We start from the raw sequence: 452,266 nt of genomic DNA on the forward strand, positions 1-452,266 counted from the left end.
AAGGCGGTTGCCCCATCAAAGTGTATGAGAGAGAAGTAACGGCCAACACGCCATATATCTTGCAGAAAGACAATGATCTAGAAACAGCAGATATTATCCTGCTGCTGGTGAGTTGGGATTTTGTCGCCTGTGACTATTGCTATAGCGATCAGATGCACCGAGCGGTTAAGAGACATATGGAAGATGAATGTCAGATCTTGCCTATCCTCATCGAAGAATGTACCTGGGAGAAAACCCCTTTTGCAATTATCCCGATGTTACCTGGTAAGGGCAAAACCTTGAAAAATTGCAAAAATAAAGGCAGTGCCCTGAAAGATATTTCTAAGTGGATAGAACGTGCTGTTGACCATTTACAAGCTCGCCAGCTATGAAGTCATTCACAAATGGTGATGAAGAAAAAAGAGAGAAATGTATAAAATATTTTGATTTTTTGAAAAATGGAAGGAAATATCGTCATATATGTATAAAGTTATTCCTTTTCTACTAATACGTGTCTTTTCATTTTATGGGAAGGAGACCCCTGATGCAGGAGAGGCTCAAAACCAATGTTTTTGTTGTTCATGGAAGGGATGATCGAGCGAGAAGAGAGATGTTCGCGTTTTTGCGCGCCCTCGGATTAACCCCGATTGAATGGAGCAAAGCCGTCGCAGCTACCGAGAAAGCTGCCCCATTTATTGGAGAGGTGCTGGAAGCAGGATTCAATATAGCGCAAGCGGTGATAATTCTGCTCACTGGCGATGATGAAGCCATGCTCAAAGCAGTCTATCTCACCGATGATGATCCTGAGTATGAGAAGCGCTTGACCCCGCAGCCCCGGCCAAATGTGCTATTTGAGGCTGGAATGGCCTTTGCCCTCCATCCAGAGCACACGATTTTGGTCGAGTTGGGGAAGATCAGACCCTTTAGCGATGTAGCAGGTCGCCTCGCCGTCAAGTTGAATGATACCTCTGGGGCTAGAAATGAATTAGCGCAAAGGCTTGAAGACGCAGGATGTGTAGTAAACCGGATGGGAAAAGACTGGCTTGTCGAGGGAAATTTTGGAAGATAGCAGTGCTCGTATATGATGCCTTGCGCGGAATGCGTGCTTGTAGTGAAACCACCATACAGCAGGCAATCAGCAACTAGATTGCCTGCTGCCGCAAATGTAGTGATGAGAGAAGGAAAGGATGGGCGGAATGAGAAGAGCGTTAATTATTGGCATCGATGATTATCCCGGTGCTTCATTAATCAGATAATTTTATAAATGCCTGGATGCCCAGATGCCCTCGTTCTTCCCTTGAGCTATGTTCACTGCAAACGCTTTCCTATCGCTGTTGAAAAAAAAGCGAAACTGCTTGTATGTTAGAGTATTGCCAACGTTTGGCGCTCATGAGTCAAATAAATTCCAGTGATCGGCTACATCTCACTACCTGCTGGGGGGCTATTCTAGTTTGGCTCTCACCCAGCAGGCAGCGTCGATGTATTCCGCTAAACCCTCATCGCCTTTTTGTGAGGAGATTGACGATTCTTTATCAACTGGCTCTTAGCGCTCTTGTGTCTCTTTGTCAGGAATCTTGAAAGCGAGTGGTTGTCGCAATCCCCAGGAGTCGAGAACGCTCTGTTGCGCCTGCGCTTTGGCGACATTGACGGGCGCTAACCCTGGCTCTGTGCCAATGATCGTTCGCAGGGGACGTGTGCCTCGTGGTTGTGCAATGAGATCGGCAACCACATTGGCAACGAGCTGTGGATCTTGGGCCTCTGGTCCGCTATTTGCAGCTTCGGTATTATGCAAGATCTGTGCTGGAATGTTGGCGAGTTCTCCATAAGGGATCAGGCGTTCCTGATCGTGAGGCTCTTGCTGACCCCTCAGTAGTCCAGTGGCAAACAGGCCAGGTTCCAGGATGATCGATTCGATGCCAAGTGCGGTAAGTTCATAGTGATAGCCTTCGGCCACTGCTTCCAGAGCCATTTTGCTCGCAGAGTACAGGGTGACGAAGGGAAAAAGCAGGCCACCAGAAACGGAACTCATATGGATCAGTAAGCCACTATGCTGACGGTGCATGGCGGGCAGGACCGCACGATCCAGGCGCAGTTGTCCGAAGAAGTTAACCTCCATGTGTGCCTGCACCTGTTCAAGCGTGTATGCCTCGGTCACTCCGGTATAGACGATACCTGCATTATTGATCAGGACATCGATGCGCCCGGCTTGCTCAAGCACACTCTGAACTGCCTGATCGACTGAGGTATCGCTCGTGACATCAAGATCGAGGACAGAAAGAGCGAGCTGTTCGCGTTGTGCCAGTTCGCGTAACGCCTGAGCATGTGCGGCATTGCGTCCGGTGGCCTCGCGCATAGAAGCAAACACGTTATGCCCTTGCCGTGCCAGGGTTTCAACGATCCTGCGACCAAACCCGCTGCTACTTCCTGTCACCAGTACAACCTGTTGAGAACTCATATATTTTATCTCCTTCATATGTGTATGGAAAGAAAGATTTTCATCGCCCTGTTTTATGTACAGGCGTTGTGCTAGAATTATGCAACGAGCGTGAGGCGCGAGCCAGGAGCTAAAATGTACTGGTAGAAAAACTACTATGATAGTTGTAACTGTGTGCCAATTCTGGTCAGGGTTTATTGATGGATGCTGAGTCTTTTGACATCTGACCCGACACCTTATCGGTAATAGTTGTGTTTTCCCTGGAGGAGCTTATCGCACATCGCTGTGGTGGACTCGTTGAGCATCGATCTGCGCATGGCTCTGCAAGCGGCGGGAGAAGAAAATATTATCCACTTCCCCTTTGTGTCCTCCTGGAGCAGAATAGGTGAAAACAGACACAGCCTTTGTTGCAGTCAGTTTTAAGGGGCAGCAACCAGAGAGGCTGCCCCTCACTCATAGTTACTCTCCGTCCGAGTCCTGATAGCTATCAGGGTTCTGCTCATGGCGATAAGCTCGACGAACAAGTGTTTCTTTATCTTCTCTATAGCCTAATTTTTGTGCTTCCTCATAAACCTTATTGATGGTCGCGCGTGTAACTTTTTTCCTTGTCTGCCTATCTGTTTCGCTATATTTTACGTCTATATCAAGCATTGCTTGAAGATACCTCCTTGCATATGCAGCTTCACGGTTCATCGCGGTTACTTTACTATTATGAGCCGCACGGGCTTCAGAAGATCCCAGGTGAATACGACGCTGTTTTGCGCTTGCTGCTCGTTGTTCATCTGTTATATCATCGTGTCGACCTGATTTTATAAGTTGCGTATACTCTCTATAGAGCGAATGCTCTGCTTGGGTCATGCTCCTCTCTGAGGCACCATATTCCTCCCAGCCACCTGCTTCTTTGTGTGACCACCATTTACCCGTTCCCTGATACGAGCGCCATCCATCTATAGTCGTCTCTTCAGCAAAACGGAAACAGGAAGAACGATAGAAATCGTCATGCACATCTGATTGCGATGCACTCGCATCATCAGCAGAATGTGAACGCTCATGACCTTTAGACTTTCTGTTTATGCCTTCCACAAGAGAAATCCTTTCGTTAAGGAATATAGTATTATACATGTGATTCCGGCATAGCTATTACTAATGAGTTTTGTCAGAATTACATGTGCTGCCTGACAAACAATACTGATAGTCCTATCAGCATGTGAAGAAATCTTAGATCTCTCTAAAGAGTAAATGATGTAACCTCGCATTTCCGGGGAAAGGGGGGACAATCACTGCGTTCCAAGAACAATTGCGAGATGGGAATCTCTCTTTTTAGCCCTGGCTTTTGGGTACAACCAAATTCAGATACGACAAACGTCTCTTTTTCTGAGACTCTCGCAAATGGTAGATTTTGGCGGCTTCTCAAGCTATACTAAAGGGGTAGCGGTCTGAATGGGGCTTGCTTGCTCGTCTGAGCTTGTGCGCCATGTCACGTATCAGAATATCCCTGGTAGAACCAGGAGGAAAATGAAACAGATGTACAGAATTATCTCCGTACATCTGTTTTTGTTTGTGGGTTTATGTGTTGGGGGAAATGAAGTGTATGAGGATTATTTTATTTTTAAGCCCTGCCACCATTCTTTCGGTTCAACTTGCATGCATGAGTCTGCTAGCTTTCGAGCAATATCAGTTTGCAACCCGGCATAACAGTTTGTAATCCAATCATCGACATCGGCATATCCTTGTACCTGATATTCTCTTGCTTGGAAAATGCACTCAAGTAAATCCGCATCTTTAGCTAGTATTGCCTCTAGTGAGATCCTAGCTTCATAGTCTTCAAAGAGTGCTAAGATATTCTCCGCTATATCTTGAGGGAGCCTTTCAACTTGTTCGGTAAGTGCTTTTTCTTCGTCTCTACCAACGTTAATGTATCTTTTGGATACACGGTGTAGATCGTTAATTCTTGTTTCCCCCGTATCATGAAAAAGGCATATCATCGCTGTTTTCTGTGGATCGGCATTTCCGTCAAGGGATGCGAGGATATAACCAAGAATTGCGGTTCGGAGGGTGTGTTCTGCTATACTTTCAGGGTCATTGATACCTGCTATCCACCATCCAGATCGTTTCACTCTTTTCATGTGGCCGATTTCATAGATATATTTCGCAACGTTGTTTAGCTCCTTTAGAGCTAGGATGGCTTTGGAGCAGGCAGTGAGATTGTACCTGCTCCAATTCTCTTATATCTCGCTGGAATATTTAGGACGGCTTTAGGAGTGTGAGGATAGTTTCGAGTTGTTCCTCGATCTTGGTGAGGCGCTCTTTGACTTCTTTCATGTCCTGATTTAAGTTTTGCGTGAGGCCGATCTGGTCGATAGTGAGACCTTTGACCATTGTTAGCTCATAGGCAACGTTTTGTAGAACAGGTCTGAATTCTGCCGTTGTTCTTTCTAATGCCTCTATTCTTTCTTCTTGTGATGGCATGCGTTTTTGTCTTTCATTGGACGCTTGATTTGTGGATCGCTTTTCCTTTGCTCTTATGATACATTGGACTAATAGTTTTGTCCAGGTTGGGTGCTATATATCTGGTTTGGTGTCTTCTTGTGGTTGTTCCTCGATCAAGTCACAGATACTTACGCCTAAAGCTCTGGCGATTTTTTCTAGGGTGCTTAGGTTGATGTCTCGGTAAGGGTCGCCGTAGATAAGTCTGATGGTTCGGTAAGTGATGTCGGCTGACCTGTGAAGCTTGCTCATACTGATGCCTTTTGCTTCTGCTATCTCTTTTATCTTCAGCTTAGCCATTGTTTTGTTTTGCCTCTGCCGGTGATTTTGCTGCGATTTTATCAGAGAGTATCAGTCAGTAGTAGCCATAATGTAGTATCATGCTTGATTTACGATAACAAAGTATGATACTCTGTTACCATGTCTTAATATCAATCGGTGTAGAGAGTTCGGAAGATGAGGAAGGATTTTGAGTATGGAAGGTGATGAATATAGGGCCGTGCCTATTTCACAAAATGATGTCCTGGCGCTCCGGGCTATTCTTCAGTTTTATGGAGCGTATATTATGCAGAACAAAATTCCTTCTGCTAAGCGGAGTGCTGATATATTGATGCTACAGGTGCTTATCTTCAAGTTGTCCTACGCTAGTTCAATGGATTTGTTGGTTGAAGAGTTGAAGTTGATGAAGGATGCTTTAGGCATCTTTATTTCTGAGGTGAAGCGTCGAGTGCCTGTACCTCAAGGGCGTGATGGCGTACTTGAGAGTTCTGAACAGCTTCTTCGTTATATTGACGAGTCATTTGCTGTATAGAGTTGGATAAAAGCCCTTGTTGTACCTTATTATTAAGGTCTCGCAAGGGCTTTATGTTTGATTGCTACTTTGGCAATGTTAGCGATTATTTTTCACCTCTAATTTTTCATTTTCTTGCTTGCCTGCGGTGAGCCGTGTGTTCTGCCCATTTCTGAAGCGAATTTGTTGATGAGTTTAGCTTGCTGGTCACCTGTTGCAAGCGTTACGCTCGGACCTGGAAGGTGATGGGCAGCGATTGAATGATGTAGACGAGGCCAGCACGCACCATGATCGGCGTGTCGGGAATCCGCCGCAACTGCTTGAGCTGCGTCAGGATCATCGGCAGCCCTATACGAGCTTCCAAACGAGCTAATGGCGCACCAAGGCAAAAGTGAATGCCATGCCCAAAGGTGAGATGACGATTGGGTTCGCGGCGAATATCGAGCTGGTCCGGGTTGGGAAATGCCTCAGGATCATGATTAGCGGAGGCATTCCACGCCTGGACGATGGCATTGGCGGGGATACGCTCTCCGCCCAACTCGACCTCGGCTTTGGTGCGGCGGAAGATGTACCAGACCGGCGGCAGGTAGCGCAAAATCTCTTCAACCGCCGTGGACATCAGTTCAGGCTGCTGGATCAACTGATCGCGTACGTCGGGGTACTGCGTAAAACAATAGATAGCATTGGCAAGCAAATTTTTGGTCGTTTCCTGACCGGCTCCCAGCAGCAAGAGACAAAACTTTGTCAGATCACTCTCACTCAGGCGTTCGCCATCAACCTCGGCGACGCTGAGCGCACTCAGGATATCACCACTTGGTGAGCGGCGGCGTTCGGCCAGAAGCTCGCTGAAGTAGTCATACATACGCTGTTCCCTGTCATGCGCTTGCTGCATAGCCTCTTCGCGTGTCCTGGGGAGTGGACCAGTTCCAGGAGGAGTGCCAGCCCAGCGACGGAAGATGTCCCATTCCTTATCAGGAATGCCTAGCACGAGCGCTATCGCTTTCGCCGGGAAGGGGAACGCGATATCCGGGACGAAATCGATCTGGCCCTTTGGCAAAGCATCATCCAGCAGTTCCTGCATGATTTGTGTAAGGTGATCTGAAAGTTGATTGATAGCGCGGGGTGTAAAAGCCTGATTGACGATATTGCGCAATTTCCGGTGAGCAGGCGGATCTTTCGCAACCATTGTGTCGCCGAGGAACGTATCCTCAGAGAACCCCGGTACCTTTTCTGATGAAAAAAGATTATAGTCTGTTATAACACGTTCTACGTCGTCATAGCGAAAAACTTGCCAGTACTGTGTTTTCTCATCATAGAAGACCGGGTGTTCGGCTCTCATCTGCTTGAACCAATGGAATTGTTGGCGTGTCTCTTCGATAGGGTGAGCTTCAGAAAGTTGAAGTCCTACCATACGTCTCGGTTGCTGCATGGATGATCCTTTCATTTGTATTCTTTCTTGTTTCCTCTCTATTTATACCTCGGGCAAGCAAGCTGACCTATAACCCTCTTCGGGTCTCTGGATGCATAGGTCTTGCAAACGCTTGTTTGAGACGGCCTGCAATACTATACTAGAAGGAGGTCTGTTGTAGCCTGAGAAGGTTTGAAAATAAAAACGGATGTGTGAAGTGTGCTTACACAGCCGTTTTTATTTGTGATTTATGCGTTGAGGGAAGTTTGAAGAGTACCTGATTGTTTTCTATATAGAAAAACTACCTGGATTAAGGAATACATCATGAATGAGCAAGAGCGACGAACAGCATTGGCTCAGTTTTTGCGAACGCGGCGGGAGCGCATGTCTCCCGATGGGCTTGGGCTTCCTATGAGCAAGCGGCGTAGAACACCAGGGTTGCGCCGGGAAGAGTTGGCGCTGCTGGCTGGTGTGGGGATAACATGGTATACATGGCTGGAGCAAGGACGCGACATTACGGTCTCAGCACCAGTGCTTGAGAGCCTGGCGCGCGTCTTGCAACTCAATACTGATGAGCGCAATCACCTCTATCTGTTGGCGCGAGAGCAGTTGCCAGCAGCACCTATAACCGCAATAGAAACAGTGACTCCTGCGCTTCAACTCATCCTTGATTCGATGGGAGTCTATCCGGCCTACGCAATCTGTCCTCGCTGGGATATCATCGCCTGGAATCAGGCGTCCGTCCGCGTGTATGCTGACTTCAGTACGATGTCTGAGCGAGAACGCAATCTCCTCTGGTTTCTCTTTACGGATCAACGGCAGTGCACTCTGATCGTTGATTGGGAGGCGGAGGCACGACATACATTGGCCCTCTTTCGTGCCAGCACGCAACGCGCTATTGGGGAAGTATGGCTGACAGAACTGATTACAGATCTCTCGCAGGCGAGTCCAGAGTTTCGCGAGTGGTGGTCGCACTATGATATCCAGGAGATGTATCCATGCCAGATGCAGCTCGATCATCCTCGCGTTGGATTATTACACCTGCAAGCGACCTCTTTCCAATTGACTGATCACTCCGATTTGCGAATGATCGTTTACACCCCTGCTCCCGGGACAGAGACCCTGGCGAAATTGACCGCGCTTTCGGCATCTGGATCAGGACCGCAAGCGTTTGAAGACCGGGAGCAACTGGGGCTGGCTTCATTGCATCGATAGAAAGACATATGTAGTAAGGAAACCAATGGATCTAGAACAGCAAATAGAAAACCTTTTCGGCCTGAGTAACGTCATTTGTGAACCACTCAACACTCTTGCCAATGATGTGGTTGCAGTCACAACGCCAACCGGTCGCTTTGCCCTCAAACTGTACCACCTGCAACGGACCCCCGCCGAAGTTCAATGGGAGTTGGACCTGACCGTCCATCTCATGCAACATGGTACACCTGTAGCGAAACCCATACGTGGCAAGCAGGGATATGTAGAGTCTTTCTGTATAGACGGGCGAGATCGTGTGGCTGTCCTCTTTGAATGGGCACCGGGTGAAAAGCCAGCGCCAGCGCGAGATACCTACATCCTGCTCGGCAAAGTGGCGGCTCACATCCATCAAGCTGCTGACACATTTTCTTCTTCGTTGCCGCGTGAGATCTATGATGCTCACACCCTCATTGACGAACAGCTTCAGCGGATGGAAATGGACCTTCGTGAAGCGCAGCGGTGGGAGCAGGCCGTAGCATTAGGCGAGCGCTTGAAGCACATCATCGCGAATCCTGCACTGGATTACGGTGTCTGTCATATGGACCTCACGCTCGATAATGTGCATCGTTATGGCGAGCGTATGATGGTGTTCGATTTCGACAGTGCCGGTGTCTCCTGGCGTGCCCTGGAACCGCATGGTGTTTTGAGATTTTCAAAAGCGTATTTTCAAGCCTGGCTCGATGGTTACCGCAGCGTCCGCCCTTTCAGCCAGCACGACGAACAAGCCGTCGCAGCATTCGGCATTATTGGCGATTTGCGTGGGGCTGTCTGGAAGCTTGGCCGCGCCATTTCATCGCGGGGAAAACCACTGCTTGAAATCTCTGGTCTTCCGGGCGTCGTCGATGGATGGCTTGATTGGGAGCAGAAGCATATCCTTTCTTAACCCTCGAAGAGCAAAAATACCCTCTCGCTTCAAAGGGACTGGATTACGTTTTACGTGTCCAGGCACTTATCATCATTGGGCCAACGACGAGCTTGTGCTGACTGACTGCCTCAGCTCGCAGCCGCTCGGCATAGGTCTCCACATCGGCCTCCTTTTCAGTTGTAATACCAAACTGAACAATGATGGGAAGAAGGCTACGCAGAGTCTCGGCAACGAGGTCATAGCCTTCTTCCCACTGTTCTCCTGCTCCTGCTATAGCATCCAGGCCAAGCTGCGGCAGAGGCAACCCCGCTCGACGAAAGGCTTTTGGCAACTGCACACTCATCTGAGTGGGAGAACCCGCATGAGAATATGCCTCCAAGGCCCATAAGAAAAATTGCCTGCACAGTGAGGCAATATTCTCATTTGCTGAAACGCTCTCGCTCAGGCTGAGATCAAGTTCCTGAAAAGCGAGAATACCCTCTGGACCTAGATGTCGAGCGATGGTCTGCAACGCTGCTGCCTGGTCTGCTATGTAAACCAGGGCGAAGCGACCAACGGCTGCATCAAAGTCACTCTCCAGAGCTATATCGCGAATGTCTCCTTCAAGAAAGGTCACATTCTTCAGCCCAGCAGCACGCTGTCGAGCAATTTTCAGTATAGCGGGATTCTTGTCTACTCCGACGACGCGGCCAGTTGGTCCGACCAGTTTCGCGGCAAGCATTGCCACATCGCCAGCTCCACTGCCCACATCTAGCACCTTCATGCCCGCCTTGATGCCTGCTACCTCAAAGAGCTTACGGGTGGAAGGCTCAAAAAGATTTGCCTGCTGTTGGAGACGCTTCGTTTCTTCAAAAGAGCGCCCAGGAGTATAGAGAGGGTCATCCTCGTACTTTTTACGCATACTAGTTTTCCTTATATGTTATGAAAGAAATGTTTCTTCCTCAACAGATGAATAGTGTTCCGTTTGCTAAAGTGTCTACCACATCGGGCAAGTAGTGATGAGGTTTGCTCTCAAACGTGTAGCCAATCGCGAATGAGGCGTGTTGTGGGATCGGCAATCGGTACTTCGTGGCAAACTCTGGGTCAATGTCGCCACGCGCGTAGTTTACAACCAGAGGATGATACTCAAGCCAAAGCAGTAAGCGTTCTTCAAGCTGGCTACAGAACAGTTGTCTGACAGCAGCACCCATTTTGAGGTTCGGAATCCATCCAGAAATGGAGCGGTTCGTTATTTTGAAGAGATCAATCCCTTGTACTTCCGGCGTGACCATGAGCAACCTTGCCCTATGCGACAGTGCATCTGTCTTCCGCATTCCAACGGTTTGCCAAGCTCTCGATGAGGAATGCTATTTACAAGTTTGAGAAACAGTATACCCGATGAGGGGCAGTTTTTCCAGGAACCTTTGTCCCAGTGCTTATGTCGGAGGGCATTTCTTCTGAAAGTCCCGAATGAATGACTTTCATTCTGGGTGGTGCGCCTCCAGCGTATGATTCTTACCAAAAAGCTATACTAGAAGGAGAAAGCCGAAAAGAGCACAACTGTCCAGGAGACATGCTTTTTTCTCCCAGTAGTTGGCCTACGTGGAAATACCTGTGAACAATACTACTGGGAGATGTCTCCGTCTGATAAAAGAAATAGAGAATAACGATGTTGAGAAACCTCAAGAGATCCCTGAAGCTTTTGGGGGTCGTTGTGTGGGCCGCAAACAGTGCGGCCCATGGTTCCAAAAGAGATACTCCTCATGCCGCGAGCTCTCGATCTAGCACCTCTTCCCCTATTCCCTTGTACCGCTTGCATAGTCCTGAAGCCAGGGACCATTTGTATATTACTAGCGTTGCTGAGAGAAATCATGCTATTACGTACCTGGGCTACAGCGATGAGGAGATTGCAGCTTGTATCTGGCCCACTGTTGATGCCGAGCTTGTCCCCTTGTACCGCCTGCATAACTCTGAAGCCAGGGACCATTTGTATACTACTAGTGCTGCCGAGAAAAATCGTGCCATCATGTACCTCGGCTATAGCGATGAAGGTGTCGCTGGCTATGTTTCTGCTTACGAGGCTCCCAACCTTATTCCCTTCTATCGCCTGTTTCATGGGAGGAACGTAGATCACTTGTATAGCACCAGCATTGTTGAGAAAAATCACGCCATCACGTACCTCGGCTATAGCGACGAGGGGATTGCAGCCTGGGTTCTTCCTTATCAGAAATCAGCTACAGTGGGCAGCTGATCTCAAAGAGAATATCGTTGAGGGCCGTAAAGTAGAAGCCGTAGCTTCCTCTCATGTTCCTCGGTTTTTGAGAAAGCTGAATCCCTGCTTCTAGCAGACGATGGTACATCTTATCTACCTGGTCGGTGGTTTTCTGGAGAAATCCAACGTGAAAATCTTCTGGATACGGCATTAGCTCACGTTTAAATGCGCGAGGGTTACTCAGAACAAGCGTGAAGCCATGCCCATCGCTCATGACTGCGACAGCATCCTTTCTTTGCTCCAGAAATTGGAAGTCGAAGTGGTTCTGGAAAAAGGTGCATGCTTCGGTGAGGTCGTGTACACAGAGATTGAGGTGATTGAGTTGCATAAGATCCTCCTGAGATTGGAGGTCCGATGTCATAGGGCAAAGCGCCAGCTTTACATGCATCGAACCTCGGCAAGTCAACAGATGCACTTCATCTGCTGTTGTCGTGGGTCCGAGCATTGGTGTGCCGGACAGTTACCCTCAGTGTGTTGAGGGCGACCGGGCTACCTACCGGTCCAGCCTTTTTGACGATGCCATCATAGCACACCAATACCTACTGGTCAACAGCTTTCACCTTTGCCTCTGGCGTCTCAACCCCTCACTGGTTCCCAAAGCGTGGGGAGAACTCAGTGGTAGCGTTCCCTTTTCGGGAGAATTTGTCCGACATGTGTCGCTTTCCATGCTCCCTCAGAGGACCAGACGCGATATAAAGCATGCGTCTCCGAACCTCCGCTCTTATGATGCATGGCGACACGTACGTACCAGTGCGGACATTGGAGGTGCATGTGCGTAGGAGCAAGTGGATTGGTTTTTGAAGATACGTGTGCTTCGATCACAGCTTTCTCTGCTAGATCAATTGCTGCTTGAGCTGCTGCACACTGAGCAGCTCTTTCGTCTTCTTGTTGAGTGATAACTTTCCCCTCATAAATATCGTGTTGCATTGTACACCCTCTTGCATGTTTCAAATTTCTTCACGTAGTCATCAATAGGTCAATGACAAAGAAGATATCCATGCTCTAACTAGTATACATTACAATCGTTAAGCGAAATTTAATGCCATGTTAGATGATGAAGAAGCTACGAGAGAGGGAAGCGAATCTGACCTCGTTGTCGTGTGTGGCAAAAAGGGGCAACGTTAGCACATCTTCCTGTCTACAATTCCGATGTGCTAACGTTGCCCCTTTTTCTCTGGCGCCTCAACTGTTGATAGCGTGATTGTGCCAGACCAACGTGCCTTTTTCAAAGGATTCAGCCGGGAAACTCACGAGATCAATGCGCCAGGGAGTTACTTTTAGCACCCCAAAATAGGGATGATCCGGGCTGATGTAGTCCTGCGCTGGATCGAAGCCGAGCGGAGGTGGAGTATTTTTGAAGAGATCCCAGATACGCTGTTTCTCTTCGAGATTATCAACCCATTCAATCCGGCCATCGACGTAAACGGGTTGGTGGACATTGGTGATATAGGCTAAGGAAATGTATGGATTGCGTGCCAGATGTCGGGCCTTGTGCGAATGGGGATGGGTCGCAATCCAGCCGGTTGCCCCTTCCCAGATCGGATGCAGGACGCGAGAGCGCGGGCGAAGCTTGCCGTCTATGGTCGCTGCACTGCACAAAACCATCGTATGCACACGTTGGAGAAATTCAGCTTCGATTTCAGAAAAGTGGGTGACTTTCATAAGCTTCCCCTTTCATCTCTACACAAATCTACACTATGAAGAAGAGAACACAAGCATAGCATGTTTAAGAGAGAAAAACAACTCTATTCGCGTGTCTTTTTACTTGCTTGCTGATTATGAGTATTTCCCGACGCTTGCTTCACAACGAAACCTGGTTCTCCTAATCCCCCAACGCTTCGCAACCAACCATTATCACCCCTGATAATCACCTTCCGGGGTGATAGTATCCAAAGGTATCTTTACGTAAACTGATGAGGAAGAAGAAATAATCAGGCAAAAAAAAGATAAAAGTGTAAAAAAGGAGTTTTTAAAATGATGAAAAGATCTTCCTCTCTGCTATTCTGGGGCCTGTCCATGATCATTGCGCCTCTCTTGCAAGCCATTTCGACCTTCTTCTGGGAAGGGAATGGACAATATAGCATTGGCATTACAGGAGGAACGCTGGTCGTTCTCTCTACGGTATTCTGGATACCAGCGTTCATTGGCCTGTTTGATCTTTTGCGCGAGAAGATGCCCTTGTATGCGACCTGGGGGCAGCTACCCGCCTTCTATGGCTGTGTGGGTGGCGCACTCTTTGGGTTTCGAGACATCTACGCTGTTACTTTCCATATCGCCCATCAAACAGAGCTACAGGCATTTTCAGCCTTTGAGTGGAATTATAATCTCACTCTTTTCTGGCCTGGCTATCTCTTTGTACTCAGCCTGCTGATCCTGAGTCTCATGCTGATGTGGAAAAAAATGGTTCCCTGGTGGATCGGAACTCTGCTGTGCCTGGGTGCGCTTGCCTTTCCCGTCAGCAGGATTCCGCGTATCGAATTGATCGCTCATGTAGCAGATATTCTGTTGCTCATTCCGCTGCTCTTTCTGGGATGGACCTTGCTTCGAGGCCAGTTCACCGGCCCCCAGGCTGTATCATCCCCGATGGCGCACCCTCACAATATAGCAGAATAAAGTGCTGGCGGGCGAGAGATACTCGCCCGCTATGCGAAAAATTTGCTGTTCGCTCTGCTATATCGAAAGATATATTTTCCTTTTGAAATATGCTCCCGTCTACAAAGCTTGATAATACCGAACGTTTGGTAAAGCAGTATAGCCGGCCTTTTCATAGGTTCTTCTGGCGGGTGCATGACCAGGATCTCCACCTGTCGCCACGACAGCAAGCTTGATGCCGCTTTCTTTCATCTTTTCGAGCGCAAAATGGTTCAACTCTGTTCCTATACCCTGGTTTTGATATTCAGGATGTACCGCAAGCAATTCCACTTCTCCTGTATTGTCCTGTCCATTTTCCTGGCTATTTAAGGTGCAGGCTATAAATCCAGTAATCACTTCATCGCATTCTGCCACCCAAACAAGGGTCTTCTCATGCTCCAGACATATCTTTTCAACGACGCTTCTCTGGGCTTGTTCCCCGTCTGGAAACAGCAGGGAATAGATTTTAGTTCCCAGCACTTGCTCAAATGAGCGATACACGGGAGTCCACGCTAACAATGATAATTGCACTACGTCTTCCAGATCATCGGGAGAGAAAGGCCGAATATGTAAATGCATCATGATCCTCTTTTGCCTGTATGTATCTGTTATAGAGAAATGAATTCTCAATTTTCAATGCAAGTATGCCAGATAGAAAGCCATTTTCCCAGGTATATTTTGCTTATGATTCAGGGGAGATGAGAGGGCATGATGTGTTTTTAGGTGGGGTCAAAACGGCGAAGACATGCATCTCATGCTTCGCCGTTTTGATTCTGGTTGGCATCGCTCAGGAAAGGAGCTGCCATGTATCTGCTATTGTGTGTTGTCCGCACCTTGTGAGACCTCGAACAGGAACCATTTATAGCGTTCGACGTTATCGAGGATCTCCTCAAGCCGATTGCTGGTGGCAACGTCGTGATTATTCTCACAGACCTCAATCACCTGTCGTATCTTTTGCGCGATATGATTATCATCAGCGATCAAATTGCGCACCATATCGGCAGGTGGCACAAACTCGCTATTATCATCGCCAACAGTTTGCAACTGGTTGACATGGCTCACGCTCCGAATGGTGGTGCCACCAATGCGGCGTAAACGCTCAGCCATGATGTCGATAGACTCTAAGTATATGGTGGCGTGCTGATCGAGCAGCTTATGATAGTCGCGGAAATGGGAACCTGAGAGGTGCCAGTGATAATTTTTACTCTTGATATACATCGCGAACGCATCTGCAACCAGAGGATTGACGGCCTCTGTCACCGCTTTGACTTCCTCTGGTTTCAGGTCTGTTGGGGTTGTGAGCTTTGGTGGGGCCGGAAAGGTCTTCACCTGTGCTGTTCTATGTGCTTCTTTGGTTGTCATCTCTATTCCTCCTATATAGTATGTCTCTACGTATCAACATCCGGTCTTCCCTGAAGAAATGCGTCGGTTTCTTTGCCACTGACCACCAGCCAGTAACTTCTGAGCATCCAATTAAGTACACGCTGATTACCACCAGGTGGTGACAGTCCACAAGCTGTTGTAGTCGAGCGATTTATCGCGGGGGAGCTTGTCGTGCGGCCCCGCGATAAATCGCTCGACTACAACAGGGGATTCCCGATTTAGGTTGTGGAAATTCATTCTTCGGGTAACAGTTGGGGATTCCAGAGGATTTCCCAGAGATGAGCGTCGGGATCTTGAAAGTAGCCAGAATAGCCACCCCAAAAGGTGTCCTGAGCGGGTTTGATGATCTTTGCTCCAGCCTTTCTCGCCTGTTCCATCACCAGATCAACCTCTTCTTTACTGCTCACATTATGCCCGAGTGTGAACTCGGTAGGACTGGGAGCTGTTTTTGCAATGGTCGCATCATGGGCGAGGTCATTGCGAGGCCAGATGGCAAGCTTCAAGTCAGATTGCAAATCAAAAAAGGCAACGGCTCCATGCTCAAACTCTTTCCCAACTATGCCTTCAGTAGAGAGGCCAAGACCATCACGGTAGAAGGCCAGCGATCTTTCCAGATCATCGACGCCTAATGTAATTATCGTAATTCTTGGTTTCATAGCAGTGATCGTCCCTTCTTTCTCTTTGTGTTTGGTCCATAACTTTCTTCTGAGAACAGTATAAGGCCAAATATGGCGAGGATCGGTCCTATTTGAAGGAATTCTATGTAATGATCTCCTCTCCCAGACAGGGCTTTCCAATTCTCCCATCTAGCGGGAGTGCAGAGGGCGGCAGCCCTTTGCCGGGGTGCGGGGTGTCCCCGCAAAAACCTTTTTTCTTCTCTTTTGCGCGCCGCCGCAGGCGGCGCGCGAAGGAGGGAAGGAAACTGGGGACGCCCCAGGCCCCGGCAGGGAGACCCCTGCACCCCTTTGAGCGGAGAACTGGAAAGCCCTGTCTCCCAGAGAACGTGGTATCGAAAGCGCATCTTGTATGATATACTTTTGACAATAAAGATCAATCGATAACCTTTCTATCAGGAAAGCATGTAGTATGTTGAACAGTGTTGGGACTCTCGTTAACGCAACCAAATTTCCCGCATAAGCGATCACGCCGTGCTTATGCGGGGGAATACAGGCTATTTACCTATCTGAATATGAAGATAGGGCGTTTTTCATAGCTTCCTTCCTCTCCTTTCATCTTCGCGGTATGGTTGCCGGGCAGCTCGCGGGCCTTTGGTGATCTGCGAGGGGGATGGTGCCGTCCGTTTCACCTCTCCTTTTCGCTATTTTTCCCTCTGCATGCGAGTATGCACCCATGATGACTCAATGACCCTCTGATGGAATCCGCTTATCCAAATTATCCTGCTCTATTGCTTCTTTGGATGCGGTTCTCCCCTGGAAGTGAAGGTTTCTATGATAGTAAATGTTCAACGAGAAGAAAGACGGCGTTTACGTCTGGCTCGAATGGCTGTGAACATCTTCTTTTTTGTGAATGGTGTGATGAGTGCTACCTTTTCAACGCGCCTTCCTGCTGTGCAAATGAAGCTGGTCTTGCCCCCAGGCCAATTAGGACTGGCTTTGCTTGGATGTACTTGTGGAGGGCTGCTGGCTATGAATATAGCTGGTCGTGTTTCTTCCCGCTTTGGGAGCAAGATGATATTGACTCTTGCTGCGCTTGATATGTGTATCACACTTCCTTTGATTGCGCTTGCGCCAACCCTGCCCCTCTTTTTCCTGGCCCTGGTTCTTTTTGGAGCTGGTGGTGGTGCTATGGATGTGACCATGAGTCTCCAGGGAACTGCTATCGAGCGTGAATATGGTCGATCCATTATGAATTCGTTTCATGCGTACTTTAGTATAGGAAGTTTAGCCGGTGCAGCACTTGGCAGTCTGCTGGCCGTTTTGGATGTGCAACCTGAGCCTCATTTTTTCGCCGTTACCGCCGTTGGGTGTGCGGCTATTGTGTGGAGTTCGCGTTTCCTTTTCTCTGCAAAACAGGAACAGATAGGGCAAAAGCAGCCTGCGAAGGTTGCTCGTTCTTTTCACATTTCCCCAACGCTCATGGGGTTGGGAGTGATTGCCTTCTGCTCTTTGCTCAGCATTGGAGCGATGTTTGATTGGAGCGCTGTCTATCTTTCAGGAACTCTGCATACCAGTGCAGGGTTAGCAGCAGCGGGCTTCACGACGTTTTTAGTCTGTATGGCTCTTGGTCGTAGTGTTGGTGATGCTCTGGCAACGCGCTTTGGTGCGACTATCCTTATGTGTACCGCTTGTTCGCTTGCGGCAATTGGACTTGCTCTCGCTCTGCTGTGTGCCTGGATGCCTGCGGTGCTTTTTGGTCTGGGTCTGGTTGGAATGGGCCTTTCGGTTCCATTTCCTCTCGTGTTGAGCGCGGCAGGGCGTCTTGCCAAATGGGAGAGGAGTTCTGCCCTGGCTACCGTCACAACATGGGGATATGTTGGTATGATAGCCGGACCCTCCATGATTGGTTTTCTCGCGGATCGGGTCGGAGTGCGTCTTGCGTTGGCTCCAGTGGTGGTTCTGTGTGTCCTTGCGGCGCTTTGTGTTCCAGAGGCAAGTACCTCTATGCGGGAGGGGGATAAGGAAAGCTAGCAAGCTCGTTAGGGTAACATAACCACGAGAGAGATATCAAGAAATGCCTGATACTTTTTTGTTAGACAAATACCACTGGGCCAATAGAAGTATAGGACTTATTGCAATCCCTATAATGGTCAAAAAAAGGATCAATCCAAGTGGAATTCCCCAGGTGGCGAGAGAGACAACGAAGGCACCTTCTACTACCAGGGTCAGGCAGCCCGCTGTGAACGAGATTCGAGCGAGCATGTACCCCCCTATGAGTAATAGGACCAGTATCAACACAAAGATAAGCCAGGGGGAAATGGTGAGAGACTGAACCAGCGAGAAAAACCACCCGGGTTGCAAGATGGTAAACCACCTGAGATAGAGATCGGGAAAGGTCGAAAAACGGGGAACGAAAGAGTAGAGCGCATCATTGAGTGCGCTCAGTGTCATACCGTTCAGGAGAGACAGTGCAGACCAGAGGCCGCAACCCAGGTATATCGCCAGAATCGAGCGGAGCAGGTAGAGAGCATGGGCGAGTCCTATAAAGAAGTGTGCACCTCGACTCTTGACGCCTGAACTCGATTGATCCACTGAGCGACGATTGATAATGTTTTCGAGATTCTCCAGTAAAGAAGAGATTAGCACGCTGGAAAATGTAAAAAGTAGTATAGTAACCCCAAAATCATGAACATAGTGGTAGAGAAGTATGAGAACATTCAAAACGGGATAGGTACAAAGTATATTAATGAGACCCAACATATTTTTCTGCTCCTTTTCGCTTCTTCCTGCCGCCTCAAGCCTGATGCAAAAAGATGACGGACACTCTTGAATAATGTTGCCTGGGGTTTACCAATCCGCTAACGGGGGCTGTCCCCTGCGCCAGGTCCATTCGGTATCCTGCATGAAGCGGACGCCCCACGAATCGGTGATCTGCCAGTCGCGGAAGGTATTGATGCAATTCCAGAGCGCCTCGGCGTTAGCAACCGTTCCTTCGCGCAGTAACGCCTCCGCCAGAGAGAGGAAGTCGGCAGGCTTCTCCGGCGCGTCCTCGATGGAGTGCATCAGCCACTTATGAAAGGGATACAGGATGCGATTGTAGGCCAGGAGCAGACGGGCAGAGTAAAAGACCATCTCACTGCTTGCATGCGTCATCAAATAGACTGACTGCCTTTTTGCGGCCTCGCTGATGAACCAGCGATGGGCCTGAATCTGGCCGTAGAAGGCGCGCATCTTTTGTTCGCGCTCTGCTTCCTGGTAAACAGGTATTTGCTTGAGGAGGTCATCCAGATGTGGCAGATGAGAAAAAGCAATCTGGATATTGATGAATGCGGCCCGGGCTGGCTCGCTCCCCCGCTGGGCTACGTCATGGAGAAAGGCTTCGTTAATGATTTTGCCATCAACATATCCCCCGGGATAGTCGCAGATTTCGGTATTAATGTATCCCAGATCATCGCTTGCGACACGTCTGACGTACTCTTCCTCGGTCACGACCAGTATAATATCTACATCGGAGTTCTCACTCCCCCATCCTTTCGCGAGCGAGCCGCCCACAAGCATAGCCAGATAGCGTGGATCATCCTGAAAAAGCCCTTTCAGACGTTCAACCACTTTCAGATGATGGGCTTGCAAATACATGAAACAGACCTTTCTTGTGCATCAACATCGATAAAACATTGGCAGGAACAAAACAGGAATAGCTTTTTAAAGTCTAGCATATCTCAATCTGAAACTGTAGATGTAATGTGGCGGATAATCGCTTTACCCTGGTCGTCCTCACGCCAACTGGAGAGCACATCGCTCAATAGGTGTCAGCTTTCACGCGTGCGCTTGAGGCTCAGATGTTGGAGGGACTGAGTGAAGAGATGAGAGCAATCATCAGGCGAGGACTCGAACAGATCCAGAAACAATACACGTTTCTGAAGGCAGCGGAAGCCCTCAACTGATGTGCTCTCTGATGATGCTCACATGCCAGGACATTCCACCAGACGATGGATGTGTCCACGTACCGGGATGCATTCGAATTGTCTGTCCTGGGGGATGATGCGCATGGGCATACCATACGCCGGGTCCAGGTTGCTGCCCTTCGGCTCGATTCTGGCATTTGGGACGACCGCAAGCCGGTAACGCTGGAGCAGCATTGCCAGCACCACTTTCATTTCCTGTTGCGCGAACTCCGCTCCAATACATCTGTGTGGCCCGGCGGCGAACGGTAGGTATTCGTACGCTGTTCGGTTGAGCGTTGTCCAGCGTTCCGGCTTGAAGCGATCAGGGTCTTCATATAGCTCCGGCAAGCGGTGGGTTACGAACGGGCTGTAGAAGATCGTTGCTCCTTTGGGCAGCTCGAAGCCGCCAACCTCACAGGGAGCTGCTGCGGTGCGCATGCTGGTAGGTGTTGGTGGCAACAGGCGCAGGCTCTCCTTGACGACGCCGTCGAGCAGGGAGAGTTGATGAAGCGATTGGAGGTCCGGGGCATCGCCATGCAGCCTGCCATCAAGCTCTGCTAACAGATCTGCATGGATGTGGGGATGCTGGTGAAGCAAGAAGGTGGCCCATGTTAACGCGTTGGACGTAGTCACGTGTCCGGCAACATATAATATGAACGCATGACCAATCAGTTCGTCATCAGTAAGCTTTGTGCCATCTTCATCATGCGCATGCACCAGCGCGGCCAGCACATCGGTACTTGTAGTATCTTCGCGCTTGCGTGCAATCAGGGTGCGCACAAAGCTCTCCAACTGTTCAGCAAGTCTGAGCATGCGATGATAGGGTAATCCTGGTATGTCGATGGGCGGCGTATACAGCAGATACGCCTGTGAAGCGATTAATTGCTGGAGGAGCGTTCCGATACGATCTATCTCTTGCTCATCGTCCAGCCCGAAGAGGGTCTTGACCGTGATACGCTGCGTCAACTTCTTCATTTCAAAGTGCAGATCGATCTGGGAGAGAGACTGCCAGCGTTCAAGCATCCGTCCTGTGAGTGCCACCATGTCGTTGTGATACAGCCCGATCTGCCGTTTATGGAAGGCTGGTTGCATCAAATGACGCTGCTGTTTGTGATGCTCTCCATTCATATTGAGCAAGTTATAGAATTGGAGGCGTCCCCAGGCTGTGTCTTTTGGCATTTTCAAGATCGTCCCTTTCCCGGCCTCGAAGATCGCGGGTTGGGAGAGCAGATGGAAGTTGAGCGCAGGTCCAAAGGCAAAGACATAGGAGGGATCGCCATTGGCCATTGCCACGACATCACCGTATGTGTCGTGCAGCCAGCGCGAGTATGTACATGGATAGCGGAAAAGTTTGAGCATATTTGTCCACCCGCCAAGAAGCGGCAAGGCAGCTGGACCGGGAATAGTGCGCGATGAAACAGTTTTTGTTGTCATGAGACTTTCTCCATATTTTTTGTGCTGTTTTATCCAGTAATATCAAATTCAGTGAAATGCGCCCGGATTTGCAGACAAGACCTTCTGCTGATCTGCTTGAATTTATTCACCTGTTAAATGAAAACCAAAGAAATTAACTTAGTTATTGAGATATATTTATCTTAATGGAGAAAAAGAAAATTGTCAAGGGATTCTTAGGGGAAATCTATGAGGGTAAATATGGCTATTCTGGCCTTTACAGATGGAAAGTTTCAGGGGTATACTTTTTGGATAATCAGAGAGGAGAGACAATAAGATGACTGCGCTGAAACAATCGTTTGCCTGGTGGAGTTTTGCTCGGGGACAGTACCCTCCCCAACAGTTGTTGCGGGCTGCCGCCGATATCGGCTATCAAGGTGTGGAACTGATCGAGCGGGAGTTGTGGCCCCTGGTGAAGGATTGCGGGTTGAACATTGCTTCAACCAACGGCGGCCTCTCCATTGAGCGTGGCTTCAACAGGCGTGAGCATCACTCGCGCATTGAAGAGCAGCTTCGAGCGACGATTGCCGAGGCGGAGCAATGGAACATCCCCAACGTGATCGTCTTTAGCGGCAACCGTGAGGGTCTCGACGATCGAGCAGGAGCAGAGGTCACAGCGGAGGGCTTGCGACTGGTGGCGAAGATGGCAGAGGATGCCGGGGTCACGCTGGTTCTGGAATTGCTCAACAGTGCAGTCGATCACCCGGATTATCAGTGCGACCATACTGAATGGGGTGTTGAGGTTTGTCAGATGGTCAACTCGCCGCGTGTGAAACTGCTGTACGATATTTATCATATGCAGATCATGGAAGGCGATATTATTCGCACGATTCAAAAGCACCATGCCTCTGTTGCGCACTATCACACGGCAGGCAATCCCGGACGCCATGAACTGGATGAGACCCAGGAATTGAACTATCCTCCCATCGTTCGCACGATACTCGCAACGGGCTACGATGGCTATCTCGGTCAGGAGTTTGTGCCACAGGGCGACCCGATTGCGGGACTCAAGCACGCGTTTGACCTCTGCAATATCCAGTTGGGATAGAAGCGAAGCAAGAACCCCGGCAGATCTTTTACTGCTCTTTCTTTAGCAGGAGCAGGGTAGGATTGCGCAGTTGGAGGATATCTTCCATGCGGGTCTGAATGCCTCTTTTGAATTCAGGCGGGTAGATATAGAACCGTTCCTCGCGAATGGCCTCAAAGACCATTTCGGCTTGATACTTCGGGGATATCCCCTTCTGGATGGCGCGTTTGAGGATCTGTGCCTCTTCCTGTTCTTCCTGTGACAGCTGTTTCTGCTCACCTGGAGCGTTCTGGAGGTGGGCCGGACGATTGCGCTCCGCATCCTGAATGTGGGTTTTCACGAAGCCAGGGCACAGGACTGAGACCCCGATACTGGCTCCGCTGAGGGTCAGTTCGTGATAGAGCGTTTCTGTCAGGCTCACTACCGCGTGTTTACTCGCCATGTACACGCTCAGGCCCGGACCGGAGGTGAGACCCGCCATTGACGCGGTATTGACAATGTAGCCCTCGGCCCGGCTCTCAAGCATTCGCGGAACAAAGGAGCGGATGCCATGAATCACTCCCCAGAGATTGACGCCCAGCACCCATTGCCAGTCTGCCAGTGTGCTTTCCCATGCGGTCTGCCCGGCCCCGACACCCGCATTGTTGAACAACAGATGCACTCCGGCGTAGGTTTCGAAAGCTTTCCGGGCGAGCGTTTCAACCTCTTCGGCCTGTGAAACGTCTGTAGGAATGGCAAGGGTCTGTGCGCCCTGAGCGGCGAGATCCTGGCTGGCTTGCAAGAGCGCCTGCTCTTCGATGTCTGCCAGGACAACTTTCATGCCTTCCTGGGCACAGCGTTCGGCCAGGGCGCGACCGATGCCGCTGGCTGCGCCCGTGATGACGGCGACTTTTCCCTGAAATGTTTTCATTGTAATGATCCCTCTCTGTTTGTATCTTCTGTCTTTTATTCCATAGAACTTGTGTTGAGTATAGCTGACATGGCAGGATAACGCCTGTCCCATCGGTCACGAAGCGCGGCCTATTTCTGGCCCTGGCAGCTATGACCAGCGTCATAGGTCTGTTGACATTAGTTTGAAGGTTTCATCGGGGAGGGGAAGCACTGGCCTCCATCCATCTGCAAGCAAATCTTGCAGAATCAGACAATCATTTTCGCTAATTATTCTATCTCCCTGTGCAAAGGAGCGTCTATAATTATCCCAGATAGAGAACATACCCCAGATAGCGTGAAGGAGATTAAGAATATGGACATCAAAAGAAGTGGCTCACAACCTTCTGGCAAAGGGCCAGCCGAGTATTTTACCGGCACGGTCCGCATTGATCCTCTCTTCACAGCACCTGATCCAGCACGCGCCGCTGGTGCCAGTGTCACATTCGAGCCGGGCGCGCGGACCGCATGGCATACCCATCCGCTGGGTCAGACCTTGATCGTCACAGCTGGTTACGGGCGAGTCCAACGCTGGGGCGGTCCGATTGAGGATATTCGTCCTGGTGACGTGATCTGGTTTTCGCCGGATGAGAAACATTGGCACGGAGCCGCGCCCACTACAGCCATGACGCACATCGCCATTCAGGAACAGCTTGATGGCAAGGCCGTTGATTGGTTGGAACACGTCAGCGACGAACAATATCAGGGCTGATCGTTAGCAGCCATACGAAGGAGAATGCAATGACTGATTGGACACGCAATGATCTTGAACGAATTGGAGCAGCAGATGAACTACAACTTGCGTCCATCAAGCAAGATGGCACGCTGCGCAAGCCTGTCACGATGTGGGTCGTTCGCGTTGGGGATGATCTATACGTGCGAGCATACAAGGGCCGTGAAGGTGCCTGGTTCCGTCATACCCAACAGCAACATGAGGGACAGATTGAAGCTGGTGGCGTGAAGAAACATGTGACGTTTGTGGACACAAGCTCCGATGAGACGCTCAATGACGCGATAGACGCTGCGTATCAATCGAAGTATCGCGGATATGGCGCGGCCTATGTTGACCCGATGATTACCTCGCAAGCGCGCACAACAACCCTGAAGCTACAGCCATTGCCTGCTGCAAGGACGAGTATGGAGCGACATCAGGCTTGAAAGGCTAACCTCTCTGTCGTGGTCAAGCGATTTATCGCGGAAAAGCGGGAGGCCCCGATAATGAAATGTAACAACCAACATCGGAAACTCGGAAATGAGGAGGAACCCGAATATGGCAGGGGCGATGGCTGGTCCTCGCCCTGAGAGGTCTGCCCCATCATTCCCGATCTCGGTTGTTAAAACTCATAATCGCTTGACTACAACTGGCGGGTTTTTAGTTATTCGCTTCGAGCAACTGGTGCAGTTTTGCCCGTGTCGCCGCGTCGGGCATGAAGATACTGATTCTCAAATCAGCATCGTTGACGACCTGCAAGGTGAGGTGCCGAAACTCCAGGTGGCCCAGCGTTGGATGCTCCATGATTTTGTCACCATCGAGCGAGCGGGGAGCGTGATGTTCTTGCCACCACCGACAGAATTCGGGGTTGCTCTGCTTGAGGGCCGCGATCAGCTCCTCGAATCCTTCATCGTTCGGTGCGCTCGCGCTGGCGGTACGCAGCTCCGCGACCATGCCATGTGCCATCTCTTCCCAATTGGAGAAGTGGTCCCGCATCGTTGGATCAGTAAAGAAGCGCCAGATCAGATTTCGCTCGTATGGCAACCCCTCTGCGGGAATCTGCAAGACCTCTTCGGCAGCCTGATTCCAGGCCAGATAGTCCCAGCGGCGTCCCATAACATACGCAGGGGTTGGGTTAAGATCATCAAGTATTTCTTGGAGGACCGGACTGACGCGCTCTTTTGTAGGGGACATGTGAGGAGGAAGCGCGTGTCCGGCGAGCAGAAACAGATGCCGACGCTCGTTGGGAGTGAGCTTGAGCGCCTGAGCGAGGCTTTCTAACACCTGCACCGAAGGACGGACGTTGCGACCCTGTTCCAGCCAGACATACCAGGACGTGCCAATATTGGCGAGCTGGGCAACCTCTTCCCGGCGCAGACCCGGTGTTCGCCTGCGCAAACCTGGTGGCAATCCTACCTCAGCAGGCGAGCGCAGTGCTCGTTGCTTCCGCAAAAAGTCGGCAAGCGCCCGTCGTCGTTCGTCCTCGTTCATCTATGAACCCTCTCCCTGGCTGATCCTGGTGGTCAGAAACCTATGATGAAGAAGCCCTGGTTCGGCCCCCACCCATAGAGCATACTCAAGAAGGACACCTGCGTCAAGCAGGAAACATGAACAGGAGGAGACATAAATATGAAAGAAACCATTGGCTTTATTGGGCTGGGGCGTATGGGGCAACCGATGGCCCTCAATTTGTTGAAAGCTGGTTATCAGCTTACCGTCTACAATCGCACGGCGAGTAAAACGGAACCATTTGCCGTTCAGGGCGTCAAGATTGCTGCTCAGCCGAGCGATGCAGTAGTGGAGGGCGGGATCGTTGTGTCTATCGTGACGGATGATGCGGCCCTGGAAGATGTTGTGATGAGCGCTGGTTTTTTGCAGCGATTAGGGCACAACGGCATTCATCTCTCGATGAGTACTGTATCTCCTGCCACTTCACGCAAACTTGCAGAACTACACGCCCGGCATGGAAGTTATTATCTTGACGCCCCTGTCTTTGGCCCGCCCCCGATGGCTGCTGCCCAGAAGTTACACATCTGTCTGGCGGGACCGGCGGCGGCGAAAGCGCGGGTGCGCCCGGTACTTGAGGCGCTTGGGGAGAGCATCTTCGATGTGGGCGAAACGGTTGGCTCGGCCAATATCGTCAAGCTAAGCGGCAATTTCATCAGTTTCGCCGCGGCACAGGCCATGAGAGAGGTGCTGAGCCTGGCAAAGAAGAGCGACATCGACCCAGTGGGCGTGGTGGAGATGTTGACCCGAACTCTGTTTCCTATTCCCATTTACCAGTACTTTGGCAAGCAAATTGCTCTGGACCCGGAACACTTCTCTGCGGGTTGGATCGGTGTCAAAGATACCGGTCTCTTCAAAGAAGCGGCGCACCATGCAGGCTCTCAGGCACCGCTGGCCGATCTCGTTCATGATCTGCTAGCAAAAGAGTAGGGTCATCAAGGGAGAACGACAGCAACTTCCTGCATCTCCATCAACTGCTGTAACTTCGCCAGCGTATCCGTTTGGGGTTGTGGTGTATAGATCATGACTTTGAGATCGGGTGCGGCAGGAACCTGTAAGGTTGTATGCTCGAACATCAGGCGTCCTACCAGTGGATGCTCTATGTTTTTCTCTGCGTCGGCTTTCCCTCGGACATCGTGACGAGGCCACCATGCGCGGAACTCTGGACTGACGCGCTGTAAATCGGCTATCAAACGTTTGAACCATTCTTCATCGGCAAAACGCGCGCTATCAGCACGGAATTCCGCCAGCACTCTCTGCGCAACCTGTTCCCAGGGAGGATAGTATAAATAACGACTCGTTGGATTCGCAAACATACGCCAGAGAGCATTATGCTCATATGGCGGCTCCCCCTGCGACAGCAGAAGAGCACGATCAGCAGCGGTATTCCAGGCGAGGTAATTCCAACGATGATCGACGATGTAGGCCGGGATAGGGTTGAGCGAGTCAAGGACATAGCGTAATGCAGGGCTGACCTGCTCGTCATCCGGTGGGTATGCATCAACGCGGGGTTGCTGATCGGCAAGCAAGAGAAGGTGTTGCCGTTCAGCAGGTGTAAGTTGTAATGCATCAGCAATGCTGTGTAGTACCTCGCCGGAAGGGTGAATATCGCGTCCTTGTTCCAGATAGGTATACCAGGAAACGCCCACATTCGCGAGCTGGGCAACCTCTTCGCGCCGTAATCCTGGGGTGCGTCGTCTCCCACCAGTGATCAACCCGACCTGTTCAGGCGAGAGGCGCATCCGTCGAGTGCGGAGAAAATCCGCCAGGTCTAGTCTGCGTTGTTCGTCGCTCATCTATCCTCTTTGTTCCTTATCCTGTTAGTCTCAATCCCACGATCGAGGAACTCTGGTTGTGTCAGAGGTCTTGTGTCATACTCATTAGTGTATCACAGATCGTGATTACTGGAGTTTCAATGAAAGTAAAGAGGGATTTCTCTATGGTATCGCAATATAATAATCAGCCTGCCGCAGCAGCAGGAACGTTTACGATGGCCGAAGATTTGACAGTTACGCGCATGGGGTACGGCGCTATGCAACTTGCTGGCCCGCACGTGTTCGGCCCTCCCGCTGATCGCGACGCTGCCATCGCTGTCCTGCGCGAGGCGGTGGAGCTGGGTATCACGCATATCGACACCAGCGACTTTTATGGTCCGTACGTCACCAACCAGATCATCAAAGAAGCCCTGCACCCCTACCCGGACGGGCTGCACATTGTGACGAAGGTTGGCGCGTTGCGAGACGCCGAGGGGAACTGGCCGCCAGCGCTTGCCCCTGAGCAGTTGCGCCAGGCGGTGCATGACAATTTGAACCACCTCGGACTCGATGCACTCGATGTCGTCAACCTGCGCGTTGGGGGGTTTGATAGTCCCACTCCTGGCTCGATTGCCGAACCGTTTACGGTCCTCGCGCAAATGCAGCAAGAAGGACTGATCAAGCATCTTGGTATCAGCACCGTGACCGCCGAGCAGGTCGCCGAGGCACAGTCCATTGCGCCAATTGTGTGTGTGCAGAACTTATATAACCTTGCCCATCGGGACGACGACGATCTGATTGACGCTCTGGCTGCACAGAACATCGCCTATGTGCCCTACTTTCCGCTTGGTGGCTTCTCCCCTCTTCAGTCCGACACGCTGAACTCGGTTGCCACCCGCCTGGGTACTACACCAATGGCCGTTGCGCTGGCGTGGTTGCTCCACCGCTCACCAAACATTCTGCTCATCCCGGGCACCTCGTCCGTCGCACATCTACGCTCCAACATTACCGCTGCTGCGCTGACCCTTTCCGAAGACGATCTGGCAGAATTGAATAGTATTGCCTCTTGAGTACTTCAGTCGTAGTCGAGCGATTTATCGCGGGAGAGATCACATGAAAAGTGTCCCGCGATAAATCGCTCGACTACGACTGAAGTATTACATCTCGTTGTCAGGTCAGGAAGTTGGAGACGCAGGGCTTTCCAATTCTCCCATCTAGCGGGAGTGCAGAGGGCTGCCGCCCTCTGCCGGGGTGCGGGGTGTCCCCGCAAAAACCTTTTTTCTTCTCTTTTGCGCGCCGTCGCAGGCGGCGCGCGAAGGAGGGAAGGAAACTGGGGACACCCCAGACCCCGGCAGGGAGACCCTGCACCCCTTTGAGCGGAGAACTGGAAAGCCCTGGTTGGAGACGGATGCTCTTGCAAGAAGGGAGTCGATCTGGTACAGTGAGGGCAGAATAGCATAAAAGGGGATCATATATAAAGTATGATTCGTTCATGTTGACCCGCCGAGGGTTTCTCAGGAATGCACTGGTGGTGGGTGGCCTGGGATCAGCTGGTGGTATCTTTGTGTATCAGGCAGCAAGCATGTTGTCGTCTCTAGGAAAAACGAAGCGTCGAGCGTTAAAGGTTGCCTCGACGAAAGACCTGGGGGCGGTTGGTAAGCCGGCCTCTGTACTTGTGCGTGATGGTGGGGCTACCCTGCTCCTCGGCGATCGCTTGCTCTGGATGTTTGGCGATACACTGGTGGCAAATGATACCCAGATTCGCTCAAATACTGCGGCCCTGGCTGATCCTGAACAACCTCTCGTGACCCATGATGTGTTAGATGCTCATGGCCGCCCCTATCAGTTTGTACCCTTTACGGCTGAAGAGCAGGCTTATAACGATGGGACTGGCAAGCCAGATGACCGTATTGCGATCTGGCCTGCCAGCGCGATTGAGTATCATGGGCAAGGTCTCGTCTTTTCGTACAAATTGCGTGTCAAGCCGGGAGTGCTCAATTACGAATTTCTCGGCGTTGCTCTGGCGCTTGTACAGCCGGGACAGACGCAGGCAAAGCGCTTGCCCGGCCTGCTCTTTACCTATCCTGAACCGGATTTTGTCTGCGCACAGGTCTATCAGGGATATGTGTATGTGTATGGGGGCAATCACTCGTCAGATAATGCCGATGTTGTAGCGCGTGTCCCCCTGGATCAGGTTACAGAGCGCACAGTATACACATTCTGGAATGGAAAGACCTGGGTTTCTGATGTGCAGCAGGCGCGCCCTGTCCTCTCCCAGATTCCCGGATCTGTCACGGTCTCGTACAACGACTATCTGGGGCAATTCCTGGTCACTCATAATCAGCTGCTCTCGCCAGATTTTTTCCTGCGCACTGGCCCGGGTTTTACCGGCCCCTGGGACAAGCCAGTCGCCGCCTTTCGTCAACTGCCGTCATCTTCAGATGGCTTCAACTATGCTGGTATTGAGCATCCCGAGCTGGCGAAGCATGGGGGACGTACCATTTATGTGAGTTACTTCAACACGACCGGCTTTCTTGCAGGAAATCTCCGTCTGGTTGAAGTGAATTTCGCCTGATTATCGGGACAATTCTGCTGTATATTGAGGCTCACAAGATCATACAAAGAGGCCAGAGCATGATATATACCCTGGCCCCTGTAAACAGCCGCAAAGCGCTCTGCATAAGAGCCGCTTTCAGCTTCATCAGATGAACTAAGCGTTGCCGCAGTTGCCATTGATGGTGAAGCAGTAGATGAGCACCGACTGCACACAGGCCAGCGCGTTGGTATTAACATAACCTTTGCCGTCGCCTGCGCCATGAACGCCCTCAAGTTCTGCGTCGCTCAATTCGAGCGCACCAGCGGGATTGGCGGGAAGCATGGCCTGCTCCTCGCTGCTCAAGCTGCTGCGATACTCTTCGTCCTTCCACGCGCGTACGATGTCGATTTTCATGTGAAATGTTCCTTTCTCTTTGAAATACCGTTTGACCAGACGTTCCATTTTTTGTCATCTTGAGTACACACTTAAGATCCAGAACGTCTCGCCTCTGTTGCTTTTGTGCAACCATATTTAGTATAACAAGACAACTGTATATTGACAAATTCAAAAATGCAATAATACATGTATCCTGGCGTTCTTTTATGTTGTCGTCCCTTGAATAAATAGACAAAGGGAGGCCGAGATGATATGTTACACCATCTCATATCAGGCGTTCATACACTGTTTCCGTTTTTCTGGGCCTCTGTGAGAATGCCAGCTTAAAGCAAAAAGAAGGCATTGCGCTTTGCAGGGAGGAAACCATTTGGAGACGTATTTTGAGGGGAGAGGTTCGGACTCTCCTTCTATTGAGGCAGTCTGGCGTGGCGGAGCCGGGCAAGGGTATACCCCTGTCTGCCCGGCCTCCGGGCAATGGCATTTACTCTTTCTCAAGCGGTACGACAGGCTGCATATTTCTGTACAGGGACCGTTGACCAGAGCGACCCCTGTGGCTCAACCCGAAGGGACCGAGTGGTTCGGGGTCACGTTTCCTCTCGGCACTTTTCTGCCCGCACTTTCCATTCAACGCTTGCTGAATGAGCAGGCATTCCTGCCCCTGGCCTCGCAAACATCCTTTCAGCTGGCTGACTCCAGCTGGCCGATCCCTAACTATGAGAATGTTGAGACCTTTATTGAGCGCCTGGTTCGCCAGCATGTGCTGGTCTCTGATCCCGTGGTGCAGGCGGTCCTGGCTCATCACCCGGTAGAGATGTCGTTGCGCACTATCAGGCGCCGCTTTGTCCTGGCGACCGGGCTCCCCTACAAGACAATTGAGCAGATCGAGCGCGCCAAACAGGCCACCGCGCTTCTGGGGCAGGGCGTTTCGCTGATCGACGCGGCATATCAGACCGGGTACGCGGACCAGTCCCATCTGACCCGGGCGCTGAAGCATTTCATTGGCTACACACCCGCCCTGATTGCTCGGACTCAACATGGGCTGACGCTCCGCTAAAGAGTTTTATCAACAAGCGGGAGCTTGTTGATAAAACCTTATTGGATGGCCATTTTCTTCAAGACGCTCCCCTCAGTTAGCCGTATACTCGTGGTGCTGACTCTTCATGTGAAGAAAGCGGCTACACTGGTTAAATCAGAGTTGAACGAGAAAAGGAGCATGCTATGAGAAAAATCATTTCTCTGATCCATCTTTCGCTGAATGGCTTTACCTCGGGTCCCAACGACGAACTGGATTGGATTGCGTATGATCACGAATTAGAGCAGGATGCCCATTCCTTGCACGTGCTCACAGACGCGGTGATCTGGGGGCGCAGAACGTATGAAGGCATGGCCAGCTACTGGCTCACGGTGCCGGGCAATCCCGCCAGCACTCCAGCCGAACTCGAACACGCGCGCTTTCTGGACGCTGCCACCAAGATTGTGGTCTCGCGCACATTGGAGCGCGTTGCATGGAACAATGCACAGAATACCGTGTTGATCAAGGATCATATCGCTGAAGAAATTCATGCCATCAAACAGCAGCCAGGCAAGGATATCTGGTTCCTCGGCAGTCCCATGCTGGCGCGCACGTTTATGGAACTGGATCTGATTGACGAATATCGCATCAACATCAATCCAACGATCCTTGGCGAGGGCAAGGCCCTCTTTGCCGGCGTCACCCGTTCATTCCCGCTCAAACTACTGGCCTCAAAGACCTTTCAGAGTGGAGTTGTGGCCTTGCGCTACGAACCGGATCGCTCAGCAAAGTAGCAGAAGGCAGACGCGGCATATATGAACGCTTGGTGTGAGTGAGAAAACACTTGAAAAAAGGTATCCAGGCTCTCAAGTAAGCTGAAATCAAGAATCTTCCAGGAGCTTACAAGGGAACACCTGGATACCTTTCTCACTGTCCTCTACGTCATGGTCGATGACCTGTGCAAGCAGCATAGTTTGTCGATGCCCAGACACCCTGGTCCAGCCCCTAAGCCGGGCTTGAGTGAACTCCTCACCCTGGCGTTGTGCGGGACAATGGGCGCGATTTCCCAGCGAACAGACCTTTTATCGCTTTACGCAGCGTCATTTGAAAGCCGCCTTTCCGATGCTTCCCGCTCTTGCTTCTGTATGAAAAGGTTCTCACTGTCGATCACCTTCTCCGTAGAGGCAACTCAGATCTCATGTTTGCGCATGAAGGGGCGACGCTGTTGCTCAATCAACGCATTTTGGATTGGCTTGACGAGATCCTTGCTTGAAGGCCGTCATCCAGAACAGCAAGGTCGAGCTGGCTCAGATGTGCGGGATCGGTAATCGTGTTGATCGCGGTGATTTTGTCGTTCGTGATCGTAAACGTAGCGACCAGAAGCATCTGTCCATGTGGAGCGATGACGATTCCTGCTGAACCGTTCACCAGGATGGGCCATGCTCCCTGAGTCTTTCCGACAAACGTTCTAGCAACGGCAATGGCACCATGAGCCTCTTGTAACGCGCCAGTAGGCAACTGAGTGCGGTCGTGTTGGAATAGCACATCCGGGTCGAGCAGTGTGAGCAGCGTCTCAAAGTCACCTGCGCGCGATGCTGCGAGGAAGGCTGTAACCATTTCGCGGCTTCGTGTGAGATCTGTTTCGGAAGTTGTGCTTGCTCCTCGTACCCGACGACGCGCGCGACTCGCAAGTTGCCGGACCGCCGTTTCTGAACGCTCCAGCATGGGCGCGATCTCATCAAAGGGAACAGCAAAGATATCGTGCAGCACGAAGGCGAGACGCTCAGCGGGTGAAAGTGTGTCGAGGACGACCAGCAGCGCGATCCCAACCGCGTCTGCTAGCTCCACCTCCTGTTCAGGATCGATCTCATGTTCGCGGTGCGGCTGGATCTCGTCTGCTCCCAGCGGCTCCTCGCGCCGCGATTGACGTGAGCGCAGCATGTCCAGGCAGATGCGCGTGAGAGTCGTTGTCAGCCATGCTCCCATGTTCTTGATAGAGTCGCTCTGGACACGGCACAGATGGAGCCAGGATTCCTGTACAGCATCCTCCGCCTCAGCAAGAGAGCCAAGCATGCGATAGGCCATCGCCATGAGTTGAGGACGCTCGGTCTCGAAGCGCTCAACCAGCCAGTTATGTTCATTCATCAGGTTATTTCCTTCATTTTCTGTGGTCAAAGGAATGACGTGTGAACCCCGGTCGATGTGACAGAAAATAAACCCGCCGCAAGCTGCTGCGGATTCATCCCACGCGGAGAGGCGGGTTTTCCCAGGCTTTAGCCCTTGCCTTTTAGCCCAGGGCTTTCCAATTCTCCCATTTAGCGGGAGTGCAGAGGGCGGCAGCCCTTTGCCGGGGTGCGGGGTGTCCCCGCAAAAAACTTTTTTCTTCTCTTTTGCGCGCCGCCGCAGGCGGCGCGCGAAGGAGGGAAGGAAACTGGGGACGCCCCAGGCCCCGGCAGGGAGACCCCTGCACCCCTTTGAGCGGAGAACTGGAAAGCCCTGCCTTTTAGCCCCTGCTTGTTGAAAACCTGTTCGATATGTGCTAGACTAATCAGGAGCCACAGCAACGTGAGGAGGACAGAGAGGCAATAATGGCACGGGCCACGATCACGATCACCCAGCACTTGAACTATGCACCAGGGCATGCCGTCTCCTTCACGGCCAATCAAGCGCTCTTTAATACGGTGGTCGCCTTTTATTTCGACGTGATCCAGGCCCATGAGCAGATCCTCACCCTCAAGGCAAAAGAGGCCCTCACCGCCCTGGAAATCCTCACCCATACCACCGAGAGGAATCCTCATCCGGTTATGCCCCTCTCCGAGATCCACGAGGATATTCCCGCCATGTTTCGCCGCGCTGCCATCAATGCAGCTCTTGGCTCGGCCAAATCGTTTTACAGCAACTTGAAGCGTTGGAAGAACCGCTGTGAGAAGGCGGAAGCCAAAGGCAAAACGTTTACCGATCGTCCGCCCGTGCCGCCGCGCACCTGGAACAAGTCCGTCCCTTTCTATGCAGGACTTTGGCGTGAGCGAACCCAGAACAGTGTCATGCTCAAAGTGTGGACCGGGGCATGCTGGTCATGGATCAAGGTGCGCATCAGTGGACGCTCTTTGCCCACAGATCACGAGATCGGCAGCCCCCAACTCATTCGACATGGGAAGGAGTGGCGGTTACATACCCCCGTCGAGAAAGCGTTCACGGCTCCTGCCAAAGTGGAGGAGCAAATCAAAGCACAGATCCCCATCAAGATCTGTGCCGTCGACCTGAATCTTGGCGAACAGATCGCTGTGTGCAGTGTCCAGAACGCCGAAGGTACGACCCTCGCGACCCGCTTCATTGGCGGGGGCGATGCGGTATCCGGCTTTAGGAAGAAGGCGCTTGGACGCATTGCACGCAACCGCCGCAAGACCGGCATCATTGCAGAGGGGGAGCAGGATAATGTGGCTCGCTTCCAGAAGCTCCGCAATCGCAACGACTCTGAGGCCCATCGCGTCAGCCGCCGCATTGTCCAGTTTGCGCTCGAAGAGGGAGCCAGCATCATCGTCTTTGAACATCTGGGCAACCTCAAGCCGGAGAAGGGCAAGTATAGTCGGCGTGGGAACGAGAAGCGAGCATATTGGATGAAGGGGCGCATCTTTCGGTACACCAGATACAAAGCGTGGCACGAGTGCATCATCACCAGTCGGGTGAATCCACGCAACACCAGCCGGGACTGCGCCCGATGTGGCGCAAAAGTCGTCAGATATGCGCAAGGATGGCACCCCCAGGATGGCTATACCATCGGTGCACCCCTGGTTCGTTGTCCCGCCTGCCAGATGCGTGGGCATGCCGATAGAAACGCGTCCATCGTCATTGGGCAGCGGCTCTTTGCACGATATCGCCACCCCGTCACACAGGAAAAGCCTCAAGCTCGCCGGGTACGTTCCGGCAGGGTCGTGAAAGCGACAGGTGTGGTCGTCTCCCAGGACGCCCAAAACCGGAAGCCACCATCTATGGCTGCGGCAAGGCATGGAGACCGTCACGAGCATGGCACCGCTCAGACGGGATCGCTCTGGATGGATGAGCACCTGTCGTCTTTCCCTACTCAACTACGGTTATTCAGCGAGTAGTCGCTACGCGACACACACTCAGAGAACCGCGTACAGAGGGGAGGAAGAAGCTGCCGGGCTTTCGCCCGTGCGGAGTGTCACATGGTCCGCTGAAGTTGTTGAGCAGTCACATTTTTTCGCCCTGTTGCGTCGGTAAGGTGAAGGGTGAGAACCCAACCAATGAGACGGGAGAAAATTGTTCGTGGAGTCCTCACCCCGAAACACACCAATGCTCTATGTGAAAGGAAATGTTCAATGAACGTACTGATGATTCGCGCCAAGGCCCAGGCCGCGCATGTTACAGATCTCGAAGCCGCAGTCAAAGGTGTTTTCGCCGGGCTTGATCGAGAGCAGCCCCAAGGTATTTGCTATCTATCATGCCGACAGTCCGATGGGTTGACCTATACAATTCTGTTGGAGCTTGATGAGGGCGTTGACAACCCTCTCCCCGCATTGCCAGAGTTTCGCGCTTTCCAGGAGGGCCTCAGGCAATGGATTGCTGAGCCGCCAACCTCTGAGCCGGTGACGGTGATTGGATCGTATCGCATCCTCTAATAAACGCAGTCTGGGAGGGATCGCTGTGAGGGCAAGGGGGGATAAGCCCTGCTCGTACAGCGATCCCCGTTCCCATTCCTCAACGATGGTGTAGAGGGTGTTGCGAGCCTGATACTCGCATGCGCTCAGTGTTGCTTCTCTCCCGGAACATCGGCGGAGAGATCGATAGTGCTGATGTGCGCTTGCTCGCTCTACCACCATCGAAGCACAATCCCTAAGATCAGGACCGTAAAGAAGACAGTTTGTCCAGAATGATCAGCGATTCCAAACCAGGTACTGCGAAAGCGTCGGCTTGGCAGAGCAAAGAACAAGCTCCAATCAAGGACGTAGCTGGGCCAACCCCATGGTTGATGAAGGTGATAGAGGCCATACAAGACCCCATTCATCACCCAATCCCCTTTGCCAAAGACACCTGCCATGCGGGGCAATAAGACTCCACGAAACAAGAGTTCTTCTCCGAGAAATGTATTGAACACCAGCAAAACGACATTGAGGAGGAAGATCCCCCACGCTCCAACCAACTGCGCTCTGGCTGCCGGGGTAGCTAGCTGCGTATTCAGTTCAAAACCGGATGGTGCAGCAAAGAATGGGAATACAGACACCCACAAGTGGTTAATTGTCGGCTCGATGAGCACCTGGAAGCCCGCCGTCGCAAGGACAAGAGGGATAAGCCACCACCAGAGGCGAGCACTTGGTTCTCCCGTGCGTGGAGAGCGAGGCGTCGTCAAGAAGAGGCGCTGTTGGAGGGTTGACCAACGTAGGTTGCCTGCTTCCTGGTAGACTAAAATCATGGCGAGGACGAACAGCCACACTAATCCAACCAGGAGCACCTCCGTCCGGGCGAATGGCGAATGCGTGGCGTTAACCAGTGCTGGAGCCACCACCCATCCCAGAATCCCCATCGGGAGAGCTGTCACGACCCAAATCAGCAGGATTTTGCTCAAACTATATTGCGGAATGGGAGTACCATCCTGAGTATGCACTTGTGGTTGCACTTTCTGCGCGACCATTGCTGTGATCCCTTTCCTGAAAAGTCATGAGTGAAGACCACCCTCACCTCACTATTTCATTCATCGAGAGGAAGTATACTCAGCAGATGTGCTCAAAGTATGGCGGAAGTGTAGCGAAAGTATGTTGGCAAACAAAGAGAACGAGAAAGCCCTATCGCACTCTTTCATCTTGCTCAGTGCGTTCCCATTCCTCAAAATTGGGGAGCGTCTTTCTCCGTTGAGTAAAGACCTCGCGGGCCACCGCAAGAAATTCCCGCAGGAGGGGAGCGTGATAGTCCCGTCGCCAGTGGAGCACCGTCTTAAAGGCGAGGTCATGATGAGGGTCAGATAGAGGAAGATATACCACCCCGGGGAAGCGCAGTTCCATCGCAGAAGCGGCGACAAGAGAGACGCCAAGATTCGCTACGATCAGGCCCAGCAAGATGTGGATATTAGATACTTCCTGGATCACGCGCGGATTGCGGCCACAGATCTGGGCTATCCGATCATAGAGGACGCCGCTGTCAGATTCGCGTGGACAAAAAAAGAACGGCTCTTCAATCAGGGAAGAGAGCGCAACGGATGGTTGCGACGCAAAGCGGTGTTGCGTTGAGACAACCGCTACGAAGGGTACGCGTTGGAGAACCTCAGTGTCAAACTCTGGTGAGAGGTCTTGAAAAGCCGCCGCAAATCCCACCTGTATCTGATGTTGTTTGAGAGCCTGAAGTTGTTCTTGAAGATACATCTCTTTGAGTTGCACCTCAACATCTGGAAAGCGTTGGCAATAGGTAGCAAGGACATCTGGGATGACGTTGGCCGTCGCAATTTCTGCGTGGACAAAACCAATATCGAGCCGTCCTACCTGTCCGCTTTGCGCCTGTTGCATCCGTAAGAAGGAGTGATCCACCTGCTCAAGGATCGCTAAGGCATCGTTTAAGAATAGTTGTCCCGCGCTGGTCAGGTGAACTGCATGGCGATCGCGCTCAAAGAGGCGAACACCCAGTTGTTGCTCCAACTGGATTATTTGCTGGCTTAACGCTGGTTGAGCAATGTGCAATCGCTCGGCGGCACGGCTAAAATGAAGCTCTTCGGCAACGGCGACGAAGGAGCGCACGTGGCGCAATTCTATATTCTGGTTATGCATAAATGCTCTGACCATAAGAAAAAAGAGATATTGGACATAGCTCTAGTATAGCGTTATAGTCAAGGGGAGAAGCCAATCTACGCATTTTTCTTCTCGACACCACTTTCATGACGAACAGGCGAACGACGAGAGGTGCATATGTGTTTGATGTGATCATATAGCGTGTCGCCACACCGTTCTCGTCTTCGCATATGACACATGAGGAGATGTAGTAATTCATGAGTAATGCTCAGGATACGAATAATCGAGATGTCACAGCGAGTAGCTCTTACGACCTTAACAATCGAGAGATGTTGAAGAAGCAGATGGAGCAGATGAATCTCCCTATCATCGAAGAGTTTCGCGCCAATGGCGGCAAAGTTGGAGGCCCATTCGAGGGCAAAAACATACTCTTACTTGAGACCATTGGCGCAAAGAGCCATCAATCACGTATCAATCCAATAGGATACATGAAAGAAGGCGATGCATTCGTTGTGATTGCTTCAAAAGGCGGTGCGCATACCAATCCCGATTGGTATCACAATGTCCTGGCTCATCCCGAGGTCTGGCTCGAAGTGGGAACTGAGCGTTTCAAGGCGCAGGCGACCATTCCAGAGCGAGAGGAGCGTGATCGGCTCTTTGCGGCCTTTGTACAGCAAGAGCCGGGTTTTGCCGAGTATCAGAAAAATACGACGCGTATTCTTCCAGTTGTGATCCTGAGAAGGATATGAGGCAAGAAAGCGTCATATATAAGGGATAGTTTGAAACAGGTAGAGGAAGCTGGAGAGCATCAGCTTCCTCTGCGATTGTTGGTGCTTGATGCTCTTAATGCTCACGGATAAATGCGGTAAATATTTGCACCATCTGCTCTTGTTTCTCGATATGAGGAATGTGCCCGCAATCCTGAAATGCTACTTCGTGATATTCACCTCCATATTGTTGATATGCTTGCAACATGGCTCGTATTTGCGTTTTCATTGGCTGAGGTGGGTAGATCTGTCTGCTGGGCCAGCCAGGAGCCAGACCACGTTCACCCAGACCACCAAAATCGATTATGGCGCTATCCGAGACGATCAGATCATCCTCACCATGTACCCAGAGGACTGGCGGCTTCTGAGCGATTCTGGCAAAATTGCATTGATTCAGGTATTTGGGAGAGAAGGCGTTGAGTATGCCCGTTTGACCGGGCGCAACGAGCGGCCAGTTTGCTGACGGGGTGATGTCGCCAGGGAAATTTTCCGGTCTCACTTTAGTCGTTAAAAAGGCCGAGAGCAACGTTTCTTCCCGCTCTGATGTTACACGGAAGGGAGGCTTGAAGTAGAAGTTAGTGAGGACGGTGCGTGGAGAAAAGCGCTCGTTTCCGCGATCTCCCGCCGCGATTCGTTTGACTAGCTCAGGATTGGCAACCGCGCCACCTCCACTGCCTGCGAAATCAGGCCAGGTTGGTGTTCCCTTTGCATCTTTTGTTCCTCCGAGGCCAAAGGGAGAACCTGGCGCTTCCAGGGTGAGCGACCGGAGCATCCCTGGATAATCAATGGCATACTGCATAACGACATTACCTCCTAATGACCAGCCCAGAGCATGGAATGGAGGCACATTGAGCTGCTGAACAAAAGCTGCCAGATCGTCGGAGAAATCGCGTGCTCCCCGTGTCGCATCGACCGGAAGTCCTTCGCTATGTCCGAAACCGCGCATATCCGGTGCATAGATGGTGTATTGTCCTGATCGGGCCAATGCGAGCATAAAATCCTGATAAAAGGAGGATGATGAGGTATTCCCGTGAAGCAGAACGATTGGGGTCGTTCCCTCTCCCGCTTGCAAATAGGCTGTGGTCAATCGGTCCGTTGTGATGATGTGTTGTGTAATGCCTGGTAAAAAGTATGTTTCATGCATAGATCGAGTCCTATCCCTTATGCTTTGCAGGGCTTTCCAATTCTCCCATCTAGCGGGAGTGCAGAGGGCGGCAGCCCTTTGCCGGGGTGCGGGGTGTCCCCGCAAAAAACCTTTTTTCTTCTCTTTTGCGCGCCGCCGCAGGCGGCGCGCGAAGGAGGGAAGGAAACTGGGGACACCCCAGACCCCGGCAGGGAGACCCTGCACCCCTTTGAGCGGAGAACTGGAAAGCCCTGTTATGCTTTGCCTCTCTGTTGCGAATTGCCGACAGAGAGCATATACTACAGCGTGTTCACTGATGAATGCGCTGTCGAATTGTTCGACACCTCCACTATAAAGCTACCAGACTGGCAAGATCAAGAGAAAGATACCCATTCTGTGCGTCGTCTCGACATCTCAGACAGTCCAGGTGGGTGTGTCTATTATTGTGTAAGGGAAAACAATGAATGAAGCACCTCGTCTGGATCGTCGAATTCAGCGCACCCGCCGTGAACTACGCGAGGCCTTGTTCTCTCTGCTCCTTGAGAGAAGCTATGAGACGGTTACGGTCCTGGACATCACTGAGCGAGCCAGACTGGGACGGACGACCTTCTATCTGCACTACCATGAGAAAGAGGAGTTGCTGAGAGAATGTGTGAGGGAGTTGCTCAGCGAACTGAGGCGAGGCGTGGAACCGGAGGAGGTAGCTTCGTGCCCGTACCACCTGCGTAGTATTCGCATTTTTGAGCACGTGGCACGGCACCATCGTTTGTATCAGGCGTTGCTTGGCGATGGCGGACCCGCTGATGTTGCATCTTTATGGAAAACGTATTTTGCTGAACTCTATCAGCGGCGTGTCCTTTCGCAGTTTCGTATGAGCAAGCGGGCGGCAATCTCTCACGATCTGCTGGCCGCTTCTGCCGCCGGAGCGCTTATGGGGCTGATTGAACAGTGGCTCAAAGAGCAATTATCCCCGTCGGCAGAAGTGATGGGAGATCTCTACTGGCGCTTGATGGCCACGAGTATTAGCACCGTATTTGAGGGCAATACTCGTGAGAGAGAGATCTCCAGTATGTTGGTCGTTCAGCACTAGAACGCGTGAAAAAGGCAGCGTCAGTCGGAAAGCACCGCAAGATGCAATCTGCTTAAATGTGTCGGGTCTGAAATTGCGTTGATGCGGGCGATCCTGCCGTTTGTGATCGTGAGTTGGGCGACGAGGAGCCGTTGTCCTGGCGGGGCCACAACAATTCCTACAGCGCCGTTTATCAGGATTGGTTGTACCTCGTGGGCGCGTCTCAAGAGCTGCTTTGCCACAGCAGCCGCGCCACGAATCTCCCTTGAGAAGCCCTCTGCTGGCATGGGCCAGTCGGTTCGGAACACCACATCCGGGTCAAGCAGAGCGACCAGCGCCTCAAAGTTGCCCGCACGTGAGGCGGCGAGGAACGCCTCAACAACTTCTCGCTGGTAGGTGAGGTTTGTGTCCTGGGTCTTCGCTCCTTCCTGGATGCGGCGGCGCGCACGGCTCGCAAGCTGTCTGGTGGCGGCTTCTGAACGTTCTACGATGGGAGCAATTTCATCAAAAGGGACCGCAAAGATATCGTGAAGCACGAAAGCGAGGCGCTCAGCGGGAGCGAGCGTATCGAGGATCACCAGCAGCGCGATCCCGACCGAATCGGCCAGCAGTGCCTCTTGCTCAGGATCGATAATTTCCTCCCGGCTTGTCTCAAGCGCAGAGGCTTCCAGGGGTTCCTCGCGCCGCACGTTGCGCGAACGCAGCATATTAAGGCTGATGCGCGCCACTACAGTTGTCAGCCATCCTCCCAGGTTCTCGACACTGCTGCTATCGGCAAAGCTGAGACGGAGCCATGCCTCCTGTACCGCGTCGTCCGCCTCTGAGGTAGAGCCGAGCAGTCGGTAAGCCACCGTTTGCAGATGGGGTCGCTCCGCCTCAAATGCTTCCGTCAACCATTCGTGTTTCTCCATTCGTTCTTTTCCTCCGCAATATATGTTGTCATATTAGTGACACGTGAGGCTTGCCTGATGTGACCACTCATGGAGGATACGAGGAAGAAAAACTTACCCAACAAAGCCCTGTCGCAATAGAGATGTTTGGGAAATCCATCTTTAGGTGAATGGCATCTCGCTTGTCAACGAGTATACTGTTCATCGTTGAGAAGGAAAAAGGCATCAAACGCAAGTAACGAGACATAGGGACGAGCTAGCATCCGATCATACATATGTCTTAGCAATAGCGTTGGTGCCGCAGACAAGTGTGGAAAAGAAAGAGAGCATACTATGCAATACAATCATCTTGGACGGACAGGACTGCTTGTTAGCCGTTTGTGCCTTGGCACGATGAATTTCGGAGGGAACATGTATTTTGAGCCGCAAGCCTCCGAGACAGACAGCTTTGCCATGATGGATCGCGCTCTGGAACACGGCATCAACTTCTTCGACACAGCCAATATCTACAGCCCCAGGCAAGGAGAGGGTCTTGCTGAGCAGATTATTGGTCGCTGGTTCGCCCAGGGTGGTGGACGCCGCGACAAAGTGGTATTGGCTACAAAGGTCTATGGTGATGTAGGTGACTGGCCCAATCAGTCTCGATTGTCGGCACTCCACATTCGGCGTGCTTGTGAGGAGAGCTTGCGCCGCTTACGAACCGATCATATCGATCTGTATCAGATGCATCACATTGACCGCGAGACGCCCTGGGAGGAGATCTGGCAGGCAATGGAACAACTGGTACGCGAGGGGAAGGTGATCTATGTCGGCAGTAGTAACTTCGCAGGATGGCACATTGCTCAGGCCAACGAGATCGCACGCAGCCGATACTTTATGGGGCTGGTCAGCGAACAAAGCCTGTACAACCTCACCACTCGTGCTATTGAACTGGAGGTGTTACCGGCATGTGCAACCTATGGACTCGGATTGATCCCCTACAGTCCTCTAGGCTCTGGATTGCTCGGTGGGGCATTGCGAAAGGTGTCGCAGGGTCGCCGCGCTCAGGGTGGCTTGCAGGAAGCCGTCGAGAAGAAGCGGGGGCAGCTGGAGGCGTATGAACGTCTGTGTGCCGAGTTGGGAGAAGAGCCTGCACATGTGGCGCTGGCGTGGCTCCTGGCGAATCCGGTAGTTACGGCACCCATTATTGGACCGCGCACCAGAGAGCAACTTGACGGAACCTTGCGTGCGCTGGAAATTGCTCTGTCGCAGGAAACACTGGCACGCCTCGATACTATCTTTCCTGGCCCTGGCGGCCCTGCCCCAGAAGCCTATGCCTGGTAGACAAAAAGGCAACTCGCTCCGTCAAACGGGGCGAGCTGCACCGAAAACAGGCGTTTATTTGCTTGTAGGCCGATAGTAGAGGCCAACGACCCCGGTGGGAAAGGTTTTTGTTTGGACTAGTTGCAGATTTTGTCTGTTCTGAATATCGTTGAAGAACGATTTCCCGCCACCTAAAACAACTGGATGAACTAAAAGCTGATACTCGTCAATCAGTCCAAGATTGGTGAGGTTTTGCACAATGCTGGCGCTTCCGTAGATCAGCATATTGCCCACCGACTCCTGCTTTAACGTCGTGATTTCTTCGGGTTGCACTTCTTTCAACAGAAGCGAATTGTGCCACTCAGCGGCGGGGAGCGTTGTGGAGAAGACGATTTTGCGCATCGCATTCAATTTGCGGGCATAGACTTTCTCGCCCTCTGAAGCTTGGGGATTGTCAGGCACATAGGGCCAGGAGCCTGCAAAACTTTGATACGTGACTCGTCCCAGCAAGAGCGTGTCCGACGCGCTCACGATATCATCCTCGTATTTGCCCATTTCTTCATCGACCATTACCCAATCCATCTCTCCGTTTGGTCCTGCAATAAAGCCATCGAGACTGACCCATGTAGTTGTGATAATCTTTCCCATTACGATTCTCCTTCGATTGTGTGTGATGGAGATAGTATGCCTCATTGTAAGGGCGTTGTCTTGTACAGAAACGGCAGTTGTTCGGGGCGGCTCTGCTCGCGGATCTGGACTGGCGTTTGTCCAATGAAGTGCTTTAGCGAGCGCGTCAAATGTGGTTGATCGAAATAGCCAGCTTGCTCAACGGTGTCCAGGATCGAGACGCCCTGTTGTAAGAGTTGCAGGGCATAGCGGGCGCGCTCGATCTGACGGACCGTGCTCTGCGTCAAACCTGTTGCGCGCAAGAAACGACGCTGGATGGTGGAAAGCGAACAGTTTTTCAGATTGTCGCCCTGCAAGACCGCATCGACGAGCGGCTCATGTGCCAGCAATCCCTGACGTACCAGGCGCGCAACAAATGTGTCGGCGTTGTTATAATCGGGGAATTGCCAGATGGAGCCTGCGAACCAGAAGGAGCGCTTCGAGGCGGTGGGCAGATCTACGCCGGTATCGAGCAGCGTGCCGGCTGGAAGTTGTGGCAGAAACGTGCCCATTTTCAAAAGAATGCCAACCCATTCTCCCTCGCCAGGACAGTCTCCCTGCGCGGTTGCTCTGGTTTCTGGTCCACGCACCGTCATGGTGATCTTGCCCTCAAACTTGCCTATTACAAGTTCGCAGCGACTCGCAGCAATGGAGAGAAATGGGCTTGTCCCTTCACTATGGCAGCGCCAGATCTGCTGGACAAAGGGCGAGTCAGATGCTCTATCCTCGTCAAAAATGAGCATGTGATACCTCATTTATTCTGCATGAGTATATACGCCATACATAACTGGAAATTCTCATAGGCAAGGGAGATCTGGATCACTGCCAGTGATCCAGATTCATCAATAACATTTAATCAAGCTGTTGATGCAAGAACTCGATGGTCCGTTTCCAGGCAAGGCGAGCTGCTTCAGCATTATATTCAGGGCGATTCTCCTCGACGAACCAATGTCTGGTTCCTGGATATGTATAGAAGGTGTGTTGCTTGTCTGCCGCCTGAAGCTGCTGCTCCATTGCTACAATCGGTTCGGTTGGCACAAACTGGTCCTCCTCCGCAAAGTGGCAGAGGTATGTAGCCGAAGCTTTATTATAGTCCAGCCCGGGGTAGGAGTCGTAAAAGGTTACAACAGCGGCGATCTGCTCAGCCAGCGTGACGGATGTATCCAGGGCGTAGGCACCGCCCAGCGAGAAGCCAACGAGGGCGAGCTTGCCGCGATTGTTGGCCGCATTGCGTTGACGCAAAAACTGGAGCGCACCCGCAATATCGCCGCGCCATCGCTCCTCATCCTGATCCAGCGCACCGCCCAGTGCTTCTGCTTCCTCGACCGACGCGGTCGTCTTGCCATGATAGAGATCGGGGGCGAGCGCCACAAAACCCGCCTCCGCGAGGCGATCGCATGCCTGCCGAAATGGTTCCGTCAGCCCCCACCATGCATGCAGAACCAGCACCCCTGGCCCACTACTATGCGCAGGCTCGGCCAGATAGCCGTTGATCGTTCTTCCATCAATTTGAAATTCTATCATAGTATCCTTCCGAAATGCTTAAAATAGTTGCACTACAGGCAATGTAGCACAAAAGTCTGTTTGATCCACTTATGAGCAACGCTTATTCACCGCCCTCATCGGCTTTTGCCAGGGCGACCCAATTGGTGACTCCATCAATGCCGTTTTGTCCGAGAAACAGGTTCAACTGGGCAGCATGTTCCTGAACGTGGCGCATGGTGTACAACAGCAGACCTAAAAAGCTCATCGGCTTGCCCCTAGTCCAGGGAAAATTGATCTGCTGGTACGATTGCTCGTCTGACAACTCGGCAATCGTTGTCTGGCACTTCTTACGCAGATAGCGCAGGTAGGAGTGCAGTTCTTCCTTGCTATAGGGCCGTTCAGGAAGGACGCCAGCCGGGTCAAGCTCATCCAGGGTGAAAGGGGCTGGTGGAGCGAAGCCTTCCTGTTTGCCAGTGAGATACAGGTCGAGCCAGAAGAGGGTGTGATAGGTGATATACCAGAATGCGGAGGCTTCCGGCGGCAAATCTGAGTCGGCGGGCCAGAGCCGTCCGTACCAGTGCGTGTCGGGACAGGTGAGCAGGGCATTTTCGAGCATATCGATAGTTGCGCCGAACTGCTGCCAGAGGGTGTTCCTCCACAAGAGATCCATCGTGTATACCTCCAAATATTGATCCTGACTGCAAGAAATATGGAACAAAAGTTCTGTTTTGTACATTCAGACTTTTTCCTTCTCCACATCTATTCTTCTTGCCTGGGTGAAAAGTGGAATGAGTTGGGGGGAGGCGTCTGATCCAACCAAGATAAAAAAGGCTCATTCTCCCTTATCGCATAGGCGTGGGAGGAATGAGCCTTTGAGATGGCTGGGCTGCTAGTACAGTTCTTTCTTCAACGCTTCTTCGCTGAGCATTGCTTGCAGCATTTCTATGGGAGGAATCGGCAAGTTTTCTTTTCCAGTCGCTTTGAGCCAGCTTGTGATCTTCTCTGCAAGCGAGGGCAGCGCGTCGGGATCAATATATGTTCGCGTGTCCCACACCTGGGCGCGTTCTAACGCCTGAGAATGGCTCAGAAAGACGGTTTCAACGTCTATCCAGACGCCTAGAACAGGCTTTTTCCCCTGAATCGCCAGCAATTCAAGGATGTCACCATCTGTTGTCAGACGCACTCTCCCTTGAACCGTCAGCACCAGGCTGATACCTGGGATCAAGAAGACGAGAGCCGCCCGAGGATGCTGAAGCACATTGCGATGACTATCGACCAGACGATTTCCTGGCCGATCTCCTATGAGCAGCACCTTTCTGTTCAGCAGCTTAAAGGCTCCTGGTGGATCGCCGCGTGGCGAGATATCCGCTTCCTTCTTGCCATTGCAGGTTCCCAGAAACGTGAAACAGGCATGCTCAAGAAAGGACAGGCAGTCGTCATCAAACGCCGTCAACGGTCCTGATGTTTCCTCCAGATGGACGAGAGATGAAGGAGCGACCTGAACATCTGGCTTCCAGAGTCGGGAGCGCAACAATGCTTTGGGGCATTGGAAATAGTTCTCTGCTATTTCCACTTGCAGAACCGCATCGGGCTGCTCCTCCGAGAAAAACGTGTCAGGTAGCTCGTGCTTGTCTATGATGGTTCCTGATCCATTGATACGTAGCGTCTCGGTCACTCCGGGAATCATGAAAATCAAGCCAACTTCGCTATGTGTGGGGATATCTTCCTGGGGGTTTCTGAGTCGCCGATCAGCAAAAAGCGGGACCAGAAGCGTCTTCTCGTTGACGACCTGCACGAAACCGTGTTTGCCGCCATGAATAGAAACATCGGCGTTTCCATCCGGGCCTCGCGTGGTTAGACAGAGGAGGGGACTGAGAGCGATAAAGCTCCTGTCATGGTCAAACAAGCGCTCAGACTTTTTTTCCGCGATGAGAGGGATTGGCAATGAGATGCGTGCGCGCAACGCTTCTTCAGTTTCAATGAGCTGATGAGGCTGCTGTGAAAGCATAGACTTTTCCTCCGAAACTGGTTCTTTGCCTTCCTGCCATTCAACAGTCAAAACTTGACAGGCTTATCCAGTTCATGATCTAATAGTGTCGTTTGTACACCCGTCGTTCTGTCATCCCTTTGTACGAGTGACAGAGCTAAAATGCATAAGCGATAGTTTTTAACAATCTAAGTGATACGCTTGAACAATGTTCAGTATACTTGAACGCTGTTCAAGTGTCAATGGGAACAGGTCAAGGGAGGGATATATGGCGCGTGACGTTGAACAGGCAGGTCGAAAGCAGGCTCATCTCAAACGCGAAACCGTTGTTCAGGCGGCGCTGAACCTGCTCAATGATGTCGGATTGGAGGGTCTTACCATGAGGCGGCTCGCCGATCATTTAGGGGTCCAGGTGGCTGCACTGTACTGGCATTTCAAGAATAAACAGGAATTGTTAAATGCGATGGCCGATGCGATGATTGCTGATTGGGGCAGAGATCTTCCCGATGATGAAGATTGGGCACATCGTCTACAAGCTGGCGTGCAAGACTTGCGCCGATGCTTACTGGCGTATCGTGATGGGGCCAGAGTCCTTGCCGATACCTACGTGGCTGAAGAGAACACGCTTCGTTGTGCGGAGATCCTCTGTGAGATCCTCGTGCAATCCGGCTGTCCACCCGCTTCCATCTTTAATGCCGGATGGACCATGCTTTACTATGTGATTGGTTTGACGATAGAGGAGCAGGCGTTTCACACCTCTGTAGATTCTGCTTATCAACGTATCTTAGCAGCAGCACTTCCTTCTCCGCAGTATCCTATGTTGAGCATGTTCCAACCATATCTGGAAAACTACGATTTTGATGCCCGTTTCAACTATGGGCTGAATCTGATTATTGAGGGATTACGCCAGGAGAGCAACAAATCAATGAAAGAGGATGGAAGTGCTGAGCAATAAGCAGACCTGTGCGATTCTAAAGAAGGGAAGAAGAAAGCCGTGTTGCAGTTTCCTCACTATCTTCAAATGGAGCTTTTTGTGGAAATTGCTCAGGACGATTTTGCTGATGATATATGGCATTGTATCAAAAAGTATACTGGCCCTTGACTCTTTTTGTTATGTATGTTACATTGGTAACAATGTAACATACATAACAAGTGAAGGAGACAAAGGTAATGGAACAGATGAAAGAACCTGGCGGCTCACATGAGCAGAACATTCCTGTTGAGCGAGTGCAAATTGGCGCACGTATGGAGAAGAAACTGGTGAAAGTGCTCAAAGCTCTGGCAGAATATCATGACATCTCTCTGGGTGATCTCCTCGAAGGGATCGTTTTGCATGCATTCGAGCGCAAGCACCCCTTTAGCGAGGAAACACTCACACGTATTGCGCAACTGAAAGAGGTTTATGGCATGACATATGATGCCAGAGCCAGTCATTACTTAATCGAGCAAGCTTCAGAAGAATGAACTATCCTGGTTGTTTGCTGCCTCGTTTTGTTGATCCCCATACTCGACAGGAGACTTTTTCTATGTCAACATTTGTTGCTCAACGCGTCACACGCTCTCATGTCATCCAGCTTCCCGCAATACTTCAGCAGGTGTTTCCTCTCTTTGAACCTCTCGGCGAAAAGTTGTGGGAGGTAGACTGGAACCCGGACATGCTCTATCCGGTGACAGGGGAAGCTGAGGTTGGAACGACCTTTACGACCCGGCATGCCAACGAGCCGACAAAGATCTGGACCATCGTTGCCTATGAGCGAGAACAGAGTCATGTTACCTATTTAAACATCCTGCCCCAGTCCCATACCAGTTGGATCGATGTTCGCTGCCAACAGGCTGAAGAGCAAACGAGTCGAGTATGCGTCACTTATACCCTCACCGCACTCTCTCCACAGGGCAACGCCTTGCTCGCAACATTTACACAGCAGCATTATCAGACCTGGATTTCCTCCTGGCAGCAGGCTATCACCCATTACTTGCTTCATGGGCAGCTTCTTCCTCACAATCAGGAGTAGTTTTTCATGTTTAAAAAAATATTGCAGAGCTTAAAGACCCCTGAAAACGTAGTAGAATATACGAGTAAAGAAAATCACGAAGAGAGGATATTGTAGTATGGCTATTCGTGTATGTGTCGCGGGCGCGACAGGGTGGACTGGTAGCGCTGTGACGAGCGCGATGTTAGCATCAAACGAATTCCAGTTGGTTGGCGCTATTGCTCGCCGACAGGCTGGTGTTGATATCGGAGAAGCACTCGGGCGTGAACGCGCAAATGTAATCATCGCCTCCACTCTAGAAGAAGCGCTGGCGACTCCAACAGATGTCCTTGTTGACTATAGTAGTCATGACGTGGTAAAGGGCCATGTTCTGGCCGCGCTGGACAAAGGTGTACGGGTGGTTGTTGGAACGTCCGGGCTGACCGCGAACAATTATGCTGAAATTGCGGAGCGAGCGGAGGCGCGCAATCTGGGGGTCATAGCGGCGGGTAACTTCTCGCTGACGGCGGCCCTGGCGAAGCATTTTGCATTGATTGCCGCTCAATACCTGCCCTCCTGGGAAATTATTGATTATGCCAGCGCTGCCAAAGTTGATGCTCCCAGCGGAACGACCCGCGAGCTTGCGGAAGAACTGGCGGCCATCGCGCAAAACCAGCTGGGCGTTCCCCTGGAAGAGACGCATGGCCCAAAGGAGGTGCGCGGGGCCACAATTGGGGGAACTCAGGTACATTCTATCCGCTTGCCCAGCTATGTGATTGCCTTTGAAACGATTTTTGGATTGCCTGATGAGCGTCTGACTATCCGCCACGATGCTGGAACTGGTGCCCAACCATATGTCAGTGGGACGCTCCTGGCCGTACGCAAAGTGCAGGAGGTGAATGGACTGGTGCGCGGGTTAGATCGGCTTCTTTTCCCTGGAATCTCTGCTGAAGACTCCGGTAATTGATCAGCGCGAAGAGAAAGGAATCTCCGGGACTCGTTTATGCATGGATGCTTTTTCCTATAGTACTCAAGATATATATCCTGGTGTTCTGACAGAGTACTGTAGGATGTAGGAAACGGTTATCGTAGTTATACCTTTTTCTACAGGTGCGTATCTATGTCGGGTGCCTTGATAGTCCATACAATCCACAAGTGGAACGATACTATTTCCTCATTTCAGGTCTTTAATAATTGCACGTATACCCGCGTCTATAAGGACAACAACTTTGCAGGAGGGTGCGCCCAATATGCTGGAAACGTGTCATATGTGGGCGATTTTGTGAACGATCAGCTCTCTTCGTTTCGTATCGGTGCCGCGAGATATAACTGTTAGAAGCCGTCTGCATGGCTGCATAGAGTGGATGAAGTTCTGAATGTGTCATACAGAGGCCAGTTTCTCCCGCCTTAAAATGCAGAGAGAAGCTGGCTTCTGTACTGTAAAATGAAAGCCATGAGAGAGAAGGGGAGTCCTGGTATGATTTGGATCGGCACATCTGGTTGGATCTATCCTCATTGGATCGGGCGATTTTACCCGTCTGATCTTCCCGTCCGTGAGCATCTTGCATACTATGCACAACATTTCTCAACTGTTGAGTTGAACAACAGCTTCTATCGTTTGCCCTCCTATGAACAGTTTCAGCGTTGGGGCGAGCAAACCCATCGAGGTTTCTGCTTTGCAGTCAAGGCAAGCCGCTTTATTACCCACTTGAAGAAGCTTCAGGGGGCGGAGGAAGGCATCAACCGGCTCTATAGTGCGGCGGGAGGATTAGGAACACATATCGGTCCTTTTCTCTACCAGCTTCCACCTCATTGGCACATGAACCTGCAACGCCTTCAACACTTCATTGCGCGATTGCCTGGCACGCACAAAGCAGCTTTCGAGTTCCGTGACCCCAGTTGGTTTCAGACAGAAGCTCTTCCTACCCTTCGCCAGCTTCTCGAAGAAACTGGTTGTACCCTCGTTGTTGCTGTTGGAGGAACATGCCCTATTCCAGCAGATATCCCCCCGATAGGACCGTTTGGCTACATACGCATTCATCATGGAGAGCATGGGGTTGGTTTGAGCGACAGTGAACTTGAGGTCTTAGCCAGCAGGGTATTTAGAAACCATACTGAGGGCCGCGACCTATTTGTGTATTTTAACAATGATGCCGAAGGCCATGCAATCGCTGATGCGCAACGACTGCAAGCATTGCTTGGAGACAGACATCAACCCTGATCGATGGATGTTCCAGGCAAGAGCAGGCGTCGTTGCGCTGGATGCGTGGTGAAAAGATGTCCTTCCCGCTATTCTCGTAGCAGTTCCCGTCCAGGGATACGATGAAGATATGAAGTTGCGCTGGAATTGTGCGCGATCAGATCGAGGAGGAGTGCCAGCGCGATCCAGAGCCACTCCCACTCTCCCACACTGCCATCATCAAGTGTGGCAAAGACAAAAACTAGAGTAGTAAATGGCAAGAAAATAATGCCCAACAGCGGTACAATCCAATCCCTATGGAATGCACGGGTTACAAATGGAGTGATCAACCAGATGAATGCTAATGCTCCACGAGCAAAAAGAGCAAGCCGCCAACCCATGAGAAGCACCTCCTTTGGTCCTTGTTGCTTCCAATCAATATATCTATCTCATCATCTACAATGATGATGAAGAGATATCTCTGGTACGTCACAGTACAGCAACATGCGTTCTCAATTGACTCACAAAGTTGTCTTTATCCCCTGCTCCTCTTACCACCTGTTTATTGCTTCATTTTCTCCCTCGCCAATGTCGCTCACGTATGTTGATCCCAGATAGACCAGTCTGCCACCTATTCTCATGAGAAAAATACCCAGCCTCCTTATCATATATCGTCCTTTTTTACTCTGCAAGAGGAGATGCGGCCTTTGCAGTTTGTTCGCTTTTTCTCGTTGTTCCACGGCATGATGGATAAGCAACATTACTGTGGCAAATATCGAGAGTGGATCGTAGAACATGTTCCTCTTCTCTTTCTCTCCACATTTTCATTGAATATAACAATATATCGCGAAATATCTTCGATATATCTATGATACAACTGGATATTCTCTCTGTCAATGTCTATCGAGAAGAAGGAGCGCGATATCTTGTTAGTTGTCAGGAGGGGCGAGTTCTTCTTGTATGGGTTGGTACGGCCAGGAGAGATGCACCATCGTTCCCTTCTGGACGCCCGCACTTTCAATCGTGATCCGACCATGATAGAGATCAACGATGGTTTTGACGATAGCCAGCCCTAATCCTGTTCCTGGAATATCGCGTGATCGTGCTTTATTGACCCGATAAAATCGTTCAAAGAGATGGGCGAGGGCATCAGCTGGAATTCCTTGCCCGGTATCCTGGATCGTATGAACCACCTCATGCGCGTCAACCTGGATCGTCCATGTGACGGAGCCGCCATCCGGTGTGTATTTCAGAGCATTGTCCAGCAGATTGCGAAAGACCATTGTGAGGTGGTTCATATTGGCGGTCAACTGTACAGACGTTGCGGGTTCAACCAGCGTGAGGTCAATGTGTTTGGCTTGTGCCAGTGGAGTAAACTCGTGAACCAGGGAGCTTGCCATCCGTATGAGATCGATTTCTTCGTGTCCAACCTCTGCACGCCCGGCCTCAAAGCGAGAGAGCAGAATCAATTCCTGCACCAGATTGCTCAGATGGGCGATTTCATCGTCAATCTCTTCAATGTATTGTCTTGCCGTTGTATGATCCAGCGTATCGTAACGCAGCGCTTCCGTTCGCAATCGAATGGCCGTCAGGGGAGTTCGCAGTTCGTGTGAGGTATTGCTGGCAAAGGCCCGTTGCTCGTCAAGCATGCTCTGCACTTGACGCGCCATCTCATTGAATGCCTGAGCAACCTCTGTAATCTCATCCTTCCAGGGAAAGTGAACGCGTTGTGAAAAATCCCAACGGCTACGGATCAGGAATTGGACCACTGCGCGTTTGTGTTTCTGACGCGAAGCGATTGAAAAGTGTACTTAACAAGCATCAAGAAGATTTTATTGCTACTGAGTCAATACTGCTTACTGAGGACCGATCAGACAAGAGGCATCCTACAAAGTTTCACATCATTGAAAACGTAACCTATATGGCTCTCCATCCTTCCGGGGGAAATATTTCTGTGAACGCTTGCGCGAACCCTCGGGGCTTTTCAGTTCTCCGCTCAAAGGGGGGCAGGGGTCTCCCTGCCGGGGTCTGGGGTGTCCCCAGTTTCCTTCCCTCCTTCGCGCGCCGCCGCAGGCGGCGCGCAAAAGAGAAGAAAAAAGGTTTTTGCGGGGACACCCCGCACCCTGGCAAAGGGCTGCCGCCCTCTGCACTCCTGCTAGATGGGAGAATTGGAAAGCCCTGCGCGAACCCTCAAACGGTCTTGACAGAATGCTAGCGTTGCTCTATACTACAAATGTAACGTTTGCGTCATGTTTTGGGGAGAAATGATGAAGCAACGTATGCGGATCGGTGATCTGACAGAGCAGGCCAAAGTGACCCAACGTACCGTTCGCTCCTATGAGTATATCGGGCTGCTCCCTCCCACAGAGCATGAGGGGCACGGTTACCACAACTCTAGCGAGGAAAAGCTTGCCCGCTTGCGGAAAATCGACCAGTTCAAGCAACTCGGACTGAGCCTGGACGAGATCCGCGACGTCATTGATCTCTCCTTTACCGGTTCAAGCGGCATTCAGCCAAAACAAAAAGTCCTTGCCATTCTCAGAAAACACCTCGCTGAAGCTGACAGGAAATTTGGCGATTTGCAGGCCAACATCGAACGCTTTGAGCGCTTCCTGGCCGCAAAGCAACAACTCTAGTTTTTTTTCTTTAAAATATGACGCTAACGTCAACGTCATGTTCTCATGCCTTCAGAGAGACCTTGCTCGCAGACGATTGCGAACAAACAGCCTGGAGGGAAGAATATGGCTGTCAACATGACATGATGAAGGAAGGTCTTGAGGGAGAATGCATGAGCGAAACAATTGGATTCATTGGACTTGGCAACCTGGGTCAACCGATAGCCTGTCATCTGCTCGCAGCCGGTTACGCGCTCAAGGCCTGCAATCGCATCGCCAGCAAAGCAGGTCCGTTGGTTGCCCTGGAGACGCAGCAGGTCTTTCAACCGCGCGACGTTTTGACACGTGGGGGGATTGTGGTCTCGGTTGTCTGGGATGATGCGGCACTGGAAAGTATTGTATAGCGTTTTCTGTGAAGATTACCAGAGAGTGCATTTACTAGAGTGGTGCACATTATAGCACAGCTAGCTAACGTTGTGAACGAGGAGTAACCATGAGTTCAAATCGTGCCATTGTTGTCGATCCATCGGTTAAGGGGCGTCTCGCTATTCAAGAAGTTGCATCGCCAACTCCCTTGCCTTCAGAGGCGCTTGTACGCGTTGCTGCTATTTCGCTCAATCTAGGCGAGGTTCGTCGCTCAACTACTGCTGAGGCAGGCTGGCAACCCGGTTGGGATTTTGCAGGCACCGTTGAACAGCAGGCCGCAGATGGCTCTGGGCCGCGCCAGGGTACACGTGTTGTCGGTGTGCTGAGCGTTGGGGCCTGGGCCGAGGTGATTGCCGTGCCTACCCCCATGCTGGCCGAACTGCCAGATACTGTGACATTTTCTCAGGCCGCAACCTTGCCTGTAGCTGGCCTCACTGCCTATCGTGCCCTTGAAAAAGGCGGCTTCCTGGTTGGGAAACGCGTGCTGATAACTGGGGCATCGGGCGGCGTTGGTCATTTTGCTGTGCAATTGGCGCATATCGCCGGGGCGCAAGTTATTGGCGTGGCTCGTCGTGCTGAGCGTGTTGCCGATATACGGCAAGCCGGAGCGCATCACGTCATCGTGAGTGAAGATTTAGAAGCCGCTCGCCAATCTGGCCCTTATCATCTCATTCTGGATGCTGTTGGTGGCAACGTGTTGGGTAATGCTTTGAGTATGCTTGCGCCAGGCGGTACTGCTGTCAGTTATGGCTCTTCATCAGACCTTCAGGGGACTGTTACATTTAAGCCGCAAGCATTCTACTGGGCAGGAGGAGCCAATCTTTACGGCCTTATTATCTTCCATGAACTGGCTCGCCACCCCGGTTCAGAGGATCTTGGTATTCTAGCCCGCTTGATCGCCGATGGTCGCCTCCATCCCCACATCGACCTTGAATTGTCCTGGACCCACATCGTCGATGCTGTTCAGAGCTTGCTTGAGCGTCGCATCACTGGAAAAGTTGTGCTGACGTTGTAATTCCATCTTTTCTGTAGGGACCCGATTCATCACATACACTGATGTATCGGGCTCTCCATAAAAGGGATAGCAGGCTCAGATCTTACCAAGTACGTCTCGTGCTCTATAAACGTCGATTTCGCTGTCCGACATGCCGACGAACGTTCACAGAAAGCGAAACGATGTGTGGGAGGTACAAATGGACGACGAAGCGATTTCGAGTGAAATAAAGTTGCTCACAGATTGCTACTCTTCTATTTCATCCCAAACCCACTGCTCATCTCTTTTGACAAGACGGCGATAAAAACACGAACGGGAGCCTGTATGACAAATGTTGCTCTCATAGTCAACGAGAATAAGCAAATTACTATTGTTGCAATTTACGCGAATCTCTTTTACTTTAAGATGTACACCGGATTTCTCGCCTTTCAGCCAGATTTCCTGACGAGAAAGAGCAAACAAGTAGACGATATTATTTTCTAGTGTCAGTATCAATGATTCTTTGCTCATTGTCCCAAGCATAAGAACCTCAAGAGATTTCCAGTGTTGAATAGCAACTGGAATGAGATCCTGGTTAAGCCCCTGATAAAATGCCAGTTCTGGGAGAGTAGTCATCTTCGTAGTATCCTTTCTGGAAAATTTTCTTATTGTTCCTGTTAAGATTGAGTATAGATGATTATCCGCTTACATAGCAATATGGATAGAAAATCTGGAGAAACATGTAACTTAAAATCAGGACTTTTTTTACCTGCGATTCTATTTGTTGTTCTTTTTCTTCTTCCCGTGTCGTGGCCCTGATCCCATTTCACAACAAATCGTCCATCTGCTATCGGGCATCAATGACCAGGTGGACGATTTTGCTGAACTCGTTAAACAGGATATTTACTATTTTGTTTCTGAGGCTGCTTCCGTCTTGGCTCCAACGACGGCGACCGTCATTCCACTGCTGATGGGGAGGGCGATGGAATACAGGGCGGGATCGCTGCTCGCCATCTGGTTATATGCGCGGGCACCTGTGCCACGCTGGTTCACGGTAGACTCCTGTACGCTTCCCAGTCCATCTCCACCCAGGACGCAATTGTCGGCGACTATGATGCTACCCGGACGGGCGAGCCGAATTGCCCATGTGAGGTATTGTGGATAGGCGTCTTTGTCTGCGTCGATAAAAATCAGATCAAATGGCCCTTCTTCCACTAATTGGGGGAGTGTCTCAAGCGCTGGACCTACGCGTACTTCGGTGCGGTCTTCTACCTGAGCTTGCCGAAACGACTCGCGTACCACATTGGCGTGCTTCTCATCGATTTCCAGCGTGATCAGTCGTCCATCAGCAGGCAGCGACCGGGCCAGCCAGATGCCGCTATACCCTGCCAGCGCACCAATCTCCAGGATCTTGCGCGCCTGACAAGCCTTCGCCAGTACTTGTAAGAGCTTGCCTTGCAGAGGGGAAATCTGAATCGATGGAAGCCCCTGCTCTCTGGCCCGCTCGGTAGTTTGGCGCAACGCATCATCCTCGGGAGCAAACAGGCGTGCGATGGCCTCCTCGATTTCGCGTCCTGGGCGCTGGGATCTCCCTGGATGTGGTTGCTGGGGAACGGTGTCGCCGGTGAGCAGACCGCGAATCTCGTTCTTGCTGCGCTCAAGCACCTGACGCAAGGCCAGGAGGCTTTGCTGATCTTTCAGCATCGAGACCCCTTTTTCTACGGTGCGCTGGAGATCCTGCAAGTCCTCATTAACAAACTCGGTCTCAAGCTGCATCGCAGGAGGAGGAACGGGGCGTCCATTGCGCTGCCAGAACTCCTGGGTGAAATCTGCATGGGCCTCCAGCTCTTTTTGCCCTGCCTCGCTGAGTTGATAGATGTTTTTTTCATCGGCTCGCTGGGCCAGAATCAGCCCTTGATCCTCTAAGAGTTGTAGGGTCGGATAGACGGTGCCAGGGCTGGGAGCATAACGGCCATATGTCTGCTCTTCGAGCCATCTGATCGTCTCGTAGCCATGTTTGGGGCCATCACGTAGTGCGTCGAGCAGCAGATAGCGCAGCATGCCTCGCTCGACGCGCTCCCGCCGCCCTCTGCGCTGATGTCCATCCTCATCGGTAAGATGCCAGGATGCATGATGGCGATGTCCTCGCTCCTCCGACTCCTCGTGATGGTGCTGCCTGCGCTCTTTCCTGTGTTCTCGACGTTCTGATCTCTCCATATGATGTGGTCGGCCTCTGTGTTCTTCGTGATGCTCAGTGTTCTCGTGCATATGTTTCTTTCCTTTTTCATTCTAAAGATATATCTTTAATTAGGATAAGATATATCTTTAGAATTGTCAAGTGGAATTCTGGTATTTCTTTTGGCCTGGTTGCAATTATTTTGGTAAATGTGACAGGGCTTTCCAATTCTCCCATCTAGCGGGAGTGCAGAGGGCGGCAGCCCTCTGCCGGGGTGCGGGGTGTCCCCGCAAAAACCTTTTTTCTTCTCTTTTGCGCGCCGTCGCAGGCGGCGCGCGAAGGAGGGAAGGAAACTGGGGACACCCCAGACCCCGGCAGGGAGACGCTGCACCCCTTTGAGCGGAGAACTGGAAAGCCCTGGTAAATGTGAGCCGCCACTTGACTTTTGCTATATGTGTCGGTTATATTTTGGTTGGACGATCAACCAGGAGGAAGCAGGCAGATGACGACACGCGAACGAATCATTCAAGCAGCATATCATGTACTGGCCGAGCATGGATATGATGCGACCACAATCAAGGCGATTGCACGCGAGGCCGAGGTCGCACCGGGACTGGTGCATTATTACTTCGCGAATAAAGACGAATTGCTGGTAGAAGTACTCAAAGACATTTCGAGCCGCTATACCGAGAACATGCGCAGAGTGATGGACAGCCTACCCGCTGACCGGGTGGGCGAAGCAGGCTTGAATGATGCGTTACAGCGCACACTGCGTACTCCCGAGACGTATTGTTTGCGCTGGGACTACGCAATCCTACGCTGCTGCCTGCGGTAACGGAGCTTTTGCAGAGGGGATGTGGGAGCATTGGGCAGGTCGTGCAGGCAGCGGGAGGCGAGCAGGCAGTTAACTCCGATTTGTTCGCGTCAATCCTGCTGGCCTGTTTCGATGGCCTGGCCCTCCAGCATATTACCGGCCAGAACTTTGCTGTCGAGGACGCATATGGAGTGCTGACACGTATGATCAATGTCTTCCTGGAACACAGTTGACCAAATTTTTTTACACGTAACTGGTTGGATGACCAACCAGCTATCAAATAATTTATTGCACTTCTTGAATAGATGCTGTTATGAATTGGTGGATAACTAAACAGCGAAAAGGAGCAATGCTATGGCGACGTTAACCGTGACGCGCGTGACCCATTCCTGTGTCCTGCTCGATATTGCAGGCACGAAGATCCTGACTGATCCCTGGTTCTCAGAAAAAACTGGCTATCTGCGGGGCGAGCCACTGGCTTTTACTCCGCAGGAACTTCCACTTCTGGATGCAGTGCTGGTCAGTCATGGACACTACGATCATTATGATATGCAGGCATTCCAGGCTTATCCCGACAAGAGCGTTCCGGTGCTAGTCAAGCGGGGTATCGCCGCAGCCGCGCGCAAGGTCGGATTTCATACTGTGATTGAGCTTGATCCCTGGGAAACTGCCGAGGTTGGTAATCTTACGATCACTGCCACGCCCGCTGAACATGGAGTGCCTGAGAATACCTATGTTGTGCAGAGTTCCGACTTCACGATCTTCTTTGGGGCCGACACGCTCTTAATCCCACAACTGCGAGAGGTTGCGACCCGTTTTCCACGCATTGATCTGGCTCTGCTTGCGGTAAATGGATTGCAAATTCGTCCCGCGTTTAATCGTCAGGTGGTGATGAACGCACAGGAGGCAACGGAACTGGCCGAACTCTTACGCCCGCGCGTCGCTGTGCCAATGCACTACACTTTCACCGCAGGTGCGCTCCGTGATCGCCTGCTTCTCAAGTATACCGGAACCGCCGCACAATTTGCCCAGGAGATGGCACAGCGCATTCCGACAACGGCGGTGCATATTTTGGAACCGGGCGAGCCGCTAGAAATCACATCTCTCGCATAAGCTGTCACCGCGGCAACGGTGGTGGGGAGAGATCAATATAGGCATGCTGAATAGCCCTGGTATATATGCTGTTGAAGAGCTTTTCGCCTGTTACGTTCTTCACTTTATATTCGTGCCATTGTACACGCGGTCCCTAGAGATAGTATTGGGATGCGCCACAAGAAGATTGTCTATACATATGAGTTGAGCAGTAGAAGAAAGAGGTTTTGTAAAGTGGAACGCTTTAGTCAAACACGTACAGGCATAGACACGTTTCACCCTGGCATCATTGTCTTGATCTTACTGACAATTGGTGCCCATTTGTTTCTTGGAATGCAGCCCGATGAGGAGCTGCACACCTGGTTTTTGCTTAATGGATTAGGGTATCTCGTCCTGTTAGCCGCATTTGTGCTTCCTCAGTTCATAGCCCTTCACAGCTTCGTGCGCTGGATCTTGATGGGCTATACAGCGCTGACTGTTGTTCTCTGGGTCTTTTTAGGAGGACCGAAGGAGGGCAAGCTTGATCCATTTGATGTGCTGGTGAAAGCTGTAGAAATCTTTTTGTTGCTGCTTCTCTTCTTTGATTGGAGATGGGACTCAAAGCTGAAGATCTGACCTGCATGTTGACAGGCCAGACGGTGCTGGTCCTCGATGATTATCATTTCATGGCGTCTCCTGTGATTCATAACGCGCTCAGCTTTTTGATCGAACATGCGCCGTCACATTGCATCTGCTGATCGGAACGCGCAATGATCCTCCCTTGCCTCTCTCTCGCCTGCGCGCCAGGGGTCAACTGAGCGAGTTGCAAGTGGATGCATTGCGCTTTGTCTCTTCAGAAGTGCAAACGTTCTTGCAGACGATGGGGCTTCAACTTGCGCCTGATCTCCAACTGGCACTTGAGGAGCGAACGCAGGGCTGGATTGTCAGCATTCAGTTGCTGGCCCTGGCCTTGCGCGCTCAGCCACACCCGGCTGCTTTGCTTGCGAGCAATCCTGGCAGCCATCCCTTTTTTCTTGAATATGTTAGCGAAGAACTGCTGGCACGTCTCCCGTTAGAGGATCGTCGATTTCTGCTATACACCAGCATTCTGGATCGGTTGACGGGTTCGCTCTGTGAGGCCGTGACGGAGCTTCCCGCCGGGCAAGCACGCCTGACCGCATACTATCAGGGGCATGTACTGCTCAATGCGCTGGACGACGCTGGGATGTGGTATCGTTACCATCCTTTATTCGCCGATGCTCTGCGTGCGCACCTGCACAGACGAGAGCCGAACGTGATTCCCGCTCTCTATTGTCGTGCCAGTTATTGGTACGAAGAACGCGGCGAGGCGGAAGAAGCATGTCATAACGCGTTTCTGTCCGGCGATATGCAGCGTGCGGCGCAACTGCTGGAGAAGCTCCTGTTTACGCTCATTGCAGAAGGCAAGTTTTCTCGTCTGGGTCGCTGGCTGGACCAACTCCCTGAAGAAGTGATCGCCCAATCTCTTCATCTCACTCTTGCTCTGCTGTGGCGGCAAGCGCTCGGCACACGGTCGCGGGAGCATGTGGCGAAAATGCTGGAACCGTTCGTCCAGCGTGACCCGGATCAGGAAACTGCCTGGGTAGACTTGCGCAGTCAGCTCGCTCTGTTGCAGGTGTTGAGCGTACTCTCACAAAACGATCCCGAACAGACGATTATGACGCTTGAAGAGGCGTTGTGCTCGCTTCCCACGCAACAAACGGCGTTGAGCCGTTTTATTGCCCTGCTCTTGCGCATGATCCTGCACGCCATGTATCGCGTGCATGGCGATCTGGCCGCCTCTGAACAGATCCTCCTCGATATCAGCTTGCCGCGCAGCTCACAACAGATCTACCCGCTCGATCTGATCGGCTGGTGGGGACTGGCGGAACTCTATGAGGCGCAGGGACAATTGCGACAATGGTACTCGCGTTATGAGCAGTTCTTTCGGGTGCTGGGACCTCATCCTGATCTGCCACCCCTACCGCTCTCGGTGGTGCTGATGAGCAAGGCAACCCTGCTGTACGAATGGAACTGGTTGCAGGATGCAACAGAAACGACCCACGAGGCGCTCTCACTGACCGAGCGTATCAACTTCAATCACGATGGCGCGCTATGGCTGTGACCCGAGGGTTTGAGGGCAATGTGCTGGAGATTCAGATGCTTACGGCTCTGGCGTTTGCTGCTCAGGGAAAAACGAAGCGCGCATTGCGCGTGCTAGGGCCGCTTCTGGAGAGAGCCGAGCCAGAAGGCTACATTCGTCTCTTTGCCGACGAAGGCCAGCCGATGGCCCATCTGCTCACCTACATCTCTGCTGCTACTTCTGCATCGCCTGAATATCTCAGAACGATTCAAACTGCACTGATTCCCACTCAGGAAACACAGGTGCTCGTCCCTGACGTACAGTCTGTTGTATCTCAGTGGTCGCTTATCGAGCCACTCACAGCTCGCGAACTGGAAATTCTGCGCCTGCTTGCTGCTGGCTCCTCAAATCTGCAGATTGCTCATCAACTGGTGATTAGCCTCAACACTGTCAAACGTCATGTCCAGCACATCATCGCCAAATTGGGTGTGACCAACCGGACTCAGGCAGTTGCCAGCGCACGCGCACTCCGTTTGCTGTAATTCTGCACAAAAAATAGTCCTTCATATGCTTCTTTCAAGGCATGGCTTCTTCTTGCAATGGCGCTAGGCTGTGGAGAGAAAAACAAGCAGCTTCTCTCTTGAAAGGAGTTTTTCCCTTTATGCGTTCTTCAACCTCTGCAAATACAGCACCGTCGCATGCCTCAAAGAGTGGTGAGCGATTGCGCGGATGGAGTCTGATTACGGTGATGGTTGGTCTGGCTCTGAGCCTTTTCCTCGCTGCCCTCGATCAGACCATTGTGGCTACGGCACTACCAACTATTGCCGGAGAACTACATGGCTTGCGTAGCTCTTGAAAGATGTGCCGTTGCGCGAAAACGCCTCGCTACGTGATACTGGAAAGGGGAGCGCCAGGTAATGCCTGCCACGTGGCATCTGGATAAAGCTGGGAGAGGCGCAAACTCTGCTCGCCCTATTCGAGTGAAGATGTCGTAGTCGAGCGATTTATCGCGCATTTCTCTCCAACATGTAAAATGCGCGATAAATCGCTCGACTACGACACGAGAGCACAGGCTATGCGTATTGCTATGGCTTGAGGTCCAGCACCGCGCGGCCTGTCGCCAAATCGACAGGCACCGAAGCCTGCATATGCGCGATCAGCCACTTGCCACCGATCTTGCGGAAGCAAGCGGTCCAACGCAGCCAGTTCCCGACCTTCTGCCCATTGTGCATGGTTGCGCTCAGCCGATTGAAACTGTGGGCAAATGCTACGTCGCCGCCTACCGTGATGTCCAGGTCAACAACTTCATAGTTGATTGGACCCGGGAATGAGGAAAACACCTCTCTCCACTGTTTCCTGTATGCATCTGTTCCCACGTATTGCAGCGGGGGCACGATGTCGAACGACACAAGGTCAGGCGCGTACATGGACATCACTTCATCAATATCCTTGTTGCGAAGCCCCTCGACTCCACGCTCTATGACCCTTTTGATTTCGGCTGCATCGCTTTTCTTGTTGTCTTCGACTGTCATAGTTTCTTCCTCGATCTGCTAGAAGCCAAGCTGTTGCTTGACCAGGACAATCGTGATACGACCTGGCTCATGCTCTGCATTGATGATCAGAAGTTTATTGATGGCGCTGCCCTGGCCGTATACCTGTTTAGCACGTTCGCTTTCCAGGGGAAGGCTATATTCGCGGATGCGGCGAAATCCGTCTTCCAGTGTGTGGACGAGCTTTTGTGTGCTAACTACCCAGATCGCCTTGCTCGCGCCAAAGACGGCGGCACTTAACTGGCTGCCAGAGGCCGATGCAATGAGCAGCTCGCCCTGTTCGGTGATTGCCTGGACGCTTCCCACCAGGACATCGGGGGCGGCTACCAGTTGGCGTATCTCGTTACGCTGTGTCACGTGATCAAGCGCAGCTACCTGAGAGCGTACCGGTTGAAAGCGATTTGTGTGTGCGATCTGCTCTGTCAGGCCAATCCCATCAGCGGTGCTAGAAGGTGAATTATAGACTCGTGAGCCATCGGAGATTGAGTCAAGTACATACTTGCTTGCTTCTTCGCCGGTATCAAAGACGACAACCTGTATGCCGTGTGCTTGCAGTGCCTGTGCGGTATTTTCGATTTGCTGCTCTGATGCCAATTGAGTGAATTCGGAATTTGGTAGAACGGTAGTCATTGAGATTGTTTTCACTTTCTTGTTTTTTTGAATATCTTAATATGAAACTGGTGGAAGGTTGCTGACGACTCTATTGATGAACTATGCTCATTGCGTCTGAGCTTCCGCCTCCGCTGTGTGAGGTGCTGAGCCTGCAAGCGGAGTGGTATCGAGGTATCTGACCTCGTAGGCGCGCTCGGCGAACTTCCAGCCTTCCTCTGTGCGCTGATAGCGGTCGTGGTACACAGCGTAGTTCAGGTACGATTTGCCGTCACGCAGGCGTATGAGTTCACTCATATAGGCCCGACCGATTGCAGTGTCGCCAAGCAATTGGATCGTGCCCGGGTGCGTGTTTTGCACGAAATAATCCCACTGACCCTGTAGCTGTTTGCTTCCAGTACGGATTTGCTCCCGGCCCACTTGCTCGATATTGGCACCGAGGAAACGCAGCACACCGTTCTGTGTGAACAGCGATGCCAGGCGGTCGTAGTCGTACATCATCGCCGCGTCAGTGAACTCGCCGCGCAGCGCCTCGATCTCGAAGCGATCAACAATGCTCTCTAAGTCGCTCATTGATTTCCTCCTGGTTTGTTGACAGAAGCGTCCATACGGCGGATCAGGGAAGTGCGTCTCCCTGTCACATCCGTAGAGTTTCTTTTGTCATAATAATGACAAATTGAAATGAGGAAATGTGACCGATGGATAAACACGACTGGCTGGCACAACAATTTGAGGCGGAGCGTCCTCGCTTGCGGGCGGTGGCCTACCGGATGCTCGGCTCGCCCTCCGAGGCAGAGGACGCCGTGCAGGAGGTCTGGCTGCATCTCTTTAGTTCCGACACAAGCGCTGTCTCGAACCTGGGCGGCTGGCTGACAACGGTAGTCGCGCGGGTGTGCCTCAATATGCTACATGCGCGCAAGTCGCGGCGCGAGGAGTCCCTGGAAGCGTCGGTGCCTGGAGTAGTGACGGACAGTGAAAGCGAGATTGACCCGGAGCAAGAGATGGAGCTGTCCGATTCGGTTGGTCTGGCGCTGCTGGTGGTGCTGGATACGCTTGCTCCCGCCGAGCGCCTCGCCTTTGTCCTGCACGACATCTTCGCCGTGCCCTTCGACGAGATCGCGCTTATTGTGGAGCGCTCTCCAACTGCGGCCAGGCAGCTCGCCAGCCGCGCACGCCGCCGGGTGCGGGGAAGAGAGCACATGCAGGATGCGGACCTGGCCGCTAGCCGAGAAGTGGTCGAAGCCTTTCTCACCGCCGCGCGCACCGGGAACTTCGATGCGCTGCTCGCTGTGCTCGATCCAGATGTCGTGCTCCAAGAAGGCTCTATAGGCGTGCCAGGCGAGATTCATGGTGCGGCGGCAGTGGCAAAACAGTTTATGGGACGTGCCCAGACAGCACGACCAATTCTGGTGAATGGCTCTGTGGGAGTCCTGGTGGCTCCGCATGGGCGGCTGCTCGGCATCCTCGATCTCTCGATCAGGGATGGCAAGATCGCCGCGATCACCGCGATTTCCGACCCTGCACGCCTGCGCGAGTTGCATCTGGCGGTCCTCGACGACTGATGCACTGCCGCCCATCTTTCGTGCGTGTCTGTTCAGTAGTCGAGTCTGTGCTTTCTCGATTAGCGGAGGGAGCACGACGGGCTGCTATGAAGAGTTGTTTTTTGTAATGAACTGTTCGCTGTGCCCCAAAGGTGTGAAGAAGAAGGTGAAGGCAATGCCAAGAATCAGCAGGCCGACCACCGTGTAGATCAGGGCGATCTGGTTCGTTTGAGCAATGACAAAACCGCCAAGCAAGGCACCCAGTGATGCAGTTGACCAGGTCAGAACTCTGGTAACAGTAATGACACGGCCAAGCAACTGATGGGGTACAGCAGTCTGCGTCAAGCTATATGCATGGATGAGAAAGAGAATATCTGCGCCGCCGCGCAATGCCCAGAGCAGAAGCAATACCCAATACCGGTGCGAAAGCGCGGTCAAGGCCGTCAATCCCCCCTCCATATTGCAGCAAAGTTTGCCGCATCAAAGCAGATTCTCAGGGTAGATTGGAGAAATGCGACTGCATAAATCCACCAGACGGAGAGCAAGCCTATGAGCGCAACACATGGAATAGAAGCTATCACAAGCGCACGAATGATATCTGTTACAATCATCAAGCGCTTGCGATCAACGCGATCAGCCCAGGCTCCAATAATCAGACCCAGGAGAAGATAGGGGAGAGAAATGGCCGTGAGCATCAAGGCGAGGGCAAGAGAAGAACCTGTGAGTTTGAAGATCAACAAGGGTAAAGCGAAGCCTGTAAACGAGCTTCCCAACGTTGAGATCGTTTGTCCCATCCAGAATTTCCAGAAGTCACTGCTGGTACGTGACTCGACGACAGAAGAGCGAGCAGACATGAAATTCCTCCCGATTTCAAAAAGCAAAGGAGCGCTGCCTTTTCTTGAGAGTAACCTGCTATTTGCATAGCTTGCAAGATAGATTCTATGCTTTTAGCATAGGCCATCCATGAGATATGCTAAAAGCCATGCTGAAAAAGAGATGCCTTACACCTCTTTATTGTTGAGCGGTTTGGCAAAATAGAGCCATGTCGATCTCAATGGATTGAAGAAGTACCTACATTTGAAGGAGTGCTTTATGAGCAAACTGCAAACAGATCCCGAACGGACAAGCCGGGTTGCAAAAGATTATCAAGCAGGGTTTGTTGACCCGATTGCTGTTGAAGCGGGCGAAACTTTTGCTGTGAGCGAAAGAACCGATGCCTGGGAGAACAATCCCATATGGATTTGGGTTTGGTGTACCGACCAGCGAGAAAAAAGCGGTTGGGTTCCGAAAAAGATCATCCAGATGAATCCAGATGGCCAGACGGGAACCACTCAGGTTGCTTACAATGCCAGAGAACTCACAGTGACCGCTGGTCAGGAACTCATCATTAAGCAGGAGGAGAGTGGGTGGTTCTGGTGCTGCAATCAGCAGGGAAAGTGCGGGTGGGTTCCTATCAGCCATATGATGGCAGAGTCCTGATCTTACCACAGGGGTATTTGAGCCGCGTAATGTACTTCCTTCCAGGCGTAGACGGTGGCAAGAAGAAGCGCAAGATCGAAGAAGTTTTGCCTTCTCTGTCCCTGCTATACTGCTCATTATTGATTGGACTCTCAAGTCGTAGTCGAGCGATTGATCGCGGGGAACCACATCACAGGCCGTCCCCGCGATCAATCGCTCGACTACGACTCTGTCAAACTTCAATCACACGTTGGAAAGACAACTGGATATGGTAGGGGCGACGGCTTGTCCTCACCCAATGTGGCCCCTCATCGCGCCTATGGAGGCGGGCGAGGACAAGCCGTCGCCCCTGCCATATCCGATCACACCCCGGAGGATGTCCTGGATGCATCAACCAATGAAGCTTGACAGAGTACTACGACAGCCTCATTAACAAGGAGAACCTTATTATGATTCGCAAGATTGAAGCGACGGTTTTATTTGTTCAGGATTTAGATACATGTACGGCGTTTTATCGAGACACGTTCCGCCTTGAGTACCAGGGGAATGATGCTCAGTCTGCCATGTTTCTGCTGCAAGAGGGGTTGTACCTGATCTTGCTCTCGCCTGAAGGTGCCGCAGATCTGTTAGGAACGCCGGGAAATGCCCTTCCTGCACCAACTGGATTTCGCGGGCTGCTAGCTGCCGGGGTGGTGGATGTCGATGCGGCATATAAAGAACTCAAAGCGAAAGGCGTTACCTTTCTTAGACCTCCAACCGATCAGCGCTGGGGACTGCGCACGGCCCACTTTGCCGATCCCGAAGGCAATGTCTGGGAGATTAACCAGCCCATAGCAACTGGAACAGAAGGGTAGAGTTGGTTATTGTCCCTTTTGCGAAAAAGTGCCGTATACAGGGATAGACACAACGTTGTGACATGTGTTCTCTCACCCACTTTTATATGCGAAAGGACAGACAATGCAACCAACCAGCAATACATACGATCAGTTTGCGGCACAATACACAGAGATGATTTCGTCGCAGGAGCGGGCTGGAGCGGAGACCAGCCCGACCATGTCCCCATTTCTTCAGGTCGTTGGAGATGTGCGCGGCTTGAAAGTGTTCGATGCGGGATGTGGCGAGGGCTATCTCTCGCGCATCCTCGTCCAGCGTGGAGCTGAGGTCACGGGCGTAGATGTTTCGGCCCCGCTGGTCGAGATCGCTCGCGCCAAAGCGTTTGCGGATCAGATCCATTATCTGATAGCCGATCTCAGCCAGCCACTCCCCAGCTATCAGGGTCAGTTCGATCTGGCTACCAGTTTTTTTGTGCTCAATGATATCTACGATTATCAGGGATTTCTCATGACGCTGGGAACGGTCCTCAAGCCGGGTGGACGGCTGGTGCTGTTCATGAACAATCCGTATTCGTTCGTGATCCGTAGCTTTGTCACCGATTACTTTGCTCCTGGTCTGGCATATCCCTATCGGGGCATGGCCGATTTAGGCGTAAAGGTCCATTTTTACCAGCGAACGTTGGAAAACTACCTGGATGCCAGCTTTGCAGCAGGATTTCAACTGCAACGGCTGGTGGATGTGCCGACGCCCGAGGGCAGCTTCAAGCGCAGGAAAGAGACGCTGCTGCCCGAAGGGTATCACTTCCCGTTCTTTACGATTTTGAGCCTGGTGAAAAAAGACTCGTAGCGACAAACCCTTGCGGTTGTCGCGGTCCCTGTTCTCGCAGCGACAAACCGTTGCAGTTGGTCGCTGGTAATGCGCGATATACAAGCGCGGCCAGAGACAACTGCAACGGTTTGTCGCTACTATCAGTGGGATACACGACGTCCGAAAGAGGAGAGGATAGTTTCGAGAACCGGGAGCATGCTGGAAGCTCGTTTTGCTTTAATGATCATGTCCCAGGCTGGCTCGAATTTCTTCCATCCAGTGGCATAGGCCATATGTCGGAGTCGGTCGTTCCATCTAGCTTTGGTCCAGGCTCCCTGGAAAATCGAACCCCAGCGGTAGAAATTGCGATAGGCGCGCCAGTATCCAGCTTCCAGCGCGTCGGGGGCCAGTTTTGCCGGACGGTAGACGACATGGCGGGTATCGTAGAGATCCCAGTTGCTATGGAGCAGGCGTCCCTGTTGGGCCATGCGTTCGTAGAGGGCAGTTGTTGGATAGGGTGTGAGGATATGGAAGGTGGCGGTCTCGATGCCCTGCTTGATGGCCCATTCGACGGTGCGGTCAAAGACAGTTTCGTCGTCGTCATCCATGCCAAAAACGAAGCTCCCGTTGACCATCACCCCCTGATCGTGGAGGCGTTGAATGGCGGCGCAATAGTCGCGATTCAGATTTTGATATTTGTGCTGTTCCTGCAAGTTTGAAGTGCTGAGCGTTTCAAAGCCAACAAACAGGCTGCGTAGCCCGCTCTCTACCGCTTTTTCCAGCAGTCCCGGTCGTAGCGCGGCTTGCACGGTTCCGGCTGCCTGCCATAGTCGTCCCATGCCTTTCATGCCGTCGAAAAGTGCTTCGGCAAAGCGTGGATTGCCGAAGAGATGGTCGTCCAGAAAGTACAGGTGCCTGCCTGGGAGCCGATTGATTTCCGCCAGCGCGTCATCTACCTGTTGGGTGTAAAAGGATTTGCCCCCTTTAAAAAAAGCCTCTTTATAGCAAAAATCACAGACATGTGGACAGCCGCGCGAAACAACAATAGAATTGGGCACAAGGTAGAGGTTGCGCTTGATCAGATCGCGCCTGATTTTGGGGATGCCAACCAGCGTGCGTACCTTCGAGGTGTAGACTTTTGCTGCACGTCCCTGTCGATAATCGCTGAGAAACGCGGGCCAGATATCTTCTCCCGGCCCTAGAAAAATGGAATCGGCATGTTGGGCAGCCTCATCCGGTAGCGACGTTACGTGTAGTCCACCCAACGCGACATAGATACCTTTCGCACGGTAATGGTCTGCCAGCTCATAGGCCCGGTATGCAGAGGTAATATAGACCTGGATCACCACCAGATCAGGGTTATCGTAGAGATCGAGCTTTTCGACATGTTCGTCCTGAATAGTGACCTGATCATCTTCATCAAGGTAGCCGGCCAGAGTTGCCAGACCAAGCGGAGGGAAAAGGGAATATTTGATCGGACGGAAATAGGGGCTGATCGCTTCGGTTAAAGCGGGGAGGATCATTTTTACTCGCATCTATTGGCTCCTCATATACTCAAATTTCTCCTGTTGAAGCCCTGACCACCGTTTCCAGTATAAATGGAAGCGTATGCTCAAGCCAGGTCTTGAGGACGCCTGTTATGGTACATGTGTGCGAACCTGAAGGTTTTCGGATGCATCTTTTTCTGGTGCTGAGTCCATCTCGATGGGCCTATCGCACCTTCTATTTATTTACGAGTGTCGCTGTGAGATGCTATACTAGAAAAATCGAGTCTGCTCTATCCAGGCTTAATGGAAGGGTAGTAAGCTATGAACGGCAAAAATGTGCCGGAGAGGTTATATACGCCCACGATTTTACAGAATGCTCTGGGCAATCCTCTCCGTTCAGAGCAGCGCGCTGGTGAGTTGTTGCCCCATGTTCTCTCACCGCTGGACATGCTCACAATATTTATTGCAATCGTTGTGTTCATATCCAACGTCTCGATTGTTCAGTCCGCTGACGTTGGTATCGCTACATATATTTATTGGATCGTTGGTGTTCTGACCTTCCTTGTGCCTGGGGCCATTGTTGCCGAACAACTCAATCGTTTTATGCCAGTGGAAGGCTCCATCTATGTCTGGACGCATCGGGCATTAGGGCCATTATGGGGCTTTTTAGCCGGTTTTTGCGCCTGGTTTCCCGGTGTTCTCGTCTTGCTTGCTGGCAGCGATACCATTATCACGTTCCTACATGGGATCTCTTTTCAGCTTCAGGGCCACGAGCTAAACTGGCTCAACACTCCCTGGCAGCAGGGAGTTGTTGTCCTGCTTCTGCTCCTGCTCACCGGCTGGCTGGCAACCTTTCCCCTCTCTGCGCTGATGAAATGGGCGAAGGGGATTGTTGCATTGTATTGCATAACCATCCTGCTGGTTGGTCTGGCGGGCGTGATCTGGTTGTTCAGTGGGCATCCTCCACAAGTTTCTCTTGCTCCTGGTGTGGTTGGGAGCGTTCAACAGCCTTTTGTGTTATATGGTGTGATCGTGCTGGCACTGCTTGGGGTGGAAGTTCCGCTTAATCTGAATGCTGAAACCCGGCGGCCTGATGCCGCAAAGCTATTTCTACGCTGGGGGCCGCTCGTTACTCTGATCGCCTATCTGTTGGGCACATTTGGGGTGATGGTAGTAGTCTCGCAAAATGTGTCCGACTCACCCTATTCAACCCTCGCCGCCGTGCAGATCGTCTTTGGAGCCCCTGTTGCCGCGCTGGTCGGCCTTATCTTCGTCTTGTTCTTTCTTACCACTGTTGTACTCTATAACGTAGCTTTCGCCCGCATTTTGTTTGTTGCAGCTTTAGATTATCGCTTGCCCTCGTTTCTTACCAGGATGAACCGCCATTCCGCAACCTACTGGGCCACCAACGTACAAACGATCATCGTCATGATCATTACGCTCGTGGTCTATATTATTGGTCCTTTACTCTATCCAGATGTTGGAGCGGCATTTTCGGCAAGAATCTATAATGTCATTCTCGCTACCACTAACATCATCTGGTGTCTCTCAATGGTCATCCTCTTTTTTGATCTTCCCATTATCCTTGTTCGCTTTCGTAGTATGCTTTCCCGCAGCGCCAGTCTGCTGATCCTGCCTCGCTGGGTGCTGCATCTATGCTGCCTTGTTGGAGGTATGGCCTGCCTGTTTGGTATCTGGACGACGTTCAATGCTTCCTGGAATCCACATCTGATCTCAGATGATCAGTGGCACATCATTATTGGGATGACTACCATCACTTTTCTCGTGATCGGTCTGATCGCGGCTGCCTATCCGCGCCTCTTGAGCAATGTGCAGGAGCAGACCGCCATCGCTCGTGAAAATGCCCGCCTCTATCGAGAATTACAGATGGCGTATACCAGGCTCAGCGAACTGGATCAGCTCAAAGACGCGTTTCTGACCACAGCCAGCCATGAATTACGCACGCCTCTAACCATCGTGCAGGGCTATCTCGAATTGCTGAAGGTCATGGAGGATGTGAGCACTGAGGAACGGCAGGCCTTTATTACAAAAGCGTGTCGAGCCTGCGACGAGCTGACCGTGCTGCTGGCTAATATTATGGACGCTAGCCGCCTGCAATTTGATGCAGCCACCTTGCATATCATGGACATTCCATTAAAAAGTACGACGGTTGTGACCATTGATCTCTTTGAGCCGCTCATTCGTCAAAAGCAGCACAACATTCTTATCGATATTGATCCATACATTACCGTGAAGGCAGACGAGACGCGTTTGAAGCAAGTCCTTCACAATCTCATCTCTAACGCCTTGCGTTATTCACCAGAACATACAGCGATTCAGATTGTGGCGGAGGTCAAAGATGGGAACATGGTACGCGTCAGTATAAGCGATCGTGGGCGGGGAATACCGCCTGATAAGCAGGCGATGATTTTTGAGAAGTTTGTGCGCCTGGAACGTGATATGCATGGTGATGTTCGTGGGAGTGGGCTGGGACTCTTTATCACGCGCCAGTTGGTCGAATCCATGTGCGGGAGTATCAGGGTCGATAGTAGTGGGATCAAGAATGAGGGCGCGACCTTTTCATTTACTCTGCCTTTGGGTGAGCATTTGCCGGTAGAGCGGACCCGGATAGGTTCGCAGCAACGACGAGATAATGAATTGTAACATGTTATAGCAGAGATTTTCTCCTGTCGTAGTACTCTGTCAAGCTTCATCGTTGGTGCATCCAGAACATCCTCCAGGGTGGGAACGAATATGGTAGGGGCGAGGGCAAGCCGTCGCCCCTACCATATTCGGGTAGTTCTCTGGATGCGTCAATCATACGCCTTCACTTTTCAATCTGGGAAACGGCGTGGCTGTATTGTGACTCATAACCTCCCTAAAAAGGGGTATTATGCGTTAGAGGGTGAAACTGGCGAGGTTATAAGTCAGCAAAAAGTATCTAAGGTACAGGTGGAAGAAAGAGCGCTTAGAGAGAAACGACCACTTTTTTCGCGGAGACGCCTTGCCTTTGAGCGTCTAAGCCAGCCTGGATGTGATCGAGTCCCTTGCCAACGACGACTGGTTCCGGGGCGGCGACATAGTGGCCGGAAGCCAGGGTTTGGGGTAGGAAATCTTCATAGATAACTTTGCAAACCTCGTTGTAGCCCTCGTTGTCCATCGAGGTGCTGTCCGAAATACTCTTTGAGCGAATGCCCTTCGTCCGAAACTTTATTTGCATCGATGTATTCGCTACCATAAATCTAAAGAGGAACGGGAGTAGCCGTAAATCCAGACCAGGACGCAGATCTGAAGGAAGGGCATCGAAAGAGACGGATTGGGGTAGGCTGGCACGCGAAACAAATTTGTTCCCGTTGCAGGCATGAACGATATCAGCACAGACCTCGGCTGATCCTGCTCCGATTGCAAGCGCTCCCGCGCAGATCTTGCCATTGAAAGCCTTTATGATTTCTTTTACTGTAGTCTTATTATGGTAGTCGAAGACCTGGCTTGCTCCAAGTTTCTTGACGTAGTCGAAGTTCCGTGGCGACGCTGTGGTAATGACCTCATAACCGGCAGCAACGGCGAGTTGGATGGCATTACTGCCAAGGCTTGATGAACCACCCCAGATGAGAAGCGTCTTCCCTGTCGGCCTGGGATGAACACTGGGATATTGGAGCGCGAGCTGATCTTTCTGAAACAGACCACAGGCTGCGGTAGACAGCGTGAGAGGCAAAACAGCAGCGTTTTCGTAAGACAGCGTGTTGGGAATTGGTGCTGCCATGTGAGCAAGAACCACGGTATATTCCTGAAAGGCACCCTCTGCTGCACTATTTCTTTTGGAATCCATTCCCGAGGCATGTCCAAGGACACGATCACCCACTGAGAAACGCGTGACCCCTTTTCCAACCTCAACGACTTCACCCGCGAGATCGGAACCAAAGATAAATGGGTATTTGATCCAGGGCAATACGAAGGTGCCAAATATCGGTGTAACCCAATCGATAGGGTTGATGGCGACTGCGTGGTTTTTAATGACAATTTCGCCCTCACGTGGACGGGTGTATGGCGCAGATTTGACCACAAGTGGCGCTTGGCTGGTGAGAAACCAGGCTGCGGTATTCGTTGGCATGTTAGTGATTCTTTCTGTGTATAAGTGTGATCCGGTTGCTCCCAAATCCATATGCGTTTGTGAAGCGACTCGATGACATATTCCTCCCCTTCGTGGGAAACACCGGGGTTGAATAGCGACAAATTGTCGCAAAGGCGTCAATTTGTTACAATGGAAAGTGTAATCCGGTGGCACGCTACGGGCAAGCATCAATACCAGTAATTTGTTACCTATGCAACAAAGAGGGAAAAATGTCGCACGAAGAACAGATCGACTTGCGCATTCGGCGCACCCATCGCTTCTTGCAGGAAGCGATGATTGAACTGATTGCCGAGAAAGGGTTCGAGGCGATCACGGTGGGCGATATTGCTGAGCGGGCTATGATCAACCGGGCCACGTTCTACCGCCATTATCAGGATAAATACGATCTGGTGGCCAGGATCTTTGAAGAAACCGCCGATTCCCTGGTGAAGCACATGAAGCCCTTCCACAAAGATGCTGACAAGAAGGATCTGGAACACCCGCCAGAGATCTGGGTCCAGGTCTTTGAGCATGTCGCTGAGCAGAGCCAGCTCTACCGAGCCATGCTGGGGAAAAATGGGAGTTCGTGGTTTACAGCCCGCATGCGCGAGTACATCGTCAAACTCATCCTTGAGAATGAGCAACGGTGGAAACCATCGGCAGGCTCCAGGCAACGGATCGATCCGGCCATGCCAGAGGCTCTGCCGGTCATGCAGCTCTCCCATGCCCTGATCGGTACTATCGTCTGGTGGCTGGAGAGCGAAAAGCTCTACACTCCCAGACAAGTAGCCACCTGGTTTTGGCGCTCTGCGTTTTATGGATATCTCTCCGCACGCGGGTATGAGGTTCCTCTACAGAGCGATAAAGGTAAAACCACGCTGCCGAAGCTCGCTGATGATCTGGGGCAAGGCTTGCACGGTTTGTGATCGATCCCCTCCACCGTCATGCATCAGAATAATGCTTCCGTTGTGTGCCCTCAGAGCAGCGCTGACAATCGAGGCCACCCCAGGACGTTGCCAATCGTGGGTGTCGGTCGTCCACAAGATCTGAGTCAGTCCAAGTTGAGATGAGATGTTCCTCACCGTCGTATTCGTTGCCCCATAGGGAGGCCGGAAGAGCGTCGGCGCGACCCCTGTGGCCTGTTGAATAACTACTGAGGTAGCACGCAATTGCCAGCGAATAGCAGCAGGAGAGAGCGTGGTCAGATTAGGGTGGTTCCAGCTATGGTCGCCAATGACATCACCCTCCTGGTACGTTTGTCGCACCAGAGCCTCATTCTTCTGCACCTGGCTCCCAACGTAGAAAAACGTCGCTGGCGCTTGATAGCGTTGCAACACCCGGAGCACCTGTGGGGTAAAGATGGCTTGCGGTCCGTCATCGAAGGTGAGAGCCACTGTCGCTGCTGCCCTCTCATCACTGCGGGGCTGCGGCATGCTTGCCGGGAGGATAGCCGCTTGCAGGGCAACTTCCCAGCAGAGCAGCCCTGCGATGAGCAACAGATATCTCAGGTTTCTCATGATCTCCTCCAACGTTTTCACGCACCTGATCCTCATGGGAGGCAGGGATCAGCTTCGCACTGGTTTCTCTCTTATGAGGAATACACGACAAGACCATCATAAAAGGGTTCATCACCCGGCATGAAAAACTCATTTTCAGAGGAGATGGCAGTTCCTCTCCCTCTTTCCCTCTTGACGGGTATCACCTGATAGAGGTATATTTGCCTTGTTTCAATACAGCTATTAGAGACTGATCCTGACAAAAATCGCCTTTTCCTGGTTTCTCTAAACATCAATCAAAACCTGACCTGTACTATTCTATGTACCATAACGCTCTTGAAGAGAACGCTACAACTATATAAAAGGAGAATAGCCTTTGAGAACACTTATCACTCGTATCATCGTTCTATGTTTATTCCTCATCACGCTCGCCGTTGTTATCGGTGGTGTCCATACCTCATCTGCGTACGCCGCTACTACTGCTCATGCCAAATCTTCCAGCGGTGACACAGGCAATACCCGCCCTGTCGATTGTGCTGATAACGGCACCTCCTTCCAGGTCTGGAGAGTGGATGGGAACACAGCCTGTTATGCCGAGGTAGGCCATCTGAATGTGCGCTTTGTAGGTGTTACGCGGATATGCTCCGGCAACAATGTAGGAGAGATCAGATTTTATGATCCACTGGCTGACCTTCCTCCTGATGTGGATGAGCCACGGTGGAGCTTCTCCAAAAACCAATGCATTAGCCACTTTAGCTACAACGACCCTACATACGGCCTTTTTGACTTCAACAATCCTGTCACAATAACATCTATCGACATCACAGACGCTTCATAAGCCAAATATCCAGACCAGAGGGATATTGTTCTGGCTGGCTTTTCATCGAGGACAAAGAAACGTCCTGGTCCCGATGGAGAGCCAGGGCTATGCGAGGGATGGCGAGGAATTGTATAAGCTATTGATGACACCGCAAATATTGTCCAGTAACGATGAGCTGACAGAACACAGGGGCGGTGCTTATCTAGTAGGGAAGAGGCCGCGCTGATTTTCTTATCATCTATCAAATGGGCGGGACTTCCTGATACCCCCTTGTGTGAAGTTGACGAGGCGTTTTCTTATTCCACTCTCTGAGCTTGTCGCCTAGCTCCCGAACGTCTTTTGATTTGCTGTAAGAGCCTGCGTTCAACTGGCTATACACTCTGGTTATAGTATTGATGTTTCGTGTCATCTCTAGTTGCTTTGCAACATCAAATGTGCGCAGAGCTACGCTAGCGGCAATAACATCCTCACCTGAGCTTGCCGCTAGTTCTGCCTGCATAGCATCGATATTGTTGTGACGCCGGGCCTGATCAACAGGGAACGTTTCGTGGGCCTCTTGCAACTCATCAGCGGCTTCTGTCAGATTCCCCATTGCTGTCAGCGCCGCCGCTCTATGTTCATGATAATTGCCCTCATTCAGCCGGATAAAATGCGCGTCTTCTTCCTTGCGCCCATCTTGAATGATCTTTTCTGCTTTCTCGAACAAGCTCAATGTTCCATTGTGTTCTTTCCTGAGAACGCGAGCTTCTGCTTTGCCTGTAGAGAGTAAGATGCGCCCGATCAGCGTCGCTGGGATGGACCCTTCAAACGAGCAGGCTTTTTTAAGATCTGTCGCGGCCTTCACAAGATTGCCTTGAGCAGAGTAGGTCAGCCCGCGCCGGAAGAAGCACACAGCCTGCATCTCTGAATCGTGCGTCTCTTCAGCAATGGTGAGCGCCGGATTAAGGTGTATAAATGCTCTGTCAAAATCATCGCGCTCGCCAGCAATAAGCGCTGCTAACTGATGATATCGACAGAGAAGAGACAGTGCCTTGCTGCGTTCACTGCAATTTTCAGTAGTAAAGCCTTGCAGTATATACACTTTCTCTTCAATAAGCAGCAGCAAATTTTGCGCACCACTTACATGATAGTTACCCCAATACAGTTGGAGCATCTCATCACAGTAGCGTAAATCAATGCTGCCAGATGTATTATTTTTGTACTCCTTCGCAGGTGGCAGCTTGTGCTGATTCTCAATCTTCACTAAATCCTCATCTCCATAGAGATTCGGAAAGAGGAGGATTGGTGGGATGCCTAAAGCTTTGATGATGAGCTTACGACGCGAAATAAGCTCTGGCACCATGTTTTCTTTCTCCATGATTTGCACCCATCTAGCTGACTTGCCTAACTCTTTCCCAAGAGCACCAGTACTAATATGTCTCAGCAGCCGATAATGTCGAATAACATCACCAGTACGTGGATTCCCTTCTTCATCCATTCTAAACGGGCCATAGACATTCTCTCGCGTGTCTTGCCAGAAATACTTCGCTTCCATCGGCATTCCTCCACAATAGAATATTGTGAGTATAGAACTTTCTCTCCCCATATACAAGCATGCAATCTTGATATGCGAATATTTTCTTCGCAACCTCAAAATCTGTGTAACACCACAGCAGATATTATCGATAACGAAGTATAGCATGTATTACTCTTTAAATCTATCAGAGATATTGACACAATAGCTACATTTTCTCATGCACTCACTCATATGTAATCCTACAACATATCTCACGAATATTTTCTTCGCTATCAAAGATTGTGTAACAAAATATCGTGTATTATACCTCATGGGCCTTGTCGTAAACGCGTGAGCGCAGAGCGACGAGGAAGAGCGAAGCCTTTCGGGTGCTCCATCGACCTCCCCGCAGACATCGCTTCTCCCGGAACCGCACAGCCAGGGCGTCGCGCCGCTCTTCTGTCTCGCTCGTCGTTCTGGCTGGCTTTTCATCGATGCTCGAAGGGGTTTCTTAGCATCTATCAATGGTGCATCCGAGAAATAGAAGGGATGATTATGAGATGGCGCAGCATGCACTACACTTACAACGAAATCTCCACCCCGTTACCATAAAACCGCGACTCATAGACCTGCTCAACAAACACAATATTAGTACAGTTCACCTTGCACGCGCGGCCCGGTTGCGGCTTGAGACCGTACGAGCGATGGCGCTGCAAGGCAAGACAGTGCAGCCGGTGGTTGCCATGCAAGTTCTGTATGGACTGTGGGAACTCAGCAGCAAGCGATATGTGCTTACAGATGTCGATATTGCCGTACTTCCATATGACTAACAGCAATGTAGAGGAGGATGAACATGGATAGATTTGAAGCCGTTCAATGGCTACAAAAAGAACTAGAAGGCGAGAGAAGGGCGGCGCCGCTTGTTGATGCACTCAACGAGGCATGGTGCGCACTCGATGAACTCAGCGAATATCTCTTGCCGGAAACAGTGATCGCGCTGCTCTTGGCATACAATAAGCCTGCTGGTGAGAGGGAAGAGCTAACCGTGAGTTTCAACATAGGGCTGAGCGAACTCTTTGCCCTCAAAGCAGCGGTGGCCTGCTACGATACAACGTTGCGCAAAAGCGATGCGGGCGCGGATAAAATTGCCTTGCCAGCGTTAGAGCGGCTTCATCAGCATTTACTCACCGCCATTGTATAGCCGCCGCGTGATGAAAGACTGATTTCCCAGGAGCTATAGTGCTCCATTGGTACGCTGCTCGATCTTGCATATGCAATTGATAACTATAGCAATATTATCTCTTCAGTAAATACATGGAGAGTATTACTTGCTTATTTTTCGGCAATAAAATGTACGCTTTAATATTACTTTAATAGGCGTATGTCGCATTTTCTTACTGAAGATGTCGCATTTTTTGATTGTACAGCTCATTGTGACCCGGGTACACTTGTAATAGCGATAACGTAGCTGGTGGAGAGGCTGGGAGATACGGATGTCTACCCTGTTGTAATGTTTATGAGGAGGGAATCGCATGTCAAAGATTGTTCACGGACGGTTTGTATTTGTAAGTGTACGTTTGCTCTTGTTCTTCCTGTTTAGTCTGGGGCTGACTTGCCTCAGTTCTGCTCCCCCAACATATGCGGCCACACACAATGTGACGAATGGAAATATCTCCTGGCCGCAAAACCAGGTCTTACCAACATTTGCACAGCCTCACGCCCTGGACGTGGTGGATTTGCGCCAGGCTTCAACCGATGAGGCGCTTACATTTTCGACGTTGGAAGGGATTGTCAATCGGCAGGAGCCACGTGTCTATCTGCTCCAGACGGGGGCTGATGAAGACTCTTACACCTGGCTCAAAGATATGAAAATTCCCTATGTGGTGCATGCAGATCCCTGGGAAGTGGTCACGAAATATATTCGTGAGGTGAAAGGGGTCATTATTTACGATCCGAACTTGCTGGATAGCTCGAATGTGGCGGTCACGCTGGCTGGTCTGCACGATGGGCTGGTGGTCAGCCCGGATCTGGCGACAAAGCTTGAGGCCGCACCGTATAACCTGCGAGTGCTGGACGATTTACGCGGGAAGTTCAGTACAGCGCTCGATGCTTATACCTGGGAGGTCCAGAATCTCTGGCCGCAAACGACTCATCGCATGCTGATCGGCGTACCTTCCAGCACAAGCATAACGATCCCTCCCGATAACTGGAAAAACTTCAAGACGGTACAGCAGGTCTCGCAACCGGTTACTGACAGCTCGAATCGGAAGGTGTATGATCTGGATCTATCGAGCTATCTTGGCGGGTCAGCCATCTATCTGCGTTTCCAGGATGCCTATCCGCAGGACGGCTGGGGACCATCGGTCCTTCAGGTGACAGCGAAGGCTGATGGGCAGGTTGTTGCACAGTTTACTCCCTGCACGTCGCAGGAGGATCAGTACATTTCCGATCACGGCAATTCCCAGTGCGATTCCGGCAACCCGTCTATGCACCGGTTTGCCGATGGTGGCAACTATTTCATCTATCGCTTCGTGCCGCCCGCAGGCACCAAACAATTCATCGTCTCTGTCGATATGTGGAACGAGTTTCTCGTCTCGGCCTCCAACGTCCAGCCTGCGCTTTCTTCTGACCAGCAAATGGTGGTTGGTGGGCTATTGAGGGATTATGCTGTGGCGAATCGTGCGCTGGTCTTCTGGCTGCGCACCGCGAACACGGAGGAGACAGCGCTGTTCACGCAATTGCTCTCGTCGGTCCAGCCTGGCACTCCCTACCTGGGATGGTTTGATAATGAAGGCAGTGGCGTCTCGCTCACTTCAAAGCATGCCGTTGAGGTGTTTGCTGCGGATTACTTTCACAACCTGACGGTCTTTTCCGGTGTGCGCGCACCGATTAGCAATCATCCTGGAACCGTGCCTGTTCCTGTACTGCAAAACAAGATTTATGTGACTTTTACGGTGAGTGATGGGGATAACATTCAGTACGATGAACATCGTATGCGGTTGCTCTGGGATAATGCCGGACGGGGTAGCGTCCCGCTCAACTGGTCCATTGATCCGGCTATCTACGATGCCGCGCCCTTCATCCTGAGCTACTATCAGCGAACCGCCACGAAGAACGATCTGTTGGTCGCGGCACCATCTGGTAATGGCTATTTCTATCCGTCGCTCTGGCCGCAGAGCAGCCTGGATGCCTATCTCAGCCAATCTGGAGCCTACATGCGCAAAACGGGTATGAATATGCTCTTTGCGCTGGATCTCACGCCGTCATTGCAGCCTGCTGTGATCCAGGCATATAATCGCGATATGCACCTGCAAGGTCTGTTTTACTACAACGATGGCGGCGATAATCCCACCAGCACGACAGTCATTGCTGACAAAACGTTGCCTGTCTCGTCGCAGGTGATAATCAGCAATCAGGATGGGGGTCTCCAGAAGATCCAGCAGCTTGCCACCTCCTGGGATGGGAAATCGCCCCTGTTTATCTCGGTTCTGGTGGATGCCTGGCACATGACGCCAACTGACATAGCCGCGATCTCCCAGAAGCTTGGAGACAATTACTCCGTTGTGCGTGCTGACCAGTACTTCCAGCTCTTCCGCAAAGCAAACAAATTGCCCTTAGCAGAGGAGTAGAGAGGAAAAGAAGGGACATGATCGCTGTTGCTGGCGATCATGTCCCTTCTTGCTTTTGCCTTGACGCCTCTGAATGTTGGTATCAGCGATTGAGCAGAGGTAATACTTCGTGCGCTAATGTTTTCAGCGTAGTGAGTCTAGGAAAGTCGCTAACATCAATAATAAAGTGGTCGAAACCAAGATCAATGAATGGACGGAATTGCTCTGCAACCTGTTCGGGTGTGCCCGAAAGCGACCAGTCCCGGTTCACCTCTTTGTTGCCGATGATCTGTGTGAGTTCCGTTTCTGTTGGCGCACAATAACAGCCTATTTGTAGGAGGCGTTTGATGCCTGCTGGATCGCGTCCAACCATATTGCATGCCTCATTTAAAGATTCGACCTGTGCGGTGATTTTAGGGATATTTGCTCCCTGCGTCACCCACCAGTCTGCATGACGGGCGGTGAGACGCATCATGCGTGGCTGGAATGCGGCAACCATGATGGGGGGAATGGGATCGGGTTTGGGCTGGCAGTTTGCATCTTTCACGCTATAATGCTTGCCCTCAATGGTGACATGATCTTCGCGCCAGAGTGCCTTGATGATCTGTATCGTCTCGTCCAACTCTTCAATGCGCGCGCCAGGGGAAGGGAATTCAAAGTTATAGGAGTCGCATTCCTCTTGATGCCAGCCAGTGCCCAATCCCAGGATGAAGCGCCCTTCGCTCATATACTGGAAAGTCGCGGCCATTTTTGCCAGCAGTGCGGGATTGCGGAAAAGCTGGCAGAGAACGAGATGCCCAAACTGAATGTTTGGGGCACGTCCTGCGAGATAGCTCATAGCGGTCCATGCTTCGAGCACAGCCTTTTCACCAAATTGTACGTGATCGCCCATCCAGGCCGATGTGAAATAGCCGGAGATGATATCCAGACCCTGTTGATAGGCGGAGAGCTGTTCCGTGCGGCTTCTATCGCCACATTCAAATGGGAGATTCCAACCAAACTGAATACGAGCCATATGTGTCTCTTTCTGGTTGCTAGGAACGGGTAAATAGGAGAAATATGTGGGCGGTCAGTCTAGAAAATGGACCAACCATTTAAAAGTATAAGCGGAGATTCATATTTGTCAATTGACATGGTCTCTTACCAGAGGACAAAAACTTCTCGTATCTTGCTCTTTTCCTCCTACATGCGGTTGGGGGCGAATTGTCCTCAGTGCCGCTTGCAAGAGTTTCACCTGAATTCCCCACTCTCTTGACAAATAAAACTTGTGTAAGTTACAATAAACTTGTGATACATAAGTTTTATTTGTTGTAACTTGTGCCAGGAGTAGTGAGATGCCCATCGAGTGGGATTTAAAACAGTGGCTTGCAGTGAAATATCAGATTTATCGGCCCTCCGAGTTGCAAGCGCTGCTTGAGGAAAAAGCCGGGCTGCAACTCTCGCTGCAAGCTATCTCCTCGTTGCTCAATAATGTCCCTGGCGCGTTACGGCTTTCCACCATGCAGGCGCTCTGCACAGCCTTGAACTGCTCTTTGAACGATTTTTGTCGCGTGTTTCCAGATCAAGCGGCAACCTCTCATCATCTGGGGATGCCACTGGAGAGAGAGCGGAGCGAACGTGATCCAAGCCATGCTCCAATACAATCAAGTGTTGAGGGAGCGCTTCATGAGATGGTGGTGAACATTTTGAAAGAGCAGGGATTGCTGCCTCGTGCGCAAGAAGTGGGAACCTCTGCCTGTTCTACGATCAGCATTTTGTTGCCGCGTTGGGTCTGGTCGGTGATTCCCGATCTAACGCGTGGTATTGTGGAAGGGATTGGCGAGCATTCCGCGTATACGATCGCGATGTACAGTATGAGCGATGAATATGAACAGAGCGAGGAACGGGCGTTGTTTGATCGCTTTCTGGCTCGTCCGCTCAGCGCTGGACTGATCGCTATTTTTCCTGGTCAGCAGACGGCAAAATTGGCAAGTCTGACTCGTCAGGGGGTGCCAGTTGTGGTGATTGATGATCAGGCAATGTATATGACGCATTGGGTGGGGGTCGATAATATCGAAGGCGCGTATATGGCGGTCCGTCATCTCATCGGCCTCGGCCATCGGCGCATCGCACATATTCAAGGTCCAACCTCATATCTTGTATCGCATGCTCGCTATGAAGGCTACTGTCGCGCGCTGGTGGAAGCGGGAATTTTGCCCGATCCACGGCTTGTGCTGGAAGGAGATTTTCTTCCACCCAGCGGTCGAGCCTGTGCCAGAGATCTCTTTGCGCTTCCACTAGAGAAGCGTCCAACTGCGATTTTCGCGGCCAGCGATCAGATGGCCTATGGGGTACTGGCGGCTGCCGAAGAGGTTGGCCTCTCAGTGCCGGGAGATGTCGCGCTGGTTGGATTTGATGACGATCATCCATCCGCCTATGCGCGACCGCCGCTTACCACCGTGAGACAACCGTATTTTGAGATGGGCCGGCAGAGCGTTGCGTTGCTCCTTTCCTTGATCGACAAGCAACAAGCACCTCTATCCAGTCAGCAGGCGCGGCATATAGAGTTGCAAGCGCATCTGGTGGTACGTGAATCATGCGGGGCCAACTATCAGAGTGCAGTGCAACCGTCGCCGAAGCCAACTATTTCATAGGAACCAACAACCAGTGAGAGCGGACGATGCGCTCTCATTTCTTCCAGGCAATAGTGCCATGTATTGCCTGAGAAGATGAGCACAAGACAGGGAAGTCAGGGATCAGGCGACTATGGATGTTTGCCTGAACTGCAATTCATGTACCTCCTGGCTATCTCTTCTCAAAAACACGATAAGTGAGGCATATGCAGCCTTCCTGAGCGAAAGGAGGTGATATTCATTCAGTAGTGTATTCGAGCAACACCGAACGGTACACTGTGAGGCGTCGTAACTTATGGTCAACATGTCGATAGTATGTACGATTGTGAAAAGACAGGAGAAAGAATCGATGCAAAACGTAGCAGGAAGCAAGCGCCGACCCCTTATGATTGGTGTGAGCCTGATCGTTGCGGCAACTCTCGCCATTGCGCTGACGGCATTTACAGCGCTCTCTTCGGCACATGCCGCGCCGAGCTATGTTCGTAGCGGTGATGGGACGCAGAAGAATGTCACCGTCTGGTTAACCTGGTATGGGTACAACGATAACTCCGGGGAAACGGAAAACCAGCATGGCTCGGCGGACATTGCCTATCCTAAGAGTGATGGCTACCCCACGTTGCACAATCATGCCACCGAGGGCAAAGGCACCTATACCGATCCCGTCACATTTGCGGCACCGAACAAGGATTTGAAGACCACCTTTCCCATTGGCAGTATTATTTATGTTCCTCTGGTAAAAAAATACTTCATCATGGAAGATCAATGTGGAGACGATGATCCAGAGGGCTGTCAGCATGGCACGAATCATGTTGATCTGTGGATGGGGCCAGCTTCGGCATCGAATGCCACAAAGCTCGATGATTGCGAAGGCAATGCGACGCCCGATACAACCGTCAAAGTCGTCATCAATCCGAGTTCCAGCCTGTCGGTTGATACGACGACGATGTTTAAAAACAATACATGTACTATTAAGCTGTACAATTAAAAGATAACTGAGAGATAATGGGGCCATTCTCCTCTATCCTGGGAGAGTGGCCCCATTTCTACGCAGCATTTTTTGATGGCACCGTGGATACCTGCCGTCTATTCGGTTCCCTTGCGTTGCTGGGCGCGGTTCTAATTGGGTAAGACCGGAATGGTGGGTGCCTGGAACTCAAAGGGGCCGATGTCGTCGCTTTTTCCCTCGGGTCGCGGCTTGCCGTCGTAATCGAAGGAAGGAGCTCCTACGTTGGTGCCAGCATCAATAGCCGGGCTTCCCAGTTGCAAATGATAGTCACCAGTGCCATCTACCTTATAGAGCAGAAAATGCACGTCGATCGTAATGGTGTTGACATCCTTGCTGCCGGAGGACGAGGGCCAGTTATAGCCTTCATCCCCGAAGGGAGCATCGCCGTTGCCGTAGACCATGTTATTCAAGAACTGATCGTGCGAGCCAACACCTGTGCGTTCGCGGATGCCCAGGAGCGAATTAAAGATGCTGATGTTGTTGGCGACGATGAAGTTGTCGCCCTTTTTGCCATTGTTGTTGCCTGTATCAGTGCCGACGCTGATGCCATGTTCTTTATTGCCGAAGGCGAGATTATTAGCGACCACCGTATCGGTCGCAGCATGCCAGAGATTAATACCCACGCCCGCATTGTGAAAGGCGATATTGTTGAGAACATGGCCCCGTGCGTTGGAGTGGTAGATGGCGTGGACATACTGGCACATGGTTGGGTAGGTGCTGCCGATGTTGTTAACGACGTTGCCGATGAGGTCGTTGTCATGAGCAGTATAGTTGCTATCGGTCACGCCAGAGCCGCCGATGTTGTCGCATTTGCCGGGGATATCGTGGATATGGTTGGCAAGTGTGCGGGTATAGGAGCCATAGTTCACCATTCCATCGCGTGCCCCATCGCTGGTGATGTCAAATCCAATGATATCGATATAATCGGCGCGTGTTGTCCAGGGAACTTCGCTGCCGCTCGTTTTGATCTGGGCTGCCCAGCGGGTATCAGATACAAAGCTGATGCGCGCATCGGCGGTTCCGCTGGTCTTGACTGTGATTGGCTGGGTATAGACGCCTGGCAGGACATGCACGACACTGCCGGGTTGCACCACCTGTACGGCTTTTTGAATCGTAGCAAAAGGGCTGTTCTGCGAGCCATCGTTGGAGTCGCTGCCAGAAGGAGAGACGTAATAGGTCGCTTTTGCAGGAGTGGTGGGCAGGTAGAGCTGGGGGTAGGGCTGAGCCGTCGTTGTCGTCGGGGCGGTAGGTGTTTCAGAAGGGACGGTTGGCGTATCTGAAGGTGTGGGAAGCGTCACAACAGGGGTATCAGAGGGCGTGGGAAGTGTGACGACTGGCGTATCGGAAAGAGATGGTTGTGGAGCAACTGAAATAGAAGAAGGCGTAGGAAGCGGAACAACCGGGGTCTCGGATGGTGTGCTGGTGCCAGTGCCAGTGGTGGTTGGGGAGGGATGATGCCGCTCGGGTGAGGTAAATTCATGTGAGGTGGCATAGCTAGCGGGGGCAAAGAATGGGATGATCAGGACAGAGAGCAAGAGGATGCTCAAGGCAAGCAGTAACAGATGTAACTGAGGCCTCGGTTTGTTTTCCATTGTACGTCTCCAGAGTTGTATCAGCTTTTCTAGCTTGATTATAAATGCTTTTATTACATGCGACAAGGGGGAAAGAGGGAATAAACTCCACCGAGGCAACAGTATCAACATACTGACAAATATCTGAATACTTTTTGGGTAATGGTGCAGATTATATCACGCTATACCCTCCGTCGATCACAAAGACGCCGCCAGTTGCGAAGGAAGAGGCGTCCGAAGCCAGATAGACGGCGATGCCTGCGAGTTCGTCAGGGGTGCCCGGTCGCTTCATGGGCGTGGCATCGAGCCATTGCTGAACCATTGTGCTATTGCCTTCAAAGAAGGGGCGGGTCAGTTCGGTTTTCATGTAGCCGGGAGCAATTGTATTGACTCTGATGTGATGTTGCGCCCATTCGACGGCCAGGCTCTTCGTGAGCATAATGACGCCAGCTTTGGAGGTATTGTAGGCGGCCTGACACTGTGGAGTGTTGACGATGATACCAGACATCGAGGAAATATTGATGATCGAGCCTCGTTGCTGTTGAATCATGATGCGCCCAACGGCTTTGGACATCAGGAAGACGCTGTTCAGGTTGACGTTCATGATGTTGAACCAATCCTGCGCCTCCATGTCCTCTAGCTTGACGTGCAAGGCGATGCCGGCGTTGTTTACCAGCACATCAATTTTGCCAAATTTGTCCATGACCTGGACGACAAGCTGCTCTATTTGCGCTTCCTGCGTGACATCGACCTGAATGGCGATGGCTTCTTGCCCCTCATGTTGCAGGTCGTGTGCGGTGGTTCGCGCTTCGGCGAGATCTTTATCGGCGATGACGATGTGAGCGCCGGCCTGAGCAAGCGCGGTTGCCATAGCTTTGCCCAGTCCCCGCGCTCCTCCGGTGACGATGGCGACAGCATTCTGCAATTGAAACCTTTCCATAACGTTCATTGTTTTTTCTCCTTCTACCTGCTTGCGTTGGTATTCGCTCTGATGTCACGTGCGTTGTGGCACAGATATATTCAGCGTAAGCAATGAGCGACAGGCTTGTCAAGGAAGGTGTTTGACTACGCAGGGCTTTCCAGTTCTCCGCTCAAAGGGGTGCAGGGGTCTCCCTGCCGGGGTCTGGGGTGTCCTCAGTTTCCTTCCCTCCTTCCCGCGCCGCGCGCAAAAGAGAAGAAAAAAGGGTTGTGCGGGGACACCCCGCACCCCGGCAAAGGGCTGCTGCCCTCTGCACTCCCGCTGGATGGGAGCATTGGAAAGCCCTGTTTGACTACGCCTGTTCACGAGAAGCGCTGGTGAGACCAATGCTTTGAACGATGCGTGTGTATGATAGGGTTTCGTGGTTGAAGGGCGGCGCAACCTATCTGCTCAGTTGTTGCTTTTTCTCAAGGAAAAAATACACAAGGAGTTAAAGAACATATGGATTCCCCCGTTACCTTGCGCGTGAATGGAGTGGTCCGGCAGCTTTCTCTTGATACGCGGACAACCTTGCTGGATGTATTACGTGAGCATCTGGAGCTGATGGGCCCTAAGAAAGGGTGCGATCATGGACAATGTGGAGCCTGTACGGTGCTGTTTGAAGGGCGGCGCGTGAATAGTTGTCTGACTCTGGCGATAGCCTGTCAGGATGCAGAGATCATCACTATTGAGGGACTGACTCAGCATGAGCATTTGCATCCGCTGCAACAATCGTTCATCGAGCATGACGCCTTCCAGTGTGGATATTGTACGCCGGGACAAATCTGCTCTGCGGTGGGCATGCTGAGTGAGATCGAGGCAGGCTGGCCCAGCGCCGTAAGCGAAGATGTAAGTGCCGAACAGTTTCCACTCAGCGATGAAGAGATTCGTGAACGGATGAGCGGGAATCTGTGCCGGTGCGCGGCGTATGCAAATATTGTTCCGGCTATCGCGGAGGTCAAGCGATGAAACCGTTTCGTTACGAGCGCGCCAGCGATATTTCTGCGGCTATCGCTCAACTCGCGGCGGAGCCTGCGGGAGCCTTTCTCGGTGGCGGGACAAATCTGGTGGATTTGATGAAATTGGAGGTGGCGCAGCCACAGGTGTTGATCGATGTCTCACATCTGCCATTAAACCGCGTAGAGACGCTTGCGGATGGGACCATCCGCATTGGCGCGGCGGTGCGCAATAGCGATCTGGCGGCGGATCACACGATTCGCACCCGTTATCCCATGCTTTCACAGGCGTTATTGGCCGGAGCATCTGGACAGTTGCGCAATCTGGCGACGACCGGCGGGAATCTGTTGCAGCGCACGCGCTGCGTCTACTTTCAGGACGTGTCCAAACCGTGCAACAAACGCGTGCCAGGGAGCGGATGTCCGGCGCGCGAGGGATATCATCGCAATCTGGCGATTCTAGGGGCATCAGAGGCATGCATCGCCACTCATCCATCTGATATGGCGGTGGCTCTGGTGGCGCTAGATGCCGTCGTGCGCGTCGTCGGGCCACAGGGCGAGCGTACAATCCCCATAACTGGTTTCCATCGCTTGCCCGGCACGGAGCCGCAACGCGATACGACCCTTGAGCATGGCGAATTGATTACGGCGGTTGATCTCCCCGTGCTGTCGTTTGCTGCTTGCTCGCACTATCGCAAGGTGCGAGATCGCGCTTCGTACGCCTTTGCGCTGGTCTCGGTCGCGGCGGCTATTGATGTTGTGGATGATGTGGTCCGAGATGTTCGCCTGGCATTTGGTGGTGTGGCACATGTTCCCTGGCGTGCGAAAAAGGCCGAAGCCATCTTACGCGGTGCTCCTGCAACTGAGGAGGTGTTTCGTCAGGCAGCCGAGGCTGAGCTTGCCGATGCTCAATTGTTGCGCGACAATGCATTCAAAGCTCCGCTGGCACGCAACATCCTCGTGCGTACACTACTTGATCTGACTCATAAGGAGGCGCGATGATTATCTCTCGCAAGCAGGCCATTGGGGCCGGGTTGAACCGTATCGATGGCCCAAAGAAAGTGACTGGCACGGCTCCCTATGCCTATGAACACGCGCTCGATCAGGTGGCCTATGCGTTTCCGGTGCAAAGCACGATAGCGAAAGGTCGAGTGGTTGTTCTTGATGCTCAAGCGGCACTGGCGCTTCCAGGCGTTCTTGCAGTGTTGTCTCACGAGAACTCGCCCCGCCTTTCTGCGGAGATAAAGGGAGATCTTGCGGTGTTGCAGTCGGATCAGGTGGCGTATCGTGGGCAGGTTGTGGCGCTGGTGGTGGCTGAGACCTTAGAAACAGCGCGGCATGCCGCCGGAGTGGTTGTCGTCCAGTACGAAGAGCAACCACATGAGAGCGAACTCTCGCCAGATGCAAACAAGCTCTATAAACCCGAAAAGGTCAATCCAAGCTACGAGACCGACACGTCGAGCGGCGATATTGAGGGTGCTTTACGTGAGGCTGCGGTGGTCATTGACCAGACCTATACGACGCCTGCCTATCACAACAATCCGATGGAGCCGCATGCAACGGTAGCCATATGGAAAAGCGGAGACGTGACTTTATACGACTCAACTCAGGGGGCGCATGCCGTGCGCGATGTCGTAGCGCGTGCGTTCGGATTGGAGCCGGAGCAGGTGCGCGTCATTGCGCCGTATGTTGGTGGTGGTTTCGGCTCAAAAGGGATGCCGCACCCTCATGTTTTGCTTGCGGTAATGGCGTCACAGAAGGTTGGCCTGCCCGTGAAGCTGGCGCTGACCAGGCAGCAGATGTTTGCGGTGGCGGGCTATCGTACCCCGACGATTCAACGCATGCGCCTGGGAGCTGATCAGACAGGACGGTTGAGCGCGATAACACACGATGTCATTGAGCAGACGGCCACCATTCAGGAGTTTGCCGAGCAAACTGCTATAGTAACGCGCATGATGTATAAGGCAGAAAACCGTGCAACGACGCATCGGCTTGCCCGGCTCGACGTTCCGGTGCCAGCCTGGATGCGTGCGCCCGGCGAGTGTCCCGGCATGTTTGCGCTGGAATCGGCGATGGATGAACTAGCAAACGCGTGCGGGATTGATCCCATTGAGTTGCGCATTCGTAACGAACCAGAGATTGATCCTGAAACGGGCCATCCATTCAGCAGTCGTGGGCTCGTTGCATGTCTGCGGGAGGGAGCGCAGCGCTTTGGCTGGCAGCAACGCGATCCCAGGCCGGGCGTTTGGGTCGAAGGACGCTGGCGCGTCGGGACAGGCATTGCGGCTTCAACCTATCCGACCCGCCGCCGTGTGTCAAGCGCGCGCATACGTGTGGATCACGAGGGGCGCTATACGGTGCTGATCGATGCCACTGATATCGGAACCGGAGCCTGGACGGTATTGACGCAGATAGCGGCGGATGCGTTGGATGCACCTATCGAGCAGGTGCATCTGGAAATAGGCGATACGGCGTTGCCGCAAGCATCTCTGGCTGGTGGTTCGATGGGAACGGCTTCGTGGGGCACAGCGATTGTGGAGGCGGCCCACAAACTGCGTGAGCGTCTTCAAGAAGTGCGCGGGGCGATCCCTGCTGAGGGGCTGGAGGTGGTGGCGGAGAGCACAGAGAATGCTTATGCAAAGCAGTTCTCGATGCATGCCTTTGGCGTGCAGTTCGCAGAGGTACGCGTCAATCAGGACAGCGGCGAAGTGCGTGTACCGCGCCTGCTTGGTGTTTTTGCCGCCGGACATATGATGAACGCAAAGACGGCCCGGTCGCAGTTGCTTGGTGGCATGTCGATGGGATTATCGATGGCGTTACATGAGCAGAGTGTGATGGACCCCCGCTTTGGCGATTACGTGAATCACGATTTCGCCGAGTATCATATTGCGACCAACGCCGATATTGGCGAGATTGATGTCTCGTGGATCGAGGAAGATGATCCGTATGTCAACCCTATGGGCGCTAAAGGGATTGGCGAAATTGGGATTGTCGGTACAGCAGCGGCAATTGCCAATGCTGTGTACCATGCCACCGGCATTCGCGTGCGCGATCTTCCTATCACACTTGATAAATTATTGGGATGAGAAACTACCATTTATAGGGTAAAACCATAAAATATCGTGAATACGCGATTTATCACAATGAATATGGTAGGGGCGAGGACAAGCCATCGCCCCTACTGTAGATGCCGCCACGAGACGAGGCGATGATGATCTTTTTGTCGCTGTAAAGACCTGACGCCTCTACTCTAGAAACTGACCGCCACTGGCGGCTGTGTAGCTTCCACTGATAAACCCGGCCTCATCGAGCGCAAGGAGGTAGATCGCACCCGCGACATCCTCCGCCTGGGTAACGCGACCCAAAGGTGTCGTGCGTATATTCATCTCTTCCGCCTCTTTGGGCATCGGATTCGAGTCGGTCTTCACTGCGCCAGGAGCAATGGTGTTTACACGAATACCATGAGGACCTAACTCCACGGCCAGCGTCCTCGCCATTGCGTCCACTCCAGCTTTTCCAGTGGCGTGAGCAAGCGTACCTGGCCAGCCCATGCGTGAGAGGGGAGAGCTTACCGCGATGATACTGCCCTGTTTCCGCTGGATCATCAGCGGAGCTACCACCTGAGCGGGAAAGTAGATACCCGCCAGTTCCCCAAGGACCATATCCTGAAAGACGCCCCAGTCAAAATCGATGAAAGGGGCAAAGGCAAAGCGCTTCGTGGGAGCGGCATTCAGGACCAGCGTGTGAATTGGTCCCAATTCCTCCTCTACCCGTTTGACCATAGCCACAAGTTGCAGTGGATCGTCCGCCGATGCCTGAACGGCGAGTGCCTTGCCCCCGGCGGCCTCAATCTCCCGCACAATCTGGAACGCTTCTTGTTCGCTGCGGTGATAATTGACACCAACCAGCGCGCCATGAGTGGCAAAGAGTCTGGCAGTTGCGGCTCCAATGCCCCGGCTCGCCCCAGTAATCAGTGCAACCCGACCTTGTAAGGTTTGATCTTTCAGGATAATGTGTTGATTTGACATAGTGATAGAGCTCCTTTAATTTCTATGGAAAAGACAAACATCTCATAGATGTGTCAAAATAGAGTGTAGAAGAACTAACCGCGCCTCACAAGAAGGCACTTTCCAGTAGGATAGGCACTTTATGGAAACGAGTAGAAGCATTACACAAAAGATAGAGAACGAGGGGACGATGTGTCCATCCTTCCAGGCCCTGGACATGGTGATGGATAAGTGGACGCCGAAGGTCCTCTTTTTGCTGCAAGACGGTCCCATGCACTATATGCAGCTCAAACGCCAGGTAGGGGGGAGTACTCAGAAGATGGTGACACAGACGCTGCGGAAGTTGGAGAAGGAGGGGTTGGTCACCCGTACGGTCTATCCGACCTCGCCCCCAACGGTGGAATACGCACTCACTCCTCTCGGCGAGATGTTGCAATCAGCGTTTCAGGAACTGTTACAGTGGGCCAGGATCTATACTGCGCAGTTTCAGTCCATGAGAGAAAACGACTCGGAAGCAAATAAGGAAGAAGATTTTCACAAGAACTGAACACCTCCATTTCCGCTATTGGCTAAACTGCAAAGAAGGCCATACTCGTATGGACAAGCGACAAGGAGTGGAAAAGGAGTACCTGAATGGAATCATTCAACGAAGTCAAAATTGAGATTTACATCCCTGAACCCTACATCGAGCGCTTGCGCGATGCCTTACATCTGGTGCATGCTGGTCGGGTGGGCAACTACGATCATTGCCTTTCGATTACCAACGTTCGAGGGTATTGGCGACCTTTGGAGGGGGCGTCACCATTCCAGGGTCGGATCGATGAAATTGCCGAAGGAACAGAGTGTAAGGTAGAAGTCCGCTGCGAACGGCAATATGTCTCCGATGCGCTCAAAGTCATTCGCCAAATCCACCCCTACGATGAGCCTCTCATCAATGTCATCCCTTTGGCGAATCATCTCTTCTAGGAAAGAGCAGGCAGAGATTCATAGATCATAGTATTGGGTGGCCCGCCGGAAGCCTCAGCGTAGGGATTAAAGTTATTGACATACTGGTCTCCTACCTGACCCATGACAAGCTTTGCGGCGGAGTTCTGCTTTGCCGTTCCGCCGCCACATGCTGATAGGAGCAACATCGAGATAATGCCAAGACAGATAACGATCAGTGCTGTTTTTGTTGGACGCAATGAAAGAGGAGATGGCCGAATAGACACTGGGAACCTCCTTTTAGATAGATCTACATTGACCTGATGAAACCGGAGTGGCCTGTGTATTGCTCCTTTCGCACCACAACGAACCAACGCTAAAAAAGCGCTCAGCAAGAACAATACACCTGTGATGTTTGAGGCAACCTGTTCTAGTGATAATACGGGAATACGAGAAGCAGCGCTTCACCTCAAGCAACTAAGGCGTCTTTGAGGATCATTGGTTTGTTGAAAGTTATGCTGAGGGAGGAATAGGAATTGACGCCCTCTTGACGCGAGTCGCCGGATTGGGTATAGTCATTCTATGCAAACGTTATACGTCTATCGATTGCATCAATACATTAACAATTATCACTGAGTGAATGGTGCATAGAATGGAGAAAAGCTGCATGGTCCATACACCTTTTCAGATACAGATAGCCGAAGAAGTCCTGATCGATCTTCAGCAGCGGTTAGCGAGAACGCGCTGGCCGGATTCGCTTCTAGATGCCAGTTGGGACTATGGGACGAACCTTGCGTATTTGCGACAGTTGGTGGACTATTGGCGTACATCCTATGATTGGCGTGCCTGGGAACAGTTGCTCAACGTCTTTCCCCAGTATACCGCTGAGATTGGCGGGACACATCTCCACTTTCTGCATGTCAGGGGAAAAGGAACGCGCCCCATCCCGCTGCTGCTTGTGCATGGGTGGCCTGGATCGTTCTTTGAGATGTATAAGATCATCGCGCCCCTGGCTGATCCAGCCAGCTATGGAGGGAACCCGGATGAAGCCTTTGATGTTATCGTGCCCTCGCTTCCCGGCTATGGTTTCTCTGGCCCAACGAACGTACGAGGCATCACCGCTGCCCGGATAGCGCAGGTGTTTGCTGCGTTAATGCAAGAATTGGGCTATCAGCGCTTCGCTACGCACGGAGGCGATTGGGGACTCTACATCACGGGAGCGCTCGGTCGATCCTTTCCTGAGACCGTCATTGGTATGCATCTCAGCATGCAGCCATCACGTGCGGTCCTGAGTCAGGAGGCGACCAATGATGCAGAACGCGATTGGCTCCAGCAGCGCGCGCAATTGATTCAGGATGAGTCCGGTTATAGCCATCTGCACGAAACACGCCCCCAGACGCTTGCATATGGTTTGAACGATTCTCCCGTTGGACTGGCCAGTTGGATTGTTGAGAAGTTTCGCACCTGGAGCGATGGGGAGATCGAGAGCGTTTTCACAAAGGATGAACTGCTGACGAACATCATGATCTACTGGCTCACGCAGACCATCAACTCCTCAATTCGTCTTTACTATGAGACTGCTCATCAGGGTTATGCAGCCTATGCTGGACGTATCGCAGTTCCCACCGGGATAGCTATGTTTCGCGACGAGATCCCTGCGCCTCCTCGTTCCCTCGCTGAGCGCCTCTATACTATCCAACGCTGGACCGAGATGCAAGCGGGAGGGCATTTTGCCGCATTGGAGCAGCCACAGGCATTGGTTGAGGATATCCGCGCCTTCTTTCGTCTCCTGCGATAAACTGCCGCATGTCAAAGATTTGGGAAGAGTATAACATATGAATTTGCGACCCCCTGTAACTCTTGCCGATATTGCGAGAGAGGCACAGGTCTCAATCGGCACGGTTTCCCGCGTCCTTAATGGACGCGAGGGAACCATCAAGATCAGTCAGGCAACAGCATCTCGTGTGTTGGATGCTGCACAACGACTGGGATATCAACCCAATCCTTTTGCCGCCGCTCTGCGCACTCAGAGAACCGGCGTGCTGGGTGCGATTCTTCGCGATATGGGCGATCCTTTTTTGAGCGAGCTAGCTCGCGCATTACAGCGGGCGGCGCATAAGCAAGGCTTTGAACTGCTCATCGGGCATGCAGACTACGATCAAGAGACGGCGCAGCGGCAGGTGGCCTTTATGCTCAATCACTGGTTTGATGGGTTGTTCCTGCTTGGCAATATTCCCGGCGATGCTGCTCTGCTTGCGATGGTGCAACAAAGCCGAACGCCCTGTGTCGCCGTCGCTTCTGGCATGCAGTTACCAGTGCCCCTGGTCACAGTGGATGAGGTGCAGGGGACATTGCTCAGCCTGGAGTATCTCTTTCACCTGGGGCATCGTCACATTGCCTTTGTGGGCTATATGGAGCATGCAGGGGTAAGCGAACGACTGGCTACCTTCCGTCAATTTGTGCAGGATAGAGGTCTTGTATGGCATGACGAGTATGAACTGCGCTGTGGATGTACCTCAGGTGATGTATCCTCGCGCCTGCATCAACTCCTTTCCCTGTCATCACCTCCAACGGCGATTTTTTGTGCCTCTGATGTACTCGCGCTGCGCACGATGAGTATCGCCTGGCAGCATGGTTTCCACCTGCCTGATCAGCTTTCCATCATAGGGTTTGACGATATCGAGTCGGCGGCGGAGAGCGCTCCTGCACTGACGACGATTTGCCAACCTATCCCTCTGATGGCGCATGAGGCTGTGAGCATGCTCCGAACGCTCATTGATGGGTTATTATACGATGTCGATCAGGATCGGCGCATCGTTCAACCGGAACTGATCGTTCGCGCCTCCTGCTCTTCGGCGCGTCCTTGAGGTGCGATTAAGGTTGTTGGGCAGCTTCTTCCTGGAGCAGCGCTGCTATATTGCCCAGATCATTGTATATCTTGAGAACCCCTGTAATGTCCTGCGGGAGCGCGCTGTTAATGACAAGATCGAAGACATAGAATTGATTGGGTTTCACTTCGAGATAGCCGGCCAGGGCTTCGTCCAACGCGAAACGAGGGCTGTTGAGGAGATCAGGATTGGCGACGGTTCCAGGCTTGGCGAAGACCTTTCCTTTTGCGGGACAATTGGTACAAATTGTGGCCAGGCCACCAGCTTCACCGAGGATTGGCTGCATTTGACGAAACTTCGCGCTTTCAGGCCGACCAAGCCAGTAGCGTAGCAAATCATTTGCCGCTTGCAGGGTAAAGCGATCCACTGGATTTCCTCCTCTCCCATCGGCCATCGCCACCTGCTTTCGATCAACATGTGCCTGATTCAAAAATGCAGCTATCGCTAGAAAACCTGCATTACAGTCTTTGCTGCCTGTTTTTACTGCCATTAAGCAGATAAGGAGATTGGCACCCAGGTTATGGCTCACCTTCAAAATCAGTTTTGTATATTCTTGAAAAGGGGGAGAGACGAACGCTGCAACCCGCGTATTCCCCTGATTGGAGCCGTTTGCAGGCAGCTTAGCAGTAGGATTGGGGCCGCTTGCATTGGCACTGACTGAGACCCCGGCGCGTTTCAACGCCTCAATCAATGCCGTGCGCGCGAAGGCTGCGGGGTCCAGGATCGGGGCTGCCCGTACCACCTGCCCGGCATCAGATGCAATATTGCCGCTGAGCAGAATGCGTCCATCAGGGAACGTTTGGGCCTGCAAGGTCGTTGGTTGACCAGCCGAGACCGTCTTTGCCTGCATATCAAGATGATAGGGCGCAACCTGGGGACGCCATGTGACCGCTTCAGGCTTCTCTCCGATACTGCTTGGTTTGATTACCACATCGATCACATTGTCATTGATAATGATGGGATTGGGGAGTGGATCAAGATCCTGGTCGAGCTGAAATATGCGGGTATCGATGATAACGTCGCCATCGACGCGTGAAATACCGGATTTGCGTACCTGCTGTGCCAGTTGATCCAGCCCCGCCAGCGGATTTTCTGGCGTGAGGGTCGCTCCTGGCAGAGCATCGGCGTAGGTGTGGTCTATATTAGTGAAATCGACGGTCCCATCTGCCTTTGTGCGACCACCCATCGTCAGGTCTCCTTGCGCAACGAGAACCAGATTTCCGGTGAGGACGCCTTGAGTAGTGTTGCCTGTCGCATAGATTGGCGTTGTAAAGCGGTGGTCAAATCCTAAACTATTGAGGGCGGCAGAGACGCTGAAGAGCTTTGTCGTTGATCCCTGGACGAAAACACGGGTGTTTGAACCAAGTGCATGCACAGCTCGCCCGGTTGTTGGATTGATTTCGAGCAGCCCCCACTCGCCATGTTGATATTCTGAGGAGGTCATGATCTTTGTGATTCTGGGATCAAGACCTCCTGATTGATATGTGATCTGAGAGTCAATCGGGGTTACAGCGAGGAACGCGACAAGGAATACAACCAGACTAAACAAGGCCGAAGACCATTGTTTTTGATAACACACGATCCTGTCCTTTCGATACCCGGAACAAAAAAAACACAGATACGTTTCCATTGAGTATCCTCTATTACGTCTCTATGAAAGGAATGGATGTATGCAATTCACGAAAGGTAATCACGATTGTTCTCACGCCTGCTCGTCCCTTTCATGGGAACCCCGGGGCGAGCAAATCGAAACGTTGCCAGGCTCTTTGCTCCCCAAAGGATTGTGACGAGCAGGGCAAGTACCACCATGATCGGAAAAGCGATGGCCGGATCATACTGTGATCCATTAATGGGAAAGACAAGCCAGGAGAGATTATACATCACATGAAAGAGGATGAGAGCGAAGACGCTTTTTCCGCTGTTGTTATAAAGCCACACACCCAGAATCCGCCAGGGAACATCACACAACCCTTGCCAGATGATATAGTTGAGCGGTTGATGGAAAAGCAGGCCCGGAATAACATGCCAGAGTCCCGTCACCGCCCCTAATATCAGGCCTGCTTGCAGCGAACCCCATCGTTGTTGCAGCGGATCGGTGACATATGCCGTCCAACCTACCTCTTCGCCGACCGCCTCGACAAACAATACCACCATCACAAGCGGAAGCGTCCCCCAGGCAATGGATGGTTGGGAGAGTGGTCGGCCCAGGAGCAACATGAACTCGTAGGTCAGTCCATAGATCAGCGGGTTCAGGAAAATGATGGGTACGTACCAGAGTATGGACTTGATGCGCTTCAGATCGAATGCCCGCGTCAGAAGCCTGTGAATGCCGCCAGGTGGCTCTTTTCTGGCTACCAACAGACATGCCGCGATGAGCGGTGTGTAGCCTGCCAGCAGTACCGTTACGAGATTAAAGCCAGCCGGAATGGGGAGCGGCAGTCCTGCAAAGAGGCGCGCAGTCAGCGAGCCAGCGAACCACATGAGTAGCTCAATACATAGAGACAGCGCAAATACCAGGACAAAGAAGACCAGCGGTGATCGTTGTGATGCCGTGCTGGTTTTCATTATGTCTCACTCCTTCTTCGATGAACAACCCAGAAATGAACCTACGGAAGCAAAGTGTAGCCAGAGCTTCTCGAAGAGAAGGTCACTTCCGGATACAGTTTTGACGGTCCAGCCAGCAGTGCAGCCGGATGTGCTTTTATGTACTGGTCAAAGAACGCCAATGAGTATGCGTTGACGATATCCAATCCCCGCTGCGCATTGATTGGTCCGATAAAACCAAGGAGAGGCCCAAGCGGGGTAAAGTAGGGAACATCGGAAAAATTGGCGTGGAACATCCCGGATATCGATACGTAGTAGCCGTTCCCGACAGGCTCTTTATTGAAGACCGCCTGCATTGTGTTGAGCGTTTGGGTGATGTCTTTCTCTTTCCAGTGTTCGAGACGCATATCGCTGGCAGGTCGGCTCAGCCACATACCTGGCTGTTGCAATCCAGCCTGAACGACATTGGCAGGCATGGCTGCATCCATCATCAGACACGCCTTCAAACGTGAATCCATGTGACAGGCTTCACTGCCAATCATTGCACCCAGCGAAAGCCCAAACATCCCTATATGCTTCAGGTCGAGCCGCCCTGTTAGAAGGCCGTTCGGGTCAGCCTGGTTGAGGGCTGTCAACTGATCAAGGGTGAAACTGACATCTTGCGCAAAATACGGCATATTCCCATTCTGAAGAGCAAAACCGTTGAGCGTTGGTGCTGGCTCGACCGGACTCAGGCTCTGATTGGTGAATGGGTCCATCTGATCGTGGGTCCAGCCAGTGATCTGGCGTCCATCTGGAAAGACGACCGAAGCGGCGCTGTACGGTTGATCAAGCCCTACGACGATGTAGCCATGCGAGACCAGATTCTCGATCTGGAAGGTATTTGACTGGCGATAGCCAAAGATACCGGTTAAAAAGATCAGCACAGGATAATCTGGTTCAGCAGTTGCTACGGGGGCAGATGGAATAGCATTTGTGGTGATGTATTGGAAATAATCAAAGGTAAACCCTGGCAAATGAAGTGGCCGCGTCACGGAAGCCGAAAGCGCGCTGGCATCTTGCACATAAGGAGTACGCACGGATGAGGTATCTCCCTTGACTGGATACCAGACCTGCACCATCAATTCACGATGGGCGTTGGGATCAGTGTTGAAGATCTCGTGGCGGCTTTCCACCCAGTGATAGGTCAGTGTCCCAATCTGGTAGGGTCCGCTGGGAAGAGGAAAATGAAAGATCGGGAATATTAGTGGCAGAGCGGCAGACAGTCCTAGCGTTAGTAGACATAAGGCAATAGCACAACCCATGATCCACTGGCGGCTTCGGGGATGTTTGACGAACGCGCTTGACTTCGCAAAACGCTGCACCACCCACACAAGCAGGAAGAGTCCGGCCAGGGCGTATGCGGGAACGAGTTGCCATCGTGGTCCCTCTATGAGAAGCTGGAATATTGCAAGTGAGCATGTGATGAGCGCGATACCTTCCATCCAGCGTATTGCACGGAGTCGTGGAATGATTATCACGAGAAAGGTGAGGAGATCCGCGATGGTTAACAGGATTTCAATCGGTCTCATACTCTGCCCCCTTATGTGCATCAAATTTAGAGAAAAGCCCTAAGCACAGGATAGTCTCTATTTCTCACAAAGGCGTCACATGATCATACATTCTGCTCACATTTCCATCACCAGAAAAGCCATCTGCCCATTCTTTAAAGATCCAGTGTGACATAATAAGGTGGTATATCACAGAAACAAGGAGCTTTGACGATGTTAGTGCCTACCCCAGAGCAAATCCACAGCTACGCAACAATCCATGAACGTATCGCCGTTGCAATTGCCGAACTTACACCCAACCAGTTACAAATGAGGCCGGCAGATAACGAATGGAGTATTCAGCAGGTGCTTCTCCACCTGCCCGATAGCGAAGCAGTGGGCTATGAGCGCATTCGTCGCATCATCGCTGAAGAGCGCCCTGTGCTCCAGCTCTACGACGAAGATGCCTGGGCGTGCAATCTGCACTATCATCAGCAAGATCCGCATCTGGCCCTGGAACTCTTCAAGCTTTTACGCCAGAGCAGCGCCGTACTGTTACAGCAACTTCCTGCGGCGGACTGGAAACGCGTCGGTTTGCACGCTGTGAATGGTGCGATGAACTTGTACACCATCTTCCAGACATATCTCCATCACGGCGAGGCTCATCTGCGACAAATCGAGGACGTAAAGCGCCGCCTAAGAGGAGATCGCTGATGCGTATCTCCCCTTTTCGGTACTTTATAACCACACGCCTTATGCGTACTGGCTGGGATTCGCGCAGATAGTATTGGTAGAGATGTAGACATTGGTCCAATCGTCGGGCGGAATAAGGCTCTGCGCATTATCCACCATGCCGACGACACAGGACTTGCGCACCAGCACGTTCGTCACCTGAACGGTCGGTATCCAGGCCACATCATTCACCAGTTGTTGCTCAGCCTGATGATACATGTTGAGCCGTTGCGCCTGATCCTGTGTCTCATCGGCCTGCTCCATCAGCGTTTGTGTTGACTGCTGTTGGGATGCATCCGCAGACTTATTTTGCCCGTAATTGGTGGTGTTGTTGGGAACGCCTTTGTCGAATTGCAGGGTGAGCCAGTCCTGCGGATCAGGATAATCTGCAATCCATCCCCATGCATACATCTGTACCCCATTGGGATTGTTGACATTGGCGGGGATGTCGCTCAAAAACTTGTTGTAGTCTATATCGTTGATCTTCACCGTGACTCCCAGCACACTCTGCCACGCCTGCTGGTCCACCTGAAACTCGTTGCGTGTGTCAGCCCTGCCATTGGTGGAGACGGTGAAGGTAATTGGTGGGAAGGTTGCGGGGGTGTAGCCAGATTCCTTCATCCCCTCCTGGAAGAGTTGTTTCGCCAGCGCCTGGTCGCCAGCGGTACTTTTCACGCCGGCTGGCCCGGTCAGATCAGCATTGTAGCCAGGCATCCCTTGCGGTACGATATGGTTCGTGGCAATGGCACCATCCTTATAGATATCGTGTGCCAGCGTCTCTTTGTTGATCGCTAAAGCGAAAGCCTGGCGAATCTTAATGTTGTCGAATGGCTTGATAAGATAGTTCATCCCATAATAAGACATCCACAATTGGGGCGGCGCATGAAACTGGCCCTGTGGCAAGGCTTTGGCTGCTGCTATCTGCGCCGAGGGGATATAAATTGCCTGGTCAACCTGCCCCGCCAGATATGCTCTATAGACGGTATCCGATTCGCTATAAAAGGGGATGACGATCTTCTTCAACTGTGGCTTGGGACCGTAGTAGCGCGGGTTGGGTACGAACTCGATCTCCTTACCATGTTCATATTTGGAGACAACAAACGGGCCGTCTCCTCCGATGCCCTGGCTCAGATGATCGGCAAAACCGGTGTTCCCATATTGCTCAATTATGCTCTTTTCGATCACGTACGAACATGAATAGGTCAGGGCATCTAGAAAATAGGGAGCCTTTTTTGTTGTAATAATCACAACAGTATCCGGGTCTGGCGTCAGAATGCCATCACCGATGATCGTTTTGATCTTCCCGGCTGTCAGCTTATCGGCGTCTTTAATTAAGGCAAGATAGATGGGGGCGACTCCGGATTTCACCGCCGGTTGGAGCGCCCGGTCGATGCTGTAGGCGACATCAGCAGAGGTGAGCGGCTTCCCATCACTAAACGTCAGATTGGGGCGAAGTTTAAAGGTCCATCTCAGGCCGTCAGGAGAGACCGCATGGGAGGCGGCCATCTGGTCGCGCACCTGCAATTTGTCGTCGAGCTGGACCAGACCAGTAAAGACCAGATTAATAGCTCCAATTGAGCCTGCATCTGTCGAAAGAGCCGGATCAATCGTCTTCAGATCTCGCGATCCACCAAGCGGTAAGATCAGGATTTGCTTATTGGCATCCGCTTTGCTTGTGGTGTTTGGGGCCGCTGACCCGCCCCCACAGCCGACAAGCAGCAGCATAAGCAAGCTACAAAATGACAGCAACAAGTTCTTGACCAATTTTGCATCTGGCTGCATAGCTCGAAGCTCCTGTTCCCTCAACTAGAGAAGGACGCTTCCTCTCAAACCAGATAATGCGCTTTCACCGCTAATGACGAGCGAAGAGGAGGGCCGCTTGAAAAGATGAAAGTGCATTATCCCGCGCCCTTCTGTCTTTTCCTATAAAGAAATACGTTCATTCAGAGAGAAAACTTCACAATTTGTTGTTGCTGAGGTTAGATATTTTGGGGGAATTTGTTGTGTTGTAGAGTTTAAGTGGATTTTCGCACCACAGCATGACTGTAATTTGAGGTAGCGATGGATGGTCTCTCACCCGTCGTAGTACTCTGTCAAGCTTCATTCGTTGGTGCATCCAGAACATCCTGTGGGTTGGGACCGTATATGGTAGGGGCGATGGCTTGTCCTCACCCGGCTCCACAGGCGCGAAGAGGGGCCACATTGGGCGAGGACAAGCCATCGCCCCTACCATATACGGTTGTCTTTCCAACGTGTGATTGAAGTTTGACAGAGTAGTAGTGGAGCGATTTATCACTCCACTACGGAAGAGTTTATCTTAACCTTATTATCGATTATTGTTCCTGTGCCTGGTCGATACAGGTGCGGATATGCTCGATCAGGATTGGCAGGTAAGTTGTGCGGCTGGTAATGTGATTGCCCGGGAGCGTGTAGGTCTCGATATCCCAGCGCTTCGCGTTCATCACTGGCTGCCAGCCTATCGGACGCCAGGGTTCTTCGCTAGTCCAGAAGAAGGTGATTTCACCGGGATACAGAGCAGGTGCGTAGTTTGCTACCAGCCAATCGTACATAATCGCATTGCCACGCAGCAACTTCTTCATATCCGGCAGCAGTCCCAGCAGCTTGAGCCTGAACGAGGCAGCCAGAGACGCGGCGGCGAGCTTACCGCCTGCTTCATGATTTGATTCGTCTGGATCGACCATCCCTAATAGCTCTGCAAGGTAGCGATGCCTGTACCTGGGGAAACGGGCATAGCGATAGACATGGCCGATAAAGAAGAAGGCTTCCAGTTGCCTTTTTCTATCCATACCTGTAAAGGCTCCCGCCTTCTCCAACAGCCGGAGCAGCCAGCGCTCCTGAGCCGGAGCATCTGGATCGATCAGTAAGAGCAGGTCGACCTTCTGGCCCGCAGCATGCAGTTGGCGAGCGATCTCATAGGCCACCAGCGCGCCATTGCAGTAGCCTCCCAGTTGGTATGGGCCTTCCGGTTGCACGCTGCGCATCAGAGCAATGTGAGAGGCCGCGACCTCCTCCATGCTGGGTGGCATCTCCGATTCGCCCAGTGGATATGGGTCCATCAGATAGAAGGGTTGCTCTGATCCCAGCGCCTTTGCGATATCCTGGGTGTAGAACGCGCCGCCTTTCCATTCGCCGTGCAGATAGAAGAAGGGGCGTTTCGATCCTCCCTTTTGCACTGCTACCAGTCCCTTTGGCAACTGTGCCTCTTCTTGTGGCTCGTCCTGCTGGAGCGTCCGGGCGACGTTTTCTATCGTGGCCCCTGCAAAGAAGACCGAGAGCGGTATCTTTTTGCCAATCGTCTGTCCAATACGATCAAAGAACCGGGCAGCCATTAACGAGTCGCCACCGATATAGAAGAAGTTATCTCTGATTCCGATGGGACTGACCCCTAAGAGTTCTTCGCAGATCGTGACCAGTTGTTGCTCCAGCTGCGTATTCGGGGCCACATATCCTTCCGCCTTCTCACTCAGGTTCCACTCCGGCATCGGCAGCGCCTTGCGATCCAGCTTGCCGTTACTGGTTAAGGGGAACTGCTCCATAATCATGAAGGTACGAGGCTCCATATAAGGCGCTAAATGCTGCTTCGTCAGGTCTCTCAGTTCATCGACCGTAACCGTTTGCCCCTTCTTCAACTCGATATAGGCCACCAGCTGCTTATGCCCCGGCTGATCTTCGCGGGCCAGCACCACAGCCTCGCGGACAGATGGATGCTGGTTGAGGACGGCTTCGATCTCGCCCAACTCGATGCGGTAGCCGCGAATCTTCACCTGGAAGTCTACGCGACCCTGGAACTCCAGATTGCCATCTGGCAGGAAGCGTCCCAGATCGCCCGTTTTGTAGAGGTAGGTTCCCTCGACCCCGCTGAAGGGATCGGGCACGAACGCCTCGCGCGTCTTCTTCTCGTTATCCAGATAGCCGCGTCCCACGCCCACGCCGCCGACACAGATCTCGCCGCTCACACCGATGGGCTGTGGTTGCAGATGGCGATCAAGCACGTAGATGCGCATATTGGGAAGGGCCGTTCCGATGGGCATATTGCTCATCCCTTCGGCTGGTGGCTCGGCAACGACATAGTGAGTCACGTCGTCGGAACACTCGGTCGGACCGTAGGCATTGAGCAAGGGAATGTTAGGATAGCGCTGGAGCCAGCGACGACTTAGCTCTACGGGCAGCGCCTCGCCGGTCGGGACCATCCAGCGTAACGTGGTGAGGTTCGGTGCTTTCTTAGACTGAGCCGTACTTTCGGCGGTATCGAGCATGGCACGCAACCATGAGGGCACCGTTTCCAGGATGCTGACACGTTTTTTCTCCACCTCCCGCAGCAGCAGTTCGGGATCTTGCGTGATATCGTCGGGGCAGATTTGCACGCGCCCGCCCACCAGCAGCACGGCCAGCAGTTGCCAGACGGAGATGTCGAAGCACTGCGAAGCGGTCTGGATCACGATATCATCAGCGGTCAATTGCAATGCATCGATCTTGCCAAACAGATGGTTGAGCATGCCTTTGCGCTCCAGAATCGCCCCTTTCGGCAGGCCAGTTGAGCCAGAGGTGTAGATGACATAGGCCAGCGAGTCAGGCGTCCCCTGAAGCGGTGGATTCTCCTGGCGCTCGGGCGTGCGTTGCTCATCCGCGAGCAGATCTTCGATGATGAGATAGCGTGGGCGGTTCTCCTCCGGTGTGTCCTGTATCGCTTCGATGATTTGATGTTCCAGCTTCTTCGTGCAGAGGATCAGCGGTGTGCGGCTCTGCTCAATGAAATAGCGCTGTCTGGTTGGTGGATGGTGTGGATCGAGAGGCAGATAGCCGCCACCAGCTTTGAAAATGCCCAGGATCGAGACCAGCACAGGGATGCCGCGCTCAGCCAGCAAGGAGACCAGCGTATCGGGGCCGACACCATACTCACGCAACTGGTGAGCAAGCACATTGGCCTGTCGATTGAGATAGTCATAGCTAACCTGCTCTACCTCATAGGCGGCGGCAGTGGCCTGTGGTGTGCGCGCGACCTGCGCTTCAAACAGCTCGGCGTAAGACTGCTGCAAGGGATAGATGCGCTCGGTTGCGGTCCACTCTTCAAGCAACTGCCGACGCTCCGCATCTGGCAGGAGGGGCAAGCGGCTTAGCGATAGGCTGGGATTGGCAACAACGCTTTCCAACAGAGTCTGCCAGTGCTGGCTCATGCGCTCGATGGTCGCCTGCTCAAAGAGGTCGGTGCTGTAGGTGAAGCGGCAGATCAGACCTTCGGGCGATTGGTGCAGATCTAGCGCCAGATCGAACTCGGCGGTATCGACACCGCTTTCCACTGGTTGCAACGTCCAGCCGGCAGGCAAGGATGGCAGTTCCCAGGGCAGGTTGAGCAAGACCTGGATGAGAGGTGTGGAGTTCAAGGAACCCGCAGGCCGCACCGCTTTCATCAAGGTATCAAAAGGGAGCATTTCATGTTCAAGCGAGGTGTTGAGCAGATCGCGCGAACGGGTCATGAACTCAAGGAAGGCAGGATCACCCTCAAGATTGGGCCGCAATACCAGGGTATTGTCGCAAGGCCCAAGCAATTCTCGATGCTCAGGTGAGCGGCGAGCCGGGACGAGCGCCCCCAGCAGGAGATCTTGCTGATTGGTGTAGCGAGCAAGCAGCGTCGCAAAGGCGGCCAGGAGGGTTGCGTGCAGATGTACCTGCTGCTGCTGGCTCACGATCCGTAAGTCCTGAATCAAAGAGGCCGGCAGCACGGTTTGTACGGTGGCACCGCGCCAGCTTGTGGCGGCGGGTCGAGGATGATCTGTAGGCAAGGGCAGGATGGAGGGCGCATCTTCAATCTGCTGTTTCCAGTAGGCGAGATGTGCGGCGAGAGTCTCTTCTGTCTGCTCTTGCTCCTGCTTTTTGATGAAATCGGCATATTGATTGAAGACAGGGGGCAGCTCTGAGGAAGCTTTTTTTGCATCGGCCTCATACAGGTTGGCGATCTCGCGTGCCAGCAGAGAGACGGTCCAATCGTCGGCAATGAGTCTGTGCAGCGTCAGCAAGAGCAGGGAGTGGGTATTGGAAAGCTGGACAAGGCTTGCGCGCAATAGCGGCCCCTGAGCGGTATCGAAGGGTACAAGCGCCTGCTCACGAGCCAGTTGCTGGATCTGGGCCTGCTGCTGTTCCTCCGAGACATGTTGCAGACTATGGATGGTAAGAGGAAGCGGTTGCCGGTCGGCAATCACCTGGACAAGCTGCCCCACCTCCAGGCGAAATGTCGTGCGTAAGAGTTCGTGGCGCTCGATCAACAGGTTCAGGCTATTTTGCAGGCTGGTGTTATTAAGATCGTGATGAATATGAACTGTTGCCGAAAGTGTATTGATGGTACTTTCTGAATGGATTTGATTGAGAAGCCAGAGTCCTTCTTGATAAGAGGATGCGGGGACGATTTTGCTATGTTCGCCTGCATGCAAATTGTGAGTAATAACGGATGACATAACAGAGAATCCTTTCCTTCATCTCTCTTCCCAAATCATCAGCACCTGATCGGATCACAGTGAGTAAATTTTCCATAGTTTTATCTGCATATTCTTTATGACAGCGTGAAATTTACATAGAGTTTGCAGCCTGCACACGCGAGCGAGATCAGTAATATGGTACGCGCCAGCCCGCCCGCCAGATTATAGAAAGACGAAAAGGCGGAAAGACGAAAAGACGGAATGGCGTACCAGGGTGTATATCCCGAATAGATCTGTCAATAATGAAATACCATGCGCAAAAATGGCCGCGAACCGAACGGCGTCGGAAAGAAAGATTGAGATAAATGTATTTATAGAAGCAGCATGTGCGTCTTTATTGAGTGTACCGTTTTTCAAACCGATATAGTTTATCTATCGCGTTGGCATTGAGGTGCCTTTCTTGCTACCCTTCCACCGTTGCCCCCAACGGTGACACAAAGCCTTCGCACTGCTATTCTGCCACGCGCGCGTTGATATGAGGTGCATATACTGGTATCGAAACGATTAATTGTTGGGATTTTGGATGTTGAAGTGTTAACCCTGCGGGCAGAAAGGGGAGATAGGAAGAAATATGGCAGACAACGCGCCTGCCATCAATCCTCATCTTGTTTGTTATATATGCAAATTAACCAGCGGTGATCGTGACCATGCTGGCTGAGCTTGAGACTTCGATATCGTAGCGGTTGGGAGCCGATTCATAATCGGGACTTTGCAGCCGCACGTTGTTGCCCACGTCACTGAAGGCCTGGTCGTCGAAGACAAATTCAGAGGCCCAGCCTTTGAGGTATGCGCGGGTGGCAATCCCCGCCGGGCGGCGCACGATGATCTCAGAAGCTCCTCCGCTGATCCGTATGGGAACCGTGCCTGATGGTTCGGGCAATTCCAGCCGGATTGTGCTGAGTCCCCCTTTGACCTTCAATTCGGCGAGATGGAGCTTGCCCAGCTCAGCAACAACCTCTGATGCTCCTCCCTGGATTACGATATGCCAGGGAATAGTGGCGTTGAGCGCCACATCTGCCATGCGTTGCTCCTTGCCTGGAAGCCAGAGGCGTTGGGGATAGCGAATCGTGACAACTTCATCTTTTATTTTCACATCTGGTGCCGCTCCCTCAAAACGTGCCTGATAGAACGCGCTTCTGACCTCGCTTGTACGCACGATCAGCCGGGAGACGCCGGAGAAGACGACGAGCCGCCCGCTTTCCTGTTCTCCTAGCGGCGCGGAAAGACTCTCAGCCTTATCTGCTGGCAGTTCGCGCAGATGAGCAATTGCTCGCTTTGAAAGCGTGTTGCTCTGCGTGAGAAATGTTAAGAGGAAGCTGATCTGCTCATCGCTGTAGTGCGACACCATGTCGTCCCACGCCTCCGCCATAGGAGCAAAGATGGGATCGATTACCTGCGCGTCGTCCTTGCCTCTTGTCAGCTGGACGATGACCCTGCGCCCATCGTTGGGGTCGCGCTCCCTGCGCACCAGTCCGGCCTCCTCAAGGCGGTTGAGCATGCCGGTGATCGCTCCAGTGGTAAGTCCCGTGAGATCGGCAAGTTGCCCGGCAGTTGAGGAACCGTCACTCTCCAGGATATCGATAACCTGCATATCCGTAGCATTCAGCCCCATGCGAGTGGCCGCCGCCCGAAAGAAGGCCGCGCCGAGTCCCTGGAATTGCCGCAGTTCGCGTGCAAGATCCGCGCGTTTTTCCTGAGAACCACTTGACAAGGTTTTCCCCTCCATGTATCATATATTTATCTTAGAAATTAAGATAAATTTTGAAAATTTGCTTAACTAATTCAGCGAAATTATGGTGAAGGTTCACTTAACAACTCAGTGATTTGTATTATAGCATAGGATGGTTCTCCCTGGTTGTTTCTGATGGGCGAGAAAGGATTGGTTAATACAGATGGGTCAGGTCAGTGATGGCATGAAAGCATTCTTTGCAGAATTTGAGCGAGCGAATAACGCCTTTGCGCCAGAGTTTCTCGCTCCCCTGGTCAACGATCCTATTGTGGGGGCCGATCCCAGCGGGGCAATGCAGGTAGTGAAGAAAGAAGACTATCTGGCGGGAACTGCCAGCAGTCGGGAATACCTGAAATCCCTCGGCTTTCAATTCGTTAAATTGGTTCCACTTGAAGAGATTCCACTTAATCCTCTCTATACGATGGTCAAAGTTCATGGGACGATGCGCCTTGAAAAAATCCTGGGCCAGCCAATTGATCTGATCCATGACACGACCTATATTCTGTTCATCGGAGATGGCTTACCCAGGGTGGTCTTTACCCTGACGCACGAAGATCCGCTGAAAATGGCGCAAGATCAAGGACTTTTCCGGGCAAATTCATAAATCTGTAGATGTTCTTCTACAAAACATGTTCTAAGCAAAAATAAGATTCCAGGAGTTCTACTTGGAGCAATAACTGATAAGTGGGGGCAATATATGGCAAGATCTTTTGATTCAGATAAAATACCTTCAATTATAAATGAAGCGGAGACGACGATGGTGTTTCATCAGGACGACTCTACTAGCGCGACGAAACCGGCTGCGAAAGGGATGTTACACCTCTTTCGTGTGCGCAATTTTGTGCTGCTTTTTAGCGGTCAGACGATCTCGATCATTGGCGATGCGCTCTACGCAGTGGCGTTGCCCTGGCTGATCCTGACAAACGGAGGCAACGCCCAGGAATTGGGTATTGTGCTGGCAGCTTATGGTATTCCTCGCGCAGCAAGTATGCTCGTGGGTGGTTGGCTTTCAGATCACTTGCGTCCACGACAGGTCATGCTGATAGCCGATGCTGTGAGATTATTGCTGATGGCTGTGCTGGCGGCTCTGGCTCTGGAGGGACACCCCACTCTCTGGCAGCTCTGTGCGATTGCTGTACCGCTGGGAGCCTTTAGCGGCGCGTTCACGCCAGCCTCCATGTCGATTGTGCCAGATACGCTGGACAGCGAAGATCTGCAAGCTGGCAACGGGTTGATGATGGCCTCGATGCAGGGGGCGAGTCTGGTTGGTTCGGCGGTTGCAGGCGTGGTCGTGGCGGCGTTCAGCGCGGGTATGGCGCTTGCCATTGATGCGGCAACCTTCCTTGTATCGGCCTTTTCGCTTGTGTTGATGCGCACAACCCCACGAGTCACCGCCAGCACACAGGATGCTGCACCAAGCGAAGAGGAGAAGCCAGCGGCGAGCTTCCAGGAGCAGATCGGCTTCTGGCAGTATCTCGGCTCCTCACGGCTGATTCAGACAAACTTGCTGTTCTTCGTCGTGTCGAGCCTCATTGCTGGTGGGTTGATCGAGGTGGCTTTGCCCGCGCTGGTTCACGGTCCCATGCACGGAGGCGCGAGCAACTATGGAGCAATTCTGGCCTCCTGGGGAGCGGGTGCGCTTGGTGGGTCTATCTTCGCCGGGACGCTGGGCAAACGCAAGCACAAAGGGATGCTTGTTCTCCTGGGTGGATTGATTGTGTCGGTCATGATAGCACTGCTCCCCATTGGAGGCGTCTATGGAGCAATGGCTTGCATGCTGATTGGTGGTATCGCCAATAGCGGCATCACCGTTCTGCTCTTTACCGCGATCCAACTGAGCATCCCGAGCCATCTCATGGGACGCATAATGGGCCTGCTGATGTTCAGCTCACTTGGCATGTATCCTCTTTCGGTGGCGCTTGCTGGCATTCTCTCGAACCAGTTCGGTCCCGCGCTGCTCTTCCCGGTTGGCGGACTTGTGTTGGGACTGGCGATTCTATTCTGCATGACCCAGAAAGCGATGAGAGATATATAACCCCATAATCGCTCGACTTAGAACTGCCACCTCCATCTCGCTCATGAGTCTTGACAAGAGCAAACCTTCCAGGTATACTTCTTTCTAGATAGTTAACCAACTATCTAGAAAGACGACAGATAGGCAAGACACAATGGCAATACGGCAGACCGACAAACGCGACCGCTTGATTCAAACAGCGGTGACATTGGTGTATCAGCAAGGATTTCATCAGACCACCCTTGCTGATATTGCCCAACACGCACAGGTACCTCTAGGTACAGTGTACTACTTTTTTAAGACGAAGGAGGCCCTTGGCGAAGCTGTGGTCGAATACCGCCTCGATGAGTCCAGGGAGCAGTGCCAGCAGTCGGAGTGCGATCCTGATCCCAGAGTCCGTCTTCAGTCCATCATTCAGATGATGCTTGATAACGATCAAACTCTGGCTCAGAACGGTTGCCCGATTGGAACGCTTTGTTCAGAGTTGCATAAGCAGGGTGGACCGTTAGCACAGCATTCGAGCAAGATCTTTGAGGAGTTGCTCGCATGGCTTACAACGCAGTTCCAACTTATGGGGAAGCAGGACGAGTCGGAAGATCTGGCCCTGCATCTGCTTTCAGCCATAGAGGGGGCTGTATTACTCTCACAGAGTTTCCAGGCCCCTGAATACTTTGAGCGTGAAGCTGGTCGGCTCAAGGAGTGGATTCGCACTCTCTGAACCGGCCGACTGCTGGTTCATGCATCTTTTCCTCAAGTAAGGAGTCTTTTCTCAGTATCCATCTGAGGTCGCCTTGCTTTTGAGGAGTGTTGCCATGTTTGCCGGAAGTCAATACTACCGGACAAGATGTTACAAGATTCCGAAGGGAAAGTCAGTATGTCACTCACTTACAGTATCCAGTTGCCCCAGGGTTGTGTCCAGGAATTCAAAGGAACTCCCGATCCTATTGAGGCATATGAAACCATGACCGCTGTAGCGCAAACCGCCGAGGAGTACGGTTATACGACTGTATGGGCGGTCGATCATTTCCAGACCCTACCAGAGCCATCGCAAGAAATCTTCTTTGAGTGCTTTACCACAACAGCGGCCATCGCACGTGATACCAAACGTATCCGTGTCGGCCAAATGGTGGCGTGCAACAGCTACCGCAATCCTGCTTTGCTAGCAAAAATGGCTTCAACCATCGATGTGCTCTCACATGGACGCCTCACCCTTGGGCTAGGTGCCGGCTACTACGAGCCCGATTATCGCACGTATGGCTATGAGTTCCCGGAGGGAAAGGTCCGTATTCGGCAACTCCGTGAAGCGGCCCAGATCATCCGGGCAATGTGGACCGAGTCGGCACCTACTTTTGAGGGTACCTATTACCAGATCCATGATGCCATCAATCAACCCAAGGGCGTGCAGCGCCCCCATATCCCCCTGCTGATCGCCGGATTTGGTGAGCAACTCATGCTCAAGATTGTCGCGGAGTCAGCCGATATCTATAACACGATCGGCGATCCTGCTACGCTCAAGCGTAAGTTTGCCGTGCTCAAGCAACATTGTGAAACAATTGGACGCGATTACGAGAGCATCCAGCGAACAGCAAATGTTCCCCTGGCTATCGGAGACACTGACGAGAAGGCCAGAGAACTATACCGTTCCAAAGTGACGCCATTTTTCCCCGGAGGAGACGACTTTCTCTTTGCCAACGGGTTCATCGGCTCTATCGATACCATCCGTCAGCGTATTGCTGCTCTTGAGGAAGTAGGTGTCCAAGAAATAGTCCTCTGGGCCGTTGATGCGACGCAGTTAGAGAGCATCCGGCGGTTCGCCAGAGAGTTTATTCTCTCAAGTTAACACCTCTGAGCGCTCATGACAACCTGTATTAATGACGATACAACGTCCTAACGTACACCTCCACAAGGAAGTCGTTCTATCATCGAGACAGCGGCCATCTTGCCCCAGTGAAGAAATATAGCGTAAATTGTTGAAATTGCTAATAACGAAAGTCTAGCTGGTGGCGCTTGTATAGCGGCGGAGGCCAGAGCGCCACACCAGCTGGACGAGCACCAGGAAACCAGCGCTCAACAGTCCTCCCACAAGCATGTGCAGGGGGTTGATACCCTCTATGAATGCAGAGGCCGGGTAGGTCGCGAGAAAGGCCACCGGAAAGATATAGGTGAGCAAAAAGCGAACAGGCTGTCGATAGATGGAGATCGGATAGCGCCCAAATTCCCAGATCGTCCGATAGAAGACATCAAGCTCCACAGATGCAGCCCAGAAGACCACACTGGCCAGCAATACGCGTGCCGCCCAACTGATAATGAAGCCAACCGCTAGCAGGAAGAGCCAGCCTATCACTCCCCAGAAGAATGGAGATATGTGAAGCGTCAAGAAGGCTGCACCAATAACGCCGATACCCACACCAATTTGTATGAGTTCGATGGGGGCATAGGTGCCTGTGTTGACCATCAGAATGCTAGGAACTGGCAAGAGAAGCAGAGCGTCCAGCTTGCCGCTCCTGACCTGATTGGAGAACCACTGAAAATTCGGGTCAACAAACGTCGCGAGCAGCCCTCGGAGGATCTGAAATGTGCCAAACAGGAGCAGGATGTGGCCAAAGCTCCATCCTGCCAGGGTCGCCGTTTGCGTATAGACAAGTCTCAGAGCCGCAAGTTCTGCAAAGGTTGTCAGCAACGTTACGATCAATTGGAAAACAAGATTGGTGCGAAATGCCAGTTCTCTTTTGACGGAGAGCGCAAACAGCATCCCTGCCATACGAACAAATTTCATGCTATCCTCCTACCGCTGTATAGCGTTGCAGCCCCAGCCGCCAGAAGAATGCAGCTGCGATGGCCATTACCATGATCCAGAAGAGTTGCCATTGATATCCCTGTACGATCTGAGCCTGATCGAGACTTCGGCTCATGATCTCAGCAGGAAACCCAAGCATATTTCTAAAGGGGAGAGCAATAGCCCAGGGCCGCAGTTGTTCCGGAAAGAGGACGACTGGAGCGGCGGTCCCACCAAGCAGAAAGAGCATCTGTTCGCCGATTCCCACAATCCCATGAGCGCGGGTCGTCCAGAACGCGGAGAGAGCCAGCGTATAGGTAAAAAGGAAACGGAGCGTTGCAGCCAGCACAAGTGCGGGGAGAGCGGGCACGATCATCTTGAGATCGAAGCTACTTCCAAAGCTCCAGTTGACTATGATGATGAAGGGGAGACCGATAAGCAGATGCCAGAGCCGCAAAGCGAGATTCGTGCCTAGCGGTCCAATCACGACGGGCGCAGGTTTGAGGAGATCATGGCTAAGATTCCCTTCATAGATCACATTTGAAAGGGTATGATGTTCATACGACACGGTGAGTAGTTGTATGACGAAGAGAGCGATATAATAGGTTGAGATTGTGCCACTATTGGGCAATGCAACCGACCAGACGGTGAGACCGATAAGGGGCGTGACGATCTGGCTCAGCACCATTGTCAGAAGGAAAACGCGCCAGGCAATCCATTCCAGAAATTGTCGCCAGATGAAAAGCATTAACAAAGCGAGCAAGCGCATTATCTTTTCCCCCTCTGAAGCTGAAGCGGGAGCCCTTCTCGATAGACTTGATCAATCACGTGTTCCAGCGGCGGATCTTCGATGGTCAGGTCTGCAACGGAGACATCTGTTAATAGACGCGCGATGATAGCCGGAACCTGTTCACGGCGAATGCGCAGGCTGGCGCGCTTTGCTTCCGTTTCGACCACATCACCATAGTTGTTCCAGAGAGGATCGCTTGCTTCATGTGTAGTCACTTTCAGCAGCTTATAAGGGGAAAGGGCTGCTGAGAGCGCTTCCAGACTACCATCATACGCTAGCTTGCCGTGATCGATGAGCAGGACGCGTTTGCAGAGTGCTTCAACATCGATCATGTAATGGCTGGTGAGCAAGATCGTTGCTCCCGTCTGTTGATTGTAACGCGCGATAAAGCCTCGCATCATGTTAACCGCCGTCACATCCAGCCCCAATGTTGGCTCATCGAGAAACAGGAGGCGTGGTCGGTAGAGTAGCGAGAGGGCCAGTCCACAGCGCAGGCGCTCTCCCAGACTGAGCGTGCGGATCTGACGCTGAAGTAGCGGTTCCAGATCCAACATCTCGGTCAGTTCAGCCAGATTCTTGAGAAAATCCGCTTCCGAAACCTCGTAGAGCAGTTGTTGAAAGCGCAATGAATCCAGCACGGTGAGTTCGGTTGGCCCTCCGATGGGCTGGCTCCCACGAATGAGCGCAATCTGTTTCAAAAAGGCTGGCTCTCTCCTCCAGGGCTGGCGACCTAGAATTTCAATGGTGCCTCCGGTTGGATGAAGAATGCCAGTGAGGAGCTTCAAGGTAGTTGTTTTTCCGGCACCGTTGGGGCCGATGAAGCCAACGATAGCTCCCTCTTCCAGGGTAAACGAGAGTTGTTGTATTGCTTGAATCTCCCGATATGTGCGTCGGAAGAGCGAGCCAAACGCAGCTTTGAGTCCTTCGGTGCGTACAGGGGTCTTGTACGTCATGCAGAGCGTATCAACGGTAATGATTGGCAATGGACAATCCTTTCTGCTGCTTTGAGAGAAAACGCTGCTCATAAATTCTGTCCTTTTCTCTCTTGTTGCCATATAAACACACCATATAACATAGATGCAAGATTGGAGGGTTCGCGACCGAATAGAGTGATGAAGCTTTTAGAGGGAGGCTGATAGGCTGCATGGAGGTGAGGATAGAGAGAAATTGGTGGTAAAACTCTCCATCCGTACTTGGGGCTTTGAATGGAGGCTTGTGGTTGTGAGTATAAGAGCATAGAGAGGTAGGAAGATGGCAGATCATCAACAAGATAGAGACAGCGGCCATCTTACCCCAGTAAGGATAACCACAGATGCGAAGTACGCTCTCGACAGAACTAGAGAGCGTACTTCGCATCTTGCTAGATGGAAGCCTTAGTGCCCTATCAGACTACTTCGTTGATATATGCGCATTGTATACAAAGATTCATCGGGAGCAGACGAACAAATGCAGAGCAATATCGTTTTTACGCTGGAACCAGAATTCCCCGGCCTCGCAGCTTGCCGCTATCGAGGTCGTGAATGGCATCGTTGGCTGCATCCAATGGGTACATTGCGGTATGCAACGTGACCTTCCCCTGGGCTGTCAGAGTCATCAATTCCTCCAGGTCGTTATAGTTCCCGACCAGATTTCCAATGAAGTTGATCTCGGAGGAGATGATATCGATGGTCGGAACATTCAACTTGCCACCATAGCCAATGATATAGTGTGAGCCAGCGCGACGTAACATACTGACGGCATCGTGTTCAGCCCCCGCTTCACCTACAAAGTCGATCACGGCTTCCGCGCCCTGTCCGTCTGTTAACTCCTTCACCTTCGCGACATGTTTCCCATCGGCAAGTATTGTATGATCTGGCCCCCATTGTTTCGTCAGATCAAGGGCAGCTTGCGAACGATCTATCACGATGATCTCGGCGGGCGTGAGTGCTTTAAGGCACTGAATGCCAATGTGACCCAGACCACCAGCCCCAATAACAACAGCCTTTGTGCCTGGATAGAGAAGCGATGCCGCTTTTTTGACGGCATGGTAAGCGGTCAGGCCGGCATCCGCGAGGGCGGCAATGTCTTTCGGTTCCAGGCTGGGATTAAGCTTCACAACGGACCGGGCGCTGGTCTTGAGGAAGTTTGCCATGCCGCCATCAACAGAAATACCGGGGAAGGCCGAGTTGATACAATGCATATCATCACCAGCTCGGCAGGCATGACACAGCCCGCAGGTGATGAGAGGATGAACGATAACGGTGTCGCCAACCGCGACATTACTCACTGCCGAACCCATCTCGTGTACCCATCCTGCGTTCTCATGCCCCAGGGTATAGGGCAGCGTCACACCAGATTTCTCTACCCATTGTCCCTCGATGATATGCAGATCGGTGCGACATAAGCCGGCCCCGCCAATTTTGACAATGACATCGTGGGGACCGGTTATACGCGGCTCTGCGACCTCTTCAACTCTGGGTTGTTCTTGATAGTGATGTAAGCGAACTGCTTTCATATATAATCCTCCAGGTTTAAATCTTCTGGCCCGGTAAAACGTGATCCGGGTAAGCCCCACTCGCGGAAAAAATCTCCAGTCGTACGGCACAACGTGACATTGACATCGCTCCCAATACGAATCAAGGCCTGACTGCGCTCTCTGGCTCGCCTGACGCTGCTACTGTTCACACGGACACCTGTGCCTGAAGCAATGAGCGGCGCGGTGAGCGCAGCAGTGGCAGCAGGAGGGTTGGCAGCAAGCAATGCGCAGCGCGTGGCATATGTCAGGAAAGTGATGCGTTCGCGCGGCTTCCCCCGACGCGGGGTATAGCGTACTGCCAGAGGATCGGCCTCCATATCCTGAATAAGCTGACCCTCTGCGTCAAGCGAGCCGACGTCTCCTTTGCTGAGCCGGAGCAACTCGGCAACATGCAGGCCGCTGCCGATCAATGCTAACAGGATCAGATGATCGCAGCTTTGCGGGTTGCGAGAGGAGAGTGTTGAAGATGTGGCACGGCCTGAGAGCGGTCGCCAGGTCACATGTACGCCGTTCAAACGAAACCAGATTTTCGCGCCCATCGCCAACGCTGAGACCTGATCGGCTGTCTGGTCCGCAAAAGCTGAGGCGAAGGAGAGAAGGGACTGCTCTGCGACAGGAGGATCAGCCCTGGCTCGCTCAAGGAGCAGCTCTAGATCGGCATAGCCCGTCGTCGCGCGAAAACGGTCCAGGCTCGCGACGGAGGTACGCACCCATGACGGCTCACGGCAGCGCTTAGCAAGGATATCAGCCATACGGCGCACTGATGGGAAGGCAAGTAATGCGCTTTCCCGTCGTCCCGCAAGAATCTGCGTTGCCTTCATCGCCGGCCTCGCTCATTGATGAGTTCCTGGAGTTTCTCGCGCAAAAAATGGTCACGCAGTACCACCTCGCATGAAGTCACGCCAGGTATAGCCTCAACCCGTCGTCGAATCTCCTGACCAATACTTGTGGCAAATTTGGATGGGCAAAGTGGGCTAGTCAGATGGAAATGGACGATAACCCGGCTCTCCTGAATGAGTACCTCATCAAGGAGTCCCAACTCGCTCAGAGAACGGCGAATTTCGGGATCGCGGGTTGCTCCTGCTGCCGCTCGAATGGTTTCTATGTTAAGCGTCATCGCGACACCGTCCCCGTCACTCCAGTATCCGTTGCTCCGGCCTGCTTTGCATATTCGCGTTTGCGCTGGGCAAGCTCGTCGTATTCCAGAGACTTCAGCTTCTCGGCAGGATCGATCCCATACAGGCGAGCGATATTGCCGCCAATGATTTTTTGCTTGATCTCATCGGTAAGATCGACACCGTACTCGGCTTTGAGATCGTCCGGCATCTGGAACGCCATAAAGTCGTCAAGCTGCCAGTGAGGATACCAGATAGGAAAGTCGGTGCCGTAGATAATGCGGTCCGGCCCCAGCCAGAAGAGCAGGTTTGCCATCACTTCAGCAAAGAAGCGCGGGCGATTGTGAACGAAGGCGAGCGCGACCGCCAGCGAGCCATACACATTGGGGCAGCGAGCGGCAATCCAGCAGAAATCATCGAGGCGAGGCAGCCCGACGTGATCGATAATGAAGTTCAATTCGGGATAGAGCCAGGCCGGTTCGTCGATGTCGCGCACGTCGAATTTGGAGAGGGAGAGCGGCTCGACTGCTGGCCCTTTATGGAAGTGCATATTTTTCACGCCCAGTTCGAGGCATTTCTCATAGAGCGGAAAAACGGCGGGATCGTTCGCACTCCAGCCACGAGACTGGCCGCGCCACTCGGCTGTATACCACTTAAAGCCCCTCACGCCGCAATCTTTCACCTGGCGTTCCACTTCGGCGACGGCATCTGGCATGCGAGGATCAACACCACCAAGAGAAATAATACGCTCGGGAACACGGTCACGCAGGGTCGCGTTTTTATCGGCGGAACAAAACCCCTTGTGATAGAAATCCATCAGGACTTGTGTTGAGAGAATCGCCATGTCCGCGTCCCCCTTCACAAAGACCTCTTCGAGATACCAATCGGGATCAACCTTGCGAAATTGCGTTTCATAGTCCATTGTCCAGCGCGCGTCAGGGGGGTTGAAACCTGTGTGGAAAGCATAGAAGGTTTCGATAAAGGCTTCGCCGAAGCGATTCTTACAATTTTCTTTACTCGCATCCCAGAAGCCGGTGTGAGCATCGAAGACAAAAGATCCGTTCTTCATTGATCAATCCTTTCATGTGCTATAACAGCCCTATCGTCGGTGATGATTGAATTGATCGCACTCAGGAGTTTGCCTCTACAATAGCCTCATTGCTACAGATAATGTGCCGAATCGAATAAGATTGGCCAGATATAATAATAACATTCTTGTGTATTGGGTGCTATCTCAGTAGTAACGTCTTGCTGAAAATTTACTCAGATATTGGTAATCTTGGCAGGGAATATGGTTTAAAAGCCAGTTTCGAGTTCAAGCTGACGCTGGCGATGTCTTCGCACCCTTACATTGTTCCCGCAGATTGTTGTCCTACACCAGTGGCGGCGATGATTCTTCGTTGTATCCACAAACAGCCATCCACAGCGCATGTTGGCGCATTGACGCACAAGATGCTGCTCGTCGGAGGTAAGCAATGTCGCCGCTGAGCGCGCAAGGGGGCCGAGCATCTGGTCGAGGGCATCATCCTCTTTCCCCCATTCCCATACAAAGCCATCTGTGGTGAGCATGACGCTGGCTCCAGTTGTCCCTTTCCTTAACTCCCTGTTAAGCGCCTCTATATCAATTCCAGCAGGCTGCGTGCCCGCGATGAGCGCAGTAAAAATGTGATACATGGCTTCTCTGAGTACACGAGCTCGCGTGAGCACTGTAGCTGCCTCTCCCTCGTCGCGTTCGGCTACATATAGCAGCGTCTTCGCCTGGCTCTCAGTGACCAGCGCGGCCTCCTGACTCCAGCGTACCAGATCGGAATACCCCGTGAGATTCTCTTGAGAGCGCCCCTCACGAGTCCCGCTGACCGTGTTGGCAAAATCAAGGCAGACCTTCCCACCAATAAATTCAAAGCCAGGAAGTTTTGAGGTGATTGCGTTCATCTTCCGTCCTCTTTCCGATGTAACACTCTAAACAGGTCTTGACGTATTACGTTTGTTGATTCTACAATGTAACAGTCTAAGAATATTATAAACTGTTACATCGAATTGTCAAGCTAGCCTTCCAAGAGAGCAGGGCTTTCCAATTCTCCCATCTAGCGGGAGTGCAGAGGGCGGCAGCCCTCTGCCGGGGTGCGGGGTGTCCCCGCAAAAACCTTTTTTCTTCTCTTTTGCGCGCCGTCGCAGGCGGCGCGCGAAGGAGGGAAGGAAACTGGGGACACCCCAGACCCCGGCAGGGAGACCCTGCACCCCTTTGAGCGGAGAACTGGAAAGCCCTGCCAAGAGAGGAGATCATTACCCGATGAGACACATTTCGACAGAACTCAAGTATGCGCGTCCGGCAGCCCACATCTTCTATGGTTGGGCCGTTGTCGCGAGCGCGTTCGTCGTGTCGCTGTTAGGCTTCGGCGTCGCGTACACCTTCTCCTCCTTCTTCCCGCCGCTACAGCAGACCTTCGCAGCAACGCGTGGAGGTATCTCCTTCGTCTTCGCGCTCAGCGGGTTCCTCTACTTCAGTCTTGGTGCTGTGAGTGGGCCACTGGCCGATCGTTTCGGTCCGCGCTGGGTGACCTTCGCGGGCATGCTGTGCGTTGGGGTGGGCATGCTGCTCACGAGTCAGGCTCAGGCGCTGTGGCAGGTGTACGTGACCTACGGCATAGGCATCGGCGTGGGGATGGGCTTCTCATATACTCCATCGCTTGCCGCCGTTCAGCGCTGGTTTGTGCGCCGCCGTGGGTTCGCCTCGGGCATGGCGGTAGCGGGCATAGGCATCGGGACGCTCCTGTTTCCTCCGCTGGCGACATGGCTTATCGGCGTGGTGGGTTGGCGTGCCACCTACGGCATTCTCGGGATCGTGACCATACTGATTGGTCCGGCGGCAGCACTGTTGCTTGTGCATTCTCCGCAGCGCCGCGGCTTGCTCCCCGATGGCGATCAAGAGCCAGAGGTTTCCATGCCCGGATCTGCTGAGGCAAAGGCTCCCACCAATGCAGAAGACGGCCTCACACTTGGGCAGGCGTTGCACACCAACGCATTCTGGCTGCTCTATGCTGCGTCATTCGCTTCCTCGCTGGGATTGTTCATCCCCTTTGCTCATCTTCCGGCTTACGCGCATGATCATGGGTTCTCAGCAGGATTTGGGGCGCTGCTCATCAGTCTGATCGGGATTGGCAGCACAGGAGGTCGCTTTCTCCTGGGCCATGGAGCCGACCGTCTGGGCTTGCGCCTATCACTACAGGGGATGTTTCTCGGGATGACGGTAATGCTCCTGTGGTGGTTAGCCGCAATGAGCGCCTGGGCTCTGGTGATCTTCGCCCTGCTTTTCGGACTCTGCTATGGAGGCTTCGTGGCACTCTTACCCGCATTGACCGCTCTCTGCTTCGGTGGGCGTCGTATCAGTAGCATCATGGGTGTCATCTTTACAGGCGTTGGAGTTGGCACGCTGCTTGGACCTGGTCTGGCAGGGACGATGTATGATCTCAGCCACAGTTATACCGTGCCTATCCTGGTCAGCGCTGTTGCCAACTTGGTCGCGGTTCTCTGCATCTGGCGATTGAAAACTCCAACCCAGCAGAAGCCAGCAGCGTAAATCCCAACATGCTCACGGCGAGAAGTCCCCAAATCTCCTGATGAGTGAGCTATCCCAAATGGCTTGCTCACCAGAAGAAGGAGTGTCAAAGTGAGCAGTTTCATAATTACAAATAAGTCGTGTAGAACAGGAGAAAAAGGTCAAGCAGAGAGCCACTAAATAATTGACAAAAGCAACTAATTAGTAGATAATGTCAAGTAAATAGAAAAATGTTGTACTGGCTCTTATAGAGATATATGTGCAATCACGGATGCATCATCCTTGAAAAAGGAAAGGCAAGGATCATGGAACTTCTTCTGCTTCTGCTTGCGATCATTCTGTTGAATATCGCAGTTCGGCTTTGGGGGGTAGACAGCCGCGATGGTATCAACAGCAAAGAGTGGGAAATGCGGCAGCTTTGGCCAGGTTTTCATTGATGTTAATGTATAGTGATTTCGGTGAGGAGTTCGTATCGAAAAGGGGACTTCTTCAAGAAGACCCCTCAAGCAAACAAACGTTATTTCATCCAAGCTGTGTCAGACCTGGTATCCTGAGAAACGTCTCACGTGGGCATTTAGCTCACGATCTCAACCGCGCTGTCAGGCACCCAGGCCTGACGATGGTTGTAGTTGATCTCGTACCATTGTGAGACGGTCTTGTCTCCGGGCACACTATAAGCAGAGACAAAGATAGCTCCATCTGGCGCGTCGCCAATATGATAATCGGTCGTCGCCGTATTAGTTTTGGGGCTGCCTGAGATTGGGATCGGCTTGCCATCGGTGCTATGCAGCTTCACCGCTATTCCCTGACCCTCGCTTGCCAATCCCTCTGGAACCGCTAGCCAGGCCAGCCGAGCATGCATAAACTGATCCGATGGATTCTTGTGCGCATTGGACGACTCACCATACCAGATTTGATACATCATGATTCCGAAACCATGCTCGTCCGGTTTTTTATCGAGGTAGTAATAGCTGGTAGCGGCTTCAACAGTATTTGTTTCATCCGTTGTATCTGTGCTATTCGCTACCTGGGGAAGCAGATTGTCGGCATCTAGTTTTGGACTATTATACAAGTAGAAAAAGTTGCTTGTATCGAACGGGGCATTGGCAGGAAGGTGCAGGCTAAGGAGATGCTTGTTCGCTGGCGTCTGCGGATAGGCGACTCCCTGCTGATGTATCAGGTTCAGGTAATAATCCCACTGCCAGTACTGACCCGGATCAACATGATTGGGGATGCCAGAGAGTGTGGGAGCCTGCACAGTGCCGTGCGCAACGATATGATCGTGTTCAAGCGGAATATTGTATTTTTGAGCGAGGTATGCTGTCAATTTCGCCGATGCCTGATAGGTGGCGGATGTATACCAGACATTCCCCGATGTGGCGTACCCTTCGTGTTCAATGCCGATAGAGTGCTGGTTGTACCAGAGATTCGCGGCATGAAAGGCGACATCGTGATCGTGGATCACCTGATAGACGGTGCCGTCGCTGCCCACAATGTAATGTGAGGCTGCGGTGCTGTCGGGATTCAGGAACGCTGAAAGGGCGCGTGCCGCGTTGCCCTCGATATCATGGATGACAACCTGCGAGATATCAAAATCCTTTGGCCGTGTATCTGGGAAATAGTTACAGGGCGCATTAGTGCCGGGAACCTTGTCGCAATCGTGCTGAGCTGGATTGAGGATACAATTTACGGCCCCCGGATAATCTACCTGATTATTCTGGGTATCCTGTGTAGTACAACCGGCGGGCATCTTCGCCAGTGCTGGCAGCTCGCTATTCGTCAGCGATTGTGTATTGACGGGTTGGGCGGCAAGCTCAATCGTTTCTCCCGATGCCGTCTGGACCTTGAAGCCATTCTGGATCGCCTTGTAGACTGTTGTGACATAGAGATTGACCACATAGCTATACCTGGCCCCTTCGTAGAGTGCAACGGCTCCACGCCAGCCATTGAGCGAGGTTGGGAGCGTTTTCTTTGGCGAAAGTTGCAGCGCGTACTCTTTCAGAAGGACGGCCCCGGCGCGAATATTGGTCGCTGCATCTGTTTTGATTTTTAGGGGACTGATGCCCAGCGCTTTGGCGGCGCGCCCCATTGGATCGGGAGTTTTTTTACTGTTCACGACGTTCATGATGCCATACGCGCCCGGTCCTACCGTATTTCCCTGTAAGTTATGCATGTCAAAACGAGTCTCGCTATAGGCCACCGCTTTTAACAGGGCGAGCGGAACCTGGGATTCGTTGGCGGCCTGCTCGAAGGCTGTTTCGAGAGGGTTTGCCTGTTGTATTGCGTATTCTATGAGTCGAAAGAGACCGACACCGGCGACAGCGACGATCACGAGGAGAAGCGTTCCGTAGAAGAGCAGTCTTTTTTTGCGCATACCGAAAAAAGTTTCCCCCAATGAGATTATTTAAGGAAATTTCGTCATTGTTCAGCATATACAAGGGAATCTAAGGAATTGTATTGACTGTACATGAAGTTATGTATCTAAGTATACTGATGCTTATGGAAATTTAGCGCCTACGATGCGCTTTATGGACAGCTCTATCATAACACATCGGTGGGGGTGGTGTCTCCCCAAGCGGCAACTGTTGCAACAGATCGTAGTCCTTCTTGAGAAGGAAATAGATAGTGCCGATGATTCTACCGATGACCGCGCCGAGCGCCTTATTTTTGCCCTTACGCTTCTTTGTGCGCAGGTCCAACGGGCATTTTTTCAGCACCAGCTCCTGATAGAGCGATCGCCATTCAGTATCACCCCGGATCGCCGAGAGACCAGTCATATACATGGTCTGTTTCATGAGTCTGTTCCCGCCGCGACCCAGCTTCATGGTGTCGGTGCTGGTTCCTGTCTGATTCGACACGGGCGACCATCCAAAGTACGCCTTGAGCGCGGCACTGCTTCTGAAATTACTAATGATACCGATGCTGGCCAGGATCGATGCCGCACGAAGCGGACTGATCATGGGTATCGAGGTCAAAATAACACCTTCGCGGGTGCCTTCGACAAGGGCTTCGATTTTCTCATCGAGCACTTCCATGTGTTCTCTCAACAGCCGAAGTTCGGCGATGAGTTGCCCTTGTTCAAAGAGCAGTGCCTCAATGCGGGCCGGGTCTTTGATTCCGACGCTACAACTCGCCAGTTCTTGCAACTGCCCCAAAACCCTTGCGCTCGGCTGTACGCCAGGGCAAAAGGCTTTGAGATCTTTGACGCTGGCCGCCGCAATGTCGCCCGGCGTCGGGAAGTGCTCGCGGATACGCAAGGCGGAAGCGCCATTTGGATCTTTGATCGCCTGAGTAAATTCAGGAAACAATTCATCGCAGATGGCGATGAGCTGGTTCCTGCACCGTGTGCTGCGCTGCGCCAGTTCAAAGCGGCGCATGACCAATGGCCGCAGTGTTGTGGCTGTTGCGCTGGCACCGATAACTCGGTGCGCGATCTGCATCGAGTCAGTGGCCTGTGCCTTGAGTTCGAGTTGGTTATACAGCAAATTGGCAAGGTTCAATGCGTCTCGCTTATCGCTTTTGTTGCGCGATGGACGCTTTTGTACATGGATCTCGTAGACGGCAATACCAATATTCAGCAGATATTGTTGCAGAGGACGGTGGTAGTGTCCTGTCTGCTCCATGAGCACAACGCATTCGGAACGTGGAGCATAGCACTCCATCCTTGCAATAAGGTCATCGAAGCCTGCCTGCGTGTTTTTGACTTCAAACGTCGGGCAGGCATCATACCTGCCATTCTTGCGCAAGAGAAACGGGGAGATCAGGGCAACCATGTGCGTGTTCTTGCTTACATCAATACCAACGTAGAGGGGTTCGTTGTGAAGACGAGGAATCTGGGCGACTGCGACCATGATTGTGGCACCTTCCTTGCTGTAGTAGTGTTGGGGAAGGGATCGACCGTGCAAAGACGCCCGAACACAAGTGAAGGGTCTGCCCCCAGATGCTTATTAAGGCTTGTGCTATGCACGCCCTCAATCAGTATAGAGCGCTCTATCGCGCATATATTGAACAGAGGTCTATCGATCCACACGAAGGAAGAGCTACCTCCTTCACTATCTAGCGTAACCCATGTATCATCGATTTTCAATGCTTTTCTCGATTTATGAACATACTGTAATTATTGCCTTATTTCACGAAATTTCTTAGTCTGTCATTATTATCACAATAATTGAAGGGGTACCAACCACCATGATAACTATCGAAAAAGCTGAGGAGGCAAACCTTCAGCGACTCACAAAGCGAATGGGCGTATTCGTCGAGCCGATGCGTCTCCAGATCATCCGGTTGCTTCTTGAGCATGGGGAAAAGAATGTGAAACAGTTGACTGCATTGGTCAACAACGAGGTGGGGAAAGCCGCGCCATCGACGATCTCGCGACACCTTAAAGTCCTGCTGGATGCAGGATATCTCAACTGTACAGAGAGTGGGACATCACATTTCTACGCGATGAAGCAGACGGAGATTCAGCGGGCCATTGGAGACCTCCTCGCATACACCGGCCTACCCAGCTGATCAACAAAGTGGCTTCATCGCCTCCTGTCTTGCAAACTGAGATCTGCGATGAAGCCACTTTGGATATCAGTATACGCCGCAAGCGCTGCGGCTCGCTGATATCAATGTGTACCATGATGTACACCATCATGGTACACCACTTCTCAATATATTTCAAGTAGATTTGTCAGAACAGGAAGAATGTACCATGAGTGCAGAGACGATACTGTATACATCATGTACACCACATCGACCTCGAACGCGCTACCACATTGTTTTCGAGGATTTCGAGGAAATTGGCGTTGATATTTATAATGCGCATGCATTGAGGGCATTTGAGGTGGCTACTAATCAGCGCATACGTCAACTTCGTGAGCAGCACGGTATCCCAGAGACCCAGCTGCCGCATGAAGATGATCTCTGGATTCCGATGCCGTACCGGGCACTTGAGGCGCTCACACTCAAAGCAGTGACGAAATCAACATGCCAGCGCATCCTCGCTGAAGAATCCATCGAGGATATGCCACCATCGCTCATTGAGCTGGGTTTCATTCGCCGCCGGTTCGCTGCCCGCCGTACCAATGAGAGCCGTAGGCGACCGCTGACGACAATCTACAAGGATAGCGACGGCGAGTTTATTCTCGTCGATGAGAGCGGGAATTTCATCGATGAGGGTGGCCTGGAGCAGAGCGCGATGATGTATGGCTTTGGTCTGGTAGAGAGGCAGTATCTCTATGTAATAGAGACTGTCAATACGGCTATTGCCGCACTCGATGGCCTGGAGCCACCGCAGCCTATGCCGCGCTGCGATGATCCGATGATGCGACGATGCGCGCCGCCACGACGACAAAAAAGTAGCGTCGCGACTTCATCGGCAGCACGGGAGACGACAAATTCCAGTGGCATGCCAAGCAGCGACGCCAATAATCGACGTTTAGCTCGAAGGGGTACCAACCACATCTTTGCTATATCCGTCAATCCGCATGATAGCACGGATATTGAAGATGTGTCCAGAGCATTTACTCAAAATCCAATCAAAATGGAAAAACCCGGAAAGCCGCCTGTGAAGCTGCTATATCGCGACACGATAGACTTGGCCAGTTTGCGTACCGCTGGGTGGACACCAGAGGCGATCATTGGTCTCACCTCGTTCGTCCTCGATGTACCTGCGAAGCCTGACGAGGACGACGAGGAGGCGCTGCGCGCGTGGCTTCTCGACTGGTATGAGCCAGCATGTTGGCTCATCATTGCGACGAAGGACGAAGACCCGCGCCGGGCCTGGGTAGTGATTCATCGGCATATACGCGGCATGATCAGCGGTCCTACATGGTATGCCAGGCGTACAACGCCCGGTCCCATCACCTTGCGAAACGTCGTTGGTCCTGCTGATCCAACAAGGCCGCTGAGTGGCTATAACTGGCGCGTCGTTGAGGCGGAGCTTGACAGAGCTGCCTGGTATCCCAATGAGGTTATTGCCTACGATGGCCCGCCGCTGGTGGAATACGAGACTGGCTATGAAAGCGTTGAGCCGCCAGCGCTGGTCGTCGAGGCAGAGGCGACCGTGCTTCCCAATGGTCATGTCGAGGCGATCACTGAGGTCAGCGGCCAGGCGACGGAGAGCAGCGAAGAGCCACGCGAGCTGACGACTGACGAGGTGATCGCAGTACCGCCGCCAGTGCTACGGCGCAGGCCGGGGATGAGTGTTGGGGATGTCGAGGCGCTCTATGGCGCGATCCTTGACGCCTACCCAGGTCTCCTCATTGACTACAAGCCGGTCGCGCCCGGATGTTGGGTGATCAAAGTCGATCTCGATGAGTCGCGGTGTTTTGACCTGGATTGGCAGCGCTGGCAGAGAATGACACCAAAAACGCAGCAACTCATAGGGCAGGCTGCACTGTATGCGGCGGCGTTGGAAGGCGGTGGGTCATCGCCGCCACCGCAAGTAGAAAGTGAGGAAATCAATGATCAGCAAGGAGAGAATCGAGCAGATCATAACTCAGGAGCATTGCAGGCCGCAATGGGGCCGTCGTGAGGAGGGCGAGGACGTGGCACAACTCTTTCTGGTCCAGGGGGATCTTAGGATCTCGCTTGGCAAAGCTGAGACGATCACGACACTCAGCGAGGCAGGTCTGCGTCGCCTCATTGCGGCGAAGATCAAGATGCTGATCTATCAGCGCGACAGCATGGTCTATGAGATGGGCTATCGCGGCATTCATTAGACAAAGAAATCGCCTGATCGCTCACTGACCAGGCGGTGCGCCGACGTTGGAAGGCGGCGTAAGTACATCTATTGTAAACGTTGGAGAAAGTTATGACAAGCGTACAGAGTAGTTCTACGGAGAGTCAGAGTTTCTGGGTACAGTTCGCTGAGTTGGCGTGGCTTGACCGCGCTATCAGCTTTATATTTCGGCTCATTGCGATCCTGGCCGAGCCATTCCTGGCGTTCGGCCTCATCGCGAGCGCCGTTGACTATGGCAGCCACGGCCATCTCTTAGAGAGCAATGAAAATCTCATGATGGCCTGGATCACGACGCAAGCCCTTGCCCTCGAAGGCTCAGGCGGTGTGGCGCTCGCGATGTCATTCGAGAGCCAGGCGCAGAACGACCCCGTAAAAGCGTGGACGCAGCGATGCCTGGCGCTGATGCTCATGGCGGTCGGCGGCGTGATGTTCTTCTCTGAGATGTCGGCGACGGCTCCAGGCTTCAAGGCCGTGATGACCTCGCCTGGCTATGTGTATGTGATGGCTGGGCTGCGCACCCTGGTAAGCCTGTGGTACATAGCGGTGTGTCGTACAAAGACTCATCGCTATAGTGGCAGCGAACCTGCGCAAGCACCAGCTCCAGCACTGCAACTTTCCGATGAAGACGTTGCGCAAAAAGTTGAGAGCGAGGTAGACAAGGTGCGCACGAACATCCAGGGGCAACTCGACGAACTGCGCAATATCATCGATGGTCAGCTCAAAGAGATTCCTGCGCAAGTCTATGCGGCTGCGCAATCAATGACCTTTGAGGTCAACCCGGATTTGCTCAATGCGCAAGTTGCGCAAAGCGTTGAGCAGGCCATGCACACTCTCGATCTCTCTGCGCAGATCAGAGCCAGCGTTGAGCAGGCCATGCGCACTCATCGCGGCACTGCGCAACCAAAGACCACCGATGAATTAGCGCAATCCACTGCACAGAGCAAAGAGACCGTGAAGATTCCAGCAATCACCGAAAAAGGGGTGCGCATTCAGCACTACATCGCTGAGCAGCGTGGATTGGGGAAGGAGCCAACCCTCGACGACATAATGGCTGAGTGCAATTGCGCAAAAAATACGGCGGTGCAGTGGCGCAAAGCAATGGAGGTGCATAGATGAGCAATTATGTCCGCGCAAAGTGCGCAAAGGAGAGCTGTACCCGTCGTAGCGAATTGCGCAACAAAGTCGTAGCCACTACGCAGCTTGGGAAGTGCATTGTTTACCTCTGCAATCGATGCTTTGCAGAGTTTTGCGCAGAGGAAGCAAAGAGAGCAGAGGTAGCTCAATGAGCCGACGCGGTGATCAGATGGTCTTGCAGGCTGCCCTCGCCTACAGCGCTGCAAACAAAGCGAAGACGACAACGGAGAAAGGCACCGTGATTGTTCAGGAGCGCTACGACGCCATCGGGCATGCGCGGCTCCATGTATGGCATATCAGTGAGGGCGCAGTAGCGTGGACTGATTTTTCAAGCGCCGACCTGGACAAACTGAGTCTCTATGGCATCAAAGACCCCTATGGTGCCATATGGTTGTCGGTGGGAAGGCAAGTGGTAACGCAACCTATGTCGGAGCTGGAGCAGTGCAGTGATGCGCTGTCTCCGGCGCTGCTCCGGGTGCTTTGCGAGGTCGCAGGGGGATATAGCAATACCGAGATTGCGCAACACCTGGACTTGAGCCTTCACACCGTGAGACTTCACATCTACACGATCATGAAGAAGCTCGGCATTCATAATCGGGTGCATTTGGTGATCTATGCGCTCAAGGCTGGCCTGATCTCTCTCGATGAGGTCGAGATGCCAGAGCGCACCAAAGATCAGCAGGAACAACAATGAGTCACTACGACTAGAAGAGAGGAAGTATATGGATCGTCAAGACATTATCAATGCCGCCAAAGACACACTCCTCACGGCGGCGACCGTGCCTACCTCGTTTTTCGTGGATTGCAGGGAGCGGCCACTGGGCGAGATGGCTATGGTGCCGTGCCCTTGTGGACAGTGCGACGGAGCAATCACCCCGCCAGCATGCTTTAAAGCGGGACGACACATGGCAAATGAGCAGCATTGGAATAGTGGGGATGTTCAGGAAATAGGCATGGTTGCTATCGAGAAGCAGGAGGGCAAAGAGGCGCTTATTATTGCCTTCTGTGAAGCTGCGAAGCCGAAGCCTGTCTGCACGCTCCATCGCATCGACATTCGGCGGCTGCCGACGGGCGGCATTGTTCTTCTCGACAACGAGGAAACCACAACGGAGGTGCCGCGCTTGCTGCTCTGGTTTTTTACTGGGGTCATGACAAGTGCGGCTCTGCCGCTGGAGATCGTGATGGTCCTTGTGTCACTGGAAGAAGGAGGGCGCTGATGCTTTTCGGGATTCTCATCGGTGCACTGATCCTCACCTGGGCTACCATTGGCGTCCTCGTCTGCATCGGCGACGATCAGCATCGCGCTGGATGGCGACAGGTGCTACGTGAGTTGGAGCGTAGGCATGGATAATACAACGATATTTGCATTGATCATCACCGCTCTCTTTGTCGTTCCGGTGGCGACGCGGAAGATTGCGACATGCTGCGCAGTGGTAAGGAAGGCGAGGAAGTCATGAAACTGACAGAGCAAGAACGTGCCCAGCTCGCCGAGGACATCGCGGCGATGGAGCTGGGCACATTGAAGGTGATGGCTTTCCTGGCGGCGCTAGAAATGGGCAAGGCTGTTACCGCGAATGCCGTTGGAATAGTCAAGGCTATCACTGGCGAGAACCTGGGGAGCCTGGCGGAGATCCGGGCAATCTTGGAGATCCCGCTAGAAAGCAGGAAGCAGTAATGAGTACAGCAGTGATGGACAAGGAGATCATCAAAGCAATCATCGAAGAGCAGGGATACAGCGCCTATTTTCGCAGTTTTGTGCATCATAGTGCGCTCGCAAAGGACAGCGCGCGCAACACGGTCTACGCAAGGGAAGGCCGTAAGAGCCGGTGCCTGGGCCGTCTGGAGACCGTTGCGCAGATGACCGAAGAGGGGCTGCGTGCGCACGTTGCGGAGAAGTTTGCGCAACGTGCACAGAAAGTGGGGCAAAAAAGGTGAGCGATCTGCAAAAGGCACTGGAGGACATCAAACAGACACAGCAGCTTGTCGAGGGGCTTGGCCTGCCGCTAGACCGCGTGGACGAGATGATCGAGGTGCTGCATCGCTATCGAAGGGCGAAGGATAGCATCGCCGACTTGAGAGATGAGCAGTTTTTGGATGATGCCTGGAACCTCTGGGTCTCGCTAAGTGTGAGAGAAGGCTCTAAGGTCGATGTGGTCCGCTTTTTGCGCAAATTCGCCGAACACATTGCGCAGCATACCCTGCGACTCTCTGCGCAGTATAGCGACCTCACTGAGATCATCGATCATATCCCAACGATGGACGAATCATTCTGGAAGAACAAGGAGAACGAGGAGAAGCATGGATAACACAACGAAACAACGGCACGCCTATAAGCGTGGCTTTGTCGGCGATGGCCAGTACAGCACTGATTACACACTGTATCTTGCAGGTGATGAAGTTTGCCTGCATTGGCAGTGGGAGGCAGACGAGGATAACGGCGGTGCCGGTGAGATCGACATGAGCGTCACCGATCTCAAGCGATTGATCCAGGCAGGGCAAAAATTGCTCAAGGCAAGCGGCAATGATACACCGCTGCCCGTAGAGCGCCCGGCAAGCGAAGATATTTATTAAGGAAAGCGAGGAAGGTCATGGAAGGAACATTGATGCTCTCAACAGGGACACGGGGCCGCTATGCGCTCCAGGTCGATGGTGAAGAGTATGGCGACCTCAGCAGTGGCCAGGGCGTTGCCATTAAGTGCGGTAATCAGTGGATTATAGGATGTATTGAGTATGACCATGACGAAATCTATACATTACTTGGCCCACAGACACTCGAAGAGGTGGCAAAGCTGCGCAATGCTCCCCGCGCCATCGGTGGGTATTACGTAGCAGTCGATGGCGGCGGCATCATGGGCCTGTGCGCGGGCATGACCGTGAGGTTGCTATGAGCGGTGACAGGAATGGCATCAACATCATCGGCTTGGCCGCCGAAGCCAAAGCACTCGGCTATGACACTCCGGGGAAGATCATCGCCGGCCTGGAATACATCATCAAAGATCAAACTGCCTACGTCAACCGTCCGAGTCGGCAAGGCAGGCGCTTCAACAGTGTTGTTGAGGAGCGCAATAAGATCATCGCGATGGCCATCGTGCTCATTGAGAGTACGACTTCTTCATAGTAGTAAAGACGCACAATCACTGCACTTATAAAAAATCGAGGAAATCTATGAGCCAACACAATGCGATCCTGGAAAGTCTCGACGGATGTTGCGAAGAAACCGTCAAGATCGGCGCGGTGACGACGCCGCTGCCAATGACACCACCGCCGCCACCGCAACCGCCGCCAAAGCGCTATTTATTCGTCGCCTACAGCGTTGAGGGTGCGCCACTCATCGTATTCAACGACAGCCTACGGCGCTTTGGATGCCATGAGTATCAGCTATCAGAGGAGAAGGATAACAGCGAGATGAGATGGTTGATTCTTGACCATCTCAAGGCGCTCGGCGTGTCGATACCAGTCCTCACACAAGAGGAGGTGGATGCGAGCCTCTCGGCGCTGGAGGAGGCAACGCGATGAATCATGATGAGCAACGTGCTGCTGTTGAGCAGCTCATAGAGCGCGTCGATCTGTACAGAAGCAGCGAAGAGACCGTCGAGTGCATCGCTCCCTTCGACGATGGCCCCTTTGAGAGCGTCGGCGATAAGGAAGAGCTTGTCGGGGAAATGGTGAGAGCGATGGAGCAGCTGGGGGCCATCGTGGGAGAGGTAAGTTTCATTGATGGCGAGGGCAACGAACATCCTTTGACGTTGCCGCCTCGTCGTCACCCCTGGTACGCGCATTACATCCTCGACGAGCGCGGCCAGCCAGTGCCAACCTATGATCTGCACGCCGCTGTTCGGCTGGAGGCAGATATCAAAAAGCGCACAGTGGCGAAGACGTTTTTGAGGAGTCGCGGTGAACGCATTGAGGTGAGCACAGTCTTCACGGCCTTTAACTTCGCGTTGCTTCCGAACATGCCGCCAGTCCTCTGGGAATCCATGATCTTTTCGAGGCGTGCTCGTCTGGGTGGAACGAAGATGCGCTACAACAGCGAGGATGCAGCGCGAGCCGGGCACCAGTGGCTCGTGAAATACACACAGAAGTTCCTGAAGACGGGTGGGTGGCAGCGTTGCCGCAAACCAACGCTGCATCAGGCATTCGCGATGGTGCAGAGGCAGCGCCGATTGCAGAGAAAGCGGGGGATGTGCTGATGGATATCGTGGCGATCGCTGCCAGCTATGCAATTACTGTCTTTAGTACCCTTGTGTGCCTCGGCTTTCTCGCCGCCGAGGTGTATCTACACATCCGCAAAGGTGAGCGGCTCACCTGGTACACTGGTGAATTTGCTGCTGTCATTGTACTGACGGTGGCGTTGGCCTGGATCGTCCGGAGCATCATGGATGATCCACTCGTTGCGCAACTGTTCTTCGGCATCGTTGCCTTATGGCTGGCCTCGATGATCTGGTGGCTCTATGACACCGCCAAACGATCATCATACATCTTGATTATCTCTGAATTGGAGAGGAACCTATGATTACTCCTGCTTTTGTTGTCGTGGCCGCCAACGTTGACGACCTGCATGATACCGATCTCGATGTCCTCATTGATCTGCACCTCTTTGGCTTCGATGAGTGGTGCCGTGAGCACTGCATCATCACTCCTGACGGCGCGCTGGCCGGCTGCATTTCCTGCGGATACGTCGAGGAGCTTCGCCAGGCGGGGCCGCATTTCGATATCAACGCGCCCCATCCGAGGCATGTACCGCGCTACACTGCCGACATGAGCATGGCCTGGAAGATCGTCACGAAGATCAGGGCAGACTCTGTGTCAACGAAGGTACTCTTTGAGGTTCGGCTAGCTCGGTTGTGCGCTAGTCGGATCTCAACGCTCACACCGCGCATGATCGCAGTGGCCGCGCTCCAGGCCATAGGTGTCGTTGACTATGATGGCTTCATTGCCCAGGCCAGCAATGAGGCACGATCATGACGACAAGGCAACGCATTATGCTCGCTATCATCTTCCTGCCGATGCTGGCGATCTGGGTCTGGTTTGAAGTCAGTGTCTGGTATGTTGTGACAACCTTCCTATCACCTTGACGGCATGACACACTGCCGTCATAATGAGCATATTCTATTGTCGTGTTTAAGTACGAATGGACAAAATTTTCACTACCTCTCTATTGCCGAAAAAGCAAAGGGGCCGCTGCCGATCGCTGGGGAGGATCGCAGCGGCCCCTTTGCCTATTTGGAGGCATCAATATACTGTTATAGAGGAATGGATACGACACACATACAAGGGCCGCTGTGATGCCAGGGAAGGATCACAGCGGCCCTTTGCATACAACGATGCCTGCACTGGCTGTTCAGTGCAGGCATCGTTGATCGGAGGAGAGACGAAGAGGTCTAGATGGCGACGCCTTCGATGAGGCGAGGCCGCGCCACGCGCTCCCAGATGTCCGGGGATGGCGCTCTACCCCAGCAAGCTGTGTACGCCAGGACAAAGCGTTGAGAAGATGCGAGAATCGAGCGCTTTGTGGCCTCTTTGCTTCCCTTGCCTTCATCATCGCCGGGGTCGTAGCAGGTCGCTGGCGGCTCTGGTCCTGGATCTGGATCGGTGCAGGATGGTGGCTCTGGATCGACGCACGTTTCTGGTATCTCGCACTCTGCGTTTATCTGGCTGACAGAGATGCCATAGAGCACGAAGCTGGAGCATGGCAAGTGATGGAGCATGCGTCCGAAGAAGAGATCGCAGAACTCCTGGTATCTCTTTGTGTTCAGGATATGCGCGTGCCAGAGCTGATCAACGCGGGCGCTGAGCATGCCAATGCCGGTGAATCCGGCGTAAAGCGAAATGAAGCGTTGATACTCTGGCAAGAGAGCATAGAACTCCTCAGAAGACATGCCGCACTCTTTTGCCGCTCCGAGTTGAATTTCGCTCCAGTGCGGCCAGCGCTGGATTGCTGCCAGTGTCGCAAGAACGCGTTCGCGGGACGGTGAATTTGTTGGCTGAATAGCAATAACCATGATGTTCCTATCCTTTCGTTGAAATAGCTGATGTGACCATGCTTTCCACCCCGGAAAGCATTGAAGAGAACTCCGACCAATCCTTGAGATGCACTACTTTCGGTGCATCTTTTGGTGCTTGCACCTCCCTTCTTCCATAGCTCACGATGATGACTCGCTGCCTGATCTGCTTGGCTCTCGTTGGGTCGCTTTGCACGATGTGATAGTAGGCATCAATGATGCCAGCGGCCCTATCATCGATGAGCAGTGTGTGTGGTGCTGCTATATTGAGAGCCTGGAGCAGTTTATCGCTAATCAGCTTGGCGAATGAGACGTTGCCTGGAAATGCGTGGTGCTTGAGCCATGCACGCGTTGCCTCATGGATCGCACTGCGCTCCTCTGGATTGAGGCTGGTCCGCGCTGTGCAGTAATGGATTACATCCCCTGCCTGGTGCAAGGCTTGCAATGTTTCCACTGCGCCTGGCGCTGGCACGTGGGTCGCGCAGACTCCAGGCAAAATGAGCAGTTCCGTGTGACGACGGAGGCCAGCGATTTCCTCGGCGCGTACAAGACCTGCATCGATGCAGTTCTGCCTACATCGCTGAAAGTCAACGTCGAATATATCTGGACGAGGGAACGCAATGGTCCCATCAACATCAATAGTAAAATTCATCCTACACCTCCACATACATCAAATAAACACTACTTCCAAGTGTACCGACGATTCCTACGAAAGCCGTTGTCGTCATGGGGAGGGCAACGGCGGATCAATGCGCTGTTTTGAGTGCGTCGAGAATGCGCTCTGCATCGCGCTGCCGCCTCTCATTGCCCGGATCGAGTATCCACACCCCTAGCTCGATCCAGAGGAGGCGCGGCAGATCTACGACACAATGATCCTCTTGGTCAATAGCGTTGATGGCGAGCAGAGCATACGGCATTTCATTGAAGGTGCCGTAGCACTCAATGTCACCCAATGTGACTCGCTGATCGTGGAATTCCACGATATCGTAGCGGTCGGGGAACCGCTTGTGCAGCGCGTTGAAATCTTCTGGGCTGACGAGAAGATCAATGTCCCCCCCTCGTGGTCAGTCTTCTCCAGGCCGTGAAACTTCCGGGCGTACCCGGCAATCAGCAGCGGCTTGCGTTGGAAGTTGTAGGGTAGCGATGCGAGCAACTTAGCCATCATTGCTCTCCTCTCCTGAATCATTATCTGTTGTCATTGAGATCTGTCGGGATCGTGGCCTCATCATGGCCATCACAGCGAGACCAACGAACAGCAAGGCAATGCTGCCACCGACAAGCACAACGGCAAGGGGAGCGCCTGTCATGGCTGTTCCTCAGTTGGTGGTTGCACGACAGCATCGAGAATGCGCTGTTGCAATTGTTCCACAGCTGCCAGTGCCAGTTTCTCCTCGTCGCCGACATCGCTGCTGCGGAGTGTCGTGTCATAATGCCCCACCGCAGCTTTGAGGGCAAAGAGTTCACTTAGCCCGATGTCGAGGCGTACCGTTGGCCCTGTGCTCCTCCTGGGCATATCGTGCGCTAGGAGCAGTTCAATCACCGTCTCCGGCAACAGATATTCGCCGAGCATGTCCAGCGTTTGCCATGTCTCTTGCAGTTGGTCAACGAGGGAGGCCGCTTTCCCCTCGCCTTCTAGTTCCTTTTGAAGCCATTGAACTGCTTCAAATCTGTCCATGTTCATCCTCCTCTACGTATGTGGTGATGTTAGCTGTACGGCAGTGTAGGCATGTCGATGTCAGTGAGTAAGTATCGTTGACCAGTGAGTTCCCAGAGTCCATGTAAGCACTGCATGGCTACCACTGGCTGCACTGGCATTTCCTGTAGCACCATTGCCCGCACTGTACTGACCTGGAGATGTGCGGCGCGGGCAAGAAAGACGGTGTTAATACTGTGTTTATTGAGTAGATCAATGAGTCGCGGTCGTATAACAATGGGTCTGGGGATTCGTTGTGGGAGCGATGATGCATGATCTGGCGAATCATGGAGCATGGTTGCCCACCTCCACATCTTTCAATGTGTCGGCAATGATAGCGATGGCCGTTTGCTCACTGCTAACGATGCCCGCCAGATCGTGAAAATGCTCCCCGATGCGTTGCTGTTTTGCTGTGATGAAATCGTGGCGTGCTGGGCCAGCTGCAAGGCTATACAATGCATGCTGGCCAGCTTCGTGTTCGGCGATGATGGCCTGGCGTATCCTCGCCACCTCGCTTTCGTTGTGATGTGCTGCTGTCATGGTTGGTACCCCTTGTGGCTGATGGATCAAATATGCCTTCTGAGAGTCAAGGTGCGATGCGGTGCGCTGTGCCAATGCTGTTCTCTTCCTCTGCGCGATTGGTGGCCGGTAGGAGCACAGAGCAAGATCGTGAATACTGACAGCGCACTGCAAAGCCCAGCCAGAGCGACGAGCAGGACGACTCATGGACGCCCTGGCTGTGCGGTTGTGGGTAGCGACGGCAGGGATAACGGAGTTGCCATTGCTTTCCTTGTCGATTCAGCGCCTACTGCGAATCGACAAGACCCTATTGAAGTGTAGGGGGGAAGAGTGTTATCATCAAGGAACAAAGTGCTACGAAAAAGGAACAAAGTGCTAACAAGTAACCAGTAAGGCGGGTGAATCACCATGGCAGATGAGAAGAATTTGATCGACAATGCGTTCGGTGATCTGGTAAAATCCTTTAGAGAGCAGCGAGGGTGGTCACAGGGAGAACTCGCTGAGAAATGGGGGCATACCCGTGAGTATGTTTCCCAGATTGAGCGGGGAAAACGAAAATTGGAGAAACAAGAACAGATCAGTCGCCTTGCTGAGATCTTGGGTATTCCTTATGAACGATTGGTCGCCATAGGGAAAGCCACACCACCATCGAAGGCGTCAACGCCGCTTTTGCAGGAAAGCGATGCGCTTTTGCAGGCATTGCTAGAGCCTGCCCAGAATACAGTGAAGATGTCATGGCTGATCTGGCACGGCAATGAAAACATTGTGGACATTGAGAGCGGATTGCGGAACTTGATCCGTAGACTCGATGACGCTCTTGAGTTATATCGAGGTCAATTCTACAAGCCAGCACTCAGAATCCAGGCATATGCTCATGAAATGCTCGGCAAAATGGCTATTGAGCGCGTCAAAACGAGAGAGGCAATAGCCCATTTTCAAGAAATGTATGATCTTGCTGAAGAGTTGGGCGATGCTGATCTCATTGCTCGTGCGCTTATCCATCAGGCTGAAATGCTGAGACGACAGCATCGATTTGAGGCTGCTATTCGGCGTATGTCGCGGGCAGAAGAGTATATCAAGAAGCATAAGGGGATCTCATTGCATACGCAAGGGATGCTGTGGAAAGCCTCGGCTATTAACAATTACGTGGGGGGTGATGAAAAGGGATTTCTCAAAGCTATCGATGAAGCAACAGCGATCGCTGAACGTCTCCCTATCACGCTCGATACCCTCAGCACGGAATTTGACAAGGTAGAGATCCTCCAGGTGCGAGCCATTGGATTAACGCAACTCTGGCATCCTGAGAAGGCGCTGGAGATCTATGAATTGACCGATAAACTGCGCCCCTACCGACCATTGCGTGATCTTGCCTCCTATCGCATAGTAAAGGCGCAGACGTATTGCCAGGCCGGTGATGTGAAGACTGGCGTGGAGCACGCAATGGCAGGGATGGCAATGGCGGAAAGCTTCAACTCTATCCGCTATGTCACACGGTTACGACAATTGTGTGAACGCCTTAGTCCAACCCCTATCTATGATCGCAGAGTCAAAGAATTATACGGTGAAGTACAGCAGTCCATTGAGAGAATGAGTACATCTAGAGAGGAAAAGGGCCATTGATTACCCACATCGTTCTACTGCAACCCAAGCCAGAAACCACGCCTGAAGAGATGGAGGCGGTGCTTGAAAAGGTCAAAGCGCTCAAAGGACAGATTCCCGGTTTGGTCGAGGTGCAGGCCGGTCCCAATGGACACACGGCCAATCAAGGCTACACCTATGGATTCATCATGCGCTTTGTTGACGAGGAGCATTTGAAAGCGTACTCTCCACATCCTGCTCATCGCGCAGTTAGCCCTGAACTACGGCGTCTATCTACCTATTTACTTAACTTTGATATCCCAGACGATCAATGAGCATTATTTAGTAATCTTTGCCATCTCTTGCGCAGCCCTGGTCCCTATCGCGGACCAGGGCATTTTTATTGTTGTGAATGATAATAAAGTCTGCTAGAATTACCTATAGCCGGGAATAAAGAAACAATGTTCTACCAGTAGACTTGTAGGGTAATCTTCGTACTCATTGCGCGATAAAGCAGGTGGGGCATGGACGACAACGACCAGGACGAACGCGGCGGGATGGTATTGGTAGCGTGGCTGCTTTTGCTGATGTGGGCGCTCTTTGGGCTGCTTATCGCCTGGCTCTGTAGCGGTGATGGCGAGGGTGTCGCGCGGTGGATCGGCATGTTTCAGGCGTATTTTTGTTATGTGTGGATCTCAGTGGCGCTGGCCGCCGTGCTGATGCTGGCGATCGGCGATGAGCAAAGGTAATGGTATACTCTGAGAAAAACAGAGGTGTAATCATGCAAAACAGTGAAGATATTGATGAGATCATGACGAAGCTGGAAAACGGCGAAACATTGATGATCGATGACCAGTGGAGATCATACATCAGCATAGAGGGTAGCGACGGCCCGGATCGCTTTGTCATGCGCAGCATTTACGCCAGCATTGAAGATCATGGCAAAGCCATTGACGCACCCTTGAAATATGAAGAAAAGCGCTTCAAGTCTCTGGCAGAGGCATTGCTCTCATTGGAAGGCTACAAGTGGGTCAGGAGATGAAGAGTCCGCAGTTTTACGACCTGCGGCACGTCGCTGAATTGATAGGAATTCAATGTCTCAACATGGTTCGTGCTCAGTGTACCATGATGGGCAATGAAGAACAAGCGTTCTCTTCGCTATCCAGGTAGCTTTAATGGCCCGTAGGCAATCCCCGCTTTCTTTGCATAGTGCAGAGGCATCGCTTCTGAGTTCCACCCTCCGTAGTACTGCACCTGGTCCAGCGGATTCCCGGCCTGGATCACATCGTAGGCCCAACGATCCCGTAAGTCGTGAGGGGAAAGCGATGATTCTTGATCTGTAATCTCTACCTCAAGCCCCAATGCTTTGATGCGAGCATTGATGGTGTTGCGGTGAATGCGCTTGCCTCCATAGCCCACAAAGAGCGGCCCTGTTGTCCGATGTTGCGTTGCTAGATAGACACAAAGGGCTTCGTACGTTGAGGGGACCAGCTGGTACACAAACCACTTTGAAGTCTTCGACCGCCAGATCTTGACCGCGCGATCCCCCAGATCGAAGTTTTCGATGTTGAGGCCTGCGACTTCGCTACAGCGAAAGCCATGCTCAGTGAACAAATGTACCAGCAAGGTGTCGCGGGCATCTAGATTCTCATCATGGGCGCGACGACGTGAGCGAGCTGATGCATCGACAGCGGCCAGTTTCAAACGTCGGACCTGCTGCCTTGTGAGCGAGGTTGGCTCTGCCTTCTTCCGACCCCGACGTGTTGGGATGCCTTGTTCTCGGCGAGCCTCATCGATGTGTAGCCCTTCACTGTAACTGTAGCCTTCTATCACACGGATACGTGCGTGTGTGTCAGCGGGAATCACGCCAGCTTTAAAGGCAAGGGTGCAATACTTGCGCACAGTGGAGAGGCGCACTTTGATTGATCCAGTGGCGAAGCTTTGGAGTCGTTGCCATTCGATAAAGCCCTCGATGTGACCTGGCTCGATCCCGCGCCAGGACAGAGGATCATCATAGAGTTGCTCAGCACTTCTTGCGACCCCAAGTGAGAGGAGATAGCGAGAGAAGACGCGCAGGTCATAGATCTGCCGGTCTTTGGTGTTCTTTGCCCGCTTCTCATGATAGCGCGCAAATTCTGTCTGCTCTGCATAGAAATTGGCAACCTCGCCAGATCGCGCTAAATCGCCATAATCATCGCCCCCTTTGATGACGATCTGGCTCTCACTGACAATGGTGATTGCTTGCTCATCAGACATCTCGAATCCCTCTCTATGCGCGTGTAAGAACTGGTCATTTTCTTAAATAATGACTAATTCTTGTGAGCATTTTAGCTTACATAAGCTATGTCGTCAAGGCGTATCTAAGCTAAGTTTGTAGCTTATGTAAGCTAGCTTGCTTACGCTGCGGGGATCAGCTATACTCTAAGCAGATTCCAGGGCATAGGAGACGACAAATGAAGAAGAAAGAAGATATCAATAACTACTGCATCGCACAAGAAGCAGCGCAAATACTGAGTAACAAACTTGGCCGACCTGTGCGGCCTGACTATATATCAAAGATGTCAAAAAGCAAGAAGCACCATATCAGAACCATTCGCAAACATTCCCGTCTCATGATGTATCATCGGGGAGATGTTGCAGCTTGCGTATTGGGTAGTCAGGTTGCCGTTGCTATGTAATCTACTGAGGCAATGATGACGATGTTGCCTGTATGGATAGCATCGTCATCCTCAAATTCATGCGTCCTTGATACCAGGCGGGGGACCAAAGAAGAGTTCTTTGAATGCATCGCTTTCGCTGACTATCTCGCTGATATCGATAGCGAGCGCTGCCCCGCTCCATGTCGTCGTGCCATCGTCCGCCATGCGAGGAAGCAACATGGTTTCGCACGTCGTGACCTCTGTGACGATGATCCCGAAGCGCTGGAGGACGTGCCTGGCTGAGAGTCGGTAGAGGTTTCCATGTCGCTCCACAGGAATCTTGCCGCCAGTGCGCAGGATAAGGAGTTGCTGTGTATCGTCCTTATAGTAGAGGACGGTGACATGCGCTGGCTCGCCGAGATCCGCATACGCTTTGCTATTGAGGATCAGCACGTCACCTCTCGTCACAGTTATTTTTGAGGGAACCTTGTCGTCCATTGCTTCTTCCTACGTTCTCGCTATTTTCCTCTGATTATCCCATGAAGGCTCCCCTGATGTCATGGTACCCCACCGGAGTTGGGTGCGTCTGGTGGCACTCGATAACATCTTGATAAGCTCGTGCTAAGCTTGTGTTAAGCCCCAGTGTAGCCCTCGTTCTACCCCGGATGCGCTTTACACGCCTAGATGATTGCTTTTCTGGTATCATTTTACTCTCTTCTTTCTCACTCGTTTGTGTGTATGTAGATTTCTATTTATTGAAGAGAGGGAAGATGAGTAATCGACGTACAAAAAGAGGATATTCTCGACGCATCTCTGAAGAAGAGCGTACAGTCGTTGAACAAACCTATTTACAGTCACTCCACCGGCAACCATCAGTCTATTTACAGCCACAATCAGTTGTCAGGCGTCAGAAGGGAGAGGAACCGGCTCCATTAGGATGCTATATCCCTCTTCTTATCCTTGTTCTTCTTATTGGGTTTATTGTCTACTCTTCGTTCTCTCACACAAATGTGAGACCATCATCTACAACTGAAGCAACTCCCATCGCTACAGACATACCAATTAATGCAACAATACCTACGATTAATGCTACGGCGTCTCTTTGCTCGACAAGTCGATGTATGCCGCCAACCTATCCCGCTGGAAACGGTTACACAGTAACGTGTCGCGATGGTACCTATAGTCATGCTGGTGGCAAGCGTGGAGCTTGTTCACATCATGGCGGTGAAAGGCGCCCGTGAAAAGAAAGGACTCATTATGTATCAACAACCACCGAAGAAAAATAACAATAACGGCTTTATCATTCTCGGTATCATTGCCGGTATTGTGGCCCTCATTCTCATCCTGCCTAATTTCATGAATAAATCCACGACCACGACGACTGCAACCACCTATGACGATAGCTATGCGACACCATCAGTAGCATCGCAGTCTCACACGACCTTTTATAAGAACACGGCGACGCCCTACGTAGCTGTGAATAATAACCCCTGGGGGTACGACTTCGACAACACTGGCAACCTGATCTATGACGAAATACCAGGTAATTTTTGCGACTACTTTAAATGTGCCAGTGATTTCTGGAGCAACAACAGAAATGGCTACATCGTCGAGTGCATGGATGGGCAATATAGCCGCACGGGAGGCTATGCCAACGTTTGTGAAGGGCATGGTGGGAAGAAGAACACGCTCTATTGGCATTGATCGATTATTGCTCATTTGCGATTTGTCAGGTATACTACTGACAGGCGTACTCTCACAGTAGGAGCATACAAACATTGCTTTCGGAGCACGAAGTTGAAGGTTCGATCCCTTCTCCCGCCTCTCGTGGCGGGATAGCTCAATGGTAGAGCGCGTAGTTTAGCACCTATGACTCGTACGCTAACCCGATGCGGCGTGGAGCAGTGGTCAGCTCGCCAGGCCCATAACTTGGAAGTCGCAGGTTCAAATCCTGCCGCCGCCACTATACCCAAATTTTGAAATGTTTACTGGCAAGGAAGAAGGCCAGCTCCGGCGTTCGGCGTCGAGGAAAAGCGCTTTGCAATGCGAACTCTTTCGGTAGCACAGCCGTAAGGATCTCTGGCAATCGTGCGGAAGCCAGATAAAACCGATCTCACGTCTTGGTAAGTGAGGGTAGGGATCAGGGTAGAGAAGCGCGTGAAGTAGCATCTTTCACAGAGGGCGTCAGCATTGCGCTGACGCTTTTTGTTGTGTCTGCTTACTTTTAATCGGTACGCTATTGGTGTTACATCTACTCTATTCATCCGTTAAACCGGATAGAAGAATATATCACTGACGATAGTCTAAAACAGATTCTAGTCAGAAGTTCATGTGGTATCAGAGGTGAAAATGAGCGAAAGCCCTTACAATTCGATCTTTAATATAGCTGTGCCTTCTGCCCCTAAGTTTAAAGCGCCTTCCAGTACAAATCCAGCAGCATGGATGTATGAGCGGCTAGGAAAGTATATACAGGAGTTTGAGGCTGAATTAGATAATGACCATGAGGTTGGAGCCAGGCTTGTCACATTTGGTCAAGTTACGACATTTCACATCGAGAGTATGGGCTATCATGGCCCAGATATGATAACGTTCTATGGGATCAGTGATACGTTGGGGAGGGTTCAGCTTATACAACATATATCACAACTAAGCGTTCTTCTTGTTGCAATGGAGAAGCGACAAGAAAAGCCTCGGCGCATTGGATTTTTATGGGATAAGGAAACATCTGCGTCCAACCCTGAATAGCTGCTTTTGCTCGAACTTCAGTGGCAGTAGAGCCATTCTAACAGGTAACAGCGTACTCATAGAAAGAGAAAGAAAGCCGTCTGATCGTAAGTGCAGACGGCTTTTTGTTGCCTCCTTGCTCTATCAATGCCATGCATACTCATTCATTGAGTATATCGTTGCGATATGGTATACTCTCTGTAGTTAGTACTTGAGTTCAACCGGTCGTCACGATGAAAGCTGAGTGCAAGATGTGAGCAGCGATGAGCCAGCACGCGACAACGCAACACCTATACGCGCATGGGGAGTTGGTGGCCCACTCTCGCCTGCTCAACGCAAAGAGGCGAAAGTGCTCTTTCTTGCAGAGCTACAGCGTGTACATGCCGTCTCTCTTGCCTGTGAATACGCTGGCATTGATCGCAGCACGGTCTATCGCTGGAAAGACAAAGATCAGAAGTTTGCCGACGCCTGGCAGAACTGTGTTGAGCGCTCGCACGACATCGCGCGGGCCTCGATTTATCAGCGCGGCATTCTTGGATGGGAAGAGCCAATGGTGAGCATGGGTCAGGTGGTCTATGAGCAGGTGCCAAAGCTTGATGAGCAAGGGAATCAGATCTATGAGCGAGGGCGGCCAGCGTTCAAGCAGGGCGACAAGGTGATGGTGCGCAAGTGGAGCGACTCGCTGGCTCTGGCCTACGCCAAAGCAAATCTACCGGAGTTCAAAGACAAGCCGCAGCTCAACGTCAATGCGCAGCTGGCAGACTTGGCAGAGCAGGCCAAAGCTGAACTGCTTGCAGATCTAGAGGCATCCCTAAGCCGTGAAGACGGCAACTAAGCAACTCTCACTAGAGCAGGAAGCACGATTCTTTCGATTATTCGCTTCCTGGTCGAAGCGACGCAAGCACGAGTACATTAAAAAATGCAGCCCGGCCAAAGCATGGCGGCTGAAATATACCTGGCAAGCCTGGGCACGTGAGAGTCAACTCGCCCCGCTTGGCAACTGGTCTACGTGGGTTGTCAAGGCTGGTCGCGGTTGGGGCAAGACCAGGACTGGCGCTGAATGGATCATCGAAAAGGCGCAGCAATACCCTGGCTGCCACATCGCGCTCGTCGGTAGGACCGTCGCCGATACGCGCAAGGTCATGATCGAGGGGATCTCCGGCATCCTGAAGGTGTCACCTCCCTGGTTTATGCCAAAGTACGAGCCGACGAAGAGGCTCCTGACCTGGCCCAACGGCAGCACTGCGACGACGTACAGCGCAGACGAGCCGGATCAGCTACGAGGTCCACAGCACAGCTTCGCCTGGGCTGATGAACGGGCTGCCTGGCAGTACGATGATGCTTGGGATCAACTGAGCTTTGGACTGCGCATCGCACCAGCTCCAGGCGTTGAACCGCAATGCATCGTCACCACGACGCCGCGCAATACAAAGGCGATCAAGGCGCTGGTGGCCGATCCAACGACTATTGTCACGAATGGTCGGATGTACGAGAACCGGGATAATCTTGCTCCCCGGTTCATTCGAGAGATTGAGCGGCGGTATGCCGGCACCAGGCTAGGGCTTCAGGAGATCGACGGCGAGATCGTCGATGACATTGATGGGGCGCTGTGGAAACGCAAGTGGATCGATGATGGGCGCGTTGTTAAGTATCCATCCTTAAAGCGCATTGTGGTCGCCGTCGATCCACCGGCTAGTTCGCAGGAAACCAGCGAAGATCCGGCAGAGTGCGGTATTGTGGTTGTCGGATTGGGCATTGACGATCATGCGTATGTGTTAGCCGATCACAGTCTCATCGGTACACCTGACGAATGGGCCAGCGAAGTACTCGCCGCATACAACAAATTCAAGGCAGATCTGATCGTCGGCGAGGTCAATAATGGCGGGGAGATGGTCGGGCATACGATCAAAATGGCGGCGAAGCTTGCCGGTATGGGGCATATACCTTATGAGGCCATCAGAGCGAGTCGAGGGAAGCAGATCCGGGCCGAGCCGGTATCGACGATCTATAAGAATCAATATGTACATCACGTCGGGGTGCATGCGGATCTGGAGTTTCAGTTATGTAACTGGGTGCCTGGCGAGCGATCGCCGGATAGACTCGACGCGATGGTATGGGGTGTGACGAAGCTCATGTTGCCAGATGGCGCTGGTGGCGGCGTCCTGATTGCCACTGATGATGAGAGAGACACACAGCAGGTGATTCCTCCCACGTCCTGGGAAGAATTGGCCGGACAGACAGAGTGGTATGACATCGCTCAATCTCGCGACGATGGCCGCATTAGCGCTCATCGTAAGGAACGGATAGCGCTTACATTTTGTAAGCAGAAAGGAGGCACAACTGATGTGGCGCTGGCTGCATAACTTCCTCTACGGCGAACCGACCACGTTGGTCGCTGTGCCTCCTACCGAGGCTATCGCTGAACAACGTGCAATCGAAGAGGCCAGGGGCCGTACCTCACTTATTTTTGACAGCCATATTATGACTGAGGCTGCGTCGTCGAAGAATCCGCAGGCGGTGTCATTGGCCTGGGACGAAGGCCGGATGTATGGCTACAATGTCGCGCCGCAAAACTGGCTTGGTATGACGCCGAGGGAGCGCAAAGAAACGCTACTCTCGATCTTCATCGTCAACCCCTGGGCCAGCAATTGTATAGATACGATTGCTAGGTACATTACATCAGGCGGCTTCTCGATAGAGCCGCGTCCTGGCATTGAGAACCCAGACGAGCGCCAACGCGACGAGATTGACGCCTTCCTGCGGCGTATCAATGAGGAGTGGGACTTCAACCAGTATGTCTATGACATGCTGACCGATGAGATGATCTTTGGCGAGGCCTTCACCGAGTTCACGATGAAGGACGGCAAGCCCTATCAGTTATTCAGCATTGATTGCCTCACGATGGACACCGAACACGATCGCTATGGCCGTGTTGTCCAGTATAAACAGCAACTCACCTCGACCAGTGAAGTCAATCCGCTCAATCCAAAGACCATCATACGTTGGTGGAATCCACATAAACGAGCCAAAGTTGATCCATTTTCACCACTCGAACGCATCCAGGACTCGATTTTGCTGGATAAAAAAATGATCAATTGGCTCACGACCTTCTTTCAAAAAGGTGCGAAGTTTAACTATTATTTCAAAGGTCTCGGCGACCAGGACGAGGCAGATCGTTTCTTGACCTGGGCAAAGGCGAATCTCTTTGGAGAGAAGAATGCGCAGATCCCGCCCGTTTTGTGGGGCAATGCGGAGATCGCGCCGCTTGGCAACGCTGGAGCGCTTGATGTTGATTTCAAACAAGGCCGCGAAGAGATGCGCGCCATTACCCTCTCTGCATTCCATGTGCCGCCATCGATAGCCTGCATTGCTGAGAGCGGCAATCGCTTAACAGATATGAGCGACAACCAGCGCAAGATCTTACAGTATGTCTCTTGCGACCCGCGCCGCCATCAGTTCTTTGAAAAGTTCAACTTCAGGTTGATCGCTCCCTATTGGCCTGATTACTATGTCTCCTCTCGCTATGCAGACTTCCGTGATGACGAGACACTCTCGAAAGTCCAGGATATCCGCATTCGTAATGGCAGCCTGACGATTAACGAAGTCCGGCAAGAGATGGGCCGGGATGCCTACGAGAAAGGCGGCGATGTGCCAGTGTTTGCCGTTGCGCGCGAAGTGCTGCCAATAGAGAGACTCGATGAGATGACCGATGAGCAGCGCCAGGCCGCGCAAATCGCAGAGCGCCAGGCTACCGCCGCCGCCGATCTCGCCGAACTCAAAGCGAAGCAAGCCAAAGAGCAGCCAGATCCGCATGATGGGAACAATGGCGGCGATCCTGGGAAGAATGCAGGCAATGATGAGAAATCAGCGCGTGATCCTGAGAAGAAAGAGAAAGAAGAAGAGAGCCAGAACAAGCTAAGATTAGACATCCTCAATGCATTCATCGATGATATCAAGCGCTCCGGCGAAGTAATGGTCATCAATGAGGACCGCCCCGAGATCTTACAGCACCATACTGGGATGATGCTGGCCTTCTTGCTTGATCCAGAGACAGCGCGGCGCCTCGCGATCCCCGGTGGGGAACCAGCGAACGAACTGCATATTACACTGGCCTATCTCGGGGACATGGAAGACAAGGAGACCGATGGCCGCTATCGACCGGATACCATGCGAGAGCCAATGCAGCGCATCGTGAGCGCGATCGCCTCGACTGCCTCGCCGCTGTCCGGGCGTATCGCTGGCATTGGCCGCTTCGCTCCAGCGGAGACCGACACAACGCCTGTGCTGGCGCTGGTTGACATTCCAGGTCTCGCTGAGTTCCGAACTGAGCTTGTCGCAGCGCTGGACCAGGCTGGCTACTTTGTCGCAGACAACCACGGGTATACACCCCATGTTACTCTCGCATACATTGATGCAGCTGCGCCGACGCCAATTGAGACGGTGCCACAAGTAGAACTCAATTTCGATACCGTGTGGCTCTGCATAGGCGATGAACAAATCCCATTCAAACTCGGTACGCCAGTACCACCAGGAGAGAACGATGCAGAACAAGAGACGCATACGCAAGGCGGAGAGACAGATGATGTCCGACCGAGGCCGGACCCGGATCAGAGCGACGGCGAGATACATCAGACTGAAGAAACTCTCGGAGCAGACCGTGGCGAACTCAATCGAGGCGGCGCTGCCGGTGAAGGTGCAAACTATACCCTAAATCTGGCTAAAATTATTCCGAGAAAGCGTTGGGATGGTCCTCTAAACTACTTCCCTCCGCGAGCAGCTCTGGCGGCAGAAGGTAATCAGCATGGCGAAGAAGGTGCGCAAAGTCATACTCAGGAGAATAGCGCTCCACAAGGGGAGCAGGCAGCAGCAGAGACGAAGAAAGCGGCTCAAGCTCCTTCGAGTGATGGGATGGCTTCTCAGTTCGATGACCAGGGAGGAGATAGAGAGCAGGGCAGTGCAGATGCACGAAGAAACAGGGGTCCGCGATCTCCTATGGCTGTTGAACCGGATAGCAGATCAGCAGAAGGATCTGGACACCTGGAGGGCATGGCTGGCAACGAATCCCGATCAGCAGAAGGTAGAGAAGGCTATCAAGCACAGGATCGCGATGACGTCACCTCTCAGGCGTATGGTGCCGCCGAGCATCACAAAGCCATTGTCACGGCGTGGATCGCTGCAAGATTCCGTGAACTGAAAGAGCGTGGGGCTTCCTCCTCTCCCACGCTCGCGACGGCGGCCAGCATCTACGCATTCAGCGATGCAGAGCAAGAGCAGATCGCGCGGTATCTCGCCGAGGCCAATGTTGCGGGCCAGCGCTACGCCTACAGCCGCGACATGACCACTGTAGGGTTGACGCCGCAGATCGAAGAGGGGCTGTTCTCAAAGGTTGGTGATCTTATCACATGGGGGCGTGAACAGGTGAGCAGCATTGTTGGGACCATGCATGAGATGCTCACCACCTTTGTCAGCAATCTCAAAGAGGGCAGTAACGTTGTCGAGCAGGTCGGTGCCTGGATTGATCGCTATGCTGACTACAAAGCGCCACAGGTTGCCAATGTCGCCTGGTCCACCGGGGCCAACAATGGGAGCATGCAGGCCATCGAGGATATCATGGATGCGGCGACCGATCCGAGCAGAGCGGAGCCGCTCAATACCGAGGGCATCAAGGTCGAGGTGGTGCCTAGCTATAGTAGCACCGATGAGTGCGCGAATTATGCCGGGAAGAGCTATAGCCTCAATGAGTATCTGCAGCTGGGGATCAGCTGGCCCATGCATCCAAATTGCCGGCACAGCATCGAAATAGTTCGGAAAGACGATGGTGATGAAGCATGAGGGAGATTAAGTTCAGGGCGTGGGATAAGCGTATGATGAAGATGCGTGAAGTGAATGCTCTTTATCTGGATGTACAGATGGGTATGGCTCCTAGTGATCGCGCTATCCTTGTAGACCTGTATGAAACAAGCAGCGCTTATCAGGTCGATAGGGATGTAGATCTCATGCAATTCACCGGGTTGAAGGACCGCAACGGCAAAGAGATCTACGAGGGCGATATTATACAGCGTGTCAATATCAAGGTGCCGTTGCTGGTGAGGTGGAATCAGAAAGAAGCCAGATTTGATCTAGCAAAAGACCCGGATAATTTCAATGCCGTTGTTATTTGGTATACCCAGTTGGTCGAGGAGGATTATGAGGTTATCGGCAATATCTATGAGAATCCTGAGTTGATGAGAGGTGGTAAGGCATAGCTATGGGTATGATACCGCCGCGTCCGATCCTACCGCGCACTCACTTGCAGAGCTTGCCAGTAAAAGAGGAGCATCCCATGCAAGAAGAGTGGGATCGAATCGAGGAACCAATATCAGGTGGTCAAAGCAATAGCGCGACGCTACGCCTCATGCGTGGCCTTGAGGAGAGTATTCAGGAGAGGAGCGATGAGACCTGCGCTCATCCTCGCCTCTTTGGGTTGCCTGGTGGCTCTGGTAATTCCTATACGCTGGTTTGTGAATCTTGCACAAAGCGACTTGTCATCGGGTATGGTGCTTTCATCGGTGACGGTAACACAAAAGAGTTCTGTTTAGCCGCGATGGTCAAAGAAACGTTCGGCGACGCATGGGGACTCAAGGCCGAACTGCAATGTCGATGTTCAGCATGCAAGGCGAGGAGGTATGAGGTATGAGTGCATTGGTAGCAGGTGAGGCTGTATTCAAGCGGCGTGTGCGTATTCAATGTGTAGGATCATCTACGGGCATAGCTACCTCTATTGTAGACGCAGATACCGGTGAGCCTATCTCGAATGTTTTTAGGATAGTCATCACCATTGACGTGAACGATGTAAATAAAGCAGAGATTACCTATCATGAGTCTAATGCAGATGGGAAGCTGCTGGTGAAGGATGGCGATGTAGTGGTGTCTACAGCGGAAAGCGTTGATCCTGAAGTGGATATCACAGCCTTTGAGGTGCGCGATGAAAGTTAAGAATTTGGTAGCCGATGGCTGGTGTCCTGGCTGCCTGAAAGCAAAAGGCTATACCTATACTCTCGCCCATAGCAACGATCCTAATGCTGTCGAGCTGCCAGAAACATGTACCTGTGATGGCACTGTCTCTGCCCTGCCTTCCAGTGCTCCTACCGTTGTTGTGCATGGTCATGTCTCTGAAGAGGTGCTGCGTGCGATGGTTCGCGGGATGGTTGCTGATGCTCTGGCAGATGTGAAGAATGTCAAGGAGGTGCCGCTTGACTAAGTTACTAGAACAAACGCTCGCTGAAGCGAAGTGGACGCAGGCCGCACGCGATGAATACTACAAAACGCACCCTGAGAACTTCGCCGGGCCTGACAAATCATTCCCTATTCGCGACGCTAGTGACGTTGGTGATGCCTGGGGGCTTGCAGGGCACGCTGATAATCCCGATGCGGTCAGGGCCAAAATCAAGGCCATTGCGAAGCGATTGAAGCTGACGCATGGCTTGCCTGATACAGCCAAAGACGACGATGAGAAGCAGGAATCGGCGGCCACCATCGCCAGCACTGTGCGCAGACCGCTCAAGAAGATCGCAACGCTTAGAGTTTGTTGGCTAGAGTATAACGCCAGGTCATTGAATGGCAGGATCTATCCCAAGACAACCTGCGACAAGATCTATGAGAGCGCGGTGCGTAAGCTTGCCGCCAACGATCTGCCGATCACCGTCTTCGTTTCGCACGAGGCGGCCAACAATCACGTCAATACGGAGCTTGTTGGCCGCGCTGCGAAGATCTGGCAAGAAGGTAACAAATTCTGGGCTGACTTGGACCTTGCGGATACTAGGACCGCCTGGGATATGTTGGCGCTTGCCGAAGGGAACTATCTGCGCAGTGAATCGATGCGCGTGCTGGGCGTTGAGTTGTCCCATGATAGAAACTATGATCTACCACTGGTCGTGGTGAGCGAGGGCGTTGAGCCAGATCTGCTTGGCATCGACTTAACAACGAGACCAGGCTTGGCGGATACAGCGCGTATCCAACAGGTGCTCTATGAGTCTTCTGCTCACATAGAACCCTATACAGAATCCTTCTCTGTGGATTCTGTATCTGTTACAACGCATCATCCCAAAGAGGAGGTTTCTATCACTATGAACATTGATGGCCGTGTCCTGGCTCAAGCTATGCCGGCAGCGATCCTTGAGCAGATCAAGCAGGCTGGCCGCCGTACAGCATTGCCAACGACCGAAGCGATGACTTCAGATCGCCAGGCGCATCAGCGTGCCCATGACCACATCGCTGGTGTCCTGGATGAATGTCTGAAGCCGATGCATGGCGCTGAATCCGCCCGGCTGCGTGCGTTGGTCGAGGCGACGGAGCTAACAGAAGCTGGTCGTGCATTGGCTATGAAGCACGCCAAACGTCTCGCCGCTGCGCACGATGAGGCAGCTCAGGCGTGTGGGATGGAGTGTGAGGGCTGCTACAACGATGCGTTAGGCATGCCGCTAGACCCTGATAATGATGGGGATAGCATTGGCCATGATACTGACAATGATAATGAGTCCGCTCAGAAAGGACAGGACGAAATGACGGAAGAGCAGATGTTGGCCGCGCTGAAAGCGAAGGGCTATACAGTGGCCGCTCCAAAGACCGTGCAGGAAGAGCTACAAGAGGTGCGTGCTGAGCTTGCAGCGCTGAAAGAGGGCCGTCTCACCGAAGCGCCGCAGCGACAGACGCAGGCACCTAGCGCGTTGACTGAGGCTAGCGACTATAAGCCTGAAGATCTGTATCAGGAAGGCGATTATCTCAAAGGACCGCTCGCACCTCGTAACTGGCGTGCGTTGGCAGATCCCCGCGTGCCCTGGCCCAAAGACGTTGATCCTAGCGCGGCTTTAAAAGAATTGGCCCCGTTCTTGGCGTATCGCCTGAACATGGAAGAGGCGCATGCACGGGGCCGCGACATTTCGATGTATATCGGAGAGTACGAGCAGGTATAAACAATGAGTCGATTAGAGCAGCGTATCGAATGTGAGACTTCAAACAAGTTGCTTGCGCGAGTCACGGACCGAGGCATCAAGCTCTGGTGCGAGAAACATCGCCGGGAAGAGCTGATCACCTGGGAACGATTAGATACGCTGCGGGAATCCCTGTTTGAACTCACCATTAGCAATCAGACAGCGACCATCACGGCACAGTAAAAATCTGGTATAGTAGAAGTAAAATAAAGCCATCGAGCTTCAAGGCAGAACCCTCTGAGGTCAGTCCATTATGGATTGGCCTTTTTGTTGCCAATCCTCACCAAAGAGGTTGACACAATGGCAACACTCAAGCAAATTCAGGAGACGCTCTCTCAGTCGTCGGGTGCGCAGTACTTATACCAGCCCACGATTGACCGGGCGTTGATTACGCTCCTGCGTCGTTTCACCGCGACTCGCATGCTCATTCCGCGTCGTACCTGGAATACCCCCAGGTATATCTTCAATAAGCGCACCGGCTATCCAGTGCCCCAGGCAACCACTGAAGCACCGCCAACAACCGGCACCGGCTCGGTGGCTGCGACCAGCTCCGTCTACAACCAGGTCTCGTTTCCTGTCAAACACTGGCAGGTAAACCTTGACTTGGCAAAGTTCTCTATCCAGACCGCCCGCGTCAACGGCGATCTGATGGCATTAGAGCTTCAGGCGGCATCTGAGGCCGCAGTGTGGTTCGAGGAAGCCTTGAACTTCTACGGCTCCAGTGGGGCCACATTGAACACTCTGCGTCCGCAGTGGGACGGCATGGATCTGCTGATGGCGAGTGGCAATAAGATCATTGCTAACTCTGGCCCATCTATCGCCCTCCTGGATGCCCTCATTGATTCAGTGAAGCGCGCAATGGGCAGCTCCCTTGTTGGTAAATATGCCTTCGTGTTGACCCCTGAACTGCATAGTGCCTTTAGCCGGTTGTTTGTCCAATACGAAAGATATATGGGCCGAACAACGGTCTACCCACGCGACGACCGAGGCCAGATCAACGGTCAGGTCGGGGATAATGTCAATTATCCCGACGCGGGTGTCGAAGTTCCGACCTATCGCGGTATTCCGTTCTATGAAAGCTCATTCCTGACGAGCCTGGGCACGATGGGCACTGTTACTGCAAACGCCACTGGTAGTGATGGGGTCATCCCCACTGGCACCTATTATTATTCGGTGGAAGTCGTCACGGACTTCGGTATTAGCCTCGCTGCTGAGACCACGCAGGTCACTGTCAGTTCCACCAACCACGTCGCCCTCTCCTGGAGCACACCATCGATCACTGATGCACTGGGCAATGTGCGTCAAAACCTGCTCTTCCGTATCCATCGCACGGGCACCAATGGCGCAGCGGGCACTGAGACGCTCTATGCGGTCATCTCAGCGCGGGATCTCAACAGTGATGCGGCGATCACGTCCTGGACCGATACTGGCGCGGTCGTTGATCCAACCGCTAACGGTAGTACTGCTATGGCGGTCACAGTGGCGACCAGCAACGGTAGCGTCGCGATCCCTGATGGCGTGACACCACCTCGCCTGGACAGCGTGAACGGTCATACCTCGCAAGACATCTTCTTAATGCCGAGAGACCCTGACGTGATGGTGACTGCCTGCGTCAATGAGATGCAGACGGTGCCCCTGGCCCTCGTCAACGCCAGAACCCAGCAAGTTGCATTGTTGGGTGATGAGGTGTTGGCGGTGCGAGGACCGAATTTCCTTGCAAAAGCCGGGAACGTCTACGTTGCCTAGTCGAAGAGAGAGGAGCATACGGACATGGCAACATTGCCAACATCGCAGCCCATCGATGGCAACGGGAGGACTGTCGCCTTTGACGGGTGGGACCCAATCAACAATCAATATGTCATTGCGTCTATGACACCGGGCCGAGCCGCAACTGGGCAATCCTTCAGCTACGGAGCGTATCAGTTCTCGCCGGTTGACGGTGGCAAGGCGACCTATTCAGCGGCAAAGGTCGGCCTGGTGCCCGCTGGCTCTGCAACCGACATCTTCACCATCACTGGCAGTGCAAGCAAGATCATCAGAGTCACACATATCGAGATCACAGCAACGACCACCTCGGCGACCCCTGCGGCGCTGGATGTGCTGTTGTTGAAGCGTTCCGCTGCCAACACTGGCGGCACTTCCACTGGCAGCCCGACGCCTGTGCCACATGACAGCACGAACGCAGCGGTATCGGCGACGGTCTTGTCGTACACTGCCAATCCATCAGGGCTTGGCGCGCTGGTTGGGACCGCGATTCGCAACTCCAAGTTTTTCCAGACGCTTGGAACCTATACTGCAACCGATTTTCCAACAAAGGACAGCCTCATCTGGGATTTCGGGGGCCGACCAGGGCAAGCCATTGTGCTGCGAAGCGCTGCTGAGGTGCTGGCCATCAACCTGAATGCGGCCACTGCGACCGCAACCGCCTCCTTTGACATTTCTATTGAATGGACTGAGGAATAACATGCCGATCTTGCTCATCAGCCAGCGACAACACGATATCGTCGCCGTCACAACGGCGTTTTCAGAGATGCCGACGCGGTTCTATGTCGTCGAGAATCATCAGGTGATCCTTGATGGCTTCTCTGATGATGTGTTGCGACATGACGCTGATGAGCTACTCGGCATTCCAGGTGGGCCATATCGTATGCCAACGCCAGCAGAGCAAGAGCAGTTTGCGCGCGCACAGCAGGCAAAGGGGATGATACAGGAGGGACACGATGCCTAGACTGTATCTTACGCCAACGCAGTTCACGAGCTATCCGCAGGCTATCACCTTTGCTGGTCAGGTCGCACAGCTCACCGCGATTAGCGGTGCAATGGATCAACTGCTGGCCAGGGCTTCGCGACGCGTGGACAACTATGCGCGCAAACGCATCGTGCAGCCCGGCGCGACGACGGTAGGCAGCGGTGGCATCAGTCAGGGAGGAACATCGCTTCCTGTCGCTTCGACGCTCGGCTTCGACAACGGGCAAGAGCAGGCTGTCATCCTGGGATCAGGGGGAACACAGGAGATCGTGCCTCTGGTGCCTGGCGGTGTGCAGGTCACATCATGGTCATCGCCGTATCCAGGAACATTAACGCTGGCCAGCGGTGTCTTCTACAGCCACAACACAGGCGAGGCTGTTCAGGGTTGTTACCAGGAGGTCAGCACGGTCGGCAGCTCTGGCAGTAGCGATGTCTATTCCGAGTCACTGCTTGCACTTAACCAGGCGGCGCAGCTGGCACAGGCCCACGCGCCAAGCTTCGACACGTCGGGGCTGACGAGGATCATTTTTCTCAAGTGTTACCCGATTGTGCCGCCGCTGCTCAAGATGGAACATATGCTCCCCATCGATAGCCAATACAGCACATTGGATGCATCGCAGGTCGGCATTCAGACGGCTGCGGGCTATCTGCGCTTACCCATTGGCAGCTTCGTTCTTCCTGAAGGTCTTTTCAGGACAACGTATCGCGCCGGATTCGCTTATCCGCCCGATGACATCCAGGAGGCCACGGCGCTCTACGCTGCCGATGCATTGCAAAGCATGGCGAGCCAGGGAGCCTATGAAATTCAAATGAGCAAGAGGCGGGTGAAGTATGCCGCTGATCAGACGGTGAAATCACGGTATCAGCAAGAGGCAGAGGGCATTATCGACGATGGCAACTATCGGAGGCGGACATGAGCGATCAGAGAATAAGCACGCTCACCCTGAATCGCAATGGTGTCACGCTGCGCACCGATATTACCTCGCAAATCGAGAACATGAGTCAGCAGGAAGCAGCCTACTATGGTGGCGCTGCACCCTACCTTCGCTATTGGATCTTTCCGCAAGGTCTCTATGACATTCAGTTTCAGGACCAGCTGATAGACCCGTACAACGCTGATCCGAAGACGGCCAGCGGATACCGGGAATACAACGTGATTAATGACCCTGAACCATTTCCTGATTATCACATGGAACTGGTCGCCGACCGGGTGAGAGGAAAGTAATCTATGCCGCTTCCAAGCGCACCGAACACAATGGCGGTGGCCGAGGCCATTGCCGGGTACATGTCAGCGCTGACCTACACTGGCGGCGCACCAGTCTACAAGCTGGTCCAGGTCGGTGAGATTAAGAATGTGAGCAATCAGGTCACCAACGGCGCGGCGTGCCTGGAGATCTACGGCAGTGACGACGACTCGCAACCGTTGGCCTTTGGAGGATCAAGGCAAGATCCGCAGTCCTTTTACCTGCTGTCAATGGTCTCTCTCGACGACGCGCAGGCCGCTGAAGCACTGATTTTCGCCGTGCGTGATGCGCTGGTAGTGCCACTCAGCACGCATATCCGACTCGGTGATACCACTGGTGTCATCTTCCTGTCAGGCTTCAAGCCACATTCAGGGAAGTTCTTAGATGTCCCGCGCAACGGGCAATATCTCCGGGCGCATGTCATCGAGCTGATGGTGTCGAGTCAGTGGCAAGTCACACTGACATCATAGGAGGCCAGGATGGAGCAAGAGCCGAGTACAGAGCCAAAGTGGGCAACGGAACTTAGAGAGATGATTCGCCAGGTTGTACGTGAGGAGATCGCACTTCACATGGAGCGCGTCGTGCGTCATCGTGCCTGGTTGCCGGGCAGCGCACTGCCACGCCTCGTAACGCCGAGCCACACATCGAGGTCAGCGAGCAGAGAGGAGACACCACAGCAATGACGGTCATCTGGGAAGGGTTAGACACCTGGATTAACAAAGTCACGACCATGAAACAGCGTGTACCAGAGCAAGCGCAGGCCATCATGGAAGGCATTGGGGCTGATGCGCTGGAGATCATGCAGAGCAATACCCCTGTCTATTCTGGCCCACCTGAAGAGGATCATCATCCCGGTCGGTTGAAAGAGGCCGATAAGCTCACGCAAATCGAGGGCGGCTTTGAGTTATCGAATGCAGCAAAAACCGATAGAGGCTTTCCGTACAATGTCGCGGTGGAGGAGGGCACGAAGAAGATGGAGGCCGAGCCTTATCTTGCGCCTGCCGCTGAATTTGCAAGGCAAGCTATGGCAGAGCGCTTGCCAAAAGCTCTCGAATAGAGGAGGTTACTGTTATGCCTTACCCAACCCCTGGCGTTGGTGCAAAAGTGATGGTCGGCAGTGCCACTGTCGGCAATATCGGTGAGTGGGACGGTGGCCCTGAATCAGAGGTCGCCGACACGACGTACTTCGGTGCTTCTGGCTCATATCAGGTCAACACGCCCACCATCAAGAAGTTTAAATTCAACTTGAAGGGTAGCACTGACGCCGGAGACACAACCGGCCAGGTGTTCATGAGAAATAATATCGGCACTGTACAGACGTTCAAATTTTACATTGATGACACACACTATTGGCAGGGTGACGCCATTATTCAGAAGGTAAATGACAAAGCACAGGCGTCGAAAGGCGTGGTCCAGGCAACCTACGACGTAACGGGCACTGGCCCGGCTACCTGGAACTGATGAGGTGATGCTATGACGGGAACTTATCCTATCGCCGCCGTTATCGGAGGTGACATCTACACGACGGGAAGCCCGTCAATTGCGCTGCCGTCACCAGAGAGTTGCACCGATTCCGGCGATCATACATCATACCAGGCGGCAACGCATGAGTTCTGGGACTGGACGCAGGCGCTCACTGTCCAGAATAGCCCGAATGGTACGTCATCCTGGTCCACCGTGACGGACTACACCTTCCAGTACGCCACTGGCAAGATCATCTTTGATACACCTCGCGTCGTGGGCACCAACAACTTCACCCGTATCAGCGCCGGGAACTACTTCACGGCGACGCGCTACGACGGATCTTACATGTACAACAATACGGTTGAATGCAAAACAGAGGATACAACGCAATTCCAGAGTCCTGATGGCTGGCAGGAAAATACTGCGCTGATCAAGTCAGCGAAGTGCGAGATCGACACCTACCGCGTTGACGACCGTATGTTCCAGGAACTCGGCAACATGGTTGGCTTGAAGATCTACATCGATAAGCCCAATGGCATACGGTGGCAATACTTTGCCACACCACTCAAACCTTCGATGGCCGCGAAGGTCAGTAAAGTTATCACGCAGAAAATCAACTTCGTCAGCGTGCATGATGTTTACTTCGTGACATCGTAGCACCTGCAAGAGAGAACGATATGAGCAACGCAACAAAGTTGCGCGAGAAGATCCTCTCTCGCGCAAAGAAACAAAAAGAGAAAATAGTCCACATCCCTGAATGGGATATGGATGTACTGTTAATCGGCTTATCTGGCACCGTTCGCGGCGACTATTTTGCGTTTGTTGCGGACGTGACGGAAAAGCATAGCGGCACTGGAGAGTTCTTCAAAAGGGTTTGGTTCGAGCAGGTCCGGCTCGGCTGCCACGACCCGGAATCACGCGAACCCATTTTCCAACCTGCCGACCGCGATATGTTCATGTCTGACGAGGATGGCGCGTTGATCGAAACGCTGTCTGCAATGGTTCGTGAGCTATCTGGTATCAACCTTGATGTGCTAGAAGAAGCGAAAAAAAAATTGCACTCACACGAGAGCGATACCGCTATCACCAACTCAGAGAACGGCACAACGCAAGAAACATCGACGAACTGCTAGAAAGCATCGCTCCCGATGATCTGATCGAGGAGATGGCATTCTTGGATCTAGAGGAAGAGCGCGAACGCAGGCGTTTGGTCGATGCGCTCCAGGTTGCGGTAGTAGAGATCCTACCGCGCATACTCCCGCAGTACTTTGAACGAGTGGAAGGTGGCGAATAATGGCTGGTGAAGAGCAAACGATCATCGCTCGCTTTATTGCCGATGTGACCGGCTTCACGCAGGGTGCGCAGGAAGTCGTCAACCAAAGTGAGGCCATCGAGCGCGCAACATCGGGCATCTCAGGCGCAACACAGAGCGCAGCAAGCAACATTGTCTCTGTCGGTACTGCTGGAGGCCAGGCTTCAAAGCAGATGGAGCAGGCTGCACAGACCTTCTCTGCCGCTGGAGGTGCCAGCGAGAAGGCTGGCAAGAGCATGGAGGAGACGGCGGGTGGTATGGCTGCTGTAGGAGGGGCGAGCGAGAAGGCTGCAAAGGGGGCGAGCGACGTTTCTGAGTCGATGGGTACGGCGAGTGAACATACCTCGAAGATGCGTGATGCGGTCGATGGGGCGGCATCCGGGATGGAAGGGGCTGGCAAAGAGGCGTCAGCAGCCGGTGCAGGATTCAATCAGGCCGGCAAAGATGCCGATGCCAGCGGCGAGGGCATGCGGAAAATCGAGGAGTCCTCGGGGAAAGCTGGGAAGGAGATGGCCGACGCAGGCAACTTAGCAGAGGGGGCTGGCAAGTCTGCGAAGAATGCTGCTGGTGGCTTCGACATGATGGAAGTCGCGATGAAGGCGCTCATCGCCATCCAGATCGTGCAGATGTTCGCCTCGATCATCCAGGCTGCTGACAAAATCAACCAGGACTTAAAAGATAGCACGATGGCCTTCACCTATTTGACGGGATCAGCGCAGAAGGCCGACCAGGAATTAAAGAACTTGAATAACACCTTCGCCGCCAAAGCATGGGGATCGAAGGTCATCGATGATGCTGCACAGAGCTTGCGGATGATGGGCAAGAGCGCGGAAGATACGCAGAAAGAGATCGAGCGCGTGTCCGACGCCCTCGCTGCGATGGGGCAAGATGGAAGTAAGCTCAAGCCCGCGACACAGGCAATGGAGGACATCAATAAGCAAACCATTGTCACCAAAGAAGATATCCAGAAGCTGCAAGATACTGGTGTAGATGCCTATCAAGCCCTCGCTGAAGGACTGAGTGCGCAGCGCGGCAAGACGATTGACGTGGCGGAAGCTCAGAAAGAGGTGAACGCTGGTGCGATCCACGGGAAGGAGGCGTACCAAGCTCTCTTAACTGGCATGCAACAATATTCCGGCGCTGCTGAGGAAAAAGCAAAAACACTCTCTGCTACTTGGCAACAATTCGCAGAGACAGCGGCCCCGCTCTTGGTTCCATTCATTCAGGAGTTGACCAAGCTGCTCACTGCGATCAACAGCATCATTGATGCTGTGAAGCAGATGAAGCAGGCGCTTGACTCTATTGGCGGTGGCGGCATAGGGAGCAGCTTCATGAGTGGCATGTATAGCACTCTTAATCCGGCGAGTGGCATCGCAGGCACGATCAACGCGCTTAATGGCTATGCTGCCGGTGGTACCAACTTGCCGCAAGGCTGGCGCGTGGTTGGTGAAGACGGTCCCGAGCTGCAATGGAGTCCAGGCGGCGATACGATCGTGCCCAGCGGCATGGACCCGATGACGTTCATAGGCTCTTCTGGTGGTGGTGGCAGCGCTCTTTCTATGCCCTCTTTGTCCTTTGGAGGAGGCGCGCCGCAGACGGTGGAACTGTCGATCTACATGGATACCGTCGCCATCGCGCGGCAGACGATCCCGCTGATTGCCCCTCAGATCCGAGTGCTAGCCGCAAGGAGGTCGTAGGATGGGCGTATTGACTTGCCAGATCAGCGGCGTCTCCTATCTTGTCAAAGATGATCGCTCGATCATGGGTGATAGGACGCTGGAGGTGCGTGGGATATTGACGATCACGATCGTTGATTTCACTGGGACGGTGACATTCCAGCGCGGCCAGCCCATTGTCGTGCGCGACTCAGTGACAGGGCCATTCTATCGAGGATTCATTCAGAGTGATCAGCGCATGAAGTATGGCCCGGCGTCAGCTGCCGTAGAGCACCTGCTGACGTGCTTTGACAACGGGAAGTACTACTTCGACAAGGGGGCCAACACAAAGAACTACGCTGGTTGGCGTGCCGGCGATGTCGTTGTGGACTTCGTGCAAAACGGCCAGCCAGGGCAAGAGGGCGCGACGGTGGCCGCTGGCCTGCACCGGGACTCGTCGCAGGCAAACTTCAACACCGGTATTCTCAATAACGTTGCGGGTACGCAGACTGTCGATGATGGTTGCTTGGAATTAGCGCAGTCTGGGGCCGATGTTGCATACAGTGAAAGTACGACTGCTGACTTCTCCAGTAACGGAACACTGACCAACTGCCAAGCGGTCAATAACGCGCTCATACCAACCACACAGAACGTCATCAAAATGCAGGCGCAGATGACCAGCAGTGGCCTGACAGCAGCGGCAACCTGGGTAAAGGTCTGGTCAGGTTCATACACTGTTCTCAGCAATCAGACGTTCAGCTACGACATGTTTGTCGATCCGTCCAGCCCTCAGATCGCATTCGGAGTTGATTTATTTTTCTCCGATGGGACAAACCTCAGAGATAATCAGGCATTCCCAAATACCAATGATTATCAAGACTTTCCAGTGGCACCGGGGACCGATCTAACAGGATTGGCAAATGTTGGGTGGTATACGCGCCTTTTCACATTGCAGAACCAGGTAGGGAAAACGCTCACCTATGTCGCAATAGCCTGCGCAGGCACACAGGCAGGCACCTATACAGGCTATTTTCGCAACATCACTATAGGGACACTGAATGCCTTTAACGGGACACTGAATGTGAATCCTCCACAACAGTTGCAGTCCTATGGCTATTCTGCAACGGATGTGAGCGTTGTGTCAGCCGTTGACTTGTACATCTCAACCGCTCCAAGCTATGGCGCAAAGGCATACAAAACGACCAATAGTATTTCTGTCGATGCGGTAAAGCTGCTCAAGTCCTCCTTTATCTCCTGGGTGGCGATAGAGCCGGCAAATACGCAGATGGTCGTGAAATATAGCCTGGACGGTGGAGGGGCTTACACTCCATGTGTCAATAATGCGCCTCTCCCTAATTTACCGTCAGGGATCGATCTCACAGGCAAAAGTATTCAATTCCAATATCAGTTTTACGCGCTCTCTGGTGCATTACCTGATTCCTATCCTATCTTAGAGAGCGTGAGTTTGACGCTTTCCACCAGCTTTGCCACCACAAAAAGTGATGTTATCTATGAGTCAGTGAACTCTACCAATTGGAATGCAGGGACACTTACCAACACAGTCGCCAATGGGAATGAGCTGATGCTCAATGGCGCGATCCATAACTGGCTTGTTGGCCCTGCAACTGGTGAAACGTTGTTCTTCACCAATCCGAACGGCGGAGGTGTCGCGCGCGGTATCACTAACCGCGTTTTTACCTTTTTCAACATCTTCAACGGGACCGAGGCACACGTCCGCTTTGACAATATCCCACAGTTGCAGAACTTCACGGTAGAGGTGGACTTCAAAGCAGACCAGGATAACTGCGACTGGGCTATCCTTTATAGAACGACAGGATGGCAAAACAATAATCTTACGTGGGGATATGCGGCCATCGTCACGAAAACCTATGTGCAACTGGGGTATGGCACCAACTCGAATAGTGGGAGCGGGAGCTACACCAACCTGCAAACAACCTCGCTTACCCTTGGCTCGGGCGATTGGCACCGCATGAAGATCGTGGTGAATGGCAATAGTCATCAAGTATTCATCGATGATATCCGCTTCATCAATGTCACCGATAGCCACATCACGGGCGCTGGCTACTTTGGGTTACGTGGCAGCAATTTCAATAGCAGCTCAAGCAATGTAAATCTGTACTTCAATAACTTTGGCGTGGTTTCTGCGCTCTCAGGCACGTGGATCTCACCGTCTACCCCACTCGTCCCAGCAACAACCTATGGGAATAGCATGATCTCATGGCGCGATAAGTCAGCGAGCTACAACGGCCTCACCAACTACACCATCAAGGTTGAAGCAAGCTACGACAACGGCATCACCTATGCGGTCTGTACCAATAATGCACCGTTGCCAGGATTGACGTCTGGCACCTCGCTGAGCGGCAAAAACCTCAAGATTCGCGTCACACTCGCAACGGCGACAGCGGGGAGCCTGGCTGCCATCGACAATCTCATCGTGTATGTGCTCGGCCAATATAGCAGTTCTGGAGTGCGTAGCACGAAGCCAATGGGCATCGACTATATAGACAGAGGCAACCAGAGCGGCTTCGGCACAGCCAGCGATGGGCAGGCGTGGGCACCTGTTGGGGCCGGGACGGCGGCGGTGAACAGCAATGCGCTCACCATCACCAATACCACTGGTGATTTCATTGAGCTGCTCGGCACGCGCACCGGTGGTGACATGGATGAAACGACCTATTTTACGCTCAGCTCCTCGGCGATCCCCGGTGGCCTGGTGCTGCGCTATGTAGATTCAACCCACTTCTACAAGCTTCAAGCCTCCACAACAGCTATCAGCATTATCAAGCGCAACGGCGGCACGACAACTACACTGGCAACAGCAGCCGTTACCCTGGCAACGAATACCCCGTACTGGCTTCGCTTTCGCATTGTGGGGGCAGGGCCTATCAACTTTTATGGCAAAGTGTGGGACGCTTCCGGCGTGACCGTTGAGCCGACTGCATGGAATGTTACTGCACTGGAATAGAGAGGTATATCATGGCTGATTTTGGAACGATCACAACAGACTATAACAAAGGCACTGATGCCTCTCCTGACTGGACAGGCACAACCATTGCGCTATCAGGGACCAGCGGGGCAAATGAGTTCCGCATGGCGCTCTCAACAGGATCACAGACCACGACCACGCCTTCTGCATCGTGGCCCTACATGCCCTTGCCTGCTAGTGGCGCATCCGCCGTTGATCGCCTCTATGCATTCTCGACGAACACCAGTGGCATCCAGGTAGCGACCTATGACGGCACCAACGCAAAGGCTCGCGTCTTGCGCAAGAACTTCTCGAATAATGGTAATCCGATCAGTGCCATGCAATTCTCTTTTTTCGCTGACTCAACGCATGCCAATCCATCGGGAGGAACTCAACCTCCAGGCAGCCATAACGATACCTTTACCAACGGGACAAGTGGAGAGACATCAAGTAAATCAGCGATTAAGTGTAGCATGTATGGTTCAGGCGCTACAGCAGGAGGCACGCAAGAAACGCCGAGCGCGGGAACGGTGGGAACCTCACCCGGCGCGACAACAGGTACCAGTGGTGCTGTAACTACAACTGCTGGCAACTGGCTCAATGCGAACGGTGCCTGGCAGGATCTTGCCGGATGGAATGACTACATCATCGGAGTTGCGATCCCCGCCGCGAGCACTGCATTTTTCTGGTACTACACACTGATCATCTACCTCGTTGCGAGCATGACGACCCAAGCAGGTGGTTGGCAGATAGTAGACACCGTACAGTATAGCTACGCTTAGAGGCGCATATGGGGCTGATTGATAAGCTGTTAGGCTGTCCATTATTGGAGATTACACGCTCCTACTGGGCCGCAAAGTTGAATACTGGCGAATGGGTAAGCGAGGCACGCTTCGTCCACGATTGGCGCAAGGGGGAAAAGCGTCGCATCGATTGGATGGATGATATTGTGGCAACTGGCGATTGCAAAAGAATCACGGAACTATGGCTGCTTTGTCCGCCATCAGGCACCTCTCCCTTTGGTAACACTGCACGATTGCCCATCACACGACCAGGATCAGCCTTTCAATTTAAGGTGGCCACACATGATACCGCTGGCATTGGTGGCCCTGGACGACGCACGCAGCAAGCTCACATCATCGGGCGCGTGGACAATGCTGAGGGAGATTGCACCTGTTTTATCTGGGATCCTATTCAAGATGGTCTGCTCACGCCAGAATCAAAAATCTATGACACGCAGACAGGGCATATCAGAGTTGACGCGGAAGGAAGACCCATTTACGTAGGAAAAACCAATGTAAATCGCTTCCACTCATGGCGTCCATCGCTGGCTCCCATCGGTCAACTCGCACTTGACCGTATCGGGGTGAGCCTATGACGATCTCCTCCGCTCCCGTTCAGAGCAACCAAGTCAATTCATCTGGCACTGGCACATCGCAAGCAATAACACTTGCGAGCGGGATCACGCTAGGTAACTTGGTTGTGGCTTCCGTCGCGTGTGGCAGCAATAACACAACCATCACCGGGCCTAGCGGGTGGACACAAGCAACAATCAACCAGCCTGCCGGTGGAAGTGCAACCATCGAAACCAGCATATGGTACATGATCGTCAATGGCACGCATGCTGGCGAAACGTCGTGGACCTGGACATTTAGCGCCTCGCATTCCATGTATATCTGTATTGAGGAGTGGAGTGCAACGAATGGATGGCAGGCTAGCCCCGTCGATAAAACGGCGAATGGAGACACGGCAGGGTCGCCAACTACCTCTACGACCATTGTTTCTGGGACAACGGCGACCACCACGCAGGCCAGCGAATTGTGGATTGCATCGCTCGCGTATAAAAACTCAGCGCAAACAGAGACCGGCATCACGGCAGGATGGACGAAAGACCTGGAATCCACCCTGGCGGCGAACAACACGATGACGATGTTGTATCAAGTCGCGAGCAGCACGGGAGCAGCTGCGTGCCAATACACGATCTCCAGCGCGCAGTTCTGGGCTGGGTGTGTCGTTACGTTCATGCCCGTGATAGGGACAACGACGAACAAGGATACCTCCTGGCGCGCTCCGCTCTCTAAATCGGCAGCCAAAAACACCACATTTCGCGGAGTACTCTCTAAATCGGCAGCCAAAAACACGATGTGGCGTGGAAACATTGGACACACAGCGATCCATGATAGCGCGTGGCGTGCGGTGCTGGCTCTCACAGCGGCGAAAAACACGACATGGCGTGGAAGCGTGTCGAATATCGCCCGGAAGGACACCAGGTGGCGAGGCAACACCGCTCATAATGTTCTCAAGGACACGAAATTTCGCGGGGTGCTATCCGCAGTGGGAAGGAAAGACACTGCCTGGCGAGGCAAGGTGGCGCATCTCGCGGTCCATGATACTATCTATCGCATTAATATTTCTTCGTGGATTCTCTCTGGTAAGTTTGGCGTGTTTGCCAATGGGACGGGAACTGCATCATTTAAGAGCTTCAGGGCCACACAATACCCAGATCCAGCGCTCAGTTTAGGTCCAGTACTGCCACGCCTGGGTACGTCGAGTATCTCGTGGAATGACATCACTCCTGCTGGCACCTCAGCGGGCATGAAAACGTCACTGGATGGCATCAACTTTTCCAGTGCCACCAACGGCGATCCGATCCCTGGCTTAGATGGCCAGGCCGACCCGGCGATCGATCTCTGGACTTCGGATACCAGCGCCAACTACACCAATACGTCGAAGAGTGGCGGCAGTGTGGCGACGGTGAGCTATGACACTGCTAATAGCCGTATCACGCTCTCGGGTGGCTCTAGCGGTCTGTATCTCAACAACACCATCGACGCTGATGATATCGATGTCATTTGCGATATGGACGAGTCGGATGCGGGCGGTCCCGCGTGGCGTGTTGTGGACAACCAGAATTACTATGAGTTGGGCTGCTACGACGACTCATCGACCAGCGGCTTTACGAGCCAGCTACGGCTCTACAAGGTGTCTGCTGGCACGCGTAGCCTGCTTGGTAGCGCGAGCGCGGTCATATGGCATCGCAACACAGAGAAGTTCTCGCCCTACAAGAGAATCCGTGTGACCATGCTCTCGAATATCATCACGGTCTACTTCGATGGCCAGATCATGCAGACTTACACTGATGCGTCACCGCTCGGTGCTGGCCAGATCGGACTCAGAAACGACGGCGGAACATCGCGTTACTACCAATTGAGGGCGCAAGAGCAGGGCGACTATGTTTCAGGTTCGCCCGCTGGTGATGTGGTCACTGGTCAGTTTGTCTATCTGGAGCAGGATCTGGCGACGACGGACCCATCGGTCGGGCCGCAAGTCCTGGACACGACGATCTCGGCACGCAGCCCGAACATCGCAACCGGCGCGCTGATCAGCCAGCTGCACGATCCGACGAAGCCCTTTGCAGTGAAGTACAGCGACGAGATGACCGCGCTTGCTGAAGCGTCGGGAGACTACTGGTGGGACGCAGACCAGGATGGTGAGACGCTCTTTGCCCCGCGCCAAGCTATTCCTGCCCCATTTATTCTCTACAGCACTGACTTCCTCAACAAGCCTGCAACGCAGAGCGCAGGGGCAAGCGGCGTGCAGCCGACAAATTCAGCAGACACTTATAGGAATCAGCAGATCATCACCAACACGATCAGCCTGGTCTCGGTCGATGACGAAGAGAAGGTCGCCAACGGCACCGATACATCATGGAACCTTGCCTATCCCCTCTACAGCGCGCCGACGATCACGGTTGGTGGCGTCGCGAAGACGGTCGGACAAAAAGGTGTCGATGCGCCGGGCAGCAAGGATTTCTACTGGCAGCCAGGCAACAACACGATCAGCCAGGACAGCGGCGCGGCGAAGATCCCCAGTGGCTACATCCTCACATTCTCCTATGTTGGCCAATATGCTGACCAGGTGATTGAGAATAACCTCGCTGAGCAAGCAATGCGCCAGGCTGTCGAGGGTGGCACGGGCATTGTCGTGGACATTGTGGATGGTCAGGGCATGCTCTCTACCAATGCCGTCACCTATGCTCAAGGGCTGCTGGCAAGGAACGGGAATAATGACACCGTTTCGCTCATCGGCACCACGACGCGGCCAGGACTGAAGCAAGGTATGGTCGTGCCAGTGTTCTTGCCCGAGTTCAAACTAAACAACAGACAACTCTTGATTGTGAGGCTCACGGCATCTGGTTATCAGAAGGCCGATGGAAGCACATTCTATGAGTACACGCTCGCAGCGACAGACGGGCCGAATCTCTCCAACTGGGCCGCTGCATTAGGACTCTAGAAAGGAGGGGATAGAACACTTAATCCTCACGATCAAGCAGGAGCAAGGGATGGAGAGGGAATACTTGACAAACAGCAAATAGTGTTAGCAATAGAGGTTGCCTATGTCGCAGCAGCCAGATCAAACGGCAATCCTAGCCTATCGTGTAGAGCAGGTGGAGCATGCGCTCGGTCGGAAAGTGGAAAGCCGGGAACTGGGATTGCAACTTACCCCGATTCACCGGGAAATGACGGCAATCCGAGCAGAGATAACTATTTTGAAACAGGAATTGGCGGATCGAGATGAGAAGCAACGCAAAGAGAAAGAGGAAGAACAGAAAAAACAGCAAGAGGAGAAGGAGAAACAATATAAATGGATTCTCAGGGCCATATGGGCAGCCGTAGTAGCTATTCTCAGCTTTGCTAGTGGTGTACTCCTACTGGTTATTCAGCACTGGATAGGTTAATGGGGGCATGATGAACAAGAGAAGGATGTCCAGCCTGGCACGGGCCAGCCTGATCCTCGTGATCGTGCTGAAGCTTATCTTTTTAGGGATTTTGTATGTGGAGGCCAACTTTAGCCCCACAAATCTCGTCGATCAGATCGATCTCCAGCGCATCAGGAGCCAACTGATCGCGAAAGATGCGCGGATCTTGCAGATGAATCCTTCTGAAGAGAAGCAAGCGCAGGCAATCAGTGAGATGCAAAATGCGCTGCCAGGGTGGCAGGCAACACAAACCGGGCTGCGTCAGGGAGATAGATCCCTGGGTTTGCCGCACTCTGTCCCTGACAACGTTCAATTAAGCTTGATACAAGCGCAACCGGATTACATCGCCATGTTGAATGCGGTCAAGGCTATTCTCGCGAACCATTCCGGGCCGATTGATCAAGTCCAGGTCACTACCATATTGAATCATGAGAGAGGCTACTTCCTCGCTATGAGCCAGGTTGAGATGCTCTGGCAACAACAGTTAGACACGTGGAGGCAGCAATTTTTCATAGCGGCTTGTGTGGTCATGGTGCTGATTATGATCATTATCGCATTGACCCATTTCTTCATCACCATGCGAGCGATCCAGGCCGATGTCAATGGATCAACGACCGCAAGAATACCCAATAAAGAATGATGAAGATGCTTGAAGCGCTGCAAGTTGCATTTATTATGTCTGTTGTAGTATTTTGCCTTATTCGCATTGATCTTTACCGAGAAAAGAGAAGGAAAGGATTATAGTATGTCACGTCGAAAGTATGTCATTATGATATTGGCGGCACTCTACGCTCTCACTGCGGTCCTTGCTATCGCCGGGGTTGCGCAGGCGCAGTCTACACAGGTGGCTGCGTCAGGGCCAGTCAGTCAATCCTGGTTTCTACCGGAGGGAAGGGTAGGCGCGGGCTTCGTGCAGTGGATTACCGTTGGGAATCCGAATAGTTCAGACTGCACAGTGAACATCCAATATGATTACACGATGGACGGTGCATCTACCGGTCTGGTCAAGACCGTTTCTTTTTCCGTGCCTCATCTCTCACGACATACGCAATATGTCAACGGCGATCTGAACATCAAGCAATTCGCCACCGGGGCGGCCACCCTCTCTACCATCGTTTCCACCTCCGATTGCCCTGGGATCGTCGTGGAGAGGCCCATGTACTTCAGCGGATTTCATGGCACCTCCAGCGGGACGGACGTACTGGGTGCTACCCAACCTGGAAAGACATGGTACTTTGCAGAGATCCCCAGTGGGAGCGCAGGGGAAACATTCCTCTCAGTGCTCAACCCTACAACGTCTGATGCTCATGTAACGGTGACCTACTACGTTGGCGGCATTGCGCCTATCTCGGTTTCTCAGACTGTCCATGCCAATAGTAGAGGAACATTTCAGCCGAACGGGATCGCCCAGCTGGTCACGCATCAGCATGCGGCGGTGAAAGTAACCGCTGATCAACCCATTGTCGTCGAGCGTGCTTCGTACTTCCCTGGTATCAATGGGGTATCAGGCAGTGCAGCAGTGATGGGCATTGCTGCCCCTGCAAACTCCTGGGTGTTCGCCGCTGGCACTGTGCGATCTGGGGCGCTGGAGAATATCACAATAGCCGCCGATCCGGGGGCAAGCGCGGCGATCCCCTTCACCATCACACTCATTTCGGCTTCCGGTGCGACAGCTTCCTTTGATGAGACCGTAGATGTGCATGGTCAGCTGGTGTTTAACGTAAACACGAATAACACGTTTTCGGGTCATACCGATGATGTGAGCGCTATCGTCGCGGCGAAGAATCCAGATGATAAGCTTCTGGTCCAACGTCAGATCTTTGAGAGCTACAGTGGCAGCAATCCAAAGACGCCAGGATGGAGCGCACAGGGGGTCTCTGATAGCCCTGGCGTGCCGATGAGTACAACGGCTGGCCCGCAGGTATACAGCTTCGCAGAAGGCTTTGCATCGGCCAATTTTAACGAATGGCTGATGTTAGTGAATCCGACCAGCGCCGATGAGAATATCACCGTGCAGCTGACCAACATGTTGGGAGAGCAGAGTACAAACACCGTGCCAGTGGGCGCGCATAGCAGAGTATCCTTCGATGTGACGAGCATGGTGAACAACAGTTCCAACGTCTTCTCGCTCTCAAAATCCGCTGCCTACGCCGTCTCTGCGACGGTTAGTGCTGATGGGCCGTTTGCGGCGGAGCGCGTTATGTATTGGAACGCCTTTTCGACAAAAGGCACCAGTGCTCTCCCTGGCTTTACACAGGCACAGGTGGCAGCATGAGCCTGAACATTATTGACATGGCCTCACCCAACTATTCCTCGCGAGACGGCGCGTTGGTGCGCTGGCTTATTCTGCATGGGACCGCTGGTTTTGAAACAGCGCAGCAAGTAGGCACCTACTTCGGTGAACGAACAAGCCAGGTGTCGGCGAATTACTGTGTAGGCACTGATGGCGTCATCGTGCGCAGTGTGCCAGAGCGCTTTGCCGCCTGGGGTAACGGGGTAATTACCGGTCCCGCTGGCATCGGTGGCGATGGCGTGCATCATGACGCCTGGTGGGATGATTGCCCACAGTGGGGAGGCTTGCCCAATCCCAATCCTGTCACCATCAGCATTGAACACGTCAAACCCTCGACAGATAACAGCGACACTTTGACCGCCGCCCAGAAAAATGCGAGCTTTGCGCTGATCAAAGACATCTGTGTCAGGCAACGTATTCCCATGCGTCAGGCCAACTCCCAGGGAGGCATCACAGGCCATTTCTCTATGGACCCCGTGAATCGCAGTCGATGCCCCGGGCCGTATCCCTGGGATGAACTCTGGGCATTTTTGAAAGGAGCAAGTACCGTGACTCCGAACAAATGGCAGATTGCCGATGCACAGAAGGAGTGGCAAAGCGCTGCCAGCCTCTTTGGAGGCACCGCGCCATCCTACACGACCGGCATCGCGCAGGCGTGGGCGCAACGCGTCTATGCTGGCCAGCGTCTCGGTCCACCACTAACCGCCGAATATGACAGCACCGATTGGGGCGGCAACGCCATCCGTGTCCAGCAGTTCGCCAACGCTCGCTGCGAATGGCGCACCGATGGTAGTTCATGCCGCTTCTTCGATGCACGCGGTGAGATCCTCTAAATGTCCGTAGTAGGAGTTATCCACAAGTTATCCACACAAGGAGGCTGTCATGGATTCGCAGCCGTTTATCACTGGAGTTGTTTCTGTATGCGCTAATGAGACTGCTGGCTGGTTGCAACACGACCAGCTGAAGCCCTGGCAAAACTACACGATTGTGACGATCTTCTTCGTGTTTGCTGTGATTATCAGCGTGGCGTGTGATGGGGGCCTCACGGGAGATCCTGGGCGCGATCTGGGGATCATCCTTGCCGAGTGTATTGCTATCTTCGCGGTATTGAAGCCTCTGAGAGAGCATGCAACGACGGCGTTACCCTCGCCGTTCTCAGGCATTGCCCAGCGCCAGGCGAGCCAACATGCAGCACAAGAAGAGGCCGCTGCATGGGCTGCTGCGCTGGTGAATGTGCCACCCAGAGCCAGCGCCAGCATGACACCGCCGCCACCGCCACCGGGACTCACGGGGCCATTGCCACCACAGCCTGGAATGTCGGGCACCTTCAATCAGCCATTGCGCCCGCGCCAGTTCGTTGAGGACGCGAGACCAACCATTGTCAATCTCCCTACGGTTCCAAAGCCGCCAACGAAGCCCTTGCAACCGTAATCCAAGAGTACCAATAGCTTGTATGGCTCTAGAGGCTGTGTTATGATCTTCGCAAGCCCCTGGCTGGGGAGAACGATGGATCAAATATATGCAGCCTCTTGAGACGATGGAGCGGGGTAAATCTGTGGTCAGCAAAGAGACCACCGGATGGTAATGTGTCCGGTGGTCTCTTTGTGTCTCTGGTGAGGGTTAGACGTTGCGAGGTGGCCAGTGCCAACTACGAGGAACCGGCGAGGCACTGATGTCTATTTGGACATTGCGTACGACGTGGACAGGTTTCTTCTCGCTGACCACGAACTGATGCAAGTGAATCTTGCCTGCTTCAGCATCGACGATCTCACTGATGACCGCCGCATGCTTTTGCTCTTCAGCGTCAACATAGATGATCGGGTGGCCTAAGCCAAGCCCAGGAATAGCAGCCATTGAAAACCTCCTTGTTTTTCGCAGTATATCAGAAAGCATGCTGAGTTTCTCAGGAGAAATGCTGAGAGCCGGTGCCCACTGCAAGACACCAGCTCTGAAAACTACGAGCGCCGCAGCCGTCGCTGAATCACTTTGCAAGCGTTATCGAGATCCAGGGCAATGCCTTGCGCCTCCAGATGTCGGCGTAGTATCACAGCAACATCGTAGGTGGTCGGCGGGAATATCCACTGAGAGACATCGCGCACAATAAGCTCCAGCGTTGCCTTGATAATCTGCGTTCGCTTTGACTCAAACAGCATGGCCTGCTCGCGTCTCATGATCGAGTGTGCTGGTCGCCTGGACCAGCGCCAGGCGCACATCAAAATCACAGGCTGCAACATCGCGCTCCATGATTTCCACCAGCAAATTGAGAGGCATGAACTCACCGCGCATCGTAGCCATTGCAGCAGCTGATATGTGCAATGTCTGAATCAGTGCCAGTGACATAGAGAGATCGCGTCGGCCACTATAAAAGCTCATGACCGCCATAAACAGGTTGTGGAGCGCGCTATGAAGCGCGGGATGTGCAACTGGGGACAGATCGCGACGACGCGCTTGCTGAAGCGTGCCAGTGGTCCGGGTCGCGACGATGATAAGGGTGGGAGCATCGTGGATCATCATAACACCTGCGCTCCTTCCTCGGGCGTATGAGCAAAGACGGCACTGAGGGCGCGCTCTGCGGCACGAGAGAGGACACCAAACTCACACTGATCAACGTGGCAGTTGACCAGGCTGATCGGGGATAGCACGATGTTCAACTGCTCAATGAGTGGTGTTGCGACCTGGAACACGGCGCTGGCCACGAAGCGCGATTCTTCATCGCGTACGACGATGAAGACGGCCTCGTTGTCTTGCACCAGGAACGGCTGGGTTTCGCCGTCGCCCATGATGGTGTAGACCTTCGCCTCTCCAGTGACGGTCTCGTGGATGATCGATAGTGACAGTGATGGCGCGTTGTCGCTACGGATACGTAGTGCGACGTGGTAGCCGGTTGGGAGGAAATGCGCAAAGAGTAGAATAGGTGTTGTTGTCATGGTTGGTACCCCTCTGAGATGTGATGGGGGGCAGCGCAGTGTCGTCGGCTGCGCTGCCCTGGACGATGAAAATTACTTGATTTCGTAGTCTGGTGGCGCAAGGACTTCGGTATTGCTGTGAGCATACGTCATGAGTGCCTCGGCTTCTGGTGAACCGTGCTCAAATTTCCACGGCTCGTCGTCACCAGTGAGATAGAGCGCAACGGCGGGATGCTCATTGACGCCGAGTGTTGCATCGAAACAGATGGCGGTAATGTGCTGGATGGAGAAGAAACGTTGCCCAACCTGGATGAATGCTTTGGTGGTCACTGTGATACCCCTTCTTGAGAGTGGGTGGCAGCGCAGTGTCGTCGGCTGCGCGGCCCTGGATACATTATTGATGGATGTCGAGACTGCAATCCTCAGTGTGCCATTTGCGGGTAAAGCGCAGGGTGACGAGTGGGTGGCCGGGTAGATCAATATATGCGCCGGAGCTATCAGCGCCTTGCTTGCCCGCCGTTGCTGGCAGTGTGACCATCAAAACCCCTGGTTTGAGTGATGGTGCGATGCTGCCACCTGCCTGCTCAATGGCCTTGCGAGCTGCGTCGCTGACCTTGCCAACTGCAATGTTCATATGGTTGATACCCCTTTCATGGATGATGGAGAGAACGGCGGCCAGGTCGTGTCGTCTCGGCGCTGGCCGCGATGACGATGGTTTATGATACTTTGCTGCTTTGTCTCTGCTCCTTGTACTCGGCTGATAATTGTTGGATCAATTTCTTCGCGGCCAGGAAGCTGATCGAGGTCACATTCTCAGGCTCACTCTTCCCCAGATGGGTGCAGAGCTTACGAATGCTGGAGATCTGCTGCTCGGTGGCGTTGGTTTCAGCCTCGTTCTCTGGAGTGGGGCGCGCACCATTGTTGGAGGGAGCCTCTGAACGATAGGAGGCAGCTGGCGTATGACCATTGCCGTTCCCGTTGTTGGTTCCGTTACGGCCAAAATCGACCGGAGCATCAACGATTCTATGGTTTTCTCCAAATTCGGGGGCAAACTGGGTGCCATAACCAAGCGCTGCCAATGCTCGCCCTACCGCCTTGGTCTCAGCTTTTTCGATGTAATCTGGAAAATCGACCGCGGCTTCTGATCCGGTTGCAGTTGCGCGGCCGCCTTTGCCGTCAGTGACAACGGCCCTGAAGCGAGCGTAGCCCTTTGCCTGCTTGATGATTTTTTCGCTGCGTCGCTTCTCTGCGTTCCACACAAATGCTTCAGCCTCTACCTCACGATCAAGCTCTACGACGACTTCTTCTGTATCAATCGTGCCCTGCGGACAGACCGACCGGAACCAGACGAGCCTCCACTGCACCGGCAGATAGTCCTGAGAGCCTGCTTTGCTCTTCAATTGTACAAGATGTTCGTTGGGATTAAAGATACGGGTCGCCTGCGTGTCTTGCTCAATGGTAGTCATAGTAACAATCTCCTCATCTAAGTGTACAACGATCGGGTGTCGAGTCGTCGGCACCTACCGACGACTACAAAGCCATTCCATGCTCACTTTACGCGGTGTGGGCGTTGGGACATGCGCAAAGGGGAAACGACGATTGCCATTAAGGGGCGCGGTCAGCATCTTCTCTTCTGTCGAGCGCTGAGGCTTCACCTCTTCGATCTTCGCTTCGGGATCGACAGCTGCACGATCAGCCTCATTATCGCGCTGCTCTGTCTCGGTCTGCTGCGCCTGGGCTTCGATCTGCGATGCCACCTCTTTGCCGTCGCTGAATTTGCATCCAGGACGGCCAGCCTTCACACGAATACCACACAGTTCCATCGCCGCTTTGACATGTACACAGTGCTCAACGGTTGCAGGGCAATCGCAGTCCCAGTGGCCGTGCTCGTCGCAGGTCACATGGTAGGTCTTCTCGCCGTTGCGGGCGGGTGCCGCATATCCGAGGACCGCGCCAGTCTTCTTGTCATAGACGCGGAAGAGTGCAGCTGGCGTATAGGGCTTCACTGCGCTGGCTTTCTTCGTGGCACCGCTGGTACTGCGGCGGGTGGTCGTTGCTGTCATGGTCTTTGTCGTCTCCTGTGCTGTATATTTCCGATGCGTTACGCTTCGTTACTCATAGTATACTCCATAACGCACCGTAACGCAAGGGGTAAATGCAGGAATCTGGCGGGTTTATGGAGCTTTATAAAATCTTTATATCCCCTGAAGCTCTCGCCCTATGTCCTTTGGTGGACGGGCCTCTCGCCTATGTCCGTCGTAGGACTACCCCGTCTTTCACAGGACGACGATGCCAATTTTCCCTGTCCGCCGAAGGACAGGGGGTGTCCTGCAACGGACCTTTAAAGAAGATTCTTATAAGTAAAGATTCTTTCTTTATAAGTAATTAAGAAAGAATCTGCGCCTGATGGCGTGATCTTTCTTTCTTAATTATTGTTCGATGATGACTAAAAATATTGCAAGCGACGTTGCTTGTGTGTTACGATGCGTTACGACATCGTTACAGCATGTCTTTGGACTAAACAGGAGGTACAAGAATGAACGAAAACCCCGATGACCTGCTGACAACCCAGCAAGCCGTTGAATATCTCAAAAAGAGATGGGGTCTCAAATCATACAATGTCAATTCATTCAGGCAATATCGTTATCGACGTAAGATTAAGCCATCTATTGAAATGCCAAATGCATCAATGTGGCGGCGTAGAGATCTCGATCAAATGCCACGGCCTGATGTAACAAAGCGCAGTCGCGGCGATCTGGAGGATAGGCTTGACAGTCCTGGGAATTACATGCTATCCTATGCATGACGCATCGTAACCCAGGAAAATAGGCGACGCAACCCGGCGACGACACCGGACGCGGTGCAGGCCATGTAGAAGGGGTACCAACCCTCTATTAGACTCTGTATATGATGAAATAACATTCTATTACTATATGCGCATAGAATGTTGCAAGAAATTCAATGAAGTGTTACAATAAGCAGGCGCTTAAAGAACTCGCATTATACTCGAAGTGGCACAATTTGTGGAAGGGGAGATGACTAGGAAATGACTACAAAATGGGGAAACACAACAGAACAGGGGAGCATCCTCGCTCACATGGTAGACGATCGAAAAAGCATTACTTGTGTATATTGAAGAAAGAACTGCACGGGTCATGTTTCGCAAAAATTGCTCTGGACAAGACGGTGAACCCTTCACAAGACCACACTGCACTGATATATTCTCAATAGTGAGAGGTTAGATGAGTTTCAATATGCTATTCAGAACCTCTGTCGAACATCGGAGGTTTCTTATTCTGCACCCTTGCCTGGCTGGTGCGCCACTGAACTCTGCATTTGATGATACTTCTCCGCGTCGTAGTCGAGCGATGTATCGCGCATTTCCGCATATGCGCGATACATCGCTCGACTACGACGCGGAGTGAATGTGTAGGCAAGCTGTGTATGCGGCTCAGGCCACATCGGGCGCTGCTTGCTGTTGCGCGTTGCGAGAGGTTCTCTTTGAGAGTTGTGCTGAAACGAGGCCGAGAACAAGTGCCACGATCAGCACTGCAATCGAACCGGGCCAGTCCAGCTTCAAGACCATCAGTACAATAGCAGCTAATGCCATGAAGCCAGGGATCTGCGCATACATCCATAAAACAGGGTCGGCGATAAGTTGTTTGAGGGGATCATCGATGATAGGGCCATCGGGGGCTGCTGCAAGTGCCTGATGAATGGCCTTCATGCGCGGTGAATTGATGACTGCTCCGCCTATCCCCAGGGCAACTAGCATACACAGCGAGAGATCGATCCAGGCATGGCCCCATCCCCATACAGCAAGGATCATATAGAGGCCGCTAAGCAGCACCAGGACTGCGGAGATGGGAAGAAGCTTTTCGAGTATCGTACTGATAAACATCCACTCTCGCACCTGCACCGTTGTCTTCGCGGCGCGCAGACGGAACGCGGTTGCCGCCTCCAGGCTGACGGCAACACACAAACCTACGATACCTACGATATGGACCAGGAGCGCATAGGGGTACAACGCCATGATCGTCATTGTTTGTTACCTTTCCCAGGTGATTTTCTTCGAGACGAACCGACCATCTTGAAAGGCCGATTCATCAACGCCCCAACTCCAGGAGACGGTCGGTGTGATGACAATATAGGTGCCGGGGCCACGATACCCTTGCTCAAGTGTTACAATCTCAGCCGTCCCGTGAACCTTGATCGCTCGTGGGTTCATGGGTTCAAGTGATGGCAGATCATCGATAATCAACGAGACCTGCGCGTGTCCCGCAGCGATATTCTTATATTTGCGCGTGCGCTCTAACACATAGCCGCTGATATAGAAGTGTGCGCCATCAAATCCGAAGCCCACCGCATCAACATCCGGCTGACCATTGACCGCCACAGTTGCCAGTCTCGCTAGCGGCTGATTTTGTAGAAACGTGCGTTCTTGCTCTGAAAACATCTCTTTACCTGCTTTCTTTTCAACGTTATGGTAACAAAGAAATTTTTGCTAACTAAGTTAAGTGAAGAGTAAAAAACCATTTCATCTATGCAGTCAATGTGAGAGTAATGTGTTATCCTTCGCCGACCCACGCTCGCAGGAGGTTCTGGACGGCACGCTCAACCAGTGGAAAGGCGCGTGGTACGCCTCCCTTCATGCGTCCAGCCATCGTCAATGTGATCAGCCCATGAAGGGTGCTCCAGAAGATATCGACATCGCCGTCAATATCGGATCGCTGCACGCCGTGGGCATCGAGCACCCGGCATACCGCGTTGCGCAGAGCGGCAAAGGCTTCACGCGCCTCCTTTGGCGTCTCAGTGGTGCCAAAGGGAACACCACCCAGGCCGTGAATCACCTGATACAATTCGGGCGCTGTGAAAGCGAAGTGCCAGTAGGCAAGGGCCACCTGAAGCAGGAGATCTTCTGGAGAACCCTCTCCTGTCTGGGCCTGTTGCAAGCTCTCAGCGAGTTGTCGGCAGCCCTCGATCAGTAGGGCCAGCAGCAGATCATTTTTGCTTTTAAAGTACTCATAGATGACGGGAGGCGTGTACTCAATGGCTTCCGCCACCTTGCGAATCGTCATTGCCTGCCAGCCATCGCGGGCCGCAATCGTACGCGCCGCCGTTAAGATAGCCTGCCGTAACTCCTGGCGCTCCCGCTCTCGTCGTTGGCTGCTGCCCATGTCCTGCTCCATTCCATTCACAGCGAGAGAACATCTCTAAGTGATAATTCTTAACTTAGTTAGATACTATAACAAAGAAATAAATTTGTCAAGGGGGAGGGGTGTTATCTATCCCTATCAAAGCGCGCTTGTTGTGGGATATGCTTTTCTTCTGATCCACTTTGATGTATCTTTACTATACATTGGTGATTCCATTTCTCATAAAACAGGCGGTGCCATACTAACAACACGCTTCCGTTTGATTGGTGTAAATTACGATATCGATATGAGGATACCTATGCCTTTTTTGCTAGAACCAGACAATTATCCATCTATCCGTCCTCTATTTGGGGAAATGGCCTATCATCTTGCTGTACAACTCGTTCTTGCGGGAGTACTGCCAGGAAGGATCTATGTTGATGATCTCGACAACCCAAAATCTGCCGTTTTGATCGCGTCCAACAGGCATCGAGTCTATGTGGGTGGGGAGCCGGAGCCGCGCTTGTTTAGCGATGTTATACAGCTACTCCGCAAAGAATTTCTTCCTCAGAGCTATCGATTTGTGGTACATTACACACCGCGCACATGGGAACAAATGCTTGAGCAAGTATTGCCAGAGCAAGCAACTATCTATGCCTGGCGACAGTTTTACCGTTTGAAGGAGCTATCGGCGCTGGTCGCCGGACCTCTTCCAGAAAATATCGTTGTAGGTCGCATTGATGAGGCCATTTTTGGAGATGCTTCGCTGGTAAACAGGCAGCTTTTGCTGGAAGAGGTTCATTCGGAGAGTCCGTCGCTTGAGTACTTTGTGCGTCAGAATTTCGGCTTCTGGGCGCAGGATGGGCACAAGCTCGTTGGCTGGTGTCTGGCAGAATATCACTATCAGGGTCGCTATGAACTGGGTATCGAGACAATCGAAGCCTACCAGCGTAAGGGCATTGCCACCCACCTTGCATCAACAGTGATCAGGCACGCATTTGCTCGGGGAGCGACCGAAATTGGCTGGCATTGTTGGACCACAAACATACCATCCAGTGCGACAGCCTTGAAGTTGGGTTTTGAGAAGGTGCTTGACTATCCCGTTTATTCCTGTTCTCTCTCTTCAGGCGAAGCAAGCAACTGATTGAGTTGCTGAGGTAAGGCCGCTGCTCTCCCTTATCTCTGTCCCGGCGTGAGAATTGATCTCACCTGTGTTACTCACACTGGCAATATAACCTGGGCTTGAGGGAACGTCATGGGCCAAAGAGATGGTCGTAGATTGGAGCCTGGCACAAATCCCTTGACAGTTGAGAAAATCACGGTCTAAAATAAAATAGACCGTGATTACCGAGAAGACGCATTTAAAAAGGGGAAAGAACCATGTCTGTCTACGTCATTTGGGAAACGTGGCTCAAAAAAGGTGCAGAGCGCGAAGGATTGAGGCTTACCCGGCACATCTGGAGTGATATGAGAAGCTATGCCGGGTATCAAGGACATCTTTTGGTGCAGGGTCAAGACCAACCCGGTCATCTGATCGTCGTCAGCCAATGGACGACGCGCGAGCACGCCGATCGGAGTCGCGACGACTATACCCCTCGAAGCAGCATTGTTCAGCAACTCCAGCCGCTGCTTGTCAGAGAACGCACACGATCCGTCCATGATGCCATTGAAGCCAATGGAGTCCTTTTCTGATGAACAAGGACCGTAAGCATGTACCCATACCTATTGGCAGCGTCCCCACTCTGGTTCTTGCTCTCGCCAATACAGGAAAGATGTATCGACCGAGCCGCCAGGCGATTGCTACCTCTTTCGATCCATTCACTGATCTGCAAGCCACGCAAGACCTGCTTCGGTCATGGGAGATCGAAGGTCTGGTAAGAGAGACGGATCTTGCGCAATTGCAAGAAGTGCGAGATGCTCTCCAAATCTTCATTCGTGGGTGTGAAAGGCATGATTACCAGTGGGGCCTCGCTTTGCAGACACTTAACCAGTTTGCAACTGCGTGCCACTGGGTACATCAGCTCAGTGAGAAAGGGACGTTAGTTGAGAAGCTCTCTGGCCCCGTTGCAGCCATAATTGCTGCATGCTGTGTGACAGAACTCGCGAAGTTGGATCTCACTCGTCTGAAGACCTGTTGCAGGTCTGAGTGCGAACTGGTCTTTTACGATACCACGCGTAATCGCAGTGCCAAATGGCATGCAGAAAATCCATGTGGGTGGCGGGCACGAGCGGCACGAAGTCAGTCAAACGAGAGAGATCCAGTGGATGCGTGAATGCCGTGCTGCGTTACAACAGATTCCTACGCCGGAGGCACCAGATATCAGGCTCATCTTCAACCCTGAAGACTTGAGTAATGGCGAATTAGAGCAATTAGCGCAACTTGCAATCCCTGATGCTCTAGCAATGGTGCGGCAGGCTCTTGAAGTGCATGAAAAGAGGCTCGATTCGGTACAACAGTCGAAAAGCGGCGAAACGTACTCGTAGCAGCCCAGCGAAAGCGCATCAAGTTCATCAAGGAGTTGATCGCTGCTTGCGAGCAAGGTATGATAGGCCAAAGGAACATACACTTCTCGTCAGAGAACGAGAGGGGGTAAAATGTCTGGATGGTTCGAGCGGTATCAGCAAGGCTTTTATCAGGAAGTCTACGACGAATTGCTGGGGATGCAGGAACAGGTATTTGAGAAACCCGTTTACCAAGAGGCATTGCTGGTGGCACGAGCGATGATGAGCAGAATACGGCACAACCTTGAGTTGCTCTTTCCTCGTCTGAAAACTCTGGGCTATGAATTGGTTGACGGAGACTGGTCGAGTTATTGGGAGCAGGAAGAGTATCCTGATCCAGAATTGAATGAGCAACTCCAAGCATATCGAAAACCTTCTCTGCAAACTCCTGCTTTTCTTCAGGAAATCGAGGGAGTCTGGCGAGATGTGGTTATTGTCGAGAAGCTCTTCGCTGCGAATTTAGGAAGAGAACCCCATGTCTAGATCATGACTCGCGCTGCGTCCTTTTGGCTATCTCTCCGTCATCTCTTTCAGTATGAAGAAAGGAAGTAGAACGAGTGATGAGTATTATAACTGAGCAGACATGGGAAGCATTTCACGTGCCTCTGTATCAGTTCATTCGGCGTCGGGTTTCTGATGAAGCCACCGCGGAGGATCTGTTACAGGATGTGTTTCTCAAAATCCACCAGTATAGCAGCAGCCTGAAGGATGCCCGACGCCTGGAGAGTTGGATCTACCAGATCGCGCGCAACCTCATTATCGATCATTATCGTAGTCATCGCCACCTGATGACTTCATTGGATGCTGAAGAGGCGCTCGATTTGCCAGAAGATCTGCCCGATGATGATATCGTGAGTGAATTGCTTCCCTGTGTTCGGGCGATGGTACTGGCATTGCCCGAACAGGATCGGCAGGCATTAATTCTCACCGAGTATCAGGGCCTCACACAAAAAGAGTTGGGAGAGCGCCTGGGCCTCTCATTCTCTGGTGCTAAATCGCGTGTCCAGCGTGCGCGAGAAAAGCTCAAGCAAGAGTTGTTGGCCTGTTGCCACTTTGAGTTAGATCGTCGTGGACACATCCTCAACTATCAACCACGCTGTGATTGTTGTGAGCAGCCTGCCTGTTGTGACGACAAGAGCGAAACGAGCCACCAACCCTTGCGTCCTTTTTTGCCATATTCCGTCTCTTCAAGCAAAGGCTTACGAGAGGGACGCGATGCCCTTCTCATAGTCAGAAATGGAAAGGAATATGCACATGAAGACAGTGCCCCAGAGCGATGAACAGTTACGGCAAGAAGTGAGCGCCAGATATGCGCGAACTGCGTTGCAGGTGCTTGGATCGCCTTCAGAACAGGATACATCCTGTTGTGGACCCAGTTGTTGTGGGCCAGCGGAGGTTGCAGAATCACAGCCTGCACCAGTTTCACAGGCATCATCCTGTTGTGCGTCAAGCTGTTGCTCCTCTGATGTCAGTCAGGGCGACCCGATTACCTCTGATCTCTACACACAAATGGAGTTGGGCGAGATTCCCGTTGCGGCTGCTCTGGCCTCGCTTGGATGTGGCAATCCAACGGCGCTGGCCGAACTCTCACCAGGGGAGAAGGTGTTGGATCTGGGCAGTGGCGGCGGTATTGATGTGTTGCTTTCGGCCAGACGGGTTGGACCAACAGGCTTTGCCTATGGCCTGGATATGACCGATCCCATGCTGGAGCTTGCCGAACGGAATCGCCAGGAGGCGGGAATCGAGAATGTCCAGTTTTTGAAGGGCATTATCGAGGCAATCCCGCTGCCTGAGAACAGCGTCGATGTGGTGATCTCCAACTGCGTGATTAACCTCTCAGCGAACAAAGGTCAGGTGTTGCGGGAAGCCTATCGCGTCCTGACCCCTGGCGGGCGTTTTGCGGTCTCAGATATTGTTGTGCAGGGGGAATTGCCTTCTGTCCTGCGTCGCGATATGGAGTCCTGGGCCGGTTGTGTGGCCGGAGCGCTTGAAGAAGAGACCTATCGCTCGCTATTGCGGGAGGCCGGATTTGTCGATATCGAGATCGAGGTGACACGGCGCTATTCCCTGGATGATATCGCCAGCAGTGGAGCAAACAGTTCTGTGGCAACCCTCTCGCCACAGGAACGCGCCTCGGTCGATGGACGATTTATCAGCGCCTTTGTCCGAGCGCGCAAGCCCGAAAAGCAGGGCTAATAACCTGTCTAGAGATCCATGAAGCGCACGTGTCTGTCCTCTCATGGATCTCCTTCTCTAGTTCGTACGACGAGATGACTGCTCAGTGGCAACTGGATTGAGTATCGTCTACCGGGTCATTAGTGCCTGCCTGAAGTTGGACCGGGGTCAGGATAGGCTGACCCGGCTCACCGAGCAGAATGGCTACAAAGATGGCTCGACTGAAAGGGCTGGGGTTGTTGGCGAGGAGGTGAACGCATCCATACGGCTCATAGAAAACTTCTCCTTGCTTGTAGGTTCTGGGAGCATGTCCGCGCATCTCAAAGAGAATGTCTCCCTCTACGACGAAGCCGAAAACTGGCCCTGGATGACGATGCGGTGGTGCTCCCTGCGCACCCGGCTCCAACGTCACCGTCAGCACACTCACCTGGACGGGATCGTGGACCTGCACTGTCTCCTCCAGCAGCACCGGAACTTGCGCTTGCGGAGTCGGGTAGCCGTCCTGCTTGTGATACCAGTAGCGAACAAACTCGTCCCAGGTCTGTTTGCCCACCGCTGGTGCAGGATTCAGAGGTTCAGTAGAGCTAAAGGCAGCAAACACGGAGTTGGGCAAATCGACGGTGCGCAGGCTTGCCTCAGCTGGTCACCTCGTTATAACGGGTGCCGGTATACAAGCGTTCAATGTCGTGGAAGTTGCACCATGGGTCTTTCAACAGGCCGATGGGCCGCAGACAGTGATCTTCCATGTGGGCAGCGATGGAACCACGATGCTGGTAAGCAGTGCGCCTTTTGAAGCTTTCGCTAAGGCCGCCTGGTATGATACTCCTACATGGCACTTCCTGCTGCTTCTCGTGAGCGTGCTGCTGTTGCTCTCGGCGGTGTCCTGGCCTCTCGGTTTCCTTCGTCGCGCCAGATTCCAGCGGGCAGGTAAGCGGGTGTCAGGTGGTCTCTGTTCTCTGCTGCTCCATATGCTGGCCGGGATCGTGAGTGTGCTGGATCTCCTCTTCGTCGCTGGACTCGCCTTCCTTCTCCTCAGCAATCCTCAATCGCTCGAATTCTCTGTCCCACCGATGCTGATTGCTCTACTGACGCTGGCTCTGATCTCCTCTGTCCTGACCGTGGGAGTCGTCCTGAGTCTCTTGCTGGTGTGGTGGAGGCACTTCTGGAGGCCTGGGCAGCGCATCCATTATACGCTGGTAGCGCTGGCCGCGCTGGCATTCGTTGGCGAGCTGGCCTACTGGAATTTGCTAGGATTCCGATTCTAAAATGCCTTCTATGAGCGCCAGGATCGTCGCTTTTCCAACACCGCTCCCGATAGACATGCTTTCCTGAACGACATGTCCACCGGGAGCAGTGTTGGATTTTCTCTCGCTCGTTCGCAAATGTACCATCCCTCATCTGTTAATTGCCCCATGCGGTAAAGAGAGCGGTCCCCAGAGGCGCATTGCTCTCTTTGTCTGTTTCAATGAGTCACGGGAAGCATGACAGGTTTCAGCTGTTCGATAAGCAGGCGAGGTGGGGTAAGCATCAGGATATGATCACGGAACCAGCAGGCCAGAGGATGTTCCCATTGCGCTACTGTTCCGATCTGTCGCGAACGGGTGACAATCATGCTGGCGCGCGCGATGCGTTTCTGCTGGTAGCTGAGTAGCGCTTGCGCGTCGGGTTGAGCGTGGCGCAGGGTATCCGCAAGCACTTGGGCATCCTCTAGCGCCTGGCACGCTCCTTGCCCCATATTTGGGGTCATCGCATGCGCCGCATCTCCTAGAAGGGTCACACGTCCCTTGCTCCAGGAGGTGAGCGGTTGAAGATCATAGATATCGTTGCGCAAAATGGTTGAAGCTTCGGTCGCTTGGATGAGCGAGATAACTGTTGGATGCCAGCCTTGAAACAGTTCCAGCAATTCTTTTTGTCGCCCCTGTGGGTTTTCGACCGCGTTTTCTGGCGTATTGCGAGTGGCAAACCAGTAGACGCGCCCCTCGGTTAAAGGAACAATGCCAAAGCGCAGACCACGACCCCATAATTCCCCCATAAGGGACGAAGCAACCCCTGTAGCAATTCCTCGCCAGGCTGTGTATCCGGCATAATGTAGCTGACTCTGTTGGGGAAATAGCTGTTGCCGTACACGCGAATGGATGCCATCGGCACCTACCAGCAAACTGCCACGAATCCGTTCGCCATCAGCGAAACAGGCCGTAACTCCGGCCTCGTCTTGTTCAAAGCTGACAAATTGTTTATCCAGGTAAATCGTGTCTGGCTGGACCTGATCCCGCAGCGCTGCCTGGAACTCAGCGCGGTGAATGACTACGGTTGGTTCGCCAAATTGTTCCATGACCGCTTGCGGAGGGAACAACACCAGAGGTTTACCACGCGCTGTGTAGAAACCAGATAGGGTGGTTTCCGGGAGGGCCAATCTCTGCACCAGATCAGCCTGCCCGAGATCCAGCAAGACCCGCACCGCATTTGCCCAAAGGCTGAGTCCTGCTCCGACCTCTCTGATCTGCTTCGTTCGCTCAAAGACTCGTACCACAAAGCCCGCTTGCTGGAGGGCGAGCGCCGTACTCAGCCCACCGATACCAGCCCCGATAATCAAAATTGGAAGATTACTATCTTTCGTTGTCATCGTTATTCTCCTGATTCACAGGCCGCATGCCTTGAATTTGTAAGGCAAACGCCTGGCGTAGTGCCTGTCCCTGAGCCTCTTCAAAGGTAAGTTGTCCGTTTAACCACTGACCCAGGGTGGCGAAGTAGAGTGCAAAGAGGTTCGTGCTTGCCTGCTCTAGAGAGATATGTTGTGCAATCTCCCCCTTTTGCTGGAATTGTGCCAACAATACAGCGATGCGCTGGATGAAGTCCGCAACCTGCTGGAACGTTTGTGAGCTGTACATCTGTGTTTGCTCCTGAAAAATGGTCGCTTTGATGTAGGCGCGTGTGTTATCGGGATGCTGCTGATAGAGCCGGAAGAATTGCTGGAACAGATAGACCAACGTATCGAGCAGGTTTTCTCCGGCTGGCAGGGTGCGAAAAGCTTGCTCAACCGTCTCGGCGAGCATCTCATAGTAGGCTAGTTGCAGCAAATCCTGCTTATCTTTGGCATACAGAAAAAGTGTTCCACTCCCCACCTGTGCCAGCTCTGCGACTTCGCGGGTGGTGGTTGCTGCAAACCCTTTTTGGGTAAACAGTTGCCACGCAGCTCTCTGGATACGCTTGCGTTTGTCCTGCTTATTGCGTTCACGCAGGCTCATTTTTTCCTGAGATATGAGTTTTTTTTCGTCAGTCATTGTTCTCTTTCTCTTTAAAAATGACTACGATCATTTATGACTATAGTCATTTTAGGGCTTGAGTGGAAGAAAAGTCAAGGGGATTTCTGTGATAGGATAAAGAAAGCAGGATGGGCCATGATACTATCCAGGGTATTGTTCTGGCAGATTATTTATAAGGAAGTGTATGATGCAACTTGCGATTATTTCAGACGTACATGGGAATTGTTTTGCTTTTGATGCCGTCCTCAACGATATTCAGCGGCAAGGCATTGAACGGATTGTGTGCCTGGGCGATATGTTGCAAGGAGGTGCGCAGCCAGCCGAGACACTTGCACGACTCCGCGAGTTGAACTGCCCGGTTGTGATGGGCAATGCAGACGCCTGGTTGTTGACGGGAGAGGATACCTCTTCAGCGGAGCCAACCAGCGACCAACAGCGGGCGGTGAGAGCCTGGGCGCTCGCCCAGCTTTCCGCCGACGATCAGGCGTTTATAGGTCAGTTCCAGCCAACGATTGAGATTACTCTGGAAGCGGGGAAGAAACTGCTCTGCTTTCACGGCTCGCCTCATTCATTCGACGACGTGATTCTCCCTGGCACGCCGGATGAAACGATCCGCCAGTTCTTGAGCGGCTTTGACGCAACCTTTTTGATGGGAGGGCATACTCACACCCAACAAATGCGGAGGTTAGGCGATTCGTGGTATATCAATCCGGGAAGTGTGAGCCTGGCGTACTGTTGGGAGCTTTCCGATCCTGCAACAGGTCAGATGCGTGTTGATCCCTGGGCCGATTACGCGATTATTTCCTCCGAAGGCGCGAAGCTTGGCGTCACCTTTCGCCATATTCCTTTTGATGTTGATGAGTTGGCTCGAATCATTCGCACCAGTGGTCGTCCATACGCGGAAGAAATCATTGCTCTTTATCGACGCTTGAACTGAGGAGCATTAATTGGTGCATCTGGCAATTGAAGGGGGAATGGTTCTGGACACAGAGGATGTTGGGTCTACCCGTAGCGACAAGGGGGGCAAGGGGGTCTTGGCGGCCTTGCGCTTGTCGCGCTCCCCAGGCCAAGACCCTGGTATCTCTTTGCACCCATCCTCGTCCCCAGCGGCGACAAGCGCAAGGCCCCCGTAACCCCTCCACACCGCCCCTTGTCGCTACGGATGGGGAGAACCCCTCTCTCCCCCTTCAATTGCCGGATGCACCAATAATCGCTCGACTACAATTACATTCGATCAGGTGGTGATGTCTGGATAGGGCAGCGACCAGTGCTGAAGTTTGCGCGCATACTCAAGTTGGAAGCCCAGTGGCTCGGAGTAGTCGCGCTCGAATAGGGCGATAAAGAGCGTGAGGGTCAGGAAATTGTGCGCCCCCAGCTCAAACAGCTTGACGTAATCGTGGGTCGAGAGCGCCTCTCGCTCTTCGTCGGTAAAACTCAGCCAGCTGCTAGCCTCGCCTTCTGGCAGATTCAGGATCGCGTTGGCCCGTTCAGCTTCCCACCAGGTGACTGTACCTCTGGGGTCTTCGCGATAGCGCTCAACCAGTTCCGGGTCGCGGTCGATAGTGAAGAGAAACTTGTTGAGAAGATATTTGCTCATGCATCGACTCCTTTCGGATACCAGGTGAAATAGGCCTCCATCGTGTGGAACAGGTCGAGGGAATCGACGTAATCGGCCTTGACTGGTCCGGCAACCCCCATCATGAGCATGAAGTCGAGGAAGCCGTGCGTGGCATTGCCTGGATTCCAGAGGCTATCAAGCGAGACTTCGCGTAAGGCTCCCTCAATGTCACCGGAGGCGATCCACTCCACTGCTTTGCGGTCGAAATCGGGATCGGGTCCATGAGGACCGAACTGGCGCGGCCCACCAAGTTCGAGGGAAAGATGACCGGTGCCAATGACGGCGACGCGCTCTTCGCTGGGCCAGTTATCGATCAGGATGCGCAGGGTACGGCCCAGTTCGACAAAGCGCCAGGGTTGGGGCAATGGTGGCGCGAAGATGTTTGTGTAGATGGGGACAATGGGCAGATCTGCCTGGGGACGCGTGGTGATAATAGGACAGGTAATACTGTGGTCTACGCGCAACTCATTGCTAAACGCGAAATCGAACCCGGCATCCAGCCCGGCTCGCAGAAGATAGGCCGACAGCTCTTCATGTCCCTTGAGAACCATGTGGGGCAGTCCAAATTCGCGCTCTTCATTATAATAGTTCGCGTCGTAGAAGGGGGCTTTGCCGATAAGAAACTGCGGCATGTTGTCGTAGAAAAGCTGGTGGAAGTGATCGGAGCCGACCATAACCAGGACATCAGGTTTAGCTCTGGTTAGCGTCTCGCGGTAGGCCGTCACCTTCCGCACCCATTCATCGGCAAAGTCGGGCCTTTCCTCCGGCGGCGCAGTGCTGGCACGATAGAAGAACGGGTGATGCGTGGTGGCAAGGACAGCGACAAGGTTTGCCATATGTTCCTCCTTAGGATAGACCCTGCACACGTGGCAGGTATTGTTGAGTAGATCTGGCTAGTGCTGTTCTGTTGTTTCGTTGTGCTCAGGTGGCTGATAGACGGCGTTGCGATCGATAGTTGCGTAAATAGCGGGCGCGATAGGGTTGTGCAACTCTTCAGCGATATGACCAAGCAGGCCAGCCGCACGTGCGAGCAGAGAGACGCCGCGCAACAATTGCGGTGGCAGCCCGAGATCAGCGAGAGCCGCACCAGCTACCCCGGCCCCGTTGAGCGGCAACTTGCGACCAAGTATCTCTGGATGGACGCGACCGATTGCCTCAAACAGGCGCAGGTGTGGCCCTCGCAGGTTCTCCTGCTCGGCGATTGCGATGATGACCTCGGTACGCGGATCAGCGGTTTTATGGACCGGGTGGCCTAAGCCTGGAACAAAACGGCCAGCCGCACGTTGCTCACGGACAGCGCGGCGTGCCAGGGTATCCCATTGCTCGTCTGTTTCTGGCAGGTGATCGCCAACGGTCGCCAGCGTGTCGGCGAGAAAGCGACCTGTATCTTCTGTGACGCCGAGGAAGCGCGAGCCGCCACCCAGCAAACCGGCTGCCATCGCGCCTTGAAGTGCATCCGGGGCGCTGTATAGAGTCAGGCGAGCGGCGATAGCGGTTGGAGTAAAGCCGTGATCGGCCAGCGAGACGAGGACAGCCTCGAATACTCGCACCTGTTGCGGCGTTGGTCGCTGCTGTGTGGCGAGCCAGAGGGCCAGTTCGCCAAAACCGACGTTGCCGATTAGCTCCTTCGCAAGATCGTGCCCGAGCAGACGAATGGTGGTGGTATCTGATGTGCCGATGCCGGTTGGATATTCCATAAGTTCCCTTGTCCGTTCCAATGGTACTCAGCCCTCTCGACGCGGGGGACTGCCAGGACATCCTGGGTAGTGTTCATAAGTCTTGCAGATATTCTTCCGGTTTCCCACTTGATGAGCGTGTCTGGCTGAGCCAGGCGCGAATCAGTTCGTTGTCCTGTCCAAGCTCTGGAGGTGGGAGTTCGTGACGCGGAGGCGTGCGGGAAAACGTGATCGGGTGGCGAATCATTGGCACGGCATTATCTCCGGTGCCAACCTCGACGACGGGATCGAGTCCGAGTTCGCGCGCGAAAGTGACTCCTCCTGCGACATCGTTGATCGGGCCGCACGGAACCCCAACAGCGCTCAAGAGGCCAAACCATTCTCGGGCCGTTTTTGTGCGTAATCGTTCAACCAGCAGAGGGCGCAAGGCTTCGCGGTTGCGGGTGCGCTTCTGGTTACTGGCAAAGCGGGGATCATGTGGCAACTCAGGCAGGCCGAGAATATCACACAGTTTGTTGAATTGTCCGTTGTTCCCGGCTGCAATCACCAGTTCCAGATCAGCCGTTGGCAAGGGTTCGTAAGGGAACAGGCTGGGATGAGCGTTGCCCATTCGTGTTGGGATAACGCCGCCCGCGACATAGGCCGACGTGTGATTGACCATGCCTGAGAGGGCTGTGGCAAGCAAGCTGACTTCGACATGCTGGCCTTCTCCAGTCTGGTTGCGATGGTTGAGGGCGGCCAGGATGCCAATAGTTGCGTGCAGCCCGGACATCACATCAAAGACGGAAATCCCGGAGCGGTAGGCTGGTCCATCTGCGTCGCCAGTAAGACTCATTAAGCCGGACATCGCCTGCACGATAATGTCGTATCCGGGTAGAGAGGCTCCCTGAGCCGTGCCAAAACCGCTGATCGAGGCGTAGATAATACTGGCGTTGTGCTGCTGCACCGTGTCGTAATCGAGGCCAAAGCGCTTGAGACCGCCGGGTTTAAAATTTTCGATGAAGATATCGGCACGGGCGGCCAGTTCGCGGGCCAGTTGCAGGTCGGCAGGGTCGTTGAAATTGAGGACAACCGAGCGCTTGTTGCGGTTGATCGCCATATAGTAGGTTGCGACCCCGTTGCGCGTTGGGGGCAGCCAGGTGCGGGTATCATCGCCAGCAGGACTCTCGACCTTAATCACCGTTGCGCCGAGATCTCCCAGCAGCATGGTGCTGTAGGGACCGGCGAGGACGCGCGAGAAGTCGGCGACTAAGAGGCCATCAAGTGGACCGGGGCGATGGTCTGTCTTCTGCGTCTGCTGCTCATGGTTTTGTTCCGGCGTGTCGTTGTCCTGTTCTGGCATAAGATTCCCGCTTCCGTATGCTCATAATGTACCTTTTCTCTGTGGGCCATATATGCATTTTAACATTTTACGCTGGTAATGAGTGTTGTTGTAGTTGCGCGAGTATTGGTGCATCCGGCAAATGCGTCAGGGAGAGAGATGATTTCCCCCACCCGTAGCGACAAGAGGTGGTGTGGTGGGGTTGCGGGGGCCTTGCGCTTGTCGCTGTTGGGGCACACGGCAACCGAGAAACAGACAAACGATATAGCGAGGACGACAAGCGCAAGGCCCCTGCGCCCTCTCCCCGCCTCCCCTTGTCGCTACGGGTGGACCCGAAATCCGCTGTGCCCAGAGCCATTCCCCTTTCAATTGCCAGATGCACCAATACTCGCGCAACTACAACAACACTCATTACCAGTATTTAATTATAAAACTCACGTATTGCTGCCAGAGATTAGTATACATCTGTCTGTGTCCGCTCTACGGACCATCGTCCGTTGAATTAAGTATAGATGACTGTGCGGATCGATGTCAAGGGACGGAAGACCAATGCCAGAGTTTGTTAGACGACGGGAATACTTGATGGATCGGTGCCAACGATCATCTGTGGACGGTTTTGCCAGCGTGCCCAGTCGGAACTGATCGCAGACGCCGTTTCCAGCAGCCAGGGGAGATACTGTTCTGTCAGCGTCTCGATGCTTGTTTCGGCGGCATGTACGCTCACATTAAGGGCCGCAACAACGCGGTTCGTCCCGTCGCGGAGGGGAGCGGCAATGGAGCGAATGCCGTAGGCCAGGTGTTCATCAGCGATAGCCCATCCTCTTTCGCGAATCTCGCAAAGGGCGCGGTTGCGCTCCTGTGCGCCCGGTCTCCAGAGCGGGGCGATGCCGGAGCGACTTGGTATTGCCAACACGCGTTCCAGTTCGTCAGCCGGGAGTTCTGCCAGCAAGACTTTGCCCAGAGAGGTCTGAAGGGCGGGAAAGCGGGTGCCGATGGTCACGGCGATAGTGATGATTTTGGGAACTGCCACACGCGCGACGTACACGATATCAGCGCCATCGAGTTGGGCGATTGAGGATGACTCATTCGTGCGTTCCACGAGCTGTTTCATATGTGGGCGTGCGATGTCCCATAGGTTGGTCGAGCCGATATAGGCCATTCCGAGCTCCAGGACGCGTGGCGTGAGCGAGAACTCTCCATGACATGTGCGTACATAGCCTAGCTCCTCAAGAGTGAGCAACATGCGGCGTGCGGTTGGTCGAGCCAACCCTGTGGCGGCTGCCACCTCGCTGAGCGTCATTGTTGGTCGCAGTGGTCCGAACGCGCGGATCACATTGAGGCCACGTGCCAGTGCTTCGATGAAATCTGGTCCTGTTTCGCTGTGCATCTTTCCCTCTGATTACCTATCGACGTTTCTTATTTTCATCGTAACAGAAACACTCTCTGCTGTCCAGGGACCGGGCGACCGCGACAGGGCTTTCCAATTCTCCCATCTAGCAGGAGTGCAGAGGGCGGCAGCCCTTTGCCGGGGTGCGGGGTGTCCCCGCAAAAACCTTTTTTCTTCTCTTTTGCGCGCCGCCTGCGGCGGCGCGCGAAGGAGGGAAGGAAACTGGGGACGCCCCAGGCCCCGGCAGGGAGACCCCTGCACCCCTTTGAGCGGAGAACTGGAAAGCCCTGGCGACCGCGATCAGGGCTTTCCAATTCTCCCATCTAGCGGGAGTGCAGAGGGCGGCAGCCCTTTGCCGGGGTGCGGGGTGTCCCCGCAAAAACCTTTTTTCTTCTCTTTTGCGCGCCGCCTGCGGCGGCGCGCGAAGGAGGGAAGGAAACTGGGGACACCCCAGACCCCGGCAGGGAGACCCCTGCACCCCTTTGAGCGGAGAACTGGAAAGCCCTGCGACCGCGATGTTGATTTGTTTGCAACACCATCCTTGACAGAGGCTCGTCAGTTGTGTACTATTTAATGGACGATTGTCCGTAGAGCGGACATATTTGAATTGTCAACGTCAGCACTTTGAAGAGCGGTATCGCATTAGGGCTACCAGGACATGGACAGAGATGTTCAGCAGGTGACTGGCATCGAGAAGGTGTGATGTGGCCTGCATTGCGTTCGGTGGTCAGGACACAATGAGGTGAATACAATGAGCCAGATCTCAGGAGCAGACAGTGATCGCTTCCCAGCAGGCCGCCCAGTCGTATTTCGCAACGCCACTGTATTGACCATTGATCCATCCTTTGGCGTCGTTGAAGGCGGAGATGTCCTCGTGGTCGCCGATCAGATCGCGGCAGTGGGACGCCAGCTTGCCGTCCCGGATGGAACAGTGGAGATCGACGCAACCGATGGCATCCTCATGCCGGGAATGGTCGATACGCACCGCCATATGTGGCAGACGGCGCTGCGTGGTTTTGGTGCAGATTGGACCCTCACGAACTATTTTCAATTCTATTACCTCAATTGGGGCAAAATCTTTCGTCCAGAAGATATTTATGCTGGCAATCTGCTGGCCGCGTTCGAGGCCGTTGATGCTGGCGTGACAACCACCGTCGATTGGTCGCACGGTTTGCAGACGATCGAGTATGCTGATGCGGCGGTTGACGCCCTTGAAGCGGTGCCGGGTCGGTTTGTTCTGGCATATGGCAATCTGCTTGGTGCCCCCTGGCAATGGACAAAGGCACCGGAGTTTGCGAACTTCATCAAGAGGCGCATCGATGGGCGTGGAGATATGCTCCGTATGCAGATTGCCTTTGATGTGACAGGTGATCCCGCGTTTCCAGAGAAGGGCGCGTTTGAGGCGGCGCGTGACTTCAATCTGCCTGTAACGACCCACGCGGGCGTATGGGGTGCCACCAATGATACGGGCATTCGTTTAATGTATGAACATGGGTTTATGACCCCTTCCACCGTCTATGTCCATTCGGCAACCCTTTCCGATGATTCCTATCAGCGTATTGCAGCTACGGGCGGCCATGCCTCGGTATCGGCAGAGAGCGAATGCAACGCTGGTCAGGGCTATCCTCCAACATGGTTGCTGCGGCGACATAGCATCCCAGTTTCCCTCTCGATGGATACCAGCGTGTGGTGGAGCGCTGATATGTTTTCAGCGATGCGGGCCACGCTCAATGCAGATCGTTCTCGTGAGCATATGGAGGCACACAAGCGCAACGAAACCGTGATGCTCAGCCATTTGCGAGCAGAGCAGGTGGTGAACTGGGCAACGCTCGGCGGTGCGCAGACGTTGGGGATGGATAGCTTCATTGGCAGCATCACCCCCGGGAAAAAGGCGGATCTCGTCTTGATTAAGAATGATCTGTCGCCGGTCATGTTCCCGCTGCTTCACCCATACGGCCATGTTGTATTCCAGGCTGGACGCGGAGATGTGCATACGGTTCTGGTCAATGGAAAAGTCGTCAAGCACAATCATCGTCTTGTTGGTATTGACCTTGCGGCAGCGAAGCAGGCCGTTGCAAAGACTGTGGAGTATGCACGAACGAAGATGGGCGAGCAGGCATGGAACGAGTCGATGAATCCTGCACAGGCTGAGGTTGAGTCTATAGATAACCCGTATATGTATACAAAACAGGCGCAAGCATCGCAGGATCAGGAGAACGGGTAAGTGTTGCAAAATATTTCGTAGTTTCCCGATTTATCGGGAGGCGGATACCATTTCCGCCCAGATTGGTGGCGCACCCCTCCCGATAAATCGGGAAACTACGAAATACTTTATGGACAGCTGAAGAGAGAAGGCCATGCGCACGTTTGATATGCCAGACACGATGTCAGCAGCGGTGATTCACACGCACGCTGCTCCGCCCAAATATCTCCTTCGACCTCTTCCTCCTCAACGGGAAAAGGGGCAGGCGTTGCTACAGGTCGTAGCAGCGCCGATCAGCCCCTTAGATTTGTTGTGTGCATCTGGCAAATCCTACTTTGGCGCTCCACAACTGCCCTATATCCCAGGCGTGCAGGGGATCGGCGTCGTGATCGAGGCTGACGAGCTTCCTGTTGGGCAACGGGTGTGGTTCTCCTGCGATGCTGGTATGAAGCCGGGGGATGGCAGTTTGGCGGGCTATTGTGTAGTCGATGAGTCGTCGGCGCTCGTGCTGCCTGAGCAGATTGAAACGGACCTCGCCGCGTCCCTCGGATTGTCGGCTATTGCCGCCTGGATGTCGCTCACCTGGCGGGGCCAACTCGCGCCGGGCGAGCAAGTGCTTGTGCTGGGCGCGAGTGGCGCGGTTGGACAGGTGGCGGTGCAGGCGGCGAAAGTGCTCGGTGCGCGTCGTGTGATTGCGGCCTCACGCGACGCGATCGGGCGCGATCGGGCGCTCTCGCATGGCGCTGATGCGGTTGTGGATCTCACGGGCGACGACGTGGACGAGATCAGCAAGCGGATGGCAGCGGCCTGTGACGGTCCCTTGCAGCTCGTTATCGATCCTGTGTGGGGCTTGCCAGCGGAGGCGGCTGTGCGTGTGTTGGCCCCTTATGGCAGGCTGGTCAACATTGGTTCTGCCGCTGGCCCCTCCGTGCGCTTCGAGTCTTCACTATTGCGCAGCAAGCTCCACAACATTCTCGGCTATACCAATAGCGCGCTGACCCACGAACAGAAGGGGCAGGCGCTTACAGAAATCTTCAAACATGCTGTTGCAGGTAATTGTACGGTCGAGCGAGAAACAATGCAGCTCTCACGAATCGCCGAAGCCTGGGAGCGTCAGGCGGGATCGGCTCGTTGCAAGTTGATCCTTGTGCCTGAATAACTCCTGCAAATTGTGTTGATAGCTGCCATACTCCCATTACCCGTTCAGCCGTGTAGTAGACGAAGCCTGTCCTGTACGGGTGGCGAAGCGTTACCAGGAGGCAGACACGGCGATGAAGCGCTCTTCTATGTCGGCGACCTGATCGATCAAAGCGGCAACTGCCGACCAGGAGTGCTGCACCCCGGGATATTGCGCCTGACCCAGTAGGCGTGCCTGTTGTTCGAGCAGCGCTGCTGCCTCCAGCTGATTCCCTTCTGCCAGAAAGATCTGCGCATCCAGGTTGCGCCGAACGGCAAGTGGGAAGGCGAAGTAGAGCAGATGCCCGGCGAGATGCTCTGGTACCTCTGCACGCAATGTTTCTGCCAGCATATGCAATGCTTGCACGCTGCCGTAAACCTCTGGTCCCCCGGGATCTCGTTGTACGTTTTCTCGGATATATGGCAGGGTCCGCGCGATCATAGCCTTCCGACTCACCGTTTCTGCCAGACGGAAATCCGCGCGCATGGTATAGGGCTTGTCGATATAGCGGATGCGCTCTGCGCGCCAGGCTTGCAGCAGATCGTCAAATGGGAGGGTGGCGTAGGGGAACCCTTTTGGATCATGGACCAGGACGTGGTCCGGCGAAACGTCCAGCGCCACCACAAAATGATCCGCTCCACCAAGAAAGGCATAGTTGGGATGATACTTCAGGTAACCCATATCCAGAGGGCCGAGCAACACAGGGCCTAGCTTTACCGCCGCACGAAGACGCTCTATGGCGCTCTGTTCATCACCGCCTCGAGTCAACTGGCAGGTCCATCCCAGCGTCTCTATCGCACGAGTGACTCCCGGGTCGGCATCCAAAGCGTCGAAGAGGAAGAGCTTGTCCCTGCTGTGATAGGTGTTGCCAAAGGGCATCGTGGAGAGACATTCCAAAAAGCCTGGTGAGGGTAGATGATCAGGGCTGGCTCCGCTTCCCAGCAGGCTCATGTATAGACTATAACTATAGCAATAATCACCGCTTCCGACGTATGGTACCATCGTCCTTCCTCCTTCATTCTCTGTTGACATCCCCTTCTCCCTTTTTTCTATGTTCTACTTCTTTGTAACTGGAATATAGATCTTGACCTTTTCTACCGGATTGGTGCAGGGATAGAACTCAAAATCCGCTTTTCCTTCAGCAAACTCATAGCCGGAGGTGGGGAACCAGACTTCGTGGATATATTTCCAGCTTCCTTGAATCGCGGGTGTCATATTCGCTTCCCCATCGTTGGCTGGAGTAGTGAAAATGGCGTAGACTGCCTCCGGGATTTCTGCTGTGAACAGATCTGCCGGAATGCCGTTGAAATCACTGACCTCGACCGCAATAACATACGAAAAATCCCCGTTGGCTGGGTCAATTGGGAAACACATACCCAGTTCAGCCTTGCCCACACTTGGGATTTGGTTGTGTAGCAGGTCAAGGCGTTCCCTGGTCATACTGCCCCAGAATGCCGGAACCTCCTGGTTGTTTACACCATCGCGAGTCGTCGTCTTCAGTTCATAGCCTGCCACTTTGAATGCTGGTTTGGTCACAATCTGCGGTTCCATCACTATGGCTCCTTTCAGCCGGTACTGAGCAAACAGAAACAGATCCACCTTCGCGGGAACCTGTTCTGTGCCATGCAGACGATACGTTTCTGGCGAACACCCATAGAGCTTGCGAAACGCCTTGCTAAACCCATTGTGGGTTTCAAACCCGTAGTCCAGGGCAATATCGAGGATTCGCCTGCCCTGAGCAAGCTCTACGACTGCGTAGGCCAACCGTCTGCATCTGATGTACTCCATGACGGGTTTGCCAACATACGCTTGAAACACGCGATAGTAATGATAGGGAGAGAAACCGGCAATCCTTGCCAGAGTTTCGGCTGTCAGATCATCTTTCAGGTGATCTTCAATGTAATCAAGGCTCTCCTGGATACATACGCGATAGTTCATGGCATCCCCTTTCCTGATCGATGAGAACAGTATATCAGCAGTAGAATGATGGGACTGGTCCATTCTTGCGCTCTTTCATTTTTCGCATCCTTGTCTTCAATGCCTAAAAGCTGTATACTCTTGAGATATGTACATATATTCTACCTTCTGCAATTAACTTAGAACACGGCAATCAGAAGGAACTGGTATGCATTGACGATTTTGTCTATAATGCTGCAAAATGACAACGCGCATGAGGTGACGTTTTATGGATGACCTGACCGGTCAACTCTGGGGGAGCTATCGACTCACGCAGTTGCTAGGGCGAGGAGGCTTTGCTGAAGTCTATCTGGGGGAACATGTACGTCTACGTATCGCTGCTGCCGTGAAAATTCTCCATGCACATCTCTCTGACGAAGGGGTGGCAGCTTTTCAGCGCGAGGCCCAGGTGATTGCGGAACTAGCGCATCCTCATATTGTGCATGTACTGGATTTTGATGCTCAGCAGGGAAGACCCTTCCTGGTGCTGGATTATGCGCCGGGCGGTTCGCTCAGACAACGGCATGCAAGAGGCGCACGCGTCCCGTCTGGGCGGGTGGTCGAATATGTACGACAGGTGGCAGATGCACTCTCCTATGCTCATGAACAAAAGTTGATTCACCGCGATGTGAAACCTGAAAATATGCTTGTGGGGCGCATGGATGAGGTATTGCTCAGCGACTTTGGTATCGTTGCCATTGCTCACTCTACATCGTCCATGAGTACGCAAGCATCGATGGGAACGTTACCCTACATGGCACCAGAGCAGATCCAGGGGAAGCCTCGCCCGGCCAGTGATCAATATGCGCTGGCTATCACGGTTTACCAATGGTTGAGCGGCACGCTGCCCTTTCAGGGGTCAGCGGTCGAGATCATCGCCCAACACCTGGGCGTCCCTGTCCCGCCTCTACGGACCCACGTTCTGGGGATAGAGCAGGAAGTGGATCAGGTCGTCTTAAAAGCGCTGGCGAAAGCCCCGGAGGAGCGTTTTGCGACCGTGCAAGACTTTGCTGCGGCCCTGGAGCGGGCCGTTATGGGCCAGGCAACCATATCTCCTCCTGTGCTTGATACTGGCGAAATTATACGCGCCTCCGCTCCTTCAAACGCGGTTGTTGTGCTCCCATCTGACCAAAAACCATCAGTACCGCAGGAGCCACCTGTGGACCGTACTGTCTCTGCTCCGCTGAGTCCAACGCCCTCTGCCGTGACACAGAAGGACATGCCGATTCCGAGTGCGGCACCGTTACTACCAGCCCAACTCCGTCTCCCGTCTGTTCCTCTTGTCTCCCGTCGTGAGGTTATCACTGGCCTGGTTGCCGGTGGGGTGAGCGTGGGGAGCGCTGCCCTGCTTGGCTATCTAAGCGCTTCGAGCCTGCCGTCCACTTCCTCGGCGAATAGTGATGTGAAATATTCATATACGCTTGGTAGTGCCGTCGAGTACCTGAGCTGGTCGCCCGATGGGAAATATCTCGCGGCGCTGGATCGCTCTCATATGCAGGTAGTCGTCTGGACGCCGGTTGATGGGAGGATCGTTACCACGTATAAAAGTCAGGCTGATCCATTCCTCGATATGCTCTGGTCGCCCGATAGTCAGCTCATCGCAGTTGTCATGGGAGGAGATGTAATGATAGGCACAGGGCGCAAGGTCTTTGTCTGGAATGCGTCCAATGGGAAGAATATTTTGACTTATCAGGGACGCGCTCCCTTCATAAATCTCTCCTGGTCTGCTGATAGCAAGTTTATCATGACAGCGGAAGGCGATGGGCAGGTGCGTATCTGGAGTGCGACGAATGGCAAGGTCGCTCATAGTTTTTCCTGGGTAGAAGGCCAGACGACTACCCCGCCCGATGGTGGAATGAGAGGATCACCTAATGGCAAGTATATTGCCATTTCTGGCATACTCACCGGACATTCGATCAGTATTTTTCAGGCAGATAACGGGAGAGACGTAGCTGAGGCGGAAATGGACGGTAAACCGGGATGGCCTGTCTGGTTCGGCTGGTCTGCTGATAGCGCTTATATCGCCGGTGGCGGCGTTTCCAGGGCTGCATTTATTCAAATCTGGCAGGCCAGCACGGGAAATAGCATGATGATCTACCGGGGACACTCTGGTTCTATCGATGCCTTTGCATGGTCGCCAGATGGAGCATATATCGCTTCAGTCAGCAATGGGAGCGAACTACCGGGGATACACGTCTGGAGCACAAAAACTGGTGAGCGGCTTCGCATCCATCACCTGACCTCCGTTACCGGGCTGGACTGGTCCCCAGATGGACGGTACATTATCGCCGCCTCCTCTGCTCAGATCGTCCTCTGGCAAGCACCTTGAAGTTGCGCCCTCGCCATCATTGACCAGCGCCGTGACCATATTTTTTGCTGCAAAGAAAAAGAGGAAGACATTATGAGTGAACTGCTCGGTCAACAACTGGGTAATTATACGCTCACGCGGGTCTTGCACCGCGAGACATTTACGGAGAGCTATCTGGGCGAACATGTTCGTATGAAGGCAATAGCCAGGATCATTGTCCTGCGTGCAAGCCTGACGGAAGAGCAGATCACACCCTTTCAGGAGACGGTGCAGCGTATTGCTGGCCTCATTCATCCACATATTGTGCGCACCCTGGATGGCGATCTCTATCACGGCACTCCTTTTCTGGTGCAGGCATATGTGCCAGCTTCCTTAAGACAGTTCTATCCTGAAGGGACGCAACTGCCGCTCGACACCGTTGTAGCGTATGTGAAGCAAGCTGCCAGCGCCCTGCACTATGCTCATGAGCAGGGGATCACTCATGGAGATCTGCGCCCGGAACAGATGTTGCAACGCGAACGAGATAAAAGCCTCCTGATCACTGGCTTTGGACTGGCAACTCTGCTGTCCCTCGTATTCCCGGATTTTGTGCCAGATAATCCATATCTGGTCCCTGAATTGCCTCAGCAGGCTTCGCAGCCAGCAAGCGATCAGTATAGTCTGGCAACGATAGCGCATGAGTTGCTTGGTGGAGCATCATCAAAGCTTCCACAGGAGGTCGAGCAGGTGTTGACGACGGCACAGGCCACAGATCCGGGACAACGCTTCGCAACCATCCAGGTATTTGCCACAGCGCTGGAACAGGCGAGCAAAAGCGGCAAGGTGCAACCTGCTCAACCGCTTGCGAGATCTGTCCCCATTGTAGCGGCGAGCGTAGCTGCTACCGTGCCCGATGCTCAGAAGCTTCCGCCCGCTCCACCGACGTCAGCGCCAGAGCATGCTCTGCATTCGGCGCTGACGGAGCCAGAGGCATTGGCACGGATACCAGCACGGAGAGGAGTCTCGCGGCGCTGGTTGCTCACGGGGCTGGGTCTGGGAGGTGCAGCCATAGTCGCAGGAATCGGAGGGAGCATACTCCTCAAACAACAAGCCGGCCTGAAGGCATTTGTGTCTTCCCCGCCAAAGCTGATCTATACCTATCAAAGTCAGGTGCTATTCACCGGCGGGATACTCCATGATTTTGATCTCTTCTGGTCGCCGGATGGGAAGCAGATCGCCACCGTAGATTACGGCAGTTCTACTGTTCAGATCTGGGATGCCGCTGATGGAAATCATATCATCACCTGGACCGCTCCGAAAAAAAGTCTGTACACGCTGCAATGGGCGCAGCAACATCTGCTTGTGGCCTGGAGCCTGGGGAAAAGTCCCTACGAGAGAGAAGAGCGTGTACATGTGCGAGATATGGCAAGCGGTCAGGACGTGACGACCTATACGGGCCATGTGAGCGCATCTCCAGGGTTTGGCATCCGCTCTATTGCATTTTCCCCTGATGGGAAGCGTATTGCATCGTTGAAGGATGGGTATACCTCCTCGGACGCGTATCTCGTGCATATCTGGGATGCGCAGACGGCCGCAACGATTGCATCTCTTGCCGTTGATGACAGGGCCGTTGCACTGTACTGGTCGCCGGATGGGAAGCGGCTACTTTCATGGAGCAGCGACACCATTTTGCATGTGTGGGATGCTCAGACCGGAGCCTCTATAGCCGTCACTCCCAATCAAAAGCTTTCAATTGCTCCGGTCTGGTCGCCCAATAATCGCTATATTGCCTCAACTGAGTATGAGAGTGGGTTGTTGAATGTGTGGGACGCGCAGACCGGGCAGCGCGTTTGCTCATACCAGCACGAACCCAGGGAGGATGTCTATGCTTTTGTGTGGTCTCCCGATAGCAGTAGGATCGCATCGGCGTGCCGGGGAGACGATAGCGTGCATATCTGGAATGCTGCAACGGGCAAGCGTATTGTTATTCATAGTGATTGGTTGTTTACTCCTATCGCCTGGTCTCCTGACGGCAAGCATATCGCTTCGAGTGGAGCAGAGAATGTGAGAGGTCTACATTCGTTCCAGGTTTGGGATGCAGCCAGCGGAACAAATGCGGTTAGCTATAACACCCCACCATCGGATATTCCTGACGTAGTGAAGATTGCGTGGTCGCCGGATGGTCAATATATTGCGGCGGTCGATCGAGGTGACAGCAACAATAATGCGATCTATGTCTGGAAAGTCGGTTGGGGGCAGAGCGCTCAACCGACGCCATCGGCCTGACACAATATTTGGTGCTCTCGCGATGGAGAGCCATAAAAAGCGAGATAACCTGTTTGCTGATTTTGAGAGGCTGCTCTATGTATGAGAATAGTTCTTCCACTGTACAACAAACCGCGTCAGACGTGAGAATTAAAAGAATCGCGCTCCTCCTGGTGATGATTGTCATCATCAGCGGTAGCTCTGTTTTGATGTTTCTCTTTGTGCGCACAACGCGCTTGACTGGGTATAGCAACGGGACGGCCACAGCTGCTCTATCCACAACCGCGAAGGAGGACGCCACCTCGATTGCTCAGACGAAGGTTGCGGGCACAGAGATCACTACCAGCCGGGCGACGGCAACGGTGGCGAGCGTGCCTGATCCTTATGCAAATGGGAAGCTGATGCTTTATGATCCTCTGACAACTGATCAATCCACGACACAATCCTGGAGATGGGAACAGGATAGTACCTGTGCCTTTCAAGGTAATGCGTACCATGTGACCGATGTTGTGAGAGGATATCTAGTAAACTGCGAGCTTACCAACGACGGTAACTCTGTGCTTAATTTCAGTGATTTTACCCTTGAGGTCAAAATGACTATCCTCAAGGGAGATGAGGGAGGTATCACTTTTCGGCAAGTAAATCAACCAGGATACCTTGGATACAGGATTTTGTTCGATAAAGATAGCAATTACCGCTTTTTGCTCTCAACCTCGTCTGACACAAAAGAACTGATGAGTGGTGCTAGCTCAGCCTTCCATACTGGTTATGGTCAGACGAATACAATTGGTCTGGTTGCGAGAGGTAGATCGTTTACCTGGTATGTAAACGATCAGAGCGCAGGCAGTGTGAGCGATTCGACATATCAACTAGGGAGTTTCGACCTGGAAGCTGCGACGTTCAGTGGTCATACAGAGTATCCAGAGGTGGCCTATTCCAACTTCAAGATCTGGCGTTTGTAATTTGTGTTGAAACGCATTGAAGAGAGCCAGGCTTTTGGAAAAATCCAAAAGCCTGGCTCAACTCCTTCATGTGCAAAACCCTATTAGTGGGGAAAGGGGAGGTCTCAGTTCTCCTTCGCGTTCAACCGGATTTCCAATGGGGGCAACCCATCGGAGCGAGCGCTGAACACGATGTCGCCAGATTGCCCGTTACTGCGCACTATAGCCAGTAAGCGCCCATGCCACGCTTTGCGCTGCTTGCCCAGATATGATTCCTCAGACATCGGGTTTGCCGTTCCGACCGCCATGAGTTCTCCAGCACCTGACACCTCGAACGAGACTTCATGCTCAGCGGTTGGCACGACATGCCCATCCTGATCCACAATCTCCACTGTGATGTAGGCCAGATCGCCGTATTTACTATCAATGGTATCGCGATCAGGCGTCAGGCGCATGTCAGCCGGGGCACCAGCGGTTCTCAAGGAGGTGCGGCTCGTCTCTTTCCCAGAGCTGTAGCCGACTGCCTCGATGATACCAGGTTGGTAGATAGCATCAAAGGTTGCTTTGTTCTGGCTGACTGGCTTGCGCCCGAACGACACTCCATTGATGAACAATTCCACTTCCTCATCCACAGCGTAGGTATCAACCTGGATTGGTTTGTCTTCTTCGCCGGGGAAGGTCCAGCTCTCGATGACGGGTTCCCATCCCCAGGGCAGGAATTTGAGTTGTTTGCCAGTAAGTTGCGGTTCGAGGACGCCAATGAACGGTTCGGTTCGCACTCCCCAGAGCAGATCACGATAGAAGGATTGCGGGCGTTTGAAGCCGCAGATATCAAAATCGCCAGTATTTGCCAGGTGATAGGGATATGGAGCAGCAAAGGTGAGATTGCCATCGGAAACTACCTGCCCGATCCCGGCTTCACCCAGATAATCCCACGCGGTCCAGACAAAATCGCCGATCACATGGGGCAGCCGTTCTGTTTCTTTCCAGTAGTCATAGGCCATGTGAGGCCAGGTCTCGGTTCCGGCAATGATCCGACCGGGATAGCGTGTTCCGTCTCCTGCGTAGCGCTGATGCATGTAGTTATAGCCAACCACATCCAGGGGTTGGGCAAACTGAGTGGTCAGCTTCGTCCAGATGTCTTTTTCCGGGTCATCTGGAACCGGAGAAGGTCCAAGCTGGCTGATATCGCCGGTCGTCATCGCCTCAGTGTCAATGTACATGACTATGGCAGAGGTCACAAAGCGAGTGCTATCCAGGCTGCGTACAAAATCCGCCTGATGCCGGGACCAGCTCGCCCCATCGGGAATACCTAGAGCCTCCGGGATCTCGTTGCCAATCGACCACATAATTACAGAAGGGTGGTTGCGGTCACGTTTGACCAGCGCTTCCGTATCGCGCTGCCACCATTCCTCAAAATACACGTGATAATCATTGGGGTTCTTGCCCTGACGCCAGCAATCGAAGCTTTCATCGATCACCAGCAGGCCCAGGCGGTCGCAGGCATCGAGCAGCGCGGGTGCGGGCGGGTTGTGGGCGGAGCGCAGGGCATTAAACCCGGAGGATTTCAACAATTCGACTTTGCGCTCTTCGGCACGGTCGTAGCTGGCAGCACCCAATGGACCATGATCGTGATGTATACAGCCCCCTTCAATTTCAGCGGAACGCCGTTCAGCCGGAAGCCGTTTTGAGCATCTACGCTGATCGAGCGGATGCCAAAGGTAGTTGTCTCGGTGTCAACAACTGCGTCTCCAAGTAGCACTTCGCTCAACAACGTGTAGAGATAGGGTTCATCCACTGACCACAGCCTGGCATTCTTCACCAGCAGGGTTTGCTGAACGGAGAACCCTTTCAGCGGCGTTTCGGTCTGCGCAACCTCTGTGCCCTCTCCATTCAGGATGGTGGTACGCAAGGTGGCTCCCTCGTAGCTTTCGGACAGGCTTGCCAGTTCGGTTGCAATCTGGACAACTGAAACAGTTGGATCGACAACTGGGGTTGTGACAAAGACTCCCTGGGGCTGAATATGGACATCTCCTCCCCTACGTAACCAGACATGCCGATAAATGCCTGTTCCGGAATACCAGCGAGAATTAGGTTGAGCAGTGGTGTTCGCGGAGACCACCACTTCGTTTTCCTGCCCATAAGCCAGAGCGGAGGTGATATCTACCACAAAACTGGTGTACCCGTACGGCTGCAAGCGTAACAACTGGCGGTTGATGGTGACTTCGGCGTTCATGTACACACCTTCAAACTCCAGTTGCACGCTTTGTCCGCGCCATTCTTCGGGCACAAGAAACTTTTTGCGATAGTTGGCGACATTGCCCGGAAAATACCCGCCGTGACTGCTGGATGGATTGCTGGCAGCTCGCGGTTTGGCAATCATGGCATCGTGCGGCAGGTTGACGGGTTGCCATTGGGCGAAGAACTGCGCCATCATGCCTGACGCCTCAGAGTATTCCCAATCGAGGTCGAAGGATTGTTTGATCATAGTGTTTCCTCCTGAGAAGAGGGGATAGATTGGATGCCGCGCAGAAAAGCACGGCAGATTTCCCGATACATCTCCATTACTGGCTGACCATACTCTTCACGGATGAGGTCGCCCAGCAGCGCAAAGCGGCTATTCATGCCATTAAGCAGATTCCAGATGGCAGCGGAGAGCAGGTCGGGGTTCAGGTCCGGGCGGAGCGACCCGTCCGTAATGCCCTGCTGGATCATCTGAGCGAGTGGGTCGTGGCCTCCAGGCCACGCTTGCTCAACGATGTGCCGTACGCGAGCGGGGTTGCCCTCTCGCGCATAGAGCGAATTGAACTCAACGATGAAGCGCAGATGTTCCGGGTGTTGCTCCAGCAGATCGAGTAGCACCAGCATTGTGTGCTTAATGCGCTGGAAACCGGTCCCTTCTGATTGCAGCAGTTGACCAGGGGGATCGGCCTGCATATCTTCGATGAGCTTCTGGAAAATGGCCCAGGCGACTTCTTGCTTATTGGGGTAGTATTCGTAAAGCGTCATGCGAGAAATGCGGGCAGCGGCGGCAATATCGCCAATGCTTACATGATCGATGCCGTCGCGGATAAATAACGTTTCAGCCGCCTCCAGAATCCGCTCGCGCTGGTTCTCGCGATGGTGCTGATACGTTTTCCGTCTCTGGTTGTTGGAATCCATACAGAGTAACCAAATACTTACAGAAGGCAGCAATTTTTACAACATGTCTAAATTTACTATAACAGGCTGGCGAAGAAATGTCAATGAAGGCGCAAGTTCATTTGCGCTTTCAAGGGATCACGATGATAGCAGGCGATTTTAGAAAGACTATGAGGGAGTATTGACGTATTTCAGGACGCTATCCCTTCTGTTACGTTGCCGCTCGTAAGTCAGAGACGGTTGATGTGACGCGGCAATGGCTTGCCGACTATGATTTCCCAGAGCCGTCGCGTGTGTACTATTGCGATCAGAGCCTTTACCAGAAGTATTTAAATGCCTATCAATTGGCAGGATCAGAGCCTACCATCATGATTGATGATCTGGCGCTGAAAATGATGCAAGCTTTTGCAGCCCTGATGAAATATCGGTATCCCATAGCAAAGGCGATCAGGACGAGATTGGCCCTGTACGCCTTTGGGCATGAGCAGTCTCCTGCATGGCCGTTGAAAGTAGCCCTGTTCCCCGTATGGCCGCTCCCTAACTGGGCGCAATTTGGTATGTTGATAGGTGCTGAAATGGCTTCGTGGGAGGTGTGCGATGGTACTGGTTTTATCTCCTGTATATGAAGGACGACGATCAGGATGAGGTAGATGAGATTTCAGGGATCATCGATAACGGTCCTGATTTCGACGAGTTTGCAGAGGCAGGCCTCATTCCCACTACGGATGGAGAATTACCGGCGATCAACCCTGACACGGAGGATGACCTGCCTGCCACTACTCCCTAGATTACTCACACGCCTCGTGTGAGGGTGCTAAAAGAGTAGATGGGGTTCATCCTCCTTCATCCTTGAGATTTTTCGATTATCGCTCTCTATCTAGATCGCTCCGATGAGATGAGCCAGGCGCGACCACTCCTGATTTTCATCTTTGACGGGAATTGGGAGCAATAACAGCTCGTCTAATCCACCGTTTAATAGCTCGCGGAAACGGGTTGCGATAGTCTGTTCGTCACCGGAGACGACCAGGTTGTCGATGAGGGCTTCGGGCAGCGTTCCATCTTCTGCGGCGGGATAGCCTGCTTCCGCAAACATATTACGGTAGAACGGCAGCTTCCCATATGTCCCGAGTCTTTTCCGTGCGGCAGAAAACACTGCTTCTCGATCCGCACTCATCGCAACGGGCACATGGGCAACCAGCGGTGGGACTGATCGTTGCGCCTGTTTCGCGCCTTCCTCAAGTGTCGGTTTCGCCGTTTTCAAAAGATAGGGGACGGGACAGTTCCAGGAAAGTGCGCCATCGCTGATTTCTCCAGCGGTTTTAAATGCTCCCGGGCTGAGAGTCGAGACAAGGATTGGTACAGGTGCGCGTGCTGGCAGGTCGGCCTTGATGGTATAAAAGCGCCCATGATGATCGACCTTGCCCTCCCAGAGCGCCGCGCGCAAAACGTTGATATACTCGGCTGTGTGGGCCATTGGCGCGACCATTTCGATCCCGTAAACTCCCTCGATTATCGGACGATGGCTCGCTCCCAAGCCAAGCCGGAGGCGACCCGGAGCAATTTCATGGAATGTGTTTACCTGAGCCGCCAGCGCCAGCGGATGGCGAGGATAGAACGGCAGAATAGATGTGCCGACGCGGATTGTCGAGGTCTGCGTGGCGGCAACGGCAAAGACCGTTAAGGCATCAAGCGTTGTTGGGCCTTGTGTCATCCATATCTGGCGTACCCCGGCTTTTTCGGCATCGATAATCGCTTTGATCGCGCTCCCGGTCTTGCCAGGAGTGATGGCCAATCCAATGCGCTCAACCAGAGGCAGGGAGCGAACCTCGCTTGCCGCCAGCATCTCTTCTCCACTAATCATTCGTTGCGTCTCTTTCTCTCAAAACAACAATATCATCTAACTCTTGAGGTAAATTAGAAACTATCGCTATATAGATGATGATACACCATACCCAAAAAGGACATCCAGGGCTATCAAGGTGTGACAGCAGAACACTTACCATCCTTGTAAAGGGGCGTTGTGTCTACATCATGGCCAGTAGCGGTTGGATTCAAGATGATTGTCGTGTCGCGCGTTATCGATGATTCACAGTCTTCAATCGATTTATCAGTGTCCTGTGGCCCCGGCTTATTAGGTCCAAGCCAGAGATCTATATGGAAAGCATTGTCGCCCTTCACATCATTGCAATCTGCACACTGATCTTCCAGTATGAAGTACTTTTGCAAAAAAGGAACATAGATTATGGTGCCAGGTGGAAACGCCGCGCTGTCTCCTTCGGTATCACCAGTATATGCTGCAAATGTGATGGGATCATCGTGTGTGCCTTTCCCCTCGGTTGCTTCACTATGCTTGGTTGTTGGGTAGTCATCGGAGTGTGGAAATGCAATCACGGCTGTTTTGTAATGACCATTACCATCATCGTTATCAGGAAAACCATAGGATGTTACAGAGACTTTAATAGTGTCACCATCGGTCGTTGGCGCTCCCTGTGGCGGTGAGACCAGATCTTTCGGCGGCTGATTTTCTCCACCTGAAGTGGATGCCTTATCCAGTAAGCTCTTCGCAGTACAATCTCCCTTACTATAGAGCGGAGTCTTATCTACTGGATATTTAGTAGCGTCAGCCGATGGGTTGAGTACAATAGTAGTTTTTATTTCTGCCACCTGTTTTACACAGTCCTCGATCTTCTGTGCCTCATCGTTCGAGGTCAGTTGGGAAGGGCCGAGCCAGAGATTGATAAGATAGGTCGTACCATCAGGGGGAGTTCCACAACTATCACAGCTATCTTCCAGAATAGCGAACTTTTTCAGCGCTTTCACATATATTTCGGTTCCTGGTAGAAATACTGCCTGACCGCCTTGCGTCAGCGGTGTAAAGGCTCCGAATGTAATTGGATCGTCAGGTGCGCCAGTTCCTTCCGTTGCCTGATCATGTTTCGTCTGAAATCCCATATTGTGCGGATAAGCGATAGCAGCGGTATTGCTCGTCACCTCCCCTCCATCGGTGTTATCAGGGTAAGCGAATGCCTGTAGGCTTACTGTCACCTCCTCATCAGTGTTTGCGTTATTTGACGGATTTGAGGTGTCAGATTCATTGCTCATTTGAAGATTTGTATTTTTTGATGCTATGTGGGCAAAAGAAGTATTTTGAGAAAAAATACCAATAACAACAATAATGAAAAGGGAAATAGAAAGTGACTTCATGAAAGTGTGTGAAAGCAGAATATGTCTTTTAGCTCGTCCATGCTTTTTCTGTACGCCTGCTGTTTCCCTCTTATCTCTTTTGTCGCTGAAATCCATTTAGGAGCCTCCTGAAAGAAAATTCTTAGCGAGTACTATCTATCTGCTAGTGTAGCAGTTTTTCAGCCTTGAATTGGGGGGAAAGAGGGATAAAGCCATAGGTACAGGCATCTTACCAAAAAAAACTGGCGTTCAGATCTTTCGATTGCGCGTCAGGCGGCTCTGTAGAAGGACGACTATGAGCAGGAAGGCTCCGCGAATGACTGTTTGCCAGGAGACGCCCAGACTGATGAACCCGAGTCCATTCTCGAAGTTCAAAAGATTGAAGACCAGGCCAAGCAGCAACGTGCCGACCAGTGAGGTCCAGACCGAACCCATGCCGCCGGTCAGGAGCGTGCCGCCAACAACCACTGCTGCAATCGCCGTCAATTCCCAGCCAACGCCCTCGTTTGGAGAGCCGGTGAAGGTCTGACCGGCCAGCAAGACGCCGGCCAGTCCTGCCAGCACGCCGCTAATGACGTACACTGCCAGGATGATACGCTCTACTGGTAAACCCATCAGGCGAGCCGCTTCCTCGTTGCCGCCAACCGAGAGTATGTGGCGACCGAAACGGGTAAAGTTGAGGACAATCGAGCCAATCGCATAGGCCAGCAGCAGAAAGACCGGCAGAGGGATACCATAGAGGATGCCCTGACTGAGTGCCGCCCAATCCTGCGTCGCATTCACGCTGACCGTCGCATCTTTTGCCAGCACAAGCGCCAGCCCACGAGCTGCCAGCAACATGGCAAGAGTTGCGAGAAATGGTGGTATCCTGAGCCAGGCAATCACCCAACCGTTAAAGAATCCCACCAGCAGGCCCACCAGTGCTGCCGCACCGATTGCTGCGAGCAGGCCATACGGACTCGCCAGCGCCGCCACAACGCTGCACAGTGCCGCCAGCGAACCAACCGAAAGATCAATGCCCCCCGTCATAATCACAAAAGTCATCCCCAGCGCGATCAGCCCAAAGGTAGTGTTGTAGGAAAGGACCGTCAGGAAATTATAGGTCGAGAAGAAGTTATCGTAGCGCAGCAGGCCGAACAGCACCAGCAGAACAAGCGCGATCAACGCCCCCTGACGCTGCAAAATACTTTTGCTCCTGCTCCATACAGTTGCTAGCCAGTTGCTACGATTCGCTTCCGTTGTCGAAATATCAGCCATAACTTTCCCTTTTTTGGAAGGATGTTGTGAACGCTTCAATCTGCCCGTGCCCGGGGCCATGCGGGGTCATTAGTTCATACTTTCTGCTGCCGTTGTACATAGACCGCAAGCAGGATAATGGCGGCTTTAATCACCTGCGCCACACCGAAGGAAACGTTCTGAGCCACTAAGGTTGCCCCGATGAGATAAATGATCAGCGCACCGATCAGCGTTCCGACGACCGTTGCCTGTCCTCCTGTAAGCGGAGTGCCACCAACCGCAACCGCCGCAATCGCATCTAGTTCTCCGTTCAAGCCTACGCGAGTTGCATCTGACGATGAGTTGATAGAGATGATAATAAATCCTGCCAGTGCCGCCAGCAGTGCGCTGATCGTATAGACCGCCAGCTTGACGCGATCAACGGGGATGCCAGCCAGCCGTGCCGCCGCCTCATTGCCACCCGTCGAAAGTACGTAGCGACCAAAAGTGGTGACGCGCACAATGACGGCGAAAAATATCACAATGATCAACATCAGGATTACCTGAAATGGAATGCCCAGCACCGTTCCCTGGCCGATAAATTGAAAGCCGGGATTGTGGAAATCCTGAAGCTTATCGTTTGAGAGGACCAGCGCAATTCCACGCCCAGCAATAAATAAGACCAGCGTGGCAATAATGGGCTGAATGCGAAAGCGGGTAACTAACACGCCATTGAAGAGGCCAAAGAGACCCGTCGCGAACAGCGGGAGCAGTAGCGTCAGAGTGATGGCAAGTGCTGGACTACCTGCCAGCAACGGACTCTGAAAGATGATCGGGGCCAGCGCTCCAGCGAACGCCATGAGCGAGCCAACAGAGAGATCGATGCCACCAGTTGCAATAACCAGCGTCATGCCAGTTGCGATAATAGCAATTGGGGCCACTTCTTGAAGATCGTTGAAGAGCGAGCGGGCTTCGAGAAAGTGTGGCCTGAACGCGATATCGTACAGAATGATCAGCACCAGCGCCGTCAGTGCTCCATAGGCCTGTCCGAAATTGCGCAAACGTTCTAGCAGCCCGAAACGGCGTGGGCTGGTGCTTGTTTCGGGCGTGATAGGCGTTGTGGCTGGATCAAGCTTCGCCACGTTGCACCTCCTCAGTATTGTTCGTCTCCTGCTCGTCATTGCCATGTGCCATCGCGTTCATGACGGCTGCCTGAGTAATGTCTGCGTGTTGGAGCGAGGCCACCGTCTGTCCGTCGCGCATGACCACCACGCGATCGCTTCCTTCGAGCAGCTCTTCCAGTTCGGACGAGATCATCAGCACACCCAGCCCCTTTTCGGCGAACTCCTCGATCAGCGCCTGTATCTCCGCTTTGGCCCCTACATCGATTCCGCGTGTCGGCTCATCGAGGATCAGGAGGCGGGGATTCAGACAAAGCCAGCGAGCTAGCAACACCTTTTGTTGGTTGCCGCCCGAGAGTTCGCGGACCTTTTGCTCTGGTCCAGCCGTTTTGATGCTGAGCCGTCGAATAAACTGATCGACGATCTCCTGCTGCTTCTTGCGGGACACAAAGCCATTGCGCGAAAGGATCGGCAGAGCCGCGAGCGTGAGGTTTTCTCTGACCGAAAGATGGGGGATAATGCCATCCACCTTGCGATCTTCTGGGCAGAAACCAATACCTGCGCGGATAGCATCGGTGGGCGCGTGGAAGTGGGCAGGTTGCCCTTCCACGCGTATCTTGCCCTCTTCGAGAGGATCGGCACCGAAGATTGCACGCGCCACCTCGCTCCGGCCAGAACCAAGCAGGCCAGCCAGCCCAACAATCTCACCTGAATGGATCTCGATGTTGGCTCCTTGCAATGCTCGTCCGCGCCGCAGCCCTTGCGCCTCTAATAGCACATGTTGATCAGTGTGGTGCTGTCCAATTTCGAAGCTCGTTTGCCCATGCCGGCGAATATCGGCAAGCTCCTTGCCCAGCATCTTCGCGACCAGCTCGACTTTCGGCAGACTCTGCATCTCGCGGACATCGACCGTGCGGCCATCGCGCATAATCGTCACACGATCACAAATGGCGTACAGTTCGTCGAGGCGGTGCCCGACGAATAGCACGGAGACGCCATCAGCTTTTAACTGGCGAATGCAGGTGAACAGAGTTTCAACCTCTCGTTCGTTGAGCGAGGAGGTCGGTTCATCCATCACAACCAGCTTGCTATTGAACGAGATGGCGCGGGCAATCGCCACCATCTGTTGCAGAGCGATATTGTAGTTCATCAATGGCTGGGTTACGTCGATGGAGATCGAGAGGCGTTCGAGCAAATGAGCGGTATCGGCATGCATCTTGCGCCAGTTGATAAAGCCCCAGCGTCGCGGCTCCCGCCCCATAAAGATGTTCTCCGCAACGGAGCGGAATGCGACGAGGTTGATCTCCTGGTAGATGGTGCTGATGCCATTGTTCTGTGCTTGCTGGGGCGCTTGGAAGTCAACCTGACGCCCATCAAACAGGACGCTGCCGCTATCGCGCCGGTAGGCACCGGTCAGGATTTTGATCAGCGTCGATTTGCCAGCCCCGTTTTGCCCGACAAGGGCATGCACCTCACCCGGATTGATGGATAAATGGGCATCAACCAGGGCGATGACGCCGGGGAAGGTTTTGGAGATATGCTCCATCTGCAATAATGGGTTGGTCTGGCTCATTCCATGGCCCCTTCCCTACGAGAAACGAAATACTAGAACGAGTTCGGCAGATTCTCTTTGGCGTTATCTTTGGTGAATTGCATATCCTTCACGACGATCCAGTCTGCGAGCTTTGTACCGCCAGCATACTGGTCGATGGTCTGGAAGGAGACGGGACCGAAGAACGGGCTGGACTGGACGGTGGTTCCCTCTTCCCCGTTGATAATCGCGTTCAGCGCATCTTTTTCGCCGTCAATTGAGGCGACAATCACATCTTTGCCGGGGTGCTTGCCAGCAGCTTTGAGGGCTGCAATCGCGCCAATCGCCATCTCGTCGTTGTGAGCGTACACTACGGTTACGTCGGGATGCGCCTGCAAGAGGGTTGCCATCACCTTGCGACCAGTGTCGCGGTTGAAGTCGCCATCCTGCGAGGCAAGGATTTGCATACCGGATTGGCTCTTAACCTCGTCGTCAAAGCCTTTCTTGCGCAGAATGGCGGGAGAGGCTCCGGTAGTGCCTTCTAGCTCGATAATTTTGGCCTTGCCGCCGGTCGCCTGAATCATCCAGTCAGCAACGCGTTTGCCCTGTTGAACGAAGTCGGAGCCGATGAAAGTAACATAATCTTTGTTGGGGGATGCCAATGTGTGATCGACATCGCGGTCGATCAAAATCACCGGGATGCAGGCAGCTTTGGCCTGGAGGACGGCTGGGATCAGGGCTTTTTCTGTGATGGGGGCGAGCAGGATGACATCGACCTTTTGCGCGATCATTGATTGCACATCAGAGACCTGCTTATCCCCTGAGTTCGCAGCATCTGTGTAGACTAGCGTGTCGCCACGTTTGGACGCCTCTTCCTTGATGCTGGCTGTTTCAGCAAGACGCCAGGGGTTGTTGCTTGCATTTTGCGAAAAACCGACCTTGTAGTGATCCTTCTTTGCGAGTTTGGGAGGAGAGGCACAGCCGCCGCCACTATTGGCGGTCGATCCTCCACCGCTTCCGCCTGCGCCACACGCAGCAAGGACAGCACAGATAAGTAGGCTGAGCAACATTGACAGACCAGGGCGTGAGAACTGGTTGGGTTTCATAAGCGAATATCCTCCATGATATAGGTAGATATGCAACCGTTCGATGTTGACACAGTTTAGGCGTTGCTAGAGGCAAAACGACGACACATCCTGGTGACGCTGTTTACTGGAATAATGTAGTTGAAGTCGCTGAGCGAGCAATCTCCTCCTTCTATCGTGGTGAGACGGGAGACCAGCGCTTCTCTTTTTTTACAAGTAACTCTCTTCATATAGAGATTGGCACTTCTCTAGCGAGCCACTCGTAGACTTATCCATTTTTGTGCGCTAACTGACAACGCTGTCATGCTTTCCATCCGTCTTTTGCAAGTATACATGAGAAGAACCAAAAAAGCGATTGAAGAGATCGTTTACTGTTATCGTCCTTGTGTCCTGTATTCTTTTCTTTGTTAATCTTGCTGCAAATATCCTGAGATAGAGAGATGATGTTGCTTGTATGCTTTGAAGGAGAGAACTGTGGCGGCAAGCTATCGAAACGGGCCAAAAACGTTTTGCTACGTGGGACTGACCCACCGCCACAGATTTGTTACATTTTTTGCCTCCAATCGTGTCTCTTGTAGGATGAAGAGACACGATCATAATGAGTAGGGCCGATATCTCACAGGAGCCGTGCAATGAGTGAAACACCTCACGAACAGACAGGTTCATCTTGTTCATTGAAAATGATAGGTAGGTTCATTTTCTCTCGTTGCTCTTTCTCATCGCTTGTTCATACAATACAGGTAGACCAGCACGGCTAATTCCATGACGATGAAAAGGAGAGAATTCTATGGCTCGTATCTATGTTTTTGATGTCAACGAAACCCTGCTTGATCTGCATGCCCTCGATCCTCTGTTCGCGGAGACTTTTGGGGATGCATCTGCGCGTCGAGAATGGTTTGCGCAAATGCTCCAACTGGCGTTTGTCTCAACGATCACGAATGAGTACCGCGACTTTGGGACGCTGGGTGCGGCCGCTCTGGAGATGCTCGCTGGCAGGCGCGGCGTCTCGTTGTCGAGGGAGAGACAGGCGAATCTTCTGGGAGGATTACGGCGCTTGCCGCCACATCCCGAGGTTTCCGCAAGCCTGCAACGGTTGCGTGAGGCTGGACTGCGCCTGGTCAGTTTAACAAATTCCACCCTGGCCGTTTCACAGGAGCAGTTGGCCTATGCTGGCTTGGAGAGCTTCTTCGAGCGACAATTCTCTGCTGACACGGTACGCAGGCTCAAACCTGCTCCTGAGCCGTATCAGATGGTTGCTCGCGAACTCGGCGTGCCCCAGGCGTCGCTGTGCCTGGTTGCCGCTCATACGTGGGACATTGCGGGAGCTATCAAGGCTGGTTGTTCCGCAGCCTTTATTGCGCGCCCTGGTATGGTTCTCGATCCGTCAGCTGCGCGCCCTACGTTTGTCGGTGCTGATCTCGCTGAAATCGTTGATCAGTTGCTTGTAGAAGAGAGCAAATAACTAGAGAAGGCAAAGGTTATCATGAGTGCGACGATGTTACGACGATACGGAGCCGAAGTGGTGGGAACCTTTGCCTATGTTTTTTTGGGATGCGGGGTAAAAATCATGCAGAGGAACGATCAAAGAGGAGTTAGCGGTTTTCTGATCTATTTGACGTTTGGTCTGGCGTTGTTTGCGATGACCTATGCTCTGAGCCACATCTCGGCGGCTCCGTTTAATCCTGCCATTACGTTTGGCCTGGCTGTTGCGCGTCGTTTCCCATGGCGCTATGTCGTTCCATACTGGCTCGCTCAAGTCAGCGGGGCGTTGCTTGCAAGCGCGACCCACCTGCTTTTCTTGCCGCAGCAAGCGCAGCAGAACCACTATGGAGCAACGATTCCCACAATTGGAACGTGGCAGGCGTTGGGTATTGAGGCATTGATCACCTTTTTTCTGATGCTGGTGGCGATGTCTACAGCGACCGAGCGGCGTGTGAACCGTGCAGTAGTCGGACTTGCTATTGGATTGACAGTGACGGTCGCTGGTTTTTTTGCTGGTCCCCTGACTGGTGGGAGCATGAATCCTGCTCGCAGCCTGGCACCGGCCATTTTTGCAGGCGGCCTGGCATTGCAGGCGGTCTGGATTTATTGGGTTGGACCTGTGTCAGGAGCGATAGCAGGTGCCTTGCTTTATGAAGTGCTGCGAGGTGGTGAGGCTTATGCGCTGGCAGCTCCCGAACACATCTTTGAGCATCTCAGGCCCCGGAGAAAGCCCTAATTGAGGCGTAATTTAGTAAAAGCTTTAAAATGATATATCTAATATAAATTTGGCAAAAGGCGTAAAATTTTTTGTTCCCCATCGCGGCTTCATTGGCTACGGAAGCAACAGATAGCTCCTGTTTCCTCCGTAACCAATGAAAATTAGGATTTACCTTGAAGCGCTCAGGAAACTGTTAATCAGATTGGCAATTTCATTGGCAGCTGTATCGAGCGCGAAGTGACCCCCATCAACTATATGCACTTCTGCATTGGGCACATCGCGGCGGTATGCTTCTGGTTCAGAAGCATCGAATGAGAGTTCGTATTTCCCCCAGAGAACGAGCAGGCGTGGTTGGATGTTGCGCATCCATTCTTGCCATTTAGGGTAGGAAGCGACGTTGGATTGGTAATCGTAGAACAAATCGCTCTGGATATCTGCCTGGCCTGGCTGGGAAAGGAAGCGGAACTCGTCAGTCCACAGGTCAGGATCGTAGCGTTCGACCTGGGGGTCGTTGCCCACATGTCGTGTACGCGTGGTAGCTAGTGAGAGTAGATTCGAGCGTAACGTTTCCTCGTATCTTGCGCGGTCAGTCCAAAAAGCGCGGCGGATGTTCCAGTTTTCCCCGAGGCCGCTATCATGCGCGACGGCATCCTGAACGATCAGCGCTTGCACGCGCTCGGGGTGCGCCAGAGCCATGCGGAAACCAACTGGCCCGCCGTAGTCTTGCATGTAGAGGCTGTATTGTGTCAGGCCGAGCTTCTCGGTGAAGTGTTCTATCACCGTCGTAATGTGGTCGAAGGTGTAGGAAAATTGGGTATGATCGGGCCAATCGCTGTGGCCGAAACCTGGATAATCAGGAGCTATCAGGTAATAGCGGTCGGACAAGCGCTGCAATAGCGGCTCATACATCCGCGAAGAAGAAGGCAGACCGTGAAGCAACAGGAGGACTGGGGCGTCTTTGGTCCCCGCCTCCCGGTAGAAGATGGACAAGCCATCGACCTGCATGGTGCGATAAGATACAGGGGGAATCATAGCATGCTCCTTTGAGTGGTATTAAGCCAGAACTCGCTCTAGATAAGATATGAGTTTGCGCTACCCTTCTTTCATTTGAAGGGCGTGTACGCTTCGCCGAAGTGATGAGAGAGAATATGGCTTTGCTCATCATCCCCCTGACCCCACAGGAGGAAGAGCACAATGATCGGTCGAACACAGGAATACAGAGAGACACAATGACAAAAGTCTTACCCGCTCATGATTGTGTCCTTTGTGTGAACTGCTGTCAAGCAGAAGTGTATCTTACTGCTCAGGGAACGATGACGATCCTTTTTCCATAAAGGGTCCGCTGCCATGCTTTAGCGATATCTTTCAGAGGGACTTCCTCAATTTCGATATGCAGCGTGTCCTCTTTTATCCATTCCCATACCTGCTGTACTGCTTCGGGGACGACTTCAGGCGGAATATTGCCAGCGCCAGTCATTTCCACGCCAGATGTTCTGAGTGCCTGAGCGGAAAGGGAGATGTGGGAGCCTGCTGCCTCCCCTATCTGAACAAAACGCGTTCTATGGGTGGCAAATCCAGCCTCTTTGGGAATCAGAGTGTTCAGAAGGAGTTCTGTGGGGTGGCTCCAGAGAAAATCTAGAATAACATCATACGGTCAAAGTTTTCCAGGACAACGGCCCGGACTTCAATAAGCGTATCGCCTTGCTCAAGGACTGGATTGGGAAACGTTTCGTAGCCGGGGATATCCCCAAATGCGTGAATAACGGCTGCTTTCATGCTATCCTCTTTAAAAACGAGCCTCTAACAGTGTTAGACTAACACTGTTAGATTACCACTGCTAGAGCGAGATGTCAAGTGGTACAATAGCGCTATGGGATTACAAAAAGAAACGATCGTGACAAAAGCGCTTGAGATCCTCAACCGGGACGGCTTAGAGGGAGTGACGCTGCGGCGTGTGGCTGCTGAGTTGCAGGTGAAGGCGGCCTCTCTGTACTGGCACGTGCAGAATAAGCGTGAGTTATTGGATGAGATGGCCGAGGTGATGTTGCGCACTCGATTGAGCAGTTATGACCCGCCTGATAAGAGCATCCCCTGGCAAACCTGGCTTGTGGATATCGCCAACAGGCTGCGAGACGCGTTGCTGGCATACCGCGATGGAGGATTAGTTGTCGCCGGAGTCAATCCCAATCGAGCGAAAACCTTCGCCAGACTGGGAGCATTTCTCCTGACAACATTGCATCAAACGTATGGCCTGGAGCTTGAAAGTGCTGGTATCCTGTGTACCACCGTCCTGCTCTATACGTGGGCATCGGTGATCGAAGAGCAGACATCGCCCCCAATGGAAGAAATCGTGCGCAAAGGACCAGCGATCCAGCAGTATTTGTCGGAAGCGATGCTTCAGGAATTGTCACAGCTCAATAGACGACCTGAGCGGACAACAACAAGTTTTTTCAATCAAGGGTTGCAACTGATCATTGCTGGAGCTGAGAAAACCTGGCAGGAACGTACGCAAACGCTCTGACTGTATGCGAAACTTGCTGTCCTGAAAACCTGCATTGAAAGACAGAAGAACTTCTATTTACCCTCAAGAGATGATGGAACAGGTTGGGTCGGAAGATCAGCACTGTGCTTTGCACGCTTTAACCACGAGGGCATAAGCACCTGCTTGCGCCGCACAGCCAGGGTCAGGAGAATAGCACCTGCCACAAGACAGGTTATAAGTGCAAGTACCCCCGCCTCTGGCCCGAAGGTTCCTCCAGTCAAGATGGCTGGCCCACTGACGGTTGAGGTGATGAAGGTTTTTCCTGCTCCAATACCAGATACTGATGTACCAAAGAACGGTCCCTCGAAGAAATTCCAGGCCCAGTGAATGCCTACTGCTAGCCAGAGGTTGCGTGTGAGTACATACGCAGCTCCCAGCATGATTCCCCCTTCAAGAGCAATCGCGAGCGCCCCAAACACGGTCGCACCCGGGTTTGTGAGATGCATCATACCGAAAAGGATTGCGCTGAGAAGAAGCGCGACCCATGTACCTAGCGTGCGCTCCAGGAGACGAAAGATGATTCCCCGAAAGATTCCTTCCTCAACAAGGGCCACCATCAGGTGGATTCCCAATCCTTGCAATATCACGACCACTGCGACCGAAACTGGCGCGATAGAGGTTACGTGATACCACCCGACCTGCGCGAGGTTGCCAATGACTGTGCCCTGCAAGATTGCTCCCACCACGAAACCGATGAGAAGATAGCGTCCAAGACGATGTGTGGACAGTCCAAGATCGGCGAAAGGGCGGCGCTCAATCCAGAAGCGTGCGAGCAGGAAAGTTACTGCCACTCCCACAAGGAGCATACTCTCTTCTATGGTCGGCACGATTGAGGATGGTATCTGGAGAGCGGAGGCAAAGAAACTGATAAGTCCAGCAATTATTGCCAGAAAAAGTAATTCAATAATGAGTTGAATAAGAGAGAAGGAAAAAAGACGACGAAAAAAAGTCATGGCAGCATTCCTTTGCGTATTTTATTTGCGATTTCCCTGTGGGATTTACACTATAGCATAACCTGTTCTTACCTGGCAAAACATGTATTATTTTGCTAGTACTTGTAGCACAAGACTCAGGTTGGTCCTGATCATTTACAATATGGATCATGGTGCTTGCGTCTTGCTGTCCTGAAACTTGCACTGCCGCAGCGTTGGATAGCCTGTTCTGCCAATATACAAGCCGCCTTTCCAGTTGAAGAAGGTCTCGCAGCCTTCAAAGGTGCCGGCCCCGTAGTCAAAGACATAAATACCAACATCTTTGCCGTTGTGGATCATGCAGCGAATTAAAATAGGGGTGCCTCTTGTTTTGACGCTGACACCTGGATAGACGTTGGCATATATATCACAGCTCTCGAAGGTGCCAGCGCCCATATCCAGCACGGAGATGCCGTTGCCTTTGTTATCATGTATCTTGCAGCGGCGCACCATCGGGACACCCCTTGTTTTGACGTTGATCCCCGGAAGAGTATTAGCGAAAATATCGCAATCTTCGAAGGAGCCGGCCCCCTGATCGTAGACAGAGATGCCGTTGCCTTTGCCATCGTAGATTTTGCAGCGACGTACAAGGGGAGAGCCTCCCGATTGAACGGCGATCCCATCAGCCGCGTTGGCGAAAATATCGCAATCTTCGAAGGAGCCGGCACCACGTTCATATACATAGACGCCGCTTTGCTTGCCATCATGGATGGTGCAGAAGCGTACAATGGGCATGCCGCCGGTTTTGACCACGACCTCTGGATAGGTATTGGAGAAAATATCACAATGCTCGAATGTGCCGCCCCCTTGCTCACTTACATGAATGCCGTTTTCTTTGCCATGATGGATTGTACAGTGACGGACGACGGGCGCGCCTTTGCTCTGGACGCTGATTCCTGGATAGGCGTTGGCATAAATATCGCACTGTTCAAAGGTGCCAGCACCCTGCTCCTGAACAAAAATACCACTTTGTCGGCCATTGTGTATCTTGCAACGCCGTACGGTGGGCGCACCATCTTTTTTGATATAGATGCCTGCATTGGCATTGGAGAAGATATCGCAATCTTCAAAGGTGCCGCCCCCTTGCTTGAGGACAAAGACGCCGCTTTGTTGGCCGTGATTAATCTTGCAGCGGCGTATAGTCGGAGCACCTTTGGTTGTGACGGAGATCCCGTCAGAGGCGTTGTCGAAAATATCGCAGTCTTCAAACGTTCCGGCTCCCTCTTCTAACACAAAAATACCGCTGCCTTTGCCATGATGGATTTTGCAGTTGCGTACAAAAGGTGTGCCCCCCGTTTTGACCACGATCCCCGGGTAGACGTTGGCACGGATATCACAGTTTTCGATGCTGCCAGCCCCTTGCTCAGAGATGAGGATGCCTTCTTGCCTGCCATCGTGAATGACACAGCGTTGTACGATGGGGCGAGCATCCTGGGTGTGAATGTGGATGCAGGCTCCAGAATGAGAAGTAATGTCACACTCGCTCATCACCAACTGGCCCTGTTCGATGTCTACAGCCGGTTTCTTGGGGGCATGCCCTTGCATGGTGAGACCCTGTACCAGTGCAATCACATTGCTTGCCATACGCAGGCAACTGTCCTGCTGGCCCATCAGCACGACCTGTTCACGTGGCCCATCTCCGACCAGTTCCACCTGCTTCTCTATCACTACACTCTCCAGGTAGATCCCCGGTCGGATCAGGATGCGCGTCTTCTCCGGCACCCGTCGTACAGCCTCGCTAATGTTGGTGTACGTTCCTCCGCTCGGTGCCACGATCACGATATTGCCGCCACCTCCCGTTTGATGGTTCTGTGTGGTGACGGTGGTAATAGAGAGCGATGAAGTGCCAGGTGCCGCTGTTTGCTGATCTTCCTGTAAGCCCTCTTTGACTTCCTGGATCGTTTGAGGGCGCTGCTCTGGCGCGATCTGGATCATGCGTTGAATCAGAGCCGATACAGTTGCTCCTCCAGGTTCGCTCTCTAACTGAGTGAGCGGGGCGAACTGGAATGGAGTCTCGGCGGGATCGCGCCCTGAAAGCAGGTGATGCATGGTTGCTCCCAGGCTGTAAATATCGCTTAGCGTGGTAGACTGTGCTCGTCCATATTGCTCTGGTGCTGCATAGCCCGGCGATCCCAACGCTACAGTGTCTTTCGACTGTCCAGGTTTGAAGAGGCGAGCGATGCCAAAGTCGATCAGATAGATATGTTCTTCGCCTGTGACCATGATATTGGCGGGTTTGAGATCACGAAAGATGATCGGCGGCGTCTGGCTGTGTAAATGGGTCAATACTGTGCAGAGTTGTCGAGCCAGAGGGAGCACCTGTTTCAGGGAGAGCTTGCCTCCTTGCGCCTGTTCAATCCGCTCCTCCAGCGTTTGTCCGTTGATATAGTCCATCACCATATACCAGCGTTGTTGCTGCTTGAAATGGTCATAAATACGAGGCAGGTTTGGGTGGGTCAGACCTGCCAGGAGCATGGCCTCCTGTTGAAACGAGGCGATGGCTTGTTGACTCTCCTGGGGATCGAGCGGCTGGGAACCGGTGGCGTGCAGGCTCATCTCTTTGATGACGCGAGGGGCAGTATTGAAGACCAGATCCTCTACCAGATAGACAGCGCTGAAGCCTCCCTGTCCGATCTTGCGTACAATGCGGTAGCGCCCGTTGAGCAGAGCCGTTGGTTCAAGCAGGCCCGTCGCATGAGTGAGGGCAGGTAGTACAGTTGTTACGTTGGGAGAAGCAGGGGAGGGTGCAGGCAGGGGATTGCCACACTGGAAACAGAACTTACTCGTACTCCGATTGGCCGTGCCACATTGATCGCAGAAGCGTCCTCCATTAACATTCATCATTTCACACTCCAACAAAGATCGCACTCAGGTAGGAGGCTACGCTCCACTCTTCAGATTCAATATCTTTTATGCTATAGTGTAGCATAAAAGGGCGAATTTAAGCAATATATCATCAGTCCTATTGATGCATTCAAAATTGATAGAGGGCGGCAGAACACTCAACTAGTAGTCGCGATTATCGGGATCAGAGGCCCAGGCCACTGCCTCATCTGCTCGGTTAATCCAGAAGGGAACACGCAGAAAGTGCCGTTGCTGCGTTGAGGCATCTTGCACCTGGACATAGTGAACCACGCACTCAGGATCATCTTCGTCGATACAGACCGCAATCAACTTCCCTTGGACCCCTTTATCAATCCATTTGCCGCCGAGCATTTCTACAAAGCGATCATCGCTGAGCCGCTCCTGAATGACCAGTCTTACAGCATCTGATGCATGCATCCAGTCCTCTTTGGTGATCGCTTCAGGATGTACAATGAGTTTCTCCGGCACATGCACGCCATGCCAGGCAAAGAACCCCCATCCATCACGATACGCTACACACCTACCAGAAGCATGATGAAGCCGGCTTTGCTCGTCACGTTCGAGCAGAATCGGCTTGCGTACCAGCCAGGCCTCTTTGCTTCCCAGTCGAAAGCCACTCACCATCTCATTGAAGCTTGCCCAATGGATCAGAGCATTCTCCTGGAAGACTTCATGGAAGAAGCGATAAAAGGCATGCCAGCATGCGTCATAGTAGGCACACACACTTGCCTGCGTCAGATCATGGACGTACTCCCCCACACCTTCCCTCTCCCTGGGGTCTATGTTGGCCCATATGCTCTTCCCTCTGTTAGAACTCTGGCGAATTTGCTGAATCAAGTCTCGAAAGGGAGCCGTATTGCCTGAAAATAGCAACGGCGTGAAAGATAGGCTAGCCTTTTTCCCACCTTGAGCAAATGTGCGTAAGTTTCCTATGTGTGCATCCATGCTATCCCACGCGATGTCTGCTATCTGCCACAGGATCTGCCCCAGGCCGGTCATCATGCTGTTTTCCATGCTCTTATACACGCTCGCCCATACGTTCTTGTTTACGCTTCCCAACAGGTCGTTCATCACACTGGATCTCACGTTCTGGTGCATGTTTCCAACGATGTACTTCCACTCGTTGTTATCCATTACGCAGGCCAGTACAAAAGGGATCGGGGAATCAAACCAGCGAATCGTGTCAGGTGGGTGGAACCCGGCCACTCGATACGCCTCCCGCAGATGCATCTCTGCCTCTTGCTCATCAATAGCGGTTGGAGTGAGCATGCGAGTAATCCGCTCTTGTGTGAATTGCCTGGCATACTCCTCTTGTTCCGAAGTCAAACACTGCTGGCCCTGGACGATCTTGGGACAGGGTGGCATCCTCTCGCTGTCTTTGGTCATCAGTCATACACCTCCCGAATCGCAAGAAGATCACCTTGTCGATACATCTTTTCGGTCATCTATCTTTCCTTTCTCTCAACGCTTTATGCTATGATGTATTCGTTCGGTTGGTCGTCCTTGAATGATACCCGCAACCCGGGTCACACTGCCGGGCGGTACGTGCTCATTTGATTTTTCTAGATGAGGCAGAGCCGTAATGAAATAATGCTGGTAATCCTCTGGATGGATGTGCTCCGGACTTTCAACAAGCGTCAAGATATAGTGAAATCTGGAAACTGTAGCGTGTCCCTGGCTGATCATTTCAGCCACACGCCTGTTGAAGTCATATCCATTTTTGCCAGTGATCAATTTCTGTTCAATATACAATGTATTCGTGACCAGTCCAACAGCCAGTGGAGGGAGGCGATCAAGAACCTGGAGAAAGCGCAAATGGGGTGGGGCGAACCATCTTTGCGGGGGGAAATCAGACCAGTCAAACTGCTCATCGGCAAGGGAGCGATGTTTGGAGAGAGAGAGCCAGTGCCAGGGGACCAGCAATTGTATACAACGACTAAATTGATCGGTATGTACTCCCAATATCCACTGATCGCCATAAGTAAACGGGTCAACGTGATAGCACTTCTCGACATATTGTAGATAGAGGTCATCCAATAATGCGCGAACCGATGGATAGGCCGTGTATCTCATGGCGGCGATCTCGCCATCTTTGAGTTCGATGTAGACGTAATCCTGCCGCAGATCTTCTATTATCTCCTGTTTCCAGTCTTCAGATACTAAAGGATACAGGTCAACTATGCTGTGATATTCCTTGATTGCTTCTTTCGGTAGCAGACAATACCGGGGTGAGCGATCCTCGATAATCGCATGCAGCTTTTTGACAAGTTGTTGCAACCCTGTTGCATAGTGTGAATCGCGAACGTCGATATATTGTGTATCGCTCAGACTCAGAGGAACACATTCGATCCAGGTATCGCCCTCTACCCAGAGGGGAAGCACCTCAAGCTGGCGACTGGCTGCCAGGTGAAGCTCTCCACGCACATACGGGCCTTCTTTAGCGTGAGGTGATGCAATAACGACCACTGCCAGGGAGCTATTCATCGCATCGCGAATCGCCTGTTCCCAGATGTGTGTTCCCGGTTCCAGTTGGTCATCCATCCAGGTTGCAATTCCCGCAGCCTCTAAATCGTTCCTGACGTTGTGCGCGACAGCCTCGTCTTTGTGGGAATAAGAGATGAAGGCGTATTCTCGTTTCAGCACTTCAGGCATTTCTCTATTCCTTCCTGATTACAATGCAATCATTTCTTCATGAATGCGTCAAAATATTCTCTATAATGAAGAACGTAGAGCTATAGAATTTTCAAACTTCTCATGCTAACTTCTCGCTATGTGCGTTCTTTTGGTGGTGCCAACTGTTCGGCAAGCCAGCCGAGTATCCCGGGTGTGCTGCGGTCGCCGATGACGATCTCGCGGAGCGCGTGCGCCGTCTCTCGCGGGACTGGCCCTCCATGTGCCAGTTGATTGCGCTTCTCTTTGATCTGTTCCGTATCGAGTCGCTGGATGCGCAGCCTCAAAGCTTCGGGATCACAGGCCGATTGGATGGCAAGCGTACGAAAAATGGTCCAGATGGCACCCTTTCCCTTTAATATAGCGATCATAATGTCGTAATAGAGGGAGATCGGGCAGAGCACTCTTTGCGAAAAAGAGGCGAAACTGGCCGCGAAAGAGCGGCATATCGGCATGCAGCAGGAGACGGATCACACGTCTCTGCAAGCGTTGCGAGCGTGTGTCCTGCACGTCTCCAGGCTGATCTGTGAGCATAGCTGCCCCTCCTTTCTGCTTACAGCCCTCGCTCGGCTTTAAACACGCGTAAGCGGCGTATAAATTGTGGCAATGTTGGATGCTCATGGTCCAGATGGAAGAGCTGCTGCAAAGTGGCGTTTGTCATGGTTGGCTGATCCAGCGCCACAATGCGCTCGATATCGGCATCGGAGAGATACAAGATGCCATTATCATCGACGATAGTGCTAAAAGCTCGCAACTGACCGTAGAGCCGTTGGGGAGCGCTGGCAAGCTCATTGAGTTGTTGATGATAGGTGTCGGCGAAGCTCTCCGGTGGCGTGGTCAGATACAGGAACAACGTTTCGATCTCGTCGGGGAGCAAGACCTGGAGTTGATCGACGATAGTATCGCACAGGGCGGCATCGAGAGCGCCGCACCATGCCTCGTATGTCTTATAGTCTTGCAGGATGCCAGCGATGAGCATGTGGCGGATCAGACCGATGGCCTGGGCCGTTCCCAACGGGCGATAGATGCGGATAATCTCGAAGATGTGCCACGCGGCTCTAAAAGCGGCGGGAAAGGGCGCGTTTTCATCTTCCCACAGCAGCTCGTATTGCCCCGACGCGTCGGCTTCGATAGCAACCGTCCCATCCCAGGAGAGCGCGTCGGCATCGACGCTGATCGCCTGGCTGAGATGGCTCACTTTTTTGAGCGCTTTATAGAGCACGATGCCCTGTTCGGCGCTGCGTTGCGCACGCGTTGGAGGTAGGATCTCGACAAACGAGAAGCGACGTTTAAGCGCCTCGCTGATCTGGTTGAGGTAGTGACGATCAAAGCTATTGAGCGTGCCGATGATGCGAAAATCTTGCGGGATAGGAAGTTCCGCGCTGCCATTATCGATCGGGACGCGCAGCACGTCGTTGCCGCCCAGAGCCGTCAGTGCATCGCCGAGGGCGAGATCGATCGGGGCGCGATTGAACTCGTCGATAACCAGCCATTGCCCTTTAAACGTCTGTAGCGTCCCGCGCTCGGTTCCAGCCGGGGTGGTAATGCGGGTACGGTGCAGGGTGAGCGTGCTCCACTCCTCTGGCTGGTTGCCATCAAACGACCAGTTTTTCAAAATTGTGGCGGTCAGGTGCCCATATTGCACTTTATAGCTGACTGTGCCGTTGATAGTTTGCGGGACGATGCTACTGATGAGCGTGCGCGGACTCCAATCATCGGTGGCTGTGACCATGCGCGTGGTATAGGCGGTTTCGCGGCTCAGAGCCGGGTCGTCGTCCTGCTCGCCATCGTCTGTTTTGCTCTGCCACAGGATTTCGGGGATCAGGCGGGCCAGTTCAGTCTTTCCGGTTCCAGGCGGGCCGGTGAGGATGACGTGTCCCGCCAGCAGCGCGTGATAGATGCGCCTGACAAGCTGTTCGTCAACCAGAATGTGACGCTGCACTTCCTGGATAAGCTGGATGAGCAGCGGCTCCGGCGTTGGTAGCAGCGGTTCGTGGGGGATGAGCAGCTTGCTCATGCGTGCTTCGGCCTCGGTTTTCTCAGCTGTAGAGGGTGGTGGATCGAGCGTCTCTTCATCCTCGCTTGCAACTGTAGTGCCGGTGAGCGTTTGAGTTAAGAGATTGGTGCCGTCTTTTTCAGCCACCAGGGTATTTTCGGGGAGTGCAGAGGATTGCCAGTGCTCCCCTACCCAGTAGCAAAAGGACTCAAACCAATAGTTGGTGCCATCTTGCAACTCTGGGACATGCCTTATCAGGTAATCAACAATCTCGTTCACTGCTTCATGATGGGTCGTCGTTCTGATCTCAACGTTAGTTGTGCTGAGTGCCAGATCAGGAGGAGTGGAAACAGCTCCTGTGGCCATGAGCCTGTGGAGACCTTTTCGCAGACTCGTGTAGTAGATAATAGAGCGTGGAGTTGGATCAAGCCAGAAGGCAAGGAGCGAGATGATAAAAGGACTTCTACTGGGCGCAACGATCATGCCACTGGATTTGCCTGCTCTCCTTAGTCGGTCTTGTTCGGCAAGTAAAAATTCATAGAACACTTCAATACATTGACCAACAGTGATAGCATTTAATCCCTGTAATATAATACGAAAGCGCAGATCAACATTAGAATCTGGACCGTTATGATATTTATTCAAGTTGTTGAGTTGGACCATAAAGCCCATTCCCGTTGCTCCCCAATCTTCTCCTGTTCGTAGCTCCATATCTAATAGAGAGCGAAATGTTTCCAGGTTACTTCTGCCACGTATAAATTGTTGAACAGTTTCTTGAAGCATAGGTAAGCTTTCGTCTCGCCTCCTTGCCAATTCTAATCTATCTGCCTGAAAATCTTTATCAGCTAAATATGCTTCTACAATTTCATCTAATGTTACTACCATAACATATTTATCCTATCTATTCGGCAGGCCGAACCGTGTAGCGTGTTGTCGTCGAGGCTGATGTGTTCGGCACACAGTGGGGTCTTCTCAATCGTCGTGGCTTCCGGCTCGACCTCCCAGATCACCTGCAACTCTTCGCCGAGGGCGTCATCCTCAACGGAAGAGAGCGTAATCAGGTGTTGGGTGCGCCGATTGGAGAGCACGGGGGTGGTAAGCAGATCGATTGGTAGATAACTCTGGACGATATCGAGGACAACATAGCGGCGGCAGCGCACATCCACCAGTTGTCCCGGTTCTGGAACACGTAGCAGACCACTCAAAGATCCATTCCCTCACAATTCTATCATCGAAACAGCTTTCGCGATAATCGCTGATAGTCAGCAGTATATGTAGAGGCTGTATTTAAGGAAGGGAGAAAGCACATAGCCCGCCTGCCCACCCTGAAACTATTGATTGATATGAATGAATGGAAAACCTGCACAGAAATATGGTGCTGTTGAGATAAAAGCTTATAGTGCTGGCAATGCCATAGCTTCTGGCTTAGACGACAATAGCCGAAAGTGCCGCCTGGTCTTTCTCATAAAAGTGTTGTTTATTATACAGCTTTTTTCGAAGAAATACCAGTACAGAATATTATGCTAAATATGTATTTGCTTGGGAAACATTGAACTGATCATTAAATTTTATCTCGACAGTATAGTCTATGCGAGTGGGATAAATAAATAATTGCTTGAAATCGAAGTACTTCGAGAAAAGCACTTGACAGGCGATGAATGTTTATGTATCCTCTCAAGAGAGGAGAGGCTGTGCGCGGGTCTTCTTCGCCGTTGCGATTATTGGCGAGTGAACCCCTGCTTACTAATAGAAAGGGCAAGCATATGAAGAATCGACAGACGAACATAGGTCAATCTGAGACAGGTATGGGTCGCGCTTATGTGGTCACGGGAGGAGGACGTGGCATCGGTAGAGCGGTTGTCGAGCAGCTCCTGGAAGATGTTTCTTGTACTGTGGTTGCGATTGAGCGTGATTCTGACGCGCTGGCCTGGGTGAACGAACATCCAGCAGGTGGACGTGTGATCGCTGTGGTTGGCGATGCCTCCGACGAGAATGTTGTGGAGCATGCGGCGGATCTTGCCCAGGGTGCAGGTTTCTTTGCTGGCTGGGTCAACAATGCCGCAGTGTTTCGGGATGCGTCGCTCCATTCAACCTCCGCACACACAATGCTAGATCTGATCTCGTTGAATCTTTCTCTGGTGCTTGTCGGGTGCCGAACGGCGATTCGTCGCTTCCTTGCGGCGGGAACACAGGGGGCAATTGTGAACCTCTCCTCGTATCAGGCGCGACAGGCCGTTGTTGGTTGCACCCCATATGTGACTGCGAAGGCTGCTATCGAAGGGCTGACGCGAGCGCTTGCCGTTGAGTATGGCCCATGTGGGATTCGCGTCAACGCTGTTGCGCCCGGTTCGGTAGAGACGGAGCGCTACGAGGAGTTGCTGCGACAAAAGGGGCCGGAGGAAGCTGCACGAATCGAGCAGGAGATGCATCTGTTGCATCCGCTGGGCAGGGTTGCCCGTGCGCAGGAGGTCGCCGCGTCTATTGGATATCTCCTCTCAGAGGACGCAAGTTTCATCAACGGCGCGACGATACCTGTTGACGGTGGGAGATCTGCGCTTGCACTTGATCCAGAGTCGCTCCAGGGGATATGAAGGCCGTGCTTCGTTTCAGCTCGTCCCACGTAGGATCAACTCCAATCCCAGCGCTACCTCACGAACCGTGCCAGGCTGGTCAAGTTGTTGGAGGAGGCGCTCCATTGCGGCCCGACCCGATTCCTCCAGAGGCTGGCGTACCGTTGTGAGATTCAGGGCTTCAGCCAGTTCTCCGTCATCGAAACCAACGATAGCCACGCCGCCTGGAACGGCGAGGCCCAGATCGTGTGCAGCTTTCAGCGCCCCGGCTGCGAGCGTGTCGGAGCTAGCGAAAATGGCGGTTGGGTGTTGTTCTATTGATAACAGGTGCCTGGCAGCTTCAAAGGCAGGGCCGATGCCGTGTGCTGTGAAGCGCACATTGTTTTCCGAGAGGGGATAGCCCGCTTCCGACAGAGCAGCCCGGTAGCCAGCGAGCCGTTGTTGTGCTGGTGAGACATACAGGAGAGATTGTTGGGTTTCACCCAGGAAGCTAAAGCGGTGATGTCCGCGAGCCACGAGATGTTCAGCGACGAGCCGACCGCCTGTGGAGTCGGATGTGGAAACGGAGTCGAAGCCGGAATAGTGGGTATCGATCAACACGGTGGGGAGCCGCAGGTCTGTGAGGCGTCTGGCGGCAGCCTCGTCCAGTGGCAAGCTCACGACGATGAGACCATCCAGTCGTCCGGTGATAGGCAGGCTGGAGAGCAGCGGTGAAGTAGTTTGTGCTGCCGACTCCTGATCGAACAGGACGATTTCCTGCTCGTGCTGACTGCCAGCGTGGAGTATTCCGTTCAGGCGTCGCGCTACGGATGGGTATGAGGTATATGGTGCGATGACACCAACCCGTCCTACTCCCCGGCGCGCTCTGGCAACCGCCTCTGGCTTAGGAACAAAGCCGAGCGCATCAACGGCCTCTAATACCTTGCGCCTCGTCTCTGTGCTGACCCGCGTTGGAGCGTTCAGCGCGAGTGAGACCGTAGAGATGCTGACCCCGGCCAGGGTAGCGACATCGTAGATAGTTTTTGATCTGGGCACGGTACGCTTCTCCTCTCGTTCTATCTATGCCTATCCTACTGGCGCGTCCATGCCCTGTCAAGCTCTTTTGTCGAAGTACTTTGACTGGAGGCCGGCACATCGATCCGCTCCTGCTTGTGAGAATTCATTATCACTTGACGACGATATCATTTGTGCATCCGGCAAATGTTTTGGGCAGAGAGACGGCTATCCCCATCCGTAGCGACAAAGGAGTGGCAGGGCTGGGGCTGTGGGGGCCTTGCGCTTGTCGCCGTTGGGTCGCTGGGATCGGGAAACAGACAAACGGCGGTGAAGAAACAGAGGATGTTGGATCTCCCCCCATCCGTAGCGACAAACGGTGTGGCGAGAGCGACAAGCGCAAGGCCCCCACAGCCCCTCCACGCCTCCCCTTTGTCGCTACGGAAAACCCAACATTCTCTGCACCTACAGCCATTCCTGCCGGATGCACCAATCATGGATTATCAAGATGTTGCATGGGTTTCGTAATAATTTGTGTGGACATTGAGGGCAAAGCGATGCCCTGGTCTCGATATGGGAGCCAGGGCGATACAGTGACTTATCCTAAATTTAATCAGGGAAGATTCCAAGTTCTACCCCCAGGTTGTCAATATATGGACTTTTCACCCCACTTTGTACCAAATCAGCATGCAGATTTTTGATATTCTCTTCTTCTGTCTTTGAATGCATGGCCTTAGCATTGGCTAAGGCTAGTTTCGCGGTATGCACGCACCCTTCTATATCATGCTCTGCCAAGTACAAACGTGCCTCCGTTTCCTGAAAGCAGACTTGCCACATAGCAAGATTAGGAGGAAGTATAGATGACGCGGTTTTGAGCTTGTTACGTACCTCTTTGGCGTTCTCACTACTAATTTTTTTGCCGTCTTTTGTGCCGAATTGGAGTAGTACCTTTGCCTTCTCATGATTAACCGCTGCAAGATTGAAACGCATAAAGCTTGCGTCTGGCTCCACTTGCCCTTTATAAAGCATGACAGTAGCCTGGTCTTGCCACTTTCGGCATTGACTTTGTAGGGAGGGATCATGAAGAGCAAAAGGCGCATTGATGTTTGCTGACTCGAGGTAAATATTCCCCTTGAGCGGGCCGTTCGGGATTTTCCCTAGATACTTCTGCGCTTGAGCGATTGCTGTTTGAGCAGCTTTAAGCGATTTTGAATCATTGGTAGACTCATATTGCTGATCGTAGGTGCATGCAGCGTGAACATGTGACGCTGCCAATAGTTCGGGGTCATTCAACTCTGTCGCCAGCGTGATAGCTTTTTGGGCATGTTTTGATGCGTCATGCGCGTCTAATAAAATCTGCTGTTTCATACGTGTGGAAAGTTGATAAAATCGGCACAAGAGCATCATCCAGGCTTCCTTGTCGCTGGATCGTGCATGTCTGGCAATAGCTTCTAGCTTTCTTAATCGGCGATCCACCCGGTAAACAATATCTAGAGATCCGCCATTATAAATGTACTCATTGCCCATGACAAGTACATCTTCATAGACATAGAAAGCATCTTTTTCGATCATCTCTTGTAGCGATGAGATGGGGTCTTGATATGCTCCATGTGGATCATCAGAAACTTGGTGCCAATCCAATCCTAAAAGAGCAACTGGGATCTTGAGCATCTTAGCGAGGAAGATACGGCGTCCTGTATCGTTTGTCATGATGGCCGTTTCCCATTCCTGGACAGTGCGCTTTTCGACACCACACGCGATAGCAAAAGCATCCTGTGTGCTGTAGCGCCTTTGGCGATAGTACGAGATGACTTTTCCCATATGCGGTAAATTGTACATACCCGCTGGAAAATTTCCATAACGAGACCACCAATAGTATACCATTACTGCCTGCCTCTCTTCCTTTGTTGGTCGTTACTTCTATCATACTCCTTTTTATTGCCTGTAACATGACAAATCTTTCATTTCTTGCTGAACTACTTTTGTGACTCACAAAAGTAGTTCGTCTCTTTTCCATTACACATCAAGTATTATCCGTAGTGGGTCTTGTCGTTTCGCGTGGGTGCAGAGCGACAAGGCAGGCGATGTCTTTCGGGTTTTCCATCGACCTCTCCACAGATATCACCAATCCGCAAGGCACAGCCGGGGCGTCGCGCCACTCTTCTGTCTTGCCCGTCGCTCTGGCTGGATTTTTCAAGCGCTTGCTTGCGCACCATCATGTTTCTCTATGGAGACAAAGGAGGATCAGTAGTATGACAGACAACCCTGGTGAGGTGGCGCGTATCCTCGCTCACACCAAGGCCGAACATATCGCCGCACAACGAGGTCTCTCCGCCATCAAAGATGGGGTAGCACCCCACAAACCCGGGCTGATCGATTTGCTGAATACACACTCTGTCAATACGGTCTTCCTTGCCCGTGCCGCTCGTCTCCCAATAGTAACGGTGCGCGCGATGGCGCTGCAAGGGAAGCCCGTGCAACCAGTGGTCGCCATGCAAGTCCTCTACGGATTGTGGGTACTCACTGGTCAACGATATCTGCTGACGGATGTCAATATTTCCGTACTGCCATACAACGAAACGTCGGAGTGAATAATGGAAAGGAGGATGAACATGGAGAGATTTATCGCGGTGGGGTGGCCTGTGGTGTGGTTTTACCACCGCGATAAATCGCTCCACTACGACTTCAAAATAAGATACCAATCGTCTGCAAAAAATCATTCATTCCTGAGAATTGAAAGATATTCCGGACTCTCTGTATCAATGTTTGATTCTCTGGAGAAGTCGGGCGATCTGATACATAGAGGATACCAGGAGCATGTATATATCTCAAATTGAGAATATGTTGTTTGGCATCTTCAGGCATAGAAGGCAAATGGGTGTTAAGGATTTCGCGCATCTCCTTTTGATTGGTATCCCGAAAAGCATTGACATCATTATAATTGCGAGTGTCGAAATACTTTTGCAGGAAATGTTTCTTCTCCGAATTTTCTGGGAATGCTTCAATGAGATCGAAGAGTGTATTTCTTGCCTCTTGATACTTCGGAAAGGCTTCTGAAGCCTGTAAAGGAAATCCATGAAGCAATCCTCTCTGGATGTCCAGGTGTTCCGGTTGTTGGGTTACTGGTTGTCGCCCTAATTCTGAAAGATATGAAGATATGGAAGATGCACTGTCATACGTTGGGAAATAGTAGGGATGGGCCTTTAGAACCTTATCGACGTTTTTTTCTGAAAAAATTCTCAAACCATAACCCATAGGGCGGAGATCTAACACAGAAAGATCATCTTTTGCATTACGAAGGATCATATCCACCATTTGTTCATCATGAATTTCATGGCGATATATCGTCATGAGCGGTTTTACGCCAAGAAAGACTGCCTGGAGTTCTTTCCCCAAAGTTGTTTGAGTTAAGAAACGTTTCCAGTGGACATCACCATCGCGATATGATCGCTCAAAGCGCCGAAATCCTTCCTGTGCTGCTGTGAGCCATGACTGAGTATTTTCGCCTTCGTTCAGCTCGTGCTGTCCCGGTTGATGATCAGGAGACTCATACAAACTTCGTCGAAAGCGCTCGGCTGCTTCAGGCGAGTTGGAAGGGCTACGGTTCGTCCGTTCCATGCTTCCCTCAGGAGGTTGAAATCTGTTCTTTCTAAGGCTTCCGTCCATACTCGTTTTATTGCATACTAGTCCCCAGATAGATTCTAGATAATTTTACTATTGCATCAGCTTTTAATAAGATTTGCGTGTTTTACTATTGATAGATGGCGATTCCCTATCATAGACAGTTTTTGATCTGGGCACGGTACGCTTCTCCTCTCGTTCTATCTATGTCTATCCTACTGGCGCATCCATGCCCTGTCAAGCCTCTTTTGTCGAATGGAGCTGGCACATCGATCCGCTCCTGCCTTATAGATAGAAGCAATAGGGAGCCATCTGATCCCTATTGCTTGTTGCTTATGCTCGATTCACGCGATAAACTCTCTGGCGAAACGGCGAACGTCATCCTCCCGGGTCACGTCCAGGAAGTAGAGTACCAGCTCCTGGATGCCAGCCGCCTCATAAGCGGCGAGACGTTGACGAATGGTTTCAATGGTGCCAACGAGTCCATATGACGCGACATCTCCAGGGAAAACGCTCTCTGCCCATCCTGGGATCAGATTTCTGGCCTGTTCATCTGTATCGCCAATGATACAGAGCGTGAGGGCCGAACGATGAATACTCTCGTAGTCTCGTCCAACGGCCTTACAATGTTGTTTGAGTACTGCTAACTTGTGCTCCAGCGTGGCAAGGTTGCCCTGTAGATTACAGATATCGCCATATTGCGCCACCAGCTTGAGCGTCACCTGTTCACCGCTTCCGCCGATCATCAAAGGAATATGTGGCTGTTGCACCCCTTTGGGCTGATTGATCGCGCCCCGAACCTGGTAATATTTCCCTTCAAATGTAACTTCCTCCTCTTTCCACATAGCCAGAATGATCTGCACCGCTTCTTGCAACTGGCGCAGGCGTTCAGGTCCATCAGGAAACTCGTAGCCATAGGCGCGATAGTCGGGTTCGTACCAGCCAGCTCCGATACCAAAGGTGAGTCGTCCATTCGAGAGGACATCGAGAGTTGAAGCCATCTTTGCCTGTAATGCGGGGTTGCGGTAATTATTTCCTGTCACCAATTGCCCAATGCGCGCCCGCTTCGTATCACGTGCCACCGCTGCTGCCAATGTCCAACACTCAAAGAGCATTGCTTGCGATGGAGGAGCCGTAGTCAGATGATCCGGGAGCCAGATCGTATCATAACCGGACTGATCAGCTAGTTGCGCCAGGTGAGTCAGCGTTTCATACGCTTCCACCGGGTTCTTGATGCCAGCCAGTTCTTGCGTAAATCCCAGGGGAAGGTAGAAACCATATTTGAGAGACATCTTTACCTCGTTCTTTGCTAACGCGAGAGCCGTATTCAGCAGGCTGTTTTTCAAAATGCATGTTCACGGCACGGCTCTTGCGCTGTTCAGTGATCTTCTCGATGGGCAAAGTATATCCTTGAACGTTGAAGTAATCTATGCTATATTATCCTGAATAATTGTCTGATCGTCTCGAAAGGGGAGAATGGCATGGATGTACTTACAGATGTGCTCAATGCACTTGAACTAACAGGATGGATCTCTGCGCGTAGGGAGTTGACACCTCCCTGGCGCTATGACTTTGCAGCCAGTCAAGATATGATCTTTCATCTGCTCGGCTCCGGGAGCGGCTATCTCTCTTTCGCAGATGACCCGACGCCTCTGCGAGTCGAAGGAGGATCTGTCCTGCTCTTCCCCTTCGGGAACGCTCACTCGATCTGTGACGAACTGACCTCCCCTCTGAAGCAAGTCCTGCATGTGGACTATGACGGTCAACGCGAGTATCAAGGCTTTGCAAGTGCGCCCGATGAGTCAAAGATGAGTGTCCTCTGTGGCGCGTTCCATCTAGAGCGTCCCGGCGCTTTTCCCATGCTCTCCAGCTTGCCAAAGGTTATTTATATTCCCGCAGAGCAGGGTTGTACAGTGCCGGGCTTTGCCGAGATTGTGCATTTGATCGCACGTGAAGCGGCCACGCCTCGGCTCGGTACGCAAGTGATGCTCAGGCGATTAACCGAATTGCTCTTCATTCACGTGATCCGAGCCTGGGTTGAGCAACAATCGGCATCTTCTCAGGGATGGGTAGCGGCGCTACGCGATCCGTCTATCAGTACAGCTCTTGGCCTGATTCATCAATCGCCCGAACAGCGGTGGACGGTCGAGGAGCTGGCAGAGGCGGTGGCCCTTTCCCGCTCGGTATTCTCTGCTCGCTTTACCCAGCTTGTGGGGGAGCCTCCTATCACGTATCTCACTCGTTGGCGCATGAGCAGAGCAACACGCTTGCTCAGGGACAACATCGGAGTAGAAAAAATCGCAGAGTTGCTCGGTTATGAATCGGCGGTAGCCTTTCACAAAGCCTTCAAGCGAGAAGTCGGCATGACCCCGGCCAGGTATCGCAAGCTCGGATAACCATCGTTTATTGCAGTGTCAATCGGTGCAGCCTTAGAGAACCTTGACAAAGCAAGCGAGCATCATTATAATTTCAAAAAAATGTGATAGTTTTTCTGTATGTTGGTACACTATACTGGTAAGACAGTTTCTGATAGATTTCCTTCGATTTCTTGATGATGCAAGCTGCCAAAGCATATGCTCCCCAACATGTCTAGTTCCACGGATATTCGATGCTGACTGTTCGTGTTTCTCTATGGTAGAGGATGAAGGATAGGAAGTTATGAGCGATCAGTCACCCCTGAAACATCTTTTGACCATCCCTTATGATGAGCTGGAAGAGTTAAATCTCGCGGCGAGGGAAAAACGTGATACAGTTTCCGCTGAGGAACAGGAGCAGGAATATCGAGCATATCTGGAGAAGGAAAAGCATGTAAAAGCGGTGACGCTTTGTTTTTCCGACCTTGAAGGTCGTTTCCATATGCTGGATTATGACAAGAAATTTCTGCTTGCTTCGGCTGATAACCTGACGTTTGATGGTTCTTCCATTCGTGGATTTACCTCGCAGCATGAATCAGACCTGCGTTTACAGGTTGATTGGACGAGCTTTTTATGGCTTCCAGCAGATCTCTTCGGGGCAGGAAAGGTGATGCTATTTGCTAATGTCCTCAATCGAAGTGGAGGTCAGTATGAATCTGACTTTAGAGGATTGCTTCAGCAATATTTGCGCGAACTGGACCGCCAGGAAGGATTGACTGCGTATGTCTCAGCAGAAGTAGAGGGGATTGTTGTTGAGGGAAGCAATGCAGAGCAGCGGTTTGACGAGAATACGGGCTTCCAGATGATCTCACGTGGGGGCTATTTCCATTCACTGCCCAGAGATCCGTTGCGCCAATTTATCGATACCGCAGCAGGGGTACAGCGAGCGATGGGGTTCAAAAATGAAAAGGACCATCCAGAGGTAGCTCCGTCGCAGTTTGAAATGAACTTTTCCTATACCCATGCCCTCCGTACGGCTGATCTGATTCAACTGTACAAGCTGATCTGCCGACAGGTTGCCAATACGCTGGGAATGACCGCCACCTTCCTGCCGAAACCGGTTATGGGGATTAACGGAAGCGGTATGCATACAAACATATCTCTGGCAAAGCATGGTAAAAATATCTTTTACGATAGAGACGGGGAAGAATATCTCTCGACTCAGGCACGAGATTTCATTGCTCGTATCCTCAACCATGCCCAGGAGATGTGTCTGGTCTTGAATACCAGCGTGAATGCCTATCGTCGGCTTGATCCCCATTTTGAGGCACCAAACCAGATTCAGGTATCACCGATTGACAGAGGATCAATGATTCGTATCCCGGTAGGAAATGAAAAAACGGCCCGAATCGAAGTTCGCTCTGTTGCACCAGATGCCAATCCCTATCTTCTTCTGTACACGCTGTTGCAGACAGGATTGAATGGAGATCCCTTGTCTGGTCAGCATGAGGGAAGCGAGCACGTACGGCTCTTGCCAGGAACCATTCAAGAGGCAATAGAGTACTTTGAAGGAAGTCATCTGATGAGAAGAGTTCTGGGTGAGACAAACGTTGAGAAATATCTCTCTTATAAGCAGATGGCAGCTGATCGAAGTCCCAGAGCTTTGGGAACGCAGATTAAAACTTCGGAGATTATTTATCACCATGAAGTCACAAACCAGGCTTTATGGAACATGTTCTAATTTGCGGTTGAGCATGAATTCCAAATCATAGCCGGAGTCAGCCATGAAAGCGCTGCAATCATCCTTTACTTCGCTGGATGTTTTGCAAGCGCTTTCATGAATTCTCCACACAATATCTGCATCGCATTTCATGGTTTTGCCGCTCGCCGGGCGGCTGCAGGTATGATAAGATAAAACTGATAAACGATGCAGAGGATTGATTCTCCGATCTCTGAACTGTATACTATGCAGTAGGCATGTGACCATGCACTTTGCTCCGTATGTTTGATCTGCTTGATAAAGCTGCCCTTCTGCCGTAGTCGAGCGATTGATCGCGGGGGAATCACACCACAAGTTTTCCGCGATCAATCGCTCGACTGCGACGAGATATCTAGTTGCAAGCGTTTGCAAACGTGATGAGAGAAGGCAACATGCCTGACCAATAGCAGCGGAAGGATACGCTGCTGAGTGCCCGGTGCAGGACGCGCCGGGGAAGATTGGCGCTATAGTATGTAGCGCGTTGAAAAGGAGTTCATTATGTCTTTGCGCAGTTCTCCCAGATTTCTTCGTTCTCTTGTTGCAAGTCTCTTGATGTTGGGACTGCTTGCTGTCACCGCCTGGACTGTACAACTGCCTCCATCGACGGCTCGTGCAGCCTCGGCCTCGTTGGTCCAGGTGACAAATTTTGGCACAAACCCCACCGGATTGCAGATGTGGTTGTACGTTCCAACCAGTGTCAAGCCACACTCGCCGATTCTGTTAGCGCTGCATTATTGTACCGGCACCGGGCCAGCCTTCTTCTCGGGTACTGAATTTGCCAACCTCGCAGATCAGTATGGTTTTATCGTTATCTTCCCATCGGTGACTCGCAGCGGGCAGTGTTGGGATGTATACTCGAACCAGGGTCTGGCCCGCAATGGTGGCAGCGACAATACGGGACTCATCTCGATGATCACCTACGTCGAGCAGCACAACAATGGCGACCCGAACAATGTCTATGTCACCGGAGCCTCTTCCGGTGCCATGATGACTAACGTCATGCTGGCCGAGTACCCGGATGTGTTCAAAGCGGGATCAGCTTTTATGGGCGTACCATATCATTGCTTCGCTACCGGTGCAGCCTCCGCTACCAGCGGGTCAACATGGAACAGTGCCTGTGCCAATGGCCAGACAAGTATGACCCCGCAGCAATGGGGAGATCTCGTACGGGCAGCTGATCCCGGTTACACTGGTGCGCGACCGCGCATGCAGCTCTGGCACGGCACCGCCGACACCACACTAAACTATGCGAATTTTGGGGAAGAAATCAAGCAGTGGACTGATGTTCTGGGTGTCAGTCAGACTCCGTCCTTCACCGATAGTCCGCAATCAGGCTGGACCCGCACCCGCTACGGCAGCACTGGGATTGGCGCGCCAGTTGAGGGGATCAGCGTCCAGGGGGTGGGGCATTCCCTCCCATTGAGTGGGATGGCGACGTATGCGATCCAGTTCATGGGGCTGAATGGTACTTCGGTCTCCACTCCCACACCAACGGTTGGTACAACTCCAACTGCTACGGTTGGCACGACGCCAACGCCAACAGCCACTGCGGGCGGGAGCACATGCAGCGTGCATTACGCCGTGAGCAGTCAGTGGTCAGGTGGCTTTGGAGCCAGCGTAACTATCAATAATACCGGCACCAGCACTATCAATAGCTGGACCTTGAAATGGACGTTCCCCAATGGGCAAACGATCACCCAGATCTGGAACGCCAGCGGCACACAGTCGGGAAGCACCGTCACCGCAACCAATCTCTCCTATAATGGGACGATTGCGTCAGGTGGCAGTACTAACTTTGGCTTCAACGGTGCCTGGAACGGGAGTAATACCGATCCGTCTGCGTTTACCTTGAATGGTGTAAGCTGTACCGTTGCTTAACGCCAGCTAGCAGTCCCCTTGACAGCATTCTCTGCATCTTGTACACTGTCACTAGCTGGTGACTGTCACTAATTGGTGACAACATACAAGATGCAGGAGAGGCGCATGTCTGAAGCAGAAAAAAAGCGGGGAGAGATCAGCCGTGATGCGATTCTGGAGGCGGCGGAGATCGTCTTCGCGGAGCATGGCTTTGATGGTGCGCGGGTTGATATCATCGCGCACCTCTCCGGTTATGATAAAAAATTGCTCTTTCGCTACTATGGAGATAAGCTGGGCCTCTACGCCGAGGTGCTCAAACGCGCAGAGCAGGAAGCCCATGCACTTATGGCGGTCGCCTTTGCCCCTTTGCTAGAAGACACGGGCGCGCCCACCCAGGCGCACCAATGGAGGCACTTCCTCACTACTATGGTGCAAACCCTGTTCGATTATCTGCTCGCGCATCCGCGCTTCATGCGCATGTTGACCTGGGAGATGGCCGAAGGCTGGCAGACTTTCACGAAGATTGCCGAGCGCTTCCCACCCGAGTATACGGACCAGTTCGAGATACTGTTTCAGAAGGCTCGCAAAGCCGGACTGCTCCGCTCAGATTTCTTGCCTGTTATCCAGTTTACAATGCTTTTGCAGCTATGCCAGGTGTACCTGCTCTCACTTCCCCTCTACCAGACCTTACTTCCTGATGTGGATCTTTCCTCTACGAGCGCGTTGGCACAGGCACGGGACTACCTGACAGATTTTGTTGTGGCAGGAATCATGGGAAGATTCGAGGACTGAGAAAGGAAGGGCAGGGAGTGGGCGAAATTGTTCATGAACAAGCTACCAACAGAGATCAAGGAAAGGAATCGTTATGGTTGATATCAGGTTCATGCTGAATGTGATCATGAAAAAGAGGCAGTTTACCTCACAGGATAGCTGGAACCGTCAGCAGTTGGAAGCACACCAGAAACGCATGATACATAGCTTGCGTCAGCACGCCTATGAGCACTCGCCCTTCTACCAGCGTTTCCACGCCGGGTTTTATGACGCTCCATTGGATCAACTGCCAGCGCTTACCAAAGCTCAGATGATGGAGCAGTTTGATAGCCTCGTCACTGATAAAGCTGTACATCTTGCGGACATCGAGAAGTATATGCAAGATGAGGAGAGGAGCCAATCTTTTCTCGGACGCTATGTGATCAATGCCACTTCTGGAAGTAGTGGGCATCCCGCTGTGGTGCTCTGGAGCAAGGACGAGTGGGCGGCGATAATGGGGGCCGCTTTCGCACGCACCCCCATGCCATTCAGTCTCTTCCACAAAAGGAAAATGGCCCAGATCGCTTCGACGACCACCTTCCACATGTCGTCTCAAGGAGGAACATCCTCTCAGAACCTGCTTCTGCCGACGTTATTGCTGGCTGCGACTGAACCTTTGGAGAGTATGGTGGGCCGTCTGAACGACTGGCAGCCAGACCTGTTGATTGTTTACGCATCGATGGGACGCATCCTGGCTGATGAACAACTGACCGGGCGTCTCAAGATCGCCCCACAGACGGTGATGGTCGGCTCTGAAGTGTTGACCGCAGAGACGCGGCGGCGCATCGAGCAGGCGTGGGGGCAGCGCATCTTTAACAACTATGCTACGACCGAGGTAGGTGGAATCGCGATTGAGTGCGACCAGCATTGCGGAATGCATGTGATGGAAGACCTGTTGCTGGTCGAGAATGTGGACAAGAATAATCAGCCAGTCCCTCCCGGAGTCTTTGGCGACCGGCTCCTGGTCACGCCTTTCTACAAATGCACGCAACCGTTGATACGCTATGTGGTAGAAGATCGTGTGCGTTTCTCCAGCCAACCATGCCCATGTGGGAGACCCTTCAGACTCATCGACGCCATTGAGGGCAGACTTCAGGAAGTGCTCACTTTCCCCGGAGCAGGCGGTGGCGAGATATCCATTCACCCTCTCCTCTTCCACAACCTCTTAGACACGCTTCCGGTCAGTGGATGGCAGGTAGTGCAGGAGACAAATAGACTGCACGTTCTTCTGGCACGTGTGTATGGCATGCTCGATGACTTTCAGGTTGAGAGTCAGGTCGAGAGCGCATTGATGGCCCAGAAAGCGGTGGTTCCACCAATTCAGGTGCAACGGGTCGATACCATTCCTCAAACTATTGCTGGCAAAACCCCCTTAGTGAAATCCAATATATGAATTACCAGGCCTGAAGTGAAAGGGGAGCGGAGATGCGAAAGCTCTCTTCCCCCTATCTCTGGGGAGCTTCTGGGGACATGGCAGAGTGAAAGAACTCCCCAGGCAACGATTGCTTTGAATCGCACTTTCTGCCTTTTGCTCCTTAAATAGACGAATGTTTTTATCAAAAATGTGAGATTATCAGAACAAATAGAATTATATAACCCATCCACAAAAAGCAATGAATCTCTACGTTTGTCTTGTATAAAATTTGATATATACCACATAGGATAGCAGGAGGATTTTCAAGGGAAAGTTTTCTTCATTGTCACACGTTCTTACCTGGTGAGTCTATCGGCATTTGTAGTGCATTTTTTTGGGATTCGTATGTTTTTATGCCTATCCATCAGCAGGCCAGTCTTGCCGTCTAGACGAGCAGACAACTTGCAGAGAGGTTATCCGTTATGAAAAGGAGCACAGGAATGGAACTCGTGCGGAGCAGTGCCCCAATACATAGTGTGCTGCATCCAATTACAGCGTTCTCCACACGCGCTCTCATCGTTGTTGGTGTGCTTGCCTTCAGTCTGATGACAGCATGCAGCCCACAGCCTCCTGGCGTCGATCCGCAGCCAGGATCGTCAAACAAGACCCCGGCTGCCTCACCCACCGTTCCCTCTGATCTGGCGAAATACCTGCAACACAACCTCATTGTCAATGGCGATGCCGAAGTGGGATCGGCAGGAGATCCTGATGGAACCGCTGAGCAGCAAGTCGTCAAAGAGTTGCCAGGCTGGACACGGCAGGGAACGTTGACGGTGTTCCCCTATGTGGCTGGTCAGACGATAGGTGCAGTGGGTGAGGGTGATCCCAGGCCGGATGATCACGGGAAGAATTACTTTACCGGAGGGCCAGATGGAGGCCCGGATGCCCTGGCGACGGCGACGCAGAGCATCGATCTTACCCCGCTGGCTCTCGTAGTGGACACGGGCAAGCTCTCCTATACGCTCTCTGGCTATCTGGGAAGCTGGGGCACCTTTTCAAACCAGGCTGAGATCTCGGTGCAGTTTCAGGACGCCAGCCATAAAGATCTGGGTAGCCCGGCTCACATTGGGCCTGTGACAAGCGGTAATAATCATCAGTCAGACCAGGCGACAGGCTTATGGAAGCGCACCACAAGCAACCAGATCCCCGCTGGAACGCGCTATGCTGTGGTTACACTCACCATCTCAGTTGATCCCAATGTCCGTGTCGCTGCTAACAACAGCGCCAATAGCGGCTTCGCTGATAGCATCTCGTTTATGCTGAAATCGTAGCCCTGGGCATACTGGATGGGTGTACGTGCGATAGGAGGTTTTGTCCACCTCCTATCAATTATGTCATAGTGTCAAATAAATCAAGCTGAATATTGCCATTATGTCCAACTTGGCAATAACGAACCTGGTGATTCCTGTTTCGTAGTCGCGCGATAAATCGCGCTCGTAGCCATCAACGCAGGTAGAAAGCGGGCTGAGCGCGATTTATCGCGCGACTACGAAACGGGGAGGATTCCCTGTTTTGGTTGTTACATTTCATCGTCGAATAATAGCAATAATGTCACAAAAAATGAAGACAAATGTGTAATATTGACAAAAAAAGAATTTTAATGTTAGGCTTGAAAGAAACATAATGTAAAGAAGAGGTATGACTTATGGATGATCTCAATTCAGGGCGAGAAGAATTGCTCGATATTCCTGCTGTAGCAAAGCTATTACATGTCAGTCCGAGAACGGTCTATCGCATGATAGCAAAAGGCGATGGAGAACTTCGGGCAATCAAGATAGGAAGGCGCTGGAAATTCCGCGCAGACGAGGTGGAAAGCTATCTGCTGCAAAGAAACGCTCATTCAGCGGATGATCTTCAGAAGCTTGAGCAAATAACGAAAAGCAATGGCGTGCGGAGCCGGTCAAAGAGTGCCGATGAGAAGCGCAATGCTGAAACGTCGCTGGATGAGCAAGAGAGTGAGCGAGAAAGAAGACAGGCGCAACTCGATCTGGATATCAAAAAGCAAACGCTCGAATTGCAGGAAAAACATCTGGAGATCGAACAGAAGCGTATTGATTATGCCCTTCAGACAGCGAACAAAATGATCACAATGCTCTATCCTGGCATGAATCTTGATGGGCAACAAAAAGACTTGCTTTTACAGGCACTCACGCAAAATCTTTTACAGCTAGGGAATAGCGCAGAACTTCAACTCACTTTTCCCGTAGCGAGAAACAGCTATCTACAGCAATCTGAAGATATTCTCACTATTTATGAGAAGATAATTAGCCTGAATGCTAACAATGTTCCGGGGTATCTCGGCAAAGGGATCATTCTTTCCAGTTTGCGGCGCTACGAGGAAGCGCTAGCAGCTTACGAACAGGCAATTCGCCTTGACCCAAATAATGCTGATACCCATATAAGTAAGGCCGATGTATTACACAGCCTGCGGCGCTACGAGGAAGCGCTGGCAGCTTACGAACAGGCGATTCGCCTTGATCCAAATAACATTCATGCCCACAAAGGGAAGGCTGATGCATTACATAGCTTGCAACGCTATGAAAAAGCGCTGAGCGCCTACGAACAGGTTTTGCGCCTTGATCCAAACAACATTTATCTTTATAAGGGCAAGGCCGATGCATTACATAGCTTGCAGCGTTATGAGGAAGCGCTGACCACCTATAAGCAAGTGCTCTGTCTCGACTCCAATTACGCATATGCCTACAAGAGCAAAGGGGATACCCTCAATAGTCTGCAACATTATGAAGAGGCTCTGGCAGCTTACGAGCAGGCGATTCGCCTCGATTCTAACTACGCATATGCCCACAAGAGCAAAGGGGATACCCTCGACACTATGGGGCGTCATAACGAAGCTCTTGCAGCCTATGAACAGGCCCATCAACTCGGCTATAGTGGCTAAGGCAGAATTTTTACCTTGTGCTACTTTAGTATGAGAGCAACACAGGAGCAGTTGCCATGATGAAAAGCAACCTTGCCAATATCTACCGAGGCTACATTGCCCGCCTGAATACGCAAGACTGGTCGAAGCTGGAACAGTTTGTTCATGAGGACGTGTCCTACAATGAGCAGCGGATCGGGAGAGAAGGGTATCGCGAGATGCTGGAGAGAGACTTTGATGCCATACCGGATCTGTATTTCGACATTCAACTGCTGATTTCCGATCCGCCTTATCTCGCAAGCCGACTGAGCTTCAACTGCACGCCAAAGGGAACGTTTCTTGGACTCCGTGTCAACGGGAAGAGGGTATCCTTTACCGAGAATGTCTTTTATGCATTTCGGAGCGAGAAGATCTGGCAAGTCTGGTCAGTGATTGATAAGGCAGCCATTGAAGCTCAACTGTAGCGTGATGGCTCACCACAGCAGGCTTGCCAGATCGAGAGACGGCAAGCCTGCTGTGTCCCTGCCTTGTTGGATCATTGCAGAGCCAGCAGCCCATTATGCTCGTGCGTAGCGCATAAGTACAACGCCTGATGGGAGCGGTTTGGATTCGAGCAGGCGTAGAGAAACGTGCAGCCCTTCAGGAAACAGCTTCTTGCCATTGCCGAGGACAACCGGGTACACCCACAGGCTATATTCGTCGATCAGATCGTGCTCGACCAGGATATGAATCAACACGCTGCTGCCATCCATGAGGATGTTCTTGCCAGGTTGTGCTTTCAATGCGCGTACTTCCTCGACAACATTGTTGCTAATCAACGTCGAGTTGCGCCAGGCTGAGGCCGTTGTCAGCGTTGTGGAAACCACGTACTTTGGCATGGCGTTCATGGCATCGCCAAAGGGATCACCGGTTGGCATTGGTTCAAATGCTCCGCCGTGAATCTGCCATGTTTTGCGCCCCAGAAGCAGCGCATCACTCTGGCTCATTGCTTCAAAGAAGTGCGCGCCGATGTCATCGTGCCAGTACTGCCATGTCCACCCGCCGTGCGTGAAGCCCCCCTCGGTATCTTCTTCTGCGCCTCCAGGCGCTTGTATGACATTGTCCAACGACACAAACTCTGATACAACTATCTTCCGCATGTTTCTCTCCATATCGAGCAATAATTTCTTGATTTGTCACAGAATAACTCACCATATCACTGCCACACCAATTGTATGATGCTTCATCCATATCTGAGTTGCGGTTATCTGGCTCGCTCATCATAGCATATGTGAACAGCAAAAACTTCTCCAATCTTGCCCGGGGTAGATGGTTCTTGCAGCAGCCAGCAAGAAATAGAGAAATTACCAACTCCCAGTTTGCCGCCTCTATATTCCTGATGTTCGGCTTTTCGTGGATCTGACGGCCTGTTTCCAGCGTGAAGAAAGCAGACGCAAAAGGATTGTAGAACTCTCTCAGGATGAGGAATACTGCGAGGAGAAAGAGAGACGATAATGAGCCATAAGACCAAGCATCAGACTGATAGAGAGCTATTGTGGGAAAAGATCAAAGGGATCGAAGTTGCGATGTTGACAACGATGGAGGATGACGGCACCATGCACAGTCGTCCGATGATGGCACCGCAAAGGGAGTTTGACGGCGATCTATGGTTTTTAACGATGGAGACAGCCCCCAAGGTGAGAGAAGTAGAGCGCCATCGGCAGGTTGCCATCAGTTACGTTAAACCTGATGAGACCCGGTTCATCTCGGTGTCGGGGGCTGGCGAACTGCTTCACGATCAAGCAGCGATCAAAAAGCTGTGGAAGTCCTCCTATCAGCCCTGGTTGCCAACTGGACCGGATGATCCCTCCCTGGCCTTGCTCAAAGTCCATGTAGAGAGCGCTGAATACTGGCAGGAGGCTGGTGGGAACAGGGGCATCTTTTCTTTTGTGAGCAAGGGATCAAAGCAGATAGGAGAGGATGTCAAACTGGATATGCACTGAGTTTCCTGTGCAGTGAGGCGGCTCGCGGCGAGGATGAGGAAGACTACCATATGTTTTCCCTTGTGCAATGGGTGGCAATGAACTCCCAATCGGCCAGATTGTCCCTCTGTAGGTATCAAAAGAAGCACTGATACCAGTAGACTGATGAGTGTTGAGAAAAAGGTTGAGGATCATTGGCCGAGAGAAAGGAGCTTGCTACCGTGTTCCGATATGAACACCTTACTGATAAGAGGAGATTTGAGAATGGTGGCGATTCTCCCATTTCTGATGCTTACAGATGGGAAGAGAAGCTAGTCAATGCGAGAGGAAGAATACTTGGAACCGTATCAGATGTCGCTGCCGCTGAGCAGGGGGAAAATCAAGTAAAAATTACCACCCAAGCAAGCAGAGATGCATATGCCGGGGCGGTAAGAAAGCTCGAAGCGAGATTTCAAAAGCTTAAGAATGATTTGTTCGCAATGGTTTTCCCTGAAGTTGACGCCGAGATAGACGCATTTAAAAGGGAAGAGTTGGAAAGGCTAGATCTGTTAGGTCTCAGTCAGCTCCTGGCGATTAACCAGGCAATCAACAAAGCACTTGATGTGCTAGAAACAGTAGAAGCGGCAAAGAAAGAAAAAATCTTAATACAGGGTGTGTTAGATAATGTTAAATATCAGGAGCCTGGAGAATATAAAGAATTATATGATAGCATGATAAATGATCTTAAAAATATACAGGCCTCACATGAGAGTAAAATGGTAGAAGATTCTTCCAGACAACATGGACATCTTAATGATTTAGAAGCTGCTCTATTGGATAAGTTAAAAGACTATAGAGCTAAAGAACCATCAGCAGTGGAAGAACCGAGTACAGCCATTATCGAGCCGTCAATCGATCAAAAGCAGTCTCGTGCGAGGCAGCGAGCGCGGCTTCGATGGGGAAAAAATCTCTGGCCGCAAACGACCTCTCCTGGTTGATACGTTTGGGCCGCTCCTGGCCATCAAGGCGCATTCGGTTGGGTTGGTTGATCGTCGTGGAGCGTCTTTGCTCCTGCGCGATCTGGCTGGTCGTTTCCCGCGCTTACGGCATCTCTTCGCTGATTATGCCAGTGCCAGAGCAATAGCTCCCATAAGTCCTGCATCCTGCGTGAAATGTGCCGCCAGCACAATTGGTGGGAAAGGCACAAAGCGTTTTATATATGTATCGAGACGCGGTAATATAATCTCTTGAGAGGCCATCAGTCCGCCGCCGACGACGATTCGCTCTGGATCAAGTGCAATAGTCAGGTTCGTGATATGGAAGGCAAGTTCTGTGAGGGTGGCCTCCACAAACGCACGTGCCGCCGCGTCGGTATGTGCGAGTTGAAAGATCTCTCTAGCGGTAGATACTCCCTCGAACTGAAGACGCGCCCGTTCGCCAATCGCTCTGCCTCCAAGAAATTCCTCCAAAGGCGCGCGTTGATGATGGAAGCCTGTCTCCTCGTGCAAGTGTCGCAGGTTGTAGGCAATCTCACCGGCGGCACCATGCGCACCCTCGATCACACGCTCCCCTACGATCAGAGCCGCAGCCAGACCAGTTCCCAGGTTGAGATAGAGGCCGATATTGGCCCCCACTAAGGCTCCCCAGCGCAACTCTGCTGCCGCTGCTGCCTTAACATCATTGGCGATCCGTATTGCATTTGTGGGGAAAGCCTGTCTCACCAGGCGAGGAAGTTCAAGGCGATCCCATCCCGGCACATTGGGAGCCAGCAGCACCCTATTCTCTAACGTAATGCCCATAGTAGAGATTCCCACGCTAACGAGTGTTTCTCCCAACTCTTCCTGAGTTTGCTCTATGAGCTGTTGACCAGCCGCAATCACCCGGGTAATGGCCTGCTCCGCTCCTTGACCGGCAAGGGTTGCTATCACCTGTCGATGTATGATCGCTCCATCGGCATGAGCAGTTGCGAGCGCCATTTTTGTGCCGCCAAGATCAATTCCCAGGACAAAACCAGCAGGGCTTTCCTGCATAGGGTTAACCCACCTTTCATAGAGAAGGCAATCCAACAACCAGGGATGCTCTGATGAGGGATATGTAAAAATATCGCTCATAAACAATCAGATTGGCGATCGATTTTTGATTGTTTTCTTTCGTTTTGATTATAAACGCCATCCCTTTTTCTTGTCAAGGGAAATATCTTCTCTCATTTGATCGTTTGTTTTCTATTTTGATCGTTTTCTGCCTCGGCCTTCATGTTTGTCAAGCATATCGTTCTCCTCTTCATTGGTAATTATGATTTCAGACAATGTGTATAGTGAAATGGTACATTGAAACGTGTGCATTAGTTGTACCGGGTGTTGGGGTGTAAGCATGGTAGAAGAGCACATAGGTAATTGAGAGAAAGCAAGAAGATCTACCTCTATCTTGCGAGATGATAGAAACGAAGTGTCTGTGTGGCTTCAGAAAGGCAGATGTTTGTTCGCTCTATTCTTCATTTCGGCATTCCTCGTCGATTAGCAAATTTTACCTATGATAATGTTCTTTATTCTCTAACGTCTGGTATACTATTAATCATATTCTCCCGTTTGAGAATGCTGGCATCGATAAAAGATGGCCGGGATGGTATGTTCCTGTACGATCGTACACAACAACAGCTTGCTTTAACTGAACGTAGAAAGGGGCAATCCAGGGAACTCCTGTTGCCCGGTAGAAGCAAACTACAGCAGCTAACAACCAGTATGGCAGCCTTCCATAGATAATCAATCCTTTATCGGTTGGTACATGCGGCAAGGCCAGCGGTTCGGGCTGAAGGTATTCAAGTCGATCAGTGGGAAAGGTGACGGAGAGAACGCTGGCGTATGCATTGCTGTATGTCTCAATATGTATTTCGGAGGAGGACGCCTCACCAGCTTTCACTTCTACTGGTTGAACCCAGCCAAAGGGCAATTTGGGATCGAAAAGATGCAGCGGATGTGGATGTGCATACGCTGCGAGAGCAGCATAGAGCCAGTTGGGACCAACCCCATAGACCGCGAGAGGGGTTTGCGAGGGGAGACTCTCCAGAAATGGCTGGAGCTGATCTGGCTCCCAGCGCGATGACGTACGCGTAAAAGCTGTTAATGCCTCATCCAGGTTTAATACCAGTTCAGCGGGTGCCTGTTCAAGATAAGACAGTCGTATCTCATCGAGGTTATAGGAGCAGAAAAGCGTGGCGAGCCGTTCAACCAGTTCGTCAAAGAGCGGCCCTGATTCAGCTTTCACAAGGTGACGCTCTAATCCAGTCAATGTTCCCTCCAGGACGTGTGATTGCGTCATAATCGTGGATGTGCCTTCTCGTTGTGAGAAGAGCCGGGCAAGCGGTAACAGATTGTGCTCTTCAACAAGACGTTGCCAGCGCCAGATGTATTCGGGTTTATCGAGGCGAAGGAGCAGAATGGAATGGGTATAATAACGAAACAGGCTTTCCTGGGAAGGGCGAGGATCACCACCCATATCAACGAGAAAGGGGAGGCGGCGGTGTTTTAGATCCTGGCTGATGCGCTGAACAAATGAAGCTGGCCATTCGCCAGTCAGTTTCACGCGGATCGAACTCACGGCGTCGGGATCACCTTCTTGAAACCAGTTGCCCTCGCCATCGGGACAGGCGCGGATTGCGTGATGGGAAACGCCTCGCTCTCGTAACGCTTGAGTGAGACGATAGAACAGGACTGATTTCCCGGCATGTGGTGGTCCGCCCACCAGCACGGCAGGCAATAAATTCATCGTTGATTATCCTCCTGGTAGTGTATTGGAGCAAGTGTATTTTTTGGTTTGAAATGTGAGAGGAGTGGCATGATGCCGGAGTATCCCCATGTACTCGTCTTTCATTGCAAAAAACATCAGAAGAACCTATGAGATTATTCAGCGCATTGAGGATACAACCACAAGAAGAGGATGATATTCTCCTTGCTGAGAAGACTGACCGCATAGAGAGGAAAGAAGGTACTGGAGATACCGTAATGCTCATACTCAACTTCACCCACCCGCTCACCGACGCCCACAAAGCCCAGATCGAGGCTTTAGCGGGCGTCGCTATCGATGAGGTTCGTACCATTCCTGTGCAGATCGATCAGGAAGAGTCGCTGGCACCGCAGATTGCTGCGATTGTTGATGCCGCTGGTGTCGCCTCAGAGGAGTGGCAGACGCGCCCATTGCTGATTAACCCGCCCGGCTATGCCCCGGCTGCTCTCGTCCTGCTGGCAGAACTGCATGGGCGCATTGGACACTTTCCCGCGCTGATTCGCATCCGCTCAAAGTCTGGTCCGGTCACAAGCTATGAAGTGGCAGAATTGCTGAACTTACAATCTGTACGCGAAGCTGCCCGCAAACGTCGATAGTTGTATCGCAGGCTTGAGAACGAGAAGCTATAATGGCCGGAGAGCGTGATAGGCTCCCTGCCCCATCACGCTCTATAAATTTCACTGGAGGGCTTATCAATTGGTTGGCACCGGGATTTTCATGCGGTGAGTAATATTCGTCACTGCATTGGTAACTCGGCATCATCTTGAACTTGCTTGCTCTCTTTTAAAAGATGGCGCACGAGAAAGCTACACTGGTCAGCCACTGTTTGTTGAAAGATCTTTCCTGCATAGAAATCGTAGTGGCCGCAATCGTATCGCCGAACTTCGCCACGTGGTGCAGTCTGCGCGGTCTTGAGGGCCGCTTGAGGCGAGTCGGCTACGTCGCGGTCTCCCACACAGACGAGCAGAGGACACTGTACATGAGATGCATAGACAACCGGACGGTAGAACAGCAGGTGTAAAAGTGCGTGTGCACTAATCTGATTCCCCCATTGGACGCCTTCAGGTACCAGGAATTGTTGGTTTGTTTCAGAGTCGTATGAGGTGAACATCGCCAATTCGCCAGGTGCGCCGTCTACTTTCACTAAAGATGGTTGTTGCCTCAACCATCTTTGAAACTGGTCTTTGATGGCCACTCTCAGAAGCGGTAACATCTCAAAAGGTCTGGCAGAAGCAAGGTTTGTGAGGCCATCAGTAAAGGGATTCTGGGACACCACAGCAGCCAGGCCGCGAGCGTGAGCAGCCGCGACAATGACATGTCCACCTCCAAGCGATGTTCCCCATAAAGCAATACGCCTTGCATCGAGGTCTTTGTGAGCGCGGGCATACGCTATGGCAGCCGCCCAATCCGCAAGCTGGCTAGAAATTTCGACCAGGCCGCGTGGCTCTCCTTCACTCGCCCCAAAATAGCGATAATCGAAAACAAGAGCCGCCAGCCCAGCCTCTGCGAAACATGTAGCATAGGCATCCAGCCGCAGTTCACGAGTCGCTCCCAGGCCATGAGCAAGAATAACACAAGGAAAGGGGGCTGATCCTGATGGAGGAAGGTACAGCCAGGCTGCGCAACGGCTTCCCTGAGAAGCAAATGTGACATCGATACGCTTCATTTGGATCTCCTTTGATATCTACTGAGGGAGAACCGGCTCCTCCCTCTTGTTGAGATACACTATACGAGATATACTATCTCCTGTCCAACACTTATTCCGGTCTTATTAACACATAGAGCATACATAATATCAGGAACGAAGACGTGGCCGTTTGCTCTTTGTCAAGGAGGAAGGAGAATCTCACATGGAGCTTCGTCACTTGCGCTATTTTGTAGCTGTCGCTGAAGAACTGCACTTTGCTCGTGCTGCTGAGCGATTACACATGACCCAACAACCTCTAAGTTTTCAAATCAAACAATTAGAAGAAGAACTTGGGGTGACGCTTTTCAAGCGTACCACACGCCGGGTTGAATTGACTGATGCGGGCCATGCTTTGCTCACCGAAGTCAACTCCGCGCTTGAACACCTGCATCTAGGTGTTGAAGCAGCCAGGCGTGCAGAGCGAGGAGAAACGGGATCGTTAGTGATTGGCTATGTGAGCGTTGCCCTCTACAATTTGATACCCGCAGCCGTGCGTCTCTTTCGTGAGCGCTTTCCTACTGTGCAGGTCACGTTGCGTGAACTGTGTTCCCCAGATCTCGAAGAGCACCTGTTAGAGGGGGTTTTAGATGTTGGTCTTGTTGTGCAGGGGGCGCACGTTTCCGAACTGGTTTATGAGACGGTCCTGTGTGAGCAGGCAACAGTTGCCATTCCGAAAAGCCATCCACTTGGGAGGCTGACACAGATTCCACTGCGTGCCCTCGCACCGGAACCGTTTGTGATGTATGAACGCACACAAAGGTCGTTGATCTACAGTCAGATTATGGCGCTATGTCTGGAAGCTGGTTTTAGCCCCAGCATTGTCCAGGAAGCGGCCTCTGAGCAGGCGGTGATTGGGTTAGTTGCGGCAGAAGTGGGAGTTGCGTTAGTTTCGGCCTGTCTGAGTGGATTACGCATGGATGAAGTGATCTATCGACCACTCATTGATCCTGCTGCTTCAGTTGAGTATGCCGTTGCCTGGAAGCGAGAGAACTCCTCGCCTTTCGTCAAGAACTTTCTAAACATTGCCAGGGAAGTTTCCCAACACGTTGGCAAGCAAGAAAAAGCGCTTATCACACCTTCTTAGCATTTAGGTACTGTCGAAGGTGTCTGATATCGCGTGAGCACTTCTCCGAAGTGGAGTGGAGTGGAATCGTCCAGGAACCGCTCCACTTCGGAGAGGCGCTCACGCGATATCAGATTGTATTGTCGCACTGATTGGACCAACCAGCCTGAGCATCACTTCTCGTTCTTGAAGTAGTAATCGTGGTCGAGATCCGCCAGCAGACCAGGTTGCACAGGATGCCACCCCAGCAACTCGCGGGTCAGCGCGCTCGACGTTGGGTTGTCCGTTGAGATGGCGGTCCCCAGCCAGCCGAAGTGCTCGCCTGCATTCTCAGGAGAGATAGCGACCACCGGGAGATCGAGGTGCCGACCGATCACATCGGCGATGGCGCGTGTCGGCACACCTTCGTCCGCGACCCCGTGCAGCACTGATCCCGCCGGAGCCTTCTCCAGCGCCAGGCAGAACAGGTGCGCGGCATCGAGCCTATGCACAGCGGGCCAGCGGTTGGACCCATCGCCGATGTAGCCGGAGACTCCTTTCGCGCGAGCAATGTTGATGAGGCCCGGGACAAAACCGTGCTCGCCCTCGCTATGTACCGACGGTGAAAGCCGCACGACTGACGAGCGCACGCCACGCTTAGCTAGCGCGATTGCCGCGTTCTCCGATGCGACCCGGGGGGCGACCGACCCGGCGTCGGCCACGTCCTTCTCCGTTCCGAGACGCCCCTGCGGGAGGAAGAATGTGAGCATCAATGTTCCCGAGGTGATCACGAACGGCTTGCCGGAGCCTTCCAGCGCTGCTCCGATCGTCTCGACGGCACGCAGATCCGTTTGCGCAGCACCCTGGTAGTCCGAGAAGTCGTGGTTAAACGCGAGGTGGATGACACCGTCAGAGGCTATCGCTCCGCTTCGCAGGCTGTCAAGATCAGTGAGTGAGCCGCGATGTACCTCCACGCCAGCAGAGGTGAACGCTGCTGCGGTTGCGTCTGAGCGAGCCAGGCCAAGCACCTGATGTCCAGCAGCTAAAAGTTCGCGGACGACGGCAGAGCCGATGAATCCTGTCGCGCCGGTAACAAAAACTTTCATGGTAATTTCTCCATTAAATGTGTATTCAGGGTTTCGATGAGGTGGCCGCATAATGCATGTATCCACGAACTTCTCTGGGGAGGGCCGAATATGGCAGGAGTGATCCTCTCTGCCCCATGTGCCGATAGCCCTGCGCACCTGGTTCCGTAGACACATCTGCAATAAGCCATCTATATGGTTCGTCATCAGTGTATAATGAAAGACAGAGCTTAACGAGAGAAGCGTTTATCCTGGTACTAACACTTCTAGTTTCCAAAGGGCTGTCCATTTTTTCTCTTCTATTTTGCATGCATGAGAGAAAGCGCGATTGCAGAGCAAGCGCTGAATCTCCTGTTTCGCATGGCTGAGGGGGAGCAAGTCACCTCTCCCCTGGTATTACAACCCCGATTAGTTGTACGCGGATCTACAGCCCCTCCAGCAGGGATATCGTTTCCCTCTCGTTGATCGTTTAAAGGAGGCGATGCTTTCTTACTGAATGCTCCGTTGATTACCTTTCCTGTATACTGAAAGCATGAATCAAGACTACTCTTACTTATGAGAGGAGATCATGATGGCAGGCTGTGTCACGAGATCAAAGATGAAAATCGTGCCAATACTGTTATTGGCGATCATGATGTTAGCAAGTTTGGCTACCTGGGGCGAGAGCAGCAGTACTCCACAGGCGAACAAGGATGGTATCTCGTCGGGGGACCAGGTTAACCTGACCTTCTGGTCCTGGGTTACAGGGATCGATAAATCTGTTGCGCTCTTCAACCAGACTCACCCCAATATCCATGTGAATCTGGAGAATGTTGGTGGTGGTCCCAACGAATATAACAAGCTCTATACGGCGATCAAGGCCAATAACGAGCCGGATATGGCCCAGGTCGAGTTCCAACTCCTGCCGACTTTTGAGACGACTGGATCACTTATCGATCTCTCGCAGTACGGAGCTAACGAGGTGAAAGATCAGTTTGTGCCCTGGACCTGGCAGCAAGTCTCGCTGGGCAACTCAGTCTACGCCATTCCGCAGGATAGCGGCCCTCTGGCGATGTATTACCGCGAAGACATATTCAAAAAATACAATATTCTGGTTCCCACCACCTGGGCCGAGTATGCAGATACCGCCGCGAAGTTGCATGCCGCCAATCCAAATGTATATATTACAGACTTTCCGCCGAAGGAGCCGGGATGGTTCACGGGACTCATATGGCAGGCGGGAGGACAATTATTTGGCATTGACGGTGATGCCTGGAAAGTATCCCTCAACAATCCTTCCGCGCAGAAAGTGAGCACTTATTGGCAAGACTTGATTAGCAATAATCTGGTCAAGACCGAGCCAAATTTCGCCAATGGCTGGTATCACGATCTGCAAACTGGGAACGTCGCTACCTGGATCTCAGCTGCCTGGGGAGCGGGCACGATCCAGTCCAACGCACCACAAAGCGCGGGACAATGGCGTGTAGCGCCCATCCCACAGTGGGAGCGGGGCCAGACCGCCAATGGGAACTGGGGAGGCTTGACAACCGTTGTGTTCAACAACACAAAACATCCAAAAGAGGCCGCAGAATTCGCCATATGGCTCAATACCAATGAGCAGAGCATTGACTACATGATCAAGGGCAGCAACATTTTCCCTGCCCATAGAGCATCTTTAGATTCACCCCTGGTCAATGGTCCCATCTCGTTCTTTGGCAATCAGAATATTGGCGCGATCTTCAAGGCTGGCTCTGAACAGGTCAACGTCAATTTCCAGTGGGGGCCGACCATTAATCAGGTTTATAACGACATAGGAGACTATTTCGCGGCAGTCATAAACAGGCAAAGTACGCTCAACGAGGCGTTGGATTCGGTCCAGGAAGGAACCGTCATCTTCATGAAAGGGCAAGGCTTCACCGTCACCACCAGACGGTTTGCCCACGATTAACCTTCACGAAAGAAGACTGTTCGCCATACAAATATACCAGGACAAAGAGAGGAGAAAGAGCAATGGCGCTTGCTCAAACTGTCCGGGTGTCCTCCCTCCCACGTTCCAATGCGGAACGCCGAAGAGCCATGACACCCTATCTGTTCATCTTGCCTTTCGGGATACTGTTCATCCTGTTTTTCCTGGCTCCCATCGTCTATGCTATCTATCAGAGCCTTTTCCGCTATCGACGCACGGGACTGGGCCTGCACGGAGCAACGGTTGGTTTCAACGGGTTGGGCAACTATCTTGATGTTGTGACTGATCCGAAATTCTATCAGGGCATAGGCCGTGTGCTGCTGTACGGCGTCGTACAGGTTCCCGTGATGCTCATTCTGGCACTGATTCTGGCGCTTTTGCTGGATTCGGCGGTGGTTCGTTTCAAAGCCTTCTTCCGACTGGTCTTCTTCGTGCCTTACGCTGTTCCAGGGATTATCGCCGCGCTCCTATGGGGCTATCTCTATGATCCGCAGCTCTCTCCCATCGTGCAAGGGTTTCAAGCTCTGCATCTGTCGGCCCTTGATTTCCTGGGCTTTTATACAGTTCTCTGGTCTATCGCCAACATCTCCACCTGGGTCTGGACGGGCTATAATATGCTGATCATTTTTGCTGCCCTGCAAGCCATTCCCTCTGATATCTACGAATCGGCGCGTATGGACGGATGCTCAGGGCTGAGAATTGCCTGGTATATTAAAATACCACTGGTCGCTCCTGCCCTGGTCCTCACCTGCATCTTTTCCATTATCGGTACCTTGCAGTTGTTCGCGGAGCCGCAAGTCCTCTCCGCTATCTCGAACAACATCTCAACCGCTTTTACGCCGGTTCTGTATGCATATAATACCGCGTTTAGCTACAACAACAACTACTATGCTGCCGCTCTGTCGGTAGTGCTGGCCCTTGTCACCTTCGTCTTCTCCTTTGGTGTCTTGCGGGTGACTCAACGGCAGTCAGGAGTGTAACGATGATGAGCCAACAATCCACAGCGGTTTCAATACGAACTGAGCAAAAGCAGGCGTCAGAGCAGGCAACTCGGCGGCATACAGGTCGGGCCACGGGCAGTCGCGTTGGGGCAATGACCTTCCTGATCATTTGTGCGTTCTACTTTCTGGTGCCTTTTTTCTGGTTGGTCGTCTCTGCAACCAAGAACGCCGGCGATCTGTTCGGCACCTTTGGCCTCTGGTTCTCTCCTCATTTCAATCTGTGGAGCAACCTGCAACAGTTGTTCACCTACAATGATGCCATCTATACGCACTGGTTGCTCAATACGCTGCTTTATGCGGGAGTGGGTTCGCTGGTCGGGACGTTTTTGTCGGCGATGGCTGGCTATGCGCTGGCAAAATATGTCTTCCAGGGCCGCAATCTCATTTTCTCAACGATCCTGGGAGCGATTCTGGTGCCTGCAACGGTGCTGGCGCTGCCATTGTACCTGATGATGAGTTGGATAGGGCTGACCAACACAATTTGGTCGGTGCTGCTGCCTAGCCTGGTCAGTCCTTTTGGGGTCTATCTCTCACGTATCTACGCATCGTCCTCGATACCCGACGAACTGTTGGAGGCAGCTCGTATCGACGGGGCGGGAGAGTTCCGCACTTTTGCCACAATTGCAATGCGGCTGATGGTGCCTGCGCTGGTCACTATTTTGTTATTCCAGTTCGTTGCCATCTGGAACAACTATTTCTTGCCTCTGGTCATGCTCAGCGATCAGAACCTCTTTCCGATCACAGTTGGCTTGCAGACCTGGAATGTGACGACGGGAGGTGCTAACCAGTTCCTCTATAGTTTGATCGTCACGGGGGCGTTGATCTCTTCATTGCCGCTGCTTGCTGGCTGCGTGTTGTTGCAACGCTTCTGGCGTGGTGGTCTGGGATCTGGCAGTGTCAAGGGGTAATGCCCCAGCATGTCGTAGTCGCGCGATTTATCGCGCGACTACGACGGGTGAGGATTTGGCTAGAGGGGTTTGCGGCCCCACACGCTTTTATAGTGCCAGATACCTTGAAATTCGGGAGCATAGAGTTCTCGTTCCATCGTCTGGAGGAGAAGCTGGTACTCTTGTTCTTTGACCACCTGGACGGTGTGAACCAGATAGGATTGCATGAGGGTATAGAGAACCACAATGTCGCGCATAATTTGCTGATGAGCTGGCGCGCCCCATGACCAATCTAGATGATACTCCTGCTCGCCAGTGATGGAGATGCCTGTCTGGGCAAACATAGCGCTCAGTCTCGTTCCTGCTCCAGCGTAGGTGTCCGGCGCTGTCTGAGATGCCCGCCCGTCGCGCTTCCATCCTTCCCAGATGAGCGCTAAAATCCGGTTAAAGGCCGGGCTATTGGTCTCATTGGTGAGAATTTCGGTCGAACGTATTGTGCCGCCTGGGGTGGTCACGCGCAGCATCTCTTGAAGCAGGGGGAGCCACTGATGCTCTTTGAGAAACCATTCCAGCAGACGTGCGTTGACAAAATCAAAGGTGGCATCCTCAAAATCCCAGGGACGTAGGGCGTCCATGACGCGAAGTTCGACATTGCTGAGCTTGCGTACGGTGGCGAAAGCCCGCCCGTAGTTAATCATCTGCTGGCTGATATCGAACCCGACAGCGGAGAGATATGGATACTTAAAGGCGACTTGTAAAATCCAGGAAGCCGGGCCGCAGGCGACATCCAGGACGCTGTGTAGCCCGGATGGGTCAATGTCCTGGGGGAAGAGATCCCCCATCGTCTGGTTCATGAGGTGGTCTTGATCGATAAGGCGCTGCATATCCGCGCCACCGCGATGATCAACGGCATAGGTATTGGCATCATTGTTCATATGGCGTCCGTGCTCCCATCTGTTGTTGCTCTTTTGCTGCGTTCGTTATGTACTCTCTGCCCCTGCTTGTCGTCAGAGAAACCATTAGCTGGAGCAAAGGCAAGATGTTCCTGTATTATGTTTGTCTGACAAATAGCACAGTTTAAGCATATCATTGCGGGCAGGTCGGGTCAAGATCTTTTTGGATGATATGAAAGAGGACTCTGGGGAGATTTTCCCCTGCAATTGCGCTCAGGGCCATCCTGAGCGCAATTGTTGGTTTGGCCTCTGCTAAAAAGCTACAGGCAGAGCGGCTAAGCTCCGTGAGTTCAGGCTAAAGTTCCAGATGACGCTTTCACGAGGAACGGAAAGGTGCAGGTTGGGTATGCGACGGAGCAGTGTGCTAAAGGCAATATCTCCTTCCAGGCGGGCCAGTGGCGCTCCCAGACAGGTATGGATGCCCTGCCCAAAGGCGATGTGACGGTTGAGTGTGCGCGCAATATCCAGTTCTTCCGGCTCTGTAAATTGTGCCTCATCCCGATTGGCCGAAGCCAAGACCGCAAAGAGGACATCCCCTTTCTTGACCGACTGCCCGGCAAGCTCGATGTCTTCGATAGCAAAACGCGGCCCCGCGATGGTTGCTGGCCCATTGAAGCGCAGTAGTTCTTCGACGGCTGAGGGAACCAGGCTGAGATCGGCTTTGAGCTGCTCCAACTGGTCGGGATGCTCCAGCAGCATAAAGGTTCCAGTGGCGATCAGGTTTGAAGTCGTTTCATGACCAGCAAAGATCAGCAGCGTGATCGTCGAGAGCAGTTCCGTTTCACTGAGCCGGTCCCCTTCCTCTTCGATAGCGATCATCTGGCTGATCAAGTCGTCGGCGGGACGCTGGCGCTTTTCGGCCACCAGATGCGCAACGTATTCCCCGAAGGCGCGCATGTTGGCCTGAACTCCCGGATCACGCTTTCCAACACCCAGACCATGTGCCAGCGCCTCCGACCAGCCACGTATCTGGTCCCGATCAGCGTGAGGCACCCCTAGCATCTCCGAAATGACATTGATAGGTAGGGGAAAGGCATAGTCAGCGACGAGATCCATCTGGCCCTGATCTTGCACGCGATCAAGCAATTCGTCGGCTATCTGTTGTACCTGTGGGCGTAAGCTTTCGATATACTTAGGGGTGAAGGCTTTGGAGACGAGCAGGCGTAAGCGTCGGTGGTCGGGTTCATCGACTGTAAGCATCGTTTTGGAGGTAAAGAATGTCGGCGTGTCGTCGGCCTCAGCGCTGTTGCGCCCGAAAAGACCTTCAACCCCTATGGAGCTGGGATCTACGGTAAAGTGCGCCTGATCTTTGAGCATTTGTACCGCCTCTTGCATGCGCGTAATCATCCAGGCCCGACGATCCGCCCCCGCGATGGGGAACGGGAGAGGCATAACGGCGCTCGTAGAGCGCATCTGTGCTAACAACCCAAAGGGATTTGCAACGATTTCAGAATTATCGCCACTAAACAGGCTGAATATCGCTTTATCTGATATGTTCTGATTTTGTGTATTCATGATGTTTTTCCTATAAACTTCTGATCAGGTGTTCTCTGTCAACAAGGTCAGCAGGGAGTGAGTGAGCTGCTCGGCCAACTCATCGAGCGAACGATAGGTTCCTAACAGGTCGATGGCACTGGTAAAGGCACCCATAATGATGACTGCGGCTACGCTCGGGTCGATATCCTGGCGGAAGATGCCCATTTGCATTCCTTGAACGAGCAGCTCTCTAGGAATCTCCAAAAATTGTATGCGCACACTTTGCCCATAGGAAGGGTCCATGAGCTTCACCAGCCGGGGGTCATGTAGCACGCCGCTTAGTGGCTGATACTGCTCTTGCAGGTGTACACCGGTCGATATGAACGCCTGGAGCGCCGCGCGGGGATCGTCAGCATGAGCGGTCCGAGCCGCTTGCATTTGCTTCAAAGAATCCTCAACAACACTCTGGAGAATCGCGCGCAGGAGGTCTTCGCGATTGGCAAAATGCCCATACAGGGTACCTACCCCAAGATGAGCCAGTGCTGCAACCTCGTTCATTTCCAGTTCCAATCCACGCTCGGCAAACACCGAGAGGGCAGCTTGCAGAATACGTGCGCGGTTGGTGATTGCATCCGTACGCTTCGTCGATCCTTTTGCAGACGCCATATGCTTGTTCTCCCCTTGGGAAGCGAGAGCCATCGCAGAGAGATGATGGCTCTCGAAACAGAAGTCGAATTCTGTTTCGAATTATAGCAGCACAAAAAATGAGTGTCAAGGTCATCACATAGGGGAAAGGGAAGAGAGACGTTCCAGGTATCCACCAAGCAGGACGACGAGGTCTTCCTGTGCTTCGTGCTTTAGCCACTCCGCAGCTGCTACGAGGAATGTTGTCATGAAGATCGCGACCGGAAAGCGGATCTCATCGCGGTTCGTGGCTGATTCCAGATGGGAGCAAAGGGCATCACAGATGGCAGGCTCTTTTTCCAACAGTGCATAGAGATATAGTGATGCAATGGAAGGAGTTTGTGCGGCCACTTGATAGCGGATCAGAAAACTGTCCCGCCGCAGTTGATACAGACCGGCCAGGTAGAGAAAGGTCGCTCTCAGCGCTTTCTGTGGTGATTCCGTTGGTGCAACCCGTTGCAGAGAGCTGATAGCATCAGTCATGGCAGCGTGCATTGGTCCAAAAAGCACCTCTTCTTTGGAGGCAAAATAACGAAAGAAGGTGCGCGTTGACATCATCACCGCATCAGCGATGTCCTGGATGGAGGTTTGCTCGTACCCCTTTTGCTGGAAAAGTTGGAGCGCCGTCTCTTCAATGGTTGTTTGCACCAGACGTTTCTTGCGTTCGCGCAAGCTCAACAGTTGATTTTTCTCGTCCTGCGAAGAAATTATGTCATCCATTTTACTTTTTTCTTACATTGACTTATATCATTCAGTGGCGCTACAATACAACATGACACAGATTGCAACTGAAGACAGTATACCTGATCTCTCAGTGTTGTGCGAGCCGTATTCTTTTGCTGCGCCATTCCTATTGTTTTTGCAAAAAGCACAAAAAAGTGATGAAAAGAACCACGCTCCCGACCTGTAGTGGAGGGAGCGTGTAGATTGGAGTATATATCGATGAGTCAGGAACAACAGACGGGCACCAATAAAGCTAATCAGGAGGAGTTGCCCTCGTTTCCATTTCCGTTTGCCGATCACAGTTTGAACGTTCCCGCAAAATATGCTCAGTTGCGGCAACAGTGTCCGGTCGCCAGGGTACATATGCCCTATAGCGGCGATGCGCTTGTCCCCACTAGATACGAGGAGATTGCGCAAGGCTTCGCGAATCCGAAGTGTGATGCCATCCGCACCTCAGATGGAGATGTTCCCCGCCTGGAAGCAGGCAACGTTACCGGGACGGAGGGATCAGAGACCAGCGCGATTTTTGCTGTCTCCGATGCTCGTCATAATAAGCTGCGCCGCGTGGTCGCCCCAGCCTTTACGGTACAGGCCTCTAATAAGTTGCGTCCCCGTGTGGTCGAAGTCACCAATGCCCTCATCGATGAGATGGAGCGCAAAGGGCCGCCTGCCGATCTGTTTGAGGACTATGCGATTCAGGTGCCTATGACGGTGCTGTGTGAAATGTTGGGGATTCCTCAGCAGGAAGAACACCTCTACCGCGAATCGGCGCGGATCATGATCTCGACGACGGCGCTTGCAGAAGAAAAACGGGCACAGTCCATGAAGCTGATGCAGTATCTCGCACCCATTATCCAGCGGGCGCGGGAGAATCCTGAAGACAATGTGCTTGGTCTGCTGGTCAAAGCGCAGCAGCAAGGGGACGAGGTGATGACGGAGTCCGAGATGTATGGTTTTGCTATGGGCATCATTGGGGCTGGCTTTGAAACGGTCAGCACTACGTTCACGAATTCCGCGTTCATACTTTTGCAACAGCCTGAACTGGTGGCGCAGTTACGGACCCTTCTTGAGCAGCCAGATCAGCTGGCTAATGCAATCGAAGAGATTTTGCGTGTCACCCCCATCGGAGCGGGCAGGCCACGCATTACGCGAGAGCCTGTCCAATTGGGTGAGACGGCTATTCCTGCCGGGGAAGTTCTTTTCCTCGTGACGCACGCCGCCAACTACGATCCATCCGTGTTTCCCGATGCCCGTGCGATTCGCTTTGATCGTGAGCTGCACCCCATCATGAGCTTTGGACGTGGGATTCACGCGTGCCTGGGCCAGCAGACGGCCCGTATGGAACTCCAGGTGCTCTGGCAGACACTTCTCGCCCGGCTCCCATCTGTCCGTCTTGCCGTCCCGCCCTCGGAAGTTCCCTGGCGCGCGGATGAGACGCTGACGTTTGGCCCAGCCCATCTGCCCGTCACCTGGTGACTTATATCGTAGTGGAGCGATTTATCGCGATAAATCGCTCCACTACGATTGTCCGTAGCGCTGTTTCAACCTGTCATCGACCAGCCCGGCAAGATCTGCCAGGATTGGGCTACGCGTGATATCCTTGAGGGACACTGCTCGATCCAGGAGAATCGCTAGCCGCACCGCCGACAGTGACGTGCCCCCTCGATCAAAGAAATGATCCTGTCGTCCGATGCCCTGCTGTGGGATGCCAAGCACCTTTGCCCATGCAGCTGCCAGTCGCTGTTCGGTTGGTGTATGTGGAGCGTGGTAATCTTCCTCCTCGGGGGCATCGAGTTCTCTGGCAAGTGCTGTCAGTATCTTCCTATCGATCTTGCTGTTGGCGGTCAGTGGTAAGCCTTCCTGCCAGTGGAAAGCCGCCGGGACCATATATTCAGGCAACGATTCTCCCAACCGATCGCGCAGGATGGCGACATCGAGTGGTTGTTGTCCGCTATAGAAGGCCACCAGACGCTTGCTCTGGTTGGTCCGTTCGGCGACCACTACTGCCCCATCGCGAACGCCGGGGATGCGCAACAACCTGTTCTCGATCTCGCCAATCTCGATTCGAAAGCCAGAGATTTTGACCTGAGTATCGCGACGGCCCAGAAACTCCAGTTTGCCCTCGGGCAACCAGCGACCGTAATCGCCGCCCCGGTAGAGCCGCTGACCCTCGCGATGCGGATCGATCATAAATGCCTGTCGGCTGCGCTCCGGATCGTTGACGTACCCACGACCGACGCAGACCCCAGAGAAAACAATCGCTCCGGGAGCACCGAGCGGCACCGGCACCAGGTGTTCATCGACGATATAGATGTACACATTGTTGACGGGACGACCGAGCGGAACCCGTTCCCGGTCCGGCACCCTGTCCATGATCTCATGATTGGTGTCGTCCGAAGTCTCGGTCAGGCCATACGCGTTAACCAGTTTAATTCCTGGTTTGGCCGCAAACCAGCGCTGCGCAATTTCCTTCTTGAGCGCTTCACCCGTGACCGATACACACCGCAGGTTTGGCAACTCGCGAGGATGCTGCTCCAGATAGGACAGCACGACTTCGAGGTATGATGGCACGACCTGGAGGACGGCGACCCGACCCTCGCTGATCTTATCTACGAAGCGGTGAGCATCCAGGATGACCTCCTGCTCGACTAGCAGGGTTCGCCCGCCGACCAGAAGCGCGGAGATCAGTTGCCATAGTGAGATGTCGAAGCACTGAGGCGCGATCTGCGCGACGACCTGCCCCTCGCCGATCTCCAGGTCATCGATTTTGGCGTAGATGTGGTTAAGCATGCCTCTCTGTTCGCACATCGCTCCTTTGGGTTCGCCAGTAGAGCCAGATGTGAAGTAGATGTAGGCGAGCTGGTCAGGTGCGACGCTGACATCGAGATTATCATCAGCATAGCCTTCCTCGCAGGCCGCGTCGATGAAGATCTTCTGGATGCCGGGCAGCTGGTTGAGCGCCTGATCCAGTGTGGTGGTGCTGTCGGGTTCGGTCAGCACGAAGCCGCACTCAGCACGAGCAAGAGTAGCCGCGATGCGTTCAGCCGGGAAATGAGGCTCGATCGGTAGATATACTCCACCCGTCTTGAAGATGGCGAGGATGGCAGCCATCCAGTTCAGGTTGCGCTCGGCTACCACTGCCACGACTCCTTCGTTGCGCAGTCCCCGCGCCAACAAAGCCCGTCCCAGCCTGTTGGCACGGCTGTTGAGTTCCTGGTACGTCCACTGCTGCGAACCGTGCATTGCCGCAATAGCGTTTGGATTTACCTCTACCTGCTGCTCGAATAGCTGGTGTACCCTGAGATTCGGCAATTCCCGATGACGCCCGGCCAGCCCTTCAATCTGGAACCGGAGTTCTTCAGCAGAGAGCAGGCTTTGTTGCTCATGGTCGGCGTCTGGATCGGCGATGATCAACGCAAGAGCTGTAAGATGATAGCCGCCGATGCGGGCTGCGCAGCCCGCATCGAGTGCCTCAGTCCGATAGCGCAGCCGTAGCACGAGATCGCCGCCGTGTTGCAAGATTTCCACCCTGAGTACAATACTCTCGGCAAGATCGCTACCATCTCCAACGAGATCAAGGACGGTCTCGAACGGCAGCCTGGTCAGGCCCGGTTCGCGCCTGAGATCATCGATCGGAAAGTCTTTGTGCGACAGCAACTCTGTTTTGACGCGATGGGAATCTCGCAGAAATGTTCGCCATGAACCCGCTTCGACCGTCAGGCGGCAGGGCAGAGTCTGTCCGCCCTCTATGGCGACATAGCCCGTCGTGACCTCGCGCTCACCAGAAAGCGCGGCCAGCACTCTGGCGTGCGCGGCCAGCAGCAGCGAGTTGAATGGTATCGTCAACTCGTCGGCCAACTGGCATAAATCCGCTACCAGATCGCGGGGGAGCGTCACCTCGTACGAGGCGATCCCCTTCTCCGGTGTGAGGGTCCAACGTGGAATAGTTGTGGACCCTCCAGCTTCAAGCATGCGCTGCCAGAACTCGCGATCAGTCTCCATTAGTTTTTCCATCGAATCTTCCCTCCTTTCAGCGAGCGCCGTACTACTCCTTGCTGTCGAACAATGCGGCAGTGGCGGTGGTTGTTCTGGCAGATCTGCATGGCAACTGCATTGTCTTCGATCGGGTGGTGAGCATGGCCATCAAAATGGTTGTTCTCTGGCTCATGGTGAGCGACCATCTGCGGGCTGCTAGCCACATGGAAGTTCGCCCTGGCGGGATTTCCTCCCCATGATGCGTGTGGCGGGACCTCTTCGCCTTTCATGAGGAAAGAATCGGCGGCGAGTATTGTTCCCTCGCCCATTGTTACGCCGTAGTGGACGAAAGCACCGACCCCGAGGGTACAACCAGCACCGAGCGTGATGTAGTCAGACTTGAAGGTGCCATCCTCCAGAGAGTGGCACTGAAGCGAAGTTACCGGATTGAGCGTACAGTCATCTCCAATGATAGTGAGCGTCCTCTCCGTCAAGTTACAGCCGTCGTCGTAGAGCCTGCGCCCGATTTTCGCGCCGAGCAGCCGCCAGATCAAGCCTTTAAAAGGGGTGCCGTTGAAGATCGGGGAATTGGCAGGCGGCAGCTTCCAGTAGCGCTCGTGCCACCGATAATAGGGGTCATAGATGGAGCAGAACTGTGGCCGCAGCCTGCGGAATGCTCGCTCAACCAGAATGAAGTAGACCGTACTGAATAAGGTACTGAGCACGAAATCGGCGGTGAATGTCACTGGCCCCGACGCATGGTAGAGGTTGATTGCCAGGAGGCTGAGTACCATAAAAGTGAAGATGTGCAGCCACTGTATGACCAGGAAGAGTCCCATTGTGCGGAGGTTGTAGCGGTTTTTGGCCGCGAGACGCCTGCGCAACTCGTCACCGCTACGGAGATGATCGAACCGGTTATCGCGCTCCACTGACCGGGGAATCTCGAAGCATGGCGAACCCAGTAAACCTACCCCTTCGCGGATCTTGCCGTCGAGTGGGATCATGGTCTTTGTCGCGATTAGGCAGTTGTTGCCTGTTCGTGCTCCAGGGGGGATGGCGAGGCCATTTCCCAGGAAGTTGTCTGAGCCGATTGTCGTTCGTCTCACACAGAAGGAAGTGCTTGAGTAGTCGGCATTGATGATCGACAGTCCATCACAGACCATTGTGCCACTTCCGATAGTACTCAGGTATGGATTATCGTACTGGATGACCGTGCCGAAGTTTGCTCCTGTCTGCACTACCCGGCCGAGATTGACCCCAAGGCAGCGCAGGTAGTAGACGATATAGGAACTGTCACCGAAGAGCCAATGGAAGAACTTGTTGTTGGTCAATCCCGTGATTGCCAGATGCATCGCGTAATGGAAGCCGTAGAGCGGATAGACCTTGCCAGGCTTGATGGCGAGGCTGAGCAGGCGCGGTATCGTGAACACGACTACGAGACTGACAATAGCGACGCCAAAGAACAATACCAGAGAGAAGATCAACGCATAAATGTAGAGATCTGGTGAGACAACCTGATTCTCATCAGATATCAGTAGTTGGGCCAGTGGAGGTATCCAGGTGACAAGCAAGCAGAAGGCTGCGATGGTCAGTGGTATATACACGAAGAACAGCATGAACAGTGTAAGGAGTCCAAAGCTGATACGGCGCAGCGAACTACATCTGGCTGGCGCAACCCTCACATAGTTCAACTGGGTGCGTTGCGCTGGAGATCCGTGCCATCGCTGACCGTCGGGGATCGCCTCGCCGCTTTGCAATGCGGATGTATGGCCGAGTTGGGTTTCATTGCCCATTGACGTGTTGATGTCGAGGACAGCCATCTCGCCAACATACGCATCTCGACCGAGAGTGACCGGGCCAATCTGAATCCGTCCGGCGTGCGCTCGATAACAGAGAAAGGACGCGTTTTTGCGAATCACCGTTCCAGGGCCAATGGTGAGCAGGTCTGTGCAGATTGGAATGGTGCGGGAGAGGATCGTAACATTCTTGCCGATCCGCGCCCCAAGCGCCCGCAGGTACAGCACATACAGCGGTGTACCTGCGAAAAGGATCATCGGGTTGATGTGGACCAGCGCCTTGACGATCCAGAAGCGCACATAGGCCAGGCTCCAGATTGGGAACTCGCCAGCCTTCCACCGACCGATAAGAAGCCATTTGGCTACGATCGGGAAACAGCAAAGGCTGATGAAGGCGGCGCTCACGGAGAAGATGGCCCGCAGGTAGAGGTCGGTCCAACTAGGAGCCTCGTAGATCCAATCATAGCCCTGGGCACTGATAAGCCCGAGGAGAGAGGAATATCCGAAGAAGATGAGTAGTTGCAGCACGCCGCAGAGGACGTACTGTGGTGTGCTAACTGGCTTCACTTCCTCGGTCGGCAGCGCTGTGCTGGCTGGCGACTCGACCGGGGGCGGCGCTGCCTCCGCGAGCGCCGCTACCAGGCTTCTGATTGTTGGGTGTTCGTAGATGTCCTTCATCGAGATCGATGGCAGACCTCCCCGCTTTCTGACTCGGGCGCAGAACTGGGCCATCACCAGCGAGTTGGCCCCCAGATCATCGAAGAAGTGGCTGTCGATCGACACCTGTTCGGCGTGTACAACGTCAGCCAGCACTTCGATAAGTATCCTCTCGGTGTCTGTCGTCGGGCCTGTGTATCCGCTCTGGATGGTCGTGGGCATGGCTGGATCAGCCGTCACGCTCTCGCGAGATTTTTCCATTCTATGGCTCCTTCATTGTGTATCAGCGGGCGGTTGATCGATTGATCGAGGGGATGGAACCGATCAGGCTAACAGCAGGCTCTCTAGCCGTCAGCTCATCAGGCTCAAACACACCATCACCGTAGACCTCTTGCAACCAGCTGGTGCAATAGACGGTGTCGAGGTAGCGCTCGCCCAGGTCCGGGGAGATGGCAACGGCGGTAAGGTCAGGTGCCTCATGTCGTGTTAACCAGTCCATTGCACCGCTAACTACCGTGCCAGTGGAGCCACCAAGCAGAAAACCGCTACGGGCCATACGATGACAGGCACGGACAGTGTCCACCTCTTTGACGCGTATCACCTCGTCCACATAGGATTCGTCGAGCAGGGGTGGACGAACGCCCATCCCCAGGCCGGGAATCATGCGGGGGCCCGGTGGATCTCCGAAGGTCACTGAACCGACGCTATCCACGGCGATGATCCACACCGACCGATGCCACTCACGGAAGTAGCGCGCACACCCCATCAGGGTTCCGGTCGTGCCAGCCCCGATGAACAGCACGTCCAATTGTGGAAACTGGCGAGCGATTGCCGGAGCTGTCGTGTGGTAGTGAGCCAGCCAGTTGTTCGGATTGGTGTACTGGTTGAGCCACACATAGCGCTTATCGGAGGCACAGAGCGCCTGGACATAGGAGAGCCTCGCTCCGAGGAACCCTCCGCCATCGGCGTCTGGCTCAGTGATGATGTGTATCTGGCTGCCCAATGCCTCCATGAGGAGTCGGGTCGAGAAGTTACAGCGGCGGTCGGTCACACAGAGAAAGCGATAGCCCTTACTTGCCGCGATCATACTGAGTGCCACACCCAGGTTTCCAGACGAGGACTCGACCAGGATCGAATCTGGTCTCAGAATTCCATCTCGTTCGGCGGCCTCCACCATCTCTTTCGCTGCCTTCAGCTTAATTGAGCCGGCAAAGTTAAAGCCTTCACATTTCAGGAAGAGCGTATGTCCGAAGATCGACCGAAGATCGATATAGAGTTCTTCCTCACTGAAGTTTTGTGGAGAGGTTATGATTTGCACAATGATCTCCTTACATACGGATGAGCATATATGTTCTCATTGATGCGTACACCCTTTGAGAGCAACTTTGTGAACAGTTTTTTGTAGAAATCGCCAATAATGTACACTTTTTTAAAAAACAGGTTATTCATCTGGAGATCACCTCAGCGGTTGTAAGCAGTCGGTCAGGCGCACTGCATCGGCCATTGCGACGAGTATTTCGCGCGGCCCCTCGAAGGGTTCCCTGCTGTGTGCGGTGCGGATGTTATCGATGAGCATCAAGTCGCCAGCTTGCCAGGGTTCGCGTACGGTGTTGGCCGCATAGACCTGGTTGAGCAATTGTATGATCTCCTCATCAATGGGATCGCCGTTCCCAAAACGAGTATTGAACGGCAGCCCATCGGCATCGTACATGTCTATCAGGTATTCGCGCACCTCGGGGTTTAGTGTCCACTCATTGAGGAATGCTATCTGGTTGAACCAGCAACGCTGACCGGTGACGGGATGATGCACTATGGCGTTGCGGCGCTGCCGGGTGCGCAGGCCACCGTCGGGCTGCCACTCGAACTCGATCTTGTTGGCGCGGCAGTAGCTTTCGATGGCGCGACGATCCTCGGTGCCGAATGCCTCTGCGATGGAAGCACCGATCTCGTCGTTGTAACTGCGGGTTAGCAGCCAACCCTCTTGCTCGAACCGCTTGACCAGTTGGACAGGCAATGCAGCGAGTACTGTCGGCGAGTCAGCTATTGCGGTTGCTCCGCCGTCGCTGGGCGCACTGAGGCAAGCCAACAGCATCATGCCAGGAAACTCAAATCTGTAGCTGAGTTCATGATGCATGCACATTGGTAGGTTCGATGGCCATGTTGACGAAGAATATATTCCATCGAAATAGATCTGCCGGGACGCGAAGGCTTCCCTTTCGATCATCAGATCTGTTGCCAGTTGCCTGAAGACGGCAGCGATCTCATTTGCATCGCGTAGTCCGAGGCCGCGAACCAGGATTGAACCATATTCGATGACCGCTGCCCGCAGTGCCTCGCAGTATTCGGCCACCCATTTCACCGGGTCGCGAACGCCCGAGAGTTGTAGTAGTGGAGGTTTGTTAGATTGCAGGTTTCCATTGAGCAGCAACGTCTGAGATGAAGACAACATTTCAATCTCCTTTCGGTATTCAGAATAATTTAACTATATTGTTATACGGAGGTAAAGTTCTATGAGATCAGTCATACTTTGAGAGTATTTCTTTAGCTGTTAAATAAGTAAGCTGATCTCTAAATGCTAACCTCATTGAAAACAATAGGTACATTTTAGCTGATCCTTTCTATGTATAAATGCCCTGCAATATATAAATTCTTCTATAGAATGATTACGATTTTTATATAACATAAATGAAAATGTAAATCAATACTGGAAGGAATGCCTATAAATGGGGATGGATTCACTGGCCGCCGATGGGTCAGGATTTTTCTTTTCAGGATACTACTACTATTGTGATATATTGCACAGTAGAGTACTGTGAAGTATTTCACAAAAAGGTCAACTTTTAAGCCACCGGTATTGCAGATCAAGATGAGCTGCTTTGCTATACACGCTTGCCCAGCACCCAGGTTTGGGTGAACACGTCGCTGGATGCGCCAAAGAAGAGTGTATCGAGCAGGTCGTCGGGTGTCCAGCCTTGCAGTGAGGACGAATGCAGATCGATGGCTACAAAGTCAGCGGCCATTCCCGGCGCAATAATTCCCGTTGCCAGTCCGAGCGCGTTGGCTCCGGCACGGGTGCCGTAGGAGAGCAGGAGAGGCCCGGGCGAGGCCTGTTCGTCAGCAACAAGGATGCGGCGGCTCTGATAGCGCATTCGAGCGGAATACTCGGCCCAGCGTAGCTCCTCCAGCGGATCGATGCGGGTGTTGCTATCGGAGCCGATGCAGAGAGGAATGTGGGCGGCAATCAGTTCTGGATAGGGAGCGATGCCGTCACCAAGATCGCCTTCGGTCGTCGGGCAGACGCAGACATGGGCCTGATGCTCTGCTAGCAGCGCAATCTCCGTTTGATTGGCATGGGTCGCGTGAATGATGGTTGTGTTGGCGTCCAGAGCGCCGTTGCGTGCAAGCAGTTCGATAGGTGTGCAGTTGTGGGCCTGCTGGCACTGCTCGATCTCGGCCATCTGTTCGTCGGCGTGAATATGGAAGGGCAGATGATGGAGGCTGCTATATGCTGCCAGCTGGTGCAGCCATGTTTCTGGGACGGCTCGAACCGAGTGGGGTGCTATCCCCAGAGCCGCGCCCGATGTACGCAGCGCCTCGGCCCGCGTGAGATAGGCATCAAGCGAGGCATCGCAAAAGCGCCGCTGCATAGGCGATGGCGGTTGCTGAAAATCGCCGCGCGCATAGGCTGTCAGCAGCAGGACAACGCGTATACCAGCGTCGCGCCCGGCCTGAATCACCGCTTCTGCCATACTATTTGCTTCTTCATATGGTACGCCGTTCGGTTGGTGATGGACATAATGGAACTCGCCCACGCTGGTATAGCCTGCCGCCAGCATCTCGCGATAGGTTTGCAGCGCGACCTGATAGATACTGTCGGGAGTGAGGCGTTGCGCTTCGTCATACATTGCCTGTCGCCATGTCCAGAACGTATCGCGCGCCGAACGCGCGTGATGAGTGCGGCCTCGCAAAGCGCGTTGGAAGGCGTGACTATGCGCGTTGACAAAGCCAGGCAGGAGCGCAATTCCCGGTAACTCTTCAGTTATAGAGGTTTCAGGTTCGCGCTCACGGATAGCGTTGATATATCCATCGTCCGAAATGGAGATAACCTGATTGGCCTGGAAGCCTTGAGGCGTATAGAGGTAGTCGGGGGCAAGATGTTGCATATGCTGGCTCCATTCGCACTTATTATAAAGTAAAAAACTATCATAAGTGCATGCCGCTGTCAAGCGAACCAATGGTTGCAGCGCGTATGTCATCGGGCGAGGGAGTTGGCAGGCGGCTGCGTGATTTGACCCTTACGAAAAACATATGTTATAGTGCATTGGCATGTCTCTATATGATAGCGCTTCGTAGTCGAGCGATTTATCGCGGAATCCTGCCCATGCGCGATAAATCGCTCGACTACGAAGCGCTATCACGAGTGAACGACAAGGAGAAAAGAGAATGTCTGTTATCGGGAGTGTTATTGCGGATGTGGATACTCCGGCCCTGCTGGTCGATCTGGAGAAGCTGGATGCAAACATTCGGCGTTATGCTCGGGCAGCAGCGGAGGCAGGCGTGCGGTTGCGACCGCATATCAAAACGCACAAAACCTTGCAGATCACCGAGAAGCAGCTCAAGGCTGGAGCGGGAGGCGTGACAGCGGCAAAGTTGAGCGAGGCTGAAGTTTTTGTAGAGGCCGGAGTCAACGATATTTTCATTGCTTATCCCGTCGTTGGACGCGAGAAGGCGCGTCACGCCGCTCAACTGGCCCGGCGTTGCCATCTGATCGTCGGTGTCGAGAGCGAGCAGGGGATCAGGCAGCTCTCCGATGCGGCTGTTGAGGCTGGCGCAACGATCTTTGTGCGTGTCGAGATTGATTCGGGACTCAAGCGAACCGGCGTTGTACCCGAAGCTGCCGAGGCGCTCTGTCGTCTCGCGCTGGCGGCACCAGGTCTGCAACTGGACGGTATTTTCACCTTTCGTAGCACCATGTTTGCCGGGGCACCCTCTAAAGATGCGCGCGTGCTGGGAGAGCAGGAGGGGCAGCTGATGGTCGCGCTGGCCGAGCAGTTGCGCGCAGCTGGCATACCGATAAAAGCGGTGAGCGTCGGTTCCACGCCAACCGGTTTTGCGGCGGCGAGAGTGCCTGGCATTACGGAGGTCAGGCCCGGCACTTACGTCTTTTTTGATCGCATGACTACGCAGGTTGGCACGAGTTCCGCACAGGAAATCTCCCTGTCGATACTGGCAAGCGTGGTCAGCCGTCCGGCACCCGACATGGCGGTCATCGATGCAGGCTCGAAGGTCTTTTGTGGCGATGTTATTCCCGCAAATGCTGGATTGGCAGGCTATGGCGCGACGACTGACGGGCGAGGCGTCGTTGTGAGGATGAGCGAGGAGCACGGGATTGTACAGTTAGCGGACGGCTTTGCCCCGGAGATCGGCGAGAAGCTTGCTTTTTACCCCAACCATGTCTGCACAACGGTCAATCTCTCCGACGAGGTGCTTGTGGTGCAGGATGGTGTGGTGCAGGATGTATGGCCGGTTGTTGCACGTGGTAAGCGGCAGTAGTGATTATTTATGGTAAGGATGTGATGAATATGTCATTTGAAGCACGAGTAAAAGAACTGGGTTTAACAGTTCCCGAGTTGCCGCGTCCGGCCTTTAGCTATGTGCCAGCGGTCAGGACCGGGAATCTTGTCTACGCCTCCGGTCAGACACCAAGCATCGCGGGCAAGCTCACAATGCAGGGCAAGCTTGGGCGCGAGATATCGTTGGAGCAGGGGCAGGAGGGAGCGCGGCTCTGTCTGCTCAATTGCCTGGCCGAAGTGCGTAGTCTGACTGGTTCGCTCGATGCCATTGCGCGTATCGTCAAGGTCAACGGCTATGTTGCCTCTGCCGAGGGCTTCACACAACAGCCAGCAGTGATTAATGGTGCGTCTGCACTGTTAGAGGAGATCTTTGGTGAGGCCGGAAAGCATGCACGGGCCGCAATCGGTGTCGCGGAATTGCCCTTTGGCGCGCCAGTCGAAATTGAGATGATCGTCGAGGTTCGCTCATAAGACCCCGCTAAGGGAGGGTGAAGGCCTGTATTGGGATGGTGGCTCCAAGACCTCGACCCTCTCGGAGCCACCATCCTGTCAGAAGGGGAATGCTTTAGGGATGGGTCCAGCTATACCAGCCGGTATCATATTGCAGACCATTCTGCTGATAGGTGAACTGATATTGCAGAACTTGTCCCGCATTGATGTTGCTGACGGTGTACTCCCAGCGAGCGTTGCCGCTATTGTAGGTCATGTACACGTTTTGTTGCGAGACGTTGGGTGTGATGTAGTGCAGGATCACATAGCCAGCCGTCCAGCCGCAGGGCTTGAACCAGGGGAGCGCTGATGTGCTGCTAGCGCTGACGACGCCTTGTGTGAAGGTGCCAGTGCAGCTCCCGCCGGAGGTTGGGGTTGGTGTTGGCGTCGTGCCGCCGGAGCCGCCCGAAGTGTAGGCGCGCACATAGTCTACCAGCATTGGGACGCCGGAAGCAGTGGAGGAGGTCGGACCGCCACCGAAGGCCGCCGGGAAGCCACCCCCATTGCGACGTTCAGGATGATAAAGAAGCCGTGATCGACCGCATTGGCCCAGGTGGTCGCATCAACCTGGTTGGCGCTGACGGTGAAGAAGTTGTTGCCGTCGAGATACCAGCGGATCTGTTCAGGAGAGACGCTGCGGTCAATCTCTACGCGATAAGTGTGAAATGCCGTCTGACAGCCGGAGCATGCGTGCTGTCCACTACTAAGGCCGGTTGTTTCCTTACAAGGACCATTCGGATTGGTGCCACAATGCAGCGTGCCAAACTCGGAACTGAGGCCATTGATATCTTCCATAATATCAACTTCGCCGATGCCGGGCCAGTTAGTCGCGCCGACCGGTCGAGCCGCTGCTCCCAGCATCCAGAAGGCGGGCCAGTAACCGGCTGCCGCTGCTCCCGAGATGTTGGGTTGTTGGATGGAGGCCTCAACCGCGAGTTCGCCACCGGCGGGGGCCGCAAAGCTGGTTGATTGAGTCTCGATGCGCCCGGAGGTCCAGGCACCACTGGAACTACGGATCGGTTTGATAGCGAGGTGGCCGGAGCCGTCCTGATAGACGTTGGCGGTGCTATTCGTCATTGTCTCCACTTCGCCTGTTCCCCAGTTGGCCGCACCTCCTGAATAGCTTGTTCCTGTGTCATAGAGCCAGTTGGAGGTGCTGACGCCCGTTCCAGACGAACCATTAAATTCATCGTTCCAGATCTGTGTCCAGGTGGCAGCCTTCGCTTGCGGGATTTGTCCATTCAAGCCGACAAAAGCTGTCAAGGCAAGCACCATCGCCAGAGCGAGTAGTGCAAAGCAGGTTCTACGTTGCATGTATGCTTCTCCTATGATAGATAGTGATGGCTATCATGTCTCTCCGTTGCCTCGATCTGGTCCCTCAGAAGCAAGGCAACAGAGTGAGACAGAGATACCCTGTACATCCTTATTGCACTATAGGTCCAGTACAATCGTCATACTGACAGGAGGACGTACGCTGGTAGACCTGAATACTGCTATGTGAAAGCAGCCACCTCCTTTCTCGAATAAAGTTCCCCTCCACACCGAATGCATGAATAGCTTAAAAATAAAGGGCATGTATCGAGCAAATGATGCCAATGTATGTCGTAGTGGAGCGATTTATCGCGGGAAAGCAGAAGACCGCGATAAATCGCTCCACTACGACATGAAAAGCAAATTCTTGCGAGCGTGATTGCGTCGATACGAAAAAGGTGAGTGAAAGCGGCGGGAATGACTGTTGTGGGAATACTGAGGATCAGGTGCGATCCTTGCTGCCTGTTGAATAGGTGACATAGCATGCTCCTTTCCGACATTGTAAAGGATACAGGCGAAAGAGATTGCAAGCGCGGGAGAAAAGGCTTACAAGCTTCTCGTTGAAGTGTCTCTATTCTCCCATTGCTTGTGGTCACGCACGCTTCCACTGCCTGCAAGACCTCTTATGCAGTTGCTACACTGCTCTGATATTTCCGGGAGCGATCCCGAAACCGTTACCATAAGTGTACTTGAGGAAAGAGCGTCTGTCAAGGGAACGAGCAAGCGAGGAGATAAAAAGTCCTATCGCTCGCTATGTAACGTATCTGATGGAGCGAGACGAGCGGCAGTCGCCCCGCAGGATTCGCGAATAATGAAATCGGTTTCCAGATAGATACGTGTGGGTCGCTCTGTTTGTGGTGCGGACGGCGTGAATTGGGCCAGTCGAGGATCAAGTGGGCGCACTTCCTGGTGGATCAGCGAGAGGAGCAGTTCGACCGCTTTCTGGCCCATTTCGACCAGCGGTTGCCGAACAGTAGTGAGCGAGGGACGGAGATGGGCGGAGAAAGGAATATCGTCGAAGCCAACCACCGCTAGCTCGTCTGGAACCTGCAATCCGCGCACTTCGGCGGCTGCAAGAACACCAATAGCCATCTGATCGTTACCAGCAAAGATTGCGCTCGGCGGTTCGGGCAAGGCGAGGAGCCGATTGGCGCACTCCTGCCCGGACGAGACGGTGAAGTCTCCCTGCTCGATCAATGCTGGATCGAGGGGGATATTGCCCTCGTGCAGGGCGTCGCAATAGCCCTGATAGCGTTCTTCTGAGCAGGCGTAGAGGCCGCGAATGTGTCCGATGCGCCGGTATCCCTGTCGGATCAGGTGGCGAACGGCGCGGTAGGCTCCCTGATAATTGTTGATGCCCACCCAGGGAATAGATTCGGGATTGCCCTGATCGTCGATAATAACCACCGGTAGCCCTTGCTCGTGGAGGGTCAGCAGGTAGGGAGAGGCCTGTCCAGGTAAGACGACGAGCAGACCTGAGAGCAATTGCGTTGCCAGGATGCGCTGGATGATTTCGCGATGGTCGCGCTGTTGATCGATGCTATAGAGCAACAGCTCGTAGGGCGTCTTGCCGAGCGCATCAGTAATGCCGCGCATAATCTCAGGAATGGTTGGCCAATGACCAACAGGGACGAGAACGCCCTGAATCGTAGTCGGAATGAGCGGCCAGGAGACGGAGGGCGCGATCACGCCGATGATCTTGCTGCGTCCTCCTGCCAGACGAGTTGCCGACTGATCGGGAATAAAACCATGTTCTTCAATGACGCGCAGAACCCGCTCACGGGTTGCATCATCAACATCCGGTTTTTTGTTCAGGACGCGAGATACCGTTGAGCGCGAAACGCCTGCCAGACGTGCAATATCCTGGATCGTGAGCTTCCTGGGCATAGGTGTATTTTCTCCATCTCATATGCAATAGCGCAATGAAATTTCCTATAGTATGAATAGTGCAGCCGTTATCAGTATATCATGTTGTTGTCTTTAATCAGGGGACTGTAGGGAGATATTTGAGATTCCAGATGGGTATCTGGAACCTGGCGTGTTTTTCTAGGTTGATGCTGTGACCTCGGCAGTTCTTATCAGTGTGGATATAGCGATACCCTTGCAGGTCGAATCCACACTGACCCCTTCATTCCGTAGATCCTCTCTTGACTTTTCAACCACACTTGGGTATAGTTTTCTTAAACCAAATTGCTTCAAATAAGATTAATAGAAAAAGGATGTGCAACCATGAGAATCAGCTTGCCAAAGCGGTCAACCCGTTGACGACTGGTGCGCTTGTCCGATAGAAGATCTAGATGAGCCAGTCCGTTCCCAAATACCTTGATCTTTTTGTTGATCAGTCATTGATGCTTTGGATAAAGCATTGAAAGTCGAAAAGCGCTAGAATCATAATTAAGAAGGAATCAATCATATGCAAAACACGAAATCTGTGAAACGAATCTTCACCTTTATTCTCGCCCTCCTGGTTGGAGTCGCTGTGTTCGGGGGGCTTGTGTACGCCGTACTGGTGGCCGTGCACCTTTCCGGGCCGGCCATCGAAACGGTTTACGGCCCGACCACCCAGCGACTCTGGGCTGGCGCGGCCGCTGTGCTGGGGCTGATCGCCCTGGTCATCGGTGGGTTGGTCCTGGGTCGTCCCGCCAGTCGTTTTGGCCCCGCCTCCGGGCGACTTGGAGTCATCGTGGCCCTGGTGGTGGGGCTCATCGCCGCAGTCAATGGCGGACTGGTTTTGGCCCTCGCCAATGGTGGTCCCGGCACTGGCAACGGAGTAGTCGGTGGTGCCATGGCGTTGGTGCTGGGGCTGATCGCCCTGGTCATCGGTGGACTGGCCCTGGGCCGATCCCGCCGTACCAGCTAGAGGAGGAATAGTTTATGACCAGGACATGCTGACAGTTGGACTGGTTTTCGCAACGCTTCTCGTGTTCGTTGTCGTTATGGCCTATTAGCTCGCCGGAGAAATTTACACAAACCGGGCCAGGAAAGCCCCGTCATGGGGGATGAACTGGCCCTCCTTTGTGAACTTGTTCTCCGGCATATGGCCGAACAATGAGGAAGGAGTGCGATAGATGGCGTCAGATGACTCATTTTATCCCTCACGCAAATGCGCTAGATTCCAGATACCCAGATTTTGCAAGCGAGTGGCTGTCATTGTGTCAGGGACCGGGGTATAGACGACCATGTGGAGGTCGGGCTGATCGGCAATCTGGAAGGTCTTGGCTTGCAGCGTCAGTTCGCCAGCCAGAGGATGCTGGAGCCGCTTGTGTCCCGACTGGACATTACGGACATCGTGATGGGACCACCATTCGCGGAATTCGGGGCTGGCCTCTTGCAGATCGTGGATCAGTTCGGTGAGCCAGGGTTCGCCAATCAAGCGTTGCGTGCTGGCACGGAAGAGCGCGAGGAAGCGCTGGGTATCTTCTTCCCAATCGACAAGCATAGAGCGGTAGCGTTGATCGGTAAAGAGCATCCAGAGTACGTGGCGTTGGCGGAACGTCATAATATTAAAATCGGTCAATACCTGGCATGCTGCCTGATTCCAGGCCAGAATATCCCAGTGCGTGTTCAGGATCAGTGCCGGATAGATGCCCATCGTATCGAGAATGAGTTGGAGCGCGGGATCAATGCTTGTGGTGAGCGGCAATGGATCGGCAGGCACCTGCTGGCGTGCGAGGACGAAGAGATAGGTGCGCTCATCGGCATCCAATTGCAGAGCGCGAGCCAGGCTTTCGAGCATCTGTTCCGAGGCGGTAATCGCGCGTCCCTGTTCCAGCCAGGTGTACCACGTCGCGCCTACACCCGCAAGCTGTGCCAGTTCCTCTCTGCGCAATCCCGGGGTTCTGCGCCGCCTGCTCGCTGGCAACCCCACCTGCCCTGGTGAGATGCGTTCGCGGCGTGTGCGCAAAAATTGTGCCAGTTCCGCACGTCGTTCTTGACCGTTCATTCTTCCATCAATCTTTTACTATCTCCCGGTGTGAGCAATAACGGCACCGTCGTATTCTACGCTCATTGATCATTTCGGTCGGAAGGAAATCATGCTGTATACCAAGAAAAGCTACGCCAGAAGGACATCTTCGACAATACTTCTTCGTCACGCAATTGGCTTCTCGCACTGGTGGTCCCCATATATGGTCCACTGAAGATCGCTTATGTTCTGGATTCCTCAGACAAGTCGCTATTCTCTCACAATCACCATCCTGTACGTAAGCTGGTTTCCCCCATACATGTGATGGCATTCGCTTTTTTACCACATGTTCTGCGTTCCGTTCGCAAACACGCTGTAGAATACAATCAGTTGGAGATACATACTCCCACGCTCCATACTGATGATGAATCCGCTTAGCCATTTTATGACAGTCAGGACGACGACAATATCCTGTTTGCTCACATGCAGCAGAGGAGTCATATTCCCATTTATAATGGTGCAGTCCTAAAGTACAAAGTAGCGACATAAAAATCCCCTCGTTTCGGACAATCTCGACAATACCCTCTATTATATACGCCTTACCCAAATTCTTGCACGATTGCCCGAAAATACTCCCCCCCAGAGTAAATCTAGGGAAATGGAGCGAGGTCAGCCTTATGTGGCATACTACTCCTCGATTTTCTGTACACGCCCAACCTGTCCATCGACCAGCCGTACCTTGATCCCATGTGGGTGAGAAGCCGAGTTCGTCAAAATGTCCTTGACGATTCCTCGGGTCAGTTTTCCTGTTCGCTGGTCTTGCTTGAGGACGATTGACACGGTGATTCCGGAACGTATATTTTGACGGATGCGTCCATCTGGCATGTTTGTTACGCTTTCTACTGTCATCCCTGGTGAGTGGATGTCTCTTTTCCCGGAGCGGATTTCACGTGTTTCCTGATGTTTACTACACGCGTTTCCATCTTTCCTCAACAGATATATCACAAACAAAAACGGATGTATAGAGGTTAGTTCTCTACACATCCGTTTTTGTTTCAAATCCTCACGGAGGGTGCCAGCCATTTAGACTGTAGCGCGTACTGACCAGCAAGTGTTTGGAATAGAGTTACAAATCCAGACGGAAAGTGACACCCTTTAGACTTTCTCGCGGATGCCAGAGCGATCCGGCCTTCGTGGGGTTACAAATCCAGACGGATCACGCCAGCCATTTAGACTACCACCCTTCTAGTATAGCACCACACACGGCCTCAAACAAGCATTTGCGAGAGTCTCCAAAAATAGGGGTATTTTGAGGGGCGCTATCAGAAGAGATATAACCATGTTTACCGCTAGAAACGGCTTATAGAGCAATTCGAGAGCCTCTGCACGAAACCTCCATCACGCAGATGCTCGCGGCTGAGCTTACAGAAAAAACCTCTTCCATGAACTCCTCGGAGATGTGGTCGAATATGGCAGGGGCGATGGCTGGTCCTCGCCTGTGGGGGCAATACATATCCAATTACAAATTATACCAGAATAAGCTTGTATCTGGTTCCAGATGGAAAACGCTGGCATACTTCTCTCACAAGACAATATGTGTCTACATCTATAAAGAGGAGAAATAGAATGCAGCGAATTGATAATAGTATGACGTACACGTATACGACGATGCTTGATGCGCTCTATGAGATCGTGCATACCTATCTGTATCGTGGGCGGTTGGCTGCTGCTCTGCGGATCACGCAGGCATCACAGCCAATGCTGGATGCTGAGGAGGTTGCGCGGCGGGATCGCCTCAAGTTGTTGCTGTTGTATGGGCAGCTTCTCGTTGTTGATCATCTGCTGGGACATGGTGAGCCTGACCTGCTGTTTGTCATCGCTCAACAGGCCAAAGAGAGCGCCGACGAACTGGGGGATCAGTTGCTCATTGCTGATGCCTTGAATCTGCTTGGGCAGACTCACTACTTTGCCACTATTACACAATTACTGAAGAGCAGCCAACCAGTAAATAGCCCTCAAGAGGAGGGGAAGTTTGCTGATGCGTTTGTGTATCATCAACAGGCGCTCCAATTGCGCGAGGTGCTCAACGATACCAGGGGGATCAGCCAATCTCATTTTGAGATCGGTAGCATTCACGAGCGCTGGGGACAGAATGAGCAGGCAGTAGAGCATTACAGGAAGGCCAGCCAGATTGCTGAGCAGTATAACTATCGCTACGAAAAGGTCGAACCCGCTCGCCATCTGGCTCTGCACACGCTGATGCAGGGCGATCTAGATCAGGCGCTCATGTATGGTCAGCAAGCGCTTGCTCTACGAGAAGAGGCTGGATTTAAGCCGTATCTGCCTTTAGATCATCTCCTGTTGAGAAATATCTATCTGGCGCGGGGAGAAACAGCCAACGCACAACTACATATGCAGCAGGCGACGGCGCTCGCTAAAGAGATCGGTTATCCTGCGCTTGTGGCAGATGTACCCGATCTCAGGAAACTATGAGCGCTCACTTGAGGACGCGGAAGCCGAGATGCGTGACTCCGGGAGCCTCTACGACCTTGATCTGTTCCAGCTCAATTGCTGAGCTTCCTAGATGCTCGAACAGGCGGACGCCATCGCCGAGCAGGACCGGAACGAGATCGATGTGAATTTCGTCGAGCAACCCGGCTTTGATGCATTGTTGTGTGGTGGTCGCAGTGGCAATAGCGACGTTTTTATCGCCAGCGGCTGTTTTGGCCTGAGCAACGGCGCTTTCGATGCCATCAGTCACAAACGTAAACGGTGATCCTTCCTTGACCCATTCCTGAGCGGCGTTATGGGTCAGAATGAAACAGGGGGCAAAGGGAGGATTGCCGCCCCAGGCACCAGCGAGGTCGAACATTCTGCGGCCTGCCACCATCGCACCTGTCGTTGCTATCGATTCCGCAAGCAATCTGGCGCTCTCTGGCGAGACCTTGAGCGTCATTCTTCCGCCCTGTACCTCAAATGCTTCTGTCCCACCGAAGTACCACTTGAAAAGCTGTTGCACATCGTCCTGTGGACCGGCGATAAATCCATCCAGCGACATGCTGATGTTGGTAATAACTTTTCCCATTATATTTTTCTTCCAAACCGTCTTTATGTTTTCTCTCTTGATTGAAGGTCGTGGGTACAGGGATAGGATACCTCAATTGAGAGAGTACGTCTTGTATAGAATGGCAAGCAGGGCATGAAACCTTATTCGGTTGCCTCAACATATCCGGGTTGATACTTACGGATAATCTGTGCAGGTGTATAACCGATCCACTGCTTGAGCGCTCTGGTGAGGTGCGGTTGATCGAAATAGCCTGCTTCGTATACTGTATCGAGGATAGACATGCCCTGCTGCAAGAGTGTTTCTGCTCGTCTGGCACGGTCGATCTGACGAATATGGCTCTGCGTCATTCCGGTTGCTTGCAAGAAGCGGTGCCGTATCGTGCGAGGGGAGAGCGTTTGTGGCTGATCCTCTAATGCTGCGCTCACCACCGGATCGCAGACCAGTGCCTCCTGACGTGCCAATCGCTCTATAAATGTTTCCACATTGTCGTAATCGGGAAATTGCCACGCCGAGCTATGTAGCCAGAAGGTGCTATTCGTCGCTTGTGGGAGCGGAGTCTCTTTATTCAGGATATAGCGGGCGGGAAGATGAGGCAGAAATGTGCCAGGCTTGAGTTTAATCCAGAGCAGTTCAGCACCTTCGGAATAAGAGAGAACGCCCGTTGTCGTCCAGGGTCCAACGACCAGAAATCTGGTTTCGCCTTTATAGTGCAGCAGAACCATATGCCAGTGGCTCTCAGCTGGACGCAGCACTTTCCCATCCTGTGCGGTTCTGCCGCGTTGAACCAGCGCCACATAGAGCGAGTCCGATGTTCTTTCTTCGAAGAGAATGGTCATACTACTGTTCCTTCCTACCCGAACGATTTATATGTGTCAGTGTGAAGCACCCCACGCCTTCAGGCGGGGGCTTCTACAGAATGAGTTCCTCTCCGCGCAAGGAGACCGGCTTCTGTGGGACACTTCCTGCCCCAATGGGTTTTGCTTGTTGATAGCGATGCAGGATATTGCGAGCGGCGTTATGATCTCGATCTAGCTCCGCTCCACACTCTGGGCAGCTATGCCAGCGAACTGAGAGGCCTTTGGGAACCACGACGCCACAGCCGCTACACACCTGCGTGGTGAAATGGGGTGCGACTTTGACCACTGTGCCGCCAGCCTCTTCCGCTTTGCTGACACAGAGCCGGACAAAGCCGCCCCATCCTGCATCCAAAATCGACTTGTTGAGACCGGCTTTGGCCGCTGCCCCATTGGGCAGGTACGCGCCAGTTTCTTCGTCCTGTTTTGGTGTTGGTGTTGCCGTCAGATTCTTGATCTGAAGGTCTTCAAATACAATGATCTGATACTGCTCGACCAGTTTGCGTGAGGTTTTGTGGTGAAAGTCTCGCCGCCGGTTGCGCACCTTGCGAGACACTCTTGCGAGTGCTTTCTTGGCCCGATGGCGGCGGTGGCTCCCCTTCTTACGGCGGTGGATCGTGCGATGGGCTGCCGCAATCTTTGCTTCCTCTTCTCGCGCGTGCCGCGGGTTCTCTATTGCCTCACCTGTCGAAAGCATGGCGAAGACTTTCACCCCCAGATCCACGCCCACCTCTTCAAGAGAGAGATGAAACGTCATGGAGGCATCGTGCAGATATTCACAGGTCACGATGGCGTACCACTGCTCGCCCTCGCGCTTGACCGTGCAGGTCTTGAACTTCCCCTTCATCGCTCGATGCAGCTTGATCTTGATGTGACCAATTTTGGAGAGATGCAAGCGGGTGCCATACAAAATCTCAAACCCGCCCTGCGGATAGGTGATGCTATGATAGCGGTCCCCACTTTTATACCTCGGAAAACCTGGGGTTTCACTATTGATCACGCGCCGAAAGAACGCGGCAAAAGCTTTATCGAGCCGCTTTAACACATCCTGAAGCACCTGGCTATGGATGTCTTGATACTCTTCGCGCAATTGCTTGATAGCAGGCAACTGATCGGCTTGCATCCGATAGGAGACGGAGACGCCACACATGCGGTAGGCGTCTCGACGTTCTTGCAGGGCGGCGTTATACAATTCTTTACAGCGGCGTAGCATCCATTCGAGCTTGCCCACCTGCTTTTTTGTGGGATACAACCTGAACTTATAGGCCTTGCAGCGCAGGTTGGGATCTTTGGGTTCGCGTGCCTTCTTCTCTTTTTTCGATGGGGATGAATCTTGTGTCCCTGTCACCTGTTCCTCCTGCCTGCATTACTCTTCTCCTATTCTAGAGCGCCAGGGTGGTTTTGTCAATCGAAATGTATCACTGTATCCACTCCTCACCTCCACACAAGGAACGCGCCTCATATCCCCATGCATGAATGCAGGGGCTTACGGCTCGAATGGATAAAGCAAGCCTGGACACCCTACAAGTGGAGGCTTCTCCACTATTATTGCGCTTAGATGGTTGTGGGAACGCAAGATCAAAGAAGTTTTTCCCTGTGCAATCTAGTAATATTGATATATTCTTATTGAAGCATAGGAAAATGGAGATAGTGATTCCCACAACTATCGTATGCTGCTCTCACGAGGCAAGAATGGTAACGAGCGTATCCTGTCGAGCTTCTTCCAGCCCGCTGAACGTCTATTTCTGGACGCTGGCTTATCAGGCAATTGATGATTGACGAGGTAAAAAGGTTTAATGATTGATAGTTGGAGAAAAATATAAATGCAGCAGAACAATCAGGGAGAAAGCGACTTTCCGAAGCTCTCGCAACCAGCACTTCGAGCGCTTAATGGCGCTGGCTACTGGCGACTTGAGCAGTTAACCGGGGTGAGTGAGGGTGAGATCAAGCGATTGCATGGTATGGGATCGAAGGCGCTTGAGCAGTTGCGGCAAGCTCTCGCTGCTCGTGGGCTATCGTTTGCCAATGAGTAGAGGAGGAATGGGTGAAGCCTCTCCTCCTCTGGTGGCTTATTGCTGTCGTTGGCGCTCCTGCTCTTTGAGGATGCGGCGCAGGATCTTGCCAGAGGGGTTGCGTGGGATGGCGTCGATAAACTCGACCTCGCGCACGTTTTTGTAGGTGGCGAGCTTGCCGTTGCTCCATGCGAGTAGCTCATCCGCGCTGGTATCCTCGTAGCCAGCCTTCAGCACAACAAATGCTTTAGGGATCTCGCCAGCCTCCGCGTTGGATTTGGCGATCACAGCTACATCGGAGACGGCGGGATGCTCTAGCAGCAGCGCCTCCAGTTGCGCCGGGGCGACGCTAAAGCCCTTATATTTAATCAACTCCTTTTTACGATCCGTCACGGTTACATAGCCCTCAGCATCGCGCCACCCGATATCGCCAGTATAGAGCCAGCCGTCGCGCACGGTCTGAGCGTTTGCCTCGGGATCTTTCCAGTAGCCCAGCATGACCTGTGGCCCCTTGACGATCAGTTCTCCCTCCTCTCCGACGTCCAGCTCCCTCTCGCCCGTCTCGATATCAACGATCTTCTGCTCCGTATCGTGGATGGGCAGGCCGATAGTCTCAACTTTGATCAGGCGCGGATCATAGACCGGGTTGGAGTGTGTGCCAGGTGCGGCTTCGGTCAGGCCATACGAGGTCATCACCGGAACATGTGTGCGCTCCTCGAAGCGATGTGCCAGCGCTGGCGGAACAGGGGCAGCCCCGCACTGCACATAGCGGATCGTATGCAGATCAAATCTATCGAGCTGAGGATGCTCGCTCAACGTTGGCAATACCTGGGGAACGGCGTAGAGCAGCGTGATGCCCTGCTCGTGAACATATTGCAAACAGCGCAACGGATCAAAGCGCTCCATCAGCACCATTGTTGCCCCTGAGAGGGTAGCTGTACCGATCAGCATGATTCCGTAGATGTGATAGAGCGGTACGAAGACCAGCATACGGTCGTGGGACGTAATGCGGGCAGTCGCGACCGACTGATACCCATTGTAGACAAGGTTCTTCTGACTAAGCATTACCCCTTTTGGCAGACCAGTGGTGCCGCTGCTATATGGAAGCAGCAAGAGATCATCCCAGGCCCATGCGGTATGAAGCAGCGGTGTGGGCGTGTGGGAGCGAATCAGATCGCTGAACGCAAGAGTGGTGGAACCTTGAGGGGCTGGTCCAACGACGATAATATGCTCTAGAGCGGGTGTATCGGCACGCGTGGCCTCGATGAGCGGCAGCAGTCCCGCCTGCACGATGATCGCCACCGCCTCACTATTGCCAAGTTGATAGGCAACTTCCCGTTCCTTATAAGAGGGATTCATGGGTGTGACCACCGCGCCGATGCGTGCAATGGCGAACCAGCTAATAATGTATTCGGGACGATTGGTCATGAACAGGCATACGATCTGCCCCTTACGGATGCCCAGCTCTTGCAAGGCATGGGCGCACGAGTTGACCAGCGCATCCAACTCGCGATACGAGAGATTGACATCGTTGAAGAGGAGCGCCACCTGTTCTGGATGGCGCTCGGCTGCACGCGTCAGGATCTCGTCATATGGATGATTGGGATAGGAGAGCGCTGGACGGAACAGATCCATCTGTAGATGTGCAGAGCTATCAGTCATGAACGACTCCTGACCAGAGAGCAATTGCTGCTCACGTATCACTACTTATGGCGAAACCTCATCCAGTCGTCGGTCGCGCGTCGCCGTACCAAGCTGTGCGATAGCTGCGGCAACGACGAGGAAGCCACCAAAGACCAGGAAGGTAATAACCGGTCCCAGCTTTGGAATGAGAGGGGCAATCACCAGAATGCCGACGCCGCCGCCAAGATGCCCGATGCCATCGACCAGCGCAAATCCCGATGCACGCGCCCTGGTGGGATAGTTTTCAGCGGACCAGGCCCAGCACATCGGTACGAACAAATTGAAGCCAATAAAGAGAATGATGGAGCCGATAGCCGCGCCAGCCAGATTTCCGGTTCCACTCAGGGCGATAATCAGGCCGCCGATGATCGTCAGTACTGCGGCAATGGGCAGCCAGTATTTGCGTTCGAGGATTTCGCCGTAGTAATAATCGAAGACGGCCACCGCTATAAAGCCAAAGGTGCCGATAGCGGCGATCAGTCCCGCCTCCGGTGGTAGATATTTCAGGCTGGTAAGAACAACCGTCAGACCGGCACCGATGCCATACACAGTAATAAAGGAGACGAACCACATGAGAAAGAGAATGATGGTGCGCCGGAGATAGACGGGATCGCGGAGAATATCCATATACGAAGCGCCTTTGCCTTCATGGAGAGCGATCTCTGAACCGACAGGCGGCAGGTCAGAGATTCTTCGTAGCGCTCGCTGTTCCATCTCAGTTACGATCTCTTCAGCCAGATCGATGCGGTTCTGGGTGATGAGCCAGCGCGGAGATTCGGGCAACTGGAAGCGCAACAGAATGCCGACGAGTGCCAGGAGTGCGCCAACGCCATACATCCAGCGCCAACCGCTTTCGAAAGATGGTCCGGCAACGGCAAAAGGCAGGCCGAACGGGAATGGCGTCGCGGGAGTTGTCAGTATGAGGCCGAGCCAGATACCTAAGAAGCTGCCAAGCGAGGACATAATAAAGATGAGCGAGGTATATTTGGCGCGACCATTGTTAGGGGCCACCTCGCTAATGTAGGTCGCAACCAGCGCCAGATCAGCCCCGACTCCGATGCCGGTAATTGTGCGGGCGATAATAAAGTTGACATAATCTGTGACGAGGGCATTGTAGAGTGAGCCGAGGCCGGTGATGATCAGCGTTACCAGTAGCATGTCTCGTCTGCCGAACCGGTCAGCCAGCGGACTCAGGATGAGCGCACCAACCACGTAGCCGCTGAGGTTGAGTAAGAGCGGCAGACCGAGATAGTTGGAGGATGTTGGCGGCGTGCAGCCAGCTACCAGTTGCTCGCACGTCTGGATGAATGATACATTGATGTCGAAGATGTCGAAGAACGTGAAGAGAAAACCAATCCCGATGATGCCGATAAAGAGATAGGAGAGCGACCAGATAGGGATGCGGTCCTGTCGGGCGATGAGCGCTGCTGCTCTGCTGCTGCTCACGCCTGTAATGGGGGTATCGCCTGCTTCGGATGCCATGACTGCTCCTTTCACACGCTCGCCTCACCAATGAGGGAGCGCGTCATGCTGCAATACGACGCACATTTCAAGAAGAGGCTCGTTGCGACCATCCGGTTTGCCAGATTGAACAAAAAGTTCTATCTAAGATACAAAGTATATGATAAACGCTCAGATGTCAAGTATTCTTTGATTTCAACTGCCCATCTGCCAGGAGTTGAACTTGCTACAGCAGGCTGGATCGAGAGGAAAAGCGGTAATGCAAGAGTTTGAGCAGAGTGCTTGACATTTTTGGTGTGAAGTACGTATAGTGTTTGTATGGAAGAACAATTCGTTCGTCAAAATGAACAAAAAGAGCGAGATGAAGCAAGCACCGCGCCAGCAAATGTGCCTGCGCCGATGGTTGAACGCGCGTTTCGCCTGCTCGACCTGTTAAGTACAACTGAAGAGGGGCTGACCCTTTCGGAACTGGCACGAGCGCTGCATGCCAGCAAGGGTAGCGTTCATGGGCTGCTCAGGACACTGGAGAGTATCGGGGCCATCGAGCCGGGGGAGAGGCGTCGTTTCGTCCTCGGCTCACGTATTTACGATCTGGCTCAGAGCTATCAGGATAGAGTTGGGGATAGTGCCAGGTTGCGCCGTCTCGCTATGCCTGCGATGCATCGGTTGGCGACAAGCAGTGGGGAAACGGTCTGTCTGGGCAGGATCGAGCAGAAGGGCGTGAGGATTATTGAATATGTGGTGGATGAAGAGAAGGCTCTGCATATCGCGGCTCCAAGAGGGTTGCGTGTACCATTGCTGGCAGCGGCGACGGGGGCATGTGTGCTCGCAAGTTGGCCCGTCGAGGAGCGTACCACGTTTTTGCATGCCTCTCCACTGCCGCGCTTTACCGCACGTTCGCTTACCGATTCTCAGCACTACCTGGAACGCGTGGAGGAGGTCAGCCGCACAGGGATCGGCTTTGATTATGAGGAGTACCTTGATGGCGTCAACGCCGTCTGCGTCCCGATCTATGGTCCTGGTCGCGTGCTGGTAGCGCTGCTCTGGATCGTTGGCTTCGCTTCGCGCTGGAAGGATGCCGCGCTTCAGTTGACGGCTCAGCAATTACAAACCGAAGCGGCGGCGATTTCGCAGGCGTTTATACAATCTGCTCACAATGGATGGGAAAAACAGGGTCGATGATATATAGACTGGATCAGTCCAGGCCCGTTTTCCCAGGGGTCCAGAATGGCTTGACGCGGATAGCCGTTCTGGGCCAGTTTTTTTCTTTCAGCAGGTAGGCGCGGATAGCCTGACAGGTGCGTGCTTCTCCCGCGAGATAAGCGACACCTGGAGTGTCGGGGAGCGTTAAGGTGCGAATGGCTTCGATAAGGGTCGCAGAGGTCGCGGCGGGTGCGTCATTGCGATAGAGCCAGGGAAGGGCGTGTGCGCTGGTATAAGGGATTTCTTCGCCCGGTTGCGTGGTTTCGAGATATCCCATCACCGTTGCCTGTTCTGGCAGTGCTTCCAGCATAGAGTGGATGGCTACCGCTGCCGTCTCCTCTCCTGCAAAGAGATAGTAAGGTGCCTCGGGGACGATGGCTAGCGTGGACTTTGGCCCTAACAACTCGACCTGATCGCCTATGCGGACGTTGCTGGCCCATCGATTGCCCGGTCCCTTACCATGTAGCAGCGCGTAGAGGTCAATTGTGCCGTCCTCGCTGTTGAAACGCCTGATGGAGTAGGTTCTTAGCGTCAATCCATCGGCCTTGATGTTGATACGGACATGCTGGCTGGGGGGCAACTGCGACGAGATGAGCGATGGAACACTGAGGCGAATGTGGCGCATGCGAGGGGTAAGATCCTGTACATCGATTACGCTTCCTAGGCGTAAGAGTATACGTCTGGCGGTTTGAACGAGTGGTTGTATCATGAGAGAATCTCCTTTTCCCTGACAGATTACATCAACCATTGTCCTATATAATCGTGAGCAAGTCTCTTTTGATAGCGATATATCGTTATCGCATGTGCTTCATTGTAACGATATATCGCTTTTTTGTCAAGTCACGAAAAGAATATTTGTGGAGGAGAGATCTGTAGACGCTTGACTCTCCCCCAAAGGGAGAGTGTATGCTGTGGATAGCAAAAGAGAAAGAGAGCAGATGGTGCTGAAGATAGGGGAATTTGCGCGTATCAGTCAAATATCGATTAAAACGTTGCGGCACTATGATGCGCTCGGCCTGCTGAAGCCGTCGCGGATCGATGCGGAAAGTGGGTATCGCTTCTATGAGATGGGGCAACTGGCAGACGTGATCCGTATCCAGGCGTTGAAAGATTGCGGTTTCAGCCTCGATGAGATTGCAAAGCTATTGCCAACACATGATGCAGCGACCATCGGTGAGCTATTGCGTCAGCGGATAGTTGCCCAGCAGCGCTTTGTGGAGGAGGAGCAGGCCCGATTGCAACGCATGATGGCTCGCATGCAGCAGCTTGCCAGCGGCGATGTTGCTCTGCCCTATGATGTTGCGCTCAAGCAGACCGAGCCACTCACGCTGGTTGGGCTGCGGCGCTGCGTGGCGAGCACAGAAGAGATTGGTCCTCTTGCCTGGATGGTGGTTGAGCAGCTGACGGAGCAGGGGATCGTCATCTCTGGCCCCTTGATCCATCTCTATTATGAGAGTTGCCTTGATGAGGAGGGACTCGATCTGTTCGTTGGTGTGCCAGTGCTGGCCCTGCCGTCCATCCGCGACGATCTGCGCTGTGAACGGCTGGCAGGAGGCGAGTCGGTGGCCTGTGTCGTCTATCGCGGCGACTATGTGGGCATCGGGACTGCCTATCGAGCACTGAATAGCTGGATGGTAGCAAGCGGTTATCACGCGATTGGACCGGGCCGTGAGATCTACCATTGGAGTCCCCTGCATACTCAGGATGCTGCCTCTTATCTGACCGAAATTCAATACCCTGTTGCACTGTAGTCACCCTCTTTCGTAGTGGGGCGATTTATCGCGTTTGGCTCACATGAGAGGAGCTTGCGCCAAACGCGATAAATCGCTCCACTACGAAAGAGGTGCTGTCAAATCTATAGAAAAAGGAGTAGCGCTATGACGATCCCGTTGGTCCCATTTGAAGGTAGGATAAGCTATTGTCTGGTCAGGAGTTTACAAATGGTTCTGGCCCATCAGGGGCATCACTATGAGTTGCCCTGGTTGGAATGCGTGAGCGGCGAGCCGTTCGGGTTTGCCTATATTCGCGACGAGCGCCTGTTCGCTGTTAATGGCTATGAGTATCATCTTGCTGGCGAGCATCTGCTTCAGACCTTGAATTATACCTATAGTTACACCGGTTTTCCCGATGCCCCATCCGCGCTTGCGGCGTTGAAGGAGGCGTTGCAAGCCGGGCCGGTTGTCGCGGGGATGCTCGATGCGGGCTGTCTGAGCTATTCCCCACATAATCGGGGCGCATCTGGAGCCGATCATGCTATTGTCGTACTGGCGCTCCAGCCTGACGCGGTGATTGTGCATGATCCATCTGGCTACCCTGCTGTGCCATTGCCCCTGAGCGATTTTCTGGAGGCGTGGAGGCGCGATATCTATACGGGCAAACCGTATGGCCTGTGGCGTATTGGTGAACAGGGTGAGCCGCCTGACGAAGAGACGATCTGGGAGCAAACGCTGGCCCGTGCGCGTGAAAACTTCGCGCGTCCATCAGTGCGTCCTGCAAATGGTCCGACAATCCTTTGTGGCCCCGAAGCAATACTGGCGTTAGCTGAGGATTTACGGGCGGTTCCTGATCGTCCATTGGGAGCTTTGCCGTACTGGTCGTGGCAGGTATCGGGTCAACGTTGTCTGGATAGTGCTCTGTTCCTGCGGGAGCGCATGCCTGAAGCTGCCGCCATTCGTTGGGAAGAGTGCCAATTATACGGTGCGCTTCAGCAAGCCTCTGTTGCCAATAAACGCGCCGACCTGCCCATCCTGCTGGAGCGATTGGCAGAACAGGAGACGCACTTCATTGCCGCGCTGGAATAAGATGACCGGGCCTCTTCACCATGCCTCCAGCTCAAGATGAGCCTGGACTCGCTTGGTCAGCGCTCGACAGAGCCACAATCGTTGCTGTAAAGGCCATGAGCGCTGCCGAGGTGAGGAGTGTGATCGACATCCCTGCGGCCTCGGCTATGATCGCGAGTACAACTCCACCGCAGATCTCTCCAATAGACTCGGCCAGGTCGAGCAATGAGTGAACCGTCGCCCGTACCTCGCTCGTGGTGCGTCGGTTCACCCAGATCACGCTGACCGTCCGTGTGACGTTGAACGCAATACCGCTCACCAGTATCACTCCTGCGCAGCCGATGAGGGCAGAAGGGGCCTCGGCCAGCACGATCAGGCCGAGCATTCCAATGAAGCAGGTGAGTGCATACGTACGTCGGGCGACGCCCGCACCATCGATGCGCTTCTGGACGAGGTGCAGCGCGACGACGCCCGCCACCGAAGAGCAGATCCCAACAGCCGTGTACCACAGAACGGGATCAGAAGGGAAGCCCAGGTTTACGAGTTGCCTGGGAAACAGCCATGCAGTCATCGATGCACCATTGATGAGCATCGCGTCTCAACTGAATATCCTTAAATCTCTGTACAGTTCCTAGAGAGAGTATACCAGATGGAACATGACCGGTTTATTTATTTGCTATCCAGGCAGGTTACGGTCTTGCCAGCATCTTCTTTTTCCAGTGCAGATCGGCCTTGATTTGAGCGGCGGTTTTTCGATAGAAGTGCTTGGCATCGGCGCGGATGTGTTCGTTATACGAGTCCCATGCGCCAAGATGACCGAGTAGCAGGTGATGTTCTTTGCCCCGCGCTGAACAGAGCGTTATCAGATTGTGCGGCTCGAGTTCCAGGTCGGGATGGAGATGGAAGGGTTTGATGTGGTGGACCTGCCGTTTGCGACCTTTATAGCCACAGACGACACAGGCAGGTTCGCGGCGGAGATGCTCCTTTGCCACGCTTCCCCAATGAGGACTACGTTCTTGTCCATGCTTTCTGGCGACGTGGGCACCCTGATCGAGCATCTTTAACAACAGGCTGAGCTGTTTGAACAATCCTTTGCGACGATGGCGTCTCTTGCGAGTGAGTAGCAAGAGGGCGATCACTGCACTAAGCAGAGCGATAACCAGCAGGAGAAGGACTGGTAGCGAGATGTACATTGCTTCCTCTTTCCAGGTCAGAAGCAGCAGCTATGCCATCCGCTGACACGGCTGCTCTGAGCGTCAAGTTCAGTTTATGGCAAGTATAGCGAATGGAGAGCGAAAAAACAATCCCTGAAGAGCTTCTAGACAGGGCTTTTCAGTTCTCCGCTCAAAGGGGGCAGGGGTCTCCCTGCCGGGGTCTGGGGTGTCCCCAGTTTCCTTCCCTCCTTCGCGCGCCGCCTGCGGCGGCGCGCAAAAGAGAAGAAAAAAGGTTTTTGCGGGGACACCCCGCACCCTGGCAAAGGGCTGCCGCCCTCTGCACTCCTGCTAGATGGGAGAATTGGAAAGCCCTGAGCTTCTAGAAACACGATTTGCCAGAATAGTACATCTGTGTTCTATCAAGCAATTGACAAAAGAACCAGGGCTTTTTTATGTTATCGAGAAAATGTCCCTGTTGTCCCCTTCTTTTTACACGCTCCATTTTATACACTTGGGATGAGCCTCTATGAGCGTGGGAAGCTGGTAGACGCTTGCTTGCTCCAGATCGAGTGCAAGAAAGGGACATAGTGATGTTGCACAGCCTGACGTTTCGCCTTCCAAAGACAGCAAATCCAGTACGCGTGCCGTATGGAGTATTTATAACTGCTCTGCTATCAATTGTCGTGAGTATGGGCCTGGCCCTGTTCAATTTCCTGCCAGCAAAGGGTGTAACGCCCGTCTTGCCAGGGCAACAGATCTGGAAGGATGGAGTCTCTTCCTATTTATTTGGTACAAACGAGGTGGCCTGGGATCCGATGGCGCTAAGCAATCCGGCAATTATGGCGACGGTGAAGGCGGCTGGCGTTCCATTGGTACGTGTTCCTTTAACAGCGCAGAATGCAGATCAACGGGTAAAACTCGTTGAGCAGTCAGGCGCTCAATGTCTTGGTATTATCAGCTGGCATAATCCCGCCGATGCGCTCAAGGTTGTGCAGACGTTAGGGAATCGCTGTCTGCTCTATGAGTTTGGCAACGAGCCAGACCCTCTGAGCAGCTATATTACGACGTGGAACTCGAATATTGCCGCGTTACGTCAGGCCAATCCATCCGCTAAATTCATCGGGCCAGTTCTCGCCTCGCCTGATGCCAACGGTATCAAGCAATTTCTCTCCGCCGTCAAAAGCAATCCGCCCGATGTGGTAAGCTGGCATATGTATCCCTGCACAAATCGGACGTTGCAAGATTGTGAAAGCGGGAGCCATATCAATTTTTCCAAACATGCACAGGAGATCGGCGCAGTCATTCAGAGTACGCTTGGTCACGATGTGCCGCAGGCCATTACAGAGTATAATTATGATTGGCAGGATAGCAAAACTCCTAATCATGACGCCTCCACGATGCAGCAATTTACAACGCAAGCACTTAATGATATGATTCAGGCAGAGAAATATGGCGTGATTATGGCGAACGAGTATCAGTTGGGAGGGCGCGCCGGAGCGGGAACACTGGATATGGTTGATCCAAGCAGTGGAGCACCACTGGCACAGTTTAGCACGATGAGCCAGTTTATCGCCAGCTATCGAGCAGCAACGAACAGTCCATCCAGTACGGCGAGTCCTGGAGGGGCAACGGTAACGGCAACGTCGGTTCAACCCTGTACCAGCAATCCAGCGAACAGCTCAACGTCAAGCGGGGTGCAATATCCCATAACGATCGGCTCACAATCGTTCTGTTGTACAATCCCGCCCTGGTTGGTCTCCAACGCCGGGCAGGGAACAGATATGCCAACAGATGCCACTAAGCGCACGATTCAATGCGTCCTGGTTGCTCCCTCGAACCAGCAGCAGTCAACAGGAGCAACGCCAACAACCAGCGCTACGGGTACGCCAACATCAGATGAAATGCCGACGGGCACGGAGACGCCAACAGTGACAGGAACGCCGGAAGAGACGCCAACGGCCACTACGACGCCGACGACGCCTCTCGCGCCAGGGGAGACGCCAACCACGACGCCGATACTGGAAGATGTGACGCCGACCGTCACAACCACATCAGGAGAGACGCCGACTGCGACGCCCGGAGAGACGCCGACCACGACGCCCAAGAAGACGCCCGTGACAGGGAGTAAGGCAGTGGTCACAGTGACGCCCGTAACATCGACGGGGGCAAATGCGCCAGTCGTGCCGTTGTTGACACCAACCCCAGCGTCGAAGTCGGGCGGCTAGCGCTAGAAAGAAACAGGGTAGAAGAGAAAAAGCATATGAGGATTGGCTTGAAGATGGGTATGCAGCAGGCGCTTACTGCCCTTCATTATGCTTTCCCACAGTTGCGTATCGCTTCTGCCCTGCCTGTGACACGAGGAAGAGACAATTTTGTATTGCAGGTCAATCATAACCTGATTTTTCGCTTTCCCCGCAATGGGGCTACAGAGGCGCAATTAATGCGCGAAATCAAGATATTGCCTCTATTGGTGGAGCGATTGACAGCGCCTGTTCCACATTTTTCCTATCTCTGGCTTCCTGATGACTACTTTCCTTCCCCGTTTGTTGGATACAGCAAACTGCAAGGGATCTGGCTGAATGATCCCCGTATTGTTCCGCCTATGCAGAAGCAGCTCTTACCATCGCTTGCCCAATTTTTCGCTGAATTACATCAATTTCCCCTGAATCAGGCTCAAAATTGTGATGTGAAGGGAGGAGATGTAACATTCTGGGTGGCTCTGTATCGGAGACGATTTGAGCAAATCCAGGCCGCCGTCTTTCCACATTTATCGGAGTCGATGCAGCAGAGAGCACAGCAACGCTGGGAGGCATACCTGGAGCGACACGCTTCCCTATCTTTTGCTCCGACGCTGATTCATCGAGATCTCTGGCTCCATCATCTGCTCTGTGATCCAGAACAGGGGACACTTTGTGGTGTGATTGATTGGGGAGAAGTGGCTATTGGAGATCCGGCGTTAGATTTTATGGGATTGTATCTGCGTTGGGGCAGGGAGCGCATGGAAGAGATCAGGAGCCTTGCAAAGCTCGCTCCTGATCCAACATTCTGGCAACGGCTAGACTTCTATCGGGAGTTCTATTTTCAGTTCTATCCTCCCTATACTGAAGCATTCAAAGCCGCTCAATCCCAGGATTATCATGTATTAGAGCAGCATGTTCATTATATCCAAAGCACGCTGAGGTAACTAGGGCATATACTGCTCGAACCAATCGCCGATTGCTGGATAAGCAGTGGTTTGTGTGGTGTGGCGCAGCATAAAATGGCCCTCATCTTCAAAACGCAGATAGTGAACCGGGACATGGCGAGCGCGTAAGGCTGCAACGATATGTTCGGCTTCGTTGATGGGAACGCGCGAATCGTTGGCCCCATGCAGGACCATGAGCGGGGCTGTGATGCGATCAACGGCGTGAATGGGCGAGATCTGTTCCAGGATGTTGCGATGGTGAGCCAGACTGCCATATTCCGCTTCTCGCCACGCCCTCCGCCAGGGGCCGGTCTTTTCAAGGAACGAGACGAAATTGGCGATACCGACCATATCGACCGCCGCAGCCCAGAGATCGGGATAACTTGTGATGGCGGCCAGCACCATGTAGCCGCCGTAGCTCCTGCCCATAATGCCAATCCGCTTTGGATCAGCCTTGCCATGTTCGACGAGCCAGGCAACGGCGGCTTTGAGATCGGCCACGCTATCAGGGCGGCGTTCCACATCGTCGAGATGCACATAGGTTTTGCCATAGCCGCGACTGCCGCGCACATTGGGGGCCAGGACAGCGAAGCCGCGATGCAGATAGTATTGCAGCGGAGGCATCCAGGGGGCCGCATACAGTGGACGGAATTGCGACTCTGGCCCGCCATGCACAAAAATGATGACGGGGAGTTGCCCTGAAGCATTGGCGCGGTTCGTCTGTTGTGGTCGATAGAAATAGGCGGGGATTTGTCGCCCGTCGAAGGTGGGATAGTGGATCAGTTCAGGTTCCACAAGGCTGCTCTGCTCAATCTCCATCGGAACACCTGTCGCCTGTTGCGCCTGTGCTGGCGAAGCGGTCCAGATATTGCCATTGAAGCGAGTGCTATTAAAGCTAAACGCCACCTCATCCGTTTGTGGTGACCATTGCAGCCCTTCGACGACCCCGGGTGGGAGTGCAGGCGCAGGCAATTCCTGAGTGCTTTCTGTATCGTAAAAAACGAGGCGAGAGCAGCCATTCTCGTTGATCGCCCAGGCCAACATCTTCCCATCGGGTGACATCGCTATGCCTGCTTCGGCATCCCAGGCGGTATCGGCGAGCAGCGTCAGCGGCGTGTGCGTTTGTGGAAGCGTGGCACTTGAAAGGTCCAGGCGAACGGGAGCCATAAACTCGCGCTGATAGTTTGTCAGCACATAGAGGCTCTGGCTGTCAGGCGCGAAAGTGGGATACTCGTAGGTGGCCTCGCCCTCATGGAAGGTGAGCAGTCGCGGCGGCGCTCCGTTGAGTGGGACGAGCAGCAAATCTTGATCCAGTTCGGTATTGAGGCGCGTCACTAATAGCATATTGCCATCGGGGGACCATGCGACAGGCATCAAGCTGGCATCTTGTTCAAGGACACAGCGCGTCTCGCCTGTTGTGATGTCCATGATCCAGACATCGAAAAAAGCTTGATGGCGCTGATTGCTGCTATAGCAGATGGATTGTCCATCGGGCGACCACGCTCCAAAGTGATGAATGACGCCGGGCAAGCTGGTCAGAGCGCGAACCTCCCCTGAGGGGAACTGAACCAGAGAAAGCTGGTCGTGTTCGTTCCCGCCTACATCGACCGTCACGATCAATTGTTGATCGCAGGGAGACCACGCGACGAGTCCGACGCGCTCGGAAAAGTGCGTGAACTGCCGCTGCTCGCGAATCTGCATGTCCAGAAGCCATGCCTGATCGAGCCCACTCGTGTCCGCCACAAAAGCAAGCTGCGAGGCATCGGACGACCAGGATGGTCCATGAGCGCGTCGAACCAGGATATATTGCAAAATATCGATTGAATGGTTGGGCATAGATGATTCTTTCTTTGAATCTCTCATATCGTAGTCGCGCGCTTTACCGCGCGACTACGATATGAGAAGCATTAAGCTTCTTTCTTTGGCTCTGTTGGCAGTTTTGCCGCTAGCCAGGCATCCCAGCCACCTGTCAGGGCGTAGGCACGGGACCAGCCATCGTGTCGAAGTTCTTGCACCACACGGGCGCTTGTTTCCTCGTTCCGTCAGGTGCAGTAGGCGACCAGATACGCGTCATAGGGCAGGCCCAGTTCTTGTGCATCTTCAGTGGCTCTCTCTGGCGAAACGCGGATCGCGCCCCTGGCCTGGATTGGGCTTGCCTCATAGGGGCGGATCTTGCGCACATCAAGAATGATGACATGCTCTTTCGCTCGCCACAGGGTGCGTAGCTCATCAACGGAAATGCGAATTGAGGAGGAGAGCTGCACCGGTTTTGCCACTTTCGGCTGTTCACCAGTGGTCGGTTCTTCGGGTGGCTCAGGCGTTGGTAGCACGGGAACGGCGATAGGGTGTCTCGTTAGACGCGTGGCCTCGACTGGTTCGTAATCGGTTGGATTGGTGTCCGGGGGAAGCACGTTGCGATGTTTGCGGCGTGCCAGCAGGAACATCGGCGCGCTACCGTGAACAATGACTGAGAGGATCACGACCAGGGAGCAGATCGCAAAGAGAGCCTGTGTGCCAGGTATGCCCGCGAACACGGGGAGCAGGATCAGCAAGAGCGAGCTAAGGCCGCGCGGTCCGAACCAGGCAATCAGCAGGCGATCACGAATGGCAAGTCGGACACGTGCCAGCGAGATCAGGAAAGCCACAGGGCGCACCAGCAGCGCGAGCAGAGCAAACAACAGCACCATGCCGTTGATCTGAGCCAGTCCGCTCCAAATCAGCGAGCTACCGAAGAGAACAAAGGTGAACAGCAGCGTCATCTCTGCCGTTGTCTCGCCATATTCCAGGAAACAATCGCAGAGTTCGACATCGAGCAGCGAGATCGTGAGGCCAGCTGCGAACGCCGCCAGGAAGCCGCTGCCATGTACTGCCTCGGCCGCCGCATACGCGGTGAAGGCAATGCCCAGCGAGAAGATTGATTCGTAGTCGCGCCGAATTCCGACACGTTTTCTAATCAGATCGAGCGTTGCAACGCCGATCACGCCGACCAGCACGCCAGCGCCCGGCCCCAGAACCAGCAGATCAAGCGCGAGTCTTGCCCAATCAGCCGCAGTCTCAGAGGTATTAGAGGAGAGAAAGACCATCGCCACCAGCACGATTGGCAGGAGGACAATATCGTTCAGGCCACTCTCCAGGCGCAGAACCAGCCGGGCCGTTGGGGGAACCTCCTCTCGGCGCAATAGCCCTCGCAGCAGCACCGGATCGGTCGAGGCCAGCGCCGCACCCACCAGCGCCGCAGCTGCGGGAACCAGACCGAGCAGCCCCCAACCAGCAACCGCGACCAGGAAGGCCGAGAGCAGCGTGCCCGGCCCCAGTACGAGCAGAGCCAGCGGTCCGGCCTTTTTCACTTCGGCAAGATTTAAAGAAATAGCATCAGTAAATAAGACAAGAACCAGGCTCAAAGTTGAGACAATATGTAAAATAGGAGAATCAAGGGTAATATGCAAGAGGTCCAGACCAGCTGGACCTAACGCCGCTCCCAACGCGAGGAATGCGGCAACCTGGGGAAATCCGCTCCTTTCGATCAGACCAGAGAGGAGGGCCGCAATAATAATCACAGCGCCTACGAGGGCCAGTATACTCACCAGAGACTCAGCGCTCAGTGTGCTCATCAACATGCTCCCACTTGAGAAATAACAGGGTTCAATCCATTTCAATGCAATTCGACAAAGGAGTTGCATTGAAATGGATCGATTCTATAAGGCTACCACGCCATGTATCACCGACTCGTTTCTCTTATTGTACACCAAGCTGAATGCTTGAGGGAGCAGTCCCGATGAGAGCAGGAGCTCAGCTTGCAACCGGTTGTTTGCCCATATCGTGGTACTTCTTCCCCAGCATGCAGCAGAGCGAACAGATCAACCCTTTAAGGTTGAGATAAGACATCGAAGGCGAAAAAGTTATCCACCATCTCTCCACAGCTTTTTGCAGTTATGCACCAATGTATCCACATATTTGCATTGAAAGTTGTGGATAAACCAGTTGCCAGAGCGCCTTCACCCTGCTACACTTTTGGTAACACTTCTTCCTACTGGTTGATGTCTATTTCATCCCCGGTCAGTTTTTATGACAGGCAACTATGAATAGGAGAAGCGTTATGGTCAACATCTCTATCAATGAGTTGTTTTTGCTTCTTGATGAGAAGGCGCTGTTGCTCGCTGTCCAGCAAGCAGTATGCATAAAGTGGCAGCCACATACAGTTGGAGGACTGCCATCCTCCAACAAGCCACCGTTTACCTGCTCTTCTATACTGCTTATTGTGTCTTTGTATGGCATATATTGTTTGTATTGCTGTATTGATGGGAGGAGAACGCCATGCCTGCCACCTCATCGTTAGCACCAAGAAGCGCCGTTCGTTATCGCCCAACCGAGACTCACGGGAACGAGGAGATACCGGTTCAGCGCGCGTCCCGAACAGCCACGCTAGCTCATAAAGATATCCCGCAGCGCAAGAAAAAGCACTTGCTTCCTGCTGTTCGCTGGTTGCCGATTGGTTTTGGCATGGTGATTATGCTTGCGGTCGTTGTGCTGGGGCAGCTTGTCAGCGGTTGGATCACGATTGCTCTGGACGATCTCCACTATGGCAGACCACGAACCTTTCAGGTGGATGCGTTCGTCGGCCACGAGAGCGGAACGATGCCCAGTCACTTTCTCGCGCTCAACTTGCATGGGCACATTGAAATTATTGAGTTGCCCGGAGGCGATCCTGCCCATGCCAGAATGTATGTCGGGCCGCAGATTTATGGATCGGGAGCCGAGCTTGTGCCGGTGACGTTGCGCTTCGTTGATCCCAACGATACAGGCCATCCCGATATGCTGGTGCTCTTTCAAAATTCGCAGGTCGTTTTTCACAATCGCCAGAACAGCTTTCAAGCGGCCACGCCATGAGTAAGAGTGCATGTCCAGGGGTAGATAGCCATCGTCAACTTCTCGGCCAGCACCACCAGCGAACTCTTGCAAACCTTTGTTCAGTTGATCGATCAGGGGCAGATCAAGGCTGTTGTGGATGTAGTCTTTCCACTCTCGGAAGCCGCACAGGCCCACACGCTGAGTCAGAGCCGTCATGGGCGTGGACGGATCGTGCTGCATATTGATTAACGGCAGGTGTGACCTCTAACCAAAGAAATAGCCGAAGCAACAAACATTGCTTCGGCTGTGGCCCTGGAAAACACGAGATGCCACTTATTCTCCCTCTAGATACAATGCTGTTGCAAATGCCATTTCGACCTCGCCATTTTCGCCGAAGATGTCGCGGAACAGCTCGACGGCTTCGGCTTTGGTTGCCTCTTCCAGATCATCTCTGAACAACACGTCCTGTGCGCAGGCGATCAGATCTGTAATGACGCGTTCGCTGCGATAATAGGTGAGCGCGGCCCAATCGATCTCGCTTGTTCCGTAGCCCTGGAAGAAGGGCGATGGAGTTTGTCCTGGCGAGCCGTTTGTGTTGACGAAGAGGAAATCGCGCTCCTTCGGGGCCAGCATCACGTCGTCCCAGTCGATCACAAACACATCATTGCTCGGCGTACGTAAGATATTGCCTGGATGCAGATCGGCGTGGCAGATAACGCGTGGTCCCGTGTGGGTTGTGAGCGAACGAGCCAACTTCTCCATCAGCGAGAGCAGCGTGTGGATCGTGGATTGGTGTTCTATCCAGCATGCGCGCAGGTCGCGTTCAACGCTGCTGCCATCGTGTGACGCCAGCTGCAGCGCCTCAAAGCTTTCTATCCAACGACTATACTCTCCTGGATCGAATCGCTCGATGCGGAGTGATGGGAAGCCTTCAGGTGGTAATGTAGCCTCATGAATCCGCTTGAAGGCCGCTCCAACCGCGTGCCATTGTTCATCGTTCAGGCCGGGTTGCCAGCTAGTCTCGCCATCGATAAATGGATAGAGCATTATGCGCCAATTTCCAAACTGTGTCCAGAGCGTTTGCTGTTGCGTGGGAATGGGCGCGACGACTGCTGCGATGCCCTGATCGCACAAATAGCGAGGAACAATGCAGGTTGGCTCGTAAAATGAAGTGACTTGCTTTGCTTTGAGAAAATAGGCCGTCCCCTGTCCAGTCACAACGCGATAGGTTCCTGCATTTGTGTCGAGTCCCAGTGGCAGGAATTCGAGGTTGAGAACCGAAAGATGGTACTCCTCTTCTAAATGGGTAAGAAGCTGTTCTTCTGCAATGTTTGGCTTTTCGCGCATATAGATTGTCCTATTCTGTTGTTTCGTCTGGTGGTATTGTAGTTTGCTGTAGGGCTTGCGAGCAAGTACCTATGCCAAAAGATGGAAAATACTTACTTTTTAACAGTAACTTAATTTAAGTTACTGACATTGTTGAGAATCGTCAAGAGAGTAGGACGTGGTAGGAGCAAGATAGACATACATGGCTCTGCAAATATATTGCTGTGCTTATTAACAATAGAATCACTTATCTGATGTATATATCATTGTATCCAAATCCGCAAACAATAAATAAAGGGAAATGGAGCCTCATGTATGAACATTAAAAATAAACAGCTCAACCGTAAAAACCTGATAGGGCTGGCTCTCTGTACAGTATTGGTCGTCATACTTGCGAGCTTTGTACTGAGCTTCTTCGCCGCTGCGTCCACTCCTGATACTGCTAAGATATCATCCACACCTGCGCCCAATCAGCGAGCAACTGCAACGGTACGAGTAGCGGGAGCAACACCCACTGTTTCAAAGAAGTCGCGAATAGCACAAGCCTCACCAAATCCAGCAATCACACCAACAACTCCAGCGGCAGCCCCGGCGCAGGCAAGGTTACACCAATGCTGCTGGGGACCAATCTCAGTTTAAAGGATAGCAGTGATCCTGTTCTCAGTTCTGCCACGACCCGTACTCTCTTGCAACAAATGCATGTTGGTCTGCTACGTATTCCATTGCGTGATCAGCTTCCAATTGCAACCGTGATTCAGGCGGCACAAACTGCGAAAAATCTCAATATGGTTCCTCTCATTATTTTACAAGGAGATCAAGCCAGTTCTCACGCTCTTGAGAACAATACGAAAGCCATACAAGCGATGAATCAGCTCTTTGGGCAGGGAATCGTTTATTACGAATATGGGAACGAAGAAGATCTCTCACTCCCGTTGACGGCCCAGGCATATACGGATTCCTGGAATCGCCTGATCCCTCAATTGACAAAGATTGCCCGCAATGGACACTTTATAGGGCCGGTGAATTATCAGTACAACGGACCCTATCTCCAATACTTTCTGCAACATGCTACACCACGTCCTAATGAGGTTAGCTGGCACGAATACACCTGCGGCTCCCAGGACACGAGCGATTTTTGTCTGTCACATCTGGATAATTGGAGCAAGCACTTTAACGATGCACAAGCCAGAATGAGCGCAGTAGGAATATCGCTTCCAATCATGATTACCGAGTGGAACTATACAGCGAACCCTACTGCGGGCGATGGAAAAAGCGACAACGATGCGTTTATGACTGCCTGGACGAGCAAGGCTCTGCAAATATTTGCTGCCAACGGCATCTTTGCCGCCGCCCAGTTTTCCTGTACAAATTATCAGATCCCGTTGATAGACAGCGACAACACGCTGACTGCTCAAGGACAGGTGTTTCAGAAATTCGGAAGCAGTTGATAGCAAACTTCGCAAGAGAAAAACGAGAAAAAAGTTTCTTTTTTTCTCTTGCGAAGTTTGACAAGAAAGTTACGAAAGTCCTTAATACTCGGCGTGCCTCCTTCCTTGAGGAATTTCGTCGTTCTCTTTCGTCTCATGCCGATCATCCTCAATGAGAGTCTTAGCTTTTATTCTTCTCTGTTTCGCTTTTATATTCAATAAAACTTATCAATTATTTGATGATGTGCTTGACTCCCGATGTCTATGTATATTATATTCTTGATTGTAAGCAAGCGCACTTTAGAAAATTCTTTTTGAAGTTTAGATGTACACAGAAAGGGGAATTGCCCAAATGGATACTGTAAACGAAAGCATGATCATTTCTGAAGAAATCGCTGAGTTCATTGATCTCAGCGAGGCAGAATTGAAGGATGTGACCGGTGGCCAACAGCGCTATCAGCATCAGTATCGCCGTCATGCTAAGGATGACAGCTGTGACAGCTGTGACAGCTGTGACAGTTGTGACAGCTGTGACGACGACAGTTGTGATAGCTGTGATGATTAGTAGTTGTTAGGGTGAATATGTATCGTCACCTTGGAGGGATAAGCTCGTAACTTGCTCCTATACAACGGAAACCTGTCATTATGCTACAGCTTTTCGTTGAAGGGATGCAGCCCTCAGGGGCAGGGCCATTCACTTCATTGTATTGGTTAGTGCGCTGCTGGAGAAACTATTTCTGTCTACCCTTATCGTAGAGCTGGATAGTTTCTCCCCTCTTATTTGTTGATTTGAAATTACATCATTTATAGATATGCCAGAAATGCAACTTCAAAATATCAAACGATAGAATGAAAGAGGTTATAGCAAAGTGCGACCGAAATTTCATCCCGCTACATCTTACACCCCGTTAGCTGATAGTGTCTACTTCCGTAATCACCAGGCATTTCTTAAAATCAAGGGAAAGAGCCTCTTTCGTCTGTTAGAGCACCTTATCCCATATCTGAATGGACACTATACACTAGAAGAGATAACCAGGGGGTTAGATACAGCTAAAAAAACGATGATCACGAAATTCATAGAAACGCTCCTGTCTCATCATTTTCTTACAGATGTCAGTCAGGATTTGTCCCACGATTTGAAGCAGGCAGAGCTAGAAACCTATGCTTCCAATATTGCGTTTATTGAATCCTTTCATCCATCTGCACCCTACCACTTTGAGCGTTTTCGCCACCAGCGATTGCTTCTTATTGGTTCTGGCTTCAGTTGCGCCGCGCTCATAAAGGCAAGTGTAGCATGTGGGATCAAGCAGATCAGTGTTATTCAAACATCTGAGCACGACGTTGTTCAGGATGCTCGTCCTGACGACCTGTACTTATATCTTACTGACGATTCTCAGCAGACTCTACAGCTGCTTGATACTCCTCGCTGGAACGAGGAGGCCGATGTACTCAAGGCGCTTGAGGACTGCGATGTTGTTCTCCACCTCTCGGATCGTCCTATGCTGGCTCGTATACAATTGTTGAACAAATTATGTATTGAGCAGAAGAAGACATGCATCCAGGCGGTGATCGCTGAACATCATGCCTGGATTGGTCCCCTGGTCAGCCCGGAAACCTGGGGATGCTGGGAATGTGCATGGCGGCGTCTTCAATCCCATTTGACCAATCTATCAGAACAATTCCCGTACTATTGCTTGTGCGACCATACTGCGGCTTCCACCAGTCAGTTCTTTGTAGCTCCCGTTGCTGCGATGGTGGCAAATCGTCTTTTATTTGAACTTTTTAAACATCTCACACACGCTGGTACTGTTGAAATAGTAGAATCCCTGATCGATATTGACTTTGCAACGCTTCTTTGTGAGACTCATCCAGTTTTTCCTCATCCTCATTGCCGTGCCTGTCAACATCCCGTCCTGGTAGATGCTTCTCAGTTTCTTGACCAGGTCCAGCAATTGCAGCAACAAGACTCTCTTGAGCAGCATCAGCTTCTTCAACATCTTGACAGATGTTGCGATCCCAAACTTGGCCTCTTTCGTTCTTTTGACGAAGGCGATTTTGTCCAACTCCCTCTTGCTGTCTGTAAGATAGAACTCTCCAATCCCATGCTGATGGAGAAGAATTGCGGCTCTGTCATTGGGGTAGAACTCAAGATGAGCGATGCCAGATTGAGCGCTTATCGCAAGGCCTGCGAACTCTATGCGAGCAACCTGAGTGATCCACGACGATGGCTCTCCTATGAAGCAATCCAACAGCACGAGCCTCCCATCTCTGTCGATCAACTGATTGGAGCCTGTCCTGCAACAGGTGATGCATGGACCTGGGCGATAGATTTGTATACCCGACAGGTCTGCCTCCTGCCTGCAACCTCGGTATTCTCCCCTCGTCAGTATGCAGCATCATCAGTCATGAGTGAGCGAGGGATTGGATCAGGAATGAATTGGGCAGAAGCGATTTGCCAGGCATTGCTCGATTGGTGTATGTACCTCACTGTAATACAGTTGAGAGATGCGCAGCAGCCATATCCTCTGGTGAGCCTCGCTGAGTCACCTATGACCCCGGACGGAGCATATTTGCGCGATCTGCTCACTATTGCAGGCGAGCAGGTCACTGTTTACGAGGTCACAGGACCCTTGCAACTTCCTACTTTCGCCATTTGTTGGGGGGAACAGACGATTGCCTACAGTACGCACTGGAAACGTACTCTGGCTCTTGAAGCAGGGCTGAAGCAAGCCGTGCAACACTATCAATCGCAACATTTTCAGCAATTCGAGTATGCTCTCGCTCCCGTACCAGATCTCCCACTAGCTCTGCGCGGTAATCAATGGAGCATCCCGCAGACGCCGCTCCCAACAGCATGGCCTGCATGCCAGACCTGGTTACTGCAATCACTACAGGACAGGGGGCTACGCGTCCTTGCACTTCCCCTGGATCACGATCCGGCATTGAGGCAAATTATGCCTTATATCGTGCGTATTCTGCTCGCAACCTGTGGGAATGAGGAGTAAACGAGAACACTATGAACACAAATAAAGAGATCTTCATTGGACTTATTGGTCAGGGATGTCTTGCCCAACGTCTACAGCGCCAGTTAGCGCCTCTCTATCAGATCATCCCGATGTCCCAGGAGGCCCCTTCTGAGCAATTTGCTGCCTGTACGCTTATTGTCTATGTTAGCGATTATTGGGCATCAGAGGCTCTGCGTGCTGTCAATCGTTGCTGTCTGCAAGCAGGGATACCCCTGCTTCCTGTGTATACTCGATTTGGCGAAGGCATTCTTGGTCCCTGGGTCACTCCTGGGGAAAAAGGATGTATCAGTTGTACACAATTACGCGTATTAGGAGCAACTGAGGAAGAAGATGAGCGCGAACTTATACAACAGTACCTCTCTGAAGAGTACACTTTTGCCCCTCAGCAATCGTGGCTCACGTCGTTTAGTCTGGAAGTACTGATGCAGCTGGCTTGTTCGGAAATTGGCATGTATCTGCACACGCCAGAACAGGCTCGCGCACGTTACGCTCTGCTCTCCCTTTCATTAGAGACCTTAGCTGTTCGTAGGCATCACTTCCTTGCAGTGTCTCACTGTCCCGATTGTGCAGAGCAAACAGACGATAAACCCGAAATGGCAGAGATTACCCTGCAATCATGTCCCAAGCCAGAACCATTTATTTACCGTATCCAACATAGCCCTCTCACTGTTGCAGAACTTTGTGCAGAATACGTTGATGCACGCGCAGGACTCATCCAGAGCCTTGACTGGAACGCAATAGGCTTACTCCCTAAGGCTTCAGCACATTTACGTACTGTACTGCCTGATGGAGAGCATACAACGAATAGTTCGGGATGTTCTTTGCGCCCTGTACACAGTGGGAGTATAGCTATACTTGAAGCAATCGAGCGTTACGCCGGTTTACGACCCCGCAGTAAACGCACTGTGGTACATGGCAGTTATCATCAGTTGGGTTCACAGGCACTTGACCCTACAACGCTAGGTCTCCATAGTGCACAACAATATGCTTTGAGTGGCTATCGTTTTGTGCCATATCATCATGACCTTGTCTGTAACTGGGTATGGGGGTATTCCTTCCAACGCCAATGTCCCATTCTTGTGCCGGAACGCAGCGCCTATTATGCTCTACCTGTATGCGAAACAAGCGAAAATCCACCTTTTGCATACGAAACATCGAATGGTTGTGCGCTCGGGCGCAATCTAGAAGAGGCTATTTTTCATGGCATCCTGGAAGTAGTTGAGCGCGATGCGTTCCTGCTTACCTGGTATGCACAGCTTCGCCTACCATGCCTTGATCCCCGCTCGGTCGCAGACCCTGCTATCCGTCTCCTGATTGAGCATATTGAACATCGTACCGGCTATACCATTCGCGTCTTTAATGCTACACTCGATCATGCCTTCCCTTGTCTTTGGGTGATTGGTATCGATGAGAAGTGCCGCGATGGTCTGCCAAAGGTTCGGTGTGCAGCAGGCTCACACTTGCATCCAGAATTGGCCCTGCAACGGGCGCTGCGCGAACTCTCTATGTTTCTGTCCAGACCACCCGCACAGTATCAACAGAAAAGACAACAGGCCCTTGAAATGCTTGCCGACCCCGACCTCGTCAAGATATTACCTGATCACCCTCTTCTCTATTGTCTCCCAGAGGCTTTTGATCGTCTGAGTTTCCTTGATGCTACCCAGTCGCCGCAGACGTTCCAGGAGGCGTTTAGTGCTTTTTATTGCGATCAACCAATGCACCTGGATTTGCGAGATGATCTCTTCATGCTTCTCAACTATTATCTCAAACGCAACATCGACTGTATCGTCGTCGATCAAACGGCACCCGAATATGCTACATGGCAGCTTCGGAGTGTTAAAATTCTGATGCCTGGAATGCTTCAGATGACCTTTGGACATCGGTATCGACGTATTACCGGCATAGAACGTCTACATCGATTACCAGTGGCGCTTGGTTATCGGGATCATCTATTGACTGAGGCGGAGATCAATCCGTATCCTCACCCATTCTCCTAGCCTTCATATTCGCCATATGTTTTTAGGAGGGAAAGACTGTCATGCCATCGGAACGCCAGATTTTCCGCGAACGTGCGTTACAACAATATCTACAAAAACGAGAAAAAGAGGTGATACCCCACATTCTCTCTCCCTCACTTTTTACCTGTCTATGGATAGTGTTCAGTTTGTTCGTCTTGATAGCGCTGCTCACCTTGAGGGGACAGCTTCCGAAATTTATTAGCAGTTCGGGCGTTGTCCTGACTCAACGTGAGGGACACATAGGCCAGAGCGATGATCTGGTTATCCTGGCCTTTCTTCCTGTAACTGATCCTAAGCTGTTTCATGTTGGGCAGCATGTTCTGGTACGCACTGAGACAAATGAGCGTCCCTTCACAGGGACAATCCAGCGTATTGAGGAGAGCATATATAGCCCTGCTGATATCCAGAAAAGATACTTGCAGAGACACAATGTCTCGCTGGATATTGTTCGGCCCTCTCGTGTTGCCGAAGTGAAGCTAGAGAGGCCGTTGCACCTTCCTTCTTACGAAGAGGGAGGCGTAGTGACTCTTCAGGTAAATGTTGGTTCACAGAGCGTCCTCTCTCTACTGCCAGGCATTGGCCGTCTTTTTGGAGGTGAGACTTATGGGTGATGTATCAGAGACACGAAAACTTTCGGCTTTGAAGAGGCAAAACGGCCCCTCGCGGATCTTACACCGTCGGGTGCCTGTCATCATACAGATGAGCGAGGTGGAATGTGGGGCTGCTTGCCTGGCGATGATTCTCAGTTATTACGGTCGCCATACGCGCATTGTAGAAATCCGCCAACGGATTGGTATAGGTCGCGATGGGTTGTCTGCGTTCGATCTCGTGAATGCTGCTCGTAACTATGGCTTGCATGTGCGGGCCATTTCTTTACGGAACAGCTATATGCATGGCTTGCATCTCCCTGCGATCATCCACTGGGAATTCAATCATTTCCTGGTTGTTGAACGGTGGACCTCAACACATGTCGATGTTGTTGATCCCGCTCAGGGCCATAGACGTTTGACGGCAGAGGAATTCGATGCAGGTTTTACCGGGGTGGTGCTTCTGATCGAGCCGAACATCTCCTTTGTTCGCCAGGCACCTAAAGCTCGAGCAACCCTATATACCTATATTGTTCAATATATCAAGCAGTCTCCTACAATCCTGTTTCAGATCCTTGTTGCCTCCATCGTCCTTCAGGTGCTTGGATTAAGCGTTCCTCTTTTTACCAAGATCGTTGTTGATCAGATTATTCCATTTAATATACGCGAAATCATGCCGATACTCGGCGTGGGGATGCTTTTCCTCCTCCTTTCTCAATTGGTTATGGTGTCGTTACGCAGCTGCTTGCTTATCTATTTGCAGGCGCGGATCGACTTGCAGATCTTTCCGCAATTTTTTGAACACCTCTTGTCACTCCCGCTGAGTTTCTTTCAACAGCGGTCGAATGGTGATATCCTCACTCGTATCGAGAGCAATCTTACCATTCGTGATCTTTTGAGCACACAGCTTATTTCTACCTTTCTGGATGGCAGTACCGTGCTTGTCTACTTCGTTATTCTCCTGACGCAGGCACGGGGATATGGCTTCCTTGTTCTACTTATCGGTGTACTTCAGGTGCTCTTGCTGCTGAGTTCCGCTTCTCCATTACGCTCACTCTCTTTGCGCGAATTAGCTGCTATCGGGCACACCCAGGGTTATGTCGCAGAGGCACTCTCAGGTATAGTCACACTCAAGGCCGCTGGAGCTGAGCGGCGTTCCTTTAAGCAGTGGTCAAATTTGTTCGTGCAGCAATTAAATACCTCCGTGCGCCGTAGATATTTTTCAGCTCTGCTCTCCAATTTGACGCGCCTGCTAAGTACACTTACCCCCTCGGCGCTGCTATGGTGGGGAACACTCTTAGTCCTCAATGGCTCTATGGAACTGGGAACGATGCTTGCCCTCAATACGCTGGCGGTGGCCCTGCTCTCTCCTCTTGGATCGCTTGTCTCTGGTGGAATGCAGCTGCAAATTGTCCGTTCTCACCTGGAGCGACTTTCGGATGTGGTTGAAGCTGAGGTGGAGCAAGATAGCCAGCATGTGCGGCAACCTCCTCGCTTGAAAGGTGCCATTACACTCGAACACGTGAGTTTCGGTTATGATCGACTGTCTCCTCTTGTTCTGAAAGATATCAATGTCCATATCGCAGCGGGGGAAACGGTCGCCATCGTGGGGCCAACAGGATCGGGAAAAACGACCCTGGGAAAGCTACTGCTAGGCCTCTACGCTCCAACAACGGGAGAAATCCGCTACGACGATATCCCACTGTACTCTTTGAATTATCAGGATGTACGTATGCAGTTCGGATCTGTCATGCAGGAAGCCAGTATCTTCAGTGGTTCTATCCGCCACAACATTGCCTTGAATAATCCTGATCTTGATATGGAACATATTCAAAATGCAGCCCGTGCTGCTGCAATCCACGATGAAATTATGAGCATGCCAATGGGATATGAAACACTGGTCTCGGAAGGCGGTAGTGCTCTCTCTGGAGGGCAACGCCAACGCCTGGCCCTGGCACGTGCCCTGGCGCATTCTCCCGCTATTCTCCTGCTTGATGAGGCAACGAGTTCGCTCGATATGAAAACTGAACGGATAGTTGAGCAGCACCTTTCCTCGCTGACCTGTACGCAGATCATTATCGCGCATCACTTGAACACGATTCGCAATGCCGACACCATTCTTGTCTTAGAGAATGGCCAGCTAGTTGAGCAGGGAACGCACCAGCAGCTCTTACAGCGGCAGGGCTACTATGCCGAACTGCTTCATGCTCAACTGGCCTCTGGCGAGATAAGAGGGGTTAACTGATGATCTGAGAGCGTTCTCTTGATTGCTTGCTTTCGCGACAAAACGCTCTGGTTTTCAGAACGGTTATCTCAACAGTAGGGCTTACGAGCAAGTCACATTCGGAGACACAGAGACGTATAAGTGTTAGAGGCTCACCTGTAAGATTCAACAGCGTGAGCCTGATGTTTGTACTGGTGACAACCGGGTATGCAAACGGATATACTACGATGGAATGACCAGTCGTGCCTGCTGCAAAGCGTGAGAGAGAGAAGAGCGTGCTATGGCGAAACCAGCTATTTTACTTGTAGATGACGATCCGGGCGTATTACATGCCATTGATCGCGATGTCCGACGCCGTTATGGAAGCGATTATCGTATTTTGCGCGCCGGGTCGGGAGCGGAAGCCCTTGAGGTACTCAAGCATATTCGATTGCGCAATGAGGCTGTGGCCTTGCTCCTGACCGATCAACGTATGCCGCAGATGGATGGGGTCACGCTGTTGGAGAGAGCGAAAGAATTCTATCCCGATGCCAAGCGCGTTTTGTTGACCGCCTATGCTGATACAGATGTGGCGATTCAGGCGATTAATAGCGTCAGGCTCGATTATTATCTCGTAAAGCCCTGGAATCCGCCCGAAGAGCAACTTTATCCCGTTTTGCAAGATCTATTGGACGATTGGCGCTCGGATTTTCGTCCGCTGTTTGAGGGAGTGCGTGTAATCGGGCATCGCTGGTCGCCGCAAACGCATCAGATCAAAGATTTCCTCACGCGCAACCTGATCCCGTATCAATGGCTGGATATCGAGGCCAGCGCTGAGGCGGGACGGTTACTAGAGCAGGCAGACCTTGCGGATAAGTCGCTGCCGATTGTGCTGCTGCAAGATGCAACGGTCCTGGTGCAGCCTACAATTGCGCAGCTTGCCGAGAAGGTCGGTTTGCAGACGCATGCGGGGCAGCCGTTTTATGATCTGGTTATCGTTGGAGCGGGACCGGCAGGGCTGGCCGCTGCGGTCTATGGAGCGTCTGAAGGGCTACGGACAGTGTTGATTGAGCGCGAGGCACCAGGAGGTCAGGCAGGAACGAGTTCGCGCATTGAGAACTATCTTGGCTTCCCTGTTGGCCTGAGCGGGGCAGATCTTACGCGGAGAGCCGTTGCCCAGGCCCGGCGTTTCGGCGTCGAGGTCCTGGCACCGCAGGAAGTTGTCGGGCTGCGTGCGGAGGGTGCCTATCGCTTTCTGAAGCTGGGAGATGGCTCTGAACTGCGCTCTTACGCTCTGGTAGTGGCAACTGGCGTCTCCTATCGTACCCTGAACGTACCCGGCGTTGAGCGTCTCACTGGGGCTGGCATCTATTACGGTGCCGCAATGACAGAGGCGATGTCGTGTCAGGATACCGATGTGTTTATCGTTGGCGGGGCCAATTCAGCGGGACAGGCAGCCATGTATTTCTCTCGCTATGCGCGCACGGTTACGATGCTTGTGCGCGCCGACTCGCTCTCCAAAAGCATGTCACAATACCTGATCGACGAGATCGGGCGCACAGAAAATATCACTGTGTACACACATACTGAAGTGCAGGAAGCGCGTGGAGAGATGAGCCTGCAATCCCTGACGCTGAAGAACTCGCAGACAGGCGAAACGCAAACCGTGCCAGCGACGGCGCTGTTCATCTTTATTGGCGCGATGCCCTGCACCGAGTGGCTTGGCAACGCAGTACAGAGGGATAAGCAGGGTTTTGTTCTGACGGGATCAGATTTGTATGTTGATGGCAAGCCGGGGCAAGGCTGGACGCTTCCTCGCCCGCCGTTTTTGCTCGAAACCAGCATGCCCGGCGTGTTTGCAGCTGGCGATGTGCGGCTCGGCTCGATTAAGCGCGTAGCCTCTGGCGTTGGCGAAGGTTCAATCGCGATTCAGTTTGTGCATCGCTATCTGGCGGAGGTGCGCTGATGCTGGTGGGAGAAGTCTTGCGAACAGTTCCCCTCTTTGCGCACTTGCCGGATGATCTGATGCAATGGGTCATCGATCATAGCAGCGAGGTTCATCTAGAAGATGGCGAGTGCCTGTTTGAAGAGGGGAAGCCTGCCCGCTATTTCTTTGTGCTGCTTGAGGGTGGCCTGCTCGTTACAAAAAGAATCGGCAACCGCGATGTGGTGCTGACGATGCATGAACCGGGAGCCTTTACCGGCGAGATCCCTCTGCTGGCTGGCAGCGACTATGTGGCGAGTGGGTGTGCAGTAGGGGCAAGCCGCCTGATGCGTATGGAAGCTGATGAGTTTTATCAAATGCTTGGCATCTGTACCGTTATCGGGCGCGGGATCTTCGCGGCAATGGCGAATCGCATCCAGACGACGGAGGCGCTGGTGCAGCAGAGTGAGAAGCTCTCGGGCCTGGGCAAGATGGCAGCCGGTCTCGCGCACGAACTGAACAATCCAGCGGCGGCCAGTCAGCGTGCTGTCGAGCAACTTCAGGAGAAAATGCTGCAATTGCACGCAAGCTCACAGCAATTGGCACAGCATATTACGGTTGAACAGTGGGAGCAACTCTCGCGGCTGGCGTCGGAACATTCGACAGAGCAGTTGAGCGCTCTGGAGCGGAGCGAACGCGAGGACGAACTGCTCGCGTGGCTGGATGAGCGTGCAGTTGCCGATAGCTGGGAGCTGGCCCCGGCCTTTGTGGAAGCTGGATTGACGGTTGCGGAACTGGGCACGCTGGCAGAAATGATAGGGGACGCCGATCTGGAACGGGCGCTGGTCTGGTTAGAGTCCTCGCTTTCCGTCAACGATCTGCTTGCAACGGTCGAGCAGGGAACGGCCCGTATTTCCGGGCTGGTGAAGGCGATCAAAGAATACTCATATATGGATCGAGCGCAGCTTCAGGAAGTTGACATTCACGCGGGTATTGAGAGCACGCTGATTATTCTCAAACATAAGTTAAAGGGTGGTATAGAGGTGATACGTGAATATGATCCTCACGTGCCCCGTATCAGTGCCTATGCAAGTGAACTCAATCAGGTCTGGACCAACATTCTCGATAACGCCATTGATGCCATGCAGGGCAAGGGCATAATCCACATCCGCACGATGCAGAAGGGAACATTTGTTTGCGTTGAGATCGTGGACAATGGGCCGGGCATTCCTGCTGAGATCCAGTCGCGCATCTTCGAGCCTTTTTTCACGACGAAAGACGTAGGCAAAGGAACGGGTCTGGGCCTGGATACCGCCTACCGCATTGTGGTTGTCGATCACAACGGTACCATCACCACCTCTTCGGTGCCGGGCGAGACCACATTTCGCATCTGCTTGCCTGAAAAGTTCGTTAAATAGCAGGGTTTCTTCGGTGGCAAGGATGATATAATAAGTTAGCTGTGAGCTATAGATACAGGAATGATGCAATGCAATTGATATAGAGGCGATCACGTAGAAATGTACAAAGAATTTATTGATCCCATCCTCATGAAAATGAATTCGGAGGTCTGGCATACGCGGGCGAGAGAGGCGTTACATCTGGCCGAGACAACCCCACTGACGCTCAAACTGTTGGAGCAGTTCGGTGATGCTCATCACCGTCTGCATGATGCGCGTTTGAATGTTGAGGTTGGCGGCGTGCGATTTGATAATCCCGTGATTGTCGGCGCTGGTTGGGATAAAGCCGGGCGAGCCGTCAAAGGTCTCTACACCTTGGGCTTTTCTGGCGTCGAGGTCGGGACCGTTGTGGAGCATCCGCAAGAGGGGAATCCTGCCCCCAGACAGTTTATGCTTGCCCCCGGCGTCACGCTCAATCGGCTTGGTTTTAATAGTCCGGGGATGGAGGCTGTAGCGCGCAATCTGCAACGCTATCGAGGGAGCGGTATTCCGGTTGGGATTAGCCTGGGGAAAAATAGAGAAGTGGCAGCCCAGGACGCTCCCCAGGCCCACGCCGTCGTTGCTGAAAAGCTCTATGACGCCGCTGCCTATTTCGCGATTAACGTCTCCTCGCCGAACACGCCGGGCCTGCGAGCGCTGCAAGATAAGGGGCCGCTGACTGATATAGTGCAGGCCGTCAATGCAGCGATGGAGAAGAGGGGAGGGAAGAAGCCACTATTTGTGAAAATCGCGCCTGAACTCTCAGAGGAGGCCGTCAATGATGTGATAGAGGTTGTACTGGAGCATGGTCTCACTGGCATCATCGCCGCCAACACAACTATCAATCAGGAGATCAAGGCGAAGTATGGTGAACGCTGGCGCAACGAGGCGGGAGGCGTGAGCGGCGATGATGCTGAGTATCGGCGCATGGCGACAGAGAAGGTGGCCTATGTTTATCGGCAAACACAGGGCAAGCTGGCGATTATGGGTGTTGGTGGCGTGAAAGATGCAAAGACCGCGCTGGAGAAGATCAGGGCAGGTGCGGCCATTGTGCAGGTTGTGACCGGCATTCGTGGCGAGGGAACAGCGCTACCAGGGCGGATAAACAGAGAAATAGTGAGCTACATGGAAAAAGAGGGTATCAAGTATATAGATGAGTTGATAGGGGTGGATTGCGATAAGAAGCTTTCCCATCTGTAGCGACAAGGGGAGGTGTGGAGGGGTTGTGGGGGCCTTGCGCTTGTCGCCTTTCCCAGGCCAATCCCCCGGTATCTCCTCTTGGCAAGAATCATCGCTCCCAACGGCGACAAGCGCAAGGCCCCTGCCAAGACACCCAGCCGCCCCTTGTCGCTACGGGAGACCCAACATCCTCTGCGCCCAGAGCCATTCCCTCTTCAATTGCCGGGTATAAATATTAGAGGCAAGCCATCAGCTTGCCTCTCCACACTCATCGAGCTAAAGCTCCATTTCCGCCTTCATCAATTGATCTTCGGGCGAATAATAGACATGGAAGCCCAGTTTCTTGCATACCGCCTGCATGCCAGTATTTTCGACCAGGATGTCGCCGGTGAGACGCTGGATCTTTTCGTTGTGAGCAAACTCTATCAGCCGTCGCAGCAGTTCGGTTGCCAGTCCCTGACGCTGGAACTGATCGGTGATGAGCAGGGCGAACTCGGCCTCATTTGCCTCACGAGCGGTAATCAAGCGACCCACGCCGATAATTTCGTGCCGCTGTGTCTCTGGATTATAGTGATCCCCAACGAGAGCCATTTCGCGGTCATAATCGATGAAACAGATCCCGATCAACCGATCATGGGCGATGCGCTGGCTCAACTGCAAGACGTGGAGCCAGCGGAAATAGACGCTGCGCTCCGAAAGCGTCTCATGGAACTTGACCATCAGCGGCTCATCCTCCGGGCGGATCGGACGAATGGTGATCGGCGTGCCGTTCTTCAATGTCCAGGGCTGAACATAGCGCTGTGGATAGGGACGAATCGCTAGCTTCGGCAGATCGCTTGTTTTGACCTCTGGCCCATGCAGGATGATGCGCGCATCGAGAGCAAGCAAGCGATCAGGTGAGGCGAGCAGCGGGTTGATATCGATCTCTTTGATGCGTGGCTGTTCTCCAACCAGATAGCTGAAGTGGACGAGCAGTTGTTCCAGCTCCGTCAGATCGACGGGGGCACGTCCGCGCGTGCCCTGAAGCGCCGTAAGGATGTGGGTCCGCTCCATCATGCGCCGGGCCAGCGTCGTGGTGAGCGGTGGCAGGGCCAGGGCGCGGTCTCGATAGACCTCCACCAGTTGTCCGCCGGAGCCAAAGAGCAGGACCGGGCCAAATTGTGGATCGAGGGTGCTTCCCAGGATGAGTTCGTAGCCGTCGAGCGAGATCATAGGCTGCACTGTCACGCCCTGGAAATGGCCTGTTCCCGCCTTTTCCTGCACCGACGTTTCAATCACGCGGTAGGCCGTGCGCACCGCCGCTGCATCTTTGAGATTGAGTTGTACGCCGCCAACATCGGTTTTATGTGTGATAGTTTCGGAGTAGAGCTTGAGGACGACGGGGTATCCGATAGCTTCGGCGCACTGCACCGCCTCGGCCTCGCTGCTGGCAACGCGCGTCTCAACCGTTGGGATACCATATGCCGCGAGCAGTTGCTTGGATTCTGTTTCGGTGAGCAACGTGCGATTGGCCTGAAGAGCGGTTTCGATAATCTTGCTTGCTGCTGCCTGTCTGTTCTCAGACTGTTCGAGGAAGGGCTGTGGCGTCTCGTAGATGCTGCGCAGGTTAAAGGTGTAGCGCCACATCGAGTTAAACGCCTGGGCCGCTGTGTCCGGGTAAGGGAAGGTGGAGATGCTGGCTCGGTTCAAGATGGCGGTGCCGCTGGCAACCTCTGCGCCACCCATCCAGCTAGCGAGAATTGGCTTGTGCGTCGTATTGGCGTAGCGCTTCAATTGTTCGGCGGTCAGCGTTGGATCGGTCATTGCCTGGGGCGTCAGGATCACGAGCAGGCCATCGCTGTTCGGGTCTTGCGCCGCGATCTCAAGCGCTTTTGCATAGCGCTCCGGGTCGGCATCACCCAGAATGTCTACTGGATTGTTGTGGCTCCATTGCGGCGGGAGAACCTGATCGAGCGCCGCAACTGTTTGAGGCGACAACTCGGCGAGCGCGCCGCCACTGTCCATCAGCGCGTCGGTGGCGAGGACGCCGGGACCGCCCGCGTTGGTGAGGATTGTCAGATGTGGCCCCTTTGGGCGTGGCTGCTTGGCGAGGACTTCGGCCATCGAGAAAAGCTCGTCAATATGTTTGACAGTCAGGACGCCGGAACGACGGCAGGCAGCATCGAACACCTCATAACTTCCGGTCAGCGCGCCGGTGTGCGATGATGCGGCCTTTGATGCCTCCTGGGTGCGTCCAGCTTTGAGAATAATGATCGGTTTGGTGCGTGCGACGGCTCTTGCGGCGGAAAGGAACGAGCGGGCGTTGCCGATGGTTTCCAGATAGATGATGATGCTGCTGGTCTGCGGATCGCTGCCCAGATAATCGATCAGGTCGCCCCAGCCGACATCGACCATCGAACCAAGCGAGATAAAGGAGCTGAAGCCGACGTTTTCGCTCAGGCTCCAATCCAGCACTGCCGTACAGAGCGCTCCACTCTGGCTGATGAAGCCAACATTGCCAGGACGCGCCATCGCACCTGCAAAGGTCGCATTGAGGCCGGTTAGCGGACTCATCACGCCGAGGCAGTTTGGCCCGATGATGCGCAGCTTCCCTCGACGCGCCTCCTCAAGGATTTGTTGCTCCATTCTGGCACCTTCCGGGCCGATTTCTTTGAAGCCAGCAGAGATGATAATGGCGCCCTTCACGCCGGTTGCAACGCACTCGCTGATAATACCTGGTACGGTTGGCGCGGGCGTGACGATGACGGCGAGATCGACTGGTTGCGGTAGGGCGGCAAGATTGGGATAAGCCTTGATGCCGAGTACGCTGGAACGTTTGGCATTGACGGGAAAGACTGTTCCGCCAAACGGGTTGCTGATGAGGTTCCAGAGGACCGTGCGTCCAACGCTGCCGGGCTTTTCTGTCGCTCCGATAACGGCGATGCTTTTTGGCTCGAAGATGGCGTTGAGGGGATGGCTCTGTTTATAACGAAAAACGGTGGTGGGTGCGGCTCGACCAGAAGAAGTCGATCCACCAGCTCTATTTGTTTCCATAGCTCGCGCTTCCTTTCGTAACGTGTGCAATGCTCTCTCTTTTTTGGGAGTATAGCACATGGCCGTCACAGACAGCTCTCAGGATGTTTGATTTATCTGTGATGTTTATCACAACCACGTCACTGGACACGCGAGTAATCTTGAGTGACGATATTTAGCACATGCTGTTAGCTATTATTGTTGTTATGTTTCTCAAGTACATTCCTTCATGTATTTTGCGTGTTTAATTCACTCAAAGCCAAAATCCGCTCGATTTTGTCGGTCGTTCCAGAGTGGCTATGAGGTATGTACATGAGAACCCGAAAGTCGGAGGAATCGACCGTCTGCAACAAGAGAAACTCAAAGGCGAGTTCTCCTGCAAGCGGATGATGCATCGATTTGTGCCCTTCTATCGCATTGAACACATCATGCCGTGTCCATAATTCCCGAAATGCCGAGCTGATCCGGGAGAGTTCAGCGATTTGCGTTGCCCACCAGGGATCTTCGATGAAACGACCATATTCAGCGCGAAATTGCGCCAAAAACAGTCGCGCAAGTTCTTCTCCCTCTGCGTTTTTGGAGCCAGGGGACGCGAATAATCTCCAGATCAAGTTTCGCTCTCGCTCTGACTTTGTTTCAAACTTGCCAAAAACGGCGCTAGAGGCTGCATTCCACGCAACGACATCCAAACGAGCATTAACGACACATGCAGGAGTTGTCCCAAGCTGATTAAGAAACTGTTGTAAGGTCGGGCTGATCGTTGCGTGGGAAAATTCCTGAACGGGAGGAGGTTGTCTGAGTGCGAGCAAAAATAAATGAGTGCGTTCGTTCGCATCCAACTGCAAGACGCTCGCCAGGCGTTCTAACAATTGTCCTGAGACGTGAATATCCCGTCCCTGCTCAAGTCGGCTATACCACTCAGGGGTTACTCCGGCGAGCAGAGCCACTTCTCCCCGCCGTAAGCCCGGAGTACGCCTTCGCGTCCCTCTCGGTAATCCCACCTGTTCTGGCGAGATGCGAGCACGGCGGCTCCGCAAGAACGCGGTTAATTCGTGATGACGATCAGTCTCCAGTTGATTCATAGACACACGATCTTCTCCACTTAATGATGCGGCCTCTAAACGAGAAGTGCGAGTTCCTGAATAAACACCCCTCTCGTTAAAACAAGTCCCTCATTATATACTCTGGACGAGTGAGGTGGATAGGTGCGGTAAGTGGTCCATCGAAGGGGCTTCACGATCAGAGAAAGGACTACTCACCGTGCGCTGGTGGAGAAAAATCTCAAAAAATCGAGGTAAAGCATGAAGGCAATTGTCCTCCACGAATACGGTCCCGCGTCAAACCTCAAATACGAAGAGGTCGAAGACCCTAAACCCGCCGCTGGCGAAGTGCTTGTGCGCGTCTCCGCCACTTGCCTCAATCCCGCCGATTGGCTGCTGCGCTCTGGCGTAGTTAAGGATCTCATTCCGATTGAGTTCCCCTATATCCTCGGCTGTGACCTTGCTGGTATCGTTGTCGAGGTAGGCGAGGGTGTCACCGGTTTTGAGCCAGGCGACCGCGTCATGGCTATGACCACGCACACCTACGCCGAGCTTTGCACTGTCAAAGCCTCCATCCTCGTCAAAATTCCCGATGGCCTGGAAATGACCACCGCTGCTACACTTCCGCTGGTTAACATAACGGGCGATCAGCTCATACGGAGAGCAGCTCAAGTCAAACCTGGCCAGACAGTGCTTATCACTGGTGCTTTGGGCGCTGTCGGCCGCTCGGCCGTCTTTGCGGCATCGGAGATCGGAGCGAGGGTCATCGCCGGCGTTCGTGGCAAGCGACTTGACGCTGCCCGACAACTTCCCGGAGTGAGTGAAGCCATCGCCATCGATGATGACGCAGAGATTGACAAGCTTGGCCTGCTTGACTGCGTTGCCGACACCGTTGGTGGTAATGTCCGCAGCAAGTTACTCTCCAGGGTCAAGCAGGGGGGGACGTTCGGCTGCTTTCCCCCAACCCCACAAGATGCCGTGCTTCATCCTACTATCCACATCACTGTCCTTTTCGGGCAACTCGACCCCGCAACCGCCTTGCATATCACCTTGCATTATGCCGAAGCTGTCCGCGACGGCAAGCTGACCATTCCAATCGACCACATCATGCCACTCTCTGATGCTGCTGAAGCACACGCAATCGCCGAAAAGGGCGGTATCGCCAAGATTGTCCTCACTGTCTGAATACGAAGGTCAGGAGTACGCGGGACCGCGTACTCCTGACTTGATTAGATTACAAGGATAATTTAAGCAACTGTTCGGCATTGCCATGCGCGATTTTTGCTTTGTCGGCTGGACTGATCGGGGCGCTTTCTAGAAAAAACCTGGCCTGATCGTCTGCTCGGAAAGGATAATCAACCGAGTAGAGAATGCGATCGGCCCCCACCAGTTGTAGCGTGAGCTGAAATGGTGGCAGCGTAAACATCCCACTGGGCGTAAAGTACATCTGCTGCGTGAAATAATCCGCAAGCGGGCGCTGTAAGTGTTTTGTGGTATGGGACATTGCCTCGGCAAAGCGGGTCAGATAGAAGGGGATCATCTCACCCCAGTGGCCGAGGATGAGCTGTAAGCTAGGGTAGCGATCGAAAACGCCGCCGAGGACCATACGGAGCGCGTGAATGCCGGTGTCCAGGTGCCAGCCCCAGCCAAAGGTGGCGAAACTTTCGCTGACGGCAGGATCAAAACCTGAATAGTAGGCGTTCGACACGGCTCTGGACGGGGGCGCAGGATGTAGATAGATGGGGACGTCGAGCACTGCTGCTGCTTCGAGTATGGGGGAGAACGCGGGATCGTCTAGAAAACGATCATTGGTGCGCCCATGAATCATTGCCCCTTTGAAGCCCAGCGTCCTGACTGAGCGCTCCAATTCACGCGCCGCCGCCTCTGGATCAGGCGTGGGCAGGGTGGCAAAGCCCGCAAAACGATCGGGATGCGTGCGCACAACTTCCGCAAGCTGATCGTTGATTGTTCGCGAAAGTGCCACCGCCTCGGCTGATGGGAGCTGTGGTATCCCTGATGCCTGGTGTGAAAGCACCTGGACATCAACGCCCATCGCGTCCATCGCTTGCAGTCGACCATCTCCCAGATCTTCGAGTTGTGCGGTGGGTGGATTATAGAGGCTTTGATGCGAAGCGGGGAGCAATCTGGCGACGGCCTCCTTGACCTCCGCAAGCTGGAAGTGTTCTTCAAGCGCGATAATCTTCATGTAGGGTTCCTTTATTTTTATTACTAAAGCAAGCGTCACTTACGTTTAGGAGTATAGCAGCTTATTCACAGAAAAGCAAGCGTCACTTGCTTTTTGCCAAGTCACTTGCTATACTGACGATATGGAGAAAACGGGAGATGGAACTGGTGCGGGAGATGGATGGCGCTCCTCCTCGCGGCCGAAAGCTCGTCCAGGTGGGCGAAGTTCATATGTGCGCAGAGTTGTGCTGGATGCCACGCTTGAGTTGTTGAGCCAGCGGGGCTACGAGGCGATGACGACGAAAGATATTGCGGCGCAGGCCGGAGTGAATGAGGCCTCGTTGTTCCGTCGCTGGGGCACCAAAGCGGCGATTGTGGCGGAGGCGCTGCAAAACTTCTCCGCCACGGAGACGCCCACACCAGATACGGGAGCCTTGCAGACCGACCTGCTGGAGTTGTTGCGCGGGATCATTGTGCGCATCCAGACCCCTTTAGGGAAAGCTATCGATAAGATCGTGGTGGGTCACTATCCACAGCCGGAACTGGCAGAGGTGCGTCGAGCCTATTGGCAAGATCGCTTCAGCAGGGCCGAAGTGGTCATCCAGCGGGCCAAAGAGCGCGGCGAGCTTCCCGCAGAGGTCGATGCCCACTTTCTGGTAGAAGCTGCGATCGGGCCGATCCTGGTGCGGGCCAATGCAACCGATCAGCCGCTAGATGATCGGTTGCCCGAGCAGATTGTGGCGCTGCTGTTCTATGGTGTAAAAAACTCAAAGATGCCCTGATGCAACATCTTCAGGTAACGCCTCGCTAGTTGTTGTTTCTTGTGTCGGGTTGCGTGGGATCAGCAGGATCAGGCCAAGAATCGAGGCGGCACAGATGGCGGCGGCGACAAGATAGGTCGTGCTACCGTGAAGCCGTTCGTAGAGCGCGCCGAAGAGATTGGTGCTGGCCCAGGTGCCTAAGCCAAAACTGGTGCCATAAAACAATGTTTGCCCTGTTGTGCGTAGTTGCAGCGGCACGCGCTGATCGAGGAAGGTGACGGACGCGACATAGAAGCTGGCAAATGCAATGCCATGCAACAACGTAAAAGAGAACAGCGCGGGATAGTCCGTAAAGATGGCATAGCCCAGCCAGCGCACAACGGCTATACTCAGCCCGATAATCAGCAGCCACTTCACGCCCAGCCGCTTCAGCAGAAGTGGAGAGAGCATCATGATCGGTAGTTCGCTCAGGCTTGCCATGCCTGATGCGAGGCCGATAGCGGCGGTATCGATGCCGAGACTGCGCAGATAGAGGCCAAAGAAGGTATTGTACGCCGCGAAGGTGCCATAGCCGATCATACAGAGCAGCAGGAAGAGAAGCAGCACACGATCACGGAGCAGGATAAGCAGTTCGCGGCTATTGGCACGGGTCATGTTCGCCTTGCTCTGACCGGGCATAAAGAAGCTGGCGAGGAAGGGAGCGCAAAAGACGACGGCCAGCAGCAGAAATAATGAGGCAATGCCAACCGCGTTGAGAATAGTTCCCGCCACAATTGCCGCGATGAGAAAGCCGGCAGAGCCATAGACGCGAATTGCCCCATAACTACCTCCACGCTCATCAATCCATTGCAGCGTGATCGCATCGGCCAGCGGAATTGCTGGACTGATCGCGATTGCCAGCAGGATGAGAAAGATAAGGAGCATGGCAAAAGAATGAGCGATCAACCAGAGCAGCAGCGAGGTGAGAATGGCGGCCAGGAGCGCGGCCATTAACAAATATTTGCGCCACCCGAAGCGGTCGCTGAGCAGTCCCCACAGTGGAGGCATCACCACTCCCGCGAGGGGAAAGAACGATGCGGTTAGACCGATCTGTGTGCCAGAGAAGCCCACGCTTCCCAGATAGAGGCCAAGATAGGGCAGGTAAACGCCCATAGCGGAAAAATAGCCGAGATAAAAGAGTTTCATACTCCAGGGGCCAGCTAACGCCCTTGAGAGCAAGTTGCCAGAGAGTGCCAGTTTGTTGAGCATTGATGCAGCAAGCTTTCCATAAAAAATAAGCACGCAAGCGCGACTTGCATGCTTATCCAAGCGTACCCGATCAAACACAAAAAGGCAAGGGAAAGCTGAACAAAAAACTCACATTTGCCGTAGTCGAGCGATTTATCGAGCATTGCTTGTCAAAATGGTATTTACTGGCAATGCTCGATAAATCGCTCGACTACGGCAAATGTGTCATTGGTTATTCCGTTTGCTGCATTTTGAGATGAGGGCAAACCTCCGCAGCGTTGATGGATGGTGTGCCGGTAAGCGCGTGCGCTGGCTTGCGACGGTAGCGAACGAGCGTCTTTTCGGGGCGGCTGGCACCCATGCCCCGTGTGACGCCTGGATTTTTCGTGACCAGTTCCAGGTCAAATTGTTGCAGCAACAGTGCGGTAATGATCATCATCTCGTTATTGGCGAAGTTCATTCCTGCGCATTTATGGACGCCACCGCCAAAGCCGATGATGGAGAAGCGATGCTGCTTATCCTCCGCACGATCGGGGGAGAAGCGCAGGGGATCGTAGTTTTGAGGCTCAGAGAAGACGCCGGGGAGCCGCTGGGCAACATCGGCACAGACGAACACGGGCCAGCCTTCGGGGATGCGGTAGTCGCCGACCTCGATATCTTCTTCGGCCCTGCGAATCAGCGTGCTGGCTGAGGGATGCATACGCGTCGTTTCCTGAACGGCCCAGAAGACATGTTTGAGCGAGACTAGCGTTTTTGCATCGATGGTACGACCCGATGACAGGCACTCACTGATCTCTTTTTGCACGCTCTGCGAGTAGTCGGGGTGCTGTAAGATCTGGATGATGGTCCACGCGGCCTGACCGGAGGTGGTCTCGTGTCCGGCAAACATAAGGGCCAGGATCAGCGAGAGGATCGTTTCGTCGGCAACGATACGGCCATCTTTGTAGCGTGCATTGACGAAATCTTGCAAAATATCGTCGTACTGATCAGGGTTGGCGCGTCGTTCGGCGATGATTGGTCGCAGCATCGCCCGGAGCCGGTTTTTGGCGATGTCGCGCCGAATAAATTTGGGCAGCGGTAGATAAGGCGGCAGGACAGGATCAAGTGCCTTGCCAATTATCAGGTAGTTGCGCCAGAATTCGGGACCAGCCTGATCGCGAAATTTCTTCCCCATCAGTGCATGCGAGGCCACATTTTGGACCAGCGTGGTAATCTCGCTCGTCAGCTCTATCTCGCCCTGCTCTCCCAACGAATCGAGCCACTGCTGCACCTCTATTTGCATGGCTTTGATCGAGTTGGCGGCTTTTTCACCTTTAAATGGCTTGTGCAGGATCGGGCGCTGTTCTGCATAGACTTCGGGTGGACCTGTGAAGCCGACTTCTCCCAGCGCTGCTTTCAGAAATTTATAGGTTTTATGCATGCTCAAACGTTTATCTGTTTCCATAAAAAACGTTTGATGATAATCGGGATCTATCAAAACCGCTGCGGGTTGATTGGCTAGTTTGATGGTGAAGATAGGGCCAAGCGTCTCGAAGCCATGCCGGAGCAGTTGCTCGCTGTTTTTCATGAATTGAAAGGTATGCCCAATGATCGGCGGCCCTGCCAGCACTGGTGGTGTCGGTTTCATCAATCCTCCTTGTGATTACTGTGCAATGGAACTTCCCAGGAAGCCGGGGTATACATAGTTATGAGTCGCAAAGCTTGTTATGAGATATAGTATATCATATCTGTCGGTCAGAAGTCACAGAAGTCGCGGCAGGAACAGGGCTTTCCAGTTCTCCGCTCAAAGGGGCGCAGGGTCTCCCTGCCGGGGTCTGGGGCGTCCCCAGTTTCCTTCCCCCCTTCGCGCGCCGCCGCAGGAGGCGCGCAAAAGAGAAGAAAAAAGGTTTTTGCGGGGACACCCCGCATCCCGGCAGAGGGCGGCCGCCCTCTGCACTCCCGCTAGATGGGAGAATTGGAAATCCCTGGCGGCAGGAAGCCCTGGTCATTTATGCCAGGGCAATGTTATAGAAGGGTTTGGCGTTGCACACACTGGGTTCACTACACTATCGGCAGGTGCCAGCCAAAGATGCTATTAACAATCGTCACCAGAAATGCCAGTATTGGAATTGCTGCGGAGAGGCTTACAACCACGAGAAAAAACCTTCGGACCTGTACGATGGTGGCAGGCCAGAGCGGAAAAGCCTCCCTGGTCAATTCATACAACCGCTTCATCTCCTCCAACTGATCCAATTCTCTCTTCAGCTTTTCTCTCTCATCCAACCGTGATCCTAGAATGGTCTGTAATTCCCGCTGCAACTGTTGTCCTAGCGGTCTGAGTGCCGCACTCCGCGCCTCCACAAATGCCTTACGCGACAACCAGAGCCAACCAAACACCAATAGTGGCGTCAATCCCACATACACCAGTCCTAATCCCAACGCCTGCGTGAGAGAAAAAATGGTTGGTTGCCCAGACAAGAGAGACGAATGGACAGCAAAGACCGCCATCCCCATGAGCAGCATCAGCCAGGTGCTTTTCACCAGCATCTCATCCAAGATCCCCAACCCCGCCGACCCATCTGGATGCCAGAGCGCCAGATGAATGCGAAACGTCGAAAACACCTGGTTTAACACCATCCATCCCACCAGCAGCCGCACCACACTGAGAAATACCACATAGATGGTCAAGCCATAGACCATCGCCATCGGTACGCGGAGCCAGAGAGGATCGCTGTTCCGCACCGCTGCATCTATCACCGCAAACCGGTAGAACATATAGCTCCCAACCAGCAGCCAGGCGCTCACGGTCCACCACATACTGCCCTGCCAGGCAGCCAGTCGCGCCAACACCTCCTCATATGTTTCCCCCTTCGATCGCTCTTCCCTCGGCGCTCCAATCACGCTATTGGCCTTCAAGGTCTCGAACAGTCCGAGAATCGATGCCGGCAAAGAAACATATATCAGTGCTGTCAATGGAAACAATACAAACGTTTGTAATAACAAGCGGATAATATACCGTAGAGGAACACTATGAGCAAACCCTCCTGAAAGCGCTTCCAGACCAAAGGAGATGGCACAACTGAGGACGATCACTCCACCCACAATCCAGCTTGTTTTCAGGTGCCAATGCCCTTTGAGCAAGCAGAGCACAGGATCACGCCTGTACAACTCCCAGGCCGATACCCCCTCACCCCTCTTTTCCTCTTCGATCAGTTCTTCCTTCCCTGGCTCCTGGATATTTATTTCCATCCTGGACTCCTCAAATTGATGCATATATGTTACGTCACAATGAACACATTGTAGGAGAAAAAGAGGGATACCTCTATGAAGTAACTCACATTTATTCTTATATCGTTAAATGCATTCAATACGTGAGATATCTCAAAACCTGAAGCATTTGCTCCCCATCTATCAGAAGACGAAGAGTGCTCCCCAGAGCCTCTAATCGATAAGTATGCCAGTCGGCATGGGGATCAAAGTTTGAGGAGCAATGCGCCAAGACCGCCGATGAGGATGAGAATTATGAATATGCCGAAGAACAACACTCTCACTTCTACGAAGCATAAAAAATGTAGAGGAGAATGACAAGCTTTCCAGGACTTTCAGGTGACTCCTCTTAACCTGTTTACTGGGGAGGATTGGTGCCGGAAACGGTGACAAAATACCACATGCCGCAAAAATCTTCTGTCTGCAATTCTCGTTCCATTCGTTGATATGCCTGTTGAAAGGCTTGCTCTGTGATTGCTTGATGCTTGAGTAGGAAGGGCTTGAGGAGTTGAAAGCCAATCAATGCGTTTTGACAGCAGGCATTGTGCCAGGGGGCATTGGTTGACCAATCTATTGCATGGGCCACATGTCTTACGCTTTGATACCCCGTCTGTCGGAGCAGGCTAGGGAGAACGGCGGTATTGCCAAGCTGGGCATCATTGGGCGTGAGGCATTGCCCGGCTCGATGAAGGGCCAGTACGCCCGCGCGATTGAGGATTTCACAGCCAACGCTGTTTGTGACGCCAACTATCCCGCCTTCACATTCCGTTAAGCGGAGGATGCCTCCTGGTCGCAAAATGCGCTGGCATTCTTTAAGAAGATGCGGCCAGAACGTCGTTTGCATGAATCCGACAATCAGGCGAGCGTTGATGAGGTCGAAGCTTTGATCGGAAAAGATAAAAGGCAGCGACAGAGCATTCATGCGCTTAAAATGAGCATTGGAGCGACCTGATGTTTCAGCGAAGCCATTTGCGTATCGGATCATGATCTCACTGGCATCCACCCCGGTCACGCGCAAAGAGCGATAGGTATTTGCCAGTTCTACCGCCCAACCGCCGGGTCCACAGGCGATATCCAGTACATCATGCAGGTTTGCCAGTTCTTCCTGGGCAAGTTCTGGGAGCGTTCCTCCCATCGCTTTGGTCAGCAGGCGATCTAATTTGAGCAAGCGAGCCATTTCTGCAGCGTTTTCCGCTTCAATGAAATACTTATTCTCCTGAGTCATTTGGAACTATCCTCTCTACACACTTGTCTCGCCTCTGGTAAAGCATCATGCTATAGCGATTCGCCACTGTTATGTACTATTCATTATTTAAAGCATACCATAAATAATCTATATTTGCTCAACAGTAGTGAATGAGTTTATGATCGGTTGGAGGAATGGGCCGCGCGCTCGAGATCGTGCGAGGTGTCGCTGAGGAGAGGAATGCGCAAGGTAAAGGTGCTGCCTGTATCGGGATGACTGCTCACTTCGATGCTTCCTCGATGCTCCTGGACAATGCTTTGAGCGATGGACAGACCGAGGCCGCTACCTGCTAGCGCGTGCGTGCGAGCCTCCTCTGCGCGATAGAAGCGCTCAAAGATGTGGGGCAGATCGACGGCTGCAATACCCATACCTGTATCTTTAACCTCGATCATCGCCTGCGATGCGTTAGTGGTCAGTTGCAGCGAAACGGTGCCCGTGGCTGGCGTATATTTTAAGGCATTGTTCACCAGCGCAACTAACGCCTGTTTCAATTGATCTGAATCTCCAGCAACCTGTGCGGGAGTGATGTGCTGAAGAAGCAAGCGGGGCTGCTCTTGCTGTTTTTCCATGTCTTGCGCCGGTCGATATTGCCGGAAAACATCGAGTACAAGGCTATCCAGGTTGATTGGCTGGATGCGTTTGTGAACAGATGATGATGTTGCACGCTGGCTTGCGTCGGAACGGGCGAGGATGAGCAGGTCGTTGACCAGCCGACCCAGACGCTCAGCTTCGGCGCGCGCATCGAGCAGGGCATCCTGTGCCTCAACAGGTGGCAGGTCAGGTGCTTTTGTGAGCAGGTCGAGATTGCAGCAGATAGAGGTGATAGGGGCGCGCAGTTCATGGGATGCGTCGGCAACAAAGCGCTGTTGTGAGCGATAGAGCCGTTCCAGCTGATCCAGCATAGTATTGAACGTCTCGGTCAACTGTGATAGCTCGTCACGACTGCCCTGAGTGCGATGTGTAACGCGCTGACTAAAGTTCTGCTTTTCATTGATACTGTAGGCAGTGCGTGTAATGCGCTGAACGCGCGTGAGCAGCCCCAGCGTAATCAGCCAGCCGCCTATCGATGCACAGAGAATAACCAGCGCGCCGCCGCTCAGCAGCACAAAGAGCATATTGTTCAACATTTGCTCAACGGCTTGCTCGCTGCGTGCCGTCTGGATGATATGCATCAGGCCGAAATTGTTATTTGCGACGGTATACACCCGCACACGCTGACCCTGATAGGTAACGGTACTATAGATGCCGCTGGCCGTCGATGGATGGCGTTGCATCCTGGAGAGCGCCTGTGCATCCCAGGGCACCGGGCTATGGACAGTGTTCCCGATAAAAGGATGGGTAATATCATTCTGCGTGTTGTCAGTGGTTGCCAGAAGATTGCTCTGCTCGTCAAAGACCTCGATGGCAACACCCTCTGTATCCACGCCAGCAATACCTGGCAAAAGCGATGGCAACGTGCTTTGATCCCCCATCAGCTTACCTGATTGTACGCTGGCTGCCCGGCTCTTTAAAGTGGCGTCGAGGTTGGAGTATGCCCGCTGTTCGGCCTGGGTATAGGCGAGAGCGCCAAAAAAGACGAGTGCCAGCGTCAGCAAGACAATATAAAAGCTGGTGAGTCGAATTTGTAGAGGAATGTACATTGTCTTCTCCAAACGTCTTTGTGCGCCACTGCATGCCAGCGTTTTGTCGCTTACTCAGTTGCTCGCAGGACATAGCCAGCACCACGTATGGTTTGAATCAAGCGTGGTTCTCCCTGCTGTTCGAGCTTCTGACGCAGATGGGCAACGTAGACTTCCAGGACATTGGCCCCGCCCTCGAAATCGCTACCCCAGATCCGGTCCAGCAAGAGGGCACGCGTCAAGACGATGCGCGGATTGCGCAAAAACAGGCGGAGTAGCTCGTATTCGGTCGTGCTGAGTTCGATGAAGCGTTGGCCGCGCCGGGCTTGACGGGTGGCCGTGTCCAGTTCCAGATCGGCGAAACCCAGAATTTCTCGCTGGACATCAGGCGGGACACGACGACGTAGCAGAGCCTTCACGCGTGCCAGCAGCTCTTCCAGCGCAAACGGCTTGACCAGGTAGTCATCTGCGCCAACCTCCAGTCCCTCCACTCTATCGGCAATGGCGTCCCGCGCCGTGAGCATCAAGATAGCGCTGTTCTGATCCTCTTCGCGCAGACGACGACAGACCATCAGTCCATCCATATCGGGCAACAGGCGGTCAAGGATGATCAGGTTGTGCGTTCGGCGGCGAGCCTGGGAGAGTGCATCTTCCCCATTTGCCGCCGTGGTTACATGATAGCCCTCATAAGTGAGGGAGCGCCGAAGAGCGTTGATGAGTCGTGGGTCGTCGTCAACAACCAGAATCGAAGTGTCTGACCTGTTCTGCATAATGTGCACCTGAACTTTTTCAATGGACAATGGTTGGCTCTACTGCCATAGTATATACAAAACCGGGGTTTGAAAACAGAGCGTTTTCTTAAATTTGCTGATCATTTGCGATGAGTTTAGGGTCAATTGTGTGTCCTATAGATGAAAGAGGATTGAGCTCTCTCGCTCATCGAGTTTGAATAGGAAAGGACACCATTTTATGCGCAACATTATCGAATATACTCTCGTCTCGTTAGACGGCGTTTGCGCAGGAGCAGCCATCTCAAGATTTGCTGAATACCGCGACGACGAGGCGTATATGCGGGACGGATTGGACCAGGCGTTGGCGTGCGACTCGCTGTTGATGGGTCGCGCTACGTACGAGAGCTTTGTCAGGATTTGGCCCAGACGCACTGACCCCTGGGCTGACAGGATCAATGCCATGCCCAAGTATGTCTTCTCATCGACACTGGAAAAAGCCGATTGGAACAACACAACCATTGTTCGAGGGGATGTGGTCGCTGAAGTGACCAAACTCAAGCTGCAAGAAGGACGTGATCTTCTCATCTATGGGCATGGTCTTCTCACAGAAACATTGCTCAAGCACCACTTGCTCGACGCCTTTGGTTTCTTGATCTATCCGCTTGTTCTAGGGCAGGGGAAGCAACTCTTCCGGCAGGGCGAAACCGCCACATTGAAGCTTGTTGAGACAAAGAGCTTCTCGAAAGGCATTGTCAAGCTCACCTATGAGCCGCTATCTGAAGGGAGGTAGGGACGCTTGAGGAGGCGGCAAAATAGCGTCCGGCATAATAAGCAGGTTGGCAGGAACAACTGTCGACCTGACTACGAGTCGCCTGGACGACTGACATAACTTGGAACTTCTTTCACCCTTGAAAGAAGTTCCAGATACTACATGTCATACGAGAGAGAGCATACCTAGCTCAGGAAGTGCCGGGTATGCTCTCTCTCGTATGGAAGAGTGGGTGGCAGGCCGAATGACGAGAAGCAGGACTGTTCCAGGAATGAGACCATGCTTGCGATCTGCCCTTCTACCACATCCAGCACCACCAGACCAATGAACTGATAGCTGTTGGCCTGGGCTTCCTGCCGGTAGAGGCCGAAAGCTGGGCGGCCATTGGCGCGTGTTGGAAGCAGGTGCCAGTGCCGGCCAGGAATGCAGATTCTTGCCGAGAGTTCTGTAGCGATGGCGACTCGTCCCTGAAGCCAGATGGGAAGCGGCGGCATGGTGAACCAGGCGTCTTCCCGCAGCAGCGCCACAAGTCCAGGGATGTCTGCCTGCTCCCAGCATGCCACGTAGCGGTCAAGCAAGGATTGTAATTGGGGAGGTGGAGGTGTAATTGGGGTTTCTGGGAGTACATTGCGTTCCTGTAAAGCACGTCGAGCGCGCTGCAAGGCACTATTGACGGCGGGAACGGAGAGGTTGAGCCACTCAGCTACTTCGGCTGCTGGCCACTCCAGCACCTCGCGCAAGAGCAGAATGGCACGCTGCGTTGGTGTTAAGTGCTGAAGCGCCATCAGGAAAGCCAGGGTAATATGTTCACGCCGTAGCGCACGGTCTTCTGGACCAGTATGCGGATCAGTGAGCAGATCATCTGGGAACGGCTCCAGCCAGATCGGTTCTCGTGCAGACTCAGGCAAGGGACTGCCGGGATCGCTCTTTGGATACATTTCTGGTGGCAAGGATCGTCGAGGGGCGCGGGTAAGCATATTCAGGCACAGATTGGTGGCGATGCGGTATAACCAGGCCCGGTACGATCGCGGGCTGGTGAGGGTCGCACGTTTCTCCCATGCCCGCAGCAGAGCCTCTTGCACGAGGTCTTCAGCATCATGGAGTGAGCCGAGCATCCGATAGCAGTGTATGAGCAATTCCCGCTGATACGGTTCCACCAGAGTAGCGAAAGCTATCTGATCGCCCGCTTGAGCGGCGAGCACCAGGGCGGTTTGGGTTGATGCCTCCATGTAGCACCTCTTCGTCAGGCTTTTTGGAACTATTTAAGATGTTGTGCTGCTTTTTCTGATCCATCAATGTCAATTTATGTGCTAATACACTGTACACGCCGAGCGGCACCGGGTCAAGAGGTTATGGATCTGTTGGAGAAGGAGCAGATCTGGGTAAATAGCAGTCATCTAGACGAGCTGTTTTTCGTATAGAATGACCTCAAGCATCTGGTAGCTATCAGGGCCGAGTTGCTGTCGATAGGAGTCTCGGCCCACTTCACGGAAGCCGTTCTTTTCATAGAGCTTCTGGGCGGGAATCTGGAGGGTAGACGTGTCGAGATGCAAGGTCTGGTAGCCAAGTGCGTAGGCACGAGCCTCCAATTCGTCCAGAATGCGTTGCCCATAGCCGCGCCCCTGGTAGGCGGGGACGACGCGCATTCGTTTGATTTCGGCACGTTGCGCACTGGTGCGCTTCAAGGCTCCCATCGCCACAAACAGACCGTCGTCTTCGCCGATCAGAAATTCTCCTCCATTCCTGAGATATGTTTCCTCAATTGCATAAACATCATCGTCCCAGGGACCGCGCCCCAGATAGGCTCCAGTCTGCTGAATAGCTGAGACATGGAGATGTTCGACGGTTTCCTGATCGGAGGCGGTGTAGCGGCGCACTGTAAACATGAACTTTTCCTTCTCTAGAAAACGATCTTGCAAGAGACATCACACGATAAAAAGCAGGTATCTGGCGGCGCAGTCTGCGGGAGTGGCGAATGAGCTGAGACCAGAGATCTGATAGCGCAAACAGTCGCCGGGTCGCAGTTCATAGGTCTTTCCCTCGATGCTGATCTCCAATTGCCCTTCGATCATGAGCAGATGGTGTTCTAAGCCAGGTCTGGAAGAACGGTCATAGGTGATATGGGTTCCTGGATCGAGTTCGCACTCAAGCACCTCGCCTGCTAGCGTCTGGGCTGGTGGAGAGACCGAACGCCGCTGGAAGCCGATGGTCTGATCCGTCCAGACAGGTTGCTCGCTGCGGGGGATCAGCGGAACAAAGTGTTCCTCGACCATGCGTATCAGCCGCGACATAGGCAGCCCATAGGCCGCACAGAGCTTGCCTAATACACTCGTTGTGGGACTCACCTCCGCATTCTCAAGCCGGGAGAGCGTGGCGCGGCTCACGGTGCTGCGTCTTGCCAGTTCGTCCAACGACCAGCTGCGCTCTGTCCGCAACGTCTTGAGACGCTGAGCGAGCAGCCAATCAATGGAAGCGTTATCAGTAGCATTGTTTTCCATATATGAGAGGATATCCCATATCAGGGAAATCTGTCAAGGAGCTGATTTTCCTCATATAAAGCCTTGACAAGAATACGATATATCGTTATAATTTTCACATAACGATATATCGTATTCGTAAGAATACAAAGAAAGGACAAACAAAACACATGTTTCACAATTTTGGAAAAGGCTTTGCCTATCAAACTCAACAAGGTGGCGACTGGGGTGCCTGGACACCTCCCTGGATGCAAGATGAAGTAGACCCTCGTGAGAGGCGTGGACATCATCGTTTTCATGAACATCATGGACGACACGAACACTCTTTCGGTATGCATGGTCGTCGGCCATTCGGTCGTCGAGGACCGTTTGGCGAGGGTGGCCCACGAGGACCGTTTGGCGAGGGACGACGCTTCTTTGGTCGCGGCGACGTGAAGTTTGCGCTGTTGGAGCTGTTGCGCGAACGGCCAATGTATGGCTATGAAATCATGAAGGCTCTGGAAGAGAAGTCAGGTGGCTTCTACACTCCCAGCGCAGGGACTATCTATCCCACGCTGCAAATGTTGGAGGATCGTGGTTTCGTGACCGTTCAGGAGACCGAGGGCAAGAAAACCTACGCGATTACTGATGCCGGGCGCGCCTTCCTCGCTGAACAGCAGAAAGAGGACGAGAGCTTTGCTGGTGCTCCCTGGAGACGCGGGTTTGGAGGACGCAGAGGTTTCTTCAATGATCCCACAATTCAGGCTTTGGGCAGTGAGGCAGCGGAGGTTGCACGACTCTTTGCTATAGTTGCCCGTTCGTCTTTTGACAACCCTGAGCAACTGGCACGCGTGCGCGCTCTTCTCGAAACGACGCGTCAGGAGCTAAAGGATCTCATCTATGGCGCAAATTCGTCCACGACTTCGGAGCCAAAGACCGATACGGGCGAGGCACCAGAGGTCGAGCAAGCTTAAACGTCGTGTAGTACGGCAGTTATGTCATGCGGCCGTACTCACGTCTTATCTTATAGGCTCTAGCGCTTTTGCCCGATCCTTTCCAATCTATCAGAAGAATCGAATGATCTGTTTAATTACTTTGTCTTGTTCAATCTATAAGGGCATGGTATACTTGTGATAGATGAGATTTCATCATTATGAAGATAAAAGGAGATGGCAAGAAGATGAAGGTACTACAGACGATTACAAGACTGTATGTGGACCGCGAGCAATTAGAAGCAAGCATCGCTTTCTATGAGTCGTTCTTTGGTGAGTCGTGCGGCGTGCGCGAGAGTTATCCTGAAATTGAAGCAGAGGCGGCACAGGTTGGTTCATTCCTGCTGATCGCCGGGCCTGAGCGGGCGCTTGAGTCTTTCAAAAACACTCAGGCAAACCTGCTCGTCGATTCGATTGAGGAATGGAAGGACTTCTTGCTCAAGCACGGTGCTACAATCATTGAAGGACCGAAACAGGCTCCAACCGGATTGGAAATGCGGGTGCAGCATCCCGATGGAGCACAAATCAAGTATGTCCAATTTAGCGGGAGCGTGTACCAGAACCTTACAAGCCGATAAACTCTGATCGTACATCAGCCTTTTCATATATTCTTTGCCACACATCCTCCGACGAGTCAGCAAATCGGCTCAGCGGTCGGATTGGCTCTGCTGGCAATGCTTGCTGCCACGCGCACAGAACAAATGCATGGATCGCTGGCCTCTGGCTACTCACTGTCCTACCTCATTGCAATGGGCATAGTCCTTTTTGCGGTTGTGCTGGTTGTGACCCTGCTCAAGTGGCGAGCCTGATAGATCCCTATGGATGCCTACAGGACGCAGGATTTCAAGCGAATTGAAGCATCATGAGAATGGTAGATATCAGACAGAGCCAGGCGCGCACCAGGTTGGCCGTTTGGAGTTTTTGGCGCTCCTGCTTGAGTTGTGTCACCTCGTCGCTTCCCAGGGCAGAGATCCTGCTATAAACCGGGAGGTTGAGAAGCTTTCCGGCGACCGAGGATAACACAAAGAAGAGCAAACCAGCGATGAACCACCAGTGATTGAATCCGTAGAAAATGAAATAGGGAATCATAGCAACAAATGTAATACTGGATGTAAAAACAGTGTAGACTGATCTAATCGCGTGCCGATATAACAGTGGTATAAAACGCCCAAATGACGATTCATCTATGTCGTTTAACACACGTTGGAGTACGGTTGCTATCCACATCAGATACCCGGTGGTGAGCGTAGAGGGAATCAGAATCAGAGCTTCAACGAATGTTTGAGTCATAGGACTACTTCTCCTTAGAAACGCTGGCTTCCTGCCGCTTATAATTAATAAATAGATGATCTATTTATTAATTATAAGCGGCAAATTTCCTTTGTCAAGAGAGCTGAGCGATCTGCCAGGGCTTTCCAATTCTCCCATCTAGCAGGAGTGCAGAGGGCGGCAGCCCTTTGCCGGGGTGCGGGGTGTCCCCGCAAAAACCTTTTTTCTTCTCTTCTGCGCGCCACCGCAGGCGGCGCGCGAAGGAGGGAAGGAAACTGGGGACGCCCCAGGCCCCGGCAGGGAGACCCCTGCACCCCTTTGAGCGGAGAACTGGAAAGCCCTGAGCGATCTGCAACGTTAAGGAGAGCCCTTGCATACAAGCACAAAAAAGCGCTTCGTATATTTATACACACCGTATAAATGGTGAGCGCTTTTTTACAATTTCTGGTATGTTTATTAGCGATGTCTCACGAGTCTGGCTACTCTTGCTCAGCAGTTTCTACTATCGTTAATGCATCAGTAACAGTTTCAGCCAGGAGCAGATCGTGCGCACGTTGTTGCCAGTAATCGATCGTGCGACGATGGAGGGCCGCTTTGACGCGAACTATTGCCGGAGGATTCATACTGAGTTCCTGGACGCCAAGACCGGCTAGAAGCGGTGCGATGCGCGGATCTGCCGCCAGCTCGCCACAGACGGCAACAAGTTTCCCTGCCTGATTCGCGGCCTGCACGACACGATAGATGCTCCGCCAGACGGCTGGTTCAAGCAGACCGAACATGCCCGTAACGCGGCCATTGGTGCGATCAGCCGCCATCGTGTATTGATAGAGATCGTTGGCACCGATACTGAAAAAATCGACCACACGAGCGAGCGCATCAGCCATAAAAACCGCGCTGGGCGTCTCAATCATAATGCCAACCTGCGTGTCAGTCCGCAATATGATGCCAGCGGTTTCCAGACCCGCACGCGTTTCATGATAGATGTTTATCAAGCGACGCACCTCTTCCAGCGTGGCAATCATTGGGAACATGATGTGGAGGTGGATATCGGCCTCACTCCCGGCAAGCAGGAGAGCACGTAGTTGTTGGCGTAACAACTCATCGTAGATGAGATGGATGCGCGCACCACGTAACCCCAGAGCTGGATTTGCCTCGTGCAGCGGGCCGATCAACGGTTCCAGGGCGGGAAATGGTTTGTCCGCGCCTGCATCGAGTGTGCGAGCAACGATGGTTTGGCCCAATTGTGCATGTTGAGCAAAGGCGCGAAACACTGCTAGATAGCTCTCGAACTGCTCCTGTTCGTCCGGGAAGGCAGAGCGACCGCCAAAGAGAAACTCGGTGCGCAACAGCCCTATCCCTTCTGCGCCAGATTCCGCTGCCGCATGAGCGCTCTCGACATCGCCAACGTTTGCAGAGACCTGTACGGCGGTGCCATCAGCGGTTGAGGCTCGGCGCTGCTGCCATTGTGCCTGAGCGCGCAGGCGGGTCAGGCTTCGATCCTGCCATTGCTGTCGTGCGGTTGCTTGCAATTGTTGTTGCAGGTCGGTCGGGATATGCTGGTAGAGCAGCCCTTGAGAACCATCGACGGCAATTAGCTCACCATCGCGCAACATATCGAGCAGAGCCGGGTCGATGCCTGCAATGGCTGGGATCTCCAGCGTACGAGCGATGATGGCGGCGTGCGTCGTCGGCCCTCCCGTTACAGTACATATCCCAAGCACATTGCGTGGGTCCAGCTTTGCCGTGTCCGAAGGCGTCAGATCATCGGCCACAATGATAACCGGCGTGGTTGGCGCTGCCCAAGTCTGGCTGGTGCCCGTCAGATATTTGATGGCATGCGCGACCGCATCTCTGATGTCTGTACTGCGAGCCGCCAATACTTCATTGTCCACCAGCTCTAGCTCATCGGCCTGTCGCTTTGCTGCTTGTTGTAGCGCGGAGGCAGCGGAGTAGTGCTGTTGGGCAATGAGCGCCTGCACCTCTTCGAGTAGATCGGGGTCTTCCAGGATCAATTGTTGAGCCTCGAAGATATCAGCCTCGCTTCTGCCAACAGTTTCCGCCACATGGGTACTCAACGTTTGCAGTTCTTGTATGGCATGTCCCAGCGCCTCTTGCAAACGCTGCAACTCGCCCTCGACCTGCTCAGAGCCGATCGTGCTTTGTTCGATGGGGGCGGGGGCGCGACGGAACAGGTGGACCGGGCCGATAGCGACGCCAGCAGAGATTGCCAGAGCTGGCAACGGAGCGATTGGGGCATGAAGTTCTTGCGACATAGCCTTATTCCTCTTCGTCAAACTTGCGATGTATCAGTTCCGTTAACGTCTGTATCGCTGCCTCTGCATCCTCTCCTTCGGCCTGAATATGCAGCGCATCGCCAACTGCCACGCCTAGCTTGAGGATGTTGATGAAGCTGCGCGCATTCGCTGTTTTGTCGTTTTTTTGAAGCTGGATGCGCGACTGAAATTTTGCTGCCGTCTGGACAAGCAAGCGGGCTGGACGAGCGTGTAAACCAACGCGATTGGTAATAACGATTGTTGTTTCCGCTACAGGCACCTTGTTCTCCCTTTCGTTTGTGCCGGATGTGTCATCACTCCAGGCTGGATCATTGATCCCTATGCAGCTTGGGGAGCGCGCCAGCAGCTTCAGCGGCTCCGGCGACCTCTTCCAGGCTGTTACCAATCGAGGCTTCAACCGCTGCGACGACTGCTCCCTCGACAAGTGGGGCTGTGCTGATGACGACGCGATAATCATGCTCGGCGGTAAATGTTTCCATTGCCATCTCAGCGATCATCACGGCGCTGCCCAGATCGAGCAGAAGCAGCGTTCCATCAGGTCCGGCGACCTGTTCCAGTGCCGCCAGCACCTTCTCGATGGAGGTTCCTAATGACCCGTCTGGCGTGCCACCTGCCGCTGCTATTGCCACCTGCCCGTGCCCCATCTGTCGGGCGAGTTCGGCGACTCCCTCTGCCAGACGAGCGCTATGAGATACAATTACAAGACCTACGGCCACAAAAAGACTCCTTGCTAGTATGTATGAGTTGTACTTTTGCTGTTATCTTCTCTCTCAATACTTTATTGTTGTTCTGTAAGCGTGGTGGAAAGCGTCTTGAGCAGGAGCCAGCTCGAAGTAGCACCCGGATCTTGATGCCCGCGACTGCGCTCGCCGAGATAGCTTGCGCGCCCTTTGGTGGCAATCATAGAGGTTGTCTCCTTTGCCCCGACTTCGGCGGCTGCGCTGCTCTGGTGGATCAGTTGCCCGAGACCTGGCTTTTTCTCCTCTGCTTTTCGTGCAGCCTCCAGTGCCGGTATCAGAGCGTCAAGCATCGTCTTTTCGCCTGCCTGCGCCTTGCCGCGCACCTTGATGCCTTCTATAAATACAGTGAGCAGATTCACCATATCGGCCTCGTATAGCTCATGTTTGCCAGTGGTGGCGATACCGGCGCGCAAGAAGGCCGTTCCATATAAGGGGCCGCTCGCCCCGCCAACCGTTGAAACCAGCGTCGTGCCAACGGTTTTCAGGATCGAGCCGATATCCATCTGCTGCATTCCTGCCAGCTTCTCATTCACCGCCTGGAAGCCGCGATCCATGTTAATCCCATGATCTGCATCGCCAATCGCGGAATCAAGTTGTGTCAGGTAATCGCGGTTCTCATGCAATACATGTGCATATTGCTTGAGCCATTGTAGAACGTTCTCAGTGGTAACTGGCATGCCTTTCCTCCATAATGAAATTTTCCTTCCAAAATCGGGAATGTGTTTCGTAGTGGAGCAATTTATCGCGTTGGAGCAAGTCCCTCCCAGGTTCCCCCTCACGCGATAAATTGCTCCACTACGAAAGACTTTGCTACATACCCCAACGGAGCGCGGGTGTGTGTACGGGAGCATCCCAATAGCGCTCCATCTCGTCGTCTAAGCGCAGGAGCGTGATAGAGGTGCCAGCCATTTCCAGCGAGGTGATATAGCTTCCGATCAGCGAGCGTGCGATGGTGATATTTTTGCCGCACAGGATCTTCGCCATCTCGTTTGCTACAACGTACAACTCGATCAGCGGCGTACCACCCAGGCCGTTGACAAATGCCAGGACGCGTTCGCCAGATGTGAGGCTGAGATCTTCGATGATGGGATTGACGATCATCTCGGTAATCTCGGCGGCAGAGACCAGTTTTGCGCGCCGTCGCCCCGGTTCGCCATGAATCCCAACGCCAACCTCCATTTCATCCTCGCCCAGCTCAAAGGTTGGTTTCCCAGCAGCCGGGACGGTACAGGAGGTGAGTGCAATGCCCATGCTTCTTCCCTGCTCGTTCACGCGCCGCGCCAGTTGTGCTACCGTCGCGAGGGGCGCTCCCATTTCAGCCAGGCCACCGACGATCTTTTCGAGCAACACCGTTACACCAACTCCACGACGCCCGGCCGTCCACGTACTATCCTGCACCGCCACATCGTCGTTCGTGACGACTGCCTCGACCTCGATCCCCTCAGCAGCGGCCAGTTCCGCCGCCATCTCGAAGTTCAACACGTCACCGGTATAGTTCTTCACGATATGCAGCACGCCAGCGCCACCGTTGATGGCCCGTGTCGCAGCGAGCATCTGATCGGGAACCGGAGAGGTGAAGACCGCTCCCGGACAGGCCGCGTCGAGCATGCCATGTCCCACAAATCCACCGTGCAGCGGTTCGTGGCCGCTGCCACCACCTGAGAGCAGACCAACCTTGCCCTGAACTGGCCCCCCAGCTCGGACGATAATCTGGTTCTCAAAGTCCACATGTAGCAGTTCGGGATGGAGCGCTTGCATGCCTGCCAGCGCATCGGTGACGATACCATCAACAGTGTTGATCAACTTTTTCATCGTTGTTCCCTTTCATGCATCATTGCTATCAATTGTCACAAACTTACTGTTGCCCTTCGACCGCCGTTTTTTCGATGCCTCCCATTTCGGGATTGCTCGCGGTGCGGGTGCCTGCCACAAAATCGTACGCGATGACGCCGAGGGCTGCGCCAATGATGGGGCCGACGATGTAGACGATCAAGTGTGTGAGATCATATTTGCCGCCGAAAAGCACTTGCAGCAGGGCTGGTCCAATGGTGCGCGCGGGATTGAGCGACGGGCCGGTGATTGGTCCCATGACGATCACTTCGCCGGCCACGATCAGGCCAATAATGAGGCCAGCCCAACCGCCGGGCGCTCTGCCATCCACCGCAACGCCCATAATGACGAAGAGCAACAGGAAGGTGCCGACGACCTCAATTGCCGTTGCTTGCAGGAAGCTGGTCGTGGTGGGATCAAAGTTTGTGGGACCGAAGCCGATGGTTGAAGCTGCCGAAGCGCCGAAGATCAGAGCAATTCCGAAAGCGCCCAGGATACCGCCAATCAGTTGAGCAACAATATATGCTCCGGCCTCGTTCCAGGAGATGCGCTTTGTGAAGGCAAAGGCCAGCGTTACTGCCGGGTTAATATGGCAGCCGGAAATGTGGCCGATAGTGTAAACCATTGCGGCAATCGCGACGGCAAAAGCGATGCCAATCATGCCCAGATCGGCCATCGTGAAGCTCGCTTTTCCACCGCTGGCGTTAATGAGGAGAAAGGTAGCAGGAATAGAACCGGGTCCAATTAGCACGAGGAAAGCTGTTCCCAGTAGTTCGGCAAAGAATTTCTGGCTTAACGTCGGTGTCTTTGTCATAGTGTGTTTGCTGGCCTGCCTTCGATGGCAGACACGCTCCTTTCGCGTAGACAAATAAAGAAGTTCTAGAACGAAAACAGATCTTGTTGGCTCTTCCCAACATGCAGGACAACGCAAGGATAGAATTGAGAGTGCGTTAACCTCCTTTCTTCGGTGGTCTCTACCTTATTTACTAGTGCAATATCCATGCCAAACTTTGCCCATGAGAGGATATGTTGCAACGTAATATGTTTGTATACTGGCCTGGGGAGCGTGTTGGAGAGATTATCGGAACTAAAAAATGCAGCAATGTGGCATCAAGAGGGAAAACAAACGGACGTGTCAGGAGCAGTGTGTTGCAGTATTGCAACATGGAGGTTTCACATTTGCAACATCGGTATGTTGCAAATGTGAAACCTCCATGACTAGCTCTCTTTTTTGTTGGGGGGATGGTTCGTTATGCCGTATTTCTGCATTTTGCGCCAGAGCGTTGTCCGGCTGATGCCCAGTTGGGAGGCGGTGAGCGTGACATTGCCGTTGCATTGTTGCCAGACGGCGAGGATAGCCTCCGCTTCGGTCTGCTTGTGTTGCTCTTTCAGCGGTTTGCTGGATGGTGCTGGTATGTTGTTGAGTTGAGGTATCTCTTGCATGTGTGTTGGAGACACAAGCGAAGGGCGGGTGTGTGGCATAGGTAGATCATCAACAGTAATCAGCGTCTTTGTTGTCAGATAGCTTGCGCGTTCCAACATATTTTCCAGTTCGCGGATATTGCCGGGCCAGTGGTAGCTGGATAGTTGAGTAAGGGCGTCGTCGGAGATGCTCAGGGGATGGCCCAGGATGCGGCTCTGGCGCTGTAAGAAATAGCGGACCAGCAAAGGGATATCTTCGCGACGTTCCCGTAGTGCGGGAATCTCGATGGTCAGCACATTGAGGCGATAGTAGAGATCGGAGCGAAAGTTGCCCTGCAAGGCTTCGGCGTGGAGATCCTTGTGGCTCGCGGCGATGATGCGCACATCGACTGCGATCACGCGCTGGCCGCCGAGACGAACGATAGTGCGCGTCTCGATAGCACGTAGCAAGCTTGCCTGGAGATCGAGCGGCATATCGCCAATCTCGTCTAGAAAGAGCGTGCCGCCGTGCGCCTGCTCGAACTTTCCGGGCCGCCCCTGCCGATCAGCGCCGGTAAACGCACCACCTTCGTAGCCGAACAGTTCGGTTGTAATCAGCTCCCTGGGGATGGCGGCGCAGTTGATTGCTACGAACGGGCCATTGGCGCGCGTGCTGGCGTTATGGATGCTCTGTGCGAAAATCTCTTTGCCCGTTCCCGTCTCTCCATGCAATAGCACAGTCGAGTTGCTGCCGGCGGCAAGTCTGGCACGGCGAAGCGCTTCTTTGACGGCAGGACTTTCGCCCACCACATTTGCAAATGTTAGCCGTGCGTGCGCTCCCGTCATGCGATGAACCAGCTTTTGCACCCGCTCGATACTGCGTAGAATCAGGACAAAGCCATCGGTTGTCACGGGTTCCGGCATAATCAGATTGGCCGAATTGACAATCGCCTCTATTTCGGTCTCGCTTTGAGCATTGGAGATAGGTTTGAGCGTGCAGAGACAGGCCACGCGGCCCTGATGGGTCTCAAAAACCAGCTCTTCATAGGAGAGTGGTTGATGGAACGAGAGCGCCTGAGCTAGCACCGGGGGCAGTGGCAGCACATCGCGCAGATGTCTACCAGTGACGCGTTCGGGCTGGAGACCAAGCATCGTGCCAGCTGGTGTGTTCATCTGTGAGACGATTCCGTCGCGGCTCAATAGCAGGATGCCCTCAGAAAGCGTCTGGAGGATGGTCTTCAGTTCGGATAAAAGATTGTTGGCATTGCTCAACCAGACCTGCATCTGGAGCTGGTTGCTGATAGCTTGTGCGGCGGCAGAGATCATGCCCAGCGTATGGGGGTGGCACTGTCCGTGATGGCCAATGACCCCCAGCACACCAACCGTCTGTCCGAACAGATCGTGAACGGGTGCAGCTGACGTATAGAAGCGATGCAATGGTGCGCAATAGTGCATAGGGCCGTCAAGCTGCATAGGGAACGACTCTTGCAGGGCGAGCGCCAGAGCGTTAGAGCCACGCTGATCCTCGCTCCATGAGGAACCGATAGAGAGGCCCAGACGCTTGAGTTCTTGTTGCAGCAAGTGATCTCCTACAATATCGACAATTGTTGCGTTTGTGTCGGCGAAGACCACGACGCACTCAGCACCCTCGGCAAATTGATGCAGGTCTTCCATCGATGGTCGCAGCAGCAAAAGCAGTTCGTGAGGGACGCTCTCTATTACTGCTGTGGGTGTGCTGGTTGTGTAGGATGCGTGGGGATCGATTTTATAAGCAGCACAACGACGCCACGATTGTAGCAGTGCTGGAGGAAGGATGCCGTTGCTTATTGTATCCTTTATCTCATCGTGCAGTATAAATTGCTTCCAGATCTCCAGATAGTTGCGCATCACACTGTGCATCGACTCTCTCCTTCAAATAGACAGGGAGATTTTTGTAGAGAGATAGCTTGTGGGTAGTATAGCACAACCAGAGCAAAGGAAGCCTTCAGTGATTGAGAACTGCTTTGCAACAATGGATCAGGTAAAATCACCTAAGCCTGCTTGCTCAATAACTGGCTCCGCAGAGAATGCTGCAGGAACGGAAGCCTGATGTTGTGACGATCAAGCTGCGCCCAGAGAAAGTGGTTGCCGTTGTTGAAGCAATTGCGCGAGAGGCCGTCGAATCCTGGGCCTCTCGCTCTTAACATTCATGTTTGCTGGTGTGCCTGGCTATAGGGAACATGCAGCGCTGGACCGAAGCGGTGTGTGATAATTGATCTCGCCTCTTCAATCATTGTGCGCACGATCTCGCCTGCCGGCTTGATATCTTTTACCAGACCAACACTTTCGCCTGCCGTTAGACACATAGCTTCAAAATCGCCAGTCGTATCAGGTGTGGGCAGGAGCGCGGAAAATTTGGGGAGTAACACATGCTCACCCCCAATGGTTGTTGCGCCTATAAATTCAGTCGATTCGGGATCATAAACTATCTCGCTCTCGCGATTGACCCACTTATTGACTACGCGATTGCGAATAACCCGCATCGGCTGATGAGGCCACTCGGGACCGAATATGGTGGTGCGAACCGTCTCCGTTGCTTCGGACTCGACGATATACCGCTTGTACTTGTCGTGTGCATATGCCTCCTGGCTGGCCACAAATCGCGTTCCGATCCAGACCGCCTCGGCTCCCAACGCAAGCGCCGCAACCATGCCTCGTCCGTCGGCGATACCGCCCGCTGCAATAACCGGAACGGGGGCGATGGCATCAACCACGGCGGGAACGAGGGTGAGTGTGCTGGCGGTGCTGCGATTGTGTCCACCAGCTTCCTTCCCCTGGACGATGACGGCATCAACGCCAGCTTGAACCGCCGCACGCGCCTCCTGGAGAGAGCTGACCTGCATCCACACCTTCACTCCTGCGGCCCTGAGACGGTGGATGAAGGCTTCGGGAGGATCGTTCCAGAAGAAGCTGACCACTGGAACGCGCTCCTCAATACAAACATCTAACTGAGCCTCTTCAGCAAATTGTGTGATAAAGTTGACGCCGAACGGTCGCGCGGTCATTGATCGCGTCGCCCGGATCAGTGCGCGTAATCCATTGGGAGGAACCAACGATGCGCCAAGTGTACCCATACCCCCGGCGTTGGAAACTGCCGCAACCAGCGCGGGCATACCAATAAAGGCCATACCAGCGGAAATAATAGGTATCTCAAAACCATACTCTGTGGTCAAATGCGTCTCGAACATATTTTGCATCTTCTATCGCCTGTGTCCTTTCTTAAAGAACCGTCTTTTGAAATGCGAGATGTATTTCTAATGGATTCACCATTTTTCTCCCACGGACTCTTCTATTGAGTGTAGCTGAAGGGAGGGGAAAGGGCATCTGTGAAATTACCTGATTGTTGATGAGAAACTTATTGAAGTGGATTAAAGAAGACCTGGTAATTCTACCGATGGGCGATGAGTGGCTGTCTAAGGACATAATCACTTATGTTCATCAAGCGGCACGGCAAGCGATTCTGTGAAGCAATTCACAGCCTTTCTCATAAAAAATAGGTATCCTTATACAGGTTGTTGGTAGAAGTTGTTGAAAAACGCACCCTCTCAGCGTTTAGTAATTTATATCCACCTATACATTTTATTCCTGCAATACTTTCATTTTTCTTATTTGCGTAGAAGATAGAGAAGACATCTTGAAAGGAAATCCCATGAAAGCCTTAAACAGTTGCGGGGAATTACATAGTATGCAGGAACTATCGGTGATTACGCGAGAGAGGAAAACAACTACAGCATCTTATGCTCGGTCCTCTTTCCCGGTTCCATTAACCTCGTTTATCGGGCGTGAGCAGGAGATTGCAACTATATGTGCGCTGCTTAGACGCCCGGAGGTTCGCTTGCTCTCTCTTGTTGGGACCGGAGGTGTGGGGAAAACGCGCCTGAGCCTTCAGGTTGCCGCCTGTCTGCGCAAAGACTTTGCCGATCAGATCTACTTTGTCTCGCTGATGGAGACGAGCAATCCCAATCTCGTCATTCCGACCATCGCCAGAACACTTGGCTTAGAAGAGGCGGGAGGCCGTCCGCTGCTTGAACACGTTCAGGCATTCCTCAAGGAGAGGCGCATGCTGCTATTGCTCGATAATTTTGAGCAGGTAGTGGAAGCGGCTCCCATGCTGGCGGACCTTTTGAGTGCTTGCCCCGACCTCAAGGTGCTGGCGACCAGCCGCGCCGTTCTGCATATCTCCGGCGAGCACACGTTTTCTGTGCCTCCGCTGGCGCTACCCGACGCTGCCTCGCAGCCCATAATGGAAGATATCGACCGCTATCCTGCCATCACGCTTTTTTCAGAGCGAGCCAGAGCAGTATTGCCTGAATTTCTTCTCAATAAGGAAAATAGCGCTGTTGTTGCCGAGATCTGTATTCATCTGGATGGTCTTCCCCTGGCTATCGAACTCGCGGCACCACGCTTGAAGGTGTTGTCGCCAACGATGCTGTTGGAGCGATTGAGCCATCGACTTCAGGTATTGACGCACGGCATGCGCGACGCCCCCACACGGCAGCAAACGCTGCTTAATACACTGGAATGGAGTTATCGCCTCCTGAATCCGAGTGAGCAGCAGCTTTTTCGCTTCCTCTCGATCTTCGTTGGTGGCTGCACATTGCCAGCGCTTGAGGAGTCCTGGGAACTGGCAGGGCATATGCAAAATGAGAGATTGCTAGAGGGCGTGACTTCTTTGCACGATAAAAGCATGCTCTATCGTGCGAATCGGGAGGCAGAGGAGCCGCGTTTGCTGTTGTTGCGAACGGTGCGTGAGTATGGGTTGCAATGTCTGACTCTCGCAGGAGAGTTGGAGCAGGCACAGTGGGCACATGCAATCTACTATCTCAGGCTGGCGGAGGAGGCGGAGCCTGAGTTAAAGGGTCCGCAGCCGCGCCCCTGGCTGGAGCGCTTGCAGCGAGAACACGATAATCTGCGGGAGGCACTCTGCTTTTTTATTGCTCAAGGTGAGACGAACAGGGGAACGGAGATGGCCCAGCGCATGGGGAAGGCGTTGGAGCGCTTCTGGATTATCGGTGGACATGTGAAAGAGGGTCGCGATCTGCTGGAACTGGCCTTGAAGAGCAAGCAAAAGGTGTCAGCCCCGATTCGTGGGTACGCTCTGTGTATTCTCTCGGCCCTGGCCCGTTATCAGGGAGATTTCCAGGCAGCTGTGGCTGCGTGCGAGGAGAGCCTGAGCATTTTTCGCGACCTGGGAGACCCTGTTGGGATCGCGGAGTCATTGTATCGCCTGGGCTTCGTCGCCTGGATGCGTGGGGACGCTGCTACAGCCCGTTCGTATTATGGAGAGAGTCTGACGGTCGCGCAAGGGGAGCAATGCCGGGATGTTCGCAGCGAGACGCTCTACTGTTTCGCAAATCTGGCCTTCTTTGAAAGAGATACCAGCCTGGCGCGTCGGTTGATCGAAGAAAGTTTGGAGCTTTCCAGGGCATTAGACGACAGCAATAACATTGCGGCGGCGCTGAGCCTGTTTGGGTGGGTTGTTCTATTACAAGGGGATGTCGCGGCTGCTCGGGCGTTGCAGGAAGAAAGTCTGATAGCCGTGAGAGCGCTGGGAAATCAGCGAGGCATCGCCCATACACTTGGCGCTTTGGCAGAGATTGCGTATGGTATGGGCGATTTTGAGCAGGCATGTACCTATTATGAAGAAAGCCTGACGATCATCCTCAAGCTCGATGACCGCTGGATACTCGCGATTTACCTGGAAGGGCTGGCGAGAGCTGATGCCGCGCTGGGTGAGATGATTCGGGCAGTGCAAATACTGAGTGCCGTCGATGTTTTACGCAGGGTCATAGGAGCTTCGATGACGGCCCCGCTTACAAAGGATGTTCGCGAACGCACGCTTGCCATGTTGCATGAGCGGTTGGGCGAACGCGCCTTTGCTGCTGCATGGGCAGAGGGGCAGACCATGTCGCCGGAGCAGGCAATTGCAGCACGCCACCGTGCGCCTCGGGTTGCGGCTCTTCCTCTGGTAGAGAAGCGACCGGCGATGAAACTGCTTCGGGAACGTAGCCTGCATGACGATCTGACGCCGCGAGAGCGCGACGTATTGCGCCTGGTTGCTCAGGGGCTAACCGATGTTCAGGTAGCAGAGCAGCTTGTCATTAGCCCGCGAACCGTCAACTTTCATCTTACCTCGATCTATCGCAAGCTTCAGATATCGTCGCGCAGTGCCGCCACCCGCTATGTGCTTGAGCATCAGCTCTTCTAAGCAAGCCAAATTGATGAGTATGTGAGAAGGGACAGGGTTTTCAGGAAAAGGACCGTTGACCAAATGACTGATCTGGTCAACGGTCCTTCTCAGCAATAGGAGTGACCAATCGATAGCGCCAGGCCAGCGCCGTTGCCTGAATGCGATCCATTACTTCCAGTCTTGCCAGAATGATACTCACTTGATTGCGCACTGTTTCCTGATCTTGCCGGGACAGCTGCTTATGACGTAAAAGTTAGATATGGCGATGAGAGAGGTTGAAGCGGAAAAGAAGGCAGGAAAGGAGTTACATTTCTCATCTCTTTTTCGTGTCATTAGCACGATCAGGCAAGAGTGCTGATCGTCTTGCTCACAATTGTTGTGAAGCTGCCCGAGGAGAAGAGAGAATGACAAGACCAATAGAGAATTCAGTGATCGTTGTGACAGGGGCGTCAAGTGGTATTGGACGCGCCACCGCTCTTGAACTGGCTCGTCGTGGGGCGAGCGTTGTACTTGCCGCTCGACGCGTGGCGCTCCTTGATGAGCTTGCTCAAGAGTGTCAGAGCGTGGGAAGCAAAGCGCTGGTGGTTCCGACAGATGTGACGGACGAAGCTGCTGTCCAGGCACTCGGTCAGCAGGCGCTTGGATACTTCGGGCGCTTTGATGCCTGGATCAATAACGCCGGGGTGATCGCCTTTGGGCGTTTTGAAGATATCCCCTCAAAGGTGTTCAATCGAGTCATCGAAACTAACTTTCTTGGATATGTCTATGGAGCCAGGGTTGCCCTACAGCAGTTCTATTCCCAGGACTACGGCATTCTGATCAACAACGCTTCCGTCGATAGTCAGCTCGCAGCCCCCTATCTGACAGCATACAGTGCGGCCAAGTTCGCCGTTCGTGGCTTCTCAGAAAGTCTGCGCGAAGAGGTGGAGACGCTCGACAAAAAAGATATTCATATCTGCACCGTCAAACCCGCTACCATCGATACACCGCTGTTCCAGCATGCCGCCAACTATACTGGTCGCGCCATCAAAGCGCTGCCACCCGTCTATGATGTCGAGACAGCGGTGAAAACGTTTGTGGGACTGGTTGAGAAGCCACAGCGCGAGGTCTTCGTTGGCACAGCCGGGCGCATGCTGGCAACTATGCACGCGATTGCTCCAGGGGCCGCTGAGCAGACTTATGCCCATCAGGTCGAGAGGGGTCATCTCTCCACTGAACAGAGCGCGCCACCAACAGAGGGAAATCTGTTTACGCCGATGCCAGAAAAGGCAACAACGAATTAACCCTTCCCCTTTTCGTAGTCGAGTGATTTATCGCGGGGATCGAACGACCAGCTCCCACCGCGATAAATCGCTCGACTACGACATTGGATTCATGCTTGAATAGATGAGCGTTCGGAACGAATCCGGGCTGGTGAGCCGAAGAAGTGGCGTAAAACGAGGCTGCCAGCGCCCCGCGCCCAGCTCTCATAGCCCAGTTGTTCCGCGATAAAGAAGCGTAAATCTTTGCCCATTTGCGAGAAGAGATGCTGCTTTATCTCCTGCTGCATCGCCTCCATCAGCACGCTATCGGTTAGCAGGTTGAGATCAGGGCTGGAGAGGATAATGCATTGTGGGTTGAAGATATTGACGAGATTGGCCAGTGAGACGCCCAATAGTGTCCCCGCACGTTGCATCGCCGCTCTTGCCGCCTCTTCACCACGTCTGGCTTGCGTGACAATTTCAAGTAGAGATGGCTCGGAGGGCGTGTTTGCAAGGTTGTAGGTCGTGATTTGCACATATTCACGGTAGTTTTCGAGAATCCCTGAAAACGATACGTAGGTTTCCAGACAGCCACGATTCCCACAATCGCAGAGGCGTCCCTCAGTCGTTACGGCGGTATGTCCAAGTTCTCCGGCCCCCCCGAAGGCTCCGCGATAGAGGTCACCATTGGTGACGATGCCCAGGCCCACGCCACGTCCAATGGCGATCACTAGAAAATGATCGTAGGGTTGCCCCTCACCGAAGAGGTTTTCATAGACGGCCAGGCAGTTTACATCGTTATCGACAAAGACCGGGATGCCAATGCGCTCCTCCAGCGGACGACTGATCTCTACGTTCTTCCAGCCCAGCAGCGCAGCATCGATGCACAGACCCCTATCGCCATCGATCATGCCGCTCATGCCAAAGCCCACGCCTATAAATTTGTCTCTGGCGATCTGGCTCTCCTGAAATAGCTCCTCGCAGCACTGCACCAGCAACTCAAGTGCGCGTGGATAGTCTCCTTGTAGGGGAATATCCCACTGGCGCGTATAAACCGGCTCGCTGCTCAAATCGAGGATGACAGCCGTTAACGATTCGGGCTGCGGGATCAGCCCAACCACAAAACCACCTTGAGGATTGATCTCTAGCAGCCCGGCACGTCGTCCTCCTGTCGATTCTGCGTATTCTTTCTCTACAATGAGGTTGCGCTCAAGCAGGGTTGCGGTAATTTTGATCACCGTCACCAGGCTCAAGCCCGACAGGGTCGCCAGCTGTGGACGCGAAATGGGTGCTTCGGTGCGAATCAAATTTAAAAGGACGCTCTGATTAATCCCCCGAATCAGGAAGCGGTCGGCCGATACGTGTTGGTGGTTCTGCATAGGTGCCAGGCCCAATCTATTTGTTAACTTAGTAATGTTATTGTAGCGAAGATGCCCCGCACTGTCAAGATTGCCTCCACTTCAGGCCAGGGCTTTCCAGTTCTCCGCTCAAAGGGGTGCAGGGTCTCCCTGCCGGGGTCTGGGGTGTCCCCAGTTTCCTTCCCTCCTTCGCGCGCCGCCTGCGACGGCGCGCAAAAGAGAAGAAAAAAGGTTTTTGCGGGGACACCCCGCACCCCGGCAGAGGGCGGCAGCCCTCTGCACTCCCGCAAGATGGGAGAATTGGAAAGCCCTGCACTTCAGGCTTCGCGTCAAATATGGCAGGGGCGATGGCTGGTCCTCGCCCGGCTCCCCCATCGGGGGCTGAAGCAGTAGGGCGAGGACCGGCCATCGCCCCTGCCATATTTGACATTATCCACAGATGTAAAGGAGTTATGTGTTGTGGTAAATGATTTCAATCGAGAATTGTTAATGGGAAAAAGATTGACATCCCCTTGTTTCTTTCTTATACTAAACTTAGTTAATTTACTTTCATTGATGGCAGTGAAGGCTGAGAGACCGTGTGTGTCCCTCGCCTCTATGATCCACAGGAGGATGACATCCTATGTCTTCCAGCGAAGTATTTGATATGCACTCTTTTGATCGATTTTTCAATAGGCGTCAATTCGTCAAACTTGCGGGAGGAGCAACGTTGAGCCTCTCCGCACTTCTGGCAGCGTGTGGTGGCTCGAGCAGCACCAGCGGTGGCGGTGGTAGCGCTGGCAAAAGTGCGTCAATCCATTTCCTTTCTGTACAAAACGCAACTCAGCCCTGGCCGACGATCCTTAGTACCATCACTGCGGAGTATGCGAAAAAGCATGCGGGTACGACATTCACCGTTGATTATGTGCCACAAAACAACTTGAACCAGAAAGTGCAGTTGTTGGCGGCACAGGGAGCGCTGCCCGTCCTCTACAATACGCCGCCCCCTGATACTATGTCGCAACTGATCAAGAACGGCGAGGGGCTGGACCTTGAGGCGACGCTGCAACAACTCGGCGTACTCGATCAGATTACCCCGGCTGCCTCCACCATTGTCAAAAAGCTTTTCAACGGCAAGCTCGTCTCGTTGCCATTCGAGCTAAATATCGAGGGCTTCTGGTATAACAAGCAGATTTTCAGCCAGAACGGACTCAAGCCGCCCACAACCTGGGACGAGTTGGTACAGATCGCTGCCAAATTGCAGACGAAGGGCATTCAGCCGTTTGCTGCCTCCGGTATTCAGGGCTGGCCTCTCACGCGCTTGATCGGCAATTACCTCTACCGCAAGCTCGGTCCTACAGCTCTTGAGGATGTCCAGAGTGGGAAAGCCAAACTAACCGATGCCGCATATGTGGATGCTGCGCAACAGGTAGCGAACCTGGGCAAGCAGGGCTATTTTGGCAAGGGCGTAGCAACGCTTGACTATACTCCCGCTCTGGATCTGTTCATACAGGGCAAGACCGCAATGATCTACATGGGAAGTTGGGCGCTCGCCGATTTCAACAATCCCAAAGAAACGACCATCGGTTCCGACAATATCGACTACTTCCCCTTCCCGAACGTCACTGGCGGCGTGGGTAACGCGGATCAGACGCCGATGAATGCCGGTCAGACAACATCGGTGAACAAGGCGAAGTACGACGATGCGTTTGGGCAGTGGCTCGCGTATATGGTGCAGAACTATGGTGATCTGGCGCTGCAAAAGCAGGGAGCGGTAACGGGCTTCACCGTGCATAACAAACCTGCCAGCCTGCCCACGCTGACGACGCTGGTAGTTGATCGCATCGCTAAGATTACCCAGCCCGTTCTCTGGTTTGAGGCGTTATTCTCGACCAAAGCCACGAATGTCTCGCAACAGGACGCCACGCCTCTCGTGACGAGTGCTATGTCTCCGGCAAACTTTATGGCGGCGGTTCAGCAAGCACTTTAATATAGCCTTGCTGTCTGGCATCTCTGCATCAATAATTGGTGCAATCGCGATATCTTGGGGTCGCCGTATATGGTAGGGGCGATGGCTGGTCCTCGCCTGGTATCCTCATCGTGTGGCATGGGAGGCGGGCGAGGACCAGCCATCGCCCCTACCATATACGGCTGCTGCCCCCGTCTCTGTTGGGAGGATATGGATGAAGACACTTTTAAGCAATTGGAAAGCGACGCTGGTGTTTGTCGGCCCGGCGCTGCTGGTGTATACCTTCGTTGTGCTGGGGCCGGTGGTCTGGTCGCTCGGTTATACACTCTTTGAGGGCAATGTGCTTGCCGGGTTTCAGTTCGTCGGCCTGCACAATTTTGTGTTGCTGGTCGCTGATCAACAGTTCTGGCAAGCGTTGCTCTTTACGGTGAAATATGCGCTCACCGTCACGATTGGTCAGGTAGGCATCGGCCTGCTGCTGGCCCTGCTGTATTTCTTTGCCCTGCGCAAGTCATCAGGCATCATCCGTACGCTGGTCTTCTTCCCGGTTGTGCTGCCGACCGTCGCGGTGGCACAGCTGTTCTCGAAGCTGGTCGAGATCTCGCCACAGTATGGACTGCTGAACTCGGTTCTGGCGACGGCCCATCTCGACTCATGGGTGCAGCCCTGGCTGGGACAGGGCGGGACGGCCTTCTGGGTGATTGTGACGATGGATATCTGGCGCTCAATGGGCTTTTATGCAGTTCTGCTCTTTGCCGGCCTCGTCGATCTGCCTGGCGAACTGATCGAGGCGGCGCGCATCGACGGCGCTTCGGGAGGGCGATTGGTGCGCAATATCGTGTTGCCACAGTTGCAGCCGATTCTCTTCTCGTCGCTGATCTTCAGCATTAATGGCACACTCAAGGTGTTCGATAGCATTCTCGCGCTTACCAATGGTGGACCGGGGCAGGCCACAACGCCGCTGACGCTGTATATGTTCAATACGGCCTTTTCAAATGGCGAGTACGGCTATGGCAGCACGATTGCAACGGCTCTGGCTATTCTGAGCTTGCTTGTTACCCTACTGATCTTCGGGTCTGCGCGCCGCGATGTGGCCTAGAAAAGAGAGATGTTGATCTATGCTTTCTACTCCAACCAACCTTCGTCACGAAGCGGAGGCAGTTGTGTCCAGGCCGCATAAGTGGAGGAGGCAATCAGCAGAGCACCTGTTGAAGCGGCTTGCGATCTTGCTTGCCATTGTGGTGCTGCTTATCATTGAAGTGGGGCCGCTGGTCTGGCTGCTGCTCTCATCGTTTAAGGCGGATACCGAGTTTACGTCGAAGCCGCTCTGGGCACTTCCTGCTGGCCTCGATTGGCAGAATTACAGCGATGCCCTGATTACGGGCAATATCGGCACCTATTTTCTCAATAGCATGCTGGCCGTGTTTCCTTCGCTGGCACTGATCCTGATCTTCGGATTGGCCGCTGGCTTTGCGCTGGAAGTGATGGTCTGGAAGGGCCGTAATTCGGTGCTGCTGGTGTTTCTGGCGGGTATTCTGGTGCCGGTGCAAATCGTGTTGTTGCCGCTCTTTACGATCTACTTCCATACCCAACTCATCGATACACGCTGGGCGCTGATTATTACCTACACCGGCTTTGGCCTGCCCCTGACGGTGTTTTTGATGGCGACCTACTTCAAGGCTATTCCGCATGAACTGATCGAGGCGGCGGTCATCGATGGGGCCAATATCTATCAAATTTTCTGGCGTGTAGCTACGCCGATGGTGGCAAACGGGCTGGTCACGGTCGCGCTGGTTCAGTTCTTTTTTCTCTGGAACGACCTGTTGTTCTCCCTGACCTTTATCAGCAGTGAAGGGCTGCGAACCATTCAGACAGGCCTGTTGAACTTCACCGGAGAGCATGGGCAAATTCAATGGGGGCCAACGTTTGCCGCAACCTGTCTGGCCGTCTTCCCGACCCTGATCCTGTATCTGGTTCTCAATCAGCGCGTGATTAAGGGGCTGACGGCAGGCTCTCTCAAGGGCTAAATACATGGCCGGTAAATTCCATATATCAGGAGCTATCATGTCATATCAGGAACCAGAAACGCTTTCTCAGGAGATCCAGTCGGAAAGGCCAACGATTGCGATTACCTCTCTTCGTTTTGAGTATTTTCACTATAATACGGATGCGCTCGGTATCGGCACGGCGCGACCGCGTGTGTCGTGGATTGTTGAAGCTGCGAGCGCCAACTGGTATCAGACCGCTTACGAGATGGAGCTATACGATGCAGCTGGCGTTGTGTGCGGTCGCACCGGGCGGGTGTCGTCCGAACAGTCCGTCTTTGTAGAGTGGCCGTTTGAGCCGCTTCATGCGCGTGAACGTGTCTCGATCCGTGTGCGTGTGTGGGGAACCGATGAGCAGCCCTCCCAGTGGAGCAATATGGCTGCGGTTGAGGTCGGGCTGCTCCATCCCGACGATTGGATCGCGCAGTTTGTGACGCCTGCATGGGAGGCGGATGTGAAGCCATCACCACTGTTGCGGCGCGAGTTTGAGGTGTCGGAGGGGGTGAGTCGGGCGCGGCTGTATATCACGTCGCTTGGCGTCTATGAGGCACAGATCAACGGGCAGGTTGTTGGCGATCACGTCCTGGCTCCTGGCTGGACCGTCTATCCATCGCGCCTGCTCTATCAGACGTTCGATGTGACTGATCTATTGCAGCCGGGCCGCAACGCAATCGGTGCGCTTCTGGCTGATGGCTGGTATCGTGGACGCCTGGGCTTTGGTGATGGCCAGCGCAATATTTATGGGGATCGATTGGCGCTTCTGGCTCAATTAGAGATCACATATGAGGATGGCCGCAGTGAGCGTATCGTCACAGATCAGCACTGGCGCGCGGCAACTGGTCCCATTCTTGACAGCAGCCTCTACGATGGCGAGACCTATGATGCACGTTTGGAGCGTTCGGGCTGGTCGGCTCCTGGCTATGATGATTGCGAGTGGGCGGCGGTTCAGTCAATCGAGCAAGACCTGACAACGCTTGCCGCGCCGATCGGTCCACCTGTACGTCACACAGGGGAACTATCTCCGGTTGCCATTATCACGTCACCGTCCGGGCGCACCATTCTGGATTTTGGGCAGAATCTCGTGGGCCGTTTGCGCCTGATCGTGCGTGGTGAAGCGGGACAAAAGATCACGCTCCGACATGCCGAAGTTCTCGAAAATGGTGAACTGGGGACGCGTCCGTTGCGAACCGCGAAAGCAACCGATCAATATGTATTACGTGGAGAGGGCGAGGAGACCTGGGAGCCGCGCTTTACCTTTCACGGCTTTCGTTATGCCGAGGTCGAGGGTTGGCCGGGTGAACTGAACTGTGCTGATATCGTGGCGGTGGTCTGTCACTCGGATATGGAGCGGACCGGCTGGTTTGAGTGTTCCGATCCCCTGCTCAGTCACTTGCACGAAAACGTGGTGTGGAGCATGCGCGGCAACTTTTTCAGCATCCCCACCGATTGTCCACAGCGCGACGAGCGGCTGGGCTGGACTGGCGATATTCAGGTCTTCGCGCCCGCTGCCAGCTTCCTCTACGATACGGCGGGCTTTCTCGCCTCGTGGCTGCGCGATCTGGAGGCTGAGCAGAAGGCATCTGGCATGGTTCCCTACGTCGTGCCTAACATTCTCCCGCACGATCTCCCCGACGATATCGGCGGCAAAACGGTTCCGACCGCTGCCTGGGGCGATGCGGCTGTGCTGGTCCCCTGGACGCTCTATCAGCGTTACGGCAACATGAGCGTACTGGAGACGCAATTCGAGAGCATGCGCGCCTGGGTTGATTTGCTAACCACACTGACGGGTGAGCGTCTGCTCTGGGATAGCGGCTTCCAGTTTGGCGACTGGCTTGATCCGAGCGCACCAACCGACAATCCATCGGTGACGCGAACCGATCCCGCCATTGTCGCCACCGCGTATTTTGCCCGCTCAGCGGAAATCCTGGGCCGGGCTGCAGAGGTGCTTGGGCGAGACGAAGACGCCGTACGATATCTGGCCCTTGCTGCTCGTATACGCGATGCCTTTGACGCCGAATATGTTACTGATGCAGGCCGCGTTCTGAGCGATTCTGAGACGGCCTATGCACTGATGCTGCAATTTGATCTGCTGAAACGTGAGGAGCAACGCAGGCACGCGGGACAACAACTGGCGCAGCTGGTGCGGCAAAGCGGCTATCACATCAATACGGGTTTTGTGGGAACGCCCCTGATTTGCGATGCGCTCTGTGCGGTAGGCGAATACGAGGTGGCTTATCGCCTTCTCATGCAGCGCGAGTGCCCCTCGTGGCTCTATGCGGTGACGATGGGTGCGACAACCATCTGGGAGCGCTGGGATAGTATGTTGCCAGATGGCTCGATCAATCCTGGCGATATGACCTCATTCAACCACTATGCGTTCGGAGCCGTCGCGGACTGGTTGCATCGCGTCGTGGCCGGGCTTGCTCCTGCGGAACCTGGCTATCGTCGCCTGACCATCGCGCCACATCCAGGCGGCAACCTGACCCATGCACGAGCGTCCTTGCGCACACTCTATGGACTGGCCGAGTCCGCGTGGGTTATCGAGAACGGCGAGATCACGCTCAAAGTGACGGTCCCGCCCAACACAACTGCCAGCGTCATTGTACCAGGGAGGTCACAAGAAGCTATCGTCGTTGGCTCAGGCATGCACGTCTGGTCCGTGCCCTATTCCAGTGAGAAACGGGGCGAAGCGTGAGTGCTGGTGATCTTCTAATCACAGGTCTCAACGTGTTTCCTCGGCATCCGCTCGAAAGCGGGTGCCGATCTGCTCCATCGCTACTCAAGCGATTCGATGATCTGAAGGTGTATCTGGTGGAGAGCATAGGCCCGAAAGGGTGTGTTTCTCTTCAAGCCAAACGTGATAGCTGCAAGGGAGATACCCATATTGGCGGCATCGATGAGGTCGCGCATGTCACGCCCTGGCACAAGATACTCTCTGGCTACAGCAAGCACGAGATCCTGACAGGTTGGTATGAGCTGAAAATAGGCTCTGTCGCCCTCCGAAACCAGGCTCGGATCGGGCGTCTCTTTCAGCAGTTCCGCACGCCTTTGTTCGGCGCGACCTCGTGCTATCAGGTGGGCGAGTCGGCGCTCTTCCTCTTCATCCAGCCGGGGGAACCGCGCGTTTTGTTGTTCCATCTTACGAATGATTTGCTCGTTCTTCTCGGCTGGTTGTTTCTCGGTGGAGAGCCAGGCGTCGAGATTCACTCCCATTAACCGCAGCAGTTGTACGGCTATCCCATCTTTTTCTTGTATCACCGCTTGCAGGATATGTTCAGGGGTGATAGCCTCCTCCCCCTGTTTCCTCGCTTTTCTCCCTGCCATTTTCAGAATAGTTTGTGAGCGGGGAGTAAAAGGGGCGCCTGCACGTGGATCAGGCTCATTTTTTCCGACGATTGAGAGAATTTCTGCCCGGCTTCGTGAGAGCGTGGCACCCTGTTCGATCAGGGGAGCTGCCACGCTTCCTTCACTGAGAATGCCGAGCAAAAGGTGTTCTGTTCCGATATAGTGGTGATTAAAAGAAAGTGCTTCTTCTTTCGCCAGATCGAGAATTCGTTGCCCTTGCTCGGTATAGACTGTAATTGGTTCATCCGTCAATTCAGACATCAAAGTAAGACTCCTTTCTTTGGCTTCTATCAGGGCTGCATGGCGCAAGGCACGCAGTTGCAATACCCGCACATGGCCCACCTGTAGGCCTAATTCCTGCCCCACCTCGGCAGTGCTGTATCCCTGGAAGTATCGCAGAATGAGCACCCGCCGTTCCCGTTCTGGTAACAGGTGGAGCAGATGGGAAACATATTTGCGGGTTTGCTCATCATGCTGTGTTTCTATCGAAACCACAGCACTGTCTGCTATCTTTTCTAGAGGAAGGAAGAGGTTTTTTTGCTGCTCCTGCCAATGCTCGGCAATGGTGGTGCGGGCTGTTGCGTAGAGCCAACGGCGAACCTGCCCCACGCCCAGATCTTCTCGCAGCCAGCGAATGGCTTTGAGAAAGACCTGGCTGGTCAGGTCATCGATAACATCGGGCTGGTTGACTCGGTGAGCGATATAGCGCTGAACTGCGCTGAAATGAACTCGAAATATGTCATCCATGAGCGCACGCCGCTGCTCATCATCTTGTGGGAAAGAATCTCCCATAGCCGCTTACCGTTCTCCCTCATCATAGCGTTTTCTACTCTAGAGAACGCCCTCGCGTTACAGAATCTCTCTCCCCATTTCCCGGATATAGATGACAAATTTCAAGTGACAGATATTGATTTTTGTCATTTGATAGATTATACTCCTCTCAATGCACTCAGGATGAACATCCTTTTCACAGGAAATTGTTAAAATGTATGATATAGAGGAGTTGAGAATATGATTGCACGTTCGCTTGGAACTCATGGCCCTCGCGTATCGGCTATTGGTCTGGGCTGCGCGGGCATGTCTGACGAACCGGCAGATGAGGCTGAAAGCATCGCGACGATCCAGACTGCCATCGAGAGTGGTGTCACTCTGCTTGATACAGCCGATTTCTACGGGATGGGACACAACCACTTGCTGCTACGCGAGGCTCTGCGGGGCCACACGCGCGAGCAGGTTGTGATTAGTGATAAGTTCGGAGGATTACGTGATCCCGAAGGCCGCTTTGTTGGCATCGATGGTCGTCCTGCCTCGGTCAAGAACTTTCTTACCTACACTTTGCGTCGGCTTGGCACCGATTACATTGATATCTATCGCCCGGCTCGTCTTGATTCGACTGTGCCTGTTGAAGATACTATCGGTGCTATCGCAGACATGGTGAAGGCCGGGTATGTTCGCTTTATTGGCCTCTCCGAGGTTGGGGTCACTACAATACGGCGCGCGCAGGCGGTCCATCCTATTTCCGACGTACAGCTCGAATACTCGCTGTTCTCGCGCGGCATCGAGGCCGCTATTCTCCCTACCTGTCGCGAGCTAGGCATCGGGATCACTGCGTATGGAGTGCTGTCACACGGCCTTCTCAGCGGGCAGTGGTCGAAAGAGCGCCCACATGAGCCCGGCAGTTTCGCTAGTTTCAGCCCGCGCTTCAACGGAGCCAACCTCGATCACAACCTCGCTCTTGTCGAGGCTTTGCGCTCGCTTGCAGAGGAGAAGGGGGCCGCCGTCTCACAGATGGCTATTGCCTGGGTGCTGGCTCGTGGAGAGAATATTGTGCCGCTGGTCGGAACACGTCGGCGCGAGAGCCTCGGCGAGTCTTTAAAGGCTCTCAACCTGCAACTGACAGCCGATGATGTGGCCCGGATTGAGCAGGCCGTCCCGAAAGGCACAGTTGCGGGCGAACGGTATCCCGCGCCACTGATGGCCCTGCTCGATAGTGAACAAGATCGAGAGCAGAGCTGATGACTGACGAAACACTCACGCGCGAACGTATTCTCGAAGCAGCGGAGGAGGTTCTCCGCCGCTTCGGACTTGCCAAAACGACTGTTGTTGATGTTGCCCGTGCTCTGGGGGTGAGTCACGGCAGCATCTACCGGCACTTTCCGAGCAAAGCAGCACTCCAGGATGCTGTTGCTGATCGCTGGCTGGCAAGAAAGTTGATGCCGCTTGCCACAATAGCGAACGAGGATGGGCCAGCCACGGAGCGTTTGCGGCGTTGGCTCAACCTTTTGCGTTCCAGGGCACGAAAAGATGTGCTTGACGACCCAGAGTTATTCGCGACGCACAAGGAGCTTGCGGGCGCAGCAAGAGATGTTGTCAGGGTACACATCGATCACCTCGTCGAGCAAATCGCCCATATCATTTGCGACGGGGTTGCTCAGGGTGAGTTTGCCACCAATGATCCTTTTGTTTCCGCTCGTGCGGTGTTTGCTGCAACGACCCTCTTCCACGACCCTGCCCATGTCGCCGTGTGGTCTGATCCTGGCATCGATGCCGCGTTTAACGGCGTCTGGTCCCTGATTCTCGTTGGCCTGAGTCCGCGCACCATTGCACAGGCATGAACGGAAAACGAGCGATGTTTGCGTAAAAACTCTACATGGAATTGATCGCGTCTGTAGCATCTTTCAGGCTCACACCGTAGAGTTGGCGGTAGAGCTTGATAGCCTGTATTTTGTTGCCTGCCAGTAGCGCTTGACGAATAGCAACCATCTCTGGCCGCTCCTGTAGTGAGATTGGCTCCATGTGGAAATTGTCCGGGTCATTGCGCAACTCACGCAAGATGTCCTGTACATGCCTGACTTGATCGATATGCGTCTGCGAACTCGTCATTGTCATAAGCAACTGCTGCGTGAGCCTCTCGATCCGATACATCCTGGCTTCCAGCGAGGTGATACGCCTGACTATTTCCTGTTCGTCCATAGCAATGATGTCCTTTTCTGCCCTGGGTCATGTGGGTGTCATATTCACGTGATGATGGGAATTAATCAAATAATCGTGCTCTATATGGTTCGTAGTGGAGCGATTGATCGCGTTGGTGGAAGCGCCTGTGATGCCGCCCCAACGCGATCAATCGCTCCACTACGAAGGGAGGGGGATTTCGTTCATGTTCGTAATCTTGCCCGTGCAATTCGATCTATGAGCCACCAGCCATTTATTTAATGATTCAAAATTGGCGAAATCCGATATGCTTCGGGCACCTCGTCTTCTGATACGTCCTCTAATAAATCGGTGGCGGGAACGCTTAATACTTTAGCGATGCGATTAATGGTAGAGATTGATGCATCATGATAGGGGTTACGCCAAATTTTCTGCACCGTTTTATATGAAATATCAGAAAGCCTCGAAAGCTTCGCCATTCCTACATTCTTCTCTTGAGCAACCTCTTTCACACGTAATCGCAACAAGTTCATACCTCAATGTTTATTAGATGCAATTTATACTACTACAGCTCGCTTGTTGACGTAAGATAGTCTGTAATGGTACTCTTTAAGGAGTGGTCTTTAAAACCAATTCGGCAAGAAATAAGGAGAACAAAAATTGAGGCAACCATACAAACCTGTTATTCCGATGATGGCGATTCGGGCGACTGCGGATGAAATGATCGCGTTGGGGTGGGTGATTACTCATTATTTGCAGTATCTTGAACGGAGCGCGCAGAAAACGCAGGAGCATCGCGAGTTGATCGGGCTGTTGCGCAGTTTTCAGGCGAGAGTGGTCAAGCAAGGGGCGTTTCAGAGGGAGGGACAGCAATGAGCGAGGAACGACAAGCGCCCAGGAAGCCGACCTATCGGGAGTTGTGGTACGATGTGGGAGGAACGCTGCTCGATATCTGGGAGGGAACAACCCAGCTAGATGCTGAAAGCCTCTGTGGTCTCTGGAATCATCTGCCAGTGCCACGCTATATGGCTGAGCGAGCCATGTACGAATATAACCAGCTTTTCAAGACCAGCTATACTCTCGATCAGGCTGATATCCCTACGTTAGAGGCTCTTGGCTATGGACGACAGTTTCATGTGCATGAGGGCGAGGGAACGCTGGGAGTCAGTTGGACGTGGGTGAAGCTCTGAAACAAGAAAGCACCCGACTTATTCTCTATGCCGGGTGCCTGATTGATGGTTTTCTTACTTAATAGGATCAGAGGCACGTATCAGGAACGGTGCGGCGATGAATCACACTATTTCGCCATGCGCATCAAAGAAGCGGCACGAGCTGCCATCAGTGCGCCATTCGCAGCGAGCATTGGCAAACTGCTGTACGCGGATGGCGTTGCCGCCCCAATCGGTGCTGTCATATTCGGCGGTCAGTGGCGGACCGATCCGTTGCCCCTGATAGACGCGTTGCGCCCAGGCTTTCGCGATCCCGCTATCATAATTGGGCGCGGTGCCTCCAAAGAGGTACGCCGTGCTTTGCCACTCCTTTTGCGCATCTGCTATCTGCCATTTGTTCGGGGTCACGGTACTTGCTCCTTTCAAAAAAGTCCACAACTCATTCCATGCAAAATTGCCGGGACAGCGTGCCCTCGACTGGGGTGCGATGCTGCTATGACCGGCAATGCCGCCGTTATTGTCAGCAGGTCTCATAGGAATACTTTGCCGTGTGCAGAGATCCTTGACCAGCCAGAACAGCGATTGTTTCTGCGCTGTCGGCATTGGCGTCGAATTATCCGTTGCAGGATCGACGTTCTCAATACTAAACGTTACCCAGTTGAGGTTCACATTGGTTGGCCAGAATGTATCATGGCCTGACTCAAGGCAACAATTGCCGCCTGCGCCATCTTGCTCGCGCACGCAGCGAACAATAACACCATCAAGACCTACGACATAATGCACACTGGTATAAGCCCCACCAGCGCCACTCTGGAACCATGAAGCGACACTTTGCGCCGTAGATCCCCCCGCTGTCTTGTGAAGTACCAACCATTTACGCTGATAACTATTGGAGTTTTTGAAGACGTAGGCGTCAGGAACAAGCATTTCAACAATGTTCAATTAGTCCCTCCTAACGTAGTATTTGATGATATTTTATAATATAATGGAGACACCAAAAATATGCTTGCCCTGGCGATGCTGTGAACATCCCAGGACGCGATGAAAAGGAGTGACCTTTCCATGAACAACATCATACCCGAAAACATCCCACAAGGACAATGCCTTCAATATGCCATGACTGATATCTCCATGAAATTTTGTAGAGGCTGTAATCGAAGCCTCCCGGCAACCCTTGAATTCTTCAGAAGCGATGGAATATCTATGATATTCATTGGAGCTATCTTTGCCTCCTTATCTATTCTGACACATCATACACTATTTATAACGCAGGAAACATACATTCGGTTGAAAATCAGGAAAAAGAAGCCCATTTGAAATTAAGATTACACATTCATCACAATTTCCTGAAAAGCCACCTGGCTTGCATCTATATTGCAGGGTTCGACGTACTAAAGATAGATGTAGAGCCATCCTTCTTGTGAAGGCTCTCGATGAAATCATTCGTTTGTTGTTCATTTGAGCTTCACCGTTCAAGAAAGAGAGAGGTGTACTACATGGGAATTGCAACACTTGTACTTGGCGCTGCGTTGAATCCTGGTGGCATTATTGCCTGGATCGTGATTGGAATCGTGGCCGGGGCGCTGGCCGACTGGGTTATTCCGGGCAAAGGTTTTGGCTTGCTTGGTAATATGGTCGTGGGCCTGATTGGAGCCTTTATCGGTGGCCTCATCTTGAACCTGCTTGTGCCTGACGCCACGTATGCGTTCTGGGGAAGCCTGGTCGTTGCCTTTATCGGCGCATGTATCGTCTTCCTCCTGGTGAATGCATTCCGCTCACGAAGGACCGTCTAACATCTCAGACCTTTTGAGCGATGGAAAAACAGCCTGCCAATCCAGCAGGCTGTTTTTTTATCGCCTTCTGGCTCTTCCCAAAAAAGAAAGAAGATGAGGAGGCCAGGGATTTTTTGTTTTGTAGATAATGATCAAAAAATATCTCATGAAAATTTCCATAGTACAGCGCTGAAGCAACCTTTTGTATATATTCTTTGATACTTTGGGATCAAAAGGGACTATTTATAGATACGATCGTCTATAATGGACACATGTGCAAGAAACAGTTCCCCAGACCTCATTCTGATAAGCATACTTCGGGCATCGGCGTTGCCAGAAATGAGTTGATCTGGTTCATTGATTCCAATGGAGATAGTGTGCTCTTCTTCGACCCAGCCTCCCAGCGATTCGCAACGTATAAACTTGCTGCCAATGCTCACCCTCACGACGGCTTACAGGTCAGTGACAATACGATCTCCTTTCCTAAGGAGTTTGAGAACGAGGCAGAGTCAGTCTTATGAATGATACGCGTAAAAATGGGAAGAGAACAACGGGAAAGTCGCTACGTCAGTTCAGATCACCAGGAGATTGGGATGTCCCCGTGACAACTTCCCTCGATCCTGTGACTGCAGATGCCGAAGATGCCGCAACGTTTGAGATACCCTCCATCGATAAAATTGTGACAAAGCGTTTGAACGGCATCGACCAGGTTGCGACTATGCAGTTACCTGCTATCGATATGCCTGGCCTGTCGTTCTCAACAGAGTTGAGAGCAATTCGTCTGGGGCTACCGTCCTTGCCTCAGGAGGTAGATGGTGACTGGGCTGATGCGGCGACCTGGATCATGCCTGCGATACCAAAATCAGCAACGACTATTGCTGGAGCGACCGCAGCGGTCGCGGAGAAGCAGGCGGCGGAGAAGAAGGAACAAACCAAGAAAGGTGCCGGGGGATATATTTCGCTCGCGGTTGAGATGGTGAAAAGCTCAGGCATCTATGCGATAAGCGCGATGATGTCTCCTCTGTCTTCTCTCATTCTGACGCCATATTTAACGCGAACTCTTTCTAAGCCCGATCTTGGTGCCTTGCTCGATCTCTATATCATTATTGATCTGATCTCAACAATAACACAATTAGGGCTGAGTTCGGCATTTTTCCGAGCTTACAATAAGGATTATGAAACACCACGAGATCGTGCTGGGGTTCTCGCGAACACTATTCTCTTGCTTGCGCTCGCCTCTCTCCCCGCTGCGATTGGTATAGTCTATATCGCACCCTTTCTGTCACAGACTTTCTTAAAAAGCACAGCATATAGCGGACCCGTTATGCTTACCGGTATCATCATCGTTGCCGAGAATCTTTCTTTCCCGGCGAGTTCCTGGTTTCAAGCGGAAAAGCGTCCGATACCTTTTACCTGCCTGTCCATTGCCGGGACCGTGCTGGGTCTGCTGATGAGTATTGTGCTGGTTGGTGTTCTCCATATGGGAGTGATTGGTGCCCTCATAGCTAAGAGCATCGGCTATTTCATTACCATTGCTTTTGCTTACCCTCAGATATTTCTCCGCCTTGTGCGTGCCGACGGGCTGGGCTTTCGCCTTGATATTGCGAAGAGCATGCTCACCTTTGGCATCCCAACCCTTTTCGGCGATATCGCCTCCTGGGTGTTGCAAGCCTCTGATAGCTGGTTGCTCACCTTGATTGGCGCAGGAATAGATCAGTCTGCGGAATATAGAGTGGCGTATGTCTTAGGTGGAGTCCTGTCTCCCGTTCTCCTTGCTCCCTGGGGGCTGGCCTGGCGGCCTATTATGTACTCCCTTTCTAAACGAGAGGATGCTCCTCGCATCTACGGCCTTGTGTTTCGCTGGTGGAGCACCATCTTGCTCTTTGGAGCCTTCGGACTCTCTCTGGTGAGTATCCTGGTTCTTGACATCTTCTACGACCCATCCTATCGCGTAGGTGCAGCAATTATTCCGCTGATCACCTTATCCACTATGCTCCAGGGCATCTGGTATATGTTTATGATTGGCGTGAATATTCGCCGCAAAACAGGATTGGAGTTCATGTATATGGTGATTTCGGCAAGCATAAACTTGATCTGCAATCTGATCCTGATTCCACGTTATGGAGAAATGGGGGCAGCGGTATCAACACTGATTGCTTATGTAGTACTTGCCACAGTATCGTATATCGTAAATCGACGTATTTATCCTATTGACTTTGGGATTGGCTCTTTCTTGCTCAAGCTGTTTATTGGAATCGCTCTCTATCTGGGAGGGAGATTCCTGGTCCAGGGCCACAATGAGGTGGGAAACTGGCTCATCATTCTTCTCACTCTTCTGCTTTACGGCATCCTTCTACTTGCTCTGGGTGGGCTGACGCCTAAGAAAATTATGGGGCTGGTGGGATTTGTACAGCATGCTCTCAGGAAGGAGCCGAACAAAGCCAGCGTATAGGCATAGGGGTATTTCTGTGTTGTGTAGGTTGGCTTGACGTCAATCACTGGTACTGCGTGGAGCGCTCCATCAAAAGAGCAGGGCTTTCCTGGCCCCTGTCATGTGACTTGATGTTTAGATCTGTTGGTCCATCTATGATAGAATACGGGAACAATAACCATAGAGAGGAAGATATGATGGAGACCACAGGCATGCGAGAGCGTTTAGACGAGGCTATCCGGTTGCGCGAGGAGGGGCGTGCAAAGCAGGATCAGGCTATTCTGGGGCAGGCGCGAACTCTCCTTTTAGAACTGGGGAAAGTTTACCCTGACAATTCCGAGATTACCTTTCAGCTTGCGGTTGCGCATGACAACCTGGGGCTTGAGCATGAGTCTATCCCCTATTATCTACGCGCACTGGCTCAAGGTCTTACCGGGCCGGACCTGGAAAGAGCCTATCTGGGCCTGGGCAGCACCTATCGTGGATTGGGAGAATATGAGAAGGCGGAGGAAACCCTGCGGCGAGGCGTCAAAGATTTTCCTCATAACCGCGCACTTCAGATCTTTCTGGCGATGACCCTGTACAATCGTCAGCAGTACAAAGAAGCGATGGAGCTGGCTTTGATGAACTTGTTGGAAACAACCTCCGACGAAAAGCTGCAATACTTCAAACGTCCTCTTCTGTACTATGCGCAACATCTCGATGAGACAGAGTAATGATTACCGGGTTGCTGTGTGTATTCGGGAAATGTGTTTAGCAATACCGGAATAATTCCTGTCCCGTAGCGACAATCCCTTGTGGTTGTCGCAGGCATTGTTTTTATACATGTATTGCCTGCGACAACCACAAGGGATTGTCGCTACGGTTTTATTAAAGCTCATCGTCGGGCAGAACCGCTTTGTTCTCCTGCATCAATCCCTCGTTGCCGCGACCCCTGCATGTTCCAGGTATGCGCGTATTTGAGTGGCGGCGCGAACGCTATCCTGGATGCACGAGGCAATCCCGACACCGTGATATGCGGCCTCTGTTAGCACGATGCTGGGCCAGTTTGTCAACGCCGATTCTATGCTGGCGATGTGATGGTGAGTACCTGGGTGTCAGTGCGAATAGTCGCGGTTGCAAGCGCTCGATCAATCGTGCTAACCCTCCCTGTATGCTCAAGAGCATAGGGGCCGCTTTCTCTTTGTCTGTGGGACGTGCAGAGCGTAGCCCTGGCATTAAACTTCGGTGCTTCTTCGCGGCAAGTGCCAGATGGGGTGCCACCGACGCCAGGCTGAGATGGTCTGCTCTCCCCGCGTGAATACCTCCAAGCAGCGGTTCGACCAGTTGATCAACCACCTCCTGACCGAAGCGCTGCCCGATGACCTGCGCGACCGTTGGATCGGCGGAGATATCACTGCGTGGCAGGAGCAGATCAAAACCGGCTCGTGCAATGCCCGGCAACGACAGGATGCCCGAACGGATAATCGCGGTCGGGCTGGTTGGCACCCCGGAGACAAGCCCCTCTGGAAATGGGCATAGCCGTCCTCTTGTCCACAGGTATGAGCGGCTAGTAGACGGTGCTATGAGTTGCTCTTCTAGATCAAGGTCGTGGCAGAGTGCTCTGGCCGCCGGGACGCGTGCGATAAATGCTTCGGGGCCGAGATCGATAGCCGTGCCCGCAACCTGTCCCGTACGAATCTTCCCCCCGAGGCGATTGCTGGTCTCTATCAGCGTGATGTCTATTGGCACAGTCTGGTTGCATAAAAGATGATGTGCTGTGGCGAGACCGGAGATTCCACCGCCAATGATAGCGATATGGGGCATATGCTTATATCCCTTCTGCTGCTGCCGGGATATAGGCACAGGATGGATCAGCCGCCAGCGGATCACCAGTGCTTGCATAAGCTCGCGCCCGGCTGCCACCACATATCGTGCGAAATTCGCATACCCCACACTTCCCTTTGAGTTGTTCTGGATCACGCAATGAGCGGAACAGCGGATGATTTTGGTAGGTAGTCGTTAATGAAAACGAGCGCACGTTACCAGTTGGAAGCGGGAGGAAACCGCTGGGGCAGATATCGCCAGTATGCGAGATAAAGACAAATCCCTGACCATCATTGATCGGTACAGGTGCTCGTCCACCCATCAGTCGGCCCTGCGTACTGAAAGGATCACCTTGTATCTGGCGTTGTAATAGCACGCGTCGATATGCAGGCGCGGCTGTTGCTTTGATGCTGAATGGTATCTGCTGGCTCAGGTCGGCGAGATAGTTGAAGCAGTCCTCGTGTTCGGCGGGAGAAAGGATGGCGTCTTGCGTCGCGCGTCCGGTGGGCACAGCGAAGAAGACGCTCCAGAGATGAGCACCAAATTGTTGCTCGATTCTGGCGGTAGCGGGCAGGTTATCCATCCTTCTTTTAGAAGCTTAGCAATTCTGTTAGAAGAAAGCTACAATTTATTGTCACAAGAGGCTCACAAAACGGCTCCATCTCCCTTATTTACACCTCACACCTCTTGCGTATCGTCGCGTTTCAGAGCTGTTCCCGAAAGCGCGCCAGTGCGAGCAAGCGCGTCGGCAAGCAACTTGGCGATGATGGAGCTGATTATCCCGCTGGCGAGCGTGACGGCGACGACAGCGATAAAAATAGGCAGAGCAAACTCGAAGAGGGAGGCGGGATAAAAAATAAGGTAGAGCACGATCATGACAATGCCGCCAACTGCGCCCGCCAGAATCATCCAGAGCAGGCTAAATGAACGGTAACGGGTGCCAATTGCGATGGCGCTCTCACCAGAGATGGCATAGAAGGCACAGTTAATAAGGATAAGAGGTCCGTACGGCGAGAAGAGCAACATCACGAGGCTATAGAGAACGGCGGTGAGCAGCGCTGATCCTGGCCTGCGCAGGATGTAGCCAATAAAGAACGATGGCATGAGATAGAGGCCGATCCAGGACCAGGCGGCGAACGGGCCGAGTGCGACGGCGAACGAGAAGGCGTAGAGGGAGGAGACGAGGATCAGGCCGAAAACAACGCCAATGGCGGCAATCAACAAAATCTCGCGGGTACTCCAGACAAACAGGCTACGTTGGGACGATGACTTCATTGGGAATTCCTTTTCTTTTATACGTCGAGACGACAATACAACAGGACGTACCAATGTGGTTTCATTGATGAAGGTACATTGGTACTTGCAACGACGTTGTATGCATATTGGAAGAAGGTGGATTTATGCCCTGGTTGGTTCAAGGATAAGGCGGCATGGATATATCCGACCTTCTTACTAAGATATTAGGGCATGCTAATATATCTTGTCAATAGGGATGAGGGGCTATTTTTGGAGTGGTTGCCTTTTTAGGAGGAAGGAGTTGTGAAAATGCAATATGGAGCCGCCATCTCTGGCGACTCCATATTGCATGCTTTCTGTTAGCATAGGCTAGAATGATCTCAGGTAGATGCATATTCTGTCGGATCATAGATGGTGAATTGGCCGAACTGATTGACAAAGTGCATGCCTTTATTGGCTGTTGAGGCGGCTCCGCGCTCCAACAACTCGGAAATGAGATTGGGAAACAGAACCTCTAGAACAGTTCTTCCCCGGCTTATGAGACGATGTAAATGGAAGGACTGAGGCGTTCCTGCCCGATATTCAGGATGTTCTGGCAGGATATCTCGCTCAACGATCTGCACCTGTTCGTAATGCTCAGAGAGTGCACGAGCTGCCAGCAATCCCGCGATTCCCGCGCCGATGACCAGGGAAAGGCACTGGTGAGACGTTAATCCGGTCTGTGTCATAGATGGTGGCCTTTATAGTTGCTTGCCTGACCATCCCGAAGCCGAGGCGGTCAGAATAGCAAGCTGTCGAAAACATTCAGCGTAAGGTGAGCAACAACGTCAGGAAATGCATTGCACCCGTAACGATGAAGCTATTGTAGAAGACCGGGTGCGAAGCGTATAGTAAAAAATTGCTTGATGCATATTTTCGCGCGTATCCTGGGGAAACCTCTATCTGGTTCCTTGAACTATTGAGCATTCCCGACTGTGCTTTTGCGAATACAGAGATGGAATGGGACGTTGACGCATTCAGGTGCCTGGGTACGTGTGCCTTTGATGCGCCCGATGAGCAACGAAACGGCGCACTGGCCCATTTTTTCTTTATCGGGGGCGATAGTCGTAAGGGATGGATGAGCATAGCGCCCATCTTCGATATCATCGATGCCAATGATCGCGATGTCTTCAGGGATGCGCAGGCCAGCTTCATGCAGCACAGACATGGCTCCCAACGCCATCAGATCGTTGAAGCAAAAGACGGCATCGGGCGGCGAATCGAGCGAGAGCAGATAGCGCATCGATGCCGCTCCATCGGCCCGATGCCAGAGGCCACCATTTGCCAGTAAGAGCGGGTCAAGCTCCTGTCCAGCTTCATTGAGCGCTTGCATATAGCCTTGTAAACGCAACGATGGTGCCTCGCTCTGACACTGCTCAACCACACCAATCACAGCGATACGGCGACGGCCCAGGCTTAATAGATGCTGCGTGGCGATACGGGCGGCGGCCACATTGTCGATGAGAACGTGATCAAAGGGAGCGCCAAAGAGACGTTCGCCTAGGAGCACAATCGCGCCTTTTGTCTGGTCCGAGGGAACATCCTCTACGTCGAGCGTGTGCGAATCAAGGATGATGCCATCGACGAGATGAGGGCGTAATCCTTTGACAACCAGCAACTCTTTTTCGCGCTCACTGCGCGTATAGTCGAGCAGGATAGTATATCCCTGTTCCGCGGCGGCGGCAGTGATGGCATTACCAACATCGGAGAAATATGGATTGGAGAGGTCGGGAAACGCATAGGCAATAACTCCCACCGGAGCCTTTCGCAAATGCCGGGCCGCCACATTGGGCTGATAATTGAGCTTTTTGATTGCATCTAGCACCTGTTGACGCTTTTCAGCGCTGACACGCGCGAAATTACCGTTCACGACATTTGAGACGGTCTTGATTGAGACACCCGTATACTCGGCAATATCTTTGAGGTGTACTGTCATTGTTTGCGCTTCTCGTGTAGTAGACGTGCTTACGCACTAATTATCCATCAGTTTAACGTTGTATCATGATAGCATTTCGACCTGTTCGTTGTCAAACAGCACCAGTCCGACCTGTATGCTGTGATTTGCATCAGCCATGTGAGTAAAATATGCTAAGCAAGCCGCACTGCGCTGTAAAGTTACAGGCATCTGGCTTGACAATCGCGGAATGAGGATGGTATACTTGGTTCAACGTTGAACCACATGGCAAAGAAACTACTCTTAGCTTTTTGCGCAATAGCCCTTCATCGCTCTTATATCGTAATGAGACGGTATAATGGGTTGGCAACACGTAGGCAGGTTGCCAACTTGTACGTGTGTCTGCACGTGCTGTGGGCATTGCTTAGCTTTTTTGCCATTGGACTCATTTATTTCTGTCGTGTCCCTTTATTTATCAACGCAGAGATGAGGAAAGGACATTTGTATCATGTCAACGCAGCCTGACACAACATCGGCGTCTTCCCCTACTCCTATTTCGCGCCGCTCCTTTTTGAAAACCACCGCTGCCAGCACATTGTTTGCCGCTGGTGGATTGGGTCTTGCGGCCTGTGGGCAATCAGCACCCGCGACGACCGGCGGTAAATCGCTCTCAGGCGAGATCGTGATCTGGGACCGTTCAGGCGATCTCTTCCAGGTATTTGATGCCACCATTGCATCTTTTAACAAGAAATACCCCGACATTAAAGTGAAACATGTCGCTGTTGATGTCGATGCCAAGTTGCCCTCGACGCTCACAACCGGAGTGAACGTGCCAGATGGCGCTTTTTATGAAGATAACAACCTGCCGGTGCTCTCTTCTCACTATTACGACATCACCGATTGGATTCAGCCATATGTGAAAGACATCGTACCATTCAAGTTGCAGGTCAACACCCATAACGGGCGCATTCTGGGTGTGCCCTGGGATCTTGATCCGGGCCTGCTGTTTTACCGCGAAGATTTGCTTCAGAAGGTAAGTATTGATCCCAAGACGCTGGAGACGTACGATGATCTGATTGCCGCCTCCCATACGTTGCAAGATAAGTTGGGGCCGAAGGTGAAGCCGATCCATCTGGAGCAAGATCCAGGATTGACGCAGCTCTGGGTAAACATGTTTGCGAACCAGCAAGGGGTCAGTATGGTTGATAAGGACGGAAAGCTGCAAATCGATTCGCCTCAATATCTCAACATTATGAACTTCCTCAAAAAAGTGCGCGACGAGGGCATTGGTACGCGTGCAGTTTACCAGTCGCCGGGCGATGTTGCCGCGCTTGATGGTGGCCTGGAAATCTTCAATCCCTGGGCGGTCTGGGCCGTGTATGGGCCGGAGCTGCTTTTGAAGAAGACGAAGGGGCTCTGGCGTGCTATGTCGCTGCCAGCCTGGACAAAGGGTGGTTCACGTGGAGCTGTGATGGGCGGCAGCTCGTTTATCATTCCTAAAAAGGCGAAAAATCCTCATCTGGCCTGGCTATACTATGAGCATCTCGTCTTTAGCCCGGATGGATATCAGGCCGTTTATGGTCCGAATAAGATCTATCCGGGTGGCCTCAATACGTCGCTGCCATCGTATACGCCAGCGCTCTCCAAGCAGTTGTATCAGAACTCTGATGGACTTGGGAAGCAGAATTTGTGGGAAACGGTTACGGGGACTGTTAAGGATATTTCGGGAAACTATGTCTATCCTTCCTGGTACAATCAGGCAATACCATACTTTGGAGCCAACATTCAGCGCCTGTTGGATGGGCAGATGACTCCTCAAGAGGTACTTACAAAGTCGGCCAACGATATCCAGACCAAGCTGATAGCTCGCTCTTAACCTGCAACCGTTTTGTGAGAGAGGACTCAGGCAACTGAGTCCTCGTACTGGAAAGGAAGCTTGCGTTGTGGTGACGAGTAAGCCTGCATCTGGCAGCATCGGACGGCTGCGAAATTGGCTGGGGGGCGATTTTTCACCCTATGTGTTTATCGCGCCCTTCTTTTTGCTGTTCGCAGCCTTCGGCCTCTACCCGTTGCTCTATGCCTTCAACCTCAGCTTTATGTACTGGCACGGAGACGACAATCCCCACTATATCGGGCTGGGCAACTATATCTTTCTATTGACCGATAGCCTCTTCTGGCAATCGATCTGGAACTCGGCCTTTTTGTGGCTGGCGATTGTGCCGGGACAGACGATTGTAGCGATTCTGATCGCGGTGTTGCTCTCACGAGCGACGTTGCGCTTTCGCTGGTTCTTTCGTACTGCCCTGTTGACGCCCTATGTGGTGCCGCTGCTCGCCGTTGCTCAGGTCTGGCTCGTGCTCTTCGATCAGGATTTCGGGACGGTTAATACGCTCCTGCATCTGCTTCATCTAGCCAACGTTGGCTGGCTGACGACAAGCATGTGGGCGAAACCGACGCTGGCCCTGTTAGTACTCTGGAAGAGCAGCGGCTTCGCGATTCTGGTGATGTTGGCGGCGATCCAGAATATCCCACAGGAGTTTTACGAGGCGGCCTCGCTGGATGGGGCGAACGCGCTTGCGCAATTCTGGCACATCACGGTTCCGTTGTTGCGGAGAACGATTGGATTTTTTGTCGTTGTCTCCACGTTAGGTGTGATTCAGATGTTTGCGGAGCCATATGTATTGACGAAAGGCGGCCCTTATAATTCTACGACCACAGCCGGTTATCAGCTTTTGAGCTACATTAATAATTCAGATCTGGGGACTGGAGCGGCGAATTCGTTCTTGCTCATGATCATCGTTATTGTTGTCTCTCTGATCATGCTGCGCCTGCTGCGTACCGGAGATGAGGTCTGATGTATGGCAAATAGAATAGAAAGTCGAATAGAACATATTCCTGCGCAATCGCGTTCCGTGACGCATGCTATTCATCGTCGTTTTCCTGTGAAGGCGGCTGATATCCTATGCTACGTTTTTCTGCTGGTGGTTGTTGTGCTCTCGCTCTATCCGCTCTACTGGATGATTACCTCATCCTTCAAACCCGGTGACGAGATCGCGACTGCTCCGTTAAGCCTGGATATCCACACACTGTCTTTCAATAACTATGCGGCGTTGCTCTCTTCGGTCCCGATCTGGGTTGGCTTCCAAAACACGCTGATCGTGCTGATCTGTAAGGGGGCGTTGACGCTCTTTTTCTGTCCACTGGCCGGTTTTGCTTTTGCCAAGTTTCATTTTCGGGGTCGCGACGCTCTGTTTACGCTGGTTCTTGCGACGTTGATGTTGCCGCCGATTGTAATGCTGGTGCCGCTGCTGTTAGAGATGGGTAGTCTGGATTGGGTCAACACGTATCAGGCATTGATCTTGCCGGGGGCGATTGGTGCCTTCTCGATCTTCTGGATGCGGCAGCAGATCGCCGAGGTGCCGAATGAGTTGTTGGATGCCGGGCGCATCGATGGTTGCACCTCGTTTGCACTCTACTGGCGTATCGTCTTGCCGCTGATCCAGCCTGCATTGGCAGCGCTTGCAATCCTCACCTTCCTGGATATCTACAACGATTTTGTCTGGCCGGTGATCGTCACGAATACCGATGATATGCAGACGCTTCAGGTAATGCTCTCAGCCCTGGCTACTCAGATCAACAACGCCCAGCCGGGTATGACCGGTCACGACGCCTGGGGAGAGATCCTGGCTGCCAGCACGCTTGCCACACTGCCAGTGCTGATCCTGTTCATCGTACTTCAGCGTCAGTTTATTCGCGGCATTTTGTCTGGTGGCGTCAAAGGTTAACCTATTGCTAGAAAGGCTTGATGTATCTATGAATGTGCGCCCTGAGTATCCACGTCCCAACTTTGATCGCTCTCATCGCTGGTTGAGCTTGAATGGGGTGTGGGATTTTATGGCCGATGCTGCCGACGAGGGCCGGGAGGCTCAGTGGCAGCAACCGGGCAAAACGAGATGGACGGGAGACATCACGGTTCCCTTTGCATGGGAGACGACCGCGTCCCAGATCGCGTGTGAATGGTTGCCGGTGGGCTGGTATCGGCGCTTTCTCAGCGTGCCGGTTGAGTGGCAGCAAGAACGGGTGATCCTGCATTTTGGTGCAGTACACTATAGCTGTCAGATCTGGCTCAACGGGAGCTGGATAGGCGAGCATACAGGTGGCTATCTGCCCTTCTCCTTTGATATAACGGATGCACTTGAGGAGGGAAAAGGTGAATTAATAGTGCGCGTGGAGGCACCGCTGGATAAGCTGGCTATTCCACATGGGAAGCAGCGGAGTCGTCCCGTTGATGATTATGATGGGTGTGCGTTTACGGCTAGCAGCGGGATATGGCAGTCAGTATGGGTAGAGGGGCGTCCGGCAACCGCTATTGAGCAGGTGCAGTTGCGGGCGGGAGATGATCTAGCAAGCATTGCCGTACAGGTGGTGCTTGCCGGGCCACATCTTTTTACTGCTGAGCTGCTTATGCAAGTCGAGGGACAGCCAGAGCAGGTGATTGCGGTGGAGGGCCGCTCGACTATCGCGTTGACTCTCTCTGTTGATAACCCTCAACTCTGGACGCCGCAGACGCCTCGCCTTTATCATGTCACGCTGCGGCTCAAGAGCGAGGATGGAGAGGATCGCGTGGGTAGCTATACAGGCTTGCGGCGCATTGAAACGAGGGGCAACCGCCTGCTCTTGAATGGAGAGCGGCTCTATCTGCGAGGTGCGCTGGATCAAGGCTACTGGCCCGATAGCGGCTATACGGCCCCTACCGATGAGGCGTTGCGGCAGGATGTGGAACTGGCTCTGGTTGCAGGCTATAACCTGATCCGCAAGCATATAAAATTTGAAGATCCGCGCTGGCTCTATTGGGCTGATCGTCTGGGTTTGCTGGTCTGGGCCGAGCCACCCTGCGTTGGGCGCTACTCGCCGGAGGCCATTGCACGCTTTGAGGCGCAGCTGGCACCGATGGTGGAGCGTGATGGCAATCATCCCAGCATCATTCTCTGGGGTATTTATAACGAAGAGTGGGGTCTGGATTGGCGAACGGCGCAGGATAAAGAGAAGCAGGAAGCGGTGAGCCGGGCCTATGATCTCCTCTCAGGGCTGGATGCGAGCCGTCCGATTATCGACGATTCCGGCTGGTCGCACGTCAAGACGGATGTGCTGGACTGGCATTATTACGACAACGATATTCGCGGCTGGAATGCGACGACAACGGCGCTGGTGAACGATATGTCAAGCTGGTTCGGGCATCAACTGGCGGTTGATAACTGGTACGAGACTCAGCTGAGTTTGCCTGATACCGATCATAGCGGGCTGCCACTGATGAATGGCGAGTATGGTGGGGGTAGTACCGATGTTGAGCGCGGCTGGCATCTACGCTGGCAGACGCAGGAGTTGCGGCGTCACGATGCCGTCAGCGGCTATATCTATACAGAACTGTACGATGTCGAGCATGAGTTGTGCGGCATTTATACAGCACAGAGGCAACTCAAGCCATTGGGATGCAATCCCGCTCATGTGAACGCGGAGACCGTTATCATTTTCGATCTCGTTCCTGTGAGTCCGGGCCTTGATTATGCTGCAAAGCAGCCAGACATCGAGGTCACGGTGCGGCTGTCACACCAGGGAGCACTGCCTCTTGTGGGCAAGCTGATCTGGGGATGGGAAGGATCGGCGCAAGAAGAGGCCGTAGAGTTGGAGGTAGCTCCATTTACGATTACTGGCTCTCTTCCTGTGCGCGCCCAACTGCTTGTAGGTCAGACGAAAGGTCGCCTGGTTGTTCGTTTCGAAGATGGAGAGGGCGCGGATCGTGCCTATGAGTTTCTTGATGTTGAGTTGGGGTGAGCATGCGCTCATCCCGGAGAAAGGGGGAGATAGCGCGCAAGTTTTGCCATGTGAGCAAACAAAGTTGTCATTGAATGATGCAAAGATGAGAAAGGAATTTCACGATGAAACACATTCCAGGATGGAAATGTCTTGTCCCCTCTCTGTTCGCCCTGTTGATGGGGCTGTTGATCCTGGCACCAGAGGCGTATGCGGCGGGACCGATTAACTGGTTCGTGAGTGTGACGGTAAGCAACACCAATGCTCCAGCGTGGGGGCGCATGTTGCCCTGGGATAAGCAGGGCGATAATCTCATCACCTATACCGAATATCCGGCCAATGGCACGCCAGTTATCAAAGTTGCCAGGAGCAATCCTGCGAACCCGACCTATACAGTGATTGCCTCTATTCCCTCGCCAACAGATCATGGCGGGCATATTCAGGAGCAATCGCAAATGGTGCAGTTGTCGAACGGTACAATTATCATGGCGATGCGCAACCGTCAGACCGATCTCAACTGGTTTGGCTTGCCAATTGTGAAGAGTACGGATGGCGGTTATACGTGGAGCTATGTAAGCCAGCTTGACACCAATCCAAACTCGCAGGGGCGCTTTAATCGAGGGTTATGGGAGCCGTTTTTGTACGTCATGCCTAACGGCTGCATCGCTGGTTTCTACGCGAACGAGAAGCATGCTGATGACAATCCCTCTTATAGCCAGGTCGTATCAGAACGTGTATCGTGTGATGGTGGTGCGACGTGGGGGCAGGAGATTTACGCAGCAGCGCAAGCGGGAAGTGCTCGCCCTGGCATGCCGGGTTTTGCGCGCATGGCAAATGGTCAATATATCCTCGTCTTTGAGGTGTGTGGGACCGATAATTGTAACGTTCACTATAAGATTTCTAGCAATGGTACGAGCTGGTCGAACGATCTTGGCACCGTTCTCCCGAACCAGCAAGCTGGACCGTATGTAACCGTCCTGTCTACAGGCCGCATTCTGGTCACATCGGCAACCACTAACCAGATCTCGATCAGCGATAACAATGGGCAAAGCTGGTATCTCAACAGCCCGCCAGCCTGGAGCGGTACTGAGACATGGCCAGCCATCTATCAGACCGAGACAAACGAGGTTGGCGTCGTAGTCAATCTGAACAGCGCCATTCAGATCAAGTTTGGCACTTTCTGATACATTATTCATTCTATCAGGAAAGGAAATGGCGCACATGGCGGCAAAGAGAAAAAGTATTGGTGTATTGACGGCTATTCTGCTTTTACTCAATGTTCTTTTTGTTGCCTGTGTGCCAACCACAAAGCATATGTCCGTAGCAGCAACGTTTCATAATCCCATCGCGTCTGTAGCTGATCCATTTGTAGTGTATTATCAGGGCAACTATTATTTGACGGGAACATCAACGCGTGGCAGCTTGCAGATCTGGCATGGCCCTCATCTGGAAAAGGTTGCTGAAGCACCAGCGACTACAATCTGGTCGCCAGAGGGCGACCAGCCGCAGTATCAGATCTGGTCGCCTTCGCTATTTCAGTTGGAGTATCACGGTAAAAGCTATTGGTTTGTCTATTTTACGGCTGCCGCTGAGAACAAAAACGAAAGCCATCGCATCTATGTGTTGCAGAGCAGTGGGGCAGACCCGCTCGGCCCTTACACATTCAAGGGACAGCTGGGAGGCACCGATGAGACGACCGCGATAGATGCATCGATTTTACGTATCGAGAATAAGCTATATATGATGTATGTGCAGGAACATGGCACCAATGCCATCTATATTGCACCCATGAGCGATCCTCTGAACTTGAGTGGCGAACCACAACTGCTCATCGACCCGGACCAGCCCTGGGAGCGCGGAGCAGGCGCGGGACAATCGAGCTATCCGGTGGCGGAGGGGCCGCAGGCGCTCTATCACGATGGGAAAACCTTCATTGTCTACTCGGCCAGCGACACGGGCAACTACAACTACTGCTCGGGCATGTTGACCTACGATGGGACCGGCGATCCCTTGAGGAGGGAGTCGTGGGAGAAGAGTGGACCATATTTCCAATATAGCGAGACCAATGGCGTCTACGGGCCGGGCCGCGCCATATTTACCACCTCGCCAGATGGCAAACAGAGCTGGATTGTCTATCATGCCAAAACGACCGCCGATTTTACCTACGAGGGGCGCGAGACGCGGGCGCAGGAGTTTACCTGGAATGCTGACGGGACTCCCAACTTTGGCGTGCCTATCAGCGTGAATACTGCTCTCACACCGCCTTCCGGGGAGCAGGAATAACGCAAGCGTGTTTCCTCTATAGTCCCAAATATAGCCCCAAATCATGTCCACATATCTTTTGCAAGAGATGCCGGCTAGAGTCAACCGTTTCAATAGGTGAAAGTAATTCTTTACTTTTACCCAAGCTTTTGTCCTGCATCTCTTGCTGCATAGAGACCATTGGGGAGAGGGCCGGGGAGGAATTGAGGGCATCTACTCTATGGAAGGAGGAAGGAAAAAAGGTATGCAACTTGGAAAAGCTTTTACAATCAGACTTTTTTGCATTCCTATTCTTTGACGACCATTTATATTGTACAGATTACCGATCCCAAAGCAGGCTTGCATATCAACTATTGTGGTATTAGTTAGGCAGTTGAGTAAAGGTAAAAGGGAGGTGGCAAAACACGAGATACGTGTCCTGTCGCCTCCCTTTTTTGTAGGGTGGAAGCTGAATAATTTTGACTTCGCCACCAGTATCCAAATTGGACAAGAGCCGAGATATGCGTCAAATGACATTAAAGCATCTGACCGACGATGTAATGAACTTTGACATAGAGGACCACACGCCGGTCTCCCTGATAGCTAAACAGAGGATACTAGCAGTTTGCGAGCTTTATCCAGACGCCGGAGGAGCCGCCCGGAACATCGTTATAGCTCCACCATTGCGCCTGCCAGAGCGCTCCGTTATAGGTGACTTTGCTTCCACCCGTGTATGCCGTTGTTGCGCTCCATGCCGCGACACCTGCACAGCTCCCGGTGCCAGTTGTTGGCGTTGGCGTTGGCGTCGTCCCGCCGCCCGTCGTGGGAGTCGGCGTGGGAGATGTTCCCCCATTGGCGAACTGAACGATAATTTTTGTGAAGTCCCAGGAGTTTTGGGCTACGCTGCTACATGTGCCAGAGAGCGTGCCGTTGTTGTCCGGCGGGCTGCACTGGCGGTCGCGGTTGACGGACCAGAAGGTGTAGCGAGCCAGGTGATTGGTCTGCGCAAAGCTCAACACCGTCTGAAAGTCCGATTGATAAAAATACTCCGCACTATCCGTACGACCATTCATTGACGAGATGCCCTCGTGAGCATAGGCGGTTGCGCTGCTCCAACCAAATGTGTTGACGAGCAGCGTGTTGAAGCTCTGTAATGCACTAATTTGGCTGCTCGCGCCACTAAAGCCACCATCGAAGGGCATGATAGCGTAGTTGTTTGGTGTGTAGCCAAGCGTTTTCGCGTTGTTGAGCAGCTGTTGACCGAACCAGCCCGTGCCGGCGGTCGTGCCTGGAATGGTGATCGAGATGTAGAGGCCAGAGTTGTTCTGTTGCAAAATCTGAGCAGCCGCCAGCTCATTGTTGATGGCCGTTGCATTCTCGTATTCTGGTTCTTCCAGGTCGAGATCAAGTGCCTTGAGGCTGTACTTGTTGATGATAGCTTGCTCGGCTGCTGCGGTAGCTTGTGGGGTGCCGCAGACCTGTCCCAGCTTCGTTCCATTATATCCACCGAACGAAACGACAACATCTCCTCCTGCCGCACGAATAGCTGAAATAATCGGTCCGACCTGAGTGTCAGAGGCGACATCGATAAGGCCAGCGTCGCTCTCCCAGGCGGGAGTACAACCACCATCGGCCACGATAAAGGCCAGCGTGAAGGCTTTGGCACCACTCTCTGACATAACGGTTGTCAGGCTGGGAGGATTATTCGCGAGCGGCATAACGTATGGAGCAGCGTTATACCAGTTGGTGCTGAGCAGGGCTGCTGCCTGTACGCTGGACTGGTTGACGGAAGTAAAGACGATAAGAGAGAGAAGCAAGAGTCCGAACAAGGGAATGGTCGCAACATATTTGCGCGTAATGAGCGCATTTTTGTTGCTGAGTTGCGTTCTCAATTGGGAGATGTTCAATTGAGAGATGTTACTGTTTTGCATGCATAGCTCCTTGCATTAGATGTTTCACCAACTATCCATGTCGGTGAATAGACTGTCTGGCATCGTTGTTGGCACCCGGACACCGGACAGAGAGGGGGGTATCTATCTCTTTCAGTATAGTCGATACTGGTTTATATGTCAAGATGTCTATACCACTGAAACAGGGCTTTCCAGTTCTCCGCTCAAAGGGGTGCAGGGGTCTCCCTGCCGGGGCCTGGGGCGTCCCCAGTTTCCTTCCCTCCTTCGCGCGCCGCCGCAGGCGGCGCGCAAAAGAGAAGAAAAAAGTTTTTTGCGGGGACACCCCGCACCCCGGCAAAGGGCTGCCGCCCTCTGCACTCCTGCTAGATGGGAGAATTGGAAAGCCCTGACCACTGAAAAGTAACGGGCGAATATTGCATGATTTTTCTTTTTAGTGCCTGATGCACTTGAATATCTTGCATGTGTATGTTACTGTTAATACGAGATACACGCTGCTGCTGACATCGTTGTCAGTGCTCTCTGCTCTAAGGATGAGGAGTAGAGTGGTGCGTATAATAATAGTGTCTCGCAAATAAGGGAACCTTCGTGCCAGAGGTTTCCCGCTGAAACAAAAGCGCACTCTTGTTGAGGGACAGAGATGTTGAAGCTCGTTCATCTCTAGCGTTCCTGCTTCATGAAACAGAAGTATAGGATGCGAATGCTGCTTTCGCTATCCCTTGATATAGAGTGCCCGTGTAGCGGCTGAAACAAGGAGGGACAGCATGCCACATGTTCGCAAGGCGAAGTTTTCCGTTGTTGTTCTTGTAGTCATTGCTACCTGTATGACGGCATTATTGGCAAATGTAGTGCCAAGCCGCGTCCTCGCAGCGTCAGTCGCCGTAGATCGAGCAAGTTATGTTGACCCGTTCACCGGAACAGGGGTTCAGCAGAACGCTCCATATGGTGGTGGCGATACCTTCCCCGGAGCTGATGTGCCGTTCGGCCTGGTGCAATGGAGCCCCGATACCCAGAACTATGCTCCGGGCGGCTACTGGTATCCCGACACCCACATCAGGGGCTTTAGTTTGACTCATCTGAACGGTGCTGGCTGTAGCGCATACAGCGATATTCCGTTTATGCCCTATGCTGGTGCTGTAACAACATCGCCAGCCAGCAGTCCCACAACGTATATTTCAAGCTTCTCGCATAGCAACGAATCCGCTGTAGCCGGATACTATCAGGTTAAGCTGGACGATGGAGTGGACGTCGAGCTGACCGCAACTCAGCGCAGCGGTGCTGGTCGTTTTACCTACCCCACCGGGAAGACCGCAACGATGCTGGTTAATGTCTCTGGCTCCATTAACGGCGTTGGCGATGCTCAGGCGAATATTGGGAGCAACACTATTTCTGGCTGGGCGAGCAGTGGTGGTTTTTGCGGAGCCAACGATACCTATCGCGTCTATTTCTGGGCGCAATTTAGCCAGCCCTTCGCGACCTATGGCACCTGGCATAACGACATCGTGACTCCAAGCAGCGCGAATGCGCGTGGCGGTAGTCAGGCAGCCCCGGCTGTGCGGGATGCGATCAAGGCCCAATCCAAGCTGTATAAGACGACGCAGCCGGATGCGCAAACCAGGAAGGTTGCTCAATCGCATCCGAATGTTTCCGTCTCCGGGCCGGGTTCTGGCGCGTTCGTGACTTTCGATACGAGCAAAAACGCGGCAATCAGCGTCAAGGTTGGCCTCTCGTTTGTCAGCATTGCCAATGCGCAGGCCAACGTCACTCAGGAGAATCCACGCGGCAACTTCGATCAGACTCGTCAACAGGCTGACCAGACGTGGGATCGCTGGTTAGATGAGGTTCAGGTAAGCGGAGGAACGACGACACAATTGACGACGTTCTATACTGCGCTCTATCATGTTCTGCTTCAGCCAAATGTGTTCTCCGATGTGAACGGGCAGTACATTGGCTTCGATGGGCAGACCCACAGCGTTGCAAAGGGTCATGCATTGTACGCCAACTTTTCTGGTTGGGATATCTATCGCTCAGAGATTCAGATGCTTGCGCTGCTAGCACCGCGCGAGACCAGCGATATCATCCAGTCGATGGTGTACGACTACCAGCAGAGCGGCCTGTTGCCTAAATGGGCGCTGGCAAACGCTGAGACGTATGTGATGGTTGGCGATCCCGCCGATGCGATTATCTCCAGCGCTTATGCCTTTGGTGCTCGGGATTTTGATACAAAAGCGGCTCTGGCAGCTATGATTAAAGAGGCGACGCAGACCAACAATGTGCGTCCGGGCCTGAATTATCTGGATAATCCAGGGTACGAGCCGCTCGATGGCACTTATGGTTGTTGCAACTTCTATGGCGCGGCCTCGACCACGCTTGAGTATAACACTGCGGATTTTGCCATTGGAGCCTTTGCGCAGGCGCTTGACGACAGCGCCAATGCACAGAAGTTTATGGCGCGGGCGCAGAACTGGGAGAAGCTGTACAATCCCACCGATGGCTATCTGGAGCCGCGCACGCTCAAGGGATCGTTCCCGGGAGTCTATGTGCCGACCAGTGGCACCGGCTGGGTTGAGGGCGATGGTTCGCAATATAACTGGATGGTGCCGTTTAACCTGCGCGGACTCTTCAATGCCTTTGGCGGTAATGCGAAGGTTGGGCCACGCCTCGACTCGTTCTTCTCGCAGTTGAATGGCGGTCCAAACTCGCCTAATGCGTTTCTAGGCAACGAGCCAACCATCGAGACGCCCTGGGAGTATGATTACGTCGGTACACCCTACAAAGCGCAACAGGTTGTACGCAACGTCGAAAATACGATCTGGTCGCCCGGACCCGGTGGTATTGCAGGTAACGATGATCTGGGCACCATGTCGGCGTGGTATGTCTGGGCCGCGCTGGGCATGTTCCCTGAAATACCTGGCACCGCCGATCTGGTGCTGGCAAGCCCGCTCTTTCCTAGCATCACCGTGCATCGTGAGAGCGGCCAGACGATTCAGATCACCGCTCCGGGAGCCTCTGCCACGACATATTATGTGCAAAGCCTACAAGTGAATGGTCAAAGCAGCACGAAACCCTGGTTAGCACCCGATTTTGTGGCGAAGGGAGGCACCCTCAGCTATACGTTGGGAACTACCGCGAATATATCCTGGGGGGCCAATGCTGCCGATGAGCCGCCATCGTATCAGACCGGTGAGACGGGAACATTTGTTTCCTTCAAGCCAGGGCGCGCCGTTGTAGGTCCGGGAGGATCACAACAGATCGCTATTTTGGGACAGAACATTGACGGCAAGGGCAATACGGTAGCATGGAGCGCGACCGCACCATCTGGCCTGAGCGTCTCTCCCACCTCTGGCAGCGTCGCGGTTCCGGCAAACGGCACTAATAGCCAGAACGTGCAAATTGCCGCCGCGTCCGATACGGCGGAAGGCTACTACAATGTGACCTTCTCGGCACAACTGAGTAGTGGGGAGAAACTGCCACCGATCACGCTGCTGGTGGTTGTGGCGAAACCGGGCAGTTTGTTGTCATACTACAACAACATCGGCATCTCCAACGATAGCAGTGCGAACACGGCAGATTTCGATGGTGATGGCTACAGCTATTCAGCTCAGCAGTTGACGAGCGCTGGTTTTACGCCGGGCGCGACTGTAACGGTCAGTGGGATCGCGTACACGTGGCCCAACGTGCAGCCGGGCGTTTACGACAATATCGAGGTCAATGGGCAAACGATCCAGACGCCCAATGCTCCAGCCAACGCCGCTCACCTCTCGTTCCTGGGCAGTGCTACCAACGGCGATACGCAGGGGACGGTCACGATTACCTATACCGATGGCAGCACGCAGACCGCCCAGCTTGGCTTTAGCGATTGGACGCTTGGTGCTGGTGCTGAGCCTGTGGCCTATAACAACGTAGTAGCAGCCAAGACATCGTATCGCAACCCGAACGATAAGGTCACAACATATGTCTTCGCCAGCGAGTCGATCGCACTCAGTAGTGGCAAGACTGTAGCAAGCATCACATTACCAAATCCCATGAATATGGGAGCGCTTCACATCTTTACCTTTACTATTGCCTGATGCAAAGAAGCATCTATGGTGTGATGCAGGGAAGCATTGCCAGCATCCTCTCTGGCCGTGAGGTTAGGGAGGATGCTGGTATGTGTGTAGTGCGTCTATCAAATAAGAGTCAGTTTGCCTTGACAGAAGCGCTCATTATAGATATACTAAAAACGTCCGATCGTTCGGATACGTAGATCTTTCTCGTCGTAGTCAAGCGATTTACCGCGCAAATGCGAAAATACGCGATAAATCGCTTGACTACGACACGAGAAACATGAAAGTAAACAGGGGTATGGTTCTGATTGAAGGCGAGAAACATAGTTTGCGTGGTCGTGCGCTAATCTTGCAAGCAGCCCTTCAACTTTTTAGTGAGCGTGGATACGATGGCACGTCGATTGATGACATTCGCCGGGCGGCGGGTTTCAAGTCGAAGGCCAGCCTGTACACGCACTTCAAGAGCAAGGAAGAGATTGCCTCAGCACTCCTCCAGGATATCTTGGAGGAGGAGAATCGCGTGCTTATGGAGGCGTATGCGGCGGCTAAAGCAGAGCCGTTATCCCAACTATTCGCAATGGGGAGGGCATATATTGAGTGGGTGTTAAACAATCCAGAGAAATACGCCTTTTGTTTTCTGCGTGCGCAAACGGAGGAGCTGATCCAGGGTAAGCCTGCCTCTTCTATAGGGGAGCGTCCCCCAACTTCGGAACTGCTCTTGCTTGATCTTATCCATGATCTGCGGAGAGAGTATCCGGTGCGTCAGATTGCCGATGCAGCATTACTGGGCATGATGATGAGTGTGAGCAGTCGAGTCTTGCTCGACCAAACTGTTTTTGGTCCAATAAGCAAGGATACCAGAGTGCAGCAGATTATGGACGTCGGTATGAGCGTACTCTTTACAGAGCCAGTTTCTCTTCCAGAATAATGTTAGTCAAATTTTTTTGTTTTGCAAAATGTCCGAACGTTCGGACGTATAAGGGGAATTTTAATGACAGATCTGAATAACCCGAAGGTGCAAAAGATCCTGCAATCGAAGGCATTTGCTCATCTTGCTACAGTTGGTTCCAATGGAGAGCCGCAGTCCTCGCCGATGTGGTTTTTATGGGATGGTGAGTATATCAAATTTACTCACACTACAAACCGTAAGAAGTATCAGAATATTCAGCGTGATCGGCGCGTCTCGATCTCGATTACCGATAGCGATGACCCCTATACCTATGCCGAATTTCGCGGCGTGGTTGAGCGGATTGAAGACGACCCCAAGGGCGTATTTTTCGATACGCTGGCAGAACATTATGGCGCGTCGATACGTTATCCAGGCGATCCGCGTGTGATCTTGTATGTGAAGGTTCAGCGCGTTGTAGGTCAAGGACTTGGGGGACGTTATACACAGATCCTGGTGGTGAAGCCTGATTTGAATGTGTACGAAGCGTTTAAAGATGTCAAAGGATTGATGGAGCAAGGTGTGCAAATTGTTCAGGAGGTCAGGACCGATGAAGCGTTGACATATGTCTTCAAGACCTCCCAACCCCTTAGCGCAGCGACCACCGAAGCGATGCTCAAGGCTGCCGGCGTATGGTACATTGGTGCAAATCTGGATGGGACACAACGACAGCCGTACCTATCGTTATGAAAACACAGAGGTTTTGTCAATGCACAAACTTTATAGTTTGATGATATCCCTGGCAATATTCCTCTATCGCAAGAGCGGCGGTCGCATCGGTGGAAAGATGCGTGGAGGTGATGTCCTGCTGTTGACTACGACGGGACGCAAGACAGGCAAGCAACGTACAGTGCCACTGATCTACATTATGGATGGATCAGCTTATGTACTCACCGGGTCAATTGGTGGTGCGCCGAAGCATCCAGGCTGGTTTTTCAATCTGCGTGACAATCCGCAGGCTGTTATTCAGGTAAAGAACAGGCGGTTCAACGTTGTCGCGAAAGTGGCGGGTAAGGAGAAGAAACGCGAGCTGTGGATGCGACTGGTTGCCGCGCTGCCGTTCTATGAGGCATACCAGCAGAAAACGACGCGAGAAATTCCGATGGTGATCCTGCATCCAATGGATGAACGCATTTCATAGAAAACCAACGTTCGAGAGAAAGTCCAGGTGTAGGCCATCGCTTATACCCTCATAAGCGATGGCCTACACCTGGATTAACATTCAGCGCTGTTCCGCTTGTTCTGGCAATATTGACATTCTATAGAATATATGCTATAGTCTATTTTAATGTAGGCTTTGTCCTCTCGGTAGTTATTTTCATAGTTAGTACATCAGATCTATAATTTTGTACGATGTGTGACGAAAACTCGCAATGGAGCGTGTAGAAGATGACAAAGACAAATCCCTCTAAACTTCAAGGAAGCATAGAACGCCTCATTCCTGATACACCTCAAATTTATGTACTGAGCACTTTATTCATCGGGATCGTCTCCTCCGTTTTTCACTCATCCATTGATGTACATGTGATGGAGTAAGCTTACATGTCGTTGTGTATGTAGCTCCTTCTCTCATGCTGTTCGGCAAGTATTATCTACTCTCTGGTTGAGCTTGTAGAAAAGCCTGACTGCTGTTTTCTTCCGGGTTCCAGACGTAGCTATGAAGCTATAGAAAGGCAGGACGAAGCTATGTCCACAGGACAACACAGTTCAAGTACACCTGGCGGAGTGCCAATCAGTCAATTGGATGTAGTTGTTGTTGGAGCCGGTTTTTCCGGCCTGTATATGCTCTATCGCTTGCGTGAGCTTGGCCTTTCGACGCGAGTCTTCGAGGCCGGTGAAGGTGTGGGTGGTACCTGGTATTGGAACCGCTATCCGGGTGCGCGCTGCGATAGTCCAAGCGTGCATTACTCCTATTCCTTCTCACCCGAACTCGAACAGGAGTGGGAGTGGACCGAAAAGTATCCTACCCAGCCGGAAATTTTGCGCTACCTCAACCACGTTGCGGATCGCTTTGATTTGTGCCGCAATATTCAGTTCAATACTCGTGTGGTGGCAGCCAGTTATGACGACGTAATGAAGCGCTGGACTATCCAGACGGATCGGGGCGAGCGGATGTCCGCGCGCTATTTGATTACGGCGGTTGGTTGTCTCTCGACGCCAAACGCCCCTCGTTTTAACGGCCTGGATTCGTTCAAGGGCGAAGTCTATCATACTGGTCGCTGGCCTCACGAAGGGGTTGACCTTACAGGAAAGCGGATTGGTGTGATCGGGACTGGCTCGACGGGGATTCAGGCTATCCCGCGTATCGCGAGGCAGGCGGCACATGTAACAGTATTTCAGCGGACGCCGAATTATAGTATTCCTGCACGCAATCGACCCCTTGAGCCAGAAGAGAAGGCCAGTATCAAAGAGAATTATCGCAGGCTGCGCCAGATGGACCGCGAATCGCCTGCGGGACTCTCGATCAGCTATAATCCTCAGTCGGCGCTAGCGGTCTCGCCAGAAGAGCGGCAGCGGAGATTTGAGGAGGTGTGGCAGATTGGCGGGACGCAGATGTTGGGAGCGTTCTCAGATATCGTTGTCAATCTGGAAGCAAACACGTATATGGCTGATTTTGTGCGCGCAAAGATTGGCGAGATGGTCCATAACCCTGAAGTCGCCAAAAAGTTGATGCCGCACGATCATCCCATCGGCACCAAGCGTATTTGCATCGATACTGAATATTACGAGACCTATAACCGCGAGAATGTTTCTCTTGTGGATGTTCGCACGTCTCCCATTCAAGAAATCACTCCAAAGGGCTTGCGTACTCAGGATGCGGAATATGAACTGGACGTGATCGTCTTCGCAACCGGGTTTGATGCGATGACTGGTTCACTCTTCAACTTGAATATCAGAGGCAAGAACGGCGAGGCGTTGAAAGAGAAATGGGCCACTGGACCGCGCACCTATCTGGGGTTGATGAGCGCTGGCTTCCCGAACCTGTTTATGATTACCGGCCCTGGCAGCCCATCCGTACTGAGCAATATGACCACCTCTATCGAACAACATGTCGAATGGATCACAGACTGTATTCGCTACATGCAGGAGCATCATTTCAGCCAGCTTGAACCGAAGATGGAAGCCGAGGATGCATGGGTCGCACACGTCAACGAGGTGGCGAATCAAACGTTATATCCGCTGGCGAACTCGTGGTATCTCGGTGCAAACATTCCGGGCAAAGTGCGAATCTTCATGCCCTACGTTGGAGGCGTGGGTAATTATCGCATCAAGTGCCAGGAGATAGCAGATGAGGGATATAAAGGTTTTACCCTTTCTGCGTAAATTATTGTGAGGCTCTATTTTTCGTGTACGCAACGAGGAGGTTCCCTATGGCGACGAGCAAACATCTTATCGATCCAGAGATTATGGGGCTGCTTGATATTATCCCCCCATTTGAACTCAGCACGGAGCAGTTGGAACACACGCGGGCATCGCTTGCTGAGATAAATAGTCAGGCGATAGTGATGACGCCCGAATACCCTGATATTGCAGTCAGCGAACGGCGTATACCGGGGCCGGAGGGTGCGCCCGATGTGCGCGTGCTGGTCTATTTGCCCAAAAATGTCTCGACGCCTACGCCCGGACTGCTCTGGATTCATGGGGGTGGTTATGTGCTTGGCGATGCCGATCAAGCTGACCCAGGGGTGAAGAGTATTGTAGCGGAGACTGGCTGTGCTGCGGTTTCCGTTGATTATCGGCTTGCACCAGAGACGCCACATCCGGGGCCGGTGGAGGACTGTTATGCGGCGTTGAAGTGGCTGTATACAAATGCCAGTGAGCTTGGTGTGGATGCAACCCGCATTGCTATTGGCGGCGATAGTGCCGGAGGTGGATTGACGGCATGTCTAGCACTGTTGACGCGTGATCGCGGTGAGGTGCCACTCGTTTTTCAGCTTTTGATTTACCCTATGCTTGATGATCGGACCGTTACTACAACAGATCCACATCCCTACACCGGAGAGTATGTTTGGACATCTGCCTCTAATCGTTTTGGTTGGGCTTCGCTGCTTGGGAAAGAACCTGGTAGCCCGGATGTTTCGCCGTATGCTGCCGCCTCGCGTGCCGAATATCTTGAAGGTCTGCCGCCAGCTTTCATTGGCGTTGGCACGCTTGATCTGTTCTTAGAGGAGGACATTGAATATGCTCGCAGGCTGATACGGGCCGGAGTACCGACCGAGTTGCATGTCTATCCCGGCGCGTTTCATGGCTTTCCGATGATGGCTGAGGCGAAAGTGTCGCAGGCGTTTGAGCAGGATCAATTGAATGCGCTGAGGCGGGCATTCAGCAAAAAATAAGCATGTGTTGTTGAGCGAGGGCCGATGGTGGCTCACCCTACTATTGGCTCTTGCGATAAACATCGTTTCCCTGTATACTGCGCTGTAAAGTCACTTTATCGCTATATACTCTATTCTCGTAAAAAAGGCTGCACAAGTTATGAGTGTTACCCGCCTCCAAACGCCTGCGACTTTGCGCGAGGCGACAGTGGAGCATCTAAGGAATGAGATTATTACAGGGAAGTTGAAGCCAGGTGAGCTATTGAAAGAGGCTGAACTGGCGACTCAGCTTGGTTTGAGTCCCACGCCGATTCGCGAGGCGTTAGTTCAGCTTGCCGGACAAGGGCTGGTCGAGATCGAACCGAACCGGCTCAAGCGGGTTGCGCCGTTGAATCTGCCGACGATGCGAGAACTGATGGATGTTCAGCGAGTTCTCTGGCAAACGGGATATAGTTGGGGGGTATCCAGAGTGGGACCGGAGGAGCTCGCGGCGATGGAGGCCGCGCTTGCTGATGAGGCAAAGGCGTTGGAACGAAAAGATTTTCGCTCCGCGTTTCTTGCCAGCACAGACTTTCATAGTATTGTCGTGGCAGCTTCGGGCAACCGTGAGTTGGGCAGATTAATTGCTGATCGCTTCGCCTTGCTTGAGCGGCTTGTTGTGCTGTGCCTGGAGCAGTTTATCTCGCGGAAGATGTTGGAGCGCGATCTGGCGGTGTTTTCGTCGCTCAAGGCTGGTGATCTGGCTGGTGCGTTGTGTCATGGGGAGGAGATTCGGGCAAAATTTGCCGAGGCTCTGGCCTCCTTGCCTGACGAGCCATAATGCGCTCTGAACCGCTTTCTTGCTTCTCGTTTCTTGGACGTGGTTCCAAGACAGCAGCTGGCACATTGCCGAAACGCGCGTCTGGAGCTGTTTTAGCCAGATGTGCAGCTCGCTGCGCACCTCGTGAGTCTATTAGCGTCCAAACGCCCATGCCACCATCAGCGGAAACTCTTTTCGCCAGAACGCGCCGCCGTGCGATCCGACCCGCTCTTTCATGACAACGTCCGCACCTGCATTGTGCAGCGCGTCCGCCCACCTCGTCGCGTTCTCAAGGAAGAAGGGCTCTTGCGTGCCAGCAACAAGGTACGTGCGCGGAATCCGACTCGGCATCACTTCAGTTGGTTTGTAGCCCCCGCCCGGCGAGGCGCAGAAGATCACACCGTAGACGTCGGGATGCCGGAGACCAAGAGCGAGCGCAAGTTCTCCACCCGCCGAGACACCGAACACTGCGGTGCGTTCGGTGGGTAGCGCGACTCCGAACCGCGACCGCGCCCATTGGCCGACGTCCTCGACGAAAAACCTTTCATGTGCCGCGAACCGTTCCGCGTCAAAGACCGGTGAGTACTCCTGGAGTCGCGACATCTCATCGGTCGGCCCATGTACACCGACGATCATCGTGGACGGTACGTCGGCCGCTTCGAGGAACTGACCCCATTGCGAGATCCCTTGACCGTCACCAGCGAAGACGACTGCCTCGGGCGGATCTGGCGGGACGTACACCGTCACCTGTCGACCACCGTCGTAGTCGAACGTCTTGGTAACAAACTCTCCCGCGATTGCTCGGTCATTCATTTTCGCACCTCTGCCCTGTAAGTTAGATCTACTCTGTGTCACACCATTTTGCTCATTTGGTGTCGCATCGGCTCATCAATACTGCGTTTTCGCCTGGTTTTCTGCCGCTCGATACGACACAGAATTTTTTAATGTACAACCGTCGGCCCGCACTGTTGAGAAGCAGAACAACTCGGCGGTTTCGAGCACCCGACGCGTCTGCTCCATGGCGTGACTCCTCGGCGTGGTACACCGTGTCGAGTGTTGTGATGGGTTCGTTCATCAAAAGCAACTCCTTTCAATCGTTCTGTTTCTCTCGCGAGGCGCGCGAGAAGATAGCACTCCATTCTCTTTGCGCGAAGGAAAACCGGAAGGGCCAAAAACGACGCACGCAAAGTCGCGCAATTTTGCACAATGAAGCGACTATCCATTTACTCTCTTTGCGCCATAACCGTACAGCTTTTGCGCAGGAAAAACGAATTGGGGTGTGGTCGGAAGATAAAGATTGAGGGTCAGATCTGCTCGCTTCGTCGGGCATTTACCACATTCCCTAACAATGGTACAGATTCCTCTTGACTTAGAGCGCACTCAAAGTTTTACACTCTCTTCATGGATATTGAACTACTCACCTGGAGCTACTCCCCAACTATTACGGCTAACGATTTGATGAGAAGAGTGTTAGGAGAAATCACAGCATGAAATATGGCATTTTGCTGCCCCAGGGCTTGACTATGGATCTGGTCAGCATAAAAGATCCCATCGAAGCATATGAAGAGATGACCCGCGTTGCCCAGACCGCCGATGAGTCAGGCTATCATTCCGTCTGGCTCGTTGATCACTTTCATACCATCCCTCAGCCATCACAAGAGGTCTCCTTTGAGTGCTGGACCACCACTGCGGCCCTGGCCCGCGATACCAAACACGTGCGCATCGGCCAGACGGTGACCTGTAACGGCTATCGCAATCCCGCCCTGCTGGCGAAAATGGCCAGCACCGTTGATGTGCTCTCACATGGACGCTTGAATTTTGGGATCGGGGCAGGGTGGTATGAGCAGGAGTATCATGCCTATGGGTATGAGTATCTCGATGCCCCTGAACGTCTCCGTATGTTGCGTGAAGCTATCCAGGTGATCCTGGCTATGTGGACCCAGGAGGAAGCAACCTTTGAGGGGAAATATTATCAGGTGCGCGGGGCGATCAATCAGCCAAAAGGCGTACAGAAACCCCACATCCCGCTGCTCATTGGTGGCAGCGGTGAGAAGGTCACGCTCAGGCTAGTCGCGCAGTACGGCGATGCCTGTGACATCTCCGGCGATCTTGCGACACTGGAGCGCAAGTTTGCTATTCTCAAAGAGCATTGTGAGACGGTGGGACGTGATTACCATGCCATCCATCGGACTGCAAGAACCGTCTGCATTCTTGCTGATAGCGATGAGGAAGCTGTAGCCAAAACGCCCGAATTTGTCAAGGCCCTCCTTGGGAATGCCCTCTCCTCTGCACTGATTGGCAGCCCGGACACCATTCGTCAATGTATAGCTGACTACGAAGCTGCTGGTGTGCAAGAATTGAGGATCATTTTCCCGGATGTCCTCCAGTTGAACTCGATCCGCCGCTTTGCCAGCGAATTCATCACATCATGATGAAATCGTAAAACCAGGACGGTTCCTGTCCTTCTTAGGAGATATACTTTGAGTAGAAACAAGCGCGATGGAACTCAGATGAGAAAGGATAGGAACTGGTTATGAGCGATTGGAATATAAGTGATTGGAATAAATCAGTTATTGAGGAGTTTCGTGCAAATGAGGGAAAAAATGGAGGCATATATGCTGGCGGTCGCTTGCTTTTGTTGACGACGTGTGGGAGGAAGAGCGGAAAGCCCTATACAATACCTCTGGGATATCAGACCGATGGGGATAGATTCATCATCATTGCGGGTAGTGCCAATCCCAACTGGTATCGTAACCTTGTGGCAGATCCGAGGGTGAAGGTCGAGGTGGGGAAGGAGTCCTTCGAGGCCATTGCGACCCCTCTGACGGGTGAACAGAGAGAACACTTCTTGCGAGTGGCGCGTAAATTGTTGCAGGAGGCGGCTGAGCGCTCAAAGGAGTACGCTGAAATGGTGAGCGAAGTGGTCAATGATGGTCCGGTGGTGGCTTTGCAACGTGTGGAGGGAGAGTAATAAACTAAAATCGACTTCAAGCTTTCAAATAAAAAGTGCAGCAACAGCAACAGGTTGAATATACATGTTCACATCGGGATGAGATTCACCCCGATGTGAACGGGTAATTCCCAATAAGTCATGTCAAGGGGCTTGCAAGCGCTTGCAATAGTGATATACCATAAACATCTTTTATTGTCAATTGCTTTGGCCTATTGGGTCAGGGCTTTCCAGTTCTCCGCTCAAAGGGGTGCAGGGTCTCCCTGCCGGGGTCTGGGGTGTCCCCAGTTTCCTTCCCTCCTTCGCGCGCCGCCGCAGGCGGCGCGCAAAAGAGAAGAAAAAAGGTTTTTTGCGGGGACACCCTGCACCCCGGCAAAGGGCTGCCGCCCTCTGCACTCCCGCTAGATGGGAGAATTGGAAAGCCCTGCCTATTGGGTCTAGCGACTTCCTAGTGTTATTGGGAAATAAGACCGAACATAAGCAGAACTTGCTCATGTTCGGTGCTAGTGCTGCGCACAGAGCGTTGTTCAGTTTTGGATTGTGCCTGCTTTATTTGCAAACTCTTCCGTGAAGAAGACTTGATTGCCATGAACCGTCAGACCATCGTGGGGGTGAGCATTGGTGCTGAGCTTCGTTGTGGTGAATTGTTCGGACGCTGGATCGAAAGAGAGAACGCTATCGCCGTTGGAGTCGGTGAACCAGACCACGCCGTTAGGAGCAACAGCGATCCCTGATGTGTGTTCGTCAACTGGAGTGTTCCATTGCTTCATGCCATTACTTGTTCCAGGTTGGGCGTCTTTAATGATTAAGCGTCCAATATTGCCATCAAATCCACCGGTCCACCAGACGTTGCCCCGACCATCGGTTGTGAGGAGATGAGGTGTGGTATTGGTGCCATTGCGTTCAACGGGATATTCTTTGATCGCCTGTGTAGTCAATGTTCCGGTGATGGATGGAAAGAAGCTGGCAAGTTGTGCAACCGCAGAGTTGTTTTCAGTAAACCAGATCTGGCCTGTATGTTCATCGCGTGTGATGCCATATGGCTGGCTCGCGGCTGTTGGGATAGCTGTGAGATGGTAGCGATGAAGCGTCGGCTGAAACCAGCCGATGCGGTTGTTGAGGGGATCGGTAAACCAGATATTGCCATATGTATCGAAGGTCAGGGTGAAAGGATTGGCGTCGGCGATGGTCCACAGTTTCCAGATTGAGGCGGCTGGATTGTGCAGATTGGGAAAGAGCTGCCCGAGTGCGTGCGAGGCTGGTTCGGTGAACCAGAGACTTCCATCGGGGGCGGCGGCCACGAAAAACGGGCTGGAATGGTTTGCTGGTTGCTGAAAGATATTTTTCACGGTGAAGGTGCTCACATCTACCTGAATGAGCTGGCCTTGCAAGGTGGATTGACACAAGAAAGGTTTAGGATCACACTGAGGGACGGCGATCCATTCGTTGCCCTGCTTATCAAGCGTGATGCCCCAGGGAGCGCTACTGCTAGCAGGAAGATCGATCTCTTTGAGAACCGGAGCCGCTCTGGTTGGAGTGAGAAAGGTCAATCCGATGGTTGTGCTGACGCAGAGGGCCAGCAGTATGAATCCGATACGCCGTAGCATCCTTGTGGATATATTGAATTGATGATAATTAATATATTTCATGCAACAATATTCCTTTCTTCATCTGTTATAGATCGTCATCTGGTAGAAAACCTTGTGTTCTCTAGAGGGGGATACCCACCTGTCTGGGGCGAGAGATTGGTATAGGTGTGTGAGAAATACGGCATGGGAGAGAGTCCTTCCTTTCCTGGCGCATGAGAGAAACAGCGCTTTTCCTTCTGGAAGATATTATAAACGAGAATATTGATAAATACTATGTTATGACCCTGATGGACCATAGAATAGATACAAAAGTAAGTATTGTAAAAAACTGTTTTAGTTGTAAATTTTACATTTATAATGAAGGTGGAAGGCAATGCGCATTCTCAAGGTTTGATAAGAATTTGCTTGCGTATTTAAAATTTTTCGGTGCAAATACTTGTCTTTTTGCTGTATCCCTGGCACGGAAAGGCGTTATACTTGGAGGGGTGAGAGGGTTTTGCGATCAGGTGAGGGTCATGGAAAATGGTCCCATCATGATGGTGAAAAATGGTTCTGGTGGCACATCTCATCATATGGTATCCTCTTTTAATCGAGTAATTTCTATGTATGTGTTCAGGCGACAGGAGCAATTATGACACGAAAAGGCTGGTTACTCTTTATTGCTATTTCAGTGTTCTGGGGCATTCCTTATTTTTTTATTAAGATTGCGGTGCGCGAACTGGACCCATCGGTGGTGGTTTTTGGCCGAGCTGTAATTGGAGCATTGGTGCTGCTGCCGATGGCGATCCGGGGAAAGACGGTGCGCTCGCTTGTCAAACATTGGCCGATAGTGCTGCTCTTTGCGATTATTCACATGGTCGGGGCATTTTTGTTGATCAGTTATGGAGAACAACATGTTTCATCGTCCCTCACCAGCCTGTTGATTGCCGCTAATCCGATCATGGTTGCGTTGCTGGCGCTGGGCTTTGATAAGAGCGAGCGTGTGAACGGGCCGCGACTGGTGGGATTGGCTGTTGGTATGGTGGGATTGATTGTTTTGCTGGGCTTTGACGTGGGCGGAGATAGACAGATGTGGTTTGGAGCTATATTGATTGTACTTGCGGCCCTCGGCTATGCGATTGGTGCGATGATGATTAAACAGCGTCCACTTGTTGAATTGCCTAGAGTGTCTGTTGCGGCGGCTGAGTGTAGCGTTACAAGTGTTGTACTATTGCCATTGATTGTGACGCGGTTGCCTGATAGGGTTCCCAGTGTAGGAGTGATGGCGAGCCTGCTCGTGCTTGGCTTGATCTGTACAGCTCTGGCTTTGCCGACCTTCTTTGCTCTGATTGCGGAGGTGGGAGCCAGTCGCGGGACGGTAATTACCTATGTAAACCCGGCTGTTTCTGTGTTGTTGGGTGTTACGATCCTTCAGGAGCCGTTGACCATTGCCACTATCTTTGGGTTCCTCTTAATCATTGCCGGTTCCTGGCTTTCGACGACGGGATCTATCCCGTTTCTGAACACAGGTACACGTGAAGTGCCGCAGACAGAGGTGCCGAAATAGAGCAATGAACGGCTTGTCAGCAAATTACTACTCAGCATTAGGTATGTTGGTAGATTTGCGCTGACGGTGACGTTGTGGGACGCGTTCTCGTTTGCCTCGGGCGGCTTCGGTCTGATAGCGCTGTACGGCTTCGGCGGTGGCATACCAGCGGGAGCCGCGTTTGATGGCGTCGAGGCGGCCCTGACGCGCAAGCAATCCGAGATAGTCGGCGTCCATCGCGAGCTGAGCCGCGAGTTCTGCCAGCGTTCGGTACTCTTCCTGTGCTGCGGTGGCCTCGCATGCCTGGAGATAGAGATCCAAACTTTGCTCCACAGCCAGGCCGATAATGCCGAGCAGGGAGGTATAGTTGCCTGAGTCGGCAGATCCGAGCGCCTGAATGTAGCGGATACGCCACTCGCGCAGGAGAAGCGCGGGAGGATATCCTGCTTGCATGAGCATGAGATTGAGTAGGAGGCGTCCCACACGTCCGTTCCCAAAGGCGTGGGCATGGTTGGTTGCTTCTAAATACTCGCGGAGAGGATGGCCGTCAATCGTGATACCCTCTTCCAGCACGATTTGTGTTTCACGCAAGGAGAGGGTGTTGCCTTCAATGGCGTTGGAGTGATAGGTCAGGAGCAGGCGCAAATCATCATGCAGACGTTGGGCAGTGGAGCGGCTGAGTGGGCGGTAGCGATCAAGAGTGGTTTTTTTGCTGGTGAGGCGGGTCATGAGCCGCCGCTCCATACGAATTGTCGGTGCCATGTGAATGCTCCTCCGTAATATCGGTTCCTCTTATTAGAACGATTTCCGATATTACGAGTAACGATAGAGATGTAAGTGTTGTGGATTGGCCTGGGAAGCGAGTCGAGAAGGCTTGGAGGGCAGAGCGTTGTATCGGTTTGAAGCTGGGATTGCCGGTGAGGTTTCCGGGGTGCAGGGATATACCCCTGCACCCCATATGTGATGATAAGAAGTTTGCGCAATCAACGGCAGGCGACGCGCCAGGCATCGACCTGATCGTGATGTTTTTTCAGGGCGTTGAAGTTCATCTTGTTGGCCTGGGGGCAGAAGTCAGACGTATCCAGGTCATATTCAACCTCCATGACGGCCTTGCCCGCCTTGATAAAGGGTACGAAGGAGTCGCACTCATCGTAATTGAAGCATTCCTCGTCGAGTTCCCAATCGAAGTAAGGGAGAAGGGTTTTTGCCTGCTCTGGATCGTTCTTGAGAGCCACCGAGAGGCCGCGCTTGTGAGCCTCATTTGCCAGCCAGGTATTGAAAGTGAGCTGGTCAGAGGCTTTCAGAGGGAAGCCGGTGTCGTTAGAGTAGCCGTCAACGTTGTCAAATTCAACACCATCGTAACCTCTGCTTTTGCATGTATCCATACGGTGCTGCAAGAGTGGACCAAGGATGGAGAGGTTGCGAATATCGAGCCAGACCTCGCCGGGCCAGCCGTTGCTTTTGCCTTTGACGCTGCTGGGAAATTGAGAGGCGTCAGGTCGCCAGTTTTCCCATGTGCCGGCATCGATATAACAGATGACGACGCGGTTTGCTTTGTGCAGCGATTGTACGACGCTAGCATTGTTGTCGAACATGTCGATATCGTACATGGTGACATTAAACGACTGATCGAGAGTTCCTGAGAGTTGCCATTGCCAGCTTGTGTTGAGTGCTGGATGCCAGCAACCTGAGCAGCTTATAGGAGCGTCCAATGCCGATTTAGGTTTTGCCTTGCTGGGGGCTGCGTGAGCTTGGTGCCACAGGCCGTACTCAGTAGCGCCGCTAGCAGCATGGTAAGAGCTAACAAAAGTTGTCGTGGCCTCAATGTTGCTGTGGAAGTGCGAGAATACTGCGTAGTCAATACTTTCCTCCTTGCGTAGTGTTTGCAGTTACGTTTTTGAACATCCATATTCGCTTTATATTGCTACGGCAGCGCATCTTACGATGCTGAGTAGGAGAGCACCTCGCACTCTCGCTGCCTGATTTCTGTGGATAAGTGCGAGGTGCTCTATCTACATAAAAGGCATGTTAACTGCCGTTTGATTGTATCACGTTGTCGGCATCCTGAACAGCTTTAGTAGTACCTTGTGGTACAGATAGCTGGCCCAGCCAGACCTGATTGAAAGTATCGTCGATTTTCGATTCGGCCTCGTTAAAGACCGGAGTGATGGGAGCGCTGACAGTCTGTCCCTCGGCCTCGTTGAGGAAGGGGCTTACGTCGATGTTCTGCTTTTTCCAGTAAGCGGCGAACAGTGGGGCCGCGCTTTTCACGCCGGGCCAGACGATACCGTTGCTAGCAACGATCTCTTGAGATTGAGTCGAGGCGAGCCATTTGAAGAGTTCCCACGCTTCCTGGGGATGAGCGGTTTTGGTGTAGATGGAGTCGGCGAGACCGTTGAGCACGCTAATGCGTCCTTTGGGACCAGCGGGAAGCTCCATAATGCCAAATGGGAAATTGACCTGTTTGGAGAGATACGAGACATTCCACGAGCCGGTCTCGATCATCGCCACCTTGCCGCGTGCGAAGAGCTGGGTCATGGCATCGCCGGAGTTGTTGGTCTCGCTGGCTGGAGGCGAGACGTGCCATTTGCTGATAAGATCGACGAGGTACTGAAGCGCCTGGATATTGGCGGGCTGATTGTAGAGAAAATGCTGACCGAACGGTTTATCCATGAAAGAGCCGCCGTTCATTGCCATATAGTTCCAGTAGATCTCCTGGTTGAGGTTGGCGGAAATGAAGCCATACTGAGAGGTGGAGCCTGCGTTAAAGCCGGATTGATCGGGGTGTAGACCGCTCTTGTCAACGGTAAGCTGTTGAGCTAGTTTGACGAAGGAGCCGCCATCGGTAGGATTCCAGATCAGCTCTTTGGGGACAGTGATGTTCTGTTTCTGGAAGAGCGACTTGTTGTAGAAGATGGCGATCGTATCCCAGTCTTTGGGGAGGCCATAATATTTGCCCTGATAGGTGTACTGTTTGAGCAAGGCGGGATAGTAGATCGAGGTGTCCAGCTTGTCCTTCTCCATGAGCGGGGTGACATCCATGAGCTGGTTCTGGACGACGTAGTGTGGGAAATAGGTGAGATCGTTCCAGAAGATGTCGGGAGCGGCTCCGGCAGCGATCTGAGTATCGAGTTTTTGCCAGTATTGATCGTAATCTGTCTGCTGAATCGTTACCTTGATGTTCGGATGTTGTTTCTCAAAGACATCGATCGATTTCTGGTAGCCGACCTGCTCATTTGAGTCCCATAGAGCATAGGTCAGGTTGACCTTGCCGCCGCTCTGGGCCTGGGAGCCACCGCAGGCACTAATGGCGAGCAGCAGCAGGATTGAGAGCAGAGCGAGAGTGAATAATTGGAGAGTGCGCGAGTGTTGAGCAGGGTGAGGATAAGATCGTCGGGATCGCATCTGAGTGGCACGTGCTGTGCGATGCAATCCATTGCAGGTGCAGCTTTGCATATAGGTCTCCTCTCAGGCAAATAAAATACGGGTAACTCCACATCGGACCTCTCCCGTACACACAGGAGAGGTGGTGTTGTGGTCGATTAAGATAGGCTTACTTGAAACCGCTGAGATGAATAGAGCGAACGATTTGTTTCTGGAAGACGAAGAACAGCACGAGCAATGGCCCCAGGATGATGAAGGTTGCCGCCATCATCAGGTTCCATTGCGCTCCGTGCATGGATTGGAACGAGGTGACGCCGACGCTGAGGACGCGCAGATCGTCACTGTAGGTAATGATCAGAGGCCAGAGGAAGTCATTCCAGGCCTGGACGAAGGTAATGATCGCCAGTGTTGCGAGGATAGGACGACTTAACGGGAGAATGACCTGGGAGAGAATTTGTAGGGTGTTAGCCCCTTCGATGCGTGCCGAATTTTCGAGATCTTCGGGAATGGTGCGGAAGAACTGGCGCATCAAGAAGATACCATAGGGCGAGCCAAGTACGGAAGGGATAATCAGGGCGTAGTAGGTGTTGATCCAACCGAATTGCTTCATCAGGATGAACATGGGGATCAGCGTGACGATATTGGGCACCATCATGGTTGCGAGATAGAGCCAGAAGAGCGTGTCGCGGCCAGGGAAGCGCATTCGGGCAAAGGCGTAGGCGGCAATGGTGCTGAAGATAAGCTGTCCGATAGTGGAGAAGGCAGCGTAGATCAGGGTGTGGCCGATATAAGCAGGAAAGGCGTATTGGTTGAGGACGATATTATAGTTATCCAGAGTAAATATGCTTGGGAATGACCAGGGTTCGCCGGAGAAGATCTGGTTAGCAGGCTTGAACGAAGTGAGCAGCACGAGCCAGTAGGGAAATATCGAGAGGAGCGCTCCGATAATCACAACCGCGTACCAGATCATATAACCAGGAATGCGGCGCAGCATAATCATTTGCGCGTGCTTTTCTGGAGTCATATAATTGTTTCTGACCGGGATATCAGAGGTATTGAGTGAATGCATTGAGAACTCTTCCCCTTTCTAAACACAGGAGCATCGGTTTTTTACATCATCTATAGCAGATGTTATTAACTCAGATCGTACGTTGTGCGATTACGGAAATAGAGAGCAAGCAGCAAAGTGACGAGCATGAGAATGGCAAAAAGCAGCATGGAGAGGGCCGATGCATAGCCAGCGTGAAAGAACTGGAACGCCTCTTTAAATATGTAGTAGTTGAGCACGTTGGTTGATCCGGCTGGTCCGCCTTTCGTCATGGCATATACTGTATCGAAAAGTTGGAATGAGCTGATGAAATTGGTGACGAGCACGAAGAACATTGTTGGATTGAGCAATGGAAGTGTGATATTAAAGAAGCGCTGTACGGGTGTGGCACCATCGATGCTGGAGGCCTCGTATAGATATTCAGGAATGCTCTGTAAACCAGCGAGGAAGAAGAGCATGGTGTAACCGACGTTGCCCCAGATGGTCACGATGGCGACGGCGGGCAGGGCTAATTGTTGTGATGAGAGCCAGGTCAGTCCATGAATGCCGAAGAAGGCCAGGAAGTTGTTGAGCGCGCCATATTGGGGATCAAAGATCCATTGCCAGACAATGCCCATCGCGACCGGGGTTGCCATCCAGGGAACGGCGAAGAGGGTACGAAAGATGCCAATGCCTGGCAGGTGCTTGTTCATCACGATGGCAAGGAGCAGGGCGAGCACGGTCTGTAAGGGAATATTGAGCAGAACAAAATAAGCAGTTACGAGCAGCGATTGATGGACGGTGGGACTCTGGAAGAGCTTGACATAGTTTTGCAGGCCAATGAAGTGTGGATCAGAGATCAACCCCCAGTCAAAGAAGCTGAGGACGGCAACCGCGATCACGGGCAAGAGCAAGAAAAGCAGGAGACCGAGCAGGCTAGGGAGCAGAAAGATGTATGCCTGAAGAGCTATGCGAGTCTCGAAGCCTAACCAACGACGAGGGCGAATGTCCCTGTTGGCAGGAGAGGTGTTTGTAGCGGTAAAATATGATTCTGAAATACTGTTGAGTAAAGGGGTAGCAGGTGTTATCTTCTGATTGTTGAGAGGGATATGCCCCTGACGGTTGAGAGATAACATCCGCTGATCAGGAGGGCTTTTGGCGTTTTGTGGCAGATGTTGCATTCAGCATACTCCTTATTGTGATGGTAAGAATAAGTAGCGCTCGTGTACTCGCGTACATTCTTTATGAGGGTGATAGTACCATCTCTTTTTGGCGTTGTCAAGGGAGGAGGCGACGAGACTATGCTGATATAGATAGAAAAACAACAGTAAATGGATGCAGAGAACGATATTTTCCTGATAGGAGTGGAGAATAGAGGAAGAAGAGGGGCACGATTGACGCCGGGTCTGCGCTGAAACTGTGCAGAACGGACATAGTTGGAAGGCAGTTGTGAACGCGCGTACCCTTGACAAGGGGGAGAAGAGATGCTACTATCGCCTCATAGAGATGTACGCGGGTACATGACTAGAGTAAGGAGATTGTTATGGTGACGAGCGAGCAGGTTGCGCAGCTAGCTGGGGTCTCGCGTGCGACTGTTTCGCGTGTGTTGAATGGTTCGGCACGTATCAGCGATGATGCGAGAGAGCGTGTACATAAAGCAATAAAAGCGCTTGGCTATGAACCAAATGTTGTGGCGCAAAATCTGGCACGGCCACGGTCGCGCATGATTGCGCTGGGCTTGTTTCATGATAATGAGGGGCTGGCAATCTCGCAGTTGGGGCGTACAGAGAATTATTTTTATATCGATATGGTCAGGCATATAGACAGGTGTGTGGCGGAGATTGGCTATGATCTTTTTATGCCATCGTTGCCACGTAGCAAGCCGGAGAGCTACATTCGTAGTTTGCAGGCCCGCCGGGCAGCTGGGATTATTATGCTTGCCGTCGATCAGTCAGATCCGCGTATCGAGGCATTGATTCAGGCGAAGATCCCGACTGTTTTTGTGGATGCGATGGGGGAGGGGAGCCACGCGACTTATGCACAATCGAATCATCTGGAGGGAGCGCGGCAGGTGGGGGAGCATCTGCTTGCGCTTGGGCATAGGAGAATTGCATTTCTCATCGAGCCACTGAGTAATCCGACGAGTACTGAGCGGTTGCTGGGGTGTCAGCAGGTGCTTGCGCGTGCGGGTGTTCCTTTTGATCCGGGCCTGCTCTGTCAGATTGAGTGGAGCACGGACGAGGCATATCACGCAACCAAGGAATTTCTCAGTCGGCGGCGGGATTTTACCGCTATTGTCGCAGGAAGCGATATGATGGCGATAGGGATTTTGCGGGCCTTGCATGAAGCCGGGTTGCGTGTACCGGAGGATGTATCGCTGACGGGCTTTGATGATGTGGTGTTGAGCCAATACACGACGCCCCCGTTGACGACTGTTCGACAGGATAAAGAGGCGCTGGGTAAGGGCGCGGTTCAACGATTGATTGCGTTGATTGAAGAAACGGGCGATGTTTCTCCTCTGATTGTGCCATCGCAACTGGTTGTGCGAGAGTCAACTGGTCCCGCTCCTGTGTCATCATGAGCTGGTTTTTTATAAAGGAGCAGTATTGATTATGCCGCAAGTGACAATTATCGGTGCCGGGAGTGCTGTCTTCTCGCGCCAACTAATGACCGATATTTTACAGATTGAGGGATTGGACGAGGGGCATTTTGCGCTGGTTGATATCGATGCGGAAAGGCTGGATCTGGCCTACCGTATCGCCGAGCGGTTGATAGCGCATAGTGGGAAGCGCTGGACGGTGACAGCCTCGACGGAGCGGCGAGATGTGCTGGGGGGGAGCGATTTTCTCATCAATACGATTGAAGTGGCGGGGCTGGCGAATGTCCAGTATGATTTTGAGATTCCGATGAAATATGGGGTCAATCAGTGCATTGGCGATACGATTGGTCCAGGCGGCATTTTTAAGGCATTGCGAACTGGTCCGGCGTGGCTGGATATTTTGCATGATGCTGAGCAACTCTGTCCGAATGCGCTGGTGATGAATTATACCAATCCGATGTCGATTCTGACGCTAGCAGCGCTGATTGGCACGAAGATGCAAATGGTGGGACTGTGTCATAGCGTGCAGGGAACGTCAGAACTGTTGGCGGAGTATCTGGAGGTGCCACAGGGCGAGTTGGAATGGCGGTGTGCGGGCCTCAACCATAATGGCTGGTTTACGGAGTTGCGGTATCAGGGGCAAGATATGTATCCGAGGCTGAGAGAGCGTGCGAAGATTCCTGAGATTTACGAGCAAGATCCGGTGCGATTTGAGTTTATGCAGCACTTTGGTGCGTTTGTGACGGAGAGTAGCGGCCACTTTTCAGAGTATACGCCATATTTTCGCAAGCGACCCGATCTGGTGGAGAAGTATTGCCGAGCCGGGTATCTGGGAGAGACCGGGTTTTATGCACATCACTGGTCAATAGAGCGTGAAGAGAACGATACAGAAATTCGCGAGGTGCTTGATGGGAAACGCGAATTGGATTACACACGTAGTTATGAGTATGGATCGAATATTATTGAGGCTGTGGCGTTGAATCGACCAACGGTGATTTATGGGAACGTACGTAATGCCGGTCTTATTGACAACCTGCCTGATGGTTGTGTGGAAGTTGCCTGTCTGGTTGATCGCAATGGTGTGCAGCCGACGCATTTTGGCGTGCTGCCAGAGCAACTCGCGGCGCTCAACCGAAGTCATATGGCGGTTCATACTTTAATGAGCGAGGCGCTGCTCAGGCGTAATAAGGAGGCGGCGCGCTATGCTTTGTTGCTTGATCCATTGACGGCGGCGGTGTGTTCTCCTGCTGAGATAAGTGCGTTGTTCGATGAGATGTGGGAGGCTGAACGGGAGTATCTGCAACCATTTGAGTAGTCCTGTCTGCTTGTGAGTTTCTTTTGATGGGGATGTCTCTATCTTTTGCATTTGTTTGCGATGCTACATTCCCCATCTTCTTGTTGTTGGATATTGGGATTCACAGCCCCAACAATATAGCCGGAAAAGTTGGGTATCTGCGCCTCTTTGCTCTAACGGTGTGGCAGGCCAGTGACTATGTAAGTGGAGAGCTGACTACAAAAATACAGGCTCAGAATGGCCAGAAACGTTGCATGCAGGATGGCTCCATAGTTTATTCCCTTTTCCACTAACAGACCTGACGACTGGGTTGAGGACGTTTGTTGTGCGAGGCGTTTGGTATGATGTTCCGTTATCATGTATGGCAGAGCAAAGAATGCTGCGTTGCAAACAGGGATCATCAGCGCAAAAGCTTGTAGGATGTAAATGTATCCGTCCGGGGCTATGTGCATGATCCAGGTCAAAGCTCCAACTCCTGCCAAAGCGCCGCAGAAGAGTAAGACCCCTCCAACGAGCTTGCTCAGTTGGAGAAAGAGACGATGGTGCCACCAGAAGGAAAGGAATGTGCTGCCAAGAGCCAGAAGTAGTCCGCACATACACACGACTACAACCCAGAGTTGGGCCAACGGTAGAAGTGCCAGTGCCTCTGTGTGCCATTCAGGAATGCTCAAAGCGAGCCAGGAACGGCTATCGAGAGGCCAGAACAGAGCGGACGCCGATCCAATCAACCATAATCCTGGCACACTCAGTAGACAGCTAAAGACCCAGGCATACCATCGCTTGCGGCTGGCAACACAGGCTGGTCTGTGTGAGAGCAAGCGAAAAGAAATCCTGAGTCCACACAAAGAAACCACCTCTACGACAGTAAAGCTCCCCCAATGGGAAGCCTGTGCCACAGCGATACTGAGTGGAGGGGCAAGCGCGCTGAGAGTTGCCATCACCACAAAGCGTTCTTTTGCTCGTTGCCATAATCCGGCGGCATCGGCCAGGTCAGTTGCAAAGAGCCACGTCAGCACTGATAATGCAAGCAACAGGAGTGCATTGACTGTTAGGACAAGTCCATCAGTGCTACTCGTCGTGTGGAACAGCAGCCAGCCACGCGCCAGCGCAGGTGGAATAAACACAAGCCACACCGGATTTAGTCTTCGTCTTTCTCTTTTCATCGTTCTCCACTCTTTAAGACAGATAAAGGCCTTGTACGCTCAAAAACCACTGCCAGATGGGAATACGCAGCAAACCCTGCAAAAGAATTGTGCCATCCCGATTAGTTGCAGATGATAATATAGAGCAGATCAGAGTGCTGATCAATGGTGCCAGGAAGTTCTTCTACACAACAACATGTGTCCTCCTCTCCATCGCGACAGGTGAGCGCGTTTCCTTTTGCGGTGGCTGATTCTCTTGTTTTTATCGATTAACTTCTTTATAATGATATAAAGGGCAGAATCACAGCAATAACTTTGTTTCACGCTGTAGCCCTCAAGATTGGCCTCTAACGATATATGAAGTGAAAGAGCATCATATTAAAGTCGTAATTCAGTGCACTTATCTTCTTTTATGCAACATATATTTTGTGTAGAGATAATAAAATAAGATGTAAAAAAGGCTTTTTATATGCATGATAGATTTATTGGGCAGGAATTTGGGAATTATCGCTTGCTGCATGTGCTTGGGCAGGGAAGCTTTGCTGTCGTGTATCTGGGCGAGCATATCTACCTCAAAAGTTTTGCCGCAATCAAAATATTACATGCGCGATTAACCAGTGATCTACAAGAAAGCTTTCTCAACGAGGCGCGTATCCTGGCGCGCCTTTCGCATATTCATGTTATACATATTCTCGATTTTGGTATAAAAGAGGGGATACCATTTCTGGTCATGGAATATGCCCCTCAAGGCACCTTGCGCCAGCGCCATCCTTCTCACAGCAAGTTGCCGCTTGCCACTGTTGCAGCATATATCAAGCAGATTAGCAATGGCCTGCACTATGCTCATGGAAAAAAGCTGATCCATCGTGATTTGAAACCCGAGAATATACTCATTGGAGAGCAAGGCGAGTTGCTCATTAGCGATTTTGGCGTAGCGCTGATTGTCCATACGGCACGCTCTTTGCACGATGCAGAAGATGTTTTCGCGGGCACGGCCCCATATATGGCTCCAGAGCAATTACGCGGTGTTCCCCAGTTTGCCAGCGATCAGTATGCATTGGGAATCATGGCCTATGAATGGCTCTGTGGAACTCGTCCTTTCCAGGGAACGATAGTCGAGCTTTACAAACAACACCTGTTTGTTCCGCCGTCGCCGCTGCGTGAGCATGTGCCACAACTCCCTTCCACTGTAGAGCAGGTCGTGCTGACTGCGTTGGAGAAAGAAGGCGACAGACGTTTTACCAATGTAAAAGCTTTCGCTGCTGCATTTGAGCGAGCTTGTCGGCAGGCAGGAACTATTCTACCCGATGCGCCGCTATTGATTTTGTCGAAGCCAGAACATCAAATATCCCCTTTATCACCAGCGCAACATGATCCTCAAATTTTAGCTTTAAAAGACCCTCAAAGCCAGTCCGATATTTTCTCTTCTACATCAGCACAAAATAGCGATACAACCCTGGTTGCGCCAGAAAGTATGTTCAAAGCTTCTTCATCAGATCCAAATGCGACAATTCCGATGGTCGATCACTCATCTCGATCTTTTCTTGGAACCAATCGCCCCCATGTTCCTCGATACAAACTGGTGCTGGGAGTCGGATTGGTCTTGCTGTTCATCCTGGGAACACTTTTGACCATGATGTTCAACGATGCGAACAGCCGCGGCAGGGAGAGATCCGGCAATGCAATTTCCGTCACCCCGACAACGATGCCACCAGCTCTTCCATCGCCATCTAAACGGTGTCGCACTGGCTCCATTTCATCGAATCCAATTTATCAGGGCAATGGTTATGCCTATAGCAATGGAGGGACATACCGCTCGACAAGTAAGTACTGTAATGGGAGAGTCTATTTTGTGTTTACCAGCGCGCCTCCTATCGCCAATACACAGGTACGTCTTTGTGTTGCCGACAACGTTTGTGGCAACTGGGTCCAATATACAAAGGTGAACAGCAAATTGCTCATTATGGAAAACTTAGCTCCTGGTACATTATTTCATCTACAATTCCGGGGCTATGGAGCGGTAGGCTCTTATACAGTCATGGGAAAACTGTATTATTAGCCTGGGATGACAGGCATATTTTCAACCCACCCTCTCAAATGAAATTCCTATTGTTTTCCAATCATAGGGCTATTGTCGGCTTTCCCAGCAGAAGATATAGTTTGTAGAAAGCAAAGGAAGAATATCAGACCGTTACTGCGACTGTATTTTTCCTGTGCTCGCTCTTTGTTCTAGCGTCTTCAGGAGGGAACTTGATGCTACTTGAAGAACAACACATTGAACAATATCGTATTATCCGCTCGTTAGGGAGCGGTAAGGTCTATCTGGCAAAGGATACGCATCTTCATCGATTGGTAACTATGAGAGTCGTCAACGCTGCGGCGCTCTCCAATATACATAATGAGTCATCTCTGGAGATCAGGCAGCTTCTACTCAAGAAACTAGGGAAAATTGCAAACCTCGATCATCCCTCTATTCTGCGCGTATATTCCTATGGTGTAGAGATTATTGATGATGTTACTTTCGCTTTTATGGTTACTCCATTTTATAGAGACTGTGCGTTTATCGACTGGCTGCAACAGCAGACGGATCGCGGTTTGCTATCTCCGCAAATGAGTGCATCTCTTATCGCTCAAGTGGCCGAGGCGCTCCAGTATGCTCATTCTCAACAAGTTATTCATCAACAGCTTGCGTTCTCAAAGCTGCTTTTACATAGGAAAGCAGTAAATTCAGACATTCCTGATTTGTGGGTAACTGGATTTGAGCCAGAACACGCCGATCAATCGAGGCTGGGCGAGCCGCTCTCGATGGCCCCCGAACAATGGCAGGGGGGAGTAGTTTCGGCGACCGATCAGTATGCTCTTGCGGTCATTGCTTATCGGCTTGTAACCGGGGAGTTTCCTTTCAAGGGTAGTCGGGAACAGGTGAAAGATCAGCATATTCATCTCCAACCGCAACCTCCGAGCCATCATAATGCAGAGCTACCACCTCTGCTTGATGCAGTTCTGCTCAAAGCGCTGGCGAAACAACCTGAAAAGCGCTTCGTCTCCGTAACAGCTTTTGCCTCTGCCTTCACGGAGGCCGCACAAAGCAAGAATGGTCTTTGCTCGACATTCGTCATGAGTAGTGGAGAGGCGCAACGAGGTATAAGCCGTAGAATTGCCCTTCCTGGGAACAGGCAGATCAATTTAATTATCCCAGCAGGTGCTTATGATGGGCAGATTATTCATCAACGTGGACAGGGCGCAGAAGATCTTTTTGTTACCATCTCTATTGATGAAACGCTGCCAGGTGTGTCCAGGGCCGTGGAAACAGATGCCGAGGCTCCTACTCTTGTGTCCAGATTGATGAAGCGAGAAGAACAGATCGAATCTCCCTATGAGGATCTCAGCAACGAACCTACGTTTCGAGAGTTTGCATCTACTGAAGTGACTTCAGCATCCGAAACGCCTATCCCTGCTATTGAGCCAGTGGCAGTCCATGACCGCAATACTGCTCCGCTTCCTGCTGTTGAGTTATTCATTGACGAGCCAACGCTTAAGAGCATCTCTTCTGCCGAAAGCGAGGCCATTGCTGCTCCTCCTGCTCATGAGGGGAAACCTTCCCATGTGTATGGGTTTGTCAATCTTCAGGCTACTCTTGCTGCTGTGAACAGCATGCAGAATGCCCTTGTCACATCTCTCGCTCCATATTTTCAGCGGTACAGAGGCACGCTGAGAGCATGGGTGAGCAGGTTCCCTGGCATAAAAAATCTGCTGATACTCCTGCTGGTCTCCCTCATTATCGTTAGCGCTGGCACCTTCATCTTTACTGAAAGCATCGATCAACAGGTAGCGGTGGCTCTTCAGGCAAGGGCGACTGCTCAAATTCGATCTGTTGCAACTTCTTTTGCCTCGACGGCAGCAGTAGAAGTCAGCGCGACAGCGACGGCTTCTTATGATCCTTATCCTCCAGGACATGGAACCCTGGTTTTCGCTGATCCGTTGCGCGATAATTCGCAAGGTCATAATTGGCAGGAGGTAGGATCATCCTGTGAATTCATGGATGATGCATATCAGGTAAGTAGCCAGAATCAGGGGATAAATACCTGCGCCGCGGCAGATTCACTGGAAAATTTTACCTATCAGGCGGAAATGATGATCACTCAAGGAGATGCTGGAGGTGTCATCTTTCGCTATGATAAAACGGGGGAGACCTTTTACTACTTCAGCGTGAGTGCAAAAGGCACCTACACACTCTACTACTCCAAAAACGGCTATAGAATTCCTATCCTGAAAACTGCAACCAGTTCTGCCATTAAGACAGGAGCGGGGCAAACCAATCTGCTCGCGGTGGTGGTGCATGGACGCAATATTGATTTATATGTGAATAAGCAGCATCTAGCGGGGATCACTGATGCAACCGTTGTCAACGGGCAGATAGGTGTTGCTGCTGAGAATAATGGAAATACTACTGAGGTCGAGTTTCAGGATGTAAAGGCCTGGAATAACTAGAGGAAGGAGCAATGAACATGTCGCAGCTTGTTAGTAGCCTACAAACCTTCTTCAAGCCCAGAGAAGTATTCATTACAGGGATCGTATGTTTGCTCGTTCTAGTGAGTCTGGGCATTTTATCGCTCGCTCAGATGCCGGACGTTGTCTCAACCAATGTTCAGGCAACCGCAGCTGTTCAGATGAAGGCGATCTCAGCGGTCTATGTTGCAACCAGCAGCGCCAGAAGTAGAGCTACTACGACCGTTCAGGCACACAGCACTGCAACTGTTCAAGTCAGAGCTACCGCCACTGCCCTGGTAATAGACTCTACCGCCACTGCTATCGCTTCAGGGAATCCGTATCCTCCCCATGGAGGGACGCTTGCTCTTGACGATACCTTACGCAACAATAGTGCTAACGCCTGGGCTGATGAGGCAAGCAAGAATGGCTCCTGCTCTTTTGTAGGAGGGACGTATCGTGCGAAATCGGTAACATCCAATATAACTTTTGGATGCCCTGGATATTATACAGAATTCAGTAATTTTGTGTACCAGGTGCAAATAACTATCCTTTCAGGTGACGAAGGAGGCATTACGTTTCGAGAGGATACGCAAGGTCATCAGTATACTTTTCTCATTCGAAGTGATGGGACATATGGATTTTACAAGTTTGAGGGCTACGGCAAAACTGTATCGCCTCTCATTTCAGGTTCAAGCTCAGCAATTAAAAAAGGCTTGAAGCAGACAAATCTGATTGCAGTTATTGCACGTGGAAAAACGATTGATCTCTATGTCAATCAGCGGCGTGTCACCAGCGTAGGTGATGGAGCTTACAGTAAAGGTGCGATAGCTGTATGTGCTTCAGCAACGGCTGGCACGACTGAGGTAGCTTTTAATAACGCGAAAGTCTGGACATTGTAAATGGTCCTGATAAAGTAGGAGGTGCTGTTTGGAGAATCTTCTTCCTTTTTTTGAAGTTTGTGGGCCAGCAGGTGAGCATTTTATTGCTGAGTTAGCAAAGAATCGAGTGAGCATCGGACGCTTTGAGCTGTATAATGATATTGCTCTCGAACCTGATCCGCAGCAACTTGTTACCCGCAAAGTGCATTGTACGATTGAGCGTGATATCGATGGTTGGTGGGTAATCGATAATGGGAGCGTAAATGGAACCTTTCTCTTGCGTGATGGGGTCATGGTACAGGTAGATGGTCGCGCACTGCTTGAGGAGGGAGATTGTATCCATATTCTGGGGATGTTGACCGAGGCGGGAGAACCGGTGTATTGGCAGATGACGTTCAGTGATCCGATGGGGACGCGTCCGGCAGGGCAACGACGGACCACGCCGCAGGCCTATCTGGAGTATGATTGGCTTCAAGCAAAGCTTTTCCGTATTGAAGGAGGCACGCGTCAGGAGATCAGCAACTTACGTCCACAGGAGCATAAGTTGATCCGCTATATGGATCAGCGTAATCGGGCAAATGGCAATATGCCTGTCATGTGTACATTTGAGGAATTGCAAACAGCTCTCTGGGGTGACGAGGTACTTCACACAGAAGCGGAGATCAATTATGTGATCTTCGGATTACGTAAAAAGCTGGAGCTAGATCAGAAGCAGCCACAATTTTTGGAAACAGTGCGTGGATTGGGCTATCGTCTGGTGACGCGCTCTATCAAGAAATAAGGGAAGAGGTCGATGTTCGTACTGAGAAGGAGGCTATTCATATCTCAGCAAAGTATGAATAGCCCACTGCGAAATCGTCAGGCTGGATGTATTGTTCTACTTATACAACCTGCTTGTCTGCTCTGCTTATAGGGTAGATTAAAGAAACTCCAGTTCGATAGAACCTTGCACTACAGCGGTCTGCCAGATCACGCGCTATCACCTGAACCTGTTCTACCGTCTCAGGGGCTGAAGTAAGCGTTATGCTCGCCTTGCCATTTTCTGCCGTGATACGTCCACCTGGCGTAGATAGGCGACCACGGCTGGTACTCATGCGCAATTCACCATTAAAGCTCTCAACAAGGTTATTTCCCTCATCGAGGACATTGAATCAACTGCTGTAATAGAGGCAAAATTGCCTGCTCACGGGCGAGCACGCGCATAGCTGTCACCTATCCAATCTTGGAGGGAATATTGATCCACTCCGACCAGCCCTCCTGTTGTGCTGTTCCCGCCTGCACGGCTCTCGCGTAGGTGTCCATGACGCTTTCCACATCCGATAGGCTCATAGTGGTCTCGTCAAAGTGAGAATGCAGATGGGTTGGTAAGTAGTGCAAACACCCAAAGGCAGAGGCAACTACCAGGAGCCGACTCTGATGCAGTATGCGGTTTTCGGCTCTCGAAAGATCTGGTCTTCTTGAGAAGGGATAGGTGCTCCAGTCACGAGTTGGGTATGCTATTATCCTCTCGACATTGCGTACAAGCATTACATCCCTGTTCCGTTCAGAAGGAGCGCAGCGGGCATAACGATCACGAGCACGCCAGAGAGGATCAGGGCCAGGCCCACTCCCTGAGCAATGCGCTCCCATCGAGGAAACATTTTTTCGGCGAAGATCACAACGGTGAGCCCTGCCATCGCTGCGACATTCATGATGCCCAGGGGGAAGAGGAGGACGCAGAGCAGCCAGGATGCTTGATGATGGCTTGACGCGTGATGGGCAAACGGGTAGCGAAGCCCACTGCTGTCCCTGAGCCTTCTTCGCATAATTGTTGAAGCAAGAGACGACGCGTGGGATCAGCGAGCGCCAGAAAGACTCGCTGCGCATGTTCATCAGTCATCACCTGTTTCTCCTCTCTGGCTTCGACGAGGTGCTTTTCCGCATCACCTCCAACAAGCAAGCACGATCGCCCCAGGACTACACAACTTCCTGGCTCTGGAGGTAGGCATGCAACCCGTTCAGGCACTCTTGCCAGCCATCCTGGTTGCCGCGATAGAGTTCCTCTGCCGGAACAGGCTGAGGCTGGGAAGCAAACCCCGACTCAACCAGCGTCAAGAGGGTCCCTTCGGCGTGTTCTTCCAGGGTAATGTCCACCAACGTACTGGGCGCGGTGGCAAACGTGATCTCGGGGTGACTAATCGCATAGGAAGGCCAGCGAAAGGCAAAACGCTGGATTGGCTCGATAACCTCGATCGCGCCAGGATAGGGGCAAGGTTTATTTTCCCAGCTAAATTGGATGGCACCACCGACGCGAAAATCCATATCACTCACCACCCCAAACCAACGAGCAAGCTGTTCTGGTTTCGTGACAGCCTCCCAGACACGTTGGCGCTGGGCAGGCAAGACCATGGTTCGTTCGATACGATCAGTAAGAGTCATTGGGTCTCCTCTCTCGTGAAACAAGATGCTCTTGTGTGTTACTCAATAGGCAACCCTTAAGTTGCCTATTGAGAGTATACCAGAAAAAGCTAAAATAGGCAACCCTGATGTTGCCTATTTTCAGGATGAGTCAGAAACAAGCGCAAGATTGGAGAAGTTGTGGGAATGGACCCGATGGCGTTGTGGAATTCCCCCGTTTTTGTGAAGTCGGAGAACCAAGAGATTGAGCACAGCAAGAGCTGGTTTGCGGAAAGCTTTGAGCCTGCTCGGATGCGCGACCAGGAGACGCAAGAGCAAAGTTTCGCTTCACGCTTCTGGGTGGAATCTGGCTTCTCTTCATGGTCTCCACAAAATTGGGTCACGATCACGAAACGGACTTGCCGTTGATCGTTACATGAGAGTACGTGAGGCTTTTGACGTTGTTCACAATACTCGTCTGATGGGCAATGTTCGTAAATGTAGAATTGGAAACTGTTACAGTACCGATTTTATCGTTGGACAATCCCTCCAAACGAACGGCATAGGGGGAACTATCAAAGCTCATGTTGCTGACATGGAACTGATCGAAGACCGGAAGATGGCTGCCACTGGTCGTATTGTTATAATCAAGGATGGCAAGGATAGCAGCTGGAGGACCGCTGGAAGTAGATTGATCAGATCTGCCGCTCCCTTTCACCGTATCCATATTGACGTTCTTGACGAATCCGCCGCGATCAGGGTTGGACTTAATATAGAGACAGGACCAGACACCACTGCCGAAGCTCGACAAATTGTAACAGTAGACGTTTTGAATGCCTCCCGTCTGCTCGCTGCCGGTCACGGCAATATTTTTCTGGCCGTGAGCGTAAATAAGCGGGGAATGGTTCATCAATTCAATACCCTGGTAACGTGTGAGTACAACAGGATACTTGCTCACATCGCCGCTAAACATGATCGTGGCACCCGAATTGAGATGCAGGTTTACATTACTCAGCAGTTGGATGGCCCCGCTCACAAAGGTTCCAGAGGGCACCACGACCTGTCCGCCACCCGCCGCGTTACAGGCAGTGGTAGCTTTCTGGAAGGCAGATGTGTTATCAGTTGAGCCATCTCCTTTGGCCCCATAGTCGGTGAGAGCGAACGTCTTGTTTGGGAAGGTAGGTACTGTGGTCTCAGAGAGAATCGTGTTGGCAGCCGACCAGGGGAGAGGGCCAGCAGCCTGGGCCTGGCTGCTGAGCAGGAATAGGGGAGAGATTGCAGTACCACTGGCAAGCACAATCCCTGCCTTGAGCATTTCCCGTCGAGATACATCCTGTGACATGTTTTTCCTCCTTGAAGCTGGTAAGCAAGAAACTGCTCACCAAACCATCCTTGACAAGATACGCAGCTAAAGTGTGGTCAAACGCGATGCAGGATTACGGCATCACTTTCAACAGGCGAGAAGCATGCGCCTTCAGCGAGGCACTGAAATGACCACTAAACGAACCAAGATTGTTGTGACTCCACAGGTCGCGCACGTTGGCAGAGCCACTGAAACCCAGATCGCTCCAGTTCGCAGTCACAGTAGCAGTGGAACTTCCCAGATTAAAAAGCGCAACCGTATAGGAACCGTCAGCATTCTTGACTTTCCAGACTTGTTGATCGCTCGCTTGCGAAACGGGGGTAGCCGGTTTCCCTGTCTGATCGACCGCAATTACTTCGTCGTTCGTCAGCAAGGAAAGTCCATAGCTATCCAGCTTCGCGATATCGTCGCCAGTATAGAGGGGAGCCGCAGAGATGGCCCAGAGAGTCGTGGTCGTCTGACGCTCATCGTTGGTAATGCCATCCATGCTTCCGTTGCCCACATCCAGAGAGTCAAGATCGTTCCAACCGCCCGGGCCTGCATATTGCGCCCATTTGGGGGCATCACTAAACCGGTGAACAATTTTGCTCCAGATAGTTAAAGCAGGCGTCGAGCAGGCAGAATAACACTCAACATCGCCTTCAATACGCCAGCTATTCGCGTTGGCCCGCCAGGTGCTAATGTTATCGATGACGACCGATGAAGAGAGCGCCAACCAGATATGGTAAGGGTTAAGTGCCTTTGCATATGCCTCGACATCCGCGCGAGTATCGTAACCTGCCACCGCCGAGCCAGGAGCCACGCCGTCGAGCTTGAGGAAATCAGCGCCCCAGGCATGAAGTTGAGCCGCCATTGAATCGATATAGGCCTGAGCACAGGACTTCGAGTAATCGATCTTGTAGGTATTCTTAAAATGGTTGCCCTCGGTTAGCGGTTGCACTGTAATGTCTTTCGCATGACAGCTCGTCCCCTTGATAGGTGTATTCTGATCTACAGCATTTTTCGGAATACCAGGGACGAGATAGAGGCCAAATTTCTGTCCATTGTGATGGACGTACGAGCCAACCGCCGCAAGATCGGGGAAACGCGTCGTATCTGGGGTCCAGCGCCCATAAGCATCAACCCCAAAGACGCCTGAAGATACCTTGTACCAGTAAGCATCAAGGTTGATGTAGGCAAAACCATGTGATTGCAATTTCTGATGCATGGCGTCAGATTGCGCTTCGACATGAGCTGCATTCAACCAGCTATTGCCATAGCCACTGACATGATTGCCAGTCAGGCTCCAACTGCTCCACCCCAGATAAGGAGTTGCTCCCAGACCATTATTAGCGGCATGAGCAACCGAGCCAGTTTGGATGTCCAGGCCAAGAACCACGAGCGAGAGAACTGCGAAGACAACGAGGAGCAAGCGAGTAAACCAATGCATGGTCGTTCGACATGGAAACATAGAACGATATCCTCCTTGAGATAGTTGTTCTGGAGCATCACGTTCTTCTCGTCACCAATACGTTCTTATGTCTAGACGACAGGTACACATAGAGATGTCCACAGCTATCTGAACAAGACACAGGAAATATAGGGCAAGAAAACGCTGTTCCAGAATCTTTGGCTCCATCTTATGAGCCAAAAAAGATGCAGCGCTGCAAAGTTCCTCAAGTTTAGCCTGAAAGAAGTACCTACTCTCCAGTTCATCCCTAATCAGAAAAGATGATCTTCTGCTGTTCTTTCTCCTAAACTTTAACTGGTGACTAAAATAAGAATAAAAGATAAAACGTTTTCTGTCAAGTAATAAACTGAGAATTATCAGCAAGATTAGATTTTTCTCAAGTTGTCGGACAAGCGCTTCGTCATTACTCATCAGTCATATTAGCATCCAAATAAAGCATTTTCGCATGCATCACCTGGATTTACGAGTGATCAGCAAGTGCTACTGACAGGGCTTTCCAATTCTCCCATCTTGCGGGAGTGCAGAGGGCTGCCGCCCTCTGCCGGGGTGCGGGGTGTCCCCAGTTTCCTTCCCTCCTTCGCGCGCCGCCTGCGACGGCGCGCGAAGGAGGGAAGGAAACTGGGGACACCCCAGACCCCGGCAGGGAGACCCTGCACCCCTTTGAGCGGAGAACTGGAAAGCCCTGGTGCTACTGACAGGGAAGTTGACAAGCTCAGCGACATAGGACATACTAACTTTATTTAGTAAATAATTTTAGGTGGAGAGAATGACGTTATGCAAGCAAGAACGCCACCCATTGACCGCAAACAAATGCAAGATATGAATCAAAATACCCTGCTCAACCTTATTCGGCAGCATGCACCCATCTCACGCCCACAACTCGTCTCACTCTCTGGTCTGAGTCCTGCGACAGTAGTGAGCCTGACGAATAAGTTGATCGAACGTGGATTCGTGCAGGAGAGTGGAGTGGCCGAGTCAACCGGAGGGCGCAAGGCAGCGCTCTTAGAAATCTGCCCGGATGCTGGCATTGCTGTTGGGCTGGCGGTGAGAGGCTTTGAAACAACTGGGGTACTGGTGAATCTGCATGGCGATATTCTGTTTGCGAAGCACAAGGAGATGACGCTGCGTCATGAACACGCACGCGGGGTCGAATTGTTAGCTGACTTCGTGATGGAGCTACTCACGCATATCGGCTGCTCGATGGCGCAAGTGATCGGGATAGGATGCGCGCTCTCTGGCTATATTGACGCACGGGGAGGACGCTGTGTGGACTCTTGGAATCTTGACTGGCACCATGTCGAGATCAGCCAGCCTCTCAGCCACCGTCTCTCGCTCCCCGTCTTCATCGATAACGATGTAAGTTGCCTTACCACCTACGAAAAACTCTTTGGACGTTGTAAAGACAGCCAGAACTTCTTTACCGTCTCGCTCGGACGTGGTGTGGGGCTGGGCCTGGTAATCAATGGGAACGTCTATCGTGGTGCGACAGGAGGAGCGGGAGAATTTGGACATACGGTGGCGGTAGCAGGTGGGCGACGCTGTGAGTGCGGGAAACGAGGCTGTCTGGAAGAATATGTATCGTATCGTGGGATTATCGCCAACTACCAGGAACACAGGGACAGCAGTTCGTTCGCTATCTCTGCAACCAATATGCAACCTGACTGGGCCATGCAACGGGAAGAGGAGATGATTCTAGAACTCCTTAAACGAGCCGATCAGGGGGATGAGGCGGCTAGACTCGCCTTTCAACAGAGCGGCGAGCGACTAGGGATAGGTCTTGCCAATCTGGTCAATGTCCTCAATCCTGAATACATTCTCCTCACCGGAGAAGGGACGATCATCGAGCGTCATCTGCTGGCACCAATGGAAGCCATGCTCCGTCAACATATTTTCTCGGAACTAGGCATCTCTTTACGCATCCTGATTGACCCATTGATGTCGTATGAAAACTGGGCACGTGGAGCCGCTGCACTTGTCCTGCACCGCTTTTTTGCCTCTCCTATCCTACCTCTACATGCTCAATAAGGCTGAAGGGATAATGTAGCTTGTGAACAGTAAAGCCAAGTAAGGTGTATACAGTTTGTGACACTGCGCCCGGTCTCTGCGACCAGCGGCTTCTCGCTTCAACGGGAGCGGATGGCAGGACTCTTCACGGTTCACAGATGTATGGTGCGGACGACGAACTCTCACAGGATCATGGATGGGGACCGATGTTCACTCTTTTTCTTTCTGATTCTCGACCAATCTGGCTTATCCCGCGAACACCTTGGCTGGGACGGATGGCATCCCCATCTCCTGATGTGTGATATGCAGGCCCTGAAGGGCTATATTCAGCGCGAGGAGGACAACGCCTCTTCGATCAATTCGCGCTGATTATTTCACGTTCACCTCAAAATTGTCGCGGCTTTGAGTTTATTTGCTGATTTACAAGCGTCAAGGAGCGTGATCCGCTTCGGTTTCAGCGTGGTGCCCACGTCGGATGGGTCATGGAGCGAACATTCAGTTGGATTTCTCGTAACAGAAGAATGAGTAAGGATTACGAGCGAAAAGTGCAGACGAGTGAAACATTGATCCAGGTGGCAATGATTCGGCTACTCCTCGCTCGTTTGGGGTGCAAGAACGAACCCGTTCCCAAACACCCTATTAAGGCGTCGACTGCTTCCAATGACCCTCGGAGATGACGTTGACGACACCATCAACTACTTGTATGGCGGTCTGATCGTCAATCAAGTATGCTGGCACCGGCATGACGGTGGCCCATCTTTCTGCGTGGGTCAGGGTATTATACGGCAGATCGGGATTATCCAGGTGCGGAAAAATCGCAAAATCAACCAGTCCCAGCGTTCTATCGCCACCGGTGGGCGGCTCCCAGCCGACGAAATGCTCCCCGATGTTGGGGGTCATCACCATGCTCCCGGCGGAGAGGCCCACATAGACCGTCTTGTACCCAAGCTCCGGCAAGAGGTCGGCCAGTCCGGATTGCCGCATCCAGTAGCACAGATACAGGGGATCGCCACCGTTCACCAGCAGGACGTCCGTCTCCCGGACCATGGGGACCCAGAGCTCTTTATCGATGCTGGGCAGTGCGGTGAGCTCCAGCACGCCCAAGGACTTCCAGCCCAATTCGCACATGGGGGTTTCGGGTTCTCGTCCGCTGACGAACCGCCATGCGTTGACGGCCCCACCGCGCTGGGCGTAGTTCGCAGTGGGGATGCAGAGGGCGCTGGACTCGGCAATCGGTTTGCCTAGGAGATCAACCAGCGCGGTGTGGATGCTCGTGTTTTTGATGCCAGCCGAGGTGAGAAGAAATTTCATGATGCCTCTCCTTGCCGATTGAATGGAAGCCGAAATACTCCTCCAGTCCCTCTCGCGAGAGACTAAAGCAGAACTCCCCAGAATGCAACGACTGCGTTTCTCATAGCGCTGAGTCGTCTGTCTCGTTGTCAGTCTTGCGCACCAAGGTCTTCAGCTCCCTTATTGCATACAAGACATTCTACCGTCTGGACCTCGCACAAAACTTCTCCTATCTTGCTCTTCTTGCCACGCAGGGTTGCCGCCGTGCATTCCCAAACACGGTCTAAGCACGTGGAGCAAGCAAACAGGAAGTTTATGCTGTCGTTCTGGTTGCCCGCTCTGCACCAAGCATGACTAAGCCCGTCAAGAGTGTTTCTCTACTGCTCATCTGGGCAAGAAACGGCTGAGTGCCAAAACCGTTCGTTTGATGAGACATCTCTCGCGTGAACAACACTCCTGATAGTTCTGCCGTTGCGCAGTTCACGGCACGGGCAGTGATGCATGCACAGCAAATCATGCAGGAGCAGACGCTCGGAAACAGGGGGCGTAACGAGAGAGTGCCCAGTATCAAATGGTGAGACGCGAAAGAATTTCTGCACATCGAAGTACTCCCTGGGGGTTCTGGCTCAACTGGTTATTGGCCATCATACTCCACGCGTTGCGCACACATTGTGCCAATCCCCATCCGCGTATGCGCGCTCGTTCCATTCCCAGTTCCTCACTCAGTTGGGCGACGCGCCGGGCAAGCATCTGCTCCAGATTGGGAACGAGAAGGATGCGAGGCAGAGGGTTAAAGAACGAGGCACCCACCTCATAGCCGGGATCACCAACCACCCCCTTAGGATCAATAGCCAACCATGTATCCTGCGCCTGTAAGATATTATAGTGTTGGAGATCGCCGTGCAGCAGCATGGACTCCTGAGCCGAGGCGCTTAATGTCGCGAAGAGATCCATCGCTTCATCGACCAGCCGGGGCGGAAACGGACCATAGCCGCCAGCATAGTGTGCGCGAAGCTGCCTCAAGTCTTGCCCCAATTGCGCAACCGTCGGAAAGCTGTGCTCTTTGGGTGCCGGTCGCCAGAGTTGGCGCATGATGGCGGCCAGAATGGATGTGGCTTGCGCATCCTGTTCTGGCACCAGTGACTCAAGCATGGTTCCCGGTTGCAAACGCTCCAGCAGCATCACCTTTTTTTTCTCATCACACTCCAGCAGGCGAGCGATACCTCGCCCATTGAAGATGCGTAATGCGGCCAGCGCATGCTCAAATTCATCGGAAAACTCGGATGTCTTCAGGATGACTGGCGTGCCATCCGCACGGATAGCTGGTGCCACATAGTGAAACGAGAGATTCTCAAACGGAGGCAAGAGCGTGAGTTGCCAGCGCTCGGCGCATTCCTCCAAGAAAGAGGGGAGGCGTTGAAACCAGGCATTGGCCGCCTCTGTGCCGTAGACCTCGCGCATAAAGTGGAGAAAATCTTCAGGCAGGTGAAACATCAAAAGGACTCCTTTCGCACACACATGTAATTGAGATGATGAAGATCTAAAGAGTATCTCAAGAGACGGCGCCATGCGAAGAAGTGGTGGAATATATCCAAAAAAAGAGAAAAAAGGGAGAGAGTTTGCCTCTGCTCTTACTCCTCGCAGTGCGCCGCATGCGGCGCGAATACACCCGCAGGATGAGCAAGGATGTTGAGGATGCATGTCAGCTGGGGGGGATGTGGACGTTTCATCATGACTTCATTGATATCCTTGCTGCTTACTTTTTGAAAAGATGTGTCAATCTTATCACATGACGCTTCTGTCTGTCAAGCGCCGTTTCTTCAGTCCCAGGGCTTTCCAGTTCTCCGCTCAAAGGGGTGCAGGGTCTCCCTGCCGGGGTCTGGGGTGTCCCCAGTTTCCTTCCCTCCTTCGCGCGCCGCCGCAGGCGGCGCGCAAAAGAGAAGAAAAAAGGTTTTTTGCGGGGACACCCCGCACCCCGGCAAAGGGCTGCCGCCCTCTGCACTCCCGCTAGATGGGAGAATTGGAAAGCCCTGTCTTCAGTCCACAGGGCATCTCACAATCGACCGCAGCCTGTTGAAAAAGTCCTTGCTGGGTTTATGAGAATACTTGAGCTTGCCTATCACCTTATTGAAAGAACAAACAAGCGATAAGATAGATGAAGAGTAGATATAGCAAAAGAAAGGTGATGAGGTTGACAAAAGGTAGGTGGATGGAGTGCAATGAGCAGGAGGAACAACCATCATGATGAGTTTGGACAAAAGTAGCGGCCAAGGCAAGAAGGAAGCTCTATGCAATGTCTGAAACGCCCTCCTAAATAGGGGTGGAGTTAAGGTTGCTGTCATCAGTTGCAAAGTAGAAGCTGAAGGGAGTCAAGTGCCGACTTCTGCATCAGTCTTCTCTCTCATCGTTCCCCATTCTCTCTCCCTCGCCAGGGGGAGGGTCAAGTCCCTTCTCCCAGTTTGGGAGCAAAAAGAGGACGAGGACCGATAGACCGGCCATCATTATCCAGCGAAACAAACTGATACAAAACAGGAGGCTAAGAGCGCCACAGATCAAGGCAAAAAGGGGACTCTGCTGGCTAGAAAGGCTGAAGAGTCCAACAGCTGCTCCTATTGCCAGCAGGCCATAGATGAGAAGCCAGGGCCATACCATAGCTACGAACGCTTGTCGTGCTGCCTCGCCCACGATGTCCTGCCTCTGGGGGGTCTTTTTTCGACCCAGACTGCGACCAAACAGCCATTCCACAAAGGCGAGTACATCATAGAGAAGCATGCCGAAGACCCCGCCCAGGAGAGCAAACCAGCCACTGTGGTTGAAGATGGCAAGAATCAGGACAGTACTTATGCCGGGCACCAATCCCCGCAGAAAACCTAGAACCAACTTGAGCGGCTTGCGTTCAGCAGGGAGCGCTGAGGATTCTGGAAACTCAGCGCCGTGTTCTTCTCTTCGCATGTTCTAAAGCTCCTTCTTTTGAGTGGGTCGACAGGCCTTATTTCATCTGGCGAACAAGCTGCCTTCTTTCTGCTATTTATGAACAGGCGATGAATACTATTTGATAGGTATGGCTTCCTTCCTATTTGGTATCTGGCTGCTGATGAAGAGATAAGCCTCTTCGAGGGTAGGTTCAACAGAGGTAGCATTTGGATGTGGGCGGGCCGAGGAGACCAGCCGCAGCGTTATCTCTCTGCCACGCCTGAGAACTGTACTGATGTGATAGCGATTGCGTAGGCGCTCGAAGTCGTCGGCATCCAGAGTCAGGCTCCAGACGCACTCCTGAGCATCGCCCAGAAGCGCATCCGTGCTTCCAAACCAGAGGAGTTGCCCCTGCTGGAGCAGCGCGATTTCGGTCGCCATCACTTCGACATCAGTAATAATGTGTGTCGAGAGGATAATGAGCCGCTCTCCATCCAAAGAGGTGATGATTTCACGAAATCGAACACGCTCAGCAGGATCGAGGCCAGCGGTGGGTTCGTCAAGGATGAGCAGGTGTGGATCATTGAGCAAGGCCTGGGCGATGCCAATTCTGCGAATCATGCCCCCAGAGTAGGTGCGCAATCGCTCATTGGCAGAGGAGGTCAGATTCATCTGCTCCAGGACAGTGCTGATGCGGCGTTTGAGGTGTAGGCCGCGCAGTCCCTTTAGTTCGCCGATATAGGTCAGGAATTCGCGAGCGGTGAGCTGCGGATAGATGCCGAAATCCTGAGGGAGATACCCAAGCTCGCGGCGCAAGAGTTCGGGCCGCTTGAGGATGTCTTGCCCATTCCAGTAAATTGTTCCGTTACCAGGAGTGAGCAGTGTTGCCAGCATGCGCAGCAGCGTGGTTTTGCCAGCTCCGTTGGGTCCAACCAGACCCAGCACACCGCTGTCGAGGCGCAATGAGATGTCTTTGAGAGCCCAGCGCTTTTTTTCATAGCGCTTACTGATTTGATCTATGAGCAATGTTGACATGGATGGTGTCCTTATTTTTTGTATTGCTAGAGGCCAGGATGAACAGTAATATCGGCGGGCTGCCAGAGGCTATTAGCATCCCTTTTTCCTTTGAGTTGGCCTGGGATCTGATCACCGACATATGTAAACAACGGATGCCCCTGGTAAAACACGATTGGATACTCTTTTGCAACGGCACCTAAACTCAGTCACCACAATGACCGAAGAGAAAGAACTACCCGGGGTCTGGATGGGGTTGCTTACGCTGCTTGCGCCAGGAGCAGCCACCGGGGTGACATGAGGGGCCTGCGGCGAGGGCGAGACTCCGCATCCAGCGAGCATTCCGCACAGCAGCGTAAGAAAAACAATCAAGGGAGCGTACCTGGGGTGCATATGGTTTCAACCTCCTTCTCAGTTGTTGGTTTGTCGCTTTTATAGTCTGCCCTGACGTTGAAATTTGAGGATGAATGTAGTGCCGATGAAGAGCAGAATGCTCAAGGCAAGGAAGAGACCGCGATTGAGTAAAAAGGTAGTGGTCATATGCTCTGGGATGACCGTGCTTTGATACAGATGCGTGAGTTCTTTCCAGTCCGCAGGAGTGAAGTGCAGAACTCCATCGTTGCTCAGCTTCTCGATATAGAGCCTTTTCGCGGCATCCAATCTGAGCAGACTGTTCGATGGCGCTTGCGGCGAGGCCGGCAGAATCAGGAGAGAGGGCGTTGGAAGATTGAACACATCAGAGATCCGATCTACAAGAGCGAGAGGCGCTATCCAGATCAGCAGAACAAGAACGAAAATGAAGGCTCGCTTTCCACGCAACAGAGAGATTCCGAACAGCATCAGAACACAGACAAAGATCAGTGGCACCGGCACCAACATGAGCCAAATGAGTGTAACCACCCCTGGCCCCAATGGCGGCGAGAAGTATGGTGTCCCGATGGTTCTTAGAGAGGCTCCAAGCAGCGCAAGCAGAGCAACTGCTGCATACGAGAGAATGGTGAGCAATTGGGCCAGATATTTGCCGAGAACAAAGCTAGTTGTAGGTACAGCAGTGCTCATGATGATTCCGTCCATGCGCAATTGGTGGTCTCGCTGAATCTGATTTCCTGTCATAAATGCCAACATGAGTGTCAAAAAGCCAAAGCTCAAACAGAGAATCTCCCAGAGAAAGGGATTTGCCAAGTTTACGAGCGGCGCGATGTTCCAACCGAAGAGAGCCATGATCACTGCAATTGCCCACCCCAGCCATCCACGCCAGTACAGGAGCAATTCAAAGTAAAAGACGGTCCAAACCCTTTTCATGATGATTTTCCTCCCATCAGAAATCTCCTGGATGCCACAGAAGGAACCAAACCTTACCTATGCTGGAGAAGATGACGCTGCCAGTTTGATCCGCGCAAAAACCACAAGAGGAGCAAACCCAGGCCAAGCAGCGCACTCAGCCAGGAGAGCGTGAATTGTGTACTATTATGGTTGACGAGGGAGACGTGCCCATTCTCCATGAGTTGAGACACAAGTGATGTAACGATAAGGTAGAGCCAGGGGCCTCCTCCTATCAAGAAGGCAGGCAGCGTTCCCCAGCGCAGAGCAACGGGCAGCGAGAGACTGACGAGCAGCAGCAGTGGACCAAGCCAAGTGCTCAGCAGAGCTACGAAGGGAACCCAATTGGTCAGAGCGAGAGCCAGCGTTGTGATCAGTCCAAGCAAGATGTTCAAGAAGACGATGGCCAGCACTAATGCAGCGGTCGTTTCGACGATATTCATCGGACAACTCGCCTCGATTTCGTGGACGCGCAATGAAAGCTTCTGTACAGCACGGATAACACTCAGGATGGCAGTGAGAGGTAAAAGGACGATGAGCAGGTTGGCAAGAACCTCTCCACCGAAAACAGGTAAAAGAAGGAAGGTTGCAACCAAGAGCAGTGTGCTGCTCACCCAGAAGCTGGGGCCGAGCAACAGCATTTGCCAGCGCGAAACACGTAAGATTTGGAGAGACGATGACCTCCAGGACATGTTTGCATGTTCTGCCGCGCTTTCTTCGTGCAAGAGGCGTTCCATGAGACGTTGTGCTGCTCCGGCATCTGGGCGCGGCACTGGTTGCATGGCATAGAGGTGTGCGATGGGTTGGAGTTCGGCTGGGAGAGCGTCAATCTCCTGCTGTCTGATCTCAGAAGTCAGGCTCGTATCATCTGGTTGATGCATAAAGTTATCCATGTGTTTGATCTCCTTGCCTGTTCATGCTATGAAGTGGCGGTTGCTGTTCAAGTCGTTGACGCAGTTGGCGCAGAGCCTGGAAGGTGCGACTTTTGACCGTTCCCTCAGGAATGTTGAGCAGTTTGGCAACCTCTTTGACACTGAATTGCTGACCATAGCGCAGACTGAGGATTTCACGCTGCTCAAAACTCAAATGGGCGAGGGCTTCTCGCAGTTCGTGATGCTGTTCCCAGCGTTCCAACCAGATTGCCGGATCAGATTCATCGGCTTCCGTTTCGGGAAGGGGAGTTCCCAGGTCGATATGGCGACGGTAGGCGCTCGTGTGATAATTGAGTGCCAGGCGCCTGGCGATGGTATAGAACCAGGGACGAAATGGCCGTGGATACCGATAAGATCCAGCATCGCGTACCAGGCAGACAAAGGTTTCCTGGGCGATATCTTCGGCGCTTTGCACGTCTTGCATCAGACGATAAAGATGGGCCAGCAGTGGAGTGTAGTAACGCTGGACAAGTACTTCCAGGGCAGCGGCGCTGCCGTGCTGCCATTCGCGAAATAAGTCTTCATCGGATATCATAATCCGGGTCCTTCCTGCCGAGTGGTGAATGATTGAGGAGAACGTGCCTCGCCTCAAAACATCCTCTACTGTTTATACAAGATAGCGAGGAATTGGTTCACATTCCGGGCTATCCCATCTCTACTTGCGCCTGACTAGTACACGAAGACACAAGTCCTTCTGTGGTTTAGATCGTCAACGCTTTACCTTGCGAGGTCCACTTGAAGGGCTTGGCCGTTTGGTTGTAATAGTCGATGAAAGCCAGCACCTTGGCCTCCAAGTCTTCAACAGAAGTGAAAGAACCACGCTTGAGGACCTTGCGCATCAGGATCGACAGCCAGATCTCAATCTGATTGAGCCATGAACTATGGTTAGGGGTATAATGGAACACCACACGATGGGAGGGATCACTCAAAAAGGCGGCTCGACGGGGCATCAAGGCCAGAATACCATACTCGCCCTTCTTGCCCAGATCTTGTTCAATGCCGGAGATCTGGGCCACCCAACGTACCAGTGCTTCAGACTGATGGATGTTGAGGTTATCGCAGACAACATGCCAGCGCATGACCTCTGGATCAGTCGCGACCACAGCTTGCACATGCGCCAGAAAATCCTCCTCAGTGCGCGTGGGGCCGCAAAAGGGGGCCAGAAGCTTTCCTGTGACGACATCGCGGCTCAAAATGAAGCACCGCGTTCCATGTCGCTTGTACTCGAATTCGCGTCGCTGCACATAACCAGACTCCAGAGACAGACCGGGATGTTTGCGTTCGATGGCTTGAACGCCGGTCAACTCATCGGTACTCACGGTACATTCGCCCTGCTTCGCCCATGCAGGAGCCTCATGATACACGCGACAAATAGCCCTGATCGTTTCTTCGCGATGAGGATCAGCAGGTGGAGTGAGCCAATAGCGGATCAGATGGGGCTGGACATCCCCTTTTTTAAAAGGCGTGAGGCGTGTCGTGGCGAAATATACTTGATGATCCCACGCTGCATCACTTCTTCGGCGATCTCGCGTCCGGTCCAGTGGGTAATGGGACGCTCTTTGGGCTGTTCACAAGCAAAAGCTATCAGTTGACAGAATTGCTCAGTCGTAATCTGAGGCGGTCGCCCCGGCCTGGGAGTATCACTGAGCCGCTCACTCACCGAGAAGTCATCCAATGAAAGCTTCTGCCAGCCGAGCCAACGCATGCGCCAACTGCGCACTGTGTCCACGCAGGCTCCCAGTTCTCTGGCGATCTGCGCATTGCTTTTCCCTTCTGCCGCCAACAAGATCATGCGTCCTCGCTGCGCGATCTGCTGGGGCATACTGTGCTTGCGCACAAGCGCTTCTAACGCTTCCCGTTCTCTCTCGCTTAATGCTAAGACGGCTGGTTTGGGGCCTCGCATCCTGCTGTCCTCCTTGACTTTGTTGGCCCTATTCTACCACAGAAGGACTTGTGTCTTCATGTACTAGTACAGCTCGGCTCAAGTCCCTTGCGGGAAAGGGGCCGAAGTGTGGTAAACTGGGATCAACGAACAAAAAGGGGAAAACAAACGGATGCGAGGTCCCAAAGCAGCCAAGCTCACCTTGAGTGAGCGAGAAAAAGACGAGTTGGAGCGATTGGCGCGAGGGCACAACATCCCCCAGCACCACGCACTGCGAGGAAGAATGATCCTGCTCGCGTCGGCGGGCAAAAGCAATGCCGAAATCGCTCGTGATTTGCACACCTGTGACGATACCGTACGCCTGTGGCGCAGGCGCTGGATCAGCTCGCAAGCAACCAGCTTGGGTGATCTGAGTGTGAAGGAACGTCTGGAGGAACATCCGCGTTCTGGTCGTCCGCCACGCATCACCGCAGAACAAACTTGCCAATTGGTTGCCATTGCCTGTACCCCACCATCCGACCACCCCACCAGCCACTGGACGCCTCGTGAATTGGCTGACGAAGTGATGGCACGAGGCATCATCGACCAGATTTCTCCCAGGCATGCTTCCAGGCTGCTCAAAAGGAGGCTCTCTAACCGCATCTGATCCGCTATTGGCTTACTGCGCCAGCTAATCCGCAGAAAGAAGCAATCATCAGAAGCATCTGTAAGGTGTATTACGACGCACCATCTCTAGCCAAACAAGGAGAACGTCCTGTGAGTACCGATGAGTTAACTGGGGTTCAAGCCCTGGAACGCAAACATCTGGGTCTGCCTCTGGTGCCTGATCATGTGCAGCGGCGTGAATTCGAGTACAAGCGACATTGCACGCTCAGCTTCATTCTGAGCCGTGATGTGGTCACGGGCAAGCTGCTGGCTCCTTTTTGCGGCCCCACACGCACCGAGGAAGATTTTCTCGCGCATGTGCAAGCCGTCGTCGCCACTGATCAAGAGGTCACCCGTTGGCATGTGGTCTGTGATAACCTCAACATCCATCAATCCGAAGCCCTGGTGCGCTGGGTGGCTGAGCTGGAAGGAATTGCGCAGGAACACCTGGGCAAGAAATGCGAATATGGCATTCTGGCTTTAATGGCGCGCCGGGCCGCCTTTCTGAGTGATCCCAGCCATAAAGTCGTCTTCCATTATACCCCTAATCTCTCCCCATGATGCCTTCCCCCTTCAGAACATACCCATTCATCGAGACCGCCTTTGCTCGAAGGTTCCAGGCCATGTTGCGTTCCGCCTGGCACAACCGTTCCTGGCATGTCATTGTGGCCGATCCGGGCGCGGGCAAAACGACGAGCATCCGCGACCTGCAAAAAAGAGCTGGCGGACGAGCCATTCTCGCGGTAGTGACTCCCAAAAACAATGACGATGAACAGGCATTGGGCGATCAGTTTTTGGCAGCGCTCGGCGTGCTGATCCGAGGACATCGGAGCACTCGCAAGCCAAAACTCATGGGACACTTGCATCAATCAGGGACAGAGTGCCTCGTGGTGGATGATGCCCATGATCTTTCCATGCCTCACCTGATGTTGCTCAAGGAAGTGACAGACCAGGGGCGCTTGCAGTACGATCATCCTCTCGGGCTATGTCTGGTGGAGGCTTCACGTGGGAACATGATCCCACTCAAGGAAATTTTAGATCAATCGGAGCCGACCTGGCTGCAATGGCGTCGCCGACTCGATCAGCTGCGGCCCTTCTGCTGGGTTGCAGGTCACACCAGCGAAGAAATCCGCGAGGTGCTCGCGACTCTGGAAATGGTGTTCCAGCCACTGTTGTCGCAACTGAACCTTCGTCGGTGGACCAGCTCGATCTATGACTGGCTCACGCAATCAGCTTTCGACCCAACCGGCTCAGGCCGTGTCACGATGGATCACCTGATGAAGCTCGTGCTGGTCGCGCTGCAATGGTCCTATGAAGCCAAGGCCACTGATGTGCAAGAGAAGTGGCTGGAGCAGGCCGCAGAACTGCTTGTGCTGCGCCATGACACGTTTGAGATCATTGACGGAAAAGGACCAGAGGCCCAAACAGAGCAGGCAGAGGTTCCGGAGAAAAAGGAGGCGTCCGAGATACCAGCCGTACCGGTTTCTTCCTCAGAGGAGGAGCAAGAGCTTGCATCTTCGGTTCCCACAGAACAGGCAATGCAGATACCATCCCGAAAAAAAGAAGAAGCGCAGCCCGCTGCGTTGGGGAACTGCACCTTCTCAGGGATTGTTCCCATTCCCAGAGAGCGTTTTCTAGAGAGTGGCGTCTCGCGGGTTGCGTGTCCCGGCTGCGGGAGAGCATGGACTCTTTCGCCAGGTGGTGGAGTCCTGCGCTTCAAATCGCACAAGAAACGGAAAACGAACACTCCCAATACCGGGCTGCGATGGGCCAGGGGGGAAGGAGAAACTGACTGGAATGTGGTCGGAGGGTAAGGAGATCAGGAGTTTTTTCTTTTGTCCGGTGAGTGTCCTTGTTTTATCCTTCCTTTATACTCAACTGTTTAAACTTGCATTTTGTGCTAGAAAAGGAAATAGTGGATGGATCGTCCAAAAGAAGTCAAATCACTCTGGAGAAATCAGGATTACTTGTTATTGTGGATGGGACAAAGCATCTCCTCGCTGGGAACGGGGATATCGCAGGTCGCCTTTCCTCTCCTTCTCTTCGTTCTCACCAACAATCCGGTGATGGCTGGACTCGCCGTTTCCGTTGGGCAACTTCCCTCTCTTCTCTTCATGCTACCTGCTGGAGCGCTCGTGGATCGTTGGGATCGTAAGCGAGTCATGATTGTGTGTACAGCAGGGCTGGCTTTGTGTTTGACGAGCGTTGCACTTGTCGTTCTGAGCAGGCTTCCCACACTCATTCAACTCACATCGTTGTGTGTGTGCTCTTTCCTCATTGGAACCTTCAGTGTGTTCTACGGTCTGGCCGAACTCGGCGCACTCACTCAGGTGGTTCCTCAATCCCAACTTCCTCAAGCGCTTGCTCAGAATGAAGTGGTCTTCAGTATGACCTCCCTGGCGGCTCCACTTGGAACACTCTTGTTGAGTATCAGTCGCCTCTTGCCTTTCCTAACCGATGCCATCTCGTATGTGGTGTTACTGGTCTCGCTTTTTTTCATTCGGACTTCGTTTCAAGAAGAGCGAGGAGAAAGGAAGATCCATCTTTTCAAGGACATTCACGAGGGTCTACTTTGGGTCTGGCAGCAACCGATTGTTCGATTCCATCTCGTACTCGACGGCTACCTTGAACTGTTTGTAAGTAGCAACATCTTGTTGGTAGCGGTTATCGCTCGCAATGAGCGGATTCCACTGAGCTTTGTTGGGATTATTCTGGCCGCTGCAGGAGTTGGCAACCTTCTGGGGGCAGCTTGCAGCCCCATGTTCCAACGTCGTGTACCCGTAGGATGGCTGCTAATCGGCACATTGCTGTTGTTTGTCCTGCTTTGGCCCCTCTATGGCGTGGTGAGGAACCCGTGGGTGTTAGGAAGCGTGATCGCCAGCCTTGCTCTCCTTGACTCAGTCGCCTACCTTCAAACCGTGAGTTATCGTCTGGCGGTCGTCCCTGACCTGTTGCAAGGACGAGTGAGTAGTATTGCTCGCCTGGTCCTCTTGGGATCCTCCACATTTGGTCCAGTAGGAGTTGGGATCTGTCTACAACGCTTCGGGGTTCTGTTGACGACGAGCATCTTATGGGTTGGCTTCATCCTCTTTGCATTGCTTGCACTTTTCAATCCTCAGCTTCGTCAAGCATCGTTACCAACGGAGTAATCAAACAAACCAAACTGGCGGAGATCGACGATGTATCAAAGGAGTGTAGATCTCGCCGTTATTTACACTTTTCTCTGCTGGTATCCCAGACGTGAAGCGGTTTGCCCAAATCAATGGGTATTAGTGCTCACTTAGGAGGGCATTTACCACCTGATGGAGCATACGGGGCACTACCACAAGCTTTTAGAGCAATATCTGCAAGATCTCGATGTGGCAGTGTATATTGTCCATGTGCATAAGCGCGCGACGGGCATGCTCAAAACCGATAAGCGGGACACTTTAAACCTGGCAAACACTCTTTACAGCCAGTTAGAGCTGGGAGTCCAGGTTGCCAACAAATTGCTTCTAGTCCGACGAGCACTTCCTCCTAGCCGTGTTAGAAGCGGAAATCTGTCAGATCGTCGAGCAGTCACGAGGAGGACAGATTCTCATCTCTATTCCAGGACTTGGTCCGCTCGCTGCTGCGACGGTGATCGCCGTTATCGGCACCATTGCCAATTTTGAGTCGGCTGCTGCTTTTAAATCCTATCTAGGATGGGCACCGAAGCGAGCGCAATCAGGAACTTCCTTTGATCGAAGCAGTCTTGCCACCACAGGCGTTCGCCCAACCAAACAGATTCTCTATCTCGTCGTGTGTGGAGCTCTTCGGAAAAAGGACTGTGAGTGGGCTCGTCTCTATGAGCACCTGCTTCCACGGATGTGCTCCTATACCGTACATGTTTTCGGGTGGTCATTGCGTTAACAGCAGGCTCTTGTCCACCATTGTCTTTCGACTCCGGGTAAACTGTTGACCTAAGAACATTGCTCCGGTTCTTCCTGGTTGCACCAGGGATACTCTCTCATGCGGCACGGCGTACACTCGTGTCCCCGTAGGCAATCCCGAAGTTCACTCAACTCGTGTCAAGACTGGTCTGTGTCCTTGTCCATTATTCTCTTTCCTCTTGAAGATGAAGCGATCTTCGCATGGGTAGAATTTCCTGTCTAGCCCTGTGCAAAAAATGCCGACCCTGTTGTAAAGAGGGGATTGACACGCGAAACGATCCTTATTATACTTCAGGTTAAGACGGTCGCTTGATACCGTTCAGTGCAGCTCACTCATAAGATACTCTTCTGGATTCATTTCCTCACGATTTCGTTGCTCTGGGGGAGTATTCTATTTTTCTTTTCAAGAAAGGGAGTTCTTCTTTTTTCGTGATTTGATCCTGCCCATTTCTCAATCGTATCGGCTTGATCTCTCTTGCATCTCATAGGTGGAGTGTCAAGCCTGAATCACAGAAATTTTTGGAGGTCATTTTCTCATGGCAACAACGACGACTGAAAGTAGTAAGGGCGAGGTCCTCCGGTCAGAACGCATTGCAGGAGGCATTCTCTCCAAAGTTCTCAACACCTTCGATCTGGTGGCTATTTTTATTGCCATCGTCCTCTTTATCACGAACGCGCCTGGTATAGCTGCCGCAGGCCCAGTGGCCTATATTTATCTCGTGGCAGGATTTTTGACCTTTCTGATTCCAGGGGCTATCGTGGTTGGACAACTTGGTCGGATGTTTCCCCAGGAAGGATCGATCTATGTCTGGACGAATAAAGCCTTTGGTCCTTTCTGGGGGTTTTTCGCTGGTTTCTGTGCCTGGTGGCCCGGCATCTTCGTTGTGATGGTCTGTGGAAGCCTTGTGAGTACCTTCATCAGCCAGTTAGCAGGTCTGTTTGGCCTGACCATTCTCGCCGAGCCTTGGCAACTGGGACTGGTGATTCTCGCGGTCACAGCTATATCTTTTTGGCTCTCTGCTATCCGTTTCCGCGCCGCACAAAATCTCGTCAACATTATGTTCGTCCTGTACGGCGCTGCTATCGTATTGATCGGCATCGCAGGAGTGGCCTGGCTCCTCTCTGGTCATCCTGGATTCACGAATATGGCTGTGAGTGGAGGCGGTTGGGCCATCACCTTCGGCAGCACTGGCAATTTTACCATCTTTGGCTTCGTCATCCTTGCCTTGTTGGGTATTGAGGTGCCCTTGAATATGGGCGTTGAAGTGACCAGTGAACGCGCCGTGACTCGTTATCTGATCTGGGGAACCATTGTCGTCATGGTCGCCTATCTCCTCACTACTTTTGGTATTATGACGGCTGTCCCTTCAGCATGCCCACAGGTGACGGCTACCTGCCTGTCTAGCTATGTGAATACCAATCCTCAGACGAATCTCTGGGCAATGGTCGATGCTGTTCATAATGGTTTTGGCCCTGCTGGTCTGGTGCTCTCGGTGATCGTTGACCTGATCATGATTGGCTTCGGCCTCTATGCGGCTCTTGTCTACAATTATTCGTTTGGTCGTATGCTCTTTGTTTCTGGTCTGGATCGCCGCTTGCCAGCTGCAATGAGCAAAGTGAACGCTGCCCGTGTGCCGTGGGTCGCGGTGCTTGTGCAAAGCATCATCATTGCAGTTCTTGCCATAGCCGTCTACATGGTCATTCCCTACACTGCGGCATCGAATGCCGCTGACCGCGCGAATTTAGCGAACCTCATGTACTATATTCTCTTCGCGTCAATCACGGTGATCTGGTGTATTTCGATGATCTTCCAATTCATAGATATTATCGTCATTCGCTATAAGTATCATGAAGAGTTCGCTGATGTCCGACTCGCTCCAGATTGGGTGTTCTATCTCTGCTCAATCGTGGGGATGCTTGCCAGCGGTATTGGTCTCTACGCGACTGTGTCCGCCCCCTGGGTTCCCAACTTGATCGAGATTGGCCCCTGGGATATCTGGATTGGGGCTATCGTCGTGGTATCGCTGATCGCCGCCGCTATCATTTACTTCATTGGTCATGCTCGCATCAAGGATGATGTGACCGATGAGCAGGTGATTGCTGAAGCCATAGGCAGCGCAGAAAAGCCTGACAAAGTCGAAATTGCTGAAGCCGTAGGCAGCGCAGAAAAGCCTGACAAAGTCGAATAGGAGCTACCCCGAATTGTAAGATTGGGGAAATCAAAGAAACCATGCAAGTTCCAAGAAAAAAGGAACTTGCATGGTTTCAGAGGTAGAAACCATGCAAGGAGACGCAAAAAAATTTTCCCCTTCATCTGAAGCTCCTTTATCAACTGCTCAGATGACGTAAGACTATTGAGAGACGAGTAGTCTCGGCTTGAGGCCACAGGCTGACAGTGTCGCCCAGGCGTTCCAATTGCCGAACCAGACGGTATTGGATCTTCTTTTTGTTCAGCGCGGTAAAGGAATCAGCTCCTTTTTTATGATATGGCTCACTGGTCTTGACCATCTGATAAAAATCGACCAGAAGCTGTGACCAACTGCCACTGTTGCTCTCTTTGCCCCTCCTCGTGTACTGATCCGACGATAGTGTTCTCCCAAGTACGCCTGTGTGTGACCTGCTGCATATGTTGTTTACACCAGCACCGCTTTGGTCCAGATGTGAACTATCCTGAGACGCAAAGGCGTTGCAGCAAAGAGGCCAAAATGATGAGAGCCAGTCCAGACGAAAGCATCTCGGATTGCTCAACCATCAACAAGGATCAACTGATCTCCTTTTCATTGAGTTCATCTCGGTGGCTACAGGCGCATAACGCTTTTTCTGAAAAGAAGAACGAATGGCTCTCCGTTCCCAGAAAGAAGGCAAGTATCCAGGAAAACAGGGAGGCAGCGATCGATACCACCTGATTCTGGAGCAGTATACGTAACGAGTGCTTGAGCTTCCGTTATTGATACCATGTCGCTGCGAAACTGGACGAGAGCAGTTCCACTAGCAAAGGATATCCTTCATAGAAAAGAGCATCTGCATGCTTTTGTGATGTATGACCTATCAGTGCGGTTCAATACGTGCCTACTTGCTACAGAAGCGAAAAGAACTGAAACTCCTCTTTCACTTTTCTCATTCCTTACGAATGAATATATCCATAGAACAAGTTTCCGGTATGGAGAGCGAGAAATATTTATGGAAACTTTATAGGTATCTTTCGATGTGAATGCTATAATGCTTCCTGTTGCTCCCTTTTCTCGCTTCTCTCTCACCACCGAGGTGAACACTCTTTTGAAATGGATTTACTCTTCTCAATACTTTTTCGTCTATAAGGAAATTTGGTAGGCCAATATGCATAGAGATGTTGCACTCACGTTTGAGTGAGTGCCTGTGAAGGAGGAAACATATGCAAACAGTGCAGAAAAAAGAGGTATCTGCAGGAGAACAGCCGTTGGCGTCACAAGACTATGTCGTCAAGGCCATGCCTTCCATTCTTGGGACATTCGATATGACGGCCACCTATCTGCTGATTATTTTCTTTATCACCAATGCGACGGTTGCTGCTTCAGGAGGGCCAGCGGCTTTTACCTATTTACTCGTTGGAGGGATCACCTTTTTCATTCCATCCGTGATTGCTACTGCTCAGTTGGGAGTCATGTTTCCTTATGAAGGCTCTCTCTACAACTGGACACATCGCATCTTTGGAGGCTACTGGAGCTTCTTCAGCGCCTTCTGTGCATGGTTTCCAGGGGTACTGGTGATGGTCAGCGCCGGGGATGTGGTTGTGAGTTTGATTCAAGGACTCAATAGTCACTGGCTCAGCGACCCGAAGGAACAGGGAGCGGTCATTATCGTTGTCGTTCTGTTTTCTGGTGTCCTTGCGACGCAACGGTTTCGCATAGTACAAAACATCGTCAATATAGTAGCGGTTCTCACCTTCTTTGCGGTCTTTCTGATCGGGGTGGCTGGTGTCGTCTGGCTTGCGCATGGGCATCCCTCTGCCACCAAGTTTGCGGACCTTCCCAGTTGGGGCATCAACTGGCAATCAGGTACGAGCAATATCAGTCTGTTTGGACTGATTACTCTCGCTTATCTTGGGGTTGAAGCACCTCTGAACATGGCGGGAGAGATCAAGGAGCGATCAGTCGTCATCAGAAAGCATCTGGCCTGGGGAACGCTCTTCGTCTTTGTCGGCTACTTCGTAGCGACCTTCTCTCTCCTGGCAGTAGAAGGGGCAGCCAATGCTTCAGCGACTCCTTTCTCTCTGGTGAGCACTGTCGATATAGCACTGGGCAAACTCGTTGGCTCGATTACCTGTGTTTGCCTGATGAGCTTTTTCGTGATGACCACCGTCGTTTACAATTCTACCTATGCTCGCCTCCCACTCGTTGCTGCCCTTGACCAACGCTTACCCGTTCTGATGGGAAGGCTAAACAAGCATCGCGTTCCTTCTGGGGCGATCTGGATGCAAACGGGCTTTGCGGCTGTGGTGACATGCGTTGTCTTCTTCGGGTTGCCGTTGATTTCTAAGCCAGGTACAGAGGCCAACCTGACTGTAGAGGTGTATAATGTCATGCTCGCGGCATCGACGCTCGTCTGGGCATTTTCAAACCTATTTCTCTTCATCAACGTCGCGGTCTGCTACTTCCGTGATAGAAATGCATTTCTTAAACAGAGTCTTTTTCCTTTGCCCCTCTTCTTTGTCTCTATACCACTTGGCGCAGTCTCTTGCGTTCTGGCGATCATCGATACGCTGTTTAACTCCTGGATAGGAACTTTAATCGATAATGCCCATTGGTTGCTTGCCATCGGAGGCCTCACCCTTATCTGTATTATCATCGCGGCTATTGGGAGTATGTATGCGAGCAGTGAAGCCACCTGGGAAAGTATGAGAAGCTAGTCTATGCCTATTGCCCATATAAAGATGTGATGATGAAAAGCTGTTGCGAGAAAAATGCGAGAGGGAAAACTCTTCGGGGAGAGCAAATTGATCGCATGATGACTGCTGATCCATAGTGACAGTCTGACTCTCCAGTCTAGGATGCAAAACCAAAGAGTGATGGTCAAAGCTCAACTCCAGTTAGGCATGATCGAGAGCACAAAACAACTCGGGTACACTCATTGCGAGATCCCTCCAATGGCGGAGAGAAGTTCTTTGTCTGACTCCTCTTCTCGCTCATTGGAGGGGCTTCTGCGTGTCCAGAGCTAATGGTATGCTAGAATATTTCCAGGTACTCGTCCCGCTCCCAGTCGGTTACATAGGCTTTGAAGCGGGCCAATTCGCTGCGTTTCATCGTTGTGAAGACCTGTACGAACTCATCTCCGAGCAATGCTCGGAATGGCTCATCTCGTTCTAGCGCGTGAAGTGCTTCGTCCAATGTGGCAGGCAATGGATCAAAGTTGTTCTGATTCTCCGCAAGCCCCTGCACCGGCTCCGGCGGCATCTGTGCCTCTTTCAACCCTAATATACCGGAAGCAATTACAGCCGCAGTAGTTAAGTAAGGATTGCTTAATGCTGTTGGGAGACGATTTTCTAGATGGGTACGACTATCATAACTATTCTTCGCGCGAATCATCGCTGAGCGGTCTTCCAGTCCCCAACTGACGTTGATAGGGGCAAAATGATGTGGGACAAAGCGATGATAGCAATTAGGCGTTGGGGCCATTAAAGCCATTGCAGCAGGTGCATGCTTTAACATCCCTTGCATGAAATGGTAGGCACTCTGCGAGAGGCCATGCCGATCATCAGAATCAAGAAAGGCATTGCGTCCATCTTCTTTGGAAATCAAGCTCACATGCGTATGGGAACCACTGGCAGACTGGTCTGAGAAAGGTTTGGTCATGAAGGTCGCATGATACTTGAGTTGCTGCGCAATCATCTTTACGCCATTTTTAAACGTAAAACCTAGATCTCCGGCTTGTATCGCTTCATGTGGTCCGTAATTGATCTCAAATTGTCCCGGTCCGTACTCGCAGTTTGCAGTGATAATATCGATACCCATCTGTGGCAGAAGTTCGACAATGCGTTCAATGACAGGAGATGATACATTGCGAGCGGTGTTGAAAATGTGTAATCCATCAAAAATAGGCTTCATGGTTGCAGAATCAAGTAAATAGAATTCATATTCCAACCCAACGACGGCCTGATACCCTAAGGTATCCAACTCCGCCACAACCTGTTTCAGTAGGTAGCGTGGGCTGGCTTGCAGCGGTGTGCCATCGGTCCAATAGGCATCACAGATAAGCCGAGCTGTGTTGTTCATCCACGGCACAATTGCTGCCGTAGAGATGTCCGGTTTCAATACCTGGTCTGCATAATTGACTTCTTCGTTGTACTTCGTGCCAGAGATGACAAAGGAACGCGTGTCAAGCGTCACTGTCCCTCCGTACATGTTCAGCCCCTTTTCTATAAAACCTTGCACTTTATTGAGAGGGACAATCTTGGAGCGTGGAATGCCATGCATATCTGGTAATTCAAAGAGAACATTGCGAATGTCTTGCTCTTGCCAATATTCCAGAAGACCATCGAGCGTCGTGGCCGAATGATGATGTGTTGTTGTCATATACAAAAAACTCCGATATTTCGATGCAATTCAAAAAATACTAAAGTTGTCCGACTAAACTCTCAATACACAAAATTGTGTATTGACTAACTTTTTAAACGCACAATATGCTATTTTCATAACAGTAGAGATAACGACTAGTCATGCCAGTATGGATTGTTGTGACTGATACTGTTCCCGACAACATCAGCCATAACAACACCCTCTACTGACGAACAACTACAGGTGCGGAGAAGTCAGACCTGGCTGCAGGGCTTTCCAGTTCTCCGCTCAAAGGGGTGCAGGGTCTCCCTGCCGGGGTCTGGGGTGTCCCCAGTTTCCTTCCCTCCTTCGCGCGCCGCCGCAGGCGGCGCGCAAAAGAGAAGAAAAAAGGTTTTTGCGGGATACCCCGCACCCCGGCAGAGGGCGGCAGCCCTCTGCACTCCCGCAAGATGGGAGAATTGGAAAGCCCTGGACCTGGCTGACGATTGCTTGCTTCCCTGATAGGAATCAGGTATAATGTCAGAAAAGAAAACATCATGAGATTCCAGGAGGGCATCCCATGAAACCAACTGTTCTGATCTTTCCAGGGTATACCGGCTCAGGTCCTCAGCATTGGCAAAGTCTCTGGGAACGAGATCACCCAGAGTATCGTCGCGTGCAGCAACGTGATTGGGACTACCCAGTGTTTCATGAGTGGATAGCAGCACTGGACCAAGCTATTCGTGAAATACATGGCCCTCTTGTTCTGGTAGCCCATAGCCTTGGATGCATCACAATCGCTCATTGGACGGCTCAATACTTTGCACACCAGCCTATTCGCGCTGCACTACTTGTTGCCCCTGCTGATCTTGAAACAAACCCGATTGCAGCGGTAGACCGGCATTTTCTCCCCATTCCTCTCCAGCCTCTCCCGTTTCCAAGTACTGTTGTAGCCAGCACGAATGACCCCTCTCTCTCCAGAGAACGTGCCGAATTCTTCGCTCGAAGTTGGAAAAGCCGCCTGATCACTATTGGTCAGGCAGGACATATTAACACGGCTAGCGGGTTTGGCCCTTGGCCTCAAGGTGAAGCTTTGCTAGAGGAGGTACTTCACGGCGGTTAACGAACACGATGTGCACGTTGGTTTGCTCAAGAAAAAGCTCGTGAGATACCCTCAGAAGATCGCGTGAACTAACAGAATGCAAACCCCTCGTAACCTTTTTCAGCTATTTCCTGGCACTTCTTGCGATAGTTCCCCACTCCTCCAACATAGGGCATAAAGACACGGAGCTTGCCGGGAATATTCGCACCAAGATACCAGGAGTTCGCAAGCGGGTACAACGTTAAATGAGCCACCTCGTTGACATGAGCCACCCAGGAAGCCTCCGCCTCCACATGGGGTTCAAGGCGGGCAAAATTATGCTCCAGCATATATTTCATACAGTCAGTGATCCACTCGACGTGCTGCTCGATGGAGACGACCATATTGCTCAGAACGGAGGGGCTGCCAGGGCCGGTGATAATGAAAAGATTCGGGAAGCCAGCGGTCATAAGACCCAGGTACGTGCGCGGACCTCCCGCCCATTTCTCCTTGAGGGCCTGACCATCTTTGCCTCGAATATCTATTTTGAAGAGAGAGCCTGTCATGGCATCAAAACCGGTTGCGAAGACAATCATATCCAGCTTATACTCGCCATTGTGAGTGCGCAGACCTGTTGGAGTGATTGCCTCAATGGGAGATATACGCACATCCACCAGAGAAACATTCTCGCGGTTATACGTTTCATAGTATTCTGTATCGACGCAGATACGCTTGCTGCCAATGGGATGGTCATGCGGCATCAATAATTTGGCTCTCTCAGAATTATGAACGATCGTGGCAATCTTCGAGCGAACGAAATCTGCTAGATACGTGTTGGCTTCCAAATTGGTATCAAGGTCCGAGAAGGTAGAGAGCATCTGGGTACCCCCTACCGCCCATGCTTCATCGAATTTTTTCTGTCGCTCTTCCGGCGTTACTTCTAGAGCCGACTGCCTATGAAAATTGAGAGTGATGCCAGCCGGAGACTCGCGGTCCGTCTGACGGAGCTTGCGATAATTTGCTTTGACGCTTGCCTTCTCTTCTGAGGTAAGGGGTCGGTTTCGCGCTGGAATGCTGTAGTTTGGTGTGCGCTGGAAAACAGTGACGTGATCTGCCTGTTTGACGATCTGAGGGATAGCCTGAATACCCGTCGAACCAGTACCAATGATGCCAACCTGCTTGCCAGTGAAATCAACACCTTCGGAGGGCCATCGGGCGGTATGGTGAACCTGTCCCTGAAACGAATCAAGACCTTGAAACGTAGGAGTATTCGGTGCAGAAAGGCAACCGATAGCGGTAATACAATACCGCGCAGATGCCTGATCTCCCTGGTGCGTCTGGATCGTCCAGCGATTGGTGCTGTTGTCATAAACGGCTGAGATCACACGTGTGCTGAATTGGATATCACGGCGCAGGTCGAATCGGTCCGCTACGTGGTTGAGGTAACGGAGGATCTCAGGCTGGGTCGGGTACTTTTCGGGCCACTCCCACTCCTGTTCGAGGTCAGGGGAGAAGGAATAGGAGTAATGAATGCTCGGAGTATCACAACGCGCTCCAGGATAGCGGTTCCAATACCAAGTACCACCAACCCCTTCACCCGCCTCGTAAACCCGTGTCGAAAGCCCAAGTTCGCGTAGGCGGTAAAGCATATACAAGCCAGAGAAACCAGCCCCAATGACGATTGCATCGAATTCACTCGCACTGTGTTGTTTCCTGGACATGGCTTCATCCTCCTTTTGTCTGACAGCTTCGTACACCATATGAAAGGTCTATGAAAAAGGTGAAGAAACATCTGCTCACAAAAGTCCCACCTTCACAATAATCACAGGCCTTGACTGTTTCCTCTTACTTTATCACAATAGTCTCTTCCTTACCACTACTGATCTTCTCCGAATTTGAAATGCCTTACGCCTGTTGGGTACACCATTCCTCATGAAAAAGAACTTCTATGTCAAACCCCTGGGTGAGTGGATGAGAAAGAAACAAAAGGACGAACAAATAAGAAAAGGCCCTTGTGAACCTAGCCGCCTTCAAAGCCAAATATCAAAAGCGCTTCAGAGAGCGGCTAAATCACGCTGACTCTGGCTAAACACATCCAGCGCTTCTTATCAGCCAACTGCTTCGGCGACTATCTCACTCGCAGTGGCATCGACATTCCGACCCGCGAACTTCTGACGTTGAGTCTGTTGGTTGCGCTCAGTTGTAGATGAACGGGAGAGGGAAAGTCATTCAAGGAGAAGTTCTTCCTTGCCAAATGGAGCAATGATGCTGACCATCGTCGTTTGCCTCTGGACAAAAAATGAGCTGCCTTCCGCTGTGCAAAGAGAACGCTTGACATTTTAGTGAACAATGTTCTATACTCTTACTGGAAAGGAGACGATCACGGTGGGTATCAAGCAGCGGCGTGAGCGTGAACGTGAAGCAACCCAACAGGCCATTTTGCAGGCTGCGCTGGAGATTGCAACTGAGGAGGGATGGCAGGCTGTCACCATTCGTCGGGTTGCCGAGCGCATTGAATATAGTCCGTCCGCTCTCTACAAGTACTTTGAGGATAAAGAGGACATTCTGCGTACGCTCCTGCTCCAGGGATTTCAACACATGGTAGCTGCTTTAGAGCACATTGCGGCCCAGGAGCATCGCCCATCGGAGCGCTTGCAGCAGATGGCCGCCGCCTATTGGGACTTTGCTTGGCACCAGCCCACTGTGTATCAACTGATGTTTGATCTGAAGGGAAAAATTCACGAGGTTGAGGAGGCCAAAGCTGCCTTTCTGGTTGTGCGAGCGGCTATTGAGGAGTGGAGCCAAGAGAGTGGCGTGAAGATGGGTGACTCGGACCAGGCTGTTGAGATGATATGGGCGACGATGCATGGTTTTGTCGCGCTCACCCTGGCTCAGTATATTTCCGGCGGCCCAACGCGAGCAAAGGAAACGCTGACGCAAGCGATCAGCGATCTGTTACTCGGCTGGAAAACACGCCTGGATTCCCGGCTCACGAGGAACGATCACTAAATTTTTTTACCATTAAGTGAACATAGTTCTCTTTAGAGACAAAGTTCACACAAAAGAAAGAGAAGAGAGCATGAGGTCTCAACGTCTTTCATCACCCTTCCAGTCCGGGCCAACTGTTCCGCACTGGGTCAATCGTCTCGTCGTCGGATTGCTACGCTCACCCTTCCACGCGCTGCTGAGCGGCACAACCATGTTGTTGACATTTACCGGGCAAAAAAGTGGGCGTCGTTACACGATCCCAGTGCGCTATCTGCGTACAAATGAGACGTTGCTTACCCTCACTGATAGCCCCTGGTGGCGCAACCTGCGCGGAGGGGTGCCAGTTGACCTGTCTATCGCGGGGCAGAACGTGCGAGGACGCGCCGAGGTCAATACTGACCCGGACGATGTCGAACAAGCAATCTACTCCATGCTTCGTCAGACACCCTCCGATGCTCGTTTCTACCAGGTCCACCTTGATCGGCATGGCCAGCCAGATATGGCAAGCTTGCAGCAAGCCGTGCAGGTTCATGTGCTGATTGAGATCCAGTTGGAACATCCTGCCTGACGGTACAGGATGGCCATCCGTCAAAATAGAATGCTTATGTCTGCTTATGTCGCTCTTTATTCAGGAGAGAGGGTTGATGCTTCGATCGAGTACGAGAGTCTTGCAACTATTACTTGCCCTGACATTTCTTGCCATTCCACTCAGCCGGATAGCCGGAGCACCAACACTCCGGCAAGTGCTCGCGCTTGCTGTGCCTCTGTGGCTCATCTGGATCGCGAATGTAATCGAACTGAGTGGCGCGGTGCTGCTGCTGGTTGGTCTCCGCATGGAGCTGCTGGCAGTCATTGGGGCGCTGCTGATAGCCGCATCCATGATAGGGGCAACACTGGCTCATGTGCGGGCGGGAAATCTGTTTGCTGAAGTGCCCTGGACCCTCATCTTCCTCGGCCTCAGCTTGATTGTTGTGCTACTCAGATGGTCGGCAGTACAAGCTGTTTTGAGAAAGTCGGGAAAGCAAGGTATATCGCATTGGGAAGAAGTACCAGGACAAGAAGGAGTCAGAGAATGAGCGAAACAACGGAACTGCATCTGACATCGCCGGCATTCAAGGCCAATCCTTTTCCGGCTTTTGCGCTGGTACGTGCCGAAGACCCGGTGCATCAGATCAAGCTGTCTGGTAGTCAACAGGTCTGGTTGATTACGCGCTACCAAGATGCTGATGTTGTGCTGCGCGATGAGCGTTTTGTCAAAGATAGACTGAAACATGGGCTGGCGTCAGGGGAGCAGCCGCATCTACCGGGTCCAGTAGGCAAGCTCATGAACCAGATGATGCTCAATGCTGATCCGCCCGATCACACCCGTTTGCGCCAGCTTCTCGCCCTTTCGTTCACGCCTCGCCTGGTGGAGCGGTGGCGAGGGCGCGTTCAAGAGATCACGGACGAACTGATTGACGCCGTAGAAGGACAAGGTGCTATGGACATGATCGGTCAGTTTGCTTTTCCTCTCCCGATCAGGGTCATTTCGGAAATGCTCGGTGTGCCTGCCAAGGACAGCGCACAGTTTCGCACGTGGTCGAATGTGATCGCCGAAGCGATCGGCGACCCTCTCGCTTTGCAGCAAGCTGGCGACCAATTCCAGGCGTTTCATACGTACCTCCTGGCACTGATCGAGGAAAAGCGCCAGAAGCCCGAAGATTCCCTGTTAAGCAGGCTAATTCAGGCCGAAACCGAGGGCGACCGGCTCTCGCTCGGAGAACTGGTGTCGATGGTCTTCTTGTTACTCATTGCCGGGCATGAGACGACGGTCAATTTAATCGGCAATGGCATACTTGCACTCTTAGAGCACCCTGATCAGATGACATTGCTCAAGCAGAATCCCGCGCTGATCAAAACAGCGATAGAGGAATTCCTCCGCTATCGTGGCTCGCTGATGCTTGCGACGCCGCGTTGGGCCAGCGCCGATGTCCTCTTGGGCGGCAAACTGATCCGTCGTGGCGACCAGGTGCTGGTTGCCTTGGCCGCAGCGAACCGTGACGGTGAGACATTTACCGAACCAGATACCCTGGATATCACCCGGCAAGAAAATCGGCATCTCGCCTTTGGCAAAGGGATTCACTATTGCCTGGGGGCACCACTGGCTCGCCTGGAAGGACAGATTGCGCTTGGCACGCTGTTGCGTCGTCTCCCACATCTCCGATTGGAGAGCGATCGAGAGTCCCTGATCTGGCGTCCAGGTTCGATGATTCTAGGATTGCGCCATCTGCCAGTCGTGTTCTAAACGTTTTTCTAGGTTTGTGTCTTTTGAGCATGATCCGCTGAATCTCGAAGGGCACAAGCTGTTGCGGTGAATCATGAACGAACATCAGGCGAGAGAAGGAGGAACAGACCTATGACGATAACACGAGTCGTGTTGATTACGGGAGCCGCGACAGGGATTGGTCAGGCTACTGCGGATTTACTCAGCGCACAGGGCTACCGCGTCTTTGGGACAAGTCGCACGCCAGATCGGTATGGAGAAAGAGCCTTCCCTTTGTTGGAGATGGACGTTCACTCGGACGAGTCGGTCGCGCATGCCGTCCAGTACGTCCTGGCCCAAGCGGGGCGCATCGACGTGTTGCTGAACAACGCCGGGACGGGCCTGGCTGGCGCGAGTGAAGAGACTCGACTTTCTGAAGCCCGGACGGTCTTTGAAACCAACTTTTTTGGGGTGATGCGTGTGACGAATGCAGTACTCCCAATTATGCGAAAGCTTCGTTCGGGCAAAATCATTACGATGAGCTCAGCAGGTGGTTTCGCAGGCATGCCTTTCCGCGCGTT

General features: G+C 52.7%; 445 protein-coding genes, 1 tRNA gene and 4 pseudogenes (2 of these 450 cut by a window edge). 241 read left to right on the forward strand and 209 right to left on the reverse strand.

Annotated elements, in window-relative coordinates:
• Positions 1-371 carry the 3' portion of a toll/interleukin-1 receptor domain-containing protein gene (locus K3T83_RS46785; RefSeq protein ID WP_220210019.1) on the forward strand. Its footprint begins 277 nt before the window's first position, so only the last 371 of its 648 coding nucleotides appear in the window; its start codon lies off the left edge, out of view; its stop codon occupies positions 369-371.
• 152 nt (positions 372-523) lie between these two features.
• On the forward strand, positions 524-1,048 hold the full coding sequence (locus K3T83_RS46790) for a TIR domain-containing protein (RefSeq protein WP_220210020.1): 525 nt from the start codon (positions 524-526) through the stop codon (positions 1,046-1,048).
• 474 nt (positions 1,049-1,522) lie between these two features.
• Here the strand turns inward: K3T83_RS46790 and K3T83_RS46795 are convergent, their stop codons facing one another.
• The 5 genes from K3T83_RS46795 to K3T83_RS46815 form a co-directional block, all read right to left on the reverse strand.
• Positions 1,523-2,434, reverse strand: coding sequence for an SDR family oxidoreductase (locus K3T83_RS46795; RefSeq protein ID WP_220210021.1), 912 nt, complete (start codon positions 2,432-2,434; stop codon positions 1,523-1,525).
• 438 nt (positions 2,435-2,872) lie between these two features.
• On the reverse strand, positions 2,873-3,496 hold the full coding sequence (locus tag K3T83_RS46800; protein WP_220210022.1) for a DUF4225 domain-containing protein: 624 nt from the start codon (positions 3,494-3,496) through the stop codon (positions 2,873-2,875).
• Positions 3,497-4,011: 515 nt separating this feature from the next.
• Positions 4,012-4,596 carry an HD domain-containing protein gene (locus K3T83_RS46805; protein WP_308441736.1) on the reverse strand — a complete coding sequence of 195 codons (585 nt, stop codon included), beginning with the start codon at positions 4,594-4,596 and terminating at the stop codon, positions 4,012-4,014.
• Positions 4,597-4,657: 61 nt separating this feature from the next.
• Positions 4,658-4,882, reverse strand: coding sequence for a hypothetical protein (locus K3T83_RS46810; RefSeq protein WP_220210024.1), 225 nt, complete (start codon positions 4,880-4,882; stop codon positions 4,658-4,660).
• 93 nt (positions 4,883-4,975) lie between these two features.
• Positions 4,976-5,200, reverse strand: coding sequence for a helix-turn-helix domain-containing protein (locus K3T83_RS46815; protein WP_220210025.1), 225 nt, complete (start codon positions 5,198-5,200; stop codon positions 4,976-4,978).
• A 175-nt stretch (positions 5,201-5,375) separates the two neighbouring features.
• On the opposite strand from K3T83_RS46815, the gene K3T83_RS46820 reads away from it, so the two are divergent.
• Positions 5,376-5,711, forward strand: coding sequence for a hypothetical protein (locus K3T83_RS46820; protein WP_220210026.1), 336 nt, complete (start codon positions 5,376-5,378; stop codon positions 5,709-5,711).
• A gap of 202 nt (positions 5,712-5,913) precedes the next feature.
• On the opposite strand, the gene K3T83_RS46825 is transcribed toward K3T83_RS46820, so the two are convergent.
• Positions 5,914-7,119 (reverse strand): cytochrome P450, encoded by a 1,206-nt coding sequence (locus K3T83_RS46825; protein WP_220210027.1) that lies wholly within the window; start codon positions 7,117-7,119, stop codon positions 5,914-5,916.
• Between the two features lie 303 nt (positions 7,120-7,422).
• On the opposite strand from K3T83_RS46825, the gene K3T83_RS46830 reads away from it, so the two are divergent.
• Together K3T83_RS46830 and K3T83_RS46835 are read left to right on the forward strand one after the other, a co-directional pair.
• A complete protein-coding gene (locus tag K3T83_RS46830; protein WP_220210028.1) occupies positions 7,423-8,313 on the forward strand; it encodes a helix-turn-helix transcriptional regulator in 891 nt (296 codons plus the stop codon).
• Positions 8,314-8,338: 25 nt separating this feature from the next.
• Positions 8,339-9,235: a phosphotransferase gene (locus tag K3T83_RS46835; RefSeq protein ID WP_220210029.1), complete on the forward strand. Its 897-nt coding sequence runs from the start codon at positions 8,339-8,341 to the stop codon at positions 9,233-9,235.
• A 43-nt stretch (positions 9,236-9,278) separates the two neighbouring features.
• Here K3T83_RS46835 and K3T83_RS46840 read toward each other — a convergent pair whose 3' ends face one another.
• A complete protein-coding gene (locus K3T83_RS46840) occupies positions 9,279-10,118 on the reverse strand; it encodes a class I SAM-dependent methyltransferase (protein ID WP_220210030.1) in 840 nt (279 codons plus the stop codon).
• 40 nt (positions 10,119-10,158) lie between these two features.
• Complete coding sequence (locus K3T83_RS46845) at positions 10,159-10,488, reverse strand: hypothetical protein (protein WP_220210031.1); 330 nt, start codon at positions 10,486-10,488, stop codon at positions 10,159-10,161.
• A 377-nt stretch (positions 10,489-10,865) separates the two neighbouring features.
• On the opposite strand from K3T83_RS46845, the gene K3T83_RS46850 reads away from it, so the two are divergent.
• On the forward strand, positions 10,866-11,447 hold the full coding sequence (locus tag K3T83_RS46850) for a hypothetical protein (RefSeq protein WP_268963580.1): 582 nt from the start codon (positions 10,866-10,868) through the stop codon (positions 11,445-11,447).
• On the opposite strand, the gene K3T83_RS46855 is transcribed toward K3T83_RS46850, so the two are convergent.
• The 3 genes from K3T83_RS46855 to K3T83_RS46865 all read right to left on the reverse strand — a co-directional run bounded on the left by K3T83_RS46855 (position 11,431) and on the right by K3T83_RS46865 (position 13,130).
• Positions 11,431-11,796 carry a VOC family protein gene (locus tag K3T83_RS46855; RefSeq protein ID WP_220210033.1) on the reverse strand — a complete coding sequence of 122 codons (366 nt, stop codon included), beginning with the start codon at positions 11,794-11,796 and terminating at the stop codon, positions 11,431-11,433. The two genes, K3T83_RS46850 and K3T83_RS46855, sit on opposite strands and share 17 nt — an antisense overlap.
• 284 nt (positions 11,797-12,080) lie before the next feature.
• Complete coding sequence (locus tag K3T83_RS46860) at positions 12,081-12,395, reverse strand: hypothetical protein (protein WP_220210034.1); 315 nt, start codon at positions 12,393-12,395, stop codon at positions 12,081-12,083.
• A gap of 255 nt (positions 12,396-12,650) precedes the next feature.
• Positions 12,651-13,130 carry a pyridoxamine 5'-phosphate oxidase family protein gene (locus tag K3T83_RS46865; RefSeq protein ID WP_220210035.1) on the reverse strand — a complete coding sequence of 160 codons (480 nt, stop codon included), beginning with the start codon at positions 13,128-13,130 and terminating at the stop codon, positions 12,651-12,653.
• A gap of 312 nt (positions 13,131-13,442) precedes the next feature.
• Between K3T83_RS46865 and K3T83_RS46870 the strand changes: the two genes are divergently transcribed.
• Positions 13,443-14,081 carry a hypothetical protein gene (locus tag K3T83_RS46870; RefSeq protein WP_220210036.1) on the forward strand — a complete coding sequence of 213 codons (639 nt, stop codon included), beginning with the start codon at positions 13,443-13,445 and terminating at the stop codon, positions 14,079-14,081.
• 99 nt (positions 14,082-14,180) lie between these two features.
• Here the strand turns inward: K3T83_RS46870 and K3T83_RS46875 are convergent, their stop codons facing one another.
• The 3 genes from K3T83_RS46875 to K3T83_RS46885 all read right to left on the reverse strand — a co-directional run bounded on the left by K3T83_RS46875 (position 14,181) and on the right by K3T83_RS46885 (position 16,138).
• Positions 14,181-14,681, reverse strand: a complete 501-nt coding sequence (locus tag K3T83_RS46875; protein WP_220210037.1) for a GNAT family N-acetyltransferase — start codon at positions 14,679-14,681, stop codon at positions 14,181-14,183.
• A gap of 231 nt (positions 14,682-14,912) precedes the next feature.
• Positions 14,913-15,461, reverse strand: coding sequence for a Dps family protein (locus K3T83_RS46880; protein WP_220210038.1), 549 nt, complete (start codon positions 15,459-15,461; stop codon positions 14,913-14,915).
• A gap of 254 nt (positions 15,462-15,715) precedes the next feature.
• Positions 15,716-16,138 (reverse strand): VOC family protein, encoded by a 423-nt coding sequence (locus K3T83_RS46885; RefSeq protein ID WP_220210039.1) that lies wholly within the window; start codon positions 16,136-16,138, stop codon positions 15,716-15,718.
• Between the two features lie 792 nt (positions 16,139-16,930).
• Here K3T83_RS46885 and K3T83_RS46890 point away from each other — a divergent pair.
• Positions 16,931-18,130, forward strand: coding sequence for an MFS transporter (locus K3T83_RS46890; RefSeq protein ID WP_220210040.1), 1,200 nt, complete (start codon positions 16,931-16,933; stop codon positions 18,128-18,130).
• Positions 18,131-18,166: 36 nt separating this feature from the next.
• On the opposite strand, the gene K3T83_RS46895 is transcribed toward K3T83_RS46890, so the two are convergent.
• The 3 genes from K3T83_RS46895 to K3T83_RS46905 form a co-directional block, all read right to left on the reverse strand.
• The gene (locus tag K3T83_RS46895) at positions 18,167-18,859 is read right to left on the reverse strand and encodes a hypothetical protein (RefSeq protein ID WP_220210041.1); all 693 of its coding nucleotides are present in this window, start codon (positions 18,857-18,859) and stop codon (positions 18,167-18,169) included.
• Positions 18,860-18,946: 87 nt separating this feature from the next.
• Positions 18,947-19,735: a DUF4037 domain-containing protein gene (locus K3T83_RS46900; protein WP_220210042.1), complete on the reverse strand. Its 789-nt coding sequence runs from the start codon at positions 19,733-19,735 to the stop codon at positions 18,947-18,949.
• A gap of 326 nt (positions 19,736-20,061) precedes the next feature.
• The gene (locus K3T83_RS46905; protein WP_220210043.1) at positions 20,062-21,477 is read right to left on the reverse strand and encodes a cytochrome P450; all 1,416 of its coding nucleotides are present in this window, start codon (positions 21,475-21,477) and stop codon (positions 20,062-20,064) included.
• A gap of 295 nt (positions 21,478-21,772) precedes the next feature.
• Here K3T83_RS46905 and K3T83_RS46910 point away from each other — a divergent pair, with 295 nt between their 5' ends.
• Positions 21,773-22,543, forward strand: a complete 771-nt coding sequence (locus K3T83_RS46910) for a hydroxypyruvate isomerase family protein (protein WP_220210044.1) — start codon at positions 21,773-21,775, stop codon at positions 22,541-22,543.
• A 28-nt stretch (positions 22,544-22,571) separates the two neighbouring features.
• Here K3T83_RS46910 and K3T83_RS46915 read toward each other — a convergent pair whose 3' ends face one another.
• Complete coding sequence (locus K3T83_RS46915; RefSeq protein WP_220210045.1) at positions 22,572-23,432, reverse strand: SDR family NAD(P)-dependent oxidoreductase; 861 nt, start codon at positions 23,430-23,432, stop codon at positions 22,572-22,574.
• Positions 23,433-23,765: 333 nt separating this feature from the next.
• Here K3T83_RS46915 and K3T83_RS46920 point away from each other — a divergent pair, with 333 nt between their 5' ends.
• Positions 23,766-24,161: a (R)-mandelonitrile lyase gene (locus K3T83_RS46920; RefSeq protein WP_220210046.1), complete on the forward strand. Its 396-nt coding sequence runs from the start codon at positions 23,766-23,768 to the stop codon at positions 24,159-24,161.
• A 29-nt stretch (positions 24,162-24,190) separates the two neighbouring features.
• Positions 24,191-24,607 carry a DUF2255 family protein gene (locus tag K3T83_RS46925; RefSeq protein WP_220210047.1) on the forward strand — a complete coding sequence of 139 codons (417 nt, stop codon included), beginning with the start codon at positions 24,191-24,193 and terminating at the stop codon, positions 24,605-24,607.
• 214 nt (positions 24,608-24,821) lie between these two features.
• Here K3T83_RS46925 and K3T83_RS46930 read toward each other — a convergent pair whose 3' ends face one another.
• Positions 24,822-25,652 carry a helix-turn-helix transcriptional regulator gene (locus K3T83_RS46930; protein ID WP_220210048.1) on the reverse strand — a complete coding sequence of 277 codons (831 nt, stop codon included), beginning with the start codon at positions 25,650-25,652 and terminating at the stop codon, positions 24,822-24,824.
• A gap of 138 nt (positions 25,653-25,790) precedes the next feature.
• Here K3T83_RS46930 and K3T83_RS46935 point away from each other — a divergent pair, with 138 nt between their 5' ends.
• Positions 25,791-26,597 carry an NAD(P)-dependent oxidoreductase gene (locus tag K3T83_RS46935; RefSeq protein ID WP_220210049.1) on the forward strand — a complete coding sequence of 269 codons (807 nt, stop codon included), beginning with the start codon at positions 25,791-25,793 and terminating at the stop codon, positions 26,595-26,597.
• Between the two features lie 5 nt (positions 26,598-26,602).
• On the opposite strand, the gene K3T83_RS46940 is transcribed toward K3T83_RS46935, so the two are convergent.
• Positions 26,603-27,463: a helix-turn-helix transcriptional regulator gene (locus tag K3T83_RS46940; protein ID WP_220210050.1), complete on the reverse strand. Its 861-nt coding sequence runs from the start codon at positions 27,461-27,463 to the stop codon at positions 26,603-26,605.
• Positions 27,464-27,606: 143 nt separating this feature from the next.
• Between K3T83_RS46940 and K3T83_RS46945 the strand changes: the two genes are divergently transcribed.
• A complete protein-coding gene (locus K3T83_RS46945) occupies positions 27,607-28,491 on the forward strand; it encodes an aldo/keto reductase family oxidoreductase (protein ID WP_220210051.1) in 885 nt (294 codons plus the stop codon).
• 422 nt (positions 28,492-28,913) lie between these two features.
• Positions 28,914-29,996, forward strand: coding sequence for a DUF5005 domain-containing protein (locus tag K3T83_RS46950; protein WP_220210052.1), 1,083 nt, complete (start codon positions 28,914-28,916; stop codon positions 29,994-29,996).
• Between the two features lie 135 nt (positions 29,997-30,131).
• Here K3T83_RS46950 and K3T83_RS46955 read toward each other — a convergent pair whose 3' ends face one another.
• Positions 30,132-30,371: a mersacidin/lichenicidin family type 2 lantibiotic gene (locus K3T83_RS46955; protein WP_220210053.1), complete on the reverse strand. Its 240-nt coding sequence runs from the start codon at positions 30,369-30,371 to the stop codon at positions 30,132-30,134.
• A 349-nt stretch (positions 30,372-30,720) separates the two neighbouring features.
• Here K3T83_RS46955 and K3T83_RS46960 point away from each other — a divergent pair, with 349 nt between their 5' ends.
• Positions 30,721-31,407, forward strand: a complete 687-nt coding sequence (locus K3T83_RS46960) for a helix-turn-helix domain-containing protein (RefSeq protein ID WP_220210054.1) — start codon at positions 30,721-30,723, stop codon at positions 31,405-31,407.
• Positions 31,408-31,571: 164 nt separating this feature from the next.
• Positions 31,572-32,159, forward strand: coding sequence for a dihydrofolate reductase family protein (locus tag K3T83_RS46965; RefSeq protein ID WP_220210055.1), 588 nt, complete (start codon positions 31,572-31,574; stop codon positions 32,157-32,159).
• Between the two features lie 439 nt (positions 32,160-32,598).
• Here the strand turns inward: K3T83_RS46965 and K3T83_RS46970 are convergent, their stop codons facing one another.
• Positions 32,599-33,510, reverse strand: a complete 912-nt coding sequence (locus K3T83_RS46970) for a sigma-70 family RNA polymerase sigma factor (RefSeq protein WP_220210056.1) — start codon at positions 33,508-33,510, stop codon at positions 32,599-32,601.
• Positions 33,511-33,953: 443 nt separating this feature from the next.
• Here K3T83_RS46970 and K3T83_RS46975 point away from each other — a divergent pair, with 443 nt between their 5' ends.
• Both K3T83_RS46975 and K3T83_RS46980 read left to right on the forward strand, forming a co-directional pair.
• Positions 33,954-35,471, forward strand: a complete 1,518-nt coding sequence (locus K3T83_RS46975; protein ID WP_220210057.1) for a zinc ribbon domain-containing protein — start codon at positions 33,954-33,956, stop codon at positions 35,469-35,471.
• Between the two features lie 234 nt (positions 35,472-35,705).
• Positions 35,706-36,005: a hypothetical protein gene (locus tag K3T83_RS46980; RefSeq protein ID WP_220210058.1), complete on the forward strand. Its 300-nt coding sequence runs from the start codon at positions 35,706-35,708 to the stop codon at positions 36,003-36,005.
• A 191-nt stretch (positions 36,006-36,196) separates the two neighbouring features.
• Here K3T83_RS46980 and K3T83_RS46985 read toward each other — a convergent pair whose 3' ends face one another.
• Both K3T83_RS46985 and K3T83_RS46990 read right to left on the reverse strand, forming a co-directional pair.
• On the reverse strand, positions 36,197-37,015 hold the full coding sequence (locus tag K3T83_RS46985) for a CPBP family intramembrane glutamic endopeptidase (protein ID WP_220210059.1): 819 nt from the start codon (positions 37,013-37,015) through the stop codon (positions 36,197-36,199).
• Positions 37,016-37,166: 151 nt separating this feature from the next.
• Positions 37,167-38,138 carry a LysR family transcriptional regulator gene (locus K3T83_RS46990; protein ID WP_220210060.1) on the reverse strand — a complete coding sequence of 324 codons (972 nt, stop codon included), beginning with the start codon at positions 38,136-38,138 and terminating at the stop codon, positions 37,167-37,169.
• A gap of 218 nt (positions 38,139-38,356) precedes the next feature.
• Here K3T83_RS46990 and K3T83_RS46995 point away from each other — a divergent pair, with 218 nt between their 5' ends.
• Entirely contained in the window at positions 38,357-38,848 is a 492-nt protein-coding gene (locus K3T83_RS46995) for a nitroreductase family deazaflavin-dependent oxidoreductase (protein ID WP_236065224.1), read from the forward strand.
• Between the two features lie 94 nt (positions 38,849-38,942).
• Here the strand turns inward: K3T83_RS46995 and K3T83_RS47000 are convergent, their stop codons facing one another.
• Positions 38,943-40,010: an alpha/beta fold hydrolase gene (locus K3T83_RS47000; RefSeq protein WP_220210061.1), complete on the reverse strand. Its 1,068-nt coding sequence runs from the start codon at positions 40,008-40,010 to the stop codon at positions 38,943-38,945.
• Positions 40,011-40,449: 439 nt separating this feature from the next.
• Between K3T83_RS47000 and K3T83_RS47005 the strand changes: the two genes are divergently transcribed.
• Positions 40,450-41,079, forward strand: a complete 630-nt coding sequence (locus tag K3T83_RS47005; RefSeq protein ID WP_220210062.1) for a TetR/AcrR family transcriptional regulator — start codon at positions 40,450-40,452, stop codon at positions 41,077-41,079.
• 20 nt (positions 41,080-41,099) lie between these two features.
• On the opposite strand, the gene K3T83_RS47010 is transcribed toward K3T83_RS47005, so the two are convergent.
• The gene (locus K3T83_RS47010; protein WP_220210063.1) at positions 41,100-41,969 is read right to left on the reverse strand and encodes a sigma-70 family RNA polymerase sigma factor; all 870 of its coding nucleotides are present in this window, start codon (positions 41,967-41,969) and stop codon (positions 41,100-41,102) included.
• Positions 41,970-42,281: 312 nt separating this feature from the next.
• On the opposite strand from K3T83_RS47010, the gene K3T83_RS47015 reads away from it, so the two are divergent.
• On the forward strand, positions 42,282-43,271 hold the full coding sequence (locus K3T83_RS47015; RefSeq protein ID WP_220210064.1) for an aldo/keto reductase: 990 nt from the start codon (positions 42,282-42,284) through the stop codon (positions 43,269-43,271).
• Between the two features lie 54 nt (positions 43,272-43,325).
• On the opposite strand, the gene K3T83_RS47020 is transcribed toward K3T83_RS47015, so the two are convergent.
• From K3T83_RS47020 to K3T83_RS47040, 5 genes are all read right to left on the reverse strand, one after another.
• Entirely contained in the window at positions 43,326-43,898 is a 573-nt protein-coding gene (locus K3T83_RS47020) for a dihydrofolate reductase family protein (RefSeq protein WP_220210065.1), read from the reverse strand.
• 41 nt (positions 43,899-43,939) lie between these two features.
• Positions 43,940-44,659: a helix-turn-helix domain-containing protein gene (locus K3T83_RS47025; RefSeq protein ID WP_220210066.1), complete on the reverse strand. Its 720-nt coding sequence runs from the start codon at positions 44,657-44,659 to the stop codon at positions 43,940-43,942.
• Between the two features lie 109 nt (positions 44,660-44,768).
• Entirely contained in the window at positions 44,769-45,440 is a 672-nt protein-coding gene (locus tag K3T83_RS47030) for a dienelactone hydrolase family protein (protein ID WP_220210067.1), read from the reverse strand.
• Positions 45,441-45,522: 82 nt separating this feature from the next.
• Positions 45,523-46,071, reverse strand: a complete 549-nt coding sequence (locus K3T83_RS47035; RefSeq protein ID WP_220210068.1) for a DinB family protein — start codon at positions 46,069-46,071, stop codon at positions 45,523-45,525.
• A 219-nt stretch (positions 46,072-46,290) separates the two neighbouring features.
• Positions 46,291-47,409, reverse strand: coding sequence for a pyridoxamine 5'-phosphate oxidase family protein (locus tag K3T83_RS47040; RefSeq protein ID WP_220210069.1), 1,119 nt, complete (start codon positions 47,407-47,409; stop codon positions 46,291-46,293).
• A gap of 247 nt (positions 47,410-47,656) precedes the next feature.
• Here K3T83_RS47040 and K3T83_RS47045 point away from each other — a divergent pair, with 247 nt between their 5' ends.
• The 5 genes from K3T83_RS47045 to K3T83_RS47065 all read left to right on the forward strand — a co-directional run bounded on the left by K3T83_RS47045 (position 47,657) and on the right by K3T83_RS47065 (position 51,579).
• Positions 47,657-48,343 carry a TetR/AcrR family transcriptional regulator C-terminal domain-containing protein gene (locus tag K3T83_RS47045; protein WP_220210070.1) on the forward strand — a complete coding sequence of 229 codons (687 nt, stop codon included), beginning with the start codon at positions 47,657-47,659 and terminating at the stop codon, positions 48,341-48,343.
• Positions 48,344-48,558: 215 nt separating this feature from the next.
• A complete protein-coding gene (locus K3T83_RS47050; protein ID WP_220210071.1) occupies positions 48,559-48,852 on the forward strand; it encodes a hypothetical protein in 294 nt (97 codons plus the stop codon).
• 62 nt (positions 48,853-48,914) lie between these two features.
• Positions 48,915-49,400 (forward strand): hypothetical protein, encoded by a 486-nt coding sequence (locus K3T83_RS47055; protein ID WP_220210072.1) that lies wholly within the window; start codon positions 48,915-48,917, stop codon positions 49,398-49,400.
• Between the two features lie 97 nt (positions 49,401-49,497).
• Positions 49,498-50,325: a 4-hydroxy-tetrahydrodipicolinate reductase gene (gene dapB / locus K3T83_RS47060; protein ID WP_220210073.1), complete on the forward strand. Its 828-nt coding sequence runs from the start codon at positions 49,498-49,500 to the stop codon at positions 50,323-50,325.
• Between the two features lie 510 nt (positions 50,326-50,835).
• Complete coding sequence (locus K3T83_RS47065; RefSeq protein ID WP_220210074.1) at positions 50,836-51,579, forward strand: DUF72 domain-containing protein; 744 nt, start codon at positions 50,836-50,838, stop codon at positions 51,577-51,579.
• A gap of 68 nt (positions 51,580-51,647) precedes the next feature.
• On the opposite strand, the gene K3T83_RS47070 is transcribed toward K3T83_RS47065, so the two are convergent.
• Together K3T83_RS47070 and K3T83_RS47075 are read right to left on the reverse strand one after the other, a co-directional pair.
• The gene (locus tag K3T83_RS47070; RefSeq protein ID WP_220210075.1) at positions 51,648-51,938 is read right to left on the reverse strand and encodes a hypothetical protein; all 291 of its coding nucleotides are present in this window, start codon (positions 51,936-51,938) and stop codon (positions 51,648-51,650) included.
• A gap of 528 nt (positions 51,939-52,466) precedes the next feature.
• Positions 52,467-53,306, reverse strand: a complete 840-nt coding sequence (locus K3T83_RS47075) for a sensor histidine kinase (protein ID WP_220210076.1) — start codon at positions 53,304-53,306, stop codon at positions 52,467-52,469.
• Positions 53,307-53,801: 495 nt separating this feature from the next.
• On the opposite strand from K3T83_RS47075, the gene K3T83_RS47080 reads away from it, so the two are divergent.
• From K3T83_RS47080 to K3T83_RS47090, 3 genes are all read left to right on the forward strand, one after another.
• Positions 53,802-54,173: a MerR family transcriptional regulator gene (locus K3T83_RS47080; RefSeq protein WP_236065225.1), complete on the forward strand. Its 372-nt coding sequence runs from the start codon at positions 53,802-53,804 to the stop codon at positions 54,171-54,173.
• A 152-nt stretch (positions 54,174-54,325) separates the two neighbouring features.
• Positions 54,326-54,556, forward strand: coding sequence for an NAD(P)-binding domain-containing protein (locus tag K3T83_RS47085; protein WP_220210077.1), 231 nt, complete (start codon positions 54,326-54,328; stop codon positions 54,554-54,556).
• A gap of 89 nt (positions 54,557-54,645) precedes the next feature.
• Positions 54,646-55,593, forward strand: coding sequence for a zinc-binding dehydrogenase (locus K3T83_RS47090; RefSeq protein WP_220210078.1), 948 nt, complete (start codon positions 54,646-54,648; stop codon positions 55,591-55,593).
• A gap of 225 nt (positions 55,594-55,818) precedes the next feature.
• On the opposite strand, the gene K3T83_RS47095 is transcribed toward K3T83_RS47090, so the two are convergent.
• Both K3T83_RS47095 and K3T83_RS47100 read right to left on the reverse strand, forming a co-directional pair.
• Entirely contained in the window at positions 55,819-56,187 is a 369-nt protein-coding gene (locus K3T83_RS47095) for a phosphoribosyl-AMP cyclohydrolase (RefSeq protein WP_220210079.1), read from the reverse strand.
• A 270-nt stretch (positions 56,188-56,457) separates the two neighbouring features.
• Entirely contained in the window at positions 56,458-57,819 is a 1,362-nt protein-coding gene (locus K3T83_RS47100) for a class I SAM-dependent methyltransferase (protein WP_220210080.1), read from the reverse strand.
• A gap of 410 nt (positions 57,820-58,229) precedes the next feature.
• Between K3T83_RS47100 and K3T83_RS47105 the strand changes: the two genes are divergently transcribed.
• The 7 genes from K3T83_RS47105 to K3T83_RS47135 all read left to right on the forward strand — a co-directional run bounded on the left by K3T83_RS47105 (position 58,230) and on the right by K3T83_RS47135 (position 62,569).
• Positions 58,230-58,562: a TetR/AcrR family transcriptional regulator gene (locus tag K3T83_RS47105; protein ID WP_220210081.1), complete on the forward strand. Its 333-nt coding sequence runs from the start codon at positions 58,230-58,232 to the stop codon at positions 58,560-58,562.
• A gap of 8 nt (positions 58,563-58,570) precedes the next feature.
• Positions 58,571-58,774 (forward strand): hypothetical protein, encoded by a 204-nt coding sequence (locus K3T83_RS47110; protein WP_220210082.1) that lies wholly within the window; start codon positions 58,571-58,573, stop codon positions 58,772-58,774.
• A 121-nt stretch (positions 58,775-58,895) separates the two neighbouring features.
• The gene (locus K3T83_RS47115) at positions 58,896-59,654 is read left to right on the forward strand and encodes an MBL fold metallo-hydrolase (RefSeq protein WP_220210083.1); all 759 of its coding nucleotides are present in this window, start codon (positions 58,896-58,898) and stop codon (positions 59,652-59,654) included.
• A 213-nt stretch (positions 59,655-59,867) separates the two neighbouring features.
• On the forward strand, positions 59,868-60,248 hold the full coding sequence (locus tag K3T83_RS47120) for a hypothetical protein (protein ID WP_220210084.1): 381 nt from the start codon (positions 59,868-59,870) through the stop codon (positions 60,246-60,248).
• Between the two features lie 109 nt (positions 60,249-60,357).
• A complete protein-coding gene (locus K3T83_RS47125; protein WP_220210085.1) occupies positions 60,358-61,755 on the forward strand; it encodes a winged helix-turn-helix domain-containing protein in 1,398 nt (465 codons plus the stop codon).
• A complete protein-coding gene (locus tag K3T83_RS47130; RefSeq protein ID WP_220210086.1) occupies positions 61,746-62,255 on the forward strand; it encodes a helix-turn-helix domain-containing protein in 510 nt (169 codons plus the stop codon). Before K3T83_RS47125 ends, K3T83_RS47130 begins: the two co-directional genes overlap by 10 nt.
• Positions 62,256-62,374: 119 nt before the next feature.
• The gene (locus K3T83_RS47135; protein WP_220210087.1) at positions 62,375-62,569 is read left to right on the forward strand and encodes a hypothetical protein; all 195 of its coding nucleotides are present in this window, start codon (positions 62,375-62,377) and stop codon (positions 62,567-62,569) included.
• Positions 62,570-62,798: 229 nt separating this feature from the next.
• Here the strand turns inward: K3T83_RS47135 and K3T83_RS47140 are convergent, their stop codons facing one another.
• From K3T83_RS47140 to K3T83_RS47150, 3 genes are all read right to left on the reverse strand, one after another.
• Positions 62,799-63,245, reverse strand: coding sequence for a YybH family protein (locus tag K3T83_RS47140; protein WP_220210088.1), 447 nt, complete (start codon positions 63,243-63,245; stop codon positions 62,799-62,801).
• Between the two features lie 18 nt (positions 63,246-63,263).
• Entirely contained in the window at positions 63,264-63,893 is a 630-nt protein-coding gene (locus K3T83_RS47145) for an LUD domain-containing protein (protein WP_236065226.1), read from the reverse strand.
• A gap of 87 nt (positions 63,894-63,980) precedes the next feature.
• Positions 63,981-64,445, reverse strand: a complete 465-nt coding sequence (locus tag K3T83_RS47150; protein ID WP_220210089.1) for a nuclear transport factor 2 family protein — start codon at positions 64,443-64,445, stop codon at positions 63,981-63,983.
• 125 nt (positions 64,446-64,570) lie between these two features.
• Between K3T83_RS47150 and K3T83_RS47155 the strand changes: the two genes are divergently transcribed.
• Positions 64,571-65,434 (forward strand): sigma-70 family RNA polymerase sigma factor, encoded by an 864-nt coding sequence (locus tag K3T83_RS47155; protein WP_220210090.1) that lies wholly within the window; start codon positions 64,571-64,573, stop codon positions 65,432-65,434.
• Between the two features lie 84 nt (positions 65,435-65,518).
• Here the strand turns inward: K3T83_RS47155 and K3T83_RS47160 are convergent, their stop codons facing one another.
• Both K3T83_RS47160 and K3T83_RS47165 read right to left on the reverse strand, forming a co-directional pair.
• Positions 65,519-65,860 carry an MFS transporter gene (locus K3T83_RS47160; protein ID WP_220210091.1) on the reverse strand — a complete coding sequence of 114 codons (342 nt, stop codon included), beginning with the start codon at positions 65,858-65,860 and terminating at the stop codon, positions 65,519-65,521.
• The gene (locus K3T83_RS47165; RefSeq protein ID WP_220210092.1) at positions 65,857-66,267 is read right to left on the reverse strand and encodes an MFS transporter; all 411 of its coding nucleotides are present in this window, start codon (positions 66,265-66,267) and stop codon (positions 65,857-65,859) included. Before K3T83_RS47165 ends, K3T83_RS47160 begins: the two co-directional genes overlap by 4 nt.
• A gap of 238 nt (positions 66,268-66,505) precedes the next feature.
• Here K3T83_RS47165 and K3T83_RS47170 point away from each other — a divergent pair, with 238 nt between their 5' ends.
• The 4 genes from K3T83_RS47170 to K3T83_RS47185 all read left to right on the forward strand — a co-directional run bounded on the left by K3T83_RS47170 (position 66,506) and on the right by K3T83_RS47185 (position 68,551).
• The gene (locus tag K3T83_RS47170; protein ID WP_220210093.1) at positions 66,506-66,892 is read left to right on the forward strand and encodes an SH3 domain-containing protein; all 387 of its coding nucleotides are present in this window, start codon (positions 66,506-66,508) and stop codon (positions 66,890-66,892) included.
• A gap of 123 nt (positions 66,893-67,015) precedes the next feature.
• On the forward strand, positions 67,016-67,279 hold the full coding sequence (locus K3T83_RS47175) for a hypothetical protein (protein ID WP_220210094.1): 264 nt from the start codon (positions 67,016-67,018) through the stop codon (positions 67,277-67,279).
• A gap of 41 nt (positions 67,280-67,320) precedes the next feature.
• Entirely contained in the window at positions 67,321-67,725 is a 405-nt protein-coding gene (locus tag K3T83_RS47180) for a VOC family protein (protein WP_220210095.1), read from the forward strand.
• A gap of 103 nt (positions 67,726-67,828) precedes the next feature.
• The gene (locus K3T83_RS47185; RefSeq protein WP_220210096.1) at positions 67,829-68,551 is read left to right on the forward strand and encodes a class I SAM-dependent methyltransferase; all 723 of its coding nucleotides are present in this window, start codon (positions 67,829-67,831) and stop codon (positions 68,549-68,551) included.
• Between the two features lie 122 nt (positions 68,552-68,673).
• On the opposite strand, the gene K3T83_RS47190 is transcribed toward K3T83_RS47185, so the two are convergent.
• The gene (locus tag K3T83_RS47190; protein WP_220210097.1) at positions 68,674-70,047 is read right to left on the reverse strand and encodes a B12-binding domain-containing radical SAM protein; all 1,374 of its coding nucleotides are present in this window, start codon (positions 70,045-70,047) and stop codon (positions 68,674-68,676) included.
• A 273-nt stretch (positions 70,048-70,320) separates the two neighbouring features.
• Here K3T83_RS47190 and K3T83_RS47195 point away from each other — a divergent pair, with 273 nt between their 5' ends.
• Complete coding sequence (locus K3T83_RS47195) at positions 70,321-72,663, forward strand: amino acid permease (RefSeq protein WP_220210098.1); 2,343 nt, start codon at positions 70,321-70,323, stop codon at positions 72,661-72,663.
• A 304-nt stretch (positions 72,664-72,967) separates the two neighbouring features.
• On the opposite strand, the gene K3T83_RS47200 is transcribed toward K3T83_RS47195, so the two are convergent.
• Complete coding sequence (locus K3T83_RS47200; RefSeq protein ID WP_220210099.1) at positions 72,968-74,110, reverse strand: zinc-binding alcohol dehydrogenase family protein; 1,143 nt, start codon at positions 74,108-74,110, stop codon at positions 72,968-72,970.
• 230 nt (positions 74,111-74,340) lie between these two features.
• Between K3T83_RS47200 and K3T83_RS47205 the strand changes: the two genes are divergently transcribed.
• Positions 74,341-75,036, forward strand: coding sequence for a TetR/AcrR family transcriptional regulator (locus K3T83_RS47205; RefSeq protein ID WP_220210100.1), 696 nt, complete (start codon positions 74,341-74,343; stop codon positions 75,034-75,036).
• Here K3T83_RS47205 and K3T83_RS47210 read toward each other — a convergent pair.
• Positions 74,962-75,627 carry a polysaccharide deacetylase family protein gene (locus K3T83_RS47210; RefSeq protein ID WP_236065227.1) on the reverse strand — a complete coding sequence of 222 codons (666 nt, stop codon included), beginning with the start codon at positions 75,625-75,627 and terminating at the stop codon, positions 74,962-74,964. The genes K3T83_RS47205 and K3T83_RS47210 overlap by 75 nt on opposite strands.
• Before the next feature lie 355 nt (positions 75,628-75,982).
• Between K3T83_RS47210 and K3T83_RS47215 the strand changes: the two genes are divergently transcribed.
• Complete coding sequence (locus K3T83_RS47215) at positions 75,983-76,444, forward strand: hypothetical protein (protein WP_220210102.1); 462 nt, start codon at positions 75,983-75,985, stop codon at positions 76,442-76,444.
• 223 nt (positions 76,445-76,667) lie between these two features.
• Here the strand turns inward: K3T83_RS47215 and K3T83_RS47220 are convergent, their stop codons facing one another.
• A complete protein-coding gene (locus tag K3T83_RS47220) occupies positions 76,668-77,960 on the reverse strand; it encodes a tetratricopeptide repeat protein (protein ID WP_220210103.1) in 1,293 nt (430 codons plus the stop codon).
• A gap of 521 nt (positions 77,961-78,481) precedes the next feature.
• Here K3T83_RS47220 and K3T83_RS47225 point away from each other — a divergent pair.
• The 3 genes from K3T83_RS47225 to K3T83_RS47235 all read left to right on the forward strand — a co-directional run bounded on the left by K3T83_RS47225 (position 78,482) and on the right by K3T83_RS47235 (position 81,550).
• Positions 78,482-78,751, forward strand: coding sequence for a hypothetical protein (locus K3T83_RS47225; RefSeq protein WP_220210104.1), 270 nt, complete (start codon positions 78,482-78,484; stop codon positions 78,749-78,751).
• A gap of 23 nt (positions 78,752-78,774) precedes the next feature.
• Complete coding sequence (locus K3T83_RS47230; protein WP_220210105.1) at positions 78,775-79,122, forward strand: hypothetical protein; 348 nt, start codon at positions 78,775-78,777, stop codon at positions 79,120-79,122.
• A 331-nt stretch (positions 79,123-79,453) separates the two neighbouring features.
• Positions 79,454-81,550 carry a GxGYxYP domain-containing protein gene (locus tag K3T83_RS47235; RefSeq protein ID WP_220210106.1) on the forward strand — a complete coding sequence of 699 codons (2,097 nt, stop codon included), beginning with the start codon at positions 79,454-79,456 and terminating at the stop codon, positions 81,548-81,550.
• A gap of 82 nt (positions 81,551-81,632) precedes the next feature.
• On the opposite strand, the gene K3T83_RS47240 is transcribed toward K3T83_RS47235, so the two are convergent.
• Entirely contained in the window at positions 81,633-82,544 is a 912-nt protein-coding gene (locus tag K3T83_RS47240; RefSeq protein ID WP_220210107.1) for an LLM class flavin-dependent oxidoreductase, read from the reverse strand.
• Between the two features lie 319 nt (positions 82,545-82,863).
• On the opposite strand from K3T83_RS47240, the gene K3T83_RS47245 reads away from it, so the two are divergent.
• Both K3T83_RS47245 and K3T83_RS47250 read left to right on the forward strand, forming a co-directional pair.
• Positions 82,864-84,162 carry a substrate-binding domain-containing protein gene (locus K3T83_RS47245; RefSeq protein ID WP_220210108.1) on the forward strand — a complete coding sequence of 433 codons (1,299 nt, stop codon included), beginning with the start codon at positions 82,864-82,866 and terminating at the stop codon, positions 84,160-84,162.
• Positions 84,163-84,490: 328 nt separating this feature from the next.
• The gene (locus tag K3T83_RS47250; protein WP_220210109.1) at positions 84,491-85,126 is read left to right on the forward strand and encodes a hypothetical protein; all 636 of its coding nucleotides are present in this window, start codon (positions 84,491-84,493) and stop codon (positions 85,124-85,126) included.
• Positions 85,127-85,257: 131 nt separating this feature from the next.
• On the opposite strand, the gene K3T83_RS47255 is transcribed toward K3T83_RS47250, so the two are convergent.
• Positions 85,258-86,739 (reverse strand): right-handed parallel beta-helix repeat-containing protein, encoded by a 1,482-nt coding sequence (locus K3T83_RS47255; protein ID WP_220210110.1) that lies wholly within the window; start codon positions 86,737-86,739, stop codon positions 85,258-85,260.
• A 151-nt stretch (positions 86,740-86,890) separates the two neighbouring features.
• Positions 86,891-87,667 carry an SDR family NAD(P)-dependent oxidoreductase gene (locus K3T83_RS47260; RefSeq protein WP_220210111.1) on the reverse strand — a complete coding sequence of 259 codons (777 nt, stop codon included), beginning with the start codon at positions 87,665-87,667 and terminating at the stop codon, positions 86,891-86,893.
• 96 nt (positions 87,668-87,763) lie between these two features.
• On the opposite strand from K3T83_RS47260, the gene K3T83_RS47265 reads away from it, so the two are divergent.
• The 4 genes from K3T83_RS47265 to K3T83_RS47280 all read left to right on the forward strand — a co-directional run bounded on the left by K3T83_RS47265 (position 87,764) and on the right by K3T83_RS47280 (position 91,718).
• Entirely contained in the window at positions 87,764-88,018 is a 255-nt protein-coding gene (locus K3T83_RS47265; protein ID WP_220210112.1) for a hypothetical protein, read from the forward strand.
• A gap of 120 nt (positions 88,019-88,138) precedes the next feature.
• Complete coding sequence (locus tag K3T83_RS47270; protein WP_220210113.1) at positions 88,139-88,645, forward strand: 2Fe-2S iron-sulfur cluster-binding protein; 507 nt, start codon at positions 88,139-88,141, stop codon at positions 88,643-88,645.
• Positions 88,642-89,634 (forward strand): FAD binding domain-containing protein, encoded by a 993-nt coding sequence (locus tag K3T83_RS47275; protein WP_220210114.1) that lies wholly within the window; start codon positions 88,642-88,644, stop codon positions 89,632-89,634. Before K3T83_RS47270 ends, K3T83_RS47275 begins: the two co-directional genes overlap by 4 nt.
• Positions 89,631-91,718: a xanthine dehydrogenase family protein molybdopterin-binding subunit gene (locus tag K3T83_RS47280; RefSeq protein ID WP_220210115.1), complete on the forward strand. Its 2,088-nt coding sequence runs from the start codon at positions 89,631-89,633 to the stop codon at positions 91,716-91,718. Before K3T83_RS47275 ends, K3T83_RS47280 begins: the two co-directional genes overlap by 4 nt.
• A gap of 159 nt (positions 91,719-91,877) precedes the next feature.
• Here K3T83_RS47280 and K3T83_RS47285 read toward each other — a convergent pair whose 3' ends face one another.
• Entirely contained in the window at positions 91,878-92,660 is a 783-nt protein-coding gene (locus K3T83_RS47285) for an SDR family NAD(P)-dependent oxidoreductase (protein WP_220210116.1), read from the reverse strand.
• A 121-nt stretch (positions 92,661-92,781) separates the two neighbouring features.
• On the opposite strand from K3T83_RS47285, the gene K3T83_RS47290 reads away from it, so the two are divergent.
• Both K3T83_RS47290 and K3T83_RS47295 read left to right on the forward strand, forming a co-directional pair.
• Complete coding sequence (locus tag K3T83_RS47290) at positions 92,782-93,186, forward strand: winged helix-turn-helix transcriptional regulator (protein WP_220210117.1); 405 nt, start codon at positions 92,782-92,784, stop codon at positions 93,184-93,186.
• Positions 93,187-93,272: 86 nt separating this feature from the next.
• Positions 93,273-93,605, forward strand: a complete 333-nt coding sequence (locus K3T83_RS47295) for a YqfO family protein (protein ID WP_220210118.1) — start codon at positions 93,273-93,275, stop codon at positions 93,603-93,605.
• Here the strand turns inward: K3T83_RS47295 and K3T83_RS47300 are convergent.
• Positions 93,602-93,850, reverse strand: a complete 249-nt coding sequence (locus K3T83_RS47300) for a hypothetical protein (protein ID WP_220210119.1) — start codon at positions 93,848-93,850, stop codon at positions 93,602-93,604. The two genes, K3T83_RS47295 and K3T83_RS47300, sit on opposite strands and share 4 nt — an antisense overlap.
• 380 nt (positions 93,851-94,230) lie before the next feature.
• On the opposite strand from K3T83_RS47300, the gene K3T83_RS47305 reads away from it, so the two are divergent.
• Both K3T83_RS47305 and K3T83_RS47310 read left to right on the forward strand, forming a co-directional pair.
• Positions 94,231-95,361 carry an epoxide hydrolase family protein gene (locus K3T83_RS47305; protein WP_220210120.1) on the forward strand — a complete coding sequence of 377 codons (1,131 nt, stop codon included), beginning with the start codon at positions 94,231-94,233 and terminating at the stop codon, positions 95,359-95,361.
• A gap of 37 nt (positions 95,362-95,398) precedes the next feature.
• Positions 95,399-96,430, forward strand: coding sequence for a LacI family DNA-binding transcriptional regulator (locus K3T83_RS47310; RefSeq protein ID WP_220210121.1), 1,032 nt, complete (start codon positions 95,399-95,401; stop codon positions 96,428-96,430).
• 7 nt (positions 96,431-96,437) lie between these two features.
• On the opposite strand, the gene dacB is transcribed toward K3T83_RS47310, so the two are convergent.
• The 3 genes from dacB to K3T83_RS47325 form a co-directional block, all read right to left on the reverse strand.
• Positions 96,438-98,030: a D-alanyl-D-alanine carboxypeptidase/D-alanyl-D-alanine endopeptidase gene (gene dacB / locus K3T83_RS47315; RefSeq protein WP_220210122.1), complete on the reverse strand. Its 1,593-nt coding sequence runs from the start codon at positions 98,028-98,030 to the stop codon at positions 96,438-96,440.
• 98 nt (positions 98,031-98,128) lie between these two features.
• Positions 98,129-99,016, reverse strand: coding sequence for a CPBP family glutamic-type intramembrane protease (locus tag K3T83_RS47320; protein ID WP_220210123.1), 888 nt, complete (start codon positions 99,014-99,016; stop codon positions 98,129-98,131).
• Positions 99,017-99,057: 41 nt separating this feature from the next.
• The gene (locus tag K3T83_RS47325) at positions 99,058-100,566 is read right to left on the reverse strand and encodes an alpha/beta hydrolase family protein (protein WP_220210124.1); all 1,509 of its coding nucleotides are present in this window, start codon (positions 100,564-100,566) and stop codon (positions 99,058-99,060) included.
• A 192-nt stretch (positions 100,567-100,758) separates the two neighbouring features.
• Here K3T83_RS47325 and K3T83_RS47330 point away from each other — a divergent pair, with 192 nt between their 5' ends.
• On the forward strand, positions 100,759-101,238 hold the full coding sequence (locus K3T83_RS47330) for a DinB family protein (protein ID WP_220210125.1): 480 nt from the start codon (positions 100,759-100,761) through the stop codon (positions 101,236-101,238).
• 39 nt (positions 101,239-101,277) lie between these two features.
• Here K3T83_RS47330 and K3T83_RS47335 read toward each other — a convergent pair whose 3' ends face one another.
• The 3 genes from K3T83_RS47335 to K3T83_RS47345 form a co-directional block, all read right to left on the reverse strand.
• Complete coding sequence (locus K3T83_RS47335) at positions 101,278-103,038, reverse strand: peptide ABC transporter substrate-binding protein (protein ID WP_220210126.1); 1,761 nt, start codon at positions 103,036-103,038, stop codon at positions 101,278-101,280.
• Between the two features lie 551 nt (positions 103,039-103,589).
• Positions 103,590-107,726 (reverse strand): non-ribosomal peptide synthetase, encoded by a 4,137-nt coding sequence (locus K3T83_RS47340; RefSeq protein WP_220210127.1) that lies wholly within the window; start codon positions 107,724-107,726, stop codon positions 103,590-103,592.
• Between the two features lie 646 nt (positions 107,727-108,372).
• On the reverse strand, positions 108,373-109,458 hold the full coding sequence (locus K3T83_RS47345) for a MarR family transcriptional regulator (protein WP_220210128.1): 1,086 nt from the start codon (positions 109,456-109,458) through the stop codon (positions 108,373-108,375).
• Between the two features lie 181 nt (positions 109,459-109,639).
• Between K3T83_RS47345 and K3T83_RS47350 the strand changes: the two genes are divergently transcribed.
• The 4 genes from K3T83_RS47350 (at position 109,640) to K3T83_RS47365 (ending at position 113,330) form a co-directional block, all read left to right on the forward strand.
• On the forward strand, positions 109,640-110,080 hold the full coding sequence (locus K3T83_RS47350; protein WP_220210129.1) for a hypothetical protein: 441 nt from the start codon (positions 109,640-109,642) through the stop codon (positions 110,078-110,080).
• A gap of 93 nt (positions 110,081-110,173) precedes the next feature.
• Positions 110,174-111,511, forward strand: coding sequence for an MFS transporter (locus K3T83_RS47355; RefSeq protein WP_220210130.1), 1,338 nt, complete (start codon positions 110,174-110,176; stop codon positions 111,509-111,511).
• Positions 111,512-111,644: 133 nt separating this feature from the next.
• Positions 111,645-112,208, forward strand: coding sequence for a TetR/AcrR family transcriptional regulator (locus K3T83_RS47360; RefSeq protein ID WP_220210131.1), 564 nt, complete (start codon positions 111,645-111,647; stop codon positions 112,206-112,208).
• A gap of 156 nt (positions 112,209-112,364) precedes the next feature.
• Positions 112,365-113,330 (forward strand): LLM class F420-dependent oxidoreductase, encoded by a 966-nt coding sequence (locus K3T83_RS47365; RefSeq protein ID WP_220210132.1) that lies wholly within the window; start codon positions 112,365-112,367, stop codon positions 113,328-113,330.
• A gap of 153 nt (positions 113,331-113,483) precedes the next feature.
• Here the strand turns inward: K3T83_RS47365 and K3T83_RS47370 are convergent, their stop codons facing one another.
• The 8 genes from K3T83_RS47370 to K3T83_RS47405 form a co-directional block, all read right to left on the reverse strand.
• Positions 113,484-114,266 carry an ABC transporter permease gene (locus K3T83_RS47370; RefSeq protein ID WP_220210133.1) on the reverse strand — a complete coding sequence of 261 codons (783 nt, stop codon included), beginning with the start codon at positions 114,264-114,266 and terminating at the stop codon, positions 113,484-113,486.
• Position 114,267: 1 nt separating this feature from the next.
• Entirely contained in the window at positions 114,268-115,035 is a 768-nt protein-coding gene (locus tag K3T83_RS47375) for an ABC transporter permease (RefSeq protein ID WP_236065228.1), read from the reverse strand.
• The gene (locus K3T83_RS47380; RefSeq protein WP_220210134.1) at positions 115,035-116,081 is read right to left on the reverse strand and encodes an ABC transporter ATP-binding protein; all 1,047 of its coding nucleotides are present in this window, start codon (positions 116,079-116,081) and stop codon (positions 115,035-115,037) included. The genes K3T83_RS47375 and K3T83_RS47380 overlap by 1 nt, the downstream gene beginning before the upstream one ends.
• A gap of 440 nt (positions 116,082-116,521) precedes the next feature.
• Positions 116,522-117,550 carry an NAD(P)-dependent alcohol dehydrogenase gene (locus tag K3T83_RS47385; RefSeq protein WP_220210135.1) on the reverse strand — a complete coding sequence of 343 codons (1,029 nt, stop codon included), beginning with the start codon at positions 117,548-117,550 and terminating at the stop codon, positions 116,522-116,524.
• Positions 117,547-118,392 (reverse strand): hypothetical protein, encoded by an 846-nt coding sequence (locus K3T83_RS47390; protein WP_220210136.1) that lies wholly within the window; start codon positions 118,390-118,392, stop codon positions 117,547-117,549. Before K3T83_RS47390 ends, K3T83_RS47385 begins: the two co-directional genes overlap by 4 nt.
• Entirely contained in the window at positions 118,389-118,688 is a 300-nt protein-coding gene (locus tag K3T83_RS47395; RefSeq protein ID WP_220210137.1) for an iron-sulfur cluster assembly protein, read from the reverse strand. Before K3T83_RS47395 ends, K3T83_RS47390 begins: the two co-directional genes overlap by 4 nt.
• Complete coding sequence (locus K3T83_RS47400) at positions 118,685-119,755, reverse strand: amidohydrolase family protein (RefSeq protein WP_220210138.1); 1,071 nt, start codon at positions 119,753-119,755, stop codon at positions 118,685-118,687. The genes K3T83_RS47395 and K3T83_RS47400 overlap by 4 nt, the downstream gene beginning before the upstream one ends.
• Positions 119,756-119,982: 227 nt before the next feature.
• The gene (locus tag K3T83_RS47405; RefSeq protein ID WP_220210139.1) at positions 119,983-120,618 is read right to left on the reverse strand and encodes a CGNR zinc finger domain-containing protein; all 636 of its coding nucleotides are present in this window, start codon (positions 120,616-120,618) and stop codon (positions 119,983-119,985) included.
• A gap of 358 nt (positions 120,619-120,976) precedes the next feature.
• Between K3T83_RS47405 and K3T83_RS47410 the strand changes: the two genes are divergently transcribed.
• Entirely contained in the window at positions 120,977-122,263 is a 1,287-nt protein-coding gene (locus tag K3T83_RS47410) for an MCT family MFS transporter (RefSeq protein ID WP_220210140.1), read from the forward strand.
• A gap of 284 nt (positions 122,264-122,547) precedes the next feature.
• Positions 122,548-122,679, forward strand: coding sequence for a hypothetical protein (locus K3T83_RS57490; RefSeq protein WP_268963584.1), 132 nt, complete (start codon positions 122,548-122,550; stop codon positions 122,677-122,679).
• 137 nt (positions 122,680-122,816) lie between these two features.
• On the opposite strand, the gene K3T83_RS47415 is transcribed toward K3T83_RS57490, so the two are convergent.
• Positions 122,817-124,616 carry an N-acetylmuramoyl-L-alanine amidase gene (locus K3T83_RS47415; RefSeq protein ID WP_220210141.1) on the reverse strand — a complete coding sequence of 600 codons (1,800 nt, stop codon included), beginning with the start codon at positions 124,614-124,616 and terminating at the stop codon, positions 122,817-122,819.
• Positions 124,617-124,749: 133 nt separating this feature from the next.
• Positions 124,750-126,093 carry an IS110 family RNA-guided transposase gene (locus K3T83_RS47420; RefSeq protein ID WP_220210142.1) on the reverse strand — a complete coding sequence of 448 codons (1,344 nt, stop codon included), beginning with the start codon at positions 126,091-126,093 and terminating at the stop codon, positions 124,750-124,752.
• Positions 126,094-126,430: 337 nt separating this feature from the next.
• Here K3T83_RS47420 and K3T83_RS47425 point away from each other — a divergent pair, with 337 nt between their 5' ends.
• The 17 genes from K3T83_RS47425 (at position 126,431) to K3T83_RS47500 (ending at position 135,071) form a co-directional block, all read left to right on the forward strand.
• A complete protein-coding gene (locus K3T83_RS47425) occupies positions 126,431-126,754 on the forward strand; it encodes an ArsR/SmtB family transcription factor (protein ID WP_220210143.1) in 324 nt (107 codons plus the stop codon).
• A gap of 187 nt (positions 126,755-126,941) precedes the next feature.
• Positions 126,942-128,765, forward strand: coding sequence for a hypothetical protein (locus K3T83_RS47430; protein ID WP_220210144.1), 1,824 nt, complete (start codon positions 126,942-126,944; stop codon positions 128,763-128,765).
• Positions 128,766-128,778: 13 nt separating this feature from the next.
• Positions 128,779-128,952: a hypothetical protein gene (locus tag K3T83_RS47435; protein ID WP_220210145.1), complete on the forward strand. Its 174-nt coding sequence runs from the start codon at positions 128,779-128,781 to the stop codon at positions 128,950-128,952.
• Between the two features lie 92 nt (positions 128,953-129,044).
• Positions 129,045-130,088, forward strand: coding sequence for an apolipoprotein A1/A4/E family protein (locus tag K3T83_RS47440; RefSeq protein WP_220210146.1), 1,044 nt, complete (start codon positions 129,045-129,047; stop codon positions 130,086-130,088).
• Positions 130,089-130,254: 166 nt separating this feature from the next.
• Positions 130,255-130,800 (forward strand): response regulator transcription factor, encoded by a 546-nt coding sequence (locus K3T83_RS47445; protein ID WP_220210147.1) that lies wholly within the window; start codon positions 130,255-130,257, stop codon positions 130,798-130,800.
• 28 nt (positions 130,801-130,828) lie between these two features.
• The gene (locus K3T83_RS47450) at positions 130,829-131,323 is read left to right on the forward strand and encodes a hypothetical protein (RefSeq protein WP_220210148.1); all 495 of its coding nucleotides are present in this window, start codon (positions 130,829-130,831) and stop codon (positions 131,321-131,323) included.
• The gene (locus K3T83_RS57495) at positions 131,323-131,457 is read left to right on the forward strand and encodes a hypothetical protein (protein WP_268963585.1); all 135 of its coding nucleotides are present in this window, start codon (positions 131,323-131,325) and stop codon (positions 131,455-131,457) included. The genes K3T83_RS47450 and K3T83_RS57495 overlap by 1 nt, the downstream gene beginning before the upstream one ends.
• A gap of 69 nt (positions 131,458-131,526) precedes the next feature.
• Positions 131,527-131,781 (forward strand): hypothetical protein, encoded by a 255-nt coding sequence (locus K3T83_RS47455; protein WP_220210149.1) that lies wholly within the window; start codon positions 131,527-131,529, stop codon positions 131,779-131,781.
• Entirely contained in the window at positions 131,781-132,041 is a 261-nt protein-coding gene (locus K3T83_RS47460; RefSeq protein WP_220210150.1) for a hypothetical protein, read from the forward strand. The genes K3T83_RS47455 and K3T83_RS47460 overlap by 1 nt, the downstream gene beginning before the upstream one ends.
• Positions 132,038-132,412: a hypothetical protein gene (locus tag K3T83_RS47465; protein ID WP_220210151.1), complete on the forward strand. Its 375-nt coding sequence runs from the start codon at positions 132,038-132,040 to the stop codon at positions 132,410-132,412. Before K3T83_RS47460 ends, K3T83_RS47465 begins: the two co-directional genes overlap by 4 nt.
• Positions 132,405-132,677: a hypothetical protein gene (locus K3T83_RS47470; protein ID WP_220210152.1), complete on the forward strand. Its 273-nt coding sequence runs from the start codon at positions 132,405-132,407 to the stop codon at positions 132,675-132,677. The genes K3T83_RS47465 and K3T83_RS47470 overlap by 8 nt, the downstream gene beginning before the upstream one ends.
• Before the next feature lie 17 nt (positions 132,678-132,694).
• The gene (locus K3T83_RS47475; RefSeq protein WP_220210153.1) at positions 132,695-132,994 is read left to right on the forward strand and encodes a DUF5348 domain-containing protein; all 300 of its coding nucleotides are present in this window, start codon (positions 132,695-132,697) and stop codon (positions 132,992-132,994) included.
• On the forward strand, positions 132,991-133,224 hold the full coding sequence (locus tag K3T83_RS47480; RefSeq protein WP_220210154.1) for a hypothetical protein: 234 nt from the start codon (positions 132,991-132,993) through the stop codon (positions 133,222-133,224). The genes K3T83_RS47475 and K3T83_RS47480 overlap by 4 nt, the downstream gene beginning before the upstream one ends.
• Positions 133,225-133,271: 47 nt before the next feature.
• Positions 133,272-133,622, forward strand: a complete 351-nt coding sequence (locus tag K3T83_RS47485) for a hypothetical protein (RefSeq protein ID WP_220210155.1) — start codon at positions 133,272-133,274, stop codon at positions 133,620-133,622.
• Positions 133,619-134,296 carry a hypothetical protein gene (locus K3T83_RS47490; RefSeq protein WP_220210156.1) on the forward strand — a complete coding sequence of 226 codons (678 nt, stop codon included), beginning with the start codon at positions 133,619-133,621 and terminating at the stop codon, positions 134,294-134,296. Before K3T83_RS47485 ends, K3T83_RS47490 begins: the two co-directional genes overlap by 4 nt.
• Positions 134,296-134,619, forward strand: coding sequence for a hypothetical protein (locus K3T83_RS47495; protein ID WP_220210157.1), 324 nt, complete (start codon positions 134,296-134,298; stop codon positions 134,617-134,619). Before K3T83_RS47490 ends, K3T83_RS47495 begins: the two co-directional genes overlap by 1 nt.
• Positions 134,616-135,071: a hypothetical protein gene (locus K3T83_RS47500; protein ID WP_220210158.1), complete on the forward strand. Its 456-nt coding sequence runs from the start codon at positions 134,616-134,618 to the stop codon at positions 135,069-135,071. The genes K3T83_RS47495 and K3T83_RS47500 overlap by 4 nt, the downstream gene beginning before the upstream one ends.
• 416 nt (positions 135,072-135,487) lie before the next feature.
• On the opposite strand, the gene K3T83_RS47505 is transcribed toward K3T83_RS47500, so the two are convergent.
• The 7 genes from K3T83_RS47505 to K3T83_RS47535 form a co-directional block, all read right to left on the reverse strand.
• Positions 135,488-136,108: a UCP032817 domain-containing protein gene (locus K3T83_RS47505; RefSeq protein WP_220210159.1), complete on the reverse strand. Its 621-nt coding sequence runs from the start codon at positions 136,106-136,108 to the stop codon at positions 135,488-135,490.
• A gap of 7 nt (positions 136,109-136,115) precedes the next feature.
• A complete protein-coding gene (locus tag K3T83_RS47510; RefSeq protein ID WP_220210160.1) occupies positions 136,116-136,760 on the reverse strand; it encodes a glucose-6-phosphate isomerase in 645 nt (214 codons plus the stop codon).
• Positions 136,761-136,854: 94 nt separating this feature from the next.
• Positions 136,855-137,061 carry a hypothetical protein gene (locus K3T83_RS47515; RefSeq protein WP_220210161.1) on the reverse strand — a complete coding sequence of 69 codons (207 nt, stop codon included), beginning with the start codon at positions 137,059-137,061 and terminating at the stop codon, positions 136,855-136,857.
• 201 nt (positions 137,062-137,262) lie between these two features.
• Positions 137,263-137,415 carry a hypothetical protein gene (locus K3T83_RS47520; protein ID WP_220210162.1) on the reverse strand — a complete coding sequence of 51 codons (153 nt, stop codon included), beginning with the start codon at positions 137,413-137,415 and terminating at the stop codon, positions 137,263-137,265.
• Positions 137,412-137,783: a hypothetical protein gene (locus K3T83_RS47525; RefSeq protein WP_220210163.1), complete on the reverse strand. Its 372-nt coding sequence runs from the start codon at positions 137,781-137,783 to the stop codon at positions 137,412-137,414. The genes K3T83_RS47520 and K3T83_RS47525 overlap by 4 nt, the downstream gene beginning before the upstream one ends.
• A gap of 29 nt (positions 137,784-137,812) precedes the next feature.
• Positions 137,813-138,097 carry a hypothetical protein gene (locus tag K3T83_RS47530; RefSeq protein WP_220210164.1) on the reverse strand — a complete coding sequence of 95 codons (285 nt, stop codon included), beginning with the start codon at positions 138,095-138,097 and terminating at the stop codon, positions 137,813-137,815.
• Positions 138,087-138,341, reverse strand: a complete 255-nt coding sequence (locus tag K3T83_RS47535) for a hypothetical protein (RefSeq protein WP_220210165.1) — start codon at positions 138,339-138,341, stop codon at positions 138,087-138,089. The genes K3T83_RS47530 and K3T83_RS47535 overlap by 11 nt, the downstream gene beginning before the upstream one ends.
• Before the next feature lie 129 nt (positions 138,342-138,470).
• On the opposite strand from K3T83_RS47535, the gene K3T83_RS47540 reads away from it, so the two are divergent.
• From K3T83_RS47540 to K3T83_RS47560, 5 genes are all read left to right on the forward strand, one after another.
• Entirely contained in the window at positions 138,471-138,641 is a 171-nt protein-coding gene (locus K3T83_RS47540; protein WP_220210166.1) for a hypothetical protein, read from the forward strand.
• An 87-nt stretch (positions 138,642-138,728) separates the two neighbouring features.
• The gene (locus K3T83_RS47545) at positions 138,729-139,940 is read left to right on the forward strand and encodes a helix-turn-helix domain-containing protein (RefSeq protein ID WP_220210167.1); all 1,212 of its coding nucleotides are present in this window, start codon (positions 138,729-138,731) and stop codon (positions 139,938-139,940) included.
• A complete protein-coding gene (locus tag K3T83_RS47550; RefSeq protein ID WP_220210168.1) occupies positions 139,937-140,233 on the forward strand; it encodes a Dabb family protein in 297 nt (98 codons plus the stop codon). Before K3T83_RS47545 ends, K3T83_RS47550 begins: the two co-directional genes overlap by 4 nt.
• Positions 140,234-140,422: 189 nt before the next feature.
• Positions 140,423-140,647 (forward strand): hypothetical protein, encoded by a 225-nt coding sequence (locus K3T83_RS47555; RefSeq protein ID WP_220210169.1) that lies wholly within the window; start codon positions 140,423-140,425, stop codon positions 140,645-140,647.
• A 32-nt stretch (positions 140,648-140,679) separates the two neighbouring features.
• Positions 140,680-140,940: a hypothetical protein gene (locus K3T83_RS47560; protein WP_220210170.1), complete on the forward strand. Its 261-nt coding sequence runs from the start codon at positions 140,680-140,682 to the stop codon at positions 140,938-140,940.
• A 116-nt stretch (positions 140,941-141,056) separates the two neighbouring features.
• Here K3T83_RS47560 and K3T83_RS47565 read toward each other — a convergent pair whose 3' ends face one another.
• Positions 141,057-142,154: a tyrosine-type recombinase/integrase gene (locus K3T83_RS47565; protein WP_220210171.1), complete on the reverse strand. Its 1,098-nt coding sequence runs from the start codon at positions 142,152-142,154 to the stop codon at positions 141,057-141,059.
• Positions 142,155-142,351: 197 nt separating this feature from the next.
• Here K3T83_RS47565 and K3T83_RS47570 point away from each other — a divergent pair, with 197 nt between their 5' ends.
• The gene (locus K3T83_RS47570; RefSeq protein ID WP_220210172.1) at positions 142,352-142,576 is read left to right on the forward strand and encodes a hypothetical protein; all 225 of its coding nucleotides are present in this window, start codon (positions 142,352-142,354) and stop codon (positions 142,574-142,576) included.
• A 57-nt stretch (positions 142,577-142,633) separates the two neighbouring features.
• Here K3T83_RS47570 and K3T83_RS47575 read toward each other — a convergent pair whose 3' ends face one another.
• Positions 142,634-143,035, reverse strand: coding sequence for a hypothetical protein (locus K3T83_RS47575; RefSeq protein WP_220210173.1), 402 nt, complete (start codon positions 143,033-143,035; stop codon positions 142,634-142,636).
• A 623-nt stretch (positions 143,036-143,658) separates the two neighbouring features.
• Between K3T83_RS47575 and K3T83_RS58810 the strand changes: the two genes are divergently transcribed.
• From K3T83_RS58810 to K3T83_RS47740, 34 genes are all read left to right on the forward strand, one after another.
• The gene (locus tag K3T83_RS58810) at positions 143,659-143,778 is read left to right on the forward strand and encodes a DUF3761 domain-containing protein (protein ID WP_505912373.1); all 120 of its coding nucleotides are present in this window, start codon (positions 143,659-143,661) and stop codon (positions 143,776-143,778) included.
• A complete protein-coding gene (locus tag K3T83_RS47580; RefSeq protein WP_220210174.1) occupies positions 143,756-144,241 on the forward strand; it encodes a hypothetical protein in 486 nt (161 codons plus the stop codon). The genes K3T83_RS58810 and K3T83_RS47580 overlap by 23 nt, the downstream gene beginning before the upstream one ends.
• A gap of 186 nt (positions 144,242-144,427) precedes the next feature.
• Positions 144,428-144,500 (forward strand) — tRNA-Met (locus tag K3T83_RS47585).
• Positions 144,501-144,868: 368 nt separating this feature from the next.
• A complete protein-coding gene (locus K3T83_RS47590; RefSeq protein ID WP_220210175.1) occupies positions 144,869-145,282 on the forward strand; it encodes a DUF6173 family protein in 414 nt (137 codons plus the stop codon).
• A 223-nt stretch (positions 145,283-145,505) separates the two neighbouring features.
• Complete coding sequence (locus K3T83_RS47595) at positions 145,506-146,096, forward strand: phBC6A51 family helix-turn-helix protein (RefSeq protein WP_220210176.1); 591 nt, start codon at positions 145,506-145,508, stop codon at positions 146,094-146,096.
• Positions 146,080-147,624 carry a DNA-packaging protein gene (locus K3T83_RS47600; RefSeq protein ID WP_220210177.1) on the forward strand — a complete coding sequence of 515 codons (1,545 nt, stop codon included), beginning with the start codon at positions 146,080-146,082 and terminating at the stop codon, positions 147,622-147,624. Before K3T83_RS47595 ends, K3T83_RS47600 begins: the two co-directional genes overlap by 17 nt.
• Complete coding sequence (locus K3T83_RS47605) at positions 147,605-151,093, forward strand: phage portal protein (protein WP_220210178.1); 3,489 nt, start codon at positions 147,605-147,607, stop codon at positions 151,091-151,093. The genes K3T83_RS47600 and K3T83_RS47605 overlap by 20 nt, the downstream gene beginning before the upstream one ends.
• Positions 151,090-151,506, forward strand: a complete 417-nt coding sequence (locus K3T83_RS47610; RefSeq protein WP_220210179.1) for a YopX family phage-derived protein — start codon at positions 151,090-151,092, stop codon at positions 151,504-151,506. Before K3T83_RS47605 ends, K3T83_RS47610 begins: the two co-directional genes overlap by 4 nt.
• Before the next feature lie 2 nt (positions 151,507-151,508).
• The gene (locus K3T83_RS47615) at positions 151,509-151,937 is read left to right on the forward strand and encodes a hypothetical protein (protein ID WP_220210180.1); all 429 of its coding nucleotides are present in this window, start codon (positions 151,509-151,511) and stop codon (positions 151,935-151,937) included.
• Positions 151,934-152,236, forward strand: a complete 303-nt coding sequence (locus tag K3T83_RS47620; protein ID WP_220210181.1) for a hypothetical protein — start codon at positions 151,934-151,936, stop codon at positions 152,234-152,236. Before K3T83_RS47615 ends, K3T83_RS47620 begins: the two co-directional genes overlap by 4 nt.
• Positions 152,226-152,501, forward strand: a complete 276-nt coding sequence (locus K3T83_RS47625; RefSeq protein ID WP_220210182.1) for a hypothetical protein — start codon at positions 152,226-152,228, stop codon at positions 152,499-152,501. The genes K3T83_RS47620 and K3T83_RS47625 overlap by 11 nt, the downstream gene beginning before the upstream one ends.
• Complete coding sequence (locus K3T83_RS47630) at positions 152,494-154,212, forward strand: hypothetical protein (RefSeq protein WP_220210183.1); 1,719 nt, start codon at positions 152,494-152,496, stop codon at positions 154,210-154,212. Before K3T83_RS47625 ends, K3T83_RS47630 begins: the two co-directional genes overlap by 8 nt.
• A gap of 3 nt (positions 154,213-154,215) precedes the next feature.
• Complete coding sequence (locus tag K3T83_RS47635) at positions 154,216-154,413, forward strand: hypothetical protein (RefSeq protein WP_220210184.1); 198 nt, start codon at positions 154,216-154,218, stop codon at positions 154,411-154,413.
• Between the two features lie 117 nt (positions 154,414-154,530).
• Positions 154,531-155,976, forward strand: a complete 1,446-nt coding sequence (locus K3T83_RS47640) for a hypothetical protein (RefSeq protein WP_220210185.1) — start codon at positions 154,531-154,533, stop codon at positions 155,974-155,976.
• 24 nt (positions 155,977-156,000) lie between these two features.
• Positions 156,001-156,693 carry a hypothetical protein gene (locus K3T83_RS47645; RefSeq protein WP_220210186.1) on the forward strand — a complete coding sequence of 231 codons (693 nt, stop codon included), beginning with the start codon at positions 156,001-156,003 and terminating at the stop codon, positions 156,691-156,693.
• 1 nt (position 156,694) lies between these two features.
• Positions 156,695-156,958 (forward strand): hypothetical protein, encoded by a 264-nt coding sequence (locus K3T83_RS47650; RefSeq protein ID WP_220210187.1) that lies wholly within the window; start codon positions 156,695-156,697, stop codon positions 156,956-156,958.
• Entirely contained in the window at positions 156,951-157,895 is a 945-nt protein-coding gene (locus K3T83_RS47655) for a hypothetical protein (RefSeq protein ID WP_220210188.1), read from the forward strand. The genes K3T83_RS47650 and K3T83_RS47655 overlap by 8 nt, the downstream gene beginning before the upstream one ends.
• Positions 157,892-158,203, forward strand: a complete 312-nt coding sequence (locus tag K3T83_RS47660; RefSeq protein ID WP_220210189.1) for a hypothetical protein — start codon at positions 157,892-157,894, stop codon at positions 158,201-158,203. Before K3T83_RS47655 ends, K3T83_RS47660 begins: the two co-directional genes overlap by 4 nt.
• 3 nt (positions 158,204-158,206) lie before the next feature.
• Positions 158,207-158,692 (forward strand): hypothetical protein, encoded by a 486-nt coding sequence (locus K3T83_RS47665; protein ID WP_220210190.1) that lies wholly within the window; start codon positions 158,207-158,209, stop codon positions 158,690-158,692.
• A gap of 9 nt (positions 158,693-158,701) precedes the next feature.
• On the forward strand, positions 158,702-158,905 hold the full coding sequence (locus K3T83_RS47670; protein ID WP_220210191.1) for a hypothetical protein: 204 nt from the start codon (positions 158,702-158,704) through the stop codon (positions 158,903-158,905).
• Positions 158,902-159,279: a hypothetical protein gene (locus K3T83_RS47675; protein ID WP_220210192.1), complete on the forward strand. Its 378-nt coding sequence runs from the start codon at positions 158,902-158,904 to the stop codon at positions 159,277-159,279. Before K3T83_RS47670 ends, K3T83_RS47675 begins: the two co-directional genes overlap by 4 nt.
• Before the next feature lie 14 nt (positions 159,280-159,293).
• On the forward strand, positions 159,294-159,683 hold the full coding sequence (locus tag K3T83_RS47680) for a hypothetical protein (RefSeq protein ID WP_220210193.1): 390 nt from the start codon (positions 159,294-159,296) through the stop codon (positions 159,681-159,683).
• A 12-nt stretch (positions 159,684-159,695) separates the two neighbouring features.
• Entirely contained in the window at positions 159,696-160,343 is a 648-nt protein-coding gene (locus K3T83_RS47685; protein ID WP_220210194.1) for a hypothetical protein, read from the forward strand.
• Between the two features lie 20 nt (positions 160,344-160,363).
• Positions 160,364-160,819 (forward strand): hypothetical protein, encoded by a 456-nt coding sequence (locus tag K3T83_RS47690; RefSeq protein ID WP_220210195.1) that lies wholly within the window; start codon positions 160,364-160,366, stop codon positions 160,817-160,819.
• Between the two features lie 160 nt (positions 160,820-160,979).
• On the forward strand, positions 160,980-162,695 hold the full coding sequence (locus K3T83_RS47695; protein WP_220210196.1) for a tape measure protein: 1,716 nt from the start codon (positions 160,980-160,982) through the stop codon (positions 162,693-162,695).
• Between the two features lies 1 nt (position 162,696).
• Positions 162,697-165,639, forward strand: coding sequence for a 3-keto-alpha-glucoside-1,2-lyase-like domain-containing protein (locus K3T83_RS47700; RefSeq protein ID WP_220210197.1), 2,943 nt, complete (start codon positions 162,697-162,699; stop codon positions 165,637-165,639).
• An 11-nt stretch (positions 165,640-165,650) separates the two neighbouring features.
• Positions 165,651-166,421, forward strand: coding sequence for a hypothetical protein (locus K3T83_RS47705; RefSeq protein ID WP_220210198.1), 771 nt, complete (start codon positions 165,651-165,653; stop codon positions 166,419-166,421).
• 8 nt (positions 166,422-166,429) lie between these two features.
• The gene (locus K3T83_RS47710) at positions 166,430-167,017 is read left to right on the forward strand and encodes a hypothetical protein (protein ID WP_220210199.1); all 588 of its coding nucleotides are present in this window, start codon (positions 166,430-166,432) and stop codon (positions 167,015-167,017) included.
• Positions 167,014-169,932: a hypothetical protein gene (locus K3T83_RS47715; RefSeq protein ID WP_220210200.1), complete on the forward strand. Its 2,919-nt coding sequence runs from the start codon at positions 167,014-167,016 to the stop codon at positions 169,930-169,932. Before K3T83_RS47710 ends, K3T83_RS47715 begins: the two co-directional genes overlap by 4 nt.
• Before the next feature lie 103 nt (positions 169,933-170,035).
• Entirely contained in the window at positions 170,036-170,377 is a 342-nt protein-coding gene (locus K3T83_RS47720; RefSeq protein WP_220210201.1) for a hypothetical protein, read from the forward strand.
• 7 nt (positions 170,378-170,384) lie between these two features.
• Positions 170,385-171,038 carry a hypothetical protein gene (locus K3T83_RS47725; protein WP_220210202.1) on the forward strand — a complete coding sequence of 218 codons (654 nt, stop codon included), beginning with the start codon at positions 170,385-170,387 and terminating at the stop codon, positions 171,036-171,038.
• Positions 171,039-171,143: 105 nt separating this feature from the next.
• Positions 171,144-172,673 (forward strand): hypothetical protein, encoded by a 1,530-nt coding sequence (locus K3T83_RS47730; RefSeq protein ID WP_220210203.1) that lies wholly within the window; start codon positions 171,144-171,146, stop codon positions 172,671-172,673.
• Complete coding sequence (locus K3T83_RS47735) at positions 172,670-173,524, forward strand: N-acetylmuramoyl-L-alanine amidase (protein WP_220210204.1); 855 nt, start codon at positions 172,670-172,672, stop codon at positions 173,522-173,524. The genes K3T83_RS47730 and K3T83_RS47735 overlap by 4 nt, the downstream gene beginning before the upstream one ends.
• A 49-nt stretch (positions 173,525-173,573) precedes the next feature.
• A complete protein-coding gene (locus K3T83_RS47740) occupies positions 173,574-174,122 on the forward strand; it encodes a hypothetical protein (protein ID WP_220210205.1) in 549 nt (182 codons plus the stop codon).
• A 189-nt stretch (positions 174,123-174,311) separates the two neighbouring features.
• On the opposite strand, the gene K3T83_RS47745 is transcribed toward K3T83_RS47740, so the two are convergent.
• From K3T83_RS47745 to K3T83_RS47780, 8 genes are all read right to left on the reverse strand, one after another.
• On the reverse strand, positions 174,312-174,545 hold the full coding sequence (locus K3T83_RS47745; RefSeq protein ID WP_220210206.1) for a hypothetical protein: 234 nt from the start codon (positions 174,543-174,545) through the stop codon (positions 174,312-174,314).
• Between the two features lie 101 nt (positions 174,546-174,646).
• Complete coding sequence (locus tag K3T83_RS47750) at positions 174,647-174,844, reverse strand: hypothetical protein (protein WP_220210207.1); 198 nt, start codon at positions 174,842-174,844, stop codon at positions 174,647-174,649.
• On the reverse strand, positions 174,834-175,205 hold the full coding sequence (locus K3T83_RS47755) for a hypothetical protein (RefSeq protein WP_220210208.1): 372 nt from the start codon (positions 175,203-175,205) through the stop codon (positions 174,834-174,836). Before K3T83_RS47755 ends, K3T83_RS47750 begins: the two co-directional genes overlap by 11 nt.
• A complete protein-coding gene (locus tag K3T83_RS47760; RefSeq protein WP_220210209.1) occupies positions 175,202-175,618 on the reverse strand; it encodes a hypothetical protein in 417 nt (138 codons plus the stop codon). The genes K3T83_RS47755 and K3T83_RS47760 overlap by 4 nt, the downstream gene beginning before the upstream one ends.
• 72 nt (positions 175,619-175,690) lie before the next feature.
• Positions 175,691-175,927: a hypothetical protein gene (locus K3T83_RS47765; protein WP_220210210.1), complete on the reverse strand. Its 237-nt coding sequence runs from the start codon at positions 175,925-175,927 to the stop codon at positions 175,691-175,693.
• 64 nt (positions 175,928-175,991) lie between these two features.
• Positions 175,992-176,231 (reverse strand): uL15m family ribosomal protein, encoded by a 240-nt coding sequence (locus K3T83_RS47770; protein WP_220210211.1) that lies wholly within the window; start codon positions 176,229-176,231, stop codon positions 175,992-175,994.
• Between the two features lie 82 nt (positions 176,232-176,313).
• Complete coding sequence (locus tag K3T83_RS47775) at positions 176,314-177,063, reverse strand: hypothetical protein (protein ID WP_220210212.1); 750 nt, start codon at positions 177,061-177,063, stop codon at positions 176,314-176,316.
• Positions 177,064-177,117: 54 nt separating this feature from the next.
• Positions 177,118-177,660, reverse strand: a complete 543-nt coding sequence (locus tag K3T83_RS47780) for a hypothetical protein (protein ID WP_220210213.1) — start codon at positions 177,658-177,660, stop codon at positions 177,118-177,120.
• A gap of 473 nt (positions 177,661-178,133) precedes the next feature.
• Here K3T83_RS47780 and K3T83_RS47785 point away from each other — a divergent pair, with 473 nt between their 5' ends.
• A complete protein-coding gene (locus K3T83_RS47785; protein WP_220210214.1) occupies positions 178,134-178,403 on the forward strand; it encodes a hypothetical protein in 270 nt (89 codons plus the stop codon).
• Positions 178,404-178,888: 485 nt separating this feature from the next.
• On the opposite strand, the gene K3T83_RS47790 is transcribed toward K3T83_RS47785, so the two are convergent.
• The 4 genes from K3T83_RS47790 to K3T83_RS47805 form a co-directional block, all read right to left on the reverse strand.
• Complete coding sequence (locus K3T83_RS47790) at positions 178,889-179,059, reverse strand: hypothetical protein (RefSeq protein WP_220210215.1); 171 nt, start codon at positions 179,057-179,059, stop codon at positions 178,889-178,891.
• Positions 179,049-179,639: a DUF2269 family protein gene (locus tag K3T83_RS47795; protein ID WP_236065229.1), complete on the reverse strand. Its 591-nt coding sequence runs from the start codon at positions 179,637-179,639 to the stop codon at positions 179,049-179,051. Before K3T83_RS47795 ends, K3T83_RS47790 begins: the two co-directional genes overlap by 11 nt.
• Before the next feature lie 6 nt (positions 179,640-179,645).
• Entirely contained in the window at positions 179,646-180,053 is a 408-nt protein-coding gene (locus K3T83_RS47800) for a PPOX class F420-dependent oxidoreductase (protein WP_220210216.1), read from the reverse strand.
• 112 nt (positions 180,054-180,165) lie between these two features.
• Positions 180,166-180,774 carry a TetR/AcrR family transcriptional regulator gene (locus tag K3T83_RS47805; RefSeq protein ID WP_220210217.1) on the reverse strand — a complete coding sequence of 203 codons (609 nt, stop codon included), beginning with the start codon at positions 180,772-180,774 and terminating at the stop codon, positions 180,166-180,168.
• A gap of 277 nt (positions 180,775-181,051) precedes the next feature.
• On the opposite strand from K3T83_RS47805, the gene K3T83_RS47810 reads away from it, so the two are divergent.
• The 7 genes from K3T83_RS47810 (at position 181,052) to arsM (ending at position 185,430) form a co-directional block, all read left to right on the forward strand.
• On the forward strand, positions 181,052-181,876 hold the full coding sequence (locus tag K3T83_RS47810; protein WP_220210218.1) for a GNAT family N-acetyltransferase: 825 nt from the start codon (positions 181,052-181,054) through the stop codon (positions 181,874-181,876).
• A 236-nt stretch (positions 181,877-182,112) separates the two neighbouring features.
• On the forward strand, positions 182,113-182,424 hold the full coding sequence (locus tag K3T83_RS47815; RefSeq protein WP_220210219.1) for an antibiotic biosynthesis monooxygenase family protein: 312 nt from the start codon (positions 182,113-182,115) through the stop codon (positions 182,422-182,424).
• Positions 182,424-183,005: a CGNR zinc finger domain-containing protein gene (locus K3T83_RS47820; protein WP_220210220.1), complete on the forward strand. Its 582-nt coding sequence runs from the start codon at positions 182,424-182,426 to the stop codon at positions 183,003-183,005. Before K3T83_RS47815 ends, K3T83_RS47820 begins: the two co-directional genes overlap by 1 nt.
• Positions 182,998-183,216: a hypothetical protein gene (locus K3T83_RS47825; RefSeq protein WP_220210221.1), complete on the forward strand. Its 219-nt coding sequence runs from the start codon at positions 182,998-183,000 to the stop codon at positions 183,214-183,216. The genes K3T83_RS47820 and K3T83_RS47825 overlap by 8 nt, the downstream gene beginning before the upstream one ends.
• 111 nt (positions 183,217-183,327) lie before the next feature.
• Positions 183,328-183,717, forward strand: coding sequence for a hypothetical protein (locus K3T83_RS47830; protein WP_220210222.1), 390 nt, complete (start codon positions 183,328-183,330; stop codon positions 183,715-183,717).
• Between the two features lie 77 nt (positions 183,718-183,794).
• Positions 183,795-184,514, forward strand: coding sequence for an RNA polymerase sigma factor SigZ (sigZ, locus tag K3T83_RS47835; RefSeq protein ID WP_220210223.1), 720 nt, complete (start codon positions 183,795-183,797; stop codon positions 184,512-184,514).
• Positions 184,489-185,430 (forward strand): arsenite methyltransferase, encoded by a 942-nt coding sequence (gene arsM, locus K3T83_RS47840; protein WP_220210224.1) that lies wholly within the window; start codon positions 184,489-184,491, stop codon positions 185,428-185,430. Before sigZ ends, arsM begins: the two co-directional genes overlap by 26 nt.
• 82 nt (positions 185,431-185,512) lie before the next feature.
• Here the strand turns inward: arsM and K3T83_RS47845 are convergent, their stop codons facing one another.
• Positions 185,513-186,022, reverse strand: a complete 510-nt coding sequence (locus tag K3T83_RS47845; protein WP_220210225.1) for a cupin domain-containing protein — start codon at positions 186,020-186,022, stop codon at positions 185,513-185,515.
• Here K3T83_RS47845 and K3T83_RS47850 point away from each other — a divergent pair.
• On the forward strand, positions 186,015-186,674 hold the full coding sequence (locus K3T83_RS47850) for a hypothetical protein (RefSeq protein ID WP_220210226.1): 660 nt from the start codon (positions 186,015-186,017) through the stop codon (positions 186,672-186,674). The two genes, K3T83_RS47845 and K3T83_RS47850, sit on opposite strands and share 8 nt — an antisense overlap.
• 197 nt (positions 186,675-186,871) lie before the next feature.
• Here the strand turns inward: K3T83_RS47850 and K3T83_RS47855 are convergent, their stop codons facing one another.
• Together K3T83_RS47855 and K3T83_RS47860 are read right to left on the reverse strand one after the other, a co-directional pair.
• A complete protein-coding gene (locus tag K3T83_RS47855) occupies positions 186,872-188,032 on the reverse strand; it encodes an FAD-dependent monooxygenase (protein WP_220210227.1) in 1,161 nt (386 codons plus the stop codon).
• Positions 188,016-188,690 (reverse strand): TetR/AcrR family transcriptional regulator, encoded by a 675-nt coding sequence (locus K3T83_RS47860; RefSeq protein WP_220210228.1) that lies wholly within the window; start codon positions 188,688-188,690, stop codon positions 188,016-188,018. The genes K3T83_RS47855 and K3T83_RS47860 overlap by 17 nt, the downstream gene beginning before the upstream one ends.
• Positions 188,691-188,856: 166 nt before the next feature.
• Between K3T83_RS47860 and K3T83_RS47865 the strand changes: the two genes are divergently transcribed.
• Positions 188,857-189,609, forward strand: a complete 753-nt coding sequence (locus K3T83_RS47865; RefSeq protein WP_220210229.1) for a metallophosphoesterase family protein — start codon at positions 188,857-188,859, stop codon at positions 189,607-189,609.
• Between the two features lie 297 nt (positions 189,610-189,906).
• Here K3T83_RS47865 and K3T83_RS47870 read toward each other — a convergent pair whose 3' ends face one another.
• The 5 genes from K3T83_RS47870 to K3T83_RS47890 all read right to left on the reverse strand — a co-directional run bounded on the left by K3T83_RS47870 (position 189,907) and on the right by K3T83_RS47890 (position 194,674).
• A complete protein-coding gene (locus tag K3T83_RS47870; protein ID WP_220210230.1) occupies positions 189,907-190,269 on the reverse strand; it encodes a hypothetical protein in 363 nt (120 codons plus the stop codon).
• Complete coding sequence (locus K3T83_RS47875; protein ID WP_220210231.1) at positions 190,266-191,126, reverse strand: DODA-type extradiol aromatic ring-opening family dioxygenase; 861 nt, start codon at positions 191,124-191,126, stop codon at positions 190,266-190,268. The genes K3T83_RS47870 and K3T83_RS47875 overlap by 4 nt, the downstream gene beginning before the upstream one ends.
• A gap of 57 nt (positions 191,127-191,183) precedes the next feature.
• Complete coding sequence (locus K3T83_RS47880) at positions 191,184-191,987, reverse strand: citryl-CoA lyase (RefSeq protein WP_220210232.1); 804 nt, start codon at positions 191,985-191,987, stop codon at positions 191,184-191,186.
• 73 nt (positions 191,988-192,060) lie between these two features.
• Complete coding sequence (locus K3T83_RS47885; RefSeq protein ID WP_220210233.1) at positions 192,061-193,308, reverse strand: CaiB/BaiF CoA transferase family protein; 1,248 nt, start codon at positions 193,306-193,308, stop codon at positions 192,061-192,063.
• Between the two features lie 541 nt (positions 193,309-193,849).
• Positions 193,850-194,674 carry an IclR family transcriptional regulator domain-containing protein gene (locus tag K3T83_RS47890; RefSeq protein ID WP_220210234.1) on the reverse strand — a complete coding sequence of 275 codons (825 nt, stop codon included), beginning with the start codon at positions 194,672-194,674 and terminating at the stop codon, positions 193,850-193,852.
• Between the two features lie 265 nt (positions 194,675-194,939).
• On the opposite strand from K3T83_RS47890, the gene K3T83_RS47895 reads away from it, so the two are divergent.
• The 3 genes from K3T83_RS47895 to K3T83_RS47905 all read left to right on the forward strand — a co-directional run bounded on the left by K3T83_RS47895 (position 194,940) and on the right by K3T83_RS47905 (position 198,036).
• Positions 194,940-195,248 carry a hypothetical protein gene (locus K3T83_RS47895; RefSeq protein WP_220210235.1) on the forward strand — a complete coding sequence of 103 codons (309 nt, stop codon included), beginning with the start codon at positions 194,940-194,942 and terminating at the stop codon, positions 195,246-195,248.
• A 177-nt stretch (positions 195,249-195,425) separates the two neighbouring features.
• Entirely contained in the window at positions 195,426-196,898 is a 1,473-nt protein-coding gene (locus K3T83_RS47900; protein WP_220210236.1) for an amidohydrolase family protein, read from the forward strand.
• Between the two features lie 133 nt (positions 196,899-197,031).
• Positions 197,032-198,036: a quinone oxidoreductase family protein gene (locus K3T83_RS47905; RefSeq protein WP_220210237.1), complete on the forward strand. Its 1,005-nt coding sequence runs from the start codon at positions 197,032-197,034 to the stop codon at positions 198,034-198,036.
• Between the two features lie 90 nt (positions 198,037-198,126).
• Here K3T83_RS47905 and K3T83_RS47910 read toward each other — a convergent pair whose 3' ends face one another.
• Together K3T83_RS47910 and K3T83_RS47915 are read right to left on the reverse strand one after the other, a co-directional pair.
• Positions 198,127-199,056 (reverse strand): YobF C-terminal domain-containing protein, encoded by a 930-nt coding sequence (locus tag K3T83_RS47910; protein ID WP_220210238.1) that lies wholly within the window; start codon positions 199,054-199,056, stop codon positions 198,127-198,129.
• 54 nt (positions 199,057-199,110) lie between these two features.
• On the reverse strand, positions 199,111-199,992 hold the full coding sequence (locus tag K3T83_RS47915) for an AraC family transcriptional regulator (protein WP_220210239.1): 882 nt from the start codon (positions 199,990-199,992) through the stop codon (positions 199,111-199,113).
• A 247-nt stretch (positions 199,993-200,239) separates the two neighbouring features.
• Here K3T83_RS47915 and K3T83_RS47920 point away from each other — a divergent pair, with 247 nt between their 5' ends.
• The 3 genes from K3T83_RS47920 (at position 200,240) to K3T83_RS47930 (ending at position 205,524) form a co-directional block, all read left to right on the forward strand.
• Entirely contained in the window at positions 200,240-202,339 is a 2,100-nt protein-coding gene (locus K3T83_RS47920) for a WD40 repeat domain-containing serine/threonine protein kinase (protein ID WP_220210240.1), read from the forward strand.
• 72 nt (positions 202,340-202,411) lie between these two features.
• The gene (locus K3T83_RS47925) at positions 202,412-204,583 is read left to right on the forward strand and encodes a protein kinase domain-containing protein (protein ID WP_220210241.1); all 2,172 of its coding nucleotides are present in this window, start codon (positions 202,412-202,414) and stop codon (positions 204,581-204,583) included.
• Between the two features lie 77 nt (positions 204,584-204,660).
• Complete coding sequence (locus K3T83_RS47930) at positions 204,661-205,524, forward strand: hypothetical protein (RefSeq protein WP_220210242.1); 864 nt, start codon at positions 204,661-204,663, stop codon at positions 205,522-205,524.
• A gap of 104 nt (positions 205,525-205,628) precedes the next feature.
• Here the strand turns inward: K3T83_RS47930 and K3T83_RS47935 are convergent, their stop codons facing one another.
• From K3T83_RS47935 to K3T83_RS47945, 3 genes are read right to left on the reverse strand one after another with little or no spacing between them, the layout of a single operon-like run.
• Entirely contained in the window at positions 205,629-207,122 is a 1,494-nt protein-coding gene (locus tag K3T83_RS47935; RefSeq protein WP_220210243.1) for a glycoside hydrolase family 2 TIM barrel-domain containing protein, read from the reverse strand.
• Complete coding sequence (locus K3T83_RS47940; RefSeq protein ID WP_220210244.1) at positions 207,071-207,991, reverse strand: glycoside hydrolase family 2 protein; 921 nt, start codon at positions 207,989-207,991, stop codon at positions 207,071-207,073. Before K3T83_RS47940 ends, K3T83_RS47935 begins: the two co-directional genes overlap by 52 nt.
• Entirely contained in the window at positions 207,988-208,665 is a 678-nt protein-coding gene (locus K3T83_RS47945; protein WP_220210245.1) for a TetR/AcrR family transcriptional regulator, read from the reverse strand. Before K3T83_RS47945 ends, K3T83_RS47940 begins: the two co-directional genes overlap by 4 nt.
• 224 nt (positions 208,666-208,889) lie before the next feature.
• Here K3T83_RS47945 and K3T83_RS47950 point away from each other — a divergent pair, with 224 nt between their 5' ends.
• A complete protein-coding gene (locus tag K3T83_RS47950; protein ID WP_220210246.1) occupies positions 208,890-209,270 on the forward strand; it encodes a hypothetical protein in 381 nt (126 codons plus the stop codon).
• Positions 209,267-209,431 carry a hypothetical protein gene (locus K3T83_RS47955; RefSeq protein ID WP_220210247.1) on the forward strand — a complete coding sequence of 55 codons (165 nt, stop codon included), beginning with the start codon at positions 209,267-209,269 and terminating at the stop codon, positions 209,429-209,431. Before K3T83_RS47950 ends, K3T83_RS47955 begins: the two co-directional genes overlap by 4 nt.
• Positions 209,432-209,521: 90 nt before the next feature.
• On the opposite strand, the gene K3T83_RS47960 is transcribed toward K3T83_RS47955, so the two are convergent.
• The 6 genes from K3T83_RS47960 to K3T83_RS47985 form a co-directional block, all read right to left on the reverse strand.
• A complete protein-coding gene (locus tag K3T83_RS47960; RefSeq protein WP_236065230.1) occupies positions 209,522-210,505 on the reverse strand; it encodes an LLM class flavin-dependent oxidoreductase in 984 nt (327 codons plus the stop codon).
• A gap of 113 nt (positions 210,506-210,618) precedes the next feature.
• Positions 210,619-211,944: a hypothetical protein gene (locus K3T83_RS47965; protein ID WP_220210248.1), complete on the reverse strand. Its 1,326-nt coding sequence runs from the start codon at positions 211,942-211,944 to the stop codon at positions 210,619-210,621.
• A 132-nt stretch (positions 211,945-212,076) separates the two neighbouring features.
• Positions 212,077-213,084, reverse strand: a complete 1,008-nt coding sequence (locus tag K3T83_RS47970) for an ABC transporter permease (RefSeq protein ID WP_220210249.1) — start codon at positions 213,082-213,084, stop codon at positions 212,077-212,079.
• A 74-nt stretch (positions 213,085-213,158) separates the two neighbouring features.
• The gene (locus K3T83_RS47975; protein WP_220210250.1) at positions 213,159-214,184 is read right to left on the reverse strand and encodes an ABC transporter permease; all 1,026 of its coding nucleotides are present in this window, start codon (positions 214,182-214,184) and stop codon (positions 213,159-213,161) included.
• The gene (locus K3T83_RS47980) at positions 214,171-215,736 is read right to left on the reverse strand and encodes a sugar ABC transporter ATP-binding protein (protein ID WP_220210251.1); all 1,566 of its coding nucleotides are present in this window, start codon (positions 215,734-215,736) and stop codon (positions 214,171-214,173) included. Before K3T83_RS47980 ends, K3T83_RS47975 begins: the two co-directional genes overlap by 14 nt.
• 32 nt (positions 215,737-215,768) lie before the next feature.
• Positions 215,769-216,764, reverse strand: coding sequence for an ABC transporter substrate-binding protein (locus K3T83_RS47985; RefSeq protein ID WP_373324753.1), 996 nt, complete (start codon positions 216,762-216,764; stop codon positions 215,769-215,771).
• An 802-nt stretch (positions 216,765-217,566) separates the two neighbouring features.
• Between K3T83_RS47985 and K3T83_RS47990 the strand changes: the two genes are divergently transcribed.
• Positions 217,567-218,241 (forward strand): haloacid dehalogenase type II, encoded by a 675-nt coding sequence (locus K3T83_RS47990; protein ID WP_220210253.1) that lies wholly within the window; start codon positions 217,567-217,569, stop codon positions 218,239-218,241.
• Positions 218,242-218,262: 21 nt separating this feature from the next.
• The gene (locus K3T83_RS47995) at positions 218,263-218,997 is read left to right on the forward strand and encodes an MIP/aquaporin family protein (RefSeq protein ID WP_220210254.1); all 735 of its coding nucleotides are present in this window, start codon (positions 218,263-218,265) and stop codon (positions 218,995-218,997) included.
• Positions 218,998-219,147: 150 nt separating this feature from the next.
• Here K3T83_RS47995 and K3T83_RS48000 read toward each other — a convergent pair whose 3' ends face one another.
• The 3 genes from K3T83_RS48000 to K3T83_RS48010 all read right to left on the reverse strand — a co-directional run bounded on the left by K3T83_RS48000 (position 219,148) and on the right by K3T83_RS48010 (position 220,755).
• Positions 219,148-220,011, reverse strand: coding sequence for an alpha/beta fold hydrolase (locus K3T83_RS48000; protein WP_220210255.1), 864 nt, complete (start codon positions 220,009-220,011; stop codon positions 219,148-219,150).
• A gap of 271 nt (positions 220,012-220,282) precedes the next feature.
• Positions 220,283-220,462 (reverse strand): hydrogenase maturation nickel metallochaperone HypA, encoded by a 180-nt coding sequence (locus tag K3T83_RS48005; RefSeq protein ID WP_220210256.1) that lies wholly within the window; start codon positions 220,460-220,462, stop codon positions 220,283-220,285.
• Positions 220,463-220,614: 152 nt separating this feature from the next.
• Positions 220,615-220,755, reverse strand: coding sequence for a hypothetical protein (locus tag K3T83_RS48010; protein ID WP_220210257.1), 141 nt, complete (start codon positions 220,753-220,755; stop codon positions 220,615-220,617).
• Positions 220,756-220,873: 118 nt separating this feature from the next.
• Between K3T83_RS48010 and K3T83_RS48015 the strand changes: the two genes are divergently transcribed.
• Positions 220,874-221,500: a TetR/AcrR family transcriptional regulator C-terminal domain-containing protein gene (locus K3T83_RS48015; RefSeq protein WP_220210258.1), complete on the forward strand. Its 627-nt coding sequence runs from the start codon at positions 220,874-220,876 to the stop codon at positions 221,498-221,500.
• A 53-nt stretch (positions 221,501-221,553) separates the two neighbouring features.
• Here K3T83_RS48015 and K3T83_RS48020 read toward each other — a convergent pair whose 3' ends face one another.
• From K3T83_RS48020 to K3T83_RS48055, 8 genes are all read right to left on the reverse strand, one after another.
• On the reverse strand, positions 221,554-222,474 hold the full coding sequence (locus tag K3T83_RS48020) for a CPBP family intramembrane glutamic endopeptidase (RefSeq protein ID WP_220210259.1): 921 nt from the start codon (positions 222,472-222,474) through the stop codon (positions 221,554-221,556).
• Positions 222,475-222,621: 147 nt separating this feature from the next.
• Positions 222,622-225,336: a right-handed parallel beta-helix repeat-containing protein gene (locus tag K3T83_RS48025; RefSeq protein ID WP_220210260.1), complete on the reverse strand. Its 2,715-nt coding sequence runs from the start codon at positions 225,334-225,336 to the stop codon at positions 222,622-222,624.
• A gap of 162 nt (positions 225,337-225,498) precedes the next feature.
• Complete coding sequence (locus tag K3T83_RS48030) at positions 225,499-226,743, reverse strand: DUF6745 domain-containing protein (RefSeq protein WP_220210261.1); 1,245 nt, start codon at positions 226,741-226,743, stop codon at positions 225,499-225,501.
• A gap of 75 nt (positions 226,744-226,818) precedes the next feature.
• Positions 226,819-228,009: a toll/interleukin-1 receptor domain-containing protein gene (locus K3T83_RS48035; RefSeq protein WP_220210262.1), complete on the reverse strand. Its 1,191-nt coding sequence runs from the start codon at positions 228,007-228,009 to the stop codon at positions 226,819-226,821.
• 116 nt (positions 228,010-228,125) lie between these two features.
• Entirely contained in the window at positions 228,126-228,398 is a 273-nt protein-coding gene (locus tag K3T83_RS48040; RefSeq protein WP_220210263.1) for a hypothetical protein, read from the reverse strand.
• Positions 228,325-228,561 (reverse strand): hypothetical protein, encoded by a 237-nt coding sequence (locus tag K3T83_RS48045; RefSeq protein ID WP_220210264.1) that lies wholly within the window; start codon positions 228,559-228,561, stop codon positions 228,325-228,327. Before K3T83_RS48045 ends, K3T83_RS48040 begins: the two co-directional genes overlap by 74 nt.
• A gap of 19 nt (positions 228,562-228,580) precedes the next feature.
• A complete protein-coding gene (locus K3T83_RS48050; protein WP_220210265.1) occupies positions 228,581-230,908 on the reverse strand; it encodes an AAA family ATPase in 2,328 nt (775 codons plus the stop codon).
• Positions 230,902-231,228, reverse strand: coding sequence for a hypothetical protein (locus tag K3T83_RS48055; protein ID WP_220210266.1), 327 nt, complete (start codon positions 231,226-231,228; stop codon positions 230,902-230,904). Before K3T83_RS48055 ends, K3T83_RS48050 begins: the two co-directional genes overlap by 7 nt.
• A 558-nt stretch (positions 231,229-231,786) precedes the next feature.
• Between K3T83_RS48055 and K3T83_RS48060 the strand changes: the two genes are divergently transcribed.
• Positions 231,787-232,614 (forward strand): SDR family NAD(P)-dependent oxidoreductase, encoded by an 828-nt coding sequence (locus K3T83_RS48060; RefSeq protein WP_220210267.1) that lies wholly within the window; start codon positions 231,787-231,789, stop codon positions 232,612-232,614.
• Between the two features lie 15 nt (positions 232,615-232,629).
• On the opposite strand, the gene K3T83_RS48065 is transcribed toward K3T83_RS48060, so the two are convergent.
• Both K3T83_RS48065 and K3T83_RS48070 read right to left on the reverse strand, forming a co-directional pair.
• Entirely contained in the window at positions 232,630-233,628 is a 999-nt protein-coding gene (locus K3T83_RS48065; RefSeq protein WP_220210268.1) for a LacI family DNA-binding transcriptional regulator, read from the reverse strand.
• A gap of 567 nt (positions 233,629-234,195) precedes the next feature.
• Complete coding sequence (locus K3T83_RS48070; protein WP_220210269.1) at positions 234,196-235,470, reverse strand: hypothetical protein; 1,275 nt, start codon at positions 235,468-235,470, stop codon at positions 234,196-234,198.
• A gap of 368 nt (positions 235,471-235,838) precedes the next feature.
• Here K3T83_RS48070 and K3T83_RS48075 point away from each other — a divergent pair, with 368 nt between their 5' ends.
• Entirely contained in the window at positions 235,839-236,177 is a 339-nt protein-coding gene (locus tag K3T83_RS48075; RefSeq protein WP_220210270.1) for a hypothetical protein, read from the forward strand.
• 94 nt (positions 236,178-236,271) lie between these two features.
• Here the strand turns inward: K3T83_RS48075 and K3T83_RS48080 are convergent, their stop codons facing one another.
• Both K3T83_RS48080 and K3T83_RS48085 read right to left on the reverse strand, forming a co-directional pair.
• On the reverse strand, positions 236,272-237,204 hold the full coding sequence (locus K3T83_RS48080; RefSeq protein WP_220210271.1) for a hypothetical protein: 933 nt from the start codon (positions 237,202-237,204) through the stop codon (positions 236,272-236,274).
• Positions 237,205-237,551: 347 nt separating this feature from the next.
• Positions 237,552-238,499, reverse strand: a complete 948-nt coding sequence (locus K3T83_RS48085; protein WP_220210272.1) for an LLM class F420-dependent oxidoreductase — start codon at positions 238,497-238,499, stop codon at positions 237,552-237,554.
• Between the two features lie 189 nt (positions 238,500-238,688).
• Between K3T83_RS48085 and K3T83_RS48090 the strand changes: the two genes are divergently transcribed.
• The 8 genes from K3T83_RS48090 to K3T83_RS48125 all read left to right on the forward strand — a co-directional run bounded on the left by K3T83_RS48090 (position 238,689) and on the right by K3T83_RS48125 (position 248,743).
• Complete coding sequence (locus tag K3T83_RS48090; protein ID WP_220210273.1) at positions 238,689-239,603, forward strand: AraC family transcriptional regulator; 915 nt, start codon at positions 238,689-238,691, stop codon at positions 239,601-239,603.
• Positions 239,604-239,865: 262 nt separating this feature from the next.
• The gene (locus K3T83_RS48095) at positions 239,866-241,302 is read left to right on the forward strand and encodes a glutamine synthetase family protein (protein ID WP_220210274.1); all 1,437 of its coding nucleotides are present in this window, start codon (positions 239,866-239,868) and stop codon (positions 241,300-241,302) included.
• A gap of 516 nt (positions 241,303-241,818) precedes the next feature.
• Positions 241,819-243,198 carry an extracellular catalytic domain type 1 short-chain-length polyhydroxyalkanoate depolymerase gene (locus K3T83_RS48100; protein ID WP_220210275.1) on the forward strand — a complete coding sequence of 460 codons (1,380 nt, stop codon included), beginning with the start codon at positions 241,819-241,821 and terminating at the stop codon, positions 243,196-243,198.
• 105 nt (positions 243,199-243,303) lie between these two features.
• Positions 243,304-243,969: a TetR/AcrR family transcriptional regulator gene (locus K3T83_RS48105; RefSeq protein ID WP_220210276.1), complete on the forward strand. Its 666-nt coding sequence runs from the start codon at positions 243,304-243,306 to the stop codon at positions 243,967-243,969.
• A gap of 73 nt (positions 243,970-244,042) precedes the next feature.
• Positions 244,043-245,380 carry a phenylacetate--CoA ligase family protein gene (locus tag K3T83_RS48110; protein WP_220210277.1) on the forward strand — a complete coding sequence of 446 codons (1,338 nt, stop codon included), beginning with the start codon at positions 244,043-244,045 and terminating at the stop codon, positions 245,378-245,380.
• Between the two features lie 461 nt (positions 245,381-245,841).
• Positions 245,842-246,672 carry a hypothetical protein gene (locus K3T83_RS48115; RefSeq protein WP_220210278.1) on the forward strand — a complete coding sequence of 277 codons (831 nt, stop codon included), beginning with the start codon at positions 245,842-245,844 and terminating at the stop codon, positions 246,670-246,672.
• Between the two features lie 374 nt (positions 246,673-247,046).
• Entirely contained in the window at positions 247,047-248,300 is a 1,254-nt protein-coding gene (locus K3T83_RS48120) for a helix-turn-helix domain-containing protein (RefSeq protein WP_220210279.1), read from the forward strand.
• Positions 248,301-248,356: 56 nt separating this feature from the next.
• The gene (locus tag K3T83_RS48125; RefSeq protein ID WP_220210280.1) at positions 248,357-248,743 is read left to right on the forward strand and encodes an ester cyclase; all 387 of its coding nucleotides are present in this window, start codon (positions 248,357-248,359) and stop codon (positions 248,741-248,743) included.
• A gap of 93 nt (positions 248,744-248,836) precedes the next feature.
• On the opposite strand, the gene K3T83_RS48130 is transcribed toward K3T83_RS48125, so the two are convergent.
• Positions 248,837-249,418, reverse strand: a complete 582-nt coding sequence (locus K3T83_RS48130; RefSeq protein ID WP_220210281.1) for a dihydrofolate reductase family protein — start codon at positions 249,416-249,418, stop codon at positions 248,837-248,839.
• A 354-nt stretch (positions 249,419-249,772) separates the two neighbouring features.
• On the opposite strand from K3T83_RS48130, the gene K3T83_RS48135 reads away from it, so the two are divergent.
• On the forward strand, positions 249,773-250,261 hold the full coding sequence (locus K3T83_RS48135; RefSeq protein ID WP_236065231.1) for a pyridoxamine 5'-phosphate oxidase family protein: 489 nt from the start codon (positions 249,773-249,775) through the stop codon (positions 250,259-250,261).
• Between the two features lie 200 nt (positions 250,262-250,461).
• Positions 250,462-251,217: a hypothetical protein gene (locus K3T83_RS48140; protein WP_220210282.1), complete on the forward strand. Its 756-nt coding sequence runs from the start codon at positions 250,462-250,464 to the stop codon at positions 251,215-251,217.
• Positions 251,218-251,340: 123 nt separating this feature from the next.
• Here the strand turns inward: K3T83_RS48140 and K3T83_RS48145 are convergent, their stop codons facing one another.
• Entirely contained in the window at positions 251,341-252,249 is a 909-nt protein-coding gene (locus K3T83_RS48145; protein ID WP_220210283.1) for an ROK family protein, read from the reverse strand.
• Positions 252,250-252,790: 541 nt separating this feature from the next.
• Positions 252,791-253,981, reverse strand: a complete 1,191-nt coding sequence (locus K3T83_RS48150) for a CRISPR-associated protein Csx3 (protein ID WP_220210284.1) — start codon at positions 253,979-253,981, stop codon at positions 252,791-252,793.
• Positions 253,982-254,109: 128 nt separating this feature from the next.
• On the opposite strand from K3T83_RS48150, the gene csx15 reads away from it, so the two are divergent.
• The gene (gene csx15, locus K3T83_RS48155; RefSeq protein ID WP_236065232.1) at positions 254,110-254,595 is read left to right on the forward strand and encodes a CRISPR-associated protein Csx15; all 486 of its coding nucleotides are present in this window, start codon (positions 254,110-254,112) and stop codon (positions 254,593-254,595) included.
• A 140-nt stretch (positions 254,596-254,735) separates the two neighbouring features.
• Here the strand turns inward: csx15 and K3T83_RS48160 are convergent, their stop codons facing one another.
• Positions 254,736-255,665 carry an alpha/beta hydrolase gene (locus tag K3T83_RS48160; RefSeq protein WP_220210285.1) on the reverse strand — a complete coding sequence of 310 codons (930 nt, stop codon included), beginning with the start codon at positions 255,663-255,665 and terminating at the stop codon, positions 254,736-254,738.
• A gap of 184 nt (positions 255,666-255,849) precedes the next feature.
• On the opposite strand from K3T83_RS48160, the gene K3T83_RS48165 reads away from it, so the two are divergent.
• Entirely contained in the window at positions 255,850-256,770 is a 921-nt protein-coding gene (locus K3T83_RS48165; RefSeq protein WP_220210286.1) for a LysR family transcriptional regulator, read from the forward strand.
• Positions 256,771-256,922: 152 nt separating this feature from the next.
• Here the strand turns inward: K3T83_RS48165 and K3T83_RS48170 are convergent, their stop codons facing one another.
• Positions 256,923-257,834: an SDR family oxidoreductase gene (locus K3T83_RS48170; protein ID WP_220211109.1), complete on the reverse strand. Its 912-nt coding sequence runs from the start codon at positions 257,832-257,834 to the stop codon at positions 256,923-256,925.
• Between the two features lie 586 nt (positions 257,835-258,420).
• On the opposite strand from K3T83_RS48170, the gene K3T83_RS48175 reads away from it, so the two are divergent.
• From K3T83_RS48175 to K3T83_RS48185, 3 genes are all read left to right on the forward strand, one after another.
• Positions 258,421-259,740 carry an ABC transporter substrate-binding protein gene (locus tag K3T83_RS48175; protein ID WP_236065234.1) on the forward strand — a complete coding sequence of 440 codons (1,320 nt, stop codon included), beginning with the start codon at positions 258,421-258,423 and terminating at the stop codon, positions 259,738-259,740.
• A 62-nt stretch (positions 259,741-259,802) separates the two neighbouring features.
• Complete coding sequence (locus K3T83_RS48180; RefSeq protein WP_220210287.1) at positions 259,803-260,738, forward strand: carbohydrate ABC transporter permease; 936 nt, start codon at positions 259,803-259,805, stop codon at positions 260,736-260,738.
• A gap of 5 nt (positions 260,739-260,743) precedes the next feature.
• Positions 260,744-261,667: a carbohydrate ABC transporter permease gene (locus K3T83_RS48185; protein ID WP_220211111.1), complete on the forward strand. Its 924-nt coding sequence runs from the start codon at positions 260,744-260,746 to the stop codon at positions 261,665-261,667.
• Positions 261,668-261,726: 59 nt separating this feature from the next.
• Here the strand turns inward: K3T83_RS48185 and K3T83_RS48190 are convergent, their stop codons facing one another.
• The 4 genes from K3T83_RS48190 to K3T83_RS48205 form a co-directional block, all read right to left on the reverse strand.
• Positions 261,727-262,581, reverse strand: coding sequence for a class I SAM-dependent methyltransferase (locus K3T83_RS48190; RefSeq protein ID WP_220210288.1), 855 nt, complete (start codon positions 262,579-262,581; stop codon positions 261,727-261,729).
• A gap of 270 nt (positions 262,582-262,851) precedes the next feature.
• The gene (locus tag K3T83_RS48195; RefSeq protein WP_220210289.1) at positions 262,852-264,114 is read right to left on the reverse strand and encodes a cytochrome P450 family protein; all 1,263 of its coding nucleotides are present in this window, start codon (positions 264,112-264,114) and stop codon (positions 262,852-262,854) included.
• Positions 264,115-264,138: 24 nt separating this feature from the next.
• Positions 264,139-264,741, reverse strand: a complete 603-nt coding sequence (locus K3T83_RS48200; protein WP_220210290.1) for a TetR/AcrR family transcriptional regulator — start codon at positions 264,739-264,741, stop codon at positions 264,139-264,141.
• A gap of 114 nt (positions 264,742-264,855) precedes the next feature.
• Positions 264,856-265,479 (reverse strand): TetR/AcrR family transcriptional regulator, encoded by a 624-nt coding sequence (locus tag K3T83_RS48205; protein ID WP_220210291.1) that lies wholly within the window; start codon positions 265,477-265,479, stop codon positions 264,856-264,858.
• A 222-nt stretch (positions 265,480-265,701) separates the two neighbouring features.
• Here K3T83_RS48205 and K3T83_RS48210 point away from each other — a divergent pair, with 222 nt between their 5' ends.
• Positions 265,702-266,958 (forward strand): cytochrome P450, encoded by a 1,257-nt coding sequence (locus K3T83_RS48210; protein ID WP_220210292.1) that lies wholly within the window; start codon positions 265,702-265,704, stop codon positions 266,956-266,958.
• Between the two features lie 42 nt (positions 266,959-267,000).
• Here the strand turns inward: K3T83_RS48210 and K3T83_RS48215 are convergent, their stop codons facing one another.
• The 5 genes from K3T83_RS48215 to K3T83_RS48235 all read right to left on the reverse strand — a co-directional run bounded on the left by K3T83_RS48215 (position 267,001) and on the right by K3T83_RS48235 (position 276,073).
• Positions 267,001-269,496 carry a non-ribosomal peptide synthetase gene (locus K3T83_RS48215; protein ID WP_220210293.1) on the reverse strand — a complete coding sequence of 832 codons (2,496 nt, stop codon included), beginning with the start codon at positions 269,494-269,496 and terminating at the stop codon, positions 267,001-267,003.
• Positions 269,484-272,171 (reverse strand): Pls/PosA family non-ribosomal peptide synthetase, encoded by a 2,688-nt coding sequence (locus K3T83_RS48220; protein WP_220210294.1) that lies wholly within the window; start codon positions 272,169-272,171, stop codon positions 269,484-269,486. Before K3T83_RS48220 ends, K3T83_RS48215 begins: the two co-directional genes overlap by 13 nt.
• Positions 272,172-272,193: 22 nt before the next feature.
• Complete coding sequence (sbnA, locus tag K3T83_RS48225; RefSeq protein WP_220210295.1) at positions 272,194-273,228, reverse strand: 2,3-diaminopropionate biosynthesis protein SbnA; 1,035 nt, start codon at positions 273,226-273,228, stop codon at positions 272,194-272,196.
• A gap of 138 nt (positions 273,229-273,366) precedes the next feature.
• Positions 273,367-274,359, reverse strand: a complete 993-nt coding sequence (locus K3T83_RS48230) for a TauD/TfdA family dioxygenase (RefSeq protein WP_220210296.1) — start codon at positions 274,357-274,359, stop codon at positions 273,367-273,369.
• A gap of 430 nt (positions 274,360-274,789) precedes the next feature.
• A complete protein-coding gene (locus tag K3T83_RS48235) occupies positions 274,790-276,073 on the reverse strand; it encodes a formimidoylglutamate deiminase (RefSeq protein ID WP_220210297.1) in 1,284 nt (427 codons plus the stop codon).
• Positions 276,074-276,353: 280 nt separating this feature from the next.
• Here K3T83_RS48235 and K3T83_RS48240 point away from each other — a divergent pair, with 280 nt between their 5' ends.
• Positions 276,354-277,463: an alanine racemase gene (locus K3T83_RS48240; RefSeq protein WP_220210298.1), complete on the forward strand. Its 1,110-nt coding sequence runs from the start codon at positions 276,354-276,356 to the stop codon at positions 277,461-277,463.
• Between the two features lie 29 nt (positions 277,464-277,492).
• A complete protein-coding gene (locus K3T83_RS48245) occupies positions 277,493-277,954 on the forward strand; it encodes a RidA family protein (RefSeq protein ID WP_220210299.1) in 462 nt (153 codons plus the stop codon).
• 94 nt (positions 277,955-278,048) lie between these two features.
• Here the strand turns inward: K3T83_RS48245 and K3T83_RS58815 are convergent.
• The 3 genes and pseudogenes from K3T83_RS58815 to K3T83_RS48260 form a co-directional block, all read right to left on the reverse strand.
• Positions 278,049-278,249 (reverse strand): annotated as a pseudogene (locus K3T83_RS58815) (glycoside hydrolase family 64 protein); the annotation flags it as partial.
• A 74-nt stretch (positions 278,250-278,323) separates the two neighbouring features.
• Positions 278,324-279,247 (reverse strand): annotated as a pseudogene (locus tag K3T83_RS48255) (glycoside hydrolase family 16 protein); the annotation flags it as partial.
• Between the two features lie 777 nt (positions 279,248-280,024).
• Complete coding sequence (locus K3T83_RS48260; protein ID WP_220210302.1) at positions 280,025-281,170, reverse strand: LacI family DNA-binding transcriptional regulator; 1,146 nt, start codon at positions 281,168-281,170, stop codon at positions 280,025-280,027.
• Between the two features lie 526 nt (positions 281,171-281,696).
• On the opposite strand from K3T83_RS48260, the gene K3T83_RS48265 reads away from it, so the two are divergent.
• Positions 281,697-282,143 (forward strand): DUF6223 family protein, encoded by a 447-nt coding sequence (locus K3T83_RS48265; RefSeq protein ID WP_220210303.1) that lies wholly within the window; start codon positions 281,697-281,699, stop codon positions 282,141-282,143.
• Positions 282,144-282,371: 228 nt separating this feature from the next.
• On the opposite strand, the gene K3T83_RS48270 is transcribed toward K3T83_RS48265, so the two are convergent.
• On the reverse strand, positions 282,372-283,226 hold the full coding sequence (locus K3T83_RS48270; RefSeq protein ID WP_220210304.1) for a helix-turn-helix transcriptional regulator: 855 nt from the start codon (positions 283,224-283,226) through the stop codon (positions 282,372-282,374).
• 648 nt (positions 283,227-283,874) lie between these two features.
• Positions 283,875-284,072: a YwbE family protein gene (locus tag K3T83_RS48275; RefSeq protein WP_129885310.1), complete on the reverse strand. Its 198-nt coding sequence runs from the start codon at positions 284,070-284,072 to the stop codon at positions 283,875-283,877.
• A 741-nt stretch (positions 284,073-284,813) separates the two neighbouring features.
• Between K3T83_RS48275 and K3T83_RS48280 the strand changes: the two genes are divergently transcribed.
• Positions 284,814-285,680, forward strand: a complete 867-nt coding sequence (locus tag K3T83_RS48280) for a tetratricopeptide repeat protein (protein ID WP_220210305.1) — start codon at positions 284,814-284,816, stop codon at positions 285,678-285,680.
• 4 nt (positions 285,681-285,684) lie between these two features.
• Here K3T83_RS48280 and K3T83_RS48285 read toward each other — a convergent pair whose 3' ends face one another.
• The 3 genes from K3T83_RS48285 to K3T83_RS48295 all read right to left on the reverse strand — a co-directional run bounded on the left by K3T83_RS48285 (position 285,685) and on the right by K3T83_RS48295 (position 288,456).
• Positions 285,685-286,272, reverse strand: a complete 588-nt coding sequence (locus K3T83_RS48285; protein ID WP_220210306.1) for a dihydrofolate reductase family protein — start codon at positions 286,270-286,272, stop codon at positions 285,685-285,687.
• Positions 286,273-286,394: 122 nt separating this feature from the next.
• Positions 286,395-287,090, reverse strand: a complete 696-nt coding sequence (locus K3T83_RS48290) for a helix-turn-helix transcriptional regulator (protein ID WP_220210307.1) — start codon at positions 287,088-287,090, stop codon at positions 286,395-286,397.
• Positions 287,091-287,163: 73 nt separating this feature from the next.
• The gene (locus K3T83_RS48295; RefSeq protein ID WP_236065236.1) at positions 287,164-288,456 is read right to left on the reverse strand and encodes an RNA-guided endonuclease InsQ/TnpB family protein; all 1,293 of its coding nucleotides are present in this window, start codon (positions 288,454-288,456) and stop codon (positions 287,164-287,166) included.
• Between the two features lie 475 nt (positions 288,457-288,931).
• Here K3T83_RS48295 and K3T83_RS48300 point away from each other — a divergent pair, with 475 nt between their 5' ends.
• Positions 288,932-289,141: a helix-hairpin-helix domain-containing protein gene (locus K3T83_RS48300; RefSeq protein ID WP_220210308.1), complete on the forward strand. Its 210-nt coding sequence runs from the start codon at positions 288,932-288,934 to the stop codon at positions 289,139-289,141.
• 36 nt (positions 289,142-289,177) lie between these two features.
• On the opposite strand, the gene K3T83_RS48305 is transcribed toward K3T83_RS48300, so the two are convergent.
• The gene (locus K3T83_RS48305; protein WP_220210309.1) at positions 289,178-290,782 is read right to left on the reverse strand and encodes a class I adenylate-forming enzyme family protein; all 1,605 of its coding nucleotides are present in this window, start codon (positions 290,780-290,782) and stop codon (positions 289,178-289,180) included.
• 45 nt (positions 290,783-290,827) lie between these two features.
• On the reverse strand, positions 290,828-292,258 hold the full coding sequence (locus K3T83_RS48310; RefSeq protein ID WP_373324754.1) for an MFS transporter: 1,431 nt from the start codon (positions 292,256-292,258) through the stop codon (positions 290,828-290,830).
• A gap of 324 nt (positions 292,259-292,582) precedes the next feature.
• Between K3T83_RS48310 and K3T83_RS48315 the strand changes: the two genes are divergently transcribed.
• A complete protein-coding gene (locus K3T83_RS48315) occupies positions 292,583-293,446 on the forward strand; it encodes an IclR family transcriptional regulator (protein WP_220210311.1) in 864 nt (287 codons plus the stop codon).
• A 13-nt stretch (positions 293,447-293,459) separates the two neighbouring features.
• On the opposite strand, the gene K3T83_RS48320 is transcribed toward K3T83_RS48315, so the two are convergent.
• Positions 293,460-294,176 (reverse strand): siderophore-interacting protein, encoded by a 717-nt coding sequence (locus tag K3T83_RS48320; RefSeq protein WP_220210312.1) that lies wholly within the window; start codon positions 294,174-294,176, stop codon positions 293,460-293,462.
• 202 nt (positions 294,177-294,378) lie between these two features.
• On the opposite strand from K3T83_RS48320, the gene K3T83_RS48325 reads away from it, so the two are divergent.
• Positions 294,379-295,218 carry a MerR family transcriptional regulator gene (locus tag K3T83_RS48325; RefSeq protein ID WP_220210313.1) on the forward strand — a complete coding sequence of 280 codons (840 nt, stop codon included), beginning with the start codon at positions 294,379-294,381 and terminating at the stop codon, positions 295,216-295,218.
• 126 nt (positions 295,219-295,344) lie between these two features.
• Entirely contained in the window at positions 295,345-296,268 is a 924-nt protein-coding gene (locus K3T83_RS48330) for a YobF C-terminal domain-containing protein (protein WP_220210314.1), read from the forward strand.
• A gap of 31 nt (positions 296,269-296,299) precedes the next feature.
• Here the strand turns inward: K3T83_RS48330 and K3T83_RS48335 are convergent, their stop codons facing one another.
• Both K3T83_RS48335 and K3T83_RS48340 read right to left on the reverse strand, forming a co-directional pair.
• A complete protein-coding gene (locus K3T83_RS48335) occupies positions 296,300-296,818 on the reverse strand; it encodes a hypothetical protein (RefSeq protein WP_220210315.1) in 519 nt (172 codons plus the stop codon).
• A 118-nt stretch (positions 296,819-296,936) separates the two neighbouring features.
• Positions 296,937-297,440, reverse strand: a complete 504-nt coding sequence (locus K3T83_RS48340; protein ID WP_220210316.1) for an HNH endonuclease — start codon at positions 297,438-297,440, stop codon at positions 296,937-296,939.
• A 551-nt stretch (positions 297,441-297,991) separates the two neighbouring features.
• Here K3T83_RS48340 and K3T83_RS48345 point away from each other — a divergent pair.
• Positions 297,992-299,626, forward strand: a complete 1,635-nt coding sequence (locus tag K3T83_RS48345; protein WP_220210317.1) for a hypothetical protein — start codon at positions 297,992-297,994, stop codon at positions 299,624-299,626.
• Positions 299,627-299,661: 35 nt separating this feature from the next.
• Positions 299,662-300,585 (forward strand): phosphotransferase family protein, encoded by a 924-nt coding sequence (locus K3T83_RS48350; protein WP_220210318.1) that lies wholly within the window; start codon positions 299,662-299,664, stop codon positions 300,583-300,585.
• On the opposite strand, the gene K3T83_RS48355 is transcribed toward K3T83_RS48350, so the two are convergent.
• Positions 300,586-302,421, reverse strand: a complete 1,836-nt coding sequence (locus K3T83_RS48355) for a S9 family peptidase (RefSeq protein ID WP_220210319.1) — start codon at positions 302,419-302,421, stop codon at positions 300,586-300,588.
• A gap of 206 nt (positions 302,422-302,627) precedes the next feature.
• The gene (locus tag K3T83_RS48360) at positions 302,628-304,196 is read right to left on the reverse strand and encodes a cation:proton antiporter domain-containing protein (RefSeq protein ID WP_220210320.1); all 1,569 of its coding nucleotides are present in this window, start codon (positions 304,194-304,196) and stop codon (positions 302,628-302,630) included.
• Positions 304,197-304,899: 703 nt separating this feature from the next.
• Between K3T83_RS48360 and K3T83_RS48365 the strand changes: the two genes are divergently transcribed.
• Together K3T83_RS48365 and K3T83_RS48370 are read left to right on the forward strand one after the other, a co-directional pair.
• Positions 304,900-305,472, forward strand: coding sequence for a hypothetical protein (locus tag K3T83_RS48365; protein WP_220210321.1), 573 nt, complete (start codon positions 304,900-304,902; stop codon positions 305,470-305,472).
• Positions 305,473-305,502: 30 nt separating this feature from the next.
• Positions 305,503-305,682 (forward strand): zinc-binding dehydrogenase, encoded by a 180-nt coding sequence (locus tag K3T83_RS48370; protein WP_268963608.1) that lies wholly within the window; start codon positions 305,503-305,505, stop codon positions 305,680-305,682.
• 84 nt (positions 305,683-305,766) lie between these two features.
• On the opposite strand, the gene K3T83_RS48375 is transcribed toward K3T83_RS48370, so the two are convergent.
• Positions 305,767-306,780: a phosphotransferase enzyme family protein gene (locus tag K3T83_RS48375; RefSeq protein ID WP_220210322.1), complete on the reverse strand. Its 1,014-nt coding sequence runs from the start codon at positions 306,778-306,780 to the stop codon at positions 305,767-305,769.
• Between the two features lie 294 nt (positions 306,781-307,074).
• Between K3T83_RS48375 and K3T83_RS48380 the strand changes: the two genes are divergently transcribed.
• The 10 genes from K3T83_RS48380 to K3T83_RS48425 all read left to right on the forward strand — a co-directional run bounded on the left by K3T83_RS48380 (position 307,075) and on the right by K3T83_RS48425 (position 320,580).
• Entirely contained in the window at positions 307,075-307,398 is a 324-nt protein-coding gene (locus K3T83_RS48380; RefSeq protein ID WP_220210323.1) for a hypothetical protein, read from the forward strand.
• A complete protein-coding gene (locus K3T83_RS48385; RefSeq protein ID WP_220210324.1) occupies positions 307,371-308,207 on the forward strand; it encodes a hypothetical protein in 837 nt (278 codons plus the stop codon). The genes K3T83_RS48380 and K3T83_RS48385 overlap by 28 nt, the downstream gene beginning before the upstream one ends.
• Before the next feature lie 331 nt (positions 308,208-308,538).
• Positions 308,539-308,751 (forward strand): hypothetical protein, encoded by a 213-nt coding sequence (locus K3T83_RS48390; RefSeq protein ID WP_220210325.1) that lies wholly within the window; start codon positions 308,539-308,541, stop codon positions 308,749-308,751.
• A 304-nt stretch (positions 308,752-309,055) separates the two neighbouring features.
• Positions 309,056-311,191, forward strand: coding sequence for a TOMM precursor leader peptide-binding protein (locus K3T83_RS48395; protein ID WP_220210326.1), 2,136 nt, complete (start codon positions 309,056-309,058; stop codon positions 311,189-311,191).
• A gap of 11 nt (positions 311,192-311,202) precedes the next feature.
• A complete protein-coding gene (locus tag K3T83_RS48400) occupies positions 311,203-313,209 on the forward strand; it encodes a TOMM precursor leader peptide-binding protein (protein WP_220210327.1) in 2,007 nt (668 codons plus the stop codon).
• Positions 313,210-313,250: 41 nt separating this feature from the next.
• Entirely contained in the window at positions 313,251-313,841 is a 591-nt protein-coding gene (locus K3T83_RS48405; RefSeq protein ID WP_220210328.1) for a hypothetical protein, read from the forward strand.
• Positions 313,834-316,062, forward strand: a complete 2,229-nt coding sequence (locus K3T83_RS48410; RefSeq protein ID WP_220210329.1) for a peptidase domain-containing ABC transporter — start codon at positions 313,834-313,836, stop codon at positions 316,060-316,062. Before K3T83_RS48405 ends, K3T83_RS48410 begins: the two co-directional genes overlap by 8 nt.
• Before the next feature lie 259 nt (positions 316,063-316,321).
• Positions 316,322-317,986, forward strand: coding sequence for an FAD-dependent oxidoreductase (locus tag K3T83_RS48415; RefSeq protein WP_220210330.1), 1,665 nt, complete (start codon positions 316,322-316,324; stop codon positions 317,984-317,986).
• A complete protein-coding gene (locus K3T83_RS57625) occupies positions 317,986-319,362 on the forward strand; it encodes an ATP-binding protein (protein ID WP_220210331.1) in 1,377 nt (458 codons plus the stop codon). The genes K3T83_RS48415 and K3T83_RS57625 overlap by 1 nt, the downstream gene beginning before the upstream one ends.
• 99 nt (positions 319,363-319,461) lie before the next feature.
• Entirely contained in the window at positions 319,462-320,580 is a 1,119-nt protein-coding gene (locus K3T83_RS48425; RefSeq protein WP_220210332.1) for a quinone-dependent dihydroorotate dehydrogenase, read from the forward strand.
• A gap of 255 nt (positions 320,581-320,835) precedes the next feature.
• Here the strand turns inward: K3T83_RS48425 and K3T83_RS48430 are convergent, their stop codons facing one another.
• Both K3T83_RS48430 and K3T83_RS48435 read right to left on the reverse strand, forming a co-directional pair.
• Positions 320,836-323,592 carry a bifunctional acetate--CoA ligase family protein/GNAT family N-acetyltransferase gene (locus tag K3T83_RS48430; protein WP_220210333.1) on the reverse strand — a complete coding sequence of 919 codons (2,757 nt, stop codon included), beginning with the start codon at positions 323,590-323,592 and terminating at the stop codon, positions 320,836-320,838.
• Between the two features lie 206 nt (positions 323,593-323,798).
• On the reverse strand, positions 323,799-324,653 hold the full coding sequence (locus K3T83_RS48435; RefSeq protein ID WP_220211113.1) for a helix-turn-helix transcriptional regulator: 855 nt from the start codon (positions 324,651-324,653) through the stop codon (positions 323,799-323,801).
• Between the two features lie 219 nt (positions 324,654-324,872).
• On the opposite strand from K3T83_RS48435, the gene K3T83_RS48440 reads away from it, so the two are divergent.
• Positions 324,873-325,796 carry an NADP-dependent oxidoreductase gene (locus K3T83_RS48440; RefSeq protein ID WP_220210334.1) on the forward strand — a complete coding sequence of 308 codons (924 nt, stop codon included), beginning with the start codon at positions 324,873-324,875 and terminating at the stop codon, positions 325,794-325,796.
• Between the two features lie 49 nt (positions 325,797-325,845).
• Here the strand turns inward: K3T83_RS48440 and K3T83_RS48445 are convergent, their stop codons facing one another.
• The gene (locus tag K3T83_RS48445) at positions 325,846-326,817 is read right to left on the reverse strand and encodes an amidohydrolase family protein (protein ID WP_220210335.1); all 972 of its coding nucleotides are present in this window, start codon (positions 326,815-326,817) and stop codon (positions 325,846-325,848) included.
• A 211-nt stretch (positions 326,818-327,028) separates the two neighbouring features.
• Between K3T83_RS48445 and K3T83_RS48450 the strand changes: the two genes are divergently transcribed.
• Positions 327,029-327,577, forward strand: coding sequence for a TetR/AcrR family transcriptional regulator (locus tag K3T83_RS48450; RefSeq protein WP_220210336.1), 549 nt, complete (start codon positions 327,029-327,031; stop codon positions 327,575-327,577).
• On the opposite strand, the gene K3T83_RS48455 is transcribed toward K3T83_RS48450, so the two are convergent.
• The 6 genes from K3T83_RS48455 to K3T83_RS48480 all read right to left on the reverse strand — a co-directional run bounded on the left by K3T83_RS48455 (position 327,563) and on the right by K3T83_RS48480 (position 335,664).
• A complete protein-coding gene (locus K3T83_RS48455) occupies positions 327,563-328,804 on the reverse strand; it encodes an MFS transporter (protein WP_220210337.1) in 1,242 nt (413 codons plus the stop codon). The two genes, K3T83_RS48450 and K3T83_RS48455, sit on opposite strands and share 15 nt — an antisense overlap.
• 211 nt (positions 328,805-329,015) lie before the next feature.
• Positions 329,016-330,410 (reverse strand): cytochrome P450, encoded by a 1,395-nt coding sequence (locus K3T83_RS48460; protein WP_220210338.1) that lies wholly within the window; start codon positions 330,408-330,410, stop codon positions 329,016-329,018.
• 413 nt (positions 330,411-330,823) lie between these two features.
• Positions 330,824-332,011, reverse strand: coding sequence for a hypothetical protein (locus tag K3T83_RS48465; protein ID WP_220210339.1), 1,188 nt, complete (start codon positions 332,009-332,011; stop codon positions 330,824-330,826).
• Positions 332,012-332,387: 376 nt separating this feature from the next.
• The gene (locus K3T83_RS48470; protein WP_220210340.1) at positions 332,388-333,254 is read right to left on the reverse strand and encodes a class I SAM-dependent methyltransferase; all 867 of its coding nucleotides are present in this window, start codon (positions 333,252-333,254) and stop codon (positions 332,388-332,390) included.
• Positions 333,255-333,391: 137 nt separating this feature from the next.
• The gene (locus K3T83_RS48475; RefSeq protein WP_220210341.1) at positions 333,392-334,915 is read right to left on the reverse strand and encodes a sensor histidine kinase; all 1,524 of its coding nucleotides are present in this window, start codon (positions 334,913-334,915) and stop codon (positions 333,392-333,394) included.
• 50 nt (positions 334,916-334,965) lie between these two features.
• A complete protein-coding gene (locus K3T83_RS48480; RefSeq protein WP_220210342.1) occupies positions 334,966-335,664 on the reverse strand; it encodes a response regulator transcription factor in 699 nt (232 codons plus the stop codon).
• Positions 335,665-335,863: 199 nt separating this feature from the next.
• Between K3T83_RS48480 and K3T83_RS48485 the strand changes: the two genes are divergently transcribed.
• Positions 335,864-336,415, forward strand: coding sequence for a dihydrofolate reductase family protein (locus K3T83_RS48485; RefSeq protein WP_220210343.1), 552 nt, complete (start codon positions 335,864-335,866; stop codon positions 336,413-336,415).
• 164 nt (positions 336,416-336,579) lie between these two features.
• On the opposite strand, the gene K3T83_RS48490 is transcribed toward K3T83_RS48485, so the two are convergent.
• From K3T83_RS48490 to K3T83_RS48500, 3 genes are all read right to left on the reverse strand, one after another.
• Positions 336,580-337,623 (reverse strand): RNA polymerase subunit sigma-70, encoded by a 1,044-nt coding sequence (locus tag K3T83_RS48490; protein ID WP_220210344.1) that lies wholly within the window; start codon positions 337,621-337,623, stop codon positions 336,580-336,582.
• A gap of 168 nt (positions 337,624-337,791) precedes the next feature.
• Complete coding sequence (locus tag K3T83_RS48495; protein ID WP_220210345.1) at positions 337,792-338,280, reverse strand: GNAT family N-acetyltransferase; 489 nt, start codon at positions 338,278-338,280, stop codon at positions 337,792-337,794.
• A gap of 39 nt (positions 338,281-338,319) precedes the next feature.
• Positions 338,320-338,892 carry a helix-turn-helix domain-containing protein gene (locus K3T83_RS48500; RefSeq protein WP_220210346.1) on the reverse strand — a complete coding sequence of 191 codons (573 nt, stop codon included), beginning with the start codon at positions 338,890-338,892 and terminating at the stop codon, positions 338,320-338,322.
• A 149-nt stretch (positions 338,893-339,041) separates the two neighbouring features.
• On the opposite strand from K3T83_RS48500, the gene K3T83_RS48505 reads away from it, so the two are divergent.
• The 3 genes from K3T83_RS48505 to K3T83_RS48515 all read left to right on the forward strand — a co-directional run bounded on the left by K3T83_RS48505 (position 339,042) and on the right by K3T83_RS48515 (position 340,651).
• Positions 339,042-339,824: a PadR family transcriptional regulator gene (locus K3T83_RS48505; RefSeq protein ID WP_220210347.1), complete on the forward strand. Its 783-nt coding sequence runs from the start codon at positions 339,042-339,044 to the stop codon at positions 339,822-339,824.
• Positions 339,825-340,030: 206 nt separating this feature from the next.
• Complete coding sequence (locus K3T83_RS48510) at positions 340,031-340,420, forward strand: VOC family protein (RefSeq protein ID WP_220210348.1); 390 nt, start codon at positions 340,031-340,033, stop codon at positions 340,418-340,420.
• 81 nt (positions 340,421-340,501) lie between these two features.
• A complete protein-coding gene (locus K3T83_RS48515) occupies positions 340,502-340,651 on the forward strand; it encodes a hypothetical protein (protein ID WP_220210349.1) in 150 nt (49 codons plus the stop codon).
• Positions 340,652-340,685: 34 nt separating this feature from the next.
• On the opposite strand, the gene K3T83_RS48520 is transcribed toward K3T83_RS48515, so the two are convergent.
• The 9 genes from K3T83_RS48520 to K3T83_RS48560 form a co-directional block, all read right to left on the reverse strand.
• A complete protein-coding gene (locus K3T83_RS48520; RefSeq protein WP_220210350.1) occupies positions 340,686-341,132 on the reverse strand; it encodes a hypothetical protein in 447 nt (148 codons plus the stop codon).
• A 458-nt stretch (positions 341,133-341,590) separates the two neighbouring features.
• Entirely contained in the window at positions 341,591-343,384 is a 1,794-nt protein-coding gene (gene ptsP, locus K3T83_RS48525) for a phosphoenolpyruvate--protein phosphotransferase (protein ID WP_220210351.1), read from the reverse strand.
• Positions 343,385-343,388: 4 nt separating this feature from the next.
• Positions 343,389-343,664: an HPr family phosphocarrier protein gene (locus K3T83_RS48530; protein WP_220210352.1), complete on the reverse strand. Its 276-nt coding sequence runs from the start codon at positions 343,662-343,664 to the stop codon at positions 343,389-343,391.
• A 49-nt stretch (positions 343,665-343,713) separates the two neighbouring features.
• Positions 343,714-344,121, reverse strand: coding sequence for a dihydroxyacetone kinase phosphoryl donor subunit DhaM (gene dhaM, locus K3T83_RS48535; protein ID WP_220210353.1), 408 nt, complete (start codon positions 344,119-344,121; stop codon positions 343,714-343,716).
• A gap of 62 nt (positions 344,122-344,183) precedes the next feature.
• Complete coding sequence (dhaL, locus tag K3T83_RS48540) at positions 344,184-344,822, reverse strand: dihydroxyacetone kinase subunit DhaL (protein ID WP_220210354.1); 639 nt, start codon at positions 344,820-344,822, stop codon at positions 344,184-344,186.
• Between the two features lie 133 nt (positions 344,823-344,955).
• Positions 344,956-345,957: a dihydroxyacetone kinase subunit DhaK gene (dhaK, locus tag K3T83_RS48545; protein ID WP_220210355.1), complete on the reverse strand. Its 1,002-nt coding sequence runs from the start codon at positions 345,955-345,957 to the stop codon at positions 344,956-344,958.
• Positions 345,958-346,000: 43 nt separating this feature from the next.
• Positions 346,001-346,789 (reverse strand): MIP/aquaporin family protein, encoded by a 789-nt coding sequence (locus K3T83_RS48550; RefSeq protein ID WP_220210356.1) that lies wholly within the window; start codon positions 346,787-346,789, stop codon positions 346,001-346,003.
• A 404-nt stretch (positions 346,790-347,193) separates the two neighbouring features.
• A complete protein-coding gene (locus K3T83_RS48555; protein WP_220210357.1) occupies positions 347,194-349,275 on the reverse strand; it encodes a sigma-54-dependent Fis family transcriptional regulator in 2,082 nt (693 codons plus the stop codon).
• 287 nt (positions 349,276-349,562) lie between these two features.
• Positions 349,563-350,612, reverse strand: coding sequence for an NAD(P)H-dependent flavin oxidoreductase (locus tag K3T83_RS48560; RefSeq protein ID WP_220210358.1), 1,050 nt, complete (start codon positions 350,610-350,612; stop codon positions 349,563-349,565).
• 452 nt (positions 350,613-351,064) lie between these two features.
• On the opposite strand from K3T83_RS48560, the gene K3T83_RS48565 reads away from it, so the two are divergent.
• Together K3T83_RS48565 and K3T83_RS48570 are read left to right on the forward strand one after the other, a co-directional pair.
• Positions 351,065-353,623, forward strand: coding sequence for a tetratricopeptide repeat protein (locus K3T83_RS48565; protein ID WP_220210359.1), 2,559 nt, complete (start codon positions 351,065-351,067; stop codon positions 353,621-353,623).
• 386 nt (positions 353,624-354,009) lie between these two features.
• Positions 354,010-354,888 carry an SDR family oxidoreductase gene (locus K3T83_RS48570; RefSeq protein ID WP_220210360.1) on the forward strand — a complete coding sequence of 293 codons (879 nt, stop codon included), beginning with the start codon at positions 354,010-354,012 and terminating at the stop codon, positions 354,886-354,888.
• 89 nt (positions 354,889-354,977) lie between these two features.
• On the opposite strand, the gene K3T83_RS48575 is transcribed toward K3T83_RS48570, so the two are convergent.
• Together K3T83_RS48575 and K3T83_RS48580 are read right to left on the reverse strand one after the other, a co-directional pair.
• Positions 354,978-356,225: an ROK family protein gene (locus K3T83_RS48575; RefSeq protein WP_220210361.1), complete on the reverse strand. Its 1,248-nt coding sequence runs from the start codon at positions 356,223-356,225 to the stop codon at positions 354,978-354,980.
• A 64-nt stretch (positions 356,226-356,289) separates the two neighbouring features.
• A complete protein-coding gene (locus tag K3T83_RS48580) occupies positions 356,290-356,625 on the reverse strand; it encodes a hypothetical protein (protein WP_220210362.1) in 336 nt (111 codons plus the stop codon).
• Positions 356,626-356,826: 201 nt separating this feature from the next.
• On the opposite strand from K3T83_RS48580, the gene K3T83_RS48585 reads away from it, so the two are divergent.
• From K3T83_RS48585 to K3T83_RS48600, 4 genes are all read left to right on the forward strand, one after another.
• On the forward strand, positions 356,827-358,173 hold the full coding sequence (locus K3T83_RS48585) for an ABC transporter substrate-binding protein (RefSeq protein WP_220210363.1): 1,347 nt from the start codon (positions 356,827-356,829) through the stop codon (positions 358,171-358,173).
• 193 nt (positions 358,174-358,366) lie between these two features.
• Positions 358,367-359,251 (forward strand): carbohydrate ABC transporter permease, encoded by an 885-nt coding sequence (locus K3T83_RS48590; protein ID WP_220210364.1) that lies wholly within the window; start codon positions 358,367-358,369, stop codon positions 359,249-359,251.
• Between the two features lie 19 nt (positions 359,252-359,270).
• Positions 359,271-360,179 (forward strand): carbohydrate ABC transporter permease, encoded by a 909-nt coding sequence (locus tag K3T83_RS48595; RefSeq protein WP_220210365.1) that lies wholly within the window; start codon positions 359,271-359,273, stop codon positions 360,177-360,179.
• A 37-nt stretch (positions 360,180-360,216) separates the two neighbouring features.
• A complete protein-coding gene (locus tag K3T83_RS48600) occupies positions 360,217-362,892 on the forward strand; it encodes a family 78 glycoside hydrolase catalytic domain (protein ID WP_220210366.1) in 2,676 nt (891 codons plus the stop codon).
• Between the two features lie 80 nt (positions 362,893-362,972).
• Here the strand turns inward: K3T83_RS48600 and K3T83_RS48605 are convergent, their stop codons facing one another.
• Entirely contained in the window at positions 362,973-364,334 is a 1,362-nt protein-coding gene (locus K3T83_RS48605; RefSeq protein WP_220210367.1) for a sigma-70 family RNA polymerase sigma factor, read from the reverse strand.
• 219 nt (positions 364,335-364,553) lie between these two features.
• On the opposite strand from K3T83_RS48605, the gene K3T83_RS48610 reads away from it, so the two are divergent.
• The gene (locus K3T83_RS48610; protein ID WP_220210368.1) at positions 364,554-365,558 is read left to right on the forward strand and encodes an aldo/keto reductase; all 1,005 of its coding nucleotides are present in this window, start codon (positions 364,554-364,556) and stop codon (positions 365,556-365,558) included.
• Positions 365,558-366,157, forward strand: coding sequence for a TetR/AcrR family transcriptional regulator (locus tag K3T83_RS48615; protein WP_220210369.1), 600 nt, complete (start codon positions 365,558-365,560; stop codon positions 366,155-366,157). The genes K3T83_RS48610 and K3T83_RS48615 overlap by 1 nt, the downstream gene beginning before the upstream one ends.
• 31 nt (positions 366,158-366,188) lie before the next feature.
• Here the strand turns inward: K3T83_RS48615 and K3T83_RS48620 are convergent, their stop codons facing one another.
• Positions 366,189-366,515: a hypothetical protein gene (locus tag K3T83_RS48620; protein ID WP_220210370.1), complete on the reverse strand. Its 327-nt coding sequence runs from the start codon at positions 366,513-366,515 to the stop codon at positions 366,189-366,191.
• Positions 366,516-366,751: 236 nt separating this feature from the next.
• Positions 366,752-367,000 carry a helix-turn-helix domain-containing protein gene (locus K3T83_RS48625; RefSeq protein ID WP_220210371.1) on the reverse strand — a complete coding sequence of 83 codons (249 nt, stop codon included), beginning with the start codon at positions 366,998-367,000 and terminating at the stop codon, positions 366,752-366,754.
• Positions 367,001-367,133: 133 nt separating this feature from the next.
• Between K3T83_RS48625 and K3T83_RS48630 the strand changes: the two genes are divergently transcribed.
• Positions 367,134-367,349, forward strand: coding sequence for a hypothetical protein (locus tag K3T83_RS48630; protein ID WP_220210372.1), 216 nt, complete (start codon positions 367,134-367,136; stop codon positions 367,347-367,349).
• Entirely contained in the window at positions 367,346-367,663 is a 318-nt protein-coding gene (locus K3T83_RS48635; RefSeq protein ID WP_220210373.1) for a hypothetical protein, read from the forward strand. Before K3T83_RS48630 ends, K3T83_RS48635 begins: the two co-directional genes overlap by 4 nt.
• A gap of 102 nt (positions 367,664-367,765) precedes the next feature.
• Here the strand turns inward: K3T83_RS48635 and K3T83_RS48640 are convergent, their stop codons facing one another.
• Positions 367,766-368,584 carry an N-acetylmuramoyl-L-alanine amidase gene (locus tag K3T83_RS48640; RefSeq protein WP_220210374.1) on the reverse strand — a complete coding sequence of 273 codons (819 nt, stop codon included), beginning with the start codon at positions 368,582-368,584 and terminating at the stop codon, positions 367,766-367,768.
• Between the two features lie 554 nt (positions 368,585-369,138).
• Between K3T83_RS48640 and K3T83_RS48645 the strand changes: the two genes are divergently transcribed.
• From K3T83_RS48645 to K3T83_RS48655, 3 genes are all read left to right on the forward strand, one after another.
• The gene (locus K3T83_RS48645; protein ID WP_220210375.1) at positions 369,139-369,435 is read left to right on the forward strand and encodes a GlsB/YeaQ/YmgE family stress response membrane protein; all 297 of its coding nucleotides are present in this window, start codon (positions 369,139-369,141) and stop codon (positions 369,433-369,435) included.
• Positions 369,436-369,931: 496 nt separating this feature from the next.
• Positions 369,932-371,866 (forward strand): lipopolysaccharide biosynthesis protein, encoded by a 1,935-nt coding sequence (locus K3T83_RS48650; protein ID WP_220210376.1) that lies wholly within the window; start codon positions 369,932-369,934, stop codon positions 371,864-371,866.
• Positions 371,867-372,057: 191 nt separating this feature from the next.
• The gene (locus K3T83_RS48655; RefSeq protein ID WP_220210377.1) at positions 372,058-372,561 is read left to right on the forward strand and encodes a tetratricopeptide repeat protein; all 504 of its coding nucleotides are present in this window, start codon (positions 372,058-372,060) and stop codon (positions 372,559-372,561) included.
• A 262-nt stretch (positions 372,562-372,823) separates the two neighbouring features.
• On the opposite strand, the gene hemG is transcribed toward K3T83_RS48655, so the two are convergent.
• The 5 genes from hemG to K3T83_RS48680 all read right to left on the reverse strand — a co-directional run bounded on the left by hemG (position 372,824) and on the right by K3T83_RS48680 (position 376,862).
• Positions 372,824-373,651: a protoporphyrinogen oxidase gene (gene hemG, locus K3T83_RS48660; protein ID WP_220210378.1), complete on the reverse strand. Its 828-nt coding sequence runs from the start codon at positions 373,649-373,651 to the stop codon at positions 372,824-372,826.
• 4 nt (positions 373,652-373,655) lie between these two features.
• Positions 373,656-374,234, reverse strand: coding sequence for a hypothetical protein (locus tag K3T83_RS48665; protein ID WP_220210379.1), 579 nt, complete (start codon positions 374,232-374,234; stop codon positions 373,656-373,658).
• Between the two features lie 95 nt (positions 374,235-374,329).
• On the reverse strand, positions 374,330-374,926 hold the full coding sequence (locus K3T83_RS48670) for an ECF transporter S component (RefSeq protein ID WP_220210380.1): 597 nt from the start codon (positions 374,924-374,926) through the stop codon (positions 374,330-374,332).
• Positions 374,927-375,267: 341 nt separating this feature from the next.
• Positions 375,268-375,615, reverse strand: coding sequence for an NAD(P)-binding protein (locus K3T83_RS48675; protein WP_220210381.1), 348 nt, complete (start codon positions 375,613-375,615; stop codon positions 375,268-375,270).
• Positions 375,616-375,842: 227 nt separating this feature from the next.
• A complete protein-coding gene (locus tag K3T83_RS48680; RefSeq protein WP_220210382.1) occupies positions 375,843-376,862 on the reverse strand; it encodes a LacI family DNA-binding transcriptional regulator in 1,020 nt (339 codons plus the stop codon).
• A gap of 466 nt (positions 376,863-377,328) precedes the next feature.
• On the opposite strand from K3T83_RS48680, the gene K3T83_RS48685 reads away from it, so the two are divergent.
• The 6 genes from K3T83_RS48685 (at position 377,329) to K3T83_RS48710 (ending at position 384,914) form a co-directional block, all read left to right on the forward strand.
• Positions 377,329-378,696 carry an ABC transporter substrate-binding protein gene (locus tag K3T83_RS48685; protein ID WP_220210383.1) on the forward strand — a complete coding sequence of 456 codons (1,368 nt, stop codon included), beginning with the start codon at positions 377,329-377,331 and terminating at the stop codon, positions 378,694-378,696.
• 67 nt (positions 378,697-378,763) lie between these two features.
• Positions 378,764-379,675 (forward strand): carbohydrate ABC transporter permease, encoded by a 912-nt coding sequence (locus K3T83_RS48690; RefSeq protein ID WP_236065238.1) that lies wholly within the window; start codon positions 378,764-378,766, stop codon positions 379,673-379,675.
• A gap of 3 nt (positions 379,676-379,678) precedes the next feature.
• Positions 379,679-380,605, forward strand: coding sequence for a carbohydrate ABC transporter permease (locus tag K3T83_RS48695; protein WP_220210384.1), 927 nt, complete (start codon positions 379,679-379,681; stop codon positions 380,603-380,605).
• A 28-nt stretch (positions 380,606-380,633) separates the two neighbouring features.
• On the forward strand, positions 380,634-382,652 hold the full coding sequence (locus K3T83_RS48700; RefSeq protein WP_220210385.1) for a glycoside hydrolase family 2 protein: 2,019 nt from the start codon (positions 380,634-380,636) through the stop codon (positions 382,650-382,652).
• 104 nt (positions 382,653-382,756) lie between these two features.
• A complete protein-coding gene (locus K3T83_RS48705; protein WP_220210386.1) occupies positions 382,757-383,815 on the forward strand; it encodes a sialidase family protein in 1,059 nt (352 codons plus the stop codon).
• 37 nt (positions 383,816-383,852) lie between these two features.
• Positions 383,853-384,914 carry a glycoside hydrolase family 43 protein gene (locus K3T83_RS48710; RefSeq protein WP_220210387.1) on the forward strand — a complete coding sequence of 354 codons (1,062 nt, stop codon included), beginning with the start codon at positions 383,853-383,855 and terminating at the stop codon, positions 384,912-384,914.
• 575 nt (positions 384,915-385,489) lie between these two features.
• Here K3T83_RS48710 and K3T83_RS48715 read toward each other — a convergent pair.
• Complete coding sequence (locus K3T83_RS48715; protein WP_236065239.1) at positions 385,490-386,803, reverse strand: chitinase; 1,314 nt, start codon at positions 386,801-386,803, stop codon at positions 385,490-385,492.
• Between the two features lie 740 nt (positions 386,804-387,543).
• Between K3T83_RS48715 and K3T83_RS48720 the strand changes: the two genes are divergently transcribed.
• From K3T83_RS48720 to K3T83_RS48750, 7 genes are all read left to right on the forward strand, one after another.
• Complete coding sequence (locus K3T83_RS48720; protein ID WP_220210388.1) at positions 387,544-390,849, forward strand: GH92 family glycosyl hydrolase; 3,306 nt, start codon at positions 387,544-387,546, stop codon at positions 390,847-390,849.
• 274 nt (positions 390,850-391,123) lie between these two features.
• A complete protein-coding gene (locus K3T83_RS48725; protein ID WP_220210389.1) occupies positions 391,124-391,753 on the forward strand; it encodes a TetR/AcrR family transcriptional regulator in 630 nt (209 codons plus the stop codon).
• 63 nt (positions 391,754-391,816) lie between these two features.
• A complete protein-coding gene (locus tag K3T83_RS48730; protein ID WP_220210390.1) occupies positions 391,817-392,461 on the forward strand; it encodes a PPOX class F420-dependent oxidoreductase in 645 nt (214 codons plus the stop codon).
• Positions 392,462-392,480: 19 nt separating this feature from the next.
• Positions 392,481-392,912 (forward strand): nitroreductase family deazaflavin-dependent oxidoreductase, encoded by a 432-nt coding sequence (locus tag K3T83_RS48735; protein WP_220210391.1) that lies wholly within the window; start codon positions 392,481-392,483, stop codon positions 392,910-392,912.
• Between the two features lie 545 nt (positions 392,913-393,457).
• The gene (locus tag K3T83_RS48740) at positions 393,458-395,095 is read left to right on the forward strand and encodes a flavin-containing monooxygenase (protein ID WP_220210392.1); all 1,638 of its coding nucleotides are present in this window, start codon (positions 393,458-393,460) and stop codon (positions 395,093-395,095) included.
• Positions 395,096-395,142: 47 nt separating this feature from the next.
• Positions 395,143-396,108 (forward strand): alpha/beta hydrolase, encoded by a 966-nt coding sequence (locus tag K3T83_RS48745; protein WP_220210393.1) that lies wholly within the window; start codon positions 395,143-395,145, stop codon positions 396,106-396,108.
• Positions 396,109-396,247: 139 nt separating this feature from the next.
• Positions 396,248-396,907 (forward strand): GntR family transcriptional regulator, encoded by a 660-nt coding sequence (locus K3T83_RS48750; protein ID WP_220210394.1) that lies wholly within the window; start codon positions 396,248-396,250, stop codon positions 396,905-396,907.
• Between the two features lie 132 nt (positions 396,908-397,039).
• Here K3T83_RS48750 and K3T83_RS48755 read toward each other — a convergent pair whose 3' ends face one another.
• Positions 397,040-397,699, reverse strand: a complete 660-nt coding sequence (locus K3T83_RS48755; RefSeq protein WP_220210395.1) for an alpha/beta hydrolase — start codon at positions 397,697-397,699, stop codon at positions 397,040-397,042.
• A gap of 75 nt (positions 397,700-397,774) precedes the next feature.
• Complete coding sequence (locus K3T83_RS57500) at positions 397,775-397,906, reverse strand: hypothetical protein (RefSeq protein WP_268963586.1); 132 nt, start codon at positions 397,904-397,906, stop codon at positions 397,775-397,777.
• Positions 397,907-398,373: 467 nt separating this feature from the next.
• Here K3T83_RS57500 and K3T83_RS48760 point away from each other — a divergent pair, with 467 nt between their 5' ends.
• Positions 398,374-399,318 (forward strand): LLM class F420-dependent oxidoreductase, encoded by a 945-nt coding sequence (locus K3T83_RS48760; RefSeq protein ID WP_220210396.1) that lies wholly within the window; start codon positions 398,374-398,376, stop codon positions 399,316-399,318.
• Between the two features lie 101 nt (positions 399,319-399,419).
• The gene (locus K3T83_RS48765) at positions 399,420-399,857 is read left to right on the forward strand and encodes a nitroreductase/quinone reductase family protein (RefSeq protein ID WP_220210397.1); all 438 of its coding nucleotides are present in this window, start codon (positions 399,420-399,422) and stop codon (positions 399,855-399,857) included.
• Positions 399,858-400,363: 506 nt separating this feature from the next.
• Here the strand turns inward: K3T83_RS48765 and K3T83_RS48770 are convergent.
• The gene (locus K3T83_RS48770; RefSeq protein ID WP_220210398.1) at positions 400,364-401,485 is read right to left on the reverse strand and encodes a Vgb family protein; all 1,122 of its coding nucleotides are present in this window, start codon (positions 401,483-401,485) and stop codon (positions 400,364-400,366) included.
• A 571-nt stretch (positions 401,486-402,056) separates the two neighbouring features.
• Between K3T83_RS48770 and K3T83_RS48775 the strand changes: the two genes are divergently transcribed.
• Positions 402,057-402,971, forward strand: coding sequence for a DMT family transporter (locus K3T83_RS48775; RefSeq protein WP_220210399.1), 915 nt, complete (start codon positions 402,057-402,059; stop codon positions 402,969-402,971).
• A 27-nt stretch (positions 402,972-402,998) separates the two neighbouring features.
• Here the strand turns inward: K3T83_RS48775 and K3T83_RS48780 are convergent, their stop codons facing one another.
• The 5 genes from K3T83_RS48780 to K3T83_RS48800 all read right to left on the reverse strand — a co-directional run bounded on the left by K3T83_RS48780 (position 402,999) and on the right by K3T83_RS48800 (position 408,542).
• Positions 402,999-403,712, reverse strand: coding sequence for a Fic family protein (locus K3T83_RS48780; protein WP_220210400.1), 714 nt, complete (start codon positions 403,710-403,712; stop codon positions 402,999-403,001).
• Positions 403,713-403,933: 221 nt separating this feature from the next.
• Positions 403,934-404,662 carry an endo alpha-1,4 polygalactosaminidase gene (locus K3T83_RS48785; protein WP_220210401.1) on the reverse strand — a complete coding sequence of 243 codons (729 nt, stop codon included), beginning with the start codon at positions 404,660-404,662 and terminating at the stop codon, positions 403,934-403,936.
• 316 nt (positions 404,663-404,978) lie between these two features.
• Positions 404,979-406,406 carry an ABC transporter substrate-binding protein gene (locus K3T83_RS48790; protein ID WP_220210402.1) on the reverse strand — a complete coding sequence of 476 codons (1,428 nt, stop codon included), beginning with the start codon at positions 406,404-406,406 and terminating at the stop codon, positions 404,979-404,981.
• Positions 406,407-406,503: 97 nt separating this feature from the next.
• Positions 406,504-407,304 carry a carbohydrate ABC transporter permease gene (locus K3T83_RS48795; protein ID WP_373324755.1) on the reverse strand — a complete coding sequence of 267 codons (801 nt, stop codon included), beginning with the start codon at positions 407,302-407,304 and terminating at the stop codon, positions 406,504-406,506.
• Between the two features lie 164 nt (positions 407,305-407,468).
• The gene (locus tag K3T83_RS48800; RefSeq protein ID WP_220210404.1) at positions 407,469-408,542 is read right to left on the reverse strand and encodes a carbohydrate ABC transporter permease; all 1,074 of its coding nucleotides are present in this window, start codon (positions 408,540-408,542) and stop codon (positions 407,469-407,471) included.
• Positions 408,543-408,904: 362 nt separating this feature from the next.
• On the opposite strand from K3T83_RS48800, the gene K3T83_RS48805 reads away from it, so the two are divergent.
• On the forward strand, positions 408,905-409,942 hold the full coding sequence (locus K3T83_RS48805) for a LacI family DNA-binding transcriptional regulator (RefSeq protein ID WP_220210405.1): 1,038 nt from the start codon (positions 408,905-408,907) through the stop codon (positions 409,940-409,942).
• Between the two features lie 31 nt (positions 409,943-409,973).
• On the forward strand, positions 409,974-411,275 hold the full coding sequence (melA, locus tag K3T83_RS48810; protein ID WP_220210406.1) for an alpha-galactosidase: 1,302 nt from the start codon (positions 409,974-409,976) through the stop codon (positions 411,273-411,275).
• A 152-nt stretch (positions 411,276-411,427) separates the two neighbouring features.
• On the opposite strand, the gene K3T83_RS48815 is transcribed toward melA, so the two are convergent.
• Positions 411,428-412,417 (reverse strand): hypothetical protein, encoded by a 990-nt coding sequence (locus K3T83_RS48815; protein WP_220210407.1) that lies wholly within the window; start codon positions 412,415-412,417, stop codon positions 411,428-411,430.
• A 448-nt stretch (positions 412,418-412,865) separates the two neighbouring features.
• Here K3T83_RS48815 and K3T83_RS48820 point away from each other — a divergent pair, with 448 nt between their 5' ends.
• From K3T83_RS48820 to K3T83_RS48835, 4 genes are all read left to right on the forward strand, one after another.
• A complete protein-coding gene (locus K3T83_RS48820) occupies positions 412,866-414,455 on the forward strand; it encodes a serine/threonine protein kinase (protein ID WP_220210408.1) in 1,590 nt (529 codons plus the stop codon).
• A 194-nt stretch (positions 414,456-414,649) separates the two neighbouring features.
• Entirely contained in the window at positions 414,650-416,887 is a 2,238-nt protein-coding gene (locus K3T83_RS48825; RefSeq protein WP_220210409.1) for a protein kinase domain-containing protein, read from the forward strand.
• Between the two features lie 17 nt (positions 416,888-416,904).
• Positions 416,905-417,786 carry a hypothetical protein gene (locus K3T83_RS48830; protein WP_220210410.1) on the forward strand — a complete coding sequence of 294 codons (882 nt, stop codon included), beginning with the start codon at positions 416,905-416,907 and terminating at the stop codon, positions 417,784-417,786.
• Positions 417,787-417,814: 28 nt separating this feature from the next.
• Positions 417,815-418,546, forward strand: a complete 732-nt coding sequence (locus K3T83_RS48835; RefSeq protein WP_220210411.1) for a winged helix-turn-helix domain-containing protein — start codon at positions 417,815-417,817, stop codon at positions 418,544-418,546.
• 100 nt (positions 418,547-418,646) lie between these two features.
• Here the strand turns inward: K3T83_RS48835 and K3T83_RS48840 are convergent, their stop codons facing one another.
• From K3T83_RS48840 to K3T83_RS48865, 5 genes are all read right to left on the reverse strand, one after another.
• On the reverse strand, positions 418,647-418,859 hold the full coding sequence (locus K3T83_RS48840; protein WP_220210412.1) for a hypothetical protein: 213 nt from the start codon (positions 418,857-418,859) through the stop codon (positions 418,647-418,649).
• Positions 418,860-419,291: 432 nt separating this feature from the next.
• A complete protein-coding gene (locus K3T83_RS48845; protein WP_236065240.1) occupies positions 419,292-419,570 on the reverse strand; it encodes a copper chaperone in 279 nt (92 codons plus the stop codon).
• Between the two features lie 151 nt (positions 419,571-419,721).
• Complete coding sequence (locus K3T83_RS48855; RefSeq protein WP_220210413.1) at positions 419,722-420,183, reverse strand: SRPBCC domain-containing protein; 462 nt, start codon at positions 420,181-420,183, stop codon at positions 419,722-419,724.
• Positions 420,184-420,547: 364 nt separating this feature from the next.
• Entirely contained in the window at positions 420,548-421,483 is a 936-nt protein-coding gene (locus tag K3T83_RS48860) for a glycoside hydrolase family 28 protein (RefSeq protein ID WP_220210414.1), read from the reverse strand.
• Between the two features lie 94 nt (positions 421,484-421,577).
• Positions 421,578-422,954, reverse strand: a complete 1,377-nt coding sequence (locus K3T83_RS48865; RefSeq protein WP_220210415.1) for a glycoside hydrolase family 27 protein — start codon at positions 422,952-422,954, stop codon at positions 421,578-421,580.
• 774 nt (positions 422,955-423,728) lie between these two features.
• Between K3T83_RS48865 and K3T83_RS48870 the strand changes: the two genes are divergently transcribed.
• The 3 genes and pseudogenes from K3T83_RS48870 to K3T83_RS48880 all read left to right on the forward strand — a co-directional run.
• Positions 423,729-424,979, forward strand: a complete 1,251-nt coding sequence (locus K3T83_RS48870; RefSeq protein ID WP_220210416.1) for an ROK family transcriptional regulator — start codon at positions 423,729-423,731, stop codon at positions 424,977-424,979.
• Between the two features lie 57 nt (positions 424,980-425,036).
• Entirely contained in the window at positions 425,037-425,327 is a 291-nt protein-coding gene (locus tag K3T83_RS48875; RefSeq protein ID WP_220210417.1) for a hypothetical protein, read from the forward strand.
• Positions 425,328-425,434: 107 nt separating this feature from the next.
• Positions 425,435-425,635: pseudogene (locus tag K3T83_RS48880) on the forward strand (transposase); the annotation flags it as partial.
• Here K3T83_RS48880 and K3T83_RS48885 read toward each other — a convergent pair.
• The 4 genes from K3T83_RS48885 to K3T83_RS48900 all read right to left on the reverse strand — a co-directional run bounded on the left by K3T83_RS48885 (position 425,598) and on the right by K3T83_RS48900 (position 430,196).
• Positions 425,598-426,269 carry a Type 1 glutamine amidotransferase-like domain-containing protein gene (locus tag K3T83_RS48885; protein ID WP_220210418.1) on the reverse strand — a complete coding sequence of 224 codons (672 nt, stop codon included), beginning with the start codon at positions 426,267-426,269 and terminating at the stop codon, positions 425,598-425,600. The pseudogene K3T83_RS48880 and the gene K3T83_RS48885 overlap by 38 nt on opposite strands.
• 546 nt (positions 426,270-426,815) lie before the next feature.
• Positions 426,816-427,742 carry an aminoglycoside phosphotransferase family protein gene (locus K3T83_RS48890; protein WP_220210419.1) on the reverse strand — a complete coding sequence of 309 codons (927 nt, stop codon included), beginning with the start codon at positions 427,740-427,742 and terminating at the stop codon, positions 426,816-426,818.
• An 894-nt stretch (positions 427,743-428,636) separates the two neighbouring features.
• Entirely contained in the window at positions 428,637-429,200 is a 564-nt protein-coding gene (locus K3T83_RS48895) for a hypothetical protein (RefSeq protein WP_220210420.1), read from the reverse strand.
• A gap of 96 nt (positions 429,201-429,296) precedes the next feature.
• Positions 429,297-430,196, reverse strand: coding sequence for an ABC transporter ATP-binding protein (locus tag K3T83_RS48900; protein ID WP_220210421.1), 900 nt, complete (start codon positions 430,194-430,196; stop codon positions 429,297-429,299).
• Positions 430,197-430,234: 38 nt separating this feature from the next.
• On the opposite strand from K3T83_RS48900, the gene K3T83_RS48905 reads away from it, so the two are divergent.
• The gene (locus K3T83_RS48905; protein WP_220210422.1) at positions 430,235-430,378 is read left to right on the forward strand and encodes a hypothetical protein; all 144 of its coding nucleotides are present in this window, start codon (positions 430,235-430,237) and stop codon (positions 430,376-430,378) included.
• A 229-nt stretch (positions 430,379-430,607) separates the two neighbouring features.
• On the opposite strand, the gene K3T83_RS48910 is transcribed toward K3T83_RS48905, so the two are convergent.
• The 5 genes from K3T83_RS48910 to K3T83_RS56755 form a co-directional block, all read right to left on the reverse strand.
• Positions 430,608-431,477, reverse strand: coding sequence for an ABC transporter permease (locus tag K3T83_RS48910; RefSeq protein WP_220210423.1), 870 nt, complete (start codon positions 431,475-431,477; stop codon positions 430,608-430,610).
• 53 nt (positions 431,478-431,530) lie between these two features.
• Positions 431,531-432,388 (reverse strand): hypothetical protein, encoded by an 858-nt coding sequence (locus K3T83_RS48915; RefSeq protein WP_220210424.1) that lies wholly within the window; start codon positions 432,386-432,388, stop codon positions 431,531-431,533.
• On the reverse strand, positions 432,381-432,962 hold the full coding sequence (locus tag K3T83_RS48920; protein ID WP_220210425.1) for an RNA polymerase sigma factor: 582 nt from the start codon (positions 432,960-432,962) through the stop codon (positions 432,381-432,383). Before K3T83_RS48920 ends, K3T83_RS48915 begins: the two co-directional genes overlap by 8 nt.
• Before the next feature lie 166 nt (positions 432,963-433,128).
• Positions 433,129-433,746 (reverse strand): transposase, encoded by a 618-nt coding sequence (locus K3T83_RS56750; protein ID WP_236065069.1) that lies wholly within the window; start codon positions 433,744-433,746, stop codon positions 433,129-433,131.
• A gap of 110 nt (positions 433,747-433,856) precedes the next feature.
• On the reverse strand, positions 433,857-434,330 hold the full coding sequence (locus K3T83_RS56755; RefSeq protein ID WP_236065070.1) for a helix-turn-helix domain-containing protein: 474 nt from the start codon (positions 434,328-434,330) through the stop codon (positions 433,857-433,859).
• Between the two features lie 151 nt (positions 434,331-434,481).
• Here K3T83_RS56755 and K3T83_RS48930 point away from each other — a divergent pair, with 151 nt between their 5' ends.
• The 7 genes from K3T83_RS48930 to K3T83_RS48960 all read left to right on the forward strand — a co-directional run bounded on the left by K3T83_RS48930 (position 434,482) and on the right by K3T83_RS48960 (position 443,750).
• On the forward strand, positions 434,482-434,955 hold the full coding sequence (locus K3T83_RS48930; RefSeq protein ID WP_220210426.1) for a helix-turn-helix domain-containing protein: 474 nt from the start codon (positions 434,482-434,484) through the stop codon (positions 434,953-434,955).
• A 110-nt stretch (positions 434,956-435,065) separates the two neighbouring features.
• Complete coding sequence (locus K3T83_RS48935) at positions 435,066-435,515, forward strand: transposase (RefSeq protein ID WP_236065241.1); 450 nt, start codon at positions 435,066-435,068, stop codon at positions 435,513-435,515.
• A 62-nt stretch (positions 435,516-435,577) separates the two neighbouring features.
• The gene (locus K3T83_RS48940) at positions 435,578-436,768 is read left to right on the forward strand and encodes an ATP-binding protein (protein WP_236065242.1); all 1,191 of its coding nucleotides are present in this window, start codon (positions 435,578-435,580) and stop codon (positions 436,766-436,768) included.
• A gap of 105 nt (positions 436,769-436,873) precedes the next feature.
• Positions 436,874-438,103, forward strand: a complete 1,230-nt coding sequence (locus K3T83_RS48945) for an MFS transporter (protein ID WP_220210427.1) — start codon at positions 436,874-436,876, stop codon at positions 438,101-438,103.
• 373 nt (positions 438,104-438,476) lie between these two features.
• Positions 438,477-438,845, forward strand: a complete 369-nt coding sequence (locus tag K3T83_RS48950) for a transposase (RefSeq protein ID WP_220210428.1) — start codon at positions 438,477-438,479, stop codon at positions 438,843-438,845.
• Between the two features lie 556 nt (positions 438,846-439,401).
• Positions 439,402-441,054, forward strand: coding sequence for an APC family permease (locus K3T83_RS48955; RefSeq protein ID WP_220210429.1), 1,653 nt, complete (start codon positions 439,402-439,404; stop codon positions 441,052-441,054).
• 1,202 nt (positions 441,055-442,256) lie between these two features.
• A complete protein-coding gene (locus K3T83_RS48960) occupies positions 442,257-443,750 on the forward strand; it encodes an APC family permease (RefSeq protein ID WP_220210430.1) in 1,494 nt (497 codons plus the stop codon).
• A 316-nt stretch (positions 443,751-444,066) separates the two neighbouring features.
• Here the strand turns inward: K3T83_RS48960 and K3T83_RS48965 are convergent, their stop codons facing one another.
• Entirely contained in the window at positions 444,067-445,413 is a 1,347-nt protein-coding gene (locus K3T83_RS48965; RefSeq protein WP_220210431.1) for a glutamine synthetase family protein, read from the reverse strand.
• Between the two features lie 205 nt (positions 445,414-445,618).
• On the reverse strand, positions 445,619-445,933 hold the full coding sequence (locus tag K3T83_RS48970; protein WP_220210432.1) for a hypothetical protein: 315 nt from the start codon (positions 445,931-445,933) through the stop codon (positions 445,619-445,621).
• Between the two features lie 21 nt (positions 445,934-445,954).
• Between K3T83_RS48970 and K3T83_RS48975 the strand changes: the two genes are divergently transcribed.
• A complete protein-coding gene (locus K3T83_RS48975; RefSeq protein ID WP_220210433.1) occupies positions 445,955-446,497 on the forward strand; it encodes an RBBP9/YdeN family alpha/beta hydrolase in 543 nt (180 codons plus the stop codon).
• A gap of 68 nt (positions 446,498-446,565) precedes the next feature.
• On the opposite strand, the gene K3T83_RS48980 is transcribed toward K3T83_RS48975, so the two are convergent.
• Complete coding sequence (locus tag K3T83_RS48980; RefSeq protein WP_220210434.1) at positions 446,566-448,176, reverse strand: flavin-containing monooxygenase; 1,611 nt, start codon at positions 448,174-448,176, stop codon at positions 446,566-446,568.
• 366 nt (positions 448,177-448,542) lie between these two features.
• On the opposite strand from K3T83_RS48980, the pseudogene K3T83_RS58290 reads away from it, so the two are divergent.
• The 6 genes and pseudogenes from K3T83_RS58290 to K3T83_RS49005 all read left to right on the forward strand — a co-directional run.
• Positions 448,543-448,653, forward strand: a pseudogene (locus K3T83_RS58290) (carboxymuconolactone decarboxylase family protein); the annotation flags it as partial.
• A 187-nt stretch (positions 448,654-448,840) separates the two neighbouring features.
• Positions 448,841-449,464 carry a TetR/AcrR family transcriptional regulator gene (locus K3T83_RS48985; RefSeq protein WP_220210435.1) on the forward strand — a complete coding sequence of 208 codons (624 nt, stop codon included), beginning with the start codon at positions 448,841-448,843 and terminating at the stop codon, positions 449,462-449,464.
• A gap of 70 nt (positions 449,465-449,534) precedes the next feature.
• A complete protein-coding gene (locus tag K3T83_RS48990) occupies positions 449,535-450,011 on the forward strand; it encodes a PNPOx family protein (RefSeq protein ID WP_220210436.1) in 477 nt (158 codons plus the stop codon).
• Positions 450,012-450,087: 76 nt separating this feature from the next.
• The gene (locus K3T83_RS48995; RefSeq protein ID WP_220210437.1) at positions 450,088-450,519 is read left to right on the forward strand and encodes a DoxX family protein; all 432 of its coding nucleotides are present in this window, start codon (positions 450,088-450,090) and stop codon (positions 450,517-450,519) included.
• Positions 450,516-451,727, forward strand: coding sequence for a cytochrome P450 family protein (locus K3T83_RS49000; RefSeq protein WP_220210438.1), 1,212 nt, complete (start codon positions 450,516-450,518; stop codon positions 451,725-451,727). Before K3T83_RS48995 ends, K3T83_RS49000 begins: the two co-directional genes overlap by 4 nt.
• 111 nt (positions 451,728-451,838) lie before the next feature.
• Positions 451,839-452,266 carry the 5' end (the start) of an SDR family NAD(P)-dependent oxidoreductase gene (locus tag K3T83_RS49005; protein ID WP_220210439.1) on the forward strand. Its footprint extends 445 nt past the window's final position, so the window shows 428 of its 873 coding nt (coding positions 1-428); it begins with the start codon at positions 451,839-451,841; its stop codon lies beyond the right edge, outside the window.

The sequence above is a fragment of the Reticulibacter mediterranei genome, assembly GCF_016587455.1.

What these genes read in the sequence shown, in the direction of transcription:
- K3T83_RS46790 (WP_220210020.1), top strand. Translation starts at nt 524, where the DNA reads ATGCAGGAGAGGCTCAAAACCAATGTTTTTGTTGTTCATGGAAGGGAT.
- K3T83_RS46795 (WP_220210021.1), bottom strand. Translation starts at nt 2,434, where the DNA reads ATGAGTTCTCAACAGGTTGTACTGGTGACAGGAAGTAGCAGCGGGTTT.
- K3T83_RS46810 (WP_220210024.1), bottom strand. Translation starts at nt 4,882, where the DNA reads ATGCCATCACAAGAAGAAAGAATAGAGGCATTAGAAAGAACAACGGCA.
- K3T83_RS46815 (WP_220210025.1), bottom strand. Translation starts at nt 5,200, where the DNA reads ATGGCTAAGCTGAAGATAAAAGAGATAGCAGAAGCAAAAGGCATCAGT.
- K3T83_RS46820 (WP_220210026.1), top strand. Translation starts at nt 5,376, where the DNA reads ATGGAAGGTGATGAATATAGGGCCGTGCCTATTTCACAAAATGATGTC.
- K3T83_RS46825 (WP_220210027.1), bottom strand. Translation starts at nt 7,119, where the DNA reads ATGCAGCAACCGAGACGTATGGTAGGACTTCAACTTTCTGAAGCTCAC.
- K3T83_RS46830 (WP_220210028.1), top strand. Translation starts at nt 7,423, where the DNA reads ATGAATGAGCAAGAGCGACGAACAGCATTGGCTCAGTTTTTGCGAACG.
- K3T83_RS46835 (WP_220210029.1), top strand. Translation starts at nt 8,339, where the DNA reads ATGGATCTAGAACAGCAAATAGAAAACCTTTTCGGCCTGAGTAACGTC.
- K3T83_RS46840 (WP_220210030.1), bottom strand. Translation starts at nt 10,118, where the DNA reads ATGCGTAAAAAGTACGAGGATGACCCTCTCTATACTCCTGGGCGCTCT.
- K3T83_RS46845 (WP_220210031.1), bottom strand. Translation starts at nt 10,488, where the DNA reads ATGGTCACGCCGGAAGTACAAGGGATTGATCTCTTCAAAATAACGAAC.
- K3T83_RS46850 (WP_268963580.1), top strand. Translation starts at nt 10,866, where the DNA reads ATGTTGAGAAACCTCAAGAGATCCCTGAAGCTTTTGGGGGTCGTTGTG.
- K3T83_RS46855 (WP_220210033.1), bottom strand. Translation starts at nt 11,796, where the DNA reads ATGCAACTCAATCACCTCAATCTCTGTGTACACGACCTCACCGAAGCA.
- K3T83_RS46860 (WP_220210034.1), bottom strand. Translation starts at nt 12,395, where the DNA reads ATGCAACACGATATTTATGAGGGGAAAGTTATCACTCAACAAGAAGAC.
- K3T83_RS46865 (WP_220210035.1), bottom strand. Translation starts at nt 13,130, where the DNA reads ATGAAAGTCACCCACTTTTCTGAAATCGAAGCTGAATTTCTCCAACGT.
- K3T83_RS46870 (WP_220210036.1), top strand. Translation starts at nt 13,443, where the DNA reads ATGATGAAAAGATCTTCCTCTCTGCTATTCTGGGGCCTGTCCATGATC.
- K3T83_RS46875 (WP_220210037.1), bottom strand. Translation starts at nt 14,681, where the DNA reads ATGATGCATTTACATATTCGGCCTTTCTCTCCCGATGATCTGGAAGAC.
- K3T83_RS46880 (WP_220210038.1), bottom strand. Translation starts at nt 15,461, where the DNA reads ATGACAACCAAAGAAGCACATAGAACAGCACAGGTGAAGACCTTTCCG.
- K3T83_RS46885 (WP_220210039.1), bottom strand. Translation starts at nt 16,138, where the DNA reads ATGAAACCAAGAATTACGATAATTACATTAGGCGTCGATGATCTGGAA.
- K3T83_RS46890 (WP_220210040.1), top strand. Translation starts at nt 16,931, where the DNA reads ATGATAGTAAATGTTCAACGAGAAGAAAGACGGCGTTTACGTCTGGCT.
- K3T83_RS46895 (WP_220210041.1), bottom strand. Translation starts at nt 18,859, where the DNA reads ATGTTGGGTCTCATTAATATACTTTGTACCTATCCCGTTTTGAATGTT.
- K3T83_RS46900 (WP_220210042.1), bottom strand. Translation starts at nt 19,735, where the DNA reads ATGTATTTGCAAGCCCATCATCTGAAAGTGGTTGAACGTCTGAAAGGG.
- K3T83_RS46905 (WP_220210043.1), bottom strand. Translation starts at nt 21,477, where the DNA reads ATGACAACAAAAACTGTTTCATCGCGCACTATTCCCGGTCCAGCTGCC.
- K3T83_RS46910 (WP_220210044.1), top strand. Translation starts at nt 21,773, where the DNA reads ATGACTGCGCTGAAACAATCGTTTGCCTGGTGGAGTTTTGCTCGGGGA.
- K3T83_RS46915 (WP_220210045.1), bottom strand. Translation starts at nt 23,432, where the DNA reads ATGAAAACATTTCAGGGAAAAGTCGCCGTCATCACGGGCGCAGCCAGC.
- K3T83_RS46920 (WP_220210046.1), top strand. Translation starts at nt 23,766, where the DNA reads ATGGACATCAAAAGAAGTGGCTCACAACCTTCTGGCAAAGGGCCAGCC.
- K3T83_RS46925 (WP_220210047.1), top strand. Translation starts at nt 24,191, where the DNA reads ATGACTGATTGGACACGCAATGATCTTGAACGAATTGGAGCAGCAGAT.
- K3T83_RS46930 (WP_220210048.1), bottom strand. Translation starts at nt 25,652, where the DNA reads ATGAACGAGGACGAACGACGACGGGCGCTTGCCGACTTTTTGCGGAAG.
- K3T83_RS46935 (WP_220210049.1), top strand. Translation starts at nt 25,791, where the DNA reads ATGAAAGAAACCATTGGCTTTATTGGGCTGGGGCGTATGGGGCAACCG.
- K3T83_RS46940 (WP_220210050.1), bottom strand. Translation starts at nt 27,463, where the DNA reads ATGAGCGACGAACAACGCAGACTAGACCTGGCGGATTTTCTCCGCACT.
- K3T83_RS46945 (WP_220210051.1), top strand. Translation starts at nt 27,607, where the DNA reads ATGGTATCGCAATATAATAATCAGCCTGCCGCAGCAGCAGGAACGTTT.
- K3T83_RS46950 (WP_220210052.1), top strand. Translation starts at nt 28,914, where the DNA reads ATGTTGACCCGCCGAGGGTTTCTCAGGAATGCACTGGTGGTGGGTGGC.
- K3T83_RS46955 (WP_220210053.1), bottom strand. Translation starts at nt 30,371, where the DNA reads ATGAAAATCGACATCGTACGCGCGTGGAAGGACGAAGAGTATCGCAGC.
- K3T83_RS46965 (WP_220210055.1), top strand. Translation starts at nt 31,572, where the DNA reads ATGAGAAAAATCATTTCTCTGATCCATCTTTCGCTGAATGGCTTTACC.
- K3T83_RS46970 (WP_220210056.1), bottom strand. Translation starts at nt 33,510, where the DNA reads ATGAATGAACATAACTGGCTGGTTGAGCGCTTCGAGACCGAGCGTCCT.
- K3T83_RS46975 (WP_220210057.1), top strand. Translation starts at nt 33,954, where the DNA reads ATGGCACGGGCCACGATCACGATCACCCAGCACTTGAACTATGCACCA.
- K3T83_RS46980 (WP_220210058.1), top strand. Translation starts at nt 35,706, where the DNA reads ATGAACGTACTGATGATTCGCGCCAAGGCCCAGGCCGCGCATGTTACA.
- K3T83_RS46985 (WP_220210059.1), bottom strand. Translation starts at nt 37,015, where the DNA reads ATGGTCGCGCAGAAAGTGCAACCACAAGTGCATACTCAGGATGGTACT.
- K3T83_RS46990 (WP_220210060.1), bottom strand. Translation starts at nt 38,138, where the DNA reads ATGCATAACCAGAATATAGAATTGCGCCACGTGCGCTCCTTCGTCGCC.
- K3T83_RS46995 (WP_236065224.1), top strand. Translation starts at nt 38,357, where the DNA reads ATGAGTAATGCTCAGGATACGAATAATCGAGATGTCACAGCGAGTAGC.
- K3T83_RS47000 (WP_220210061.1), bottom strand. Translation starts at nt 40,010, where the DNA reads ATGCATGAAACATACTTTTTACCAGGCATTACACAACACATCATCACA.
- K3T83_RS47005 (WP_220210062.1), top strand. Translation starts at nt 40,450, where the DNA reads ATGAATGAAGCACCTCGTCTGGATCGTCGAATTCAGCGCACCCGCCGT.
- K3T83_RS47010 (WP_220210063.1), bottom strand. Translation starts at nt 41,969, where the DNA reads ATGGAGAAACACGAATGGTTGACGGAAGCATTTGAGGCGGAGCGACCC.
- K3T83_RS47015 (WP_220210064.1), top strand. Translation starts at nt 42,282, where the DNA reads ATGCAATACAATCATCTTGGACGGACAGGACTGCTTGTTAGCCGTTTG.
- K3T83_RS47020 (WP_220210065.1), bottom strand. Translation starts at nt 43,898, where the DNA reads ATGGGAAAGATTATCACAACTACATGGGTCAGTCTCGATGGCTTTATT.
- K3T83_RS47025 (WP_220210066.1), bottom strand. Translation starts at nt 44,659, where the DNA reads ATGCTCATTTTTGACGAGGATAGAGCATCTGACTCGCCCTTTGTCCAG.
- K3T83_RS47030 (WP_220210067.1), bottom strand. Translation starts at nt 45,440, where the DNA reads ATGATAGAATTTCAAATTGATGGAAGAACGATCAACGGCTATCTGGCC.
- K3T83_RS47035 (WP_220210068.1), bottom strand. Translation starts at nt 46,071, where the DNA reads ATGGATCTCTTGTGGAGGAACACCCTCTGGCAGCAGTTCGGCGCAACT.
- K3T83_RS47040 (WP_220210069.1), bottom strand. Translation starts at nt 47,409, where the DNA reads ATGCTTTCACAGCAGCCTCATCAGCTCATTGAAACTGAAGAAGCGTTG.
- K3T83_RS47045 (WP_220210070.1), top strand. Translation starts at nt 47,657, where the DNA reads ATGGCGCGTGACGTTGAACAGGCAGGTCGAAAGCAGGCTCATCTCAAA.
- K3T83_RS47050 (WP_220210071.1), top strand. Translation starts at nt 48,559, where the DNA reads ATGGAACAGATGAAAGAACCTGGCGGCTCACATGAGCAGAACATTCCT.
- K3T83_RS47055 (WP_220210072.1), top strand. Translation starts at nt 48,915, where the DNA reads ATGTCAACATTTGTTGCTCAACGCGTCACACGCTCTCATGTCATCCAG.
- dapB (WP_220210073.1), top strand. Translation starts at nt 49,498, where the DNA reads ATGGCTATTCGTGTATGTGTCGCGGGCGCGACAGGGTGGACTGGTAGC.
- K3T83_RS47065 (WP_220210074.1), top strand. Translation starts at nt 50,836, where the DNA reads ATGATTTGGATCGGCACATCTGGTTGGATCTATCCTCATTGGATCGGG.
- K3T83_RS47070 (WP_220210075.1), bottom strand. Translation starts at nt 51,938, where the DNA reads ATGGGTTGGCGGCTTGCTCTTTTTGCTCGTGGAGCATTAGCATTCATC.
- K3T83_RS47080 (WP_236065225.1), top strand. Translation starts at nt 53,802, where the DNA reads ATGATGAAGCAACGTATGCGGATCGGTGATCTGACAGAGCAGGCCAAA.
- K3T83_RS47085 (WP_220210077.1), top strand. Translation starts at nt 54,326, where the DNA reads ATGAGCGAAACAATTGGATTCATTGGACTTGGCAACCTGGGTCAACCG.
- K3T83_RS47090 (WP_220210078.1), top strand. Translation starts at nt 54,646, where the DNA reads ATGAGTTCAAATCGTGCCATTGTTGTCGATCCATCGGTTAAGGGGCGT.
- K3T83_RS47095 (WP_220210079.1), bottom strand. Translation starts at nt 56,187, where the DNA reads ATGACTACTCTCCCAGAACTGGCATTTTATCAGGGGCTTAACCAGGAT.
- K3T83_RS47100 (WP_220210080.1), bottom strand. Translation starts at nt 57,819, where the DNA reads ATGCACGAGAACACTGAGCATCACGAAGAACACAGAGGCCGACCACAT.
- K3T83_RS47105 (WP_220210081.1), top strand. Translation starts at nt 58,230, where the DNA reads ATGACGACACGCGAACGAATCATTCAAGCAGCATATCATGTACTGGCC.
- K3T83_RS47115 (WP_220210083.1), top strand. Translation starts at nt 58,896, where the DNA reads ATGGCGACGTTAACCGTGACGCGCGTGACCCATTCCTGTGTCCTGCTC.
- K3T83_RS47130 (WP_220210086.1), top strand. Translation starts at nt 61,746, where the DNA reads ATGGCTGTGACCCGAGGGTTTGAGGGCAATGTGCTGGAGATTCAGATG.
- K3T83_RS47135 (WP_220210087.1), top strand. Translation starts at nt 62,375, where the DNA reads ATGCGTTCTTCAACCTCTGCAAATACAGCACCGTCGCATGCCTCAAAG.
- K3T83_RS47140 (WP_220210088.1), bottom strand. Translation starts at nt 63,245, where the DNA reads ATGACAGTCGAAGACAACAAGAAAAGCGATGCAGCCGAAATCAAAAGG.
- K3T83_RS47145 (WP_236065226.1), bottom strand. Translation starts at nt 63,893, where the DNA reads ATGACTACCGTTCTACCAAATTCCGAATTCACTCAATTGGCATCAGAG.
- K3T83_RS47150 (WP_220210089.1), bottom strand. Translation starts at nt 64,445, where the DNA reads ATGAGCGACTTAGAGAGCATTGTTGATCGCTTCGAGATCGAGGCGCTG.
- K3T83_RS47155 (WP_220210090.1), top strand. Translation starts at nt 64,571, where the DNA reads ATGGATAAACACGACTGGCTGGCACAACAATTTGAGGCGGAGCGTCCT.
- K3T83_RS47165 (WP_220210092.1), bottom strand. Translation starts at nt 66,267, where the DNA reads ATGTCTGCTCGCTCTTCTGTCGTCGAGTCACGTACCAGCAGTGACTTC.
- K3T83_RS47170 (WP_220210093.1), top strand. Translation starts at nt 66,506, where the DNA reads ATGAGCAAACTGCAAACAGATCCCGAACGGACAAGCCGGGTTGCAAAA.
- K3T83_RS47180 (WP_220210095.1), top strand. Translation starts at nt 67,321, where the DNA reads ATGATTCGCAAGATTGAAGCGACGGTTTTATTTGTTCAGGATTTAGAT.
- K3T83_RS47185 (WP_220210096.1), top strand. Translation starts at nt 67,829, where the DNA reads ATGCAACCAACCAGCAATACATACGATCAGTTTGCGGCACAATACACA.
- K3T83_RS47190 (WP_220210097.1), bottom strand. Translation starts at nt 70,047, where the DNA reads ATGCGAGTAAAAATGATCCTCCCCGCTTTAACCGAAGCGATCAGCCCC.
- K3T83_RS47195 (WP_220210098.1), top strand. Translation starts at nt 70,321, where the DNA reads ATGAACGGCAAAAATGTGCCGGAGAGGTTATATACGCCCACGATTTTA.
- K3T83_RS47200 (WP_220210099.1), bottom strand. Translation starts at nt 74,110, where the DNA reads ATGCCAACGAATACCGCAGCCTGGTTTCTCACCAGCCAAGCGCCACTT.
- K3T83_RS47205 (WP_220210100.1), top strand. Translation starts at nt 74,341, where the DNA reads ATGTCGCACGAAGAACAGATCGACTTGCGCATTCGGCGCACCCATCGC.
- K3T83_RS47210 (WP_236065227.1), bottom strand. Translation starts at nt 75,627, where the DNA reads ATGAGAAACCTGAGATATCTGTTGCTCATCGCAGGGCTGCTCTGCTGG.
- K3T83_RS47220 (WP_220210103.1), bottom strand. Translation starts at nt 77,960, where the DNA reads ATGGAAGCGAAGTATTTCTGGCAAGACACGCGAGAGAATGTCTATGGC.
- K3T83_RS47225 (WP_220210104.1), top strand. Translation starts at nt 78,482, where the DNA reads ATGGCGCAGCATGCACTACACTTACAACGAAATCTCCACCCCGTTACC.
- K3T83_RS47230 (WP_220210105.1), top strand. Translation starts at nt 78,775, where the DNA reads ATGGATAGATTTGAAGCCGTTCAATGGCTACAAAAAGAACTAGAAGGC.
- K3T83_RS47235 (WP_220210106.1), top strand. Translation starts at nt 79,454, where the DNA reads ATGTCAAAGATTGTTCACGGACGGTTTGTATTTGTAAGTGTACGTTTG.
- K3T83_RS47240 (WP_220210107.1), bottom strand. Translation starts at nt 82,544, where the DNA reads ATGGCTCGTATTCAGTTTGGTTGGAATCTCCCATTTGAATGTGGCGAT.
- K3T83_RS47245 (WP_220210108.1), top strand. Translation starts at nt 82,864, where the DNA reads ATGCCCATCGAGTGGGATTTAAAACAGTGGCTTGCAGTGAAATATCAG.
- K3T83_RS47250 (WP_220210109.1), top strand. Translation starts at nt 84,491, where the DNA reads ATGCAAAACGTAGCAGGAAGCAAGCGCCGACCCCTTATGATTGGTGTG.
- K3T83_RS47255 (WP_220210110.1), bottom strand. Translation starts at nt 86,739, where the DNA reads ATGGAAAACAAACCGAGGCCTCAGTTACATCTGTTACTGCTTGCCTTG.
- K3T83_RS47260 (WP_220210111.1), bottom strand. Translation starts at nt 87,667, where the DNA reads ATGAACGTTATGGAAAGGTTTCAATTGCAGAATGCTGTCGCCATCGTC.
- K3T83_RS47270 (WP_220210113.1), top strand. Translation starts at nt 88,139, where the DNA reads ATGGATTCCCCCGTTACCTTGCGCGTGAATGGAGTGGTCCGGCAGCTT.
- K3T83_RS47275 (WP_220210114.1), top strand. Translation starts at nt 88,642, where the DNA reads ATGAAACCGTTTCGTTACGAGCGCGCCAGCGATATTTCTGCGGCTATC.
- K3T83_RS47280 (WP_220210115.1), top strand. Translation starts at nt 89,631, where the DNA reads ATGATTATCTCTCGCAAGCAGGCCATTGGGGCCGGGTTGAACCGTATC.
- K3T83_RS47285 (WP_220210116.1), bottom strand. Translation starts at nt 92,660, where the DNA reads ATGTCAAATCAACACATTATCCTGAAAGATCAAACCTTACAAGGTCGG.
- K3T83_RS47290 (WP_220210117.1), top strand. Translation starts at nt 92,782, where the DNA reads ATGGAAACGAGTAGAAGCATTACACAAAAGATAGAGAACGAGGGGACG.
- K3T83_RS47295 (WP_220210118.1), top strand. Translation starts at nt 93,273, where the DNA reads ATGGAATCATTCAACGAAGTCAAAATTGAGATTTACATCCCTGAACCC.
- K3T83_RS47305 (WP_220210120.1), top strand. Translation starts at nt 94,231, where the DNA reads ATGGTCCATACACCTTTTCAGATACAGATAGCCGAAGAAGTCCTGATC.
- K3T83_RS47310 (WP_220210121.1), top strand. Translation starts at nt 95,399, where the DNA reads ATGAATTTGCGACCCCCTGTAACTCTTGCCGATATTGCGAGAGAGGCA.
- K3T83_RS47320 (WP_220210123.1), bottom strand. Translation starts at nt 99,016, where the DNA reads ATGAAAACCAGCACGGCATCACAACGATCACCGCTGGTCTTCTTTGTC.
- K3T83_RS47325 (WP_220210124.1), bottom strand. Translation starts at nt 100,566, where the DNA reads ATGAGACCGATTGAAATCCTGTTAACCATCGCGGATCTCCTCACCTTT.
- K3T83_RS47330 (WP_220210125.1), top strand. Translation starts at nt 100,759, where the DNA reads ATGTTAGTGCCTACCCCAGAGCAAATCCACAGCTACGCAACAATCCAT.
- K3T83_RS47335 (WP_220210126.1), bottom strand. Translation starts at nt 103,038, where the DNA reads ATGCAGCCAGATGCAAAATTGGTCAAGAACTTGTTGCTGTCATTTTGT.
- K3T83_RS47340 (WP_220210127.1), bottom strand. Translation starts at nt 107,726, where the DNA reads ATGTCATCCGTTATTACTCACAATTTGCATGCAGGCGAACATAGCAAA.
- K3T83_RS47350 (WP_220210129.1), top strand. Translation starts at nt 109,640, where the DNA reads ATGGGTCAGGTCAGTGATGGCATGAAAGCATTCTTTGCAGAATTTGAG.
- K3T83_RS47355 (WP_220210130.1), top strand. Translation starts at nt 110,174, where the DNA reads ATGGCAAGATCTTTTGATTCAGATAAAATACCTTCAATTATAAATGAA.
- K3T83_RS47360 (WP_220210131.1), top strand. Translation starts at nt 111,645, where the DNA reads ATGGCAATACGGCAGACCGACAAACGCGACCGCTTGATTCAAACAGCG.
- K3T83_RS47365 (WP_220210132.1), top strand. Translation starts at nt 112,365, where the DNA reads ATGTCACTCACTTACAGTATCCAGTTGCCCCAGGGTTGTGTCCAGGAA.
- K3T83_RS47370 (WP_220210133.1), bottom strand. Translation starts at nt 114,266, where the DNA reads ATGAAATTTGTTCGTATGGCAGGGATGCTGTTTGCGCTCTCCGTCAAA.
- K3T83_RS47375 (WP_236065228.1), bottom strand. Translation starts at nt 115,035, where the DNA reads ATGCGCTTGCTCGCTTTGTTAATGCTTTTCATCTGGCGACAATTTCTG.
- K3T83_RS47380 (WP_220210134.1), bottom strand. Translation starts at nt 116,081, where the DNA reads ATGAGCAGCGTTTTCTCTCAAAGCAGCAGAAAGGATTGTCCATTGCCA.
- K3T83_RS47385 (WP_220210135.1), bottom strand. Translation starts at nt 117,550, where the DNA reads ATGAAAGCAGTTCGCTTACATCACTATCAAGAACAACCCAGAGTTGAA.
- K3T83_RS47390 (WP_220210136.1), bottom strand. Translation starts at nt 118,392, where the DNA reads ATGAAGGCAACGCAGATTCTTGCGGGACGACGGGAAAGCGCATTACTT.
- K3T83_RS47395 (WP_220210137.1), bottom strand. Translation starts at nt 118,688, where the DNA reads ATGACGCTTAACATAGAAACCATTCGAGCGGCAGCAGGAGCAACCCGC.
- K3T83_RS47400 (WP_220210138.1), bottom strand. Translation starts at nt 119,755, where the DNA reads ATGAAGAACGGATCTTTTGTCTTCGATGCTCACACCGGCTTCTGGGAT.
- K3T83_RS47405 (WP_220210139.1), bottom strand. Translation starts at nt 120,618, where the DNA reads ATGAACGCAATCACCTCAAAACTTCCTGGCTTTGAATTTATTGGTGGG.
- K3T83_RS47410 (WP_220210140.1), top strand. Translation starts at nt 120,977, where the DNA reads ATGAGACACATTTCGACAGAACTCAAGTATGCGCGTCCGGCAGCCCAC.
- K3T83_RS57490 (WP_268963584.1), top strand. Translation starts at nt 122,548, where the DNA reads ATGGAACTTCTTCTGCTTCTGCTTGCGATCATTCTGTTGAATATCGCA.
- K3T83_RS47415 (WP_220210141.1), bottom strand. Translation starts at nt 124,616, where the DNA reads ATGCGCAAAAAAAGACTGCTCTTCTACGGAACGCTTCTCCTCGTGATC.
- K3T83_RS47420 (WP_220210142.1), bottom strand. Translation starts at nt 126,093, where the DNA reads ATGGTCGCAGTCGCCCAGATTCCTCGTCTTCACAACGAACCCCTCTAC.
- K3T83_RS47425 (WP_220210143.1), top strand. Translation starts at nt 126,431, where the DNA reads ATGATAACTATCGAAAAAGCTGAGGAGGCAAACCTTCAGCGACTCACA.
- K3T83_RS47430 (WP_220210144.1), top strand. Translation starts at nt 126,942, where the DNA reads ATGAGTGCAGAGACGATACTGTATACATCATGTACACCACATCGACCT.
- K3T83_RS47440 (WP_220210146.1), top strand. Translation starts at nt 129,045, where the DNA reads ATGACAAGCGTACAGAGTAGTTCTACGGAGAGTCAGAGTTTCTGGGTA.
- K3T83_RS47445 (WP_220210147.1), top strand. Translation starts at nt 130,255, where the DNA reads ATGAGCCGACGCGGTGATCAGATGGTCTTGCAGGCTGCCCTCGCCTAC.
- K3T83_RS47450 (WP_220210148.1), top strand. Translation starts at nt 130,829, where the DNA reads ATGGATCGTCAAGACATTATCAATGCCGCCAAAGACACACTCCTCACG.
- K3T83_RS57495 (WP_268963585.1), top strand. Translation starts at nt 131,323, where the DNA reads ATGCTTTTCGGGATTCTCATCGGTGCACTGATCCTCACCTGGGCTACC.
- K3T83_RS47455 (WP_220210149.1), top strand. Translation starts at nt 131,527, where the DNA reads ATGCTGCGCAGTGGTAAGGAAGGCGAGGAAGTCATGAAACTGACAGAG.
- K3T83_RS47460 (WP_220210150.1), top strand. Translation starts at nt 131,781, where the DNA reads ATGAGTACAGCAGTGATGGACAAGGAGATCATCAAAGCAATCATCGAA.
- K3T83_RS47470 (WP_220210152.1), top strand. Translation starts at nt 132,405, where the DNA reads ATGGATAACACAACGAAACAACGGCACGCCTATAAGCGTGGCTTTGTC.
- K3T83_RS47475 (WP_220210153.1), top strand. Translation starts at nt 132,695, where the DNA reads ATGGAAGGAACATTGATGCTCTCAACAGGGACACGGGGCCGCTATGCG.
- K3T83_RS47480 (WP_220210154.1), top strand. Translation starts at nt 132,991, where the DNA reads ATGAGCGGTGACAGGAATGGCATCAACATCATCGGCTTGGCCGCCGAA.
- K3T83_RS47485 (WP_220210155.1), top strand. Translation starts at nt 133,272, where the DNA reads ATGAGCCAACACAATGCGATCCTGGAAAGTCTCGACGGATGTTGCGAA.
- K3T83_RS47490 (WP_220210156.1), top strand. Translation starts at nt 133,619, where the DNA reads ATGAATCATGATGAGCAACGTGCTGCTGTTGAGCAGCTCATAGAGCGC.
- K3T83_RS47495 (WP_220210157.1), top strand. Translation starts at nt 134,296, where the DNA reads ATGGATATCGTGGCGATCGCTGCCAGCTATGCAATTACTGTCTTTAGT.
- K3T83_RS47500 (WP_220210158.1), top strand. Translation starts at nt 134,616, where the DNA reads ATGATTACTCCTGCTTTTGTTGTCGTGGCCGCCAACGTTGACGACCTG.
- K3T83_RS47505 (WP_220210159.1), bottom strand. Translation starts at nt 136,108, where the DNA reads ATGGTTATTGCTATTCAGCCAACAAATTCACCGTCCCGCGAACGCGTT.
- K3T83_RS47510 (WP_220210160.1), bottom strand. Translation starts at nt 136,760, where the DNA reads ATGAATTTTACTATTGATGTTGATGGGACCATTGCGTTCCCTCGTCCA.
- K3T83_RS47520 (WP_220210162.1), bottom strand. Translation starts at nt 137,415, where the DNA reads ATGACAGGCGCTCCCCTTGCCGTTGTGCTTGTCGGTGGCAGCATTGCC.
- K3T83_RS47525 (WP_220210163.1), bottom strand. Translation starts at nt 137,783, where the DNA reads ATGGACAGATTTGAAGCAGTTCAATGGCTTCAAAAGGAACTAGAAGGC.
- K3T83_RS47530 (WP_220210164.1), bottom strand. Translation starts at nt 138,097, where the DNA reads ATGCTCCATGATTCGCCAGATCATGCATCATCGCTCCCACAACGAATC.
- K3T83_RS47535 (WP_220210165.1), bottom strand. Translation starts at nt 138,341, where the DNA reads ATGACAGCAGCACATCACAACGAAAGCGAGGTGGCGAGGATACGCCAG.
- K3T83_RS47545 (WP_220210167.1), top strand. Translation starts at nt 138,729, where the DNA reads ATGGCAGATGAGAAGAATTTGATCGACAATGCGTTCGGTGATCTGGTA.
- K3T83_RS47555 (WP_220210169.1), top strand. Translation starts at nt 140,423, where the DNA reads ATGGACGACAACGACCAGGACGAACGCGGCGGGATGGTATTGGTAGCG.
- K3T83_RS47560 (WP_220210170.1), top strand. Translation starts at nt 140,680, where the DNA reads ATGCAAAACAGTGAAGATATTGATGAGATCATGACGAAGCTGGAAAAC.
- K3T83_RS47565 (WP_220210171.1), bottom strand. Translation starts at nt 142,154, where the DNA reads ATGTCTGATGAGCAAGCAATCACCATTGTCAGTGAGAGCCAGATCGTC.
- K3T83_RS47570 (WP_220210172.1), top strand. Translation starts at nt 142,352, where the DNA reads ATGAAGAAGAAAGAAGATATCAATAACTACTGCATCGCACAAGAAGCA.
- K3T83_RS47575 (WP_220210173.1), bottom strand. Translation starts at nt 143,035, where the DNA reads ATGGACGACAAGGTTCCCTCAAAAATAACTGTGACGAGAGGTGACGTG.
- K3T83_RS58810 (WP_505912373.1), top strand. Translation starts at nt 143,659, where the DNA reads ATGCCGCCAACCTATCCCGCTGGAAACGGTTACACAGTAACGTGTCGC.
- K3T83_RS47580 (WP_220210174.1), top strand. Translation starts at nt 143,756, where the DNA reads ATGGCGGTGAAAGGCGCCCGTGAAAAGAAAGGACTCATTATGTATCAA.
- K3T83_RS47605 (WP_220210178.1), top strand. Translation starts at nt 147,605, where the DNA reads ATGTGGCGCTGGCTGCATAACTTCCTCTACGGCGAACCGACCACGTTG.
- K3T83_RS47610 (WP_220210179.1), top strand. Translation starts at nt 151,090, where the DNA reads ATGAGGGAGATTAAGTTCAGGGCGTGGGATAAGCGTATGATGAAGATG.
- K3T83_RS47615 (WP_220210180.1), top strand. Translation starts at nt 151,509, where the DNA reads ATGGGTATGATACCGCCGCGTCCGATCCTACCGCGCACTCACTTGCAG.
- K3T83_RS47620 (WP_220210181.1), top strand. Translation starts at nt 151,934, where the DNA reads ATGAGTGCATTGGTAGCAGGTGAGGCTGTATTCAAGCGGCGTGTGCGT.
- K3T83_RS47625 (WP_220210182.1), top strand. Translation starts at nt 152,226, where the DNA reads ATGAAAGTTAAGAATTTGGTAGCCGATGGCTGGTGTCCTGGCTGCCTG.
- K3T83_RS47635 (WP_220210184.1), top strand. Translation starts at nt 154,216, where the DNA reads ATGAGTCGATTAGAGCAGCGTATCGAATGTGAGACTTCAAACAAGTTG.
- K3T83_RS47640 (WP_220210185.1), top strand. Translation starts at nt 154,531, where the DNA reads ATGGCAACACTCAAGCAAATTCAGGAGACGCTCTCTCAGTCGTCGGGT.
- K3T83_RS47645 (WP_220210186.1), top strand. Translation starts at nt 156,001, where the DNA reads ATGGCAACATTGCCAACATCGCAGCCCATCGATGGCAACGGGAGGACT.
- K3T83_RS47650 (WP_220210187.1), top strand. Translation starts at nt 156,695, where the DNA reads ATGCCGATCTTGCTCATCAGCCAGCGACAACACGATATCGTCGCCGTC.
- K3T83_RS47655 (WP_220210188.1), top strand. Translation starts at nt 156,951, where the DNA reads ATGCCTAGACTGTATCTTACGCCAACGCAGTTCACGAGCTATCCGCAG.
- K3T83_RS47660 (WP_220210189.1), top strand. Translation starts at nt 157,892, where the DNA reads ATGAGCGATCAGAGAATAAGCACGCTCACCCTGAATCGCAATGGTGTC.
- K3T83_RS47665 (WP_220210190.1), top strand. Translation starts at nt 158,207, where the DNA reads ATGCCGCTTCCAAGCGCACCGAACACAATGGCGGTGGCCGAGGCCATT.
- K3T83_RS47670 (WP_220210191.1), top strand. Translation starts at nt 158,702, where the DNA reads ATGGAGCAAGAGCCGAGTACAGAGCCAAAGTGGGCAACGGAACTTAGA.
- K3T83_RS47675 (WP_220210192.1), top strand. Translation starts at nt 158,902, where the DNA reads ATGACGGTCATCTGGGAAGGGTTAGACACCTGGATTAACAAAGTCACG.
- K3T83_RS47680 (WP_220210193.1), top strand. Translation starts at nt 159,294, where the DNA reads ATGCCTTACCCAACCCCTGGCGTTGGTGCAAAAGTGATGGTCGGCAGT.
- K3T83_RS47685 (WP_220210194.1), top strand. Translation starts at nt 159,696, where the DNA reads ATGACGGGAACTTATCCTATCGCCGCCGTTATCGGAGGTGACATCTAC.
- K3T83_RS47690 (WP_220210195.1), top strand. Translation starts at nt 160,364, where the DNA reads ATGAGCAACGCAACAAAGTTGCGCGAGAAGATCCTCTCTCGCGCAAAG.
- K3T83_RS47695 (WP_220210196.1), top strand. Translation starts at nt 160,980, where the DNA reads ATGGCTGGTGAAGAGCAAACGATCATCGCTCGCTTTATTGCCGATGTG.
- K3T83_RS47700 (WP_220210197.1), top strand. Translation starts at nt 162,697, where the DNA reads ATGGGCGTATTGACTTGCCAGATCAGCGGCGTCTCCTATCTTGTCAAA.
- K3T83_RS47705 (WP_220210198.1), top strand. Translation starts at nt 165,651, where the DNA reads ATGGCTGATTTTGGAACGATCACAACAGACTATAACAAAGGCACTGAT.
- K3T83_RS47710 (WP_220210199.1), top strand. Translation starts at nt 166,430, where the DNA reads ATGGGGCTGATTGATAAGCTGTTAGGCTGTCCATTATTGGAGATTACA.
- K3T83_RS47715 (WP_220210200.1), top strand. Translation starts at nt 167,014, where the DNA reads ATGACGATCTCCTCCGCTCCCGTTCAGAGCAACCAAGTCAATTCATCT.
- K3T83_RS47720 (WP_220210201.1), top strand. Translation starts at nt 170,036, where the DNA reads ATGTCGCAGCAGCCAGATCAAACGGCAATCCTAGCCTATCGTGTAGAG.
- K3T83_RS47725 (WP_220210202.1), top strand. Translation starts at nt 170,385, where the DNA reads ATGATGAACAAGAGAAGGATGTCCAGCCTGGCACGGGCCAGCCTGATC.
- K3T83_RS47730 (WP_220210203.1), top strand. Translation starts at nt 171,144, where the DNA reads ATGTCACGTCGAAAGTATGTCATTATGATATTGGCGGCACTCTACGCT.
- K3T83_RS47735 (WP_220210204.1), top strand. Translation starts at nt 172,670, where the DNA reads ATGAGCCTGAACATTATTGACATGGCCTCACCCAACTATTCCTCGCGA.
- K3T83_RS47740 (WP_220210205.1), top strand. Translation starts at nt 173,574, where the DNA reads ATGGATTCGCAGCCGTTTATCACTGGAGTTGTTTCTGTATGCGCTAAT.
- K3T83_RS47745 (WP_220210206.1), bottom strand. Translation starts at nt 174,545, where the DNA reads ATGGCTGCTATTCCTGGGCTTGGCTTAGGCCACCCGATCATCTATGTT.
- K3T83_RS47750 (WP_220210207.1), bottom strand. Translation starts at nt 174,844, where the DNA reads ATGCTGTTTGAGTCAAAGCGAACGCAGATTATCAAGGCAACGCTGGAG.
- K3T83_RS47755 (WP_220210208.1), bottom strand. Translation starts at nt 175,205, where the DNA reads ATGATGATCCACGATGCTCCCACCCTTATCATCGTCGCGACCCGGACC.
- K3T83_RS47760 (WP_220210209.1), bottom strand. Translation starts at nt 175,618, where the DNA reads ATGACAACAACACCTATTCTACTCTTTGCGCATTTCCTCCCAACCGGC.
- K3T83_RS47770 (WP_220210211.1), bottom strand. Translation starts at nt 176,231, where the DNA reads ATGAACATTGCAGTTGGCAAGGTCAGCGACGCAGCTCGCAAGGCCATT.
- K3T83_RS47775 (WP_220210212.1), bottom strand. Translation starts at nt 177,063, where the DNA reads ATGACTACCATTGAGCAAGACACGCAGGCGACCCGTATCTTTAATCCC.
- K3T83_RS47780 (WP_220210213.1), bottom strand. Translation starts at nt 177,660, where the DNA reads ATGACAGCAACGACCACCCGCCGCAGTACCAGCGGTGCCACGAAGAAA.
- K3T83_RS47785 (WP_220210214.1), top strand. Translation starts at nt 178,134, where the DNA reads ATGAACGAAAACCCCGATGACCTGCTGACAACCCAGCAAGCCGTTGAA.
- K3T83_RS47790 (WP_220210215.1), bottom strand. Translation starts at nt 179,059, where the DNA reads ATGTGGCCTGAGCCGCATACACAGCTTGCCTACACATTCACTCCGCGT.
- K3T83_RS47795 (WP_236065229.1), bottom strand. Translation starts at nt 179,639, where the DNA reads ATGACGATCATGGCGTTGTACCCCTATGCGCTCCTGGTCCATATCGTA.
- K3T83_RS47800 (WP_220210216.1), bottom strand. Translation starts at nt 180,053, where the DNA reads ATGTTTTCAGAGCAAGAACGCACGTTTCTACAAAATCAGCCGCTAGCG.
- K3T83_RS47805 (WP_220210217.1), bottom strand. Translation starts at nt 180,774, where the DNA reads ATGGGCAGCAGCCAACGACGAGAGCGGGAGCGCCAGGAGTTACGGCAG.
- K3T83_RS47810 (WP_220210218.1), top strand. Translation starts at nt 181,052, where the DNA reads ATGCCTTTTTTGCTAGAACCAGACAATTATCCATCTATCCGTCCTCTA.
- K3T83_RS47815 (WP_220210219.1), top strand. Translation starts at nt 182,113, where the DNA reads ATGTCTGTCTACGTCATTTGGGAAACGTGGCTCAAAAAAGGTGCAGAG.
- K3T83_RS47820 (WP_220210220.1), top strand. Translation starts at nt 182,424, where the DNA reads ATGAACAAGGACCGTAAGCATGTACCCATACCTATTGGCAGCGTCCCC.
- K3T83_RS47825 (WP_220210221.1), top strand. Translation starts at nt 182,998, where the DNA reads ATGCGTGAATGCCGTGCTGCGTTACAACAGATTCCTACGCCGGAGGCA.
- K3T83_RS47830 (WP_220210222.1), top strand. Translation starts at nt 183,328, where the DNA reads ATGTCTGGATGGTTCGAGCGGTATCAGCAAGGCTTTTATCAGGAAGTC.
- sigZ (WP_220210223.1), top strand. Translation starts at nt 183,795, where the DNA reads ATGAGTATTATAACTGAGCAGACATGGGAAGCATTTCACGTGCCTCTG.
- arsM (WP_220210224.1), top strand. Translation starts at nt 184,489, where the DNA reads ATGAAGACAGTGCCCCAGAGCGATGAACAGTTACGGCAAGAAGTGAGC.
- K3T83_RS47855 (WP_220210227.1), bottom strand. Translation starts at nt 188,032, where the DNA reads ATGACAACGAAAGATAGTAATCTTCCAATTTTGATTATCGGGGCTGGT.
- K3T83_RS47860 (WP_220210228.1), bottom strand. Translation starts at nt 188,690, where the DNA reads ATGACTGACGAAAAAAAACTCATATCTCAGGAAAAAATGAGCCTGCGT.
- K3T83_RS47865 (WP_220210229.1), top strand. Translation starts at nt 188,857, where the DNA reads ATGATGCAACTTGCGATTATTTCAGACGTACATGGGAATTGTTTTGCT.
- K3T83_RS47870 (WP_220210230.1), bottom strand. Translation starts at nt 190,269, where the DNA reads ATGAGCAAATATCTTCTCAACAAGTTTCTCTTCACTATCGACCGCGAC.
- K3T83_RS47875 (WP_220210231.1), bottom strand. Translation starts at nt 191,126, where the DNA reads ATGGCAAACCTTGTCGCTGTCCTTGCCACCACGCATCACCCGTTCTTC.
- K3T83_RS47880 (WP_220210232.1), bottom strand. Translation starts at nt 191,987, where the DNA reads ATGGAATATCCAACCGGCATCGGCACATCAGATACCACCACCATTCGT.
- K3T83_RS47885 (WP_220210233.1), bottom strand. Translation starts at nt 193,308, where the DNA reads ATGCCAGAACAGGACAACGACACGCCGGAACAAAACCATGAGCAGCAG.
- K3T83_RS47890 (WP_220210234.1), bottom strand. Translation starts at nt 194,674, where the DNA reads ATGCACAGCGAAACAGGACCAGATTTCATCGAAGCACTGGCACGTGGC.
- K3T83_RS47900 (WP_220210236.1), top strand. Translation starts at nt 195,426, where the DNA reads ATGAGCCAGATCTCAGGAGCAGACAGTGATCGCTTCCCAGCAGGCCGC.
- K3T83_RS47905 (WP_220210237.1), top strand. Translation starts at nt 197,032, where the DNA reads ATGCGCACGTTTGATATGCCAGACACGATGTCAGCAGCGGTGATTCAC.
- K3T83_RS47910 (WP_220210238.1), bottom strand. Translation starts at nt 199,056, where the DNA reads ATGGTACCATACGTCGGAAGCGGTGATTATTGCTATAGTTATAGTCTA.
- K3T83_RS47915 (WP_220210239.1), bottom strand. Translation starts at nt 199,992, where the DNA reads ATGAACTATCGCGTATGTATCCAGGAGAGCCTTGATTACATTGAAGAT.
- K3T83_RS47920 (WP_220210240.1), top strand. Translation starts at nt 200,240, where the DNA reads ATGGATGACCTGACCGGTCAACTCTGGGGGAGCTATCGACTCACGCAG.
- K3T83_RS47925 (WP_220210241.1), top strand. Translation starts at nt 202,412, where the DNA reads ATGAGTGAACTGCTCGGTCAACAACTGGGTAATTATACGCTCACGCGG.
- K3T83_RS47930 (WP_220210242.1), top strand. Translation starts at nt 204,661, where the DNA reads ATGTATGAGAATAGTTCTTCCACTGTACAACAAACCGCGTCAGACGTG.
- K3T83_RS47940 (WP_220210244.1), bottom strand. Translation starts at nt 207,991, where the DNA reads ATGATCAAACAATCCTTCGACCTCGATTGGGAATACTCTGAGGCGTCA.
- K3T83_RS47945 (WP_220210245.1), bottom strand. Translation starts at nt 208,665, where the DNA reads ATGGATTCCAACAACCAGAGACGGAAAACGTATCAGCACCATCGCGAG.
- K3T83_RS47955 (WP_220210247.1), top strand. Translation starts at nt 209,267, where the DNA reads ATGAAGGACGACGATCAGGATGAGGTAGATGAGATTTCAGGGATCATC.
- K3T83_RS47960 (WP_236065230.1), bottom strand. Translation starts at nt 210,505, where the DNA reads ATGATTAGTGGAGAAGAGATGCTGGCGGCAAGCGAGGTTCGCTCCCTG.
- K3T83_RS47965 (WP_220210248.1), bottom strand. Translation starts at nt 211,944, where the DNA reads ATGGATTTCAGCGACAAAAGAGATAAGAGGGAAACAGCAGGCGTACAG.
- K3T83_RS47970 (WP_220210249.1), bottom strand. Translation starts at nt 213,084, where the DNA reads ATGGCTGATATTTCGACAACGGAAGCGAATCGTAGCAACTGGCTAGCA.
- K3T83_RS47980 (WP_220210251.1), bottom strand. Translation starts at nt 215,736, where the DNA reads ATGAGCCAGACCAACCCATTATTGCAGATGGAGCATATCTCCAAAACC.
- K3T83_RS47985 (WP_373324753.1), bottom strand. Translation starts at nt 216,764, where the DNA reads ATGTTGCTCAGCCTACTTATCTGTGCTGTCCTTGCTGCGTGTGGCGCA.
- K3T83_RS47990 (WP_220210253.1), top strand. Translation starts at nt 217,567, where the DNA reads ATGGCTCGTATCTATGTTTTTGATGTCAACGAAACCCTGCTTGATCTG.
- K3T83_RS47995 (WP_220210254.1), top strand. Translation starts at nt 218,263, where the DNA reads ATGAGTGCGACGATGTTACGACGATACGGAGCCGAAGTGGTGGGAACC.
- K3T83_RS48000 (WP_220210255.1), bottom strand. Translation starts at nt 220,011, where the DNA reads ATGATTCCCCCTGTATCTTATCGCACCATGCAGGTCGATGGCTTGTCC.
- K3T83_RS48010 (WP_220210257.1), bottom strand. Translation starts at nt 220,755, where the DNA reads ATGAAAGCAGCCGTTATTCACGCATTTGGGGATATCCCCGGCTACGAA.
- K3T83_RS48020 (WP_220210259.1), bottom strand. Translation starts at nt 222,474, where the DNA reads ATGACTTTTTTTCGTCGTCTTTTTTCCTTCTCTCTTATTCAACTCATT.
- K3T83_RS48025 (WP_220210260.1), bottom strand. Translation starts at nt 225,336, where the DNA reads ATGATGAATGTTAATGGAGGACGCTTCTGCGATCAATGTGGCACGGCC.
- K3T83_RS48030 (WP_220210261.1), bottom strand. Translation starts at nt 226,743, where the DNA reads ATGACCAAAGACAGCGAGAGGATGCCACCCTGTCCCAAGATCGTCCAG.
- K3T83_RS48035 (WP_220210262.1), bottom strand. Translation starts at nt 228,009, where the DNA reads ATGCCTGAAGTGCTGAAACGAGAATACGCCTTCATCTCTTATTCCCAC.
- K3T83_RS48040 (WP_220210263.1), bottom strand. Translation starts at nt 228,398, where the DNA reads ATGATCGCTATATTAAAGGGAAAGGGTGCCATCTGGACCATTTTTCGT.
- K3T83_RS48045 (WP_220210264.1), bottom strand. Translation starts at nt 228,561, where the DNA reads ATGCTCACAGATCAGCCTGGAGACGTGCAGGACACACGCTCGCAACGC.
- K3T83_RS48050 (WP_220210265.1), bottom strand. Translation starts at nt 230,908, where the DNA reads ATGGTAGTAACATTAGATGAAATTGTAGAAGCATATTTAGCTGATAAA.
- K3T83_RS48060 (WP_220210267.1), top strand. Translation starts at nt 231,787, where the DNA reads ATGAAGAATCGACAGACGAACATAGGTCAATCTGAGACAGGTATGGGT.
- K3T83_RS48070 (WP_220210269.1), bottom strand. Translation starts at nt 235,470, where the DNA reads ATGGTATACTATTGGTGGTCTCGTTATGGAAATTTTCCAGCGGGTATG.
- K3T83_RS48075 (WP_220210270.1), top strand. Translation starts at nt 235,839, where the DNA reads ATGACAGACAACCCTGGTGAGGTGGCGCGTATCCTCGCTCACACCAAG.
- K3T83_RS48080 (WP_220210271.1), bottom strand. Translation starts at nt 237,204, where the DNA reads ATGGAACGGACGAACCGTAGCCCTTCCAACTCGCCTGAAGCAGCCGAG.
- K3T83_RS48085 (WP_220210272.1), bottom strand. Translation starts at nt 238,499, where the DNA reads ATGTCTCTCAAATATGGTTTCTACCTTCCCCTGGGATTTACGCAAGAA.
- K3T83_RS48090 (WP_220210273.1), top strand. Translation starts at nt 238,689, where the DNA reads ATGGATGTACTTACAGATGTGCTCAATGCACTTGAACTAACAGGATGG.
- K3T83_RS48095 (WP_220210274.1), top strand. Translation starts at nt 239,866, where the DNA reads ATGAGCGATCAGTCACCCCTGAAACATCTTTTGACCATCCCTTATGAT.
- K3T83_RS48100 (WP_220210275.1), top strand. Translation starts at nt 241,819, where the DNA reads ATGTCTTTGCGCAGTTCTCCCAGATTTCTTCGTTCTCTTGTTGCAAGT.
- K3T83_RS48105 (WP_220210276.1), top strand. Translation starts at nt 243,304, where the DNA reads ATGTCTGAAGCAGAAAAAAAGCGGGGAGAGATCAGCCGTGATGCGATT.
- K3T83_RS48110 (WP_220210277.1), top strand. Translation starts at nt 244,043, where the DNA reads ATGGTTGATATCAGGTTCATGCTGAATGTGATCATGAAAAAGAGGCAG.
- K3T83_RS48115 (WP_220210278.1), top strand. Translation starts at nt 245,842, where the DNA reads ATGGAACTCGTGCGGAGCAGTGCCCCAATACATAGTGTGCTGCATCCA.
- K3T83_RS48120 (WP_220210279.1), top strand. Translation starts at nt 247,047, where the DNA reads ATGGATGATCTCAATTCAGGGCGAGAAGAATTGCTCGATATTCCTGCT.
- K3T83_RS48125 (WP_220210280.1), top strand. Translation starts at nt 248,357, where the DNA reads ATGATGAAAAGCAACCTTGCCAATATCTACCGAGGCTACATTGCCCGC.
- K3T83_RS48130 (WP_220210281.1), bottom strand. Translation starts at nt 249,418, where the DNA reads ATGCGGAAGATAGTTGTATCAGAGTTTGTGTCGTTGGACAATGTCATA.
- K3T83_RS48135 (WP_236065231.1), top strand. Translation starts at nt 249,773, where the DNA reads ATGAGCCATAAGACCAAGCATCAGACTGATAGAGAGCTATTGTGGGAA.
- K3T83_RS48145 (WP_220210283.1), bottom strand. Translation starts at nt 252,249, where the DNA reads ATGCAGGAAAGCCCTGCTGGTTTTGTCCTGGGAATTGATCTTGGCGGC.
- K3T83_RS48150 (WP_220210284.1), bottom strand. Translation starts at nt 253,981, where the DNA reads ATGAATTTATTGCCTGCCGTGCTGGTGGGCGGACCACCACATGCCGGG.
- csx15 (WP_236065232.1), top strand. Translation starts at nt 254,110, where the DNA reads ATGAGATTATTCAGCGCATTGAGGATACAACCACAAGAAGAGGATGAT.
- K3T83_RS48160 (WP_220210285.1), bottom strand. Translation starts at nt 255,665, where the DNA reads ATGAAGCGTATCGATGTCACATTTGCTTCTCAGGGAAGCCGTTGCGCA.
- K3T83_RS48165 (WP_220210286.1), top strand. Translation starts at nt 255,850, where the DNA reads ATGGAGCTTCGTCACTTGCGCTATTTTGTAGCTGTCGCTGAAGAACTG.
- K3T83_RS48170 (WP_220211109.1), bottom strand. Translation starts at nt 257,834, where the DNA reads ATGAAAGTTTTTGTTACCGGCGCGACAGGATTCATCGGCTCTGCCGTC.
- K3T83_RS48180 (WP_220210287.1), top strand. Translation starts at nt 259,803, where the DNA reads ATGGCGCTTGCTCAAACTGTCCGGGTGTCCTCCCTCCCACGTTCCAAT.
- K3T83_RS48185 (WP_220211111.1), top strand. Translation starts at nt 260,744, where the DNA reads ATGAGCCAACAATCCACAGCGGTTTCAATACGAACTGAGCAAAAGCAG.
- K3T83_RS48190 (WP_220210288.1), bottom strand. Translation starts at nt 262,581, where the DNA reads ATGAACAATGATGCCAATACCTATGCCGTTGATCATCGCGGTGGCGCG.
- K3T83_RS48195 (WP_220210289.1), bottom strand. Translation starts at nt 264,114, where the DNA reads ATGAATACACAAAATCAGAACATATCAGATAAAGCGATATTCAGCCTG.
- K3T83_RS48200 (WP_220210290.1), bottom strand. Translation starts at nt 264,741, where the DNA reads ATGGCGTCTGCAAAAGGATCGACGAAGCGTACGGATGCAATCACCAAC.
- K3T83_RS48205 (WP_220210291.1), bottom strand. Translation starts at nt 265,479, where the DNA reads ATGGATGACATAATTTCTTCGCAGGACGAGAAAAATCAACTGTTGAGC.
- K3T83_RS48210 (WP_220210292.1), top strand. Translation starts at nt 265,702, where the DNA reads ATGAGTCAGGAACAACAGACGGGCACCAATAAAGCTAATCAGGAGGAG.
- K3T83_RS48215 (WP_220210293.1), bottom strand. Translation starts at nt 269,496, where the DNA reads ATGGAAAAACTAATGGAGACTGATCGCGAGTTCTGGCAGCGCATGCTT.
- K3T83_RS48220 (WP_220210294.1), bottom strand. Translation starts at nt 272,171, where the DNA reads ATGGAAAAATCTCGCGAGAGCGTGACGGCTGATCCAGCCATGCCCACG.
- K3T83_RS48230 (WP_220210296.1), bottom strand. Translation starts at nt 274,359, where the DNA reads ATGTTGTCTTCATCTCAGACGTTGCTGCTCAATGGAAACCTGCAATCT.
- K3T83_RS48235 (WP_220210297.1), bottom strand. Translation starts at nt 276,073, where the DNA reads ATGCAACATCTTGCCCCCGACTACCTCTATACGCCTCAAGGCTTCCAG.
- K3T83_RS48240 (WP_220210298.1), top strand. Translation starts at nt 276,354, where the DNA reads ATGTCTGTTATCGGGAGTGTTATTGCGGATGTGGATACTCCGGCCCTG.
- K3T83_RS48245 (WP_220210299.1), top strand. Translation starts at nt 277,493, where the DNA reads ATGTCATTTGAAGCACGAGTAAAAGAACTGGGTTTAACAGTTCCCGAG.
- K3T83_RS48260 (WP_220210302.1), bottom strand. Translation starts at nt 281,170, where the DNA reads ATGCCCAGGAAGCTCACGATCCAGGATATTGCACGTCTGGCAGGCGTT.
- K3T83_RS48265 (WP_220210303.1), top strand. Translation starts at nt 281,697, where the DNA reads ATGCAAAACACGAAATCTGTGAAACGAATCTTCACCTTTATTCTCGCC.
- K3T83_RS48270 (WP_220210304.1), bottom strand. Translation starts at nt 283,226, where the DNA reads ATGAACGGTCAAGAACGACGTGCGGAACTGGCACAATTTTTGCGCACA.
- K3T83_RS48275 (WP_129885310.1), bottom strand. Translation starts at nt 284,072, where the DNA reads ATGCCAGATGGACGCATCCGTCAAAATATACGTTCCGGAATCACCGTG.
- K3T83_RS48280 (WP_220210305.1), top strand. Translation starts at nt 284,814, where the DNA reads ATGCAGCGAATTGATAATAGTATGACGTACACGTATACGACGATGCTT.
- K3T83_RS48285 (WP_220210306.1), bottom strand. Translation starts at nt 286,272, where the DNA reads ATGGGAAAAGTTATTACCAACATCAGCATGTCGCTGGATGGATTTATC.
- K3T83_RS48290 (WP_220210307.1), bottom strand. Translation starts at nt 287,090, where the DNA reads ATGACCATTCTCTTCGAAGAAAGAACATCGGACTCGCTCTATGTGGCG.
- K3T83_RS48300 (WP_220210308.1), top strand. Translation starts at nt 288,932, where the DNA reads ATGCAGCAGAACAATCAGGGAGAAAGCGACTTTCCGAAGCTCTCGCAA.
- K3T83_RS48305 (WP_220210309.1), bottom strand. Translation starts at nt 290,782, where the DNA reads ATGACTGATAGCTCTGCACATCTACAGATGGATCTGTTCCGTCCAGCG.
- K3T83_RS48315 (WP_220210311.1), top strand. Translation starts at nt 292,583, where the DNA reads ATGGAAGAACAATTCGTTCGTCAAAATGAACAAAAAGAGCGAGATGAA.
- K3T83_RS48320 (WP_220210312.1), bottom strand. Translation starts at nt 294,176, where the DNA reads ATGATACAACCACTCGTTCAAACCGCCAGACGTATACTCTTACGCCTA.
- K3T83_RS48330 (WP_220210314.1), top strand. Translation starts at nt 295,345, where the DNA reads ATGACGATCCCGTTGGTCCCATTTGAAGGTAGGATAAGCTATTGTCTG.
- K3T83_RS48335 (WP_220210315.1), bottom strand. Translation starts at nt 296,818, where the DNA reads ATGACTGCATGGCTGTTTCCCAGGCAACTCGTAAACCTGGGCTTCCCT.
- K3T83_RS48340 (WP_220210316.1), bottom strand. Translation starts at nt 297,440, where the DNA reads ATGTACATCTCGCTACCAGTCCTTCTCCTGCTGGTTATCGCTCTGCTT.
- K3T83_RS48345 (WP_220210317.1), top strand. Translation starts at nt 297,992, where the DNA reads ATGTTGCACAGCCTGACGTTTCGCCTTCCAAAGACAGCAAATCCAGTA.
- K3T83_RS48350 (WP_220210318.1), top strand. Translation starts at nt 299,662, where the DNA reads ATGAGGATTGGCTTGAAGATGGGTATGCAGCAGGCGCTTACTGCCCTT.
- K3T83_RS48355 (WP_220210319.1), bottom strand. Translation starts at nt 302,421, where the DNA reads ATGCCCAACCATTCAATCGATATTTTGCAATATATCCTGGTTCGACGC.
- K3T83_RS48360 (WP_220210320.1), bottom strand. Translation starts at nt 304,196, where the DNA reads ATGAGCACACTGAGCGCTGAGTCTCTGGTGAGTATACTGGCCCTCGTA.
- K3T83_RS48365 (WP_220210321.1), top strand. Translation starts at nt 304,900, where the DNA reads ATGCCTGCCACCTCATCGTTAGCACCAAGAAGCGCCGTTCGTTATCGC.
- K3T83_RS48375 (WP_220210322.1), bottom strand. Translation starts at nt 306,780, where the DNA reads ATGCGCGAAAAGCCAAACATTGCAGAAGAACAGCTTCTTACCCATTTA.
- K3T83_RS48380 (WP_220210323.1), top strand. Translation starts at nt 307,075, where the DNA reads ATGAACATTAAAAATAAACAGCTCAACCGTAAAAACCTGATAGGGCTG.
- K3T83_RS48385 (WP_220210324.1), top strand. Translation starts at nt 307,371, where the DNA reads ATGCTGCTGGGGACCAATCTCAGTTTAAAGGATAGCAGTGATCCTGTT.
- K3T83_RS48390 (WP_220210325.1), top strand. Translation starts at nt 308,539, where the DNA reads ATGGATACTGTAAACGAAAGCATGATCATTTCTGAAGAAATCGCTGAG.
- K3T83_RS48400 (WP_220210327.1), top strand. Translation starts at nt 311,203, where the DNA reads ATGAACACAAATAAAGAGATCTTCATTGGACTTATTGGTCAGGGATGT.
- K3T83_RS48405 (WP_220210328.1), top strand. Translation starts at nt 313,251, where the DNA reads ATGCCATCGGAACGCCAGATTTTCCGCGAACGTGCGTTACAACAATAT.
- K3T83_RS48410 (WP_220210329.1), top strand. Translation starts at nt 313,834, where the DNA reads ATGGGTGATGTATCAGAGACACGAAAACTTTCGGCTTTGAAGAGGCAA.
- K3T83_RS48415 (WP_220210330.1), top strand. Translation starts at nt 316,322, where the DNA reads ATGGCGAAACCAGCTATTTTACTTGTAGATGACGATCCGGGCGTATTA.
- K3T83_RS57625 (WP_220210331.1), top strand. Translation starts at nt 317,986, where the DNA reads ATGCTGGTGGGAGAAGTCTTGCGAACAGTTCCCCTCTTTGCGCACTTG.
- K3T83_RS48425 (WP_220210332.1), top strand. Translation starts at nt 319,462, where the DNA reads ATGTACAAAGAATTTATTGATCCCATCCTCATGAAAATGAATTCGGAG.
- K3T83_RS48430 (WP_220210333.1), bottom strand. Translation starts at nt 323,592, where the DNA reads ATGGAAACAAATAGAGCTGGTGGATCGACTTCTTCTGGTCGAGCCGCA.
- K3T83_RS48435 (WP_220211113.1), bottom strand. Translation starts at nt 324,653, where the DNA reads ATGAATCAACTGGAGACTGATCGTCATCACGAATTAACCGCGTTCTTG.
- K3T83_RS48440 (WP_220210334.1), top strand. Translation starts at nt 324,873, where the DNA reads ATGAAGGCAATTGTCCTCCACGAATACGGTCCCGCGTCAAACCTCAAA.
- K3T83_RS48445 (WP_220210335.1), bottom strand. Translation starts at nt 326,817, where the DNA reads ATGAAGATTATCGCGCTTGAAGAACACTTCCAGCTTGCGGAGGTCAAG.
- K3T83_RS48455 (WP_220210337.1), bottom strand. Translation starts at nt 328,804, where the DNA reads ATGCTCAACAAACTGGCACTCTCTGGCAACTTGCTCTCAAGGGCGTTA.
- K3T83_RS48460 (WP_220210338.1), bottom strand. Translation starts at nt 330,410, where the DNA reads ATGAAACCGACACCACCAGTGCTGGCAGGGCCGCCGATCATTGGGCAT.
- K3T83_RS48465 (WP_220210339.1), bottom strand. Translation starts at nt 332,011, where the DNA reads ATGGAAATAAATATCCAGGAGCCAGGGAAGGAAGAACTGATCGAAGAG.
- K3T83_RS48470 (WP_220210340.1), bottom strand. Translation starts at nt 333,254, where the DNA reads ATGACTCAGGAGAATAAGTATTTCATTGAAGCGGAAAACGCTGCAGAA.
- K3T83_RS48475 (WP_220210341.1), bottom strand. Translation starts at nt 334,915, where the DNA reads ATGTACATTCCTCTACAAATTCGACTCACCAGCTTTTATATTGTCTTG.
- K3T83_RS48480 (WP_220210342.1), bottom strand. Translation starts at nt 335,664, where the DNA reads ATGCAGAACAGGTCAGACACTTCGATTCTGGTTGTTGACGACGACCCA.
- K3T83_RS48485 (WP_220210343.1), top strand. Translation starts at nt 335,864, where the DNA reads ATGCGCAACATTATCGAATATACTCTCGTCTCGTTAGACGGCGTTTGC.
- K3T83_RS48490 (WP_220210344.1), bottom strand. Translation starts at nt 337,623, where the DNA reads ATGGAGGCATCAACCCAAACCGCCCTGGTGCTCGCCGCTCAAGCGGGC.
- K3T83_RS48495 (WP_220210345.1), bottom strand. Translation starts at nt 338,280, where the DNA reads ATGTTTACAGTGCGCCGCTACACCGCCTCCGATCAGGAAACCGTCGAA.
- K3T83_RS48500 (WP_220210346.1), bottom strand. Translation starts at nt 338,892, where the DNA reads ATGGAAAACAATGCTACTGATAACGCTTCCATTGATTGGCTGCTCGCT.
- K3T83_RS48505 (WP_220210347.1), top strand. Translation starts at nt 339,042, where the DNA reads ATGTTTCACAATTTTGGAAAAGGCTTTGCCTATCAAACTCAACAAGGT.
- K3T83_RS48510 (WP_220210348.1), top strand. Translation starts at nt 340,031, where the DNA reads ATGAAGGTACTACAGACGATTACAAGACTGTATGTGGACCGCGAGCAA.
- K3T83_RS48520 (WP_220210350.1), bottom strand. Translation starts at nt 341,132, where the DNA reads ATGACTCAAACATTCGTTGAAGCTCTGATTCTGATTCCCTCTACGCTC.
- ptsP (WP_220210351.1), bottom strand. Translation starts at nt 343,384, where the DNA reads ATGTCGCAAGAACTTCATGCCCCAATCGCTCCGTTGCCAGCTCTGGCA.
- dhaL (WP_220210354.1), bottom strand. Translation starts at nt 344,822, where the DNA reads ATGCCAGTTACCACTGAGAACGTTCTACAATGGCTCAAGCAATATGCA.
- dhaK (WP_220210355.1), bottom strand. Translation starts at nt 345,957, where the DNA reads ATGAAAAAGTTGATCAACACTGTTGATGGTATCGTCACCGATGCGCTG.
- K3T83_RS48550 (WP_220210356.1), bottom strand. Translation starts at nt 346,789, where the DNA reads ATGACAAAGACACCGACGTTAAGCCAGAAATTCTTTGCCGAACTACTG.
- K3T83_RS48555 (WP_220210357.1), bottom strand. Translation starts at nt 349,275, where the DNA reads ATGCACAGTGTGATGCGCAACTATCTGGAGATCTGGAAGCAATTTATA.
- K3T83_RS48560 (WP_220210358.1), bottom strand. Translation starts at nt 350,612, where the DNA reads ATGCAAAATATGTTCGAGACGCATTTGACCACAGAGTATGGTTTTGAG.
- K3T83_RS48565 (WP_220210359.1), top strand. Translation starts at nt 351,065, where the DNA reads ATGAAAGCCTTAAACAGTTGCGGGGAATTACATAGTATGCAGGAACTA.
- K3T83_RS48570 (WP_220210360.1), top strand. Translation starts at nt 354,010, where the DNA reads ATGACAAGACCAATAGAGAATTCAGTGATCGTTGTGACAGGGGCGTCA.
- K3T83_RS48575 (WP_220210361.1), bottom strand. Translation starts at nt 356,225, where the DNA reads ATGCAGAACCACCAACACGTATCGGCCGACCGCTTCCTGATTCGGGGG.
- K3T83_RS48580 (WP_220210362.1), bottom strand. Translation starts at nt 356,625, where the DNA reads ATGGCAGGGGCGATGGCCGGTCCTCGCCCTACTGCTTCAGCCCCCGAT.
- K3T83_RS48585 (WP_220210363.1), top strand. Translation starts at nt 356,827, where the DNA reads ATGTCTTCCAGCGAAGTATTTGATATGCACTCTTTTGATCGATTTTTC.
- K3T83_RS48590 (WP_220210364.1), top strand. Translation starts at nt 358,367, where the DNA reads ATGAAGACACTTTTAAGCAATTGGAAAGCGACGCTGGTGTTTGTCGGC.
- K3T83_RS48595 (WP_220210365.1), top strand. Translation starts at nt 359,271, where the DNA reads ATGCTTTCTACTCCAACCAACCTTCGTCACGAAGCGGAGGCAGTTGTG.
- K3T83_RS48600 (WP_220210366.1), top strand. Translation starts at nt 360,217, where the DNA reads ATGTCATATCAGGAACCAGAAACGCTTTCTCAGGAGATCCAGTCGGAA.
- K3T83_RS48605 (WP_220210367.1), bottom strand. Translation starts at nt 364,334, where the DNA reads ATGGGAGATTCTTTCCCACAAGATGATGAGCAGCGGCGTGCGCTCATG.
- K3T83_RS48610 (WP_220210368.1), top strand. Translation starts at nt 364,554, where the DNA reads ATGATTGCACGTTCGCTTGGAACTCATGGCCCTCGCGTATCGGCTATT.
- K3T83_RS48615 (WP_220210369.1), top strand. Translation starts at nt 365,558, where the DNA reads ATGACTGACGAAACACTCACGCGCGAACGTATTCTCGAAGCAGCGGAG.
- K3T83_RS48620 (WP_220210370.1), bottom strand. Translation starts at nt 366,515, where the DNA reads ATGGACGAACAGGAAATAGTCAGGCGTATCACCTCGCTGGAAGCCAGG.
- K3T83_RS48635 (WP_220210373.1), top strand. Translation starts at nt 367,346, where the DNA reads ATGAGCGAGGAACGACAAGCGCCCAGGAAGCCGACCTATCGGGAGTTG.
- K3T83_RS48645 (WP_220210375.1), top strand. Translation starts at nt 369,139, where the DNA reads ATGGGAATTGCAACACTTGTACTTGGCGCTGCGTTGAATCCTGGTGGC.
- K3T83_RS48650 (WP_220210376.1), top strand. Translation starts at nt 369,932, where the DNA reads ATGAATGATACGCGTAAAAATGGGAAGAGAACAACGGGAAAGTCGCTA.
- K3T83_RS48655 (WP_220210377.1), top strand. Translation starts at nt 372,058, where the DNA reads ATGCGAGAGCGTTTAGACGAGGCTATCCGGTTGCGCGAGGAGGGGCGT.
- hemG (WP_220210378.1), bottom strand. Translation starts at nt 373,651, where the DNA reads ATGCCCCATATCGCTATCATTGGCGGTGGAATCTCCGGTCTCGCCACA.
- K3T83_RS48665 (WP_220210379.1), bottom strand. Translation starts at nt 374,234, where the DNA reads ATGGATAACCTGCCCGCTACCGCCAGAATCGAGCAACAATTTGGTGCT.
- K3T83_RS48670 (WP_220210380.1), bottom strand. Translation starts at nt 374,926, where the DNA reads ATGAAGTCATCGTCCCAACGTAGCCTGTTTGTCTGGAGTACCCGCGAG.
- K3T83_RS48675 (WP_220210381.1), bottom strand. Translation starts at nt 375,615, where the DNA reads ATGACACAGACCGGATTAACGTCTCACCAGTGCCTTTCCCTGGTCATC.
- K3T83_RS48680 (WP_220210382.1), bottom strand. Translation starts at nt 376,862, where the DNA reads ATGACAGTACACCTCAAAGATATTGCCGAGTATACGGGTGTCTCAATC.
- K3T83_RS48685 (WP_220210383.1), top strand. Translation starts at nt 377,329, where the DNA reads ATGTCAACGCAGCCTGACACAACATCGGCGTCTTCCCCTACTCCTATT.
- K3T83_RS48695 (WP_220210384.1), top strand. Translation starts at nt 379,679, where the DNA reads ATGGCAAATAGAATAGAAAGTCGAATAGAACATATTCCTGCGCAATCG.
- K3T83_RS48700 (WP_220210385.1), top strand. Translation starts at nt 380,634, where the DNA reads ATGAATGTGCGCCCTGAGTATCCACGTCCCAACTTTGATCGCTCTCAT.
- K3T83_RS48705 (WP_220210386.1), top strand. Translation starts at nt 382,757, where the DNA reads ATGAAACACATTCCAGGATGGAAATGTCTTGTCCCCTCTCTGTTCGCC.
- K3T83_RS48710 (WP_220210387.1), top strand. Translation starts at nt 383,853, where the DNA reads ATGGCGGCAAAGAGAAAAAGTATTGGTGTATTGACGGCTATTCTGCTT.
- K3T83_RS48715 (WP_236065239.1), bottom strand. Translation starts at nt 386,803, where the DNA reads ATGCAAAACAGTAACATCTCTCAATTGAACATCTCCCAATTGAGAACG.
- K3T83_RS48720 (WP_220210388.1), top strand. Translation starts at nt 387,544, where the DNA reads ATGCCACATGTTCGCAAGGCGAAGTTTTCCGTTGTTGTTCTTGTAGTC.
- K3T83_RS48725 (WP_220210389.1), top strand. Translation starts at nt 391,124, where the DNA reads ATGGTTCTGATTGAAGGCGAGAAACATAGTTTGCGTGGTCGTGCGCTA.
- K3T83_RS48730 (WP_220210390.1), top strand. Translation starts at nt 391,817, where the DNA reads ATGACAGATCTGAATAACCCGAAGGTGCAAAAGATCCTGCAATCGAAG.
- K3T83_RS48735 (WP_220210391.1), top strand. Translation starts at nt 392,481, where the DNA reads ATGCACAAACTTTATAGTTTGATGATATCCCTGGCAATATTCCTCTAT.
- K3T83_RS48740 (WP_220210392.1), top strand. Translation starts at nt 393,458, where the DNA reads ATGTCCACAGGACAACACAGTTCAAGTACACCTGGCGGAGTGCCAATC.
- K3T83_RS48745 (WP_220210393.1), top strand. Translation starts at nt 395,143, where the DNA reads ATGGCGACGAGCAAACATCTTATCGATCCAGAGATTATGGGGCTGCTT.
- K3T83_RS48750 (WP_220210394.1), top strand. Translation starts at nt 396,248, where the DNA reads ATGAGTGTTACCCGCCTCCAAACGCCTGCGACTTTGCGCGAGGCGACA.
- K3T83_RS48755 (WP_220210395.1), bottom strand. Translation starts at nt 397,699, where the DNA reads ATGAATGACCGAGCAATCGCGGGAGAGTTTGTTACCAAGACGTTCGAC.
- K3T83_RS57500 (WP_268963586.1), bottom strand. Translation starts at nt 397,906, where the DNA reads ATGGAGCAGACGCGTCGGGTGCTCGAAACCGCCGAGTTGTTCTGCTTC.
- K3T83_RS48760 (WP_220210396.1), top strand. Translation starts at nt 398,374, where the DNA reads ATGAAATATGGCATTTTGCTGCCCCAGGGCTTGACTATGGATCTGGTC.
- K3T83_RS48765 (WP_220210397.1), top strand. Translation starts at nt 399,420, where the DNA reads ATGAGCGATTGGAATATAAGTGATTGGAATAAATCAGTTATTGAGGAG.
- K3T83_RS48770 (WP_220210398.1), bottom strand. Translation starts at nt 401,485, where the DNA reads ATGAAATATATTAATTATCATCAATTCAATATATCCACAAGGATGCTA.
- K3T83_RS48775 (WP_220210399.1), top strand. Translation starts at nt 402,057, where the DNA reads ATGACACGAAAAGGCTGGTTACTCTTTATTGCTATTTCAGTGTTCTGG.
- K3T83_RS48780 (WP_220210400.1), bottom strand. Translation starts at nt 403,712, where the DNA reads ATGGCACCGACAATTCGTATGGAGCGGCGGCTCATGACCCGCCTCACC.
- K3T83_RS48790 (WP_220210402.1), bottom strand. Translation starts at nt 406,406, where the DNA reads ATGCAAAGCTGCACCTGCAATGGATTGCATCGCACAGCACGTGCCACT.
- K3T83_RS48795 (WP_373324755.1), bottom strand. Translation starts at nt 407,304, where the DNA reads ATGATCTGGTACGCGGTTGTGATTATCGGAGCGCTCCTCTCGATATTT.
- K3T83_RS48800 (WP_220210404.1), bottom strand. Translation starts at nt 408,542, where the DNA reads ATGCAACATCTGCCACAAAACGCCAAAAGCCCTCCTGATCAGCGGATG.
- K3T83_RS48805 (WP_220210405.1), top strand. Translation starts at nt 408,905, where the DNA reads ATGGTGACGAGCGAGCAGGTTGCGCAGCTAGCTGGGGTCTCGCGTGCG.
- melA (WP_220210406.1), top strand. Translation starts at nt 409,974, where the DNA reads ATGCCGCAAGTGACAATTATCGGTGCCGGGAGTGCTGTCTTCTCGCGC.
- K3T83_RS48815 (WP_220210407.1), bottom strand. Translation starts at nt 412,417, where the DNA reads ATGAAAAGAGAAAGACGAAGACTAAATCCGGTGTGGCTTGTGTTTATT.
- K3T83_RS48820 (WP_220210408.1), top strand. Translation starts at nt 412,866, where the DNA reads ATGCATGATAGATTTATTGGGCAGGAATTTGGGAATTATCGCTTGCTG.
- K3T83_RS48825 (WP_220210409.1), top strand. Translation starts at nt 414,650, where the DNA reads ATGCTACTTGAAGAACAACACATTGAACAATATCGTATTATCCGCTCG.
- K3T83_RS48830 (WP_220210410.1), top strand. Translation starts at nt 416,905, where the DNA reads ATGTCGCAGCTTGTTAGTAGCCTACAAACCTTCTTCAAGCCCAGAGAA.
- K3T83_RS48840 (WP_220210412.1), bottom strand. Translation starts at nt 418,859, where the DNA reads ATGAGTACCAGCCGTGGTCGCCTATCTACGCCAGGTGGACGTATCACG.
- K3T83_RS48845 (WP_236065240.1), bottom strand. Translation starts at nt 419,570, where the DNA reads ATGCGAAGAAGGCTCAGGGACAGCAGTGGGCTTCGCTACCCGTTTGCC.
- K3T83_RS48855 (WP_220210413.1), bottom strand. Translation starts at nt 420,183, where the DNA reads ATGACTCTTACTGATCGTATCGAACGAACCATGGTCTTGCCTGCCCAG.
- K3T83_RS48860 (WP_220210414.1), bottom strand. Translation starts at nt 421,483, where the DNA reads ATGTCACAGGATGTATCTCGACGGGAAATGCTCAAGGCAGGGATTGTG.
- K3T83_RS48865 (WP_220210415.1), bottom strand. Translation starts at nt 422,954, where the DNA reads ATGTTTCCATGTCGAACGACCATGCATTGGTTTACTCGCTTGCTCCTC.
- K3T83_RS48870 (WP_220210416.1), top strand. Translation starts at nt 423,729, where the DNA reads ATGCAAGCAAGAACGCCACCCATTGACCGCAAACAAATGCAAGATATG.
- K3T83_RS48885 (WP_220210418.1), bottom strand. Translation starts at nt 426,269, where the DNA reads ATGAAATTTCTTCTCACCTCGGCTGGCATCAAAAACACGAGCATCCAC.
- K3T83_RS48890 (WP_220210419.1), bottom strand. Translation starts at nt 427,742, where the DNA reads ATGTTTCACCTGCCTGAAGATTTTCTCCACTTTATGCGCGAGGTCTAC.
- K3T83_RS48895 (WP_220210420.1), bottom strand. Translation starts at nt 429,200, where the DNA reads ATGCGAAGAGAAGAACACGGCGCTGAGTTTCCAGAATCCTCAGCGCTC.
- K3T83_RS48900 (WP_220210421.1), bottom strand. Translation starts at nt 430,196, where the DNA reads ATGTCAACATTGCTCATAGATCAAATCAGTAAGCGCTATGAAAAAAAG.
- K3T83_RS48905 (WP_220210422.1), top strand. Translation starts at nt 430,235, where the DNA reads ATGAACAGTAATATCGGCGGGCTGCCAGAGGCTATTAGCATCCCTTTT.
- K3T83_RS48910 (WP_220210423.1), bottom strand. Translation starts at nt 431,477, where the DNA reads ATGAAAAGGGTTTGGACCGTCTTTTACTTTGAATTGCTCCTGTACTGG.
- K3T83_RS48915 (WP_220210424.1), bottom strand. Translation starts at nt 432,388, where the DNA reads ATGGATAACTTTATGCATCAACCAGATGATACGAGCCTGACTTCTGAG.
- K3T83_RS48920 (WP_220210425.1), bottom strand. Translation starts at nt 432,962, where the DNA reads ATGATATCCGATGAAGACTTATTTCGCGAATGGCAGCACGGCAGCGCC.
- K3T83_RS56755 (WP_236065070.1), bottom strand. Translation starts at nt 434,330, where the DNA reads ATGCGAGGCCCCAAACCAGCCGTCTTAGCATTAAGCGAGAGAGAACGG.
- K3T83_RS48930 (WP_220210426.1), top strand. Translation starts at nt 434,482, where the DNA reads ATGCGAGGTCCCAAAGCAGCCAAGCTCACCTTGAGTGAGCGAGAAAAA.
- K3T83_RS48940 (WP_236065242.1), top strand. Translation starts at nt 435,578, where the DNA reads ATGTTGCGTTCCGCCTGGCACAACCGTTCCTGGCATGTCATTGTGGCC.
- K3T83_RS48945 (WP_220210427.1), top strand. Translation starts at nt 436,874, where the DNA reads ATGGATCGTCCAAAAGAAGTCAAATCACTCTGGAGAAATCAGGATTAC.
- K3T83_RS48955 (WP_220210429.1), top strand. Translation starts at nt 439,402, where the DNA reads ATGGCAACAACGACGACTGAAAGTAGTAAGGGCGAGGTCCTCCGGTCA.
- K3T83_RS48960 (WP_220210430.1), top strand. Translation starts at nt 442,257, where the DNA reads ATGCAAACAGTGCAGAAAAAAGAGGTATCTGCAGGAGAACAGCCGTTG.
- K3T83_RS48965 (WP_220210431.1), bottom strand. Translation starts at nt 445,413, where the DNA reads ATGACAACAACACATCATCATTCGGCCACGACGCTCGATGGTCTTCTG.
- K3T83_RS48970 (WP_220210432.1), bottom strand. Translation starts at nt 445,933, where the DNA reads ATGATGTTTTCTTTTCTGACATTATACCTGATTCCTATCAGGGAAGCA.
- K3T83_RS48975 (WP_220210433.1), top strand. Translation starts at nt 445,955, where the DNA reads ATGAAACCAACTGTTCTGATCTTTCCAGGGTATACCGGCTCAGGTCCT.
- K3T83_RS48980 (WP_220210434.1), bottom strand. Translation starts at nt 448,176, where the DNA reads ATGTCCAGGAAACAACACAGTGCGAGTGAATTCGATGCAATCGTCATT.
- K3T83_RS48990 (WP_220210436.1), top strand. Translation starts at nt 449,535, where the DNA reads ATGAGGTCTCAACGTCTTTCATCACCCTTCCAGTCCGGGCCAACTGTT.
- K3T83_RS48995 (WP_220210437.1), top strand. Translation starts at nt 450,088, where the DNA reads ATGCTTCGATCGAGTACGAGAGTCTTGCAACTATTACTTGCCCTGACA.
- K3T83_RS49000 (WP_220210438.1), top strand. Translation starts at nt 450,516, where the DNA reads ATGAGCGAAACAACGGAACTGCATCTGACATCGCCGGCATTCAAGGCC.